Annotated in this window: 408 protein-coding genes, 2 tRNA genes and 8 pseudogenes (2 of these 418 only partly in view); 238 read left to right on the top strand and 180 right to left on the bottom strand. The window is 59.0% G+C overall.

Going from position 1 to position 461,373, the window contains the following annotated elements:
- On the bottom strand, nt 1-416 hold the 5' portion of the coding sequence (locus IH404_RS07525) for a DUF4398 domain-containing protein (protein WP_005785519.1). 10 nt of this gene lie to the left of the window's left edge; the window shows 416 of its 426 coding nt (coding positions 1-416); it begins with the start codon at nt 414-416; the stop codon falls past the left edge of the window.
- A gap of 283 nt (nt 417-699) precedes the next feature.
- On the bottom strand, nt 700-1,044 hold the full coding sequence (locus IH404_RS07530; protein WP_005785520.1) for a hypothetical protein: 345 nt from the start codon (nt 1,042-1,044) through the stop codon (nt 700-702).
- A 196-nt stretch (nt 1,045-1,240) separates the two neighbouring features.
- On the opposite strand from IH404_RS07530, the gene ppc reads away from it, so the two are divergent.
- The 6 genes from ppc to IH404_RS07560 all read left to right on the top strand — a co-directional run bounded on the left by ppc (nt 1,241) and on the right by IH404_RS07560 (nt 7,695).
- Nucleotides 1,241-3,886: a phosphoenolpyruvate carboxylase gene (gene ppc, locus IH404_RS07535; RefSeq protein WP_194440215.1), complete on the top strand. Its 2,646-nt coding sequence runs from the start codon at nt 1,241-1,243 to the stop codon at nt 3,884-3,886.
- Nucleotides 3,887-4,166: 280 nt separating this feature from the next.
- Nucleotides 4,167-4,814: an adenylate kinase gene (adk, locus tag IH404_RS07540; protein ID WP_005785523.1), complete on the top strand. Its 648-nt coding sequence runs from the start codon at nt 4,167-4,169 to the stop codon at nt 4,812-4,814.
- Between the two features lie 91 nt (nt 4,815-4,905).
- A complete protein-coding gene (gene tsaB, locus IH404_RS07545) occupies nt 4,906-5,592 on the top strand; it encodes a tRNA (adenosine(37)-N6)-threonylcarbamoyltransferase complex dimerization subunit type 1 TsaB (RefSeq protein WP_005785525.1) in 687 nt (228 codons plus the stop codon).
- Between the two features lie 160 nt (nt 5,593-5,752).
- Nucleotides 5,753-6,055 carry a hypothetical protein gene (locus IH404_RS07550; protein WP_032803303.1) on the top strand — a complete coding sequence of 101 codons (303 nt, stop codon included), beginning with the start codon at nt 5,753-5,755 and terminating at the stop codon, nt 6,053-6,055.
- A complete protein-coding gene (locus IH404_RS07555; RefSeq protein WP_194440216.1) occupies nt 6,055-6,915 on the top strand; it encodes a DUF72 domain-containing protein in 861 nt (286 codons plus the stop codon). Before IH404_RS07550 ends, IH404_RS07555 begins: the two co-directional genes overlap by 1 nt.
- A gap of 81 nt (nt 6,916-6,996) precedes the next feature.
- A complete protein-coding gene (locus tag IH404_RS07560) occupies nt 6,997-7,695 on the top strand; it encodes an extensin family protein (protein ID WP_005785530.1) in 699 nt (232 codons plus the stop codon).
- A 3-nt stretch (nt 7,696-7,698) separates the two neighbouring features.
- On the opposite strand, the gene IH404_RS07565 is transcribed toward IH404_RS07560, so the two are convergent.
- Complete coding sequence (locus IH404_RS07565) at nt 7,699-8,319, bottom strand: energy transducer TonB (protein WP_194440217.1); 621 nt, start codon at nt 8,317-8,319, stop codon at nt 7,699-7,701.
- Nucleotides 8,320-8,415: 96 nt separating this feature from the next.
- On the opposite strand from IH404_RS07565, the gene IH404_RS07570 reads away from it, so the two are divergent.
- Complete coding sequence (locus tag IH404_RS07570) at nt 8,416-9,198, top strand: class I SAM-dependent methyltransferase (protein ID WP_005785532.1); 783 nt, start codon at nt 8,416-8,418, stop codon at nt 9,196-9,198.
- Between the two features lie 448 nt (nt 9,199-9,646).
- Here the strand turns inward: IH404_RS07570 and IH404_RS07575 are convergent, their stop codons facing one another.
- Nucleotides 9,647-10,300, bottom strand: a complete 654-nt coding sequence (locus tag IH404_RS07575) for a TetR/AcrR family transcriptional regulator (RefSeq protein WP_005785534.1) — start codon at nt 10,298-10,300, stop codon at nt 9,647-9,649.
- Nucleotides 10,301-10,393: 93 nt separating this feature from the next.
- Between IH404_RS07575 and IH404_RS07580 the strand changes: the two genes are divergently transcribed.
- On the top strand, nt 10,394-11,494 hold the full coding sequence (locus tag IH404_RS07580) for an efflux RND transporter periplasmic adaptor subunit (protein ID WP_005785535.1): 1,101 nt from the start codon (nt 10,394-10,396) through the stop codon (nt 11,492-11,494).
- A 5-nt stretch (nt 11,495-11,499) separates the two neighbouring features.
- Nucleotides 11,500-14,565, top strand: coding sequence for an efflux RND transporter permease subunit (locus tag IH404_RS07585; protein ID WP_194440218.1), 3,066 nt, complete (start codon nt 11,500-11,502; stop codon nt 14,563-14,565).
- Between the two features lie 568 nt (nt 14,566-15,133).
- Here IH404_RS07585 and IH404_RS07590 read toward each other — a convergent pair.
- Genes IH404_RS07590 through plsB form a run of 3 tightly spaced genes read right to left on the bottom strand, consistent with a single transcriptional unit; the run spans nt 15,134 to nt 18,822 of the window.
- Nucleotides 15,134-15,823 carry a DUF4197 domain-containing protein gene (locus tag IH404_RS07590; RefSeq protein ID WP_194440219.1) on the bottom strand — a complete coding sequence of 230 codons (690 nt, stop codon included), beginning with the start codon at nt 15,821-15,823 and terminating at the stop codon, nt 15,134-15,136.
- A gap of 26 nt (nt 15,824-15,849) precedes the next feature.
- Nucleotides 15,850-16,251, bottom strand: coding sequence for a YbaY family lipoprotein (locus tag IH404_RS07595; protein ID WP_005785541.1), 402 nt, complete (start codon nt 16,249-16,251; stop codon nt 15,850-15,852).
- Nucleotides 16,252-16,302: 51 nt separating this feature from the next.
- Nucleotides 16,303-18,822, bottom strand: coding sequence for a glycerol-3-phosphate 1-O-acyltransferase PlsB (plsB, locus tag IH404_RS07600; protein ID WP_005785543.1), 2,520 nt, complete (start codon nt 18,820-18,822; stop codon nt 16,303-16,305).
- A gap of 180 nt (nt 18,823-19,002) precedes the next feature.
- Here plsB and IH404_RS07605 point away from each other — a divergent pair, with 180 nt between their 5' ends.
- Nucleotides 19,003-19,212, top strand: a complete 210-nt coding sequence (locus IH404_RS07605) for a cold-shock protein (protein ID WP_003219353.1) — start codon at nt 19,003-19,005, stop codon at nt 19,210-19,212.
- A gap of 137 nt (nt 19,213-19,349) precedes the next feature.
- Here IH404_RS07605 and IH404_RS07610 read toward each other — a convergent pair whose 3' ends face one another.
- The 4 genes from IH404_RS07610 to IH404_RS07625 all read right to left on the bottom strand — a co-directional run bounded on the left by IH404_RS07610 (nt 19,350) and on the right by IH404_RS07625 (nt 24,589).
- Nucleotides 19,350-19,727 (bottom strand): hypothetical protein, encoded by a 378-nt coding sequence (locus tag IH404_RS07610; RefSeq protein WP_005785549.1) that lies wholly within the window; start codon nt 19,725-19,727, stop codon nt 19,350-19,352.
- 55 nt (nt 19,728-19,782) lie between these two features.
- Nucleotides 19,783-20,592: a putative RNA methyltransferase gene (locus IH404_RS07615; protein WP_005785551.1), complete on the bottom strand. Its 810-nt coding sequence runs from the start codon at nt 20,590-20,592 to the stop codon at nt 19,783-19,785.
- Entirely contained in the window at nt 20,592-21,743 is a 1,152-nt protein-coding gene (gene dapE, locus IH404_RS07620) for a succinyl-diaminopimelate desuccinylase (protein WP_005785553.1), read from the bottom strand. Before dapE ends, IH404_RS07615 begins: the two co-directional genes overlap by 1 nt.
- A gap of 254 nt (nt 21,744-21,997) precedes the next feature.
- A complete protein-coding gene (locus IH404_RS07625; protein WP_005785555.1) occupies nt 21,998-24,589 on the bottom strand; it encodes a glycosyltransferase in 2,592 nt (863 codons plus the stop codon).
- A 217-nt stretch (nt 24,590-24,806) separates the two neighbouring features.
- Between IH404_RS07625 and tcdA the strand changes: the two genes are divergently transcribed.
- Nucleotides 24,807-25,616, top strand: a complete 810-nt coding sequence (gene tcdA / locus IH404_RS07630; protein WP_005785557.1) for a tRNA cyclic N6-threonylcarbamoyladenosine(37) synthase TcdA — start codon at nt 24,807-24,809, stop codon at nt 25,614-25,616.
- A gap of 497 nt (nt 25,617-26,113) precedes the next feature.
- Here the strand turns inward: tcdA and IH404_RS07635 are convergent, their stop codons facing one another.
- The 4 genes from IH404_RS07635 to IH404_RS07650 form a co-directional block, all read right to left on the bottom strand.
- Nucleotides 26,114-26,527, bottom strand: a complete 414-nt coding sequence (locus IH404_RS07635) for a SufE family protein (RefSeq protein WP_005785559.1) — start codon at nt 26,525-26,527, stop codon at nt 26,114-26,116.
- Nucleotides 26,524-27,729, bottom strand: coding sequence for a cysteine desulfurase (locus IH404_RS07640; protein ID WP_005785561.1), 1,206 nt, complete (start codon nt 27,727-27,729; stop codon nt 26,524-26,526). The genes IH404_RS07635 and IH404_RS07640 overlap by 4 nt, the downstream gene beginning before the upstream one ends.
- Before the next feature lie 68 nt (nt 27,730-27,797).
- Nucleotides 27,798-28,832: a 2,3,4,5-tetrahydropyridine-2,6-dicarboxylate N-succinyltransferase gene (gene dapD / locus IH404_RS07645; RefSeq protein WP_005785563.1), complete on the bottom strand. Its 1,035-nt coding sequence runs from the start codon at nt 28,830-28,832 to the stop codon at nt 27,798-27,800.
- Between the two features lie 31 nt (nt 28,833-28,863).
- Nucleotides 28,864-29,172, bottom strand: coding sequence for an arsenate reductase (locus tag IH404_RS07650; RefSeq protein WP_241092152.1), 309 nt, complete (start codon nt 29,170-29,172; stop codon nt 28,864-28,866).
- 266 nt (nt 29,173-29,438) lie between these two features.
- Between IH404_RS07650 and IH404_RS07655 the strand changes: the two genes are divergently transcribed.
- Nucleotides 29,439-31,082, top strand: a complete 1,644-nt coding sequence (locus IH404_RS07655; RefSeq protein ID WP_194440220.1) for a Na+/H+ antiporter — start codon at nt 29,439-29,441, stop codon at nt 31,080-31,082.
- A gap of 11 nt (nt 31,083-31,093) precedes the next feature.
- On the opposite strand, the gene dapC is transcribed toward IH404_RS07655, so the two are convergent.
- The 3 genes from dapC to map form a co-directional block, all read right to left on the bottom strand.
- Nucleotides 31,094-32,293: a succinyldiaminopimelate transaminase gene (gene dapC / locus IH404_RS07660; RefSeq protein ID WP_005785704.1), complete on the bottom strand. Its 1,200-nt coding sequence runs from the start codon at nt 32,291-32,293 to the stop codon at nt 31,094-31,096.
- 143 nt (nt 32,294-32,436) lie between these two features.
- Nucleotides 32,437-35,139, bottom strand: a complete 2,703-nt coding sequence (locus tag IH404_RS07665) for a [protein-PII] uridylyltransferase (RefSeq protein WP_005785705.1) — start codon at nt 35,137-35,139, stop codon at nt 32,437-32,439.
- A gap of 66 nt (nt 35,140-35,205) precedes the next feature.
- Nucleotides 35,206-35,988 (bottom strand): type I methionyl aminopeptidase, encoded by a 783-nt coding sequence (map, locus tag IH404_RS07670; RefSeq protein ID WP_005785707.1) that lies wholly within the window; start codon nt 35,986-35,988, stop codon nt 35,206-35,208.
- Between the two features lie 387 nt (nt 35,989-36,375).
- Here map and rpsB point away from each other — a divergent pair, with 387 nt between their 5' ends.
- The 23 genes from rpsB to ispD all read left to right on the top strand — a co-directional run bounded on the left by rpsB (nt 36,376) and on the right by ispD (nt 62,530).
- A complete protein-coding gene (rpsB, locus tag IH404_RS07675; protein ID WP_003189158.1) occupies nt 36,376-37,113 on the top strand; it encodes a 30S ribosomal protein S2 in 738 nt (245 codons plus the stop codon).
- 191 nt (nt 37,114-37,304) lie between these two features.
- A complete protein-coding gene (gene tsf, locus IH404_RS07680; RefSeq protein WP_005785711.1) occupies nt 37,305-38,168 on the top strand; it encodes a translation elongation factor Ts in 864 nt (287 codons plus the stop codon).
- A 210-nt stretch (nt 38,169-38,378) separates the two neighbouring features.
- Nucleotides 38,379-39,122 carry a UMP kinase gene (gene pyrH, locus IH404_RS07685; RefSeq protein ID WP_003189161.1) on the top strand — a complete coding sequence of 248 codons (744 nt, stop codon included), beginning with the start codon at nt 38,379-38,381 and terminating at the stop codon, nt 39,120-39,122.
- Nucleotides 39,119-39,676, top strand: a complete 558-nt coding sequence (frr, locus tag IH404_RS07690; RefSeq protein ID WP_003189163.1) for a ribosome recycling factor — start codon at nt 39,119-39,121, stop codon at nt 39,674-39,676. Before pyrH ends, frr begins: the two co-directional genes overlap by 4 nt.
- A gap of 17 nt (nt 39,677-39,693) precedes the next feature.
- Nucleotides 39,694-40,449, top strand: a complete 756-nt coding sequence (uppS, locus tag IH404_RS07695; protein ID WP_005785713.1) for a polyprenyl diphosphate synthase — start codon at nt 39,694-39,696, stop codon at nt 40,447-40,449.
- Nucleotides 40,450-41,256, top strand: a complete 807-nt coding sequence (locus tag IH404_RS07700; RefSeq protein WP_005785716.1) for a phosphatidate cytidylyltransferase — start codon at nt 40,450-40,452, stop codon at nt 41,254-41,256.
- Nucleotides 41,253-42,443 (top strand): 1-deoxy-D-xylulose-5-phosphate reductoisomerase, encoded by a 1,191-nt coding sequence (ispC, locus tag IH404_RS07705; protein WP_005785718.1) that lies wholly within the window; start codon nt 41,253-41,255, stop codon nt 42,441-42,443. The genes IH404_RS07700 and ispC overlap by 4 nt, the downstream gene beginning before the upstream one ends.
- Before the next feature lie 51 nt (nt 42,444-42,494).
- Nucleotides 42,495-43,847 carry a sigma E protease regulator RseP gene (gene rseP, locus IH404_RS07710; RefSeq protein WP_005785720.1) on the top strand — a complete coding sequence of 451 codons (1,353 nt, stop codon included), beginning with the start codon at nt 42,495-42,497 and terminating at the stop codon, nt 43,845-43,847.
- Nucleotides 43,848-43,921: 74 nt separating this feature from the next.
- Nucleotides 43,922-46,309 carry an outer membrane protein assembly factor BamA gene (bamA, locus tag IH404_RS07715; RefSeq protein ID WP_005785722.1) on the top strand — a complete coding sequence of 796 codons (2,388 nt, stop codon included), beginning with the start codon at nt 43,922-43,924 and terminating at the stop codon, nt 46,307-46,309.
- Nucleotides 46,310-46,354: 45 nt separating this feature from the next.
- Entirely contained in the window at nt 46,355-46,858 is a 504-nt protein-coding gene (locus tag IH404_RS07720) for an OmpH family outer membrane protein (RefSeq protein ID WP_003172279.1), read from the top strand.
- 3 nt (nt 46,859-46,861) lie between these two features.
- Nucleotides 46,862-47,917 (top strand): UDP-3-O-(3-hydroxymyristoyl)glucosamine N-acyltransferase, encoded by a 1,056-nt coding sequence (gene lpxD, locus IH404_RS07725; protein WP_194440221.1) that lies wholly within the window; start codon nt 46,862-46,864, stop codon nt 47,915-47,917.
- Nucleotides 47,918-48,028: 111 nt separating this feature from the next.
- Nucleotides 48,029-48,469, top strand: a complete 441-nt coding sequence (gene fabZ, locus IH404_RS07730) for a 3-hydroxyacyl-ACP dehydratase FabZ (RefSeq protein WP_005785726.1) — start codon at nt 48,029-48,031, stop codon at nt 48,467-48,469.
- On the top strand, nt 48,466-49,242 hold the full coding sequence (lpxA, locus tag IH404_RS07735) for an acyl-ACP--UDP-N-acetylglucosamine O-acyltransferase (RefSeq protein ID WP_005785728.1): 777 nt from the start codon (nt 48,466-48,468) through the stop codon (nt 49,240-49,242). The genes fabZ and lpxA overlap by 4 nt, the downstream gene beginning before the upstream one ends.
- A gap of 2 nt (nt 49,243-49,244) precedes the next feature.
- Nucleotides 49,245-50,384, top strand: coding sequence for a lipid-A-disaccharide synthase (lpxB, locus tag IH404_RS07740; RefSeq protein WP_005785729.1), 1,140 nt, complete (start codon nt 49,245-49,247; stop codon nt 50,382-50,384).
- Entirely contained in the window at nt 50,381-51,013 is a 633-nt protein-coding gene (gene rnhB, locus IH404_RS07745; RefSeq protein ID WP_032803329.1) for a ribonuclease HII, read from the top strand. Before lpxB ends, rnhB begins: the two co-directional genes overlap by 4 nt.
- A gap of 76 nt (nt 51,014-51,089) precedes the next feature.
- On the top strand, nt 51,090-54,611 hold the full coding sequence (gene dnaE / locus IH404_RS07750; RefSeq protein WP_032877369.1) for a DNA polymerase III subunit alpha: 3,522 nt from the start codon (nt 51,090-51,092) through the stop codon (nt 54,609-54,611).
- A 128-nt stretch (nt 54,612-54,739) separates the two neighbouring features.
- Nucleotides 54,740-55,687 carry an acetyl-CoA carboxylase carboxyltransferase subunit alpha gene (locus IH404_RS07755; protein ID WP_003189182.1) on the top strand — a complete coding sequence of 316 codons (948 nt, stop codon included), beginning with the start codon at nt 54,740-54,742 and terminating at the stop codon, nt 55,685-55,687.
- Nucleotides 55,688-55,850: 163 nt separating this feature from the next.
- Nucleotides 55,851-57,170, top strand: coding sequence for a tRNA lysidine(34) synthetase TilS (tilS, locus tag IH404_RS07760; RefSeq protein ID WP_194440222.1), 1,320 nt, complete (start codon nt 55,851-55,853; stop codon nt 57,168-57,170).
- Nucleotides 57,171-57,443: 273 nt separating this feature from the next.
- Nucleotides 57,444-59,075, top strand: a complete 1,632-nt coding sequence (locus tag IH404_RS07765; RefSeq protein WP_005785740.1) for a CTP synthase — start codon at nt 57,444-57,446, stop codon at nt 59,073-59,075.
- Between the two features lie 5 nt (nt 59,076-59,080).
- Complete coding sequence (kdsA, locus tag IH404_RS07770; protein WP_003189190.1) at nt 59,081-59,926, top strand: 3-deoxy-8-phosphooctulonate synthase; 846 nt, start codon at nt 59,081-59,083, stop codon at nt 59,924-59,926.
- Between the two features lie 157 nt (nt 59,927-60,083).
- The gene (gene eno / locus IH404_RS07775) at nt 60,084-61,373 is read left to right on the top strand and encodes a phosphopyruvate hydratase (RefSeq protein WP_003189193.1); all 1,290 of its coding nucleotides are present in this window, start codon (nt 60,084-60,086) and stop codon (nt 61,371-61,373) included.
- A 171-nt stretch (nt 61,374-61,544) separates the two neighbouring features.
- Complete coding sequence (ftsB, locus tag IH404_RS07780) at nt 61,545-61,823, top strand: cell division protein FtsB (protein ID WP_003189195.1); 279 nt, start codon at nt 61,545-61,547, stop codon at nt 61,821-61,823.
- Complete coding sequence (gene ispD / locus IH404_RS07785) at nt 61,820-62,530, top strand: 2-C-methyl-D-erythritol 4-phosphate cytidylyltransferase (protein ID WP_005785745.1); 711 nt, start codon at nt 61,820-61,822, stop codon at nt 62,528-62,530. Before ftsB ends, ispD begins: the two co-directional genes overlap by 4 nt.
- Before the next feature lie 3 nt (nt 62,531-62,533).
- Here the strand turns inward: ispD and IH404_RS07790 are convergent, their stop codons facing one another.
- Both IH404_RS07790 and IH404_RS07795 read right to left on the bottom strand, forming a co-directional pair.
- Nucleotides 62,534-65,554: a membrane-targeted effector domain-containing toxin gene (locus IH404_RS07790; RefSeq protein ID WP_194440223.1), complete on the bottom strand. Its 3,021-nt coding sequence runs from the start codon at nt 65,552-65,554 to the stop codon at nt 62,534-62,536.
- A 69-nt stretch (nt 65,555-65,623) separates the two neighbouring features.
- Nucleotides 65,624-66,520 carry a LysR substrate-binding domain-containing protein gene (locus tag IH404_RS07795; protein ID WP_005785749.1) on the bottom strand — a complete coding sequence of 299 codons (897 nt, stop codon included), beginning with the start codon at nt 66,518-66,520 and terminating at the stop codon, nt 65,624-65,626.
- A gap of 109 nt (nt 66,521-66,629) precedes the next feature.
- On the opposite strand from IH404_RS07795, the gene IH404_RS07800 reads away from it, so the two are divergent.
- From IH404_RS07800 to rpoS, 8 genes are all read left to right on the top strand, one after another.
- Nucleotides 66,630-67,742 (top strand): S-(hydroxymethyl)glutathione dehydrogenase/class III alcohol dehydrogenase, encoded by a 1,113-nt coding sequence (locus IH404_RS07800; RefSeq protein WP_005785751.1) that lies wholly within the window; start codon nt 66,630-66,632, stop codon nt 67,740-67,742.
- 8 nt (nt 67,743-67,750) lie between these two features.
- The gene (gene fghA / locus IH404_RS07805) at nt 67,751-68,596 is read left to right on the top strand and encodes an S-formylglutathione hydrolase (RefSeq protein WP_005785754.1); all 846 of its coding nucleotides are present in this window, start codon (nt 67,751-67,753) and stop codon (nt 68,594-68,596) included.
- A 54-nt stretch (nt 68,597-68,650) separates the two neighbouring features.
- Nucleotides 68,651-69,124, top strand: coding sequence for a 2-C-methyl-D-erythritol 2,4-cyclodiphosphate synthase (ispF, locus tag IH404_RS07810; protein ID WP_005785755.1), 474 nt, complete (start codon nt 68,651-68,653; stop codon nt 69,122-69,124).
- On the top strand, nt 69,121-70,179 hold the full coding sequence (truD, locus tag IH404_RS07815; RefSeq protein ID WP_194440224.1) for a tRNA pseudouridine(13) synthase TruD: 1,059 nt from the start codon (nt 69,121-69,123) through the stop codon (nt 70,177-70,179). Before ispF ends, truD begins: the two co-directional genes overlap by 4 nt.
- Nucleotides 70,167-70,916, top strand: coding sequence for a 5'/3'-nucleotidase SurE (gene surE, locus IH404_RS07820; protein WP_005785760.1), 750 nt, complete (start codon nt 70,167-70,169; stop codon nt 70,914-70,916). Before truD ends, surE begins: the two co-directional genes overlap by 13 nt.
- A gap of 41 nt (nt 70,917-70,957) precedes the next feature.
- On the top strand, nt 70,958-71,593 hold the full coding sequence (locus IH404_RS07825) for a protein-L-isoaspartate(D-aspartate) O-methyltransferase (protein WP_010176736.1): 636 nt from the start codon (nt 70,958-70,960) through the stop codon (nt 71,591-71,593).
- Between the two features lie 209 nt (nt 71,594-71,802).
- A complete protein-coding gene (locus tag IH404_RS07830; protein WP_005785763.1) occupies nt 71,803-72,639 on the top strand; it encodes a peptidoglycan DD-metalloendopeptidase family protein in 837 nt (278 codons plus the stop codon).
- A 106-nt stretch (nt 72,640-72,745) separates the two neighbouring features.
- Nucleotides 72,746-73,753: an RNA polymerase sigma factor RpoS gene (gene rpoS / locus IH404_RS07835; protein WP_005785765.1), complete on the top strand. Its 1,008-nt coding sequence runs from the start codon at nt 72,746-72,748 to the stop codon at nt 73,751-73,753.
- A gap of 148 nt (nt 73,754-73,901) precedes the next feature.
- Here the strand turns inward: rpoS and IH404_RS07840 are convergent, their stop codons facing one another.
- Nucleotides 73,902-74,111 carry a cold-shock protein gene (locus IH404_RS07840; RefSeq protein WP_002554837.1) on the bottom strand — a complete coding sequence of 70 codons (210 nt, stop codon included), beginning with the start codon at nt 74,109-74,111 and terminating at the stop codon, nt 73,902-73,904.
- 388 nt (nt 74,112-74,499) lie between these two features.
- Between IH404_RS07840 and dcd the strand changes: the two genes are divergently transcribed.
- Complete coding sequence (dcd, locus tag IH404_RS07845; RefSeq protein WP_005785767.1) at nt 74,500-75,066, top strand: dCTP deaminase; 567 nt, start codon at nt 74,500-74,502, stop codon at nt 75,064-75,066.
- 108 nt (nt 75,067-75,174) lie between these two features.
- The gene (locus IH404_RS07850; protein WP_005785769.1) at nt 75,175-75,372 is read left to right on the top strand and encodes a hypothetical protein; all 198 of its coding nucleotides are present in this window, start codon (nt 75,175-75,177) and stop codon (nt 75,370-75,372) included.
- Nucleotides 75,373-75,396: 24 nt separating this feature from the next.
- Here the strand turns inward: IH404_RS07850 and pdeM are convergent, their stop codons facing one another.
- From pdeM to IH404_RS07920, 14 genes and pseudogenes are all read right to left on the bottom strand, one after another.
- The gene (pdeM, locus tag IH404_RS07855) at nt 75,397-76,047 is read right to left on the bottom strand and encodes a ligase-associated DNA damage response endonuclease PdeM (RefSeq protein ID WP_005785771.1); all 651 of its coding nucleotides are present in this window, start codon (nt 76,045-76,047) and stop codon (nt 75,397-75,399) included.
- Nucleotides 76,047-78,527, bottom strand: a complete 2,481-nt coding sequence (locus IH404_RS07860; protein WP_194440225.1) for a ligase-associated DNA damage response DEXH box helicase — start codon at nt 78,525-78,527, stop codon at nt 76,047-76,049. Before IH404_RS07860 ends, pdeM begins: the two co-directional genes overlap by 1 nt.
- Before the next feature lie 57 nt (nt 78,528-78,584).
- The gene (locus IH404_RS07865; protein WP_005785775.1) at nt 78,585-79,349 is read right to left on the bottom strand and encodes an ATP-binding cassette domain-containing protein; all 765 of its coding nucleotides are present in this window, start codon (nt 79,347-79,349) and stop codon (nt 78,585-78,587) included.
- Between the two features lie 13 nt (nt 79,350-79,362).
- On the bottom strand, nt 79,363-80,481 hold the full coding sequence (locus IH404_RS07870; protein ID WP_194440226.1) for a succinylglutamate desuccinylase/aspartoacylase family protein: 1,119 nt from the start codon (nt 80,479-80,481) through the stop codon (nt 79,363-79,365).
- Nucleotides 80,482-80,490: 9 nt separating this feature from the next.
- The gene (locus IH404_RS07875) at nt 80,491-81,201 is read right to left on the bottom strand and encodes an ABC transporter permease (RefSeq protein ID WP_005785779.1); all 711 of its coding nucleotides are present in this window, start codon (nt 81,199-81,201) and stop codon (nt 80,491-80,493) included.
- Nucleotides 81,198-81,926 (bottom strand): ABC transporter permease, encoded by a 729-nt coding sequence (locus IH404_RS07880; protein ID WP_005785781.1) that lies wholly within the window; start codon nt 81,924-81,926, stop codon nt 81,198-81,200. The genes IH404_RS07875 and IH404_RS07880 overlap by 4 nt, the downstream gene beginning before the upstream one ends.
- 56 nt (nt 81,927-81,982) lie before the next feature.
- On the bottom strand, nt 81,983-82,762 hold the full coding sequence (locus tag IH404_RS07885; protein ID WP_194440227.1) for a transporter substrate-binding domain-containing protein: 780 nt from the start codon (nt 82,760-82,762) through the stop codon (nt 81,983-81,985).
- A 220-nt stretch (nt 82,763-82,982) separates the two neighbouring features.
- On the bottom strand, nt 82,983-84,617 hold the full coding sequence (locus tag IH404_RS07890; RefSeq protein WP_194440228.1) for an ATP-dependent DNA ligase: 1,635 nt from the start codon (nt 84,615-84,617) through the stop codon (nt 82,983-82,985).
- Nucleotides 84,614-85,618: a ligase-associated DNA damage response exonuclease gene (locus tag IH404_RS07895; RefSeq protein WP_194440229.1), complete on the bottom strand. Its 1,005-nt coding sequence runs from the start codon at nt 85,616-85,618 to the stop codon at nt 84,614-84,616. The genes IH404_RS07890 and IH404_RS07895 overlap by 4 nt, the downstream gene beginning before the upstream one ends.
- Before the next feature lie 202 nt (nt 85,619-85,820).
- Complete coding sequence (locus IH404_RS07900; RefSeq protein ID WP_194440230.1) at nt 85,821-88,262, bottom strand: penicillin acylase family protein; 2,442 nt, start codon at nt 88,260-88,262, stop codon at nt 85,821-85,823.
- 163 nt (nt 88,263-88,425) lie between these two features.
- Nucleotides 88,426-88,626 (bottom strand): SEC-C metal-binding domain-containing protein, encoded by a 201-nt coding sequence (locus IH404_RS07905; protein WP_003189235.1) that lies wholly within the window; start codon nt 88,624-88,626, stop codon nt 88,426-88,428.
- The gene (locus tag IH404_RS07910) at nt 88,623-89,105 is read right to left on the bottom strand and encodes an LEA type 2 family protein (RefSeq protein WP_005785795.1); all 483 of its coding nucleotides are present in this window, start codon (nt 89,103-89,105) and stop codon (nt 88,623-88,625) included. The genes IH404_RS07905 and IH404_RS07910 overlap by 4 nt, the downstream gene beginning before the upstream one ends.
- A gap of 21 nt (nt 89,106-89,126) precedes the next feature.
- A complete protein-coding gene (locus tag IH404_RS07915; RefSeq protein WP_194440231.1) occupies nt 89,127-89,597 on the bottom strand; it encodes a YchJ family protein in 471 nt (156 codons plus the stop codon).
- Between the two features lie 643 nt (nt 89,598-90,240).
- Nucleotides 90,241-90,399: pseudogene (locus IH404_RS07920) on the bottom strand (integrase); the annotation flags it as partial.
- Between IH404_RS07920 and IH404_RS27785 the strand changes: the two are divergent.
- Nucleotides 90,399-90,479, top strand: a pseudogene (locus IH404_RS27785) (VOC family protein); the annotation flags it as partial. The pseudogenes IH404_RS07920 and IH404_RS27785 sit on opposite strands and share 1 nt — an antisense overlap.
- A gap of 201 nt (nt 90,480-90,680) precedes the next feature.
- Here IH404_RS27785 and speB read toward each other — a convergent pair.
- Nucleotides 90,681-91,655 (bottom strand): agmatinase, encoded by a 975-nt coding sequence (speB, locus tag IH404_RS07925; RefSeq protein WP_194440659.1) that lies wholly within the window; start codon nt 91,653-91,655, stop codon nt 90,681-90,683.
- 156 nt (nt 91,656-91,811) lie between these two features.
- On the opposite strand from speB, the gene IH404_RS07930 reads away from it, so the two are divergent.
- From IH404_RS07930 to IH404_RS07970, 9 genes are all read left to right on the top strand, one after another.
- The gene (locus IH404_RS07930) at nt 91,812-92,729 is read left to right on the top strand and encodes a LysR family transcriptional regulator (protein WP_194440233.1); all 918 of its coding nucleotides are present in this window, start codon (nt 91,812-91,814) and stop codon (nt 92,727-92,729) included.
- A 27-nt stretch (nt 92,730-92,756) separates the two neighbouring features.
- On the top strand, nt 92,757-94,295 hold the full coding sequence (locus IH404_RS07935) for a sigma-54-dependent transcriptional regulator (protein ID WP_194440234.1): 1,539 nt from the start codon (nt 92,757-92,759) through the stop codon (nt 94,293-94,295).
- A 278-nt stretch (nt 94,296-94,573) separates the two neighbouring features.
- Nucleotides 94,574-94,951 (top strand): glycine cleavage system protein GcvH, encoded by a 378-nt coding sequence (gene gcvH / locus IH404_RS07940; protein WP_194440235.1) that lies wholly within the window; start codon nt 94,574-94,576, stop codon nt 94,949-94,951.
- 13 nt (nt 94,952-94,964) lie between these two features.
- The gene (gene gcvP, locus IH404_RS07945; RefSeq protein WP_194440236.1) at nt 94,965-97,835 is read left to right on the top strand and encodes an aminomethyl-transferring glycine dehydrogenase; all 2,871 of its coding nucleotides are present in this window, start codon (nt 94,965-94,967) and stop codon (nt 97,833-97,835) included.
- A gap of 72 nt (nt 97,836-97,907) precedes the next feature.
- Nucleotides 97,908-99,161, top strand: coding sequence for a serine hydroxymethyltransferase (gene glyA / locus IH404_RS07950; RefSeq protein WP_194440237.1), 1,254 nt, complete (start codon nt 97,908-97,910; stop codon nt 99,159-99,161).
- Nucleotides 99,162-99,192: 31 nt separating this feature from the next.
- Entirely contained in the window at nt 99,193-100,569 is a 1,377-nt protein-coding gene (locus IH404_RS07955; RefSeq protein ID WP_194440660.1) for an L-serine ammonia-lyase, read from the top strand.
- Nucleotides 100,570-100,599: 30 nt separating this feature from the next.
- Entirely contained in the window at nt 100,600-101,721 is a 1,122-nt protein-coding gene (gcvT, locus tag IH404_RS07960) for a glycine cleavage system aminomethyltransferase GcvT (protein ID WP_194440238.1), read from the top strand.
- Between the two features lie 46 nt (nt 101,722-101,767).
- On the top strand, nt 101,768-102,745 hold the full coding sequence (gene lipA / locus IH404_RS07965; RefSeq protein WP_194440239.1) for a lipoyl synthase: 978 nt from the start codon (nt 101,768-101,770) through the stop codon (nt 102,743-102,745).
- A gap of 294 nt (nt 102,746-103,039) precedes the next feature.
- Nucleotides 103,040-104,719 carry a BCCT family transporter gene (locus IH404_RS07970; protein ID WP_194440240.1) on the top strand — a complete coding sequence of 560 codons (1,680 nt, stop codon included), beginning with the start codon at nt 103,040-103,042 and terminating at the stop codon, nt 104,717-104,719.
- A gap of 420 nt (nt 104,720-105,139) precedes the next feature.
- Here IH404_RS07970 and IH404_RS07975 read toward each other — a convergent pair whose 3' ends face one another.
- A complete protein-coding gene (locus tag IH404_RS07975; protein ID WP_194440241.1) occupies nt 105,140-106,081 on the bottom strand; it encodes a LysR family transcriptional regulator in 942 nt (313 codons plus the stop codon).
- Between the two features lie 802 nt (nt 106,082-106,883).
- Here IH404_RS07975 and IH404_RS07980 point away from each other — a divergent pair.
- The 8 genes from IH404_RS07980 to IH404_RS08015 all read left to right on the top strand — a co-directional run bounded on the left by IH404_RS07980 (nt 106,884) and on the right by IH404_RS08015 (nt 122,453).
- Nucleotides 106,884-107,732, top strand: a complete 849-nt coding sequence (locus tag IH404_RS07980; RefSeq protein WP_194440242.1) for an EAL domain-containing protein — start codon at nt 106,884-106,886, stop codon at nt 107,730-107,732.
- Between the two features lie 218 nt (nt 107,733-107,950).
- Nucleotides 107,951-114,859, top strand: a complete 6,909-nt coding sequence (locus tag IH404_RS07985; RefSeq protein ID WP_194440243.1) for a YadA-like family protein — start codon at nt 107,951-107,953, stop codon at nt 114,857-114,859.
- 113 nt (nt 114,860-114,972) lie between these two features.
- Complete coding sequence (locus tag IH404_RS07990; protein ID WP_194440244.1) at nt 114,973-115,815, top strand: hypothetical protein; 843 nt, start codon at nt 114,973-114,975, stop codon at nt 115,813-115,815.
- Between the two features lie 281 nt (nt 115,816-116,096).
- Nucleotides 116,097-117,530, top strand: a complete 1,434-nt coding sequence (locus IH404_RS07995) for a serralysin family metalloprotease (RefSeq protein WP_194440245.1) — start codon at nt 116,097-116,099, stop codon at nt 117,528-117,530.
- Nucleotides 117,531-117,576: 46 nt separating this feature from the next.
- Nucleotides 117,577-117,945, top strand: coding sequence for a protease inhibitor Inh/omp19 family protein (locus tag IH404_RS08000; protein ID WP_194440246.1), 369 nt, complete (start codon nt 117,577-117,579; stop codon nt 117,943-117,945).
- A gap of 103 nt (nt 117,946-118,048) precedes the next feature.
- Nucleotides 118,049-119,800: a type I secretion system permease/ATPase gene (locus IH404_RS08005; protein WP_194440247.1), complete on the top strand. Its 1,752-nt coding sequence runs from the start codon at nt 118,049-118,051 to the stop codon at nt 119,798-119,800.
- Complete coding sequence (locus IH404_RS08010; protein WP_194440248.1) at nt 119,797-121,110, top strand: HlyD family type I secretion periplasmic adaptor subunit; 1,314 nt, start codon at nt 119,797-119,799, stop codon at nt 121,108-121,110. The genes IH404_RS08005 and IH404_RS08010 overlap by 4 nt, the downstream gene beginning before the upstream one ends.
- A 2-nt stretch (nt 121,111-121,112) precedes the next feature.
- The gene (locus IH404_RS08015) at nt 121,113-122,453 is read left to right on the top strand and encodes a TolC family outer membrane protein (RefSeq protein WP_194440249.1); all 1,341 of its coding nucleotides are present in this window, start codon (nt 121,113-121,115) and stop codon (nt 122,451-122,453) included.
- A gap of 209 nt (nt 122,454-122,662) precedes the next feature.
- Here the strand turns inward: IH404_RS08015 and IH404_RS08020 are convergent, their stop codons facing one another.
- Nucleotides 122,663-123,511: a LysR family transcriptional regulator gene (locus IH404_RS08020; RefSeq protein ID WP_194440250.1), complete on the bottom strand. Its 849-nt coding sequence runs from the start codon at nt 123,509-123,511 to the stop codon at nt 122,663-122,665.
- Nucleotides 123,512-123,642: 131 nt separating this feature from the next.
- On the opposite strand from IH404_RS08020, the pseudogene IH404_RS27960 reads away from it, so the two are divergent.
- Together IH404_RS27960 and IH404_RS08030 are read left to right on the top strand one after the other, a co-directional pair.
- Nucleotides 123,643-124,651, top strand: a pseudogene (locus IH404_RS27960) (agmatine deiminase family protein).
- Between the two features lie 19 nt (nt 124,652-124,670).
- Nucleotides 124,671-125,384: pseudogene (locus tag IH404_RS08030) on the top strand (nitrilase-related carbon-nitrogen hydrolase).
- 461 nt (nt 125,385-125,845) lie between these two features.
- On the opposite strand, the gene IH404_RS08035 reads toward IH404_RS08030, so the two are convergent.
- Together IH404_RS08035 and IH404_RS08040 are read right to left on the bottom strand one after the other, a co-directional pair.
- Nucleotides 125,846-127,243, bottom strand: a complete 1,398-nt coding sequence (locus IH404_RS08035; protein ID WP_194440251.1) for a DEAD/DEAH box helicase family protein — start codon at nt 127,241-127,243, stop codon at nt 125,846-125,848.
- Nucleotides 127,240-127,830, bottom strand: coding sequence for a hypothetical protein (locus IH404_RS08040; RefSeq protein ID WP_194440252.1), 591 nt, complete (start codon nt 127,828-127,830; stop codon nt 127,240-127,242). Before IH404_RS08040 ends, IH404_RS08035 begins: the two co-directional genes overlap by 4 nt.
- A 106-nt stretch (nt 127,831-127,936) precedes the next feature.
- On the opposite strand from IH404_RS08040, the gene IH404_RS08045 reads away from it, so the two are divergent.
- Both IH404_RS08045 and IH404_RS08050 read left to right on the top strand, forming a co-directional pair.
- The gene (locus IH404_RS08045) at nt 127,937-128,158 is read left to right on the top strand and encodes a helix-turn-helix transcriptional regulator (protein WP_177032620.1); all 222 of its coding nucleotides are present in this window, start codon (nt 127,937-127,939) and stop codon (nt 128,156-128,158) included.
- Nucleotides 128,159-128,767: 609 nt separating this feature from the next.
- A pseudogene (locus tag IH404_RS08050) lies at nt 128,768-128,917 on the top strand (transposase); the annotation flags it as partial.
- 121 nt (nt 128,918-129,038) lie between these two features.
- Here the strand turns inward: IH404_RS08050 and IH404_RS08055 are convergent.
- The 6 genes from IH404_RS08055 to IH404_RS08085 form a co-directional block, all read right to left on the bottom strand.
- On the bottom strand, nt 129,039-129,269 hold the full coding sequence (locus IH404_RS08055; RefSeq protein ID WP_194440719.1) for a hypothetical protein: 231 nt from the start codon (nt 129,267-129,269) through the stop codon (nt 129,039-129,041).
- A 436-nt stretch (nt 129,270-129,705) separates the two neighbouring features.
- Nucleotides 129,706-130,134, bottom strand: coding sequence for a TetR family transcriptional regulator (locus tag IH404_RS08065; RefSeq protein WP_194440254.1), 429 nt, complete (start codon nt 130,132-130,134; stop codon nt 129,706-129,708).
- Nucleotides 130,131-132,020, bottom strand: coding sequence for an integrase (locus IH404_RS08070; RefSeq protein ID WP_194440255.1), 1,890 nt, complete (start codon nt 132,018-132,020; stop codon nt 130,131-130,133). The genes IH404_RS08065 and IH404_RS08070 overlap by 4 nt, the downstream gene beginning before the upstream one ends.
- Nucleotides 132,017-133,696, bottom strand: coding sequence for a hypothetical protein (locus IH404_RS08075; RefSeq protein WP_194440256.1), 1,680 nt, complete (start codon nt 133,694-133,696; stop codon nt 132,017-132,019). The genes IH404_RS08070 and IH404_RS08075 overlap by 4 nt, the downstream gene beginning before the upstream one ends.
- Entirely contained in the window at nt 133,696-134,844 is a 1,149-nt protein-coding gene (locus IH404_RS08080; protein ID WP_194440257.1) for a site-specific integrase, read from the bottom strand. The genes IH404_RS08075 and IH404_RS08080 overlap by 1 nt, the downstream gene beginning before the upstream one ends.
- Nucleotides 134,845-135,007: 163 nt before the next feature.
- Complete coding sequence (locus IH404_RS08085; protein WP_005785798.1) at nt 135,008-135,505, bottom strand: DUF6231 family protein; 498 nt, start codon at nt 135,503-135,505, stop codon at nt 135,008-135,010.
- A 188-nt stretch (nt 135,506-135,693) separates the two neighbouring features.
- Between IH404_RS08085 and IH404_RS08090 the strand changes: the two genes are divergently transcribed.
- Nucleotides 135,694-136,452, top strand: a complete 759-nt coding sequence (locus IH404_RS08090; RefSeq protein WP_078820485.1) for a collagen-like protein — start codon at nt 135,694-135,696, stop codon at nt 136,450-136,452.
- Between the two features lie 531 nt (nt 136,453-136,983).
- On the opposite strand, the gene IH404_RS08095 is transcribed toward IH404_RS08090, so the two are convergent.
- On the bottom strand, nt 136,984-137,448 hold the full coding sequence (locus IH404_RS08095) for a CopD family protein (protein WP_005785801.1): 465 nt from the start codon (nt 137,446-137,448) through the stop codon (nt 136,984-136,986).
- A 99-nt stretch (nt 137,449-137,547) separates the two neighbouring features.
- Here IH404_RS08095 and dinG point away from each other — a divergent pair, with 99 nt between their 5' ends.
- The 6 genes from dinG to IH404_RS08125 all read left to right on the top strand — a co-directional run bounded on the left by dinG (nt 137,548) and on the right by IH404_RS08125 (nt 145,998).
- Nucleotides 137,548-139,692, top strand: coding sequence for an ATP-dependent DNA helicase DinG (gene dinG, locus IH404_RS08100; protein ID WP_005785803.1), 2,145 nt, complete (start codon nt 137,548-137,550; stop codon nt 139,690-139,692).
- A gap of 88 nt (nt 139,693-139,780) precedes the next feature.
- Nucleotides 139,781-142,078 carry a beta-galactosidase gene (locus IH404_RS08105; protein WP_194440258.1) on the top strand — a complete coding sequence of 766 codons (2,298 nt, stop codon included), beginning with the start codon at nt 139,781-139,783 and terminating at the stop codon, nt 142,076-142,078.
- 82 nt (nt 142,079-142,160) lie between these two features.
- Nucleotides 142,161-143,306 carry an EstA family serine hydrolase gene (locus IH404_RS08110; protein WP_032881067.1) on the top strand — a complete coding sequence of 382 codons (1,146 nt, stop codon included), beginning with the start codon at nt 142,161-142,163 and terminating at the stop codon, nt 143,304-143,306.
- Between the two features lie 142 nt (nt 143,307-143,448).
- Complete coding sequence (locus tag IH404_RS08115; protein ID WP_005785808.1) at nt 143,449-144,594, top strand: OmpA family protein; 1,146 nt, start codon at nt 143,449-143,451, stop codon at nt 144,592-144,594.
- A 27-nt stretch (nt 144,595-144,621) separates the two neighbouring features.
- A complete protein-coding gene (gene pdxH, locus IH404_RS08120) occupies nt 144,622-145,269 on the top strand; it encodes a pyridoxamine 5'-phosphate oxidase (protein ID WP_005785810.1) in 648 nt (215 codons plus the stop codon).
- A 264-nt stretch (nt 145,270-145,533) separates the two neighbouring features.
- Nucleotides 145,534-145,998 (top strand): glycine zipper 2TM domain-containing protein, encoded by a 465-nt coding sequence (locus IH404_RS08125; protein WP_194440259.1) that lies wholly within the window; start codon nt 145,534-145,536, stop codon nt 145,996-145,998.
- 75 nt (nt 145,999-146,073) lie between these two features.
- Here the strand turns inward: IH404_RS08125 and nhaA are convergent, their stop codons facing one another.
- Entirely contained in the window at nt 146,074-147,249 is a 1,176-nt protein-coding gene (nhaA, locus tag IH404_RS08130) for a Na+/H+ antiporter NhaA (RefSeq protein ID WP_005785813.1), read from the bottom strand.
- 215 nt (nt 147,250-147,464) lie between these two features.
- On the opposite strand from nhaA, the gene IH404_RS08135 reads away from it, so the two are divergent.
- Nucleotides 147,465-148,559, top strand: coding sequence for a PLP-dependent cysteine synthase family protein (locus IH404_RS08135; RefSeq protein WP_194440260.1), 1,095 nt, complete (start codon nt 147,465-147,467; stop codon nt 148,557-148,559).
- A 77-nt stretch (nt 148,560-148,636) separates the two neighbouring features.
- On the opposite strand, the gene IH404_RS08140 is transcribed toward IH404_RS08135, so the two are convergent.
- Together IH404_RS08140 and IH404_RS08145 are read right to left on the bottom strand one after the other, a co-directional pair.
- The gene (locus tag IH404_RS08140; protein ID WP_194440261.1) at nt 148,637-150,250 is read right to left on the bottom strand and encodes an NAD(P)/FAD-dependent oxidoreductase; all 1,614 of its coding nucleotides are present in this window, start codon (nt 150,248-150,250) and stop codon (nt 148,637-148,639) included.
- A 106-nt stretch (nt 150,251-150,356) separates the two neighbouring features.
- Nucleotides 150,357-151,028, bottom strand: a complete 672-nt coding sequence (locus tag IH404_RS08145; protein WP_032877341.1) for a membrane protein — start codon at nt 151,026-151,028, stop codon at nt 150,357-150,359.
- Between the two features lie 135 nt (nt 151,029-151,163).
- On the opposite strand from IH404_RS08145, the gene IH404_RS08150 reads away from it, so the two are divergent.
- Nucleotides 151,164-151,553 carry a hypothetical protein gene (locus IH404_RS08150; RefSeq protein ID WP_194440262.1) on the top strand — a complete coding sequence of 130 codons (390 nt, stop codon included), beginning with the start codon at nt 151,164-151,166 and terminating at the stop codon, nt 151,551-151,553.
- Nucleotides 151,554-151,586: 33 nt separating this feature from the next.
- Here IH404_RS08150 and IH404_RS08155 read toward each other — a convergent pair whose 3' ends face one another.
- On the bottom strand, nt 151,587-152,186 hold the full coding sequence (locus IH404_RS08155; RefSeq protein WP_005785820.1) for a short chain dehydrogenase: 600 nt from the start codon (nt 152,184-152,186) through the stop codon (nt 151,587-151,589).
- A 105-nt stretch (nt 152,187-152,291) separates the two neighbouring features.
- Here IH404_RS08155 and IH404_RS08160 point away from each other — a divergent pair, with 105 nt between their 5' ends.
- A complete protein-coding gene (locus IH404_RS08160; protein ID WP_005785822.1) occupies nt 152,292-153,200 on the top strand; it encodes a LysR family transcriptional regulator in 909 nt (302 codons plus the stop codon).
- On the opposite strand, the gene IH404_RS08165 is transcribed toward IH404_RS08160, so the two are convergent.
- The 9 genes from IH404_RS08165 to IH404_RS08205 form a co-directional block, all read right to left on the bottom strand.
- Nucleotides 153,197-153,682, bottom strand: a complete 486-nt coding sequence (locus IH404_RS08165) for a DoxX family protein (protein WP_005785823.1) — start codon at nt 153,680-153,682, stop codon at nt 153,197-153,199. The two genes, IH404_RS08160 and IH404_RS08165, sit on opposite strands and share 4 nt — an antisense overlap.
- Nucleotides 153,679-154,455, bottom strand: coding sequence for a DNA-binding domain-containing protein (locus tag IH404_RS08170; protein ID WP_005785825.1), 777 nt, complete (start codon nt 154,453-154,455; stop codon nt 153,679-153,681). The genes IH404_RS08165 and IH404_RS08170 overlap by 4 nt, the downstream gene beginning before the upstream one ends.
- Complete coding sequence (locus IH404_RS08175) at nt 154,452-155,330, bottom strand: DUF692 domain-containing protein (protein ID WP_148852407.1); 879 nt, start codon at nt 155,328-155,330, stop codon at nt 154,452-154,454. Before IH404_RS08175 ends, IH404_RS08170 begins: the two co-directional genes overlap by 4 nt.
- 23 nt (nt 155,331-155,353) lie before the next feature.
- Nucleotides 155,354-155,650, bottom strand: coding sequence for a DUF2282 domain-containing protein (locus IH404_RS08180; RefSeq protein ID WP_194440263.1), 297 nt, complete (start codon nt 155,648-155,650; stop codon nt 155,354-155,356).
- A gap of 240 nt (nt 155,651-155,890) precedes the next feature.
- Nucleotides 155,891-156,592, bottom strand: coding sequence for an ABC transporter ATP-binding protein (locus IH404_RS08185; RefSeq protein WP_005785830.1), 702 nt, complete (start codon nt 156,590-156,592; stop codon nt 155,891-155,893).
- 1 nt (nt 156,593) lies between these two features.
- A complete protein-coding gene (gene livG / locus IH404_RS08190) occupies nt 156,594-157,361 on the bottom strand; it encodes a high-affinity branched-chain amino acid ABC transporter ATP-binding protein LivG (RefSeq protein WP_005785832.1) in 768 nt (255 codons plus the stop codon).
- Complete coding sequence (locus tag IH404_RS08195) at nt 157,358-158,611, bottom strand: high-affinity branched-chain amino acid ABC transporter permease LivM (protein WP_194440264.1); 1,254 nt, start codon at nt 158,609-158,611, stop codon at nt 157,358-157,360. Before IH404_RS08195 ends, livG begins: the two co-directional genes overlap by 4 nt.
- The gene (gene livH / locus IH404_RS08200) at nt 158,608-159,531 is read right to left on the bottom strand and encodes a high-affinity branched-chain amino acid ABC transporter permease LivH (RefSeq protein WP_003193535.1); all 924 of its coding nucleotides are present in this window, start codon (nt 159,529-159,531) and stop codon (nt 158,608-158,610) included. Before livH ends, IH404_RS08195 begins: the two co-directional genes overlap by 4 nt.
- A gap of 227 nt (nt 159,532-159,758) precedes the next feature.
- Nucleotides 159,759-160,886 carry a branched-chain amino acid ABC transporter substrate-binding protein gene (locus IH404_RS08205; RefSeq protein WP_032877333.1) on the bottom strand — a complete coding sequence of 376 codons (1,128 nt, stop codon included), beginning with the start codon at nt 160,884-160,886 and terminating at the stop codon, nt 159,759-159,761.
- Nucleotides 160,887-161,227: 341 nt separating this feature from the next.
- On the opposite strand from IH404_RS08205, the gene IH404_RS08210 reads away from it, so the two are divergent.
- Nucleotides 161,228-161,533, top strand: a complete 306-nt coding sequence (locus IH404_RS08210) for a DUF2288 domain-containing protein (protein ID WP_005785840.1) — start codon at nt 161,228-161,230, stop codon at nt 161,531-161,533.
- 259 nt (nt 161,534-161,792) lie between these two features.
- Entirely contained in the window at nt 161,793-165,989 is a 4,197-nt protein-coding gene (locus IH404_RS08215) for a DUF6543 domain-containing protein (RefSeq protein WP_194440265.1), read from the top strand.
- Nucleotides 165,990-166,269: 280 nt separating this feature from the next.
- On the opposite strand, the gene IH404_RS08220 is transcribed toward IH404_RS08215, so the two are convergent.
- Nucleotides 166,270-168,534, bottom strand: coding sequence for a bifunctional diguanylate cyclase/phosphodiesterase (locus IH404_RS08220; RefSeq protein WP_005785845.1), 2,265 nt, complete (start codon nt 168,532-168,534; stop codon nt 166,270-166,272).
- Between the two features lie 138 nt (nt 168,535-168,672).
- Entirely contained in the window at nt 168,673-169,041 is a 369-nt protein-coding gene (locus tag IH404_RS08225; protein ID WP_032803342.1) for a YkgJ family cysteine cluster protein, read from the bottom strand.
- Nucleotides 169,042-169,293: 252 nt separating this feature from the next.
- Here IH404_RS08225 and IH404_RS08230 point away from each other — a divergent pair, with 252 nt between their 5' ends.
- Nucleotides 169,294-170,673: an MFS transporter gene (locus tag IH404_RS08230; RefSeq protein ID WP_194440266.1), complete on the top strand. Its 1,380-nt coding sequence runs from the start codon at nt 169,294-169,296 to the stop codon at nt 170,671-170,673.
- 186 nt (nt 170,674-170,859) lie between these two features.
- On the opposite strand, the gene rapA is transcribed toward IH404_RS08230, so the two are convergent.
- Complete coding sequence (gene rapA / locus IH404_RS08235) at nt 170,860-173,706, bottom strand: RNA polymerase-associated protein RapA (protein ID WP_005785851.1); 2,847 nt, start codon at nt 173,704-173,706, stop codon at nt 170,860-170,862.
- Nucleotides 173,707-173,925: 219 nt separating this feature from the next.
- Between rapA and IH404_RS08240 the strand changes: the two genes are divergently transcribed.
- Nucleotides 173,926-174,267, top strand: a complete 342-nt coding sequence (locus IH404_RS08240; RefSeq protein WP_005785853.1) for a hypothetical protein — start codon at nt 173,926-173,928, stop codon at nt 174,265-174,267.
- Here IH404_RS08240 and IH404_RS08245 read toward each other — a convergent pair.
- The 3 genes from IH404_RS08245 to IH404_RS08255 all read right to left on the bottom strand — a co-directional run bounded on the left by IH404_RS08245 (nt 174,264) and on the right by IH404_RS08255 (nt 176,876).
- Entirely contained in the window at nt 174,264-175,445 is a 1,182-nt protein-coding gene (locus IH404_RS08245) for an aminotransferase class V-fold PLP-dependent enzyme (RefSeq protein ID WP_194440267.1), read from the bottom strand. The two genes, IH404_RS08240 and IH404_RS08245, sit on opposite strands and share 4 nt — an antisense overlap.
- Complete coding sequence (locus IH404_RS08250; protein ID WP_005785856.1) at nt 175,442-175,912, bottom strand: RidA family protein; 471 nt, start codon at nt 175,910-175,912, stop codon at nt 175,442-175,444. The genes IH404_RS08245 and IH404_RS08250 overlap by 4 nt, the downstream gene beginning before the upstream one ends.
- A gap of 91 nt (nt 175,913-176,003) precedes the next feature.
- Nucleotides 176,004-176,876, bottom strand: coding sequence for a LysR substrate-binding domain-containing protein (locus IH404_RS08255; protein WP_005785858.1), 873 nt, complete (start codon nt 176,874-176,876; stop codon nt 176,004-176,006).
- A gap of 133 nt (nt 176,877-177,009) precedes the next feature.
- Here IH404_RS08255 and IH404_RS08260 point away from each other — a divergent pair, with 133 nt between their 5' ends.
- Entirely contained in the window at nt 177,010-177,171 is a 162-nt protein-coding gene (locus IH404_RS08260) for a hypothetical protein (protein ID WP_005785860.1), read from the top strand.
- Nucleotides 177,172-177,314: 143 nt separating this feature from the next.
- The gene (ccoM, locus tag IH404_RS27965; RefSeq protein WP_019817835.1) at nt 177,315-177,431 is read left to right on the top strand and encodes a cytochrome c oxidase subunit CcoM; all 117 of its coding nucleotides are present in this window, start codon (nt 177,315-177,317) and stop codon (nt 177,429-177,431) included.
- Between the two features lie 255 nt (nt 177,432-177,686).
- Here ccoM and IH404_RS08265 read toward each other — a convergent pair whose 3' ends face one another.
- Nucleotides 177,687-179,162: an inorganic phosphate transporter gene (locus IH404_RS08265; RefSeq protein ID WP_003189291.1), complete on the bottom strand. Its 1,476-nt coding sequence runs from the start codon at nt 179,160-179,162 to the stop codon at nt 177,687-177,689.
- A gap of 333 nt (nt 179,163-179,495) precedes the next feature.
- Nucleotides 179,496-179,696: a hypothetical protein gene (locus tag IH404_RS08270; protein WP_003189295.1), complete on the bottom strand. Its 201-nt coding sequence runs from the start codon at nt 179,694-179,696 to the stop codon at nt 179,496-179,498.
- 566 nt (nt 179,697-180,262) lie between these two features.
- Between IH404_RS08270 and pcaR the strand changes: the two genes are divergently transcribed.
- The 12 genes and pseudogenes from pcaR to pcaC all read left to right on the top strand — a co-directional run bounded on the left by pcaR (nt 180,263) and on the right by pcaC (nt 191,073).
- Nucleotides 180,263-181,105 carry a pca regulon transcriptional regulator PcaR gene (gene pcaR / locus IH404_RS08275; protein ID WP_005785864.1) on the top strand — a complete coding sequence of 281 codons (843 nt, stop codon included), beginning with the start codon at nt 180,263-180,265 and terminating at the stop codon, nt 181,103-181,105.
- Nucleotides 181,106-181,250: 145 nt separating this feature from the next.
- Nucleotides 181,251-182,591 carry an MFS transporter gene (locus IH404_RS08280; protein ID WP_005785866.1) on the top strand — a complete coding sequence of 447 codons (1,341 nt, stop codon included), beginning with the start codon at nt 181,251-181,253 and terminating at the stop codon, nt 182,589-182,591.
- 270 nt (nt 182,592-182,861) lie between these two features.
- Entirely contained in the window at nt 182,862-183,719 is an 858-nt protein-coding gene (locus IH404_RS08285; RefSeq protein ID WP_005785868.1) for a CoA transferase subunit A, read from the top strand.
- Nucleotides 183,719-184,498, top strand: coding sequence for a CoA-transferase subunit beta (locus IH404_RS08290; RefSeq protein ID WP_005785870.1), 780 nt, complete (start codon nt 183,719-183,721; stop codon nt 184,496-184,498). The genes IH404_RS08285 and IH404_RS08290 overlap by 1 nt, the downstream gene beginning before the upstream one ends.
- A complete protein-coding gene (gene pcaF, locus IH404_RS08295) occupies nt 184,495-185,697 on the top strand; it encodes a 3-oxoadipyl-CoA thiolase (protein ID WP_194440661.1) in 1,203 nt (400 codons plus the stop codon). The genes IH404_RS08290 and pcaF overlap by 4 nt, the downstream gene beginning before the upstream one ends.
- A 17-nt stretch (nt 185,698-185,714) precedes the next feature.
- Nucleotides 185,715-186,419, top strand: a complete 705-nt coding sequence (pcaH, locus tag IH404_RS08300) for a protocatechuate 3,4-dioxygenase subunit beta (RefSeq protein ID WP_005785874.1) — start codon at nt 185,715-185,717, stop codon at nt 186,417-186,419.
- Nucleotide 186,420: 1 nt separating this feature from the next.
- Nucleotides 186,421-186,987, top strand: coding sequence for a protocatechuate 3,4-dioxygenase subunit alpha (gene pcaG, locus IH404_RS08305; RefSeq protein ID WP_005785876.1), 567 nt, complete (start codon nt 186,421-186,423; stop codon nt 186,985-186,987).
- Nucleotides 186,980-187,099: pseudogene (locus IH404_RS27795) on the top strand (outer membrane lipoprotein carrier protein LolA); the annotation flags it as partial. The gene pcaG and the pseudogene IH404_RS27795, both read left to right, overlap by 8 nt.
- 98 nt (nt 187,100-187,197) lie before the next feature.
- Nucleotides 187,198-188,493 (top strand): MFS family transporter, encoded by a 1,296-nt coding sequence (locus IH404_RS08310; protein ID WP_194440268.1) that lies wholly within the window; start codon nt 187,198-187,200, stop codon nt 188,491-188,493.
- Between the two features lie 10 nt (nt 188,494-188,503).
- Nucleotides 188,504-189,868, top strand: coding sequence for a 3-carboxy-cis,cis-muconate cycloisomerase (locus IH404_RS08315; RefSeq protein ID WP_194440269.1), 1,365 nt, complete (start codon nt 188,504-188,506; stop codon nt 189,866-189,868).
- Nucleotides 189,869-189,878: 10 nt separating this feature from the next.
- Complete coding sequence (gene pcaD, locus IH404_RS08320; protein ID WP_194440270.1) at nt 189,879-190,670, top strand: 3-oxoadipate enol-lactonase; 792 nt, start codon at nt 189,879-189,881, stop codon at nt 190,668-190,670.
- A 10-nt stretch (nt 190,671-190,680) separates the two neighbouring features.
- Nucleotides 190,681-191,073, top strand: coding sequence for a 4-carboxymuconolactone decarboxylase (pcaC, locus tag IH404_RS08325; RefSeq protein ID WP_005785883.1), 393 nt, complete (start codon nt 190,681-190,683; stop codon nt 191,071-191,073).
- 66 nt (nt 191,074-191,139) lie between these two features.
- Here pcaC and IH404_RS08330 read toward each other — a convergent pair whose 3' ends face one another.
- The 6 genes from IH404_RS08330 to IH404_RS08355 form a co-directional block, all read right to left on the bottom strand.
- On the bottom strand, nt 191,140-192,063 hold the full coding sequence (locus IH404_RS08330; RefSeq protein WP_194440271.1) for a hypothetical protein: 924 nt from the start codon (nt 192,061-192,063) through the stop codon (nt 191,140-191,142).
- A 450-nt stretch (nt 192,064-192,513) separates the two neighbouring features.
- Entirely contained in the window at nt 192,514-193,413 is a 900-nt protein-coding gene (locus IH404_RS08335) for a polysaccharide deacetylase family protein (protein ID WP_005785886.1), read from the bottom strand.
- A gap of 82 nt (nt 193,414-193,495) precedes the next feature.
- Nucleotides 193,496-194,746, bottom strand: a complete 1,251-nt coding sequence (locus tag IH404_RS08340; protein WP_194440272.1) for an OprD family porin — start codon at nt 194,744-194,746, stop codon at nt 193,496-193,498.
- A gap of 183 nt (nt 194,747-194,929) precedes the next feature.
- Complete coding sequence (gene adeC / locus IH404_RS08345; RefSeq protein ID WP_032877316.1) at nt 194,930-196,387, bottom strand: AdeC/AdeK/OprM family multidrug efflux complex outer membrane factor; 1,458 nt, start codon at nt 196,385-196,387, stop codon at nt 194,930-194,932.
- Entirely contained in the window at nt 196,384-199,545 is a 3,162-nt protein-coding gene (locus tag IH404_RS08350; RefSeq protein WP_005785899.1) for an efflux RND transporter permease subunit, read from the bottom strand. Before IH404_RS08350 ends, adeC begins: the two co-directional genes overlap by 4 nt.
- A 3-nt stretch (nt 199,546-199,548) precedes the next feature.
- Nucleotides 199,549-200,697 (bottom strand): efflux RND transporter periplasmic adaptor subunit, encoded by a 1,149-nt coding sequence (locus IH404_RS08355; protein ID WP_005785901.1) that lies wholly within the window; start codon nt 200,695-200,697, stop codon nt 199,549-199,551.
- Between the two features lie 265 nt (nt 200,698-200,962).
- Between IH404_RS08355 and IH404_RS08360 the strand changes: the two genes are divergently transcribed.
- Complete coding sequence (locus tag IH404_RS08360) at nt 200,963-201,595, top strand: TetR family transcriptional regulator (RefSeq protein WP_005785903.1); 633 nt, start codon at nt 200,963-200,965, stop codon at nt 201,593-201,595.
- Between the two features lie 301 nt (nt 201,596-201,896).
- On the opposite strand, the gene IH404_RS08365 is transcribed toward IH404_RS08360, so the two are convergent.
- From IH404_RS08365 to IH404_RS08375, 3 genes are read right to left on the bottom strand one after another with little or no spacing between them, the layout of a single operon-like run.
- Nucleotides 201,897-202,952, bottom strand: a complete 1,056-nt coding sequence (locus IH404_RS08365) for an alkene reductase (RefSeq protein ID WP_005785905.1) — start codon at nt 202,950-202,952, stop codon at nt 201,897-201,899.
- Nucleotides 202,953-202,979: 27 nt separating this feature from the next.
- On the bottom strand, nt 202,980-204,146 hold the full coding sequence (locus tag IH404_RS08370; protein WP_005785906.1) for an MFS transporter: 1,167 nt from the start codon (nt 204,144-204,146) through the stop codon (nt 202,980-202,982).
- Nucleotides 204,147-204,160: 14 nt separating this feature from the next.
- Complete coding sequence (locus IH404_RS08375) at nt 204,161-204,475, bottom strand: helix-turn-helix transcriptional regulator (RefSeq protein ID WP_032877312.1); 315 nt, start codon at nt 204,473-204,475, stop codon at nt 204,161-204,163.
- Between the two features lie 155 nt (nt 204,476-204,630).
- Between IH404_RS08375 and IH404_RS08380 the strand changes: the two genes are divergently transcribed.
- Nucleotides 204,631-205,215 (top strand): ACP phosphodiesterase, encoded by a 585-nt coding sequence (locus IH404_RS08380; RefSeq protein WP_005785909.1) that lies wholly within the window; start codon nt 204,631-204,633, stop codon nt 205,213-205,215.
- 107 nt (nt 205,216-205,322) lie between these two features.
- Here IH404_RS08380 and IH404_RS08385 read toward each other — a convergent pair whose 3' ends face one another.
- Nucleotides 205,323-206,114, bottom strand: coding sequence for a lysophospholipid acyltransferase family protein (locus IH404_RS08385; RefSeq protein WP_005785911.1), 792 nt, complete (start codon nt 206,112-206,114; stop codon nt 205,323-205,325).
- Nucleotides 206,114-206,869, bottom strand: coding sequence for an L-ornithine N(alpha)-acyltransferase (gene olsB / locus IH404_RS08390; RefSeq protein ID WP_005785912.1), 756 nt, complete (start codon nt 206,867-206,869; stop codon nt 206,114-206,116). Before olsB ends, IH404_RS08385 begins: the two co-directional genes overlap by 1 nt.
- 265 nt (nt 206,870-207,134) lie before the next feature.
- On the opposite strand from olsB, the gene IH404_RS08395 reads away from it, so the two are divergent.
- The 9 genes from IH404_RS08395 to IH404_RS08435 all read left to right on the top strand — a co-directional run bounded on the left by IH404_RS08395 (nt 207,135) and on the right by IH404_RS08435 (nt 216,376).
- A complete protein-coding gene (locus tag IH404_RS08395; protein ID WP_005785914.1) occupies nt 207,135-207,992 on the top strand; it encodes a hypothetical protein in 858 nt (285 codons plus the stop codon).
- A gap of 19 nt (nt 207,993-208,011) precedes the next feature.
- The gene (locus tag IH404_RS08400; RefSeq protein ID WP_005785916.1) at nt 208,012-209,085 is read left to right on the top strand and encodes a serine hydrolase; all 1,074 of its coding nucleotides are present in this window, start codon (nt 208,012-208,014) and stop codon (nt 209,083-209,085) included.
- Nucleotides 209,082-209,396, top strand: coding sequence for a hypothetical protein (locus IH404_RS08405; protein ID WP_005785917.1), 315 nt, complete (start codon nt 209,082-209,084; stop codon nt 209,394-209,396). Before IH404_RS08400 ends, IH404_RS08405 begins: the two co-directional genes overlap by 4 nt.
- A gap of 258 nt (nt 209,397-209,654) precedes the next feature.
- On the top strand, nt 209,655-210,830 hold the full coding sequence (locus tag IH404_RS08410) for a M20 aminoacylase family protein (protein ID WP_005785919.1): 1,176 nt from the start codon (nt 209,655-209,657) through the stop codon (nt 210,828-210,830).
- A gap of 60 nt (nt 210,831-210,890) precedes the next feature.
- Nucleotides 210,891-212,201 (top strand): citrate-proton symporter, encoded by a 1,311-nt coding sequence (locus tag IH404_RS08415; RefSeq protein ID WP_194440273.1) that lies wholly within the window; start codon nt 210,891-210,893, stop codon nt 212,199-212,201.
- Nucleotides 212,198-213,640 carry an amidase gene (locus IH404_RS08420; protein ID WP_194440274.1) on the top strand — a complete coding sequence of 481 codons (1,443 nt, stop codon included), beginning with the start codon at nt 212,198-212,200 and terminating at the stop codon, nt 213,638-213,640. Before IH404_RS08415 ends, IH404_RS08420 begins: the two co-directional genes overlap by 4 nt.
- Nucleotides 213,641-213,705: 65 nt before the next feature.
- Nucleotides 213,706-214,464 (top strand): helix-turn-helix domain-containing protein, encoded by a 759-nt coding sequence (locus tag IH404_RS08425; RefSeq protein WP_005785926.1) that lies wholly within the window; start codon nt 213,706-213,708, stop codon nt 214,462-214,464.
- Between the two features lie 171 nt (nt 214,465-214,635).
- Nucleotides 214,636-215,217 carry a YceI family protein gene (locus IH404_RS08430; protein WP_005785928.1) on the top strand — a complete coding sequence of 194 codons (582 nt, stop codon included), beginning with the start codon at nt 214,636-214,638 and terminating at the stop codon, nt 215,215-215,217.
- Nucleotide 215,218: 1 nt separating this feature from the next.
- Nucleotides 215,219-216,376 (top strand): phosphatidylserine/phosphatidylglycerophosphate/cardiolipin synthase family protein, encoded by a 1,158-nt coding sequence (locus IH404_RS08435; protein ID WP_194440275.1) that lies wholly within the window; start codon nt 215,219-215,221, stop codon nt 216,374-216,376.
- Between the two features lie 145 nt (nt 216,377-216,521).
- Here IH404_RS08435 and bglX read toward each other — a convergent pair whose 3' ends face one another.
- Nucleotides 216,522-218,813 (bottom strand): beta-glucosidase BglX, encoded by a 2,292-nt coding sequence (gene bglX, locus IH404_RS08440; RefSeq protein WP_194440276.1) that lies wholly within the window; start codon nt 218,811-218,813, stop codon nt 216,522-216,524.
- 238 nt (nt 218,814-219,051) lie between these two features.
- Here bglX and IH404_RS08445 point away from each other — a divergent pair, with 238 nt between their 5' ends.
- The 4 genes from IH404_RS08445 (at nt 219,052) to IH404_RS08460 (ending at nt 222,436) form a co-directional block, all read left to right on the top strand.
- Nucleotides 219,052-219,663, top strand: a complete 612-nt coding sequence (locus tag IH404_RS08445; protein ID WP_194440277.1) for a LemA family protein — start codon at nt 219,052-219,054, stop codon at nt 219,661-219,663.
- 18 nt (nt 219,664-219,681) lie between these two features.
- Nucleotides 219,682-220,410 carry a TPM domain-containing protein gene (locus IH404_RS27970; protein WP_032877302.1) on the top strand — a complete coding sequence of 243 codons (729 nt, stop codon included), beginning with the start codon at nt 219,682-219,684 and terminating at the stop codon, nt 220,408-220,410.
- 31 nt (nt 220,411-220,441) lie between these two features.
- The gene (locus IH404_RS08455) at nt 220,442-221,059 is read left to right on the top strand and encodes a TPM domain-containing protein (RefSeq protein WP_005785935.1); all 618 of its coding nucleotides are present in this window, start codon (nt 220,442-220,444) and stop codon (nt 221,057-221,059) included.
- A 159-nt stretch (nt 221,060-221,218) separates the two neighbouring features.
- Nucleotides 221,219-222,436 carry an SAM-dependent methyltransferase gene (locus tag IH404_RS08460; protein WP_005785936.1) on the top strand — a complete coding sequence of 406 codons (1,218 nt, stop codon included), beginning with the start codon at nt 221,219-221,221 and terminating at the stop codon, nt 222,434-222,436.
- A 103-nt stretch (nt 222,437-222,539) separates the two neighbouring features.
- On the opposite strand, the gene IH404_RS08465 is transcribed toward IH404_RS08460, so the two are convergent.
- The 5 genes from IH404_RS08465 to IH404_RS08485 all read right to left on the bottom strand — a co-directional run bounded on the left by IH404_RS08465 (nt 222,540) and on the right by IH404_RS08485 (nt 228,553).
- On the bottom strand, nt 222,540-225,098 hold the full coding sequence (locus IH404_RS08465; protein ID WP_194440278.1) for a TonB-dependent receptor: 2,559 nt from the start codon (nt 225,096-225,098) through the stop codon (nt 222,540-222,542).
- Nucleotides 225,099-225,225: 127 nt separating this feature from the next.
- On the bottom strand, nt 225,226-226,194 hold the full coding sequence (locus IH404_RS08470; RefSeq protein ID WP_005785938.1) for a FecR domain-containing protein: 969 nt from the start codon (nt 226,192-226,194) through the stop codon (nt 225,226-225,228).
- Nucleotides 226,191-226,730, bottom strand: a complete 540-nt coding sequence (locus IH404_RS08475; protein WP_005785940.1) for an RNA polymerase sigma factor — start codon at nt 226,728-226,730, stop codon at nt 226,191-226,193. Before IH404_RS08475 ends, IH404_RS08470 begins: the two co-directional genes overlap by 4 nt.
- A gap of 137 nt (nt 226,731-226,867) precedes the next feature.
- Nucleotides 226,868-227,740, bottom strand: coding sequence for a dihydrodipicolinate synthase family protein (locus tag IH404_RS08480; protein ID WP_005785942.1), 873 nt, complete (start codon nt 227,738-227,740; stop codon nt 226,868-226,870).
- 30 nt (nt 227,741-227,770) lie between these two features.
- The gene (locus tag IH404_RS08485; protein WP_005785944.1) at nt 227,771-228,553 is read right to left on the bottom strand and encodes an aldolase; all 783 of its coding nucleotides are present in this window, start codon (nt 228,551-228,553) and stop codon (nt 227,771-227,773) included.
- Nucleotides 228,554-228,713: 160 nt separating this feature from the next.
- Here IH404_RS08485 and IH404_RS08490 point away from each other — a divergent pair, with 160 nt between their 5' ends.
- Nucleotides 228,714-229,241, top strand: coding sequence for an XRE family transcriptional regulator (locus IH404_RS08490; protein WP_005785945.1), 528 nt, complete (start codon nt 228,714-228,716; stop codon nt 229,239-229,241).
- A 46-nt stretch (nt 229,242-229,287) separates the two neighbouring features.
- Here the strand turns inward: IH404_RS08490 and IH404_RS08495 are convergent, their stop codons facing one another.
- Complete coding sequence (locus IH404_RS08495; RefSeq protein WP_005785946.1) at nt 229,288-230,304, bottom strand: DUF4917 family protein; 1,017 nt, start codon at nt 230,302-230,304, stop codon at nt 229,288-229,290.
- A gap of 123 nt (nt 230,305-230,427) precedes the next feature.
- Here IH404_RS08495 and yiaY point away from each other — a divergent pair, with 123 nt between their 5' ends.
- Nucleotides 230,428-231,576 (top strand): L-threonine dehydrogenase, encoded by a 1,149-nt coding sequence (gene yiaY, locus IH404_RS08500; protein WP_005785947.1) that lies wholly within the window; start codon nt 230,428-230,430, stop codon nt 231,574-231,576.
- An 87-nt stretch (nt 231,577-231,663) separates the two neighbouring features.
- A complete protein-coding gene (locus IH404_RS08505; protein ID WP_005785949.1) occupies nt 231,664-232,338 on the top strand; it encodes an NAD(P)H-binding protein in 675 nt (224 codons plus the stop codon).
- On the opposite strand, the gene IH404_RS08510 is transcribed toward IH404_RS08505, so the two are convergent.
- Nucleotides 232,310-232,786, bottom strand: coding sequence for a DMT family transporter (locus IH404_RS08510; RefSeq protein WP_005785951.1), 477 nt, complete (start codon nt 232,784-232,786; stop codon nt 232,310-232,312). The two genes, IH404_RS08505 and IH404_RS08510, sit on opposite strands and share 29 nt — an antisense overlap.
- A 77-nt stretch (nt 232,787-232,863) precedes the next feature.
- On the opposite strand from IH404_RS08510, the gene IH404_RS08515 reads away from it, so the two are divergent.
- The 4 genes from IH404_RS08515 (at nt 232,864) to IH404_RS08530 (ending at nt 235,548) form a co-directional block, all read left to right on the top strand.
- On the top strand, nt 232,864-233,781 hold the full coding sequence (locus tag IH404_RS08515; RefSeq protein ID WP_005785953.1) for a LysR family transcriptional regulator: 918 nt from the start codon (nt 232,864-232,866) through the stop codon (nt 233,779-233,781).
- A 15-nt stretch (nt 233,782-233,796) separates the two neighbouring features.
- Nucleotides 233,797-234,213, top strand: coding sequence for a fosfomycin resistance glutathione transferase (fos, locus tag IH404_RS08520; RefSeq protein WP_194440279.1), 417 nt, complete (start codon nt 233,797-233,799; stop codon nt 234,211-234,213).
- 47 nt (nt 234,214-234,260) lie between these two features.
- Nucleotides 234,261-234,902 carry a LysE family translocator gene (locus tag IH404_RS08525; protein ID WP_005785956.1) on the top strand — a complete coding sequence of 214 codons (642 nt, stop codon included), beginning with the start codon at nt 234,261-234,263 and terminating at the stop codon, nt 234,900-234,902.
- Nucleotides 234,903-235,020: 118 nt separating this feature from the next.
- The gene (locus IH404_RS08530) at nt 235,021-235,548 is read left to right on the top strand and encodes a DUF4142 domain-containing protein (RefSeq protein WP_005785958.1); all 528 of its coding nucleotides are present in this window, start codon (nt 235,021-235,023) and stop codon (nt 235,546-235,548) included.
- Between the two features lie 52 nt (nt 235,549-235,600).
- Here the strand turns inward: IH404_RS08530 and IH404_RS08535 are convergent, their stop codons facing one another.
- From IH404_RS08535 to IH404_RS08555, 5 genes are all read right to left on the bottom strand, one after another.
- Entirely contained in the window at nt 235,601-236,017 is a 417-nt protein-coding gene (locus IH404_RS08535) for a low affinity iron permease family protein (RefSeq protein WP_005785960.1), read from the bottom strand.
- Nucleotides 236,018-236,118: 101 nt separating this feature from the next.
- Nucleotides 236,119-236,619, bottom strand: coding sequence for a methylated-DNA--[protein]-cysteine S-methyltransferase (locus IH404_RS08540; RefSeq protein ID WP_122735493.1), 501 nt, complete (start codon nt 236,617-236,619; stop codon nt 236,119-236,121).
- 139 nt (nt 236,620-236,758) lie between these two features.
- Nucleotides 236,759-237,169: a type II toxin-antitoxin system HicB family antitoxin gene (locus tag IH404_RS08545; RefSeq protein ID WP_005785962.1), complete on the bottom strand. Its 411-nt coding sequence runs from the start codon at nt 237,167-237,169 to the stop codon at nt 236,759-236,761.
- A gap of 22 nt (nt 237,170-237,191) precedes the next feature.
- Nucleotides 237,192-237,374, bottom strand: a complete 183-nt coding sequence (locus tag IH404_RS08550; RefSeq protein WP_003189411.1) for a type II toxin-antitoxin system HicA family toxin — start codon at nt 237,372-237,374, stop codon at nt 237,192-237,194.
- 167 nt (nt 237,375-237,541) lie between these two features.
- Nucleotides 237,542-238,435 (bottom strand): LysR family transcriptional regulator, encoded by an 894-nt coding sequence (locus tag IH404_RS08555; protein ID WP_194440280.1) that lies wholly within the window; start codon nt 238,433-238,435, stop codon nt 237,542-237,544.
- A 95-nt stretch (nt 238,436-238,530) separates the two neighbouring features.
- Here IH404_RS08555 and IH404_RS08560 point away from each other — a divergent pair, with 95 nt between their 5' ends.
- A complete protein-coding gene (locus tag IH404_RS08560; protein ID WP_005785966.1) occupies nt 238,531-239,700 on the top strand; it encodes an MFS transporter in 1,170 nt (389 codons plus the stop codon).
- Nucleotides 239,701-239,794: 94 nt separating this feature from the next.
- Here the strand turns inward: IH404_RS08560 and IH404_RS08565 are convergent.
- From IH404_RS08565 to IH404_RS08580, 4 genes are all read right to left on the bottom strand, one after another.
- Nucleotides 239,795-239,868: transfer RNA gene (locus IH404_RS08565), tRNA-Gly, on the bottom strand.
- 111 nt (nt 239,869-239,979) lie between these two features.
- The gene (locus IH404_RS08570; RefSeq protein WP_005785967.1) at nt 239,980-240,864 is read right to left on the bottom strand and encodes an alpha/beta hydrolase; all 885 of its coding nucleotides are present in this window, start codon (nt 240,862-240,864) and stop codon (nt 239,980-239,982) included.
- A gap of 303 nt (nt 240,865-241,167) precedes the next feature.
- A complete protein-coding gene (locus IH404_RS08575; protein WP_005785968.1) occupies nt 241,168-241,860 on the bottom strand; it encodes a pseudouridine synthase in 693 nt (230 codons plus the stop codon).
- Nucleotides 241,850-242,062, bottom strand: a complete 213-nt coding sequence (locus IH404_RS08580) for a cysteine-rich CWC family protein (RefSeq protein ID WP_005785969.1) — start codon at nt 242,060-242,062, stop codon at nt 241,850-241,852. Before IH404_RS08580 ends, IH404_RS08575 begins: the two co-directional genes overlap by 11 nt.
- A gap of 244 nt (nt 242,063-242,306) precedes the next feature.
- Between IH404_RS08580 and IH404_RS08585 the strand changes: the two genes are divergently transcribed.
- Together IH404_RS08585 and IH404_RS08590 are read left to right on the top strand one after the other, a co-directional pair.
- Nucleotides 242,307-242,666 carry a hypothetical protein gene (locus tag IH404_RS08585; protein WP_081883289.1) on the top strand — a complete coding sequence of 120 codons (360 nt, stop codon included), beginning with the start codon at nt 242,307-242,309 and terminating at the stop codon, nt 242,664-242,666.
- A gap of 156 nt (nt 242,667-242,822) precedes the next feature.
- Complete coding sequence (locus IH404_RS08590; protein ID WP_194440281.1) at nt 242,823-243,275, top strand: DUF3757 domain-containing protein; 453 nt, start codon at nt 242,823-242,825, stop codon at nt 243,273-243,275.
- Here the strand turns inward: IH404_RS08590 and IH404_RS08595 are convergent.
- Nucleotides 243,261-244,373: an enoyl-CoA hydratase/isomerase family protein gene (locus IH404_RS08595; protein WP_194440282.1), complete on the bottom strand. Its 1,113-nt coding sequence runs from the start codon at nt 244,371-244,373 to the stop codon at nt 243,261-243,263. The genes IH404_RS08590 and IH404_RS08595 overlap by 15 nt on opposite strands.
- A 136-nt stretch (nt 244,374-244,509) precedes the next feature.
- Between IH404_RS08595 and ung the strand changes: the two genes are divergently transcribed.
- The 4 genes from ung to IH404_RS08615 all read left to right on the top strand — a co-directional run bounded on the left by ung (nt 244,510) and on the right by IH404_RS08615 (nt 252,130).
- Nucleotides 244,510-245,202, top strand: coding sequence for a uracil-DNA glycosylase (gene ung, locus IH404_RS08600; protein WP_005785971.1), 693 nt, complete (start codon nt 244,510-244,512; stop codon nt 245,200-245,202).
- A gap of 228 nt (nt 245,203-245,430) precedes the next feature.
- On the top strand, nt 245,431-247,461 hold the full coding sequence (locus IH404_RS08605) for a hypothetical protein (protein ID WP_194440283.1): 2,031 nt from the start codon (nt 245,431-245,433) through the stop codon (nt 247,459-247,461).
- 262 nt (nt 247,462-247,723) lie between these two features.
- Complete coding sequence (locus IH404_RS08610; RefSeq protein ID WP_194440284.1) at nt 247,724-249,658, top strand: hypothetical protein; 1,935 nt, start codon at nt 247,724-247,726, stop codon at nt 249,656-249,658.
- Between the two features lie 183 nt (nt 249,659-249,841).
- Nucleotides 249,842-252,130 (top strand): autotransporter outer membrane beta-barrel domain-containing protein, encoded by a 2,289-nt coding sequence (locus IH404_RS08615; protein WP_194440285.1) that lies wholly within the window; start codon nt 249,842-249,844, stop codon nt 252,128-252,130.
- An 87-nt stretch (nt 252,131-252,217) separates the two neighbouring features.
- Here IH404_RS08615 and IH404_RS08620 read toward each other — a convergent pair whose 3' ends face one another.
- From IH404_RS08620 to IH404_RS08650, 7 genes are all read right to left on the bottom strand, one after another.
- Nucleotides 252,218-253,813, bottom strand: a complete 1,596-nt coding sequence (locus tag IH404_RS08620) for a YncE family protein (protein ID WP_194440286.1) — start codon at nt 253,811-253,813, stop codon at nt 252,218-252,220.
- The gene (locus IH404_RS08625; protein ID WP_194440287.1) at nt 253,810-255,702 is read right to left on the bottom strand and encodes a hypothetical protein; all 1,893 of its coding nucleotides are present in this window, start codon (nt 255,700-255,702) and stop codon (nt 253,810-253,812) included. Before IH404_RS08625 ends, IH404_RS08620 begins: the two co-directional genes overlap by 4 nt.
- A 151-nt stretch (nt 255,703-255,853) precedes the next feature.
- Nucleotides 255,854-256,882: an AbrB family transcriptional regulator gene (locus IH404_RS08630; protein ID WP_194440288.1), complete on the bottom strand. Its 1,029-nt coding sequence runs from the start codon at nt 256,880-256,882 to the stop codon at nt 255,854-255,856.
- Nucleotides 256,875-258,389: a tripartite tricarboxylate transporter permease gene (locus tag IH404_RS08635; RefSeq protein WP_005785978.1), complete on the bottom strand. Its 1,515-nt coding sequence runs from the start codon at nt 258,387-258,389 to the stop codon at nt 256,875-256,877. Before IH404_RS08635 ends, IH404_RS08630 begins: the two co-directional genes overlap by 8 nt.
- Nucleotide 258,390: 1 nt before the next feature.
- Nucleotides 258,391-258,849 (bottom strand): tripartite tricarboxylate transporter TctB family protein, encoded by a 459-nt coding sequence (locus IH404_RS08640; RefSeq protein ID WP_005785979.1) that lies wholly within the window; start codon nt 258,847-258,849, stop codon nt 258,391-258,393.
- A 147-nt stretch (nt 258,850-258,996) separates the two neighbouring features.
- A complete protein-coding gene (locus IH404_RS08645; RefSeq protein ID WP_005785980.1) occupies nt 258,997-259,980 on the bottom strand; it encodes a tripartite tricarboxylate transporter substrate binding protein in 984 nt (327 codons plus the stop codon).
- A gap of 47 nt (nt 259,981-260,027) precedes the next feature.
- Nucleotides 260,028-261,320 (bottom strand): OprD family porin, encoded by a 1,293-nt coding sequence (locus tag IH404_RS08650; protein WP_194440289.1) that lies wholly within the window; start codon nt 261,318-261,320, stop codon nt 260,028-260,030.
- A gap of 247 nt (nt 261,321-261,567) precedes the next feature.
- Here IH404_RS08650 and IH404_RS08655 point away from each other — a divergent pair, with 247 nt between their 5' ends.
- Together IH404_RS08655 and IH404_RS08660 are read left to right on the top strand one after the other, a co-directional pair.
- Nucleotides 261,568-262,239, top strand: coding sequence for a response regulator (locus tag IH404_RS08655; RefSeq protein ID WP_005785982.1), 672 nt, complete (start codon nt 261,568-261,570; stop codon nt 262,237-262,239).
- Entirely contained in the window at nt 262,232-263,617 is a 1,386-nt protein-coding gene (locus IH404_RS08660; protein WP_005785983.1) for a sensor histidine kinase, read from the top strand. The genes IH404_RS08655 and IH404_RS08660 overlap by 8 nt, the downstream gene beginning before the upstream one ends.
- Here IH404_RS08660 and IH404_RS08665 read toward each other — a convergent pair whose 3' ends face one another.
- Together IH404_RS08665 and IH404_RS08670 are read right to left on the bottom strand one after the other, a co-directional pair.
- On the bottom strand, nt 263,618-264,439 hold the full coding sequence (locus IH404_RS08665; RefSeq protein ID WP_194440290.1) for an HDOD domain-containing protein: 822 nt from the start codon (nt 264,437-264,439) through the stop codon (nt 263,618-263,620).
- A 36-nt stretch (nt 264,440-264,475) separates the two neighbouring features.
- Nucleotides 264,476-265,417: a folate-binding protein YgfZ gene (locus tag IH404_RS08670; protein WP_005785985.1), complete on the bottom strand. Its 942-nt coding sequence runs from the start codon at nt 265,415-265,417 to the stop codon at nt 264,476-264,478.
- Between the two features lie 139 nt (nt 265,418-265,556).
- Between IH404_RS08670 and IH404_RS08675 the strand changes: the two genes are divergently transcribed.
- Both IH404_RS08675 and IH404_RS08680 read left to right on the top strand, forming a co-directional pair.
- Entirely contained in the window at nt 265,557-265,811 is a 255-nt protein-coding gene (locus tag IH404_RS08675) for a succinate dehydrogenase assembly factor 2 (protein ID WP_005785986.1), read from the top strand.
- A complete protein-coding gene (locus IH404_RS08680; RefSeq protein ID WP_005785987.1) occupies nt 265,795-266,241 on the top strand; it encodes a protein YgfX in 447 nt (148 codons plus the stop codon). The genes IH404_RS08675 and IH404_RS08680 overlap by 17 nt, the downstream gene beginning before the upstream one ends.
- Here the strand turns inward: IH404_RS08680 and nadB are convergent.
- Nucleotides 266,210-267,826, bottom strand: a complete 1,617-nt coding sequence (gene nadB, locus IH404_RS08685; protein ID WP_005785988.1) for an L-aspartate oxidase — start codon at nt 267,824-267,826, stop codon at nt 266,210-266,212. The genes IH404_RS08680 and nadB overlap by 32 nt on opposite strands.
- Before the next feature lie 461 nt (nt 267,827-268,287).
- On the opposite strand from nadB, the gene rpoE reads away from it, so the two are divergent.
- The 4 genes from rpoE to IH404_RS08705 all read left to right on the top strand — a co-directional run bounded on the left by rpoE (nt 268,288) and on the right by IH404_RS08705 (nt 272,137).
- Nucleotides 268,288-268,869, top strand: coding sequence for an RNA polymerase sigma factor RpoE (gene rpoE, locus IH404_RS08690; protein WP_003172477.1), 582 nt, complete (start codon nt 268,288-268,290; stop codon nt 268,867-268,869).
- A gap of 32 nt (nt 268,870-268,901) precedes the next feature.
- Nucleotides 268,902-269,489, top strand: coding sequence for an RseA family anti-sigma factor (locus IH404_RS08695; protein WP_005786011.1), 588 nt, complete (start codon nt 268,902-268,904; stop codon nt 269,487-269,489).
- A 16-nt stretch (nt 269,490-269,505) separates the two neighbouring features.
- The gene (locus IH404_RS08700; RefSeq protein WP_194440291.1) at nt 269,506-270,465 is read left to right on the top strand and encodes a MucB/RseB C-terminal domain-containing protein; all 960 of its coding nucleotides are present in this window, start codon (nt 269,506-269,508) and stop codon (nt 270,463-270,465) included.
- Between the two features lie 235 nt (nt 270,466-270,700).
- A complete protein-coding gene (locus IH404_RS08705) occupies nt 270,701-272,137 on the top strand; it encodes a DegQ family serine endoprotease (protein ID WP_005786015.1) in 1,437 nt (478 codons plus the stop codon).
- A gap of 80 nt (nt 272,138-272,217) precedes the next feature.
- Here the strand turns inward: IH404_RS08705 and IH404_RS08710 are convergent, their stop codons facing one another.
- Nucleotides 272,218-273,651, bottom strand: a complete 1,434-nt coding sequence (locus tag IH404_RS08710) for a M48 family metalloprotease (RefSeq protein WP_005786017.1) — start codon at nt 273,649-273,651, stop codon at nt 272,218-272,220.
- A 95-nt stretch (nt 273,652-273,746) separates the two neighbouring features.
- On the opposite strand from IH404_RS08710, the gene IH404_RS08715 reads away from it, so the two are divergent.
- A complete protein-coding gene (locus tag IH404_RS08715; RefSeq protein ID WP_005786019.1) occupies nt 273,747-273,986 on the top strand; it encodes a sulfurtransferase TusA family protein in 240 nt (79 codons plus the stop codon).
- A gap of 19 nt (nt 273,987-274,005) precedes the next feature.
- Here IH404_RS08715 and IH404_RS08720 read toward each other — a convergent pair whose 3' ends face one another.
- Both IH404_RS08720 and IH404_RS08725 read right to left on the bottom strand, forming a co-directional pair.
- Nucleotides 274,006-274,479, bottom strand: a complete 474-nt coding sequence (locus tag IH404_RS08720) for a peroxiredoxin (RefSeq protein ID WP_005786022.1) — start codon at nt 274,477-274,479, stop codon at nt 274,006-274,008.
- 23 nt (nt 274,480-274,502) lie between these two features.
- On the bottom strand, nt 274,503-275,063 hold the full coding sequence (locus tag IH404_RS08725; protein ID WP_003189463.1) for a glycine cleavage system protein R: 561 nt from the start codon (nt 275,061-275,063) through the stop codon (nt 274,503-274,505).
- Between the two features lie 262 nt (nt 275,064-275,325).
- On the opposite strand from IH404_RS08725, the gene dapA reads away from it, so the two are divergent.
- From dapA to IH404_RS08760, 7 genes are all read left to right on the top strand, one after another.
- On the top strand, nt 275,326-276,204 hold the full coding sequence (gene dapA, locus IH404_RS08730; protein WP_005786024.1) for a 4-hydroxy-tetrahydrodipicolinate synthase: 879 nt from the start codon (nt 275,326-275,328) through the stop codon (nt 276,202-276,204).
- Between the two features lie 17 nt (nt 276,205-276,221).
- Nucleotides 276,222-277,337, top strand: coding sequence for an outer membrane protein assembly factor BamC (gene bamC / locus IH404_RS08735; protein ID WP_005786026.1), 1,116 nt, complete (start codon nt 276,222-276,224; stop codon nt 277,335-277,337).
- Nucleotides 277,338-277,341: 4 nt separating this feature from the next.
- Nucleotides 277,342-278,100, top strand: coding sequence for an MBL fold metallo-hydrolase (locus IH404_RS08740; RefSeq protein ID WP_005786028.1), 759 nt, complete (start codon nt 277,342-277,344; stop codon nt 278,098-278,100).
- Between the two features lie 27 nt (nt 278,101-278,127).
- The gene (purC, locus tag IH404_RS08745; RefSeq protein WP_005786030.1) at nt 278,128-278,841 is read left to right on the top strand and encodes a phosphoribosylaminoimidazolesuccinocarboxamide synthase; all 714 of its coding nucleotides are present in this window, start codon (nt 278,128-278,130) and stop codon (nt 278,839-278,841) included.
- Between the two features lie 83 nt (nt 278,842-278,924).
- A tRNA-Ser gene (locus tag IH404_RS08750) sits at nt 278,925-279,014 on the top strand.
- A 121-nt stretch (nt 279,015-279,135) separates the two neighbouring features.
- Entirely contained in the window at nt 279,136-279,531 is a 396-nt protein-coding gene (locus IH404_RS08755) for a nucleotidyltransferase domain-containing protein (protein ID WP_005786031.1), read from the top strand.
- The gene (locus tag IH404_RS08760; protein ID WP_194440292.1) at nt 279,521-279,940 is read left to right on the top strand and encodes a DUF86 domain-containing protein; all 420 of its coding nucleotides are present in this window, start codon (nt 279,521-279,523) and stop codon (nt 279,938-279,940) included. The genes IH404_RS08755 and IH404_RS08760 overlap by 11 nt, the downstream gene beginning before the upstream one ends.
- A gap of 32 nt (nt 279,941-279,972) precedes the next feature.
- Here the strand turns inward: IH404_RS08760 and IH404_RS28010 are convergent, their stop codons facing one another.
- Complete coding sequence (locus IH404_RS28010; protein WP_157264131.1) at nt 279,973-280,164, bottom strand: hypothetical protein; 192 nt, start codon at nt 280,162-280,164, stop codon at nt 279,973-279,975.
- 411 nt (nt 280,165-280,575) lie between these two features.
- Between IH404_RS28010 and IH404_RS08775 the strand changes: the two genes are divergently transcribed.
- A complete protein-coding gene (locus IH404_RS08775; protein WP_005786036.1) occupies nt 280,576-280,827 on the top strand; it encodes a hypothetical protein in 252 nt (83 codons plus the stop codon).
- A 75-nt stretch (nt 280,828-280,902) separates the two neighbouring features.
- Here IH404_RS08775 and IH404_RS08780 read toward each other — a convergent pair whose 3' ends face one another.
- The 4 genes from IH404_RS08780 to IH404_RS08795 form a co-directional block, all read right to left on the bottom strand.
- On the bottom strand, nt 280,903-282,129 hold the full coding sequence (locus IH404_RS08780) for an MFS transporter (protein ID WP_005786037.1): 1,227 nt from the start codon (nt 282,127-282,129) through the stop codon (nt 280,903-280,905).
- Between the two features lie 238 nt (nt 282,130-282,367).
- Nucleotides 282,368-282,655 carry a NadS family protein gene (gene nadS / locus IH404_RS08785; protein ID WP_003189536.1) on the bottom strand — a complete coding sequence of 96 codons (288 nt, stop codon included), beginning with the start codon at nt 282,653-282,655 and terminating at the stop codon, nt 282,368-282,370.
- A gap of 2 nt (nt 282,656-282,657) precedes the next feature.
- Nucleotides 282,658-282,972, bottom strand: coding sequence for a type II toxin-antitoxin system RelE/ParE family toxin (locus tag IH404_RS08790; RefSeq protein WP_194440293.1), 315 nt, complete (start codon nt 282,970-282,972; stop codon nt 282,658-282,660).
- Between the two features lie 105 nt (nt 282,973-283,077).
- On the bottom strand, nt 283,078-284,019 hold the full coding sequence (locus tag IH404_RS08795; RefSeq protein WP_005786043.1) for a LysR family transcriptional regulator: 942 nt from the start codon (nt 284,017-284,019) through the stop codon (nt 283,078-283,080).
- A gap of 157 nt (nt 284,020-284,176) precedes the next feature.
- Here IH404_RS08795 and IH404_RS08800 point away from each other — a divergent pair, with 157 nt between their 5' ends.
- The 3 genes from IH404_RS08800 (at nt 284,177) to IH404_RS08810 (ending at nt 287,909) form a co-directional block, all read left to right on the top strand.
- Complete coding sequence (locus IH404_RS08800) at nt 284,177-285,493, top strand: MFS transporter (RefSeq protein WP_005786044.1); 1,317 nt, start codon at nt 284,177-284,179, stop codon at nt 285,491-285,493.
- 11 nt (nt 285,494-285,504) lie between these two features.
- Complete coding sequence (locus IH404_RS08805; protein ID WP_005786047.1) at nt 285,505-286,737, top strand: Zn-dependent hydrolase; 1,233 nt, start codon at nt 285,505-285,507, stop codon at nt 286,735-286,737.
- A gap of 134 nt (nt 286,738-286,871) precedes the next feature.
- Complete coding sequence (locus IH404_RS08810; RefSeq protein WP_005786049.1) at nt 286,872-287,909, top strand: histone deacetylase family protein; 1,038 nt, start codon at nt 286,872-286,874, stop codon at nt 287,907-287,909.
- Between the two features lie 18 nt (nt 287,910-287,927).
- Here the strand turns inward: IH404_RS08810 and IH404_RS08815 are convergent, their stop codons facing one another.
- Both IH404_RS08815 and IH404_RS27810 read right to left on the bottom strand, forming a co-directional pair.
- Nucleotides 287,928-288,281, bottom strand: a complete 354-nt coding sequence (locus IH404_RS08815) for a type II toxin-antitoxin system RelE/ParE family toxin (RefSeq protein WP_005786051.1) — start codon at nt 288,279-288,281, stop codon at nt 287,928-287,930.
- Entirely contained in the window at nt 288,278-288,868 is a 591-nt protein-coding gene (locus IH404_RS27810; RefSeq protein WP_232289410.1) for a type II toxin-antitoxin system ParD family antitoxin, read from the bottom strand. Before IH404_RS27810 ends, IH404_RS08815 begins: the two co-directional genes overlap by 4 nt.
- 24 nt (nt 288,869-288,892) lie before the next feature.
- Here IH404_RS27810 and IH404_RS08825 point away from each other — a divergent pair, with 24 nt between their 5' ends.
- Nucleotides 288,893-289,795 carry a LysR family transcriptional regulator gene (locus IH404_RS08825; RefSeq protein WP_005786055.1) on the top strand — a complete coding sequence of 301 codons (903 nt, stop codon included), beginning with the start codon at nt 288,893-288,895 and terminating at the stop codon, nt 289,793-289,795.
- Here IH404_RS08825 and IH404_RS08830 read toward each other — a convergent pair.
- On the bottom strand, nt 289,787-290,545 hold the full coding sequence (locus tag IH404_RS08830; protein ID WP_005786057.1) for a substrate-binding domain-containing protein: 759 nt from the start codon (nt 290,543-290,545) through the stop codon (nt 289,787-289,789). The genes IH404_RS08825 and IH404_RS08830 overlap by 9 nt on opposite strands.
- Nucleotides 290,542-291,849 carry an MFS transporter gene (locus tag IH404_RS08835; RefSeq protein WP_005786058.1) on the bottom strand — a complete coding sequence of 436 codons (1,308 nt, stop codon included), beginning with the start codon at nt 291,847-291,849 and terminating at the stop codon, nt 290,542-290,544. The genes IH404_RS08830 and IH404_RS08835 overlap by 4 nt, the downstream gene beginning before the upstream one ends.
- 197 nt (nt 291,850-292,046) lie before the next feature.
- Here IH404_RS08835 and IH404_RS08840 point away from each other — a divergent pair, with 197 nt between their 5' ends.
- The gene (locus IH404_RS08840) at nt 292,047-292,190 is read left to right on the top strand and encodes a hypothetical protein (protein ID WP_173664474.1); all 144 of its coding nucleotides are present in this window, start codon (nt 292,047-292,049) and stop codon (nt 292,188-292,190) included.
- A gap of 162 nt (nt 292,191-292,352) precedes the next feature.
- Here IH404_RS08840 and IH404_RS08845 read toward each other — a convergent pair whose 3' ends face one another.
- Entirely contained in the window at nt 292,353-292,790 is a 438-nt protein-coding gene (locus IH404_RS08845; RefSeq protein ID WP_032803354.1) for a hypothetical protein, read from the bottom strand.
- A 168-nt stretch (nt 292,791-292,958) separates the two neighbouring features.
- Between IH404_RS08845 and IH404_RS08850 the strand changes: the two are divergent.
- Together IH404_RS08850 and IH404_RS08855 are read left to right on the top strand one after the other, a co-directional pair.
- Nucleotides 292,959-293,170, top strand: a pseudogene (locus IH404_RS08850) (MFS transporter); the annotation flags it as partial.
- Between the two features lie 260 nt (nt 293,171-293,430).
- Nucleotides 293,431-294,351: a LysR substrate-binding domain-containing protein gene (locus IH404_RS08855; protein ID WP_005786059.1), complete on the top strand. Its 921-nt coding sequence runs from the start codon at nt 293,431-293,433 to the stop codon at nt 294,349-294,351.
- Between the two features lie 26 nt (nt 294,352-294,377).
- Here IH404_RS08855 and IH404_RS08860 read toward each other — a convergent pair whose 3' ends face one another.
- From IH404_RS08860 to IH404_RS08870, 3 genes are all read right to left on the bottom strand, one after another.
- Nucleotides 294,378-295,319: a LysR family transcriptional regulator gene (locus IH404_RS08860; RefSeq protein WP_005786061.1), complete on the bottom strand. Its 942-nt coding sequence runs from the start codon at nt 295,317-295,319 to the stop codon at nt 294,378-294,380.
- A 137-nt stretch (nt 295,320-295,456) separates the two neighbouring features.
- A complete protein-coding gene (locus IH404_RS08865; protein WP_194440294.1) occupies nt 295,457-296,644 on the bottom strand; it encodes a cyanate transporter in 1,188 nt (395 codons plus the stop codon).
- A gap of 131 nt (nt 296,645-296,775) precedes the next feature.
- Nucleotides 296,776-298,413 carry a 5-guanidino-2-oxopentanoate decarboxylase gene (locus IH404_RS08870; RefSeq protein ID WP_005786064.1) on the bottom strand — a complete coding sequence of 546 codons (1,638 nt, stop codon included), beginning with the start codon at nt 298,411-298,413 and terminating at the stop codon, nt 296,776-296,778.
- Nucleotides 298,414-298,524: 111 nt separating this feature from the next.
- On the opposite strand from IH404_RS08870, the gene IH404_RS08875 reads away from it, so the two are divergent.
- Nucleotides 298,525-299,394, top strand: coding sequence for a LysR substrate-binding domain-containing protein (locus IH404_RS08875; protein ID WP_005786066.1), 870 nt, complete (start codon nt 298,525-298,527; stop codon nt 299,392-299,394).
- 38 nt (nt 299,395-299,432) lie between these two features.
- On the opposite strand, the gene IH404_RS08880 is transcribed toward IH404_RS08875, so the two are convergent.
- Both IH404_RS08880 and IH404_RS08885 read right to left on the bottom strand, forming a co-directional pair.
- Nucleotides 299,433-300,047: an NAD(P)-dependent oxidoreductase gene (locus IH404_RS08880; protein WP_005786068.1), complete on the bottom strand. Its 615-nt coding sequence runs from the start codon at nt 300,045-300,047 to the stop codon at nt 299,433-299,435.
- Nucleotides 300,048-300,081: 34 nt separating this feature from the next.
- Nucleotides 300,082-300,948, bottom strand: a complete 867-nt coding sequence (locus tag IH404_RS08885) for an MBL fold metallo-hydrolase (protein WP_005786070.1) — start codon at nt 300,946-300,948, stop codon at nt 300,082-300,084.
- 105 nt (nt 300,949-301,053) lie between these two features.
- Here IH404_RS08885 and IH404_RS08890 point away from each other — a divergent pair, with 105 nt between their 5' ends.
- Together IH404_RS08890 and IH404_RS08895 are read left to right on the top strand one after the other, a co-directional pair.
- Nucleotides 301,054-301,959 (top strand): LysR family transcriptional regulator, encoded by a 906-nt coding sequence (locus tag IH404_RS08890; RefSeq protein ID WP_005786071.1) that lies wholly within the window; start codon nt 301,054-301,056, stop codon nt 301,957-301,959.
- 100 nt (nt 301,960-302,059) lie between these two features.
- The gene (locus tag IH404_RS08895) at nt 302,060-302,239 is read left to right on the top strand and encodes a hypothetical protein (RefSeq protein WP_003189580.1); all 180 of its coding nucleotides are present in this window, start codon (nt 302,060-302,062) and stop codon (nt 302,237-302,239) included.
- Here IH404_RS08895 and IH404_RS08900 read toward each other — a convergent pair.
- The gene (locus tag IH404_RS08900) at nt 302,232-303,107 is read right to left on the bottom strand and encodes a helix-turn-helix domain-containing protein (protein WP_005786075.1); all 876 of its coding nucleotides are present in this window, start codon (nt 303,105-303,107) and stop codon (nt 302,232-302,234) included. The genes IH404_RS08895 and IH404_RS08900 overlap by 8 nt on opposite strands.
- Nucleotides 303,108-303,287: 180 nt before the next feature.
- Here IH404_RS08900 and pobA point away from each other — a divergent pair, with 180 nt between their 5' ends.
- Both pobA and IH404_RS08910 read left to right on the top strand, forming a co-directional pair.
- Nucleotides 303,288-304,481 carry a 4-hydroxybenzoate 3-monooxygenase gene (pobA, locus tag IH404_RS08905; protein WP_005786076.1) on the top strand — a complete coding sequence of 398 codons (1,194 nt, stop codon included), beginning with the start codon at nt 303,288-303,290 and terminating at the stop codon, nt 304,479-304,481.
- A gap of 66 nt (nt 304,482-304,547) precedes the next feature.
- Nucleotides 304,548-306,065, top strand: coding sequence for an MDR family MFS transporter (locus IH404_RS08910; protein ID WP_005786077.1), 1,518 nt, complete (start codon nt 304,548-304,550; stop codon nt 306,063-306,065).
- A gap of 64 nt (nt 306,066-306,129) precedes the next feature.
- Here the strand turns inward: IH404_RS08910 and IH404_RS08915 are convergent, their stop codons facing one another.
- The 4 genes from IH404_RS08915 to IH404_RS08930 form a co-directional block, all read right to left on the bottom strand.
- Nucleotides 306,130-306,972 (bottom strand): cache domain-containing protein, encoded by an 843-nt coding sequence (locus IH404_RS08915; RefSeq protein ID WP_005786078.1) that lies wholly within the window; start codon nt 306,970-306,972, stop codon nt 306,130-306,132.
- Between the two features lie 134 nt (nt 306,973-307,106).
- Nucleotides 307,107-308,960 (bottom strand): DUF2235 domain-containing protein, encoded by a 1,854-nt coding sequence (locus IH404_RS08920; RefSeq protein ID WP_005786080.1) that lies wholly within the window; start codon nt 308,958-308,960, stop codon nt 307,107-307,109.
- Nucleotides 308,961-309,248: 288 nt separating this feature from the next.
- Nucleotides 309,249-309,719, bottom strand: coding sequence for a cyanase (gene cynS / locus IH404_RS08925; RefSeq protein ID WP_005786081.1), 471 nt, complete (start codon nt 309,717-309,719; stop codon nt 309,249-309,251).
- A 27-nt stretch (nt 309,720-309,746) separates the two neighbouring features.
- A complete protein-coding gene (locus tag IH404_RS08930) occupies nt 309,747-310,388 on the bottom strand; it encodes a carbonic anhydrase (protein ID WP_194440295.1) in 642 nt (213 codons plus the stop codon).
- A 112-nt stretch (nt 310,389-310,500) separates the two neighbouring features.
- Between IH404_RS08930 and cynR the strand changes: the two genes are divergently transcribed.
- Entirely contained in the window at nt 310,501-311,367 is an 867-nt protein-coding gene (gene cynR / locus IH404_RS08935; protein WP_148852362.1) for a transcriptional regulator CynR, read from the top strand.
- A gap of 105 nt (nt 311,368-311,472) precedes the next feature.
- On the opposite strand, the gene IH404_RS08940 is transcribed toward cynR, so the two are convergent.
- Entirely contained in the window at nt 311,473-312,246 is a 774-nt protein-coding gene (locus tag IH404_RS08940; RefSeq protein ID WP_005786084.1) for a transporter substrate-binding domain-containing protein, read from the bottom strand.
- A 348-nt stretch (nt 312,247-312,594) separates the two neighbouring features.
- On the opposite strand from IH404_RS08940, the gene IH404_RS08945 reads away from it, so the two are divergent.
- The 6 genes from IH404_RS08945 (at nt 312,595) to IH404_RS08970 (ending at nt 321,870) form a co-directional block, all read left to right on the top strand.
- Nucleotides 312,595-313,965, top strand: a complete 1,371-nt coding sequence (locus IH404_RS08945; RefSeq protein WP_005786085.1) for a glutamine synthetase family protein — start codon at nt 312,595-312,597, stop codon at nt 313,963-313,965.
- A gap of 99 nt (nt 313,966-314,064) precedes the next feature.
- On the top strand, nt 314,065-314,664 hold the full coding sequence (locus IH404_RS08950) for a class I SAM-dependent methyltransferase (protein ID WP_005786086.1): 600 nt from the start codon (nt 314,065-314,067) through the stop codon (nt 314,662-314,664).
- 122 nt (nt 314,665-314,786) lie between these two features.
- Complete coding sequence (rnd, locus tag IH404_RS08955; protein WP_005786087.1) at nt 314,787-315,920, top strand: ribonuclease D; 1,134 nt, start codon at nt 314,787-314,789, stop codon at nt 315,918-315,920.
- Complete coding sequence (locus IH404_RS08960) at nt 315,917-316,210, top strand: YcgL domain-containing protein (protein WP_005786089.1); 294 nt, start codon at nt 315,917-315,919, stop codon at nt 316,208-316,210. The genes rnd and IH404_RS08960 overlap by 4 nt, the downstream gene beginning before the upstream one ends.
- Before the next feature lie 108 nt (nt 316,211-316,318).
- Nucleotides 316,319-317,251, top strand: a complete 933-nt coding sequence (locus IH404_RS08965; RefSeq protein ID WP_005786090.1) for a D-2-hydroxyacid dehydrogenase — start codon at nt 316,319-316,321, stop codon at nt 317,249-317,251.
- Between the two features lie 146 nt (nt 317,252-317,397).
- Complete coding sequence (locus tag IH404_RS08970; RefSeq protein WP_194440296.1) at nt 317,398-321,870, top strand: SET domain-containing protein-lysine N-methyltransferase; 4,473 nt, start codon at nt 317,398-317,400, stop codon at nt 321,868-321,870.
- A 48-nt stretch (nt 321,871-321,918) separates the two neighbouring features.
- On the opposite strand, the gene IH404_RS08975 is transcribed toward IH404_RS08970, so the two are convergent.
- Entirely contained in the window at nt 321,919-322,512 is a 594-nt protein-coding gene (locus IH404_RS08975) for a nitroreductase family protein (protein WP_032803360.1), read from the bottom strand.
- 154 nt (nt 322,513-322,666) lie between these two features.
- On the opposite strand from IH404_RS08975, the gene IH404_RS08980 reads away from it, so the two are divergent.
- Entirely contained in the window at nt 322,667-323,116 is a 450-nt protein-coding gene (locus tag IH404_RS08980) for a YcgN family cysteine cluster protein (RefSeq protein ID WP_003172524.1), read from the top strand.
- A gap of 14 nt (nt 323,117-323,130) precedes the next feature.
- Nucleotides 323,131-324,351, top strand: coding sequence for a hypothetical protein (locus IH404_RS08985; protein ID WP_005786096.1), 1,221 nt, complete (start codon nt 323,131-323,133; stop codon nt 324,349-324,351).
- A gap of 83 nt (nt 324,352-324,434) precedes the next feature.
- Here the strand turns inward: IH404_RS08985 and IH404_RS08990 are convergent, their stop codons facing one another.
- The 3 genes from IH404_RS08990 to IH404_RS09000 form a co-directional block, all read right to left on the bottom strand.
- A complete protein-coding gene (locus IH404_RS08990) occupies nt 324,435-324,785 on the bottom strand; it encodes a DUF2892 domain-containing protein (protein ID WP_005786098.1) in 351 nt (116 codons plus the stop codon).
- A gap of 67 nt (nt 324,786-324,852) precedes the next feature.
- Nucleotides 324,853-325,320 (bottom strand): RNA methyltransferase, encoded by a 468-nt coding sequence (locus tag IH404_RS08995; protein ID WP_003189607.1) that lies wholly within the window; start codon nt 325,318-325,320, stop codon nt 324,853-324,855.
- Between the two features lie 161 nt (nt 325,321-325,481).
- Entirely contained in the window at nt 325,482-325,856 is a 375-nt protein-coding gene (locus IH404_RS09000; protein WP_005786102.1) for a YajD family HNH nuclease, read from the bottom strand.
- 107 nt (nt 325,857-325,963) lie between these two features.
- Between IH404_RS09000 and IH404_RS09005 the strand changes: the two genes are divergently transcribed.
- A complete protein-coding gene (locus tag IH404_RS09005) occupies nt 325,964-326,884 on the top strand; it encodes a ParB/Srx family N-terminal domain-containing protein (RefSeq protein WP_194440297.1) in 921 nt (306 codons plus the stop codon).
- A 30-nt stretch (nt 326,885-326,914) separates the two neighbouring features.
- Here the strand turns inward: IH404_RS09005 and IH404_RS09010 are convergent, their stop codons facing one another.
- Nucleotides 326,915-327,601, bottom strand: coding sequence for a DUF752 domain-containing protein (locus IH404_RS09010; protein WP_005786106.1), 687 nt, complete (start codon nt 327,599-327,601; stop codon nt 326,915-326,917).
- Nucleotides 327,602-327,679: 78 nt separating this feature from the next.
- On the opposite strand from IH404_RS09010, the gene IH404_RS09015 reads away from it, so the two are divergent.
- Nucleotides 327,680-327,958, top strand: a complete 279-nt coding sequence (locus tag IH404_RS09015) for a hypothetical protein (protein WP_005786107.1) — start codon at nt 327,680-327,682, stop codon at nt 327,956-327,958.
- Between the two features lie 48 nt (nt 327,959-328,006).
- On the opposite strand, the gene IH404_RS09020 is transcribed toward IH404_RS09015, so the two are convergent.
- A complete protein-coding gene (locus IH404_RS09020; protein WP_005786109.1) occupies nt 328,007-330,049 on the bottom strand; it encodes a S9 family peptidase in 2,043 nt (680 codons plus the stop codon).
- A gap of 24 nt (nt 330,050-330,073) precedes the next feature.
- Here IH404_RS09020 and IH404_RS09025 point away from each other — a divergent pair, with 24 nt between their 5' ends.
- Genes IH404_RS09025 through IH404_RS09035 form a run of 3 tightly spaced genes read left to right on the top strand, consistent with a single transcriptional unit; the run spans nt 330,074 to nt 331,963 of the window.
- On the top strand, nt 330,074-330,601 hold the full coding sequence (locus tag IH404_RS09025) for an MFS transporter (protein ID WP_032877234.1): 528 nt from the start codon (nt 330,074-330,076) through the stop codon (nt 330,599-330,601).
- A gap of 32 nt (nt 330,602-330,633) precedes the next feature.
- Nucleotides 330,634-331,410 carry a class II glutamine amidotransferase gene (locus IH404_RS09030; RefSeq protein WP_032877233.1) on the top strand — a complete coding sequence of 259 codons (777 nt, stop codon included), beginning with the start codon at nt 330,634-330,636 and terminating at the stop codon, nt 331,408-331,410.
- 10 nt (nt 331,411-331,420) lie between these two features.
- Complete coding sequence (locus IH404_RS09035) at nt 331,421-331,963, top strand: DUF2937 family protein (RefSeq protein ID WP_005786113.1); 543 nt, start codon at nt 331,421-331,423, stop codon at nt 331,961-331,963.
- Between the two features lie 52 nt (nt 331,964-332,015).
- Here the strand turns inward: IH404_RS09035 and IH404_RS09040 are convergent, their stop codons facing one another.
- On the bottom strand, nt 332,016-332,936 hold the full coding sequence (locus IH404_RS09040) for a LysR family transcriptional regulator (protein ID WP_005786115.1): 921 nt from the start codon (nt 332,934-332,936) through the stop codon (nt 332,016-332,018).
- A 175-nt stretch (nt 332,937-333,111) separates the two neighbouring features.
- Between IH404_RS09040 and IH404_RS09045 the strand changes: the two genes are divergently transcribed.
- The 3 genes from IH404_RS09045 to IH404_RS09055 are packed head-to-tail and all read left to right on the top strand — an operon-like array spanning nt 333,112 to nt 335,464.
- Nucleotides 333,112-333,852, top strand: coding sequence for a 5-oxoprolinase subunit PxpA (locus IH404_RS09045; RefSeq protein ID WP_005786116.1), 741 nt, complete (start codon nt 333,112-333,114; stop codon nt 333,850-333,852).
- Nucleotides 333,849-334,553: a 5-oxoprolinase subunit PxpB gene (gene pxpB, locus IH404_RS09050; RefSeq protein WP_194440298.1), complete on the top strand. Its 705-nt coding sequence runs from the start codon at nt 333,849-333,851 to the stop codon at nt 334,551-334,553. The genes IH404_RS09045 and pxpB overlap by 4 nt, the downstream gene beginning before the upstream one ends.
- Nucleotides 334,550-335,464, top strand: coding sequence for a biotin-dependent carboxyltransferase family protein (locus tag IH404_RS09055; protein ID WP_194440299.1), 915 nt, complete (start codon nt 334,550-334,552; stop codon nt 335,462-335,464). Before pxpB ends, IH404_RS09055 begins: the two co-directional genes overlap by 4 nt.
- 652 nt (nt 335,465-336,116) lie before the next feature.
- Here the strand turns inward: IH404_RS09055 and IH404_RS09060 are convergent.
- The 3 genes from IH404_RS09060 to IH404_RS09070 all read right to left on the bottom strand — a co-directional run bounded on the left by IH404_RS09060 (nt 336,117) and on the right by IH404_RS09070 (nt 339,367).
- Nucleotides 336,117-337,295, bottom strand: coding sequence for a VWA domain-containing protein (locus IH404_RS09060; protein WP_194440300.1), 1,179 nt, complete (start codon nt 337,293-337,295; stop codon nt 336,117-336,119).
- Nucleotides 337,295-338,140 carry a MoxR family ATPase gene (locus IH404_RS09065; protein WP_003210690.1) on the bottom strand — a complete coding sequence of 282 codons (846 nt, stop codon included), beginning with the start codon at nt 338,138-338,140 and terminating at the stop codon, nt 337,295-337,297. Before IH404_RS09065 ends, IH404_RS09060 begins: the two co-directional genes overlap by 1 nt.
- A gap of 150 nt (nt 338,141-338,290) precedes the next feature.
- Nucleotides 338,291-339,367, bottom strand: coding sequence for a DUF748 domain-containing protein (locus IH404_RS09070; protein ID WP_043046513.1), 1,077 nt, complete (start codon nt 339,365-339,367; stop codon nt 338,291-338,293).
- A gap of 125 nt (nt 339,368-339,492) precedes the next feature.
- Here IH404_RS09070 and cysK point away from each other — a divergent pair, with 125 nt between their 5' ends.
- Both cysK and IH404_RS09080 read left to right on the top strand, forming a co-directional pair.
- A complete protein-coding gene (gene cysK, locus IH404_RS09075) occupies nt 339,493-340,467 on the top strand; it encodes a cysteine synthase A (RefSeq protein ID WP_194440301.1) in 975 nt (324 codons plus the stop codon).
- Between the two features lie 153 nt (nt 340,468-340,620).
- The gene (locus tag IH404_RS09080; RefSeq protein WP_005786126.1) at nt 340,621-341,559 is read left to right on the top strand and encodes an aspartyl/asparaginyl beta-hydroxylase domain-containing protein; all 939 of its coding nucleotides are present in this window, start codon (nt 340,621-340,623) and stop codon (nt 341,557-341,559) included.
- A 178-nt stretch (nt 341,560-341,737) separates the two neighbouring features.
- Here IH404_RS09080 and acnA read toward each other — a convergent pair whose 3' ends face one another.
- A complete protein-coding gene (gene acnA, locus IH404_RS09085; protein WP_194440302.1) occupies nt 341,738-344,479 on the bottom strand; it encodes an aconitate hydratase AcnA in 2,742 nt (913 codons plus the stop codon).
- 196 nt (nt 344,480-344,675) lie between these two features.
- On the opposite strand from acnA, the gene rlmM reads away from it, so the two are divergent.
- Nucleotides 344,676-345,752 carry a 23S rRNA (cytidine(2498)-2'-O)-methyltransferase RlmM gene (gene rlmM, locus IH404_RS09090; RefSeq protein WP_194440303.1) on the top strand — a complete coding sequence of 359 codons (1,077 nt, stop codon included), beginning with the start codon at nt 344,676-344,678 and terminating at the stop codon, nt 345,750-345,752.
- A 126-nt stretch (nt 345,753-345,878) separates the two neighbouring features.
- On the top strand, nt 345,879-346,124 hold the full coding sequence (gene tusA / locus IH404_RS09095) for a sulfurtransferase TusA (RefSeq protein ID WP_005786132.1): 246 nt from the start codon (nt 345,879-345,881) through the stop codon (nt 346,122-346,124).
- Here the strand turns inward: tusA and IH404_RS09100 are convergent.
- Entirely contained in the window at nt 346,121-347,515 is a 1,395-nt protein-coding gene (locus tag IH404_RS09100) for an MATE family efflux transporter (RefSeq protein WP_194440304.1), read from the bottom strand. The two genes, tusA and IH404_RS09100, sit on opposite strands and share 4 nt — an antisense overlap.
- Nucleotides 347,516-347,683: 168 nt before the next feature.
- On the opposite strand from IH404_RS09100, the gene pdxB reads away from it, so the two are divergent.
- Complete coding sequence (gene pdxB, locus IH404_RS09105) at nt 347,684-348,826, top strand: 4-phosphoerythronate dehydrogenase PdxB (protein WP_005786137.1); 1,143 nt, start codon at nt 347,684-347,686, stop codon at nt 348,824-348,826.
- A gap of 52 nt (nt 348,827-348,878) precedes the next feature.
- Here pdxB and IH404_RS09110 read toward each other — a convergent pair whose 3' ends face one another.
- Complete coding sequence (locus IH404_RS09110; RefSeq protein ID WP_005786139.1) at nt 348,879-349,052, bottom strand: PA1571 family protein; 174 nt, start codon at nt 349,050-349,052, stop codon at nt 348,879-348,881.
- 236 nt (nt 349,053-349,288) lie between these two features.
- Between IH404_RS09110 and IH404_RS09115 the strand changes: the two genes are divergently transcribed.
- Nucleotides 349,289-351,055, top strand: coding sequence for an ABC transporter transmembrane domain-containing protein (locus IH404_RS09115; protein WP_194440662.1), 1,767 nt, complete (start codon nt 349,289-349,291; stop codon nt 351,053-351,055).
- A gap of 135 nt (nt 351,056-351,190) precedes the next feature.
- Here the strand turns inward: IH404_RS09115 and IH404_RS09120 are convergent, their stop codons facing one another.
- The gene (locus tag IH404_RS09120) at nt 351,191-353,119 is read right to left on the bottom strand and encodes a transglycosylase SLT domain-containing protein (protein ID WP_005786144.1); all 1,929 of its coding nucleotides are present in this window, start codon (nt 353,117-353,119) and stop codon (nt 351,191-351,193) included.
- Between the two features lie 213 nt (nt 353,120-353,332).
- On the opposite strand from IH404_RS09120, the gene IH404_RS09125 reads away from it, so the two are divergent.
- On the top strand, nt 353,333-355,252 hold the full coding sequence (locus IH404_RS09125) for an ATP-binding cassette domain-containing protein (RefSeq protein WP_194440305.1): 1,920 nt from the start codon (nt 353,333-353,335) through the stop codon (nt 355,250-355,252).
- Nucleotides 355,253-355,434: 182 nt separating this feature from the next.
- On the opposite strand, the gene IH404_RS09130 is transcribed toward IH404_RS09125, so the two are convergent.
- A complete protein-coding gene (locus IH404_RS09130) occupies nt 355,435-355,875 on the bottom strand; it encodes a universal stress protein (protein ID WP_005786147.1) in 441 nt (146 codons plus the stop codon).
- Between the two features lie 105 nt (nt 355,876-355,980).
- Between IH404_RS09130 and IH404_RS09135 the strand changes: the two genes are divergently transcribed.
- The 7 genes from IH404_RS09135 (at nt 355,981) to IH404_RS09165 (ending at nt 364,934) form a co-directional block, all read left to right on the top strand.
- On the top strand, nt 355,981-356,418 hold the full coding sequence (locus tag IH404_RS09135) for a hypothetical protein (protein WP_005786149.1): 438 nt from the start codon (nt 355,981-355,983) through the stop codon (nt 356,416-356,418).
- A gap of 485 nt (nt 356,419-356,903) precedes the next feature.
- Entirely contained in the window at nt 356,904-359,051 is a 2,148-nt protein-coding gene (gene fadB, locus IH404_RS09140; protein ID WP_005786151.1) for a fatty acid oxidation complex subunit alpha FadB, read from the top strand.
- A gap of 29 nt (nt 359,052-359,080) precedes the next feature.
- The gene (fadA, locus tag IH404_RS09145; protein ID WP_005786153.1) at nt 359,081-360,256 is read left to right on the top strand and encodes an acetyl-CoA C-acyltransferase FadA; all 1,176 of its coding nucleotides are present in this window, start codon (nt 359,081-359,083) and stop codon (nt 360,254-360,256) included.
- A gap of 98 nt (nt 360,257-360,354) precedes the next feature.
- Nucleotides 360,355-360,591: a DUF1653 domain-containing protein gene (locus tag IH404_RS09150; protein WP_032803813.1), complete on the top strand. Its 237-nt coding sequence runs from the start codon at nt 360,355-360,357 to the stop codon at nt 360,589-360,591.
- Between the two features lie 114 nt (nt 360,592-360,705).
- Nucleotides 360,706-363,327: a type I DNA topoisomerase gene (topA, locus tag IH404_RS09155; protein ID WP_005786156.1), complete on the top strand. Its 2,622-nt coding sequence runs from the start codon at nt 360,706-360,708 to the stop codon at nt 363,325-363,327.
- A 736-nt stretch (nt 363,328-364,063) separates the two neighbouring features.
- Nucleotides 364,064-364,585: a DUF6586 family protein gene (locus IH404_RS09160; RefSeq protein WP_032877217.1), complete on the top strand. Its 522-nt coding sequence runs from the start codon at nt 364,064-364,066 to the stop codon at nt 364,583-364,585.
- A gap of 115 nt (nt 364,586-364,700) precedes the next feature.
- Nucleotides 364,701-364,934 (top strand): hypothetical protein, encoded by a 234-nt coding sequence (locus tag IH404_RS09165; RefSeq protein ID WP_005786160.1) that lies wholly within the window; start codon nt 364,701-364,703, stop codon nt 364,932-364,934.
- Between the two features lie 54 nt (nt 364,935-364,988).
- On the opposite strand, the gene sulA is transcribed toward IH404_RS09165, so the two are convergent.
- Together sulA and lexA are read right to left on the bottom strand one after the other, a co-directional pair.
- A complete protein-coding gene (gene sulA, locus IH404_RS09170; RefSeq protein WP_005786162.1) occupies nt 364,989-365,462 on the bottom strand; it encodes an SOS-induced cell division inhibitor SulA in 474 nt (157 codons plus the stop codon).
- A gap of 10 nt (nt 365,463-365,472) precedes the next feature.
- On the bottom strand, nt 365,473-366,081 hold the full coding sequence (gene lexA / locus IH404_RS09175; protein WP_003172575.1) for a transcriptional repressor LexA: 609 nt from the start codon (nt 366,079-366,081) through the stop codon (nt 365,473-365,475).
- A 263-nt stretch (nt 366,082-366,344) separates the two neighbouring features.
- Here lexA and IH404_RS09180 point away from each other — a divergent pair, with 263 nt between their 5' ends.
- Together IH404_RS09180 and nagZ are read left to right on the top strand one after the other, a co-directional pair.
- The gene (locus IH404_RS09180) at nt 366,345-367,052 is read left to right on the top strand and encodes a TetR/AcrR family transcriptional regulator (protein WP_005786171.1); all 708 of its coding nucleotides are present in this window, start codon (nt 366,345-366,347) and stop codon (nt 367,050-367,052) included.
- 136 nt (nt 367,053-367,188) lie between these two features.
- Complete coding sequence (gene nagZ, locus IH404_RS09185) at nt 367,189-368,199, top strand: beta-N-acetylhexosaminidase (protein WP_194440306.1); 1,011 nt, start codon at nt 367,189-367,191, stop codon at nt 368,197-368,199.
- 101 nt (nt 368,200-368,300) lie between these two features.
- Here nagZ and IH404_RS09190 read toward each other — a convergent pair whose 3' ends face one another.
- From IH404_RS09190 to mfd, 3 genes are read right to left on the bottom strand one after another with little or no spacing between them, the layout of a single operon-like run.
- Nucleotides 368,301-370,991 carry a DEAD/DEAH box helicase gene (locus tag IH404_RS09190; RefSeq protein WP_194440307.1) on the bottom strand — a complete coding sequence of 897 codons (2,691 nt, stop codon included), beginning with the start codon at nt 370,989-370,991 and terminating at the stop codon, nt 368,301-368,303.
- Nucleotides 370,992-371,000: 9 nt separating this feature from the next.
- A complete protein-coding gene (locus tag IH404_RS09195; RefSeq protein WP_046071500.1) occupies nt 371,001-371,567 on the bottom strand; it encodes a CsiV family protein in 567 nt (188 codons plus the stop codon).
- An 11-nt stretch (nt 371,568-371,578) separates the two neighbouring features.
- The gene (mfd, locus tag IH404_RS09200) at nt 371,579-375,028 is read right to left on the bottom strand and encodes a transcription-repair coupling factor (RefSeq protein ID WP_194440308.1); all 3,450 of its coding nucleotides are present in this window, start codon (nt 375,026-375,028) and stop codon (nt 371,579-371,581) included.
- A 340-nt stretch (nt 375,029-375,368) separates the two neighbouring features.
- Between mfd and IH404_RS09205 the strand changes: the two genes are divergently transcribed.
- Entirely contained in the window at nt 375,369-376,832 is a 1,464-nt protein-coding gene (locus tag IH404_RS09205; RefSeq protein WP_032803369.1) for a glyceraldehyde-3-phosphate dehydrogenase, read from the top strand.
- 426 nt (nt 376,833-377,258) lie between these two features.
- On the top strand, nt 377,259-378,653 hold the full coding sequence (gene sthA / locus IH404_RS09210) for a Si-specific NAD(P)(+) transhydrogenase (protein WP_194440309.1): 1,395 nt from the start codon (nt 377,259-377,261) through the stop codon (nt 378,651-378,653).
- A 42-nt stretch (nt 378,654-378,695) separates the two neighbouring features.
- Here sthA and IH404_RS09215 read toward each other — a convergent pair whose 3' ends face one another.
- The gene (locus tag IH404_RS09215) at nt 378,696-379,418 is read right to left on the bottom strand and encodes a glycerophosphodiester phosphodiesterase family protein (protein ID WP_003172585.1); all 723 of its coding nucleotides are present in this window, start codon (nt 379,416-379,418) and stop codon (nt 378,696-378,698) included.
- A gap of 44 nt (nt 379,419-379,462) precedes the next feature.
- Nucleotides 379,463-380,041: a PilZ domain-containing protein gene (locus IH404_RS09220; protein ID WP_194440310.1), complete on the bottom strand. Its 579-nt coding sequence runs from the start codon at nt 380,039-380,041 to the stop codon at nt 379,463-379,465.
- 94 nt (nt 380,042-380,135) lie between these two features.
- Between IH404_RS09220 and IH404_RS09225 the strand changes: the two genes are divergently transcribed.
- The 3 genes from IH404_RS09225 to IH404_RS09235 are packed head-to-tail and all read left to right on the top strand — an operon-like array spanning nt 380,136 to nt 383,382.
- Nucleotides 380,136-381,386 (top strand): lipoprotein-releasing ABC transporter permease subunit, encoded by a 1,251-nt coding sequence (locus IH404_RS09225; protein ID WP_005786187.1) that lies wholly within the window; start codon nt 380,136-380,138, stop codon nt 381,384-381,386.
- Nucleotides 381,387-381,393: 7 nt separating this feature from the next.
- Complete coding sequence (lolD, locus tag IH404_RS09230) at nt 381,394-382,077, top strand: lipoprotein-releasing ABC transporter ATP-binding protein LolD (RefSeq protein WP_019818240.1); 684 nt, start codon at nt 381,394-381,396, stop codon at nt 382,075-382,077.
- Between the two features lie 60 nt (nt 382,078-382,137).
- The gene (locus IH404_RS09235) at nt 382,138-383,382 is read left to right on the top strand and encodes a lipoprotein-releasing ABC transporter permease subunit (RefSeq protein WP_005786190.1); all 1,245 of its coding nucleotides are present in this window, start codon (nt 382,138-382,140) and stop codon (nt 383,380-383,382) included.
- 117 nt (nt 383,383-383,499) lie between these two features.
- Here IH404_RS09235 and IH404_RS09240 read toward each other — a convergent pair whose 3' ends face one another.
- Nucleotides 383,500-384,846, bottom strand: a complete 1,347-nt coding sequence (locus tag IH404_RS09240) for a heavy metal sensor histidine kinase (RefSeq protein ID WP_194440311.1) — start codon at nt 384,844-384,846, stop codon at nt 383,500-383,502.
- The gene (locus tag IH404_RS09245) at nt 384,843-385,523 is read right to left on the bottom strand and encodes a heavy metal response regulator transcription factor (protein ID WP_005786195.1); all 681 of its coding nucleotides are present in this window, start codon (nt 385,521-385,523) and stop codon (nt 384,843-384,845) included. Before IH404_RS09245 ends, IH404_RS09240 begins: the two co-directional genes overlap by 4 nt.
- A 158-nt stretch (nt 385,524-385,681) precedes the next feature.
- Here IH404_RS09245 and IH404_RS09250 point away from each other — a divergent pair, with 158 nt between their 5' ends.
- Both IH404_RS09250 and queF read left to right on the top strand, forming a co-directional pair.
- Nucleotides 385,682-386,203: a cupredoxin family protein gene (locus IH404_RS09250; protein WP_005786197.1), complete on the top strand. Its 522-nt coding sequence runs from the start codon at nt 385,682-385,684 to the stop codon at nt 386,201-386,203.
- Nucleotides 386,204-386,269: 66 nt separating this feature from the next.
- Complete coding sequence (queF, locus tag IH404_RS09255) at nt 386,270-387,100, top strand: NADPH-dependent 7-cyano-7-deazaguanine reductase QueF (protein WP_194440312.1); 831 nt, start codon at nt 386,270-386,272, stop codon at nt 387,098-387,100.
- 135 nt (nt 387,101-387,235) lie between these two features.
- On the opposite strand, the gene IH404_RS09260 is transcribed toward queF, so the two are convergent.
- Nucleotides 387,236-387,502 (bottom strand): DUF4404 family protein, encoded by a 267-nt coding sequence (locus tag IH404_RS09260; protein WP_043047481.1) that lies wholly within the window; start codon nt 387,500-387,502, stop codon nt 387,236-387,238.
- Between the two features lie 110 nt (nt 387,503-387,612).
- Nucleotides 387,613-388,221, bottom strand: coding sequence for an HAD family phosphatase (locus IH404_RS09265; RefSeq protein WP_194440313.1), 609 nt, complete (start codon nt 388,219-388,221; stop codon nt 387,613-387,615).
- Nucleotides 388,222-388,417: 196 nt separating this feature from the next.
- On the opposite strand from IH404_RS09265, the gene IH404_RS09270 reads away from it, so the two are divergent.
- The 3 genes from IH404_RS09270 (at nt 388,418) to rssC (ending at nt 391,103) form a co-directional block, all read left to right on the top strand.
- Nucleotides 388,418-389,107: a VacJ family lipoprotein gene (locus IH404_RS09270; RefSeq protein WP_194440314.1), complete on the top strand. Its 690-nt coding sequence runs from the start codon at nt 388,418-388,420 to the stop codon at nt 389,105-389,107.
- A gap of 332 nt (nt 389,108-389,439) precedes the next feature.
- Nucleotides 389,440-390,621 carry a two-component system response regulator RssB gene (gene rssB, locus IH404_RS09275; RefSeq protein WP_194440315.1) on the top strand — a complete coding sequence of 394 codons (1,182 nt, stop codon included), beginning with the start codon at nt 389,440-389,442 and terminating at the stop codon, nt 390,619-390,621.
- A complete protein-coding gene (gene rssC / locus IH404_RS09280) occupies nt 390,621-391,103 on the top strand; it encodes an anti-sigma factor antagonist RssC (protein ID WP_010212025.1) in 483 nt (160 codons plus the stop codon). The genes rssB and rssC overlap by 1 nt, the downstream gene beginning before the upstream one ends.
- Nucleotides 391,104-391,316: 213 nt before the next feature.
- On the opposite strand, the gene tal is transcribed toward rssC, so the two are convergent.
- From tal to IH404_RS09310, 6 genes and pseudogenes are all read right to left on the bottom strand, one after another.
- Entirely contained in the window at nt 391,317-392,243 is a 927-nt protein-coding gene (tal, locus tag IH404_RS09285; RefSeq protein ID WP_194440316.1) for a transaldolase, read from the bottom strand.
- A gap of 945 nt (nt 392,244-393,188) precedes the next feature.
- Complete coding sequence (dusA, locus tag IH404_RS09290; protein WP_194440317.1) at nt 393,189-394,175, bottom strand: tRNA dihydrouridine(20/20a) synthase DusA; 987 nt, start codon at nt 394,173-394,175, stop codon at nt 393,189-393,191.
- A 104-nt stretch (nt 394,176-394,279) separates the two neighbouring features.
- Nucleotides 394,280-394,456 (bottom strand): annotated as a pseudogene (locus IH404_RS09295) (type II toxin-antitoxin system RelE/ParE family toxin); the annotation flags it as partial.
- On the bottom strand, nt 394,446-394,688 hold the full coding sequence (locus IH404_RS09300) for a CopG family transcriptional regulator (protein WP_194440318.1): 243 nt from the start codon (nt 394,686-394,688) through the stop codon (nt 394,446-394,448). The gene IH404_RS09300 and the pseudogene IH404_RS09295, both read right to left, overlap by 11 nt.
- A gap of 199 nt (nt 394,689-394,887) precedes the next feature.
- Nucleotides 394,888-395,463 (bottom strand): HEPN domain-containing protein, encoded by a 576-nt coding sequence (locus tag IH404_RS09305; protein ID WP_242462649.1) that lies wholly within the window; start codon nt 395,461-395,463, stop codon nt 394,888-394,890.
- A 28-nt stretch (nt 395,464-395,491) separates the two neighbouring features.
- Entirely contained in the window at nt 395,492-396,523 is a 1,032-nt protein-coding gene (locus IH404_RS09310; protein WP_194440320.1) for a ParA family protein, read from the bottom strand.
- 703 nt (nt 396,524-397,226) lie between these two features.
- On the opposite strand from IH404_RS09310, the gene IH404_RS09315 reads away from it, so the two are divergent.
- Both IH404_RS09315 and IH404_RS27815 read left to right on the top strand, forming a co-directional pair.
- On the top strand, nt 397,227-397,592 hold the full coding sequence (locus tag IH404_RS09315; protein WP_194440321.1) for a DUF6124 family protein: 366 nt from the start codon (nt 397,227-397,229) through the stop codon (nt 397,590-397,592).
- Between the two features lie 146 nt (nt 397,593-397,738).
- The gene (locus IH404_RS27815; RefSeq protein ID WP_242462650.1) at nt 397,739-397,957 is read left to right on the top strand and encodes a hypothetical protein; all 219 of its coding nucleotides are present in this window, start codon (nt 397,739-397,741) and stop codon (nt 397,955-397,957) included.
- 100 nt (nt 397,958-398,057) lie between these two features.
- On the opposite strand, the gene IH404_RS09320 is transcribed toward IH404_RS27815, so the two are convergent.
- On the bottom strand, nt 398,058-399,245 hold the full coding sequence (locus IH404_RS09320; RefSeq protein ID WP_043047472.1) for an MFS transporter: 1,188 nt from the start codon (nt 399,243-399,245) through the stop codon (nt 398,058-398,060).
- 482 nt (nt 399,246-399,727) lie between these two features.
- Between IH404_RS09320 and mqo the strand changes: the two genes are divergently transcribed.
- A complete protein-coding gene (mqo, locus tag IH404_RS09325) occupies nt 399,728-401,374 on the top strand; it encodes a malate dehydrogenase (quinone) (RefSeq protein WP_194440322.1) in 1,647 nt (548 codons plus the stop codon).
- A gap of 63 nt (nt 401,375-401,437) precedes the next feature.
- Here mqo and IH404_RS09330 read toward each other — a convergent pair whose 3' ends face one another.
- Complete coding sequence (locus tag IH404_RS09330) at nt 401,438-402,274, bottom strand: LysR family transcriptional regulator (protein WP_005786248.1); 837 nt, start codon at nt 402,272-402,274, stop codon at nt 401,438-401,440.
- 98 nt (nt 402,275-402,372) lie between these two features.
- Between IH404_RS09330 and IH404_RS09335 the strand changes: the two genes are divergently transcribed.
- Together IH404_RS09335 and IH404_RS09340 are read left to right on the top strand one after the other, a co-directional pair.
- Nucleotides 402,373-403,272 (top strand): DMT family transporter, encoded by a 900-nt coding sequence (locus tag IH404_RS09335; protein WP_005786250.1) that lies wholly within the window; start codon nt 402,373-402,375, stop codon nt 403,270-403,272.
- Nucleotides 403,273-403,402: 130 nt separating this feature from the next.
- Complete coding sequence (locus IH404_RS09340; RefSeq protein ID WP_005786252.1) at nt 403,403-403,732, top strand: YXWGXW repeat-containing protein; 330 nt, start codon at nt 403,403-403,405, stop codon at nt 403,730-403,732.
- A 129-nt stretch (nt 403,733-403,861) separates the two neighbouring features.
- Here IH404_RS09340 and IH404_RS09345 read toward each other — a convergent pair whose 3' ends face one another.
- From IH404_RS09345 to IH404_RS09360, 4 genes are all read right to left on the bottom strand, one after another.
- Complete coding sequence (locus IH404_RS09345; protein WP_005786254.1) at nt 403,862-404,257, bottom strand: type II toxin-antitoxin system VapC family toxin; 396 nt, start codon at nt 404,255-404,257, stop codon at nt 403,862-403,864.
- Nucleotides 404,254-404,511 (bottom strand): AbrB/MazE/SpoVT family DNA-binding domain-containing protein, encoded by a 258-nt coding sequence (locus tag IH404_RS09350; RefSeq protein WP_005786256.1) that lies wholly within the window; start codon nt 404,509-404,511, stop codon nt 404,254-404,256. The genes IH404_RS09345 and IH404_RS09350 overlap by 4 nt, the downstream gene beginning before the upstream one ends.
- 170 nt (nt 404,512-404,681) lie before the next feature.
- On the bottom strand, nt 404,682-406,055 hold the full coding sequence (gene ppnN / locus IH404_RS09355; protein ID WP_005786258.1) for a nucleotide 5'-monophosphate nucleosidase PpnN: 1,374 nt from the start codon (nt 406,053-406,055) through the stop codon (nt 404,682-404,684).
- A 148-nt stretch (nt 406,056-406,203) separates the two neighbouring features.
- Nucleotides 406,204-407,028 carry an aspartyl/asparaginyl beta-hydroxylase domain-containing protein gene (locus IH404_RS09360; RefSeq protein WP_194440323.1) on the bottom strand — a complete coding sequence of 275 codons (825 nt, stop codon included), beginning with the start codon at nt 407,026-407,028 and terminating at the stop codon, nt 406,204-406,206.
- 277 nt (nt 407,029-407,305) lie between these two features.
- On the opposite strand from IH404_RS09360, the gene fabV reads away from it, so the two are divergent.
- Entirely contained in the window at nt 407,306-408,499 is a 1,194-nt protein-coding gene (fabV, locus tag IH404_RS09365) for an enoyl-ACP reductase FabV (protein ID WP_194440324.1), read from the top strand.
- 214 nt (nt 408,500-408,713) lie between these two features.
- Entirely contained in the window at nt 408,714-409,355 is a 642-nt protein-coding gene (locus IH404_RS09370) for an HAD family phosphatase (RefSeq protein ID WP_194440325.1), read from the top strand.
- Here the strand turns inward: IH404_RS09370 and IH404_RS09375 are convergent.
- Nucleotides 409,333-410,238 (bottom strand): LysR family transcriptional regulator, encoded by a 906-nt coding sequence (locus IH404_RS09375; protein ID WP_005786265.1) that lies wholly within the window; start codon nt 410,236-410,238, stop codon nt 409,333-409,335. The genes IH404_RS09370 and IH404_RS09375 overlap by 23 nt on opposite strands.
- A 102-nt stretch (nt 410,239-410,340) precedes the next feature.
- Here IH404_RS09375 and IH404_RS09380 point away from each other — a divergent pair, with 102 nt between their 5' ends.
- On the top strand, nt 410,341-411,510 hold the full coding sequence (locus IH404_RS09380; protein ID WP_194440326.1) for an aspartate aminotransferase family protein: 1,170 nt from the start codon (nt 410,341-410,343) through the stop codon (nt 411,508-411,510).
- 25 nt (nt 411,511-411,535) lie between these two features.
- Here IH404_RS09380 and punR read toward each other — a convergent pair whose 3' ends face one another.
- Nucleotides 411,536-412,450: a DNA-binding transcriptional activator PunR gene (gene punR / locus IH404_RS09385; RefSeq protein WP_005786268.1), complete on the bottom strand. Its 915-nt coding sequence runs from the start codon at nt 412,448-412,450 to the stop codon at nt 411,536-411,538.
- A gap of 122 nt (nt 412,451-412,572) precedes the next feature.
- On the opposite strand from punR, the gene punC reads away from it, so the two are divergent.
- Nucleotides 412,573-413,757, top strand: a complete 1,185-nt coding sequence (gene punC / locus IH404_RS09390) for a purine nucleoside transporter PunC (protein ID WP_005786270.1) — start codon at nt 412,573-412,575, stop codon at nt 413,755-413,757.
- Between the two features lie 126 nt (nt 413,758-413,883).
- Here the strand turns inward: punC and IH404_RS09395 are convergent, their stop codons facing one another.
- Nucleotides 413,884-414,717: a nucleoside-binding protein gene (locus IH404_RS09395; RefSeq protein WP_194440327.1), complete on the bottom strand. Its 834-nt coding sequence runs from the start codon at nt 414,715-414,717 to the stop codon at nt 413,884-413,886.
- A 157-nt stretch (nt 414,718-414,874) separates the two neighbouring features.
- Here IH404_RS09395 and IH404_RS09400 point away from each other — a divergent pair, with 157 nt between their 5' ends.
- Nucleotides 414,875-416,377, top strand: a complete 1,503-nt coding sequence (locus IH404_RS09400; RefSeq protein ID WP_032877188.1) for a nucleobase:cation symporter-2 family protein — start codon at nt 414,875-414,877, stop codon at nt 416,375-416,377.
- Nucleotides 416,378-416,477: 100 nt separating this feature from the next.
- Here IH404_RS09400 and IH404_RS09405 read toward each other — a convergent pair whose 3' ends face one another.
- Nucleotides 416,478-417,410, bottom strand: a complete 933-nt coding sequence (locus IH404_RS09405) for a proline iminopeptidase-family hydrolase (protein WP_194440328.1) — start codon at nt 417,408-417,410, stop codon at nt 416,478-416,480.
- A gap of 90 nt (nt 417,411-417,500) precedes the next feature.
- Entirely contained in the window at nt 417,501-418,265 is a 765-nt protein-coding gene (locus IH404_RS09410; protein ID WP_005786276.1) for a LuxR family transcriptional regulator, read from the bottom strand.
- 183 nt (nt 418,266-418,448) lie between these two features.
- Between IH404_RS09410 and IH404_RS09415 the strand changes: the two genes are divergently transcribed.
- The 6 genes from IH404_RS09415 to IH404_RS09440 are packed head-to-tail and all read left to right on the top strand — an operon-like array spanning nt 418,449 to nt 424,608.
- A complete protein-coding gene (locus IH404_RS09415; protein ID WP_005786278.1) occupies nt 418,449-419,336 on the top strand; it encodes a proline iminopeptidase-family hydrolase in 888 nt (295 codons plus the stop codon).
- A gap of 3 nt (nt 419,337-419,339) precedes the next feature.
- Nucleotides 419,340-420,287, top strand: a complete 948-nt coding sequence (locus IH404_RS09420; RefSeq protein ID WP_005786280.1) for an ABC transporter permease — start codon at nt 419,340-419,342, stop codon at nt 420,285-420,287.
- Nucleotides 420,284-421,141: an ABC transporter permease gene (locus tag IH404_RS09425; RefSeq protein ID WP_005786281.1), complete on the top strand. Its 858-nt coding sequence runs from the start codon at nt 420,284-420,286 to the stop codon at nt 421,139-421,141. The genes IH404_RS09420 and IH404_RS09425 overlap by 4 nt, the downstream gene beginning before the upstream one ends.
- Nucleotides 421,138-422,094: an ABC transporter ATP-binding protein gene (locus tag IH404_RS09430; protein ID WP_194440329.1), complete on the top strand. Its 957-nt coding sequence runs from the start codon at nt 421,138-421,140 to the stop codon at nt 422,092-422,094. The genes IH404_RS09425 and IH404_RS09430 overlap by 4 nt, the downstream gene beginning before the upstream one ends.
- On the top strand, nt 422,091-423,062 hold the full coding sequence (locus tag IH404_RS09435; RefSeq protein WP_194440330.1) for an ABC transporter ATP-binding protein: 972 nt from the start codon (nt 422,091-422,093) through the stop codon (nt 423,060-423,062). The genes IH404_RS09430 and IH404_RS09435 overlap by 4 nt, the downstream gene beginning before the upstream one ends.
- Nucleotides 423,063-423,093: 31 nt before the next feature.
- On the top strand, nt 423,094-424,608 hold the full coding sequence (locus tag IH404_RS09440) for an ABC transporter substrate-binding protein (protein WP_194440331.1): 1,515 nt from the start codon (nt 423,094-423,096) through the stop codon (nt 424,606-424,608).
- A gap of 117 nt (nt 424,609-424,725) precedes the next feature.
- On the opposite strand, the gene IH404_RS09445 is transcribed toward IH404_RS09440, so the two are convergent.
- The 4 genes from IH404_RS09445 to IH404_RS09460 all read right to left on the bottom strand — a co-directional run bounded on the left by IH404_RS09445 (nt 424,726) and on the right by IH404_RS09460 (nt 428,414).
- A complete protein-coding gene (locus tag IH404_RS09445; protein ID WP_005786287.1) occupies nt 424,726-425,466 on the bottom strand; it encodes a YciK family oxidoreductase in 741 nt (246 codons plus the stop codon).
- 177 nt (nt 425,467-425,643) lie between these two features.
- On the bottom strand, nt 425,644-426,315 hold the full coding sequence (gene mupP / locus IH404_RS09450) for an N-acetylmuramic acid 6-phosphate phosphatase MupP (protein WP_005786289.1): 672 nt from the start codon (nt 426,313-426,315) through the stop codon (nt 425,644-425,646).
- A gap of 4 nt (nt 426,316-426,319) precedes the next feature.
- Nucleotides 426,320-427,018 (bottom strand): bifunctional 2-polyprenyl-6-hydroxyphenol methylase/3-demethylubiquinol 3-O-methyltransferase UbiG, encoded by a 699-nt coding sequence (gene ubiG, locus IH404_RS09455; RefSeq protein ID WP_003172645.1) that lies wholly within the window; start codon nt 427,016-427,018, stop codon nt 426,320-426,322.
- 64 nt (nt 427,019-427,082) lie between these two features.
- A complete protein-coding gene (locus IH404_RS09460; RefSeq protein ID WP_194440332.1) occupies nt 427,083-428,414 on the bottom strand; it encodes a TRZ/ATZ family hydrolase in 1,332 nt (443 codons plus the stop codon).
- Nucleotides 428,415-428,523: 109 nt separating this feature from the next.
- Here IH404_RS09460 and mtnA point away from each other — a divergent pair, with 109 nt between their 5' ends.
- The 24 genes from mtnA (at nt 428,524) to IH404_RS09580 (ending at nt 457,561) form a co-directional block, all read left to right on the top strand.
- Nucleotides 428,524-429,594, top strand: a complete 1,071-nt coding sequence (gene mtnA, locus IH404_RS09465; protein ID WP_005786292.1) for an S-methyl-5-thioribose-1-phosphate isomerase — start codon at nt 428,524-428,526, stop codon at nt 429,592-429,594.
- Between the two features lie 424 nt (nt 429,595-430,018).
- Nucleotides 430,019-432,673, top strand: coding sequence for a DNA gyrase subunit A (gyrA, locus tag IH404_RS09470; protein ID WP_005786294.1), 2,655 nt, complete (start codon nt 430,019-430,021; stop codon nt 432,671-432,673).
- Between the two features lie 245 nt (nt 432,674-432,918).
- A complete protein-coding gene (serC, locus tag IH404_RS09475; protein WP_005786296.1) occupies nt 432,919-434,004 on the top strand; it encodes a 3-phosphoserine/phosphohydroxythreonine transaminase in 1,086 nt (361 codons plus the stop codon).
- The gene (pheA, locus tag IH404_RS09480; protein ID WP_003172650.1) at nt 434,004-435,098 is read left to right on the top strand and encodes a prephenate dehydratase; all 1,095 of its coding nucleotides are present in this window, start codon (nt 434,004-434,006) and stop codon (nt 435,096-435,098) included. The genes serC and pheA overlap by 1 nt, the downstream gene beginning before the upstream one ends.
- 9 nt (nt 435,099-435,107) lie before the next feature.
- Entirely contained in the window at nt 435,108-436,220 is a 1,113-nt protein-coding gene (hisC, locus tag IH404_RS09485; protein ID WP_194440333.1) for a histidinol-phosphate transaminase, read from the top strand.
- A gap of 28 nt (nt 436,221-436,248) precedes the next feature.
- Entirely contained in the window at nt 436,249-438,459 is a 2,211-nt protein-coding gene (locus IH404_RS09490; RefSeq protein ID WP_242462668.1) for a bifunctional prephenate dehydrogenase/3-phosphoshikimate 1-carboxyvinyltransferase, read from the top strand.
- Entirely contained in the window at nt 438,456-439,145 is a 690-nt protein-coding gene (gene cmk, locus IH404_RS09495; protein WP_005786302.1) for a (d)CMP kinase, read from the top strand. The genes IH404_RS09490 and cmk overlap by 4 nt, the downstream gene beginning before the upstream one ends.
- 120 nt (nt 439,146-439,265) lie before the next feature.
- Complete coding sequence (gene rpsA / locus IH404_RS09500; RefSeq protein ID WP_005786304.1) at nt 439,266-440,951, top strand: 30S ribosomal protein S1; 1,686 nt, start codon at nt 439,266-439,268, stop codon at nt 440,949-440,951.
- A 160-nt stretch (nt 440,952-441,111) separates the two neighbouring features.
- Nucleotides 441,112-441,396, top strand: a complete 285-nt coding sequence (locus IH404_RS09505; protein ID WP_005786306.1) for a hypothetical protein — start codon at nt 441,112-441,114, stop codon at nt 441,394-441,396.
- A gap of 131 nt (nt 441,397-441,527) precedes the next feature.
- A complete protein-coding gene (gene ihfB / locus IH404_RS09510) occupies nt 441,528-441,824 on the top strand; it encodes an integration host factor subunit beta (protein WP_003189779.1) in 297 nt (98 codons plus the stop codon).
- Nucleotides 441,825-441,849: 25 nt separating this feature from the next.
- On the top strand, nt 441,850-442,080 hold the full coding sequence (locus IH404_RS09515; RefSeq protein ID WP_005786313.1) for a LapA family protein: 231 nt from the start codon (nt 441,850-441,852) through the stop codon (nt 442,078-442,080).
- A gap of 335 nt (nt 442,081-442,415) precedes the next feature.
- The gene (locus IH404_RS09520; RefSeq protein ID WP_005786315.1) at nt 442,416-443,693 is read left to right on the top strand and encodes a hypothetical protein; all 1,278 of its coding nucleotides are present in this window, start codon (nt 442,416-442,418) and stop codon (nt 443,691-443,693) included.
- A gap of 287 nt (nt 443,694-443,980) precedes the next feature.
- A complete protein-coding gene (locus IH404_RS09525) occupies nt 443,981-445,201 on the top strand; it encodes a hypothetical protein (RefSeq protein WP_194440335.1) in 1,221 nt (406 codons plus the stop codon).
- A 1-nt stretch (nt 445,202) separates the two neighbouring features.
- A complete protein-coding gene (locus tag IH404_RS09530) occupies nt 445,203-446,450 on the top strand; it encodes an oligosaccharide flippase family protein (protein WP_005786319.1) in 1,248 nt (415 codons plus the stop codon).
- Nucleotides 446,447-447,235, top strand: coding sequence for a glycosyltransferase family 2 protein (locus IH404_RS09535; protein WP_194440336.1), 789 nt, complete (start codon nt 446,447-446,449; stop codon nt 447,233-447,235). Before IH404_RS09530 ends, IH404_RS09535 begins: the two co-directional genes overlap by 4 nt.
- Nucleotides 447,232-448,329 carry a glycosyltransferase gene (locus IH404_RS09540; RefSeq protein WP_194440337.1) on the top strand — a complete coding sequence of 366 codons (1,098 nt, stop codon included), beginning with the start codon at nt 447,232-447,234 and terminating at the stop codon, nt 448,327-448,329. Before IH404_RS09535 ends, IH404_RS09540 begins: the two co-directional genes overlap by 4 nt.
- A gap of 120 nt (nt 448,330-448,449) precedes the next feature.
- Complete coding sequence (locus IH404_RS09545) at nt 448,450-449,556, top strand: glycosyltransferase family 4 protein (protein WP_032803816.1); 1,107 nt, start codon at nt 448,450-448,452, stop codon at nt 449,554-449,556.
- Nucleotides 449,553-450,506: an NAD-dependent epimerase/dehydratase family protein gene (locus IH404_RS09550; RefSeq protein ID WP_005786327.1), complete on the top strand. Its 954-nt coding sequence runs from the start codon at nt 449,553-449,555 to the stop codon at nt 450,504-450,506. The genes IH404_RS09545 and IH404_RS09550 overlap by 4 nt, the downstream gene beginning before the upstream one ends.
- Nucleotides 450,507-450,540: 34 nt before the next feature.
- The gene (locus IH404_RS09555) at nt 450,541-451,548 is read left to right on the top strand and encodes a glycosyltransferase family 4 protein (RefSeq protein ID WP_194440338.1); all 1,008 of its coding nucleotides are present in this window, start codon (nt 450,541-450,543) and stop codon (nt 451,546-451,548) included.
- Between the two features lie 91 nt (nt 451,549-451,639).
- Entirely contained in the window at nt 451,640-453,628 is a 1,989-nt protein-coding gene (locus tag IH404_RS09560) for a nucleoside-diphosphate sugar epimerase/dehydratase (RefSeq protein ID WP_005786331.1), read from the top strand.
- A gap of 421 nt (nt 453,629-454,049) precedes the next feature.
- Nucleotides 454,050-455,228, top strand: a complete 1,179-nt coding sequence (locus IH404_RS09565) for an acyltransferase (protein ID WP_005786333.1) — start codon at nt 454,050-454,052, stop codon at nt 455,226-455,228.
- A gap of 352 nt (nt 455,229-455,580) precedes the next feature.
- On the top strand, nt 455,581-455,913 hold the full coding sequence (locus IH404_RS09570; protein ID WP_005786335.1) for a ComEA family DNA-binding protein: 333 nt from the start codon (nt 455,581-455,583) through the stop codon (nt 455,911-455,913).
- Nucleotides 455,914-456,053: 140 nt separating this feature from the next.
- On the top strand, nt 456,054-456,698 hold the full coding sequence (locus IH404_RS09575; protein ID WP_194440339.1) for a GntR family transcriptional regulator: 645 nt from the start codon (nt 456,054-456,056) through the stop codon (nt 456,696-456,698).
- Nucleotides 456,699-456,712: 14 nt separating this feature from the next.
- Nucleotides 456,713-457,561, top strand: a complete 849-nt coding sequence (locus tag IH404_RS09580; protein ID WP_005786339.1) for a DUF1989 domain-containing protein — start codon at nt 456,713-456,715, stop codon at nt 457,559-457,561.
- Nucleotides 457,562-457,569: 8 nt separating this feature from the next.
- Here IH404_RS09580 and IH404_RS09585 read toward each other — a convergent pair whose 3' ends face one another.
- Nucleotides 457,570-457,737, bottom strand: a complete 168-nt coding sequence (locus IH404_RS09585; protein WP_003172675.1) for a DUF2897 family protein — start codon at nt 457,735-457,737, stop codon at nt 457,570-457,572.
- Nucleotides 457,738-457,847: 110 nt separating this feature from the next.
- Nucleotides 457,848-459,212: an ethanolamine permease gene (eat, locus tag IH404_RS09590; protein WP_194440340.1), complete on the bottom strand. Its 1,365-nt coding sequence runs from the start codon at nt 459,210-459,212 to the stop codon at nt 457,848-457,850.
- Between the two features lie 396 nt (nt 459,213-459,608).
- On the opposite strand from eat, the gene kdpF reads away from it, so the two are divergent.
- Complete coding sequence (gene kdpF, locus IH404_RS09595) at nt 459,609-459,698, top strand: K(+)-transporting ATPase subunit F (RefSeq protein ID WP_003218754.1); 90 nt, start codon at nt 459,609-459,611, stop codon at nt 459,696-459,698.
- A gap of 9 nt (nt 459,699-459,707) precedes the next feature.
- A protein-coding gene (gene kdpA, locus IH404_RS09600) for a potassium-transporting ATPase subunit KdpA (RefSeq protein ID WP_005786344.1) crosses the window boundary here: on the top strand, nt 459,708-461,373 show its 5' portion. It continues 29 nt past the right edge of the window; only the first 1,666 of its 1,695 coding nucleotides appear in the window; the start codon lies at nt 459,708-459,710; its stop codon lies beyond the right edge, outside the window.

Below are 461,373 nucleotides of genomic sequence, written 5' to 3' on the forward strand. Positions count from 1 at the left end.
ATGATTGCAGCTGGGCGCATGCCTTCCTTACGCAGTTCTTCAACAGCCTTCTGAGAATCCTTCACAGCCTGTTGAGCCTTGGCAGCCTGGGCTTTACGCTCGGCGACGCGGGCGTCCCACTCGGCTTGTTCAGCCAGCTGACGAGCTTTCTCGTAGTTCTTGTCGTGCATCGCGATTTCAGCTTCTTTGAGCTTGTCCTGAGCCGACTTCATTTCCACGGCTGCAAACTCGGTACCGCCAGCGCTCACGGCGCTGTTAACGGCCGATTGGGTCACAGCGTACTGCTCGGTTGGAGGGTTGCCGGCGCAGCCTGCCAGAACGAAGCTGGTGCCGATTGCCAGCGCGGCCAATTTGAGCCCGCGCAGGTGGTTAAACGAGGATTTGGCGGTGCTGGTGTTCATCGTCTTCAACTCCATTGGATAACTCCTGAAAAACATCAAAATCCATCGTGGCGTATCGGTTGCGGGCCCGGCGGTAAAGCTCATGAGGCCAGTTCAAACGACCGTTCCACAAGTGATGGCTACTGGCTGTGACCCGAGGCTTTTTTCAAAAGTTCAGCGGATATGGCGAATTGCCTGAAAAAATATCTGACTGAGTGGTCAGTGTTCAAAAGATGGAACTTTCGCAGCGCGCAGCGGTACTCCGAGCCTGTAAAAAGCCCGGAATACCTGGGTTTGATTGACGTCAATAAAATGTTTTTCAGTGCTTCTGTTCGTCAGCGCTGGCGGACAAATCATGCAAATAGCGGCGCGACAATGTCAGAAACCTGGGTGTGAGGCCCACGTCTTCATACAGTGGATCCCCCTCTTCATCGGTGGCAATCACTTGGTCGCCCTTGATATAGGGAAAGCTTTCTTCCAGCTCTTCAAGGGCGGCGCCGATCAGCTCGCCGAGCAGTTCTTCGACGTGGCGCTTGGGGTACATCTCGGCAATGGCGGCCAGCCTTGCGGCAGATTCCACATCCAGATGAATCGCGTACTCAGTCTTGGTCAGGCGACCCTTGGCGGTTTCTTCCCAATGCTGGGCCAGTTCTCGAATTTTCATGGCTACCTCAATAAGCCTGCGCTGGCAGGCGGTGATGAGCGACCAGCCGCCTGCGTGAATAACGCGACGGCTCATGCTTGAGACTAGCTTCAAGCCGCAAGGTTTAAAGTCGTTTGCGTTCGGCCTTGTCAGAAACCGACGCCGACGGCACTCTGGAACACCTGCGCGTCCCGGATTTCTGGCTGGAGATTGGCTGATGAGTGATATCGATGCACGCTTGCGTGAGGATGTTCACCTGCTGGGTGAACTGTTGGGCAACACCATTCGAGAGCAGTACGGCGATGACTTTCTCGACAAGATCGAGCAAATCCGCAAAGGCGCCAAGGCTGACCGCCGCGGCGCCGTCTCGGACAAGGCGGCCGGCGACGAACTGAGTGCCAGCTTGAATCAGTTGCAAGAGGACGAGTTGCTGCCTGTTGCCCGGGCCTTTAACCAGTTCCTCAACCTGGCCAACATTGCCGAACAATATCAACTGATTCATCGGCGCGATGAATCGCAACCAGCGCCTTTTGAGTCCCGGGTGTTGCCGGAGTTGCTGGCGCGCCTGAAAAGCGAAGGGCACAGCCATGAATCCCTGGCCCGGCAGTTGGCACGGTTGGAAATCGAGCTGGTGCTCACCGCCCACCCCACCGAAGTGGCTCGCCGTACCCTGATCCAGAAATACGATGCCATCGCCGCGCAACTGGCCCTCCAGGACCACCGTGACCTTACCAGCGCCGAACGCGAGCAGATCCGCGAACGCTTGCAACGGCTGATCGCCGAAGCCTGGCACACCGAAGAAATCCGCCGCATCCGGCCCACCCCGGTGGACGAAGCCAAGTGGGGCTTTGCGGTGATCGAACATTCGCTGTGGCACGCCATTCCCAATTACCTGCGCAAGGCTGACCAGGCCCTGCACGCTGCTACCGGCTTGCGCCTGCCCCTGGAGGCTGCGCCGATTCGCTTTGCCTCGTGGATGGGCGGCGACCGTGACGGCAACCCCAATGTCACCGCGCCGGTTACCCGCGAGGTGCTGTTGTTGGCGCGCTGGATGGCAGCGGATTTGTACTTGCGCGACATCGATCAGCTGGCCTCCGAGCTGTCGATGCAACAGGCCAGCCCGGCGTTGCAAGCCAAGGTCGGCGACAGCGTCGAACCCTATCGCGCCTTGCTCAAGCAACTGCGCGAACGCCTGCGTGCCACGCGCCAGTGGGCCCACGCTTCGTTGACGGCCAGCACCCCGGCGCCTGCCGAAGTGTTGCAGAACAACCGCGACCTGCTGGACCCGCTGGAGTTGTGCTACCAGTCCCTGCATGAATGCGGTATGGGCGTGATCGCCGATGGGCCGCTGCTCGACTGCTTGCGCCGTGCGGTGACCTTCGGGCTGTTCCTGGTGCGCCTGGATGTGCGTCAGGACTCCAGCCGTCACTCGGCGGCCATGACTGAAATCACTGACTACCTGGGCCTTGGGCGTTATGAGGATTGGGACGAAGACGCACGCATCCGCTTCCTGACCCAGGAACTGGCCAGTCGTCGGCCGTTGCTGCCGGGGTATTTCAAAGCGTCGGCAGACACCGCCGAGGTGCTCAATACCTGCAAGGAAATCGCCGCCGCACCGGCTGCCTCATTGGGCTCGTATGTTATCTCCATGGCGGGTGCCGCCTCGGATGTGCTGGCGGTGCAGTTGCTGTTGAAAGAGTCGGGCGTACAACGACCGATGCGTGTGGTGCCGTTGTTCGAAACGCTGGCTGACCTGGATAACGCCGGGCCGGTGATGGAGCGGCTGTTGCAACTGCCGGGTTATCGCGCGCGGTTGCAGGGGCCTCAGGAAGTGATGATCGGCTACTCCGACTCGGCCAAGGACGCAGGCACTACCGCCGCCGCCTGGGCGCAATACCGAGCGCAGGAGCGTCTGGTGGATATCTGCCGCGAACAGCAGGTGGAACTGCTGTTGTTCCATGGTCGTGGTGGCACCGTTGGTCGTGGCGGCGGCCCGGCCCACGCGGCGATCCTGTCGCAGCCACCGGGCTCGGTGGCAGGGCGTTTCCGCACCACGGAACAAGGCGAGATGATCCGCTTCAAATTCGGCCTGCCGGATATCGCCGAGCAGAACCTCAACCTCTATCTGGCCGCCGTGCTGGAAGCGACACTGCTGCCGCCGCCACCACCGGAGCCTGCCTGGCGTCACTTGATGGACGAATTGGCGGCAGACGGTGTCAGCGCTTACCGCGCCGTGGTGAGAGAAAATCCGCAGTTCGTCGAGTATTTTCGCCAGTCCACGCCGGAGCAGGAGTTGGGCCGTTTGCCCCTGGGCAGCCGCCCGGCCAAGCGTCGCGCAGGTGGGATTGAAAGCTTGCGCGCGATCCCGTGGATCTTCGGCTGGACCCAGACGCGCCTGATGCTGCCTGCCTGGCTCGGCTGGGAGGCGGCATTGAGCAAGGCGCTGGAGCGGGGGGAAGGTGAGTTGCTGGCGCAGATGCGTGAACAGTGGCCGTTTTTCCGCACGCGCATCGACATGCTGGAAATGGTGCTGGCCAAGGCCGATGCCGATATCGCCCGTCTTTATGATGAGCGCCTGGTGCAGCCAGACCTGCTGGCATTGGGTGCGCATTTACGCGACCTATTGTCGCAGGCCTGTGATGTGGTGCTTGGCTTGACCGGCCAGTCGCAGTTGCTGGCCCATAGCCCTGACACCTTGGAGTTCATCCGACTGCGCAACACCTACCTCGACCCGTTGCACCTGTTGCAGGCCGAGTTGCTGGCGCGGTCCCGTCGGCAAGAGGCGGCGCAAGACAGCCCTCTGGAACAGGCGCTGCTGGTGTCCGTGGCCGGTATTGCCGCCGGTTTGCGCAACACCGGTTGAGGTTTCTTGCGTGTTCTCAACGGCTTGCGGATCAACCACGACGACCGCCCTGAAAAGGGCGGTCGTTGTTTGAGGAGGCGGGTTGCGCTCAGGCACACCATGCCGCTGACGTATGCCGGGTGCGGGTTTCTCCTACTTTTGGCGGCTTGTATGGTGAGGGCCCGCTGTGTATCTTGATCAGCCTTTGGCCGTTTGATCGGCCTGGACCCATATTTTTACGAGATTGGCCCCACGCGGCGAATCCGAGCGTCATCTCTATAAAAAATTGAGGAGCACATCGATGCGCGTCATTCTGCTGGGAGCTCCCGGGGCCGGTAAAGGTACTCAGGCAAAGTTCATCACTGAAAAATTCGGCATTCCACAAATCTCCACCGGCGACATGCTGCGTGCTGCTGTCAAAGCCGGCACCGAGCTGGGCCTGATCGCCAAGAGCGTGATGGACAGCGGCGGCCTGGTCTCCGATGATCTGATCATCAACCTGGTCAAGGAACGTATCAGCCAGGAAGATTGCAAGAACGGCTTCCTGTTCGACGGTTTCCCTCGCACCATTCCCCAGGCTGAAGCCTTGGTGAAGGCGGGTGTTGAGTTGGATGCGGTGGTTGAAATCGCCGTAGAGGACGAAGAAATCGTCCAGCGTATTGCCGGTCGTCGCGTTCACGAGGGTTCGGGCCGCGTTTACCACATCGTCTACAACCCGCCGAAAGTTGCAGGCAAGGACGATGTCACCGGTGAAGACCTGGTGCAGCGTAAAGACGACACCGAAGAAACCGTGCGTCATCGCCTGTCGGTCTATCATTCCCAGACCAAGCCGCTGGTGGACTTCTACCAGAAGCTCTCCGCTGCCCAAGGCAAGCCGAAGTACAGCCATATCCCAGGCGTGGGCTCGGTAGAAGCCATTACCGCCAAGGTGATGCAAGCACTGAGCTGATCCCGCCATCAGCTTTGCGTACAACGGCCCGCTTGCGGGCCGTTGTTGTTTATACTGGCGCACTTTTTTCCCCATTTGGACACCCACACCGATGAGCACCCTGCTGGCCCTGGACACCGCGACTGAAGCTTGCTCCGTTGCCTTGCTGCACGATGGCAAGGTAACGAGCCACTACGAGGTGATCCCGCGCCTGCACGCGCAGAAGTTGCTGCCGATGATCAAGCAGTTGCTCGAAGACGCCGGTACCACCCTGGCTGCCGTGGATGCCATCGCCTTTGGCCGCGGCCCCGGTGCCTTTACCGGTGTGCGTATTGCCATCGGCGTGGTGCAGGGCCTGGCCTTTGCATTGGAGCGTCCGGTATTGCCGGTGTCCAACCTCGCCGTGCTGGCCCAGCGCGCATTGCGTGAACATGGCGCCACGCAAGTGGCGGCGGCAATTGATGCGCGCATGGATGAAGTCTATTGGGGTTGCTACCGCGAAACTGCCGGTGAGATGCGTCTGGTGGGCGTGGAGGCGGTGCAGCCGCCAGAAGCGGCAGGGTTGCCGGCTGATGCCAGCGGTGAGTGGTTCGGTGCCGGCACCGGCTGGGGTTATGGCGAACGCATCGACGTGCATTTGGCAGGGCAGGACGCTGCGATGTTGCCCCATGCCGAAGATCTGCTGGCGTTGGCACGTTTTGCGTTCGAACGCGGCGAGGCGATCCCGGCGGATCAAGCGGCACCGGTTTACCTTCGCGATAAAGTGGCGCAGACAAAGGCCGAGCGCGGGATTATTTGACGTCAAAAATGGGCGCATTCGACTGCAAATTTCGCCAATCGTCAGAATTTGCCGCGGTTTTTAAACCTTTTACAAATTATGTGTTCTAGTTATCACCAGAGCATTTGCGCACTATGGAAAGCGCCGCTAAATTGCCATCATTGATACCGAGTCTGCATGTATGCGTATAGACGGCTTCTCCTCACAGTCCTACCCTCTCAAGCGTAAGCCACGCAAGGCGAACGTGACGGTAGATGATTCGGTCGAGGATTCGCCGGACTTCATCGAAGTCCACTCTGAGTCGCCCTCCCGCGCCGAAAGTGCTGGAGGCGCCCGTACCAGCGGCGTTCCCGCCCGTCAGCAAGACATGGTCTTCCCCCGCTCCATGAGCAAAAGCGTTGCCACTGCCCTGGCCAGTTACCTGACCACCGCCGGCTTTGTCGAATGGGATATGGAAGTGCTGGGTCTCGACATTCATATCTGATGGGTTTGCCTTATTACATTGGTTGCCCGTCCTGGAGTGAAAACGCCTGGCGCGAGTACCTGTACCCGGTGGAGGCGCGTTCCAGCGATTACCTCGGGCTCTATTCTCAAGTCTTCAATGCGGTTGAAGGCAATACCACGTTTTATGCTCGACCTTCGGCCGCTACCGTGCAGCGCTGGGCCGAGATCATGCCGGCTGACTTTCGCTTCACCGCCAAATTCCCAGGGGATATCAGCCATGCGGGTGACTTGCGCGAGCAATTGCCTGCGGCAGAAAGTTTTGTCAGTTTGATGAGCCCTTTGGGTGAGCGCGTTTCACCGCTGTGGCTGCAGCTCTCAAAAGGGTTTACCCCGCAGCGCCTGGCTGAACTGGCCGGTTTCCTCGATGGTATTGATCGGCCATTGGCCGTGGAAGTCCGGCACGAGCAGTTCTTCGCCAAGGGAGACGCCGAGCGTATGCTCAACCGCCTGTTGCGCGATCGTGGCGTCGAGCGCATCTGCCTCGACCCTCGCGCCCTGTTCAGTTGTACGTCAACCTCGGCGGCAGTGCTGCACGCGCAATCCAAAAAGCCCAGGGTGCCACCGCGCCCGGCGGCGCTGACCCAGTTTCCCCAGGTGCGCTTCATCGGGCATCCGGAGCTGGAGGCCAATGACCCGTTCCTGATCCCGTGGGTGGAAAAGATCGCCACTTGGATCGAAGAGGGACGCACGCCGTACATATTCCTGCACACCTCGGACAACCGCCTCGCGGCACAACTGGCGTTGCGCTTTCATGCCCAGCTGATGGCGCGCCTGCCCGGCCTGCCGCCGCTGCCCACCCTGCATCGAGAGCCCGTTGCGCAGCAACTGGGGTTACTCTAGGGGGCGTTCTCAATTAGTTTCCCCGTCGGGGAAACTAATTGAGAACGCCCCCTAGACATCCGATTTTTCAAGGATTGAGCCGTGGGTTCGATAAAAGGGCTGGGCCTGCTGTTGCTGCTGGCGGGCGCTTTTGCGCTGGGCGTCTGGCGTGGCTGGGTGCCGATGCCGGCTGAGTGGAACCCCTGGGCACCCCTGGATGTGCGCGCCAGTCCCAACCTGCTCACGCGCTACAAGCTCAGCCGTTTGCAGGATGATCCGGCGCTGTGTGACCAGGTCTTGAAAACCGCCGGCCTGCGGGTCAGCCGTCAGGCGGATACCGCTGCCGATGCGGCGTGCCCGTTGCGCAATGTCCTGCGTGTGCAGGGCTCTGAGGTGGCTCTGAGCAGCAGTTTTCTGGCCAGTTGCCCCCTGGCTGTGGCGTTCGCGTTGTTCGAGCGTCACAGCCTGCAACCGGCGGCCCAGGCAGTGTTCGGTCAGGCGGTGAGTCGGGTCGAGCATTTGGGCAGCTTTGCCTGCCGTAATGTTTACAACCGTGCCGACGGGCGTCTGAGCCAACATGCCTCGGCCAATGCCTTGGATATCGCCGGTTTTCGTCTGGCGGACGGGCGCAGCATCAGCGTGTTGAAGGACTGGCCGGGGGAGGGCGACAGTGCGCGTTTCCTGCGCAGGGTGCGCGATAACGCCTGTGATGATTTCAACGTGGTGCTGAGCCCGGACTACAACGCGGCTCACCGCAACCATTTTCATCTGGATATGGGGCGATGGTGGGTGTGTCGCTGAGGCTTAAGCGGCCAGGCGCAGGTTGTGGGTCACCAGTGGGCGCGCCCAGTAGTAGTCGAAATCCAGCGCCTTCTGTTGCGCCATCAGTTCTTCTTCGGGGTATGGCTCGGCAGCCGGTGGCAACAGGTCCAGTTCGAACTCGGCAATCGGCAAGTGCAGTGTGCGTGGCTCGGGAGCCGGGCCGGGCTCTGGTAGTGGTTGGCCGGCGTTCAGCACAATCGGGCGGACCCAACCGCTGTCGAAATCCTGCTGGCGCTGCTGGGCGACGAGTTCTTCTTCCGGGAAGGGTATCGGCGCCGGTGGCAGCAACTCGGTTTCGAATTCGGCAATCGGCAGGAACAGCGGCTCAGGCGGGGCGATCTCGGTGTCTTTCACGTCACACTCACGCTGGGTGAGGATCTGCGAGAGCATGTCGGCGCCTTCGCCGGGTTCGACCGAAGGGTCGGCAGGTGCAGGCGCCTTGGCGGCCAGTGCCCGCGGCGTTTCACCGAGCTGTTCGGCCAGCGCCCGGGCGAAGAAGTCCTGCCACACATGACTCACCCCGGCCAGCGCTTGAGTATTGCGCAGGCCGTAGTGGTTGTGGGTCGGCAGTACGCCGATGGTTAGGGGAAGAATGTCTGACATTTTTCTCGGTCGACGCTCAGCTCTGGCAAAATACCTGACTGCTGTTTTTATCGGCCGCTGTTTGCCGATCCTTAATATTTTTGAGCGTAGCGATTGATGAACGAACAACCAGCGGCCAGCCGCATCCAGGTCGAGGCGTTGGCCGAAAGTTTCCAGGCCTGCGCCGAGCAGTGGGCTTCGCTGCTGGGCTTGCCTTTACAGGTGGCGGATGCGGATTTTTCCCTGCAAGTGGGCGAGCAGGGCCTGCAATTGCAGCAGCTTGGGCCTGATGCGCCGGGGCCGGTGCGGGTCGACTTTGTCGAAGGCGGCGCGGCGCACCGGCGTTTATATGGCGGTGGCAGCGGGCAAATGATCGCCAAGGCCGTGGGCATCGCCCAAGGCGTACGGCCCAAGGTGCTGGACGCCACGGCCGGGTTGGGCAAGGACGCGTTCGTATTGGCCAGCCTGGGGTGCGAGATGAGCCTGATCGAACGCCAGCCGTTGATCGGTGCCTTGCTCGAAGACGGCCTGGCACGCGCTGCGCAGGATTTTGAAGTGGCACCGATTGTGGCGCGCATGAAGCTGCTCAAGGGCGACTCCATCGATGTGATGCTCAATTGGGAGGGCGAGCCGCCCCAGGTGATCTACCTGGACCCGATGTTTCCACACCGTGAGAAAACCGCCCTGGTGAAGAAGGAAATGCGCCTGTTTCGACCGTTGGTGGGCGATGATCCGGATGCACCGGCCTTGCTCGCTGCCGCCCTGGCTTTGGCCAGCCACCGTGTGGTGGTCAAGCGCCCGCGCAAGGCGCCGTGCATTGACGGGCCCAAGCCGAGTCATGCGTTGGATGGCAAGTCCAGCCGCTACGACATTTATCCCAAGAAAGCGCTCAAGCCATAAGCTGCAAGCAACAGCACTCATATTCGTGATGCTGCGAGATCCAAATGTGGGAGGGGGCTTGCATCCCGATGGCGGCCTCAGGGCCGACCAGGATGTTGGATTAGACCGAGTACATATCCGTTATTCAGGTGACGGCCGCTATTGGTTCCGCTTTTACAGCGGGTCACTTTGGAAAAGAGCCCCAAAGTAACCAAAAGGCTCTTGCCCCACCACTCGGCACCTCGCTTAGGCTCGGTGTGCCCGTAATCCGCCAGTGATTTGGGGGGGCGCCGCCACGCGCCATCCATGGCGCGGGGCGGCTAAACCGGCATCCCTGCCGGTTTACCCCCCAAATCCCTGTCGAATTCCGGCCAGCGTGGTTTAACGGGGCGCTTAAGATCAAGATCAAAAGCAGATCAAGATCAAGAGCGGCTCGCTTCGCATCGTGGTTAGTGTCGGTTGTTGCACCCTACGCTGTTGTCGAGACCGGGCTGCGATAGGCCCGCATAAACAACTTCACCACGTCCTGCACATGCTCTTCTGCCTCCTCTGCGCTCAGTTGCCCGCCGCAACCGTACAACAGGCGAAAGTTCGCCGTGCCCTTGAGCAGGCAAAAGAAGTGCTCGGCCGCTTTGAAGGGGGTGTCGATGTGTAAGGCACCGCTCTGGTCGATCTTGCCGAGCAGACGTTCCATGCCTTGCAACATGCGCATGGGGCCGGCTTCGAAGAAGATCCGCGAGAGCTTCACGTCCTGATTGCCGGTGGTCATCATCAGGCGATGCAGGTTCACCGACTCCTCGCTGTTGATCAGCCGATGAAAGCCCCGTGCGATGTTCAGCAATACCGTCTCTACGGGCATGCCTGCGGGGAGCTCGAAATACATCACCGGCAATTGCTCTTCACATTTGGCCACCACCGCCGCGGTGAACAACGTCTCTTTATCGGTGAAGTGGCTGTAGACGGTGAGTTTCGAGACGCCTGCCGCAAGCGCGACGGCATCCATGCTGGTGTTCGCGTAGCCATTGCCCAGGAACAGGGATTTCGCGGCTTCGAGGATTGCCTGGCGTTTTGCCATGTCCTTGGGACGCCCGGGGCTGGCGGTGTTCACAGGATTGTCGGACATTTTCACCTTTAATACTGGACTGGCGAGTTTGGTATTAATAACATACCGGCCAGTATAATTATTCCAAGCTTCATTTGCGAAAGGTCCTTCAGCATGCGCAGCGCGTTCCTGCCCCTTGCTTTGCCTGTCAGCCTGGTCTTTTTATTGGCCGCCTGCGGCCATGAAGAAGCGACCCAGGCCACCGTCCGCCCCGCCATGGTGGTGCAACCGCAGCCCTCGGCACAGGCAATGGACAGCTACCCCGGTGAAGTACGTGCCCGTTATGAGCCGGACCTGGCCTTTCGCATCGGCGGCAAAGTCAGCAAGCGGCTGGTGGAGGAGGGCGAGCGGGTCAAGGCTAACCAGTCACTGGCTGAACTCGACCCCCAGGATGTGCGCCTGCAACTGGAAGCCAGCCGTGCCCAAGTGGCCGGCGCTGAGGCCAATCTGAACCTGGTGCGCGCTGAGCGCGATCGCTACAAGACCCTGATGGACCGTCAGATGGTCAGCCGCTCGCAGTACGACAACGCCGAAAACCTCTACCGAGCAGGTGAAGCGCGCCTGAAGCAGATCAAGGCCGAGTTCGACGTGTCGAGCAACCAGGCCGGTTATGCCGTGCTGCGCGCGCCCCAGGACGGCGTGGTCGCCAAGCGTGCTGTCGAAGTCGGCCAAGTGGTCTCGGCGGGCCAGACCGTGTTCACCCTGGCCACCGATGGTGAGCGCGAAGTGCTGATCAGCCTTCCCGAGCAAGGCTTCGGCCGCTTCAAGGTCGGCCAGCCGGTGTCGGTAGAGTTGTGGAGCCAGCCCGAACAGCGCTTCGCCGGACGCATCCGTGAACTGTCACCCGCAGCCGACCCGAAATCCCGCACCTTCGCCGCCCGTGTAGCCTTCACCGGCGGTAAAGTGCCGGCCGAACTGGGCCAGAGCGCGCGCGTATTCATACAAGCCGATGGCGTCATTGCTCTCTCGGTACCGCTGTCTGCTCTCAGCGCAGAGAACGGCGCGTCCTTCGTCTGGCGGGTAAAGCCGGACAACACCCTTGAGCGTACGCCGGTGCGCATTGGCGCGTTCGGTGAAAAAAACGTGCCGGTGCTCGAAGGCTTGGCTCCCACCGACTGGGTGGTTGCCGCAGGCGTGCATGTGCTGCATGAGGGCCAGCAAGTGCGCCCTGTGGATCGCTCCAACCGTGTCGTGAATCTGGCGGCCAAGGAGTAATCCCGATGGGTTTCAATCTTTCCGAATGGGCGCTGCGTAATCGCCAGATCGTACTGTTTTTGATGATTCTGCTGGCCGTGGTCGGCACCCTGTCCTACACCAAGCTGGGGCAAAGCGAGGACCCGCCCTTTACCTTCAAGGCCATGGTGATCAAGACCAACTGGCCCGGCGCCACGGCCCAGGAGGTGTCGCGCCAAGTCACCGAACGCATCGAGAAAAAATTGATGGAGACCGGTGAGTACGAGCGCATTGTGTCTTTCTCGCGCCCCGGCGAATCCCAGGTCACTTTCATCGCCCGCGACTCGATGCGTTCGGCGCAAATTCCTGAGTTGTGGTACCAGGTACGCAAGAAAATCAGCGACATCCGCCAAACCTTGCCACCGGATATCCAGGGACCATTTTTCAACGACGAATTCGGCACCACCTTCGGCAATATCTACGCCCTGACCGGCGATGGTTTTGACTATGCGGTGCTCAAGGACTACGCCGACCGCATCCAGATTCAGCTGCAACGGGTGCCGGACGTGGGCAAGGTCGAGTTGCTTGGCCTGCAGGACGAGAAGATCTGGATCGAACTGTCCAACCTCAAGCTTGCCACCCTGGGTTTGCCGTTGGCCGCGGTACAGCAGGCGTTGCAGGAACAAAATGCCGTATCGACCGCCGGCTTTTTTGAAACCCCGAGCGAGCGTGTGCAGTTGCGCGTGTCGGGCAATTTCAAAACCGTGGAGCAGATTCGCGACTTCCCGATTCGAGTGGGCGATCGCACCTTTCGTATCGGCGATGTTGCCGATATCCATCGGGGCTTCAACGACCCACCGGCACCGCGCATGCGTTATATGGGCGCGGACGCCATCGGCCTGGCCGTGGCCATGCGCGACGGTGGGGATATTCTGGTACTGGGCAAAGCTCTTGAGAGTGAATTCGCACGCCTGCAAAAGAACCTTCCTGCGGGCATGGAGCTGCGCAAGGTGTCGGACCAACCGGCAGCGGTGAAGACCAGCGTCGGCGAATTCGTCCAGGTGCTCGCCGAGGCATTGGCCATTGTATTGCTGGTGAGTTTTTTCTCCCTCGGTGTGCGCACCGGCATGGTGGTCGCCCTGGCGATCCCGCTGGTACTGGCGATGACATTTGCCAGCATGTATTACCTGGGCATCGGCCTGCACAAGATTTCCCTTGGCGCTCTGGTGCTGGCCCTGGGTTTGCTGGTGGATGACGCGATCATCGCTGTGGAAATGATGGCGATCAAAATGGAGCAGGGCTACGACCGGCTCAAGGCTGCGAGCTTCGCCTGGACCAGCACAGCATTCCCCATGCTCACCGGTACCTTGATCACGGCGGCGGGCTTTTTACCGATTGCCACTGCGCAGTCGAGCACCGGTGAATACACCCGCTCGATCTTCCAGGTGGTGACCATTGCCTTATTGGCCTCCTGGGTGGCTGCCGTGGTGTTTGTACCGTATCTCGGGGAAAAGCTGCTGCCGGACCTGGCGAAAATTCACGCGGCCAACCACGGCACCGACGACCCGGATCCCTACGGCACGCCTTTCTACCAGCGTGTAAGACGTTTGGTGGAGTGGTGTATACGTCGGCGCAAGACGGTCATCGTGTTGACCCTGCTTTTGTTTATCGGCTCGGTCGCGTTGTTCCGCTTTGTACCGCAGCAGTTCTTCCCGGCTTCCGGGCGCCTGGAACTGATGGTCGACCTGAAACTGGCCGAAGGCGCCTCCCTGAGCAACACCGCGGAGCAGGTCAAGCGTCTGGAGGTATTGCTCAAGGCGCACGCGGGCATCGACAACTATGTGGCCTACGTGGGCACCGGCTCGCCGCGGTTCTACCTGCCGCTGGACCAGCAACTGCCGGCCGCCAGCTTCGCGCAGTTCGTGGTGTTGGCCAACACCATCGAGGAGCGTGAAAGCCTGCGCACCTGGCTGATTGAAACGCTCAACGAGCAGTTCCCCGAGCTGCGCTCGCGGGTCACTCGCCTGGAGAATGGCCCGCCCGTGGGCTACCCGGTGCAGTTTCGCGTGACCGGCGAACACATCGAAGAGGTCCGCGCCCTGGCCCGCAAAGTGGCGGCCAAGGTGCGCGAAAACACCCACGTGGTTAACGTGCATCTGGACTGGGAAGAACCGAGCAAAATCGTGTATCTGAATATCGACCAGGACCGGGCGCGCGCCCTTGGCGTGAGTACTGCCAACCTGTCGAAATTCCTGCAGAGTTCCCTGACCGGTTCCAGCGTCAGCCAATACCGGGAGGACAACGAATTGATCGAGATCCTCCTGCGCGGTACCGTCCACGAACGCACCGAGTTATCGCTGCTGCCGAGCCTTGCCGTACCCACCGACAATGGTAAAAGCGTGGCGCTGTCGCAGATCGCCACCCTCGAATACGGTTTCGAAGAAGGCATCATCTGGCACCGCAACCGCCTGCCCACCGTGACCGTGCGTGCCGATATCTACGGCAAGGAACAACCGGCGACCTTGGTGCAGCAGATCCTGCCGACGCTCACAGGTGTGCGTGCCGAACTGCCGGACGGTTACCTGTTGGAAGTGGGTGGCACCGTCGAAGACTCTGCTCGCGGGCAAAACTCGGTGAAGGCCGGCGTGCCGCTGTTCATCGTGGTGGTGCTGACTTTGCTGATGTTGCAATTGCGCAGTTTCTCACGCACGGCGATGGTTTTTCTGACTGCCCCCCTGGGCCTGATCGGTGTGACCTTGTTCCTGCTGGTATTCCGCCAACCCTTTGGCTTCGTCGCCATGCTCGGCACGATCGCGTTGTCGGGAATGATCATGCGTAACTCGGTCATTCTGGTGGACCAGATCGAGCAGGACATCAAGGCCGGGCTGGCGCCGTGGCAGGCGATTATCGAAGCGACCGTGCGACGCTTTCGTCCGATTGTGCTGACGGCCCTGGCGGCGGTGCTGGCGATGATCCCACTGTCGCGCAGCGTGTTTTTCGGGCCCATGGCTGTGGCGATCATGGGCGGGTTGATTGTGGCGACGGCGTTGACGCTGTTGTTTTTGCCGGCGTTGTACGCGGCGTGGTTCAGAGTCAGGAAGGAGGCAGCGTAGCGAGGTGTTTGCTGTTTCCCGTACATGTGTTTTTTTTGGGTTTCTCTGCCAGGCCGGTGCCTGGCCATTCCCTGATACCCACCGGGCAGTATTTACATACCGATGCAAACACGCAGTCGCTCAGATGGAACGCTTGCCCTTGTAACTCCACTCAGGCAATGCCTGACGGACAGGCAGAGGACTTGGCACTGCCATGTGGCGGCCAGGCCTTTTCATTGAGTTCATGGAGTTTTACATGTCGTTCTTTAATGTAATTGCGGCTTTCAAAGAGGCTTTTCTCGGGGCCTTGCTGGGTAATCATGCGCCACGCAATGATTTCGCTATCACCCAGTCCTATAGACCTCATCATGGAAGTTCAGGTCATTACCACCGCCCGCATTTTAGCTATGCCCAACCCACCAGGTATCACAACCCGCCATACCTGCATCAACAACCGGTCCACGGGTATCAATCACCCAGCAGACCTTTGTATCCGCTGTTTCGTTAAACCCGTGACAGGCTTGGCCTGAAACAACTGCGCCAAGGCCCGTTACCAGCGGCCTTGGCGCAGTAGGGTCGTAGTGCGGGGTTACAGCGCTCCAAACACCTTCTTTGCCAAACTGGTGGCAGCCGCCGCCGGATTCTTGCGAATCGTCTCTTCCTGCTGCGCAATCATCTTGAACAAACCATCCAGCGCTTGCTCGGTCACGTAGTTTTCGACGTTGGCGCTCTTGGCATCCACGGCGCCGAAGGCCGCGGCCTTGCCGGCCAGGGCGTTGTACTGCTGAGCCACGCCGACCTTGTCGGTAGCGGCCTTGACGATGGGCAGGAACTTGGCGCGGATTTCCTCTCGGCTGCTTTTGTTCAGGTATTGGGTGGCAGAGTCCTGACCACCGCTGAGAATGCCCTTGGCGTCGGTCACGCTCATGTTTTTCACGGCGTTGACCAGAATCGGCTGGGCCTGGGTCACGGCGGTTTCAGCCGCTGCGTTCATGCTGGTTTCCAGCTGCGTGACCTGGTCACCCATGCCGAACATTTTCAGTTTGTCGGCGACTTTGCCGAGCTTGCCTGGCAGGCCGATTTTTACTTCCGGGTTGTTGCTGAAACCACCGGGCTTGCCCAGTTGTTTGACGGCAATCTGCGCACCTTGGGTCAAGGCATCCTTCAGGCCGCCGCTGGCGTCGCCCTGGGACAGGCTGCCAAGGTCGAGGGCCATGGCGTTGGCACCGAACAGCAAGCCGGCACACAGGGCGATGAGGCGAAGAGATTTGCGGAGCATGGGCGCTTCCTTATGACGTGAATTGATCAGTGTGCGACCGCATCAACCCGCAGGCGCAGCGGCTGTGGATCCTGGCCATTGAGTTGCACGGCGTGCCGCTCTGTAGTGATGAACAGTAGCTTGCCCTCCAGTTCGATGCGAGCGCTGACCGAGTAAGTATGGCCTGGCTTGACCTGGGCCGGGTCATAGCTCAAGTGAAACGGCAGAGGCACCTGGCCTTTGACCGGGCCTTTCTGTTCGGCGAGGGTCACGGCCGGGGCGTCCATGAGGGACACATCTTGCAGGCTGACGCTCAAGGTGGCAGCAGGCGGCAGGGCAATACGTTGCAGATAGAACACTTCGCCGTCGAGGCTGGCTTTCGGGGTTGGGGTCATTGAGTGGCAGGCTCCGAGCAGGGCGGTCAGGCCCAGGAGAATGATCTTTTTCATGGTGCAGCTCCTTTTCAACGGCGCCGGAATCCGCCCGGCGCCTCAGTCAATCTAACGGCTTTGTTCAGGTGTGACTGCTTCTGCTTGCGCCAGCGCTTCGGCTGCGCCGTCTACGCGGTGCAAGGCCACCTGGCGGATCGACAGGCGAATATCGGCCGGCAGCACGCGTTTGGCGGCGCCTTCGGCCAGTTCGCCGAGCAGGTCGTGATAGCCCAGCTTGCCGGCTTCATCGCGACGCAGCACATCTTGCTCCAGCAACGTCTGAATAAAATGTCGGAAAAGACTCTTGTCGAAGAACTCCGGGGCGTTGAGACCGTGCAGGATTGATAGGCGCTGGGCCATGATCGTGCACAGGTCTTCCAGTTCTTCGGCGCTGATGCTGTTCTGGCCGCTGTTGAGCAACAGCGATATCGCCATGTAGAAGCGTTGCAGGGTCTGGGCGATGCTCTTGGACAACAGCGTCAACAGCACAAATTGTCGCGAACTCGGCGCCGGGCGCAGGTACACGGCGTTTTCGAAGCGCAGCAGGCCTTGTTCGACAAACGCGTCCAGCCACTGGTCGACCACGGTGTCCAACTCTTCCAGCGACCAGCGGATAAACAGCTCCGATTGCAGATACGGGTAGAGCGCGCGGGTGTAGCGCAGGATCTGTTCGCGGCTCATCCGCGAGCTGCTCTGGAAGAAGCTCGCCAGCAACGCCGGCAGGGCGAAGATATGCAGCACGTTGTTGCGGTAGTAGGTCATCAGGACGGCGTTCTGCTCGTCCAGGTAGACAATCTTGCCCAAGGCGTCGCTTTGTTCCGACAGCAGCTTCATGTCCTTGACGTGCTTGATCAGCGCCAGGCCATCGCCCTCCGGCAAGGTCGTGTGGGGCGAGTAGGGCACGCGACGCAGCAGCGCCAGGTACAGGTCGAGCTGGCGCGCCATGGCTTGTTCATCCAGGGCCAGGCGTGTGGTCGACAGCAGGGCCAGGGCCACCAGGTTCACCGGGTTGATCGCCGCGGCTTCGTTCAAGTGCCGCGCCACCTGCTCGCCAAGGCGATTGGTGGTTTCGTTGAGCCACGCCGGCTTGTAGTTCGGGCCCAGTTCCTGGGCGCGCCAGTCCGGTTGCTCGGCGTCGAGAAATTCCGCCAGCTTGATCGGCTCACCGAAGTTGACCGCGACCTGGCCGAAACGCTGCTTGAGGGCGCCGACCACTTTGAAAATATCGAAGATCGACTCTTTCTTCTTGCTCGCGCCACGCAATTCGCCGAGGTAGGTGCGGCCTTCGAGCACGCGTTCATAGCCGATATACACCGGCACGAACACGATCGGCATACGCGAGGAGCGCAGGAAGCTGCGCAGGGTAATCGCCAGCATCCCGGTTTTCGGTTGCAGCATGCGCCCCGTGCGCGAGCGGCCGCCTTCGACGAAGTACTCCACCGGGAACCCCTTGGTGAACAGGGTGTGCAGGTATTCGTTGAACACCGAGGTGTACAGCGGGTTGCCCTTGAAGGTGCGGCGCATGAAAAACGCACCGCCACGGCGCAGCAGGCTGCCGATCACTGGCATGTTGAGGTTGATACCGGCCGCGATGTGCGGCGGGGTCAGGCCGTTCTTGAACAGCAGGTACGACAGCAGCAGGTAGTCGATGTGGCTGCGGTGGCAAGGCACATAGATCACCTCGTAGCCTTGGGCAACCTTCTGCACGCCTTCGATGTTATTGACCTTGATACCGTCGTAGATCTTGTTCCAGAACCAGCTCAGCACCACTTCCAGAAAACGGATCGCGGTGTAGGTGTAGTCCGAGGCAATCTCGTTGCCGTAGCGCAGCGCCAGGGCCTTGGCTTTTTCCGCAGAGATTTTTTCTCGTTCGGCTTCATCAACAATGGCCTGGCGCACCAGCGGCATATTCACCAGCCCCTTCACCAGGTTACGGCGGTGGGACAGGTCGGGACCGATCACTGCCGTCTTCAGGTTACGAAAGTGCACGCGCAGGATGCGCTGGGCCATGCGCACGGTGCGTTCGTGGCCTTTATTGTGCTCGATCAATTCACGCAGGTTGATTGGCGCGGAGAATTGCACGCGGGTCTTGCGCCCCAGGATCAGGATGCTCAGCAACCGGCGCAGACGCCCGGTCACTGCCCAACTGTCGGCAAACAGCAGTTTCCACGGGCTGGACTCGCTTGCAGGAGACTGGCCCCAGAACACGCTGACGGGAATGATTTGTGCATTCTCTTCGGCGTGCTCGGTCAGGGTATTGACCAGGCGTGTCAGGGTGGGCGGTGCACCGCGCTTGTCCTGGCGGCCGAGCCAATCCGGATCCGGCGTGAGATAGAAGAACGCCGCGGGCTCCATCAATGGGCCTACCGACACCGGCAGCACCGGGCGCGGCAGGCCGGCCTTGGTGCACTCCGCATCGACCACCGCCAACTCGGTGAGGGAGGGTGATTGCAGGACGTAGAAAACCGGCCGGCTGCGGTCCAGGTTAAGGGTGAGGGACGACTGGTTGATCGTCTCCGAGCGAACCCAGAGGTACAACAGTCGGCGCAAGGTGCCAAACACCAGACGGCGGAACGGGGAGCGGGTCATAGGCGAACTGCTTCAAGTGGAAAAAACCGAGCAGATGCTCGGGCAGGTAGTGTGCCGTATTCACCGAAAATCGGCAAAAAAGCAGCGATGTAAACTTGAGTTGATGGTTTTTGAGCCTGTCTTATACTCGGCAGTTCAATACGTGCGACTCAACAATAAAAAACCAGTGGGAGTGAACAGATGGCAACGCGCGAAACCGGCAATGTGAAGTGGTTCAACGATGCAAAGGGCTACGGCTTTATCCAGCGTGAAGACGGCAAGGACGTGTTTGTGCACTACCGCGCCATTCGCGGTGAAGGCCACCGCTCGTTGGCCGAAGGCCAGCAGGTGGAATACGCAGTGGTCACGGGCGAGAAGGGCTTGCAGGCAGAGGATGTGGTGGGCCTGTGACAACTTTGTTTTGATAACCCAATCAACTGTGGGAACTGGCTTGCCTGCGATAGCATCACTGTGGTCTGACTGATAGACCAAGGTGTCTGCATCGCAGGCAAGCCAGCTCCCACATTGATTGGGTTAGCAATCCACTGTCAGGCTGTTTTCCAGGTTATCTGCTCTTCACCATCTGCGCTGATGCGAATCCAGGTATCGGCACTTTCCTCGCCTTCTTCCTCAACCCACGTCCCCGGTGCGCAGCGCACTTCAACATTCAATGCGGCAAACGCGGCGCGGGCGCAGGCGATGTCGTCGTCCCACGGGGTCTGGTCGCTTTCCAGGTACAGGCTGTTCCATTTGCCTACAGCCTTGGGTAGCCAGGTAACTGGCACGCTGCCGGCTTTGCACTTGTAGGTCTGGCCTCTCTGGACCCAGTCGGAGCAAGGGCCCAGGGCGGCGCCCAGCCAGGCGGCGATGGCCTTGTGATCGACGTCGGCGTCTTTCAGGTAAATCTCGATATCGGGTTGGCGCATGGATGTTCCTCGTTGCGGGATTCGAAAATCCATTCGCGGGTATTTGTAAAGTCAGCTATTGAAGCACGAAATAATCGTAGCGCATCGACACCGTGACCTGCAGCGGCTCGGCCGCCTCGATCACTTCGGCGCGGCGCTCGGCACTGGCTCGCCAGCCATGAGGCGTCATGGCCAGCAGGTTGGCGCGGTCGGCAGGCTCGGCCAGGCTCAGGGTGAACTCAAGGGTTTCACTGTGCGCCAGGCTCATGCCCTCCGGCACCAGGGCCAAGTGTTTATCGTCGGTGTATTCGCGCACTTCGTCGTACAGGCGCTCGCGCAGTTCCATCAAGTGGCCGCTGGTCGGGCCGACCTTCATCAAGCCGCTGCCGGGGCTGAGCAGGCGCTTGGCTTCTTGCCAGTCCAACGGGCTGAACACGCTCGCGAGGAACTGGCAGCTGGCATCGGCCAAGGGTACTCGGGCCATGCTGGCGATCAACCAGGTCAGCGCCGGGTTGCGCTTGCACGCGCGCTTGACCGCCTCCTTGGATATATCCAGGGCATAGCCATCGGCGTCGGGCAGCGCCTCGGCAATTTGCGCGGTGTAGTAACCCTCGCCACACCCAATGTCGACCCAGCGCTGTGGTGCGCGCTCGGCGGCCAGTGCGGCCAGGCGCTTGGCCACCGGGGCATAGTGCCCGGCGTTGAGGAAGTCGCGGCGTGCCTCGACCATGGCCAGGTTGTCGCCCGGGTCGCGGCTGTTCTTGTGCTGCACCGGCAACAGGTTCAGGTAGCCCTGGCGCGCACGGTCGAAACGGTGCCCGACCGGGCACGCCACGCCATTGTCCACCGCGCTGAGCGGTGCGTTGCAAATGGGGCAGGCAAGCATCAGGCGAGCAACTTGATCAGGGTCTGGTAATAGATTTCGGTCAGCACATCGAGGTCGCTGGCCAGGATGCGTTCGTTGACCTGGTGGATGGTCGCGTTGACCGGGCCCAGCTCGACCACCTGGGTGCCCAGCGTGGCGATAAAGCGCCCATCGGAAGTACCACCACTGGTGGACGCCTTGGTCTCACGCCCGGTGATCGCCTTGATACTGGCAGATACCGCATCCAGCAGCGCGCCCGGCTCGGTGAGGAACGGCAGGCCCGACAGCGCCCAATCCACATGCCAGTCCAGGCCATGTTTATCCAGGATGGCCGCGACCCGCTGTTGCAGGCCCTCGACGGTGGACTCGGTCGAGAAGCGGAAGTTGAACACCGCCGTCAGGTCGCCGGGGATCACGTTGGTGGCGCCGGTGCCGGAATTGAGGTTGGAAATCTGGAAGCTGGTCGGCGGGAAGAAGGCGTTGCCGTCATCCCAATGCTCGGCAGCCAACTCGGCCAGGGCCGCCGCAGCCAGGTGGATCGGGTTCTTCGCCAGGTGCGGGTAAGCCACGTGGCCCTGTACGCCGCGTACGGTCAAGGTGGCGCCGAGGGAGCCGCGACGGCCGTTCTTGACCACATCGCCCACCAGGGTTGTGCTCGACGGTTCGCCGACGATGCACCAGTCCAGGCGTTCCTTGCGTGCAGCCAGGCGTTCGATTACGGCCTTGGTGCCGTGATGCGCCGGGCCTTCTTCGTCGCTGGTGATCAGGAAGGCGACCGAACCCTTGTGGTCCGGGTAGTCGGTGACAAAGCGTTCCGCCGCCACCAGCATCGCCGCCAGGCTGCCTTTCATGTCTGCCGCGCCACGGCCGCAAAGCATGCCGTTTTCATCGATCAAGGCGTCGAAGGGGTCATTCTGCCAGGCCTGCACCGGGCCGGTCGGCACCACGTCGGTATGGCCGGCGAAGCACAGCACCGGGCCTTCGTGCTTGCCGTGGGTGGCCCAGAAATTGTCTACGTCTTCGATACGCATCGGTTCAAGCGCAAAACCGGCGTCGCCCAGGCGCTGCATCATCAGCTTCTGGCAATCGGCATCGATCGGCGTGACCGAGGGGCGACGGATCAGGTCGATGGCAAGTTGAAGGGTCGGCGAAAGGTCGGCATGGGCCGTCATGGGGAAACTCCGGAAAGCGTGTGATGGGCGCAGGACGAATGTGGAAATATCGAGCCTGGAGCGACGCAATTCCAATGTGGGAGCTGGCTTGCCTGCGATAGCATCACTGCGGTGTGCCTGTCAGACCGCGGCGTCTGCGTCGCAGGCAAGCCAGCTCCCACATAGAATTGGGCCAGGCCAAGTCTCACAAAAGGGCCGTTATCTTATAGCAAAACGGCGGCCAGAGGCCGCCGTTTAGTGCATTGCGCAAGTTTTTACACAGCCGTGGCGGGCTCAGCCTTCGGCGCCGGTTTCGGCAGCGACGACAAGAACGCCATGATCAGCGCAGCCACGTAGGGCAGCGACTGCACCAGCAACATCACGACCCAGAAGCGAATGTCATTGCTTGGCAGGCCCTGCACCAGGTAGATCCCCAGCGCGGCGCCCCACAGCAGCAGCATGATGAACATTTCTTCGCGGGCTTCAGAGATCGCTACCCAGAAGCCATGGTTATCCGCGTTTTTCGGCGTGCGAAAGAACGGAATGCTGGTGGTGAAGAAGCCATACAACACAGCCTTGGCGATGGTATGGGACAACGCCAACCCGGCCAGGGCCGCGCAGAACGCATCTTTCAAGTTCACCCCTACGGCACGACGGTAGAGGAAGATGATCTTGCCGACCTTGAACACGAACAACGCCAACGGCGGGATTGCGAAGATCAGCAACGGCGGGTCGACCCGTGTCGGCACGATGATCATCGCCGCCGACCACAACAGTGCGCCGACGGTAAAGAAGATGTTCATGCCATCCGCTACCCACGGCAACCAGCCCGCGAGGAAGTGGTAGCGCTGGCCGCGAGTCAATTCGGTGTCTTTGCCACGTATCAGGCTGGCGGTGTGACGCTTGATAATCTGGATCGCGCCATAGGCCCAGCGGAAACGCTGTTTCTTGAAGTCGATAAAGGTATCCGGCATCAGGCCCTTGCCGTAGCTGTCGTGGTAGTACGCTGCCGACAAGCCTTTCTCGAACACGCGCAGGCCCAGTTCGGCGTCTTCACAGATGCACCAGTCGGCCCAGCCCAGTTCCTCAAGCACCGAGCGACGGGTCATGGTCATGGTGCCGTGCTGGATGATCGCGTCACGGTCGTTGCGGGTAACCATGCCGATATGGAAGAAGCCTTTGTATTCGGCGTAGCAGAGCTTCTTGAAGGTGCTTTCGTTCTGGTCGCGGTAATCCTGGGGCGACTGCACCACGGCGATTTTCGGATCGGCGAAGTGCGGCACCATGTGCTTGAGCCAGTTGGGTGACACGCAGTAGTCCGAGTCGATCACCGCGATCACTTCGGCATCCTTGGCGGTGTGCGGGATCAGATAATTCAACGCGCCCCCCTTGAAACCAGCCAGGGGTGCGACGTGGAAAAACTTGAAGCGCGGGCCCAGGGTTTCGCAGTAGTCGCGCACCGGTTCCCATACCGCCGGGTCCTTGGTGTTGTTGTCGATGATCAGGACTTCGTAGTCCGGATAGTCGAGGGCAGCCAGGGCGTCGAGGGTCTGTTTGACCATCTCCGGTGGCTCGTTGTAGCACGGCACGTGGATCGACACTTTCGGACGGTAGTCCGAATCGCCTTCTACCGGCAGGAATTCACGCCGGCGCTTGTGGGTCCATACCGCTTCCGCCAGTTCGTGGGCTTCGGTCAGCAACACGATAAATACGCCAAGAGCACCGAGGGCCAGCAACACGCCGACTATCAGGCTGAACCAGGTGCTGTATTGCTGGCTGTAGTCGTAGCCGATCCATACCAGCACCGACCCGCACAGAAACGCAATAAAGGTCAGGAAGGTCCGGCCCCGCTGGCGCAGCGCCGAGCCGTCGATCATCAACAGGGTCAGGGACAGCAGTGCAAGCACCACCGAGCCGATGGCCAGCACCCGCCATTGCGGGATAGCAACGACCGGGCCTTCAAAATTGAATTTCTGCTGGCGCGCGGCGTTGAACACGCCCCAGTAAGCACCTGCCGAGCCTTCGTCACTGACTTTCCACGGCTGATCGAAGGCCTCGATCACGAAGTAGTTGTAACCCTGGCGGTTAAGCTTGTTTACCAGCGTGCGCAGGTAAATGGCCTGGTCAGCCGGCGACGATTCATTACCACCGCGCATACGGCCGTTACTCGGCCAGCCAACTTCCGACAGCAGCAGCGGCTTTTTCGGGAAGGCTTTCTTCAGATCCTTGGCACGGTCGAGTACGTACTGGCCGGCCTTGTCCATCGGGATGTACTCCCAGAACGGCAGGATGTGCGCGGCGATCAGGTCGACGTGCTTGGCCAGTTGCGGGTTCTTTTCCCAGATGTGCCATTGCTCGGAAGTGGTCACCGGCACTTTCACGGCAGCGCGCACGCGGTCCAGCAACACAATCAGCGCTTCAGGGGTGATTTCGTCACGGAACAAGGCTTCGTTGCCGACCACCACGCGCACGACACTGCGCGAGTTATTGGCGATCTCGATGGCACGCTGGATTTCACGCTCGTTGCGTTCAAGGTCCGGGCTGATCCAGATCCCCAGGGTCACGCGCAGTCCGAACTCTTCGGCCAGCTTGGGGATTTCGCCCAGGGAGCCATCGACCGAGTAGGTACGGATGTTGTCCGTCAGCTTGCTCATGATCGCAAGGTCCTGACGCATCTGCTCTTCAGTCGGAAACTGATTCTTCTGCGGGTACTGGCCTTGCTGGAACGGCGAGTAGGAAAACCCGGAGATCTGTTCAGGCCAGTTGGGAGCGGTGACCGGGCGGTTGATCAGCGCCCAGAAACCGGTGAACAGCGCGGCGATGGCCAGCACGATCACCAGGTTGAGTCCAAATTTACGCGATGCCATGGTTATGTCGGGTTCCAAAAGGTGCGGAACGAAAAGAGGTGTCGGCCTACGCCGAACGGCGCGCATCCTACACCGGCCTTTCCCTGAGCGTATAGCCGACAGAGAAAAGCCGGACGTTAGTCTGCGAAAGTCCACCTAAGTTCTTTACTTGTAGCTGGAAGCTTCGAACTTGTCGCGCTGTAGTCCATAATGCGCGCCGGTTTTTGGGGTAATGATCATGAGTACAGAAGATCCGCGGTTTGCAGGCGTCGCCCGCTTGTACGGCATCGAAGGGCTGGAACGCTTGAAAGCGGCCCATGTGGCGATTGTCGGCGTCGGCGGCGTGGGCTCCTGGGCGGCGGAAGCGATCGCCCGTTGCGGGGTGGGCGAGATTTCGCTGTTTGACCTGGACGATGTCTGCGTGAGTAACAGCAACCGCCAGTTGCACGCCCTGGACAGCACCGTGGGCAAGCCCAAGGTCGAAGTGATGGCCGAGCGCCTTCGCGGCATCAACCCGGCGTGCACGGTGCATGCCGTGGCGGACTTCGTTACCCGCGACACCATGGCCGAGTACATCACCCCGAACATCGACTGCGTGATCGACTGCATCGATGCGGTCAACGCCAAGGCGGCGCTGATTGCCTGGTGCAAGCGCCGCAAGATCCAGATCATCACCACCGGCGGCGCTGGCGGGCAGATTGACCCGACGTTGATCCAGGTGTGCGACCTGAACCGCACCTTCAATGACCCGCTGGCCTCGAAGGTGCGCTCCACCCTGCGCCGCGACTACGGTTTCTCGCGCACCGTCACCCGTCATTACAGCGTGCCGTGCGTGTTTTCCACCGAGCAACTGCGCTATCCGAAGCCGGACGGCAGCATCTGTTTGCAGAAGAGTTTTGTTGGCGACGGCGTAAAGTTGGACTGCGCGGGCGGGTTTGGCGCGGTGATGATGGTGACGGCTACCTTCGGGATGGTGGCGGCGACCAAGGCGGTGGACAAGATTGTGGCTGGGGTGCGCAGACCTTCGGAGCGGGTCAAGCCCCTCTGAGTCTCAGAGCTTTACACCGTTCAAGATGTGGGAGGGGGCTTGCTCCCGATGGCGGCCTCAGGGCCGACCAGGATGTTGGATCAGACCGAGTACATATCCGTTATTTGGGTAACGGCTGCTATGGGTTCCGCCCTTACGGCGGCTCACTTTTGAACAGCGCAAAAGTAAGCAAAACGCTCTTGCCCCACCACTCGGCACCTCGCTCAGGCTCGGTGTGCCCGTAATCCGCCATGGATTTGGGGGGCCGCCGCCACGCGCCATCCATGGCGCGGGGCGGCTAAACCGGCATCCCTGCCGGTTTACCCCCCAAATCCCTGTCGAATTCCGGCCAGCGTGGTTTGATGGGGCGCCTAAGATCAAAAACAGAGCAAGATCAAGAGCGACTCGCTTCGCATCGTGGTTACCGTCGGTTGCTATCAAGTTCTGTAGATGAGGGAGTGTCAGTTGATGCATGTGTGACTGACCCACCGCCAGCGGGAGCAAGCCCCCTCCCACATTCAGTTGTGTGTATGGCTTAGTTCGCGCATACGTTGCAGGACTGCATTCAAGCCGTTGGTGCGCGATGGTGACAGCTGCCGGGACAGACCCAGTTGTGCAAACCAACCCGGCAAATCCACCGCTTGCAGTTCATCAGCCGACAACCCATTGACCCGCGCCAGCAACAGCGCCACCAACCCGCGAATCATTCGCGCCTCGCTGCTGGCAGCAAACTGCCAATGGCCGTCCTGCAAACGCCCCACCAACCACACCAGGCTTTCACAGCCTTGCACCAGGTTGGCGTCGACCTTTTCATCATCCGCCAACGCGGGCAGTCGCTCGCCCCATTGCATCAGCATCCGCGCGCGCTGCTCCCAACCGCCGACAGCCTGGAATGCCTGCAGCGCAGCCATCGCGTCCACTGGCAAGCTCATCGCAACATATCCAGCGCCTGGTCCAACGCTTCAAAGAAGCGCTCCAGGTCATCGGAATCGTTGTACAGCGCCAGGGACACTCGAATGGCGCCGGGTAAGTGCATGGCCTTGAGCAGCGGCATTGCACAATGATGCCCGGCGCGCACGGCAATACCTTGTTCGGTCAGGAGATGGGCGAGGTCAGCATTATGTACGCCGTCCACCACGAAGCTGACCAACGCCACGTGAGGTGACCCCAGGACGCGTACGCCATTGCGAGCTTTCAGCCCGCGCAGCAGGTAGTCGTGCAGTGCCGCTTCATGGGCAGTCACGGCGTGCTGATCCAGTGAGCTCAGGTAATCCAGGGCGGCACCCAGGCCGATCACGCCGGCAATGGGCGGCGTGCCGGCTTCGAACCCCAGTGGGGCTGGGCGGAAGCTGGCGCCTTGATAATCTGCCTGCTGCACCATCTCGCCGCCAAACTGCCAGTGGCGCAGGTGATGCAGGGCAGCGTTGCGACCGAACAGCACGCCGACGCCGTCCGGGCCGTAGAGCTTGTGGCTGGAAAATACGTAGAAATCGCAGCCCAGGGCCTGTACGTCGTGGCGACCATGCACGATGCCTTGGGCGCCATCCACAACAGTCAGGGCAGCGTTTGCCTGGGCCAGCGTCAGTAGCGCTTCCAGCGGCTGCCAGGTGCCCAGCACGTTGGACAACTGGCTCACCGCCAGCAGGCGCGTGCGCGGGCCGATCAATGATGCGGCGGCTTGCAGGTCGATCACACCGTCATCGTCCAGGGGCAATACCACCAGCGTCAGCGCACGCCGTTTGGCCAATTGTTGCCAGGGCAACAGGTTGGCGTGGTGTTCCAGGGCGCTGATGGCTATCTCATCGCCCGCATTGAATAGGTGCTCAAGGCCATAGGCCAAGAGGTTCAGCGCAGAGGTTGCGCCGTGGGTGAACACGACCTGCCCGCTGTCGCCTGCATTCAACCACTGCGCGACCTTGCTGCGACTGTCCTCAAAGGCTTGGGTCGCATGGGCTCCCGGCAAATGCTGGGCGCGGTGCACATTGGCTGCGCCATTGGCGTAGTAATGGCTGATGGCATCCAGCAGGGCCTGGGGTTTTTGCGCGGTGGCGGCGCTGTCCAGATAGGTCTGGTCTTGCCTTTGCAGGGTGGCGATGGCCGGGAAATCGGCGCGCCAGGGGGAGGGCACAAGCATGGTGATCAAGACTCGTATAAGCGAACCGCACCCGAAGGTGCGGCCCGCTAGTGGCATCGAGTGGCTGCTTAGTTGTGAGCGTGCAGCGCTTCGTTCAGTTCGATGGCCGATTTGTGGGTTTTGCACTCCACGGCACCGGTCTCGGAATTGCGACGGAACAGCAGATCCGGTTGACCGGCCAACTCGCGCGCCTTGACCACCTTGACCAACTGGTTCTGCTCGTCAAGCACCGCAACCTTGGTGCCGGCGGTGATGTACAGGCCCGACTCCACGGTGTTGCGGTCGCCCAACGGGATACCGGTGCCGGCGTTGGCGCCGATCAGGCAGTCTTCGCCTACCTTGATCACGATATTGCCGCCGCCCGACAGGGTGCCCATGGTAGAGCAGCCGCCGCCCAGGTCCGAACCCTTGCCGACGAACACGCCTGCCGATACACGGCCTTCGATCATGCCCGGGCCTTCGGTGCCGGCGTTGAAGTTGACGAAGCCTTCGTGCATCACGGTAGTGCCTTCGCCCACGTAGGCGCCCAGGCGGATACGCGCAGCGTCAGCGATGCGTACGCCGGCCGGTACCACGTAGTCGGTCATTTTCGGGAACTTGTCCACCGAGAACACTTCCAGCAGCTCGCCACGCAGACGCGCTTCGAGCTGGCGCTCGGCGAGTTCGGCGATGTCGATGGCGCCCTGGCTGGTCCAGGCCACGTTCGGCAACTGCGGGAACACGCCTGCCAGGTTCAGGCCGTGAGGCTTGACCAGGCGATGGGACAGCAAGTGCAGCTTGAGGTAGGCCTCTGGCGTGGAGGTCAGCGCGGCGTCTTCGGCCAGCAGTGTGGCAACCAGTGGGGTGTGGCTTTCAGCCAGGCGATTCAGCAGCGCGGCTTGGGTGGCGTCGACGTTCTTGAGTGCATCTGCCAGTTGCAGCGCTTGGCTGATGGTGAACGTGATCGCCTGGTTGCCCTCGGTGTAACCCAGGATCGGCGCAATGGCGGCAACGATCTCGGCTGACGGGTTGAGCAACGGTTGTGCGTAAAACACTTCCAGCCAAGCACCTTGGCGGTTCTGAGTGCCGACGCCGAAGCCCAGGCTGAACAGGGAATTGGACATGCTGTTACCTCTACAAAAATGGAAGGCTGGCCTACTTGAGGGCCGCCGAATAACTATCTGGCTTGAAGCCAATCAGGGTTCTGTCACCGAGATCAAGCACCGGGCGCTTGATCATCGAGGGTTGTGCGAGCATCAGTTCAATGGCTTTCGACTGATCGAGATCGGCTTTGCGTTCGTCTTCGAGTTTGCGAAAGGTGGTGCCCGCACGGTTCAAAACCACCTGCCAACCGTGCTCGTTGCACCATTGGGTCAAGTGTTCGCGGTCGATACCGGCCGTTTTGTAGTCATGGAACTCGTAGCTCAGCGCGTGCTCATCGAGCCAGGTGCGCGCCTTTTTCATGGTGTCGCAGGCTTTGATGCCGAAAAGGTGCAGGGTTTTGCTTGAAGCGGTCAAGGAATTGCCCCCCTTTGGACCAATGAAAAATGAAAGATCACGGATTATGCCACGACCAGCCGGTTTCGGCGCCGCCCGTCAGCATCCTGCGACTTTTGTGCAAAAGCCGGTGCGCGGCATAGGCGAGTAACATAGCGGGGTAATATGGCACTTCAACGGCCAGTTGTTGCCTGATGTGTCGTTGCAAGTCGATTGTCCGGGAAATCCGCGTTATGCAAACCGCCTACACTGTTCTTATCCTGCTGATGCTGGTCAGCTTTTCGCGTCTGGTCGGACGCATCATCCCGCTACCGTTGCCCTTGGTACAGATTGCCGCCGGCGCCTTGCTGGCCTGGCCCACATTGGGGCTGCATGTGGCGTTGGACCCGGAGCTGTTCCTGTTTCTGTTCCTGCCGCCGCTGTTGTTTTCCGATGGCTGGCGCATGCCCAAGCGCGAACTGTGGCGCCTACGTGGCCCGATTCTGACATTGGCGGTGGGCCTGGTGCTGTTTACCGTGGTCGGCGCCGGCTACTTCATTCATTGGTTGCTGCCCTCGATCCCCTTGCCGGTGGCCTTTGCCCTTGCGGCGGTTTTATCCCCGACGGATGCCGTGGCGGTGTCGGCCATTTCTCAGAATCGCTTGCCTAAACCGCTGATGCACATGCTTCAAGGCGAGGCGCTGATGAATGACGCGTCAGGCCTGGTGACCTTCAAGTTTGCCCTGGCGGCGGCGTTGACCGGGGTGTTTTCCCTGGCGGATGCCAGCCTGACCTTTGTATTGGTCGCCGTGGGCGGCTTGGCGGTCGGGGTAGCGTTGAGCTGGCTGGTCGGCCGTCTGCGCGCGTGGATGATTGCACGGGGCTGGGATGACCCCGCGACCCATGTGGTGTTCATGCTGTTGTTGCCCTTTGCTGCCTACGTGTTGGCTGAGCGCCTGGGCGCTTCGGGCATTTTGTCGGCGGTGGCGGCGGGCATGATGCAGAGCTGGCTCGACCTGCTGCCGCGCCAGACCAGTACGCGTTTGCTCAACCGCAGCGTCTGGTCGCTGCTGGAGTTTGCCTTCAATGGCTTGATCTTCCTGCTGCTGGGCTTGCAACTGCCGGACATCATCAAGGCTGTGGTCAGCCACGAAACCACCCTGTGGCCGACCCTGTTGTACCGCTGCCTGGACGTGGTGGCGATCTTTCTGGTGCTGGTGGTGCTGCGGTTTATCTGGGTGCAGAGCATCTGGCGGCTGTCGGGGTTGCTGCGCAGGCTGCGTGGCAAAAGCGCGCTGACCCTGGTGCCGACGGCGCGCTCCTGCTGGTTGCTGACCGTCGGCGGTGTCCGCGGTGCGGTGACGTTGGCAGGTGTCATGTCGGTGCCCCTGCTGCTGGCGCCAGGGCAGGACTTTCCGGAGCGTGACTTGCTGATTTTCATCGCGGCCGGTGTGATCCTGTTATCGCTGGTCGCTGCGTGCATCGCGCTGCCGCTGCTGTTACGCGGCGTCGAAAAAAGCCCGGATGAAAAACGCCACAACGAAGTGCGCGAGGCCTGGAAAAAGACCGCCGTGGCTGCAATCCATGCCCTTGAGGCCGAAGAGCCTGCCGACGCCGAAACGCCGGACGCCGCCCAGGCGGCATTGGCTACCGAACTCAAGGCCCGGCTGATGTCGGAATATCGCCATCAGTTGGAAGTCTTCAACGATTCGGCTGAAGCCCAGGCGCTGGCGCACCAGATGGACCTGCTTGAACGCAAGCTGCGGCTCAAGGCTCTGCGTGCGCAACGGCTGGAGTTGTACAGCTTGAGCCGTCACCACCAGATTGGTGATGACGTATTGAGGGAGGTGTTGGCGGAATTGGATATGAGCGAGGCAAATTTGGGTCACATGAAGTGACCCGCGAGCTTTTAGCCGCGACGCTGAATAAAAGCGCGAATCCGCTCAGCCGCTTCCACACATTCGGCCAACGGCGCAACCAGTGCCAGGCGCACACGGCCGGCACCCGGGTTGAAGCCATCCACTTCCCGTGACAGGTACGAGCCCGGCACCACGGTCACGTGTTCTTCCACGAACAAATCGCGGCAGAAGGCGGCGTCGTCGCCATTCACATTCGGCCACAGGTAGAACCCACCGTCCGGGCTTTGTACATCCAGCACCGGTTTGAGGATCGCCAGCACCGCATCGAACTTCTCGCGGTACAGGTCACGGTTGGCCAGTACATGGGCCTCGTCCTGCCAGGCAGCGATACTGGCTAGCTGGGTCTGCACCGGCATCGCGCAACCATGGTAGGTGCGGTACAGCAAAAAGGCCTTGAGGATGTCGGCGTCGCCGGCCACGAAACCTGAGCGCAGGCCTGGCAGGTTGGAGCGCTTGGACAGGCTATGGAACACCACGCAGCGTTTGAAATCCCGGCGCCCCAGTTCGACGCAGGCGCTGAGCAGGCCGGGCGGTGGGGTTTGTTCGTCGAAGTAGAGTTCGCTGTAGCATTCGTCGGCGGCGATCACGAAGTCGTATTCGTCGGCCAGGGCGATGAGTTTTTTCAGTGTGTCGACGGGAATCAGCGCGCCGGTCGGGTTGCCTGGGGAGCACAGGAACAGGATTTGGCAACGTTTCCAGATGTCGGGGGAGACGGCGTCGAAGTCCGGGTTGAAGCCATTGCTATCCAGGCACGGCAGGTAATGCGGCTTGGCCCCGGCCAGGAACGCGGCGCCTTCGTAGATTTGGTAAAACGGGTTGGGACTGACCACCAGCGCATCGTCGCCACGGTTGACCACGGTCTGGGTGAAGGCGAACAGGGCTTCACGGGTGCCGTTGACCGGCAGGATGTTACGCGCCGGGTCCAACCAGCCCTTGGGCACATTGAAGCGGCGTTCGCACCAGGCGCCGATGGCTTCACGCAGGGCAGGGGTGCCAAGCGTGGTGGGATACACCGCCATCTGGTCGAGGTTGTTGCTCAGCGCCTCGGCGACAAAGGTCGGGGACTTGTGCTTGGGTTCGCCGATGGACAGTGCAATCGGGCGTTTGTCCGGGTTCGGCGTCACGCTGCCGAGCAGGGCGCGCAGTTTCTCGAAGGGGTAGGGCTGCAACTGGTTAAGGGCGTTGTTCATATAAGCCTCTATCACGGTGAGCGCGGCCCCTGTGGGAGCTGGCTTGCCTGCGATGGCATCACTGCGGTCGACCTGACGGACCGAGGTGTCTGCATCGCAGGCAAGCCAGCTCCCACATGACTCGTGTTCACAAAGTTAAGAATTCAAATAGTCAGTCGGGTCAGCTCAACGCCGGGTTCCTGGGTCACGCTCAATTGTTCCACGATCGCATCCTGCAGGCGGCGACACAGCTCAGGGTCGGACAGCGGCTGGTTATCAGCGTCGGTGATGAAGAACACGTCTTCCACCCGTTCGCCGAGGGTCGCAATCTTGGCATTCTGCAACGACAGGTCGAACTCCAGGAAAATCCCGCCGATGCGCGCCAGCAGGCCCGGGCGATCCGGCGCGCTGAGTTCCAGCACCGTCACCGGTCGCTGCGCGTCGTTGGAAATGGTCACCTGGGGCGCAAAGGCAAAATGCTTTAGCTGGCGTGGTACCCGGCGTTGGATGATGGTTGGGTAATCGTCCGGGTTGCGCAGGGCTTCGGTGAGGCCTTCGCGGATCTTTTTCACCCGCGCCGGGTTATCTCCAATAGAGTCGCCGTCTGTGTCGAGCACGATGTAGGTGTCGAGGGTGAACTGGCTGCTGGAGGTGATGACCCGGGCGTCATGGATGTTCAGGTTGAGCTGGTCCATGGCGGCCACGGTCACGGCGAAGAAGTCGTGCTGGTCCGGCGCGTAGATGAAGATCTGCGTGCCGCCTTCGAATTCGCGCTGGGTGGTTTCCTTGATCAATACCAGCGGGCCACCGTCGGCCGGCTGCTGCAGGATCGCATCGCTGTGCCAGGCCACGTCGCCGGCGGTGTGGCGCAGGAAATAATCGTCGCCCAGTTGCGACCAGAGCTGTTCGACGTCGTCCGGGTCGTTACCACCGCGTACCAGAATATCCAGGGCCGCACTTTGGGTGCGACGGATCTGCTCTTCGCGGTCCACCGGGTTTTCCAAGCCGCGGCGCAGGGCGCGCTTGGTCTCGGTGTACAGCTGACGCAACAGGCTGGCGCGCCAGGAGTTCCATAACGTGGGGTTGGTGGCGTTGATGTCGGAGACGGTCAGCACATAAAGATAGTCGAGACGGGTTTCATCGCCGACTTTGCCGGCAAAGTCGTGGATCACCTGCGGGTCGGACAAGTCCTTGCGCTGGGCGGTTGTCGACATCACCAGATGGTTTTGCACCAGCCAGACGATCAGGCGGCTGTCCCAGAGGGGCAGTTGGTGGCGCTGGCAGAAGGCTTCGGCGTCCACTGCACCGATTTCCGAGTGATCGCCATGGCGACCCTTGCCGATATCGTGATACAGGCCCGCCAAGTAGATCAGCTCGGGCTTGGGCAGCTTGGCCATTAGCTTACTGGCCAGCGGGAATTTCTCTGATACCTGGGTGTACTGCAACTTACGCAGGTGCTTGATCAGGTTCAGGGTGTGGGCATCGACGGTGTAGATGTGGAACAGGTCGTGCTGCATTTGCCCGACGATAAAGCCGAACTCCGGCAGGTAGCGCCCGAGAATGCCGTAGCGGTTCATGCGCCGCAGGTTGCGGTGGATGCCGATGCGGCACTTGAACAGTTCGATAAACAGGCTGGTATTGCGGATGTCGTTGCGAAATTCGTCGTCGATCAGGTGACGGTTTTCCCGCAGCAAGCGGATGGTATCGGCGCGCACGCCTTTGATGTCCGGCTGCTGGGCCATCAGCACAAAGATTTCCAGCATGGCGAACGGGGTGCGGCGGAACACGTTGTCGTTGCGTGCTTCGATATAACCGTCATGCAGTTGGAAGCGCGCATTGATCGGCTGCGGTGGCGCTTCGTCTTCGGGGGCCAGGATCACCTCCTCGAAGTGCTGGATGATCAAGTCGCTGAGCTGGGCGATGCTCATGACCACCCGGTAGTACTGTTGCATGAAGCTTTCGATGCTGGTCTTCGCGTCTTCGCCCTCAAAGCCCAGCAGGGTGGCGATGGAGCGTTGGTGATCGAACAGCAGGCGGTCCTCGGAGCGCCCGGCGAGCATGTGCAGGGCGTAGCGCACCTTCCACAGGAACTCCTGGGACGAGGCCAGCAGGGTGTTTTCGCTCTCCACCAGGAAGCCTTCGCCAGCCAGGGCGCGCAGGTTCAGCGTGCCGTATTGGCGGCGCGCCACCCACAAAATCGTCTGGATATCCCGCAGCCCGCCCGGGGAGCCTTTGACGTTGGGTTCCAGGTTGTATTCGGTGTCGTTGTACTTGTGGTGCCGCGCCTTCTGTTCGGCGCGCTTGGCCAGGAAAAAGTCCTTGCTCGGCCACATGTGTGCGGTGCTGGTGACTTCGAGCATGCGCTGGCGCAGGCGCTCGGGGCCGCAGATGGTGCGGCTTTCCATCAGGTTGGTGACCACCGTCAAGTCGGCACGGGCCTCTTCGGCGCATTCGTCCACCGAGCGCACGCTCTGGCCGACTTCCAGGCCGATGTCCCACAGCAATGTCAGAAAACGCTCGATGGAATCGCGAAAGGTTTCGTGGTCGGCGCTGTCCAGCAGGATCAACAGGTCGATGTCGGAGTAGGGGTGCAGTTCGCCGCGACCGTAGCCGCCGACCGCCACCAGGGCGATATCGGCGTCTGCACTCCAGCTGAACTGTTCCCAGGCTTTCTGCAGGATGTTATCGACGAACCAGGCGCGGTCCTCGATCAGTCGTCTGATGTCCCGACCACTGCGAAAACGCGCGTCGAGCACCTCGCGTGCCTGGCGGATGGCTTTCTTGAAGGCGGCGATGGGGCTCGCCTTCAATGCCAGCTCGGCCTGGAACTGGCCACGGTCGAAGAGTTCGGGATCCACCTGGGGCATCGGTCGGCTTTCCTATCTATCTATTGAGTCAGTCACACGGTTGAAGCTGGAAAACCGAAGCAACCCTCACGCCGAAACGCGAGGAATGGTGTCGTCTGCACGCAACGTGAAGATCTCGTAGCCGGTTTCGGTGACCAGCAGCGTGTGTTCCCACTGGGCCGAGAGCTTGCGGTCCTTGGTGATAGCTGTCCAGCCGTCGCCCAGCACCTTGGTATCGGCCTTGCCCTGGTTGATCATCGGCTCGATGGTAAAGGTCATGCCTGCCTTGAGTTCCATGCCGGTGCCGGCGCGGCCGTAGTGCAGGATCTGTGGTTCTTCGTGGAACACGGTGCCGATGCCGTGGCCGCAGAATTCGCGCACCACCGAGAAGCCGTTCTTTTCGGCGTGCTTCTGGATCACTTCACCGATGTCACCCAGGCGGCAGCCTGGCTTGACGATTTCGATGGCCTTGTACATGCATTCCTGGGTCACCTGGGACAGGCGCTCGGCCCAGACCGGCACGTTGCCGACGTGGAACATGCGGCTGGTGTCGCCGAAGTAGCGGTCCTTGATCACGGTGACGTCTATGTTCAGGGTGTCGCCGTCCTTCAACGGCTTGTCACCGGGAATGCCGTGGCACACCACATGGTTGACCGAGGTGCAGATCGACTTGGGGAAGCCTTTGTAGTTCAGCGGCGCAGGGATGGCCTTTTGCACATTGACGATATAGTCGTGGCAGATCTGGTTCAGCTCTTCGGTGGTGACGCCCGGCTTTACGTGCTCTGCAATCATTTCCAGCACGTCGGCGGCCAGTTTGCCGGCGATGCGCATGCCGGCGATGTCTTCGGCGGTTTTCAAACTAACGGTCATACAGGCTCTCTCTAGCGCGACGCGCTGAAATCAATACGGTTTACGGGCGTGCGACAAAAGGTTGCTGAATTCGCACAAGCCACAAAAAACGCGATTCTAACAGACGCGGGCGGTAAACCATGAGCCCCTGACGATCGCTTCTATCTATAGGGTGGGGGTAAATCCGCTCTATTCAACGGCTTGCGCACAGATCGCTGCGGTCAGGTGTGATTGCGGGTTTCGTTTTCGCCCTTGCTGTGGTATAAAATGCGCCGCTTTCCGGGGATACCCCGAAAAGCTTAAATCCACACACGTGTCGACACGATGACCTGGGTGCCGGAGGCCTTGATGCCGCTGGTTGGTCATTGGGATACGTGGAGGCCAAACCCGACTTATTAAGGAACTATCATGTCCCAAGTCAACATGCGCGATATGCTGAAGGCCGGTGTGCACTTCGGTCACCAGACCCGTTACTGGAACCCGAAAATGGGTAAATACATTTTCGGCGCGCGTAACAAGATTCACATTATCAACCTTGAAAAAACCCTGCCAATGTTCAACGAAGCTCTGACTTTCGTAGAGCGTCTGGCACAGGGCAAAAACAAGATCCTGTTCGTCGGCACCAAGCGTTCCGCTGGCAAGATCGTTGCTGAAGAAGCAGCACGTTGCGGTTCGCCGTACGTCGATCACCGCTGGTTGGGCGGCATGCTGACCAACTTCAAAACCATCCGTGCTTCCATCAAGCGTCTGCGTGACCTTGAAGTGCAAGCCGAAGACGGTACTTTCGCCAAGCTGACCAAGAAAGAAGCGCTGATGCGCTCCCGTGACCTGGAAAAGCTCGATCGTTCCCTGGGTGGTATCAAGGACATGGGCGGTCTGCCTGACGCACTGTTCGTTATCGACGTTGATCACGAGCGCATCGCGATCACCGAAGCCAACAAGCTGGGCATCCCGGTTATCGGCGTAGTCGATACCAACAGCAGCCCGGAAGGCGTTGACTACATCATCCCAGGCAACGATGACGCAATCCGCGCTATCCAGCTGTACATGGGTTCGATGGCTGACGCTGTAATCCGTGGTCGCAACCACGTTGCTGGCGGTACCGAGCAGTTCGTTGAAGAAGCTCCGGTAGCTGCCGCTGAGTAACTGACGCCCTGGCGTTGACTCAGTAAGCAAAAAGGGGGCTTGGCCCCCTTTTTGCCACCTCGAAAACCATTTGTCGGCAGCGCAGCTACATCATTTGTAACGTGCAGCGGCCTACAACGGAAATTCGGGAAGAATTGATCGCCCGTTTGATCGGGTGGAATGGTTGAAAACCTATCCAAGAGGATTTTGAAATGGCAGAGATTACTGCAGCGTTGGTTAAAGAACTGCGTGAGCGTACCGGCGAAGGCATGATGGATTGCAAAAAGGCCTTGACCAAGGCCGGCGGCGACATCGAAAAAGCCATTGATGACATGCGTGCTTCCGGCGCCATCAAGGCTGCCAAGAAAGCAGGCAACGTCGCTGCTGAAGGCGCTATCGCCCTGAAAGAAGACGGCAAATCCGCCGTTCTGCTGGAAGTCAACTCGCAGACCGACTTCCTGGCTCTGCAGGATGACTTCAAGGCATTCGTTGCTGCCAGCGTCGAAAAAGCCTTCGCTGACAAGCTGACCACTGTTGAGCCTCTGATCGAAGCTCAAGAAGCAGCTCGCCTGGTACTGGTCGGCAAGGTTGGCGAAAACGTCAACATCCGTCGCCTGGTTCGCGTTGAAGGTGATGTTGTCGGTGGTTACCTGCACGGCAACAAGATCGGTGTAGCAGTTGTTCTGAAAGGCGGCGACGTTGAGCTGGCCAAAGACATCGCTATGCACGTTGCTGCAAGCAACCCTGAGTTCCTGCTGCCTTCGGAAGTGTCTGCCGAAGCGATCGAGCGCGAAAAAGCTGTGTTCCTGCAGCTGAACGAAGAAAAAATCAAAGGCAAGCCAGAAAACATTGTTGAGAACATGGTCAAAGGCCGTATCAGCAAGTTCCTGGCCGAAGCAAGCCTGGTTGAGCAGGCGTTCGTCAAGAACCCTGAAATCAAGGTTGGCGAACTGGCCAAGAAAGCCGGTGCTGAAATCGTTTCCTTCACTTACTTCAAAGTAGGCGAAGGCATCGAGAAGCCGGTCGACAACTTCGCTGAAGAAGTTGCTGCCCAGCTGGCTGCCGCCAAGCAATAAGACAGTCCCAAACTGTCGCCGAAAGAGGCTGCCCGCTCACGCGCGCAGCCTCTTTTCAAATGGGAAGGCCAATTTTATTTGGTTTCCTCTCGGAACTGGCTTACAAAGCCGTGTTCCGATGGCGCTGTGACAGCGTCCAGCTAGAGTGAACGCAAGCCGTAAACGGCTCGCCAAGAATTTTTAAAAAATACGCCGCAGGAGAGATTCGCAATGGCTCAGCAGGGCAGTGGTTATCAGGCTCGCTATAAACGCATTCTACTCAAGCTCAGCGGCGAGGCCCTGATGGGCTCGGAAGAGTTCGGGATCGACCCCAAGGTGCTTGACCGCATGGCGCTGGAAGTCGGCCAATTGGTCGGTATCGGTGTGCAGGTCGGCCTGGTGATCGGCGGCGGCAACCTGTTCCGCGGCGCGGCACTGAGTGCGGCCGGTATGGATCGGGTCACTGGCGACCACATGGGCATGCTGGCCACTGTGATGAACGCCCTGGCCATGCGCGACGCCCTGGAGCGTGCCAATATCTCGGCCATCGTGATGTCGGCTATCTCCATGGTTGGCGTGACCGATCACTACGATCGCCGCAAAGCCATGCGCCACCTGAACTCCAAGGAAGTGGTGATCTTTGCCGCCGGCACAGGCAACCCGTTCTTCACCACGGATTCGGCGGCGTGCCTGCGTGCTATCGAAATCGATGCCGACGTGGTGCTCAAAGCCACCAAGGTGGATGGCGTATACACTGCAGACCCATTCAAAGACCCGCATGCCGAGAAGTTCGATCATCTGACCTACGATGAAGTGCTGGATCGCAAGCTGGGTGTGATGGACCTGACTGCTATCTGCCTGTGCCGCGACCACAAGATGCCGCTGCGCGTATTTAACATGAACAAGCCCGGCGCCCTGCTGAATATCGTACACGGCGGCGCGGAAGGGACTCTGATCGAGGAAGGCCAACAATGATCAATGAAATCAAGAAAGACGCCCAGGCGCGTATGCAGAAATCCCTGGAATCCCTGAGCCATGCATTTGGTCAGATCCGTACCGGCAAGGCGCACCCGAGCATCCTGGGCAGCGTGATGGTGCCTTACTACGGTTCCGACACCCCGCTCAGCGGCGTGGCCAACGTGACCGTGAAGGACTCGCGCACCCTGCAAGTCGTAGCCTTCGAGCGCAACATGCTCGCGGCAGTCGACAAGGCGATCCAGAGCGCCGGCCTGAACCTCAACCCGACCAACCTCGGCGAGTTGTTGTTGATCTCCATGCCAGCTTTGACCGAAGAAACCCGCAAGGGCTTCACCAAGCAGGCGCGCAGTGCTGCTGAAGATGCGCGCGTTGCGGTGCGTAACATCCGTCGCGATGCGTTGGGTGACCTGAAGAAGCTGGTCAAGGACAAGGAAATCAGCGAAGACGAAGAGCGTCGTGCCGTTGCTGATATCGACAAGCTGACCAAGGACGCCGAAGCCCAGATCACCAAGGCTACCGAAGAAAAAGAAAAGGACCTGATGGCCGTATAAGGGGTCAGGACGCCTTTATGGAAAAGACCAAGCAGACTGTGCCCTCCGTGGTGCCGCGCCATGTCGCGATCATCATGGATGGGAATAATCGCTGGGCGAAAAAACGCTTTATGCCGGGTGTTGCCGGGCATAAAGCGGGTGTTGACGCGGTAAGGGCAGTGATTGAGGTGTGTGCCGAGGCCAAGGTCGAGGTGTTGACCTTGTTCGCCTTTTCCAGTGAGAACTGGCAGCGGCCCGCGGACGAAGTCAGTGCCTTGATGGACCTGTTTTTCAAGGCGCTGCGTCGTGAGGCCAAGCGCCTCAACGACAACAACATCAGTCTGCGCATCATTGGTGATCGCTCGCGGTTCCACCCGGAGCTGCAAGCGGCCATGCGCGAAGCCGAGGCTATCACCGCAGGCAGTAATCGTTTTGTGCTGCAGATCGCAGCCAATTACGGTGGCCAGTGGGATATCGCCCAGGCTGCGCAACGGCTTGCCCGCGAAGTGCAGGCCGGCCATCTGCGCCCCGACGACATCACGCCCGAACTGTTGCAAACCTGCCTGGTGACCGGCGACCTGCCGTTGCCGGACTTGTGTATCCGTACCGGTGGCGAGCATCGCATCAGCAATTTCCTGCTGTGGCAGCTAGCCTATACCGAGTTGTACTTCTCCGACCTGTTCTGGCCGGACTTCAAACACGATGCCATGCGCAATGCGCTGGCCGATTTCGCTTCCCGTCAGCGTCGTTTCGGTAAAACGAGCGAGCAGATCGAAGCTGGAGCCCGGGTTTAAATGCTTAAACAACGAATCATCACGGCGCTGATCCTGCTGCCGATTGCCTTGTGCGGTTTTTTCCTGCTTGAAGGCTCCGGCTTTGCGCTGTTCATCGGCCTGGTCGTGAGTCTGGGTGCCTGGGAATGGGCGCGCCTGGCAGGCTTCGGCAACCAGTTGCCGCGCGTGGCGTACGCCGCAGTGGTCGCGGTGTTGTTGTTCCTGATGTACATCCTGCCGGACATCGCACCCTGGGTATTGGGGGCGGCGGTGCTGTGGTGGGCGTTGGCAACATTCCTGGTGCTGACTTACCCACGCACCAGCGGTCAATGGTCCAGCGTGGCCTGCAAGCTGGTGATCGGCTTGCTGATCCTGCTACCGGCCTGGCAAGGGCTGGTGGAAATCAAGCGCTACCCCATGGGTAATGAATTGATCCTGGCCGTGATGGTGCTGGTGTGGGGGGCCGATATCGGCGCCTACTTCTCTGGTCGCGCATTTGGCAAGCGCAAGCTGGCTCCGGCCGTCAGCCCGGGCAAGAGCTGGGAAGGCGTATACGGTGGCCTGGCCTTGACGCTACTGATCACGCTGGTGGTCGGTTTGGTGCGTGACTGGTCGGTGAAAGAGATTCTGCTGGCCTTGCTGGGCACCGCTATCGTCGTGTTTATCTCGGTGGTGGGTGACCTCACCGAGAGCATGTTCAAGCGCCAGGCCGGGATCAAGGACAGCAGTAACCTGCTGCCGGGTCATGGTGGCGTGCTGGATCGCATCGACAGTCTGACTGCCGCGCTGCCGATCTTCGCGGTGTTGCTGTGGATGATCGCTTCGTGAGCGGCCTGCAGCAGGTTACCGTGCTGGGCGCGACCGGCTCCGTCGGGCTGAGTACCCTGGATGTCATCGCTCGTCACCCGGATCGTTACCAGGTTTTCGCCCTGACCGGCTTCACGCGTTTGCGCGAATTACTGGCCTTGTGCGTGCGCCACTCACCGCGCTTTGCCGTAGTGCCTGAGGCCGCGGCGGCCCGTGGGCTGCAGGATGATCTGCGGGCTGCAGGGTTGACCACCCAGGTGTTGGTCGGGGAAGCGGGGTTGTGCCAGGTGGCGGCCGACGCCGATGTGGATACCGTGGTGGCGGCGATTGTCGGCGCGGCGGGGTTGCGTCCGACCCTGGCGGCAGTCGATGCCGGCAAGAAAATTCTGCTGGCCAATAAAGAAGCCCTGGTCATGTCTGGTGCGCTCTTCATGCAAGCCGTGCGCAAGAGTGGGGCGGTCCTGCTGCCGCTGGACAGCGAGCACAACGCAATCTTCCAGTGCATGCCCGGGGATTTCGCCCGCGGCTTGAGCCAAGTCGGTGTGCGCCGGATTCTGCTGACGGCGTCCGGTGGCCCCTTCCGGCAGACTCCGCTGGCTGAGCTTGAGCATGTGTCTCCCGATCAGGCCTGCGCTCATCCGAACTGGTCCATGGGGCGCAAGATTTCCGTGGATTCGGCGAGCATGATGAACAAAGGCCTGGAGCTGATCGAGGCGTGCTGGTTGTTCGATGCACGGCCTGATCAGGTCGAGGTGGTGATCCATCCGCAAAGTGTGATCCACTCTTTGGTCGATTACGTGGACGGTTCGGTGTTGGCGCAGTTGGGCAACCCGGATATGCGCACGCCGATCGCCAATGCCTTGGCCTGGCCGGAGCGGATCGATTCCGGCGTGGCGCCCCTGGATCTGTTTGCGATTGCGCGCCTGGACTTCGAAGCCCCGGACGAGCAGCGTTTTCCGTGCCTGCGTCTGGCGCGGCAAGCGGCCGAGGCGGGTAACAGCGCGCCGGCCATGCTCAATGCGGCCAATGAAGTGGCGGTGGCGGCGTTTCTCGAACGGCGCATCCGCTTTCCGCAGATCGCGAGTATCATCGAGGACGTCCTGAATCTTGAGCCAGTCGTGGCTGTAAATGACCTGGGAGCGGTATTTGAGGCTGATACCAAGGCCCGTGCCTTGGCCCAGCAATGGCTGGATCGCGACACACGTTAGGGTGGGCGCGTTTGAGCCTTCAGGCATCGGATTGAAATGCGGAGAAATTAGATGAGTGCGCTCTACATGATTGTCGGCACCCTGGTTGCTCTGGGTGTGCTGGTTACCTTCCACGAATTCGGCCACTTCTGGGTGGCGCGTCGTTGCGGCGTCAAGGTATTGCGCTTTTCCGTTGGTTTCGGCATGCCATTGTTGCGCTGGCATGATCGTCGTGGCACCGAGTTCGTGATTGCCGCTATCCCGTTGGGTGGCTACGTCAAGATGCTCGATGAGCGCGAAGGTGAAGTGCCGGCTGATCAATTGGATCAGTCTTTCAATCGCAAGACCGTTCGTCAGCGTATCGCAATTGTTGCAGCGGGCCCGATCGCCAACTTCCTGTTGGCAATGGTGTTCTTCTGGGTTCTGGCCATGATGGGCAGCCAGCAGGTGCGCCCGGTCATCGGTGCAATCGAGGCGGACAGCATCGCGTCCAGGGCCGGCTTGGTGGCAGGGCAGGAAATTGTTTCCATTGATGGCGAGCCGACCACCGGTTGGGGCGCGGTCAATTTGCAGTTGGTGCGCCGCCTGGGTGAAAGCGGCACCGTCAATGTGGTGGTGCGTGACCAGGATTCCAGTGCCGAAACCCCGCGGGCGTTGGCTCTGGACCACTGGCTCAAGGGCGCCGATGAGCCTGATCCGATCAAATCCCTGGGGATTCGTCCTTGGCGTCCGGCCTTGCCGCCGGTACTCGCTGAGCTGGATCCGAAAGGTCCGGCCCAGGCCGCAGGCCTGAAAACCGGTGATCGCCTGCTGGCCCTCGATGGCCAGGCGCTGGGTGACTGGCAGCAAGTGGTCGACCTGGTACGCGTGCGTCCTGATACCAGAATTGTGCTGAAAGTTGAGCGCGAGGGTGCTCAAATCGACGTTCCCGTGACCTTGTCGGTTCGCGGGGAGGCGAAGGCGGCCGGGGGTTACCTGGGTGCCGGGGTCAAAGGTGTCGAATGGCCGCCATCGATGGTCCGAGAGGTCAGCTTCGGGCCTTTGGCCGCGATTGGCGAGGGTGCGAACCGCACCTGGACCATGAGCGTACTGACCCTCGAATCCCTCAAGAAAATGTTGTTCGGTGAGCTCTCGGTAAAAAACTTGAGTGGACCGATAACCATTGCTAAAGTGGCGGGCGCTTCTGCCCAGTCGGGTGTCGCGGATTTCCTGAATTTCCTGGCTTATCTGAGTATTAGCCTTGGGGTTCTGAATTTGCTGCCCATTCCAGTATTGGATGGGGGGCATCTGCTGTTTTATCTGGTCGAGTGGGTGCGTGGTCGCCCCTTGTCGGATCGGGTGCAGGGTTGGGGGATACAGATCGGTATCAGTTTGGTGGTCGGGGTGATGTTGTTAGCTCTGGTCAACGATCTGGGACGACTGTAACGCTTCGCTGAATTGCGAATCTGCCGCATTTTGCGGCAGTTTGTTTATTGCCAGTTGGAATAAGAAAGGACTTCATGAAACGTCTGCTGCTAACTGCGGTTCTCACCGTATTGATGATCGCCGAAGTTCACGCCGAGTCCTTCACCATCTCCGATATTCGCGTCAACGGCCTCCAGCGGGTTTCCGCGGGTAGCGTCTTTGGTGCCTTGCCGTTGAACGTCGGGGAACAGGCGGATGATCGTCGCCTGGTGGAATCCACTCGTGCGCTGTTCAAAACCGGGTTCTTTCAAGATATCCAACTGGGTCGCGAAGGCAACGTCCTGGTCATCACGGTCGTCGAACGACCTTCTGTCGCCAGTATCGCGATTGAAGGTAACAAGGCCATCTCCACTGAAGACCTGATGAAGGGCCTCAAGCAATCCGGCCTGGCCGAGGGCGAGATCTTCCAGCGCGCGACCCTTGAGGGTGTGCGTAACGAACTGCAACGCCAGTACGTTGCCCAGGGCCGCTATTCTGCGACCGTGGAAACCGAAGTGATCCCGCAGCCTCGTAACCGTGTTGGCCTCAAGGTCAACATCAACGAAGGTACCGTCGCTGCCATTCAGCACATCAACGTGGTGGGCAACACCAAGTTCGCTGATGACGACCTGATCGACCTGTTCGAACTCAAGACCACCAACTGGCTGTCGTTCTTCAAGAACGATGACAAATACGCCCGTGAAAAGCTTTCCGGTGACCTTGAACGCCTGCGCTCCTACTACCTGGACCGTGGCTACATCAACATGGACATCGCTTCGACCCAGGTGTCCATCACCCCGGACAAGAAGCACGTCTATATCACCGTGAACGTCAATGAAGGCGAGAAATACAAGGTTCGTGACGTCAAGCTCAGCGGCGACCTGAAAGTCCCAGAAGACCAGGTCAAGTCCCTGCTGCTGGTGCAGAAGGACCAGGTGTTCTCGCGCAAGCTGATGACCACTACCTCCGAACTGATCACCCGCCGCCTGGGTAACGAAGGCTATACCTTCGCCAACGTCAACGGCGTGCCGACCCCGAATGATGAAGATCACACGGTAGACATCACCTTCGTCGTCGATCCTGGCAAGCGTGCCTACGTAAACCGCATCAACTTCCGTGGCAACACCAAGTCTGCGGACGAAGTGCTGCGTCGTGAAATGCGTCAGATGGAAGGTGGCTGGGCTTCGACCTACCTGATCGACCAGTCCAAGACCCGTCTTGAGCGTCTGGGCTTCTTCAAGGAGGTCAACGTCGAAACCCCGGCCGTACCGGGTGTGGATGACCAGGTTGACGTGAACTACGCCGTTGAAGAGCAAGCTTCGGGCTCGATCACCGCCAGCGTCGGTTTTGCACAGAGCGCCGGCCTGATCCTGGGTGGCTCGATCACCCAGAACAACTTCCTCGGTACCGGTAACAAGGTGTCCATCGGCCTGACCCGAAGCGAATACCAGAGCCGCTATAACTTCGGTTATGTCGACCCCTACTGGACAGCTGACGGTGTGAGCCTGGGCTACAACGCCTTCTACCGCACCACCGACTACAAAGACCTCGACGTCGACGTTGCAAGCTATGCGATCGACAGCCTGGGTGTGGGCGCAAACATCGGTTACCCGATCAGCGAAACCTCGCGCCTGACCTTCGGCATCACCGCGCAACAGGACGAGATCAAGACCGGTGTATATACCGTGGACGAGATCTTCGACTTCACTCGTCGTGAAGGTGACAAGTTCCTGAACTTCAAGGCATCTGCCGGCTGGTCCGAGTCGACCTTGAACAAAGGTGTACTGGCAACCCGTGGTCACTCTCAAAGCCTGACTGCGGAAGTCACCACACCGGGCAGCGACCTGTCGTTCTTCAAGCTCGACTACCGCGGCCAGTTGTTCCAGCCGTTGAGCGATAACTACACCATGCGCCTGCACACAGAGCTGGGCTATGGCGACGGTTATGGTTCGACCGATGGCTTGCCGTTCTACGAGAACTACTACGCAGGTGGTTTCAACTCGGTGCGTGGCTTCAAGGACAGCACTCTGGGCCCACGTGGTACCCCAAGCCGCGGTGTTGACCAAACCGGTAACGTCGGCACTCGCCGCGATGATGACGATGATCCACTGCCGTTCGGTGGTAACGTGCTGATCCAGGGTGGTGCCGAGATCCTGTTCCCGCTGCCGTTCGTCAAGGACCAGCGTTCCCTGCGGACTTCGGTCTTCTGGGACGTGGGTAACGTGTTCGACTCCAAGTGCGAGCAGATCAAGAACCCAAGCGGTCTGAAGTCCAACACCCAGTGCAACGACGTGAGCCTCAGCAACCTGGCGAGCTCCGTGGGTGTGGGTGTGACCTGGGTGACTGCGCTGGGCCCGTTGAGCTTTGCTCTGGCCATGCCGATCAAGAAACCGGATAACGCTGAAACCCAGATTTTCCAATTCTCCCTCGGCCAGACGTTCTAAGCGTCTGACCCAAGATAACGACAACGGATTCTGTAGGAGTACATCGTGCGTAAGTTGACTCAATTGGTCCTGCTGGCCACTGTGCTGGTAACCACCCCGGCCTTCGCCGAAATGAAAATCGCCGTCCTGAACTATCAGATGGCTCTGCTGGAATCCGACGCGGCCAAGAAGTACGCCGTGGATGCCGAGAAGAAATTCGGTCCGCAACTGACCAAGCTCAAAACCTTGGAAAGCAGCGCCAAGGGCATCCAGGATCGTCTGGTAGCCGGTGGCGACAAGATGCAGCAAGGCGAGCGCGAGCGTCTGGAGCTTGAATTCAAGCAAAAGGCCCGTGACTACCAGTTCCAGTCCAAGGAGTTGAACGAAGCCAAGGCTGTTGCCGACCGTGAAATGCTCAAGCAGCTCAAGCCCAAGCTCGACAGCGCCGTGGAAGAAGTCATCAAGAAGGGTGCTTTCGACCTGGTGTTCGAGCGCGGCGCCGTGATTGACGTCAAGCCTCAATACGACATCACCCGTCAGGTGATCGAGCGCATGAACCAGCTGAAGTAAGCCATGACCGCGACTATCAAACTCGGCGAGTTGGCCGAGTTCCTGGGAGCCACCTTGCGTGGCTCCCCGGAGAAAGAAATCACTGGGCTAGCCACCTTGCAGGAGGCTGGCCCAGCTCAGTTGAGCTTCCTCGCAAATCCCCAATACCGTAAATACCTGGTTGATTGCCAGGCCGCAGCCGTGTTGCTGAAGGCCGCTGACGCTGAAGGATTTATCGGGGATGCGCTGGTGGTGGCCGACCCGTACCTGTCGTACGCCAAGGCGTCACACCTGTTCGATCCCAAGCCGAAAGCGGCCGGTGGTATTCACCCATCTGCGGTAATTGCCGATGATGCCCAGGTTGACCCTGCGGCCAGCATCGGTGCGTTTGCAGTGATCGAAAGCGGGGCGCGTATTGGCGCAGGTGTCACCGTGGGCGCCCACTGCTTTATCGGCGCACGCTGTGAAATCGGTGCCAATGGTTGGCTGGCCCCACGTGTAACCCTCTACCACGATGTGCGTATTGGTCAGCGTGTGGTCATTCAGTCCGGCGCTGTTATCGGCGGCGAAGGCTTTGGCTTTGCCAACTCCAAAGGTGTCTGGCACAAGATTGCCCAGGTCGGCGGCGTATTGATCGGCGACGATGTGGAGATCGGTGTAAACACTGCGGTGGATCGCGGGGCTTTGGCCGATACGGTGATCGGTAACGGCGTGAAGCTCGACAACCAGATCCAGATCGCCCACAACGTACAGATTGGCGATCACACCGCCATGGCGGCCTGCGTGGGTATCTCCGGCAGTACCAGGATCGGCAAGCATTGCATGCTCGCCGGCGGCGTCGGGCTGGTGGGGCATATCGATATTTGCGACAACGTCTTCATCACCGGCATGACCATGGTGACTCACTCGATTACCGAGCCGGGGGCCTATTCTTCCGGTACCGCCATGCAACCTGCGGCTGAATGGCGCAAGAGCGCGGCGCGTTTGAGGAAGATCGACGACATGGCACGACGTATCAAACAGCTGGAAAAGCGTGTTGGGGACGTGACCCCTGGCGGTAATGCTTCATCTGAAGGCTGATACCATTTCCATATCAAGTGTGCACAGCCGCTAGACTGCCTCCTTGATTTGCTAGCGGGGCGTGCGCTTAGTTCGCCCGCCCCCAATCTTTATTACAGGCTTCCCCCCGAAATGATGGACATCAACGAGATTCGCGAATACCTGCCTCACCGTTACCCGTTCCTGCTGGTGGACCGCGTAGTGGACCTCAATGTCGAGGAAAAGCGCATTCGTGCCTACAAGAATGTCAGCATCAACGAACCATTCTTCAACGGTCACTTCCCAGCGCATCCCATCATGCCGGGCGTGTTGATCATCGAAGCGATGGCCCAGGCTGCCGGTATCCTTGGTTTCAAAATGCTCGACCTCAAGCCTGCCGACGGCACGCTTTACTATTTCGTGGGCTCCGACAAGCTGCGTTTTCGCAACCCGGTCACCCCGGGTGACCAGTTGATCCTGGAAGCCAGGTTCATCAGCTGCAAGCGCCAGATCTGGAAGTTCGAATGCCAGGCCTCGGTAGATGGCAAGCCGGTATGCTCTGCCGAGATCATCTGTGCGGAACGCAAACTATGAGTTTGATTGACCCTCGCGCAATCATCGATCCGTCGGCCGTACTGGCCGCCGACGTTGAGGTCGGCCCTTGGTCGATCGTCGGCGCAGGTGTGGAAATCGGCGAGGGGACTGTCATCGGGCCACACGTGATCCTTAAAGGTCCGACCCGTATTGGCAAACACAATCGTATCTACCAGTTTTCCTCGGTAGGCGAAGACACCCCGGACATGAAGTACAAGGGTGAAGAAACACGCCTGGTAATCGGTGACCACAACATCATCCGTGAAGGCGTCACCATTCACCGCGGCACCGTACAGGATCGCGCTGAAACCACTTTGGGTGATCACAACCTGGTCATGGCCTATGCGCACATCGGCCATGACAGCGTGATCGGCAACCATTGCATCCTGGTCAACAACACTGCGCTGGCAGGCCATGTGCACGTTGACGACTGGGCGATTCTGTCCGGTTTCACCCTGGTGCATCAGTACTGCCATATCGGCGCCCACAGCTTTTCCGGCATGGGTACCGCCATTGGCAAGGATGTCCCTGCATTCGTGACGGTGTTCGGCAACCCTGCCGAGGCTCGCAGCATGAACTTCGAAGGCATGCGCCGTCGCGGATTCAGCGAAGAGGCGATCCACGCTCTGCGCCGTGCCTACAAGACGGTTTACCGTCAGGGGCTGACGGTTGAGCAGGCGCTGACCGAACTGACCGAGCCGGCAACCCTGTTTCCGGAAGTCGCGGTGTTCCGTGACTCGATCCAGGCGTCGACTCGCGGCATCACCCGCTGATCATGGCCAATCTGCGTATTGCGCTGGTGGCCGGTGAAGCGTCCGGCGACATTCTGGGTGCTGGCCTGATGCGAGCCCTCAAGGCCCAGCATCCTGCGGTGGAGTTTATCGGCGTGGGTGGGCCGTTGATGCAGGCCGAAGGGCTTGCCTCCTACTTCCCCATGGAGCGGCTGTCGGTCATGGGGTTGGTGGAGGTGTTGGGGCGCCTGCGTGAGCTGCTCGCTCGCCGCAAGCTGTTGATCAAGACGCTGATCGAAGAAAAACCTGACGTCTTTATCGGCATCGATGCGCCGGACTTCACGCTCAATATCGAACTCAAGTTGCGCCAGGCCGGGATCAAGACCGTGCACTACGTCAGCCCATCCGTGTGGGCGTGGCGCCAGAAGCGTGTGTTGAAAATCCGCGAAGGCTGCGACCTGATGTTGACCTTGCTTCCATTCGAAGCCCGGTTCTACGAGGAGAAGGGCGTGCCGGTGCGGTTTGTCGGCCACACCCTGGCTGACGCCATTCCCTTGCAGGCTGATCGTGCGGCTGCACGCGCCGAGCTGGGCTTGCCCGCTGGCCCGTTGGTAGCGTTGATGCCAGGCAGTCGTGGCGGTGAGGTGGGGCGTTTGGGGGCGTTGTTTTTTGATGCTGCCGAACGTCTTCAGGCGCAAAAGCCGGGAATCCGCTTTGTGCTGCCTTGCGCCAGTCCACAACGTCGTGCACAGATCGAGACCCTGCTGGAAGGTCGCAACCTGCCGCTGACCCTGCTTGACGGCCAGTCCCATCTGGCTCTGGCAGCCTGCGATGCGGTATTGATTGCGTCGGGCACTGCCACCCTTGAAGCCTTGCTGTACAAGCGGCCAATGGTTGTAGCCTACCGCCTGGCGCCGCTGACCTTCTGGATTCTCAAGCGCATGGTCAAGAGCCCTTACATCTCCCTGCCCAACCTGCTGGCCCAGCGCCTGCTGGTGCCGGAGTTGTTGCAGGACGATGCAACGCCTGAAGCGCTTGCGCAAACCTTACTGCCCTTGATTGACGGCGGCGAAGAGCAGACCCGTGGTTTCGACGACATTCATCGCACGTTGCGTCGTGATGCCTCGAACCAGGCGGCCGACGCCGTGCTGACCTTGATCGGCCATAAACAGGAAGCCTTATGACCACGCAAATGGGCCTGGATTTCAGCCTGGTTGCCCAAGCTCACGAACTGGTGGCCGGTGTTGACGAAGTAGGGCGCGGCCCGCTGTGTGGCGCAGTGGTCACGGCGGCGGTAATCCTTGATCCGAACCGCCCGATCCTGGGCCTCAATGATTCGAAAAAGCTTACCGAGGCCCGTCGCGAAAAGCTCTATGACGAGATCTGCGAGAAGGCCCTGAGTTGGCATATCGCTCGCGCTGAAGTCGAGGAAATCGACGAACTTAATATCCTCCATGCAACCATGTTAGCCATGCAGCGTGCTGTTGAAGGGCTGCATATCACCCCGAAAATGGCGATGATCGATGGCAACCGTTGCCCGAAGCTTGCGGTGCCGTCGGAAGCGGTGGTCAAGGGCGATAGCAAGGTTCCGGCCATTGCCGCTGCCTCGATCCTGGCCAAGGTCAGCCGTGACCGTGAAATGGCTGCGTTCGAATTGATCTACCCCGGCTACGGGATTGGCGGCCATAAAGGCTACCCGACGCCCGTTCATCTGGAAGCCCTGGCTCGGCTGGGCCCGACCCCGATCCATCGCCGCTCGTTTGCCCCGGTACGCCTGGCTTATGAGGCCCGCGAAAGTCTGATCGTGGTTTAGCAGCAAGGCTGATGTTTTTACCAAGGCCCGGTACAATCCGGGCCTTGTTGTTTTCATGTATCAAGACAGGATCACTATGCCGGCTTCATTCGTTCACCTGCGCCTGCACACTGAATATTCCCTGGTCGACGGCCTGGTACGGATCAAACCGCTGGTCAAAACCCTGGTGGGCATGAATATGCCTGCGGTGGCGGTAACCGATCAGAACAACATGTGTTCCCTGGTCAAGTTCTACAAGAACGCCATGGGCGCCGGCATCAAGCCGATCTGCGGCGCCGACCTGTGGCTGTCCAACAAGGACCCGGATAACCCACTGAGCCGCATCAGCCTGCTGGCGATGAACGGCGTGGGTTATCGCAACCTCACCGAACTGATTTCCCGTGGCTTTATTGATGGCCAGCGCAACGGCTCGATCATCATCGAGCGCGAGTGGGTGGCCGAAGCCAGCGAAGGCCTGATCATGCTCTCGGCGGCTAAAGAGGGCGAGATCGGTATCGCGTTGCTGGGCGGTAATCCCCAGGAAGCCGAGGTGCTGGCACGTGAGTGGATGCAGGTATTCCCGGACCGTTTCTACCTGGAAGTCCAGCGTACCAACCGCCCCAACGATGAAGAACATCTGCATGCTGCCGTAGCCCTGGCCGATAAGCTGGGTGCGCCGCTGGTGGCGACCAACGATGTGCGGTTTATCAAGAAAGAAGATTTCGAGGCCCATGAAACCCGCGTGTGCATCGGCGAAGGCCGGGCCCTGGATGACCCGCGCCGCTCGAAGAATTACAGTGAAGAGCAATACCTCAAAAGCGCCGATGAAATGGCGCAGCTGTTCAGCGATTTGCCCGAGGCCCTGGAAAACTCCGTCGAGATCGCCAAGCGCTGCAACATTGAAGTGAAGCTGGGCAAGCACTTTTTGCCCAACTTCCCGATACCCGATGGCATGACCATCGACGAATACTTTCGCAAAGTGTCGTTCGATGGCCTGGAAGAACGCCTTAGCGTCCTGCTGCCCAAGGACACCACTGAAGACTACGAAGCCAAGCGTCAGGTGTATGTCGACCGGTTGAATTTCGAGCTGGATATCATCATCCAGATGGGATTCCCCGGCTACTTCCTGATCGTAATGGACTTTATCCAGTGGGCCAAAAACAACGGCGTACCGGTAGGTCCTGGCCGTGGGTCAGGTGCTGGCTCGCTGGTGGCCTATGTACAGAAGATCACCGACCTTGACCCGCTGGAATATGACCTGCTGTTCGAACGGTTCCTGAACCCGGAACGGGTGTCGATGCCCGACTTCGACGTCGACTTCTGCATGGATGGTCGTGACCGTGTGATTGAATACGTGGCCGAGAAATACGGCCGCAACGCGGTAAGTCAGATCATCACCTTCGGTTCCATGGCGGCGAAAGCGGTAATTCGCGACGTGGCGCGGGTGCAGGGCAAGTCCTACGGCCTGGCCGACCGCCTGTCGAAGATGATCCCGTTCGAAGTCGGCATGACCCTGGAAAAAGCCTACGAGCAGGAAGAAATCCTGCGCGACTTTATCAAGGTCGATGAAGAAGCCGCCGAAATCTGGGACATGGCGCGCAAGCTCGAAGGCGTGGTGCGTAACGTCGGTAAACACGCCGGTGGTGTAGTTATTGCCCCGACCAAGCTCACCGACTTTTCGCCGATCTACTGCGATGAAGAAGGCGACGGCCTGGTCACCCAGTTCGACAAGGATGACGTGGAGGCGGCCGGCCTGGTGAAGTTCGACTTCCTCGGCCTGCGTACCCTGACGATCATCGACTGGGCACTCAAGACCATCAACCGCGACCGCGCCAAGGTTGGCGAAGAACCGCTGGATATCGCGTTTATCCCGCTGGACGACAAACCGACCTACAGCCTGCTGCAAAAAGCTGAAACCACGGCGGTGTTCCAGCTTGAATCCCGGGGCATGAAAGAGCTGATCAAAAAGCTCAAGCCCGACTGCCTGGAAGACTTGATCGCACTGGTGGCGCTGTTCCGTCCGGGCCCGCTGCAATCGGGCATGGTGGATGACTTCATCAACCGCAAGCACGGTCGCGCCGAGCTGGCTTACCCGCACTCCGACTATCAATACGAGGGCCTCAAGCCTGTATTGGCGCCGACGTACGGCATCATCCTGTATCAGGAACAGGTGATGCAGATCGCCCAGGTAATGGCCGGCTACACCCTCGGTGGTGCGGACATGCTGCGTCGCGCAATGGGTAAAAAGAAACCCGAGGAAATGGCCAAGCAGCGCGGCGGTTTCATTGAGGGTTGCGCCACCAACAACATCGACGCCGATCTGGCCGGTAACATCTTCGACCTGGTAGAAAAATTCGCCGGTTATGGTTTCAACAAATCCCACTCCGCCGCCTATGGCCTGGTGTCGTACCAGACTGCCTGGCTGAAAGCCCACTACCCGGCGCCGTTCATGGCAGCGGTGCTGTCGGCCGATATGCACAACACCGACAAGGTCGTGACCTTGATCGAGGAAGTGCGCACCATGAAGCTGCGCCTCGATGCGCCGGACGTGAACGCCTCTGAGTTCAAGTTCACGGTGAACGACGAAGGCCGCATCATCTATGGCCTCGGCGCGATCAAGGGCGTGGGCGAAGGTCCGGTGGAGGCCATCACCGAAGCGCGCCAGGATGGGCCATTCAAGGACCTGTTCGACTTCTGCGCGCGTGTTGACCTCAAGCGCATCAACAAGCGTACCCTCGATGGCTTGATCCGCAGCGGCGCGCTCGACCGTCTCGGTCCGTATTTCCATGATGAGCCGAAGGCTTACCAGGCCAATATCGACCGTAACCGTGCGGTGCTGCTTACCGCCATGGAAGAGGCGATCAAGGCTGCCGAACAGACTGCCCGCACCCATGACAGCGGCCACGCCGATCTGTTTGGCGGGCTGTTCGTCGAAGAAGACGCGGATGTCTACGCCAATCATCGCAAGGCCAAGGAGCTGACCCTCAAGGAACGCCTCAAAGGTGAGAAAGACACCTTGGGCCTGTACCTCACCGGCCACCCGATTGACGAGTACGAAGGCGAAATCCGCCGTTTCGCCCGCCAGCGCATCATCGACCTCAAGCCCGCGCGGGATACCCAGACCGTCGCCGGCATGATCATCGCCCTGCGGGTGATGAAAAATAAAAAGGGCGACAAAATGGGCTTCATCACCCTGGATGACCGCTCGGGCCGGATCGAAGCGTCACTGTTTGCCGATGCGTTCCACTCCGCCCAATCGCTTTTACAGACCGATGCCATGGTGGTGGTGGAAGGGGAGGTCAGCAATGATGACTTCTCCGGCGGCCTGCGCCTGCGTATCAAACGGGTGATGAGCATGGAAGATGCGCGCACCAACCTGGCCGAAAGCCTGCGCTTGAAGGTCAAGACCGAAGCGCTCAAGGGCGATCAGCTACGCTGGTTGGGTGACCTGCTCAAGCGCCACCGCGGCGCGTGCCCGGTAACCATGGAGTACACCGGCAGCGACGCCAAGGCCATGTTGCAGTTTGGTGAGACGTGGCGGATTGATCCGGCTGATGGCTTGATTCAAGCTTTGCGTGACCAGTTCGGGCGAGACAACGTCTTCCTCCAATACCGTTGACGGTCAGTACCCCTGACCTCGGCTGAACATTTAATCTCGACCTAAACGCGCCTCTCCCTTAAGGTAGGGCGCGAATAGACAACCGGCTGGCCAGGCACTCCCTGGCCGTCGACCCAAGACGGACGCTTATGAACCCGAATTTTCTTGATTTCGAACAGCCGATCGCTGACCTGCAAGCCAAGATCGAAGAGCTGCGCCTGGTCGGCAATGACAATTCGCTGAATATCGGCGACGAAATCGCTCGCCTGCAAGACAAAAGCAGCACGCTCACCGAAGACATCTTCGGCAAGCTGACCAGTTGGCAGATCGCGCGCCTGGCTCGCCATCCGCGCCGTCCGTACACCCTGGACTACATCGAACACATCTTCACCGAGTTCGATGAGCTGCACGGCGACCGCCACTTCTCCGACGACGCGGCCATTGTGGGCGGTATCGCTCGCCTGGACGACCAGCCGGTGATGGTGATCGGCCATCAGAAAGGCCGTGAAGTGCGCGAGAAAGTCCGTCGCAACTTCGGTATGCCGCGTCCGGAAGGCTACCGCAAGGCTTGCCGCCTGATGGAAATGGCCGAGCGCTTCAAGATGCCGATCCTGACCTTCATCGACACTCCGGGCGCATACCCGGGTATTGACGCCGAAGAGCGCAACCAGAGTGAAGCGATTGCCTGGAACCTGCGCGTCATGGCTCGCCTGAAAACCCCGATCATCGCCACTGTGATCGGTGAAGGTGGTTCCGGCGGTGCGCTGGCCATTGGCGTGTGCGATCAGTTGAACATGCTGCAATATTCGACCTACGCGGTGATTTCGCCGGAAGGGTGTGCCTCGATCCTGTGGAAAACCGCAGAGAAGGCGCCGGATGCGGCTGAAGCCATGGGCATCACCGCCGATCGCCTCAAAGGCCTGGGTATCGTCGACAAAGTGATCGCCGAACCACTGGGCGGCGCCCACCGTGACCCGGCCGCGGCTGCCGCGACCATCCGTGCTGAACTGGGCTCGCAACTGGCGATGCTCAAGAAGCTGGATAACGAAGCGCTGCTGGCCCGTCGTTACGAGCGCCTGATGAGCTACGGTCTCTAAAGTCGGCGCCGTAACTCAATGTGGGAGGGGGCTTGCTCCCGATAGCGGTGGATCAGTCACCAGATGCAGTGACTGACACTCAGCAATCGGGAGCAAGCCCCCTCCCACATTTGCTTTGTGTATGCTCGGCTTATGTATTCCAGATTTGCGGCGGGGACATCTGATGAAACCGGCTCTACCCGCCAGACTCCTGAAAACCCTGGCCCCCTGGCGCAATGCTCCGGCCTGGCGCATTGCATTCTCCGGTGGCCTCGATTCCACCGTCCTGCTGCACCTTCTGGCTTCCCTGGCAAACACCGAAACCCTGCCGCCCATCAGCGCTGTGCATGTCCATCATGGGCTGCAAGCGGCCGCTGACGCCTGGCCCAGTCATTGCCAAGCGTTATGTGACAGCTTGGGCATACCTTTGCAGGTCTTGCGTGTGCAGGTGCAACCCGGTGCCAGCCTGGAGCGTGCCGCGCGTAACGCACGTTACCAGGCGTTTACCGAGGTGATCGGGGCAGGGGAGGTGCTGCTCACCGCCCAGCATCGCGACGATCAAGCCGAGACCCTGCTGTTCCGCCTGTTACGCGGAGCCGGAGTGCGTGGGTTGGCGGCAATGCCCGAGCGTCGCCCGTTGGCGACGGGGCACTTGGTGCGGCCATTGCTGGCGGTTTCCCGGGGAGCATTGGAAGCCTACGCCCACGAACACCAATTGAAGTGGATTGAAGACCCTTCGAACGCCGATCCACGGTTCTCGCGCAATTACCTGCGCCGCCAAGTCTTTCCAGCGCTGACTCAACGCTGGCCCCAGGCAATCTTGAGCCTGGCCCGCACTGCCGAGCACCTGAGTGAAGCCCAGGGCCTGCTCGACGAACTGGCGCACATGGATCTGACCGCCGCCGATCAGCCTTCAGCGTTTCGCTGGTTGCCTTTGCCTTCCCTGGTCCTTGCTCCGTTGCGCGATCTTTCCGATGCGCGCCAGCGCAATGCCTTGCGTCATTGGCTGAATCCCCTGACTCGTATGCCCGACAGTGACCACTGGGCCAGTTGGTACGCCCTGCGCGATGCCAAGGGGGACGCACAGCCGTTATGGCGCCTGGCAGACGGTCAGCTTCATCGTTGCGGCGAACGCATTTGGTGGCTGCCTTCCACGTGGTCGGAATTTTCCGACGAGTCGGTGAGCTGGCCCGATCCGCGAAATCCACTAGAGTTGCCCGGGAACGGCCAACTGATGTTTGCCGGCAAGGCTCCCGAGGGACCCTTGTCGATTCGTTATCGCCAGGGTGGCGAAATCGTCGAAGTGCCAGGTCGAGGCCGGCGTGATCTCAAGCGCCTGTTGAATGAAAGTGGTATGCCGGGCTTCGTCCGTGGCAGATTGCCGCTGGTCTATCGGGGCGAGCAATTGCTGGCTGTACCAACGCTTGCGGGGCTGAGGGCCAGTCCGCTGGATGACTGGCAATTACATTGGTTGCCACAGACCTGCGATCAAGGTTTGAGCTGATAGCGCCTTTCCGGTAGACTACGCTCCCTTCTTGATACAACTTCTGTGGATTCGACTGAATCGCAGCAGTTGCCGATTACCAAGCAGTCTTTGCTGGGCGATTCCAAAAAATGTGTAGCGATCAACGTACCGGTGTTTCCTTGCTGGTCTGTCACAACGCGGCGGTTTTTTTGAAAGGTGCACTGTGATTAATGCAGGTGATCGGGGGCTTCGGCCTTCCTTCGCTTTCCCCGGCGGCTCGGACCGCTTTAACGCAGACTTCTAGGGTTTTTCATGACGCGCTACATATTCGTCACGGGCGGTGTTGTTTCTTCATTGGGGAAAGGCATTGCCTCCGCTTCATTGGCGGCCATCCTGGAGGCGCGGGGGCTTAAAGTCACCATGCTCAAGCTGGACCCGTACATCAACGTCGACCCGGGCACCATGAGCCCGTTCCAGCACGGTGAAGTGTTCGTCACTCACGACGGCGCCGAGACCGACCTGGACCTGGGCCACTACGAGCGGTTCATCCGCACGACCATGACCCAGAACAACAACTTCACCACTGGCCGTGTCTACGAGCACGTGCTGCGCAAAGAGCGCCGTGGTGACTACCTGGGTGCAACCATCCAGGTGATCCCGCACATTACCGACGAAATCAAGCGCCGCATCATCAAGGGTGCAGGCGATGCCGACGTGGCGATGGTCGAGATCGGTGGCACCGTGGGTGACATCGAATCCCAACCGTTCCTTGAAGCCATCCGCCAGCTGCGCTTCGAAGTCGGCGCCAAGCGTGCGATGCTGATGCACCTCACGTTGGTGCCGTACATCGCCACCGCCGGCGAAACCAAAACCAAGCCTACCCAGCACTCGGTCAAGGAGCTGCGTTCCATCGGCCTGCAGCCGGATGTACTGGTGTGCCGCTCCGATCATCCGATCGACATTTCCTCGCGCCGCAAGATCGCGCAATTCACCAACGTTGAAGAACGTGCGGTGATCGCGCTGGAAGACGCCGACACCATCTACAAGATCCCGGGCATCCTGCATTCGCAGGGGCTGGATGATTTTGTGGTCGAGCGTTTCGGCCTGCAGTGCAATGGCGCGGACCTGTCCGAGTGGGAAGCCGTGGTCGACGCCAAGCTCAACCCTGAGCATGAAGTCACCATCGCCATGGTCGGCAAGTACATGGAGCTGCTGGACGCGTACAAGTCGCTGATCGAAGCGATGAGCCACGCCGGCATCAGCAACCGTACCAAGGTCAACCTGCGCTACATCGATTCCGAAGACATCGAGAACCAGGGCACTGCGCTGCTCGAAGGCGTTGACGCCATCCTCGTGCCGGGCGGTTTCGGCCTGCGTGGCGTGGAAGGCAAGATCACCGCGGTGCAATACGCTCGCGAGAACAAGGTGCCCTACCTGGGTATCTGCCTGGGCATGCAAGTGGCCGTTATCGAGTTCGCCCGTAACGTGCTGGGCTGGAAAGACGCCAACTCCACCGAGTTCGATCACAGCAGCGGCCACCCGGTCGTCGGCCTGATCACCGAGTGGGAAGACGCCACCGGCGCCGTTGAAACCCGTACCGAAACGTCCGACCTGGGCGGCACCATGCGCCTTGGTGCGCAGGACTGCCTGCTGGAAGCCGGCTCGCTGGTACACGACTGCTACGGCAAGGACGTAATCGTCGAGCGTCACCGTCACCGCTATGAAGTGAACAACAATCTGCTGCCGCAGATCAAAGAGGCTGGCCTGAAGATTTCCGGTCGCTCCGGTGACGGCAAGCTGGTTGAAGTGGTCGAAGCGCCGGATCATCCGTGGTTCGTGGCCTGCCAGTTCCACCCGGAGTTCACCTCGACGCCGCGCGACGGTCACCCGTTGTTCAGCGGTTTCGTCAAAGCAGCACTGACGCAACATCAGAAGAAGGCGTAACCCTGATGGCCCAGAAGATCATTCGCGTAGGCGATATCGAGATTGCCAACGACAAGCCCATGGTGCTGTTCGGCGGCATGAACGTGCTGGAAAGCCGCGACATGGCGATGCAGGTCTGTGAAGAATACGTGCGAGTTACCCAGAAGCTGGGTATTCCATACGTGTTCAAGGCCAGTTTCGACAAGGCCAACCGTTCGTCCGTGACCTCCTATCGCGGCCCGGGCCTTGAAGAGGGCATGCGGATCTTCCAGGACATCAAGCAAGCCTTCGGCGTGCCGATCATCACCGACGTCCACGAGCCTGAGCAGGCTGCCGTGGTCGCGGAGGTGTGCGACATCATCCAGTTGCCGGCCTTCCTGTCGCGCCAGACCGACCTCGTGGTCGCCATGGCCAAGACCGGCGCTGTGATCAACATCAAGAAAGCCCAGTTCCTCGCCCCTCAGGAGATGAAACACATCCTGAGCAAGTGCGTGGAAGCGGGTAACGACCAGTTGATCCTCTGCGAGCGTGGTTCGAGCTTCGGCTACAACAACCTCGTGGTGGACATGCTCGGTTTCGGCATCATGAAACAGTTCGAATACCCGGTGTTCTTCGACGTGACCCACGCGCTGCAAATGCCCGGTGGTCGCTCGGACTCCGCCGGCGGTCGCCGTGCCCAGGTCACCGACCTGGCCAAGGCGGGCATGAGCCAGTCGCTGGCGGGCCTGTTCCTTGAAGCCCACCCAGACCCGGACAACGCCAAATGTGATGGCCCATGCGCCCTGCGCCTGGACAAGCTGGAGCCATTCCTGGCCCAACTCAAGCAGTTGGACGAGCTGGTCAAGAGTTTTCCGACGGTAGAGACCGCGTAACTGCCATTTCTCCGGTAGAATTTCCCACGCTAAATGCTCAGGCCCTTGGGCCTGAGCCTTGTCGTCTGCAAGCCTGCCCCGTTGTTCCACCCTTGCGGTCGGTCAAAAGATTTCCTTCAGCTGCGTCGTTTTCGTCAACTTTGGAGTGTTTACAACAATGGCAAAAATCGTCGACATCAAAGGTCGTGAAGTTCTCGACTCCCGTGGCAACCCCACCGTCGAAGCCGACGTGCTTCTCGATAACGGCATCATCGGCAGCGCCTGCGCGCCGTCCGGTGCTTCCACCGGTTCGCGCGAAGCGCTGGAACTGCGTGATGGCGACAAGAGCCGTTACCTGGGCAAGGGTGTACTCAAGGCTGTAGCCAACATCAATGGTCCGATTCGTGACCTGTTGCTGGGCAAGGACCCGCTGGACCAGAAAGCCCTGGACCACGCGATGATCAAGCTCGACGGCACTGAAAACAAAGGCAGCCTCGGCGCCAACGCAATCCTCGCCGTGTCCCTGGCTGCCGCCAAGGCAGCAGCTCAGGACCAGGACCTGCCGTTGTACGCGCACATCGCCAACCTGAACGGCACCCCGGGCGTCTACTCGATGCCGGTACCGATGATGAACATCATCAACGGTGGCGAGCACGCGGATAACAACGTCGACATCCAGGAATTCATGGTGCAGCCGGTGGGCGCCAAGTCCTTCTCCGAAGGCCTGCGCATGGGCACCGAGATTTTCCATCACCTCAAGGCTGTACTGAAGGCCCGTGGCCTGAGCACCGCTGTGGGTGACGAAGGTGGTTTTGCACCGAACCTGGCCTCCAACGAAGATGCACTGAAAGTGATCTCCGAAGCCGTGGCCAACGCCGGCTACAAACTGGGCACAGACGTGACCCTGGCCCTGGACTGTGCGGCCAGCGAATTCTATGAAGATGGCAAGTACAACCTGTCCGGCGAAGGCCAGGTGTTCAACTCCGAAGGTTTCGCTGAATACCTCAAGGGCTTGACCCAGCGCTACCCGATCATCTCGATCGAAGACGGCCTGGACGAGTCCGATTGGGATGGCTGGAAAATCCTCACCGACAAGATCGGCGAGAAAATCCAGCTGGTGGGCGACGACTTGTTCGTGACCAACACCAAGATCCTGAAAGAAGGCATCGACAAGAAGATCGCCAACTCGATCCTGATCAAGTTCAACCAGATCGGCACCTTGACCGAAACCCTGGAAGCCATCCAGATGGCCAAGGCTGCGGGCTACACCGCCGTGATCTCCCACCGCTCCGGCGAAACCGAAGATTCCACCATTGCCGACCTGGCCGTGGGCACTTCGGCGGGCCAGATCAAGACCGGCTCCCTGTGCCGTTCCGATCGCGTTTCCAAGTACAACCAATTGCTGCGCATCGAAGAGCAATTGGCAGGTAAAGCCAAGTACAACGGTCGCGGCGAGTTTCGCGGCTAAGCAGTAAATGGTAAAAAGTCGGCGGGTTGCGTCAGAAATTTCACGAAAGTGTGAATTTCGGCGCTAATCTGCTGACTGACAAGCGCAAGCCTGGTTTTTCCAGGCTTTGTGCTATCAGTTGCTGCAAAAGGTTTGCATGACTGTCTTTTTTCACTGGATATCCGGATTTCGATGCGCAGTCCCAATTGGTTGTTCCTCGTCTTGCTCTTGTTGCTGGCTGGCCTGCAGTACCGCCTATGGGTCGGTAATGGCAGCTTTGCGCAGGTGGAAGAACTGACCCAGCAAATTGCCGACCAGCGTGCCGAAAACGAACGCCTGCTGGAGCGCAACCGTGTCCTGGACGCCGAAGTGCTTGAGCTGAAAAAAGGTACGGAGACCGTTGAAGAGCGGGCTCGCCATGAGTTGGGCATGGTCAAGGAGGGCGAGACCCTCTACCAGTTGGCCCAATGAACAACGATCTACCGGCCTTCTGGGCCGTGATTCCTGCCGCGGGCGTCGGTGCCCGTATGGCCGCGGACCGTCCCAAGCAATACCTGCAATTGGGCGGGCGCACTATTCTCGAACACAGCCTCGGCTGTTTTCTCGACCACCCCTCGCTCAAGGGGCTGGTGGTCAGTCTTGCTGTTGATGATCCTTATTGGCCCACCCTGGCGTGCGCCACAGACCCGCGCATCCAGCGTGCGGACGGTGGCTCGGAACGCTCGGGCTCGGTGCTTAATGCGCTGCTGCACCTTAATGCCCTGGGTGCCAGCGATGATGACTGGGTGCTGGTGCATGACGCGGCGCGGCCTAACTTGAGCCGTGATGACCTCGATAAACTCCTGGCTGAACTGGCGGATGACCCGGTGGGCGGTCTGCTGGCGGTGCCGGCTCGCGACACGCTCAAGCGCGTCGACAAGCATGGCCGCGTGGTGGAAACCGTTGACCGCAGCCTGATCTGGCAGGCTTATACGCCGCAGATGTTCCGCCTGGGGGCCTTGCACCGCGCCTTGGCCGACAGCCTGGTGGCGGACGCCGTGATCACCGACGAAGCGTCGGCCATGGAATGGTCCGGCCAGGCGCCACGGCTGGTCGAAGGGCGTGCGGACAATATCAAGGTCACCCGCCCCGAAGACCTTGAATGGCTGCGTCAGCGCCGGGCTTATCAGGCGTCCTGACCCTCAGCCGTAGACTTGCTCCAACCCGGGCAGGGTTTTCAGCTCGCTCACCAATGCCTCAATGCTGTCGAATGGCTTCTCATCAATAGGCCAGCCGACCACGTTGATGGAGTTCCGGCCTTCCTGGCTGTTGATCCTGAAACTGCGCAGGTCCCCGCGTCGGGATCGATAGTCAATGTGGGTGGCCTCGGTGAGCATGAATTGGCCTGGCCGTGTCAGCAGTGCCTGGGCCGACTTCACTACTCGACTGTGCGAAGGGCCGGGTTGTGATTCCATTGAGTGCTGCAACGCGGCAGGATCAACGCGCAAGACCAGGTTGGCTTTGACCGTGCCTTCCCCTTTGTTCAGGCCCAGGCTGGCGGTGCGCCCCGGATCGACTTCGATGCCCAACGGGTGGGTGCCCGTTCTATCTTCTATCCGCAGGCCGATGCTGCCGGTGAGTTCGGCCTGCCCAGGGATGTCCTTGAAGGTATTGGTATGGGTATCGCCCACCAGTGCGACCCATTTACCGGGTTGGCGCTTGGAGGTCTGGATCCACTGAATCACCTCGGTGGCGTAATAGTTCATCATCCGCTGGCGCAGGGTTCCTGCACTGTCGCGCATATCGCGAAGTATGTAGCTCACGGTGCAGTCGATCGGCTGGATCTTGATTCCGGCCTCTCGGGCTTTGGTCACGACGTTTGTGAATGAGTAATAGTGGTTTCGAGGCAGTGGGTAGATCCCGTTCAGGAAGTTTGTCAGCGCCTCGGCCATGGGGGCGTTCTTCGACCGGTAAAAAGCCTTCAGCATCGGAATATGCACATCCGTCAGCAGATGTTCGAAGTAGATGCGTTTGACACCTTGGCTGGCGAGTATCTGCATGTTGTCGATCAGAAAGGCTTTGCTCGATTCGGCGCTGTGGCTTTCGCCGATCACGAGGCCGTCACTGGCACGTAGCAGTTTCTCGATAATGCTTCGCTGTGATTCGTTCAAGCTCAAGCGAGGGAGGACCGGCTGCAGGGGCGAGTAGGGCAGGTGGTGAAAGAAGATCGCCGAATCCTGGTTTAATTGGCTCCTTTTCTCAAAGAACAGTCTCCGGGCGTTGCTGATCGACTGTGCATCCATTCCGAAGGGTTCGAAGTCTTCCGAAAATGAGCTGGTGTCGGTGAGCATCTGCACGACGGTCTCGCGCACGGGCGCTGGCATCTGGTAGGCGCTGAAGAAACTCAACTGCTGGGTGCTACCAAACAGTTTGTAAACCCGTTGCCAGGCATTGCGAAATGCCCCCCCTCCGGTCAATCCGGCACGTCGCCATTGCAGGTCGGCGCTCTGAATAGCATAGAGACCCGTGGATTGAATCTTCTCGGGGGCTTCTGGATTATTCACGAACAGCTCAAAAGAACCCCAGTCATTCGGGCTTTTGTAGGTCAGGAAGGTCTCGCCCTGAATCCTGACGGTCTGCAAGCCGCTGGGGGATGTTGCAGCGACCAGGGGGCGAGTCTCGGTTTGGGCGGAGGCCTGAGTGATCACCTTGACGCTGATCTGGCCCTCCTCTGCCCGGGTAGCCGGGCCAAGCACGGGGCGTAACGCCTCAAGACTGCTCGCGCCTTTGCTGATGCCGTGGATAACCACCGGGAGCGCGTTCAGGGCGCCGAACACCATGCGCTCAACGGCGTGGGGTTTGTCCTTGAGCACGTCATCGGCGCCGATCGCCATGCCAGTCAAGCCTGAGGTAATGAAACAAAACTCCGCCAGCAACGCCGTGCCCATGGTCAGCGCCACGGGGATCGCCAGCAGGCAGGCTTTATCCAAGGCGTCGAGGGTGTCGGCCTTGAATGTGTCCAAGGGCGAGACAACGGTTTTGGCTGCCAATTTTGCAATCCGACTGCGGATCTGTCGTGCGATAAACGCAAATGGGTTGCTTCTGAGCGCCGGATACATTGGGTTATTAATGTATTGCTCGGGGTCCCAATAACCGTTGCGCAACAAGCTATTGAAAAAACCGGGGGGGCTGGAAGATTCCGGGTACATCGCCATACCGATCAGTGCTTCCTCGACACCACTGTAGATCAGGCCGGAGTCAATCGAGTCGGGTTCAAAGTGGTTGGTCAGCGCTTTGCGCTGGGTCGGGTCCTTGGCCACTTTTACCAGCGCATTGCGCATGTCCGTTGGGCTGTTGAAACCATGGATAGGGGAGGAGTTGCCGGGGACGTACAGCAGGGTGATCTGGCTCTGGGTGTCGGTAATCGTAAGAATGTCGGTGGCGTCGAACTGATGAATGCGCAGCACGCGCACGGATAAGTTTTTATCCGGTGAGTAGGGCGCCTGAAAATCCTCAAGAGTCAGGTTGCTGGCGTCCCTGTCGACGCCGATACCTGCCGCTCGTGCAGCCAGTTGCCGTTCTGCTTCGGTGAGCGTGAATTCTTCGTACTGATTGAGGTAAGCCTTGGCGAAGGCGATGCGCATCAGGGTGGTGTAATTGTCCCGATGTTCCTCCCAGAATTGGGTGATGGCCTTGTCATAGGTTTGTTCAAAGTTGCTTGAGTCAATCACCTTTCTGAGAACAGCAGGCGCGATCTCCAGTTGGGTGGTCGGGTCGTAGACCTGAGGTTCGCTTTGCCGGTAAAGCGCCTCATACCGTCTGGGCGGAATCCAGCCGGAAGTGATGAACTCTTCGTTGAACATTTGCGGTATGCGGTTATCCATCAGGCGCGGCAGTTCATCAACGATATTGAAGTACGGCGCGATAGTGGAAAAGCCCGTGTTGTTGATCATGCCGCCAGGGGCATGGGGCGCATTGCAGATCATGGCCTCGGTCAGGCTCATGGATTGGACGATCACTGCGGTGTAGGGGGCATCGGGGTTGTCGAGGTTGTATTCCAGAGTGGTCAGGAACGTAGTATCCGGGTCCAGTTGTTCCTGAGTGAATGGTTGTAGATGCTCGCAAAGCAATTGGGCTGCGATAGCGCTGGGCACCGGAAAGTCGGCCAGAACCTTTCGGACAAAATGATTGATGTGCTGGAGTTGCCGAGTGTTGGACGTCATGGGCTTGCCTGGTTTTCTAATGAAAGCGGTTATTAACCGGTGTCCAGGCAATGCACGAACGGTAGCTGTTTATGTTCGATAGACCGAATTGTCACCCAAGCCTTCTTTGAGAAAGTCCACCAGCTTCCTGACCTTCGGCGACAAATGCCGCTGCTGCGGGTACAGCGCCCACACCGCCGTATTCGGTGGCTGATGCGCCTCCAGCAACGACACCAGCGCACCACTGTGCAAGTGCTCCAGCACGTAATAATCCGGCAACTGACACAGCCCTACACCTTGCAGCGCCGCATCCAGCACCGCCTGCCCACTGTTACAGCGCCAGTTTCCCTGAACCCTTTGGGAAAATTCCCGCCCGTCCTGGGCCAGTTGCCAGATATCCGAGCTGCCGATCAGGCAGTTATGCCGACTCAGTTCCGACAAGCTATGTGGCCGACCATAGCGTTCCAGGTAGGAAGGGGAGGCGCACAGGTACATGCGCCGCGGTGCCAGGCGGCTGGCGACCATGCGCGAGTCTTGCAGGCGACCCAGGCGGATGGCCAAATCCAGGCCCTCGTGCACCAGATCCAATTGACGGTTGCTCAGTTCGATATCCACCCGCAGTTGCGGATAGAGCGCCATGAACCGGGTCACCAGTGGCACGATAAAGCGCTCGCCATAGGCGACTGCGCAGGTCATGCGCAACATGCCCTTGGGTTCGCTGGTGAGGTCGCCTACCGCCCGCAGGGCTTCTTCGCGACCGTCCTGCAAACGCTGGCAATGCTGCAGAAACGTCTGACCCGCTTCGGTCAGCGTCACCTTGCGTGTACTGCGATACAACAGGCGCGTTTGCAGGCGCTCCTCCAGGCGTGCCACCTGGCGGCTTATATGGGACGACGATACTCCCAGGCGCTCGGCCGCCGCCGTGAATTGGCTGCACTCGGCCACTGCGACGAATTCGTCGATGCCTTCCCAGCGGTTTTCCAGCATGGTCATTATCCCTGTACAGCAATAAAGTTTTGCTTTTGTCTGGATTATTAATCAAGCAGCCATGTTTTACACTGCTGCAATCAATTTTTAACCCCCTGGAGAAACCCGGATGATCAAGTCCCGCGCCGCCGTAGCCTTCGAAGCCAAGAAGCCCCTTGAGATCGTGGAAGTGGACGTCGCCATGCCCAAGGCTGGCGAGGTGTTGTTGCGGGTGGTTGCCTCCGGCGTGTGCCACACCGACGCCTATACGTTGTCGGGTGCGGACCCGGAAGGCATTTTTCCGTCGATCCTGGGCCACGAAGGCGGCGCAGTGGTCGAAGCCATCGGCGAGGGCGTAACTTCAGTCGCTGTCGGCGATCATGTGATCCCGCTGTACACCCCGGAATGTGGCAAGTGCAAATTCTGCCTGTCGGGCAAGACCAACCTGTGCCAGGCCATCCGCTCTACCCAAGGCAAAGGCCTGATGCCGGATGGCACCACGCGTTTCTCCTACAAAGGCCAGCCGATTTTCCACTACATGGGCACGTCGACGTTCTCCGAGTACACCGTGTTGCCGGAAATCTCCGTGGCCAAGATTCCTAAGGAAGCGCCGCTGGAAAAAGTCTGCCTGCTTGGTTGCGGCGTCACCACAGGCATCGGCGCGGTGCTCAACACCGCCAAGGTCAAACCGGGCGACACCGTGGCTATCTTCGGGCTGGGCGGTATCGGCCTGTCGGCTGTGATCGGCGCGGTCAAGGCCAAGGCCGGTCGCATCATCGCCATCGACATCAACCCGGCCAAATTCGAAATCGCCAAGCAACTGGGGGCTACCGACTGCATTAACCCGAAAGATTACGACCGCCCAATCCAGGACGTAATTGTCGATTTGACCGACGGCGGCGTGGACTTTTCCTTCGAGTGCATCGGCAATGTGCAACTGATGCGTGCGGCGCTTGAGTGCTGCCATAAAGGCTGGGGCGAGTCGGTGATCATCGGCGTGGCCGGTGCCGGCCAGGAAATCGCTACGCGTCCGTTCCAACTGGTCACCGGGCGCGTCTGGCGCGGTTCGGCATTCGGTGGCGTACGTGGGCGCACAGAGCTGCCAAGCTACGTGGAAATGGCCCAGACCGGTGAGATCCCGCTGGACACCTTCATCACCCACACCATGGGCCTTGAAGATATCAACAAAGCGTTTGACCTGATGCATGAAGGCAAGAGCATTCGTACCGTCATTCACTTCTGAGGTCGGCCATGAGTCTGGAAAACCTGTCATGCCAGAAGAGCTTCGGCGGCTGGCATAAACGCTACAAGCATCATTCCGATGTGCTCGGTTGCGACATGACCTTCGCCGTCTATCTGCCGCCGCAAGCAGAGCAGGGCGGTAAGTTGCCGGTACTGTACTGGCTGTCCGGCTTGACCTGCACCGATGAGAACTTCATGCAGAAGGCTGGTGCCCAGCGCATGGCCGCCGAGCTGGGTTTGATTATCGTCGCACCGGACACCAGCCCCCGCGGCCCCGGTGTGCCGGACGATCCGGACAACGCCTGGGACTTCGGCCTCGGCGCTGGTTTCTATCTGAACGCCACGCAGGAGCCCTGGGCCAAGCACTATCGGATGCATGACTACGTGGTGCAGGAGTTACCGGCCTTGGTGGAGGCGCATTTCCCGGCGTCGGCTAAACGCGGCATCAGCGGTCATTCCATGGGCGGACATGGCGCATTGGTATGCGCGCTGCGTAACCCGGGACGCTACCAATCGGTGTCGGCGTTTTCGCCAATCAACAATCCGATGGACTGCCCCTGGGGGCAGAAAGCTTTTTCCCGTTACCTGGGCGAAGAGCGTTCCAAGTGGCGAGAATGGGATGCCTGCGTGCTGATCAGCGAAGCCTCGGAAAAACTGCCGCTACTGGTGGACCAGGGCGATCGTGACGATTTCCTTGCGGTTCAGCTCAAGCCCGAGGCCCTGCTGCAAGCGGCCAAGGCGGCCAACCATCCGTTGGAACTGCGCCTGCAACCTGGCTACGACCACAGCTACTTTTTCATCGCCAGCTTCATCGAAGACCATTTGCGCCATCATGGTCGTGCTTTGCTCGGTTAATGTGAGGCAAAAGTAGGTAGAATCACGCCCTGAATTAAATCGGGGCGTTTTTTTATGCGTATTGGCCACGGCTACGATGTGCACCGTTTCGCTGAGGGCGATTTCATCACCTTGGGCGGCGTGCGCATTGCACATCACCATGGGTTGCTGGCTCATTCCGACGGCGACGTTGTCTTGCATGCCTTGAGCGATGCCTTGCTCGGCGCGGCGGCATTGGGCGATATCGGCAAGCACTTTCCGGACACCGATCCGACCTTCAAGGGTGCGGACAGCCGTGCGTTGTTGCGCCATGTGGTCGGGTTGATCCATGCCAAGGGCTGGAAGGTCGGCAACGTCGACAACACCATCGTGGCCCAGGCGCCGAAGATGGCCCCCCATATTGAAACGATGCGTGCGCTGATTGCCGCAGACCTGCAAATTGAACTGGATCAAGTCAACGTGAAAGCCACCACCACCGAAAAGCTCGGGTTTACCGGTCGTGAAGAGGGCATCGCCGTGCACTCCGTTGCCTTGTTGCTGCGCGCATGAACGACTTGCAACTGCTGGGCCCGCGGGCCTACGGCGAGGCCCTGGGCAGCGCGGTGCTGAAGGCGACGGCAGAAGACTTCCAGGTTGATGAGGTGCTGGACATCCCGTTGACTGGTGACGGTGAGCACCTGTGGCTGTGGGTGGAAAAGCGCGGCTTGAATACTGAAGAGGCCGCACGGCGTATCGCCAAGGCCGCCGGTGTGTCGCTGCGCACCGTCAGCTATGCCGGGCTCAAGGACCGTCAGGCCCTGACCCGCCAATGGTTCAGCGTACAGTTGCCCGGCAAGGCCGACCCGGACCTGAGCGGTGCGGAAAACGACACCCTCAAGATCCTGAAAACCACCCGCCACAAGCGCAAGTTGCAACGTGGTGCGCATTCGGCCAACGGCTTTACCTTGCGCCTGACCCAACTGGCCGGCGATACCGCCGCCATCGACGCGCGTTTGCAGTTGATTGCCCGGCATGGCATTCCCAATTATTTCGGCGCCCAGCGCTTTGGCCACAACGGTGGCAACGTGGTGGATGCCCGTGAATGGGCGGCTCGCAAGGCCCTGCCGGAGCAACGCAACGTGCGTTCGCGATTGCTGTCCACCGCTCGTAGCTACTTGTTCAACAAAGTGCTGGCAGCGCGTGTCGCCGACGGCTCCTGGCAGCGCGCCCAGGTGGGTGACCTGCTGGCCTTTACCGACAGCCGCAGTTTTTTCCCTGCAGAGGAGGCTGAATGCAGCGACCCGCGTTTGGCGATCCTGGACTTGCACCCGACTGGCCCACAATGGGGCGAAGGCGACTCGCCGGCGAAAGGTCTTACGCATGATCTGGAACAATCTGTCGCTGCCAGCGAATCCGACCTACGTGATTGGCTGGTGAATGCAGGAATGAGCCAGGAACGTCGCATTCTGCGACTGCCCATTGGCGGGTTGACGTGGCATTATCCCGGGCCTGACATTCTGCAATTGGAATTCGTCCTGCCGGCCGGATGCTTCGCCACTGTCTTGGTGCGCGAGCTTGTTGATCTGGTGCCGGTGGGGCAGACGGACAGCCCATGCGTATTCTGATATCAAACGATGACGGTGCCACCGCACCCGGTCTTGCCGCGCTCTATGCTGCGCTGCAGGATTACGCCGAGTGCGTGGTGGTTGCCCCCGACCAGGACAAGAGCGGCGCCAGCAGTTCGCTGACGCTCGACCGTCCGCTGCACCCGCAGGTTCTGGCCAATGGCTTTATCAGCGTAAACGGCACCCCCACCGACTGCGTGCACCTGGCAATCAACAGTTTGCTGGAGCATGAGCCGGACCTGGTGGTCTCGGGAATCAACCTGGGCGCCAACCTGGGTGATGACGTGCTGTATTCCGGCACTGTGGCGGCGGCCCTTGAAGGGCGCTTCCTGGGGCGCACCGCGTTCGCCTTTTCCTTTGCTTCGCGGCAACTGGATAACCTGGCAACCGCGGCGTATTTCGCGCGCAAGCTGGTGCAGGCCCATGAGTCACTGGACCTGCCGCCGCGTACGGTACTCAACGTGAATATTCCCAATCTGCCCCTCGACCGTATCCGCGGTATCCAGCTGACGCGCCTGGGCCATCGCGCCCGAGCGGCGGCGCCCCTGAAGGTGGTCGACCCGCGCGGCAAGGAAGGCTATTGGATCGCCGCGGCCGGTGATGCCGAGGATGGCGGGGAGGGCACGGATTTTCATGCGGTGATGCAAGGCTATGTGTCAATTACCCCGTTGCAATTGGATCGCACCTTCAGTGATGCCTTCAGTGGCCTCGATGGCTGGCTGGAGGGACTGCGTTGATGGCTCGTGAACAAGACGACTTGTTGCGCCGTGGCATCGGGATGACTTCCCAGCGCACCCGGGAGCGGTTGATCCAGCGTCTGTACGAAGAAGGCTTGTCCAACGCCCAGGTGCTGGAAGTGATTCGGCGTACGCCGCGGCACCTGTTTGTCGATGAGGCCCTGGCGCACCGCGCCTATGAAGACACGGCGTTGCCTATCGGCCACAACCAGACCATCTCCCAGCCCTATATGGTTGCGCGCATGAGCGAGCTGTTGCTGGCGGCCGGGCCCCTGGACAAGGTGCTGGAGATCGGCACCGGCTCCGGTTACCAGACAGCCGTGCTGTCGCAGTTGGTAGAGCGAGTGTTTTCGGTAGAGCGCATCAAGGTGCTGCAGGACCGTGCCAAGGAGCGTCTGGTAGAACTGAACCTGCGCAACGTGGTGTTTCGCTGGGGCGATGGCTGGGAAGGCTGGCCGGCGCTGGCGCCGTACAACGGCATTATTGTCACCGCCGTGGCCACCGATGTGCCTCAAGCCCTGTTGGATCAGTTGGCGCCTGGCGGGCGGCTGGTCATCCCGGTGGGCTCCGGCGAAGTGCAACAGTTGATGCTTATTATCCGCGAGGAAGAAGGTTTTTCCCGGCACGTGCTGGGCGCAGTGCGCTTCGTGCCGCTGTTGAATGGCCCCTTGGCCTGAGCATTTATTCCCTGGCAGTGAATTCTGCTGGCGAGGATGTGTCTTACGCCGGGGTCTATTGAATCAACAGGCTTGGCAGCCGCAATTGAACAAGATGAATTTTTCGTTTCAGTCGGGTGCCAGTAAAAAGCCAATGCCCAGTTATACTTGCGTCATATTTCAAGCCTGATCCAGGCGTTAACGTTCAGCCACCACAAAGGGAGCGGCGGGTGAGTCTCACAGGTCCTGCGCAGCGAATGAGTAAAACAAGCTTTCAGCGACTGGTGCTTGGCCTTGTCTTGAGTTCCTTATTGGCCGCCTGCTCGAGCACGCCATCGGGCGGTGCGCGTGTCGTTGACCGCACCAACGCAGCACCGCAGCGGCCCACGGTGACCACGGGCCAGTATGTGGTGCGCAAAGGCGACACACTGTTCTCCATTGCCTTCCGTTATGGCTGGGACTACAAGGCGCTGGCTGCTCGTAACAACATTCCCGTGCCCTATACCATTCATCCAGGGCAGACCATTCGTTTCGATGGCCGCACAGGTTCGGCGGCTACGGCAGTTGTGACAAAGTCGGGATCTTCGCCATCGTCTTCGAGCAAAACCACCATCATCACCCGGCCTGCAGGCAGTGCTGCGCCTAGCGTTGCAAGTAAGCCCGCTCCCGCGCCGTTGCCACCTGCAGGGCCGGCGCCGACCGGCTGGGGTTGGCCTTCAAATGGCGTACTGATTGGAAAATTCTCTTCAAACGGTAGTTTGAATAAAGGCATTGATATCGCCGGGGATTTGGGACAGCCTGTTTTGGCTGCGTCTGATGGGACAGTGGTGTACGCCGGGAGTGGTCTACGGGGCTACGGCGAGCTGGTCATCATCAAACACAGCGATACCTACGTCAGTGCCTACGGTCATAACCGCAGGCTGTTGGTTCGGGAGGGGCAGCAGGTCAAAGTCGGACAGACAATTGCCGAAATGGGTTCAACGGGCACAGACCGGGTGAAACTGCACTTTGAGATTCGCCGCCAAGGGAAGCCTGTAGATCCGCTGCAATTCCTGCCCCGTCGTTGATGTGTTGCACAGCCTGTTCCCTCACGTAGAAGGAACAGGCTCCAGCGTTGCCAAGGATAAAGGCGTCGCTTGAGCTTGAGGTCGAACTCACCAAAGGACTATAACAATGGCTCTCAGTAAAGAAGCGCCGGAGTTTGACATCGACGATGAGGTTCTCCTTATGGGGGCCGAAATCGCTACGGAACCGATGTCAGAGAATGAAGGAGCGGCACCACCTTCAGTTCGTACCAAATCCAGGAGCGCCTCCGCGTTAAAGCAACACAAGTACATTGACTACACCCGGGCGCTCGATGCGACTCAGTTGTACCTCAATGAAATCGGCTTTTCCCCTCTGCTCACTCCCGAAGAAGAAGTCCATTTTGCGCGCTTGTCGCAGAAGGGCGATCCGGCTGGGCGCAAACGCATGATTGAAAGCAACCTGCGCCTGGTGGTGAAAATCGCCCGACGCTACGTCAATCGTGGGCTGTCGCTGCTGGACTTGATCGAAGAGGGCAACCTGGGCTTGATCCGGGCGGTGGAAAAGTTCGACCCCGAGCGGGGCTTCCGCTTCTCGACGTATGCTACCTGGTGGATTCGCCAGACCATCGAACGGGCGATCATGAATCAGACCCGTACGATCCGGCTGCCGATCCATGTGGTCAAGGAGCTCAACGTCTACCTGCGGGCGGCGCGTGAGCTGACGCAAAAACTCGATCATGAACCTTCGCCTGAAGAGATCGCCAACCTGCTGGAAAAACCGGTAGGGGAGGTCAAGCGCATGCTGGGCCTTAACGAGCGTGTATCGTCGGTCGACGTCTCGCTGGGGCCGGATTCGGATAAAACCCTGCTGGACACCCTGACGGATGATCGCCCGACCGATCCCTGCGAGCTGTTGCAGGACGATGATCTTTCCCAAAGTATTGACCAGTGGCTGTCAGAGCTTACGGACAAGCAGCGTGAGGTGGTGATTCGCCGCTTCGGCCTGCGTGGTCACGAGAGCAGCACCCTGGAAGACGTAGGCCTGGAGATTGGCCTGACCCGTGAGCGGGTGCGGCAGATCCAGGTGGAGGGCCTCAAGCGCTTGCGTGAGATCCTTGAGAAGAATGGCTTGTCGAGTGAGTCGTTGTTCCAGTAAGCCACGCCGCTTGAAAGCTTGGATGTGGGAGGGGGCAAGCCCCTCCCACATTTTTTATGCCCGGCTTTTGTTCAGGTCTCCCCCAAAATCCAGGCATAAAAAAACCCCGCTTTTAAGGGCGGGGTTTTTTCGACTGAGTCAGTACAAGTTAGATAACTTGAACTTCTTCAGCTTGCATGCCTTTCTGACCGCGGGTAGCGATGAAAGAAACCTGTTGGCCTTCTTTCAGGCTTTTGAAGCCGTCGGATTGGATAGCTTTGAAGTGAACGAACAGGTCGTCACCGGATTGTGGAGTGATGAAGCCGAAGCCTTTTTCATCGTTGAACCACTTAACGGTACCAGTTTGGCGATTAGACATGGTGTAACTCCTTGGACAAAGTTAACTGCGACTCAGGAAAAGCCCTGGCCGAGACTGAGTGCAAAGAGCAGGAAAAATTCTTGGAGATGGTTGGATCGAAATTCAACATATCGTGTAGAGATTCTCAGTGACACAAGCAGCACAGTGGCGCCACCTTAACCCTTTTTCCGGAACGTGCCAATGGTATTTCCGAAGGTTTCTCTATTTTCGTGACTGGCGGTGGTATTTACAGCCCTCCCTGACAGCAGTCCCGGCCCCGGCCATGTTGGCTGAGGCTTATAGCGGGCAGGGCTTTGATCAAGAAAACCCTTGCGGCCTTTGAACCCCAAGGCTGGCCCCGGTAAGATGGCCCACAGATTTTTTCCACCTCGCTATTCAGGACACCGCCATGAGCATCAAATCGGACAAGTGGATTCGCCGCATGGCGCAGGAACACGGCATGATCGAGCCGTTCGTCGAGCGCCAGATTCGTGGCTCGGGCGACGAGCGGGTGATTTCGTACGGGGTCTCCAGCTATGGCTATGACGTGCGTTGCGCCGATGAATTCAAGGTGTTCACCAACATCAATTCGGCGATTGTCGATCCGAAGAACTTCGATGAAAAAAGCTTCGTCGACGTCAAGAGTGACGTGTGCATCATCCCGCCCAACTCCTTTGCCCTGGCGCGTACCGTGGAATTCTTCCGCATTCCCCGCGACGTATTGACCATCTGCCTGGGTAAAAGCACTTACGCTCGTTGCGGCATTATCGTCAACGTCACCCCGCTTGAGCCGGAGTGGGAAGGCCATGTGACCCTGGAGTTCTCCAACACCACCACCTTGCCGGCAAAGATCTATGCCAATGAGGGCGTGGCACAGATGCTGTTCCTGCAGTCCGACGAGGCTTGTGAAGTGTCCTACAAAGACCGCGCCGGCAAGTACCAGGGCCAGCGTGGCGTCACTCTCCCACGCGCTTGATCGAAAGCTCCTACGGTTAAAGGGAATTAGTCTGCACAAAGTGACTCTATTCAGGTGTACTGCCTCGGCGCGTGCAAAACGCGTCGGGCCACGCTTGAGGAGTACCTTATGAAGATCGACCCGCGAATCAGCGCAGAACTCGCCCGGCTTGAACCCAACCAGATTGGTGTTCTGGCCTGGTCCCTGATGGCCAACCCTGCCCATGCAGGCGGCATTCCAGGCCAACCCGAACCCGATTACCCCCAGCCTACCGAACCCGGTGAGCCGACCCTGCCAGACGAGCCACCGCCCGCGCCTGTCGCCTGATACCTGGACGTCCAATCAGTCACATTACTGAATGGGCCATACCTTGTGTTCGCCGATGACAAAGATTCGGTGCTCATCGTCCTGCTGCACGGCATAGCCCCCGGTAAAGGCGCCAAACGCCGGCAGCAGGCTGACCCGTTCGCCGATCTGGAAGCACGGCAAGCGCAAGCGCTCGCGGCCCTTGCCGCGCAGGTGGTACACCGGATGCACATGCCCCGCCAATACGTGGTGGCTGGCATGGGCGTCAGGCTCATGTTGCAGGGCGAAAGGGCCCATCAGCAGCGGCTCTGGCACCACCTCGATCCTCAGGTCAGCAGGCGGGTCGCCTGCCCGTTTATCGTGATTGCCGCGAATCAGGGTCATCGCTAGGGCATCGTTACGTTCACGCCAGGCCCGGATCGCGCCGAGGGTGCCGCTGGCGTGAGAGCCTGGGCCATGCAGGAAGTCACCGAGAAAGATGACCTGCGTGCAAGGCACGGCCGAGAGCAGCTTGTCCAGGCGTTCCAGGTTGGCCGTTGTGGTGCCCTGCGGCACCGGTTGCCCGAGGCTGCGATAGGCTGATGCCTTGCCGAAATGCGCATCGGCTATCAGCAGGCACCGGCGAGCGGGCCAGTACACGGCCTTGTCCGCCAATAACCACAGTTCTTCGCCTGCAAGCGTCAGTGCACAATGCATCAAGCTTTTCCTTTGTCCGCGACTTTTTCCAGGTCCTTGACCATCCGGGCGATGCGCTCCGACAACTTCTCCGAACTCATGCTTTCGCGCATCCGTTCCACCAACAGCGGGAAGGCCAGGGGCGTGGGCCGCTGAATCGTGTGCATGTCCAGTTTCAGTGCCGATAGATGACTTAATGTCTCTTCCAGTCGACGAATATCCAACTCATCGCGCAAGACTTCTTCCCCGGCCTGGGCCAGCAGCAGGTTCTGCGGGTCATATTGCTTGAACACTTCAAAGAATAATCCGCTGGAAGCCTGCACCTGCCGCGTGCTTTTCGGCGCACCGGGATGCCCGGCAAACACCAGCCCGGCGATCCGCGCGATTTCGCGAAAGCGGCGCAGGGCCAGTTCTCCTGCGTTAAGGCTGGCGGCCACATCCTCCAGCAAGCGCTGGGGGCTCAGCAACGCCGTATTCAACAACAACGACCAGTTCACTGGCGTGGCGCTCAACAGTTCCAGGCCATAATCATTCACAGCTATGGAGAAGGTCACCGGCTGCTGCTGACTGACCCGCAACGCCAATAAGCTCGCCAGGCCCAGGTGCACCTGACGGCCGGCGAAGGGGTACAGAAACAGGTGCCAGCCTTCTCGCGATTGCAGGGTTTCGGCGAGCAGGTTGTCGCGCGTCGGCAGGCCAGACCAACGCAGTTGGGTTTGCAGCAGTGGCTGTACCGCCTGCATTTCCGGCCCGTCGAAACGCCCATGCGCCGCCGCGTCAAAACGTTCGACTACCGCTTGGGCCAGCTCGTTGGAAAGCGGCATACGCCCGCCATTCCAGCGTGGCACCGCGGCTTTTTTCGCGCTGCTGCGGCGCACGTAGGCGGTCATGTTTTCCACGCGCACCAATTCCAGCAAACGCCCGGCGAACAGAAACCCATCCCCCGGCTTGAGCCGCGCAATAAAACCCTCTTCGACACTGCCCAGGTTCTTGCCGCCGCCGCCCTTGCTCCAGAATTTCAACTGGATACTGGCATCACTGACGATGGTACCGACGCTCATGCGGTGACGGCGTGCCAGGCGGGCATCCGGTACACGCCAGATGCCATGCTCATCGGGCTCCACACGGCGGTAATCCGGATAGGCGGTAAGTGACAGGCCGCCATGGCGTACAAACCCCAGGGCCCAGGCCCAATCCGCTTCGGTGAGATCGCGATAGGCCCAGGCGCCGCGCACCTCCGCCAGCAGCGCATCCGGGGTAAACCCACCCCCCAGGGCCATGCTGACCAAGTGCTGCACCAGGACGTCCAGCGGCTTGTGTGGCGATTCGCGCGCTTCGATGCGCCGTTGCGCAATTGCATCCTGGGCGGCAGCCGCCTCCACCAGTTCCAGGCTATGGGTCGGCACCAGCGTCACCCGTGACGGCCGACCCGGTGCATGGCCGGAGCGCCCGGCGCGTTGCATCAGCCGCGCCACACCTTTTGCGGAGCCGATCTGCAACACTCGCTCCACCGGCAGGAAGTCCACACCCAAGTCGAGGCTGGAGGTGCACACCACCGCCTTGAGCTGCCCATCTTTCAATGCTCGTTCCACCCAATCCCGGGTCTCCCGCGATAACGAGCCGTGGTGCAGGGCAATCAATCCGGCCCAGTCCGGGCGGGCATCGAGAATCGCCTGATACCAGATCTCCGATTGCGCCCGGGTGTTGGTAAAGACCAGGCAACTGCTGCTGGCTTCTACCTCTGCGACCACTTGCGGCAACATCTTCAAGCCGATATGCCCGGCCCAGGGAAAGCGCTCGGTGACGGGCGGCAGCAAGGTGTCGACCTGCAGTGCCTTGGCCGTCTGCCCCTGTACATTGATCCCACCGCCCTGTGGGACCAGAACCTCCAAAGCGTGGGCCTGATTACCCAGCGTCGCGGAAATGCCCCACACCATCAACTCAGGATGCCAGCGCCGCAAGCGCGCCAGCGCCAGTTGCAACTGCACGCCGCGCTTATTGCCGATCAACTCATGCCATTCATCCACGATCACCATGCGCAGGTGCGCCAGGCTCGTTTCACTGTCGGCCCGCGCCAGCATCAACGTCAGGCTTTCCGGAGTGGTGACCAATGCGGTGGGTTGACGACGGGTCTGGCGTGCGCGTTCGCTGCTGCTGGTGTCGCCGGTGCGCAGGCCCACGCTCCAGGGAATCTGCAGGGCGTCCAGCGGTGCCTGTAGGGCGCGTGCGGAGTCGGCGGCCAAGGCGCGCATGGGCGTGATCCACAACACGGTCAGCGGCTCAGCAGGTGGTTTGCGCTTGCCAGTGGCGGGCGGGCGAGTGATGGCGAAACGGTTGAGGGCGGCAAACCACAGGGCATAGGTTTTACCCGCGCCGGTGCTGGCATGCAGTAACCCTGATTGGCCCGCCTTGACCGCTGCCCAGACGTCTTTCTGAAAGGCGAACGGTTTCCAGCCTTTGGCGGCGAACCATTGTTTGGCGAAATCGTGGGTTTTTGCCATGCGGCAGCTGACGCTCTGGAGGCTCTATTGCAGAGACCCTCCAGACGTCGCAAAGGTTTATTTCAAATTGCCACTCAGAAACTGCTGCAGGCGTTCGCTTTTCGGATTGCCTAGCACATCCTCTGGTGTGCCTTGCTCTTCCACCAGGCCCTTGTGCAGGAACAGTACCTGGCTTGAAACCTTGCGCGCAAAGCTCATTTCGTGGGTCACCATGATCATGGTGCGGCCTTCCTCGGCCAGGCCCTGGATGACCTTCAACACTTCACCGACCAGCTCCGGGTCCAGAGCCGATGTGGGTTCATCGAACAGCATCACCTCCGGCTCCATGGCCAAGGCGCGGGCAATGGCCACCCGTTGCTGCTGGCCGCCGGACAGGAACGCCGGGTATTGATCCGCCACGCGCGCCGGCAGCCCGACTTTGTCCAGGTAGCGACGGGCGCGGTCTTCGGCGTCTTTCTTGCTGCAACCCAACACGCGGCGCGGGGCCATGGTGATGTTTTCCAGCACGCTCATGTGGCTCCACAGGTTGAAGTGTTGGAACACCATCGCCAGCCGTGTGCGCAAGCGTTGTAGCTCGGCGTCGTCGGCCACGCGCATACCATGGCGGTCGCTGACCATGCGGATCGCCTGGCCGTCCAGGGTCATGGCGCCATCGTTGGGGGTTTCCAGGAAGTTGATACAGCGCAGGAACGTGCTCTTGCCGGAGCCGCTGGCGCCGATCAGGCTGATCACGTCACCGGTCCTGGCCTTGAGCGAAACACCTTTGAGCACTTCATTGTCGCCATAGCTTTTATGCAGGCCTTCAACGGTCAGTTTGTACATGGGGCGTGCATCCTCAAGGCGAAAGTAGATAGCCGCTGCGGTAGGCCTGCGTGCCGGCGATATGGCCGATGACCATCCCGGCAGTGGCCATGCGTCGCAGCGAACGGGCGTACAGCAGGCCGGCGTGCTTGCAGCGCACCGGCGTTACGCGGTCGGTAATGGGGTCGATGATTTCGGCGACCAGTTGCCCGGCCTCCAGGTATTGACCCGGCAAGGCACTGAACACCAGCAAGCCGCCGACCGGGCTGGTGACGGGCTCCACACCCGCCAATGGCGTGGCCGGGTAAGCCAGGGCGGGCAGGGGCGTCACATCGCCGGTAATGGCGCCGAAGTGGATCAGGTAATCGATGATGGCCTGGCAGTCCAGCGCGGCAAGACCATGGTTTACATCGCCCTGGCCGCGCAGTTCGACGGTCACCGAAAAACTGCCCATGGGAATCGGGAAGCGCTCGCCGAAACGTTGCTGCAACTGCCACCACACCAGGGTGAAACACTCATCAAAGGACTGCCCGCCGGAGTCGGTGGCCAGCAGGTTGGCCTCGGAGCCGAGGTACCGCGCCAATGGCTCTACCTGTGGCCAGGCTTCAGGTGTGGTGTACAGGTGCGCCACGGCTTCGAAGTCGCAATGCAGGTCGAGCACCATGTCGGCATCACAGGCCAGGCGTTGCAGTACCAGGCGTTGGGATTGCAGTTGGGTCTGGGCGGTGTGCGCGGCCAGGGCGCTGGACAATGCACTGCGGATCAAGCGGGCATTGTGCTGGGAATCATCGCCCAGCAGCTCTTCGACCTGGTTGCCGACCTCTTCGCCAAGGTCAACGAACAGGCGATTGAAGTTCTGCCCGCTTTCCAGTTCATAGCGGCCCAAGGGGATGTCCATCAACACTTGTTCGAGGCCCACCGGGTTGGCGACCGGCACCAGCACGATTTCGCTACGCAAGCGCCCGGCCGCGGCCAACTCGACCAGGCGTACTTTCAAATGCCAGGCCACCAACATGCCCGGCAATTCATCGGCGTGCAGCGACGACTGGATGTAGACCTTGCCTGCGGCCTGCTGCGGGCCGAAGTGAAAACTGTGGATCTGCCGCGCCGTGCCGGGCACCGGCGCGATCAGGTCATGTAGCTGATGGCGCATTGAGGCTCCTTAATGGCTCGGCCCGAGAAAGGCTAGCCAGCGGCGCTCCGCCAGGCGGAACAGGCCGACCAGGGCAAAGGTCACCGCCAGGTAGATCAACGCGGCGATGCCAAATGATTGAAAGGTCATGAAGGTGGCGGAGTTGGCGTCCCGTGCCACTTTGAGGATGTCCGGGATCGTTGCGGTAAATGCCACCGTGGTCGAGTGCAGCATCAGGATCACTTCGTTGCTGTAGTAGGGCAACGCACGGCGCAGCGCTGACGGCATGATCACGTAGGCGTACAACTTCCAGCCGCTGAGGCCGTAAGCCTTGGCCGCCTCGACTTCGCCATGCGCCATGCTGCGGATCGCCCCGGCGAAAATCTCCGTGGTGTAGGCGCAAGTATTGAGCGCGAAGGCCAGGATGGTGCAGTTCATCGCGTCGCGAAAAAACGCATCCAGCAGCGGTTGTTCGCGTACGGCGGCAATGCTGTAGATACCGGTGTAGCAGATCAGCAACTGGATATAGAGCGGCGTACCGCGAAATAGGTAGGTGTAGAACTGCACCGGCCAACGTACCAGGCGCTTGCGCGAGACGCGGGCGATGGACAGCGGGATCGACACCAGAAAGCCGATGACCAGTGCAGCCGTCAGCAACCACATCGTCATGGCAAGGCCGGTGACGTGCTGGCCGTCGCTATAAAGGAAGGGGCGCCAGTATTCCTGCAATAGCTCGATCATCGCACTGCCTCCCGGGCGCCGGCGGAGTAGCGACGTTCCAGACGGCGCAAGACAAAGTTGGAGGCGCTGGTGATCAACAGGTAGATCAGCGCGGCGAGTACCAGGAAGTAGAACAGTTGATAGGTACTTTTTCCCGCATCCTGGGCGGCTTTCACCAGGTCTGCCAGGCCGATGATCGATACCAGCGCGGTGGCCTTGAGCATCACCATCCAGTTATTGCCGATGCCCGGCAGGGCGAAGCGCATCATCTGCGGGAAGGTCACGTAGCGAAACCGCTGCCCGCGCTTGAGCCCGTAAGCAGTGGCGGCTTCCAGTTGGCCGCGGGGCACGGCGAGGATAGCGCCGCGAAACGTTTCGGTGAAATAGGCACCGTAGATAAAGCCCAGGGTGATCACCCCGGCGCTGAACGGGTCGATCTCGATGTATTCCCATTCCATGAAGTCGGTAAAGCTGCTGAGCCAGGTTTGCAGGCTGTAGAAAATCAGCAGCATCAGCACCAGGTCGGGCACCCCGCGAATCAGCGTGGTGTAGAGCTGGGCGGGGATACGCAGGAACGGCAGGCTGGACAGTTTGGCGCTGGCGCCGAGCAGGCCCAGCAGTACGCTGACGGCCAGGGACAGCACCGACAACTTGATGGTCATCCAGGTGCCTTGCAGCAACAGCGGGCCGAAACCCTTCAAGCTGAGCGCGCTCAACCCGAGGGTTTGCAACAGTTCTTCGAACATAAATCAGGACCTATGGCGATAGAAAAGCGCCCCTGCAGGGAGGGGCGCTCCAGGCATTATTTGCCGCTGTACAGGTTCAAATCGCCAAAGTGTTTCTTCTGGATGGTGGCGTAGGTGCCATCATCGTGTAACGCTTTGATACCTTTATCCAAAAGCGCCTTCAGTTCAGTGTTACCTTTTTTGATACCGACCGCGGTTTTCGAGGGCAGCAACGGGTCGTCGATGGCGGCGCTGACTTCATAACCGGTACCGGCCGGCGACTTGAGAAAGCCCAGTTCGGCTTGCAGCATGTCCTGCACCGACGCGTCGAGGCGGCCGGAGGTCAGGTCGGCATACACCTGATCCTGGTTGGCGTAGGCCTTGGTGGTTACCCCGGCTTTGTCCAGCACGGCCTTGGCGTAGGCTTCTTGGATGGTGCCTTGCTCGTAGCCCACGGACTTGCCCTTGAGGGACTCAGGTGTCGAGTAGCCAGCCCCTTTTTTGAACACCAGCGACGTGGGGCCGGAGAACAGCTCGGTGGAGAAGTCGATTGCCTTTTCGCGCACCGGCGTTACGGTCATGGATGAAATCACGCCATCGAACTTGTTGGCTTTGAGGCCCGGGATCATGCCGTCAAAGTCACTTTCAACCCACTTGCACTTGACCTTCAGCTCCGCGCAGATCGCATTGCCCAGGTCGATATCGAAGCCAACCAGGCTGCCGTCGGCGGCTTTGGATTCGAACGGTGCGTAGGACGGGTCGACACCAAAACGCAATTCCTTGTATTCCTTGGCGGTAGCGACACCAGCGGCCATGCACAGAGCCAGTGCAGAAAGGGTCAGCAATGCTTTTTTCATTATGTATTCCCTGGAAACCAAGATAAGCGCTTGTGGCGCGTTTAGGACTGTTACTGAACGGTGTCAGACGCAGCACAAGTAGCAATTTCTGCACCATAGTTCCGGACGGGCTTTTTAAAAGGTGGGATAAGGCAAGGCTGAGTGTAGGAGATGCCCGAAAATGGGCATCTGAAAATGGGTGCACCATTGCAGGTCTGTGGAGATCCCACAGGGATTTAGGTCAAGTCAGTAGGTCCTGCAGTGTGGCGAGGTTGTCAGCCTCTTCCACCGTCTTGTCCTGACGCCAGCGCAACATGCGCGGAAACCGCACCGCAATCCCGCTCTTGTGCCGTTTGGACAGGGCGATACCCTCAAACCCCAACTCAAACACCATGCTTGGCGTCACGCTGCTGACCGGGCCGAACTTCTCCACGGTAGTTTTGCGCACAATCGCATCGACTTTGCGCATTTCCTCGTCGGTCAGCCCGGAATAGGCCTTGGCGAACGGCACCAGCGTGCGCTCGCTGCCCGGCGGGCCGTCCCATACCGCGAAGGTGTAGTCGCTGTACAGGCTGGCGCGCCGGCCATGGCCGCGCTGGGCGTAGATCAACACGGCGTCGACGCTGAAGGGGTCGACCTTCCATTTGAACCACAGGCCCATGTCCTTGGTGCGGCCCACACCGTACAGGCCCTTGCGATCCTTGAGCATCATGCCTTCAACACCAAGGCTGCGAGAGGCTTCGCGCTGGGTCGCCAGCGCTGCCCAGGTTGGCCCCTCGATCAGCGGCGAAGGCAACAGCACCGGTTGGTTGCACGCGGCAATCACCTGTTCCAATTGCGTGCGGCGCTCGGCCTGGATGTGGTTGCGCCAGTCGTCGCCCTGATACTCCAGAAGGTCGTAAGCGAGCACGGCGACGGGCGCATCCTCAAGTACCTTTTTACTCAGGGTTTTGCGACCGATCCGCTGTTGCAGCAGCGCGAAGGGTTGCACCGCGTCTTTCCACACCACGATTTCGCCATCGATCACCGTGCCGTCGGGCAGGCCACTGACCAGGCTGTGAAGCTCGGGGAAACGCTCGGTCACCAACTCTTCACCCCGTGACCAGATCCACAGGCGCCCCTCGCGCTTGACCAACTGCGCACGGATGCCATCGAACTTCCATTCCACCTGCCAGTCGGCGGGGGAGCCGAGCAGGCTGTCGAATTGCTCGACGGGTTGCGCCAGCCCGTGGGCGAGAAAAAACGGATATGGCTGCCCGCCACGTTGTGCATGTTCGTCGGATGATTCGGCAGCGATCAGCTTGAGATAGCCCTCGGCTGTAGGACGGTTGGACAGGTCGGTATAACCCACCAACCGCTGCGCCACGCGCTTGCTATCCAGATTGGCCATGGCGGCAAGGGCGCGGGTAACCAGCAGTTTGGAGACGCCGACGCGAAAGCTGCCGGTGATCAACTTGATGCACACCATCAGGCTCGGTTGATCCAGTTGCGCCCATAACGCAGGCAGGCGCTCGGCAAGGTCCATGGGTGAAAGGCCGCGCAGAGGCAGCAGTTTTTCTTCCAGCCACACGGCAAGCCCGTCTTCAGAGCTGTAGGTCGATTCGGGGAGCAGCAGGGAGATGGTTTCGGCCAGGTCGCCTACGGACTGGTAGCTCTCTTCAAACAGCCACGGCTCGATGCTCGCCGCCTCAGTCGCCATATCCCTGAGCAAGCGTGTGGGCACCAGTTGCCGTGGTCGCCCGCCGGAGAGGAAGTACACCGCCCATGCCGCATCTTCCGGCGGCGCTTGCAGGAAGTAGGCTTGCAGGGCTGCGAGCTTGGCATTGCTGGAGGTAGTGGCGTCGAGGTTGGCGTACAGCTCGGCGAAGGCTTTCATGCCGTGGCCTCTTCTTCGTCATCACCGTATTCGGTGCTGAAGCCCTGGGCGTCCAGGCCCTTTTCTCGCAGGTGGCGTACCAGCACGCCGACCGAACCGTGGGTAACCATCACCCGTTCGGCGCCGGTTTGTTCGATGGCCCACAACAGCCCGGGCCAATCGGCGTGGTCCGACAGCACAAAGCCGCGATCCACCCCGCGCCGGCGTCGTGTACCGCGCAGGCGCATCCAGCCGCTGGCGAAGGCGTCGCTGTAGTCGCCAAAACGGCGCATCCAGGTGCTGCCGCCGGCGGAGGGCGGGGCGATGATCAAGGCTTGGCGCAGTAACGGGTCGGTCTTTTTGAAATCCCCGGCATACAGGGTTTCGGGAATGTAGATGCCGGCCTCGCGGTAGACCCGGTTCAGCGGCTCGACGGCGCCATGGCTGAGGATCGGACCGATGCTGGCGTCGAGGCCATGCAGAATGCGCTGGGCCTTGCCGAAGGAATAGCAGAACAGCACGCTGGCCTTGCCCGTGGCGATATTGGCCTGCCACCAGTCATTGATCCCGGCAAAGATCTGCGCTTGGGGCTGCCATCGGTAGATCGGCAGGCCAAAAGTGGATTCGGTGATAAAGGTGTGGCAACGCACCGGCTCGAAAGGCGCACAGGTGCCATCGGGTTCGACCTTATAGTCGCCGGACGCGACCCAGACTTCACCCTGATATTCCAGGCGCACCTGAGCCGAACCGAGCACGTGCCCGGCCGGATGGAAACTCAAGGTCACGCCGTGATGCAGCAACTGCTCACCGTAGGCCAGGGTTTGCAGGTTGATGTCCTGGCCCAGGCGCCAGCGCAGGATATCTTCGCCGGGGGCGGCGGCCAGGTAATGTTGGTTGCCGGTGCGCGCATGATCGCCGTGGGCGTGGGTGATCACGGCGCGCTCCACCGGGCGCCAGGGGTCGATGTAAAAATCACCGGCAGGGCAGTAGAGGCCTTCGGGGCGGGCGATGACGAGGTCCATGGGGTGACCGGGGCTGGGGGCTTGTTAGTTATGAGGCGGGGCTGGGTGTAGAAGTTCTATCTGAATGCATGGGATCCAAATGTGGGAGGGGGCTTGCTCCCGATAGCAGTAGTTCAGTCAATGAATGTGTTGACTGTCACACCGCTATCGGGAGCAAGCCCCCCTCCCACATTCTGGATTCGGTTTCTTCTGGGAAACCGGATTACTTGCCGGGCGTGAGGGTCAACCTGGTCTTGCCATACACCTTTTCAAAGTTCTGCGGCTGCATCGGGAAGCTCAGGTATTGCGCCTTGAGCGACGGGTCAATGCCGTTGGCATAGTTCGGGCTGGCCGGGTTGCCGGACTGGCCGATACCGCCCTGGCCCAGCATGGGTTCGGCCAGGCCGAAGTCGATGATCATGCGCAGCGCCGACACCTGGGTGGTGTTGAAATCCTCACCCCAGTTATACGGCGCCGGGTTCAAGGTGTTGTGGTCGCCACCACTGGCGAAGGGGCCGCGAATCACCTGGCCACTGGTGTTTTTCCAGGTGGTGCTGTGCAGCTTGCCCCACTGCCAGGCTTTGTGATCGGCACCCAGTTGGCTGTCACCGGCAGTGATAGCGGCGGCAAGCGTGCGGGCCAGGATCGCCGGTTTGTCTTCTTTTTGCGGTGTACGCGTGTCATCCCAGAACGGACTGTCTTCGCGGCCCAGCAGGTGGTCGGCGATGGCTGAGTAGGACAGGCTGGCGTTGCTGACAAAGGCTTTCCAGCTGGCGCTGTCTTGCGGGCCGAGTTTGTCGAGGAAAATCTGCCTGGCGCTTTCCTGCAGGAACAGCTCGTAGATCGCCGCGTCAGCCGAGGTTGGCGCAAGGCGACCATCGAATGCCATCAGGCGCTCCAGTGCTTCGCGAGCCTTGACGCGCTCCGCTGGCGGCAGGGCGTCGATTGCCTGCTTGAGCGGCTGGGCCATGCCCGGGGCCTGGAACATGCTCTTGAGCTTGGCGGCGAAGGTCGTGGTCTGGTCGTATTGCATGGCGATCAGGCTGCGGCTGTCATGCTTGCCGGCACCGGCCAGTTGCGCGAGGCGTTCGCTGCGCTCCGGTGCATCCCAGGAGTTGGACAGTTGCATCCCGTAGCCACGCGGTGCGGTGCGCTGGTTGGCCGTGCCGATCCAGCCCTGGGCCGGGTCCTGGTCGTAGGGGTGCAGCATCGCATCGGCATAACCGTCCCAGTCAAAGCGCGTGTCCCAACCCGGCGATGGCAACAGGCCCTCGCCCTCGCGGCGGTTGGGGAAGCGGCCGGTGACTTGCCAGCCGATATTGCTGGCGTCGGCAAAGATCATGTTCAACGCGATGGCGCGAATCTCGCGAGTGGCGTCCGAGGCCTTGCCGGCGTTTTGCGCACGGGACAGGTCGAAGAACGCGTCCAGGCTCTTGTCGTCCTTGAAAGCAGCAGTCTGCAGGGCCAGGCCGAGACCGCTGGTGAGGGCCTGGCTGCTATTGAGCAACGCACCGTGACGGGTTTCGTACACCGTTTCGCGAATCGAGCGCTGGCCCTTGATAAAGAAGGTTTCGTTGCGCACGCCAGCCGGCAGCCATTTGCCGTTGTTCTCGTAGTACAACGCGTTGCCCTGGCGCTTGACCTTCTCCAGGAACAGGTCCTGGGTGTCGCCCTTGACCGCGCTCATGCTCCACGCCACCTTGCCGTTGAAACCGGACAGCAGGGTCGGCAGGCCAGCGATCGAAGCACCCACGGCCTGATATTTAGGCGCGCGAATCTGCACGTAGCTCCATGGCGACGGGGCTTGTGGCGTGGCGGCGATATCGTTGGCGAGCAGGCTTTTGCCGCTGCGGCTGCGTTGCGGGGCGATGGCCCAGTTGCTTGAGGTGGTGACCCCGAGCGTGTTGAGGCCGCTCAACTGCTGGCTTACGGTGTCCAGGGCGGCGAGGCCGCTGATCTGCCCCAGGTTCACGCCCTTGAGCTTGTCGGCCTCGGCCAGCGGCACGGCTTCGTCCGGCGCGCTTGGGATGAGCCAGGCGAGTTTGTCGACGCCGACCTTTTGCGCCAGCACCAAGGACGAAATCTCTTCCTGCAGGTTGCTCGACTCACTGAAATTGAGCAGGCAGAACAGTAGCGCCGAGTCTTCCGGCTTCCAGTATTCGGGTGTGTAACCGCTTTGTGCCAGGTCCGCCGGCAGCTTGTCGCGATAGCGGAACAGGTAGGCATTGACGCCCCGGGCATACACTTCAAAGAAGCGCTTGAGGCGCGGCGACGAGGCGTTGTACAGCTCGCCCGCGCTTTTCTTGAGGTTGACCGCACGCATGAAACGGTCGACATCCAGCACTTGAGGCCCGGACATTTCCGCCAGGCGGCCCTGTGCCAGCAGGCGCAAGGTGACCATCTGGGCAATGCGGTCGCTGGCGTGCACATAACCAAGGCTGAACAGCGCGTCGTGGAAGGTGTTGCTTTCGATCAGCGGCATGCCTTGGGCATTGCGGCGTATCGATACATTCTGTGCCAGGCCCTTGATTGGCTGTACGCCAGCCACAGGTGGCAGGGTGTCCTGGGTGTTCTGGAGCTGGCAACCCGCCAGGCCCAAGGCACTGGCCACTGCCGCGGCAACGCCGAACCGGGGAAGAAAGTGTAAGAGGGCTGGCGAGGCCATGGCAAAGCTCCTGCGGGGGGGTAGCGTCAGTAAAGGCGCTACGTTAGTGAGCGCGGCGAAACGACGCAAGCGGGAGTTGTGTAATTGCGTGAGTGCTCAAGCTATGTGCAAATCAATGTAGGAGGGAGAAAGCCCCCTCCCACATTTTGATCATCAGTGCGGCTTATGCGCCATGGCACTTCTTGAATTTCTTCTCGCTGCCGCACGGGCAAGGATCGTTGCGGCCAACATCCTTCAAGGCGTTGCGCACCGGTTCCTGGTGAGCGTGGCCGCAGTTCGGCCCGTGGACATGGCCGTGGTCGTGATCATGGTGATCGTGATCGTGGTTGCAGTCAGGACCATGGACATGGGGTTGCTGAGTCATCGATGTTGCTCCGGAATAAAATCGCCGGGGATTATCTCGCCATTGTGAGCCACCTGCACGTCATTACCGATGAATAATCCGGTTTTCAGCTCGCCCTCCAGGCGATAGGGCACGGGGCGCTCGGGATTTTTCAGCATCTGCACCACATCGCGTACGCGTGGCCAGAGGTTGGTGCGTACCGAGACCCGGAAGACTTTATGACCGCGCGGCGGCACGGTCAGCCATTCATTGGATTCGCCTTCGGTCAACACCAGATCGCCAAGGGTGACCTTGTAGATCAGGCCGCGCACGGTCAGGTCGGCATCGTCGCGGTTGTCCACGCGAAAGTAGAGTTTGAATTTCTGCTCCAGCAGCTTGGCGCGCACGACTTCGACCTTCACCAGCGATACGTGAGGCGGCGGCGAGTCATCTTCGAACCACGAGGCGCAGCCGGTCAGGCCCAGGGTTAACGCCAGCATCAAGCTATAAATCCGAAGCATGGCGTTATCCCTGTGAGTGAATTAAAGGTAGCTGGAACAGCACTTCTTGAACTTCTGCCCACTGCCGCACAGGCACGCGTCATTACGCCCGGCCTTCAGTTCCACCGTAGGGTCGATGAAGTACCAGCGCCCCTCATTCTGTACGAAAGAAGACTGCTCGCGGTGGCTATGTTCGCCGGTGCTGTCATGCCAGCGCGCAGTAAAGGTGACGAACGCGTGTTCCGGCTGGCCGCCGAAGACCTCGGAGCTTTCCACCTCAAGGCCCAGCCAGGTGCTCTGCGCACTCCAGGCGGCGATGGCGTCGCGGTCCATACCGGCCTGTTGCGCGGGCAGGGTGGTGGCCACCAGGTAATCGACCAGGCCCAGCACATAGGCGCTGTAGCGCGAGCGCATCAACGCACTGGCACAGGGCGCCGGGTGGCCGGCGTGATAATGGCCGCAGCAGGCATCCAGCAGATTGCCGCTGCCGCACGGGCAAATGGATGTACTCATTGGTTCTGGAGCCTTGCTAACAGTTATATGTGTTTTATCTTCCATAAATCAGTCGCTTACCTAAATTAACTTTTTTCACTTATTTCAAGCGCGTGTAGTAAATGAGCGACCGCCAATCTGCCTCATTGCAGGTCCACGGCAAGCCTCATCGAGCGTTCGTCAGAGGTGAAGGTTAGTCTATGAGGGTCATGCTATACGGAATCGCCGATGGCATGACATTCAAACTTAATTGTCTTTATACGCTTACCACAGCGGTTGCTGACGGATCTAACAGGTCGCCCTTACCACTATCCGTATTTTGATTTTCGCTTCCACTCAACTCGGGAGCGTTCTCATTCATCGGTCGATACAGAGGCGACCCCTCGAAAACTGAGAGTCGCGGGGGTTGCCTATGGAATCAGCGGGCGGAAGCGCGAATTACCATAGTCAGCTACATAGTCGGCCATGGTTTACGCGGCATAAAAGTAAGCGCTTGAGATTGAAATCTTTACTTTGTGCAGATGATTCCCGGGCTCAGATTTCACGCAGCTGCGGGCAAAAAAGGCATTTTGAGCAGTCAGTACGCGGGCAGTCTGGAAATACCGGCTTTTTCAACACAATCGGCTGGATAGCGACGGTCTGGCTCAGACCGTCGCAGTGTTGGTTAAACCTCTGTCTGCTCTGCCATTTCCAAAGCATCATCGACCTCGATGCCCAAGTACCTGACAGTGCTTTCGAGTTTCATATGACCAAGCAGGAGTTGGACAGCTCTCAGATTCTTCGTCCTGCGATAGATCAACGATGCCTTGGTTCGCCGTAGGGTGGGCACCTGACGCCTATGCGGCTTACGCGCGGGATCTCGATGGGAACAAACTGGCTGCGTACTGTTTCAAGCCAGCCTAAGCTTAAAGACGAGGCATCCTTGGATGCTTCGTCATTAGTCCTTACTCGCAAGGATTATTAACCGTAAGGTTGCAACGGTGGCTTGACCAAGCCCATATAACTTTGGTCTTCAAACGACAGCTGGCCGTTTGCTGCCTATCGAGAATGGCCTCAACTGGCCCCAAATTTTGCTTTTCCTTCCTTGGAAAAGCCTTTGGATACTTAGCTGCGAGCTTGCGCCCGAGCATGGAACACAAAGCCGATGCTGTTCATCAGCAGCTGTGCAGCAAGGATGGAGGTCATGCCGGTCGGGTCGTAGGCCGGTGCCACTTCCACTAGGTCCATCCCAACGATACGACCCTGGCATCGGTTAGCCAGTGCCTGGATGATTTCCAGGACCTCGTAGTATTGGAAGCCTCCGTGGCTCGGCGTGCCAGTACCGGGGGCGATCGATGGATCGAAGCCATCGATATCAATTGTGATGTAGTAGGACTCGCACTCGGGAATCAGGCCCAGTACGCCCTGACTGCCTAGCTCGCGTACATCGCGGACCGAGAGAATCTTCGAGCCAGCCTCGCGGGCCGCGTTGTAGTCGTCTCGATTGGACGAGGAAACGTTGCGGATTCCCATCTGGGTCATGCCAACAATGTGGTTCATTTCCGATGCACGGCGCAGCGGGTTGCCGTGTCCATAGCGCACTCCATGTCGCTCGTCGACAAAGTCCAGGTGCGCATCGAAGTGAATGATATGAATTGGTCCACGACCTTCAAAGGCTTTGATAACCGGGGCATGGACTGAGTGATCGCCACCCAGTACCACGGGCATCGCACCTGCTTCAAGCAACTTGCGTACGGCAAATTCAATGTTGTTGTTGCTGCTTTTCATATCGGTATGAACGATATCTGCGTCACCCACATCAACGATGCGCACGTCCTGCGATTGCAGGTACATCACGTCGTCTTCGAAGTCATAGGCACCGGCATGGCCGAATGAGAACAATGTCGATGCCTCGCGGATCCCTCGCGGTCCAAAGCGAGCGCCCGAGCGCCATTGAGTACCCATGTCATTGGGCGCGCCAAGCACCGCAACATCCGCATCGATCGCCTCCCAGTCAGTACAGACGGGTGATTTGGCAAAAGTGCAATGGCCGACAAAGGGCAGGTTCAGGCGTCCGCTTTCATAGCTGTTATTGGACATTTCAGGCGTCTCCACATTGTTATTTTTTTGGATGAAAGACGAGATGGATGCATCTCGAATACGCCTCAATATCGGCTTTACTCGCGGACGAAAAAATGATGATCTAGCGATACGTAAATCGCTATTTCCGATGTAATCCCCGCCATGAGGTGCGAGATGATCCAGTTGCACGATGTCGACCTGAAACTACTCAGGGTGTTCGGTACCATCGTCAAATGCGGTGGGTTTTCTGCCGCTCAGGCTGCGCTCAACGTAGCCCAATCCACCATCAGTGAGCAGATGGCCCATCTTGAGGTCAGGCTCGGGGTCAAACTTTGCGAGCGGGGCCGCAGTGGCTTTCGCTTGACCGAACAAGGGCAGGCCATCTATGCAGCCACCCAACGCTTGCTTGGCGCAGTGGAGGACTTTTGCGTGGACGCCGATATGCTCAAGCGCGAGGTCAGCGGGACTCTCAATCTGGGCGTGATCGACACCACCATCACCGACCCGGTATGCCCGCTGAAACAAACCACTCAGCGTTTTGTGCAGCGCGGTCACGAGGTGCACTTGAATGTGTACATCGGGACGCCGGCGGAGCTGGAAGAGCGCGTCATCGATGGCCGTTTGCATCTGGCGGTCGGGCATTTTCCGTTTCGTGTACCGGGGTTGTCGTACTCACCGTTGTATCAAGAGAGCCATGGTTTTTTTTGCGGTCGCAACCATGTGCTGTTTGGCCTGCAAGAGCCCAAAGTCAACCTGCTGGAGCGCATCGCGGCCAGCAGGATCGTCGCGCGAGGCTACCTGCAACATCGCGACCTTCAGGCATTGGGTGTGGACAAGGCGGCTGCAACGGTGGACAACGTCGAAGCTCAGGCAATGCTCATACTCTCCGGCGCTTATGCGGGATTTTTACCGGAGCATTATGCCCGGCAGTGGGTGGCAACCGGCGACCTTGAGCATCTAGGTGCTGGTCGTCTGCGCCTGCTTTCCACCTTCGAAATCATCACTCGGCGCGGTATCGCATCACCGTTGATACTAAGGGCTTTTCTCGACGAGTTAATGCAATGCGCTCGGGCACTCGCCAAAGATCTTTGATCTAACCCCCATAGACCGAGGTGCATCTTGCGAATCCATGTCACTTTCAATGATCGCGTCGGCATTACCCAAGAAGTCCTGGCATTGCTCGGTGCACGCAATCTCAACTTGGACGCGGTGGAGATGATTCCGCCCAACGTTTACATCGATGCACCGGACCTGAGCCAGACGGTGCTGGACGAACTTAACTACGCGCTGTTGCGCATAAAGGGCGTCAAAGGCGTGGAACTGGTTGACATGCTTCCGGGTCAACGGCGCCGGCTGCAATTGGATGCACTGTTGGGAGCGATGAGCGATCCGGTATTGGCGGTGGATCCTGGCGGTTATGTACTGTTGGCCAACCCCAAGCTGGTCAGTTTGTACGGCAGTGATCCCACGGGAGAGCCGCTGTCGAATCTGTTCTCCGAGCCAGACCTGGCAAGGTCCCTAGTCGACAAGGGATTTAGATTGCCGATGTGCGAGGTGAACTTCAAAGGGCATGACCTGCTGCTCGATGCCACTCCAATCACCGGTACAGCACAGAGTTCACGGTTTCTCGCCGGTGGTTTGCTGACCCTCTACCCGCCGAGCCGCATTGGCGAGCGCCTGGCTTCACTGCATCACGATCACGCGGAAGGGCTGGACGCGTTGTTAGGAAAATCACCGGCGCTCAAACAGTTGAAGACGCGTCTGCACAAAGTGGCGGGACTTGACGCGCCATTGTTGATTCAAGGCGAAACGGGAACAGGCAAGGAGTTGGTCGCGCGGGCCTGTCACGCCATGAGCACGCGGCGTGACGCGCCATTCCTGGCACTGAACTGTGCTGCGCTTCCGGAAAGCCTGGCCGAGAGTGAATTGTTCGGCTATTCGGCCGGTGCGTTTACCGGCGCCCAGCGCGGCGGGAAGCCCGGGTTGCTGGAACTCTCGGATCGCGGCACGGTGTTCCTCGATGAAGTGGGCGAGATGTCGCCCTACCTGCAAGCCAAACTGCTTCGCTTTCTCAGTGACGGATGCTTCCGCCGCGTCGGTGGCGACCGCGAGGTGCATGTCAACGTCCGGGTGCTGTGCGCCACCCACCGCAATTTGGAACGCATGGTGACCGAGGGCAGTTTTCGCGAAGATCTCTACTACCGCCTCAATGTCCTGAACCTGATGGTACCGGCGCTTCGCGAGCGCGGGCTGGACATCCTGCTGCTGGCCGAACACTTCTTGCGCCAGGCCTGCGAACAGATCCAGCGCACGCCTTGTTGGCTGTCGCCTGCGACTCATCCGCTGTTACTGGGAAACCGATGGTCAGGCAATGTCCGCCAATTGCAGAATGTGATTTTCCGCGCGGCCGCGATCAACGAAGGGGATGTGATCGACTGCGATGGTCTTGAGTTGGCCGGCACTGAGCTGATCAGTCAGAAGACGGATGACGAGGAGGTGGTTAGCCTCGAAAACGCGGTGCAGGATTTCGAAAAATCTTTGTTGGAGCGGTTCTACCTGGCCTATCCCTCGACCCGCCAATTGGCCCTGCGCCTGCAAACATCACACACCGCCATCGGGCAGCGCTTGCGCAAGTACGGGATCGGATCGCGTTCTTAGCGTGTTGGGTTGAAGCGAGGGCGGTTCGAAAACGCTCCAGTGGAGCACTTTCGCTCCATCGGCAAGCAAGCCGCGCCAGCGTTGGCTAAAGCCGGATTTAACACAATAATACCGACTGAAAATCTGGAGCGATTTCGTTCCGAGCGCTCTGTCACGTCCTTCAAAAACAAAATAACTTAATGATAAATAACGGGAAAATATAACTGGCATCACCTTTGCTCTTGTTCCATCAGCCAAGCCGACTATCCGCTGGCACATTGACAACAAGAGGAAAATCCATGAGTACGCTGCGTTTCACTCCCGAGCATGAATGGTTACGTCTGGAAGAGTCCGGCGAGTTGACCGTGGGTATCACCACTTTTGCCCAAGAGGCATTGGGGGATGTGGTTTTTGTGCAATTGCCAGACCTGGGGCAGTTCGCGGAAGGACATGAGGTGGCAGTGCTGGAGTCGGTGAAAGCCGCGAGCAATATCAGCATGCCGTTGACGGGGGAAGTAGTAGCAGTCAATCAGGCACTGTCTGATGACCCCGAGCTGGTGAACGCCTCGCCAATGAATGATGGCTGGTTCTTCCGAATCCGCATCGACAGCCTGGAGGCCCTCGACGATCTGCTGGATCAGGAAGGCTACGACCGTTTCGTCGCCGAAAACGCCTGAGCCGGAGGTCGAGATGAACAAGCCACAGATCCCGCTGGGCACGGACAATGAGTTCATAGCCCGCCACATCGGCCCTCGCGACGAAGACATCAGCGCCATGTTGATGCTGACCGGCCATGACTCGCTTGAAGCACTGATCGACAGTGTCGTGCCACAGAGCATCAAGGGCACCAGCGTGCTGGAGTTGTCGGCGGGGCAGGGCGAAGCCGAGGCGCTCGCCGCGATCAAAGCCATTGCCGGAAAAAACCAGCTGTTGCGCAACTACATTGGCCAGGGTTATCACCCATGCCATACACCAACGCCGATCCTGCGCAACCTGCTGGAGAACCCGGCGTGGTACACCGCTTACACGCCGTATCAACCGGAAATTTCCCAGGGCCGACTGGAAGCGCTGCTAAATTTCCAGACCTTGATCAGCGACCTGACCGGCATGGAGATCGCCAACGCATCGTTGCTCGATGAAGCGACAGCGGCGGCCGAAGCCATGACCTTCTGCAAGCGTCTGGCGAAAAACAAAGCCCCGGCGTTTTTTGTCTCGCGCCACTGCCACCCGCAAACCCTCAACGTGCTGCGCACCCGCGCGGAACCATTGAACATCGAGGTGGTGATCGGTGATGAAGCGGAGCTTGAGCAAGAAGGGCTCGACGGCTATTTCGGCCTGCTGCTGCAATACCCCGCCAGTACCGGCGACATTGCCGATCACCGTTCGCTGGTACAACGCGCCCACGAGGTCGGCGCGTTGGTTGCGGTCGCGGCTGATCTGCTGGCACTGACCCTGCTGATACCACCGGGTGAATTCGGCGCTGATGTGGTGCTGGGCAGCGCGCAACGCTTTGGCGTGCCGCTGGGTTTTGGCGGACCGCACGCGGCTTACTTTGCGACACGCGACGGCTTTAAGCGGGACATGCCGGGGCGGCTGGTCGGGGTTTCCATCGACCGTCATGGCAACCCGGCCCTGCGCCTGGCGATGCAAACCCGCGAGCAACACATTCGTCGCGAAAAAGCCACGAGCAATATCTGCACCGCGCAAGTGCTGCTGGCCAATATCGCCAGTATGTACGCGGTCTACCATGGTCCCAAGGGCCTAGCCGACATCGCGCGACGGGTGCACCGCTTTACGTCGATCCTGGCCCAGGGCCTGCAACAACTCGGGCATCAGGTCGAGCAATACCATTTCTTCGACACCATCAGCGTGGTGCCCGTGATCCCGGTGCAAGCTGTGCACGACGCGGCCAGGTCGGCGCAGATCAACTTGCGGGCCATCGACCAATCGCGTGTCGGTCTGTCGCTGGATGAAACCTGTGAGCAGCAAAGCGTCGAAGCGCTGTGGGCGGTGTTTGCAAGCGAGGGACAGCCACTGCCGGACTTCGCCGCACTGGCCAACACCACGGTTGACTGCCTGCCGTTGCCGCTGTTGCGCGAGTCAGCGATTCTGCAACACGAGGTGTTCAATCGATATCACTCGGAAACCGAGCTGATGCGTTACCTCCGCAAACTGGCGGACAAGGACCTGGCGCTCGATCGCACCATGATTCCACTGGGCTCCTGTACCATGAAGCTCAACGCCGCCAGCGAAATGATCCCGATCACCTGGCCCGAGTTTGGCGCCTTGCATCCGTTCGCACCGACCGAGCAAACCCAAGGTTATCAGCAACTGATCGAGGAACTGGAAGCGATGCTCTGCGCGGCGACCGGTTACGACGCCATGTCATTGCAGCCGAACGCCGGTTCCCAGGGCGAATACGCGGGGCTGCTCGCCATTCGTGCGTATCATGCCAGTCGTGGTGATTCGAATCGCGATGTTTGCCTGATTCCGTCTTCCGCCCACGGCACCAACCCGGCCACCGCACAAATGGCCGGTATGCGTGTGGTGGTGGTCGATTGCGATGTCCGGGGTAACGTCGATGTGGCTGACCTGCTGAGCAAGGCGCAACTGCATCAGGATCGTCTGGCGGCATTGATGATCACCTACCCGTCGACCCATGGTGTGTTTGAAGAAGGCATCCGGCAGATCTGCGCGATCGTGCATGACCACGGCGGCCAGGTTTATCTGGATGGCGCCAACATGAACGCCATGGTCGGGCTCTGCGCACCGGGCAAGTTTGGCGGCGATGTCTCGCACCTGAACCTGCACAAGACCTTCTGCATTCCCCATGGCGGTGGCGGGCCGGGCGTGGGCCCGATTGGCGTCAAGGCACACCTGGCGCCGTTTTTGCCCGGGCATGAAGCCATGGTGCGCAAGCAAGGCGCAGTCTGCGCGGCCCCCTATGGCAGTGCGAGCATTCTGCCGATCACCTGGATGTATATGCGCATGATGGGCGGCGAAGGCCTCAAGCGCGCGTCGCAACTGGCCATCCTTAGCGCCAACTACATCGCCCGCCGGCTTGAGGACCATTATCCGGTGCTCTACACCGGGGAAAACGGCCTGGTAGCGCACGAATGCATCCTCGATCTGCGCCCCCTTAAAGAGAGCAGTGGCATCAGCGTGGAAGACGTGGCCAAGCGGCTGATCGATTTCGGCTTCCACGCGCCAACCATGTCCTTCCCGGTGGCCGGCACGCTGATGGTCGAGCCAACAGAAAGCGAATCCCTGGAAGAACTGGACCGGTTCTGCGAAGCGATGATCTGCATTCGCGAAGAGATTCGCGCCGTGGAAAGCGGTGGCCTCGATTCGCACGACAACCCCTTGAAAAACGCACCGCACACCGCTGCCGAACTGGTCGGTGATTGGAGCCATTGCTACAGCCGCGAATTGGCGGTGTACCCGTTGGGCGCGTTGCGCGACAGCAAATACTGGCCGCCGGTAGGTCGTGTCGACAATGTCTATGGCGACCGCAACCTGGCCTGTGCTTGCCCACCCATCTCAATTTACCAGGACGCTTGATCGTTGTGCCCGGACCCTGTCCGGGCCTTGCAAAGCGCTTTGTGTATACCCAAACAAAAAGGAAAACTCAGCATGTTCCATAAAAGCCTGACCCTGTCCGATTTCGACCCTGCGCTGTTTGCCGCTATCCGTCGCGAAGCACAACGCCAGGAAGACCATATCGAGCTGATCGCCTCCGAGAACTACACCAGCCCGCAAGTGATGCAGGCTCAGGGCACCGAACTGACCAACAAGTACGCCGAGGGCTATCCGGGCAAGCGCTACTACGGTGGCTGCGAATATGTCGACGTGGTCGAACAACTGGCGATCGATCGGGCCAAGCAACTGTTCGGTGCTGGCTATGCCAATGTGCAACCGCACTCCGGCTCCCAGGCCAACGCGGCGGTGTATTTGGCGTTGCTGCAAGCCGGTGACACCATCCTCGGTATGAGTCTGGCCCATGGCGGTCATTTGACTCACGGAGCCAAGGTCAGTTCGTCCGGCAAGCTGTACAACGCCGTGCAATACGGCATCGATGGCAATGGCCTGATCGACTATGACGAAGTCGAGCGCCTGGCGGTGGAGCACAAGCCCAAACTGATCGTCGCCGGATTCTCCGCGTATTCGAAGACCCTCGACTTCCCGCGTTTCCGCGCAATTGCCGACAAGGTCGGGGCGTACCTGTTTGTCGACATGGCCCATGTCGCCGGTCTGGTAGCGGCCGGTCTGTACCCGAACCCGCTGCCTTACGCCGATGTGGTCACCACCACCACCCACAAGACCCTGCGCGGTCCGCGGGGCGGGCTGATTCTGGCCAAGGCCGATCCCGAGCTGGAAAAAAAGCTCAACTCGGCGGTGTTTCCGGGCGGGCAGGGCGGGCCGTTGATGCATGTGATCGCGGCCAAGGCCGTGTGCTTCAAAGAAGCCTTGGAGCCGGGCTTCAAGACGTACCAGGCGCAGGTCATCGACAACGCCCAGGCCATGGCGGCCATCTTCAAGCAGCGCGGCTATGACGTGGTATCCGGCGGCACCGATAACCACCTGTTCCTGGTCAGCCTGATTCGCCAGGGGATTACCGGCAAGGATGCCGACGCCGCGTTGGGTCGCGCGCGCATCACCGTGAACAAGAACGCGGTGCCCAATGATCCGCAATCGCCTTTTGTGACTTCCGGCCTGCGTATCGGCACGCCAGCGGTAACCACCCGTGGCTTCCAGGTCCTGGAGTGCAGAGCTTTGGCGACTTGGATCTGCGACATTCTGGACCATCTTGGCGATGCAGATGTCGAGGCTTGTGTCGCCCGGCAAGTGGAGGGCTTGTGCGCTTTGTTCCCCGTGTATCCGGCTTGATTACGAATCAATATCCAAGGCGAAGACGAGTATGTCGTTAAGTGTTTTTGATCTGTTCAAAGTGGGCATCGGACCTTCCAGTTCGCACACTGTTGGCCCGATGAAGGCTGCCGCACGTTTCGCCGCAGGGCTTAAGGCGCAAGGGATGCTGGGACAGGTGGGAAGCGTGCGGGCGGAACTTTATGGATCACTGGGTGCCACCGGCAAGGGTCACGGTAGCGATAAGGCGGTGTTGTTGGGGCTTGAAGGGCAAGGTCCGGAGACGGTGGACACTTCGATGGCGGGCATCCGGTTGGCGGCTATTCGCAGCTCGGAAACGTTGGCCCTGTTGGGTGAAAAGGTGATTCGTTTCGTCGAGAAAGAACACTTGGCGATGATCCGAAAACCATTGTCCTACCATCCGAACGGCATGATTTTGCGAGCGTTCGATCGCGCCGGGCTGCAAATCGTCAGTCGCGAGTATTACTCGGTGGGTGGTGGTTTTATCGTGGATGAGGAGGCGATCGGGGTCAATCGGATCGTCGAAGACCGGACCCGCTTGCGCTACCCGTTTTTGACCGGACGGGAGTTGCTGGAGCAATGCACGCTTAACAATCTTTCGATCAGCCAGTTGATGGCTGAGAACGAAATGGCGTGGCGCAGTCCCGAGGAAACCCGCCAGGGGCTACTTCATATCTGGCAGGTAATGCAGGACTGCGTGCTTGCCGGATGCAGTAGCGAGGGTGTCATGCCCGGCGGGCTCAAGGTCAAGCGGCGGGCTGCGCAACTCTACCAACAGCTGAGCGCCAGTCCTGAGGCAAATCTGCGAGACAGTCTTTCAGTTCTCGACTGGGTCAACCTCTATGCCTTGGCCGTGAACGAAGAAAACGCCAGTGGCGGTCGAGTGGTGACCGCACCCACCAATGGGGCGGCCGGGATTGTACCTGCGGTACTGCATTACTACGCCCGCTTTGTGCCGGGAGCCAACGATGACGGGGTGCAGCGTTTCCTGCTGACTGCCGCAGCCATCGGCATTCTCTACAAGGAAAACGCTTCGATTTCCGGTGCCGAAGTCGGCTGCCAGGGCGAGGTCGGTGTCGCTTGCTCCATGGCCGCGGGGGCACTGTGTGAAGTGCTAGGTGGCACTGTGCAGCAAGTTGAAAACGCTGCCGAGATCGGTATGGAGCACAACCTCGGGCTGACATGCGATCCGATTGGCGGGTTGGTGCAAGTGCCTTGTATCGAGCGTAACGCCATGGGGTCGGTGAAGGCTATCAACGCTGCGCGCATGGCCTTGCGTGGCGACGGTCAGCACTTTGTTTCGCTCGACAAGGTGATTCGCACGATGCGTCAGACGGGTGCCGACATGAAAAGTAAATACAAGGAAACGGCCCGCGGTGGCCTCGCTGTGAACATCATCGAATGCTGACATCCATTTAATTCATTCAAGGAGTCATCCATGTCCAACAAAGAACTATTGCGAACCCCACTTCACGCTTTGCATGTGGAACTTGGTGCACGCATGGTGCCCTTCGCTGGCTACGAGATGCCGGTGCAGTATCCGCTTGGAGTTATGAAAGAACATCAGCACACTCGCGAACTGGCGGGTCTGTTCGATGTATCGCATATGGGCCAAATACGTCTTTACGGTGCCGGTGCAGCCCAGGCGCTGGAGGCGCTCGTACCCGTCGATATCGTCGATCTGCCGGTGGGTATGCAACGCTATGCGCTGTTCACCAATGAAGACGGCGGAATACTCGATGACCTGATGGTGGCTAACGCCGGAGATTATTTGTTCCTGGTGGTAAACGCCGCCTGCAAGGATCAGGACCTGGCGCATTTGATCAAATACTTGCACGGACATTGCGATGTCGAATCCCTATTCGACAGTCGCGCATTGCTCGCACTTCAAGGTCCCTGTGCTGCCGACGTACTGGCTCGCCTGGCACCTGAGGTGAAAGCCATGACGTTCATGCAGTTTGAGCGCGTGCGGTTGCTCGGCATCGATTGTTACGTCAGTCGCTCTGGCTACACCGGCGAGGACGGTTACGAAATTTCCGTGCCGGTTGAGCAAGCAACAGTCCTGGCCCGTTCACTCCTGGCCGAGCCAGAAGTGAAGGCCATCGGCCTGGGGGCCCGCGACTCGTTGCGCCTGGAAGCCGGCCTGTGCCTGTACGGCCATGACATGAACACCGACACGACACCGATCGAAGCCAGCTTGACCTGGGCCATTTCCAAAGCACGCCGCGCCGATGGTGTTCGCGCCGGCGGTTTTCCGGGGGCGGAACGTGTCCTTGCTCAGCAGCGTGATGGCGTGGTCAACAAACGGGTCGGCTTGCTGCCAAAGGAACGCACGCCAGTCCGTGAAGGCACGCAGATCATCAACGCACACCAGCAAGTGATCGGTCGAGTCACCAGTGGTGGCTTCGGTCCAAGTTTCGGCGGGCCAGTCGCTATGGGGTATGTGGAACGTGCCTATGCCGCCCTCGACACAGAGGTCTTCGCGCTAGTGCGGGGCAAGGCTGTGCCGATGCATATCGTCAAGACGCCATTCGTGGCGCAGCGTTACTACCGTGGTTGAGCATGTGCGTGCACCTCTGCGCAGCGCCATCTTCTGGAGCAGGGCAATGACAGAAATGCAAAGAGTGGATCGTCGGCGGGAATCGTTGACGACGGGAGTCAAGTTGCGTGGCGCGGAGAAGGTGGCACGTATTCCTGTGAAGATCCTGCCCACCGAGGATATTCCGCGCAAACCTGACTGGATTCGCGTACCGATATCAACGTCGCCCGAGGTAGCCAGGATCAAGGCGTTGTTGCGCAAGCACAAATTGCATAGCGTCTGCGAGGAAGCTTCCTGTCCTAACCTTGGCGAGTGTTTCTCTGGCGGCACCGCGACATTCATGATCATGGGCGACATCTGTACCCGGCGCTGTCCCTTCTGTGACGTGGGCCACGGTCGCCCGAAACCGCTGGATGCCGATGAGCCAAAAAATCTGGCGACGGCCATTGCTGATTTGCGACTCAAGTATGTCGTGATCACCTCGGTGGATCGCGACGACCTGCGCGACGGCGGCGCAGGCCACTTCGTTGACTGCCTTCGCGAGATTCGCAAACTGTCGCCGGGTGTCAAGCTCGAAACCCTGGTTCCTGATTACCGCGGACGTATGGACGTGGCTCTGGCCATCACCGAGCAGGAGCCGCCTGATGTGTTCAACCACAACCTCGAAACAGTGCCGCGACTATACAAGGCGGCACGCCCAGGTTCGGATTTCGAGTGGTCGCTGGACCTGCTGGAAAACTTCAAAAAACGCGTGGCGAACGTTCCCACCAAGTCCGGCTTGATGCTCGGGTTGGGTGAGACGGACGACGAGGTGATTGAAGTGATGCAGCGCATGCGTGAACACGGAATCGATATGTTGACGTTGGGGCAGTATCTGCAACCTTCACGCAGCCATCTACCGGTGCAGCGTTTTGTCCACCCGGACGTATTCGCATGGTTTGCCGAGGAAGGGCGGCGAATGGGTTTCAGCAATGTTGCGTCAGGGCCATTGGTTCGCTCCTCCTACCATGCAGATCAACAGGTGCAGGGTAACCTGAGGTCTTGACCACGGTACTCGGGTACACGTAAGGCGACCTTTGAGGTCGTCTTTTTTTTGACTGAGAGCTTACTTCGCCGACGCAGATGCAAGGATCGGCGATTGTGGATGTAAGGCCTTTTCGACCTGTTCCTATACTGGTCCGCCCCCGCTCCAAAGGCCAGTTGTACCACGATTGACCGCGCTCGATCGCACTTTGGGCGGGGGTGTCACTTCTGCACTTCTATGACTGTTCCAGGCGGCGAAGGTCGCCAGGGAAGAGGCAAAAACAAGATCAATACAGCCGCTATAGAAAGGTAACCCATGAAAATTTCCGTGAAAGTTAACCCGGTTCAGCCGGGTGACCAACTTCCCCGAGCCAGCAAAGATTATTTGCTGATAGTGGTCAGTGTGGTTTCGATCTTCCTCACCGTGCTTGCTTTGGCCACCTTTCCGGCGCGCTCCGAGCAGGTCGCCAGCCAGTTGTTCACTCGTGCCACGACGCTACTCTCAGCGCCGGTACTGTTGACCTTTCTGGCTTTTGTGGTGGGCTCGCTGTTCATCATTTTCAGCAAGTACGGGAACATTCGTCTGGGTTCGGGTCAGCCCCAGTTCAAGACCGTGCCCTGGATCTTCATGTTCATTTGCGCAGGATTGAGTTCCGCTACCCTCTATTGGGGATTGGTGGAGTGGGCTTACTACTACAACACGCCGGGTCTGAATATCACGGCAGGTTCAACCGAAGCGTTGAACATGAGCATCGCGTATGCGTTCTTCCATTGGGGCTTTGGTACATGGGCGTGCTATGCGGTGGGCGGAATGGCCATGGCTTATTACTATCATGTGCGCAAGCATGACAAGCTCAGCCTCGCCGGCATCATCGAGGCTGTTACGGGATGGAAAGCCAGCGGTCCGATTGGCCGTCTGGTGGATATCATTTTCCTAATTGGCACCTTCGGCGGACTCACTGTCACCATGGTGGTGACCACGCTGACATTCTCCAACGGCTTCTCAAACCTGACGGGACTGGAAAACAACTTTGCGATGCAGGCGGGAATCGTGTTGCTGATCGCCAGTATCTTTTCGCTCAGTTCATACATCGGGCTGGAAGGCGGCATGCAGCGCCTGGCGAGCATGGTGTGCTGGGGCGCATTATTTTGTGCACTGGCGGTGCTGGTGGTCGGACCGACGGGCTTTATCGTCAACAACACCGTGAATGGCGTGGGCTTGATGTTCTCTAACTTCCTGCACATGAGCCTTTTCACCGATCCGTCAGGTAGTGGTGAGTTCACACGGAACTGGACGGTGTTCTATTGGTTCTGGGCGATCTCCTACACACCTGCGGTTTCGATTTTTGTCGCACGAGTTTCTCGTGGTCGCACGTTGAAAGAGGTCTCGGCGGCGCTGTTGTTGGGGGGAAGTGTCAGTTGTTGGGCAATTTTCGGCAGCCTGAGTGGCTACGGCATCGATCAATTGATTCAGGGGCAACTCAATGTTCCAGCCATCGTTGCCAGCCAAGGTGGAGAAGTGGCGATCACTCGGTTACTGGACGGGTTTCCGATGTCCACAGTAGCGACTGCGTTCTATTTGTTTGTGATGGTGATCTTCCTGGCTTCGCACATCGACGCCTCTGCCTATACCGTAGCTGCCGCTACCACGCGTAATCTGCCTGAAGGCCGTGATCCTTCACCTTTCCTGCGACTCTTCTGGTGCGTCATGCTGGCCTTGGTGCCCTTGACCATGATCGCCAATCATATTTCGCTGAAAACCGTGAAGACCTCAGTCATCCTGACATCGATTCCATTTTTCTTCCTGCTACTGATCATGGCCTATGGGTTGGTCAAGTGGATCTATGCTGATTATCGTAATCGAAGTGCACAGGACATTGAAGAAGAGTCACGGCTTCTCGGCCTGAATCTTGACGTGGGGTCGGAAAACAGGTTCCTCGATGGATCACTTGAAACGACTGCATCGGCCTACAAGGAGCCCACTCCAACTATTTGAAACCTTGCCAATGGATGCTCGGCGTTATGCCCAAGGACGGGCATAGATAGAAATCCCAGTGAGTGAGAGGAATGGCATATTTAAAGCAATGGTATAGCGGTGAATGGCAGCTTCTGGCCGATTCTGTTGAAAAAGCTTCTTCAGTCACTATCTAAAGCAACAAGAGAGTATTTGTGCACAAGCGCGGTTTTCAGGACTCTCCACGGGCTGTTGACATTGTGGAGTGATTTTTTCGTCCTAAAATTAGGCTACTTTGTAACAGAGATTCAGTTGCATAACTGCCAGCCCAAAACTTGCAATGCTCCGATCGTATTTTTCCCCCGCTAATTAGGCGAACGTTGTAAATTACTGTTTACAATTGTCGTGCTTTTCTTGCCTGGATCAATAAAGAAGATGGTTTTTGACAACGGGCAGAGAGTATTAATCAGCTTCGGCTTCGGCTGCGTATGCGTGCAACATTTTTGTGTTTGCTGCGGTTAGTAATATAAGCCGAATCCAGGTATTGATAGAATCAGAGTTTTTGCTTTTGTGCCAGATCAAAGCTACTTCGGCCGGGGGGAGATTTATCGGCAGAGCGTGGATGTGGATACCTAAGTTAGGGTTATCGCCTACCATAGAGCGTGGAATAGTGAGTAGGAGGTCGCTATTCGAAGCTATAAGGCAAGCAGTTTTATATTGTTGGCAACGAATTGCAATATTTCGTCCAAGCCCTAATTTGTTAAGTTCGTAATCTATAATCCCTAGACCTGTTCTTCGGGTAGACACGGTAATGTGTTTTGCGGAAAAGTAATTTTCATAACTTAATGCTTTAGCTGAGCGGCTAACTACTACAAACTCATCGCGCATCAGGGTGTAGTGATTCAGATTATCATCGAGGCTCAGAGTTACATCCACGGCACAATCAATGCGTCCCGAAAGTAAATCCTGCTTCATTAGCGATCGTTTAATTCGCGTGCTGTTAACTTGTATTCCAGGATTTTCCTTATTGATTGCCTTCGTGAATAAGGGTAGTAAATCACTCTCCAGTAGATCAGGTATCGCTAGAGTTACTTTTCTAACATCGCGTACGGGATCGAAGCGCCGATTAGTAACCACGCTTTCAAAATGAGCTAGCCCGACTTGGATGTCAGGCCAGATACGTTCCGAAAAATGAGTAGGCACAACGCCTTGCGCTTCACGTACGAAGAGTTGATCACCCAGCAGTTCACGCATTCGCCCTAATGAGTGACTAACAGCAGATTGACTCACAAACAACATGTCCGCAGCTCGAGTTAAATTGCGTTCCGAATAAATTGCAGAAAATACACGAAATAGATTTAAATCCAAGCGGGCTGCAACGAGCCTGTTTTCATTTGTATTCATGGCTTTTATATCCAATAGCTCTTACGTTATTACGTTTTTGCGTAGTTCGTATAGAGAGGGCGCGATCTGAAAATTTTAATAATTCATCTGATGCGTTCGAGATTTTAATAGTCTTACTTTAAGCAATCTAGTTTTGGGTTGTTGTCCAGTGGTCTGATATCTGCTTGGTTCAGCACTCTAAATTGGAAAATTTAACTGTTTGCATGTTACGTCAATGTTTTCGAGTCGGCAAATGATTTATTTTTAGCTTAGATGATTAGTTTGACTTATGAATGGTCAACATTCGGGCATCCATTTCACTCGTCTGCTGCGGCGGAAAGCAGCTGTGGATGTCGTTCCGCAAGCATGCCTGTGGGGCCTGCTAACATCGTGCTGAGCTGTCATTCATGTAACAACTGCGGTTTTATGGTCCCGCGCTTTGTTGAACACTTAGTCAGGTTTGGCGCGATTGGCTTAAAAATAGGAGAGTTTTTCTGGCAGGGAAGTTATGCGATTCATTCATGTCTGGGGATGAGTATTAATCATTTCTAAATTTCTTTTTGTGGATGTAGATTTCGAATGAGTGAGAATTTATCGTAGGTCCGTAAAGTTATTAAGTTCGTTGTTGTTGTGTATTGCTTTAGTCTTTTTTCATTGGTGTGCGGTGGTTGTAGTGAAGTAAGTGGGGTTGTATAACCCTTGAGTCTGGTGCGCTTATAGGTGGCGATGTTGCGGTAATGTGTAACTTGATTTCCGTATAAAAAAAGCTTTAGTACATTTGTTTAATGCGTTTCGAAGTCGGCTGAGGCCGTAGGCAAACTAGATGAAAACTATGTCTGAGAGCTTAGCTATACCTCTGTTAGAAAGTTTGAAAAATGATGTCGCCTCGCGCCGATCGCTAGCTAGTAATATAGCGAGTGTAAGAGTGGGGTTTGCTAAAGGGCAATTTCAAACTTTATTTCAGCCAAAATTTGACTTGCTAAGCGGCAAAGTGGATGGAGTTGAAGCGTTAGTGCTCTGGAATCACCCTCAACATGGTGTGATACAGCCTTCTTTTTTTATTTCAATATTTGAACGGTGTGGCTTGCTTGATGACTTGCTTTTTTCGCAGTTGGCGCAAGGGCTTGATTTTCAACGAAAAGCCCTTGCTGCAGGGGTGGTATTAAATGTTGCTTTTAATGTGCAGAGTTCTCAGTTTTCTAATTTAAATTTTTTGTCAAAAGTTAGTGCGGTCTTGGATTTGCATAAAGCACCAGGAGCAGGGGTGACATTCGAGCTTACAGAAACAGGGTTTAGTGACTTGTCTGCAGCAGGTGTGGAGACTCTTACAGGGCTTCGATTGATGGGTTGCGGTTTATCTATTGACGACTTTGGCGCAGGTTTTTCATCACTTCGACGGCTCGCCAAATTTCCATTCAATGAGATAAAACTGGACTCTGAGTTTGTGTGTGGGGCGGTGTCTTGTGCGCGGTACCGCACAATTATTAGTTCTACGCTCGCGCTAGGAGATGCATTGGGTATGCCCGTCATTGTAGAGGGTATTGAAACTGAGGAGCAGCGCCAATTGCTTATGGGGCTTGGATGTACTCGCGGGCAAGGCTATTTTTTCGCTCGTCCCATGTCAGGTGGTGCCCTGTTACGGTGGCTTTTGTCTTCAGATATGTCGGCATGAATAAGAGTTGTTAAGTTTTAATTTAAAGCAGATTTGATAACGTTTTAAGGTGTTTCGTTGGAGCTTGTTAGAAAGTGCAAGGCTGCGTTTCGCCGGTGCGAAGCTGACGTCTAAATATGCTGTTGATTTATTTTGCGTGCGGCGGTTGACGCCGCGATATTAAAAAATGGCGTGACATGGATTATATTGTTGCGGAGGTTGGCTGGGGCCACTAAATCATGAACAAAATATTCTCGGTTATATGGAGTGTATCTGCACAGCGCTGGGTTGTAGCGTCGGAGCTGGTGCGCAAAAAATCTAAGAAAGGTCAGGTGCGGCGGCTTAAGTTGAGTTTTTTTTGCTTCAGCGCTTTGACTGTCACCGTTGCCACATTGTCTCTAGCTTTGACGACTAACTCCTTTGCTTCTACTACTTTAGGTACGGGAGCTGTTGCGACGGATACTTCAGTTGCGATTAGTGGTGGAGCTGGCGCTACCGCGAATAATATCAGCGTCGCGGTTGGCGATGGATCTGTTGCCACTGGCCAGTATTCTATTGGGCTTGGGACGATAAGCTCAGCTACCGGTAAATATGCTTTTGCCGGTGGTTGGAATGCCAAGGCGTCGGGTGAAAGTACCGTATCACTAGGCTCTTACGCCAATTCCTCTGGTTTGAACTCTACGGCGCTGGGTGCTGGCACAGTAGCTTCTGCGGCGCAATCCACCGCGATAGGTGTTTGGGCTTCGGCTACAGGGGCACAATCTGTCGCTCTAGGTAGCGGTACTGCTCCTGCAGCTGCAGCGTCTGCGGCCGGAACAAATAGCGTTGCACTGGGAACCTCAACGAAAGTGGCAGCAACGGCGAGTTCAGGCGTCGCGATCGGACATCTTTCGGCTGTTAATGAACAGCTCGCGATCGCTATTGGTGACTCGGCAACTGCAGGTTCAACCGGTGGTACAGGAAACAATCAAATTGCAATTGGTTATTCAGCAGATGCCTATGGTGCATCTTCCCTTGCCTTGGGGGATTCAGCGACTGCGGGGGGCGCCAATGGTGCCGTTACGCGCGCAACTGCTATCGGTTATCAAGCATTGGTTAATGCGAGCAATTCCATCGCGCTCGGATCACTCTCGAACGCTTCTGTCGCAAATAGCGTAGCGCTTGGGGCGAACTCGGCGGCAACGGGCACGACGCTGGCAAGTGCGGCTTACGGTGTCGGCGGTAGTGCCACAGCCGGTGGTGAGGTAAATATCGGCAATAGTACCAATGGCCGCCGAATCACCGGATTGGCCCCAGGCAGTCAAGGCACGGATGCAGTTACTGTCAGCCAACTCAATAAAGTTGGTCAGGACGCCGCCACAGCTTTAGGTGGCGGAGCAAGTCTGAACTCCACGACGGGCGTGTGGACTGCACCCAGCTACTCAACTAATAGCATCGGTATCGATGGGAAGAACCTAGGTCCTTTACCCAGCAACAATGTTGGCGCCGCATTGAGCAATCTCAACGCAGGCTTAACAAATACGGCCGAAGTAGCGGTCAAATATGACGACGCGACAAACAAGACCCAAGTGACCTTCAACCCAACGGGCACTGCAGTTAAATTGGCTAATGTCGCGCCTGGTACGTTGAGCAGCACCAGCACAGACGCTGTGAACGGATCTCAATTGTTCACGACTAACGCAAGTATCAATAATATCGTCAACAACGGCACGGGTATCAAATACTTCCACAGTAACTCGACCCTGGCCGACAGTGCTGCCACTGGTCAAAACAGTGTGGCAGTCGGGCCCGCCGCTAGTTCAACGGCCGTTAATGCTGTTGCCATTGGCAACGGGGCCGTAGCGGGTACCGCTAATTCCATCGCGTTGGGTAATGGCGCTACGACAGCCTCGGCGAATGCGATCGCTGGGGGGGTGTTCAATGGCACCACCTTCACTTATGCCGGCGCCACACCTACAGGCGTTCTGAGCGTGGGCAGCGTCGGCAGTGAACGACAGATCACCAACGTGGCTGCCGGTCGAGTGTCGGCGAGCAGCACCGATGGCATTAACGGCAGTCAGCTGTTCGCCACCAACAACGCGGTGGATGGATTGGGCACCCAAGTGAATAACATGGTGAACAATGGCACGGGGATCAAATACTTCCACAGCAACTCGACCCTGGCCGACAGTTCGGCTACTGGTCAAGACAGTGTGGCAGTTGGGCCTGCCGCTAGTTCAACGGCCGCTAACGCTGTTGCCATTGGCAACGGGGCCGTAGCGGGTACCGCCAATTCGATCGCTTTGGGTAATGGCGCTACGACAGCCTTGGCGAATGCGACCGCTAGCGGTGTAGTCAATGGCACCACCTTCACTTATGCCGGCGCCACACCTACAGGCGTTCTGAGCGTGGGCAGCGTCGGCAGTGAACGACAGATCACCAACGTGGCTGCCGGTCGAGTGTCGGCGAGCAGCACCGATGGCATTAACGGCAGTCAGCTGTTCTCCACCAACAACGCGGTGGATGGTTTGGGCACCCAAGTGAATAACTTGGTGAACAACGGCACGGGGATCAAATACTTCCACAGCAATTCGACCCTGGCCGACAGTGCGGCTACTGGTCAAAACAGTGTGGCAGTCGGGCCCGCCGCTAGTTCAACGGCCGTTAATGCTGTTGCCATTGGCAACGGGGCCGTAGCGGGTACCGCTAATTCCATCGCGTTGGGTAATGGCGCTACGACAGCCTCGGCGAATGCGATCGCTGGGGGGGTGTTCAATGGCACCACCTTCACTTATGCCGGCGCCACACCTACAGGCGTTCTGAGCGTGGGCAGCGTCGGCAGTGAACGACAGATCACCAACGTGGCTGCCGGTCGAGTGTCGGCGAGCAGCACCGATGGCATTAACGGCAGTCAGCTGTTCTCCACCAACAACGCGGTGGATGGTTTGGGCACCCAAGTGAATAACTTGGTGAACAACGGCACGGGGATCAAATACTTCCACAGCAATTCGACCCTGGCCGACAGTTCGGCTACTGGTCAAGACAGTGTGGCAGTTGGGCCTGCCGCTAGTTCAACGGCCGCTAACGCTGTTGCCATTGGCAACGGGGCCGTAGCGGGTACCGCCAATTCGATCGCTTTGGGTAATGGCGCTACGACAGCCTTGGCGAATGCGACCGCTAGCGGTGTAGTCAATGGCACCACCTTCACTTATGCCGGCGCCACACCTACAGGCGTTCTGAGCGTGGGCAGCGTCGGCAGTGAACGACAGATCACCAACGTGGCTGCCGGTCGAGTGTCGGCGAGCAGCACCGATGGCATTAACGGCAGTCAGCTGTTCTCCACCAACAACGCGGTGGATGGTTTGGGCACCCAAGTGAATAACTTGGTGAACAACGGCACGGGGATCAAATACTTCCACAGCAATTCGACCCTGGCCGACAGTTCGGCTACTGGTCAAGACAGTGTGGCAGTTGGGCCTGCCGCTAGTTCAACGGCCGCTAACGCTGTTGCCATTGGCAACGGGGCCGTAGCGGGTACCGCCAATTCGATCGCTTTGGGTAATGGCGCTACGACAGCCTTGGCGAATGCGACCGCTAGCGGTGTAGTCAATGGCACCACCTTCACTTATGCCGGCGCCACACCTACAGGCGTTCTGAGCGTGGGCAGCGTCGGCAGTGAACGACAGATCACCAACGTGGCTGCCGGTCGAGTGTCGGCGAGCAGCACCGATGGCATTAACGGCAGTCAGCTGTTCTCCACCAACAACGCGGTGGATGGTTTGGGCACCCAAGTGAATAACTTGGTGAACAACGGCACGGGGATCAAATACTTCCACAGCAATTCGACCCTGGCCGACAGTTCGGCTACTGGTCAAGACAGTGTGGCAGTTGGGCCTGCCGCTAGTTCAACGGCCGCTAACGCTGTTGCCATTGGCAACGGGGCCGTAGCGGGTACCGCCAATTCGATCGCTTTGGGTAATGGCGCTACGACAGCCTTGGCGAATGCGACCGCTAGCGGTGTAGTCAATGGCACCACCTTCACTTATGCCGGCGCCACACCTACAGGCGTTCTGAGCGTGGGCAGCGTCGGCAGTGAACGACAGATCACCAACGTGGCTGCCGGTCGAGTGTCGGCGAGCAGCACCGATGGCATTAACGGCAGTCAGCTGTTCTCCACCAACAACGCGGTGGATGGTTTGGGCACCCAAGTGAATAACTTGGTGAACAACGGCACGGGGATCAAATACTTCCACAGCAATTCGACCCTGGCCGACAGTTCGGCTACTGGTCAAGACAGTGTGGCAGTTGGGCCTGCCGCTAGTTCAACGGCCGCTAACGCTGTTGCCATTGGCAACGGGGCCGTAGCGGGTACCGCCAATTCGATCGCTTTGGGTAATGGCGCTACGACAGCCTTGGCGAATGCGACCGCTAGCGGTGTAGTCAATGGCACCACCTTCACTTATGCCGGCGCCACACCTACAGGCGTTCTGAGCGTGGGCAGCGTCGGCAGTGAACGACAGATCACCAACGTGGCTGCCGGTCGAGTGTCGGCGAGCAGCACCGATGGCATTAACGGCAGTCAGCTGTTCTCCACCAACAACGCGGTGGATGGTTTGGGCACCCAAGTGAATAACTTGGTGAACAACGGCACGGGGATCAAATACTTCCACAGCAATTCGACCCTGGCCGACAGTTCGGCTACTGGTCAAGACAGTGTGGCAGTTGGGCCTGCCGCTAGTTCAACGGCCGCTAACGCTGTTGCCATTGGCAACGGGGCCGTAGCGGGTACCGCCAATTCGATCGCTTTGGGTAATGGCGCTACGACAGCCTTGGCGAATGCGACCGCTAGCGGTGTAGTCAATGGCACCACCTTCACTTATGCCGGCGCCACACCTACAGGCGTTCTGAGCGTGGGCAGCGTCGGCAGTGAACGACAGATCACCAACGTGGCTGCCGGTCGAGTGTCGGCGAGCAGCACCGATGGCATTAACGGCAGTCAGCTGTTCTCCACCAACAACGCGGTGGATGGTTTGGGCACCCAAGTGAATAACTTGGTGAACAACGGCACGGGGATCAAATACTTCCACAGCAATTCGACCCTGGCCGACAGTACTGCTACAGGCCAAGACAGCGTAGCTATCGGTCCGCAGTCTACTGCCACCGCCGTTAACTCCTTCGCTGCTGGTGCGGGCGCTAATGCTGGGGCCAATGGTGGCTTGGCGTTGGGGGCTCAAAGTCAGGTCCGGGTGTCGGGAGGTATTGCGCTGGGCGAGGGTTCTATCGCGGATCGTGTCTTGGCACCTACAACGGGTTCCATCCCTGTTGGCAGCGGTGCAATTATTTACGATACCTCTGATGCCACACTGCTTGGGTCAGTTTCGTTAGGGAAAAACGGTGAATATAGGCAGATTACCAATGTGGCGGATGGCACAGAGGAACACGATGCAGTAACACTGCGTCAATTGACCGGAGCGATGGGGTCATTAAGTTCGACAGGTACCCGTTATTTCCATGTCAATTCGAATAATCAGGCCGATTCACTTTCAAGTGGTGCTGAAACAATTGCTGTAGGACCGGCCACAGTGGTCAATGGAGATAATGGCATAGGCATTGGCAACCAAGCGAGTGTCGGCCAAGCAGCCGCAGGTGGTATTGCTATCGGTCGCAATACACAAGTTTTAATGGCTTCAGGTATTGCCATTGGTAGTGAGGCAGAAGCGGTAGCAGAACAATCTGTTGCACTAGGGGCAGGGGCTACTGCCAATCAAATGATGAGCGTGGCATTGGGGTCAGGTTCTGTGACCTCAGTTGGAGCTGAGACCAATTACAACGCGTATCACTTGGACGGGCCGCAAAGGTCGGTTGGCGAAGTTGGCATCGGTACAGCGCTGGGCAATCGAAAAATTACCGGGGTGGCAGCAGGTACGCAGGACAACGAAGCGGTAAACGTGGCTCAGCTGAAGTCGGTCGGCGATCGAGTGGAAGTTAACACCGCCAGAATTACGAATTTGGACGGTAGGGTTGGGGGGCTTGAAAACATTCTTGGGTCAGGGGGAGGGATCAAGTATCTCCATGTCAACTCTACAAGCGCAGATTCTGCTGCTAGCGGAACTGATGCGATGGCTCTGGGACCTAAAGCGCAAGCGGCTGGTAATGGTTCGGTTGCGATGGGCAACGAAGCAAAGGCTTCAGCTGACGGGAGTGTGGCTTTGGGGAGTGGTTCTAGCGACGAAGGTCGTGGCGTTGAAAACTACAAAGGCAAGTATTCAGAGGCGAACAATAGCACCTCGGGCACTGTGTCGGTGGGTAATGCAGCCAATGGTCAATTGCGAACTGTAAGTAACGTAGCAGATGGCAAAGAAGCCAATGATGCTGTCAACTTACGTCAGCTTGACGGCGCTGTCGCCCAATCAAAACAGTATACGGACAGCTCGATTGCCAGCATCAATGGTAATGCGGTTCAACAGGATGGCCGCATCACTTCTACCGAGAAGGATATTTCCAATATTAAAAACGGTACAGACGGCATGTTCCAAGTAAACAGTGGCAGTTCAGCCGTAAAGCCTAAAGCGGCAGGCGTCGATTCGGTTGCTGGTGGTGCAGGAGCGGTGGCGTCTGGAAGAAATAGCGCCGCTGTGGGTACTAAATCACAAGCAGTCGGAGATAACTCAGTCGCGTTGGGTCATGGTGCTACGGCATCGGCGAAAAATTCCACAGCGCTAGGTAATAACGCAGTTGCTGATAGAGAGAACGCTGTTTCGGTGGGTAGTGTTGGCAATGAGCGGCAGATTACTAATGTCGCTGCGGGTTCGAGTGCCACGGATGCGGTTAACTTCGAGCAGTTAACCAAGAGTGTGGCAGGCATCACTAATAGTGCCAATGAATATACTGACCGACGGTATTCTGAACTTAAGCATGATCTCAATCAGCAGGACGACATATTGAGCGCTGGGATCGCCGGAGCGATGGCAATGGCAAGCTTGCCTCAACCGTATTCTCCAGGAGCAAGTATGACTGCGGCGAGCGTGGGTAATTATCGAGGGCAGTCATCTTTGGCGATAGGTGTATCCCACATTTCTGCCAATGGCAGGTGGGTTACCAAGTTGCAGGGGAGTGCCGATTCGCAACGTCAAGTCGGCTTGGCTGTAGGCGTTGGGTATCAGTGGTAATTGACTGGTATTCATAAGTGCGGTGCTTTAACGGTACCGCCTTATTGCTCACCGAACGGTTAAATTATAAGGCTAGGTGGCCGTGATTTTGCGATTTGCAAATGGAGTAAGTTATGAATAATAGCTTCGGTTTATTGGTTGCTGTTTGTTGTATTTTTCTTCTGTCAGGCTGCGATTTCAACAAAGATAGCTCAAAGTCGGCAGCGGTGGTTAAGTCGACTCGGATACTTGTTCCTGCGTTACCTATTATTCAGGACGCCGTATTTGAGTTGTCCCCTTTATACGAGGGGCGTCGAAATGCTGAGGTGATGGAGCAGCTTTGCGGTGTTGCTCGTGGCATGATTAAGATAGAGCAAATAAAGGTTTTTCTAAAAAGAAAAGGAGTTGATGCGGAAAAAATTGCAAACGACAAAGATCAATTTTCCTTACTGTTGAGTAATGATCAGGATGCACAAGTTTCCGCGTGTGCGGCATATCTGGCTACTTCTGTTCTGACAACAGTCGACGTCAGCGAGTTCGCTCGCGCCTCGACGGCGGCGTCGAAGGATGGCGTGCCCGCAATGTCTACGCTCGAAGTGGATAGTAAGTTATTGAGCCAGGCACTGCCTGTTAAACTAGCTTTAGCTCGTACTAACGCAGATGTTTTTTCTCAAATTGCTGTTCAACTACAAAAGACGCCTGGGCTGACGATTCCACAATATCGGGAACGGGCAAAAATCTTATTTTCTCAGTTGTCTCCTCATTATCTTAGTTATATAGGAGATAATCTACCGTTAAGAGGTACTCAGTATCAGCTGGTTCAAGCTGATGAGCATAGGTTTTCATTTGTCAGTTCCGCCGGTGCTGTTTTTGAGTTTGGGATCGATGGCTTGGTATTTCGTCAAAATGGGATAGTTTGGTATGGTGGAGGGAAGTTGCTTGGGCATAATTACGCCCTAGATGTAGGTCGGCCCTGAATCTTACTTTGTTAGTGGAGGTTGGATTTAAATTTTTGTACGCTCAGATGCGTCAAGAGGGACTGGTGGGGTAGTCGTGGATGTTACATTAATGTTTTAGTGTGATAGCATTATTTATTGATTTTAAGTGAGTTTGCTTTTGATCTTTTTATAAAATAAGGCTGGACGAATTATTCTTGGTTGTGTATTTTTTTATTGCCCTCATAAGGGGTGATCATAGTGCCCTCCCTATCGGGGTGGCTCTTAAAGTTAGTTTAACTTGTTGATAAGGAAGTTACAGTATGTCAAAAGTAAAAGACAAAGCTATTGTTTCTGCCGCGCAAGCCAGCACTGCTTACTCGCAAATTGATAGCTTCAGCCATCAGTACGACCGTGGCGGTAACCTCACGGTCAATGATAAACCGTCCTACACCGTCGACCAGGCAGCTACCCAGCTGCTGCGTGATGGCGCCGCGTATCGGGACTTTGATGGCAACGGCAAGATTGATCTGACTTACACCTTCCTGACCTCGGCGTCCTGGAGCACCCTGTACAAACATGGCATCTCGGGCTTCAGCCAGTTCAACGCCCAGCAGAAAGCACAGGCCGCACTGGCCATGCAATCCTGGGCCGATGTGGCCAACGTGACCTTCACCGAGAAAGCCTCGGGCGGTGACTTCCACATGACCTTCGGCAACTACAGCAGCGGCCAGGACGGCGCGGCGGCCTTCGCTTACCTGCCCGGCACCGGTGCGGGCTACGATGGCACCTCGTGGTACCTGACCAACAACAGCTACACGCCGAACAAGACTCCGGACCTGAATAACTATGGCCGGCAGACCCTGACCCACGAAATCGGCCACACCCTAGGCCTGGCTCACCCTGGCGATTACAACGCCGGGAACGGCGACCCGACCTACGACGACGCGACCTATGGACAGGACACGCGCGGCTACAGCGTCATGAGTTACTGGAGCGAGAGCAACACCAACCAGAACTTCAGTAAAGGCGGCGTCGAGGCTTACTCCTCAGGCCCGCTGATCGACGACATCGCCGCGATCCAGAAGCTCTACGGTGCCAACTACAGCACCCGCGCCGGTGACACCACTTACGGGTTCAACTCCAACACCGGGCGTGATTTCCTCAGCGCCACATCCAATGCCGACAAGCTGGTGTTCTCGGTGTGGGACGGTGGCGGCAACGACACCCTGGACTTCTCTGGCTTTACCCAGAACCAGAAGATCAACCTCAATGAGACCTCGTTCTCCGACGTTGGCGGCCTGGTGGGCAACGTGTCCATCGCCAAGGGCGTCACCGTCGAAAACGCCTTTGGTGGCGCGGGCAACGACCTGATCATTGGTAACCAAGTCGCCAACCTCATCAAGGGCGGGGCCGGTAACGACCTCATCTACGGCGGTGGCGGCGCAGACCAACTGTGGGGTGGCGCAGGCAACGATACGTTCGTGTACGGTGCCAGTTCCGATTCCAAGCCAGGCGCTGCGGACAAGATCTTTGACTTCACCTCCGGTTCCGACAAGATCGACCTGTCGGGCATTACCAAAGGTGCAGGCTTGAGCTTCGTCAATGCATTCACCGGGCATGCCGGCGATGCTGTGCTGAGCTACGCCTCGGGTACCAACCTGGGCACCTTGGCCGTGGACTTCTCCGGGCACGGCGTGGCGGATTTCCTCGTCACCACCGTCGGCCAGGTAGCCGTCAGCGACATCGTGGCGTGATACAAAGCGCGGCGCTTCGGCGCCGCGCTCCAGGATGGAGCAGAAGATGCCGCGTTTTTCTCATTTGATCGCCTGTGCTTCGCAGGTGTTGTTCGTGTCGGCAGGAGCCCACGCAATGGCTAGCAGTCTGGTATTACCCACCTCCGCCCAGTTGGCCGGGCATTGGGAGTTGAAGCAGCAGAATCAGGTCTGCGCACTGGAGCTATTGGAGCAAGCCAACGCCTTGGGGGGCGATATCGCCTGTGTCGAGCAGTGGCTGGGGGATAAGCCATTGACTTGGTCGCCGACCCCCGATGGTATCTGGCTGATGAATGCCGAAGGCACCGGTATTACCCATTTGAATCGCCAGAAAGACGGCGAATATGAAGCACGTACTAAGACCGGAGAAGTGGTTGTACTGCAACGAACACCTTAGTTAAAAGTTATAAGCATATAACTCGATTTAATAGTTGGCCGAACCCTGTTTAAGGGCAAGGGTGACTATTGCGCGCAATTCGCTGCAAGGAAGATCAAATAATATGGCGAAGTCCCGTGGGGTTGCGCCCTTATTCAGGGCGTTGGGTGAATACAAGAGTATTTTGATCAGCATTGGCTGCTTCACGGCATTGATTAACCTGTTGATGCTGGTGCCATCGATTTACATGCTGCAAGTGTATGACCGCGTGTTGTCCTCCCAGAATGAAACCACCCTGGTGATGTTGACGCTGATGGTCGTGGGCTTCTTTGCGTTTATCGGCTTGCTGGAAGTCGTGCGCAGTTTTGTCGTGATCCGTATCGGTAGCCAGTTAGAACGGCGTTTCAACTTGCGCGTCTACAAGGCCGCGTTCGAACGCAACCTGCAGCGCGGCCAGGGGCATGCCGGGCAATCCCTGGGCGACCTGACCGCAATCCGTCAATTCATCACCGGGCCCGCGCTGTTCGCGTTTTTCGATGCGCCGTGGTTCCCGATCTACCTGTTCGTGATTTTCCTCTTCAATGTGTGGCTCGGCGTGCTGGCCACGGCCGGCGCGGTGCTGTTGATTGCCCTGGCCTGCCTGAATGAATACCTGACTAAAAAACCCTTGGGCGAGGCGAGTACCTTCAACCAGCAGTCGACCCAGTTGGCCACCAGCCACTTGCACAACGCCGAGACGATCCAGGCCATGGGCATGCTCGGTGCGCTGCGCAAACGCTGGTTTGGGGTGCATTCGCAATTCCTCGGTTTCCAGAACAAGGCCAGCGACACCGGTTCGGTGATCAGCTCCCTGAGCAAATCCCTGCGCCTGTGCCTGCAATCCTTGGTGTTGGGCCTTGGCGCCTTCCTGGTAATCAAGGGCCAAATGACGGCCGGGATGATGATCGCAGGCTCTATTCTGATGGGGCGCGTGCTCAGCCCCATCGACCAGTTGATTGCAGTGTGGAAGCAATGGAGCTCGGCCAAACTGGCCTACCAGCGTCTGGATGAACTGCTGCGCGAGTTCCCGCCGGAAGTCGAGCAAATGGCCTTGCCGGCACCCAAGGGCCAGGTCAGTTTCGAGCAGGTCAGCGCCGGCCCGCCGGGACGCCGCATGGCGACATTGCATCAAGTCAGCTTCAACCTGGCGGCCGGTGAAGTGCTCGGCGTGCTGGGTGCGTCGGGCTCCGGCAAGTCCACCCTGGCCCGCGTGCTGGTGGGCGTGTGGCCGACCCTGGCCGGCACCGTGCGCCTGGATGGCGCGGATATTCACCGTTGGGACCGCGACGACCTCGGCCCGCATATCGGCTACTTGCCCCAGGATATCGAGCTGTTCAGCGGCAGCATTGCCGACAACATCGCGCGCTTTCGCGAGGCCGACCCCGAGTTAGTGGTCAAGGCCGCACAACAGGCCGGCGTGCATGAATTGATCCTGCGCCTGCCCCAAGGCTACGACACCGTACTGGGCGACAACGGCGGCGGCCTGTCCGGTGGCCAGAAGCAACGCGTGGCGCTTGCCCGTGCACTGTACGGCGGGCCGCGCCTGATCGTGCTGGATGAACCCAACTCCAACCTCGACACCGTCGGCGAAGCCGCGTTGGCCAGCGCCATCATGCAGATGAAAGCCCAGGGCAGCAGCGTGGTGCTGGTCACCCACCGATCCTCGGCGTTGGCCCAAGCCGACAAACTGTTGGTACTTGGCGAAGGCCACCTGCAATCGTTCGGGCCCAGTCAGGAAGTGCTGCGGGCGTTGTCCGGGCAGCAGGAAGCGCCGAAAGAAAAAACCGGTGTCAGTTTCAGTCGTCAGTATCCGGCCTCAAGGAATCCAGGCGCATGAGCAGCATTACTGTTGAACCTCGTTTTAAAGAGCGCGACGCCGGTTTCTTCGTAAAAATGGGCTGGCTGCTGACCATCGTCGGCGCCGGTGGTTTTTTCCTCTGGGCCAGCCTCGCACCGTTGGATCAAGGCATTCCGGTTCAAGGCACCGTGGTGGTGTCCGGCAAGCGCAAGGCTGTGCAAACCTTCAGCCCTGGCGTAGTCAGCCGGATCCTGGTGAAGGAGGGCGAGTTGGTCAAACAGGGCCAGCCGCTGTTCCGTCTCGACCAGACCCAGAACCAGGCTGATGTGCAATCCCTGCAAGCTCAGTACCGCATGGCCTGGGCCAGCGTGGCGCGTTGGCAGAGCGAGCGTGACAGCCTGCCCGGCATCACCTTTCCCGCCGAACTGAGCGCCAATCCCGATCCCGCCCTAGCGCTGGTGCTGGAAGGTCAGCGCCAACTGTTCAGCAGCCGCCGCGACGCCTTCGCCCGTGAGCAAGCCGGTATTCGTGCGAGCATCGAGGGCGCCACGTCACAGTTGGGCGGCATGCGCCGTGCCCGCAGTGACCTGACCGCCCAGGCGCAATCCCTGCGCGATCAGCTCGGCAACCTGCAACCGTTGGCTGACAACGGCTATATCCCGCGTAACCGCTTGATGGAATACCAGCGTCAGTTGTCCCAGGTGCAACAGGACCTGGCGCAGAACGCCGGGGAAAGCGGGCGTATCGAGCAGGGCATTCTCGAGTCGCGGCTCAAATTGCAGCAGCACAGCGAGGAGTACCAAAAGGAGGTGCGCAGCCAATTGGCCGATGCGCAACTGCGCAGTCTGACTCTGGAGCAGCAACTGACCTCCGCCGGCTTCAACCTGCAACACAGCGAAATCAACGCGCCGGCCGATGGCATCGCGGTCAACCTCAGCGTGCACACCGAAGGCGCCGTGGTACGCGCCGGTGAGACCCTGTTGGAGATCGTGCCCCAGGGCACACGCCTGGAGGTGGAAGGGCATCTGCCGGTGCATCTGGTGGACAAGGTCGGCACGCACTTGCCGGTCGACATCCTGTTCACCGCCTTCAACCAGAGCCGCACACCACGGGTGCCGGGAGAAGTCAGCCTGATCTCCGCCGACCAGATGCTCGATGAAAAAACCGGGGCGCCGTATTACGTGCTGCGCACCAGTGTCAGCGAGGCGGCGTTGGAAAAACTCCATGGCTTGGTGATCAAGCCGGGCATGCCTGCCGAGATGTTCGTGCGCACCGGTGAGCGGTCCTTGCTCAATTACCTGTTCAAGCCGCTGCTGGATCGTGCCGGCTCCGCGTTGACTGAGGAATGAGCATGAAGTCAGTGTTCATTTCGCTATGGCTGGTGTGCGGCAGTGCCCAGGCCGCCATGGGCCCGTTCGATGTGTACGAGCAGGCCCTGCGCAACGACCCGGTGTTCCTCGGCGCCATCAAGGAGCGCGACGCCGGCCTGGAAAACCGCACCATCGGCCGCGCCGGGCTGCTGCCCAGGCTGTCCTACAACTACAACAAGGGTCGCAACAATTCCGAGGCGCACCTGCCCGACGGGCGCGGTGGCAGCTATCGCGACGACCGCAACTACAACAGCTACGGCTCCACCTTCAGCCTGCAACAGCCGCTGTTCGACTACGAAGCCTATGCCAACTACCGCAAGGGCGTGGCCCAGGCGCTGTTCGCCGATGAAAGCTTTCGCGACAAGAGCCAGGCGTTGCTGGTGCGGGTGCTGAGCTACTACACCCAGGCGCTGTTTGCCCAGGACCAGATCGATATTGCCCGCGCCAAGAAGAAGGCCTTCGAGCAGCAGTTCCAGCAGAACGAGCACCTGTTCAAGGCAGGCGAAGGCACGCGCACTGACATCCTGGAAGCCGAATCGCGTTATGAACTGGCCACCGCCGAAGAGATCCAGGCCCTGGATGAGCAAGACGCCTCGCTGAGAGAACTGGGCGCGTTGATTGGTGTGCAGAGCGTCAACATCAACGACCTGGCACCGCTGAACCAGAGTTTTGCCGCGTTCACCCTGAGCCCGGCCAACTACGACACTTGGCATGAACTGGCGCTCACCAACAACCCTGTGCTGGCTTCGCAGCGCCAATCTCTGGAAGTGGCGCGCTATGAAGTGGAACGCAACCGCGCTGGGCATTTGCCGAAAATCACCGCCTACGCCAGTTCGCGCAAGCAGGAATCCGACAGCGGCAACACCTACAACCAGCGCTACGACACCAACACGATCGGCGTCGAAGTCAGCATGCCGCTGTATGCCGGCGGCGGCATCTCGGCGTCCACTCGCCAGGCCAGCCGCGCCATGGAGCAGGCCGAGTACGAGCTGGAAGGCAAGACCCGCGAAACCCTGATCGAGCTGCGGCGCCAGTTCAGTGCCTGCCTGTCGGGCGTCAGCAAACTGCGCGCCTACCAGAAAGCCCTGGTTTCGGCCGAGGCACTGGTGGTGTCGACCAAGCAGAGCATCCTCGGCGGCGAACGGGTCAACCTCGATGCGCTGAATGCCGAACAGCAGCTCTACAGCACTCGCCGCGACCTGGCGCAGGCGCGGTATGACTACCTGATGGCCTGGACCAAATTGCACTACTACGCGGGCAACTTGCGCGACACCGACCTGGCCAAGGTCGACGAGGCCTTTGGTCAGGATAGAAAACGGTAGCAGCGAGCACGTTTTGCCAAGGCAGCTTGCTTATGACAACAAGCTGCTTTTCCACCAACTACAGTATGCCTGAGTAACCGACCACTCCGAGGTGCAACGCCTTCCGCATCATTCTTGAACGACTGTTAAAGTGCGCGTCGTCCAGGATCACCCACATTCACAGGGATCGGCTCAATGCGAACCTGCAAGTGCTCTTTCGATCGTATGATCTAGTTCAGGTGACGTACGAGCCACTCTGTGAAGCACTGAGCATTTTCCTCACTGCCACGATGCGTTAATAGCGCCCAGTTCTGGCCCCGAATAGTTTGAGACGTCATGGGTTGCAGCATGCCGTTATCACGCGCTGGCCGGCTCAGCAATTCGCTGACAAGTGCGATGCCGAGCCCGGAACAAGCTGCGTCTAGCAGAAGGCCGGGATCAGAGAAATTCAGACCATGATCCTGCTGGCCGACGTCAATACCTGCCCCAACCACCCAATTACTCCAATCCATCTCACGTTCGCCGTGTAGCGTCATGCGCTTTTCGGGAGGCATCATCATCACGCGTGGGTGACAGGCTGGATAAAGTCGATCGGCATACAGTACTTTGAAGCTGCACTCCGCCTGTGAACTGATATCGTTTCGCACCGCAATGTCGATCGTTTGAATGGTCATGTCCGGTATTTCGAAGGTGGTGAAAACCCACAGATCCACCTTCGGATGCTCGCGTTGAAAATCACCAAGGCGCGGCAGTAGCCAATGGCGAGCAAATGCTGGTGTGGTGTTGAGTATCAGTTGATTCGGCTTTTGATATTGCTTAAGACGGCCAAAGCCGATCGCCAGCTGCTGCAGTAGCTCCTGAGTAGTGCTGAGCAGGTCATACCCTGCATCGGTCAGGCTAACGCTGCGTCCAATACGGAAAAACAAAGGCTGTCCAAGGTATGCCTCGAGCGCACGGATCTGCTGACTAATCGCCGACGGTGTTAGATTCAGTTCAGCGGCCGCCCGGTGAAAACTGCTTAGCCGGGCTGCCGCTTCAAAGCCGCGTAGGGTATTTACTGGCGGCCAGTGCTTCAACATCGCTTAGCTCCTCTAATTAACTGTATGTAAAACTAAATATATGGTCCCCAGATTTTACAGTCCTAACATAAGCGCAACTACCAACTAAGCAGTTTTATTTAAATATATTGATATAGCTGAAAGTTATTTTGATGCGGCAAGATCAAAGTGTTAATTGCGGTTGGATGATGACTACTAATTGGGCCTTGAACTGGGCATGCGGCGATGTGGATGCTCTGGCCCCATAACAAGATCCTGTGGGAGTCCAGTTGGGAGGTGACGTTTCCGTGCGTGCAACGTGACTTCGCTCACGTAGCCATTGATTCGAACCTGTGAATATGATTGTCGCCCCATCGTCATTGACGAGCGCAGAAGCTTTCTGTGGGGCGAACATCAAGTTGATAGAACTGGCAATTAATAATAGCTGGTGCAGCGATTCCGGGCCGAGTTTCATTTGCCATTCGCAACAAGGCCTGACCGGTGTCAGTTAGCGTTCCAATGCTGAGGCAAGTCGGCTCTCGACCTTGACGAAAGCATGGCACGACGGGCGCTTAATTACCTTAGTCTAGACTGTTTCGGTACTGTATTGAGCAATGAAGGTGGTGCAATTCAAGTGGACGGTGGGGGCACATTCATCACCACCGAATCGGTGTTGCTCAATCCTAATCGCAGTTCGTGCATCACAAAGGCTGATATTGATGAAATCTTCAAGCGCTTGCTTGGTTTGAAAATGACTATCTGGCTTCCGGGCGATCCGCGCTATGTGACTGTCGACGGTTTGTGCACATTTGTTCGGCCCGCTGTGTTGTTGGTGGACGCAACCTACGATCAGCAATTGGTATAGGCCGAAGTAGTCCCGAAAACGGCCGTGCACTTGAGCTGGTTACCGACGCTCGCGGTAGGTCTCTCCGGCTGATCGAATTACATGATGCCAGCGATGCTATCGACACCAAGACCAAAGTGTTTTGCACGTCGTACTCTAACTTCTATATCGCCAGTAGCGCCATCATAATGCCGGCATATGGCATCAAGGCAGATCACTCTGCCGCCACCATTATGGGCCATGTTTTCCCACAGCGCGAAGTAGTGCCGGTGCGCATTAATCAGTTGGCTCATGGCGGTGGAAGCGTGCATTACATCACTCAACAGCAGCCAGCCTAGCCTATCTAAGGTCGACGCTATGGGAAGGTTGACCATTGCCACCGCACAAATGCCATGTACCTTGAAACGGCCCGTTAACCCTGATCGTGTCGAGCACTTAGTGCTTGAGGCGGCGGCCGAAGGGGCTCAGGTCATTTTGCTGCAGGAGCTGTTCGCAACACCGTACTTCATTCAGCGACACATACACTTAGCGCACGCCGAAGAGTATCAGTACAGCCGAATACTCCAGCAGCTTTGCTACGCTGGCTCGAGAATTAGGTGTGGTACTGCCGTTGAGCTGGTTTGAGAAAGCCGGTAATGCCTATTTCAACCTCCTTTGTTTGGCGATGCCAGCGGTCGCTTGCTGAAGGTATACCGCAAAGCTCATATCTTTAATACCATTGGGTATCGGGAGAAGGAATATTTCAGCGCTGGCGACACCGGTTTTCGCGTCTCTGATACGGCCTTTGGGCATGTTGACCTGGCAATCTGTTGGGACCAATGGTTTCCAGAAACTGCTCGTCGTCTGGCATTGATGGGCGCAGATATTTTATTGTTCCCCATAGCCATCAGCTCTGAACCTGGCTGTGCCGTGTTGGATTCGCGGGACCAACGGCAAATGACTATGCGCGGCCAATCACGCTCGCTTAAAAGCAACCTTAATTGCCGCACCAGCTTGACCAGCGAGCAAAGCTATCTCAGAGTTGATGACAACCTCGCTCCAAGACAATTTGGTTGCGACGCACACTATTAAATACAGCTCACAGTAGCGCCCCCCGAGTTCGGTTTTGACCCAATCAAGGGTGCCCTCTAAGGCAGCCATCGTGACTGGGATAGAGATATACCGGCTTCCGTCCGTCACTCGCATGCCGCCACGACGACATTCGAAGCGAACGGCCAGTCGTTCGTAGGTCTCAATGTCAATGCCATGCACGACGACGAAATAGCTTAAGCAATCATCTTGGCTCACTGTAGTGATCATATTTTTACAGCCTACCTCACAGACCAGCTAGTCATTGGTGTCATAGCAGATAAATTCCGCATTTGGTCCACTTCTGCCAGTGTCGACCGGCTGTATCGGGTCGTTTTCTTCCGTCTCGCGACGGGCAGAAGACGACCCAAATCAGCCGCTCGCAACCGGCAGCGATAACCCTTTAAACCATGGGGTCGGGCACGGCATGGAACGGAGTAGACGTTAATTTCTGTTTTCGACCACTAAAAACAAGCAAGTAACTGCTGCCTGAAATGCTGCGAAAAACTCACCTGATAGCTTGGTCCAGTTACGCCCCGTCCGAGAGAGACGATGTTCGTGTTTTCCGCTTCAATAGTCTGCTGAACTTCCCTTTTGATACGGCCATTCAGCCCATCTTCACTGGAAATAACGCCACTCAGACCCGGCTTTGAACTTGAAGTAAAATCTGGCGCCTGAACATTTAACACTGCTAAGTCATCCGGCAGGTCCTCCGCAATTCGCTCCGCAAAGCCTCGCAACGTCGGCTCCGCGATCATGAACAGCCAAGCTTGATCATCGGATTCCCCTGTTCTTCGAAGCACTCGCCCCAGCACTTGCCGATAGTGCAATTCGGTTCGGATACGGCTGAAGTAGCAGCACACTTGCAGGCGGGGAATGTCGGTGCCTTCACTGATCATCCCGACCGCGACAATCCAACGGCTAGAACTCTGTCTGAACGCATTGATCATCTGTTGAGCGTCCGGAGTTTTGTTTGTCACGATGCGGCAACCTTCTCCCCGGGCGTCCAGGGCCTGGGCAATTTGTTGAGCATGTTCGATGTCGGTGGCTACAACCAAGCCGGCGGCATTCGGTTTGAACTGGCGAAGCTGGCTTAACTTGCTGCAGCCCAGATCGAGCAGTTGAGCGATCACCTCGTCATGCCGAAGCAGTTCTTCGTAAGTGATCGGTGATTCCTCCAGGAGATTGGCAAAGCTTGGAAACAGCCTGACGGAACTATCGGCTCCCAGCTCCTCAGTGAGTTTCACTTTCTGATTGTCGAGCAAGACAATTCGAGGGGAACGGCAAACTCCGTCTTCAATGGCTTCTTTTAGGCCATAGCGGTAGTCGCAGATCAAATGCCCTTCGGGTGTGGAATATCTTGCCAGGGCAATGGCTCGATCATCAGATCGCCACGGGGTACCGGAGAGTGCCAGAGTGAAGGTCGCGCGATTCTGTATTCGTTGCATTATCTGCTGCCCCCAAGCGTTACTGAGCAGCGAATCATGGCCGGCACAATGGTGGATTTCATCGAAGACAACTAGCACACGGTAGTCATCAAGGAGCTGCCAGAATGCCTCATCTCGATATTCCATGGCCTGGTAGGTGAATGCTGCACCCACGGCACCTATCCGGCCGTCGAGGCGCTTGCCAAGCACAGCAGCAAAGGTTGACCGAAATCCCTCAACAACCTGGCAAGACGGAGCGAAGCACAAAACTAGTTCGATTCTGTTCTGCTCAAGCAGTTGACCAGCCAGCTCTGCCGCCATTCGTGTTTTGCCGGCACCAGGAGTTGCCTGACAGAAAAAATGTGGCATGACAGTAAAGTGCTCCAACGCCCTGTTGATGCATCTGTTTTGCCAGTCTCGTAGCGATCTAGTCATCGTATGGCGGCAAGCTTCTTGAGTGTCTTCTCGATAGCGCGGAGATGCCCCAACAAACGTGAACTGCGGTCTCGCGCGTCTAGGTACTCGCTTTCGACCTTGTCACGCAGATGCGGCATATCCTCCAGAAGCAACTTATACCGCTCCGCCTCACCCATCGAAGACAGGAAATCCAAACGAATCTCTTTATGGAGCGATTCCAAGCGCTGATCGGAGCCGGACGAAACGCTCAAAGGTAGGGCCGCATTATCAAGTACTAAAGGCTCCTGCTGGTGCTCAAATGCAGCATTGAGGCTGTTTTCGAACCCGTTATCGATCAGCTCCAACTGCAAATGGGCTGGTATGGGTTGCAAGTGGTAGACCTGCCCCCGCGCGAGACGCTCTTCATGGTGCACAAGCCAACCGATGCGCAACATTCGGCGAATCTGCTCATACACATAGCGGCGCACATCACCGATTCGAAAAGTCATGCCTTCAAGGCGTTGCGCATAGGCATCACGAAGTTCACGAGTCGTAAAACTCGCTCTCCCCTCGTCTAGAAGCAGCTCATACAGACGCCTATCGAAAATATATGAACCCGATTTCATTGAGGTACCAGGACAGTTAATAACGCAAAAAAATACGGATTATAGTCCGTGGCCTCTGGGTCCGCAAACGCATGATAGTGCCGCCTTAAGTGGAATTGAGGCAGGCATGGATAAATTGGCGAAAGCGTTGGGGGAACGCATCCGGGCACAGAGAACGGTCCGTAGGATCTCTCAAGATGCGTTAGCGCTAGCCTGCAATATTGACCGCAGCTACATGGGGCGGATCGAGCGAGGAGAAGTAAACATCACGATCGAGAAGCTGTATCGGATTGCAAGCGAACTCGCTTGTGATCCATCCCGCCTTCTACCCCAGCCGTCAGAGCTATAGCTCCGTATCTGATCAAAAGCGATACTTAAGAAGACCACGGACAATAAATAGCTGTCATTCAGGAAGGCAGGAAACGACCGACTCTGTTGAAAAGTCGGGCGTGGTTTTCACGGCAGAAAAGTACGCGCCTGAGATTGAAATATAGAATCGGCGCAGAGGTAACGACTCGCAAATACTCTTGGTGTTTCCAACACTGAGCATTGCTTCAAGCATTCCACTGGTGTCGATTGCCATAGGCATTCTGGCGTCATTGTGGTGCAAAAAACGCGTTACGCGTTGATCATCCTCTAGATGGTTCCAGAGGTGTGTATGACTGGTGCTCGCCAAATCTCGCCTGCCGTCACCGGCACAGAGCGGCCAGAAGCTGTCGTTCCTAGATGTTCGCTAGCGGCCAGGAGCGGACTGTCGTTTTTTCTGACGGCCGCAAAGGCTCGCATCACAGATTCGCCCACTGCGGGCAGGCGCCATCCCACTCAAGATTGCTGCGCCAATATCCTCACTCGATGACACTCAGACGGCCCAAGTGGTTGACTGCTTTGGATCGACCTTAGCCAGTCATGGATACGATGTGCACTGGTCAAGTCCGATGCCAACGCCTGGTCAAGTCGAATGCAAATAGGTGGTCAAGTCGATGCAATTACGCACAAAATCCAAGCGGTCAATCAAGTGACCGAAAAGGAGCTGCCTGTCGCTGATGTGGCGGCGCGTCTTGGCGTGTCGACGCATAGCCTCTATGCCTGGATAAAGCGCTACAGCAAACGATCGGCGCCTGGTGGCCTGTAATGAGGATGGCGACCTGGTGCACAGATGATCGACCGATGAGGTCATTGGGCGCGGCCTAGCCGTACTGCTGAACCAATACGGCGAGCTGAGCCGTCTTCTACTGTTGCTGTACCTGGACGAACCTCCAGTCGACGCTGATAGACAAAGAATTCACGAAATTATCGTGGCGGGCTTCTAGCTTAGGAGGATAAAGGCTTGGTGCGAGCAGAGCCTCTTCAGCACTGACACGCTCAGCCAGGTTATTTCGATGAGCACTCTCCATCGCCGATTTGCGCGAGGACAGCGCTTGACGTTGGGTGAGAGTGATCGATTGTTTCGACTTGCTCATGTAGCAGCCATGGCCGAAGCGGTGTTTGGGGACGAAGAAAAAGCACGGTTTTGGCTATGCAAACCGAAATTGAGTTTTGCGGGCACTCCTCCGGTTGCGCTGCTTTTGACCTACCTAGGCACTCTTTTGATCGAGGAGTTGCTCATTGAGCATGCAGACAGGTTGCGTTGTGAGTAGTCGACACTGTGCAAGCTCGGTGCTCAGATCCACGCGGCCCCCGGCTCGACATGGCTGCCGGTCTACTAATTATCTCAGTGCCCAACGAGCGATGGGCCGGTTTATTTACGTAGGTGCGACAACCGCGATGAACAACACCAAGAATTTACTTATGCAACGCCAGATAGGCGCTCGCTGGTTATCACCGTTATCCAGAACGAGCAGTCCACACAACAAATCGGTGGAGGCAAGGAGAACTGAGCAGGAAAACGGAATCTACTTACCCGTGCGGTTTCCTTGAGGCCAGATCGACCACTTTGCTGTCGTTCATCTTAGCTTTGAGCACACGATTCTCGTCCATCAGTACTTCGTTGATGGAAGCAAGACTGGCGAGCTTGGTCTGCAGCTCTTCGATCTCCTGGCGGTACGCTGCAGACTTTTTGCGTTCCACAATCAAGTCTTTTTGTTTCACATCACGCATGGCACGACTGGAGCGACCTTGAGCCTCTCGGATAGCCTCGGCAATTCGCGGATAGTGGTTGTGAATTAGCGCCGTTGATACGCCCGCCTCACGGGCGACCGCCGCGATGGTAATCTTGGACTCCCCAGGGCGGGCGCGCCCCTTCTGGATGCGGAGGAGGGCGAGTTTCAGATCCTTCTCGCGATCCTCGGCAGGTTTGTAGTTGGTCGCCTTATCTTTGAGTTTCATGCGATTAGAGTCTCCGGGTCCATTCCCAACTGTGCCAGTACGTCACGGCAGCGATTCAGGTTGCGCTCAACGCGCTGGCGGCCGCCCTCGCCAATGTCTGTGCAATGCAGCAGCCCTTTCAGATCATCGTATAATTGTTGGTAAATGGGCGCATGACCGCGTCCTATCACGGCATGGTTGCAGTCGCCGCAGCGGGTACGTTCAAGGGTGTTGCCGACGCAACCGTCATTGTCCGCCGTGCACCAGGCGTGGCCGTTGCTCCGGATTGCGGTACTCTCACTAATGGACTTCAGCATCGAGGCATGATCCTTGAAAATCAGCAGGTTCTGTGGTTCTCGCTGCCACTTTTTCAGCGCGTTGCCATAGCCACCGGCCAGGGGGGCGTCACCTAGCCATTTGTCCACGACGCCGAGTTTTATGTCTTCCACCTCTCCCTGAATATCGTCGTACAGTTCAAGGTCCAGATGTTGTCCCCAAGTATCATCCATGGCGTAGCTCAACGTCATGTCCAACGACCAGTGCGCGAAATGCTCCTTGAGGTAGCGCAGGTCGCCGAAACGGCTGTGTGCGGCGTAGTTGGCGAACTTGCGGCGGAACTGATGGGTAGTGAGATTCCAACTCAGACCGCAATTCTTCGTGAATGCTTTAAGTCGCCCATTCCAATTTTTGTTGCTAAGCGTGCGTGCCAGATTATTTTTTCGATCAACAGCGAGAAAGAGCGCATGGCGGTGTTTCTGTGCCTCTACTATCTGCGGATCATATGGATTGGCGCGTCTACGCTGCATGATTTCGGCGGCAAGCTTGGCCTGATAGGGCGCGGCCCAGCGCTCCATTACGCGCAGGGCGCGCACAGCGACTTCGGGGATCATCCAGTCATGCACACCAGTATCGGTTTTTTCCGAGCGAGCGCGCATCCAGTGGTATGTGGTGCCTTCATCGTCCTCAGTGCGGTGGTGTGCGCCTGACTGTAGGTTGGTTAGCTCGTGATTTCGACAGCCGGAGGTGCTGGCTACGACGATGTAACAAGAAGTCCGCAGATCGAGTAATGCCTTAGTGAATGAGTTCAGACCGCCCTCCCAACCAAGAGCGCCAAGTTGAACATTCATAGCGACATAGACGGCACTGGTAAGTTGCCCTTTTCGCTGCGTCGTTAGAACTTCTAATGCATCGCGGAGGTCAAGCAGGTGCAGACCGCGTTCAACTTGCTGGTAGGCTCGCTCGAACAGAACGCAGAACACATCATCGGGGATCAGATGCGTTTTGCTCTCGTAATTAAATCCACGGCCGGTGAGCCCTGCCAATGCCTTTGCTGAAGTCTCCGGCCATGGATGCGCCGGCATCCGATCGTCGGTATATTGACTGAGTTCATAGAGCGCTTCGACGGCTTTGAAACGGGTACTTATTGCAGCTTGCGAAAGTGGCTTACCCTTGGATAGCTTGGTTTGACGATACGCCTTGCATGCGTTCACATAGGTCCCGCAGACCATGGGGGTCGCCGCGTTAATGTGATCGAGTTTAAGCGCCTGCAAATGGCTTAAGAATGGCTGTGCATCGTGAAATAAGCGTCTCATAGAGCCGCCTTTAGGACGCGCGCCGCCTCTGAGGCCACGTCGTAGGTAGCGGTACAACACTGCTTTCATCACTTCTAGAAATGCCGACGGTAGTTTGTTGAAGTCCAGCCGTTTCTTGCTCATCTCCACGTTGCTGGCGCACCCATCGAGTTGCCAAATATTATCGCCGTAGCGGCTAAGGATGACCCACTTTCCATCGATCTGAGTGGTGCTGACAATTAGGGTGTCGCGCTCGGATTCAGAGAGTCCACGCACATCACCAGGCAGGGCTGCAAATAGGGCAAAGGTTGTTGCCACCAAGGTGTTATCGCTCATGCAAAGACTTCCAGATTGTCAATCAGATCAACTGACCAGAACGGATGCGGCAGGATGCGGGCACGCTCACGGGCAGCCTCCACGACGGCTGCCTTGAACGTGCCGCGACGAAGGCCCTCGGCAATGATGTAGTGGTCTATCAAACGGGGGATGTGAGCGTACTCTCGTGCCCAGCGCCGCTTGTCCATACGTGAGCGCTCGGTCAGCACGCGGAAGTAAAAGCTGAACAGCTTATACAGATCCTCGGCGGTCACCGCATAGTGACTGCACCGCAGGCAGTTTATGAAGTTCATGCAGGTCGCGCCCTCGCGCTTCGGGGCGTACTGGCCGTTCACCGGGTCGGAGCAGCGGCCCATGGGGGTATTCGTAAAAGTCGCTCCAATGGTCTGGGTTAGCATCTCCTGCACCAGTACCTCGCCCATGAACTGCCAGTTGCGACGGGCAACATTACCGGGTGCCAAGTAGTTTTGGTCGGCTACCCGCAGGGTATTGCCGAGGGCTGCGGCAGTGGTTACCAAATCGCCATCGGTCAGCTCGAAGATGCGGTTGGCGAAGGTCTTGCGCAGGCGTGAGATGTTAATGCGCAGTGGCTTTCCGTCGCTGTCTGTCAGGTTATAGCGAGCTACAAAGCTTATTGCGGCCTCTCCCAACGATGCAGAAGTCAAGGCATGGACTTCGCCGGCGTTTTTCCGGTCACGAGAGCGATACAGCCACACGCGGCCCTTGAGGTCAACCGGTGCTTCTGCATCCAAAGGCTCGGTAAGAGTCATCACGCGACGGATCAGCCGTTCTAGGTTGGTTCTCACGCTGGGCGTGGATTCCAAAAGGCGTTCGGCGTCTGACGCGGCGCGGAGGGCCACCTTGCTGGAGTTGTAACCGCGCCGTTTCCATAGCACCAGGAACACGGTGTTGTCCTTAGGGTGCGAGCGCAGGCAGTCGCGACCCATTTCCACCAGTGGCGTGGTATTGCGCCCAGTGTGCAGTGCCACGAGCAGCAGGATAATGCTTAGGAGTTCACTGGTTATATTTACATCATCATTCCAAATCGGCTTGATGGCGTGTCGCAGCGCCACCACTAAAGCTCCCTGCTCGCGCTTAGAGAGCGCCATCGCGCGCATGGTCTTGCGGTTGATGTTTGGAAAGGGATTATATGGGAAGGTCGCGGAATCGCCGGAGGTGACAAGGTGGACCAGTCCACGCCGCCCCAAAGCGATCAGTACGGACTTAGTCTTCGCGTAGGTGCTTTTCTGATAGGTAGTTTTCACGCCCATCCCGGCAAGATGGCCGAGATAACCGTCGATCAGGTCCCGGGTTATATCGGTCAACGCCAATTCTCGGCCAAATGCCGTCGCGTGCAGCAAGCAGTAGTCGAGAAAAAGGCGCAATCCTTGCCTGCAGTAAGCAGTCACCGAGCTCGTCGCGATGACGGCGTTCCCTTCTGAGAGGAAGCGTTCGATCTGGCGCTGGCAAGCATAGGTGATGGGATCTATGTCAGCGCCATACCAGCGGGCAAAATCGAAGGTACGGGCCGAGGTGGCGTTCCGCCCGAACGTAATCTTTGTATTAATCGGCGGAATTACCTCTGGCAGAATCACCACATTACCTGCCATATCCTGACTGTGCTCGACTTGCGGGACGTTGAGGTCGGTCTTCGTAAATATCTTGCGTTTGCCCATCAAGCAGCCCCTACCAGTGCGTTCAATTCATCGTCATACGCCAGCACCGCCTTGTCGGCCATTTCATTGACCAGATGCAGGTACACCATGGTTGTCTGAATCGAGCTGTGGCCGAGTTGTCGCTGAATGAAGACCAAAGGCTCCAGACCTCTGTTAGGGGTACGCTGGAGGCTAACTAGGGTTTGGGTTGCATAGGTGTGACGGAGCATGTGCGTGTGGACCTTGATTCTAGCCCGCTTGCCGGTCTCGCTGATGATCCGGTTGAGGCTTTTGCCATCGTCACCATAGGGTTTACCGGACTGGTTAAGGAGCAAGGCTTTTTGTGGAGTCTTGCTTAACGAGGCGCGCTCGCCGCGTATCTTCGTCACATAGCGATTGAGTTCATCCATGAACTGGCGGCTGACGTAAATATCCCGTGACTTGCTGCCCTTGGTCATCATACCGCTGCCGTCGAACGGATCGAGCCGAATGCGGATGTTGCGTTCGGCTCGTCCAACCTTGTCTGGGTCGAAAACATATGCCAGCGGGAAGGAAGCGATTTCCTCGCGGCGCAGACCTGTATGCAACGCCAGGCGAATCATCATCCTGTGATGAGGGTTCTCCGCTTCGGCCAGGAGAGATTTGATCTCGGCCATGCTTAGAAACTTGGGCAAAATCTTGTGGTAACGCGGTATCACATTGTTTGCCATCACCTGACCACCACGGGCATCGACATGCGCAAGGAAGCCACATTCACGCTTTACGGTGCGCTCTTCATGACCGAACGGCAGGCGCTTCACCCAGCCATTATCTAGGGCGAATTCGTAGAACTTACAGATGTACGTCAGTCGCTGGCGTGTAGTGTTCAGAGCCAGGCCGCACGTGTCCAAGCAATAGTCTCGGTAGGCAGACACAAGACTCTTAGCCTCACCTCGATCTACGTCCCGCCAGTCCAGTTCGTGCGCTTGGAGGAAGCTGAAGAAATCATAAAGAGAGCGTCCAGTACTTGGCCAGGAGCGTTTAGACCCTATAGCACCGCGAATTAAGTAATGGCGAAAAAATTGATTGGCGGGGACACAACTCTCCATCGAGTCCCACAGAAGAACGGGGAATCCCGGGTAGGGTTGCCCAGCGATCACAAAGTCTTTAGTAGCGTTTACAAGCTCCATCTGCCATCCCTTACTAGAGCAGATACCCAATCCCTTAAGCCTGCTTTAACAGATTCAGGGTCATTAGATCGCCCTTTAATTACCAGCTCAGGCTAGGAGTTCGTAAGGGGCTGCTATCTAATACAATGGGAATCTAACGCTTGCAAGGAGTCAGATCATCGGGTTACCACCAATACTTTCCAAAATTCTCCGGGTTGGCCCAGAAGCGTGCGTTGAGCCAGTCGGGCACTTGTTTATAGTCAAGCAGATCATAGGTAAACAGCGTCAGAACTTGCTCATCGCGCTGGAAGCGCTCGCCGGCTTGCAAGGCCAGGGAAAAGAAGTCGGTGTCCTTCCAGTCGCAGGCACGCAGGTCGACCAGCACCGCGATCCGGCTGGCATTGAGGTTTCGAATGCCGCCCAGAAGCGTCAGACCTTGAGGCTTGGGCAAGTGTTCAAGGCAATCGACTACCAGCGCCAAATCAAAACGCTGCGCTGCCAGTTCGGCAGGCAGTGGCCCAGGTGCGGCGACACAGACGTTCACATCCGGGTGCGCGGTTTTAAACGCCTCCAGCGCCGGAAACTGGCTGGCGCCCAATAACAGCAGGCGTTTGGGCTGGTGCAACTCAAGCAGGGCAGCCAGGGCTTGCTGGGGTGTACGGGAAGAAATTCCAGCGGTCATTGCAGATCCTCACATCAGGACGGTAGAGACTAGCGCGGCTGGGCGTGCCAGCCTAGGACATTGCGGTCAGGGCCACGGCGGCTTGTACCGTACCAGCGGAAGTTTTTTGATCCTTCACTGGCAAATCGCCGGTAGAAGTCGTTACTGTGCGCTCAAAGAAAAATTTGAAAACACTCAGGAGCCCCATGATGCGTAAGGTTTTTCTGTTGGCCCTGCTGGTCAGCCCCATTGCCCTGGCCCAGAGCGTCAGTGTCGAAACCAACTCGTTGATGCGCCTCCCCAGCAGCACCAGCGTGTTGCAGCTTGAGCGCCTGGACGTGGCGGACTATGGCACTTTGCTGATTCCGGCCACTATCAGTCAGGTCACTGTGGATGAGTTGCACCTGGGGCGTGACGCACGCATCACCATTGTTCCCGGCGCTAGCGCGCTGCAAATGCAAGTGCGCCAGGCGCAACTGGAGCAGGGTAGCCAGATCACGTCGCGCGGCGCCCCCGGCACCCATGAAAAACCTGCCAAGGCTGGGCGTGACCTGACCTTGCGGATCAATTCCCTCACTGCTGAAGCGTTGTCGGTAGACGCCCGCGGCGGTGCCGGTGCCCAAGGGTACGCGGGCCTGGATGGCGCCAACGGTGTGGACCCAGGCTGCACCTGGGGTTCGGCCGGGCGCGGGTTTAACGGTGACAACGGCGGTGACGGCCTGCCGGGTGCGGCGGGTGCGCAGGTACGTCTGGAGTTGCCGCAGGACTTCCCGATTGAGCAAATCAAGGTCTGGGTGGACGGCGGTGCCGGTGGGTTGCCTGGCGTGGCGGGTAAACCTGGCAAGGGTGGGCAGTCCAAGGGCTGCCTGGTGTACCGCGCCGATGGTGGCGACAAGGGTCGGCCGGGGCTTGAAGGGCAGCCGGGGCCGGCCGGGCCTGCGGGGGCGGTGACCATTCAGCGGCTTTGAGTCGACTGTTCCGATGCTACCGGGGCAAGGCGAGTCGTCGCATCGCCCCTTCCACATGTTGGAATGCATTTCAGGTGGGAGGGGGCTTGCCCCCGATGGCGGCCTCAGGGCCGACCAGGATGCTGGATCAGACCGAGTACATATCCGTTATTTGGGTAACGGCTGCTATTGGCTCCGCTCTTACAGCGGCTCACTTTTGAAAAGCCGGAATGCCGGCCCAGACAAAAGTAAGCAAAACGCTCTTGCCCCACCACTCGGCACCTCGCCTAGGCTCGGTGTGCCCGTAATCCGCCAGTGATTTGGGGGGTCGCCGCCACGCGCCATCCATGGCGTGGGGCGGCTAAACCGGCATCCCTGCCGGTTTACCCCCCAAATCCCTGTCGAATTCCGGCCAGCGTGGTTTGACGGGGCGCTTAAGATCAAAAGCAGATCAAGATCAAGAGCGGCTCGCTTCGCATCGTGGTTACCGTTGGGTACGGCGAACTGTAGTTGTGTAGATATCCACACCCCGATGGCGATGCAAGCCTCGCCTCAGAACATCGGTCGAGCCGAAGCAATCGCCACCACCACCAACCCTACGATCAGATTAATCCCCACCAATTTGCGAATCTGCCCCAGCGCAGCCGCGCCCGCCGGCCAGTCCTCAGCCGCCACCGCCTTGCGCAGTTCCGGGAACTTCAACGCCTGGATGCGGATAAACAGCGCAGTCATCACCAGATACAACCCCATCATCACCTGCACATAGCGCGGCGCGGTTTCAAAACCGTTGAAGCGCAGTTGCAGCAAACCAACGCCGCTGATCGGCAAAATCACGACCGCGACCCACACCCACACAAAAAAACGTTGAAGCACATTTGCCCACAACTTGAGCCGGGCAGGGCCCTCAAGGGCCGCCATGGCGGCGGGTCGCAGGATCATCCAGGCGAAAAACATACCGCCGACCCAAATCAGGGCGGCCAGTACATGCAGGGTGTAAGCGAGGCTAAACGCGGTCATTGTGGTACTCCGTTCTGCGCGGGATTAATTAGCGGGGTATGATAGCGGCCGATCCGAACCACTGAAAATTTATCCAGCGTTTTTTGCGCCCGACTATCCATGATCAGCACTGAACTCAAAACCACGATCCAGGGCGCCTATTCGCGTTTTCTCGAAGCCAAGAGCTTGAAACCGCGCTACGGCCAACGCCTGATGATCGCCGAAGTGGCGAAAGTCCTCGGGGATATCGACACCGATGACGAAGGTCGCCGCGAGGGCGAACCTGCGGTCGTGGCCGTCGAGGCCGGCACCGGTACTGGCAAGACTGTGGCCTACAGCCTGGCCGCGATCCCCACCGCCAAGGCCGCCGGCAAGCGCCTGGTGATCGCCACCGCCACCGTCGCCCTGCAAGAGCAGATTGTCTACAAAGACTTGCCCGACCTGATGCGCAACAGCGGCCTGAGCTTTACCTTCGCCCTGGCCAAGGGCCGTGGCCGCTACATGTGTCTGTCCAAGCTCGACGTGTTGCTGCAGGAAGGCCATGCGCAAACCGCCACCGCATCGCTGTTCGAAGAAGAAGGCTTCAAGATCGAGGTCGACGAGGCCAGCCAGAAGCTGTTTACCAGCATGATCGAGAAACTGGCCGGCAACAAATGGGACGGCGACCGCGACAGCTGGCCCACCGCCCTGGAGGATTCCGACTGGGCGCGCCTGACCACCGACCACAGCCAGTGCACCAATCGCCATTGCCCCAATTTCGGCCAGTGCGCCTTCTACAAGGCCCGCGAAGGCATGGGCAAGGTGGATGTCATCGTCACCAACCACGACATGGTGCTGGCCGACCTGGCACTGGGCGGCGGCGCGGTGCTGCCCGACCCACGCGACACGCTTTATGTGTTCGACGAAGGTCACCACCTGCCGGACAAAGCCATCGGCCACTTCGCCCATTACACGCGCCTGCGTTCCACTGCCGACTGGCTGGAAACCACTGCCAAGAACCTCACCAAGTTGCTGGCCCAGCATCCGCTGCCCGGCGACCTGGGAAAGCTGATCGAGCAGGTGCCGGAGCTGGCGCGGGAGATCAAGACCCAACAGCAATTCATGTTCAGCGCCTGCGAACAGGTGGCCGACTTCAAGCCCGGCGAAGACGTCGAGGGCCGTGAGCGCCCGCGCCACCGTTTTGTCGGCGGCATGATCCCCGAGCACATGCGCGAAATGGGCATCGAGCTGAAGAAAGGCTTTTCACGCCTGACCGACTTGTTCACCCGCCTTACGGATTTGCTCAAGGAAGGCATGGACGGCGAGGTCAATATCGGCATTGCCAGCAACCAGGCCGAGGAGTGGTATCCGCTGTTCGGCAGCCTGTTGTCCCGCTCACAGGGTAACTGGGAGCTGTGGACCGCGTTCACCGTGGAAGATCCGGAAGACAACCCGCCCATGGCCCGTTGGCTTACCCTGTCGGAAAGCGGTGCGCTGTTTGATATCGAGGTCAACGCCAGCCCGATCCTCGCCGCTGAAATGCTGCGCCGCAACCTGTGGAACGTGGCCTACGGCTGCCTGGTAACGTCGGCCACGCTGACCGCCCTGGGCACCTTTGATCGCTTCCGTATGCGCGCCGGCCTGCCGAAAAAGGCCGTTACCGCTGTGGTACCGAGCCCGTTTCATCATGCCGATGCCGGTGTGCTGCGCGTACCGGACCTCAAGGCTGACCCTCGGGATGCGGCTGCCCACACGGCGGCGATCATTCGCGATCTGCCGTCACTGGTGGAAGGTTCGCGCGGCACCCTGGTGCTGTTCTCGTCGCGCAAACAGATGCAGGACGTGTTCGATGGCCTCGACCGCGACTGGCGCAAACAGGTGTTTATCCAGGGCAACCTGTCCAAGCAGGAAACCCTGAACAAGCACAAGGCGCGGGTCGACGGCGGTGATTCCAGCGTATTGTTCGGCCTGGCAAGTTTTGCCGAGGGCGTGGACTTGCCTGGCGCTTATTGCGAACACGTGGTGATCGCCAAGATCCCGTTCTCGGTGCCCGATGATCCGGTCGAGGCCGCACTGGCCGAATGGATCGAAGCCCGTGGCGGCAACCCGTTCATGGAAATCTCGGTGCCGGATGCCTCATTGAAGCTGGTGCAGGCCTGCGGGCGCTTGCTGCGCACCGAGCAAGACCGCGGCACCATCACCTTGCTTGACCGCCGCCTGGTCACCCAACGCTATGGCAAAGCTATCCTCAATGCGTTGCCGCCGTTCAGGCGCGAAATTTCTTAAACCCCCGTGGGCGAATTCGCCCACTTTGTGGTCTATCTCATCACTATCACCAGGCCATTCACCGGCCGTCTGGGAGAACCTTGTTCGTATGATTCGCACGCTGCCCGCTCTTTTTGCCTTGCTGTTCGCTGCGCCGTTGATGGCCGCGCCTGCCGGGCAACAAACGCTGTTCAACTTCGTCCGGCCTGCCGATGTGGTCAAGGTGGCGACTCAGGACGCCAGCCTGCCCCAATACAACGCCGAACAAACTCCCGAAGGCGAGGTGCTGCGCCGTATCACCTTCAACCCGGCGGCCGAGCCAAGCCTGGTGCTCAGCCCGCAATCCGGTGTGTGGGACTGGTCGCAATCGAGCGCCATGAGCCTGCGTATCCAGAGCGCGATGAACTGGGCACTGACCCTCTACGTCAAGGTGCAGAGCGCCGACGGCAAGACCCTGGTCAGCCGCATCGACTTGCCGGCCGGGCCTGCGCAGACCCTGCTGGTACCATTGCAAGCCAACTCGCCACTGAGCCAGGGCATGAAGGCTGGCCCGCCGATGCCGATGACCGTGGATGGCCAGCGCGTATTACTGGCCGGCAGTGCCGGCGAAATCGACCGCAGCCAGGTGGTGTCGGTGACCCTGTCGATGATCAAGCCCAATGCCGCCCAAAGCATCCTGCTGGAGCGCTTTGGCGTGCAGGACAGCGAGCCGGTAATGACGGCCGCCTACAGCGAACTGGTCGATGCTTTTGGCCAATCCACCCGGGCGCGCTGGCCGGAAAAGGTCAGCAGCGACGAGCAGCTCAAGGCGTCGGCTGCCAAAGAGCAGCAGCAGCTCAAAACCTGGTTGGCTGAGCGAGACAAATCCTCCCTGGACCAATACGGCGGCTGGAACAAAGGCCCGGCGTTCGATTCCAGCGGCTTTTTCCGCACAGAGAAGCGCGACGGCCGCTGGTATCTGGTGACGCCTGAAGGTCATCCGTTCTATTCACTGGGGGTCAACACCGTGGCTGCGGACAACAGCCAGACCTACGTGGCAGGGCGTGAGTGGATGTTCGCGGCGTTGCCCAAGGCCGGCGAATCCTTCGACAAGTACTACGGCAGCAGCGATAACCGCACCGGCAACGGTGCCGGCGAAGGTCGCGGCTTTGGTTCGGGGCGTTGGTATGACTTTTATGGCGCCAACCTGCAGCGCACCTACGGCGGCGAGAGTTTGGACCAGAAGCGCTGGGTGACGCACACCCTGGACCGTCTGCAAGCCTGGGGTTTCAATACCGTGGGCAACTGGAGCGACGAGGACCTGGCCACTGCCGACCGCGTGCCTTATACCCTGCCGCTGTCGATTGTGGGTGACTACGCGAGCATCAGCACCGGCACCGACTGGTGGGGCGGTATGCCCGATCCGTTCGATCCACGTTTCGCGATGGCCACCGAACGCGCCGTGGCCATCGCCGCTCGTGATCACCGCGACGATCCGTGGTTGATCGGCTTTTTTGCCGACAACGAACTGGCCTGGGCCGGTCCTGGCGACGATGCAAAATCCCGCTACGCCTTGGCTTACGGCACCCTGCGCATGACCACCGATGTCCCGGCCAAGCGCGCGTTCCTCAAGCAGCTGCGTGACAAATATCGCAACGAGGAAGGTCTGTCCAAAGCCTGGGGTATTCAACTGGCGGGTTGGGAACTGATGGAAGACCCAGGCTTCGAGCCACCGATGCCCAGCCCTGAACACCCGGAAATCGAAGCTGACTTCAAGTACTTCCAGAAGACCTTCGCCGACGCTTACTTCAAGACCATTTCCGACTCGCTGAAGTGGCACGCGCCGAACCAACTGTTGCTGGGCGGCCGTTTTGCCGTGAGCACCCCGGAAGCAGTGGCGTCGTGCGCGCAGTATTGCGATGTGTTGAGCTTCAACATGTACACCCTAAAACCCCAGGACGGTTATGACTTCGCCGCCCTGCGTGAGTTGGACAAACCGGTGTTGATTACCGAATTCAACTTCGGCTCGGCCGACCGTGGCCCGTTCTGGGGCGGCGTGACGCAATTGGCCCGCGAAGAAGATCGCGGTACGGCGTACGCCACGTTCCTCAAGCAGGCCATGGCCGAGCCATCGATTGTTGGCGTGCACTGGTTCCAGTACCTGGACCAGCCGGTCACCGGGCGTCTGCTGGATGGCGAAAATGGCCATTTCGGCCTTGTTGGCATCACCGATGTACCTTTCCAGGGCTTCGTTGACAGTGTGCGCAAGAGCAACCTGGCGGCGGTCGACCAGTTGGGCCGTGAGGCGCAAAAAGCCAAGGCGACCCGCACGGCGCGTGAAAGTGAAGGCGCCAAGCAGGGGCAGGGCGGCAAAGGCGCAGGGCAGGGCGCTGGACATGCAGGTGGGCACTCCGGCAACGGTCATTGATTCGTCGTTGACGGGTTCACAAAACCCACAATGGCTGAAAGAATGGCGGCCACTTTTCATGGTGCTTTGCGAGGGGAATCAGGTGCAGATTCAGGGTCATTACGAGCTGCAGTTCGAAGCGGTACGCGAAGCCTTTGCCGCATTGTTCGATGATCCCCAGGAGCGTGGTGCCGGGCTGTGCATCCAGGTAGGCGGGCAAACCGTCGTCGATCTATGGGCCGGTACTGCCGACAAGGACGGAGCCGAAGCCTGGCACAGCGATACCATCGTCAACCTGTTCTCCTGCACCAAGACCTTCACGGCTGTCACTGCCTTGCAACTGGTGGCCGAAGGCAAGCTCAAGCTTGATGCACCGGTGGCTGACTACTGGCCGGAATTCGCTGCGGCGGGCAAGGAGGCGATCACATTGCGCCAGTTGCTCTGCCACCAGGCCGGGCTGCCGGCCATCCGCGAAATGCTGCCTACCGAAGCCCTGTATGACTGGCAACTGATGGTTGACACCCTGGCGGCCGAGGCGCCGTGGTGGACCCCGGGCGAGGGTCATGGCTACGAGGCGATTACCTACGGCTGGCTGGTCGGCGAACTGTTGCGCCGCGCCGATGGGCGCGGGCCGGGTGAGTCGATCGTGGCACGGGTCGCACGGCCGCTGGGGCTGGACTTCCACGTTGGCCTGGCGGATGCAGAGTTTTATCGGGTGGCCCATATAGCGCGCAGCAAGGGCAATATGGGGGATGAAGCCGCGCAACGGTTACTTCAAGTAATGATGCGCGAACCGGCGGCGATGACCACACGGGCATTTGCCAATCCACCGTCTATTCTGACCAGCACTAATAAGCCCGAATGGCGACGCATGCAGCAACCCGCGGCAAATGGTCACGGTAATGCGCGCAGCCTGGCCGGGTTTTATAGCGGTTTGTTGGACGGTAGTTTGCTGGAAAGCGACATGCTCGAACAATTGACCCGCGAACACAGTATTGGGCCGGATAAAACCTTATTGACCCAAACCCGTTTCGGCCTGGGCTGCATGTTGGATCAACCGCAGCTGCCCAATGCCACGTTCGGCCTCGGGCCACGCGCTTTCGGGCATCCCGGCGCAGGGGGCTCGGTCGGGTTTGCCGACCCTGAACATGATGTAGCGTTCGGTTTTGTGACTAATACCCTGGGCCCTTACGTACTTATGGACCCGCGTGCGCAGAAGTTGGTCGGAATATTGGCCGGTTGTCTATAAACCCCTTGCTGTTTCACAATTTTTTGTTACAAAGGCAAGTATAAAAAGATGCTGAACGACATGTTGTAACTTGAATGTTCTTTAAGCGTCTGTTTAACGGGTCATCAGGCCCCCTGGTTTTTTCTCATTTTGTGGATATCTCATGTTATCGAACAAGTCCTTGGCACTGGCGCTGTGCCTCACTATTACAGGTTGCGCACAAACTCCACAAAATGATGCCGAAGGTGGGCATTGGTGGTCATTTGGATCGGACAAGGCTGCGACCAAGGACGCAGTGACCCAAACCGACGCCAAGCCGGATGCCAAACCAGCTGCCGGCGCCAAGCCTGTTGAACCTGTCGCCGCTGCTGCTGCACCTGCTTCGCCCGCCAAGGCTGATACCGGCTACAGCTGGTGGCCGTTCTCCACCAAGAGTGCCGAAGAAAAAGCCGCCGATGCCAAGGCCGACCTGAAAGCCGACCTGAAGGCCGCAACCCCGACTTCCGACGCGGCACCTGTCGTCGCCAAGACCGACGCCGAACCCCGCTGGTGGTGGCCGTTCGAAAGCAAGCCAAAGCCGTTGGCCAAGGTCGACGTGACCAATGTGCCAATGCCTGACCCGAAAATCACCCAAGCCTGGCTGGACGACTACGAGCCACGCCTGCGCGAGGCCATCAAGGGCAGTTCGCTGCAACTGGAGCGTCGCGACAACGTGCTGGTCGTGATTGCCCCGGTAGACGGTTCCTACAACCCGAAGCGTCCGGCGATGCTGCTGCCGGTGACTTTGGGCCCGTTCACTCGTGTGGCCAAGGCCGTTGAGGCTGATCCCAAGACCGCCGTACTGGTTCTGGGCCACGTCGATGCCACCGGCAGCGCTCCTGCGAGCCAGGCGTTGAGCAAGGAGCGTGCGCAGTCCATTGCTTCGATCTTCAGCCTCAGTGGTTTGAAGCAGGACCGCTTGATGCTGCGTGGCATGGGCGACCTTATGCCGCGTGCCGCCAACGACAGCAACCAGGGGCGTGCGCTGAATCGTCGCATGGAAATCATGTTCACTCAGCGTACAACGATGCTTGCACTGCTGAGCCAGTACAATTCGGGCAAGACGCCACCGGTTGCTGAAATGGTTGCCGTGCAGAATGCTCCAGCCCCGGCACCGGCGGCAAAAGCACCAGCCAAGAAGGCTCCGGCCAAGAAAGCGGCCGCCAAGCCAGCGGCTAAAAAGGCCGCGGCCAAACCTGCTGCGAAGAAGCCGGCTGCAACCAAAGCCAAGGCTGCTGCACCCGCTTCGAACGACCAGGCGAAAAACTGAGCCGTTGAACCACAAGGATAAAGCCGCATGACCCAGGCACTGGCTGATATGCGCCGTGACTACACACGGGACGGTTTGAGCGAGGCCCAGGCCCCCGACGAGCCGTTTGCGTTGTTCCACCAATGGTTTGGCGACGCGGTGAAAACCGAACAGCCGCCGGTGGAGGCCAATGCCATGACCCTGGCGACGGTCGACCAGGACGGTCGCCCGCACTGTCGCATCCTGCTGCTCAAGGGCCTGGATGCACAGGGCTTTACCTTCTTCACCAACTACCAGAGCGCCAAGGGTGAGCAACTTGCGGCGCGGCCGTTTGCGGCCATGACGTTCTTCTGGCCGACCCTGGAACGCCAGGTGCGTATTGAAGGGCGCGTGGTCAAGGTCACCCCTGAAGAGTCGGATGCCTATTACCAGGTGCGCCCGTTGGGCAGCCGCCTCGGCGCCTGGGCATCCCCGCAGAGCAGGGTCATTCGTGACCGTGAAGAGCTGCACGATCTGCTCAAGGCCACCGAACAGCGTTTCAGCGATACCCAGCCCGATTGCCCCGAGCATTGGGGTGGGTACCGTTTGCTGCCCGAGCGCATCGAGTTCTGGCAGGGCCGCGCCAGCCGCCTGCATGATCGTCTCAACTATCGTGTACAAGACGCCCAATGGATTCGCGAGCGCCTGGCGCCCTGAGCGTCACCTTTCGTCATCCCGCCTGAATCATGCCCCTTGCGCCGACGTCTCTATTCAGGAGACTTCGGCGCTTTTGATTGTGCGGCTACAATGATCAAGCAGCTGATGGCACCGTTGCGCACCACAGTTAGGCTACCGTTGGTCGTGTTTTCTGGTGCTGGCAGTCTGTACTCAGGCTGAATGAAAGCAATTTTCTGCCCGGCTTGCCGTGACAGGCGCCAAGCCACAGCGTTTAATGAATACCTGTCCTTTGGAGTTGATGCTATGCGTAAGTCCGTTTTACTAGTTGCCTGCTTTACCATCCTGTCATTGCTGTTGGGTGGCTGCGCCTCGAGTCTGACCGGCGACTCGTACTCCCGTGATGAGGCGCGTCGCGTTCAGACCGTGCGCATGGGTACCATCGAATCCCTGCGTCCGGTGAAAATCGAAGGCACCAAGACCCCAATCGGCGGCGCTGCGGGCGCAGTCATCGGCGGTGTTGGCGGCAGCGCCATCGGTGGCGGCCGTGGCAGCATCGTCACCGCTGTAATCGGCGCGGTCGCGGGCGGCCTGCTGGGCTCGGCCACCGAAGAAGGCCTGACCCGCACCCAGGGCGTGGAAATCACCGTGCGCGAAGACGACGGCAGTATGCGCGCCTACGTACAAGCCGTGCAGGAAAATGAAATCTTCCGCATTGGCGACCGCGTACGCATCATGACTGTTGACGGTACCAGCCGCGTTACTCGCTAAGCGGTAAGTAATCGGGCAAAGAAAACCCCAGCCGGGTGACCGGTTGGGGTTTTTTTATGCTGCTTTCCCAGGGGCTCAGGCTTTTTTGCGACTCGCCATCGCCGTCACCGCATACCCGATAAAGGCTGCCAGGATCGACCCGGTCAGAATCCCCATGCGGTCTTCACCGGCAAACTCGCTGGCACCCGGCACAAATGCCAGGGAGCCTACAAACAGGCTCATGGTGAAGCCGATACCGCACAGAACAGCCACGCCAAGCACCTGGCCCCAGTTGGCGCCGCTGGGCAGGGACGCGATACCAGTCTTGATCGCCAGCCAAGTGAGGCCGAACACACCGATGGTCTTGCCGATCAACAGGCCGGCGGCGATGCCCATGGGCACGGAATGGGTGAAGCTCTCCAGGCTCACGCCGGTGAGGGAAACCCCGGCATTGGCGAACGCGAACAACGGCAGGATGGCGTAGGCCACCCACGGGTGCAGGGCGTGCTCCAGGGTCAGCAGCGGTGAGGTTTCGGCGTTCCGGGTGCGCAGTGGAATGCAGAATGCCAGGGTCACACCGGCCAGTGTGGCATGCACACCGCTCTTGAGTACGCACACCCACAGGATCAGGCCGATGATCAGGTAAGGCCCAAGCTTGATCACGCCCAGGCGATTCATCGCAATCAAGGCAATCAAGCAAGCCCCCGCGCCCGCCAGGGACGCGCCGGACAAGTCAGCGGAATAGAACAGTGCGATGACGATGATGGCACCGAGGTCATCAATGATTGCGAGGGTCATCAGGAACAACTTCAGCGACACCGGTACGCGCTTGCCCAGCAGTGCCAGCACGCCCAGAGCGAACGCGATATCCGTGGCCATCGGGATCGCCCAGCCGGCGAGGGCGGCCGGGTTGTCCTTGTTCAGCGCCCAGTAGATCAGCGCCGGCACCACCATGCCGCCGATGGCCGCTGCGCCGGGCAGCACAACCTGGGAAGGCTTGGAGAGGTGACCATCGAGCAGTTCGCGTTTGACCTCCAGGCCGATCAGCAGGAAAAACAGAGCCATCAGGCCGTCGTTTATCCACAGCAGTGCCGGCTTGGCGATTTTCAACGCGCCGACCTGGGCAACCACCGGTGTATCGAGAAACGCGTTGTACAGGTGCGACAACGGTGAGTTGTTGATGATCAGCGCCAACGCGGCAGCGGCGATCAACAACAGACCACTGGCGGCTTCCAGCTGGAAGAAACGAGTAAAAGTGCTACGCAGAGGCAAGGGATGCTCTCCATTTGAGGTTCAATAGGTGGGTACCCTAACCCGTACAGTTAGTTGTTAAAACAAAAGTTATATTCTTATTTGTTATAAGAGATGAGCCGGGTTACCCATGCGTCAAAGACTAGCAATTGTGTGTCCAATTGAGTCGGCACTGTATCTGTGTCAAGTGTAGGAAACATCTTAAGATCAAGGCTGAAAACCTTAGAGAACCTACCATGAGCGACCACCGTACCTGGGCCCGCGAAGCCATTCGCATCATTGAAGCGGACTTCCAGCGGAGCGCCGACACCCACCTGATCCCGTTGCCGTTACCGGGGTTGCCCGGCATCGAGTTGTACTTCAAGGACGAGTCCAGCCACCCCACAGGCAGCCTGAAACACCGGCTGGCCCGCTCGCTGTTTTTGTACGCGCTGTGCAATGGCTGGCTCAAGCCGGGCGCCCCGGTGATCGAAGCGTCCAGCGGTTCCACAGCCATCTCTGAAGCCTACTTCGCTCGCCTGTTGGGGTTGCCGTTCATTGCCGTCATGCCGGCCACCACCTCCCAGGAAAAGATCGCCCAGATCGCCTTCTACGGTGGCAAGAGCCATCTGGTTCAGGATCCGACGCAGATCTACGCCGAATCCGAACGCCTGGCCCAGGAAAGTGGTGGTCACTTCATGGACCAGTTCACCTACGCCGAGCGTGCTACCGACTGGCGCGCAAACAACAACATTGCCGAATCGATCTTCCAGCAGATGCGCTTTGAGGAGCACCCGGAGCCCAGTTGGTTGATTTCCAGCCCCGGCACTGGCGGCACCACCGCGACACTGGGCCGCTACGTACGTTATCGCCAGCATTGCACCCGCGTGCTGTGTGCCGATGCCGAGCGCTCGGTGTTTTTCGACTTCTACCAGAGCGGCGACGCCAGCCTGCGCCTGGAGTGTGGTTCGCGAATCGAAGGGATTGGTCGCCCGCGTGTCGAGGCGTCGTTTCTGCCGGCGGTGATTGATGCGATGGTCAAGGTGCCAGACGCCTTGTCATTGGCGGCCATGCATTACCTGGCTGGGCGTTTGGGACGACGGGTCGGCGGTTCCAGCGGGACCAACCTGATCGGCGCGTTGGTGGCTGCGCACCAGATGAAAGCGGCGGGAGAGTCAGGCTCGATCGTAGCGATCTTGTGTGATGGCGGCGAGCGTTATGCCACCACCTATTACGATCAGGCGTGGTTGGCGGGGCAGGGGTATGAGCTGGATGGGTTGGTTGCGGCAGTGGCTGCGAGCGTAGAGCAGGGCGAGTCTCTACCGACCAGTATCCTGCGCGCCAACATCTGACCGGGCGCAAATCAAAATGTGGGAGGGAGCAAGTCGAATCGTCGCACCGCCCCTCCGACATTTTTACTGCAGTGTTCTCAGGCTTCGATACCCAACACATCCCGCGCCAACGCCTCGGCAATCCGAATCCCGTCGACACCTGCCGACAGAATCCCACCGGCGTAACCCGCGCCTTCCCCGGCCGGGAACAGGCCTTTGACGTTCAGGCTCTGCATCGACTCATTGCGGGTAATGCGCAAGGGTGACGAAGTGCGAGTCTCGATGCCGGTCAACACTGCATCGTGCAGCGAATAGCCTTTGATCTGCTTTTCGAACGCCGGCAACGCTTCGCGGATGGCTTCGATGGCGAAGTCCGGCAAGGCCAGGGCCAGGTCGCCCAGGGACACGCCGGGCTTGTAGGACGGCTCCACACTGCCGATGGCGGTGGAAGGTTTGCCGGCGATAAAGTCACCCACCAGTTGCGCGGGCGCCTCGTAGTTGCTGCCGCCGAGGATGTAGGCGTGGGACTCCAGGCGCTCCTGCAACTCGATACCGGCCAGCGGGCCGCCCGGGTAATCCACCTCGGGGGTGATGCCGACCACGATGCCGGAGTTGGCGTTGCGTTCGTTACGCGAATACTGACTCATGCCGTTTGTCACGACGCGGTTCGGTTCTGAGGTCGCAGCCACCACGGTACCGCCAGGGCACATGCAGAAACTGTAGACCGAGCGGCCATTCTTGGCGTGGTGCACCAGCTTGTAGTCCGCTGCGCCCAGTTTCGGATGGCCTGCGTATTTGCCCAGACGTGCGGCGTCGATCAGCGACTGCGGGTGTTCGATACGGAAACCCACCGAGAACGGCTTGGCCTCCATGTACACGCCGCGCTCATGGAGCATACGGAAGGTGTCACGGGCGCTGTGGCCCAGGGCAAGAATCACGTGCCTGGAAAGGATCTGCTCGCCGCCGTCGATGACCACGCCGTTCAACTGCCCGTCTTCGATCAACACATCCGTGACGCGTTGTTCAAAGCGCACTTCACCGCCCAGGGCGATGATTTGCTCGCGCATGTTCTCCACGACGCCGGTCAGGCGGAAAGTGCCGATATGCGGCTTGCTGACATAGAGGATCTCTTCCGGTGCACCGGCCTTGACGAACTCGTGCAGCACTTTGCGTCCGTGGAATTTCGGGTCCTTGATCTGGCTGTACAGCTTGCCGTCGGAGAAGGTCCCGGCACCGCCTTCACCGAACTGCACGTTGGACTCGGGGTTGAGCACGCTTTTACGCCACAGGCCCCAGGTGTCCTTGGTGCGTTGGCGCACTTCCTTGCCGCGTTCGAGGATGATCGGCTTGAAGCCCATCTGCGCCAGCAGCAGCCCGGCGAAGATCCCGCAGGGACCAAACCCCACCACGATCGGCCGTTCAACCAAGCCAGCCGGCGCCTGGCCCACGACCTTGTAGCTGACATCCGGCGCGGGATTGACGTTGCGGTCATCGGCAAACTTGAGCAGCAGGGCGGCTTCGCCCTTGACGTTCAGGTCGACGGTGTAGATGAAGCACAGCTCCGACGACTTTTTACGGGCGTCGTAGCTGCGTTTGAACAGGGTGAAATCGAGCAGGTCATCACTGGCGATGCCCAGGCGCTGCACGATGGCAGGCCGCAGGTCTTCTTCGGGATGGTCGATGGGCAGCTTGAGTTCGGTGATTCGTAACATGACAGGATCCGGTAGGCGGCGGGCAAGGAGGCCGGCTGTTTTGCAAACCGGCGATTATAAGCCCCAAAGGCGGTTTTCCGTCAGGTTAAAACAGCCCAAGGCACAATCAGTCGTCCCGGGAGCCGCCAAACGCCGCGCAGCCACGCTGCACCTGGCCGTTCACCCGCAACTCGGCGCTCATGTGTTGCAGGCTGCCGCTCACGCTGTCGACGCAGCGCTGGGGCGCCACCCACAGTTCGATGTGCTGGTTATTGGCTTCGGTCATCAGGTTGAAGCGCCCATCGCCCAGTTGTTCTTCGACGTAGGGCACCGCCAGCGGTGGCTGGCCTTCGCGTTCCAGCACCATGCCCTTGGCTGTGACATTCATTGCCCAGGCCGGCTTATGGCCGTTGGCGCGCAGGATCATGCGCTTGAAGTCCGGATCGTCGCAGGCTGAGGTCGAGCGCTCTACGCGATAGAGTTGTTGCAGGTCGAGCGAACCCTGGGTGCCGCTGGCAACCCCGGAAAACTTGCCGCGCAGGTCGGCAAACAAAGCGCCTTGCTGGCCGGCCAGGGACGCGGCTTCCTGCAGGATGCTGGTGCCGCCGGTGTCGTTGACCACATAGTTGCGTTTGTCGCCGCACGGTTGGAACAACAATTTGCCCTCCACAGCGGTCAACTCACCCTGCATACGGGTCAGCCCGGCAGTAGACGGTTTGGCCGGCTCGCTCTCGAACATCTGGCAAGCGGTGAACAGGGGCAGCAGGGCAAACAGTGCAAGAGTACGGGCGGCGCGCATTGATCGGGTCTCCAAAACAAGTGCCGCCACGTTACGCAGCCTCGCGTCGCACCACAAGTCTGTAAACCCCTCGAAACCAATACCTGCGGCATACATCAGCCTTTAAGCCTTTACTGATGCAAGGACGGGAGCGGTATGCAAGGGTTGATGACTTTGCCTGGGAGCGTTGCGATGACAAGTAAATGGAGCGCATATGGACTGCTGTTTGCCAGCGTTTCGGTGTTTGCTGATGACGCCGCGAGGTTGGAGTATTCGTCGGCTAATGACTTCACCGAGATCTCGCTTGAACTCAAGAGTATCCACAATCTGAATGCGGATACCGTATCGGCCAGCATTACGTTAAGCGAAAAGGCCAAGGCGCGTACCACAGCCATTACCACGCTGGCCTACGGAAAGCAGATGACGCTTTATATCGATGGTCGCCGTTTATACACCAGCCACGTTCAAGGGATCGTGGGGGGGAGCCTCAGAGTAGCCGTGCCCAAAGACTTGGCAGCGGAGTGGGCGACTCGGTACCTGCACTAAAGGTGGCAGGTACCGAGAACCTTCTTTCGCAGGTCAGCCCACGATAAAGGTCTGCCCTGTCTGCAAGCCCTCGACACTCTTCGCGTAGGCCAACGCCACATCTGCACCAGGCACCGGTTTGTACCCACGAAAGTATGGAGCGTAGCTGCCCATGGCTTCCAGCAGCACTGTCGGGCTCACCGAATTGACACGCAAGCCCCGTGGCAACTCGATCGCCGCGGCTTTGACGAAGGCATCCAGTGCACCGTTGACCAGCGCGGCCGAGGCACCGGTACGGATCGGGTCGCGGTTGAGAATGCCGCTGGTGAACGTAAACGAGGCACCGTCATTGGCGTATTCGCGCCCGATCAGCAGCAGATTGACCTGGCCCATCAGCTTGTCACGCAGGCCCAGTTCGAAATCGCTGTCGCTCATCTCTCCCAGTGCCACGAAGTTCACACTGCCTGCGGCGCAGATCAGGGCGTCGAACTTGCCGGTCTGCTTGAACAGCCTGCGTATCGAGGCGCTATCGCTGATGTCCACCTGGAAGTCGCCGCTGGTACGGCCGATGCTGATCACTTCGTGGCGTTGCGCCAACTCTGCCTTGACCGCTGAACCTATGGTGCCGCTGGCACCAATCAATAGGATTTTCATCGTGCTGTTCCTCCAGGGGGTTAACTGAAGGTCCAGTCTAGTGTGGCTTTTCAGGCGAATAAACGCGCTAATAGGCAACCTTTGGTTTTCAAATGGAAACAATCCATGAGCGAAATGGATGATCTGGCAGCCTTTGCTGTGCTGATCGAAGCGGGCAGTTTCACCGTGGCGGCCGAACAGCTGGGCTGCAGCAAAGGGCAGTTGTCCAAGCGCATCAGCCAGTTGGAAGCGCAGTTTGCCGTGGTGCTGTTGCACCGCACCACCCGCAAGCTCAGCCTCACCGCGGCCGGCGCGGCGTTGCTGCCCCAGGCACAAGCGCTGGTGGTACAGGTAGAACGCGCGCGGCAGGCGTTGGCGCGGCTCAAAGATGATTTGGCCGGCCCTGTGCGTATGACCGTTCCGGTGTCGCTGGGCGAAACCTTCTTCGATGGCTTGTTGCTGGAGTTTTCCCGGCAATATCCGCAGGTGCAGATCGAGCTGGAGCTTAACAACAGCTACCGAGACTTGGCGCGCGATGGCTTTGACTTGGGCGTGCGCGCGGCTGCCATCGAAAATGAACGCCTGGTCGCCAAGCCTTTACTGGCCTGGCACGAGGTGACCTGCGCCAGCCCGGCGTATCTGGAGCAGCATGGCGAACCGCTGACCCCGGCGGACCTGTCGACGCACAGCTGCTTGCTCAACAGTCACTACAGCGGTCGTGAGGAGTGGTTGTATCACCAGCAGCATGAATTACTGCGAGTGCGGGTGAGCGGCACGTTTGCCTCCAACCATTACAACCTGCTGAAAAAAGCCGCCCTGGTGGGCGCCGGAATCGCCCGCCTGCCGTCCTACGTGTTGCCGACGGAGTTGGCCGAGGGACGATTGCGCTGGATCCTGCGCGACTATCAGACACGCCGAATGCCGATGTACCTGGTCCATCCCTACCAGGGGGGGCTGCCGAGGCGCACCCAGGTGCTGGCCGATTACCTGGTGGATTGGTTCCGGCGCAGCGGCGAGGCGCTGGATCGGCTTTAACGCAAGCGACGGGCAATCAGGTGGTCGATGGACAAGCAGCCCGGCCCCTTGGCGAGCAACAGCAACAACAGCGCGAGCCAGGTGCCGTGCGTGGGGTAGGCGTCAGGGTAGACGAACAACTGAATGGTCAAGGTCATGCCGATCAGGGCCAAGGCCGAAAAGCGTGTGGCAAACCCCAGCAGGATCAATACCGGGAAAAAGTGCTCGGCAAAGGTTGCCAGGTACGCGGCCACCTCCGGTGGCACCAGGGGCAACCGATATTCGCTGCGAAACAACCAGAGTGTCGAGGCGGCGAGCTTGGGTTCACCGACTTGGAATGTGCCGCTGATCACATCAATGGCAAAGCCTTCGACCTTGGTCTGCCCGGACTTCCAGAACACTGCGGCAATGGAGAAGCGCGCAATAAACGCGATCAGGCTGTAGGGGATTTTTTCAAACAGTGCGATGGTTCGCTTTACCAGGCACGGAGCGGGAGTGTTCATGGCGATACCTTGGGTGGCAGATGCAAATGAGTAATGGCGTCGTGGCTGATCAGCAGCGTGAGACATTGGTGCAAGTCGAATTCGGCTGAGGCTTCAAGGGCGTCAGCGATGGCCAACTCCAGCCCGGCGCCTTGGTTGAGGCGGTTGATAAACGTCACCGAGCCGCTGTCGATGGCGAACACCTTGACCGCCAACCCGTGGCGCAGGACCAGCGCGCCTTGGGCGTACCAGGGGTTCAAGGTGGCGATAACCCCGTCGGTCTGGTGCGCAGCCCAAACAGACACGATCGCGTAGGGAGATTCCAATGTTTCGAGGGATGGATGCAGTCGCACCCGCAATTGCCCCAGCTGCGCGCAGCCTTGCAGTTGCTGGAGCACGCTGTGCTGATCCAGCGCCTGGCGATCCGCCGCGTGATAAGCCCGAACCCGCAGGCGCTCCAGCCGAGCGATATCTGCCAGGTATGGCACGCTTGAGGCCGGTTCGAAGCGCTGGATAAACGCTGCCAACGTGCTGCCGTATTCGCTGATCAAAGGGCTGGTGGGCGGGTGAGCCTGGACATACAGGCTGGCCATGGCGTGGAAAAACTCATCGTCAACCAGTTGCCGCGTCACCGGATAGGCGGCGACGAGCGCATTTATCAACGCGCTGTGGACATTATTGCGATACACCGCGAAGCGACTCGCCGGGTCGGCCCCGTTGCTGCTGAACACCTCCTCGGGGCAGGTTGCGTCCGGCGTCAGCAGCGCGTGGGCGAATGCCTGTTGAAGGCTCATCGGGCCACCTGCGACAAATAGCTTTCAGCCTGCCGGGCTTCGGCCTGCAGTACGCTGAAGGGCGGCACCTGGTTATCCCGCTCGATCAACGTGGCCACCGGACCGGTCCGCGCCAGCACGTGCTCGTACAGTTGCCACACGGCGTTATCGATAGGCGCGCCGTGGTCATCGATCAGCAGGCGGTCGCCCAGGCTGTCTGTGTCTTCGGCAAAGCCGGCCAGATGAATCTCCCCCACTGCGTGCAAGGGCAGGGCGTCGATGTAGGCCGATGGGTCGCGCTGGTGATTGATGCAGGATACGTAGACGTTGTTGACGTCGAGCAGCAGGCCGCAACCGGTACGGCGGATGACTTCGCTGATGAAGTCGGTTTCATCCAGGGTAGAGCGCTGGAACTGCAGGTAGGTCGAGGGATTCTCCAGCAGCATCGGCCGCTTGAGCGTGCTCTGCACCTGGTCAACATGCGCGCACACTCGGCTCAGGGTGGTGGCGTCGTAAGCCAGCGGCAGCAAGTCGTTGAGAAACACCGGGCCGTGGCTGGACCAGGCCAGGTGTTCGGAAAAAGACTGGGGTTGATAGCGCTCGATCAACGTCGCCAAGCGTGCCAGGTGTTCGCGATCCAGGGCACCTTCGCCGCCGATGGACAGGCCCACGCCGTGCAACGACAGCGGGTACTGCTCGCGGATCAATCCCAGGTAGTGATGAAACGGGCCGCCGGCCACCATGTAGTTTTCGGCGTGTACTTCAAAAAAACCGATATCGGGGCCGGTCTCAAGCACTTGGGTAAAGTGCTCGGTCTTCAACCCCAGCCCAGCCCGCAAGGGCAGGCCGGGCACCTGAGTCGGTGAGACCGTATAAGGGGATGTAGGCGTCATCATCAGTACTCAGGCTGCACGAGGTTTCAGGATTTGGCAGTGAATTCGGTTTCCTGGCCGAAGCCGGTCGGCGAGGTGGTGCTTGGGGTCTTGGTGCAGGTACCGGCGGGGACCAGCTTCCAGGCATTGGCCTGGTCCTGGGTTTTGGAGGTGCCGGCGCAAGAGGTGCCAGCGCCTGCGGCGCAATCGTTCTTGCCGGCTTCAGCCACGCCGAAGCATTTCTGCATGTCATCGGCTGCGTGGGCAGTGGTGCTCAGGGCGGACAGGCTCAGGGCCGAACCCAGGGCGAGGACGAGGGTGGCGGCGGACAGTTTGGTGGTCATGGTGTGTCTCCAGCAGTGGTTGAATGCGCAGGCTTGATTGCCTGCTTGCACCACTAGAGGGAGGGGGATTGAGTTCGTTACAAAATCAGTCGAAAAAACTTCAAATTTATGCAAAACAAAATGTGGGAGGGGGCTTGCTCCCGATGACAGTGTGTCAGGCACAGGACATGTGACTGATATACCGTTATCGGGGGCAAGCCCCCTCCCACATTTAGATCCAGTTTACTCAGTAACCGGGTCTTAACCTCCCAGATATGCCTCGCGCACTTTCGGATCGGTCAGCAGTTGCTCGCCAGTGCCCTGCATCACCACCCGGCCGTTTTCCAGCACGTAGGCCCGGTCAGCGATTTTCAATGCCTGGTTGGCGTTTTGCTCCACCAAAAACACCGTCACCCCATCTTTGCGCAGCTGTTCAATGATATCGAAGATCTGCTGGATGATGATCGGTGCCAGGCCCAGGGAGGGCTCGTCCAGCAGCAACAGCTTGGGCTTGCTCATCAGCGCCCGGCCGATGGCGAGCATTTGCTGCTCGCCGCCCGACATGGTGCCGCCGCGCTGGCTGAAGCGTTCCTTGAGGCGGGGGAACAGGTGCAGCACCTTGTCCATCTGCTCCTGGTAGTCGCCCTTGTCGGTAAAGAACCCGCCCATGGCCAGGTTCTCTTCCACGGTCAGGCGCGAGAACACGCGGCGGCCTTCCGGTACCACCGCAATGCTCTTGCGCATGATTTCGGCGCAGTGCCTGCCCACCAGCTCTTCACCCATGTAGCGGATGCTGCCGCTGTAGGCTTGCGGCGAACCGCACAGGGTCATCAGCAATGTCGATTTGCCGGCACCGTTGGCGCCGATCAGGGTGACGATCTCACCCTGGCGCACTTCGACATTGACGTCGTGCAGGGCCTGGATCTTGCCGTAGAACGTGGAAACGTTTTCGAACTGCAACATTTTACGCTTCCCCCAGATAGGCTTTGATCACTTCAGGATTGTCGCGGATCTGCTCCGGCGTGCCGTCGGCCAGCGGCGTGCCCTGGTTGATCACTACAATATGGTCGGAAATGCTCATGACCAGTTTCATGTCGTGTTCGATCAACAGCACCGTGGCGTTGTTTTCCTCACGCAGCACGCTGATCAGCGCCTTGAGGTCTTCGGTTTCCTTGGGGTTCAGGCCCGCGGCAGGTTCGTCGAGCATGAGGATCCGCGGGCGGGTCATCATGCAGCGGGCGATTTCCAGGCGACGCTGCTGGCCGTAGGCGAGGGTGCCTGCCGGGCGGTTGGCAAACTCGGTCAGGTTGACCTTGTCCAGCCAGTACGCCGCGTATTCCATGGCCTCGCGCTCGCTCTTGCGGAACGCCGGGGTCTTGAACAGGCCCGCGAAGAAGTTGGTGTTCAAGTGACGATGCTGGGCGATCAACAGGTTCTCGACTGCGGTCATGTCCTTGAACAACCGCACGTTCTGGAAGGTACGCACCACGCCCTTGCGAGCGATCTCGTGACCCGCCAGGCCCTGGATCGGTTGGCCGTCCAGCAGGATGCTGCCGCCGCTCGGCTTGTAGAAGCCGGTGAGGCAGTTGAACACCGTGGTCTTGCCGGCACCGTTGGGGCCGATCAGCGCCACGACCTGTTTCTCTTTCACGGTCAGGGCCACGCCATTGACCGCCAGCAAGCCGCCGAAGCGCATGCTCAAGTTTTCAACTTTCAGGATCTCGCGGCTCATTTGCGCAGCTCCATGTGTGGACGTTGCATGGGCAGCAGGCCTTGAGGACGCCAGATCATCATCAGCACCATCATGGCGCCGAACATCAACATGCGGTATTCGCTGAACTCACGCATCATTTCCGGCAGCAGGATCATCACGATCGCCGCCAGGATCACGCCCAGTTGCGAGCCCATGCCACCCAATACCACGATGGCGAGAATGATCGCCGACTCGATGAAGGTGAACGACTCCGGGGTCACCAGGCCCTGGCGCGCGGCGAAGAAGCTGCCGGCGAAACCGGCGAACGCGGCGCCCAGGGTGAACGCGGAGAGCTTGATGATGGTCGGGTTAAGGCCCAGGGCACGGCAGGCGATTTCATCTTCGCGCAACGCTTCCCACGCACGGCCGATGGGCATGCGCAGCAAACGGTTGATCACGAACAGTGCCGCCAACGCCAATAGCAGTGCCACCAGGTACAGGAACACCACTTTGCTGACCGGGTTGTAGGCGATCCCGAAGTACTCGTGGAAGGTCTGCATGCCTTCGGCGGCGGTGCGGTCGAACGACAGCCCGAAGAACGTTGGCTTGGGAATGCTGCTGATACCGTTGGGGCCACCGGTGATATCGGTGAGGTTACGCAGGAACAGGCGAATGATTTCCCCGAAGCCCAGGGTCACGATGGCCAGGTAGTCACCGCGCAGGCGCAGCACCGGGAAGCCCAGCAGGAAGCCGAACGTGGCCGCTGCCATACCGGCCAGTGGCAGGCAGATCCAGAAGCTCCAACCCAGGTAGTGCGAGAGCAGCGCGTAGGTGTAGGCACCCACGGCGTAAAAGCCCACGTAACCCAGGTCGAGCAGGCCGGCCAGGCCCACCACGATGTTCAGGCCCAGGCCCAGCAACACGTAGATCAGGATCAGCGTCGCAATGTCGACCGCACCGCGTGAGCCGAAGAACGGCCAGATCAGCGCGGCCACGATCAGGCCGATGATGATGTAGCGCTGGGTGCGCGGCAGGGTCAGGAATTGGCTGACCTTGGGCGACACCAGCGGGCCACGGTTGCCCTTGAACAAGGCACCGACCTGCTGGGTGAACAGCACGCGCAGAAACATCAGCACCGAACACAAGGCGATGACGGTCAGGGTCACGGGCCCGGTGCCATGCACTTCCAGGTTGATGCCGACAATGCTCAGCTTGAGGCCGAGTACCGGGAAGGCCACAGCCCACACCAGCAAGGCGCTGAAAAACGCCGATTTAAGATATCTGCTCATACTTTCTCAACCTCCGGACGGCCCAGGATGCCGGTCGGACGGAACAACAACACCAGAACCAACAGGCCGAACGCGACGACGTCCTTGTACTGGTCGCCGAAGATATCGGCGCCAAAGGCTTCGGCCACACCCAGCACCAGCCCGCCGAGCATGGCGCCCGGAATGCTGCCGATGCCGCCCAATACCGCTGCGGTAAAGGCCTTGAGGCCCACCAGGAAACCGGCGTTGGGGTTGATCACGCCGTATTGCATGCTCAGCAACACGGCCGCCACGGCCGCCAGCGCAGCACCAATGACGAAGGTCAGGGCGATGATGTTGTTGGTGTTGATGCCCAGCAGGTTGGCCATCTTGATGTCTTCGGCACAGGCCCGGCAGGCGCGCCCCAGACGGGAGCGGGAAATGAACAGGGTCAGGCCCAGCATGGCCACCAGGGTGACCACGAAAACCAGAATCTGCATGTACGAAATCAGCACTTCTTGTGCGCCACCTGGGCCGAAGGAGATGCTCCCCGGGATCAGGTTGGGAATGGACTTGTCCTTGGAGTCCTGGGACAGCAGTACGGTGTTCTGCAGGAAAATCGACATGCCGATGGCGGAAATCAGCGGGATCAAACGGTTGCTGCCACGCAAGGGACGGTAGGCAACCCGCTCGATACTGTAGCCATAGGCACTGGTCACGATGATCGATGCCAGGAACGCAGCGGTCATCAACAGCGGCAGGGAGTGGATCCCCATCATGGCCAGCCCGGCAAGGGCGATGAAGGCCACATAGGAACCAATCATGTACACCTCGCCATGGGCGAAGTTGATCATTCCAATGATGCCGTAAACCATTGTGTAGCCAATGGCTATCAAGGCATAGGTGCTGCCAATGGTCAGGCCATTAACCAGCTGTTGGAAAAAATGATAGATCTCAGGCATTACAGCGCTCCTAAAAACCCGATACGCATTTCACTGGTGGAGTCATTTCCGGCTCGGTGCCCTGTTCTGTGACCAGGTTGCACGAAGCGTTTGCCAGCGAACCGCTGGTGACGGTTTTAAGATTTTCAGGTGAGCCAGCGCCCGGATCGCGGGTGACATGGCCCATAAACCTCGTAAAACAAAGCCCACTGCTTGCACAGTGGGCTTGTTGACCAGTAACGCCTGGCTTACTGAGGGGAAACTTCGGTTTTTGGTTTACCGAAGTGCCATTCGTAGACCACGAACTTGAAGTCCTTCAGGTCGCCCTTGGCGTCGAAGCTCAGGTCGCCGGTAGGGGTCTTGAAGGTGCCGGCGTGGATGGCTTCAGCCACTTTGGCGGTGTCTTCGCTTTTCGCGGCAGCGATACCGCCGGCGATGACTTCAACCGCCGAGTACGCCGGGAACACGAACGGACCGGTCGGGTCCTGCTTGTTCTTGGTGAACTCTTCAACGATGGCTTTGTTGGCAGGGTCGGTGTCGAAGGATTTCGGCAGGGTCACCAGCAGGCCTTCGGAAGCGCCCTGGGCGATTTGCGAGATGGAGTCGTTACCGACGCCTTCCGGGCCCATGAACTTGGCGTTCAGGCCTTTTTCCTTGGCCTGGCGCAGGATCAGGCCCAGCTCAGGGTGGTAGCCGCCGTAGTAGACGAAGTCGACGTTGGCTTGCTTGAGTTTCTGGATGATCGAGGAGAAGTCCTTGTCGCCGGCGTTCAATCCTTCGAAGACGGCAACCTTGGTGCCTTTTTCTTCGAGGGTCTTTTTCACGGCGGTGGCGATGCCTTCACCGTACTGCTGCTTGTCGTGCAGTACCGCAACGATTTTCGGTTTCACGTGGTCGGCGATGTAGTTGCCGGCTGCCGGGCCTTGTGCGCTGTCCAGACCAATGGTGCGGAAAATCAGCTTGTAGCCACGGGAAGTGATTTCAGGGCTGGTGGCAGCCGGGGTAATCATGATGACGCCTTCGTCTTCATAAATATCCGACGCTGGCTGAGTGGAGCTGGAGCAGAGGTGACCGACTACGAACTTGACGCCGTCGTTGACCACTTTGTTGGCGACGGCCACGGCTTGTTTGGGATCGCAAGCGTCGTCGTATTCCTTGGCTTCAAGCATTTTGCCATCCACGCCGCCCTTGGCGTTGATGTCCTTGATGGCTTGCTTGGCACCCATGAATTGCATGTCGCCGTATTGCGTTACCGGACCGGTCTTGGGACCGGCGATGCCGATCTTGATGGTGTCAGCTGCGAACGAATGGCCGGCAACCCCAGCCAGGACCATAGCGGCAAACAGTTTGGAAATCTGCTTAGTAGCCTTATTCATAGTGCTCCACTCTTACTGTTGTATTTTTTATAGTTCTAGCGGCCTTGTGAGCTGCAGAACCGGATCAGATATCGCGGATATCCCCCCGGTATTGCCCTGGCAACTGTACCGGTACAGTGTAGAGCGCCGGTTGATCAATTGAAAAGCTGGCAACGGGGGGCAAAACCTGAGCGTGTCGCTTAAATGAAAGAAAAAGACAGAATTGCGGCGGGCTTACACCCGTCTTCAAGGTGTTCCCTGGCTTTCCCGGCCCTTTCAATCGCTACCTCATTTGCTACTGGGTTTTTCTGCCTGAGTCAGAAGGCTATGATTGCGCCGATTTTTTACTCAGGTGAACTCCCATGACGCAAGAACCTAGCACCCTCTATGCCAAGCTGCTCGGTGAAACCGCTGAAATTTCCTGGAAGGAGCTAGAGCCGTTCTTTGCCAAGGGCGCCCTATTGTGGGTCGACGCTGCCCTGGATTTGATCGAGGCGGCCGAGGGAATGGCCGAAGACAACCGTGACAAAGTCGCTGCCTGGCTGGCTTCAGGGAGCCTTGGCGAAGTGTCTGCGACGCGGGCGTTGGACCTTGTTGAGCGTGATCCGAGCCTGTGGGCGGTGGTGGTTTCGCCGTGGATACTGATCCAGGAAAGGGCGCCGTTATGATGCTGCGCACCACATCGGGGCGCTAATTGGCGCCACATAAAGTGTGTAGCCGAGTAGCGTGATGGCTCTTTGCCGTAGAGAAACGTCACACGTAAGGGTGACGTTAACGTCATGGGCACAGTTGTGTGACTGTCGCCAGCTCAGTTTAATTGTTACTGAGTACAACTGAATCGCCGTCGTAAGTATGTGCTGCCTACTCGAACTGACAGCAACGTAATTTTGAGCCCTGAACTATTCAATTTTCAGCAAGGGCTCAACTATGCAACTGGCATCACGATTGTCTTCCACCCCCTCTGCAAGTCTTTGGGCTACGCAGGATAATGACTACAAGGCGCACTACCGGAATCAACTCGAAGGCATCGATAAAAAGCTTCAGGTTCTGCGTGCGCGGCCGAGCTTTTCATCGTTTGTAAACGAGCGAGTGAATGCCATATTCCCCTCGACCGCCAAGCCTTTGGACGCCTCTCGGGTGTTCATTAAAAGCGATTCGAGCGACGCGGCGGTCGAGCAGGATGCCGATCAGGTGACCCGGCTACTCCCCAGCTTGATGGATGCCGTGGTGAGGCGAATTGTCGATAATCAACCCACCGCGTATGCCAATCGCCGTACCCGCTTTACCTTCGATCGAGACGAGGCGGCCGACCAGGGGTTGCCATCGTCGCTTACCCCAGCTGCATTTGACGCTTTCCTGGATGATCTTGCGGGTTCACTGAAGACCGCCTACAAGACTTGCCTGGATGCGTTCTGGAATAAGGCAGTGACCACAGAAAACCCGCGTTCGCACAAGCAATACGTGGGTTTGGCGCGCAGTTCGCAAATCAGCCTGGAATCGACGTTGCTCAGGGGGGACGGAACGCTGAACTCTAATGGCTTGCTGCTGGTTGAGGCGTTTGTGGCGTATCCCGATGCTGTGGCGCGACAAACAAGACCCAACCGGCCTGTCGGCTACTCCCTGGCGCTGAAGGGCACAACTGCGGACATGCCCTTGCATGGGGCGTTGGTGCTGACGTCCCGGGACCCGTCTGATCCGCCATCAGCTAACGACACCTCACCCGCGGCCCCTGTCGTTCGCCGTGTCGAGCCCAGTGCCAGCGTGGGCATTGTGGTGTTGTTCACACCCAATCGAGGGCTGGAGGCATTCCCTTCTCTGGCGCTTCTGGATCAGGAACTGCATCGTCGTTTAAACACCGACTACGAGTTCGATAGCCTGTTCACACTGCTGGCAAACAAAGATTGTGAACCTGCTACAACCCTGCGTGACACAGTGCCCGCCGCAGGGTGCTTTGCCTATGAGGAGATTTTCGAGTCGGTCTTCAGCACCAGTGTAGCGTCGCAATACGAAAAGCTGATCGAAGACTTCGCATTCGAGGTAAGCCGTTATCAGCAGCGCGGTGTAGACGACGACTTCAGCCAATTGCCGGCCAGCTTGAATTTGGCCACGGACATGCAGCGGCTGTTTGGCGTAAGTGATGTGCTGCTCGCTCGTGAAACAAAGCGCTCCAAGGCTGAACTCGATCAATTTTTAAGTACAGCATCGGAAACGGACAAGCAGGCCTGGGCGACGGCCGTGCGCGACTACTTGAATGAGCTGCAACGTACCGATACAGGGGAGGGCGCGCCCTCGGTTTTACAGTTTGGTGACCACAAAGCATTACTGGCCTACAGCAATGAACAACTGGCGCAGGCGCTGGAGGAACAATATGGCATCAACACGGACCCCTCCGATATCAAGGTCACTATTCGTCGGCCAAACCCTGCACCGGGCATCTACTTTCCCGGTGCCAGGCCTAATCCGCAAGACGGCCAGTCCCACTATTCCATTCAAACAAAAAGCCTGGCCGAGTTGGCGTTGGTCAATGTCGATTATTTCGACGAGGTGTTCGTAGCCAAGTCCCGCTTAAGCCTCTACGGCGAGCCCTATACGGAGTTGACCACGCAGCAAGTCAAGGACCTGGTGCGGGACGTGGATATCGGCGGCTCCTACATTGAGTTTCTCAAAACGCGTTTGCTGACGTCCAGCGAGGCTCGCACGCTCAAGCAGGATTTTGTCAATGTGATGCACAAACAGCTCAGGGTTGATGCCATTGAAGCCAAGATCGCCAAGGATTATTTAGCGCACCCGCAGGACCTTAGTTATCTGTTGGTTAAAAGCGTGCTCGATCAACCCACCGACAACGGTCAGCGGGCAAAGGTCGAGGGTTATAACGTCGTGGTCGCCGCGCTATATGTACGTGACATTCTCGTGAGGGGGGTGTTGGCTTTCATCTCGAAAAAACCAAAGGTCTATACCGTGGTGCTTTACACCCCGCGAGCGAAAGACGGACGGGCATTTCGTGAATTCACCGGTATGACGCAACTGCTTGAGCAATTTATCAATGACGAGGCATGGCGTGACTACCTGTTTGAAAGGATGGACGGCGATGCGCTACCCAGGCTGCGCAACACGCTCAAAAGAGGGATTTTTCGCAGCGAGGTCTCGTTATCGCCCATCAGACTGAACTTTCTCGAGTGGTCTTATGACGTCGAAGCTCGTGCCGCTATCGCCCACGCGGATCGCAAGACCACCAGCACCCATGAGTCGAATGTACGTAGCGTCTGGACCGTTGTTGAAGGGCTGGTGGAACTGGCACTGGCAGTTTTTCCGATCAAAATCACCTTTGTCATCGGCCTGGTGCGCAGCGCAATGTCGTTGAGTGCGGCCCTGGATGCTTTGCAAAATGATGACTCTGTCGGAGCGACACATGAGTTTGTGAGGGCTTTCACGTATGCAGTCGGAGCCTTGGTTGATGGCGCCGTGGGCTTTGCTCCGATACGTCTCACCCCGCCTGTACGCCCGCGATTACCCCACAGCATGGCCCTCAAGGCTGCGCCGAAAGATGTGACTCCTCTGTCCGGATGGGAAAGCAAAGGGATCTACACCCGCCCGGGAAAAGGCTCGACGCCAGGGCAGCATTTTCTCAAGGAGAAGGACCACTGGTACAAGGTCACCTTTGACGAAACCTCGGGGACCGGCACCTGGCGCCTGCAAAGGCCTCGTCAAACGGCTGAATATCAGTATCACCTGCCGCCCCTTGCTCAGAACACTTTGAATGAGTGGGTCATACGCTCGCCAGAGTATGGTTTGAGAGGCGGCTATCACTCACGCATGGCGCGAGATGACCTGATCAGGCTCTACCCCGACCTGGATGCGCAACAGGCTGCCAGGGTGTTGGACTCATTTGATTTCCCCGCTGGCCGTGAAAGGGCTATGGAACTTCGTTTCGTCCGGGATTTGGGAGACGGCTCGACGCAGTGGGACTCCATCGGTTTGCGGGATATTCCCCATGAGTTTCGTCAGTACCTTAATTCGGTAACGACCCTTGATCAGGTCAGGCTACGGTTGCAAGGTATTGATCAAGCGGCGCACTCGGTTCCTGTTGCCATGCCTGTGGCGCGTCCGAGTGTCATTGTGACCCACCAGTGGAAATCCTGGGGCCAGCAAATTCAAGCCGGGTTGTTGAAACAAGTGCACGACACCTACGATGTTTTTGAGTACAAACCCGTTTTCACGGAGGGGGCAGGTTGGTCTCAGGTTGAAGGTACCTTCATTAAGTTAGATGATCGTTTTTATCGGACCACCTTTGATGGGCGCGTGTACGAGACGGTAGTCGGTGTTCGAAACCCGAACATTTCGTATAACGATTTTGATAGTTTCGAGTTGATGTTGCGAAACAATCCTGGCGAACAGCCTATGATCGCAACCTACAACACCAGTACGCGGGCCTGGCACGTCCTGGAGCGGCGGCCTTTTGAAAAGACAATTGCTGCTTACGTTCAGGACGCGTTTCCAGAAATGACATCTACCAGCCAAACTCAAGTTGCCAGGGCTGTGTTCAATCTCTACCAGAAGGATTTCAAGTTCGTGGACATGCTACGTGTATGGCGCACGGGCCAATCGCAAGTAAGTGACCCTCTGTCACTGCTTGGGCTGACTCACCCTACGAGAGGTGCGAATCGCAGATTGCCTATCGGTCGAGCTCATAAGGGGACTCAACCAAAAGTCTGGCGCCGCTTGGATTTCGAGCCTGACAGTTTTCATCCTTATTACCATCAAGCCGTCACTCGCCAGGGACCGGTCACACTCCGGGCGCTTATGGTCGAAGTCATGAGCAGGGTCGCACGTGCTGAGTTTCTTGATTCGACAGAAGATGGTACTGTGCTTTTGTTCAGGCGGGTCGGGGACGATACGCTGTATTGTCTGCATCCCGTGGACGTGACAGAGCCTTTCATCACAGGACAGGTGGAGAGATTCAGCGTACCTCAAGATTACTTCAGCTTCCCTAACAGGAGCGGACTCGTCGATTCAGCGCTGAGAGAGAACAAATTGATAAACTTGGTCGGAGGGGTTCAGCACAATCGGCACGGGGTACAGCCTCCTCAGCTGTTCATTATAAAGTTGGACGTTTCTCTCTACTGAATAACGGCGCGACTGTTTGGTCCTGATGCCGCGAGGGTCAAACAGATACGAGATGAATCATCTTCCAGTCGGGGCTGGATGGCCAGCGGGCGCTGCTCATGGGGCGACAAGACGTCGCAGGTCTAGGAGGCAGCGCTATTTTTGGAGGTCGTTGGGCGCGATGTGCCGGGACGCTCGGTTCTAACCCTGTTTTTTAAAAGGACCCCTCGTCGGACTCTGGTGAGTCGGCCGTTCGTCGGGGGCTTTTCGTCAAATGATGGCTAAGGCCAAAGCTTCGGCGTCAGCGAATTGGCCTGACGATGGCCGGCGGGCCGATACGGCCTGCGGCGGGTTCTTTGGGGGCAGCGGCCTCTTTATTGCCTTCCACGCTGAAGGGGTAGAGCGGATTGCGCATCGCAATGCCTTGCATCACACCGATGATGTCGTTGAACGGCACCGCCGGGCTGAGCAGGTAACCCTGGATGAAGTCACAGTCGTGCTTGAGCAATAGCTCAAACTGCGCCTGTGTTTCCACGCCTTCGGTCACCACCTGCAAGTGCAGGGTGTGGGCCATGCCGATAATCGCCTGGACGATTTCGCTGTCTGCGGTGGATTTGGGGATGTCCTGGATAAACGAGCGATCAATCTTCAAGGTGTTAAGCGGCAGGCGCTTGAGATAGGCCAGGGATGAGTAGCCGGTGCCGAAATCATCGATCGCCAGGGAGACCCCCAGGGCACGGATTTGCCGCAACAGCGCCAGGGTGCTGCTGATATTGCCCATCAGCGCATTTTCGGTGACTTCCAGTTCCAGGCGGTTGGCCGCCACGCCGGCAAAGCGCAGGGCGTCTTCGATTTCATCGGCCAGCTCGTCCCGCGCCAGGTTCAGGGCCGAGCAGTTCACGGCCATGGTCAACTCGGTGTAGCCCCGGTCAGACAACAGGCTCAGGTCGTGACAGGCCTGGCGCAATACCCAGTGGTCCAACTCGGCGATCAACCCATTGTTCTCGGCGATGCCGATAAACCGGTCCGGGGCCAGCAACCCATGCTGGGGGTGTTGCCAGCGCACCAGTGCCTCAAGGCGCGTGACCTTGCCCAGTTTCATGTCGAAGATTGGTTGATAGAACAGCACCAGTTCGGTGCGTGCGCGCAATGCGGCACGAAGCTCCTCTTCCAGTTGCAGTTCCAGGGAGGCACGGGTTTTCAGGTTGGAGCTGAAGAAGTTCAGGCTGTTGCGCCCGGTGTCCTTGGATTGGTACAGCGCCAGGTCGGCGGTCTTCAGCAGTTCTTCGCAGGTTTGGCCATCGTCGGGGAACAGGCTGATACCGATGCTGGTAGTCATCACCATGCGGCGGCCGGCCAGTTCGATGGGTTCTTTCATTTTCTGCATGATGCGCTGGGCCATGTGCCGCGCTTCGTCGCGGTGATGGATATTGATCAGGATGCAGAACTCATCGCCGCCAAACCGTGCGACCACATCCTCACGGCTACGTATCGAGCCCTTGATATGCCCGGCCAGCACCGTGAGCAACTGGTCACCAGCGTCATGGCCGAGGCTGTCATTGATGCGCTTGAAGTGGTCAATGTCGAGGAAGATCACCGCCATCATGCCTTGGCTTCGGGTTTTTTCTGCAACTTTCTCCGCGAAGATCTGATTGAAACCACGGCGGTTGAGCAAGTTGGTCAACGCGTCAAAATGGGCCACTTGTTGCAGTGAGGCGCGGGCCTGGTCGAGTTCGCTGAGCAGCGCATTGACGCGGCGCAGGTCACGCTCCTTGTGCTGCAGTTTTTTGTCTGCCAGGGCTGCGCTGACACCGCTGCCGATCACCAAGAGGGTAATCACCGCCACCGACAGGCCCAGTTGAATCGGATTGTTGTCCACCGGCAACGACAGGTCCGCGCCGCTGGGTACCAGCATTTGCATGGCCGCCATGCCGGTGAAGTGCATGCTCAGGATCCCCGCGCCAAGAACCAGGCTGGCGGCGTACTTGAGCAGTTGGTGAAACACCCCGGCACCGTTGCGCAGGTAACTGGACAGCAGCAACGCCGCAAGGCTGGCAACGATGGCAATCGCCACCGAGGCCATGAACAACTGCGATTCAAAGTACACCTGCGCCTGGGAGCGCATCGCCGCCATGCCCACGTAATGCATCAGCGCGATGCCCAGCCCCATCCATATCGAAGCCAGCAGGTATTGGTGCACACGCAGATGGGCATGACTGAGGGTTTTCATGGCGAACAGCGAGGCGATCAGGGCGATCAACAGCGAGGCAAACGTCGTGAGTAATTCGTAATGAATGGCGATCGGGGCCTGGAACGCCAGCATACTGATGAAGTGGGTCGACCAGATCCCGCCCGCCAGGCAGCCCGCTCCCAGCCAGCGCCAGTGGCGGCGAGCGGTGGGGTCTTCTACATGGCCGACGCGTTCGGCCATGTCCAGCGTGCCGAACCCCGCTGCGCAGGCAACCAGATACGCCAGTAGCACCAGAAAGGGGTTATGGCTGCAATTGAGCAATAAATGCCCGGTGTCTGGAAGGTCGGTGAAAAAATGCTGGCCCAGCCATTCCATAGCGTATCCCGTCATAGAGCCACGTCACTGCCAGAGGCGATGACCTACCTTGTCGAGTATAGAAGCCTCATGGAATTTGCCATGGGTAATGGCATTTTGATCTCAATTAATTTGTCATGCTGTGCATAGCGTTTGGTGCTAAGCGCTGATGGGCAGGTCCAGTTCAAACGGCGGAGCTTGCAAAGGGGCCAGGCCGAAGGCAGCACGGGCAGCATCGCAATCAACGTTCTGTACACCCTGGCTCCAGGAAGCATCGAACTCGCGACACGGGCTCGAACGCTGTGCATAGATCGAGCAACTGGTGCTTTTGCCCACTTCGCCCTCAAGGCTGCAACAGCGCGCAGGCTTTTGATCGGTACCGATCATCGCCACCCGGGTCGGGTTGATCTGCACCACCAGATCATCGGGCACCGTGCCCCCGGATGAGGCGCACTCACCCCAAAAGAAAGACACGCGAAAGTGTGAACAGCAGGCACCGCAATTCAGACACGGACTGGCTTCGGACATGGGCGTCATCAATAAGAAAGTAGGTTGGGGGTGTTACAGGAAGGCTCGCCATTCTATCCGTGCCATGGCCGTTGGGAAGGGGGGCGCGCACTTATATTTTTGTGGGACAAATCCCCGTGTTACCGGGTGAAATCATGCCCTATCAGCTTTACGAATCATTACAGACAACCGCGCCTCAGCTGACTATGTTGCAGGTACCGGGCAGGATGCATCGGGCATCGTAGCGCTCATAACAATAAAAGAGACGGACCCATGCAGAACTCGACCCAAGCGGCGAATGCCTGGCGCATTCTGTTCCTGCTGTTCCTGGCCAACCTGTTCAACTTCTTCGATCGCACCATCCCCGCGATCATCATCGAGCCGATCCGCATGGAATGGCACCTGAGCGACTTTCAGCTCGGTATCATCGGCACCGCCTTTACCATCGTCTACGCCCTTGCCGGCCTGCCGCTCGGGCGACTGGCCGACACCGGCTCGCGCAGCAAATTGATGGGCTGGGGCCTGTTCGCCTGGAGCGGGCTGACGGCGGTCAATGGCATGGTCGGGAGTTTCTGGACCTTCCTGTTGGTGCGTATGGGCATCGGCATCGGGGAAGCCAGCTATGCACCGGCGGCCAATTCACTGATCGGCGACCTGTTCCCCGCCCATCGCCGCGCCCGGGCCATGGGGATTTTCATGCTCGGCCTGCCGTTGGGGCTGCTGCTGGCGTTTTTCACCATTGGCGCGATGGTCAAGGCGTTTGATAGCTGGCGTGCCCCGTTCTTTATCGCCGCCGTGCCCGGGATGATCCTGGCGGTGTTCATGTTCTATATCAAAGAGCCTAAGCGCGGCGCGGCGGAAACCGTGCAAGTGTCCCAGGAGCGTGTCGACCGCCCGATCCGCCGCGTACTGGCGGTGCCGACCTTCCTGTGGCTGGTGCTGGCCGGGTTGTGCTTTAACTTTGCCACGTATGCGTGCAACTCGTTCCTGGTGCCGATGCTGCAACGCTATTTCCTCCTGCCGTTGCAGGACGCTGCCGTCGCCACCGGTGTGATCGTCGGCTTGACCGGCCTGGTGGGCTTGACCCTGGGTGGCTGGATTGCCGACAAGATCCATCAGCGGGTCGCCAACGGCCGTCTGCTGTTTGCTGCGTGCAGCTTGATCATCTCCACGGTGACTACCGCCTGGGCCTTGCATGCCGGGCGTATCGAGATAGGCGTGTTTGTCGCGCTGTTCAGTGTGGGCTGGCTGTTTGCCTATAATTTCTATACCTGCGTGTATACCGCGATCCAGGACGTGGTCGAACCGCGCCTGCGTGCCACGGCCATGGCGCTATTCTTTGCAGGCCTGTATTTGCTCGGCGGTGGCATGGGGCCGGTGGTGGTCGGGGCGCTGTCCGATCACTTTGCCCATTCGGCGATGTATGCGGCCGGGGCAGAGCAAATGACTGAGGCTTATAAAGCCGTGGGGTTGCATGACGCCATGTACCTGATTCCGGTGGCGCTGTTCCTGACCATGCTGTTTCTGTTTCAGGCCTCGCGCAGTTTTGTACGTGATGCCAAGCGCATGAAGGATGGGTTGAGTGCGGTTGAGGTGCCGGTTTCTGCGGCAACGGCCCTGAAGGCAAATAAAAAAGGCCCGCATTGCGCGTAATGCTGTTCAGTTAAGCGTACATCGCCCTCTGTAGGAGCGAGCTTGCTCGCGAAAAACGTCAACGATACGCGTGTTTCCTGATTGAACGCGGCGCCTGTGGTTTTTCGCGAGCAAGCTCGCTCCTACAAAAAGCCTTAACTGAACAGCATTACCGCATTGCGCGGGCCTTCTACTGACAGCGAATGATCAGCCCGCCACCAACACCCGAATCGCTTCCAGTCGCAGCGCCGCCTTGTCGAGCATGGCCAGGCCTTGCTCGCGTTGATTGCGCAAGGCAACCAGCTCGCTGTCACGCACGGTGGGGTTGACCGCTTGCAACGCGGTCAGGCGCGCCAGTTCTTCATCGGTGTCTGCGGCCAGACGACGCTTGGCCTCGGCCACACGCTCGGCGTGACGCGGGGCGATCTTCTCTTCACCGGCGTTGATGCGCGGTGTGAGCTGGTCGCGCTGGGCCTGCACGAACTTGTTGGCGCTGGCTCGCGGTACGCTTTCCAGTTGGTCGTTCAAGGTCACGAACGACACGCGGCCCGACAGGTCGTTGCCATTGGCATCCAGCAGGCAGCGCAGGGCGGCCGGTGGCAGGTAACGGCCCAGTTGCAGCGAGCGCGGGGCGACCACTTCGCTGACATAGAGCAGTTCCAGCAGCACAGTGCCCGGCTTGAGCGCCTTGTTCTTGATCAGTGCCACGGCGGTGTTGCCCATGGAACCGGACAGCACCAGGTCCATGCCGCCTTGCACCATCGGGTGTTCCCAGGTGATGAACTGCATGTCTTCACGCGACAGCGCCTGGTTACGGTCGTAGGTGATGGTTACACCTTCGTCGTCGCCCAGGGGGAAGCTGGCGTCGAGCATTTTTTCGCTGGGTTTCAAGATCAGCGCGTTTTCCGAATGGTCTTCGCTGTCGATGCCGAAGGCGTCGAACAGGGTTTCCATATAGATCGGCAGGGCGAACTGGTCGTCTTGCTCAAGGATGTCCTCGACCAGCGCATCGCCTTCACCGGCGCCGCCGGAGTTGAGTTCCAGCAAGCGGTCACGACCGGTGTGCAGCTCTTGTTCCAGGCGCTCGCGCTCGGCACGGGCTTCGTCGATCAAGGCTTGCCACTCGCCGTCGTCGGCGGCTTCGAGCAATGGCAGCAGGCGCGGGCCGAACTGATGCTGCAAGGCGTTGCCGGTCGGGCAGGTGTTGAGGAAGGCGTTGAGCGCTTCGTGGTACCACTGGAACAGGCGCTGTTGCGGGCTGGTTTCCAGGTAGGGTACGTGCAGTTCGATCACGTGTTTCTGGCCGATCCGGTCCAGACGGCCGATACGCTGTTCCAGCAGGTCGGGGTGGGACGGCAGGTCGAACAGCACCAGGTGGTGGGAGAATTGGAAGTTGCGGCCTTCACTGCCGATTTCCGAACAGATCAGCACCTGGGCGCCGAACTCTTCATCGGCAAAGTAAGCGGCGGCGCGGTCACGCTCGAGGATGTTCATGCCCTCATGGAACACCGTGGCCGGGATGCCGGAGCGCACGCGCAGGGCGTCTTCCAGGTCCATGGCGGTTTCGGCGTGGGCGCAGATCACCAGGACCTTGGTGCGCTTGAGCATTTTCAGCTGATCGATCAGCCACTCGACACGCGGGTCGAAGCGCCACCAGCGGTGTTCTTCCTCGATATCCGGTTGTGCCTGGAAGCTGACTTCCGGGTACAGCTCGGCGTGTTCGCCCAAAGGCAGTTCGAGGTATTCATCCGGGTTTGGCAGCGGGTAGGCGTGCAGCTTGCGCTCGGGGAAGCCTTGCACGGCAGCGCGGGTGTTGCGGAACAGCACGCGACCGGTGCCGTGGCGGTCCAGCAGTTCACGTACCAGGCGTGCACTGGCCTCGGTGTCGCCATCGTTGACGGCGGTGAGCAGGGCTTCGCCTTCGTCGCCGAGGAAGCCTTGAATGGTCTTGTGTGCGGTCGGCGACAGGCGGCCCTTGTCCAGCAGCTCCTGCACGGCTTCGGCCACCGGGCGATAGTTTTCGCTCTCGGCGCGGAAGGCTTGCAGGTCGTGGAAGCGGTTCGGGTCCAGCAGGCGCAGGCGCGCAAAGTGGCTGTCCTGGCCCAGTTGTTCCGGGGTGGCGGTGAGCAGCAGCACGCCTGGGATCACTTCAGCCAGTTGTTCGACCAGCGAGTATTCGGCGCTGGCCTTGTCTTCATGCCACACCAGGTGGTGCGCTTCGTCGACCACCAGCAAGTCCCAGCCGGCGGCGAACAGCGCGTCCTGGGCCTTCTCGTCGTCCACCAGCCATTCCAGCGCAACGAGTGCAAGCTGGGTGTCTTCGAACGGGTTGGTGGCATCGCTTTCGATGAAGCGTTCTTCGTCGAACAGCGCGACCTGCAGGTTGAAGCGGCGGCGCATTTCCACCAGCCACTGGTGCTGCAGGTTTTCCGGGACCAGGATCAGCACGCGGCTGGCGCGGCCCGAGAGCAGTTGGCGATGGATCACAAGGCCCGCTTCGATGGTCTTGCCCAGGCCCACTTCGTCAGCCAGCAAGACCCGCGGCGCGATACGGTCAGCGACTTCACGGGCGATGTGCAGTTGGTGCGCAATAGGTTGTGCACGCACACCGCCCAGGCCCCACAACGAGGACTGCAACTGGCGGCTGGTGTGTTCCAGCGTGTGGTAGCGCAGCGAGAACCACGCCAGCGGATCGATCTGCCCGGCGAAGAGACGGTCGCTGGCCAGGCGGAACTGGATGAAGTTGGACAGTTGGGTTTCCGGCAGGGTGACCTGCTCGTTCTGCCCATTGAGGCCGTGGTAGACCAGCAGGCCGTCGACGTCGTCGACTTCCTGTACGGTCATTTTCCAGCCTTCGAAATGGGTGATGGTGTCACCCGGCGAAAACCTCACACGAGTGAGGGGCGCATTCCGTAGCGCATACTGGCGGGTGTCGCCAGTGGCCGGATAGAGCACGGTCAACAAGCGCCCGTCCTGTGCCAGAACGGTGCCTAACCCCAGCTCTGCTTCGCTGTCACTAATCCAGCGTTGCCCCGGTTGATACTGCTGCGCCATGCTGCCTGACTCCCGCCGTGAAAAAGCCGACTATCTTAACGGAACAAGCCCTTGCGCCCAAGGACTCTGACAAAAACTACTCCGTTTGGCCGGCGGGCAGAGTGCTGAATCGACGGGTGGCGGGCACTTGCGAGTGTCGACTGAGTCACAGCTTGGCGAGCCTGCGCTCAAGTCGCCCTGCAACCCGCCGACAGCCTGTTGATCAGGAGAATAACTATCATGCTGCCACCCATGCTGCCCGTCAGTGTTGTGCCGGTCACGTCGCAACTCGATCCGGCACGCCAGAAGCCGGATATTCCGCCGGTGGTGCCCGTTCAACCGGGCTCCAGCGAGAGCACGATCGACCTGAAAAAAGGCGATGCCGAGCAATCGACCTTTCTGTTGCGCGAAGAGCAGCGTCGTCAGCAGGAGCAGCACAAGCGTCGGCGCGAAGCCGACGATGACGTCGAGCAGCATTTGCCTATCCCCGGCGACTTGCTCAATGCTGACAACACGGTGCCCGTGGCGCCGCTGATCGAAGACGCGCCGCGCCAGGGCTTGTGGGTGGACATCGAGGTTTAAGCGTTCAATTCATGCAGGGCCTTGATCAACAGTTCGATATCGTCATCGGTGTTGAGTGGGCTGACGGAGAGGCGCGCAATGCTGCGCAACCCACGTGCTTGCATATCCAGCGGCGTATAGGCCACGCCGTTGGCACCGATGTTGATGCGCTTTAACCCCAAGCGCCGCTTGAGTTCAAAACTATCCCAGCCGGCCAGGTTGAAAGCGATCAAGCCCGAATGTTCATTGCCCAGGTCATGCAGGCTAATCCCAGGTATCTGATGCAGCGCTTCGCGGATTCGGGCGCTGGTCTGCGAGACCCTTTCCCACACCCGCTCGATCCCCAGTCGATTGATCTCTTGCAGTGCATTGCCCAAGCCCGCCAGCAGGGCGACGGACACTTCGCTGGTTTCGAAGCGCCGGGCGTCGTTGCGCAGGTCGAAGCCGTCGGTGGTCCAGGGCGCCGAAAACACGTCGCGTTGCGCCGGGTTCAGTTGCCCAGGAAAATCCGGCCTGACATACAGCAGTGCAGTACCGCGCGGGCCGCGCAGGTGTTTGCGGCCGGCGGATTTGAGCACGTCGCACTGCAACGCTTGCACATCCACCGGTAATTGGCCGACGGCTTGGCCTGCGTCGATAAAGTAGGGGATGGCGTGCCGACGAGCCACTTCGCCGATGGCCTGGGCCGGGTTGATCAGGCCGCCGTTGGCCGGCAGCCAGGCAAGGTCGATCAGCTTCACGTGGGCGTCGAGCATCGCTTCCAGGGCTACCGGGCAAACCGCGCCGGTGGCATCACAGGGAATGACTTCCACGCGCGCGCCCGCTTGCACGGCCAACTCCATGCTCGCCAGGTTGCCGCCCCATTCATGGCGCCCCACCAGGATACGGTCGCCCGGCCGCCAGGGTCCCAGCGCCTGGAACGCCATGCTCCAGGCCGTTGAGCCACTGCTGGCGAAGGCGATCGAGGAGGGCGGTGCATTGAGCAGTTGCCCGGCGGCGCGGCGGGCGTTTTCCACCAGCACGGCGCCCTGTTCGCCAGCTTCCATCGGGCCGTTGCGGGCTTCGTGTTGCAACTGTTCGATGATGGCGTCCAGCGTCGCCTGGCTGGGCAAGGACGCCCCGGCATGGTTGAAGTGCACAAGGCCCGACTGGCAACCGGGCGTGGCCTCCCGCAGTTGTTGGACGTCCAGCGGGCTCATGGCTGCAGCTCGAAAATGGCATCCACCTCCACGGCGACGCCAGCCGGCAAGCTGCTGACGCCTACGGCGGTGCGTACGTGCCGGCCTTTGTCGCCGAGGGCGTTGACCAGCAGGTTCGAGGCGCCATTGGCGACCACGCTCTGGCGTTGGAAATCAGCGTTGCTGGCGATGAAGACGCCCAGACGCAGGATGCGCACCACGCGCGACAGGTCATCGCCCAGCGCGTCGCTCAATTGCCCCAGCAGGCCCAGCGCCGCCAGTTCCGCCGCCTGGGCGCCTTCTTCATCGCTGAGGGAATCGCCCAGCCGGCCTATGTAGGCGGGTTTGCCATCGAGTATGGGAATTTGCCCGGAAATGAACAGCTGGTGTTGGCTGACGACATGGTTGATGTAATTGGCAGCCGGTTGACTGGGTGTGGGCAGTGTCAGGCCGAGTGTGTGTACGCGTTGGCGAATGGAATCGGTCATGCTGAAAACCTCTGGGTTCAGGAGGTTTGAGCATGTTGGCTGTTGCGATGGACGACAAACGGATAGATCTCAATCGACGTATCGAAAAAACTCACCCATCCGCACACAGGTGCTTCAACCACTGGCTGAAGCATTCGGCTGCTTCGCCGAGTGGGCCCTGGGGAGTGATCAGCCAATAGCCGATTTCGCTGTGATAGGGCGGCCAGTCAAAGGCCTCCACCAGGCTGCCGTCCTGAAGCCTGCGTTCGATCAGGCGATGGCGGCCCATGGCGATACCTTGGCCGGCCACGGTAGCCTCGACCACGATGTTGTAGTCATGCAGCATCACCCTGGGGTGGTGATCGAGGTTGACCTGGTAATGGGCGGCCCAATCCGTCCACTCGAAAGGACGGTGCGAGGTCGCCATCAGTAGGGGGGCTTTGGTTACCTGGCTGGCCTTGAACGCGGGGCTGCACACGGGTGACAAGGTTTCGGCCATCAGGCGCGTGGCCTGCACGTCGGGCCAATCGCCCTTGCCGTAACGGATGGCCAGGTCAACTTCGGCCGTGGCGACATTGGCCAGTTGAATCGCGGGCAGCAACTCCACCTGGATGTGCGGGTAGCGCTGTAGAAACTCGGCCAGACGCGGTGCCAGCCATAGCGTGGCGAAAGACGCCAATACGCCGATGCGCAACACGCTGGTGCTGGGTACACCCCGTTGGCTGCGTGTCGCTGTAGCGATGGCGTCTAGGGCTGGGCGGATTTGGTCGTAGTAATGTTGCCCGGCCAAGGTCAGATCAATCGCACGGGTACGCCGGATAAACAGCGGCTTGCCCAAATGCTGTTCAAGCTTATGCACCTGGTGGCTCAGCGCACTTTGGGTCACCGACAATTCGCCCGCTGCCTTGATAAAGCTCAAGTGCCGCGCCACGGCCTCGAAGGCGCGCAGGGCCAATAGCGGTGGAAGGTCGTTGTGCAAGGCCACCGGATGGCGCCTCCTGGGTAAGGGGGAAAGTGCCGATTTTGGTCGATGACCTGCATTTTGTCGCCCGCTGATTTGCCGTTGGGCGGGGCAGGCCGCATTATTGGGCCATTCCCGCCACGACGTAAGCCAAGCCATGAGTGATGACGACAAGCTGATCGACCTGAATGCCGAACGCGCCAAGCGCGTGCACGACCTCAATGACAAACGCTTGAATGAAGTGCGCCAAGCCTTTGAACAAGCCATGCCCTTGGGCAAACCCAAGAAGAAGTCGAAGAACAAACCGAAAAAGCGTTGAAACCGCCTGCATCTGTTGATGCAGGTCAGTTATTACCCTTCTTTACGCCCCGTTGCGGGCGACATTGATCCTGGTCAATTTCCCACTGCGCCTTCTCCCTTAACTTAGCCCTATCGCAACAGGGCACGTGCAGGAGGCCGGTCATGTTTTTCGATAATGTGGTTTTTGCCGGAGTGCTGACTGTCAGCCTCATGGTGCTGTTTTTTGTAGGGTTTGGATTTTTTATCTGGAAAGACGCGAACAAGCGTAAAAAACCTTAAGTCTTTCCGGGTTACATGGGCACGCAAGGCATTTTGGGCGACTTCGGTCGCCCTTTTTTTTGGCTGTCAATTGATGGCAGAAGGTGAAAAATGTGGGAGGCGTGCCTGCGATCGCGGTGGGTCAGCTCATATATTCATCAACTGTTACTGCGCAATCGCAGGCAAGCCAGCTCCCACAGGTGGACGGCGGTGCGCTTGGATATAAAAAAAGGTGCGACCCTCGCGGATCGCACCTTTTTTATGGCCGGCCGGCTATCAGTTGCCCAATGCCTTGGACGCCAGCCAGAACAACCCGGCCGACAGGCCGACGGTTGCTGGCAGGGTCAATACCCAGGCCATCAGGATGGTCTTGACGGTGCCGCCTTGCAGGCCGCTCTTGTTGGCAACCATGGTACCTGCCACACCGGAAGACAGCACGTGCGTGGTGGACACCGGCAGGGCGAAGATGTTGGCGAAGCCGATCATGGTCGCGGTGGTGATTTGCGCCGACATGCCCTGGGCATAGGTCATGCCCTGCTTGCCGATCTTCTCGCCAATGGTCAGTACCACGCGCTTCCAACCCACCATGGTGCCCAGGCCCAGGGCCAGTGCAACCGCGAGGATCACCCAGAACGGGGCGTACTCGGTGGTGGCGGTCAGGTCTTTGCGCAGCTTGTCGAGGTCGGATTTCTCACGGGAATCCAGCCCAGGCAGCTTGCCGACTTTCTTCGCGGTGTCGTCCAGGCAGAGCAGGTAGCGACGCACTTCGATGCGATGATCTGCGGTCAGCGAGTGGTAGTCCGAGACGCCCTTGAGGGTGCCCAGCAGCGCGTTGATCGTCGGCTCGGTCTGCTGCGGGTTGCAGCGGAATTTGCCCGGCAGATCATCCTTCACGCTTTTGCCCAGGGCCAGGAACTCGCCGAGGGTCTCGTGATTGCGCTGGTAGAACTGGTTCAGGTGCAGGGTTGCGTCACGGGTACGCTCGATCTGGTAGGTGGTGCTGCCCAGGTCCAATACGAACTGCGCCGGCACGATACCGATCAGCACCAGCATGATCAGGCCGATGCCTTTCTGACCATCGTTGGAGCCGTGCACGAAGCTCACGGCCATGGCCGAGATCACCAGAACCAGGCGGTTCCAGAACGGCGGATGCTTCTTGTCGTCGAGCTTGCGGCGCTGGTCCGGGGTCTTGTGCATCTTCGACAGCGGGCGCCACCACTTCAGGCCGATCAGCACCAGGGCTGCGACCAGGAAGCCGGCCATCGGCGAGAACACCAGGGATGCACCGATATCCACAGCCTTCTGCCAGTTCACACCGTCAGCCAGGGGGATGTCGTTGATCAGGGCGTTGGCCAGGCCGACACCGAGGATCGAGCCGATCAGGGTGTGGGAGCTGGAGGCGGGAATACCGAAGTACCAGGTGCCCAGGTTCCAGGTGATCGCCGCCGCCAATAACGAGAAGACCATCGCCAGGCCATGGCCGGTGTTCACATTGATCAGCAACTCCACCGGCAGCAAATGCACGATGGCGTAGGCGACACCGACACCACCGAGCAACACGCCGAGGAAATTGAAGACCCCGGAGAAGAACACGGCCAGGTGTGGCGGCATGGCTTTGGTATAGATGACTGTGGCCACCGCGTTAGCGGTGTCATGAAAGCCATTGATGAACTCGAAGGCGAGGACAAAGGCCAGGGCGAGCAGCAGGCTCACTAGAACCCAAGCATCCAGTCCGCTGAATAAATCGATCATGAAGGTTTTCTGACCCGGTCGTAAGGGGGCGCGATTATGCCAGAAAACATCGGTAATCGATGCATTAGCTGCTCATCGGTAACAATCTTCGTCGCACAAGCCCGGGCAAAACGGACGCATCCCAGGGTTTTCGGGGCTTTGGCAAGTCTTTGATTTATAAAGCGCAGGCCGCAAAAGGCCGGCATTTGTCATGAAAACGTCATGCCTGAAACATTTGTATGAAATTTCGTGCGCGGCTGTAAGCGACTGACCAACGGGCGCTGACGCAAGGGGCTCCCTGCCGGTGGCGGACCGGCAGAGACAGCAGGGCCCTGCCTACTCGCACCGAAGCGCTTATGGCTCTTCGGTTTTGAGTTCCTGTTCGATCTTCTGGATTTCCTGGGCAAATGCCTGATCCAGCAGGCTGGCGCGTTTGCGCCATGGCTTGCGTTCCGGCTCAGGTTGCGCGGCGTAGGTGGTGACTTCTCCGCCGTAGACGTCCTTGTAACGTTGCTCCTGGCGCTCAAGTTCGGCGCGCAGTTCATCTTTCGTCACAGTATTACCTAATTGTGTGAAGTTTATTGATTGCGCAGTGTCGCGCTTCAACAGTCGTCCTCGGGCGATTCCAAATAAAACAGTAGAAAACCGTTCAAGTTGAAAAGCAGGCCTGAGGGCAGTTCTTTTAAGCGGCTACTTGTGGCCGGCGCGGCTTACGTCCTCCAGCGCCTGGCGAGCTCCCATCCCGATAGTGATACCGGGCCGACCTCTGCACAGGTTGCATTATAGCGGCGCATTTGAATAACACTATCATCATAAAGTTAAAAAGCGTCAACGGTGCAGGGGAGGGTGTTATGGGTGGGCATCACTATTTGTGAACAGCGTCATCATATTGTCGCCACCGGTTCTAAATAAAAGCGTAAATGTCCGCACTTCCCAGGTTCATCAGGCAAATCTGAAACTTGGCCGCGGCGGCGGCTGCCCTAGCCTGACAAATTGCGATAATCGCATGATCGTCCGATAATCGCCCAATGTTGCTGGCGCTGGCTTGTGCATCGCGACCGGCCCGGCTTGTAATAGCGGCCAACCCTCCCGTGGTAAGAACAAGAGACAGGACCCTGGAAATGAACGATCAATTGCGCAACTCCTTCGCATCAGTGGCGCCGCCGATCGTGGCTTCACCGGCCAAGCGCATCCAGGCGTTCACCGGTGATCCGGACTTCATGACGTCCCTGGCCCGTGGCCTGGCCGTGGTGCAAGCGTTCCAGGAGCGCAAGCGTCACCTGACCATCGCCCAGATCAGCCACCGCACGGAAATCCCCCGCGCCGCTGTGCGCCGTTGCCTGCATACCTTGATCAAACTCGGCTACGCCACCACGGATGGGCGTACCTACTCGCTATTGCCTAAAGTGCTGACGCTCGGTCATGCCTATTTGTCGTCCACACCGTTGGCCGTCTCGGCCCAGCCTTATCTGGACCGCATGAGCGAGCAGCTCCATGAAGCCTGCAACATGGCCACCCTTGAAGGCGACGATATTCTCTACATCGCACGTTCGGCCACGACTCAGCGTCTGATTTCCGTGGACCTTTCAGTCGGTGGTCGGCTGCCGGCCTATTGCACGTCCATGGGGCGCATCCTCCTGGCGGCCCTGGATGATGCCTCGCTGCAGGATTACCTCGACCACGCAGACCTGCAAACCAAGACCAGCCGCACGCTCACGACTCCCGAAGCCTTGTTCGAGTGCTTGCAACAGGTACGTCAGCAAGGCTGGTGCATCGTCGATCAGGAATTGGAGCAGGGCCTGCGTTCCATCGCGGTGCCGGTGTATGACGCATCCGGCCAGGTGTTGGCCGCACTGAACGTCAGCACCCATGCCGGGCGCGTCAGCCGCAGCGAGCTGGAACAGCGTTTCCTGCCGAGTATGCTCACCGCCAGCCGTGAGTTGAGCGCGCAACTGTTTGCCTAAGCTGTTCGGTGACCGCACAGATCCCGGTCGGCTCGATTGACGGTGTTTCCCCTGGCTTATTAATGTGCGGCAGCGCTTCAAAGCGCCGCCTAACAATAATGATGACCTGAGGTCATCGGCCCGCCATCGGTGTGGAATAAAAATAATGAATCAGCCTTCTGTCGGTACCACCCTGGACGTGCAGTCCTTCATCAACACCCAGCCATTGTCACGCTACCAGTGGCGCGTGGTGATCCTGTGTTTCCTGATTGTCTTTCTTGACGGCCTCGATACGGCGGCGATGGGTTTTATTGCGCCGGCCCTGTCCCAGGACTGGGGCATCGACCGCGCCAGCCTTGGCCCGGTGATGAGCGCCGCGTTGATCGGCATGGTGTTCGGCGCACTCGGGTCCGGCCCGCTGGCCGACCGCTTTGGTCGCAAAGTCGTGTTGGTCGGTGCGGTACTGGTATTTGGCGCGTTCAGCCTGGCCTCGGCCTACAGCACTAATGTCGACCAGTTGCTAGTGCTGCGCTTTCTGACCGGGCTGGGTCTGGGCGCGGGTATGCCCAATGCCACGACCTTGCTCTCCGAATACACCCCCGAGCGTCATAAGTCGTTGTTGGTCACCAGCATGTTCTGCGGTTTCAACCTGGGCATGGCCGGTGGTGGGTTTATCTCGGCCAAGTTGATCCCGGCGTTTGGCTGGCACAGCTTGTTGCTGATCGGCGGCATCCTGCCATTGATCCTGGCGGGGGTGCTGTTGGTGTGGCTGCCGGAGTCGGCGCGTTACCTGGTAGTGCGTAATCGCGGTACCGACAAGGTACGCAAGGCCCTGGCACCCATTGAGCCCAATATCGTGGCCCAGGCCGGCAGCTTCAGCGTGCCGGAGCAAACAACCGTCAAGGCTCGCAACGTGTTCGCGGTGATTTTCTCGGGCACCTACAGCACCGGCACCTTGCTGCTGTGGCTCACTTACTTCATGGGCCTGGTGATTGTTTACCTGCTGACCAGTTGGCTGCCCACCTTGATGCGCGACAGTGGCGCCAGCATGGAGCAGGCGGCATTTATCGGCGCGTTGTTCCAGTTTGGCGGGGTGTTGAGCGCAGTGGGCGTGGGCTGGGCGATGGACCGGTTCAACCCGCACAAAGTGATCGGTACTTTCTACCTGCTGGCCGGGGTGTTTGCCTACGCGGTAGGGCAAAGCCTTGGCAATATCACTTTATTGGCAACGTTAGTGCTGATCGCCGGGATGTGCGTCAACGGTGCGCAGTCGGCGATGCCGTCCCTGGCCGCACGTTTCTACCCCACCCAGGGGCGTGCTACCGGTGTGTCGTGGATGCTTGGCATTGGCCGCTTCGGCGCGATCCTGGGCGCGTGGATGGGGGCCACCTTGCTGGGCCTGGGCTGGAATTTCGAGCAGGTGCTCACGGCACTGGTGATTCCGGCGGCACTCGCCACTGCAGCCGTGTTGATCAAGGGCATGGTCAGCCATGCCGACGCCACTTAAGCCTTGATGGGACTCAAATGTGGGAGGGGGCTTGCTCCCGATTGCGGGGTGTCAGTCAAAAAATTTGTTGGCTGATCCACCGCTATCGGGAGCAAGCCCCCTCCCACATTTGAATTGCGTTCGCTTAGACGATTAGCTAGACAACAATCCGTTCGATAATCGAACGCTGAGTCGATTATCGGATTGTTCGGCCCATTTACCCGGCTTAATCTTCAAGCACTTCGGCGCCACCTCAGCGCCTTTTTCGATCAACACCGGGAGCCCAACCCCATGGCTGAAATCCTCACCCTGCGTGATGCGGTCAAGCGCTTTGTGAACGACGGCGATACCGTCGCTCTCGAAGGTTTTACCCACCTGATCCCTACGGCCGCAGGTCATGAAATCATTCGTCAGGGTAAGAAAGACCTGACGCTGGTGCGTATGACGCCCGACCTGATCTACGACCAATTGATCGGTGCTGGCTGCGCGCGCAAGTTGATTTTTTCCTGGGGCGGCAACCCGGGCGTGGGCTCCCTGCATCGTTTGCGCGACGCGGTGGAGAAGCAATGGCCGCAACCGCTGGAGATCGAAGAACACAGCCACGCCGACTTGGCCAATGCCTACGTCGCCGGTGCCTCGGGCCTGCCGTTCGCGGTGCTGCGTGCCTACGCTGGTTCCGACTTGCCCAAGGTCAACCCACTGATCAAGACCGTTACGTGCCCATTCACCGGCGAAGTGCTGGCGGCGGTGCCGTCGGTACGTCCGGATGTCACCGTGATTCACGCGCAGAAAGCCGATCGCAAGGGCAACGTGTTGCTCTGGGGCATTCTCGGGGTACAGAAGGAAGCGGCCCTTGCGGCTCAGCGTTGCATTGTCACCGTGGAAGAAATCGTCGATGACCTCAATGCGCCGATGAACAGTTGCGTGTTGCCGACCTGGGCACTGACTGCGGTGTGCCATGTGCCGGGTGGCGCACATCCTTCCTACGCTCACGGCTACAACGAGCGGGATAACCGCTTCTACCAGGCGTGGGATCCGATTGCTCGCGACCGTGGGACCTTTACCGCCTGGATTGATGAATTTATCCACGGCACTGCTGATTTCAGCGAGTTCCAGGCCAAGCTGGCCACCGCGCAGGAGGCCAAGTAATGACCTACTCCACTAATGAAATGATGACCGTCGCCGCTGCACGCCGTTTGAAGAACGGCTCGGTGTGCTTCGTCGGTATCGGCCTGCCGTCCAAGGCCGCCAACCTGGCGCGGCTGACGTCCTCACCCGATGTGGTGTTGATCTACGAGTCTGGCCCGATTGGTGCCAAGCCCAGCGTGTTGCCACTGTCGATCGGCGATGGCGAACTGGCCGAGACCGCCGACACTGTGGTGCCCACCGGTGAGATCTTTCGCTATTGGCTGCAGGGCGGGCGCATTGACGTGGGCTTTCTCGGTGCGGCCCAGGTCGACCGTTTCGGCAATATCAACACCACCGTGGTCGGTGATTATCACCAGCCCAAAGTGCGTTTGCCGGGTGCCGGTGGGGCGCCGGAGATCGCCGGTTCCGCCAAGAGCGTGCTGATCATCCTTAAACAGTCGTCCCGTTCGTTTGTCGACAAACTGGACTTCATCACCTCCGTCGGTCACGGCGAAGGTGGCGACTCGCGCAAGCGTCTTGGCCTGCCCGGTGCCGGCCCCGTCGGCATCATTACCGACCTGTGCATCATGGAACCGGAGGAGGGCAGCCATGAGTTCGTGGTCACCGCGCTGCACCCCGGCGTGACCCGTGAGCAAGTGGTCGCTGCCACCGGCTGGGCGATTCGCTTTGCCGACCAGGTCAGCACCACGGCTGAACCGACCGAGACAGAGCTGACCGCGCTGCGCGAGCTTGAAGCCCGCACCGCCGCCGCCCATGGCCAAGCACCGGGAGAAGCCTGATGCGCGAGGTATTTATCTGTGATGCCATTCGCACACCGATCGGTCGTTTCGGCGGTGGGCTGTCCACGGTGCGTGCCGATGACCTGGCGGCGCTGCCGATCAAGGCCCTGATCGAGCGCAACCCTTCGGTGAACTGGGACGCGGTGGACGAAGTCTTCCTGGGCTGCGCCAACCAGGCCGGCGAAGACAACCGTAACGTGGCGCGCATGGCACTGTTGCTGGCGGGGCTGCCGGAGAGCATTCCGGGCGTGACCCTCAACCGTCTGTGCGCCTCGGGCATGGATGCCATCGGCACGGCCTTTCGCGCTATTGCCAGTGGCGAAATGGAGCTGGCGATTGCTGGCGGCGTCGAGTCGATGTCCCGTGCTCCGTTCGTGATGGGCAAGGCCGATGCAGCGTTTTCGCGCAGCATGAAGCTGGAAGACACTACCATCGGCTGGCGTTTCATCAACCCGTTGATGAAGGCCCAGTACGGTGTGGATGCCATGCCGCAGACCGCCGATAACGTCGCCGACGACTACCAGGTTTCCCGCGCCGACCAGGACGCTTTCGCCTTGCGCAGCCAACAGCGTACCGCCGCTGCGCAAGCCGCCGGTTTCTTCGCCGAGGAAATCGTGCCGGTACGGGTCGCCCATAAAAAAGGCGAAACCCTGGTGGAACACGATGAACACCCGCGGGACACCAGCCTGCAAGCCCTGGCCAAACTCAAGCCGGTCAACGGCCCGGACAAGACCGTCACCGCCGGCAACGCTTCGGGGGTCAATGACGGTGCTGCTGCGCTGATTCTGGCATCCGCCGATGCCGTCAAGAAGCACGGCCTCACAGCCCGCGCCCGGGTGTTGGGCATGGCCAGTGCCGGTGTCGCACCGCGCGTAATGGGTATCGGCCCGGTGCCGGCGGTGCGCAAGCTGGTGGAACGCCTGGGGTTGGCGGTCACCGACTTCGACGTGATCGAGCTTAACGAAGCCTTCGCCAGCCAGGGTCTGGCGGTGCTGCGCGAACTGGGTATTGCCGACGATGCACCCCAGGTCAACCCGAACGGCGGTGCCATTGCGCTGGGTCATCCACTGGGCATGAGCGGTGCACGGCTGGTGTTGACGGCCCTGCACCAGTTGGAAAAAACCGGCGGCAGCAAAGGCCTGGCGACCATGTGCGTGGGCGTCGGCCAAGGCCTGGCCCTGGCGATTGAACGCGTCTAATAAAAGAGGATGGCTCCATGAGTGACAAGCCTGGTTACCGGCGCCCGCAAGCGGGCACTCAACCTGATTACCTGCACCCGGCGTATCAGTCGACGAACCTGCGTTCGCCGTCCCAGCCGTTGGTGTTCCTGCCCCATTCATTGTCGGAAATCACCGGCCCGACGATCGGCGCCGAGCGCATCAATGACAAGGACAACGACCTGACCGCCCAGCATGAAGGCGAGCCCCAAGGCGAGCGCATCATCATTCATGGCCGTGTGCTGGACGAGAATGGCTTGCCGGTGCCGGGCATTCTCGTGGAGATCTGGCAGGCCAACGCCGCCGGGCGCTACAACCACAAGCGTGACCTGCACGACGCGCCGCTGGACCCGAACTTCACCGGCACCGGGCGTACCGTTACCGACGCCGATGGCTGGTACCAGTTCCAGACCATCAAGCCCGGCGCCTACCCGTGGGGCAACCATCACAATGCATGGCGCCCGGCGCATATCCACTTTTCGCTGTTCGGCCCCAGTGTGCTGACGCGCTTGGTGACGCAGATGTATTTCCCTGGCGACCCATTGCTCGAATACGACCCGATCTACAACTGCGTTCCGGATACCCGCGCCAAGGAACGCCTGATCGCGCGTTTCGACCTGGAAAAAACCGTCCCTTCCTACGCCCTCGGTTACCGCTGGGACATCGTCCTGCGCGGCCGCGACGCCACGCCGATGGAGAAATGAGATGACACTCAACGCGACCACGTCCCACACCGTCGGGCCGTATTACCACATCGGCCTGACCTGGCTGAACCGTGAAGACATGACCGTAGCCGCCACACTCGGCGAGCGCGTGGCGATCAGCGGCCAGGTAGTGGACGGCAACGGTGATGTCGTCAACGACGCCATGCTGGAAGTCTGGCAGGCCAATGCTGCCGGTAAATATGACCACCCTGAGGACGAGCAAGACAAGGCGGTCGATCCGCACTTTGAAGGTTTTGGCCGGGTGCCGGTGGATGCCGAGGGGCGCTTCCGCTTTACCACCATCAAGCCAGGCAGTGTGCCGGGATTGAAAGGCACGACTCAGGCGCCGCATCTGGTGGTACTGGTGTTTGCCCGTGGGTTGGTAAAGCACTTGCTCACGCGGATTTATTTTGACGGTGAGGCACTCAACGGCGATGACCCGCTGTTGGCGTGTGTACCGGCTGAGCGTCGTAGCACCTTGATTGCCAAGGCGGATGCGCAGGGTGTGTATCAGTGGAATGTGATTTTGCAGGGGACAGACAAGGAAACGGTGTTCTTCGATTACTGACGGTCTGCCTGTAGGAGCGAGCTTGCTCGCGAAAATCGCCAACGATAACGCGGGTAGCCTGAATGAACGCGGTGCTCTCAGGTTTTTCGCGAGCAAGCTCGCTCCTACAGTGATGAGGTCTCAGGCAGTGCCTACCCAAAAGTCTGCTTGCGGAACATGGTTGTTGCAAAGTATGTCTAGGCTATAACCGTTCCCACTGAGTAAAAAACCATGACAACAACAACGAGTCACTACACCGGAGAAGAACGCCGCAAACGGATTTTTGCGATTGTCGGGGCTTCCTCCGGCAACCTGGTCGAATGGTTCGACTTCTACGTCTACGCCTTCTGCGCAATCTATTTTGCCCCGGCGTTTTTCCCCTCGGACGACCCCACGGTGCAACTGCTCAACACCGCCGGTGTGTTCGCCGCCGGGTTCCTGATGCGGCCGATCGGCGGCTGGCTGTTTGGCCGGGTGGCCGACAAGCACGGGCGCAAAAATTCGATGATGATCTCGGTGCTGATGATGTGCGCCGGTTCACTGGTTATCGCTTTCCTGCCCACCTATAACGACATCGGTACCTGGGCGCCGGCGCTGCTGTTGGTGGCGCGGCTGTTCCAGGGTTTGTCGGTGGGGGGCGAGTACGGCACCACGGCGACCTACATGAGTGAAGTTGCGCTCAAGGGCCAGCGCGGTTTCTTTGCCTCGTTCCAATACGTGACCCTGATCGGCGGCCAGTTGCTGGCGGTGCTGGTGGTGGTGATCCTGCAACAGATCCTCAGCGAAGAAGAACTGCGTGCCTGGGGCTGGCGCATTCCGTTTGTAATCGGCGCCATCGCAGCGGTGATCTCCCTGCTGCTGCGTCGCACCCTGAAAGAAACAACCAGCAAGGAAATGCGTCAGGACAAGGACGCCGGCAGCATCGTCGCGCTGTTCCGTGACCACGGCAAAGCCTTCATCACTGTGCTGGGCTACACCGCTGGCGGCTCGCTGATTTTCTACACGTTCACCACTTACATGCAGAAGTACCTGGTTAACACTGTCGGTATGCACGCCAAGACGTCCAGCTACATCATGACCGGCGCGCTGTTTCTGTACATGTGCATGCAGCCGCTGTTCGGCATGTTGGCCGACAAGATCGGCCGACGTAACTCCATGCTCTGGTTCGCCGGCCTTGGCACCTTGTTCACCGTGCCGATCCTGTTGACCTTGAAAACCGTGACCAGCCCGTTCCTGGCGTTTGTACTGATCACCCTGGCCCTGGCGATTGTCAGCTTCTACACCTCCATCAGCGGCCTGGTCAAAGCCGAGATGTTCCCGCCCCAGGTGCGTGCCTTGGGTGTGGGCCTGGCATATGCCGTGGCTAACGCGGTGTTTGGCGGTTCGGCGGAAGTGGTCGCACTGAGCCTGAAATCCATCGGTATGGAAAACACCTTCTATTGGTACGTCACTGCGATGATGGCGGTGGCCTTCCTGTTCAGCTTGCGCCTGCCTAAACAGGCGGCGTACCTGCATCACGATTTGTAAGGGATGAGTTATGACGCTGCGCACGAGCAATCAACTGTTCGACGCTTACTTCACCGCCGCCAGCATGGCCGAAGTGTTCTGTGACCAGGGACGCTTGCAGGGCATGCTGGATTTCGAGGCGGCGCTGGCCCGGGCCCAGGCTCGGGTCGGGCTGATTCCCCAGGCTGCCGTCGCGCCGATTGCCCAGGCGTGCCTGGCTTCGCTGTATGACGTCGATGCGCTTGGCGCGGCCATTGCCACGGCGGGTAATTCGGCGATTCCAGTGGTAAAGGCGCTGGGCAAGTTGATCGCCAGTGAAGAGGCCGACGCCGAGCGTTATGTGCACCTGGGCGCGACCAGCCAGGATGTGATGGACACCGGCCTGGTGCTGCAAGTGCGCCAGGCGCTGGTGTTGATCGAGGCGGATTTGGTGCGCCTGGGGGACGTCCTGGCTGCCCAGGCGCAGCGTTATGCCGCTGTGCCCCTGGCCGGACGCACCTGGCTGCAGCACGCGACGCCGGTCACCCTGGGCATGAAGATCGCCGGTTGGCTGGGCGCGGTGACACGCAGTCGCCAGCGCCTTGCCGAATTGAAACCGCGCCTGTTGGTGCTGCAATTCGGCGGAGCGTCCGGCACCTTGGCTGCGCTCGGTGAACACGCCATGCCTGTTGCCGAAGCCTTGGCCGCCGAGTTGCAACTGGGCTTGCCGGAACAGCCCTGGCACACCCAGCGCGATCGCCTGGTGGAATTTGCCAGCGTGCTCGGTCTGATCGCCGGCAGCCTCGGCAAACTGGGTCGCGACATCAGCCTGTTGATGCAAACCGAGGCGGCAGAAGTGTTTGAGCCCGCCGCGCCGGGCAAGGGCGGTTCATCGACCATGCCGCACAAACGCAACCCCGTAGGCGCCGCCGTATTGATCAGCGCTGCCACCCGCGTGCCGGGCCTGGTGGCGACCATGTTCAGCGCCATGCCCCAGGAGCACGAACGCAGCCTTGGCCTGTGGCACGCCGAATGGGAAACCTTGCCAGAGATTTGCCGCCTGGTGTCCGGCGCCTTGCAACAGGCGCTGCTGGTGAGTGAAGGGCTGGAGGTCGATACCGCGCGCATGGTGCAGAATCTCGACCTGACCCAGGGCCTGGTGTTGGCTGAAGCAGTCAGCATCGTGCTTGCCCAACGCCTGGGCCGCGATACCGCACACCACCTGCTGGAGCAATGCTGCAAACGCGCCGTAGCCGAGCAGCGTCACTTGCGCGCCGTGCTGGCGGATGAGCCCCAGGTGACTGCCGAGTTGTCAGCGGCTGAACTGGACCACCTGCTCGACCCGGCCCATTACCTGGGCCAAGCCCAGACCTGGGTCACGCGTGCCGTGACTGAACACTTTGCGTTGACTGCCTGAGGAGACCGCTGTGGCTTTTGTACAACTCGCCGAGGGCGAACTGCATTACCAATTGGATGGGCCGGTGGATGCACCGGTGCTGGTACTGTCCAACTCCCTGGGCACCGACCTGCACATGTGGGACGTGCAGATCCCGGCGTTCACCGAGCATTTTCGCGTGTTGCGTTTCGATACCCGCGGTCACGGCAAGTCCCTGGTGACCGAGGGGCCCTACAGCATCGAACAACTGGGGCGCGACGTGCTTGCGTTGCTGGATGCGCTGGATATCCAGCGTGCGCACTTTTGCGGCCTGTCTATGGGCGGCTTGATCGGCCAATGGCTGGGCATCCACGCCGGCGAGCGTTTGCAGCGCCTGGTGGTGTGCAATACCGCCGCCAAGATCGGCACGCCTGAGGTCTGGAACCCCCGCATCGAAATGGTCCTGCGTGACGGCGCCGCTGCGATGGTGGCGCTGCGCGATGCTTCGATTGCGCGCTGGTTTACCGCGGATTTCGCTGCGGCCAACCCGCACCAGGCCAAGCAGATCACCGACATGCTCGCGGCCACATCGCCCGAGGGCTACGCCGCCAATTGCGGCGCCGTGCGCGACGCGGATTTTCGTGAGCAACTGTCGTCGATCAAGGTGCCGACCCTGGTGATTGCCGGCACTGAAGACGCGGTGACACCGCCGGCTGGCAGCCACTTTATCCAGCACCATGTGCAGGGCGCCGAGTACGCCGAGTTCTATGCGGCGCACCTGTCCAACGTGCAAGCCGGCGCTGCCTTCAGCGACCGTGTGATCAACTTTCTGCTGGCTCGCTGAGGAGCGTTTTGTGGACGAGAAACAACGTTACGCCGATGGCCTGCAGGTGCGCCGCGAAGTGCTGGGCGATGCCCATGTCGACCGCAGCCTCAATGCCCTGACCGAGTTCAACAGCGAGTTCCAGGAAATGATCACGCGCCATGCCTGGGGCGATATCTGGACGCGCCCCGGGCTGCCTCGGCATACCCGCAGCCTGATCACCATCGCCATGTTGATCGGCATGAACCGCAGTGAAGAGCTCAAGCTGCACCTGCGTGCGGCCGCCAGCAATGGTGTGACCCGCGCCGAGATCAAGGAAGTGCTGATGCAGAGTGCGATCTATTGCGGAATACCGGCGGCGAATGCGACGTTTCACTTGGCCGAGTCGGTGTGGGATGAACTCGGGGTTGAATCGCGCGCGTAATTGGCGAGAAGACCCGCCTGTGATCATCGGGCGGGCAGTATTCATGACATTACGCTCGCGTGGGGTTCAGGCACTGGTCCCGACAGGTTTGTAGTTTTGCGTGGTATAGCGCTGCCTCAAATTGGGCTCTTCTTCACCCGAAACGAACCCGCCGCCACTGTATAAAGTGCCTGCCTTACCCTCGCCCATGTTGATAAAGGCATAGTTCTTTACATTAGAGTCGATGGTGACTTTATCGTCTCCGTCTCCGGCTTGAATGAACAGCCTGGAACCACCTGCTGGATCGTTTTTAATAGGCAGGAGGAATTGTTGCCCATTCACTTCAGCTAACAATGAATTGTCTTCTGCTGCGCTGATACGAATAGTGTCATTGCCGCTGCCGGCGGTGATTTGCATGACGCCGTCGCCGAACTGCCTTGGGTTGGCGTTTGGCGAGAACTTGAATGTGGTCTCGTCATGTTTGAACTCGGCGCCTTTTTGCAGGTGAGGTGCAATGGCGATGATTCCGGGTTGCGAGAATGTTTTCACGCCCGCTGACTCGGGGGCGGAGGTATAGCCATTGGTCCCGGAAACCGTGTGGTTGTCGTTAAGACTCACAGTGGTTTGGAACCAGATGTCGTCTGCAATCGTGACGTGGTCATCGCCACCCTTGGTTTTTATTTCCACGGTCTCGGTCATGCCGCCAGCATTCTGAACCGGTAACAGGTATCGCCTGCCGTTTATTTCTGCGACGACCCCAATGTCCGGAAGACTCTTGAGGTGAACCTTGTCTGCACTATTACCGGTTTCGATGGTGACTTTGTTGCGCAGCATGGGAACGCCGTGAAAACTGCCTTCATGAGCCGTTGCCGAGGTGATCTTGACGTTACCGTTATCGTACGTGTGAGTGGTCGGGGTACTGGTGAGGGCGCGTGGCATTTCGGTGATGGGGCTTGATTCCATGGGCTGTTGTGCTGGAGCAGTGGCTGCGGAATTGACGGGTTTATCCATCGAGGAGTTAACACGCTGGCCGGCCAGCGAGGTAGCAACCTGATCCTTCGCGAAGCGCGCAGATTTGGCGGTGTTCGCCGGTAGAAAGTTATTTTCTTTACGGTGCAGTGGGTGGGGGGAGTCTGAGTGTTTTTTATCTCAGTGAATGGATTTTTCGTTAGGGTTGTAAAGGCTGTGCGAATAGTTGTTCTGTAAGGGAGTTGTCAACATGACTAAGTCCTTTTAAAGGTTGGCAAGCGTGAGAAGGTTGGGCAGTGCGCGGTAAGTCTTGCGAACTACTGATCCGATAGTGGGCGGGAAGGAGTACTGAGTTCCAACGCCACTTGTTTCACTTTCCTACGTATTTAAAAGGCTTATGGTCTGTGGGTGGTTAATGAGGTGGGCGTGGTGGGGCAGGATGGGACTACCTGTCTGACTTAAATATCTTACTGTTGTAATTGTTTGTAGCTTTCAGTGTGAGTCCGCATCCCATATCCAGTTCCATACACCCGGCAGATGGACCTCTTCATTCACATCCTTCACGGTACGTGCCAGTGCTGCGCGTTCCAGCATGGCGTGGTCGGTGTAGAACGGCTCGACACCGGTCTTCAAACCGTTGATCCGCGCGCTGTCCATCAGGATCTGCAAATACTCCTGCATATGCCGGGCGGTGTAGCGGTTGATGTCATGGAAGGTCACTACCACCGGTATCACGCCTTCAACCATCGGCAGTTCACCCAGCGCGATGCGCTCACGCACGACCGACAGCTGCCGATACAAATTGGCCCGCCGGCGCGGGCTGGCGTTGAAGCCCCAGATCTTGCCGTCATTGGCGCTGAGGTCCGTCAGCAGTACGTGCATGCCATGCCGCTGGTAGGCGGCGAAGGTACGGCGGTCGTAGTTCCAGAACGGTGGGCGTACCAGCATGGGCGGCGTGCCGGTGATGGCGGCAATGTCTGCCGTACCTTCGGAAAGGGTGCGTTCCAGCTCTGCATCGTTCAGCCAGCGGTGATTGGTATGAAACGCCGTCGCCGTGTGAAAGGCCAGGACATGGCCAGCGGCGAATTCACGTTCCATGGTCTTGCGCCCCCGAGAACTGCCACCTGAGCGGGCCGCTTCGGTCTGCAGGAAGAACACCGCCTTGATCCCCGGCAACACCGGGTTATTGGCCAGGTCGGCCACTACCGAACGGCTCGGGTTGTTGTAGCCCGAGGCGCTTGGGCCGTCATCGAAGGTCAACAGGAAGCGGATCGGTGCCTGGGCTTGCAAGCGTTGCTGGGTTGCCGGTGTCAGGGCAATGGGCGCGCCGATGCAGCCGCTCAGGCTCAGGGCCAAGGCAAACACTACGCTCGCTGCGGCAAAGGGTTTCATCAGGTACGCAGGCTCGATAAAGGCCGCTGCTGGGGGGATCAGCAGCGGCAGGCGCGCACCATACAGTAAGTCCGGCGCCGGTTCACAGCAGACTTATCGGGTAGCTGACGATCAACCGGTTTTCATCGAATTCGTTGTTGCTGTAGTCGCGGCGCATGCTCGAATTACGCCACCGCACCGTGAGGTTTTTCAGGCCGCCGCTCTGCACGGTGTAGCCCACTTCACTTTCGCGGCCCCACTCCTTGCCGTCCGTGACGGTGCCGGTGTGTACGTTGCTGCCGCTGATGTAGCGGTTCATCAAGGTCAGGCCCGGTACGCCGAGGGCGGCGAAGTTGTAGTCGTGGCGCACTTGCCAGGATTTTTCCTCGGCGTTGTCGTAACTCGAGTTATAGCTGTCGTTGGCCAGGGTGCCGCCGCTGGTGCCGTTGACGCGCATCCAGGCGCTGTTGCCGGTGAGTTTTTGCAGGCCAACGTAGAAGGTGTTGCCGCCATACCTGGCCGAGAACAAACCGGACCAGGTTTTGTTGTCCAGGCTACCGGCGCGTGCGCTGCCGTCGTCCTTGCCGTAGAAGAACCCCAGGTTGGCGCCCAGAGTCCAGGCGCCGACAGGCTGGCTGTGGATCAGGTTGAGATACTGCTGGCTGTAGATGTCCTTGAGCTGGGCGTTCCACACACCAACCTGGGTACGCTTGTCATTGAACGCGTATTCGGCGCCCTGAAAGTTGAAGCGGTCGGAGGTGAAGGCGGCTTTGCCGAACATCGACATGTCGCTCATGCTGCCGTCGTCACGCGGGCTGTTGGCGCGGAACTGGCCGCCATACAGGGTCAGGCCGTCGATTTCCTTCGAGGTAATCTGCCCGCCGCGCAGGGTCTGCGGCAGGGAGCGGCCGTCGTCGGAACGCAAGATCGGCAGCACCGGCATCCATTCGCCCACCTTGACCTCGGTCTTGGAAAACCGCGCCTTGAACGCCACGCCCAGGCGCCCGAACTCATCCGCCGGACGGCCATCATGGTCCAGCGGCAGCAACTGAGTGCCGCCCGTGCCGCGCCCGCCATCAAGCTTGAGCGAGTACAGGCCCAGCACATCCACACCAAAACCCACGGTGCCTTGGGTAAAGCCGGACTTGGCGTCGAGGATGAAACTCTGCGTCCACTCCTGTGCGCCACCCTGGGCCTTGGTCGGGTTGGTGTAATTGCGGTTGAAGAAGAAGTTACGCAGGTTGAGGTTGGCGCTGGCATCTTCAAGAAAACCGTGTTCTTCGGCGATTGCAGGAACGGCAAGACTGCCGACAGCGGCAGCCAGCAACAGCTGGCGCGGGTGAAAAGTGCTCATGGCGTTGGACCTGTTGTTATTGGGTTTATGCAGGTGGCGGCCATGGTGCGCGGCGGTATAGGGGCGATGAAAGTGGGGGAGGGCGGGTTGTGGGCGGTGATCGAACGCAAGTTGGCGAGGTAAAAAACCAGGCATAAAAAAACCGCTTCCGGTAAGGGAAGCGGTTTTCTTACACACGCGCTATCAGAACAACTTCAATGGCGGTGCTTGTTCTTTCAACGGCTCATTCTTGGCGGTCTGCTCATTCCAGCCACCGCCGAGGGCCTTGTACAGGTTGACCTCGCTGGTCAGCTGCGCCAGGCGGTCGGTGATCAGCGATTGCTGGGCACTGAACAGTTGGCGCTGGGCGTCGAGGAAGGTCAGGTTGCTGTCGACACCAATGCGGTAGCGACGCTCGGCCAGGCGGTAGTAATCCTGGTTAGCCTCGACGAAGCCACGTTGGGCATCCAGTTGCTGCTTGTAGGTCTGACGCGCAGCGAGGCCGTCGGAGACTTCCTGGAAGCCGGTCTGGATGGCTTTCTCGTAGTTGGCCACGTTGATCTCTTTCTGGATCTTCGAGTAGTCCAGGCTTGCGCGCAGGCTACCGGCGTTGAAGATCGGGATGTTGATCTGCGGGGCAAACGCCCAGGTACCCGAACCGCCTTTGAACAGGCCGCCCAGGGTTGGGCTGGCGGTACCGGCACTGGCCGTCAGGCTGATGCTGGGGAAGAACGCCGCACGGGCCGCGCCGATATTGGCATTGGCAGCCTTGAGGTTGTACTCGGCCTGCACAATGTCGGGACGACGTTGCAGCAGGTCTGACGGCAAGCCGGCAGGCACTTCGCTGAGCAGGTCATCGGATAGCGGCTTGCTGGCGATATTCGCCGGCAGGCCAGTACCCAGCAACAGGGTCAGGCTGTTTTCGTCCTGAGCCACCTGGCGCGTATAACGTGCCAGTTGCACCCGGGCGTTTTCCACCGAGGTGCGTGCCTGGCTGAGGTCCAGCGCCGAGGCCACGCCGACTTCGTTGCTGCGCGAGGTGAGCTTGAAGCTCTGCTCGAACGCACCCAGAGTGTCCTGGGTCAGCTTGAGCAGTTCCTTGTCGGCCTGCCAGGTCAGGTAGGCATTCGCCACGCTCGCCACCAGGCTGATCTGGGTACTGCGCCGTGCTTCTTCAGTGGCGAAGTACTTCTGCAGTGCTTCTTCACTCAGGCTGCGCACGCGACCGAACAGGTCCAGCTCATAAGAGCTGATCCCCAGGCCAGCCGAGTACTGGCTGGCGATAGACGATTCGCCGGTCTGTGACAGCTTGGCCGGGGTGCGCGAACGGCTGCCGTTACCGGTGGCCGATACCGCCGGGAACAGGTCGGCACGCTGGATCTGGTACTGCGCTGCATAGGCGTCGATGTTCAGGGCCGCGACACGCAGGTCACGGTTGTTCACCAACGCGGTCTGGATCAGCTGTTGCAGGGCAGGGTCATGGAAAAACTGCTTCCAGCCCTGCTCGGCAGCGGCCTGGTTCGGCGCCTGGGCCGACGAATACGCCGGCCCCTGCGGGAACTGTGCGGCCACCGGCGCATCGGGGCGCTGATAGTCAGGTATCAGCGAGCAGCCACTGAGCACGAATGCCGTGACGGCTAGGGAAAGTAGCGACTTGCTCATTGGCCAGCCTCTTTAGGAGTTTCAGTAGTGTCTTTCTTTTTGCGTTCGCCGGCCGAGGACACGGTTGCGTAGAACAGTGGCACCCAGAAAATGGCAAGCACAGTGGCGGTGATCATACCGCCGATCACGCCGGTACCGATCGCGTGCTGGCTGCCTGAGCCGGCACCGCTGGAAATTGCCAGCGGCAGTACGCCGAGCACGAACGCCATGGACGTCATGATGATCGGGCGCAGACGCATCCGGGACGCTTCGATAGCCGCCTCGACAATGCCTTTGCCTTGCTCGTGCAGCTCTTTGGCGAATTCCACGATCAGGATGGCGTTTTTCGCCGCCAGACCCACTGTCACCAGCAAGCCCACCTGGAAGAACACGTCGTTGGACAAGCCCCGCATACTGGTAGCGATCAGTGCACCGATCACACCCAGTGGCACAACCAGAATCACCGCGATCGGGATCGACCAGCTTTCGTATAGTGCCGCCAGGCACAGGAACACCACCAGCAGCGACAGCGCGTACAGCGCAGGCGCCTGGGAGCCGGACAGGCGTTCTTCGTACGACAGGCCTGTCCAGGCATAGCCGACACCGGCCGGCAGTTCTTTGGCAATGCGTTCGACTTCGGCCATCGCATCACCGGTACTGTAGCCTGGTGCCGGGGTACCGAGGATTTCCATCGCCGCTACACCGTTGTATCGCGAAAGCTTGGGCGAACCGTAGATCCACTGGCCCGACGAGATGGCCGACAACGGCACCATCTTCCCGGAGTCGCTGCGCACGTACCATTTGTCCAGGTCTTCCGGCGACATGCGGCTGGCGGCGTCACCTTGTACATACACCTTCTTCACGCGACCACGGTCGATGAAGTCGTTGATGTAGCTGCCACCCAAGGCGATGGCCAGGGTCTGCTGGATGTCCGCGAGGCTGATGCCCTGGGCACTGGCCTTCTCGTCGTCAACGGTCAGCTCGTACTGCGGCTCATCGTTCACGCCGTTAGGACGTACGCCCGCCAACACCTTGCTTTGTGCCGCCGCGCCCAGGAACTGGTTACGTGCAGCCATCAGCTTGTCGTGGCCGACGCCACCCTGGTCTTGCAGGAACACGTCGAAACCGGTGGCGTTACCCAATTCCAGCACCGAAGGCGGCACGATGGCAAATACCATGGCGTCCTTGAAGGCCCCGAAGAAGTAACCCTGGGCACGCTTGGCCACTTCGAATACCGATTGGGTCGAATCACGCTCATCCCACGGCTTGAGCATCACGAACGCAAGGCCCGAGCTCTGGCCTCGACCGGCGAAGTTGAAGCCGTTTACGGTAAACACCGAGTTCACCGACTTGCCTTCGCCTGGCTCGCCTTCCTTGTCGTTCAACAGGAAGGCGCGCATGTCATCGACAACTTTTTGCGTGCGCTCAGCCGAAGCGCCTACCGGTGTCTGCACCTGGGCGAAGATCACACCCTGGTCTTCCTCAGGCAGGAACGCGCTCGGAATACGGGTGAACATCCAGATCATGCCGGCCAGAATCAGCACATACACCAGAAACGCCGGGATCTTGTGCTTGATCATGTTGCCCACGCCGCGCTCGTACTTGAGTACGCCGCTGTCGAAGGTGCGGTTGAACCAGCCAAAGAAGCCGCGCTTGGGCTGGCCGTGCTTTTCCGGATCGATCGGCTTGAGCATGGTGGCGCACAAGGCCGGGGTGAAGATCAGGGCAACCAGTACCGACAACGCCATCGCCGAAACAATGGTGATGGAGAACTGGCGGTAGATCACGCCGGTGGAGCCACCGAAGAACGCCATCGGCAGCAGTACCGCCGACAGTACCAGGGCAATACCCACCAGGGCGCCCTGGATCTGGCCCATGGACTTGATCGTCGCTTCTTTGGGCGACAGGTGCTCCTCGGCCATGACCCGTTCGACGTTTTCCACCACGACGATGGCATCGTCCACCAGCAAGCCGATGGCCAGGATCATGCCGAACATGGTCAGGGTATTGATGGTGAAGCCGCACGCCGCCAGGATCCCGAAGGTACCCAGCAATACCACCGGTACGGTCATGGTGGTGATGATGGTGGCGCGGAAGTTCTGCAGGAACAGGAACATCACCAGGAACACCAGCACGATCGCTTCGACCAAGGTGTGAACCACGCCGGAAATCGACTCGGTCACGACCGGCGTAGTGTCATAGGGCACTACCGCCTTCATGCCAGGCGGGAAGAATGGTTCCAGAGACTTCACTGTTTCGCGGATGGCCTTGCCGGTGTCCAGTGCGTTGGCACCGGCCGCCAGCTTGATCGCCATACCCGAGGCCGGCTTGCCGTTGAACTGCGCACTGATGCTGTAGTTCTGGCCGCCCAGTTCGATACGCGCGACGTCACCCAGGCGAACCTGGGAGCCGTCGGTATTCACCTTCATCAGGATCTTGGCGAATTCCTCTGTGCTTTGCAGGCGCGTCTTGCCGATGATCGTGGCGTTCAGTTGGGTGCCGGGCAGGGCAGGCAGGCCGCCCAGTTGGCCGGTGGCCACCTGCACGTTCTGGGCCTTGATGGCATTGCTGACGTCCACTGGCGTGAGCTGGTAATTGTTCAGTTTGGCCGGGTCGAGCCAGATACGCATGGCGTACTGCGAACCGAACACCTGGAAGTCACCCACCCCCGCGGTACGGGAGATCGGGTCCTGGATGTTGGACACGATGTAGTTGGAGAGGTCGTCCTTGGTCATGCTGCCGTCTTCGGACACCAGACCGATCACCATCAGGAAGTTCTTCACCGACTTGGTCACGCGGATACCCTGTTGCTGCACTTCTTGCGGCAGCAGCGGGGTGGCCAGGTTCAGCTTGTTCTGTACCTGAACCTGAGCGATATCCGGGTTGGTACCCTGATTGAACGTCACGGTGATGGTCATGCTGCCGTCGGAGTTACTGTCCGAGGAGACATAACGCAGGTTGTCGATACCGTTGAGCTGTTGCTCGATGACCTGCACCACGGTGTCCTGCACGGTTTGTGCGGAAGCGCCTGGGTAGGTCACCTGGATATCAATGGCCGTTGGCGCAATGGCCGGGTATTGGTTGATGGGCAACTTCAGGATCGAGAGTGCCCCGACCAGCATGATCACCAGGGCAATTACCCAGGCGAAAATGGGGCGGTCGATAAAAAATTTCGACATGGATTACTCCCCTTGACCAGCGGCGGCAGCAGGCGCTGCAGCAGTACCGGCGGGTTTAGCGTTGGCAGCTTCTGTGACCTTCACCTCGGCGCCCGGCTTGACGTATTGCAAGCCTTCGGTGATGACGCGGTCACCGGCATTGAGGCCTTTTTCCACCAGCCAGTAGGCACCCGCGGTACGGTTGGCAACCAGTTCGCGTTGCTCGACCTTGTTGTCCTTGTTCACGATCAGCGCCGTCGGAATGCCGCGCAGGTCACGGGTCACGCCTTGCTGCGGAGCCAGGATGGCCTTGCTGTTCACACCGGCCAGCAACTGGGCGTGCACGAACATGCCCGGCAGCAGCACGTGGTCAGGGTTGGGGAACACGGCACGCAGGGTCACGGAACCGGTGGTCTGGTCGACCGACACTTCGGAGAACTCGAGCTTGCCGTCCTGGGCGTAAGGCGTGCCGTCTTCCAGGGTCAGCTTGACCTTGGCGGCGTTTTCGCCAGCCTTCTCCAGCTGGCCGCTTTCCAGGTCGCGGCGCAGTTTCAGCATTTCAGCCGAGGACTGCGTGACGTCGACGTAGATCGGGTCCAGTTGCTGAATCACGGCCATGGCATCGGCCTGGCCATTGCTGACCAGTGCGCCTTCGGTCACCGAAGAACGACCAATACGCCCGGAGATCGGTGCAAACACTTTGGTGTAGCGCACGTTGATCTGGGCGGTTTGAACGTTTGCTTCGGCGGTCATGCGGTTGGCGACGGCGGTGTCGTATTCCTGACGGCTGACGGCCTGTTCATCGACCAACTGCTTGTAGCGGTCGCTGATGGACTTGGTCTGGGACAGGCTGGCTTGTGCGCTTTTCAGGGTGGCGTCATACACCGACGGGTCGATCTGGTAGAGCTGCTGCCCTTCCTTCACGTCGGCGCCTTCCTTGAACAGGCGCTTGAGGATGATGCCGTTGACCTGAGGCCGGACTTCCGCGATGCGAAAGGCCGTGGTGCGGCCTGGCAGCTCGGTGGTCAGGGTATAGGCTTGCGGTTGAATGGTGACCACGCCGACCTGAGGGGTTTGAGCGGGCGGTGCCGCTTCTTCCTTTTTACATCCGCTGAGCAGCGATGCCAGGGCGACGGCAGTGACCAGAGCGGTAACAGCTGGCTTAAGTTGCATGAAGATCCTCGGGTCAGGCGCGCAGAGTGCGCACAAGAAGTGTGGAAGGGTAAAAAACAAGCCGTGAGTGGATAAGTAGCTTGCTACGCAATATACTTACGTTCATGGTTGTTTGTAAACTCTTGACAGGCTTGCCGCAATGTTGACAAAGCACTGCCGCAAGCCTCGATTCTAGTACGTTCGGTGCCCATGACGGCGTCGTCCCATAATTATTCAGATGATGGTCAAGTACCATCCACAGTGTCCCGATTGAGGTTTTACTGCCATGGTTCGTCGCACCAAAGAGGAAGCTCAGGAAACGCGCAGCCAGATTCTCCAAGCCGCCGAGCAAGCCTTTTATGAGCGCGGCGTCGCGCGGACCACCCTGGCGGACATCGCCACGCTGGCAGGGGTGACGCGCGGGGCTATCTACTGGCACTTCAGCAACAAGTCCGACTTGCTTCAGGCACTGCTCGACACGTTGCACGAGCCCCTGGACGAACTGGCGCGGGCCAGTGAAAGCGAGGACGAAGCCGACCCGCTGGGCTGTATGCGCAAGCTTTTGATTCATCTGTACCATGAAGTGGCCCTGGACCCGAAAACCCGGCGCATCAACGAGATTCTGTTTCATAAGTGCGAGTTCACCGATGAAATGTGTGACATGCGCCGCCAACGCCAGACCCACACCCTTGAGTGCAACCTGCGCATCGGCTTGACGTTGCGTAACGCGGTCCATCGCGGGCAACTTCCAGCCACGCTGGATACCACCCGCGGCGCTGTGTGTATTCATGCCTTTATCCACGGCTTGATCGGCCAGTGGCTGCTGGTGCCTGACAGTTTTCAATTGCATCAGGACGCCGAGCGTTGGGCTGATATAGGGCTGGACATGCTGCGCCTGAGCCCCAGCCTGCGCAATTGAGACAAAATGCGTAATTGCGACCAGTTGTGTCAACAGTAAAGCCTAAGGATCGTCAATCGTCCTTCTGCCTGATTTGTGGGGTGACGTTATATACGGGCTGGCGGGCGGTTGATAGGTAGCCGGCTAAGTATTTTGTAGCGATATTGTTGCCGTTCTGTGAAGCAATGTTTCCGCAGGCGCTACAAACAGGTAAATGTGGGAGGGGGCTTGCCCCCGATTGCGGTGGATCAGTCACTGATGTGTTGACTGAAACACTGCTATCGGGGGCAAGCCCCCTCCCACATTGGTTTTGCGGATCAGGTTAGATCGGCAGCGTCGGGTAGTCGATGTAACCCACCGGGCCTTTGCCATAGAAGGTTTCCGGGTGCGGTTCGTTCAACGGCGCATCAACCTTCAAGCGTGCCGGCAGGTCTGGGTTGGCGATGAAAGGAATACCGAAGGCCACCGCATCTGCTTTACCCGCCGCCAGCCAGGCATTGGCGCTGTCCTTGGTGAAGCGTTCGTTGGCGATGTACACGCCGCCGAAGGCTTTTTTCAGTTGTGGGCCGAGGCTGTCCGCACCTTCTTTTTCACGGGAGCAGATGAAGGCGATGCCACGCTTGCCCAGTTCGCTGGCGACGTAGGTGAAGGTTTCGGCCAGGTTGGCGTCGCCCATGTCGTGCGCATCGCCACGCGGTGCCAGGTGCACGCCCACGCGGCCGGCGCCCCACACTTCGATGGCGGCGTCGGTGACTTCCAGCAGCAGGCGCGCACGGTTTTCCAGGGAGCCGCCGTATTGGTCGGTGCGCTGGTTGGTGCTGCTTTGCAGGAACTGGTCGAGCAGGTAGCCGTTGGCGCCGTGGATTTCCACGCCGTCAAACCCAGCGGCCTTGGCGTTCTCGGCACCTACGCGGTAAGCGTCGACGATGTCGGCGATTTCAGCGGTTTCCAGGGCGCGCGGGGTAGGGTAGTCGGCCAGTGGGCGCACCAGGCTGACGTGGCCTTTAGGCTGGATCGCGCTTGGCGCCACCGGGGTTTCGCCGTTCAGGTAGGACTCGTGGGAGATGCGACCCACGTGCCACAGTTGCAGGAAGATCTTGCCGCCCGCGCCATGCACGGCCTTGGTGATGTTGGTCCAGCCACGCACCTGGTCGTTGGACCAGATGCCCGGGGTGTCCGGGTAGCCCACGCCCATGGGCGTCACGGAGGTGGCTTCGCTGAGGATCAGCCCGGCGGATGCTCGCTGCACGTAATACTCGGCCATCAGCGCGTTGGGCACGCGGCCGGCATCGGCTCGGCATCGTGTCAGTGGTGCCATGATGATGCGGTTCGACAGTTCCAGGTCGCCCAGTGTGATCGGATCGAAAATAGTCGTCATGGGAAAACACCTTTGTCTTTAAGTTGATCAGTTGGTCGCGGGGGCCAGGTCGGCATCGCCGCTCTGGCGGAAGGTAATCAGGGTCACCAGCAGCGCGAGAATCGCCAGTGCTGCAGCGGCCAGGGGCACGCTGGTCAGGCCGAAACCGTGGGCAATCACGCTGCCACCGACCCAGGCGCCGAGGGCGTTACCGATGTTGAAGGCACCGATGTTCAGGGTGGACACCAGGTTGGGGGCGGCCTTGCCGAAGGTCACCACGTTGATCTGCAGCGCTGGTACGGCGGCAAACGAGGCGGTGGCCCACAGGAACAGGGTGATTTCGGTCGGTATCAGTGCAACGCTGGTCCAGCTCAACACCGTGGAAACCACCGCCATGCTGATGAACACGCCGATCAGGGTGGCCGCCAGGCGTTTGTCGGCCAGCTTGCCGCCGATGATGTTGCCCACCGTGAGGCCCAGGCCGATCAGCAGCAGGGTCCAGGTCACGCCTTTGGGCGACACGCCGGTCACATCGCCGAGCAGCGGGGCTACATAGGTAAAGAGGGTGAACATGGAGGCGGCGAACAGCGCTGTCATGCTCAGCGACAACCAGATACCCGCGCCTTTGAGGGCCGCGAGTTCGGCGCGCATGTCGAGTTTTTCTTCGTCACGCTTGGCGGGCAGGAAGCGGATCAGGCCAATCAAGGCGATCACGCCAATCACGGTCACTGCCCAAAAGGTCGAGCGCCAGCCAGCTTCCTGACCCAGTGCAGTGCCCAACGGCACGCCGAGCACGTTGGCCAGGGTCAAACCGGTGAACATCAGGGCCACCGCCGAAGCGCGTTTATTGGCCGGCACCAGGTTGGCTGCCACCACGGAACCGATCCCGAAGAAGGCACCGTGGCACAGCGCCGTGACGACGCGGGCAAACATCAGCACGTTGTAGTCACTGGCCAAGGCGCACAGCAGGTTGCCGACAATAAAGATGCCCATCAACGCTACCAGGGCGGCCTTGCGTGGCAGCCTGGCGGTGGCCAGTGCCATGAAGGGCGCGCCGATGGCCACGCCCAGGGCGTAGCCGGTGACCAACCAGCCTGCGCCGGGAATCGACACACCCAGGTCCGCCGCAACATCGGGCAGCAGCCCCATGATGACGAACTCGGTGGTGCCGATGGCGAAGGCGCTCAGGGCCAGTATGAGGAGCGAGAGGGGCATTTGCGTTTCCTTGGTTATTGCGGTGCGCTGAGTTCGGTTATGAGCGCCGTGAGGAAGGCTTGGATCGTCTCCTCATTGCGTTTGAAAAAGTGCCATTGCCCGGCCTTCTGGCTGCTGATCAATCCCGCCCGTTGCAAGGTTGCCAGGTGCGCCGACACGGTCGACTGGGACAGGCCGCAGCGCTGGTCGATCTGCCCGGCGCAGATGCCGTATTCGTGGTTGTGCAGTTGCTCGGGGAATTGCACTTTCGGGTCTTTGAGCCAGGTGAGGATGTCTCGTCGTACTGGGTGCGCCAGGGCTTTTATTATTTCGTCGAGGTCGATGGACATGGCAGGGTGCTCGGTGTCGTAAAGCGTTATATCGCGATGAGGCGAACTTTAAATCGTCATATCCCGATATACCAATATGATTTTGATCTGAGGCCAAAGCGAATCGGTATATCGGGTTATAACGATATGAGTGCGGCAGTGATAGACTGCGCGCCATGAATTATCTCGCACATCTGCACCTGGGCGGCCAACTTCCTGCGCAACTGCTGGGCAGCCTGTATGGCGACTTCGTCAAAGGCCGCCTGCAGGGCCAGTTCAGCCCGCAAATCGAAGCGGCGATCCAGTTGCATCGTTCGATTGACCGGTTTACCGATAGCCACCCGTTGGTGGGCGAGGCGTTGTCGCGCTTCAGCCTGACCCGCAGGCGCTATGCCGGGATCGTGCTCGATGTGTTTTTTGACCATTGCCTGGCGCGGGATTGGGCGCTGTATGCCGACCAGCCTCTGGAGCGCTTCACCGCGCAGGTGTACCGCGTGCTCGCCGCCGAACCCGCGTTGCCGGGGCGGCTGGCGCAGATTGCGCCGTATATGGCGGCGGATGACTGGCTGGGCTCGTATCGCGAGTTCGCGGTGATGGAGCAGGTGCTGCGCGGGATTTCGCGGCGGCTGACTGACCCGCAGGCACTCGGATTTGCGATGCACGAGTTGCGCGAGCTTTATAAGCCGTTAAGTGAAGATTTCCGGGTGTTCTATCCCCAATTGCAGAGATTTGCGCAGATCCAACTGACCACCGATGTCTAAATGTGGGAGGGGGCTTGCTCCCGATTGCGGTGTGTCAGTCACTGTCTATGTTGACTGAACAACTGCTATCGGGAGCAAGCCCCCTCCCACATATGACTGTGCCCGCTTTATGCCGCGAACGCAGGTCGAGCAGCCACTTGCTCAGCTTCCGGCACCGGGCCAAACAACGCCTTTTGCACCGCCTGCTGCGCCTGATACGCCAATGCCGCGCGTTCCTGCCCGGCGCAGGCAATCGGCTTGAGCAGATGAATCTGCACATCGCCCTGGTCGTTGGAAAACAAGCGCATCAGGTGCGAGAGCAAATCGTCATCGCCAATGAACGGCGCCAGCGGATCAACCCCACCGTCACGCAGATAACGAATCGCCACCGGTTGCAGCGACACATCCGCATCGATCGCACTGGACAGCAAACGCCCGTGGAACGTACGCAAGCTGCGTCCGTCAGTGGTGGTGCCCTCGGGGAACATCAGCAACGGGTGCTGTTGCTCCAGATGGCGGGTCATCTGTTTGCGGATCAACTGGCTGTCACCCGCGCCACGACGAATGAACAGGCTGCCGGCCTTGGCCGCCAGCCAGCCGGCTACCGGCCAGGTGCGGACTTCGGCCTTGGACAAAAACGACAGCGGCGTGACCATGCCCAGCAGTGGAATGTCGGTCCAGGACACGTGATTGCTCACCCATAGCATCGGCGCTTGCGGCAGCTCACCGTGCACCGTTACGCGAAAGGGCAGGGCGTTGCTCAATCGCGTCATAAAGAACCGCGACCAACGCTGGCGCCGCACCATTGAATTGGCCACGCCCAGACGCTCGAACAGGCCAAACACGCTGGCCATGCTCAAGCCTAGCGCCACCACCAACAGCACGCGGGCGATGCGCCCGTAGATGCGCAGGCGGTTCATCACATCGCCGCCTTGAAGTGGCGCGCATAACGCGGGCATAGCTCGTCGCGCTTGAGCAGGATGAACACATCGGCCACCTGGAAGTCTTCATCCCAGCACGGCTCGCCGCAGATCTTCGCGCCCAGGCGCATATAGGCTTTGAGCAGCGGTGGCATTTCGGCGATGACGTTGGACGGCAAGTCCAGGGCCGGCAGTGGCTTTTTCGGCTCGGCGCGCAGGTGTTCGTTGCACAGGTAGCGCTCGCGCAAGCGCTGCATGATTGCGTGGGCCTGAATGCCGCCATCGTGCATCGGGATGCTCGCGCAGCCCATCAGGTAGCTGTAGCTGCCCTGGTTGAGCACTTCGGCCAGTTCGCCCCAGAGCACCGCGATGGTGCCGCCGTTGCGGTAGGCGGGGTCGACGCAGGTGCGGCCGATTTCCAGGATCGGGCCCTGCAAGTGCAGCAAACCGTGCAGGCTGAATTCTTCTTCGCTGTAGAACCGGCCCAAAGTGCTGGCGGCCTGGTGGTCGAGCAGACGAGTGGTGGCGACGAGTCGACCGCTGTTCAAATCCCGCACGCCGATGTGGCTGCAGTGAACATCATAGTCATCCATGTCCAGGCCCAGTTCCGCGCCTTTCAGCTTGGCGTTGAACTCGCCGCTGAACACGTTGAACCGCAGGGCCTGGGCTTCCTGCAAGGCTTTGGCGCCTACCAGGCGTTCGGCTTGCAGACGGCGTTCATTGCCTTTGTCGCTGATGCGGGCGATCTGAGTCATAGCGAGTCTCCGGGTGCCGGCCAGGTTGCGGCCAGTCGACTTTGTTGTCCAAAGTCAGGCTATGTAGCCTCGGTGTCATCTCCATGAAGTTACGGTGACGGTTGGATGACAGGCCAACGGGATAGGGAGGGCAATGTCGCGTCATTCTCTCTCGGCGACATAAGGTTGAGGCCCTATAGGAGGCCAAGTGGAACCTGATTAGCGTTCGGACCACAAAAAGGTAGACAAACCTATTAACGGGAACCCTGCGACATTGGGAGCATGCATGGCTGTTTCACCTATAAGCTCACATTCGATCACTGGATGGAACTACCAGCCCGCGCCAGCCTTGGCTGAGTGGCCTATCGAAAGCTTCAGCGGTATTCGTAGCAAAGACGGGCGTACCTATGGGCGTACCGTCGGCGCACATCGGAACTGGCGGGCGGCACCTCATTACCAGTACAAACCGGTAAATGCCCACCCTGGGCAAAAGCCTGGGAACATCTGGGGCGGATTCAGTCAGTGGAGCAGCGATAACTGCACCATCGTGGCGGTTATCAAGATGGCGATGATGCAGTTCGGCGAAAAACCTACTGATATTTTCAAGAAAGTACGTGAAACCCCGCATGGCTATCACATTACCCTGCGAAATGGTGATACCACTTCGCTGAGCAAGGCTGAGGTGAAACAAGCGGCAGAGGCGGCAAAGCTCAAGTGCCAGAACATTCAGGCTGCTATCTATGCCAACTTTATCGTGGCGGTTGCGGCAAAGCGTTTTCAGGAGCAAAGCCATGCCAGTGGGTCGGGAGATTACGCTCGCGCGCTGGATATCTTGAACAATGGCGGCAGTATCGAGTACGCCTTCAAACGGTTGGGCTTATGGGAGCAGGTCGAGCAGGTGCCTCCCGAGGAACTGGCAGAAGGGCGCCTGGGCGTATTTCAATCTGGCAGTCACGTTTCGGTTTCTGTTAACGGCAACGAGGAGCGCTGGGGCAAACGGGGCGGGGCGACACCTACGGGAGCCCAGGTTTACGAGGCCTACGGATTCAAAAATCATGCTGGGCAGTCACAGGGCGTTAAGGCGAGCGGCAAGGTGGTGGCGTCGCCAAACCGTCATTTGTCTCGGCTAGGCTGGCGGGCTTGAATGCGCTGAGTGATCCTTTATGGTCAAACGTTTGTTGTGCGCTGCCTTGCTGGTTTTAACCACTAATGCCTGCGCCGAACAATGGCCGGCGAAAGAGTGGGCCTATGGTCCGCAATTGGCGGGTCCGGCTATCAAAGCGTTGGAAGATTTTGCTTTTGCACCGCGCAATGATGAAACGCGCGAAGGCATCCGCACCGACGCGCTGCTGGTCATTCGTGACGGCGAAATTATCTACGAACGCTACGCCGCGCCAACCACCGCCAGCACGCCGCACCTGACCTGGTCGGTGAGCAAAAGCCTGATGGCCACTGTGCTCGGCGTGGCCTACGGTGAAGGCCGCTTCAAACTCACCGACCCGGCCGCACGTTTTTACCCGCCGATGAAGCAACACCCCAAGGTGAGCATGGCCGACTTGCTCCATTGGGCTTCGGGGCTGGATTGGCAGGAAGACTATGAATACGCCCCATTGAAGTCTTCTGTTGTGGCGATGCTCTATACCCGTGGGCGTGGCGATATGGCGCAATTTGCCGCCGATACCGAAACCGCCGCCGAACCCGGCCAGGCGTTCCGTTATTCCAGTGGCGACAGCAATATTCTGTCCGCTGCGCTTAAAGGCATGCTCGGCCACAAGGCGTACATGAGCTATCCGTGGGATGCGCTGTTCAAGCCATTGGGCATTCGCAACGCGACGTGGGAAACCGATGCCGACGAAACCTTTGTTGCCTCGTCCTACGCCTACCTCACTGCTCGCGATCTGGCGCGGGTCGGGCTGCTGATGGCACGGGATGGGCGCTGGGGTGAGCAACAGTTGCTGCCCAAAGAGTGGGTGGCTTTCAATCGGCGGCCTTTCGACAACTACAAAGCCGGCCAGGATGAAGCGGTACCGGGCGGCCAATGGTGGCTCAACAAAGGCATGCCCCAACCGTGGCCCGATGCGCCGGCCGATACCTTCGCTGCACTGGGCCACTGGGGCCAGGCACTGTTTGTACTGCCCGACGAACACTTGGTGATCGTGCGCTACGGCGATGACCGCGACGGCAGCTACCGCCACAACGAACTGCTCAAGCGCGTGCTGGCGGCGGTGCGGTCATGATTCGTCGTCGGCCGTTTACCAGTCTGTTTCTGCTGCTGTTGCTGGCCCTATTGGGTTGGGTGTGGCACGAGCGCGTCAACCTGCAAGCCTTCCCCGACATCATCGCGGCGTACACGGCCAAGGAGTATTGCTCGTGCCGGTATGTGGAGAACAACCCGGCGCAGTATTGCCGTGGGTATGTGAAGCAGTACGTGCCGACCAGTGCGTTGATCGACACGCCGGAGCGCAGTGAAGTGACGGCGAGTGGGTTGGGGCGTACGCATACGGCACGGTGGTTGGGCGACCGTCAAGGCTGCCGCCTCAACCCCTGACACACCCAAATTCCCGTGTGGGAGCTGGCTTGCCTGCGATAGCGTCAGGTCAGCCAACATCACTGGTGCCTGTGCCGCCGTCATCGCAGGCAAGCCAGCTCCCACATTTAGATTATCTGCGTGGGTTCTCGGAAAAAGAACCGGCCTTGAGGTTCCACAGGGTGGAACCACCTTTGATTGTCCTCGCGCCCACATCGCGCTTAGCTGTCGATGTGTCGCCAACAAGAACGGGACCACCCGCCTGTGAGGAGAATCACCATGCGCCCACACCAGCACATCCTGGATTGGCTCAGCGATGTCGCCAGCGACTTGCACGCTGTGCGCCACGATATCCACGCCCATCCCGAACTCGGCTTTGAAGAGAACCGCACCTCAGCGCTGGTCGCGCAGTCCCTGCGGGATTGGGGGTATGAGGTGCATACCGGCATCGGCAAGACCGGTGTGGTCGGGGTGCTGCGCAATGGCAGCAGTTCGCGCACGCTGGGTATTCGTGCCGATATGGATGCCTTGCCCATCATCGAAAATACCGGTGCGGCTTACACCAGCCAGCATGCCGGTTGCATGCACGCCTGCGGGCATGACGGCCATACCACCATGCTGCTCGGCGCTGCCCGCTACCTGGCGGCGACCCGGCAATTCGACGGCACCCTGAATCTGATTTTCCAACCCGCCGAAGAAGGCCAGGGCGGTGCCGAGGCGATGTTGGCGGATGGTTTGCTGGAGCGCTTCCCGTGTGACGGCCTGTTCGGCATGCACAATATGCCGGGCTTGCCGGCTGGGCATCTTGGTTTGCGAGTCGGGCCGATGATGGCCTCGCAAGACTTGCTCACGGTGACGTTGGAAGGCGTCGGCGGCCATGGTTCCATGCCGCACCTCACGGTCGATCCACTGGTGGCTGCAGCGAGTATGGTCATGGCCTTGCAGACGGTGGTGGCGCGCAATATCGATACCCAGGAAGCCGCCGTGGTCACCGTCGGCGCCTTGCAGGCCGGCCAGGCTGCTAACGTGATTCCCCAGCAAGCCTTGCTGCGCCTGAGTCTGCGCGCACTCAACCCCAAGGTGCGCGAACAGATGCTGGAGCGGGTCAACGCGATCATCAACACCCAGGCCGCCAGCTTCGGCTGCACCGTGCAGATCGAGCACCGTCCGGCCTATCCGGTGCTGGTCAACCATGGCGAAGAAACCGAATTCGCTCGCCAGGTCGGTGTGGCCTTGCTCGGCGCCGATGCGGTGGACGGCAACACTCGCACGCTGATGGGCAGTGAAGACTTCGCCTGGATGCTGCAACGCTGCCCCGGCAGTTACCTGTTTATCGGCAACGGCGTGTCGCGGCCGATGGTGCATAACCCCGCCTATGACTTCAACGACGACATCCTGCTGACCGGCGCCGCCTATTGGGGCGCGTTGGCCGAGAGCTGGCTCAAGCCTGCCTGACGACCGCACTTTTTTCTGCCGCTGGACCCTTTCCCTTATCGGTTGAATGGAGTGTTCCTCATGCAGACTTCAAAACCCGGCGTCTCGCGCACCCGCCAAGTGGTGGCCGCCGTGATCGGCAACGCGCTGGAATGGTATGACTTCATCGTCTATGGCTTTCTGGCCAGCATTATCGCCCGGCAGTTTTTCCCGTCGGAGGATGAATACGCTTCGCTGCTGATGGCCCTGGCCACCTTTGGCGTGGGCTTTTTCATGCGGCCGGTGGGCGGGATCCTGTTGGGTATCTACGCCGACCGCAAAGGCCGCAAAGCCGCGATGCAGTTGATTATCCGGCTGATGACCGTGTCTATCGCGCTGATCGCCTTTGCCCCCAACTACGCCGCCATCGGTATGGGCGCGCCGTCGCTGATTGTGGTGGCGCGGATGCTTCAGGGGTTTGCCACCGGCGGTGAATACGCGAGTGCCACGGCGTTTCTGGTGGAGAGCGCACCGGCCCATCGCAAGGGCTTGTATGGCTCCTGGCAATTGGTGGGGCAGTGCCTGGCGGTGTTTGGTGGTGCGGCGATGGTGGCGTTGGTCACGCACTTCTTCTCCCCCGAAACCCTCGACCTGTGGGGCTGGCGCCTGCCGTTCGTGCTGGGCTTACTGATCGGCCCGGTGGGGTTGTGGATCCGGCGGCACATGGAGGACCCGGAAGAGTTTATCCAGGCGCGCAAAAACGCCACCGGCCCGGCACCGAGCCTGATGCAGGTGCTGCGTGAGCATCGGCGCAGCATCCTGGTGTCCATGGGCCTGGCCTGCGGCGCGACGGTGTCGTTCTATGTGGTGTTGGTGAACATGCCGACCTTCGCCCACAAGAATCTCGGCCTGCCGTTGGACCAGGTGCTGATGGTGCAGATGTTTGCGGTGGCGCTGATGACCGTGGTGATTCCCTTGTCGGGCCTGCTCTCGGATCGCTTGGGGCGGCGACCGGTGTTGATGGCCTTCACCCTGGCGTTCTTCGTGATGGTCTACCCGTTGTATGTATGGGTGGCTGCCGCGCCGTCCATTGAGCGTTTGCTGGTGATGCAGGTGATGCTGTGCACGGCCATTGGCGGGTTCTTCGGCCCGGCGCCGACGGCGTTGGCCGAACAGTTTCCCATCGAGGTGCGCTCGACCGGCGTGTCAGTGGCCTATAACGTGGCGGTGATGGTGTTCGGCGGTTTTGCGCCGCTGATCGTGACCTGGTTGAGTAAGGTACTGGGCACGCCTGTGGCGCCGTCGTTCTATGTATTGTTCGCGTGCGTGCTGACGCTGCTCGGCACTTATTGCATGCGCGAGGCTCCGCGGGCGAGCAAGCCACTGCCGTTTTCCAGAGAGGTGAAGCCTTGAGTATTGTCGATTGGGATGCCACGCAACTGTCGCAGGCGATCCATGGGCGGCAGGTATCGTGCGAAGAGGTGATGCAGGCGTACCTGGCGCAGATCCAGCGTTTCAACCCTCGTGTGAATGCGTTGGTGTCGTTGCGCGACAGCGAGGTTGTGCTGGCCGAGGCAAGGGCCTGCGACCGTGAGCTGGACCAGGGCCAATCCCGCGGCTGGATGCATGGCATGCCCCAGGCCATCAAGGATTTGGCGGCGACACAAGGTTTGCGTACCACGTTGGGCTCACCATTGTTTGCCGAGCATGTACCGAACGAAGACGCCATCAGCGTGGCGCGGGTGCGCGCCAGTGGCGCGATTATCATCGGCAAGACCAACGTGCCGGAGTTCGGCCTGGGGTCCCACACCTACAACACACTGTTCGGCACCACCGGCAATGCCTATGACCCACGCCTGACGGCCGGCGGCAGCAGCGGCGGGGCAGCGGTGGCCCTGGCGTTGCGGATGTTGCCGGTGGCCGATGGCAGCGACATGATGGGCTCGCTGCGCAACCCGGCGGCGTTCAATAACGTGTTCGGCTTGCGCCCGTCCCAGGGCCGCGTGCCCCACGGGCCAATGCCGGAGCTGTTTGTGCAGCAACTGGGTACCGAAGGCCCGATGGGGCGCAGCGTCACGGATGTAGCGCGGCTGCTGAGCATCCAGGCCGGTTACGACTCCCGCGTGCCCTTGTCGTCTCAGGACGATCCCGCGATGCTGGGCCAGCCGTTACAGCGCGACTTCAAAGGCACGCGCCTGGGTTGGCTGGGTGACTACAACGGTTATCTGCCGATGCAAGACGGCGTGCTGAGCCTGTGCGAGGCGGCACTCGATGATTTCGCCACGCTGGGCTGCGAGGTGCAAAGCTGCCAGCCGGACTTTTCCCTGGCGCGCCTGTGGCGTTGCTGGCTGGTACACCGCCATTGGCTGGTGCACGGCAACCTCGGCGCGGCCTACGCAAACCCGCGAAAACGCGCATTGCTCAAGCCCGAAGCGCAATGGGAAGTGGAGGGCGGCCAGGGCCTGAGTGCCCAGCAGGTGTACCAGGCGTCGGTGGATCGCAGCGAGTGGTATCGGGCCCTGGCCAAGTTGTTTGAACGTTACGATTTTCTGCTGTTGCCCACCGTCCAAGTGTTCCCTTTCGATGCACAACAGCCTTGGCCACGCCTCGTGGGCGGGCGCGAAATGGACACCTATCACCGCTGGATGGAAGTGGTGATCGGCCCGACACTCGCCGGTTTGCCGAGCATGAGCATCCCGGTGGGCTTCAACCCCCAAGGGCTGCCCATGGGCCTGCAAATCATCGGCCCGGCCCAGGCCGACCGAGCCGTGCTGCAATTGGCATTTGCCCATGAACAGCTGACTCAATGGGTGCAACGCCGGCCGCCGGCGTGTCTTGCACCGACCGGCTGACCCGCGACCGGGCCTGTATCTTGCTGTGCAAAACAGATCATCCACCGGCAACAGGGAGATCGAACATGGAGACAGGCACGGTACGCTCGGTTGAGCGCGCACTGGCAATCGTCGAATTGCTGGGCGAGCACCAGGCCCTGGGGCTGGAAGAACTGCACTACCTTACGCGGCTGCCCAAGGCCACGGTGTCGCGCATGTTACTGACCTTGCAGGATCAGGGCTGGGTCTACCGCGGCCTGAGCGATCGGCGTTACCGCCTGCGCGCTCGGCGTTTGTTCGGCGATACCCAGCAACGTTTCAAGCGCCAGGTGGTGGAAAGCGCGGCGCCCTGGTTATTGGAGCTCAGCGAGCGCACGGGGTTGGTGGTGGACTTGTCGTGTTTCGACGGCGAGCGCCTGGAAGTCATGGAAAGCGCGATTCCCGGCGTGTTGCGCAAGCTTTACCCGAACAACTGCCAGATCGTCGGTCAGTACGCCAGCCTGTTTCACTCGGCGATGGGCAAGGCATGCCTGACGCAGTTGCCCCTTGATGAAGTGCAACGGCTGGCGTGTCGCGATCGTGTGGCCGCCGATGAGCAAAGCCATGCTTGCGAGCAAACCCAGCACCAGGGGTTCGGCCAGCGTACCGAGGGCTATTGGGAATACCCGGTGCGTTTGCCGTTCCTGATTCGGGCGGTGGCGTTGCCGGTGCGCGCCAATGGTCGGTTGGTGGGGAGCATGGCGTTGCATTGGCCCATGCATCAGGCGCCGGTGGAGCGGGTATTGAACCTGCATATGGCCAGCCTCGAACAGGCGGTGTGCGAAGTTCAGCGAACGCTGGATTAAAAACACCGCAAAACCCTGTGGGAGCTGGCTTGCCTGCGATGGCGATGTATCAGTCAACCATTTCTCGCCTGGCACACCGCCATCGCAGGCAAGCCAGCTCCCACATTGGATTTGCGCCGTTCGTGAGATTGCGCTTAATGTTCGCCCAGGTTTTTTGCCCCATGAGTCTTTATGTTCAATGTCAAACCTCTGGTCTTCGCGCTGCTGACTTGTGCCGCCGTGCCTGCCCACGCCGATTGGTACCTGGATAACGAATCCTCGCGCCTGTCTTTCGTCACCACCAAAAACACCGAGATTGCTGAAGTCCACCGCTTCCTGGTGCTGCACGGCAAAGTCGATGCCAAGGGCGCGGCGCAGTTGCAAGTGGAGATGGAGTCGATCAACAGCGGCATCCCGCTGCGCGATGAGCGCATGCGCAAAGAGCTGTTCCAGATCAAGGCCTTTCCCGACGCGTTGATCAGCGCACAGATCAATCTGCAACCCATCAACGACCTGGCGTCCGGCGCGCAGTTGGAGTTGCGCCTGCCGCTGAGCGTCACCCTGCACGGCAAGACCCAGACCTACAGTGCCGAATTGCTTGCCACGCGCCTGGATGAGCGACGTTTCCAGGTGGTGACCCTGGAGCCTGTGGTGTTGCACGCCGAGGACTTCGATCTGGCGCCGGGTGTGGCGGCGTTGCGCAAGGCGGCGGGGCTCAAGTCGATCAGTTTGTCGGTGCCGGTGGGTGCGGTACTGATCTTCACGGCGCGCTGACATGAGTGGCGCAGTGTTCCCGTGGCGCAGCGCCAATCAATTCGAACTGCTGATCGACGGGCCGAGTTTCTTCCCGCAGATGCTGGTGGGCATCGCCCGGGCCGAGCAGCAGGTGGATCTTGAACTGTATCTGGTCGAAGCCGGCGCCTGTGCCGACGCGATGGTGCAGGCGCTGGTGCTGGCCGCCGAACGTGGGGTACAGGTGCGCTGCTTGTTCGATGATTACGGCAGCCTGGCGTTTACCCTCGGGCTGCGCAAGCGCTTGACCGACGCCGGCGTGGAGCTGCGCTTTTACAATCGCCTGAATTGGCGGCGCTGGATGCGCAACCTGTATCGCGACCACCGCAAGCTGCTGCTGATCGACCAGCGCGTTGCCGTGGTCGGTGGTACGGGCGTCACCGATGAGTTCTGGACGCCGGGGCAAGACAGCGCCGATTGGCATGAAGTGATGGTGCAGATCAGCGGCCCGCTGGTACTGGACTGGCAGGCCCTGTTCGACCGGCAATGGCACGCTAACGCCGCGCGCCGTGAATGGAAACCGGCGACCCATTTCGGTTTGTCGCGCTTGCCGAAAGTGCCAGCGACGGGCCCCGGGCTTGGTCGCGTGGCGTACGCCGACGCTCGTCAGCACCGCGATATCCTGCAGTCGTTGACTCGCGCCTTGAACAGCAGCAAAGGGCGTATCTGGCTGGCGACTCCCTATTTTCTACCGACCTGGAGCGTGCGTCGTGCCTTGCGCCGGGCGGCAGGGCGCGGGGTGGATGTGCGTTTGCTGCTCACCGGGCCCCGTACCGATCACCCGTCAGTACGCTACGCCGGCCATCGTTATTACCCGCGTCTGCTGCGTGCAGGCGTGCAGATCTTTGAATACCAGCCGTGCTTTTTGCACCTGAAGATGGTGCTGGTGGACGATTGGGTCAGCATTGGCTCGTGCAATTTCGACCACTGGAATTTGCGCTTCAACCTGGAAGCCAACCTCGAAGCGTTGGACCCGGGATTGACGGCGGCGGTGGTGGGCAGTTTCGAAGCGGATTTTGCCCAAAGCCAGGTGGTGAGCCTGGAGGCATGGAAGGCGCGGCCGTTGTGGAAGCGGGTGAAGCAGCGGGTGTGGGGGTGGATTGATCGGTTGGTGGTGAACCTGCTGGATCGGCGCGGCTAGTCGCATCACTCAATCAAATGTGGGAGCTGGCTTGCCTGCGATAGCATCACCTCGGTACACCTGACAAACCGAGGTGCCTGTATCGCAGGCAAGCCAGCTCCCCACAAAAGCCAGCGCCCACACTGACCGTGTTTACAGCTTCAGCTCAGAGCAGCTCGAAGGTCTGCTGCTGCACATCCTGGGAATCCAGCCCGATCTGCACATTGAACTCCCCCGGTTCCGCCGCGAACTTGAGCTGGGCGTTGTAGAACTTCAAGTCGTCCTCGGTGATGGTGAAGTGCAGCGTGCGCGCTTCGCCGGCCTTGAGCATGACCTTCTGGAAGTTCTTCAGCTCCTTGATCGGGCGGATCATCGAGCCGGCCACATCCTGGATATACAACTGCACCACGGTTTCGCCGTCGACCTTGCCGGTGTTCTTCACGGTGACGCTGGCGTCGAGCTTGCCGGTCTTGTTCAGGGTGGTGGACGACAACGCCATGTCCGCCAGGCTGAACGTGGTGTAGCTCAGGCCATAGCCAAAGGGAAACAGGGGACCTGTGGTGTCATCGAAGTACTGCGAGGTGTAGTTGCCCGGCTTGCCTGGGGTGAACGGCCGGCCAATGGTCAGGTGGTTGTAGTAGGTCGGGATCTGCCCTACCGAACGCGGGAAGGTGATCGGCAGCTTGCCTGACGGGTTGTAGTCCCCGAACAGCACGTCGGCGATGGCGTTGCCGCCTTCGGTACCTGCGAACCAGGTTTCCAGGATCGCGTCAGCCTGTTGGTTCTCTTCGAGAATCGACAGCGGACGGCCGTTCATCAGCACCAAAACCAACGGTTTGCCGGTAGCTTTCAGGGCCTTGATCAGGTCGCGCTGGCTTTGCGGGATGTTCAAGTCGGTACGGCTCGACGACTCGTGGGACATGCCACGGGATTCGCCCACGGCCGCGACGATGACGTCGGCGTTCTTCGCCGCTTTCACCGCTTCGTCGATCAATACCTGGGCAGGGCGTGTGTCATCCACCACTTCCGGAGCATCGAAGTTGAGGAAGTTGAGGTAGTCGAGCACCGCTTTGTCGCCGGTGATGTTGGCACCGCGGGCATAGATCACTTTGCCCTTTTCGCCGATCACGGCGTTCATGCCGTCGAGCAGGGTTACCGATTGCGCAGGTCGGCCGGCAGCCGCCCAACTGCCCATCATGTCGATCGGCGCCTTGGCCAGCGGGCCGACCAGAGCGATGGTCGCGGATTTTTTCAGCGGCAGGGTGTCGTTGTGGTTCTTCAGCAACACCAGGCTGCGGCGCGCAATGTCGCGGGCCTCGGCGCGGTGCAGGCGGCTGTCGGCGTAGGTGTCGACCGGGTCATCCTCGGCCTTGCCGATGCGCAGGTACGGGTCCTTGAACAGGCCCATGTCGTACTTGGCGCCGAGCACTTCGCGCACGGCATTGTCGATGTCGCTCTGTTCGATCTCGCCGGACTTGAGCAGCCCGGGCAATTCCTTGCCGTACAGCGAGTCGTTCATGCTCATGTCGATGCCGGCCTTGATCGCCAGCTTGGCGGCTTCGCGCCCGTCCTTGGCCACGCCGTGCTTGATCAGCTCGAAGATCGCGCCGTGGTCGCTGACGGTCAGGCCCTTGAAGCCCCAGTCCTTGCGCAGCAGGTCGTTCATCAGCCAGGTGTTGGCGGTGGCGGGCACGCCGTTGATCGAGTTCAACGCGACCATCACGCCGCCGGAACCGGCCTTGATCGCCGCGTGGTAGGGCGGCAGGTAGTCCTGGTACATCTTGACCGGGCTCATGTCGACCACGTTGTAGTCGCGCCCGCCTTCCACCGCGCCATACAGGGCGAAGTGCTTGACGCTGGCCATCAGGCTGTCGGCATTCGCCGGGCTTGCGCCCTGGAACGCCTTGACCATGACTTCGGCAATCCGCGAGACCAGGTAGGTGTCTTCGCCGAAACCTTCGGAGGTACGGCCCCAGCGCGGGTCGCGCGAGATATCGACCATCGGCGCGAAGGTGATGTCGAGGCTGTCGGCAGCGGCTTCCTCGGCGGCGATACGCCCGGAGCGGCCGATGGCGTCCATGTCCCAGCTGGAGGCCAGGGCCAGGCTGATCGGGAAAATGGTGCGGTGGCCGTGGATCACGTCATAGGCGAAGAACATCGGGATCTTCAAGCGACTGCGCATGGCTGCGTCCTGCATCGGACGGTTTTCCGGGCGGGTGATGGAGTTGAAGGTGCCACCGATGCGGCCGGCGGCGATTTCCTTGCGGATCATCTCGCGGGGCATTTCCGGGCCGATGCTGATCAAGCGCAATTGGCCGATCTTTTCGTCCAGGGTCATTTGCTTGAGCAGGTCGCTGACGAAGGCGTCCTTGTCTTTAAGCGCAGCAGGCTTTGTTTCTGCCCAGACGGGGTGGGTGGCCAGCGTGGCAACAAGGCCGAGCAAACACAGCTTCTTCATGAATATCCTTTTTCGGCTCACTGCACAGCGGTTACGCTGGTCGGCCAAAATGTGGGGAGCGTCTATTGTTGTTCGGGTGTTGTTCAGATAAATGCAGCACACTCTGAACTCTTTTTCGCGCTGGGCATCTTTGTAGCTGATTGGCTCGATGCATTCCAGTGGTGGCGGATTATGCCCCAAGCGCGTGGTTTATAGGGTTAGTCGTCAAATTCCATCAAGATTGGGCAGGAGAAACACCATGCAAGCAGCACAGACTTACCGTTGGGGCTTCAAGGTCGCGGCTTTGCTATTGATCAGCAGCGTGCTGAGCGGTTGCGGCATCAACAACATCCCGACCCTGGACGAACAGGCCAAGGCGGCCTGGGGCCAGGTGCAGAACCAGTATCAACGCCGTGCCGACCTGATCCCCAACCTGGTGGAAACGGTGAAGGCCTATGCCGCCCACGAACAGGAGACCCTCACCGCCGTGATCGAAGCGCGGGCCAAGGCCACCTCGATCCAGGTGGACGCCAGCACCCTCGACAACCCGGAAAAACTCAAGCAGTTCCAGCAAGCTCAGGATGGCTTGAGCGGCGCACTCAGCCGTTTGATGGTGGTGTCCGAGCGTTACCCGGACCTCAAGGCCAACCAGAATTTCCTGGCCTTGCAATCCCAGCTTGAAGGCACCGAGAACCGTATCGCCGTGGCCCGTCGTGATTTCATCCAGACCGTGCAGGCGTACAACACCGAAATCCGTACTTTCCCGGGCCGTCTGTGGCATAGCGTGATGTACAGCGACTTGCCGATCCGCGCCACGTTTGAAGCCACCAGCGCCGATGCCGACAAGGCGCCGCAGGTGAAATTCAAATAACGCTGCCTTGAGGTGTCGATGCGTTTATTACGGATAGGCCTGGCGTTCTGGCTACTGGCTTGCATGGGCATGGCCCAGGCGGCCCTGACCTTCCCGGCATTGACCGGGCGGGTGGTGGACAACGCCCAGATGATCGACCCGGCAACGCGCCAGCAGCTCACTCAACAGCTGCAGGCGCTGGAGCAGACCTCCGGTGACCAGCTTGTGGTGGTCACCGTGCCCGACCTGCAGGGCGTCCCGATTGAAGACTACGGTTATCAATTGGGGCGCGCATGGGGCATCGGCCAGAAGGGCAAGGACAACGGCGCGCTGTTGATCGTTGCCCGTGATGAGCGCCAATTGCGCATCGAAGTCGGTTACGGCCTGGAAGGCGTGCTGACGGATGCGCAGTCCTGGGTGATCATCAACCAGGTGATCCTGCCCAAGTTCAAGACCGGCAATTTCAGCCAGGGCATCAGCGACGGCGTGGCGGCGATGATCCAGGTGGTGGGCGGTGAACCCCTGGCGGTGCCCGCCCATGTGGCGGATGCGAATTTCGCCAAGGATAACCCCGGGTTTTCCATCGGCCTGTTTATCCTGCTGATCGGCGTGTTGTGGCTGTGCAATCGCATGGGCTTGCCGGTAGGCGCTATCCTGCTGGCCATTCTCAGCAGCAGCGGCCGCGGCGGTGGTGGGGGCGGCGGTGGCGGTGGTTTCCGTGGCGGCGGTGGTGGCTTCGGCGGTGGCGGGGCTTCGGGCGGCTGGTAATGACAATAACGAGAAAAGAGCATCTACAACCATGGCATTACTGACTGAACATGAGCAGCGCCAAGTCGCCGAAGCAATTGCCCGGGTCGAAAAAAACACCGACGCAGAACTGGTGACCGTGCTGGCGGCGCGTGCCGACGACTACGCCTACATCCCGTTGCTGTGGGCCAGCCTGATCGCGTTGGTGGTACCGGGCGTGGTGCATTATTTGTCGGGCTACCTGACCATGTACACCTTGCTGTTGGCGCAATGGGCGACGTTTATTGTGTTGTGCCTGGTGTTTCGCTTGCCCAAGGTCACCACCCGCCTGATTCCCCGCTCCGTACGCCACTGGCGCGCCTCGAACCTGGCGCGTCGGCAGTTTCTGGAGCAGAACCTGCACCACACGCTGGGCAGCACTGGCGTGCTGATATTTGTCAGCGAGGCGGAACGCTACGTGGAGATCCTCGTCGATGACGGCATTTCCAAACGCCTGGATGACAGCAGTTGGGACGCCATCGTCAAGACGTTCACCCAGCAGGTGAAACAGGGGCAGACGCTGGCCGGGTTCATTGCGTGCATCGAGGCGTGCGGCGAGTTGCTCAAGGTGCATGTGCCGGTGACGCAAACGCGCAATGAGCTGCCCAATCGCCTGGTGGTACTCGAATAACCCGGCCAACTCAGTTCCAAATGTGGGAGGGGGCAAGTCCCCTCCCACATTTGGATCTACTGTGGCTGCTGGAACTGACCATTGGTCAAATAACCCCGTGCCCTGAACCCCTATCCCCCCTAAAATGCCCGGCATTCTTTGCCCGAGGCGTTTTTGTTCATGTCCGTCACCGCTCAACCCGCCAACCCTGCGCCAGATCATCACGCCCAGTTCATCCAATTGCTGAGCGCAAGCCTTGCGCAAAACGCCTTTATCAAGCTGGTGCTGGCCAAGTACGTCGGTGAGGAAGCCGAGCTGCAACGGCTGATCATCAAGCCGGTCACCGTCAAAGACCAGCCGTGCCTGTCCTTCGTGTACCGCTACAAGACCCGCGACATCACCAAGAATTTCCCCTTGGCTGACGGCGTGGCGGCGATTGCCGAGCTGTTGCCTGCGTCATTCAAGAACGCGCACTTGCTGTCGCTGACTGACGAAGCCCAGCTGGAATACAGCAAGAAGAACAAAAGCTCGCTGTTCAAAAGCCAGCCGCAACAACTGCGCGAAGCACCGTCAGCCGAGCATAACCGTGAGAAGAACCGCTACCTTGACCTGAGCCGGCCGTTTCTCGCCGATCTGGGGGTGACCGATGCCAGGCAGGCGTTGATTCCCTCGATGTCGCGCAAGTGGAAGCAGATCAACAAGTTCATCGAAGTGTTCAGCCATGCGCTGACGTCGTCGCCGTTGAAACTCGACCAACCGGTGCGCGTTGCCGATTTCGGCTCTGGCAAGGGCTACCTGACCTTCGCCATTCACGATTACCTGCGCAACACCCTCAAGGCCGAGGGCGAGGTTACCGGTGTTGAATTGCGCCAAGACATGGTCACCCTGTGCAACAGTGCTGCCGCGCGCCTGGAGCACCCGGGGCTGGTGTTCAAGTGCGGGGACGTACGCAGTGTGGCGCCGAGCGAGCTGGACGTGATGATCGCCCTGCATGCCTGCGACATCGCCACCGATTACGCGATCCATACCGGCATCCGCTCCGGCGCGTCGATCATCATGTGCTCGCCATGCTGCCACAAGCAGATCCGCCTGCAGATCCAGAGCCCGGCGCTGCTCAAGCCGATGCTGCAATACGGCCTGCACCTGGGCCAGCAGGCAGAAATGGTCACCGACAGCTTGCGTGCGTTGTTCCTGGAAGCCTGTGGCTATGAGACCAAGGTGTTCGAGTTCATCTCGTTGGAGCACACCAACAAGAACAAGATGATTCTTGCGGTCAAGCGTGCGCAGCCTTTGGACAACGCGCAGTTGCTGGTGAAAATCCAGGAGCTCAAGGCGTTCTACCACATCACTGAGCACTGCCTGGAAACCCTGTTGCGCGGGGATGGCTACCTGGCCTGAAGTGAGCGTTCCCTGTGGGCGCTGGCTTGCCTGCGATGACGATGGTGGCTGTACCACGGCTATCGCAGGCAAGCCTGCTCCCACATTTGGAATGCGTGTGTGGTCAGAAGAATCGCGTCACGCTGATCTTCGCATCGCGCCCCTTGGTGTAGGCGCGGTCGCCGCTCAACGCCGGGCGGAAGTTTTCGTTGAACAGGTTGTCCACGGTGAAGTTCACCTCGGTGCCTTTGAGGTAAGCCTGCTGCGGTTTCCATTTGGCGAACAGGCCCTGGGTGTTGTAACGCTTGTTGCCGTACTGGTCGAAGAACCGGTCGCCCACGCCGGAGCCCGGGCCACCGGAGTATTTGTCGCTGGGCAAGCGGTCGGTAGCGCCGATGAATTGACCCATCCAGCCCACCTGGGCATCCCAGGCCGGGATGTTGGTGCCCAGTACCAGCACCCATTTGGTCGGTGGGATATCCCGTGCCGCCACATCCGGGCCCCAGGGGTTGGTATAGGCGCCCTGATGCTGGCCCTTGGCATAGGCAAACGATACCGAACCAAACAGGTAGGTGGAGTTATAGATCGATTCGAGTTCGACGCCCTTGATGGTCATGCCACCGATATTGCGATAGTTGGACATCGGCCCCGGTGGGCACGCTGAGGAGATGCTGCCGCCGTTGATGGCCTGGTTCTGGCAGCCCACGCCGGTGGCCTTGAAGATTTCGTCTTCGACCTTGTTGTGGAACAGGGTAGTGCGCAGTTGCAGGTTATCGTCCTGGGCCAACAGGTTGTCGAAGTTGGTGATGTTGCCCAGGGTGATCGAGGTGATGCGCTCCGGGTCCAGGTCCACGCTGGTCGCGGTGCGGCTGCCCAGACCCTGTACTTCATATTGTTCGTCGATCACCGGGGCGCGCCAGGTCTGGCTCCAGTTGGCGAACAACCCCACATTCGGCGTCACGGTCCAGAACAGCGCCAGGCGTGGCGACCAGCCGGTGTAGGTGCGGTCGCTGTAATCGTGGCCAACCGCGGGGTCGGGGTTGTTGTAGTAGGGCGCATCGTTGCCTTCGCCACGGTTGCGCACATGGTCATAGCGCAGCGACGGGGTGATGGTCACGTCGCCGAGGGTTACCGCGTCCTGGATAAAGAAGCTGTTGGTATCGACCTTGCCGTGGGGCATGAAGCCCGGCTGGAAGTGCCCATAGTTGTAGCGCGGCGTGTTGTAGGTGGTGCCGGGCATCCACATTTCGGTTTCGCGGATGTGCTTGCGGATCTGCCCGCCGACGGTCACCGCGTGCTGCAAGGGCCCGGTGTCGAACAAGCTGACGTTGCGGATGTCGAGGTTTTTGTCGGTGTAGGCGGTGTCCATCTTGCGCCCGCCGGTAGCCAGTTGGAAAAACGCGGTGGCGTCACGCTCGTCGGTCTGTTCGGTATTGGACTGGGAGTATTTGACAGTGAGGTCCACCAGCGGGTTATCCAGCGGCTGGTAGTGATACTTGCCCGACCAGGTGGTATCGACCGTATCGCGGTGCGCGAGGAAACGCTTCAAGGCCCCTTCGTAGCCGTAGCGGTCGATGTTGAACTGGGTGGGCGGCGTTGGGTAGCTCGCGGCGGAAAACGGCGTCCAGCGGTTGCTGTGAGAACGCGAGTACGACAGGCCGACACTCTGCTCATCGGTGAAGTACGCGTTGACCTTGAACAACTTGCCGTCCACATCCTGCGCGCTGTTGGGCAAGCGCTGGGGGTTGATCGGGTACTCGTTGTTGTCGTTGGGCAACTTGGCGGCCACCTTCATATCTCCGCCGTCGCGTTGGGTCAGATAGGCCAGGGCGTCGAAACGGCCATCGTCGGTGCGGCCATACACGGCACCGCTGTAGACCTGTTCATGGTCATTGCTGGAGTAGCCGTATTTGAGCATCGCGCCGCTGTTGCGACCGTCCTGGAGCAGGTCCGGGGCGTCCTTGGTGATCATGTTGACGGTGCCGCCGAAGCCGCCATTGCCGGTGAACGGCGAGTTGGGGCCTTTCTCCACTTCGATGCGCTTGATCAGCTCGGGTTCGATAAACACCGTGCCTTGCTGGTAGCGCTCAAAGCCGGTCTTGGTGGCGCCGTCCACGGTCAACGGCACGTCTTCGGCATCGCCGAAACCACGAATGTTGATGGTCTGCCCGCCAGGTTTGAGCGAACCGCCCTGGCTGACGCCGGGCAGGGTCTGCAACAGGCTGGGAATGTTATTGGACTGGTAGCGGTCGATATCGGCCTGGGTCAGGGTGGAGCGGTTGACGGTGCCGGCGTTCACTTCGTTGCCGGTGCCGATCACGCTCAGCGTGTCCAGCTGGATCGCGGCGCTGCTGGTGGCCTTGCCCTCATCGGGGCGCACTACGTAGGTGCTGCCGACCTTGATCAGGGTGAACTCGCCGTTTTTCAGCAGGGAGCGAATCGCTACTTCTGCGGTGTAGTCACCGTCAAGCGCCGGCGCTTTCAGGTTTTTGAGCAGGCTTTCATCGAACAGCAGCTGGATTTTCGCCTGCTGTGCCACCTGGCTCAGGGACGTGGCCAGTGACTGGGCCGGCAGGTGCAGGGTGAACGACTCGGCCTGGGCATTGAGGCTGAAGGCCAGGCACGTGGCCATGAGCGTGGGTCGAAGAAACAGGTGCGAAGCGTGGCAAGGCGCGCGAAACATGAAATCCCCCGGAGCGGCTAAATAGCCAAAAAGGTGTGCGTATCAAACACGGACAGGAGGAAGACGGGGCAGGCCAAAAAAACCACACATGCGAATGCAAAATATTCTCATGTGGGCGGTATGCAGGCTATTTGCTCGGCTCGATTTTCACACTGCCATCGGCCAAGACCACGGTTTTTACCGGCAACAGGGCGGGCAAGGCGTTGAGCAGGGCATCGGGGTCATTCACATCCAGGTTCCCCGACACCTTGAGTTGCGCCACGGCCTTGCTGACCTGCAACGGCGCCTGGGGACGGTACAGGCTCAGCTCGTCGATCAGGCTGGCCAGTTCGCGATTGCGAAACGATAAATGCCCGCTGCGCCAATCGGCCACTTCTTCAGCGCTGAGGGTTTGTTGTTGCAGGGTGCCTTTGGCGTAGCTGTAAGCGGCACGTTGCCGGGCGCCGAGCAGGGTGGTGGGGCTTTTGCTGTCCGGCTCGAACGCCACCTGGCCATGGGCAACGCTCACCACCAGTTGCTGCTGGCCGCGGCGCACGTCAAAACCAGTGCCCACCACCCGTATGATCGACTCGCCGGCTTGCACGTAGAGTGGCCGCTCCTTGTCGGCCGCCACTTCGATATACAGCTGGCCTTTGTCCAGATGCACGACACGTTGATGGGCGCTGAAGTCCACGCGGATGCGGGTGTTGGCATTCACGTACAAAGTGCTGCCATCGGGCAGGTTCAAGGTACGCATACCTTTGGCATGAGCGGCGACCTGGGTGTGATACAGCTCGCGGGGCGCGCCGATGTGGGTCGCCAGCACGGCGCACAGCACGGCAGCGGCCACCGCAAGGGCAGGGCGCCAGAGGGGGCGTTTGCGTTTTGCCAGCGGCAGCGGTTTGTTCAGTTGTTGCAACTGGGCCAGGTCGGCCCACAGCTGTTCGAATTCGGCATAGGCACGCGCATGGGCTGGCACCGCCTGCCAGGCGGCAAAGGCTTTGCGGTCGGCACGGCTGGCAGCGTTGCGGTTGCGCGCAAACCAACTGGCGGCCTGGGCGTCGATGGAGTCGCTCGTTTGGCTGTCCAGGGCGTCGATGTCGCTCGGGCGGTTCATTCTGGCTGCTCCGTGCCGGGGTCGGATTGAAGGCGTCGCTTGCAATGCAGCAGGGCCAAGGCAATATGCTTTTCTACCATGCTGGTCGAAATGCCCATGCGTTCGGCGATCTGTGCCTGGCTCAAGCCTTCGAAGCGGTGCAGCATAAGGGCTTCTCGCCGGCGGGGCGAGAGTTCGGCGAGGACTTCTTTCAACTGTTCCAGGCGTTGCAGGCGAAGGGCGGCGGCCATGGGGTCGTGCTGTTCGTCGGTGACCGGCTCGGTATCCATTTCGGCGTGATCGGAATGGGCGGTGTGCCGTACCTTCTGTTTGCGCCAGTGATCGCGCAACAGATTGCGCGCCATCTGAAACAGAAACGCCCGGGGCTGCTCGACCTTGGCTCGATCGCGGTAGCCCAGCCACTGGGTAAAGACATCCTGAGTCATGTCCGCCGCGTCGCTGGCGTTGTCCGTGCGTTTACGCAGGAAATACAGAATATCTGCATAAAACCCGCGACAGGCATCGGCCGACGACGGGTCGGGCTTGGGATGAGACATGGATATCCTTCTTGACGAAGCACGGCGTGGAAAAGTCGTGAATGATATCGAGAATTATTGCTATTTGTCTCTATTTAAAGGCTGTACTCAATTCAACTGTGGGAGGGAGCAAGCCCCCTCCCACACAGGCCCTGAGTTTATTTCAGAAGTGTTTTGAGTTGCTCGATCCCCGCCTCACCCAGCGGGAACACCGGCAACCTTGGATCCCCCACCTCCAACCCAGTCAAGCGCAACCCGGCCTTGATCGTCGTCGGCAACCCGCCCTTGAGGATGAATTGCAGCAACGGCAACTGCCGGTAGAACAGCTCTCGCGCTTTATTCAAGTCATTGGCCAGCACTGCCTGATACAGGTCCAGATTGAGTTGGGGGATCAAGTTCGGCGCCGCGGTGCACCAGCCTTTGGCACCGGCCGCGAAGGCTTCCAGGGCCAGCGGGTTGCAGCCGTTGTAGAACGGCACGTCACTCTCCAGTTTTAACTGGTGCATGCGCTGGATGTCGCCCGTGCTCTCCTTGACCATGGTCACGTTGTCGACCTGCTTGAGGATGCGCAGGATCAACTCCACCGACATGTCGGTACCGCTGGTGGCCGGGTTGTTGTAGAGCATGATCGGCACGCCGATGCTGTCGCCGATTGCGGCGTAGTGGGCGAGGATTTGCGCTTCGCTGAGTTTCCAGTATGAGGCGGGCAGCACCATGACCACATCGGCACCGTGCGCCTCGGCATAGCGCGCTCGGCGCACGGCCTTGGCGGTGGTCAGGTCGGACACGCTGACAATGGTCGGCACGCGTTTGGCGACTTTCTCGATGCTGTAGGCACTGACTTCGTCCCACTCGGCATCGCTCAGGTAAGCGCCTTCGCCGGTGCTGCCCAGCGGCGCGATAGCGTGGATGCCGCTGTCGATCAAGCGGTCGATAGAACGCCCGAGTGCGTCGAAGTCAACACGCTGGCCATCAGCACTGAACGGGGTGATGGTGTAGCCGATGATGCCGTGAATAGTTGGATTGGACATGGGAAAACTCCGGTCGAAAAAAGGGGGCGATCAGTTCAGGCAATCGGCATGTTTACGCAGATTCTGCCGCGCGTAGTAATTGAACGCAGCGCCATGGCGCTTGGGCTTGGAAATCCAGTCGTGGGCCTCGCGCCCCAGCTCTGGCAGGATCGGCTTGACGGTGCCCGCAGACATCGCCAGCAACTGCAACTTGGCCGCCCGCTCGATCAACTGCGCGATGACACAGGCTTCTTCGATGCTGGCCCCGGTGGACAACTGGCCGTGGTGCGAGAGCAGGATGGCGCGCTTGTCACCCAGCGCCGTGGTGATGATCTCCCCCTCTTCATTGCCCACCGGCACGCCGGGCCAGGCCTCCAGGAACGCGCAATCTTCATACAGCGGGCAGAGGTCCATATGCGACACCTGCAACGGCACTTCCAGCATCGACAGCGCGGCAATGTGCGTGGGGTGTGTATGGATGATGCAGTTTACATCCGGGCGCCCGCGGTACACCCAGGTGTGAAAACGGTTGGCCGGGTTGGGGATGCCATGACCTTCGAGCACTTCCAGGTCTTCGTTGACCAGCAGCAGGTTGCTGGCGGTGATTTCGTCAAAACCCAGGCCCAGTTGCTGAGTGTAGTAGGTGCCAGGCGCAGGCCCGCGTGCGGTAATTTGCCCGGCCAGGCCAGAGTCGTGGCCGTGTTCGAACAGAATTCGGCAGGTCAGCGCCAGCTTTTGGCGCTCGGTCCACGTATTATCTGCCAGGCTGTTTTGCATCTGGCTCAGGGCTTGCTTGACCAGTTGGTCTTTCGGGAGTGCTAATGTCTTGGCCATATCGGTGTCCTTTGGGTAGTTCAATGGACGTCGGATTTGCTGCTCGCCCGCTGCTCGCAAGGTCGTTGGGTGACTGCAAATGACACTAAAGATGCTATATGACACTTTGTGTCATTGGCAAGCACGGCTCATCGCTTTCTGCATGGATTAACCGCAGCAAATGTCTATCCGTTTGAAATTACTGAGAAAAAAACTTGGCGTAACCCTGGAGGCCCTGGCCGAAAAGTCCGGGATGACCAAGAGTTACCTGTCGAAAGTGGAGCGTGGGCTCAACACGCCGTCCATTGCTGCTGCGCTGAAACTGGCCAAGGCGCTGAACGTGAAAGTCGAAGAGCTGTTCAGCGAAGGCAACGTCAGCCTCGACAGCTACAGCCTGGTGCGCAGCCATGAACGGCCCGACACGTCACCGGGTTATGCGGTACTTGCCCATCAGGTGAGCGAGCGCAGCCTGTTGCCGTTCATCATCTACCCGCCGGCGGAGTTCACCGACAAGACCTTCAAGGAGCATTTGGGGGAAGAGTTTCTGTTCGTGCATGAAGGCCAGGTGGAAGTGGATTTCATGAGCGAGCGGGTGCTGTTGGAGCGCGGCGATGCGCTGCATTTCAATGCGCAGAAACCCCACCGGATTCGCTCGGTGGGAGAGGTGCAGGCGCAGTTGCTGGTGGTGGTGCACAGCGCTGAGGAATGACGCTGATCCCGATTTGAAATGCAATCAAATGTGGGGGCGGGCTTGCTCAGTGTTCGACCGGCACCGAAAGCGCCGGGTTACCCAGCGGATGCGTGCGCGCCGCGAAGAATTTCAGTTGCGCTCCTGTACCTTCGAACAGCTGCGAATACCGCTGCTTCTGCTGACGAATAAAGCCGTCAGTGCGCCCCGAAACCGAGATCGCCAGGGTGGTGATACCGGCCTGGCGAATCGCATCCGCCAGGTGTTTATCCTGCGGCCCCAAGTCATGCCCGAAAATGCACAACGCGCCTTCATGGCTCAGCAACTGCTCATAACAGAACGACAGATAATCCGAACTGCGAATGCTCTTGAGCTTTTCCTCCACCTTGCCTTCACTGACGAACAGCGGCACATCGTCCAGCGTCTTGATCGTGTTGTTGATCGCGAAACTGCTGAGCAAGGTGCTGTCGGTGGACGGCAGTTTTCGCGCTGTGCCATCAAGGTTGCGCACCAGATGCAGGCCGCCGTGCAGGTAGAGAATGCGCGTGGTGTCGGTGTGGGTATTGCGCAGGTCGAAGCTTGAATCGGCGCTGCGGAACAGGTCGTCGATCCCGGGCGTGTGCAGGATTGCCCAGTAGTTGAGCAAATCGTAATTGCTGGTGAAGACGGTGGCGTAGCGTGCCAACTCATTGTTGATCGTCGCCAGGGTCGATGGCTGCACCAGTCGCCAGGGGATGTGTACGGTGTGAATGGTGTTGATCAACGCTTCCTTGATCGCGTAATAGCGATTACGCGGCGCCGCCGAACTGACCGCCAGGGCCTTGTTGACCCGGCTGGTGGTTTTCAAGGCGCCCAGGGCTTGCTCGAAACTGCGGGTTTGCAGGGCATCGAACACGCTGAGTTCGGATTGGCTTAGGGGTTTTTCTTCAACGGTGCGGGCGTTTTCAAACAGCGAGTCGTAGGCAAAGTCTTCCCAGATCGTGCGGCTGGCGCCGTTGCCGATCAGAATCCCGTTGAAGTCGATGGCGTCGCGCAGGGCGCTCCAATCTTCAAGGTGGGCGTCAATATCCTGGAAATCCTTCATTGCGGCGGGTCTACTCGAAATCGGCTGGAGGGTGACTTTATCACGAGCCGGCGTTGATCCTGATCAAGATGCGCTATGCAGTACCGGTGGATTCTGTCGGCATAAAGCCTCTGAGGATCGACCATGAGCAGCACATTTTTCATCCCCGCCGTCAACATCATGGGCAGCGACTGCCTCGACGAAGCCATGACCGCTATTCGCGCCTACGGCTTTCGTAAAGCCTTGATCGTTACCGACGCCGGCCTGGCCAAAGCCGGTGTGGCCAGCATGATCGCCGAGAAGCTGGCGATGCAGGATATCGACTCGGTGATCTACGACGGCGCCAAGCCCAACCCCACGGTGGAAAACGTCGAGAAGGGGCTGGCGCTGTTGCAACAGACGGCCTGCGATTTCGTGGTGTCCCTGGGCGGCGGCTCGCCCCATGACTGCGCCAAGGGCATCGCCTTGTGCGCCACCAACGGCGGACGCATCGGCGACTATGAAGGCGTCGATCAGTCGAGCAAGCCGCAACTGCCGCTGGTCGCCATCAACACCACCGCCGGCACTGCCAGCGAGATGACGCGGTTTTGCATCATCACCGACGAAACCCGTCACGTGAAAATGGCCATCGTCGATCGCAACGTCACGCCGCTGCTATCGGTCAACGACCCGGCGCTGATGGTCGGTATGCCCAAGGGCCTCACCGCCGCCACGGGGATGGATGCGCTGACCCACGCCATCGAAGCCTACGTGTCCACCGCCGCCACACCGATCACCGACGCCTGTGCGATCAAGGCCATCGAGCTGATCAGTGCCAACCTGCGCCTGGCGGTGCGCGACGGCAACGACATGGCCGCACGGGAAAACATGGCTTATGCGCAGTTCCTCGCTGGCATGGCATTCAACAACGCGTCCCTGGGATTTGTGCATGCCATGGCTCACCAACTGGGTGGTCTGTACGACTTGCCCCATGGCGTCTGCAACGCCGTGCTCCTGCCCCACGTACAAAGCTTCAACGCCAGCGTCAGTGCCAAGCGCCTGAGCGACGTGGCCCGCGCCCTCGGCGCGGACATCAAGGGCATCACCGTGGAGGAGGGCGCCCAGGCCGCGATTGCGGCAATCCGCCGACTGTCCCAGGACGTGGAAATCCCCGCCGGCCTGCGCGAGCTGGGTGCCAAGTTGCAGGACATCCCAGTGCTGGCCGCCAACGCGCTGAAGGACGCGTGCGGGCTGACCAATCCACGTCGGGCGGATCAGCGTCAGATTGAGGAGATATTTCGTAGCGCGTTTTGATAGGGCAGCCTCAGGCGGCAGGCGTTAAGCTACACGCTCAACGCGTTCTACTTGAGCAAGCTTGCGGCGTGCCGCTGAGGTTCCCTAATGAGAGTTCTGTTATTCGGCGCCACCGGCATGGTCGGCCAGGGCGTGCTGCGCGAGTGCCTGCTGGCGGCAGATGTGCAGGAAGTGGTCGCCGTCGGCCGCACGCCCCTGACCCAGCAACACGGCAAACTGCATCAGGTGCTGCACAGCGACATGCTCGACTTCCAGCCCCTGGAGAACCTGCTGCAAGGTTTTGATGCGTGTTTCTTTTGCCTCGGTGTCTCGTCGGCAGGCATGAACGAAGCCCGGTACACCCACCTCACCTATGACCTGACCCTGGTGGCTGCCAGTACCCTGGCGCGGCTTAATCCGCAGATGACCTTTATCTACGTGTCCGGCGCTGGCACGGACAGTTCCGAGACGGGCCAATCAATGTGGGCGCGGGTCAAGGGCAAGACGGAAAACGCCTTGCTGCGCCTGCCGTTCAAGGCGGTGTACCTGTTCCGTCCGGGGATCATTCAGCCGTTGCACGGCGTGCGCTCAAAGACGCCCTTGTATCAAGCTTTCTATAGCGTGCTGGGGCCGGTGCTTTCGTTTGTGCGGCGGGTAAAACCGGCTTGGGTGGTGAGCACCGAGACTGTCGGCCGGGCAATGTTACAGGCTGCGAGCCTGGGCGCGCCGCAGCCGGTGGTAGAGCAGGCCCAGATCAATCGCCTGGCGGCTGAGCGCCACTGAACTGGATCAATGCCACGCCGCCGATCAGCAGCAACGCGCCCAACACCCGCGGCGTTGTCAGTTGGCGTTGCACCAGGCCGAACAGGCCGAAATGGTCGAGCAGCAACGAGGCGAGAATCTGCCCGGCCATCGCCAACGCAATAAACCCTGACGCGCCGAGTTTGGGCAGCAGCATCAACGCCAGTGAAATAAAACAGACGCCGAAGGCGCCACCGGCCCACATCCACAACGGTGCCTTGGTGATAAATGTCAGGCTCGGCAAGGGCAGACGCAAAGCGATAATCACTGGCAGCAGCACGATGATACTCACCAGCAACGACGCCAAGGTGGCCCACAATGGATGGCCGAGGCCGCGCCCAAGATTAGCGTTGATTGCACTTTGAAACGGCACCACGGCTCCGGCGATCACCGCCAGCGCTAACAAACCCATCCAATGCAACGCGCTCATCTCCATGCTCCCAGAAGTTTCGCTGGACTCTAGGCTATTCGTCGCGCAGATTTAAATTCCAAGTTCTTATACAGACCATGCAGCTGATGAATGATCTACGCCGCATCGACCTTAACCTGCTGGTGATCCTCGACGCCTTGCTCAGCGAGCAACACGTGACCCGCGCCGCCGAGCGCCTGCACCTGAGCCAGCCGGCGGTGAGCCACGCGTTGGCGCGGCTGCGCGATATGCTTGGCGATCCGCTGTTGGTGCGTCAGGGCGGCGCGCTGGTGCCCACGGCTCGGGCTCTGGAGTTGGCAGCGCCATTGGCCGAAGCGCTGGGCCAGGTGCAGGCATTATTGGCGCCGAATCGTTTTGACCCCACCTCGGCCAAGCGCCGCTTTCGCGTGGCAATGTCAGACTACAGCGCAGCGATCCTCCTACCAGGATTGGTCCGCGTCCTGCGCAGTGAAGCGCCGGGCATCGACCTGCAGATCATCCAGGCCAGCCGCGAAGGCATGGTTGACGGCGTGCTTAATGGCGATCTCGACCTGGCGGCGGGCGTATTCCCCGACATGCCCGCCGAACTGTGTACGACGCCATTGTTCGAAGAGCATTACACCTGCCTGGTCGACCGCCACAGCCTTGCACCCAGCGGTGCGCTGGACCTGCCGACTTACCTGTCGCGCCCACATGTGCTGTTGGAGATGCGCGGCAGCGGTACCCCGGAAATCGAACGGGCACTGACTGCGATACGTGAACGGCGGCATGTGGCAATCAGCCTGCCGCACTGGGGCGTGGCGCCACAGTTGATCGAGGGCACGGACCTGATTTTGACGGTGTCGTCCCGGGGTTTACTGAATATCGACCATCAACATTTGCTGACCGTGCCACCGCCGTTTCATATTCCCTCGTTTGCTTTTGAGCTGGCCTGGCATGTGCGGCGGGGTGGTGATTCTGGGTTGCAGTGGTTGATTGGGCGGGTGCGCGGTGTATTGTCCGATGGTCACCGATAATAAGAGAAAACCTAAATGCTAACCGGCTTCAACCACCTGACCCTGGCCGTCACCGACGTGCCGCGCAGCGTCAGTTTTTATCACGATCTGCTGCGTGTTCAACTCGATGCCACTTGGGACAACGGTGCTTACCTGTCCTTGCCCGGGCTTTGGCTGTGTCTGTCGCTGGATCCGGTGCGCTCGATCACTGCAGCAATGGATTACACCCACTATGCCTTCACCGTCGATGCCGCTGATTTCACCGCGTTGGTCGAACGCCTGCGGGCCGCCGGCGTGCAGGAGTGGCGTGACAACCGCAGTGAAGGCGCGTCGTTTTATTTCCTCGATCCCGACGGCCACAAGCTGGAGGTTCATGTCGGTGATCTGGCCTCGCGCCTGCAAGCTTGTCGCGCCAAGCCTTACGCAGGAATGAAGTTTTACCCAGCGCAGTGAAACATGCAGAATCAATCACCTTCAAGAATCCGTCAGAGCGTCTATTCATGACCCCATCCTTGCTGCTCGCCGTCCTTGCTTCGGGTTTTATCTACGGTATTACACCTGGCCCAGGTGTTTTGGCCGTGTTCGGCATCGGTGCTGCGCGTGGCCGGCGTGCCGGAGCGGGTTTTTTGTGCGGGCATTTGCTCGGTGATGTGGTGTGGTGCAGTACTGCGCTGATTGCCATCGTCGGTGCGCGAGAAGTGGGCAGCAGTGCGTTTGATGTATTGGGCGTACTCAGCGGTGTGTATCTGTTCTGGCTCGGCTGGCGTGCGATCCGTACCCAGCGCCGCAACGGCGATGCCCCCCAGGGCGCGGCGCGGCACCCGTTCTGGCATGGCATTGTGTTCGGCTTGACCAACCCCAAAGCCTATCCGGTTGCCGTGGCGACTTTCACCGCGTTGCTGTCCAGCCGTGCCGAGTTGTTGACGTGGTCGATGCTGCCGTCGCTGATCTTCGTGAGCTTTGTGGGCGGCCTGTTGGCCTATGGGATTTTGATCGGCGTGGTCGGTGCCCAACGAGTGCGCACGGTGTATCAACGCCATGAAATCCTGATCACCAAGCTCTGCGGCGTGATGTTCATCGGCTTTGCCATTAATGCCCTGGCGCATGCATTGCCGGGCTTGTTTGCAAGCAAGCCGGCATGAAATGACGACAACCGTTCGTCGCACTGATAAGTTTTTTCTAAACCTTTGCGGCTCTGAAAATTCGAATCCAGGGCGGGTGTAGATCCCCGTACCTATTTTTGCTCTGGAGGAACCCATCATGAGCCGCATGGCTATCCGGTTACGCACCGCCAGTTTCGCGATGCTGCTGGGCCTCGGCGCCAGCAATGCTTTCGCCCAGTCGCCTGCTGAATTTATCGAGCAGGCTTCGGCCAAAGGTATGGCCGATATCGAAACCAGTCGCATGGCCCACGCCAAGACCTCGTCCCAAGAGATCAAGGACTACACCATTGAGGTCATCAACGAGCGCACCCTGGCCAACCAGCACTTGGCAGCCATCGCCAAGAAGCTCGATTTGCCGGTCGCGCCACGGGAGAAGATCGTCGATAAGGCCGAAACCCTGATGCCCGAACTCAAGGACGGTGACTCCTTTGACGCTGCCTATACCGCACAGCAGGTCAAGGAAAACGAAGACGCCATCGCCCTGTTCAAGAAAGAAGGTGCCGCGTCGGATGTGCCGGAGATAAAAGCGCTGGTGGATGAGACGCTGCCCAAGCTCGAAGAGCGTCTGCAAAAAGCCCGTGCCCTGGCATCAACCTATGGCAAGGGTCATCAAGGCGACGGTTGAGACCGTAGCGTGAAATGAAATCGGCGGTGGGGGCCTACCCAACCGCCGTTTTCTATGCCTGATTCAGGTCCGTCTTGGTCGGCGCCACGTTGTCGGTGCAACCGTTGTTCAAACTCAGGCTGCTGGTGTTGCCAATGTCGCGGTATTCCTGGCGCAGCTTTTCCAGTTCCTTGCGGTCCAGGCCATCGAGGCTGAGCACGGCATTCTGCGCATCCTTGGATACGCGCAGCAGCTCATCAATCTTGATATGCAGGATATCGTTGTCGCGGTTTTGCGTGTTCTGGATCAGGAACACCATCAGGAACGTGATAATGGTCGTCGAGGTATTGATGATCAGTTGCCAGGTGTCGTTGTAGTGGAAATAGGGCCCGCTCAGGCTCCATATCAGGATCAGTGCGACGGCTGTGTAGAAGGTTCGGGGGCTGCCTGCCCAGCGGGACAGGGTTTGCGAGACCGTGGAGAATTTCATTACCGTTTCCTGTGTGAAGAGGTGATGAATAATTGACCACAGCAGTTCTTTGAAATTTCTTTTAACAAATATCTCGGTAAACGGTTCAGTCGCCGCCTAAGTCAGAACGCCAGCTCTGCCTGACCTGCGCCTTCCAGTGCCAGCAAATACTGCTTGGCCTGCAACCCCCCGGCAAATCCGGTCAGCCCGCCTGATGCACCAATCACCCGGTGGCAGGGGGCGACAATCGAGATCGGATTACGCCCATTCGCCGCACCGACTGCGCGTACAGCCTTGGGGTTGCCGATCTGTTGGGCAATCTGGCTGTAGCTGCGCGTTTCGCCGAAGGGAATTGTCAGCAGAGCCCGCCAAACCTGTTTCTGAAAATCGGTACCGGCGAAATCCAGCTCCAGCTCAAACCGATTGCGCGATCCGGCAAAGTACTCCGTTAACTGGCGTTGGGTTTCCAGCAATATCGGGCTGTCATTGGCCTCGACCAATTCACCCAGGCGCACACGGTTTGCGCGTTCCACTTCCCATAAAATGGCGCTCAGTTTGCCGTTGCGCGCCACCAGGGTCAGTTCACCGACAGGGGAAGGCATGAGCTTGAATTGGTAAGTCATGAGCGGGCTCCTCGAACAGGCGTTTAATGGGCATGACGCTACTCTAGTTCCGCCAGCGGGTCTGGAAACTACGTTTCTTGCGGTCAAATTCTCGTCAGCTGAACGTTCCGGTAAACCCTTCGGTTTTGCTTCGCCGCGATTATCGATCCTGTTGCAATACCTTGAGTGCCGCGGACGCCAGAAACCCCGAGCGGCTTTTTTCTTCCGGGTGATTCAGTACATAGTCATCGATGCGATTCAACAGATACCCCGGCAGGGTGATGTTGAGTTTTTGCGCCTTGCCCAGGTACTTGGTGACGTCGATGTCTACCACCGCCCAGGTGCAGCCTGCGTACTGTGGGTTGGCGGCGTGCAAGGTGACTTTCTGCGCGCAGGGGATCGGCGCGCCATCTTCTGCAAGGATCTCGAAGTGCCCCTCGATGGCTTCGCGGGCCATGGCCATGGCGTCGTCCAGGTCATCGCCGGCGGAATAGCACCCGGGAATATCCGGGACTTCCACGCCCCAGGCGTGGTCCTCGTCGCCCGTTGAAATTGCGATGGGATAAAGCATGTGTGTTGCCCTCCAGGGACGGTTAACTCAGCAGAGCCTGTTTCAAAATGCTCTTGGCGGTTTTATCCAGCAGGTCCTTTTTTGGATGAGGAATCGTGACCAGACCGGGCTTTGTCGGGTGCTTGAAGTGATGATGACTGCCCCTGATGCGCACCAGATACCAACCGTCTGCAACGATGTGACCTATCAAATAGCGGCTATCCACATCACCTCCTTGTGGTGTGTGTTGGTGGTGACTATAACTACTGAAAAAAAATTATCAACACTCTACCTACCGATGGTCGATGTCCGGTATTTCGGTAGCGGTTGAAGGAAGTGTATGGCGGCGCTGGAATGGCGCCGCCGAGACGTATTGCGGGATTTTTCGCGGTATTACCGGATGTGTAATACCTGTTCAAGTACACCAATAAATGCATCCACCAATACGCCTCTTCCTGATGTCGGGGTAAGTACCAACAACTGCGCACATGCATCCACTTCCTGCAGCGGTCGATACGTCACGCTTTTGTTCATCAAGCTCTGGGTACATTCCGGGACCAGCGCAACGCCTTGCCCGGCCGCCACCAAGGCAATGATCGACGTGATCTGTCGCCCGGTCGGCCCAGGGCGCAGGGGCTGGCCGTGGTGTCGGTAAAGTTGCTCGATGGACTGGTTCAAGCCAGACCCGTAATCGGCCGGAAACAGAATCAGCGGATAAGTGCTGAGTTGGGCCACGCCGAGCATCGTTTGGCTGGCCAATGGGCTGTCGCTGGAGACGGCGGCCACCAATCGCTCCTCACCCAGCGATAACGCCTGGACATCGGCGCTTTGCGGCATCAGGCGGCTCAAGCCGATATCCAGGCGTCCGTCCGCCACCTGGGCACCCAGGCTGCCGGATGCGCATTCCACCAGGGTCAACTGCACATCGGGAAAGCGCTGGGCGAATGCCTGGATCGCCTGGCTGAACAGGTCCGACAGCGCGATTGAGCTGGCATATCCCAGTGCCAGTTGGCCCGCAGTGCCGGAGGCCAATTTACGCGCGATCACTTGCGCCAGTTCTACTTGCTCCAACACACCGCGGGCATAGGGCAGGAACGAACGCCCCTGAGCGGTGAGGGTGACCGTGCGGCTGGTGCGGTCAAACAGCTTGAACCCCAATTCTGCCTCCAGCGCAGAAATCTGCCGAGTCAGCGGCGGCTGGGCCAGATGCAGGCGAAGTGCAGCACGGCCGAAGTGCAGTTCTTCAGCGACCGTCAGAAAGTAACGCAGCTTGCGTAGGTCGAGCATCCTGATCCTTGGGTATCAATCGGTCGGAATTCGGTATTGGTTAAAGGCACGCCGGCCATTCTATAAAGGCCGCACAAAATAAAACGAGAGGTTTCATGAAACCGCGTCTGCATTGTGCCCGCCTTGCCCTGTTCCTGTGTGGCTGCGCCGCATTCCTCAACCTCTACGCCACCCAGAGCATCCTGCAGGTGTTTGCGGCGCAGTTCGGCATCAGCGCCAAGGCTGCGGGCTGGAGCATTACCGTAACCACGCTGGCGGTGGCGATCACTGCGCCATTCGTCAGCCACCTGACCCGGTACTTCGAGCAACGCACGGTGATAAGCCTGGCGGCGCTGTTGCTGGCGGGGCCGGCGTTGATGACGGCCTATGCTGACAGCTTTGCTGAAGTGTTGGTTTGGCGCTTTGTCGAGGGCATGCTGATCCCCATAGTGTTCGCCACGAGCGTGGCTTACATCGGCGATCGCTGGAGCGGTGGCACGGTGACTGAAGTCACCAGCCTGTATGTGGCGGGTACCGTGCTGGGTGGGTTCGCCGGCCGGTTCGTCACTGGGGTGGTGACCGAGTACGTGGGCTGGCGCGAAGCGTTTGAGTGGCTGGCCGTGTTGAGCGTGATGGTGGGCGGTTTCATCCAGTTTCTGCTGCCCGCCAATCGCCCGCGGGCGAAGCCGGCCAAGGCGGCTTGGTCAGGTGCTTTACGCACGCCGCTGATGGCCGCGTATGCCGTAGGTTTTTGCGTGTTATTTTCACAGGTCGCCGCCTTCACCTACGCAGGTTTGTACCTTGGCCTACCGCCTTTCAACCTCGGGCCTGCGGCCTTGGGAGCGCTGTACACGGTATTTCTGTTGGCGCTGATCGTGATACCCATCGCCGGCCGCCTCAGCAAAGCCCGCCCACAGGCCCAATTGCTGAGCATCGCTGCGGTGCTGGGCGTTTGTGGTTCGGCCCTGACCCTGGTGCCTTCCCTGTGGTGCATCGTGGTAGGTCTGGCCTTCAGCTCCACCGGCGTGTTCCTCGCCCAAGCCGCTGCCAATGCCTTCATCACCGCCAACGCTGGCGACAGCAAGGCAAGAGCAGTGGGGGTCTACCTGACCTGTTACTACCTGGGCGGTAGCTGCGGAGCTATCGTGCCGGCGCTGATTTGGGAGCGCTGGGGCTGGGCCGGGTGTGTGGGGCTGATCATCGGTTTGCAACTGCTGACCCTGTTGATCGCGTTGGTGGGCTGGAAGCCTGTCAACTCCGAGCTGGTCAGTGCACAACGTTCTTGAACCTCAAATCCCAGGCATAAAAAAACCGGTCACCAGGGACCGGTTTCCATGCATCCTTCGCCAGATTTAGCCTGACGCAGGTGCCGCATTCAAGTGGAGCGGGTAGAGGGAATCGAACCCTCAACTAAAGCTTGGGAAGCTTTCGTTTTGCCACTAAACTATACCCGCTCAGAGCGGCTGACTTTGTACCAGATGTTCGCTGCAATTTGAAGTTTTTCTTTGAAAAATGTGTGGGTTGCGTGTGGCGAGGGCGCTTGTTCACCGTCGCCAGTCTCCATTTCAAAGGGTAGCTGCATGCTGCGTCTGCCCCTGGTGATATCGCAGCCGGCTCACCTGTCGCTCTGGTTTCAAGAAGCCCACCACTGCCTCACGGCTATCCCGGCACGCCGCTTTGTGCTCCATATCCAGAAAGTGCCCCGTGGCCTGGATGGTGCTGAAGCTGCTCTTGGCCACATGCTGGCCAAACAGCCTGGCATCCTCGGCGCTGGTGTATTCGTCCCATTCGCCGTTCAAGAACAACACCGGAATGTCGATCTGTTTGGCCGCCCTGAGGTAGCAAAGCCGGTCGCTGTTGAGTACGTGGCTGATGTGAAAGTGCATCTGCCCATATTCGTGCTCGGCCAGGTTGCTGACGTGGCGGTAGTTGAAGCGCTTGAACAGCGACGGCAGATGCTTGCCGATGGTGCTATTGACCAGGTGGCCGACGCGGTCGCGGTCGAGGTTGCCGAGGTAGTCGACACCGCGCTCAAGGTAATCGCGCATCGGCGCATTGATCACTGGCGAGAATGAGCTGATCACGGCTTTTTCCACACGTCGAGGCCGGTGTGCAAGCGCAACCAGCGTGGCGGCACCGCCCCACGAAAAGGACAGCACATGCTCTGCGGCGAAGTGATCGAGCAGTTCCAGGAGAATCTGGCCCTCAACTTCCTTTGTCAGCATCTGCTCATGGCGGTTATGGATTTTGGAACGGCCGGCGTAAGGCTGGTCGTACAAAACCACATTGAATTGCGGGTACAGGCTTTTCACGGTTTGAGCGAAGGACGCCGTGGTCGCCATGGAGCCGTTGACCAGGACGATGGTCTTTTCAGCCGCGTCCGCGCGATAGAACTCCGTGTACACCCGATACTGACCCTGTATATCCAGCACAGCGATTTCTGGCCTCATGTCGTAAGACTCCTGGCAAGCGGGTAGTGCGCGCAGATCACTCTGCACGAGCTTTGTGACAGGTAGGCATACGCCTGGAAATGAGGGCCCATGTCGGTCCGATGACGGCTGGCCGGCGGGTATTGTTATGAAGGGCGGTTTGCCGGGATGGCCCGCAGATCAAGCGCGGGCGAGGCAAGGTGTTTCTTGGAGATTATGGAGCGACTCATCAGTCATGATGTGGCGCAGCCCTGAGTCAAGCAGCACAACCGGCAGGCCGCAAGTTTAAAGGCCGGATTTTTGCCGTCGCTGGCCGAACGGTCGTCAGACCTGCCGGATTTCGTCGTCGGTCAATGGTCGGTATTGGCCCGGCGCCAGGCTTGTATCCAGAGCCAGCGGGCCCATCCGCTCGCGATGCAGGCCTGTCACCTTATTGTTGAAATGGCCAAACATCCGCTTCACTTGGTGATAGCGGCCTTCGATGATGCTCAAGCGCGCCGTCCTTGGGCCCAGCAACTCAAGTTCGGCAGGTTGGGTGGTGAGGTCTTCGAAAGCGAAATACACACCCTCGGCAAAAGTCACCGCGTACTGCGCACCGATGTCCTGCTCGGTTTCCACGCGGTAAACCTTGGGCAACTTGGTCTGTGGTTGCGTCAGGCGCCGCGACCACTGGCCGTCGTTGGTAATCAGCATCAGGCCGGTGGTATTGAAATCCAGGCGACCGGCGATATGCAGCTCGGCCTTGTCCGGTACATCCAGCAGGTCCAGGACAGTGGGGTGTTGCGGGTCCGATGTGGCACTCACGCAGCCCCGGGGTTTGTGCAGCATGAAATAGCGCGCCGGTTTGCCTGCCTGCAGTACTTCACCGTCAACGCAGACATGGCTGAATTCGCGTACTGGATGATGAGGGTCGCTGATCACGACACCATCGACGGTCACCCGGCGTCCCGCCAGCAGCAGGCGCACTTGCTGGCGATTGAACTGCGCCAGGTTGCTGAGGAAACGATCAACGCGCATTGCGGTTACGCAACTGTTCGTCCGCCTGGGCACAGCGCGGGCACAGGCAGGCTTTATTGCGCAGTTCATCGGGCAAGGCTTCAAGCACCGCCGGATCGATGGTGACGCTGTAGCACCAGCAGGGCTGGTCGGCGGTACGCGGATCGGCCAGGGTGCAGTCGTTGCGAGCGCCGCAGGCAGGGCAAAGGGTGGGTGTGGTCATCGGTCGGTTCAGGCAGGAATCGGGCAGGGGCGCACAAGTCCTTGCACGATACAGCGCCGCTGAGTCCGGTTCCATCGCCGCGTCCTGAAGGCGAGCATTCACTTGGTCTGAAACAGATGTTTCTACTTATGTCGTAGGCGCACCAGATTCGGTTTTTGATGTCAGATATTTCGTCATTCAGTGAAGGCTGAATGCCGCTCTCCAGCGTCGCTGGAGGAGCTCTTCCGCGGTCCAGGAGGCCGCCATGTATAGACGACTGCTGCTTATCGCTTTGCTCGGCCTGACCTTGTCAGCTTGTGTGCCCTACTACGATGGAGGCGCCACTTACTATCGCTCCGAAGTCTATACCGCACCGGCGCCCGCCTATTATTACGGCGGCCCGCGTTATTCTCCCTATGGGCGCAGTTATTACACCCCAGCGCCTCGCTACTATGCACCACAACCTCGCTATTATTCGGCGCCGCGTTATTACCAGCCGGCACCGCGTTATTACCCAAGAGCGGGTTACCGGCCTTACTCCAACCAAGGGTGGGGTAATCGCTGGGGCAACGGCGGGCATGGGCGTGGTTCCGATCACGGAGGTGGCCGCGGCGGTCATCGTTAAATATCTTGAAAAACAAGCGGCGCATCAAGCGCCGTTTTTTATAGGTACCGTATGTCCGTACTGTCAGATTTAACAGCTATCTTTGAGGCGATAGCTGTATTTCACTAGCGAAAAGCCCTGCGCTTTGCGTGGTGAAACTGAGCAGATGGAATCCCTATGTTCAAACAACTGATTTGTGTGCTCCTGCTGATGAGCTGCATCGTTGCATCGGCCAGAGCGGAGCAAGGCTGTCCTTACCCGGCGCAGGTCTCGTATGTCGACGGGCATTATCGCGTCGAGGACAACGGCCTGCGGTGGCAAAGCCCGAAGGTCAAGTATCGGGGCCTTATCGACGGATTCATCGGCGCGGTCTTCATACCGGGCGAGGACGAGCAGAGGGAAAACGGCTACATGGATAAGTGCATCTACCGCACCGGTTGGGACGGTGTGGTAGCACTGAGGCCCTACAAGGACAGTAAAATTATCAACATGTCATTGACCAGCACCTTGTATTGGGAGCTGCGGCCCGGTGCGTTCACACTGCCGGTATATACCTGCACGGACAGCCAGCCGGACAACTGCGCTTTCAACGTCAACGACAAGCGAACAAACCTGTCAGTAGTCAGATAAGTCCGCCAGAGGATTCCTGCCCTCCCATGCCTTGTTGAAATGCGCGTGCACCACCGCTTCCGGAAGGGTATTGATATCCGGCCAATGCCAATGAGGTGTCTGGTCCTTGTCGATCAAGCGGGCTCGAACACCTTCGGCGAACTCTGGATGACGGCAGCAATTGAGGCTCATGGTGTACTCCATCTGAAACACCTGTGCCAGCGATAGATGACGGGCACGCTGAATCTGCTCCCACACCAGGTGTGCCGTCAGCGGGCAGCCTTCACTGAGGGTTTTACCCGCGCGCGCCAAGAGCGAATCGCTGTGATCACGCAACAGGCTCAATGCGCGCCAGGCACACCGTATATCGCCCACATCCAGCCATTCGTCGATCAGCCCACGGCGCGGCAACCATTGCGCTTCGGGTTGGTGGCCGACCGCTTCCTGGGCAAGGGCCTTGAGCAAACTGTTGAGCTGCAGTGCGGCCTGTTCCTGCCAGTTCAGTTGCAGCAAACCGTCAAGCAGCTCATCTTGCTGGTCATCACGCAGGAAGCGGTCAGCCAGACCCAGGTCCAGGGCGTCGCGGCCGTTGACATGGGCGCCGGTAAGGCCCAGGAACAAACCGAGCTTGCCCGGCAGGCGAGACAGAAACCAGCTGGCACCTACATCCGGGTACAACCCGATGCTGATCTCGGGCATGGCCAGGCGACTGCTCGGCGTAACAATACGTACCGAGGCACTTTGCAACAGACCCATACCACCGCCCAATACATAGCCGTGGCCCCAGCAAATCAGCGGCTTGGGGTAGGTATGCAAGCGGTAGTCGAGGCTATATTCGGCAGCAAAAAACTGCGCGGCCAGGGCCGGTACTTCGCCGGGTTGTTCAAGGCACTCCTGAGCCAGGCTGCGCACTTCACCCCCAGCGCAAAAGGCTTTTGGCCCATTGCCGCGCAACAACACACAGGCGATTTGCGGGTCGTTGGCCCAGGCATCCAGGCGCTCTGCCAACGCCAGAATCATGGGCAGGGAGAGGGCGTTGAGGGATTTTTGAGCGTCCAGGCTGGCGATGCCTATGCGCGCACCGCCGTTGCCGGCCAGTTCTTCGAAGTGCAGGTTCATTGTGACCTCAATCGAGAAGGTGAAGGATGAGTATGATCCCTTCGTGGGAAAGTGCCGGGGGTGTGTCAGATCAATTGACAAGCGGGGTCGGCTTTCCTAGGGTTCGCCTCATTCTTTTTTACAAGACAATTCAACTATGACCGATGGCGACCGTATCAAACTCGAACCCAGCTGGAAACACGCCCTGCGCGATGAGTTCGAGAAGCCCTACATGGCCCAGTTGCGCGAGTTCCTGCGCCAGGAACATGCCGCCGGCAAAGAGATCTACCCGCCCGGTCCGTTGATTTTCAACGCCCTTAACTCCACCCCTCTGGACAAGGTCAAGGTGGTGATCCTCGGCCAGGACCCCTACCACGGCCCTGGCCAGGCCCACGGCCTGTGCTTCTCGGTGCAACCTGGCGTACCGGCGCCGCCGTCACTGGTCAATATCTATAAAGAACTCAAGCGTGATCTGAACATCGACATCCCCAACCACGGCTACCTGCAAAGCTGGGCCGACCAGGGTGTGCTGATGCTCAACACCACCATGACTGTAGAGCGGGCGAATGCCAACGCCCACGCGGGCAAGGGCTGGCAGTTCTTTACCGATCGGATTATCGAGGTGGTCAGTGAGCATCAGCCCCATCTGGTGTTTCTGCTGTGGGGCGCTCACGCCCAAAGCAAGCAGAAGCTGATCGACGCCACCAAGCATCTGGTGCTGACGTCGGTGCATCCGTCGCCGTTGTCCGCGTATCGCGGGTTTCTGGGATGTGGGCATTTCAGCCGGGCCAACAAGTTTCTTGAGCAAAGCGGTGAGACACCGATTGATTGGGTGTTGCCGCCTGTCTGATACGTGCGAGGCGTGCTATGCCGTCTCACATCTGCAATTCGATGATTCGAAAGAATTTTATCGTTCTGGCCAAGCTGAACAAAACTGCACGGGACGCAGCACCTGTTAGTTCTGACAGTATCCGCTTGGGGGCAAATTGCCTTAACTACTCTCCGTGATCTTTGGATGGGGTCAGTACCCTTTAGGTGGTCGAGGGCCTCAACCTGATAGTCGTCTAGGAGAGTCGATATGTCTGAGTACGATCCGCTTAACCCACCTTCCAGTCGTGGCACAAAAGCAGGTGTGCTGGTCCTGGATGCACCTGTTGCACCTGATGTATTAGACCTTGAGGCAGATGACCGCGGTCATAAAATACCGGTATTTTTTCAAAGCACAGGGCTGAGGGTTGAAGTGCCTACGTTGTGGCCCGGCAATAATGTACTTGATCCAGGGGATGTCACTCTTGTCCAGTGGTTCTTGGGGGACGAGATGTTTGATGAGAAGAGGCTGGAGGCGCCTTATGATGCTAGCGACCTGCCTGACGTTGACTCTCTGGTACCTCCCCATCTCATGGAAGTACCCGGCCTGCATAGATTGCGCTACGAGGTCATATTAAGAGAATCAAGTGGTAACCCAGGGGGGCCTTCGTTTTCGACAATATTGGACAGTGACAAGGTCGGGCCAAATAACGGCTTGCGTGGTCCGCGTTTCCAGCTCCCGCAGGTCATCGAAGATGACGGCGTAACGGATGAATATCTGGATAATCCCGCCAATCTGGACAGAGTGACAGCTACTATTGATTTGATATGGCCGGACATACGTTTGGGGGATGTGGTGGAGGCTTATTTAATACCACTGCCTTTTCTCAAGCCTTTGCGCAAACGTCCACGCCATTTGGACATCGTTGCCACCACCACCATTGTTCAAGCGCACAAGGATGGGGCTCGGCCCATCGAGGTGCATTTCCCGGGCGCTTTTCTTCGCGGTCTGGCCAATCGGGAGTACAACGCTCAGTACTTTTTGAAAGACCGCTCGGGGCGTGAGTCGGGCCCATCACGTACCGCTCCCCTGTTAATCAATCTGACGCCTACGCCCACCGACCTGCGTCCGGTTGAAATTCCGCAGTTGGATGATGGGCGTATAACCCTCAATGACGCCCGTGCTGAAGGCGGGGTATATATGAATATCCTCGAAGTACTCGGCTCAACAGAAGGGGATCGTCTCCTACCGTCATGGGATCTTATACCGCTGGACCCCATCGTTATTTCAGCTTTTCAGGATTGGCCTATCAGGGTGCCGATTCCGTATTCGGTGTTGGCCAGCGGCGGTTACGAGTTCGTTTCCGGGACTGTGAGGGCAGAATACAGTTGGCAGAGAGGCGTTGCCCCCTCCAGGCCATCGATCACCCGCTTTGCTGCTGTGGATCTGACGGTTGCCGGGCCGGTGAGCCCGAATAACCCAAACCCTATCAACCTATTGCTGGACGTGGTGACAGTGAAGGGGGTAGATGGTGACAACCAATTGACTATCAACGACGAGGGTAAGCCGGTACGCGTGATTACCTCGTTGTATGGCGCGCCCGATGTTGATCAAAAGTTGGAACTGATGGCAGGGAGCTTTCCCGGGCCCATCGCGACCTACACCGTACAAGCGGGAGATAGCGCGGGTCGGGAAATTGAGTGGTTCGTCGACTGGAACATCATCGAGCTTTTAGATACAGGTTGGGTTCCTTTCTTTTACTGGACCTTCAACGGGGTCAACCGGCAACGCGCGCCAGACACACCGGTAATGATCAATACGGTGCCTATCGTTGGGCTCAAACCCCTTGAGTATGTCGGAGTCAACTACGGACCTGGCCCGGACGCTGGGTTTATCAGCTGCCATCTGCGACCTTGGGTAAACGGAGCCGGCGTTAAAATACCCGGGGATCCAACGCTGTTGGACGGCGGTGATGAGGTGCTTTTGCACTGGGCCAGTTATGCGCACCCTAATGGTTTCGCCGGCGCTGTCATTCCTGACACCATCAAGTCCTTCAGCCATACGCTGACGGCCCGAGAAGCCCGTGAGGGATATGTCTTTCAGGTTCCGTTTGACCCATACATCTTGCTTCCGGGGCTGATCAAGCCACCAGAAGGGCAAACCAACCCTCGGCATGGCTCTGCGGTTGCGCGCTACCAGATCATCAAACCGGCAGGTGCAGGCATGGGGTATTCCGAGCGTAAGTTGGTGTTCATCACATTGATTCGGCCCAACTCACCGCCTTGCGTGTCGGACGATTAGGCGTAGTGGCGAAGGGTGCAATGTGCTTGTAGTGGAGGAGGTGCTCGTGGTTGCGAGCATCACAGTCGAGCCGCAAGGGATACTGTCAAGTTTGACAGTTACGCGTTAAAGGGAAATGGCATTAAATGAATGAGACGCCAGCAGGTTTGCCAATTCAGACCTCTGCAGGGTCGGTATACGTTTAGAAAATGACACCCGGGTGTTTAGTCTTACCGTCGTTTTATGCCCGGACAGATACTTATTCTTTTGAGGAGTTTGAATCATGTCCAACACATCCAGTAAACCTGTTAGTCACGACCCTGTAGGCCCCATGGAAGAGTGGGAAGAACCCGTTACCGATCCCACATATTTACCTGCTCCGACGATCCCTGGTTTATTGGCGGCCATTGATGGCGACAACCACCGGAATGTGGTGCCAAGGGCGCTTCAATTGAGCGGACTCAGTCTAAGGGTTGACCTGTGGGACCGTACCGGCTTTATTAATGACTTCGATACACTCACCGTCTCTGTGAATGACCGGCCGGTACATATTGAGACCTACGACGCAGCTATCACTTTACCTGATCCGGTAATTGTGGATTTGGGCCCCAAGTCGGCCTTGCAAACCAACGGTGTCAAAGACATTAGCGTTCATGTGCTCAACCTCAGCGGCAATGACGTTGATTACAACATCAATCGGGTTTACGTAGACGCGCAGGACCCTAACTATGGCAATCAACCTTCGAGGGTCATAATAGAAGATTACGGCCCCGAACTGACCCCAGCCTTTCTCGTGGGTAAACCGGGTTTGGAGTTCACCATTCCCACGCCGGCAGACCGGCGTGGCGGTGATACTTATCGAGTACTTGTGGGAAGTAATATCGTTGCGATCGAGGATGACGTGCCGGTGACAGGCGACATTACTGGTCATATTCCAACTGCAACGATTCTTGAGCGGTCAGGTTCGATAGACGTGAGATATAACCTGGCTGATCGGTCTGGCAACACGACTACGTTGTCTATTCCAAACTACGTACAAGTGAGTCTGAACGAAGCGCCCGTGTTTGGTCCCGTCAGTGTGTTGGAAGCGCCATTGGTTGATAAAGCAGAGGCCCGTAACGGCGCAACGGTGCGGTTGGAAAGCCTGACCGGCCATTTGCAGAACGACACCCTGGTCGTGTTATGGGGGACTATTGAGATCTATCGTCAATCTGTTGGCATGCCCGTTTTCCCAATTGACATCCCTGCACGTTTTGCAGCTATTGCGGCAGGCGGGAATTTCTATACGGCGGATATCAAAGTCATGATTGAGCGCCAAAGCAGCCCCACTTACAACGCAGCTGTGGTGCAAGTGGATGTCGACCTGCGTGAGCCCGGTGGGCAAAACCCTGGTGAAGGCCCTGTAGACACAAACTTGGCACAGCCCGTTCTGCTCGGTGGGGGCCCCGACCCCAAACCCGATAACCGCCTCTTCGAGAAAGATCGCAACTTCGATGCCACCGTCACTTTCACCCTACCACCGGGGCTGGAAGTGGGTGATTTCATTGACTATGTCTATGGGGGGGATGTCGTTGGGACTTACTCGGTAACCGGGGTGGAAGCGGCCGATTTTCCGGTGCCTTTTACCGTGCCGTGGGCCACTATCGATGTCAAGGGCAACGGCACCATTGAAACCCACTGCGTTATTCGGGATGCCATCAACTATAAGCATTCTCCGAATCAAGATGTTGTCGTGGAGATCTTCAACATCGGTAGCCTGACGCCTGTGACCTTTGAAAATGCCATCGTTATTACAGGCAACCCGAACTTCACCTATGCCATTAACTGTGCTCGGCAGCCTTGGCTAGGTGTGCCTGTCAAGATTCTGGATCCCGGGCTCGTGGTTGGCGACAAAGTGCGCATCGAGGCTCTCAGATACGCGTTCAACGCTCCTGGCGCGCCTGTCGGGGCGCCCATAGAGACCGCTGAATTCGAACTCAACAGTGAGCATGTCAATCTTGGCTTGACCGTCCCGCTGGATTTGAAGGTCTGGCTTCAAGACGTCACAGGCAATAATGGCCGAGGCATCGTCGGTGTGCGTTGGAGGCTTCTGCGCCCCTCCACGGGAGATCGGGGCAGGTCCGACGAGGTGAGGGCAGCCTGGGATCTGGTTGGTTCGGGAGGCAACATTCCTGGCTATTGTGTTCCGGGTGCGTCGCGCGTCAAAGGTACGCTTTGATTGACTGTCGGGGCCCCACCCTCTCGCTTGAGAGGGTGGGGTTTTTTTATTAAGTTTGTACCTTAAGGAAAGTCCTACGCTCTTTGGGAACTCACGTTATTAGTCTCTGCACCGTGGAAAACGGAAACCTCTTCGATACGGGTTCCGGGTTCGAACTGGTACTTAATTCTGAGGCTACACAACATGATTTCTCCTACTTCCCAGCGTTTTCGTTATTCGCGTTTATCATCGATCATCAAGCTCGTAGCCGCCGCACCGTTATGCCTGTTGAGTCAACAGGCAATGTCGACGATTGTGGTGGACGGAACGGTGGGCAGCGGCAAATATGACGTCCGCCCGGGGTCCGCAGCCAGCGACTATCTGGCCCAAAAAGGTGCGATGCTTACTGTTCACAAGAACGCCAACGTTAAAGAAATACGTGCGACGAGCGGGTCGACCTTGACGTTGACAGGCGCCACTGTGAGTTCTGTCCATGGCTCCCAGGCGGCCATTGCGCTCAGCAATTCAAGCGCCACTATTTCCGACGCGCGCATTACCAGCCACACCAGTGGCGGCTTGAACGTGGCTCGCCAGGTGGGCGCGACCACGGGGTCCTACGCACAAGTCGACAATAGTGAAATCACTGGAGCGACCTATGGGGCCAACGTCACGTCCCATAGCCTTCTGGAGTTGAACAACTCTGTGCTGGTGGGCCAACGCCAGCAAGGGTTGAGGCTCCTGGGAGGGGCCGCAATCGCCACGGGCAGCGAAATTACCGGTGGTACCACGGGCGTTGTGATGTCCCTTGAAAGTGCAACTGCCCTTGAGTCGCCTCATCTGATACTCGACGGCTCGCGTGTGACGGGCCTCGATGGCCCCGCGATTAATGTGCGGGGGCCGATCACGGCTGAAATCGACGTGACCAATGGTTCGTCCCTGCAGGGTCAGAACGGTAACATGCTCGAGCTGACCCAGGGCGGCTCGGCCAACATGCGCGTGCGCTTCAGCGAGTTGGATGGCAATATTCAGGTGGGTGCCGACAGCACGTTGGACCTTAACCTGGACCACGCAATTCTGACGGGTGATGTCATCAACAACGGCGGCAGTGCCAGTGTTGGTCTGAACAATGGCTCGGTGCTTACCGGCCGCCTGGAGAATGTCGACAAGCTGGCGGTCAACACTGATGCTACCTGGGTGATGGTCGACAACCAGCACGTGGGCGACTTGTCCCTGAGTGGCGGTAACGTCAAGTTTGGCGAAACCGGCACGTTCTACCAATTGGACGTGGACAACCTGTCAGGCAATGGCACGTTCGTCATGAGCGCGGATTTCGCTACCTTGACCGGCGATTTCCTGAATGTCACCGGCACTTCTTCGGGCGACCATAAACTGCTGATCGCCAGCAGCGGCGCCGATCCGTTGTCGGAAGATCGCTTGCACGTGGTGCACACCGAAGACGGCGGCGCCAAGTTCAGCCTGGCCGGGGACCGGGTGGATGTCGGCACCTATTCCTATAGCCTGGTCGATGACAACGAAGGTAAGGACTGGCTGCTGGACCCCGGCAGCAAGGTGATCAGCCCGAGCACCAACTCCGTGCTGGCCCTGGCCAACGCAGCGCCGAGTGTGTTGTACGGTGAAATGACCAACCTGCGTACCCGCATGGGTGAGCTGCGTCATAGCGACGGTCAATCGACCGGGTTGTGGAGCCGTGCCTATGGCAACAAATTTGAAGTGAACAACAGCGATAAAGGCATGCAGTACAACCAGACCCAGCGTGGTTTCACCCTGGGTGCCGACGTGCCGCTGTCCGGTGGTGATGGTCAATGGCTGGCAGGCTTCATGGCCGGTCACAGCACCTCGGACCTGGACCTGAGCCGCGGCAGCAAGGCTAGCGTCGACAGCTACTACCTGGGCGGTTATGCCACCTGGATGGACGCGCAAAGTGGTCTTTACTTCGATGGTGTGCTCAAGTTCAACCGCTTGCACAACGAGTCCAACGTGGCCATGAGCGACGGCAAGAAAGCCAAGGGCAACTACACGCAAAACGCGGTCACGGCTTCTGCTGAAGTGGGGCGTAATATCAAGCTGGATGACGGTTACTTCGTCGAGCCTTACGGCCAGTTGGCCACGGCGATCATCCAGCGCCAGAGCTACGAACTGGACAACGGTCTGCAAGCCGAAGGCGCACGTACGGCCTCGGTGGTGGGTAAGCTGGGTGTGACTGCCGGGCGCGATATCCAGTTGGAAAGCGGCAGCGTGTTGCAGCCGTACCTGCGTACTGCAGTGGCCCATGAGTTCAACCAGAGCAACAAGGTGTCCGTCAACGGCAACAGCTTCAACAACGACCTGTCGGGATCGCGGGTTGAGATGGCTGCCGGTGTCGCCATGGCGGTGTCGAAGAACTGGAAAGTGCATGCCGATGTGGAGCGTAGCATGGGCAAGAGCATTGACCAGCCTTGGGGCGTGAACGTGGGGTTGCGTTACGACTTTTAAGGATGTGAACGTCTCACGTGTAACGCGGTAAAAAAGCCCCGGATCTTGCGAATCGGGGCTTTTTTTTACCTACAGAGTTGCAGTGGGTTATGCAGAGAAAACGGTCACAGTGTGACCGCCGGCGTTAGCAACATAGAATTTTGAACCATTCGGGAGTACGGCAACGCCTCGTGGCTGGTTGAGACCGGTGAAAGTGTCAATGACCTCCTCCGTGTTGACATCAATTATTTTCAATGAGTTGCCGGTGTTCTCTGTGATATAGGCATGTTCAATCACAGGGTTGATAGCCACTCCATAGGGTTGAAGGAAACCACTGAGAGTCTTATGAGCGATGTTGGTTCCTGCGTTAACGATGATGACATTATTGGAATTCTGGTTCGTTAAATAGACACGCGGTGTTGCGATGTTGTGCGGGCTGTACGCAATATCCCTCGGGTAGTTGAAGCCGGGGATCCCGGTGCCAACCAGTTGATTTGTTGATGTGTCGAGGATCGACACCCTACTGTAGTCTGCAATGTAAAGACGGCTATTGGAGGGGTTTAAAGCAATGCCCGTTGGATAGAGTATTTTGATACTGGATAGACGCCCTCTGCTGGCCACATCATGTACGTAAATGTAGCCATCCGCATTGCACGTCACGTACATACGTGTCGCCCTGTCATTTATGACTATGCCATGGGGAGCATTGAAGCCGGGGATTCTTGGGAGTAGCTCTTTGTAGTCGGCGGTTGAGAATATGGAAACTGTCTTGTCTCCCAGATTGCCCACATACAGAAGCGAACCGTCCGGATGTACTGCAAGACTGTATGGGCCGTTCAGCCCGGTAATAGTATGTATGACTTTGTCTGTGGTCGTATCGATAACCGATACGGAGTGGGTTGTGTTATTGGTGACGTATAAAAATTTCCCGTTGGGGCTCGTGACCAGCCAAGTTGGCGTACCACCTACGTCAATATGGTTTATTATTCCTATCGCTTTCTTTATTTTATAGGGCGGCGGAACACCAAGGCGGGTTGCTGAGTTGAGATCACCAACTCCATTTAAGGAGACCCTGACCTCCACTGTGACGTCGCTGCCATTCGGTTGGCTGGGTAAGTAGTCAGCAGGTATCTCTTTCACTATTCTCTTGGCTGTGAATTCCTCCGGTGAAACTTTTCCAGTCAGCAAGCGGTTACTTTGGCTTTTGAGATTAATGAAATACTCTTGATTTAATCCCATAAATGGATAGTCGAGGGTGAGTACGTTATTTTTACGGTTGGCGTCAATGACACCGCCTACCGCTTCGGGTATGCTCACCACGTTCAGTAGTGAAGAGGGCAAGGGTTGTACTTCAAGGGTCAGCTCTTTTGAGGGGGTTTTTCCGTCCGCACTGACGACTTCATATTTGACTGTGCATGTACCTTCCAAGTTGGCTGCTACAGCGGTATTGCTTACATTGAAATCAACAAAACCCTGAGCCGAATTTCCAGATTGTGAGGGAATATAAGGAGTGCCCAGCCCTATGGCTCCCATGAAGTCCACGTTGATTTGATGGGTATCTAGCATGGGCGAATATCGGACGCGAATAGTGAATAGCGCAGGCGTCAGAACATGCGCCGGATTCATTGTCGCCTTTCCTGGGTTGATCACAGTCGCTTGTAACACTTCGGGTTCTGGCAGATTCAACGGTGCGCCGACCTTCATGATGAGCGCGTGTGAAAAGCGTGTACGTTCATATTCTTTGGACAGGGTGTAATAGATTCGCGCCGAGTAGTTTTTGTTTTCTCTACCGTTAACTGGTCTACGAAAAAATACAAGTCTTCATTGAGCCAATTCTGGGTGATTTTGAAGGGTTGAGGTTTTGCACTTCCTCCCGCCACACTGCCCTCAAAGTGCAGGGTGACAATGCTGTCCAAGGTAAATGCGGCGTTTTTTCGAGCAACGATAGTTGCGCCATACTTTGAGACTTCTGGGTTATACACAAAGTCTGGTGGCGGAGCTTCTTCAACCATGGGGGCTGGCAAAGAGGCGACGATGTCCCCAATCTCGAGATGTATAGACTGGGATTCACGTGAGGGGCCAGGTTTCTCGGGCGTTACAATATACGAGATCTCAAGCGTGCCACCTTCCAATTTGGCTATTTCACCCTCTGGCCCATTGATCAGTCGGATAGTTATTGGCCCGCTACCCGCTGGGCGTGGCCCGACTTCCCGGTAGTAACCCGTGCCATTGGCAAGGGTGCCAACCAGTTTGAGCTTAATGCTTGCGAATGCTGTTTGCCCAGTAAAAGGCTCGATTCGTACTGTAACAGTTGCTGAATCAGGCTTTAAATTTCCATCAGGCGCTTCAAGTACCAACGGCGGTGGCAATCCTTTTGAGTTTCCGGTGCCGATGATGTTTACCACCTCAACTTGTGAACTTCGGTTAGGTGTAACTCCCGCGCGGATTCGCTCGTAGCGCAAGCGCAAACTGCCTTTGACCAATGGCCATAGATCCTCAAAGGGAAGAGGAATTCTTGCGTCCCGTGTAACGCTCAGTACCTCGTACTCGTAAGACTTTTTGATGATGACGTGATCTTCTGTACGCCCTTCGGCTTGTATTTGTATCAGATCCCGTGGCAGATAGTCTCGGTCGCGTACGTACACAACGATTGTGGCATCAGTCCCATTTAACTCATCGAGGTCCACTTCACCATCATTATTAGTGTCTTCAATGAACGGCTTTGGCAGTGGTGGCGTCGCATCTTTGAGGTAGACTGAAATAATTTGCATCGGAGACCAGCCCAGCGAATAGTTACCGGTCTCGTCAACTACTTCATACTCGCAGACACGCTCGCCACTGCCTATCTCCTCCCATTTTTTCTGATAGATGATTATTTTGATGGGGTCCTTGCTGGCGGCTTCGCCTTCGGTCACAGGATGCTCAATGATGACTCCATTAATACTCAGTCGAATAACATCGCGTGTTGACCTGTGATGCCCGGCTTGGAGCGATTCATCAATGGGGTAATAGTTGATGAGAACGGCCACACCTTTTTCCGCATCTTTTTCTGTAACACCGTTATCGATGATTTCCCTATCGAAAATCGGCTTGGTGAGGTTTTCATTCTGAGGTGTGCTGGCGATGGTGTCGCGGCCACCAGGTTCCAGAGTATCGACCTTTAATGTGAAGTGCTTTGTTTCGTCCTTCGCACCACCTGATCCGCGTGTTACCCGGAAAAACACTGGTCCTACAGAACCCTCATTCAGTCGCAGAAAAGGAATATATAAAGGGATTTGCAGACCTTTTTCGGCTTCGTATGCGGTCACTGTATGAAATGCGACGGGCGTCGCAGTGTTTACGCAAAATAGCTCGATGAAGTCATCTTCAGCCATCTCCAGATAGGGCTTAAGAATGCACCGCAAACCCTTATCTCGCTGAACATTCAAGGCCGCTTTGTTGATGCCGCCGTCGTAGCCAACTACGGGCGTGGTCATGTTTGGAATATTGAGCGTGAGGTCAGCGAAGGAAATGGGAGTAATGGTTTCGGGTTGGGTCAGATCTATTTCGGTGAGATTTGTTTTTTCAGTCTCTAACTGGTTTATTTGGTTCATGACTTGGTTCCTTGCTCGGTTGAGTGCCTCGTCCGCCTTTACTTCGGCTAGAAGTAGGCGCAACAATCATTCAACGCGGCGTGGCTTAGGTTGCCTACCTGTTAGAAATGACAGCTCCGATAAACGGCTAGCCCCAGTGCACCATCCCTGATCAGGCCTGACGGTCCCAATGCCTGAATAACGGCTCCGCCAGAAACAACACAAACAATAAACGCATCACCTGCATCGCCGTCACCAACGGCACCGACAATTGCAGGGTCTCTGCTGTCAGGCTCATCTCGGCAATGCCGCCGGGCATCATGCCCAGCGTCAGTGAGCGCAGGTCCAGGTGGGTCAGCGCACTCAACCCTACCGCTGCCAACGTGGCGAGCGCCATGGTCAAGGCCGTGCCAGTCAAGGTGCGGCCCATGAACGCCGGTGCGCTGCGGAAGAACTGCCGATTGAAGTGGCAGCCCAAACCGCTGCCGATCAGCCATTGGCCGATCTGGCTGCCGCCGTCGGGCAGGCCGATGTGCAAGTCCCACGTCACACTGGCGATGGCGCTCACCAGCAATGGCCCGAACAGCCAGGGATTGGGCTGACGTAGACGCTGCCAGCCCCAGGCCACCAGCGCACCTACCGGGAACAGCAGGGCCAGCCAGGCCCAGTCCACAGGCGCCGGGTGAAACTGCGGTGCACCGCCGCCCAGCAAATACTTGAAGATCGCCGGCACACACAACACCACCACCAGCACACGCAGGCTTTGTCCTGCCGCCACCCGGCTGAGCACCGCGCCGTTGCGGGCGCCGAGGTTGACCATTTCCCCGGAGCCGCCCGGCATACTGGAGAAAAACGCCGTGGCGCGATCTTCCCCACTGCGGCGCATCAACCACACGCCGACCACGCTCGACAAACTGGTCACCAGAGCACCGAAGAAGATCAGGCCGAAGTGGCTCATCACCTGTTCGATCACCACCGGCGTGAAATGCAGGCCGATGCCGATACCCACCACCCATTGCCCGCATTTGCGCCCGCCGGGAATCTCCGCCAATTGCCAGGGCGTGAGGCAGCGCACCAGGATGATCGCCAGCAACGCGCCGACCATATACGGCAAAGGCCAGCCGACCAGGCTGGCCAGGTAACCGCCGGCCAGGCCGACCAGCGGTGTTCCCCACCAATGTTTAAAGGTGACTTCAGACATCAGCCACGGCACGACGCTGCAGGGCCCGTTTGCGGTAGATGCGAACCAGCGGGAACATCAGCATCAGCGCTGTCAGTACCCATACACCAAAGGTGATCGGGCTCGACCACAGGATCTCCAGCGCACCATTGGAAATCGACAACGCACGGCGCAGGTTCTGTTCCATCAGACCGCCGAGGATAAAGCCCAGCAATACCGGCGACAGCGGGAAATCCAGCTTGCGCAGGATGTAGCCGAAGATGCCGATGCCGACCATCAGGAACAGGTCGAAGGTGGTGGCATGCACCGCATACACACCAATCGCGGTAATGATCGCGATCACCGGTACCAGTGCCCAGTTCGGCACGGCGAGGATACGGGTGAAGATACGGATCATCGGGATGTTGAGGATCACCAGCATGATGTTGGCAATGAACAACGATGCGATCAGGCCCCAGACGATGTCGGGTTGCTGTTGAAACAGCAGCGGGCCTGGGGTGATGTTGTACAGCGACAGGGCGCCGATCATCACCGCAGTGGTGCCCGAACCTGGCACGCCGAGCGTTAGCATCGGCACCAAGGCGCCACAGGCGGACGCCCCAATGGCGGTTTCCGGTGCCGCCAGGCCGCGCATATCGCCCTGGCCGAACTTGCCGCTGGCACCGGCCATGCGTTTTTCGGTCATGTAGGCAACGGCGGACGCAAGGGTTGCACCGGCGCCCGGCAATACGCCCATGATGAAACCGAGCAGGCCGCAACGGATGTTAACCACGAACACCGCACCCGCTTCCTTCAGGTTGAACATCATGCGTCCGGTGGCCTTGACCGCTTCCTGACCACGGTGGGTTTTTTCCAGCAGCAGCAGGATCTCGCTGATGGAGAACAGGCCCAGCACCAGCACCACAAACTGGATGCCATCGGTGAGGTGGATGTTATCCCCGGTAAAGCGGTACACGCCGCTGTTGGCGTCGATGCCCACTGCCGAGAGGAACAGCCCGATCAGCGCCGCCACGAAGGTCTTCAGCGGCTTGTCACCGGCCATGCCGCCCAGGCACACAATCGCAAACACCATCAGTACGAAATATTCCGCCGGGCCGAAGGCAATCGCCCATTTGGCCAGCAGTGGGGCAAACAGCACCATGCCGCAGGTAGCGATAAACGCACCGATGAACGAACTCCATGCCGACAACGACAGCGCTACGCCAGCCAGGCCTTTGCGGGCCATCGGGTAACCGTCGAGGGTAGTCATCACGGTGGACGCTTCGCCCGGGATGTTGAGCAGGATCGAGCTGATGCGGCCGCCGTATTCGCAACCCAGGTACACCGCTGCGAGCAGGATCAAAGCCGACTCCGGCGGCAGGCCCAGGGCGAATGCGATGGGGATCAACAGCGCCACGCCGTTGATCGGGCCCAGGCCCGGCAGCAGGCCCACCACGGTGCCGATCAAAGTGCCGCACAGCGCGGTCACCAGGTTGTACGGGCTCAGCGCGACGCCGAAACCCTGGCCCAAATAGCCAAAAGTATCCATATCAGTTCTCCAGAACGTCGAGCAGGCCGAGGGGCAACGGCACATCCATGGCTTTATCGAACAGCAGGTACAAGCCGATAGCCATCAGGCCGACGATCACCACGCTGGGCATCCAGCGGCCGCCATACAGGCGCGCCATTGGAATGCCGATCAACATGCTGCTGAGAATGAACCCCAGGGATTCGAAGGTGGCGGCGAACACGAGCAACAGCGCGACGCAAAGGCCGATCTTGATCAGGGTTTCGCGGTCCAGCGCCGGTTCTTCTTCGGTGTGTCTGGTCGGTTGCGGGCGAAACAGCATGTAGATCAGCGCCAGGCTCATCAGCCCGAGCATCAGCAGCGGGTAGGCACGTGGGCCGACCGGCTCGTAGGAAAACGCCGCCTGATACGGCCAGGCCATCAGGGCCAGGCCGGCGCAGGCCAGCAACAGCGCTGCAGCGAAAATGCGTTGTAAGAGCATAGAAAACTCCAAGGCCCCTCTTGTAGAAGCGAGCTTGCTCGCGAAAAACTTCAACGATAACGCGTGCTGTCTGGACGCACGTGGATGTCCTTGGGTTCTTCGCGAGCAAGCTCGCTCCTACAGGGGCATTACACAAATGACGGGCGTTTACTGGATCAGGCCGAACTCTTTGGCCAGCACTTTGTAGTCAGCCACCTGTTTCTTCACGTAGGTGTCCAGCTCCGGGCCGGTCATGGCGAACGGGAACAGCTCGCGCTGGTCACGCAGCTTGGCGAACTCGTCGGAGGCCAGCAGCTTGTCGAAGGCGTCTTTCCACCAGGCGTAGTCGGCATCGCTGACTTTTGGCCCCAGGTAGAAACCGCGTACCACCGGCCAGACGATGTCGTAGCCTTGCTCCTTGGCGGTGGGGATGTCTTTCATTTCCGGCTCGTCCAGGCGTTTCTCGGAGAACACCGCCAACAGGCGCATGTCACCGCTGAGGATGTGCGGCATGGAGTCGGAGATGTCGGTACTCCCCACCTGGATATGACCGCCGAGCAGCGCGGTAGCGATTTCACCGCCGCCTTCAAGGGCCACATAACGCAGTTCACGCGGGTTGATCCCGGCAGCCTTGGCGATCAGCGCGGTTTGCATCCAGTCCTGGCTGCCGACGGTGCCGCCGGAACCTATCACTACGCTGCCCGGATCTTTCTTCAAGGCTTTTACGAGATCGTCGAGGGTCTTGTAGGGCGAATCGTTTTTCACTGCGATGGCACCGTAGCTGGTGCCTACCGCCGCCAGCCAGCGCACGGCGCTTTCATCAAAGCGACCGAACTTGCCCTGGGCCAGGTTCAGCAGCGAACCACTGGACCAGGCCACCAAAGTGCCTGCGTCCGCAGGGCGCTGGGCAACCACTGCGTTGTAGGCCACCGCGCCAACGCCGCCGGGCATGTAGGTCACACGCATCGGCTTGCTCAGCAGCTTCTGGTTGACCAGCGCGCTTTGCGCCAGCTTGCAGGTCAGGTCAAAACCGCCGCCAGGTGAGGCCGGGGCGATACATTCCGGGCGCTTGGGCTCGTCGGCGGCCAGCAACTGGCCGGCGAACAACATGCAGCCGGCGGCGAGGGCAAATTTACGCAGTGAAGGGTTCATGGTTATCTCCATCGTTGTTGTTATAAGGTTTTAGTACCAACGCACATTTACCAAAGGGCAATGCTATAGCTGACCAGCAAGCGCATTTCATCCGCATCACGGGCTGAATAGTTGGAGCGATAGGTCGCGTTACGCAGGCGCACGGCCACATCCTTGAACGTGCCGCTTTGCACCACGTACTTGATCTCGCTGTTGCGCTCCCACTCTTTGCCCGTTTGGCCGTTCTTGAGCTTGATGTTGTCGCCCGACAGATAACGGCTCATGAAACTCAGGCCTGGAATCCCAAGCTTGGCGAAATCGTAGTCGTAGCGTGCCTGCCAGGAGCGTTCTTCGGCGCCGGCAAAGTCGTTGATCTGTACGAAGTTGACCAGGTACGGGTCGCTGCCATCCACATACGGAAAGGCGCTGTCGCCCGACATGTGCTGGTAGCCGGCGCTGAGCTTATGGCCATTGAGGGCATAGCTGAACAGGCCGTTGAGGGATGTGTTGTCGATATTGCCGCCGCGGGCGCTGCCGGTGTCGTCACTGATGGCCATGCGCAGGTCGGCGGCAAAGGTGCCGGGGCCCATCGGGCGCGCGGCGACCAGGCCGAGGAAATGCTGGCGGTACACGTCATCGAGTTGGGCGAAGTGATAGCTGCCGGTGATTTTTTCGGCGAACTTGTAGTCCACGCCGCCGAAGTTGAAGTGCTTGCCGGTGGCGCCACTGAGGAAGCGGCTGTTCTTGTTGTTGAGCGCGATATCTTCGTAGTTGGTGTCGTCGCGGTCTTTGGCTTTGTCCAGGCGGCCGCCGGTGAATACCAGGTTCTTGAATTCCTTGGAGGTGATCAAGCCACCGTTGAAGGTCTGCGGCAGGATGCGACCGTCGTTGGGCTTGAGGATCGGCAATTCGGGTATCAGCGCGCCGATCTTCAGCTCGGTGGCGGAGATTTTCACTTTGCCGGTCAGGCCCAGTTTGGAGTACTCATTGGCGGCACGGCCGTCGTCGTGGGTCGGCAGCAACCCGGTGCCGGTGCGGTCGGGGCTGGAGTCGAGCTTGAGGCCGAGCATACCCAGCGCATCCACGCCAAAACCGACAGTGCCGTCGGTGTAGCCCGATTGCAGGTTGAGCATAAAGCCCTGGGCCCATTCGTCGCGTTTGGATTGCTGCGCACGTGTACCGTCGCGAAAGTCGCGGTTGAAGTACATGTTGCGGGTTTCCAGGGTCGCGCTACTGTCTTCGAAGAAGGCAGCCTGACTTAGCGGCGAAAAGCCGGCGAGGGCGCAAGCACTGGCGAGAGCGGTGTGGTTCAGAAGGCAAGAACGAACAGGCGTGCAAGCCTGGGGCTGTGTCGACAGCATCGTGATGGACTCCATTATTGTTCTTATTTTTGGCGAAAACGCTTCGAGGCGTTTTTCGGGCGCTACGGGTGAGGCAGCTAGGCGGGCAGAAACCACCGTAGCTGGATGCTAAAGGGCGAAGCTTTCACTAACCTTTCAATTGTCTTTCAATGTTTTCGGGCTTCACAGGGCAAGTTGCGCCTGTAAACTCGCCGGCCAGCGGGCCAATAAAACGCCGCGCCGACCACTCCTCATGAGGTAGAAATCCATGCGTGTCCTCCTGGTTGAAGACCATCTGCAACTTGCCGAAAGTGTTGCGCAAGCGCTCAAGGGCATGGGTCTGACCGTCGACGTGCTGCACGATGGTGTGGCCGCGGACCTGGCCTTGGGCAGCGAGGAATACGCGGCGGCGATCCTCGATGTGGGCCTGCCGCGCATGGATGGTTTCGAGGTGCTGGCGCGCTTGCGGGCCCGAGGGAAAAACCTGCCGGTGCTGATGCTGACGGCACGCAGTGATGTCAAAGACCGCGTGCACGGCCTGAACCTGGGCGCCGATGACTACCTCGCCAAGCCGTTCGAACTGACAGAGCTGGAAGCGCGGGTCAAGGCGCTGCTGCGCCGCAGTGTACTGGGTGGGGAGCGCCAGCAGACGTGCGGGGTGCTGGTATACGACCTGGACACACGACGCTTCACGGTTGGCGGTGAATTGATGACGTTGACCTCCCGCGAGCAAGCCGTGCTCGAAGCCTTGATCGCCCGACCCGGCCGCGTGATGAGCAAAGAGCAATTGGCCTCTCAGGTTTTCGGCCTGGACGAGGAGGCCAGCCCCGATGCCATCGAAATCTACGTGCATCGCCTGCGCAAGAAGCTCGACGGCCAGCCCATCGCCATCGTGACGTTCCGCGGCCTGGGCTACTTGCTGGAAGCCCGCGATGCATAAGCCCAGCAGTCTGCGCTGGCGCTTGCTGTGGAACCTGGCGCTGTTGCTGGTGCTGTTGATGCTCGCCAGCGGCATGAGCGCCTACTGGAACGGGCGCGAAGCCGCCGACACGGCCTATGACCGCACGCTGTTGGCTTCGGCGCGCACCATTGCCGCAGGCTTGACCCAGGTGGACGGCACCCTCAGCGCAAATGTGCCGTATGTGGCCCTCGACACCTTCGCCTACGACAGTGCCGGGCGCATCTATTATCAGGTCAACGATATCCACCAGAAGCTGATATCCGGTTACGAAAACCTCCCAGGCCCGCCGCCCGGCACTCCCCGCACCGACGATTACCCGGCCCTGGCGCGCTTCTACAACGCCATGTACCAGGGCCAGCACGTGCGAGTGGTGAGCCTGCTCAAGGCCGTCTCCGAGCCGAACATGAATGGCATGGCCGAGATTCGTGTCGCGGAGACCGACGAAGCACGCGTTGCCATGGCCCGCAGCTTGATGGCCGACACCTTGCTGCGCCTGGGGATGCTGGCCATCGGCGCGTTGCTGCTGGTGTGGTTTGCGGTGAGCGCTGCACTGCGTCCGCTCGAACGCCTGCGTACAGCGGTGGAAGAACGCCAACCCGATGATTTGCGGCCGCTGCCATTGGTGGAAGTTCAGGATGAGTTCGGCCCGCTGGTGCGCTCCCTCAACCATTTCACCGAACGTCTGCGCGGCCAGTTCGAGCGCCAGGCCCAGTTTATTGCCGATGCAGCCCACGAACTGCGTACGCCCTTGGCGGCGCTCAAGGCTCGCCTGGAACTGGGCTTGCGTGCCCAGGAGCCGGCCACCTGGCACAGCACCCTGGAAAGCGCTGCCCAGGGCACCGACCGCCTGACCCATCTGGCCAATCAATTGTTGTCGCTGGCCCGTATCGAAAACGGTGCCCGAGCCATTGCTGAAGGGGGCGCGCAGTTGCTCGACCTCAGCCAGCTGGCGCGCGAACTGGGCATGGCCATGGCGCCGCTGGCTCACGCGCGCGGGGTGGCCTTGGCACTGGAGGCGGACGAGCCGGTCTGGTTGCGCGGTGAACCGACGCTGTTGAATGAGCTGCTGAGCAATCTGGTGGACAACGCTATGGCCCATACGCCACCTGGCGGCAATGTGATTTTGCGCGTGACCGCGCCGGCGGTGCTGGAGGTTGAGGATGATGGCCCAGGCATCCCGTTGGATGAGCGGGACCGGGTATTCGAGCGCTTTTATCGCCGTAGCCAGCAGGGCATGGGGTCTGGCTTGGGGCTGGCGATTGTCGGGGAGATCTGCCGTGCGCACCTGGCGCAGATCAGCCTGCATGATGGCGAGTTGGCCGGGTTGAAAGTGCGCGTGAGTTTTATCGGCGGTTGATCAGTAGAACATCGACCGGGCTTCATCCAGTTCGGTGCGCGTCTTTTCGCTGTAGAGATCAATTCGCAGCTTTTTCATCGCAGGCACGCTGGTAATGTCGACTTTCGCCAGCGGATGGTCGGTGTTGTGATGGCAGTAGAGCACGGCGATCTGCACCAGATCCACATAGTCGAGTGTGGCAGAGTTGCGTTCCAGGTTCAGGTACTGGCCCGGCAGTTTCGCCAGCATTTCGGGGAAGTCCCAGCCACTCAGCAGTTTGTCGCCCAGTAACGGATGAATGCTTTCGATGACGTGGTTGAGGCTGACCGGGTCGGAAAGCAGCTCGTAGTGGTCTTCGGCGTAGGTGAGGATCGGCAGCACGCCGATCTGATGCACCAACCCGCCGAGGGCCGCCTGGTCGGCCTTGAGGTGACTATGCCGGCGACACAAGGCATAGCTGACGCCGGCGACTTCCAGGCTACGGCACCACACATCGCGCATTTTCTGTGCGACCACTTCGGAGCGGGCGTGAAAAATCTGCTCCATCACCAGGCCGATGGCCAGGTTGCTGCTGTAGTTGGTGCCCAGCCGCGTGATGGCCGTGTGAAGGTCGGTGACTTCCTGGCTCGCCCGTAACAGCGGGCTGTTGACCACCTTGATCAGGCGCGCCGACAGGGCGGTGTCGCGACTGATCACCTTGCTCAAATGACTGATGCTGATCTCAGGGTCTTCGGCGGCCTGGCGAATTTTCAGGGCCACCTCCGGCAATGTCGGCAGAACCAGGTCATCGTTGTCGATGGCCGTCACCAACGCCTGTTGGACTTTTTCCGCCAGCTTGTTCATTCATGCTCTCTAGGGTGCTGCAAAAAGGTATGGCGATTAACGCTGTATCTCGCGATCACGGTCCAGTTGGTAAGGCAGATCAAGCAGCTGCAGGCCGGGGCCTTCCAGGCTGCCTGTACGCACGTCGCCACTCTCGGCAGCTTCGGCTTGCAGCACAGCGAGAAGTTCAATCGACTGGTCAGCTTTTGCCGCGATCACGACCTCGCCAACCGCGCTGTTATGGCCTGGGGAAAACAACGGCGTGCCGGGCTCGGGTAATTGCGTGGCTTCAAGGCTTAGTCGATACAGGCGCCGCTTGAGTTTGCCCAGATATTGCATGCGCGCGACGATTTCCTGGCCGGTGTAGCAGCCTTTCTTGAAACTGACGCCGCCCACGGCTTGCAGGTTGAGCATCTGCGGGATGAACAGTTCGCGGGTCTGCGCCATTACCTGGCCGATACCCGCGCGAATCTGGCCAAGCAGCCAGGCATTCAACTCAGCTTGTGGCAATTGTGCGGCCAGTTGGTTGCGCACGGTGTCGGCTTGTTCGGTGGGCACCCAGAGTTCGGCACGGCCAGGGGACACGCGAATAGCGATCAAGGTGTCGGTGCGCACCACGCTGTCGGTTTCGGCGGGTAGCGCCAGGCCAAGGGCGGCCAGGGGCGTGTCTGCGTCCGCCAGCCCGAAGCGTACCCAGGCGGAGCTTTCGTCGGTAAGTTTGGATTTGGAGAACACCGCGTATTTCTTCAGGTCTGCCAACTGCGGTTCGAGCAGCTCCGTGGCCATGGCCAGGAGCACGCCGTCACCTTGCAGCAGGATGCGGAAGCTGGACTGCATCCGGCCTTTTTGCGTGCAGCGCGCGCCCAGGCTGGCCTGGGTATCACTCAGGTAATTGAGGTTGCAGGTCAGCTGGCCCTGCAGGAATTTGGCAGCATCAGAACCGCGGACGGCGAGAACGCCTTCGTGGGACAGGGGGCAGAAGAAAGCAGAGTCAGCCATGGGTCATCGCAGGTTAAAAAGTCATGGGTGCATCATAGAGGGGCGTCCGGCAAATGCATAGTTTCGTCGCGGGCGACCAAAGCCGACTGTTCCGGTGTCGCCGGGCCTGTATACTTGCGCTCTATTTGAGGAGGGCTCCATGGTCGAAGATGTAGAAATCAATCGCCTCTACTGGCACAGCCGTCGTGGCATGCTGGAGCTGGATGTATTGCTGGTGCCTTTCACCAAAGAGGTGTACGCAACGCTCGATCAGGTGGACCGCGAGCTCTACGTCAGGTTGCTGACCTGTGAAGATCAGGACATGTTCGGCTGGTTCATGGAGCGCGCTGAATCTGAAGATCCAGAGCTGCAGCGCATGGTTCGGATGATCCTGGATCGTGTCCAGCCCAAGTAATCGTTTTGAATGTCGCTGGCAGGCTTCGCGGCTGTTGCTGGCGGCGTATCTGCTTGCCCAACTGTTCGCGATGGGTAGCCTGCTGGTTTTGAACCTGCCTTATTCAAGCCTCGGCATCCTGTTATGCCTGGCACACTGCGCGTGGGTGCTACCGCGCCATGTTCTGCTTACTCACCGTTCGTCGATTCGTGGCCTGCGCCGTGACGACGATGGCTGGCAATTATTCAGCGCCGCACGCGGCTGGCACGCTGTGCAGCTGCGCCCCGACAGCCTGGCGTTGCCGCTGATCGTGGTGCTGCGTTATCGAGTGCCGGGCGAGCGGCGGGTGCGCTCGATCTGTGTGCCCAAGGACGCACTGGGCGCCGATGTGCACCGACGCCTGCGGGTGCGCCTGAAGTTCAGCCGCCGTAGGTGGTTGGCACCAGAATAGTGTCACGCGCTTCGGGCAGCATCTGTGGGTAATCGAGGGTGTAATGCAGCCCGCGGCTTTCTTTGCGTTCCATGGCTGAACGAATCATCAGCTCGGCCACTTGGGCAAGGTTGCGCAACTCGATCAGGTCGCGGCTGACCTTATAGTTACTGTAGAACTCGTCGATCTCATCCAACAGCAAACGTACCCGGTGCTGCGCCCGTTGCAGGCGCTTGTTGGTGCGCACAATGCCCACGTAGTCCCACATGAAACGCCGCAACTCGTCCCAGTTGTGCGCGATGATCACGTCTTCGTCCGAATCGGTGACCTGGCTGGCGTCCCAGCGGGGCAGGGCGGCTGGAACCTTGATGCGCGGCAGTTGCTCAAGGATATCCGCTGCTGCCGAGCGCGCGTACACGAAGCACTCGAGCAGCGAATTGCTGGCCATGCGGTTGGCGCCGTGCAGACCGGTAAAGCTGGTTTCACCGATGGCGTAGAGGCCGGGCACGTCGGTGCGCCCGTGCTGGTCAACCATCACGCCGCCACAGGTGTAGTGCGCGGCCGGCACCACCGGGATCGGGCCTTTGGTGATATCGATATTGAAGGTCAGGCAGCGTTCATAGACGGTCGGGAAGTGGGTCTTGATAAACGCTTCGGGCTTGTGGCTGATGTCCAGGTAGACGCAATCGATACCCAGGCGCTTCATCTCGTGGTCGATGGCGCGGGCGACAATGTCGCGCGGTGCCAGCTCGGCGCGTGGGTCGAAGCGCTGCATGAAGCGTTCGCCATTGGGCAGCTTCAAGTGCGCACCTTCGCCGCGCAGGGCTTCGGTGATCAGGAAGCTCTTGGCTTGCGGGTGGTACAGGCAGGTGGGGTGGAACTGATTGAACTCCAGGTTGGCCACCCGGCAGCCCGATCGCCAGGCCATGGCAATGCCGTCGCCACAAGCACCGTCGGGGTTGCTGGTATAGAGATAGACCTTCGCGGCCCCGCCCGAAGCAAGAATAGTGAAGCGCGCCCCGTAGGTATCGACTTCGCCACTGGTGCGATTGAGTACGTAGGCGCCGAGGCAGCGCTCGCCCGCAAGGCCCAGGCGTTTTTCGGTGATCAGGTCGACGGCGACGCGTTGTTCCAGCAATTGGATGTTGGGCCGTTGGCGAGCCTGGTCGAGCAGGGTCTTGAAAATCGCGGCACCCGTGGCGTCGGCGGCGTGAATAATGCGGCGATGGCTGTGGCCGCCTTCGCGGGTCAGGTGGAACTCAAAGCCGCCGTCGTCGCTGCCGGCATGTTCATCACGGGTGAAGGGCACACCTTGGTCGATCAGCCATTGGATGGCTTCCCGGCTATGCTCGACGGTGAAGCGCACGGCCTCCTCATTGCACAGGCCGCCGCCGGCGTTAAGGGTGTCTTCGACATGCGATTGCACCGTATCGGTGTCGTCCAGTACCGCCGCGACGCCGCCCTGGGCCCAGAATGTCGAGCCGTTGGCCAGGTCGCCTTTGCTCAAAACCGCAATGCGCAGGTGGCCGGGCAGGGTCAGGGCAAGGCTCAAGCCGGCTGCACCGCTGCCGATCACCAGCACATCGTGTTGAAACTGTTGGCTCATTGAAAGGATTCCGCAAAAAGCGATCCGAAGGAGCGGCGCAAACAGGACGCCTGGATCGGCGCATCAAAGGGTCACACGGGCCACTAGTATATAGAGGGGTGGAGCGGCACAATAGCCACGCATTCGTGGCATTGTGAGATTATGCCGCGCAGCTTTGGGAAACGGCCGGTTGGCGGGACGGGAACTTTTTGCATGGGCCCCGACTCAATAGCAGGTTGCCCGAAAGCTGGGAAAACGTTGAGTTTATTGGCCCGTCGGGAGCATTGGACGCGTCACGAAACCGGCGACAAGATTATTCGCGCAGCCGGCCCCGCCCGGGCTGCGTTTTTCGTGTGTGCCAAATCAGTGCATGCCGGAAACTTGCTTGAAGGGGGAGAACTTTTGCGAAAAGCCCGAGTCTATGTTTGCAAGCCTGATCGTTTAGTTATGCAAGCCTCCTTCGAGTACAACGAGGAGTGTTCATGCTAACCCAGGAAGAGGATCAGCAGCTGGTCGAGCGCGTACAACGCGGCGACAAGCGAGCATTTGATCTGCTAGTGCTGAAATACCAGCACAAAATTCTCGGGTTGATCGTGCGGTTTGTGCACGACACCCATGAAGCGCAGGACGTTGCACAGGAAGCCTTTATCAAGGCGTACCGTGCACTTGGAAATTTCCGCGGTGATAGTGCGTTTTATACGTGGCTATATCGCATCGCCATTAACACGGCGAAGAACTATCTGGTGTCTCGCGGCCGCCGCCCACCAGACAGTGATGTCAGTTCAGAAGATGCTGAATTTTACGATGGTGATCACGGCCTCAAAGATCTCGAGTCGCCGGAGCGTGCATTGCTGCGCGACGAGATCGAAGGCACCGTCCATCGAACAATTCAGCAATTGCCAGAAGATTTGCGTACGGCATTAACTTTACGTGAATTCGATGGTCTGAGTTACGAAGACATTGCGAGCGTCATGCAATGTCCGGTGGGGACTGTAAGGTCACGGATTTTCCGGGCCCGGGAAGCCATCGACAAAGCCTTGCAACCATTGTTGCAGGAAAACTAAAGACAGCGGCGACAGCCAAGAGAGGAACCGCCATGAGTCGTGATGCCCTGCAGGAATCGCTGTCCGCAGTGATGGATAACGAAGCGGATGAACTGGAACTTCGTCGAGTGCTCAACGCATTTGATGATGCCGAAACCCGTGATACCTGGTCTCGTTACCAAGTCGCTCGGGCGGTGATGCACAAGGATCTTTTAATCCCTCGTCTGGATATTGCTGCGGCCGTTTCTGCCGCGCTGGCTGATGAAGCCGTTCCGGCCAAAGCTGCTCGTGGCCCGTGGCGTAGCCTGGGTCGACTGGCAGTGGCTGCCTCGGTGACCGTCGCCGTACTGGCTGGTGTTCGCCTGTACAACCAGGACGAAATTGCCGGCGCCGAACTGGCCCAGCAAACTCAGCAGCCCGTCATGGCGGGTCCGCAAGTCAAAGGCCCGGCTGTACTGGCAGGCTACAAGGAAAGCTCTGATACCACAGGCCCGATGGCCAATGGTGTGCTTCAAGGGCAATCTGGCTGGCAAGATCAGCGTCTGCCAGGCTACCTGCGTCAGCACGCACAGGAATCGGCCGCCAAAGGTACCGAAAGCGCTCTGCCATACGCTCGCGCAGCCAGTCAGGAAAACCGCTGATCCGCTAGGGAGCTCTATGCGCGCCATACCGCTCCTTGCGCTTTTGCTCAGTAGTTGGATTGCACAGTCCGCCCATGCCGATGAAGCCCAAGACTGGCTGACTCGACTTGGGCGTGCAGAGCAGCAGCGAAGCTTTGAAGGTACGTTTGTCTACGAACGTAATGGCAGTTTTTCTACCCATGCTATCTGGCACCGTGTGCAGGACGGTCATGTCCGTGAGCGGTTGCTGCAACTGGACGGCTCGCCTCAGGAAACCGTACGGTTGGATGGCCGGACGCACTGCGTCAGTGGCGATCTGAGTGCTGGGTTGGTCACCTCTTCTGATGCACCTTCGCGTGCTCTCGATTCAAAAAAACTCACTCAATTCTATGAACTTGCCGTCATTGGCAAATCCCGCGTGGCCGGTCGTCATGCTGTGATTGTGTCAATCAGCCCGCGAGATCACTACCGCTACGGTTTTGAATTGCACCTGGATCGTGAGACGGCGCTGCCGCTCAAATCCCTGCTGCTCAATGATCAGGGGCAATTGCTGGAGCGCTTTCAGTATGCGCGCCTGGATACCTCGGTCGTTCCTGCCGAGCATGACTTACAGCCTGGCAGCGAATGCAAGCCTGTTGCTGCTTCCACCGATAAAGCCTCTGACATGCCTGCCTCCCAGGCGTGGCATCTGGATTGGCTGCCGCCTGGTTTCCAGCAGGTCAGCAGCACCACGCGCAAAGACCGCCAAACGAAATCGACCGTCGATAGCCTGATGTACGATGATGGGCTCGCACGCTTTTCTGTATTTCTTGAGTCCGCCAAGGGCGCCGATATGAATGAAACCCGCGCTCAGCTCGGCCCGACGGTGGCGGTTTCTCGGCGTTTGAATACGGTTGAGGGTGAAATGATGGTTACCGTGGTAGGGGAAATCCCCGTCGGCACTGCTGAGCGTATCGCGCTGTCGGTACGCGGTGAAAAGGACGCTGCCAAGCCGTGAGATTGTTAATTCTATGTTCATCCTGACCTTTCAATCTGTGCTCAAGTTAGGTTGAGGGCCGATCGTATGAAATTTCCGGATCAGCATTTTCACTTGCAAAAACTTCCCATGTTTTTTATAGGTCAGGGTTTGTTGGCTCTGGCCTTGTTTTGTTCGCGGAACAAAAATGTCGTTTGTCGCATTCGGCGTTTATTGGACCCTGTCGCTTAACCCTGCTCGTCGTAACGGGAGCTGTATGTCGATACCACGTTTGAAGTCTTACCTATCCATAGTCGCCACAGTGCTGGTACTGGGTCAGGCCTTGCCTGCGCAAGCAGTTGAGCTGCCTGACTTCACCCAACTGGTAGAGCAAGCCTCACCGGCCGTGGTGAATATCAGTACCACCCAGAAACTGCCGGATCGCAAAGTTTCGAACCAGCAGATGCCCGACCTGGAAGGCTTGCCGCCCATGCTGCGCGAGTTCTTCGAGCGCGGTATGCCGCAACCGCGCACCCCTCGTGGTGGCGGTGGTCAGCGCGAAGCCCAATCCCTGGGTTCGGGCTTCATCATTTCGCCTGACGGCTATATCCTGACCAACAACCACGTGATTGCCGATGCCGACGAAATCCTCGTGCGCCTGGCTGATCGCAGTGAACTCAAGGCCAAGCTGATCGGTACCGACCCGCGTTCCGACGTAGCCTTGCTTAAAATCGATGGCAAGGACCTGCCGGTTCTCAAGCTGGGCAAATCCCAGGACTTGAAGGCCGGCCAATGGGTCGTCGCGATCGGTTCGCCGTTCGGCTTTGACCATACCGTCACCCAGGGTATCGTCAGTGCTATTGGTCGCAGCCTGCCGAATGAAAACTACGTACCGTTTATCCAGACCGACGTGCCGATCAACCCGGGCAACTCTGGGGGGCCATTGTTCAACCTGGCTGGCGAAGTGGTAGGCATCAACTCACAGATCTACACCCGTTCCGGTGGTTTCATGGGCGTGTCTTTCGCGATCCCGATCGACGTGGCCATGGACGTCTCCAATCAGCTCAAAAGCGGTGGCAAAGTCAGCCGTGGCTGGTTGGGCGTAGTGATCCAGGAAGTCAACAAAGACCTGGCTGAATCCTTCGGCCTCGACAAGCCGGCCGGTGCTCTGGTTGCGCAAATCCAGGACAATGGTCCAGCGGCCAAAGGCGGCCTGAAAGTCGGCGACGTGATTCTGAGCATGAACGGCCAACCCATCGTTATGTCGGCGGACCTGCCTCATCTGGTCGGCGCGCTCAAGGCCGGCGGCAAAGCCAAACTGGAAGTGATTCGTGACGGCAAGCGCCAGAACGTGGAGCTGACCGTCGGTGCGATCCCGGAAGAAGGCGCGACGCTGGATGCCCTGGGTAATGCCAAGCCGGGTGCAGAGCGCAGCAGTAACCGCCTGGGCATCGCCGTGGTTGAACTGACCGCCGAGCAGAAGAAGACGTTTGACCTGCAAAGCGGTGTGGTGATCAAGGAAGTCCAGGACGGCCCAGCCGCCTTGATCGGCCTGCAGCCGGGCGACGTGATCACTCACCTGAACAATCAGGCGATCAACACCACCAAGGAGTTCACCGACATCGCCAAGGCGTTGCCGAAGAACCGTTCGGTGTCGATGCGCGTACTGCGTCAAGGTCGTGCCAGCTTCATCACCTTCAAGTTGGCCGAGTAATCGTCAAGCCTGCATTGCAATAGAAACAAAAAGCCCCGCTGCCGGTTAACGGCAGCGGGGCTTTTTTGTGGGTGACGGGTTTAGCTCATCATCCCTTTCACCAGGCGTTCCTGTTCGATCAGCTCACGCTGACGTGCGTCGATACGTGAGGACAGTGGGAAATTACTGCCTGCGCGGCGCTTGGCAAAGTCCAGTTGCTGGATGGCCTGCTGGAAGTCCCCTACCAGTGCGAAGTATTCGGCGCGGGCCTGATGCAAGCCGATGATGTTGCCGGACAGGCCGCGTGTTTCGGCCACCTGATACCACACGTCCGGATCGTCGGGGCGTGACTTGAGCAAGCCATCCAGCGCCTTTTCGGCATCGGCGGTGCGGTTCTGCTTAAGCAGCAGGTCTACCCGCACCTGGTTCAGCGGATAGTTGCTGGGGTACTGGGTGAGCATACGGTCAGTCCGTTGCTGGGCATCCGCCATGCGGTTGCTGGTGATGTCCAGTTCGATCTGCGCCAGATTGTAGGTGATGTCATTGGGTGCCTTGGCGAGCAGCGGTGCCAGGCTTTCCCGTGCTTCCTTGAGTTGGACTCCCTTGATCTGCGCAATGGCGAGGCCATAACGCGCTACATCGTTTTTGGGGTTGTCGTCCAACTGCGCCTGGAAGCGCTTGGCAGCCAGGCCAGGCGTGTCTTCGTATTTCAATTGCACGCGTGCGCGAATCAGTTGATAGCGCAGGCTGTCTTCCTTGCCGCCGAGTTTGGCCTGTTCGGCGCGATTGCGGGTGTCGGCAATACGCGATTCGGTCACTGGGTGCGTCAACAGGAACTCCGGTGGCTTGGCATCGAAGCGGTACTGACGCATCAGGCGTTCGAACATGGTGGGCATCGACCGCGGGTCGTAGCCGGCTTTCTCCAGGTTGAGGATGCCGATGCGGTCTGCCTCTTGTTCGTTCTGCCGGGAGAACCGGCGCTGCTCCTGGATCGCAGCCGCTTGTGAGCCGGCAATTGCGGCGATACCCGCATCGCCGGCACCCGCGGCGGCGGCAATAATGCCGCCAAGCAGCGCCGCCATCATTGGCAGTTGCATGCGTGACTGGGCTTCCACGCCCCTGGCAAAGTGGCGCTGGGACAAGTGCGCCAGTTCGTGGGCCAGTACCGACGCGTATTCACCTTCGGTCTGGGCATTGAGGAACAAGCCGCCGTTCACCCCAATGATCCCGCCGGGTGCCGCAAAGGCGTTGAGCTGCGGGCTGTTGATCAGGATGAATTCCAGGCGCCGATCGTTGACCTGGCTGGTCTCCACCAGCTTGTACACGCTGGTTTCTACGTAGTCCTTGAGTTGCGGGTCATTAAGCTGCGACACCTGACCGCGCAAATAGGCCAGCCAGGCGCGGCCCAGTTGATATTCCTGTTGGGGCGAGACAATGGCAGAACTGGCGTCACCAAGTGACGGCAGCTCATCGGCGAAGGCCGGGGAGGCCAGCAGGCAGGCCAGCGTCAGCAGGGTAGGGCGCAAAAAAGTCATGCACAAAGCCTTTCGACAAAGAGCTTACTGTAGCCGGACACTGCGCCTGGGACCAGATATTCTAAGCAGCCCAAATGTTTGCCTGGAGTAACACCATGACCGACGCTGTAGCCTTTGACGCCGAACTCGATGCCAGCGGCCTCAACTGCCCGTTGCCCCTGCTCAAGGCCAAGATGGAACTCAATAAAATGGCCCGCGGTGCGGTGCTCAAGGTGACCGCCACCGACGCTGGCTCCCAGCGTGACTTCCGCACCTTTGCCAAACTCGCCGGCCACACTCTGGAGCACGAAGAAGAAGCCGAGGGTGTGTACCGGTATTGGTTGCGCAAGGCCTGACGGCCTTATCGACGCACAATCAGGCCTTGTTCAGCGCCTGCGCTGCCGCCAACACGGCATCCACATGCCCCGGCACTTTCACGCCACGCCATTCCTGACGCAGCACGCCTTCGCTGTCGATCAGAAAGGTGCTGCGATCAACGCCCAGGTATTCCTTGCCGTACAGCTTCTTGAGCTTGATCACATCAAACAGCTGGCAGACCGCTTCGTCCTTGTCGCTGATCAGCTCGAAAGGAAATTCCTGCTTGGCCTTGAAGTTCTCGTGGGACTTCACGCTGTCACGCGACACACCAAACACTTCAGTGTTGGCGGCCTGGAAAGCTGCGTATTGGTCACGAAAGCCCTGGCCTTCAGTGGTGCAGCCCGGGGTGCTGTCCTTGGGGTAGAAGTAGATCACCACTTGCTTGCCCTTGAGAGCTGCGAGGCTGAAAGTCTGGCCGCTGGTGGCCTGGGCTTCGAAGTCGGCGACAGGTTTATCGATGGCTACCGGCATGACTGGCATGAATAGATGCTTCCTTACATTGGGTTCTGTGGGCGCCATGGCTCGATCAGCGCGTCGAGGTTCAGGGCATCGGCGAAATCCAGGAACTGGTCGCGCAACCAACTGATCTGTACGCCGGCCGGCAGGGTCACGGTGAACGTGGCGTTGAGCATGGTGCCGCCGGTTTGCGGGGCCTGGTAGGTGTCGCAGGTCAGGTTTTCCAGCTCGACGTTGTGGTCGATGAAGAACTGGCACAACTCGTTGACGATGTCCGAGCGGTAGGCCGAGCTGACATACGCCACATAAGGCAGGGCCTGCGGGCGGTTTTCCAGGGCTGCGCTGCGCACTACGTTGACGGTGAAATCGTGTTTCTTGGCCAGGCCCGGCAGGCCGGTTTCGAGGCGCGCCAAGGCGTCCCAGGAACCGGAAATCTGCAAGACCAGCGCGCTGCACTCGCCGTGGCGGGTGAGGCGGGAGGTTACGACGGCGCAGCGGTTCTCATGGCTGGCGCGGCACAGGACGTTGGTCAGCTCCATGGGGTTGGCGCCGAGGGCACTGATAACAAGGAATTGTTCGCGAACTGTGGGGGTGGACATGCAGCCTTCCTAAAGCGATGAGCGGTCAATACTGTGTGGGCCGTATCGATCAAAGGATCAAGGGTAGCGAAAAGCGTCGCCAAGGGCTAGGAGGTGGCGTTTTCATTGCGTGATCGGCCGGCTTGAAGCGGTGCTTTGGCCCAATGATGGCATTGCCCGACGTTTAGTTGCTCCAGAACGCATCCTCACGCGGTACTTCGCTTGTACAAGCATCTTGGCGCCAGTACCATTACGGCTCTCTTTTTCCGGCAGGAGCGGTTGCATGATTGCGGGCAGTATGGTGGCACTGGTCACACCCATGGATGCACAAGGTCGTCTCGACTGGGACAGCCTGGGCAAACTGGTGGACTTCCACCTGCAAGAGGGCACCAACGCCATCGTGGCGGTCGGCACCACAGGTGAATCGGCCACCCTCGATGTGGAAGAACACATCCAGGTGATCGAGTTCGTGGTCAAGCGCGTTGCGGGCCGCATCGCCGTGATCGCCGGAACGGGCGCCAACTCCACGCGCGAAGCGATCGAGCTGACTCGCAACGCCAAGAAAGCCGGCGCCGATGCGTGCCTGCTGGTGACCCCGTACTACAACAAGCCGACCCAGGAAGGCTTGTACCAGCACTTCAAAGCCATCGCCGAAGCCGTCCAGATCCCGCAGATCCTCTATAACGTACCGGGTCGTACCGCGTGCGATATGAAGGCCGAGACCGTGATCCGCCTGTCCACCGTGCCGAACATCATCGGTATCAAGGAAGCCACTGGCGACCTGCAGCGCGCCAAGGACATCCTGGCCGGCGTGAGCAGTGACTTCCTGGTGTATTCCGGTGACGACGCCACCGCTGTCGAACTGATCCTGCTGGGTGGCAAGGGCAACATCTCCGTGACCGCCAACGTGGCTCCGCGTGCCATGAGCGAAATGTGCGCGGCCGCCATCGCCGGCGATGCCGCGACGGCCCGTGCGATCCACGAGAAGCTGATGCCGCTCAACAAGACACTGTTTATCGAATCCAATCCTATTCCCGTGAAATGGGCGCTGACTGAGATGGGCCTGATGCCGGACGGTATCCGTCTGCCGCTCACCCGGCTCAGCGAAGCCTGTCACGAACCGCTGCGACAGGCCCTGCGCCAGTCCGGCGTCCTGGTTTAATTGAGGAAGCACTACGCATGAAGCGATTGGCCGGACTTTCCGCACTTGCCTTGATTATCTCCAGCACCAGTGGCTGCGGTTGGGTATGGGGCCCGGAAGGCTACTTCCGTGACCGCGGCAGCGATTACCTGGAAGCGCAAGCAACCAAACCGATGCAGTTGCCGCCTGATGTCAATGTCGCCAAGCGTCTTGACCCCTTGTTGCCGATCCCACGCAACGTCGCCGACGACACCGTCAAGGGCGAGTACGTAGTACCGCGCCCGCAGCCGATCACGGCAGTGGCCGATGCCAGCGACTACAGCCTGCAGAAAAGTGGCGACAACCGCTGGATCGTGGCTCAGCGCCCACCTGCCGAAGTCTGGCCGGTGGCAGTGCAGTTCTTCCAGGACAACGGTTTCCGTCTCGACCAGCAACGCCCGCAAACCGGTGAGTTCACCACGGCGTGGCAGCAAGGCCGCGAGTTGTCCGCCAACATGGCTCAGCGCCTGCTGGCCGGCGGTGTGGCCGCCGACAGCGAGGCCCGTGTGCGTGTGCGCATCGAGCCAGGCGTGCAGCGCAATACCAGTGAAGTCTATGTGGTCAGCGCCGAGCGCCCTGCCGGCAGCACGGCCAACGTCGATTTCACCCCGCGTTCGGTCAACACCGGCGTCGATGCCGCGCTGGTCGACGAGATGCTCGCCAGCATGAGCCGTATCTCCGAGAAGGGCGGTTCCGTTTCCCTGCTCGCCGCCCGTGACTACGACACCCCTAACCGCGTCAGCCTCACCGAAGACGGCAGCGGTAACGTGGTGCTCAACCTGGGTGAAGACCTCGACCGTGCCTGGGCCAGTGTTGGCCGTGCGTTGGAGCAAGGCCCTTGGCGCGTTGAAGACATCAACCGCAGCCTGGGCCTGTACTACATCAACGTGGCTGAAAAGGCCGAGAAGAAAGACGACGAGCCAGGTTTCTTCGGCAAACTGTTCGGCAGCGCGCCGACCAAGGAAGAGATCGAAACCCGTGCCGAGCGTTATCAGGTTCGTTTGAGCAAGGTTGGCGAAAGCGTGCAAGTCACCGTCGAGAAGAACATCAATACCGTCGCGCCAGCTGAGACAGCGCGCAAAGTGTTGGGCGTGATTCAAGACAACCTGGGCTGATTCGGTGCGTTTTGCCGTTCTCGGCAGCGGTAGCCAAGGGAACGGTACGCTGGTCGCCCACGATGACACGTACGTGCTGGTCGATTGTGGTTTCTCGTTAAGAGAAACCGAGCGACGCCTGCTGCGCCTCGGGGTTCACCCCACGCAGTTGAGCGCAATTCTGGTCACCCACGAACATGCCGACCACGTGCATGGCGTGGGTTTACTGTCTCGGCGCTACAATCTGCCGGTGTACTTGAGTCGCGGCACGCTGCGCGGGATGCGCAAGCCCATCGAGCCGGCAGGTTTTCTGGCCGGTGGCGAGCAACTGCAAATCGGTGCCTTGAGCATCAATGTCATCGCGGTTGCCCACGATGCCCAGGAGCCCACGCAATACGTATTCAGTGACGGCCAGCGGCGTTTCGGCGTGCTGACCGACCTGGGTTCCTACTGCGCCAGGGTGCTGGACGGTTACCGGGACCTCGATGCCTTGATGATCGAGTCCAACCACTGCAGGGATCTGCTGGCGCGCGGCCACTACCCTTACTTTCTCAAGCAGCGGGTGGGCGGCGAGCTGGGACATTTGAACAATCACCAGGCGGCGTACCTGGTGTATGAGTTGGGCTGGCAAGACCTGCAACACCTGGTCCTGGCTCACCTCAGCAGCAAGAACAACCTGCCGACGCTTGCCCGGCAATGTTTTGTCGACACCCTCGGGTGCGACCCGGACTGGCTGCAACTGGCCGATCAAGATTCAGGGCTCGACTGGCGACACATCGCCTAGCCCACCTTACTCAAAGCGGAGCCCATCATGGAAAAACGTGAAGAACTCTACCGCGGCAAAGCCAAGTCGGTGTACAAGACCGACGACGCCAACCGCCTGATCCTGCTGTTTCGCAACGACACCTCGGCGTTCGACGGTAAGCGCATCGAACAGCTTGATCGCAAGGGCATGGTGAACAACAAGTTCAACGCCTTCATCATGCAGAAGCTCGAAGCGGCCGGTATCCCGACCCAATTCGACAAACTGCTGGGCGACAACGAGTGCCTGGTCAAGAAGCTCGACATGATCCCGGTGGAATGCGTCGTGCGTAACTACGCTGCCGGCAGCCTGGTCAAGCGCCTGGGCGTGGAAGAGGGCCTCAAGCTCAACCCTTACACGTTCGAACTGTTCCTGAAGGACGACGCCAAGGGCGACCCGTTCATCAACGAATCCCACGTTGTGGCGTTCGGCTGGGGCACCGCTGAACAACTGGCGCGCATGAAAGAGTTGTCCCTCAAGGTCAACGACGTGCTGACCAAGCTGTTCGACGACGCAGGCCTGTTGCTGGTGGACTTCAAGCTCGAATTCGGCGTGTTCCACGACGGCTCCATCGTCCTGGGCGACGAATTCAGCCCGGATGGCTGCCGCCTGTGGGACAAGGACACCAAGAAGAAGATGGACAAAGACCGCTTCCGCCAGGGTCTCGGTGACGTGATCGAAGCTTACGAAGAAGTCGCCAATCGTCTCGGCGTACCGCTGTAATCGACGCAAGCATCTGATAGCACGGAAAAAAATCGCTTCGGCGCTTTGCATCCATCAATCATGCTGTTATGATGCGCGCCGTTGGAGAGATGCCAGAGTGGCCGAATGGGACGGATTCGAAATCCGTTGTACCTTCACCGGTACCTAGGGTTCGAATCCCTATCTCTCCGCCATTACTTATAAACAGAAACCCCCAATAACTTAAAGGTTGTTGGGGGTTTTTGTTTTTGTAGCAGAAATGCTCAGGTGAATTCTGCTACGGTCGTGATTACCTGATGACAATGCGGGTCAATCATGAATTTTGAAAAAGTGCTCACGCATTTGCAGGCTAACCTTCCAGGTCTTTTGGCAGTGTACGTCTTTGGCAGCCAGGCGACGGGCGAGGCAAATGCCGACAGCGATCTTGACTTGGCTGTGCTGATTGAGGGAAGCATTGACCCACTGCAACTGTGGCGCCTATGCGGGGAATTAGCGGATATCGTCAAGGTCCCCGTCGATTTGCTGGACTTACGCGCAGCCTCGACGGTCATGCAATACCAAGTCATAACGACAGGGCGCCGCCTCTGGAGCAAGGACAGTCAGGCGGGTATCTTTGAGAGCTACATACTCAGCGAGAAAACTGCATTGGATTGCGCCAGGGCAGAGCTGCTAGTCGACATTCAAAAGGATGGAACGGTATATGGCCGATGATGTACTCATCAACAAGGCTGCCAGTATTGAGCGTTGCGTTGCTCGTGCTCGGGAGGAGTACGAAAAGGATCCAGCCAGTTTTTCCACTGACTTCACCCGTCAAGATGCGGCCATTCTCAATATTCAGCGTGCCTGCGAGGCGGCTCTAGACATGGGGCAACATCTGATTCGTCGTGAGCGCCTCGGTGTCCCCCAAAGTGCTCGTGACGTGTTTGAGCTGCTGGCGCAGGGAGGATGGGTGAATCCTTCCTTACTGACTAACCTGAAAAACATGGTCGGTTTCCGCAATATCGCGGTGCATGAGTATCAGACGCTTCAGTTGCCTATTGCCGTTGCGATCATCACCAAACATTTGGGCGATTTCCTGGCATTCAGTGCACATGTCTTGACTAAGGACGCGGGCCAGTGAGCCGATTCAAATGGCCCGCGGTAAAATCAAGGCTACAGGTCGTCTAGAGAAACCTTCACTCGCTGAGCAGACGCCTGGCGCTCACGTACGGTCGCTATCAACGCTTCATCCTCTTTTGCCGGGCGCTTTTTGTCCGATTCTTTTACCGTTTCCCTTTGTCTTTTCTTCGCCTCTTGCTCGGTTACGTATTCACCTGTGACCGCATCGCGATATCTCGTTGGCATATCAGCATCCTTGACAGTATGTCGCCACGGCGGCGACCTTTTTGAGGCTAGCTTGCAGGCTTGTGCACACAAGCTTCCTCGCCGGAATTCTGGTTACCAAGCTTTTCCGAAACAGGTGCTTACGTTGTGCCGGTTCGACAGTTTTCCAGCAGGGTTGCGTTGACTGGGGCAGGACGCTAACCTTTCGCCGTCGCCCTCATGGCGACCGGTTTTGACAGACTGATTTACAGGTGTACGACCTCCATGCGATTACAGCGTTTCTGCTGTGACGTCGTTTTATGGCGGCTGTGCGTGGGGCATCTTCGGGTGCGCCGGGTCCTGTATACCGGTCTGTCAACCCGCGCATAGCTGCCACCTGATTCTGTTTGACAGCGGGATGTGGCAGCTCCCATTGCATACAGGAGCTACACAATGAGCAATCTCGATTCTGACTCCGAATTTTCCCCTCGGAAAATCTTCCATGTAGGTGCAGATGTCGGCACCGAAGAAGCCCTCACCAACGCCACCGAAATCCTTTCATCCGCCCTGCAAACCGCCTATCAATGCGCCGAAGATCCTGACAGCACGCAGTCGCCGGTGATCATGGCCCTGGCTCAATTGATCGAAAACGCGCAAATGCTGGTGGATGCCGTCCTCGAGCGTGATTTCCCCACGGCCAAATAAGTACCTGCTCCCTGAAACGAAAAAAGCCTGCTGAACTCAATGCTCAGCAGGCTTTTTTGCGCATCTCTAACCCGGTCAGGCAGGCTGCGCCACCAGGCTATTGCTGACCTTGCGCCCCAATACCAGCACGGTCGCAAACCCGAACCCCACCAACACCGTGGCCAGGCTCAACAACACCGAGCTGCCCATCTGGTCGACGATGCGCCCGCCAAAGAACGAGCCCAGGGCAATGATCACCTGAAACAGCGCCACAAACAGTGGCATGCCGCGTTCGACATCCTTGGGGGCCACGACAAACATCCAGATGCTGGCGCAAGCCGGGAAGGCGCCGAAGGCGAAACCCCAGAGTGCGATCAGCATCGAGGCGCCTGTCAGGCCGGTGGCGAAGTAGGGGAACAGTGCGGTGCTGGTACCGATCATCAACGCAACCAGCAGCAGGGTGTGACGTACGCTGCGGTTGGCGGCGAAACCGGCAAAGATATTGCCCATTACCCCGGCCACACCGTAGAGCAGCAGCAATGAACCAATTGTCGGGCCGTCAAAGCCGGAGCTGTGTTTGAAGAAGGGGGCGACATAGGTATACGCAGCAAAGTGCGCCAGGCCGATCAGCAATACAGCGATCAAGCCGACTCGCGCCTGTGGGTTGATAAACAACGCGGGCAAGTCACGAATCTCAATGGCCTTTTCCGGCGTCAGTCGCGGTAGCAGGAAGATCTGCGCGAGCAGCACCGGAATGCCCACCAACGCAGTAACCAGGAAGGTCATGCGCCAGCCCATCAGTCCACTGAGCCAGGTGCCGACGGGCACGCCCAGTACGGTGGCGAGCGTTACGCCCATCATGATGATCGAGGTGGCTTTCGCAACCCCAACGCCTTTGGGCGCCAGCCGCCCGCTGAGGGCAATGGCCGTGGCCCAGAAGCCGCCGATGCTGATGCCGAGCAATACACGGCCGAACAGCAGCAGGCTGAAATCGTTAGCTAAGGCCACCACCGAGTTGGCGATGATCATCACCAGTGTCAGGCCGATCAGCAGGTAGCGACGGTCCATGGCACCAATGCTGACCGACAGAAACGGCGCGGCGAGGGCGGCCATGATGCCGGGCAATGTGACCATCAACCCGGCGTGACCGGCACTGATGCCCAGGTCGCTGGCGACGTCGTTGAGTACGCCCACCGGCAGAAATTCACTGGTCACCAGGGCGAAGGCACCCACGGCGACCGAAAGAATCGCCAGCCACTGCTGTTTGACGCTTTGTTGATTATGTTCGGGAAGCCCGCTAGGGGCCTGGCTCGCGCTTGGCATGGGATTGGGTTCCGGGAGGAATGTCGCCTGAAGCCAGGCGAGGAGGGAATTTGGAGCGATTATAGGAATCAGTGGCGGCAATCGTTCAGGCGCTCGTTTCGATAGTAATCATCAGTGCTATCGATGTGAGATTTAAAGAGCCTTGAATCTGCCGCACAAACGAAAAAGCCCGTCGCTGGGTCAACTCCGGGCTTTTCCGGGTATGACGATGTTTAAGGCGCAGCGGTGGAGTCTTATTTTAGCTAGCCAACGCATTCAGTACATGGACTGGGTCATTATGGATAGCTTTCAACAATGCCTTTGCTGGTCCGGTAGGCTCACGACGACCCTGCTCCCAGTTCCGTAACGTGCCAAGTTGCACATCAATCAGCGCTGCGAATTTAGCCTGGGTTAGCCCTGTCGCCTTACGGATCTCTTTGACTCGCATTGAATCAACATGGAACTCACGAGAAGGTTCGCGTTCTCCGCGCAGGATCTCGTTCATCTCTTGAACGCTTTCCATCAGTTCATCAAAAAATCTGCTCATAGCTATCTCCAGTGCTCAATCGCAGCCTTCAGTGACTTGCGCTCTACGGCAGTCAAGTCCTGCTGTTCATTTTTGGGATAGATCATCAGTAAAACAATCTGTGATGCCGAGACGAAATGGTAATAGATCACCCGCGCCCCGCCACGTTTGCCATGGCCCTTGGCCGCTACTCGTATCTTGCGAACTCCACCCGTACCCTCGATTACATCGCCAGCAGAAGGGTTGACTACCAACACGTTCTGAAGAGCCGTGTAGGCATCCTCGTCGATCAATTCTTTAACGCGACGGGTGAAGACTGACGTCTCTATGAAAATCATCGCTAATGTACGCCATTGGCTTAGTTGGCTGCAATCCTAGCCGTGTGTGCTTCGACGTGCATTCAGTGAGTTGTAACTGCTTTTTGACACGCAGGATGTGGTCAATTATACGTCGGCCAACCGACCCAAAAGACTCTCAATAAACACCCCCTCCGCCCGGCTCATCTTCTGCTCCCGGTTCCACAACAGATGAATATCCACATCCGCAATCCCCTCATCCGGCGGCAACCGCCACAGCAGCCCGTTCTTCACATCGTCCGCCACCACATGAATGGGCAAACACCCCAAGCCAAACCCGGCAATGACCAAACGCCGCACTTCTTCCAGGCTGGAAGATGACGCCACGATCCGTCCGCTGAACCCTTGCTGATCACGAAAAATCGTCAGCGGCGAGAGCATCCCGCCAATCTGGTCGCTGGTAAAACTCACGAAGTTTTCCGACTGCAAATCCCCCTCGGCCAGGTTTGTGCGCCCGAACAATGGGTGATGTTTTCCGCAAAAGAACGCGTAGCGCTGACGCAGAAACAGGTGCTGTTCCAGGCGCGGCTGAGGCCGACGATTGAGGCTCAACCCCAGGGTCGCGGTTTTTTCCAGCAGGGCGGCGACGATGTCGGAGCTGCGCATCACTTCGACTTCCAGATCGACCCGCGGATGTTCGCGATGAAAGCCTGCGAGAAAGTCATCGAAAGTGTCGGAATTAATCCGGCTGATCATCAGCAAGCGCACTTTGCCGATCACTTCATCACCCGGCTTTTGCAGGGCGTTGCTCATTTGCGAAACCTGGCCGTACATCTCGCCGGCAATCGCGAAAATCTGTTCACCTGCCTCGGTGAGCACGAAGCGCGGGCCGCGACGTACGATGAGCTGGCAATCCAGCTGTTCCTCCAGGCGCTTGAGCGCCTGGCTGATGGCCGGTTGCGTCAGGTGCAGGCGGGCAGCAGCGCGGCTGATGCTCAGTTCCTGGCCGATCACGCGGAAGGTGCGCAGCAGGTTCCAGTCCAGGCGGTCGTTGAGCAGGGGGTGAATATCGCGGCGGGATTCGGACATGGTGTCGCTCGATAATAAGCAGTATTTATAATCAAGATAATAAATAGAAAATTGACTAATCATAGCCCCAGGCCGAAAAATCGGCCTCAACAAGCGCCATCAGAGCGCACCGGTTCGACCTTCTCCTGCCAAAAAAATAACCAAAGGAGCCAGCCCCATGAAGCCTTCCGCTTCGCCGCAGCCTCGCCGTGCCGCGGCCGCCGCTTTTATCGGCACCATGATCGAGTGGTACGACTTTTACATCTATGCCACCGCTGCGGCGCTGGTGTTCGGTCAGCTGTTTTTCCCCTCCGACGATAAATTGTTCAGCACCATGGCTGCGTTCGGCACCTTCGCCGTGGGCTTCTTTGCGCGGCCGTTGGGCGGCATTGTGTTTGGCCATATCGGCGACCGCATCGGCCGCAAGAAATCCCTGGTGATTACCCTCGTCATGATGGGCGTGGTCACGGTGTGCATCGGCCTGTTGCCGACCTATGCACAGATCGGCGCCGCGGCACCGGTGCTGCTGATACTGCTGCGAGTGGTGCAGGGCATTGCGGTCGGCGGTGAGTGGGGCGGGGCGGTGTTGATGGCCGGAGAACATGCGCCAAAGGGGCGCCGTAACTTCTTTGCATCCTTCGCGCAATTGGGCAGCCCGGCCGGGTTGATTCTTTCCCTGCTGGCGTTCAGTGCGGTGACCCGCTTGCCGGAAGAAGACCTGCTCAGTTGGGGCTGGCGCCTGCCGTTCCTGGCCAGTGCCTTGCTGTTGGTGGTCGGCCTGGCGATTCGTCTGGGTGTAAATGAGTCGCCGCAGTTCCTCGAAGACAAGGCCCTGGCGGAAAAAGCGCGGGCGATCAAGAAGGACCAAGCCCCCGTGCTGGAAGTGCTGAAAACCGCCTGGCGCCCACTGTTGTTGTGCATTGGCGCCAACACATTGGGGATTGCCGGCGTGTATTTCACCAACACCTTCATGATTGCCTACAGCACTCAACAACTGAACCTGCCGCGCTCGCTGATTCTGGAATGCCTGTTCGTCGTCGCCATTATTCAGTTCTGCGTTCAGCCACTGGCCGCGTGGGTGGCAGAGAAGGTCGGCGCTACACGGTTCCTGTGCGCCATGTGCGTACTGGCAATGGCCTCGCCGTATCCGATGTTCGTTCTGGTCAGCAGCGGCCAGGCGCCGTTGATCATCCTCGGCATAGCCCTCGCGGTGGTGTGCATGGCGTCGTTCTACGCCGTCATCGCAGGCTTTGTCAGCGGCCTGTTTGAAACCCGTGTGCGCTACACCGCGATATCTCTGGCTTACCAGGTATGCGGCGCATTGGCCGGTGGCCTGACACCGTTGATCGGCACCTGGCTGGCCCATCAATACCTGGGCCAATGGTGGCCGATGGCAGTGTTTTACAGCGTGATCGCGGCGGTCTCGTTGGTGTGCGTGCTGGCCTTGTCCCGCCGCCACGCCACGGCTCACCGCCTGGAAATGGCACACAGTTGAGGGAGTCCGCAATGTTGAAGATTAACGGCGAGCGCCTGTGGCGTAGCCTGATGGACATGGCCGAGATCGGCGCAACCGCACGCGGTGGCAGCTGCCGCCTGGCGTTGAGCGCCGAAGACCAGGCCGGTCGTGAGCTGTTCAGTCACTGGTGTACAGCGGCTGGCCTGACGTTGAGCGTGGATGCCATTGGCAATCTGTTCGCCCGTCGTGCGGGTACCGACAATGACGCCGCTGCGGTGATGATCGGCAGCCATCTCGATACCCAGCCCGAAGGCGGGCGCTTCGATGGCGTGTACGGCGTATTGGCCGGACTCGAGGTGATCCGCAGCCTCGACGACCACGGCATCCAGACGCGCAAGCCCCTGGAAATTGCGGTGTGGACCAACGAAGAAGGCGCGCGTTTCACCCCGGCGATGCTGGGCTCGGCGGTGTTCACTGGTGCCCTCGCGCTGGACAAGGCGCTGGCGACCACCGACGGTGATGGCGTCAGCGTGGCCGAGGCGTTGCGCACCACCGGTTATAACGGCGAGCGTGCATTGGGTGGGGCAGTGGATGCGTATTTCGAAGCGCATATCGAGCAAGGCCCGATCCTGGAAGACAACGCCAACAGTATCGGCGTGGTGACCGGCGGCCAGGCGATTCGCTGGCTCGATGTGCGTGTCGAAGGCATGGCTGCCCATGCGGGCACCACGCCGATGGCACTGCGCAAAGATGCGTTGTACGGCGCCGCAAAAATGATCCAGGCCCTGGAAAACCTCGCTGCCGATTTTGCCCCGTATGGCCTGACCACTGTGGGTGAATTGAGCATTGCCAAGTCGTCGCGCAACACCATTCCCGGTGTGCTCGACTTCACTGTGGATCTGCGCCATCACCGCGACGCCGATATCGACGCCATGGAGCAGCAAGTGCGCGCACGCCTGCAAGCGATTGCCGACAACCGTGGCCTCAGCGTGACTATCACACCGCACTGGATCAGCCCGGCCACGCCGTTCGATGCTGAGTGCGTGGCCTGTGTGCAAGCGTCGGTGGATGCTCTGGGCTACAGCCAGCAGACCATCATCAGCGGCGCTGGCCACGATGCCATCCACCTGGCGCGCTATTGCCCGACCGCGATGATCTTCATCCCCTGTGTCGGTGGCCTGAGCCACAACGAAGCCGAAGACGTCTTGCCTGAAGACGTGCGCCAGGGCACCGATGTATTGCTCAACGCCGTGTTGAAACGCGCCGGCCAGGTTCATTTCTAAAGGCTGACGCCGTGCCCATGTGGGAGCTGGCTTGCCTGCGATAGCGGTGAAGCAGGCAGTACATTGTGCTCTGACCGTGCGCAATCGCAGGCAAGCCAGCTCCCGCAGGTTCTGTGTTTATCCAGGAGCATCCTATGAATACGTTTTTCCATCCCGAACAACTGCTGCATCACCCACGCAGCTACTACTCTCGTGGCCAGATGCGCACGCCACAGGAGGTCCCCGAGCGTGCGCGCAACCTGCTGCTGGCTGCGCAAACCCTGGGCTTTGATATCCAGCAACCGAGCGACTACGGTATGGAACCGCTGCTCGCCGTGCACGGCGCTGCATATCTGGATTTTCTCCAAGAAGCTCACCAGCGTTGGAAGGAAATCCCCGAAGACTGGGGCGACGAAGTCATGTCCAACATCTTCGTGCGCGAGCCCAACGCCCTGCGCGGTATTCTGGCCCAGGCGGCCCGTTACCTGGCCGATGGCAGCTGCCCGATCGGTGAACTGACCTGGCGCTCGGCGTATTGGTCAGCCCAAAGCGCCGTCGCCGCTGCCAAGGCGATTCTCGATGGCGCACCTGCCGCCTACGCCTTGTGCCGCCCGCCGGGTCATCACGCTCGCTTCGATGCGGCGGGCGGCTTCTGTTACATCAATAATGCGGCGGTGGCTGCGCAAGCGTTACGCCAAGGCTTCCAGCGCGTCGCGGTGCTCGATACCGACATGCATCACGGCCAAGGCATCCAGGAGATTTTCTACCAGCGCGATGACGTGCTCTACACGTCGATCCATGGCGATCCCACCAACTTCTATCCTGGGGTGGCGGGCTTTGCCGAAGAAAAAGGCGATGGCCCAGGCTTAGGGTTCAACCTCAACCTGCCCATGCCCCACGGTGCCAGCGAAGCGCTGTTTTTCGAAAAGCTGGAGCTGGCCCTGGCAGCGGTGAAGGACTTCTCGGCGGATGTGCTGGTGTTGTCACTGGGCTTTGATATTTACGAGTTGGACCCGCAAAGCAAGGTCGCGGTGACGCGGGAAGGCTTTGCGCGGCTGGGAGAGTGCATTCGAGGGCTGGGGTTACCGTGCCTGATCGTGCAGGAGGGGGGGTATCACCTGGAGACGCTGGACAGTAATGCGCAGGCGTTTTTCAGTGCGCCAGCGGCTTGGGAGAAACTATCAGTCGATTAAGCGCTAAAGGCCTGCCGATCAGTTTTCAGCAGGCTTTTCATCTATCAATGAGCAGTCGTTCCCCTCACCCTGGAACAGCGCCGTGTAGTTTTGCCCGCCATAAAATACCCCCACTATCGACACCGTTTCGCAATCAGGCCTCACCCTGAACGCGATGATGGTGCTGCGACGATAGTGCGTGATGCGTAAGCCTGTAAGCAGGTCGTCACGGCGCGCGCCACGCAAGGGGAACAGGGCGAGGCTTTCACAGTAGCTGACGAGATTGTCGATAAAGCGCGTCGCTACCAAGGGGGAGCCGGCATCGCAGATGTAATCCTCAAGGGCATCGAGTTGCGTCAGGACTTCAGGCGAAAAAACCACCGAGTAGCTCACGCGTTCCCGGTGCCTTTGCGCTGACGCCTGGCTGCCATATGCTCGCGAACCTGTTCTGCAGATAACCCGCGCGCAGGTTGTGCCTCAAGAGCGGTCGCTGCCGGGATGACTTCGTCCCTCAGCCAGTCTTCCATGGCACGGTCACGTGCCAGCAGCACCCGCAATCCGTCGCGAATCACTTCGCTTTCGCTGGCATATTCGCCGGCAGCCACCTTGGCTTTGACCAGGGCCGCCATTTCAAGGGGCAAGGTGATGCTCATTTGCTGGGTTGAGCGCATTGGGATGTCCGCCAGAAGTGAGTAGGATTCAATCCTACTTGACCATTGGCGCGATGCAACAAGCAACTGATCAATGCCGATATCCGGCGTCTCGTCGTCCATCCAGAAGGGGTAGGTTTGCATAAGTTGCTGCGTCTCCAGTTGTGTGGTCCAGGCCGCAAGTATTGACCCGTTTTGACGATCGCGTGGCCGCAGGTAGCCGATAAGCTGCTGAAATGTATGACTTGATATCTGTAACAGGATTATCTCGATAAAGCCGCCCCGGCTCGCATGGCATCCCATCGACTCCCATACGATAATGCTCGTCACCCCGACCACTTTGGCCCGCCTCCCGTGATCATCAATTTCGACCTCAACGACCTCCAAGCCTTCCGCGCCGTGGTAGACAAGGGCAGTTTCCGTGGCGCCGCCGAGGCCATCCGTATCTCGCAGCCGGCCCTCAGCCGACGCATCGAGAAGCTTGAATCCGCCCTGGATGTAAAGCTGTTCGAACGCACCACACGGCGGGTCAGTCTGACCATGGTCGGTCGTGCCTTCTTGCCCCAGGTGGAGCGAATGCTCGACGATCTTGACATCGCCTTGATGGGCATCAGCAACGTCGCGTCCACCCGCATGGGCAACGTCACCATCGCCTGTGTGCCGTCTACCGCGTATTACTTCATGCCCCACGTGATCTCCGAATTCCACAAGCTGTATCCGAAGATTCGCCTGCGGGTGCTCGATGCCAGTGCTGGTGAAGTGAGCAATGCGGTGGCAAGCGGTGAAGCGGATTTCGGCGTGAGCTTCAGCGGTAGCCTGGCCGACGAGGTCGAGTTCGAGCTGTTGCTGCAGGAGCGTTATGTGCTTGCCTGTCGGCGTGACCATCCGTTGGCCATGCGTGAGAGCGTGACCTGGACCGAAGCCTATGAACACGACTACATAAGCGTGGACAAAACCTCGGGCAACCGCTTCCTGCTCGACCAGGCGCTGCGTGGCGTGCGGGTGAAAAAGCCGAGTATCTGCGAGACCCACCACGTGACCACCATGATCGGGCTGGTGGAGGCGGGGCTGGGCGTGGCGATGGTGCCGTCGATTGCGATGCCGGCGTGCGAGCACCCGATTCTGGTGAGTGTGCCGCTGGTAGAGCCGCAGGTGATGCGCAATGTGGGCTTGATCAAGCGCCGCGGGCGGACACTGCCGCCCGCGGCGCTGGAGTTGGAGCGATTGGTGCGGGAGATGCCGTTTCGGTCAGCGTGACACCGAGTCCAGGCCGGTGGATTGCACCACCGGTTGAGCTTGCGGCGAGGCCATGAACTGCAGCAGCGCCTTGGCCTCATCCGGGTGTTCGGCGTTGACCGGAATGCCCGCCGCAAAGCGTGTCACCGATTGCACGTCTTCCGGGATTTTGCCGACAAACGTCACGCCCTTGACCGGCAGCAATTCAGCCACCTGTTGCAAGCCCACTTCGTAGTCACCCTTGGCCACCTGCTCGCCCACCGGCACGCGTTCGATCATGGTGCCTTTGGCCGGCATACCGAGTTTCTTGAACAACTCTTTCTCGACGTACACACCGCTGGCGCTGTCCGAGTACGCCACGGATTTGGCTTTGCTCAGCACGGCCTTGAGTTCGGCGTCGGTATTGATCGCAGGTTTTTGCGCGCCTTCCTTCACCACCAGGCCAATGCGCGAATCGGCCAATTCCACGCGGGACGCGGGGTCGACCTTGCCTTGCTTGATCAGCTCATCCAGGGCGTAGCCGACCATGATCACTACGTCGGCGTGCTCGCCGCGGGCCAGGCGGTTGGGAATCGCTTCCGGCGCCTTGCCCATGGACGGGCCGAGAATGGTGTCGAGGGTGTCCCCGCTTTGCTTGGCGTATTGCGGGCCAAGCAGTTTATAGGCGGCGGTGAAGCCACCGGAGGTCATCACCTTGAGCTCTTCGGCCTGGGCCGTTAGCGCCAGGGCGCCGAGGACAACGGCAGTGAGGGATTTGAATAAAGGCTTCATTGCACCGCCTCCTGCATGACTTGGCCACGGGTATTGGCGTGGCGATACAACGCCAGGGTTGAACACAGTGCACACAGTGCGGCGAACATCATCCAATAGGCGGGAGATGCCTTGTCTTCAGTGATGTGGATGAACCAGGTGGAAATCGCCGGCGTGAAGCCACCGAAGACCGCAGTCGCCAGGCTGTAAGCCAGGGAGAAACCCGCCACGCGCACTTCCACCGGCATGATTTCGGTCAGCGCCGGGATCATTGCGCCGTTGTACAGGCCGTAGAGGAAGGAGAACCACAACAGGGTTTCCAGCATGTGCGCAAAGCTTGGCGCGTTGACCACGTAGGACAGCGCTGGATAAGCAGTGAGAACAGTCAGCACGGTCATGGCGATCAGTACCGGTTTGCGGCCGAAGCGATCACTGAGGATGCCGCCGATCGGCAGCCAGAAAAAGTTCGACACCGCCACCAGCAAGGTCACCAGCAGGGCATCGGAAGTGCTCAGTTGCAGCACAGTCTTGCCGAAGGTCGGTGCGTACACGGTGATCAGGTAGAACGCGGTGGTGGTCATGGCCACCATCAACATGCCGCCGATGACTACGGTCCAGTTCTTCACCAGGGTCGCCATCACTTCACGCATGGTCGGGCGATGCTTGCGGTTGGCGAACTCTTCGGTTTCCTGCAGGTTGCGACGCAGCACAAAGATAAACGGAATGATCACGCAACCAACGGCAAACGGAATGCGCCAGCCCCAATCGGCGACCACCGACGGTTCCATCCACACGTTCAAGCCATAACCCAGCGCGGCGGCCACCACAATGGAGATCTGCTGGCTGCCCGACTGCCAGCTGGTGTAGAAACCTTTGCGGCCCGGCGTAGCCATTTCAGACAGGTAAACCGAGACACCGCCCAATTCCGCACCGGCCGAGAAGCCTTGCAGCAGGCGGCCCAGCAGCACCAGCAGCGGCGCCCACAGGCCAATGGTGTGATAACTGGGCACCAGCACGATCAATAGCGTACCGCTGGCCATGATCGACAACGTCACGATCAAGCCTTTGCGACGGCCCACGTCATCGATATAGGCACCCAGAATGATTGCGCCCAGTGGTCGCATCAGGAAGCCCGCGCCGAACACGGCGAAGGTCATCATTAATGACGCAAACTCATTAGCGGCGGGGAAGAACGCGGCAGCGATATAGGTCGCGTAGAACCCGAACAGAAAGAAGTCGAACTGTTCGAGGAAGTTGCCCGAAGTAACGCGCAATACAGCGCCTACTTTCGAGCTGGCAGGGGCGGGCCGGGAAGGGCTAGTCATGATTTTGTGTCTCCAGCGTTCTTTTTAAAGTGCTTGTTTCGCTTAAGAATGGGGATAGTGGCTGACACATTTAGAAATGATAAGTGACAAATTTGGATTGATTGATGCGCGCTGGCTATCAATCAGTGCCTCCGTCAAAAGACCTGCCTTGTTCTATACTTGAGCCTGTGTCCAATTCTTACGGATGGGAGGTGGTAATGGCTGACGAACAGAAACGGCAGAATGAGTCGGAGCGCGAACAACCCCGGCGACAGGAGGAGGAAAAACCGCAGACCTGGAAGCATCCCGATGATGGGACTGAGCTTTCCGAGCGGGACCAGGAGCGTCCGCTGAAACCCTGAGTACCCATCCAGTCAAAAAAATTGAGAGCGACGTTGTATGTGTGGGGGGGGGCGTCAAAGTACCTTCGCTCTCATATATGACCGATGCAAGGGGTATATTTATATTTCGTTTTCCTCGAAGTTGAAGATAAGCGCTTTATTTATGTGGGTGGCAAATAATTATTATTTTTTATATTTTACGTCGCTTTTCAGGGAGTGTCCCTCGAACTCGCCCTCGCCATCTATTTTCTTACGTTCTTGGTTGTTTGCCGGGTTAACTGCAACAAAATTGAAAGATATTTTGATAGAAGCGTCGTTCGAGGAAACTGATAACACATTCACCGTTCCTCCTTCTTCATCGGCAATCCAGCTGTTTGCCCTGCCGGGATTGAACCACGCGCCGACTCTGGTACCTCTATTGATTGCATGCTCACCAACAGAGATATCTGTGGGGAATGTAAAATACAAACCTTTGAACATGACTCCTTCTTCTGGACCACCTACTACAAAAGAGTTCGTGTCGGCCTGATAGATAACTGAGTCAGCCACCCACCGTTCAGTGTCACCTTCGATATCGGCTTCTAAGCGACCTGTAGTTGCACGTTTTTCGATAGTCGTCATGATGGAGTTCTCATCAGTATTAGTAATAGTTAACAGCCTTTTTCGTGATTAATGATTAATACTAATGTCAGTGAAAATCTACTGTCAGATCTAACAGTAAATCGATTCAGTTGATTTGTGGAAACGGCCTTGCCTGGAAGAGAACGACGACCGAATTTTGCTGGACAGGGGTTCGTCAACGCTTGCGGGTTTTTGGTGGGTTCGTCGGGCGTTCGGTGATGGGCGCCATTGAGATGAGCACCGGTAATGCCATGAACCGCTTGAAAGTGATTGTCGTGGTGTTGGTGGTGGCCGCGTTGTCGGCATTACGCCTGCGCCAGGGCCAGGAGGCCCCTCACACCGGCAACGAGGTCGGAAACCCGGAAGCCAGCACCAGGTAAGCCACCACCGCCGCCAGGCATAAACCGACGAAAACGCGCAGCAAAGTCCTGGCGGTGGGGTGAACGATGAATTTGATGGCCCATAGCAAAAAACCGCTGAACAGTAGGCTCAGGGCGAAAATGATCAGCACAATGGAGTCTCTGCGACCTTCAAGCGCTGATTTATAGTCCCAAAGCCGCCGGATGAACAGTGCGCACATAGACGCAGCCCTGTGGCCTTTCTAAACTGCGGCTTGTCTTGGGGAGAGGGGTGGGCGCCGATGAATCGCAATGAATTACGCAAGGCCGACATCAACCTGATGGTGGTCTTCGAAGCGCTGATGCTTGAGCGCAATGTGACGCGGGTGGCGGAGAAGCTGTTTCTCGGCCAGCCCACCATCAGTTCGGCCCTCAACCGCCTGCGCACCTTGTTCAACGACCCGTTGTTCATTCGTGTCGGCCATCGCATGGAGCCCACGGCCCGTGCCGAGGAAATCATCCAGCACCTGTCGCCGGCCCTGGATTCCTTGTCATCGGCCCTGAGCCTGACCCATGACTTTGATCCGTCCATCAGTACCATGACCTTTCGCATCGGCCTGTCCGATGACGTCGAGTTCGGCCTGCTACCGCCGTTGCTGCGTGCCTTGCGCCAGGAGGCGCCGCAGGTGGTGTTCGTGGTGCAGCATGTGGATTACTGGCGCATTCCCGACTTGCTGGCGTCGGGCGATATCACCGTCGGCATCACCCAGACCCGCGGCCTGCCGGCAAATGCCAAGCGCAAGCTGTTGCGGCATATCCGCCCCTGCCTGCTGCGCGCCGATGCCTCGGACACGCCGCTGACCCTCGATGAATATTGCGCACGGCCCCATGTGCTGGTGTCCCACACTGCCAACGTGGCCGGGTTTGCCGATGAGTGGCTGGCGGAGGTGGGCCGCAAGCGCCATGTGGTGCTGTCGGTGCCGCAATACAGTTCGCTGCCGGCGTTGCTCGCCGGCACCGACATGATCGCCAGCCTGCCGGATTACACCGCCCAAGCCATGGCCGCCAGCGGCAATCTGTACTGCGAGCCGTTTCCCTTCCAAACCCCGACCCTGGATTTGTCGATGGTCTGGCTCAGCCACGTCGACACCGACCCGGCGGAGCGCTGGATGCGTTCGCGGCTGGAGGCGTTCATGAGTGACAAGCTCCCGGCTCCAAGCTAAGCAACTGTAGAGACGGCTTGGCGCCTTCAACTTGCCGCTTGCAGCTGTTCCTCACACACCTTCACCACTTGCTCACGAAACCAGCTATTGGCGCTGTCTTGCCCATTGGTTTCCTTCCAATGCATATCCAGGGTGAACCCCGGCAAACCGTTGGGTGCTTCGCACACACCGAACCCCGGTGCCGGCGCCAGCAACTTTTGCACGCGACGCGGCAGGGTGACGATGAAGTCGGTGCCGGTAATCATCTTCAACGCTGCGCTGTAGCTATTGGCCCGCGCGATCACCTGGCGCTTGCGCGCCTGACGTGCGAGCCAGCCGTCGATCATGTTGGTGTCGGAGGACCATGGCGTGGGGAATATGTGACGCCGCTCGACGAAAGATTGCAGGCTGAACGCCGGCTCCCTGGGCGCCGAGCGCTGGTCGAACACGCAAACCAGGTCATCCTCCAGCAGCATCTGGGTCTTGAAGTCTTTATGGGTGCGATGAAAGTGCGGGCCGAAGCAGATCACCAGGTCGAGGCGGCCTTCACGCAGGTCATCGACAGGAATGTCGGTTTCCAGCTTCTGCACATTGACGATCACCGGCAGGTCGGCATGGTCGAAGTGCTTCAACAGCCGTGGCAGGATCAGTTGCTCGAAGTATTCCGGGGCGCACACATTGAAGGTCACCGCCTGTTGGGTCGGGTCAAAGGCCTGGCCACCGGCGTGACACAGGTTGATGCTTTCCAGGATTTTCTGCACATGCCCGTACATGGTGGTGGCCTTGTACGTCGGACGCATACCGGCCCGTGTGTTGATAAACAGCTCATCCTCAAAGCTGGTGCGCAACTTCTTCAGGCTGTAGCTCACCGTGGACTGGCTGACGAACAGCGTTTCGGACACATCAGTAACGCTGCTCTGGTCGTAGACGGCGATAAACACCATCAAATCCTGCATATCGAGCTTTCTGAGCGAGTTACTGTTTAGCATCGGTTTCGTCCGTAAACCCTTTGTACCGAACTCAGTACAAGACTGAGCAAAATGTTAACGGAACGCTCGTACCAATAGAAAGCTCTGTAGGACTCGTCAATGTTTCGTGTGGGACAAATACTGTTTGTAATACGACGTCAGCGGATATGTCGTACGTAATGCCGGGGGTTGAAGCGCAGGACCATCAGCAGCATCACCACAGTCACCGCGGTCAGCGACCACCAGGCCCCTTCAAAGCTGCCCAATTGATCGCGGATCACTCCGGCAATCAAGGGCGACATGCCGGCAATCAGGTAACCGATGCCCTGTACAAACGCGGTAAGGCTGCCGGCGCGCCGTGGGTTGTCGAGGTGGTCGAGGGACACAATCAGGCTCATGGGAAACAGCCCGCCGATACCCAGGCCGAGCAGGCAAGGCCATAGCAGGCTCCAGTGTTGTGGGCTGAGGATCAGGCCGCAGAACCCGAGGATGATCAGCGTCAGCAGCACCGCGATCACGCCGCGTTTATCCTGGCGTCGGTTGGCGATGGCCGGGGTGACCAGGCCGGAGATCACCTCCATGGCGGTCAGCAAGCCCAGCAGCAAGCCGGCATTCTGCTCGCTCCAGCCCTGTTCGACGTAGTAGGGCGCCAGCCACGCCAATACACAGGTATAGGACGCCGTGCCCAGGCCAAAAAAGATCGCCAGCAACCAGGCGCGGCGATTGCTGAAAAATGATTCCCGAGTGCTCGAAGCTGCTTGAGGCAAGGGTGGCAGAGCCGAACGCTGGGCATACCAGAACACCAGCACCAACAGCGCCAGCACCGCCCAGATCGCCAGGCCGATGCGCCAACTGCCGGTGCGCACTTGCACCAAGGGTGAGAGTGATGCCGCCAGCGCAGCGCCGCCCATGATCGCAGTCACATACAGGCCCATGAACAGTGAAACGTCAGCGCTGAATCGCGACTTGATCAGCGTCGGCATCAACGCCTGTATCAGCGCAATGCCGACCCCTGCGGCAATCGCGCTGACGATCAGTTCCAGCGCCGAATCCAGCAACAATCGCGATAAGGTCGCCAGCCCAATCACCAGCAGCGACAGCATAATGCTGCGATGTTCGCCCAGGCGCTTGGCCAGGCCCATGCCAACAAACATCGCCAGGCCCATGGCCATGACCGGCAACATGGTCAGTAAGGCGGCGCTGCTGAAACTCAACGGCACGTCCGCGCGAATCGACGACAACAACGGCCCCACAGCCGCCATCGACGGTCGCAGGTTAAGGGCGACCAGCACCACGCTGATCATCAGCCATACGGCGGTGGTGGGTTTTGCGTGAACGTTTTCCATGGGCCTGCCTTGATCGAACAAGGGCGAATCAGGCCATGCAGGGGCAAGTGGGGCAAATCAGAAAGTCGCTGGGGCTATCTAAAAATTGCGGATAACTGACAGATCGCCCCTCTCACAGGGGAAAACCAGAGTCACATAGAGCGAGTTCCGGGCCTGGTCGACTCCCACCGCCCCTGGTCGATTTCAATCAGCGTCGGCCCCTGGCGATTAGCTGCGGCGCGCAGTGCCGAGCGCAGATGCTCGATGCCTTCGATGCTCTCTGCCGCGCAGCCCAGGGCCTTGGCTACGCCAATAAAGTCCGGGGTGTAAATGTCTACACCCACAGGCTCGATGGCACGATTGAGCATGTATTTCTTGATCTCCTCATAGCCCTGGTTATTCCACAACAGCACGATCACCGGTGTGCCGGCTTCCACGGCGCTGGCCAGTTCCGGCAGGGTGAATTGCAGGCCGCCGTCGCCGATCAGGCACACCACCGGTTGCCCATCGCCGCGCGCCAGCCAGGCGCCGATGGCGGCGGGCAGGGCATAGCCCAGGGTGCCGTAGCCGGTGGATGAATTGAACCAGTGACGTGGTCGGTCGAGGTTCAGGGTCAGGTTGGCGCTGTACACCGGTTGGGTGGAATCACCCACCAGCACGGCGCCGGGCAGTTCTTCCAGGACGGTGTTGAGAAGCCGCGTGTGTGCACGGGTGGCAGCGTCCCAAGTGGGCTCCAGCTCGGTCCACAAACGTGCGACGCGGACCGGGCCCCAATCGGTATTGCGCGGCGCCAGTGGCTGGCGGTCCAGTTCGGTAAGCAGCGCCCGGGCGGCGATTTTCGCGTCGGCCACCAGGGCCACCTCGGGCGGGTAGTTGCGTACGGTCTGGTCCGGGTCGATATCGATGCGCAGCAACGTACCGGGAATCTTGAAGCCGCCGGCGAAGGTCACGTCGTAATCGGTTTCCGCCAGTTCCGTGCCGATGGCCAGTACCACATCGGCCTCGGCGACCAGGGCGCGGGTGGCCGCCAGGGTCTGGGTCGAGCCGATCAACAATGAGTGTGCGGCAGGCAACAGGCCTTTGGCATTGATGGTCAGGGCCACGGGCGCGCCGAGGGTTTCGGCCAGGCGGGTCAACTCGGGCGCCGCATCGATGGCGCCGCCACCGGCCAGAATCAGCGGGCGTTGGGCGGTGGCGAGCAAGCGGCTCATGTGCTCGATCGCCGTCGGTGCCGCTCCGGCGCGGGCCACGCTGACCGGCTGGCTGCCCAGCAGGGCATCGGCATTTTCCACCAGCACATCCAACGGAATCTCGATATGCACCGGGCGCGGCCGCCCGGCCTGAAACAGTGCAAACGCCCGTGCCAGCACGCCGGGCAATTCGTGGGCCGACATCAAGGTATGGGAAAAAGCCGCCACGCCGGCCACCAGTGCGCTCTGATTCGGCAACTCATGCAACTTGCCACGCCCGCCGCCCAACTGGCTGCGCGCCTGCACACTGGAAATCACCAGCATCGGGATCGAATCGGCATAGGCCTGGCCCATGGCCGTGGTGATATTGGTCATGCCCGGGCCGGTAATGATGAAACACACACCAGGCTTGCCGCAGGTGCGCGCGTAGCCGTCGGCCATAAACCCGGCGCCCTGTTCGTGGCGCGGGGTGACGTGACGGATGCCGGAGCGCGCCAAACCACGGTACAGCTCCACGGTATGCACACCGGGGATGCCGAACACATGATCGACACCGTAGCCTTTCAGGAGGTGGACCAATACTTCGCCGCAGGTTGCCATGCCGGTCGCTCTTGTTATGGATTGAAGGCGCTATTGGAACGGCTGGCCGGTAGCGGCAACAATCGATAAAAAGTCATACTCGCCATGTCCTCACGTCATGGCTGCGCCCTAATGAAACGCCTTCCACCGTTGCCCGCATTGCACACCTTCTGGGTCACGGCCCAATGCTGCAACTTCACCCGCGCCGCCGAGCAACTGCACATCACCCAGGGGGCGGTGAGCCGCCAGATCGCGGGGTTGGAACGGCATTTGGGCTATGGGTTGTTTGTGCGCCAGGCGCGGGGTTTGAGCCTGACCGAGGAAGGTCGCGAGTGGGCGCTGCGGGTGCAGCAGGTGTTCGGCGTGATCGGTGAGGCCGTGGAGCAAATCGGCAATCGCTGCGAGGTTTTGCAGCTCAAGGCGTCCACCTGTGTGATGCGCTGGCTACTGCCACGCGTGCTGCAATGGCAAAGGGAGCGCCCGGATGTACCGGTGGAGCTCACCACCACCGTGGCCTACACCGTGGATTTTCGTCGCGAGCCATTTGATGCGGCGGTGATCTATGCGCCCATCGCCGAGCAGTCCGAGGAGGCTCGGCATTTGTTCGATGAACAACTCACACCGGTCTGTGCGCCGGCCTTGCTGGACAACTTGCACACGCCAGCAGATCTGCAACACCAGGTGCTGCTGCACCCCACGCGGGATCAGCGGGATTGGGCATTGTGGTTAAAAGCGGCGGGTACGCGCCTGAGCAGTCTGAGCCAGGGGCATCATTTCGAAACGCTGGACCTGGCGATGACGGTGGCGGCACAAGGCTCGGGCGTGGCGATCGGTGATCGTGCGCTGATTGGCGAGGACCTGAAGGCGGGGCGCCTGGTGATGCCGTTTGAACTGCGGGTGCCGACGGGCATGGGCTATTACCTGGTGTATCCGCCGCAGACAGTGCCTTCTGCCGGGTTGTTGGCCCTGATGGATTGGCTGGCCAGCCAGGCACAAATGTAGGAGGGGCTTGCCCCCTCCCACATGTTTACCGCGTGGTGTCAGTAGCCAACGGTGAAGCGCTTACGCGAGTGCTTGGGTGTTTCAACCTCGTCGATCATGGCGATGGCGTAGTCGGCAAAGCTGATCGAGCTGTTACCGTCACTGCTCACCAACAGGTCATCCTGGCCCAGGCGGAATTTGCCGGTGCGCTCGGTCCCGTCGAACAGCGCCGATGGCGAGAGGAACGTCCAATCCAATTCCTTTTCCTGACGCAGCGTTTCCAGGAAGTCAGCCCCGGCACTGGCTTCGGCCTTGTACTCCGCCGGGAAACCCGGGCTATCGATGACGCGACTGCCGTCCGGTAGCAGCAACGAACCCGCACCGCCCACCACCAGCAGGCGTTTGACCCCGGCCTTTTTCACCGGGCCGATCACGGCGCTGGCGGGCAAGGTGGCAAAGTGCGCGGCGCTGATCACCACATCGCTGCCGCTGATAGCGTGTTGCAGGGCATCGGCGTCCAGGGCATCCACCTGCTTGACCGTGACGCCTGGGCGTACGCCCAGCTTGTCGGTGTTGCGAGCGATGGCGGTAACGGTATGCCCGCGGCGCAGGGCTTCTTCCAGCAGTTGGCTACCGGCACGGCCGGTGGCACCAATGATTGCGATTTTGCTCATGACGTTCTCCATCAGGGTTAGGGTTTAAAGCCGATCACCACTTCATTTCGCCCTTGGCGACTTTGGCGCTCAATTCCAGCGAGCTTTCGTCGGCGAGGGTGGGGTAACGCTGTTTCATGGCCGCAATCAGGGCGGCGGAATCCTTGGCCTTGGCGGTTTCGATGTCGAAGGCCTTGATGTAGTCGGCGGTGAATTTCACCGAGGCCAGCGATGGGGTGCCCAGGTAGTGGCCAGGGATCACTGTTTTTGGCTTCAAGCCTTCAATGCGCTCAAGGGTGCTCAACCAGTCTTTATGAGATTGCGCGCCCTGAGTGTCAGCCATCCACAGGTGAATGTTTTCGGCGACAACCACACCACCGACCACAGCCTTGATCGACGGGATCCACACAAAGCTGCGATCCGGCTGCGGACCGTCCAGACCCACCACTTCAAGCTGTTGCCCTTCAAGGGTCAGGCTGTGGCCTTGCAGCACTTGCGGCACAATCGTCTTGGCCGGTTTGTCGGCGCCCATTTTCGGGCCCCAATATTCCAGCTTGCCGGCGACGGTGGCGTTGATATGGTCGACCACCGGTTGCGGCGCCAGCACCTTGGCGTCGGGGAAGGCGGCGGTCAGGGTGTCGAGGCCGAAGTAGTAGTCCGGGTCGCCATGGCTGATGTAGATGGTGGTCAGGTGCTTGCCGCTGGCGCGGATGTTCTGCACCAGTTGTTCGGCCTGGCCTTTGCCGAATTGGGCGTCCACCAGGATCGCGTCTTTGGCACCGCTGACCAGCACCGAGCTGACGGGAAAGATCGCCGCTTCGCCGGGGTTGTACACGTCCAGTTTCAGCTCAGCGGCTGCCGCGTGGGCGGCGAAGGCCAGGGCGGCAGTGGCCAGGGTCAAGCGTTTGAAGGTCGAGAACATTGGGCAGCTCCTGCCATTGGTAAGGGGTGGGTAGAGCTTAGTTGCATAAAACACCACAAAAAATGCGATGCTTGGACATAGTTTGTTTCTGAAATCGGGCAGATCATGGATCGTCTTCAAGCAATGCGCGTGTTTGTCACTGTGGTGGACCTGGGCAGTCAGTCTGCCGCCGCCGATCATCTGGACCTGTCGCGCCCGGTGGTCTCGCGTTACCTGGCTGAGCTGGAGGATTGGGTCGGCGCGCGCCTGCTGCACCGCACCACGCGCAAGCTCAGCCTCACTGCTGCCGGGAGCGAAACCCTGCCGCGCTGCCGGCAATTGCTGGAGCTGTGCGCTGATATGCAGGCCGCCGTCAGCGAGCCCGATGACGCGCCCCGGGGCTTGTTGCGCCTGAGCGTCAGTACCTCGTTCGGCCAGGCGCAGTTGGGCGCGGCCATTGCCGAGTACGTCAAGCGCTACCCGCTGGTGACGGTGGACTTGCAGATGCTCGACCGCACGGTGAACCTGGTGGATGAGCGCATCGATCTGGCGATCCGCACCAGCAATGACCTGGACCCGAACCTGATCGCCCGGCGCTTGACCGTGTGCCGCTCGGTGGTGTGTGCCACACCGGCCTATCTGCGTGAGCATCCGGCGCCGCAGAAAGTCGAAGACCTGGCCCGGCACAACTGCCTGACCCACTCCTATTTCGGCAAGAGCCTGTGGCATTTCGAAGAGCAGGGCGAACACGTGTCGGTGCCGGTGCACGGCAATATCACCGCCAACGAGGCCAGCACGTTATTGCGTATAACCCTGGCCGGGGCAGGGGTGGCGATGCTCCCCAGTTATCAGGCCGGTGACCTGATCCGCAGTGGTGAACTGGTGCGCTTGCTGCCTGCAGCAGAGCCACGGCAGATGAACATCTATGCGGTGTACGCCTCGCGCAAGCACATGCCCTCGGCACTGCGCAGCCTGCTGGATTTTCTGGTGCTGCGGTTTCCGGAGGCGCCTGCGTGGGACGTCGGCCTCTAAGGCGATATAAACGCGCTGAATGGCAGCCAATCATGGCAACTTGCGCTGACTGACCTATGCTTTAAACAGCACCGTGTAGATCCGTTCAGAGGTCTGTGCCATGAGTATCAAAACCAGAAAATACCTGACGATTTTCACCCTCTGCGCATTGGCGACTGCGTTGTACGGGACAGCCGCCTATCGCGTCGAACAAACCCGCATGCAACCGGCGGCGTTCGCGATCAGTTGCCACCAGGACCAATGCGTGCCGCGCACCGGCAGTTTCAGCGCGCTCAGGTAGGCTGCTCGGCCTTCAATTGCTCGCGAAACGCCTTGGGTGAAAACCCGACCCTGCGGCGAAACAGTCGTGAGAAGTTGGTCGGGTCGGAAAAGCCCAGCACCTCGGACATCTCATTGATGGTCATGCTGGTGTAGGTCAACAAGCGCTTGGCTTCCAGCAACTGGCGGTCATGCATGATCTGCAACGCCGGTTGCCCGCCCAACTCCCGACAAGTCCCGTTCAAGTGTGAGACCGAGATGCCCAGCTTGTGGGCCAAATCTTCAATCTTGGGGTGCTCACGGTAATGCTGTTCGACCAGTTGGGTGAAACGCCGAAAATACTCACGACCACGTGGGGCGCGTGGATGACGGCGCTGGATCGCCTGGCGGCTGACCCACACCAGCAGCACGCTGACCAAGGCGTGCAACATCATGTCCCGTGCCGGTTGATCATCGGCGTATTCGTCCTGCAAGCGCACGAACAGGTTGTTCAAGTAGTCGCTGTCCTTGCCCGCAGGATAACTGCCGAGGGTTTGCAGGCCATCGACGGTGTCGCCCAATTGCGCCTGCAAATGGCTGACCAGCGGCGCCGAAAGGGTCACCACATAACCCTGCACATCTTCGGAAAAACGAAAGCCATGCACGCACAGTGGCGGCAGCACTTGCAGGCTCGCTTCATTGAGGGTGGTGCGCTGGCCTTCGATTTCCAGTTGTGCCTGGCCTTTGTGCACATACAGCAGTTGGCACAGATCCGCGTGCCGGTGGGGCTGGATTTCCCACTGGTATTCCCGACTGCGCCGGGAAATGGTTTCGCAGTGCAACAAATCGGGCGTCGGCCACTGCTGGCTTTCCCCGTAAAGCTTGAAGACCGGAATCGCGGTTTTGGTCATGGTTTCAATCCGATACTCAGGATAATGGTTCGGTAATCGCCCCGATTGGCGAAAAGCGCAGGCTTTGACGCAGTTTTCACCTTCTTATGCGGTTCGCTCAAGTGAAAAATGTCAGCCACACGTCCACTGACAACTCTTTCACTCGATACGTTCGGGTAAAGCGTGAAGGCCATAAAAATAATGAAAACCCTGAAAACCCAAGTCGCCATTATTGGCGCCGGTCCGTCTGGATTGCTGCTCGGCCAGCTGCTGCACAACGCTGGTATTCAAACCCTTGTTCTAGAGCGCCAGAGCGCCGATTACGTGCAAGGGCGCATCCGTGCCGGTGTGTTGGAGCAGGGCATGGTCGACCTGTTGCGCGAAGCCGGGGTGAACCAACGCATGGAGACTGAGGGGTTGGTGCACACCGGCTTTGACATTGCCCTCAATGACCAACTTATCCCGATCGATCTGAAGGCATTGACCGGTGGCCAATCGGTGATGATCTACGGCCAGACCGAAGTCACTCGCGACCTGATGGCCGCCCGCGCAGCCGCCGGCGCGACCACGCTGTACGAGGCGTGCGACGTACAGCCCCATGATCTGAAAAGTGATCGACCCTGGCTGACGTTCAATCACCAAGGCCAAGCCTATCGCCTGGAGTGCGATTACATCGCCGGTTGCGATGGCTTCCATGGCGTCGCCCGCCAATCGATTCCGGCGCAGGCGTTGAAGGTATTCGAGCGGGTCTATCCCTTCGGTTGGCTGGGGGTGCTCGCCAATACGCCGCCGGTACACGCCGAGCTGGTGTATGCCAAACACCCACGGGGTTTTGCCCTGTGCAGCATGCGCTCACCCACGCGCAGCCGTTATTACCTGCAAGTGCCGCAGGACGAGGCTGTGGAGGATTGGTCGGATGAGCGTTTCTGGGATGAGCTGAAAACCCGCTTGCCCGGTTCATTGGCGCAGCAGTTGGTGACCGGCCCCTCGATTGAAAAAAGTATCGCGCCGCTGCGCAGCTTCGTGGTGGAGCCCATGCAGTACGGGCGCCTGTTCCTGCTTGGCGATGCTGCGCATATTGTCCCGCCCACCGGCGCCAAGGGTTTGAACCTGGCGGCCAGTGATGTGAGCACGTTGTTCCGGATCTTGCTCAAGGTGTACCGCGAAGGGCGCCTGGACTTGCTGCAAAAGTACTCGGCGATCTGCCTGCGCCGGGTATGGAAGGCCGAGCGATTTTCCTGGTGGATGACCTCGATGCTGCATGAGTTTCCCCAGGCGGACGCCTTCAGCCAGCGCATTGCCGAGAGTGAGCTGGATTATTTCATCCACTCGGATGCCGGGCGCAAAACCATTGCAGAAAATTACGTCGGGCTTGCTTACGAGCCTATCGAATAGCCTGCTATCGTATTGAGCATTCCCGCGGGCGATCTTGTCCTGCGGGCCTTGTTCGAAGGTTCTGCCGTGACTCACCTCAATCAGCCCGCCCCAACCGTTCCCGCCGTGCGCAGTATTCTTGCTGCGCTGATGATGGCGATCTTCCTCGGCGCCCTGGACCAGACCATTGTGGCGGTGTCCATGCCGGCCATTTCCGCGCAGTTTCATGACGTCAACCTGCTGGCCTGGGTGATTTCCGGCTATATGGTGGCGATGACCGTGGCGGTGCCGATCTACGGCAAGCTTGGCGATCTGTATGGGCGCCGGCCCATGATGCTGATCGGCATGGGCGTGTTCACCCTGGCGTCGCTGTTTTGTGGCATGGCGCAAAGCATGGAGCAATTGGTGCTGGCGCGGATTCTCCAGGGCGTCGGTGCCGGCGGGATGATTTCAGTGAGCCAGGCAATCATCGGCGACATCATTCCCCCTCGCGAACGCGGCCGGTACCAGGGCTATTTCAGCAGCATGTACGCGGTGGCCAGCGTGGCGGGGCCGGTGCTGGGCGGCTATATGACCGAGTACTTGTCGTGGCGCTGGGTGTTTTTGATCAACCTGCCGCTGGGTGCCGGCGCCTGGTACGTGGCCCATCGCACTCTGGTGGGGCTGCCGGTGCCGCAGCGCAAGCCGATCATCGATTACCTCGGCACGGTGCTGATGATCATCGGCCTCACCGCCTTGTTGCTGGGCATCACCGAAATCGGCCAGGGCCATTCGTGGCGTGACGCTCAAGTGCTGGGGTTGCTGGCCTGCGCACTGCTGGCGTTGAGCGTGTTTGTGTGGCACGAACGCCGCGCGCGCGAACCGCTGCTGCCCATGCACTTGTTTGCCAACCGCAGTGCGGTGTTGTGTTGGTGCACGATTTTTGTCACCAGCTTCCAGGCGATTTCCCTGACCGTGCTGATGCCCCTGCGTTACCAGACCGTGACCGGCGCCGGTGCCGACAGTGCGGCCCTGCACTTGCTGCCCTTGGCGATGGGCTTGCCGATGGGCGCGTATTTCGCCGGGCGCATGACCTCGGTGACTGGCCGCTATAAACCGATGATCCTGAGCGGCGCGGTGTTGAGCCCGCTAGCGATTCTCGGCATGGCCTACAGCGCGCCCCAGGCGGTGGTGCTCACCAGCGTATTCATGCTGTTGTGCGGCATTGCCGCCGGTATGCAGTTCCCGACCTCGTTGGTGGGTACGCAGAACTCGGTGGAGCAACGGGATATCGGTGTGGCCACCAGTACCACCAACCTGTTCCGCTCTTTGGGCGGGGCAGTGGGGGTGGCGTGCATGTCGGCGTTGCTGCTGGCGCTGTTGCACGATTCCAGTTTCGCCCATTTGACGAGCGCCGCACTGGTGGCCGAAGGCAGTTCTGGCAACGTGCTGCTTGACGGCCTCAACGCGGCACCCGGCCCGGCGCAGGATGCGCTGCGCGGGGAGTTGGCGGTGACGTTTCGGCATTTGCTGATGGTGAGCGCGGCGGTATCGGTGTTTGGGCTGGCGGCGGCGATTGTGATGCCGAACCGGGTACTGCGCGGTCGTGAAGACAAAGCTAGATAAGCGGAAGCGGAGCGTCCCAGGCGGCGTTCCCACGCAGAGCGTGGGAACGATCAAAGCCAACAGATCAGGGGCTGTAATACCCCACCGCAACCATGAAATGCCCGCTTTTGCGCACATAAGCGTGCTTGTTCTCGACCTTACCCGTCACCGGGTTTTTCCAGCGGTATTTGTATTCCCCCTGGTCCTGCTCGGCCATCATCTTGAGGATCGGCTCACCCACCGGTTTGCCATCCGGGTCCTTGATCTTGGCAAAGTCAGTGTTGATCAGACGCAGGTTTGTCCCGTGTGCCACATAACGTCGAGTATTCAGGTCAACCACAAACACATAGAGGTCATCCTGCAGGAAGCCGCCCTGCAGTGAGTTGATGGCCTTGAGCGTGCCGGTTTCATCCTTCACCAGCGCATCCACCGCCTTGTTACGCAGCGCCCGTGCCTGTTCCGGCGTGGCCCGTGGCAGGTAATAACCCACCGCCAGGATGCGTTTGCCTACCCGCTGATAAAACACATGCTTGTGTTCGACCTTGCCGTCGTTCCAGTTCTGCCAGCGATAGTCGGCCTGCTGGACACCCTGGCTTTCGGGCACCTTGAGCGCGTCCTTGAATGACTGACGCAAATCCGGCCCGAGCACCTCGGACACGTCGCGACCGATCAGCGCAGACGAGGGGCCGCCACTGGCCAGCAGTACGCCTTGGGTATCAACCACAAACACATAGCGGTCCTGGTCGATGAATTCGCCCTGTCGACTGAAGGCGGCAAAGGCCTTGTCACCTTGCTTGTGGTAGTACGCCAAGGCCTTTTCCAGCAAGGTCTTGGCGGCCTGGGCATCCGCTTCCTGAGCCGTTGCAGCATGCACCTGGCTGCAGCCACATAACAGCAGCAGCCAGGTGAGTCGCAGCAGTGTGTTCATATACCGTCCCTCGGTCTTGTCGGTGTGACAAGAGCGTAGACGGCTCTTGCTCAGCGCGCCGTCAGCATCAGCTATTGTGGAAAGGAGACAGGTTATCGTGATGTGGTTGAGTCGGGCGATTTAGAGCCGGGAAATCACTCAAGAGCGAAAGCATAGACCACGACTTTAGGTCCATAAAACGTAATGCTGAATGTTTGCTCTTCAGTGTTATCGGTTCGATGAACCAGATGATACTTTCGCTTCGATATCACGGTGCCGGTGCCGTCTGGGGCTACATCGCTGCCTGAGTACGGGGCAGGCGCCTGGCCGTCGAGCTTGACTTCAAAATGGACATGATTGCCGTCGACTGCGGGGCCTAGTACCAAATACAGGTCACGGCTATTGAAGCGGTAGACAATACGGCCGCCAGGCGCGTCCAGGGTTATTGTCTGATTGGCGTAGTTCCATAATCCTTCCAGGCTCCAGTGATCGAGGGGCAGAGCGGGGGGCGTGGAATAACTTACTACTTTATCGATGATGATCGCGCTATCGGATACGAAATTTTCTGCTCGCATCTCACCCAGACGGAGGTGGGGGAAAATCGAGTGAGCATTCATGAAAATTTTGCGCTGCCAATCCATATCGGGTCGATTTGGACTTTCGTTGCCAAAAATCCCGTTGAAGTGCGTCTCCAGCGCTAGTTGCGCGTGCATGTGCTGCTGCAATGGCTCCGTCAGCAGGTTAAGCGGCCTCGGGGCAAAAGGCATTAATACGTTTTTCCAGTCCACCGAAATATGAATATAGTCTCTCGCAAGAAACGCCAGCTCTTGCGGGGAGTACGGTGTCAAGGGCATGTGGGAGCTGACTTCGTTTCGCCGGATCAGTGCCGTGCGTAAAAAAGGCTTGAGGTCATCAGGTATTGGGTAGTCCGCCTTGAACGCGTCCTTGTCAAAACTGCAACCGTTATGGCAGGCGGTATCGAGCATTACCCAGCCAGCAATGAGCTGCAATTCGCCTTTCACCTCGCGACGACTGATACCTTGATAATAGGGCAGTGGTAGTACAGAGTACTCGACAGAACTATGCTCCAGCAGAACATTAAGTATAGGATCCATTCTTAAGTTATTAATTTCATCCACCACATGCGCTCTTGGATCGTAGTGCGGGTTTGGCCAATAACGTTTTGGTGTGATGCGGCAAACTTCAGTTTGAACGGCAGGGCCCAGGGCGTAACTGCCACCTATATCGGAATGGCAGCCGGGTAAGGGCAGTTCTACGTAAGGCGGTTGCACACTGCGCAGAGGGAAGTTATACCGATACTCATGCATGGATTGGATTTGCAGCACTTTGCTGGGATGAATCAAGCGTAGTTCAATATCCATGCCGGAAGTATTGCCCGTATCATGAGGGTCCTGCCACTGGCCGTTATTCAATGTCCAGATGCTCGCCACAGTGTCGAAGAGTCCCAGAAAATGAATGTCTAGATCTTGTCTCAGTACCATGTCGTACTTTTTTAATATTTCAGCGATGGGCAGGTATATAGAATTGTTTTTTGATATGACCATATTGGCGAAGTGTCTCGCGATGGTAGCGCCGCGACTGAAACCAAACACGTCAAACTCGATGTTTACGTTTTTCTGTGTTGGTAGCATGGAAGACAATAATTGCCCGATCGTTGCACAGGCTTTGCTAACCGCCATGGCATACTTCGCAAAAACGCCGTAGCCGCCTATGGTTAATGGAAGGTCCACGCCTACGGCCATCGCCAGCGTGCTGTCAAAATCATTGGTTTTGGTACCCACACCTTCCATATAAATCCCCGTTTGCATCAATGTCTCTGGAACGATGGTAGTGGTGTAGTATTTATAGAGTCGATAAATATTTGAAATCGCACCCTGGTAGCTGACTCCTTTGTCAGGGGTGCCAGCCAGGGCGTTCAAAGCGTTATTTCCGGTTCCATCAAAGAATAATCCGATCCTTATAGTGATTACTGGCGTATCAAGTGTCATGCGCTCGGCTCCATGCTGTTATTCAGCTGCTGGGGTTTTGGTAGTCGGCAGATAAAAGTTGCCGTTCCATTACCCTAGTCGTTGAATGAACTAAGTCTGGGGTCGTGAAGGGTGAAAGTGGTAATTTGCGAAAAAGGTGCAGGTGAAACTGGAGTATTCACACGTCAAATTTTTCAGCTGGCCCGTACCTGGCTGCAACACAGCAGCCAGGTGAGTCGCAGCAGTGTGTTCATATACCCGTCCCTCGGTCTTGTTGGTGTGACAAGAGCGTAGACGGTCGCTCGGGAATCAGAAGGGTTTAGTGGGCAGGTATTTGCCGTCCAGAGTGATGACCGCACGGGAGCCGCCGTCCGGGTCTTCGACTTTCTTGATGTCCAGCTTGAAGTTGATGGCGCTGATGATGCCGTCGCCGAATTGCTCATGCACCAAGGCCTTCAAGGTAGAGCCGTAGACCTGCAGCATTTCGTAGAAGCGGTACATCGTCGGATCGGTCGGCACACCGCTGGGGAAACTGCCGCGCAGTGGGACGCTTTGCAGCAGGCGGCTGGCGTCCTGGTCGAGGCCGAGTTTGTCGCACACGATGTCGGCCGCCTCCTTGGGCAGTGGGTGCTGGCCGAGCAGGGCGGCGGTGACGAACGCCAGGCTCAGGCCGGTGCCATCGGTGAGGTCCTGCCATGACAGATTCTTGCGTGCCTTGAGGTCGATAACGGTATCGGCCAGGGCCAGGCGTGGGGTTTGGGCGAATTGGGATTGCAACATGGTGATGTCCTCTTGGGTGGTTAAGGTTCAGGCAGCGTGGGCGCGGGTGGTTGGATGGTCGAGCAGGGAGACGAAGCGCCCGGTGTGCCCGTCCAAAGCGTCGATGCCGCCGGTTTCGATGTCGTAGACCCAGCCATGCAGGTTCATCCGGCCTTGTTCCAGGGCCAGCGCAACGCTGGGGTGAGTCTTGAGATTAGCCAGTTGGGCGACCACGTTTTCACGCACCAATGAATCCAGGCGCGCAGCGTCCGAGACATGCGTACGGGATGCATTGATCACCTTGGCTGACTCGGCATGACGCAACCAGTTGGCCACGGCCGGCAGATGGTCCAGGCACTTGCAGGTGGAAATGGCAGTCATGGCGCCGCAGTCCGAATGCCCGCAAATCACAATGTCGCTGACCCCGAGTACCGCCACCGCATATTCGACCGTGGCCGATACACCACCCGGCTCGGGGCCGTAGGACGGCACGATATTGCCGGCATTGCGGATCACGAACAGATCGCCGGGTTCCTGCTGGGTCAGAAGCTCCGGCACGACACGGCTGTCGGAGCAGGACACGAACAAGGTGCCGGGGTTCTGTGTGGTCGCCAGGTGCTTGAACAAGTCGCTGCGTTGGGAAAAGGCTTCACGTTGGAATTTGCGGAAGCCATCGATGAGATGCTGCATGGTGGTTCTCCTTGCGTCGCTGATGGGGCAAGGATGGAAGTTTTCGGCTATAGCGTCCAAGACCGGTTTATGATGCTGTCTATAAGTCATGCCTATAGCTGGAGCGCTGTCGATGCTGCTGCGTCATATCCGTTACTTGCTCGCCGTTGCCGAGCATCGCAACTTCACCCGCGCCGCCGAAGCGCTGCATGTATCGCAGCCGACCCTCTCACAACAGATTAAACAGCTGGAAGAAAGCCTCGGCGCGCCGCTGCTCGACCGCTCCGGGCGCAGTATCAGCCTGACCGATGCGGGGCAAGCCTATGTGCGCTTTGCGCGGCTGGCGTTGCAGGATCTGCAGGCCGGCAGCCGCGCCATACACGATGTGCAGGACCTCAGCCGCGGGCATTTGCGCCTGGCCATGACGCCGACCTTCACCGCCTACCTGATCGGCCCGTTGCTGGCGCGATTCAATACGCTGTACCCGGGCATCACCCTCAGCGTCGAGGAGTTGACCCAGGACCGTATCGAAGCTGCACTGGGCGAGGACCTGCTGGATATCGGTATCGGATTTACCGGCGAACATGGGCCGGACATTGAGTGCGAGGGGCTGTTTGTCGAACAACTGAGCGTAGTGGTCAGTGCCAGCCATCCCCAATTGAGCCGACTCGTTTGGCTTGAACAACCCCTGGTGCTGCTGAACACGAGCTTCGCTACCCGCCGCCATATCGATGACTACTGCCGCGGGCAAGGTGTGAAACCATTTATCGCCATGGAAGCCAACTCCATCAGCGCAATCATCGAAATCGTCCGCAACACGTCACTGGCAACCGTCCTGCCCCAAGCACTGGCCGAGGCGCAGACGGGGCTGCACGCCGTGACCATCGACCCACCGCTGCCGCAGCGTACTGCCGCACTATTGAGCCGCAAGGGCGCCTATCGCAGCGCCGCGTGCAGGGCGTTCGTCGAGCTGATGTGGGAGGGGGCTTGCTCCCGATAGCGGAGTGTCAGTTAACAGTTTTTTGGCTGATCCACCTATATCGGGAGCAAGCCCCTTCCCACATTTGGATCTCGGTGTGCCAGACAGGCCGTCATGGCAGAAAATTCAAGGCGCAGCCAACCACTGGCTGACAATCCCCGCATACCCCCCGGTCGCCACGCTCAAGTGCAACCACTGATCCACATAACTCTTCCAGGCCACATCATCGCGAGGCAGCAGGAAGGCTTTTTCACTGTATTGCATCGGCCGCTCAGGATTGACCGCACACAACCCAGGCTTGAGCTTCTGCTGATACCGCGCCTCGCTGGCATCGGTAATCATCACATCGGCCTTGCCCGCCAGCAGCTCATCAAAAATCGTTACATTGTCATGCAGGCGAATCTGCGTCTGGCCCAGGTGGGCACGGGCAAACACTTCATTGGTGCCACCTGCCGGCTCGATCACCCGCACCTGTGGCTGGTTGATCTGCTCAACCGTTTGGTAGCGCTGCACATCGGCGCAGCGCACCAGTGGGATCTTGCCGTCAACCCCCAGCGATTGGCTGAAGAACGCCTTTTTCTGCCGCTCCAGCGACACCGAAATCCCGCCCACGGCGATGTCGCACCGTTGGGCGAGGAAGTCCGGCATCAGGGTTTTCCACGTGGTGGGCACCCACTTGATCGTGGCGTTGAGGCTCTTGGCCAGGGACTCGGCCATGGTGATGTCGATACCTTCATAACGGCCATCGGCGCGCAATGAGGTGTAGGGCTTGTAGTCGCCCGTTGTGCAAACGGTCAGGGTGCCGCGCTGGATCACCTCGTCAAGACGTGACGGAACAGTGTCGGCCTGGGCGATGTTGGCCAGGCTTGCCAGCACACAGAGGGCCAGAGGAGCTTTCATGGGGGCGAGTCCTTGGGGCACGGTCGGGGCGCCCATTATTTCCAGCGCCGGGCAGGGTGGCAAGGTGAGGAATGTTTAGCCAAACTGCACCCAAACTCCATCAAGCCTGAATTTAACCGCCTATCCAGGCGTGTGACGCTCGGGGTTCTCTATTTCTGTGATCCGCGCATGGACGGTTGCCCCGACACTCACGCCGCGACACTGCCTTCTGCACTTGCGTTCTGGGCCTTGTTCCATTGTCGACACGCGCGCCCGCCAGACACCTCTCTTCTACGTTGATCCACCCCCACGGATGACGCGCACCTGTGCGCATCTGCGCCTGCCTGACCCAAACGTATGAGAATTGCTATGAGTGTCTTTGCCCGCCTGCACGAAGCCCGAACCTTCCTTGAGCAGAACCCCGACATCGAGATGTTCGAGCTGTTTATCCTCGACAACAACGGCGTCCCCCGCGGCAAGCTGCTGCACCGCGACGAACTGCTGGCGGTGTACGAAACCGGCCGGCCACTGCCCAGCACCATTCTCGGCCTGACCATCAATGGCGATGACGTAGAAAACTCAGGGCTGGTGTGGGAAGTCGGCGATATCGACTGCCGCGCCTACCCGATCAGTGGCAGTTTGCAGCGTATGCCCTGGCGTTTGATTCCTACCGCAGCGGTGCAAGTCAGCATGCACCCCACACAAGGCTTGCCCGCCACCGTGGCCGACCCTCGGCATTTGCTCGCCAAGGTCATCGATGCACTCAAGGCCGATGGCTATTACCCGGTGATGGCGGCAGAGCTGGAGTTCTACCTGCTCGACCAGAAGCCCGACGGCAACGGTCGTCCGCAACCGGCGCGGGATATGGACGGCAATCGCCCGCGCTCGACCCAGGTGTATGGCCTGCGCGAACTGGAGCAGATCGAGCCGTTTCTCGCCGACCTTTATAGCGCCTGCAAGCTGCAAGGTATCCCGGCGCGCACGGCCATCTCCGAGTACGCCCCGGGCCAGGTGGAAATCACCCTTGAACATCGCACTGATGCTTTACAGGCGATGGACGAAGCGGTGCGCTACAAACGCCTGGTCAAGGGCGTGGCCCACAAGCATGGGATGGCCGCATGTTTCATGGCCAAGCCGTTCGACGACCTGGCCGGCACCGGCATGCATATGCACGTCAGCCTGGCCGATGCCCAGGGCAATAACCTGTTCGCCAGCGAGGCGGCTGATGGCACGCCACTGCTGCGCCAGGCGGTGGGCGGGATGCTGAGTACGTTGCTCGATTCGCTGCTGATGTTCTGCCCCAACGCCAACTCCTATCGGCGTTTCCAAACCAACAGCTATGCACCCCTGGCTGCCACCTGGGGCGTGGACAACCGCACCGTCAGCCTGCGCGTGCCCGGTGGCCCGGCCAGTTCCCGGCATATCGAGCACCGCATCTGCGGCGCCGATGCCAACCCTTATCTGGCGGCCGCCGCGATCCTGGCCGGCATCCATCGCGGCATTCGCGAGCAACGCGACCCTGGCGCCCCGGTGGAAGGAAACGGTTATGCCCAGGCCAAGGAGCTGTTGCCCACTGACTGGCTGACCACCCTGCGTGCGCTTGAGGCTTCGCGATGGGCAAAGGATGCGTTTGGCAGTGAATTCCTTGGTGTTTACCTGGCAGTCAAACGTGCCGAATATCGCCAGTTCATGGGCGAGGTCGGTGAGCAGGATTGGCGCTGGTACCTGCATCAGGCGTGACGGAGTTTACGGTGGCGGCTTTCGACCTTTTTTTCACGTTGCAGTGGTTAAGCTGGGAATCAAGGTCGTTCACTACCGTTTTACCCACATGAGCCCGTGATGTCGCCACAACCTCCATCCCCCATCGAGACTGAATTCACCGAGCGCTGTGACCGTGAGCATGCCAGGGTCTGTGGTGATCCGCGTCCGCCAAGGCTGTTGCAGCGCTTGGCCGCGTGGCGGGATGCGCGGCTGGTTCGCCATGCGCTGAAGGTCGCGGGTGAGCCAGGGCTTATCCTTGACCTGGCCTGTGGTTCGGGGCGCTTCTGGCCGGTGCTGGCCGAGCACGTCAACCGGGTGATCCTCGCCTCTGACAACTCCCAGGCCATGCTCGACCACGCGCGTACCCATCACCCGGGCACGTTGCTCAAACGTGTCAAAACTTTCCAGGGCTCGGCGTTTTCGATTGGCCTTTCGGCGAATGCGGTGGACTGCATTTTCTGCCTGGAGTTGTTTCGTCATGTGCCCAGCAGCGATGTGCGATTAATGTTGTTGCGTGAGTTTCACCGCGTCAGCCGCGACACGGTGATTGTTTCCGTAAGCGCGGGTACACCGGTAGAGGATGAGTTTCGTCAGGCGGGCTTCAAGGTTCTGAATTACCAGGAGTTCCTGCCGGGCTCCAAACTGTGGTGTGTGTACGTGCTGCGTAAGAGAGGATAACTCCCATTTGTCGGACTATTCTTCATCTCCTGTCGGAGTTTTCATGATGGTGTGTGCACTGCGGATGCTCGCAAGCCCCTTTCGCGATATATACTGCGCGCCATTCTTCAAGGGAGAGCCGTGTGGCCATCGATATTCACTGGATCTGCGACAACGATAGCCTCGGCCAGCATTGCGCCCAATGGCAGCAGTTGCCATTCGTCGCCCTCGACACCGAATTCATGCGGGTCGACACCTTTTACCCTATTGCCGGGCTGATCCAGATCGGTGATGGCGCGCGCGCTTACCTGATCGACCCCCTGACCATCGACAACTGGCAACCCTTGGCCGCTTTGCTGGAGAACCCAGCGGTGATCAAGGTGGTGCACGCCTGCAGCGAAGACCTGGAAGTGCTGTTGCGCCTGACTGGCAGCCTGCCGGCGCCGTTGTTCGACACCCAGTTGGCCGCGGCTTACCTCAACCTCGGCTTTTCCATGGGTTATTCGCGCCTGGTGCAAGCGGTGCTGGATATCGAGCTGCCCAAGGGCGAAACCCGCTCGGACTGGCTGCAGCGGCCATTGTCCGAGACGCAGGTCAGTTACGCCGCCGAAGACGCGGTGCACCTGGCCGAGGTCTATATTCGCCTGCGCCCGCAGCTATCGGATGACAAGTACGCCTGGGTCCTGGAAGACGGTGCCGAACTGGTCGCCAACCTGCGCCGCGAAATCGACCCTTTCGAGGTGTACCGCGACGCCAAGCTGGCGTGGAAACTGTCCCGTGCCCAACTTGCCGTGCTGCGTGAATTGTGCGCCTGGCGCGAGCAGCAGGCCCGCGCCCGTGACCTGCCGCGCAACCGCATCATCCGCGAGCATTCGCTCTGGCCGTTGGCCAAATCCCAGCCGGACAACCTGGCAGCGCTGGGCAAGATCGAAGACATGCACCCGCGTACCGTGCGTCAGGACGGCCAGTTCCTGCTGGACCTCATCAAACGTGCCGGTAGCGTGCCGATGGACCAATGGCCTCCCGCCGTGGCCGAACCGTTGCCGGTGGATGCCGCCGCGCTGATCAAGCAACTGCGCGCCCTGGGCCAGACGTTCGCCGAGCGCCTGGAGATGGCGCCGGAACTGATGCTGCGCAAGAAAACCCTCGAAGCCCTGGTCAAAAGTGGCTACCCCGATGGGCCTTACCAATTGCCAGACTCGCTGCGTGGCTGGCGCCGCGAGTTGATGGGCCAGGCGCTGCTCGACAGCCTGGCCAATGCCGGAGAACAGCCTTGAAACGTATTTGTTCCATCTACCGCAGCAAGAAAAAAGACGGCATGTACCTCTACGTGCTCAAAAGCGATGCCCTCGAGCGCGTGCCCGAGCCGTTGATGGACGCCTTCGGCAAGGCGCATCACGCGTTTGACATGGTGCTGACGCCGGAGCGCAAGCTGTCGCGCGAAGACATCACCGTGGTGCTGGAAAACCTCGACAAACAGGGCTACCACCTGCAAATGCCGCCGGCCGAAGACGAGTACATCGAGCACTTGCCCGAAGAGTTGCTGCGCCGCAACGACCCGATGTGATCGATCAGTGCCTGTGTCAGGGCACATGCTTTAAATGGAATCGTATTAGACGACGGTGGCCGTAAGGATGCGTGCGTCCGTCTGCATTGTTTTTGAAAGGTTTGAACCATGCGTGTTCTGATTGCTGAACAGGATCACCCGCTCTACACCCAACTGCTCAAGGAGGCCGCCCCGGACCTTGACGTGCTGACCAGCGGTGACTCGGCCGAACTCTCGCGCCTGGCCGCCGATTGCCCGGTGTGGCTGGGCCAGCCCGATCTGCTGGCGACGCTGCTGCGCCAGGGCCATCACCCGCAGTGGTTGCAATCGACCTGGGCCGGTATCACGCCGCTGCTGGCCGATGGCTTGCCCCGCGACTATCGCCTGACCCGTGCGGTTGGCATCTTCGGCCAGGTCATGGCCGAGTTTGTCCTCACCTATATGCTAGGCCATGAGCGCGAAGTGCTGGCGCGGCTGGTTAGCCAGGTCGAGCGAAAATGGGACAACCGCATGGGTCAGAGCCTGGCGGGGCGCACGGCGCTGATTGTCGGCACGGGTGATATTGGCAAAAGCGTGGCTGATTTCCTGGTGCCCTTTGGCGTCAAGCTGTACGGCATCGCCAGTACGGCGCGGGAACAGGCACCCTTTATCGAAGTGGCCGGGCTCGATCAGTTGGGCCGCTTGGTGGGCGAGGTCGATTACGTGATCAACCTGCTGCCCAATACCCCGGACACCCATGACGTGTACAACGCGGCGTTGTTCAAGCAATTCAAGTCGACGGCGTTGTTTATCAACGTCGGGCGCGGCGTGGCGGTGGTGGATGCCGACTTGGTCGAGGCCCTGAAAGAAGGGCATCTGGCCGGCGCGGTGATCGACGTATGCCGTCAGGAGCCGTTGCCGCAACGCCACCCGTTCTGGACCGCGTGGGGTTTGCTGTTGACCGGTCACAGCTCGGCACCGACCTCGCCGTCGATGATGGTGGCGTTGTTTGTGCAAAACGTGCGCGCCTACCAGGCCAAGCTAGCGTTGCGCGGGGAAGTGAATTTCGAGCGCGGCTATTGACCAGGGCGCCTGGCAACCGGGCGTGCTCGTTCACCTATAGTCACTCACATAAAGCCTGACAGTTTATAGGGAACCTTCTTCTCTGATTTTCCACCCAGGGACTTCAGATAGCGCAGGTAGCGCTTCGTTGACTAAGGACAGCCCCTATGAATACCCTCACTTCGCCGGGGGGTTATACCCGCCCCCTCGCGCATTCCAGCTTGCCCGTTACCCCTGCTGTCCAACCTCCTGAAGAGGTTGTGCACGCCGTCGATATTCGCGCAATTAAACAGCCTGAATCACTTAATGCTGCGCTCGCAGAGCACTGCAACCGGCGAACCCTGGCCGATAAGTTGCAGAATATTATCCAGGACTTGAACCGGCAACTCGTTCAAACCCCAGCGCTATCCAGAGCGCAGATGGAGAGTGCGCTGGCATCGCAGCTCAAAAACACAACGATGTACGTGTGTGACAACTCTGCCGATCCGGCCGCGCAACCACTGTCTGCCAACCGAGTGGTCAGCCTTGAGTCTTATTTGTCCAGCAGTGGCACAGAGGTTCCGAAAACCCTGGAGGCGTTGACGAGCCTGCAGGAAATGATTGCCGAACGGGCGAGAGTTCATCCTTTGGGCAACCTCGGTGGCGGGTTGTCGTGGCCCGTCCAGATGCCCCTTCAAGACCAGAACAGCATCATCACTCTGATGCAAAGCAACAGCAGTGGGTTGCCAGGCTTGCCGTTGGCGGATAGCGCGAAAGGTGCCCTGGGCTATTTGATCAGCGAAAGCTCGGTGTCTGAAGCGGATCTGAAGGCGCCGGTGCTGGCGATGGAAAAACTGCTCGGTTCGCCCAAGGCCATGGCGCTGGGGCATGCCATTCGGTCCAGGCTGGACGGCATCCCTGCGGGCGTCGACAGCAGCGATTATGTGTTAACGGCGATCCAACTTGGACTTGATCCGGAGTCCCTGGTCACGCCTGCCCGCGACACCGTCGCCGGGTTTGATCTGGCAAGCCGTCAACACTGGGGGCAAACGGCGTCGGCGGTGATTCAGAGGCTGGCTACACACTTGATTGAAAACGGCCGGGCCACCGCGCAAACCGCCAACCTGTGTGCCTCTCTGCTGTTGGCCAGGATAGCGCCGCAGTTTCTGATCAAGAATATTCCTGCCAGTGTGACCTACGCCAGCGTGCTCTGGACACACTTGGCGATGGCGGTGGCTAGGATCGAAGCACGCACCCCTGGCCGTACGCTGGGCATGGAGTATGCCGAGGTTTTGCTGGCTGCTGAGCAGCTTGAGAGCGACGAAGACGTCAGCCAACAGATCGATTATCAGGCATTGAGGGACTGGGCCGTGGTTAACGATCCCCTCTTCAGTGCTGATCAGACGCCTTCGGCGGATGCAATGGAGCGTGTAAGGGTGGCCTTTAACAGTCACTTGAGTTCTATAAAAACCACCAGCGCTGTGCTGCAAACGCCGATCCCCAGTCGAAGGGCGGATGCCTTGGTTCTGCTTGAAGAGGCGTTTCCCGGCTTGGACCCAAGCTTGTTTGAGGTCAAAACTATACAGAAGGCCAGGTTGAAAGAAGGGCGGCCCGGTCTCTATCCCGGTATGCGCTCGATGCTGGATATCGTCATGGAAGGCACCCCGCTCGGGGCTGAAGATCATTGGATCAGCAATGACAAGCGTCTGCCCATCGATAAAGTTTGCAGCCTTGGCAGGGCGGGGAAATTGAGTGTTGCCGCGTCGTTCAAGACCGCGTTCGATGCGGCTATCAACACCCATGAAGAAGCCCACCAAGGCTTGGTCCGACACCTGATCTCGGCGTTACCGCTGGAAGATCGTCAGAACCTCGAATACGGCGAGTTGGAATTCTTCCATACCAACCAATATACAGTTGCCCCTGATTTATTTAGCCCGCCCATGTTGCGTACCAGAGGCCACACCCTGGAGATGAAGGCCACCAGGAATGGGCAAACCAATGTCTATCTGATTGACACCCGACGGGGCGTGATCGAAAAAAGGAATTATCGGATACGCCGCCTCACTGCCCCTTTCACCTCTCACAAGATGGATGAACGGGATGCCGATATCCTTACGAGAACCGCGCCGTTCAAGCCCCACGATGATGTCGGCGCTCGGCAGTTCAAGGCTGTCTCTGATGAGGCGGTGCTGCCTGACAGCTTCAACTCTGCGCGCAGTCATGCAATCGCCCGCGTATTTGTAAAGGCCCTCGACCTGAAAAACGATGATCTATTGAATGAGGCCAGGGGAACCACTTCCTATGATCAGGACAGAAGCCGCAACGAGGCGATTGGCGAGTTCTTCCTGAATCTCATCCCGCTACGCTCGGCCATCGTCAATTTTCGCCAGGGTAACGTCGGGCAAGGCCTCTTTGATCTGGCTCTGGATGTCGTCGGGCTGCTCACCGTGGGGGTCGGCAAGGCTGCGCAAACAGGCAAGGTACTGGGTAAAGCCTTGTCATCGACACGCCATGCGGCCAAGGCTGCAAGGTTTGTCGGAGCTACCATGGTAGATGCCCTCAACCCGTTGAGCGGCGTTGGAGATCTGTTGGTGGGCGGTGGTCGGTTGGCGACCAAAGGCGGCAGTTATGTGCGCCGGCAACTCAAGCAGCTCAGGGGCACGGCGGGTCGTTATGACGTGCTCAAGGCTGCCAGCAAGCAGTACGGAGACGCGGCAACGGGGGCCTTCAACGTGGCAGGCGACAGGGTCAGAGGGGGGGCTGTGCTGCACAATGGCAAATGGTATGCCTTTGATAGCGACACGATGCGCGCCTATGGGCGCCCGCTCGACAGTTTTACCCCTGATATCCACGCTGTGGATGGCCTGGCCGGCACCGCATACATCGAATCAGGGGTGGAGCTGAGCAACACCGCATTCAGTCGATATGAGGCCCCCAAGTCGAAAATCGCCGGGCTTGTACGAAACAGTCAGGGGCTTTACGTGGCTGCCGATGGCCATTTGTCACATATTCGTCATATCGACAGTGATGGGCGGACGGCGGTGTATGAAGTTCGCCAAGTGACACGTACGCAAGAGGGTGTTGTCCAGGCGCGGATCTATCACAACAATCGGCAAACCGAGTTGCTGGTCCAGCAGGTGCACGGCGATCAATGGCAGCGCCTGGGAAGCAAAGGCGGTGTGATCATTAACGCCGATCACCTCCGGGCCTGGGAAGCGCTGTCCCCTCAAGAGCAGCAGAAGATCACTGTCCGAGGTTTCGCCCGACAACATAAAATCCATCCGCCGACCTTCGCGTATTACCTGGATGGCCGTGGTGGCTTGAGTGATGTGGGCAAGATCGTGCGTGACCGCCCTAACGGGACACCGGCGTTTGCAATCAGACCGGATCATCTTCTTGAATGGCAAGGGATGACTCAGCAGGCACGCGACACGGTGACCATGCAGGGTTTCGCCGCTCGGTATAATCTTGATTTAGGTGATTTTCGAAACCACGCAAGGCAGGACGCAAGTGTGGGGCCTGCGGCGCAGGCGCTGTTTTTCAAGGCTGCTGGCGGCACTTACACCAAGATCGCCGATACGCATTTGCAGCAATGGAGCCAGCTTGCCCAACAGCCTGGCAATAAAGTCACGCCGGCGGCTTTTCAGGCTCAGCACAATCTCAGCCCGCTCGAATGGTCCTGGTTTGTTCGAATCGATGGGTCCCTCACCACGGAGGCTGTACGGCGTGTCGGTCGCATTCCACCTGCCGTGTCACCCATGAGTACGGGCACTTTAAGTACAAGTACAAGTACAAGCCCTCCCGCACTCCCAGGTAGAAAGCGGCCTGCGTCTGATTTCGTTGAACCATCGCAGCAGGAACCTTTGGACCTGTCGATGCCCCGCCCTGAAACTGCCCCAGTCGTGAAGCAACAGGCACAGGTACCTGAGCCGTCATCGGCAGCCGGCCCGAGCATCAAGACTGAACCAGGTGTCATGTACGTTCGTACTCTGGCTCCCCATCAAATCGATAATTCCTTGCCCATCCTACAGGACCCGAGAAATCCCGGAATCAGCTTGACCAGGGAGTTGGAGGGGGCTATTGACGATATTCGGATTACCTATTGGAATGAATTGTTGGATGGTATGAGTGCAGCCGATAGAAACTCGGTCGGCAGTCAGATTAAAGAGTCGATAAAAGACTGGTTAAGATCCGAGAGGCAGCACGGCACTCGATTTGATGACACCTTGGAGGTGATGACACCGCTGGATGACGAAGGGCCGGTACGTGGTGCTTCGGTGTTTGCGCGGCGAGATATCCCCAGATTCGAAGTGCTGGGCCCGTACTCGGGAAAGTATTACCCCAATCAAGTTGCCCTGTTTGAGGAGGAGCGCAAAAAAGGTTCGCGTGCGGTTTTGACCTACTTGTTCGGCACGCGCTCGCGTGAACGTACGGTCAGTGCATTGAATAGCGGCAATACGCTGAGCCTGGTCAACACCTCTCAGCTGCGCGGCGGGCCGGTGTGGCAAACAAACAATGTGGTGTCCATCAGCGTTGGGAAAAATCTGACGTTCTTCGTGGCAAATAAACACATCAAGAAAGGTGATGAATTGCTGATGGACTACGGCCCGTACTATCAACCGATACCCGATATTGCAATCAAAAAAGATCCAGAGACCTGATCCCTTTCCGATAGAGCTGCACTGCTCAGGTGCAGCTTTCGTCGGGCCTTATAAGCGGAAATCACCTTCTGATACCAGCTCGCTCAACGGTTTGCGCGGGCTCGGCGCTTCACGGCCTTGCAGGTATTCCGGCAGGCTCGACTTGTCACCCAGCTTACCCACCGCTACGGCCGCATGCAGCGCATAGCCTTGTGGAATCTTCAGCTCTTTGCGGGTCAGCTCCTGATCGAAACCGGCCATGCCGTGGGTGTGCCAGCCGCTGAGGCTGGCTTGCAGCGCCAGGTGTCCCCAGGCCGAGCCGGTGTCGAAGGTGTGCCACAGCGCCGGGGTTTCTTCTGTAGCGCCGGGGGCGATGAAGTCGGTTTTCGACGCGATGATGACCAGGGCCGACGCGTGCTGCGCCCAATTGCGGTTGAACTCATTCAGCAGGCCCAGGAAACGCTCCCAGTCCGGCGTGTCCCGGCGGGCGTAGAGAAACCGCCACGGCTGCGAGTTGTACGCCGAGGGTGCCCAGCGTGCGGCTTCGAAGAAACTCAGCAACGTCTCTTGCGGGATGCTTTCGCCAGTAAAGGCGCGGGGCGACCAGCGTTCGGTGAATTGGGTATGGATCGGGTAATCGGCAACGCGTGGGTTATCGCTCATGGACAGATCCTGATGAAAAAAGCCGGGGTTCAAAACTACTGCGCCAACCCAGGCCTGACAAGTCTTGCAACACCGTCAGTCGTAAGCGCTTGGCCGTAACGGGCTTGGGCACTAGACTGGCGGCCTTTTCACCTTCTGATACTGATGTTGAGCCATGGCCGCCAAAGTCGAACCTTTCTGGATACGCAAAACCCTTGAGCACCTCGACCAGGAGGAGTGGGAGTCGTTGTGCGACGGCTGCGGCCTGTGCTGCCTGCAAAAGCTTGAGGATGAAGACGACAACAGCGTCTATTACACGCGTATCGCCTGCAAACTGCTCGACCTGAAAACCTGCCAGTGCACCGATTACCCCAATCGCCGCGCTTCGGTGCCGGACTGTATCCAGCTCACGCCCGGCCAGGCCGACCAGTTCAAATGGCTGCCGCCAACCTGCGGCTATCGCCTGGTCAGCGAGCGCAAGGATTTGCCGCTCTGGCACCACCTGGTCTGCGGCGACCGCGATGCCGTGCACCATGAACGCATTTCCCAGTCCGGGCGCATGCTCAGCGAAGGCAGCGTGCCAGAGGACGACTGGGAGGATTACCTGATCTTCCGTGCAGGCTGAACAAAGGAGTGTGTATGAAGGTGGCAGCCAAGTTGGCAGCGGCCCTGGTATTGCTGGCCCTGAGCGGGCCGGGCTGGTGCGCTAAGAAGGTTGACCTGGATTATCACGTCAAGCTGCTGCCCCAGAGCGAGCAGGCCGAGGTGCGCGTCAGTCTGTCCCAAGGCTCGGCGGTGCGCAGCCTGGACTTTGACCTGGGCCGCAGTGGCGATTACAGCGACTTCAAGGCCGACGGCCAATGGCAAGTCACGGGCAGCCGTGGTGTGTGGCAGCCCAGCGCCGACAAGGCCAGCCTGACCTACCGCGTGCGCCTGACCCACGCGCGCAAGCCGGGCACCTTTGACACACGGGCCACGCCCAATTGGGCATTATTGCGCGGTGAAGACCTGGTGCCGGCTGCGCGCCTGGACCAGCAAGATGGCATTGAATTGGTCTCGCGCCTGATGTTCGAACTGCCCGCGGGCTGGAAGAGCGTCGAAACCGCCTGGCCGCGCATTGGCAAAAACAAATTCCGCATCGACAACGTGTCCCGCCTGTTCGACCGCCCCACCGGCTGGATGCTCGCCGGTAACCTCGGCAGCCGTCGCCTGCGCCTGGGTGAAACCGAGGTCACCGTGGCCTCGCCAAAGGGGCAGGGCATGCGCCGCATGGACGTGCTGACGCTGCTGACGTTTGTGTGGCCGCAGGTGGACGCTGCGTTCCCACGCCATCCCGCCAAATTATTGATCGTCGGCGCGAGTGACCCGATGCGCCGCGGTGCCTGGGCGTCGCACGATTCGATCTACCTCAACAGCCGTACGCCACTGGTCAGCGAAAATGGCAGCAGCCCGTTGCTGCGCGAGGTGGTGCAGGCCATCGGGCGCTTCAACGACCACGACAGCAGTGACTGGATCAGCGAGGGCCTGGGGGAGTATTACGCGATTGAACTGGTGCGACGTGCCGGGGGCCTCACCGATGAGCGTTATGCGGCGATCCAGGCGCGCCTGGCCAAAGAAAGCAAGGCGGTCACCACGCTGAGGGGCGAGCAAATCGGCAGCGCTGGTGTAGCGCGGGCGGTACTGGTGTTGCAGGACCTGGACCGCGAGATCCGCGTGAAAACCCACAACAAGCGCTCCCTGGATGATCTGGCGCAGGCGGTGATGCGGGTGAACAGCATCAACACCAAAGAGTTCGTTCAGTTGGCTGAAAGCGTAATCGGCGAGTCGTCGGTGGTACTGGATAGCAAACTGCTGCGCTGATCCCAAGCCCTGTGCAATTCAAAATGTGGGAGGGTGCAAGCCCCCTTCCACATTTGAATCTCCAGCATGTCCAATTACTTAGGTCAGGTTTTGGGTTTCACAGCCTTCTGCGCCGCCACTTCCGCCTTGGTCTTCAAATTCTTCAATTCTTCCCCGGCCCGCTCGATCTTCGTGCGCACGCTGTTCATCTCCTGGCGGCCCTGCTCCAGCTTGTCTTTGAGCGAACTGTGCCCGGTAAAGCCACGGGCCAGTGCCACGCCGCCAATCGCCACCTGGATCAGCCCGAAAATCCCGCCGCGGCGCAGGCCTTTGCCGACCATCATCACGCCGCCCGCCACTGAGCCGATGCGCTCCCAGCCATGCACGTTCTGGGTAGGCTGAGGCTTCAACGGTGTGGCTTCGATGATAGGTTGCAAAATTTTGCTGTCGCTCATGATCTGTCTCCAACAAGGGCTAGTGTTACTAGCTGACTGCGCGCAGGTGCCGGATGTTCCCGCAGAATCAGTACTTGGGGCCCGAACGGGTGTTGTTGCCCTTGGCCAGGCGGTCGTAGAGCACCACATTGACGGTGGCCGCCAGGTTCATGCAGCCCGTGGTGGGGATGTACACCACATCTTCGCACCAGTCGCGGATCTCCTTGTCCAGGGAACCGTCCTCGGGGCCGAAGATATACAGCGCGCGGTCGGGGTGGGTGTATTCAGGCAGCGGGCGGGCGCCTTCCACCAGTTCCACGGCAACCGGGATGCAGCCCAGGGGCAGGATCTTCTTCAGGTCGTCGATGCCGATCAGCGGAATGTCGTGGTGGACCTTCTTGGTGTCGGTGATGAAGTCCCGGGCGCGCTCGTAGCGCACGCCGGTGTAGAACACCGAGGCCACGCCGTAGCAGCCGGCGGCACGCATCACCGAGCCGACGTTTTCGGGGGATTTTGGGTTATACAGACCGATGCAGCTGTAGCGTTTATTGCCCACGGGGAAGGGTGCCTTGGAGAAAAACGGCGATTATACGGCCTGGGTGTATGCAGTGCTTGGGCGATCGTCATCGCGGGCAAGCCCGGCTCCCACAGGGGAATGCATTCCAAATGTGGGAGCTGGCTTGCCTGCGATGAGGCCAGTACAGACAAGGACGATCTTCAGTCGTCTTTCTTCATCAACCCCGCCAGCGCCGCAAACGGGTTGTGCGTCGCCTTGGCAATGCTCGGGCTGCTGGTGGAGCCTTCGCCGAAATACTGCTGGTCGGTGTAGCGCGAGTGTTCGTTGTCGTGGCAGTACAGGCACAGCAATTCCCAGTTGGAGCCGTCCTGGGGATTGTCATCATGATTATGGTTGCGGTGGTGTACGGTCAGTTCACTCAAACGCTTGCCGGCGAATTCACGGGCGCAGCGGCCGCACACGTGGGGGTACATCTTCAAGGCTTTGTCGCGGTAGCCCATTTCGCGGTCGCGCTGGGCATCGGCGAGGATGCGGTCCAGCTTGGCGGTGTGGGAGGGCGGGTTGGTCGAGCTCATCATGGCTCCTGGCTATTTGGTGGGTCACGGATAAGGTTGATTCTAGCCGCTTACGCTGAAAATCACCCCTAGGGATTGCTTCACTGACTGATAAGGATTTGAAATTTATGCGTCTGCATTCATGGACTCTCGGGCTTGTGCTCTGTGTGGTTACCGCTCAGGCCCAGGCGTTGTCGACGCCGCAACCCGGGCAGGTGATCGAGGTGGCCCTGGAGCAATTGCACCCCACCCAGGCCGTGGTGGGGTTCGACCAGATCTACTACAGCCTGGGGCTGTTCGCCGACAAGCCGGCCAAGGCGTTCGATGAATACTGCGAAACCAACGGCCAGGGCGAGGCTGACCAGGTGCCGAAAAACGCCGAACTGCTAAGGCCCGACAGCTTTACCTGCAAGCACCCGGTCGGCACCTATGCGCAGGATATGAAAACCGTGGTGGTGGGTCCCGGCGGCCAGCTTTACCTGACCGATGGTCATCACAGTTTCACCACCCTGTGGGAAACACCCGGCGCTGGCCCGCGCTTGAAAATGTGGGTCAAGGTCACCAACGACTTCAGTGCCAGCCCTAACCTCGCCACGTTCTGGCAGCGGATGGAAGCGGCTCGCAAGGTCTGGCTCAAGGACAACCGAGGCCAGGCGTTGCCAGCGGAGCAACTGCCAGCGCACCTGGGCTTCAAGAACCTGCGGGACGACACGTTCCGCAGCCTGGTGTATTTCACCCGCAAGGCCGCCTACGGCAAGCCAAGCGAGGGTGCGATTGCGCCGGAATTTCTCGAGTTCTACTGGGGCAACTGGCTGCGCACGCAGATTGATCTGGGCCAGTACAACCTGAACAAGAAGGGCGGCTACAAGGACGCCATCGAGGCTGTGGCCAAGCGCATGGTCAGCCTGGCGCCGGGGGCAATGGTCGGCGACAGCGGTTTCACTGCCCGGCAGTTGGGCGGTATGACCCAGCTGGATCGCGACGAGTTGGAGAAGACCTTCGACAAGAAAGTGCCGTACGTGATCGACTACCGCAAATCCCTTAACTGACGCCGCAGGTCAAATGTGGGAGGGGGTGATTCAACTCTTCAGCTTTTCTGCAATCCAGATGGTATGCCGCGTGCCTTTATTGCCATGGGCGAACACCTGAACCTCTTCAGCCTTGAAGCCGGCCTTGCGCAGTTTGTCGCTGAACAGCTTATCGGCACTGGCCGACCACACGGCGAGCACGCCCTTGGGCCGCAGGGCCTTGGCGCAGGCGGCCAGGCCACCGGCGGAATACAGCCAGCTGTTGGCCTTTTGCGTAAGCCCCTCGGGGCCGTTGTCGACGTCAAGCATGATCGCGTCGAAGCCCTGGGGCTCGGCCTGTAGCACCTTGGCCACATCTTCCAGACGAATCACCGTGCGCGGGTCCAGCAATGGGCGCCCGGATTTTTCTCCCAGTGGCCCACGGTTCCATTCCACGACCCCCGGCACCAGCTCGGCCACCACCACTTCGGCAGTCTTGCCCAAATGCTTGAGCGCCGCGGCCAAGGTAAAGCCCATGCCCAAGCCGCCGATCAGCACGCGTGAGTTGGGGCGACCGGCGACCTTGCGGCAGGGAATCTCCGCCAGGGCGTCTTCGGAACCGTGCATGCGCGTGTTCATCAACTGGCCGCCGTCACCGCCCTGGATCTTGATGACGAAGTCCTCGCCATACTCGAACAGGCACAAGGCGCCGCCGTTGTCGGGGATCGGAGTAGTGTCCAGCAGAACGAAACGTTTCATGGAAATCTCATTGGGAAGGGCATTCTTGCGCAGTTGGGAGTAGCCTTAAGGCATTCCGGTCAGGCCATGGAGCCATCGATGAAGTGCAGCATTCTAACGGTCATTGTATTGAGCGCGCTCATATCCGCTGCGGCGCAGGCTCAGGAGTTGCAAACCGTACCGGTCGCGCCCGCACCAACCCCAGGCGCGCCGGGCACGCCGACCCCGACGTTGTACCCTCAAGTCAGCCCGCCCGCCACGCCCAAGACGAACGGTACGCCACCGTTGGTGCCCATCGTGTTGCCCACGCCGCCCAAGGACCAGACTGTCCCCGGCCTGCAGCAGAACGACAGCAAGCCGAAGACGCCCGGCGGTTAAAACAGTCAAGGCGGTCCTGCGTTCAGACGGGCCCGCTCCATCAAGTGCCTAGATCAGCCCGAGCGCCTTGAACACAAACGCATATTCGAGCGCTACGTCACGCAATCCCTGGTAGCGCCCGCTCATGCCGCCATGGCCGGCGCCCAGCTCGGTTTTGAGCAGCAACAGGTTGTCTGAAGTGGCGGTATCGCGCAGCTTGGCCACCCACTTGGCGGCCTCCCAATACTGCACGCGGCTGTCGTTGTAGCCGGCAATCACCAGCATGGCCGGGTACGCCTGGGCGCTGACGTTTTCGTATGGCGCGTAAGCCTTGATGCGCGCATACACTTCGGGTTCCTCGGGGTTGCCCCATTCGTCGTACTCGGTGATGGTCAGCGGTAGCTCCGGATCGAGCATGGTGTTGAGCACATCGACGAACGGCACTTCGGCAATCGCCGCCTGGAACAGTTCCGGGCGCTGGTTGAGCACCGCGCCAATCAACAGGCCGCCGGCACTGCCGCCGCTGATCGCCAGTTGCCTGGAAGTGGTCAGCCCCTCGGTGATCAGGTGTTCGGCGCAGGCGATAAAATCGCTGAAGGTATTCTGTTTGTGTTCCTGCTTGCCGTTGCGGTACCAGGCTTCACCCAGCTCACCGCCGCCGCGCACATGGGCGATGGCAAACGCGACCCCTCGGTCCAGCAAGCTCAAGCGTGCGTGGGAGAACCATGGGTCCAGGCTTGAGCCGTAGGCACCGTAGCCGTACAGATACAGCGGGGTGGGTTTACCCAGTTGATCACGCTTGACCACCAGGCTGATGGGCACTTGGGTGCCGTCGGCAGAGGTGGCCCACAGGCGCTGGCTGACGTAGTCGTCGGCGTTGAATGTGCCGAGTACCGGGGTTTCCTTGAGCACCACCTGCGCGCCGCTTGCCAGCTCTAGCTGACGCACCTGGGCGGGACGGTTCAGGGCCTCATAGCGTAGGCGGATTTTGTCGCTTGGAAATTCCAGGCTGTTTTGTACGTAGAGGCTGTAGGCGGCGTCGGGTAATTCCACGCGATAAGCCGGTACACCCTCGGGGTGCACCTCGATGACCGGCAGGCCGCCGATGCGCAGGCTCAATGTCATGGCGCTGGCGTTCAGGCTCACGCCGTCGAGCATGACTTCGTCGCTGTGAGGGATCAGGTTCTGCCAGTCGGCCTCGGTAGGCGGCGTGCCGGTATCGGCGGCGAGGTAGAGCGCGTAGTTGATGCCGTCGCGGTTGCTGCGAATAAACCAGGTCCACTCGCCGTTACGCTTGCCGTGGTCGACATCGTATTCGTGGTCCTCGACCCGCGGCGCCAGGCAGGTGAAGGCCAGGTGCGGCTGATCGGCATCCAGCGCCCAGATTTCACTGGTGGTCTTGCTGCCCAGGGCCAGTAGCAGTTGGCGCTCGGAGCTGGAACGGTAGCAGTGCAGGAAGAAACGGCCATCGGGCTCGTGGAACACTTCCTGCGCCGCCGTACCGTCCAGACGGTAGCGATACAGCTTGTGCGGGCGATGGGTGTCGTCCAGTTCGCCGAAGAACAGCGTCAGGCTGTCATTGGCCCAGGTCATGCTGCCGTCGCAGTTGTCGAACGCCAGTTCGCTGACCTTGTCGGTGGCCAATTCCTTCACGTACAGGGTGTAGATCTCTTCACCGCTGGTGTCGAGGCTGTAGGCCAGGCGCTGGTGGTCGGGGCTGATGCTGAACGCGCCGAGGGAGAAAAAGCCGCCATTGGCTAATACGTTCGGGTCCAGCAGCAGTTCTTCACTGCTCTCGTCCACCTGGTTGCTGTCATCGGCCGGGCGGCGGCAGCGATAGTGCCGTGCATATTCGTCGCCGGCGGTGGTGCGGGTGTAGTACAGGTACGGGCCCCAGGGGGAGGGCAGGGACAGATCGGTTTCGAGGATGCGGCCCTTGATCTCATCGAACAGCGTTTCGCGCAAAGCCTGCTGGTCGGCGAGCTGGGCTTCCTGCCAGGCGTTTTCCGCCTTGAGGTAATCGAGCACTTCAGGGGTGTCGCGCTCCTGCAGCCAGGCGTAGGGGTCTGCGCCTGGGGCCTTGCGGGCAATCGGAGCGGTGGAAATAGGCATGGATAATTCCCTATCTGGCGGACGGTGGCCGGCATTGCAGCCGCGACACGCAAAAGCCGTTATCATAGCCGCCTCTTTGCCAGCCTTGCCATGGACACCATGACCGAGAACGACTATCTGACCGCTTGGGGCCTCTACGCCTTCGCCGCTTTGGGCTGCCTGTTAGTGTGGTGGCGCATGACCCGCTGGGTCTGGCGCTGGCTGCGCGAGCCGCTGCAATTGCTGATGGCGGTGCTGTTACTGAGCCCGACCATCGTCGACCCGGTCAAGACCCAGTTTGCGCCGGCCGTGGCCATTACCGCCCTGGACCTGGTGCTCAAGGTCGGCAACAACGCCTGGCGGGCGATCTCCGATCTGTTCATGTACACGATGATCGTGTTTGCCCTGTACATCGTGTTCGTGCTGATCCGCTGGCCCATCGAACGCGCCGCCAGCGCTCGCCGTGAGCGCAAGGCTGCTGCAGATGCCGCCTTGGCCGCCGAGCCGGAAGACGACGAACCGTTCCGTCGCCCGGCGCCTGCTGGTGGCATGCGGGTCGAGCCGCGCCTTTAAACGTTGACTGCCCCTGCAGCGAGAGCCCTGGCATGTGTGAATTATTGGGCATGAGTGCCAACGTCCCCACCGATATCGTGTTCAGCTTTACCGGGCTGATGCAGCGCGGTGGGCGTACCGGCCCGCACCGCGACGGTTGGGGCATCGCCTTCTATGAAGGCCGTGGCCTGCGCCTGTTCCAGGACCCGGCCGCGAGCAGTGAGTCTGAAGTGGCGCTGTTGGTGCAGCGCTATCCGATCAAGAGCGAAGTGGTGATCGGCCATATCCGCCAGGCCAATGTGGGCAAGGTCAGCCTGGCCAATACCCATCCGTTCGTGCGTGAGCTGTGGGGCCGCAACTGGTGTTTTGCCCATAACGGCCAGTTGGCCGACTTCCACCCGCGCGCCACGTTTTACCGCCCGGTCGGCGATACCGACAGCGAAGCGGCCTTCTGTGACCTGCTCAACCGCGTGCGCGAAGCCTTCCCTGAGCCTGTGGACATCGAGCAAGTGCTGCCGGACCTGATCGCCGCCTGCGCCGAATACCGCAGCAAGGGCGTGTTCAACTGCTTGCTCAGCGACGGTGACTGGCTGTTTTGCTACTGCTCGACCAAGCTGGCGCAGATTACCCGGCGCGCGCCGTTTGGCCCCGCACGCCTGAAAGATGTCGACGTGATCGTCGATTTTCAGGCCGAAACGACGCCCAATGACGTGGTAACCGTCATCGCCACCGAGCCTTTGACCGACAACGAAAACTGGACCCGCTACGAACCGGGCCAATGGAGCCTGTGGCGACGCGGTGAATGCGTCAGCCAGGGCGTTACCGAATAAGGAATCGACCATGTTGCTCAGCTATCTGCGGTTGGTGCTGTTTGCCATTGGCTTGTTGGTCGGCGTGCAAGTGCCGGGGTTTATCAACGATTACGCCAAGCGCGTCGAAGCCCACCTGATCGAGGCGCAGACTGGCTTGCGCGGCTTTGAGTCCACCGCGCAGCAGTTCTTCAACGGGGACATGCAAGCGCTGGTGGCGCATTACCGCGCCAGCGATGACCCGGTGTTCCAGAGCGACGCCAGCAGCCTGGGCGCGATGCTTGATCGCCAGCTTGAGTTGGACAAGCAATTCCAGGCCATGCAAGGCCCGTGGTACATCCGCGCCCTGCAAGTGGCCGTAGCCGCCGACCCGGATATCCGCCTGGAAACCTGGAATGGCTACAGCTACCAGATTCTGCTGACGCCCGAAGCCATGGGCTGGGGCTTGGGCGGGGCGATGCTGTTGTCGTTCGGCATCGAGTGCCTGTATCGCCTGATCGACTGGGTAGTGCTGGGTGGCCGGCGCTTGCGCCAGAGCCGGCCGATCGAAGAGCGGGACTTGAAGGGCCTATAAGTCAGGGCCGACTCGGTCCAATGTGGGAGCTGGCTTGCCTGCTCCCACAGTTTTAATCGGGTTTATGCAGTTGCATGCGTTCTGCACCGACTTCCTCGGCATAGCGCGCCACCACCTTCTGGCACAGCCCCACAATTTCCTCCACCAACTCCACCCCCACGCGCCATGACACCACCACCTGCAAGTTCGGCAGGCGCTGTGCCATCGGCAGCATCACCAATTCCCCCCGCGCCAGCTCTTCACTGACCAGCACCGGCGGCAGGGCACCGATGCCGAAGCCGTCACGCAACAATCGCGTAATTGCCGACACCGAGTTCACACAGTTCATTCTGGGCGCGGCCACGCCATTGGCCTGCATCAGGCTCAGCACGTCCTGATGCGGGTGGGAGTTTTTCGAGTAGGTGATGATGCGCTCCTGGGCCAGTTCGGCGAGGGAGGCGTAGTCACGGTTGTAAATCGAGTGGCTGGCGACGATCCAGGCCATGGGATGGCTGGCCAGTTCCAGGCTGCGCACGGTTTCCAGGCGCAGCAGGTCAGTTTGCAGGATCAGGTCGAGAAAACCTTTTTGCAACTGATCGCTGAGGTTCAGCGCGGTATCGGCGACCAGCTCGATTTCCACGAGCGGGAACAGCTTCATCAGTTCTGCCACCAGCGGGCTGAGCCAGGTGTGGATCACCGTGTCCATCGCGCCGATCCGAATGCGCCCGACCTTGCTGCTGGTGGTCTCCAGGGACTGTTTCAAACCCTGCATGGTCACCATCATCTGCTCGGCATAATCGAGCACCTTCAAGCCTTCCGGGGTCAGGCTCACGCCCCGGGAGTCACGCAGGAACAGCTTCACCCCCAGCTCGCTTTCAAGCACGGCGATGCGGCTGGAAATCGAGGCCTGGGTGGTGAACAGCTTTTCGGCAGTCAGGCGAAAGCTCTTGAGCTTGGCCACCCAGACGAAGGTTTCGAGGAACTTCAAATTCATGGGATCAACTTTTTCTTATGCATGGATCGGTTTTTATTAGTTGGACGTCGCACCGGGCAAGCGCCAAAAATCGAGCCGTTCCACGATAAGCGTCGTTGGGGTGCCAGGACAAGTTGCGAGTTCTGTGTAATAAATCCCACACTACAAAAAAACAAAACCTACAGGAGCGACCACCGTGAGCCGCCTGCTACTGAACTGCGACATTGGCGAAAGCTTTGGCAACTGGACCATGGGTCTGGACGCCGAAGTCATGCCGTTCATTGATTGCGCCAACGTGGCCTGCGGTTTCCATGCAGGCGACCCGAGCATCATGCGCAAGACCGTCAGCCTGGCGTTCAAGCATGGCGTGCAAGTGGGCGCTCACCCGGCCTATCAAGACCTGCAAGGCTTTGGCCGACGGTCAATGAACTACACGCCGCAGGAAATCCAGGACCTGTTGCATTACCAGATCGGCGCGCTGGACGGCATCTGCCGGGTCCAGGGCGGACGCGTCAGCTACGTGAAACCCCACGGTGCGATGTACAACGACATGATGGCCAACCCCGCGCAGTTGCGTGCGGTGATCCAGGCCGTGGCCGCTTACGGCGACCTGCCGCTGATGCTGCTGGCTACCCGTGACAACAGCGCCGCCCAAGCTGTGGGTGACGAATACGGTGTGACCCTGTGGTTCGAAGCCTTTGCCGATCGTGCCTACGACAGCAAGGGCCATCTGGTTTCCCGGCAGTTGCCCGGCGCGGTGCACCACGACAGCGACACTATCGTGCAGCAGGCCCTGACCATTTCCCGTGGCGCGGCATTGGTCGCCAGCGACGGCAGCCCGTTGGCCTTGCAGGCCGATACCTTGTGCGTGCATGGCGACAACGCCAGCTCGGTGGCCGCGGTGCAGCGTATCCGCCAAGCGTTGCAGACAGCATGAAGCCACGCATTGAAGTGGTGGCCATCGACTGCCTGATGGTGCGTCTGTTTGAGGTGATTGCCGAGGCCAACATGCCGTGGATGCTCGCTGCCACGCAGCGTTTGCGCGCAGAGTTCGGCACGACGCTGGTGGATCTGGTGCCGTCCTACACCACCTTGATGGTGCATTACGACCTCAGGGAGCTGACCCCGACACAGGCTCGGGAGCTGATCGACCTTGCGCTGACGGACCTGCAACCCCAGGCCCAGGGCAGCGGCCAGTGCCATGTGCTGCCGGTGTGGTACGACCTGAGCGTCGGCCCGGAGTTGACGCTGTTGTCCCAGCGCAGCGGGCTGACGGTAGAGGACGTGATCCGCCGCCACAGCGCCCATGAATACCAGGTGTTCGCCCTTGGTTTCGCGCCGGGTTTTGCCTTTATGGGGCTGGTGGATGAAATGCTCGCCACACCGCGCCTCAACACACCGCGCAAACGCGTGGCCGCTGGCAGCGTCGGCATCGCCGAACGGCAAACTGCTGCGTACCCGGTGGTGTCCCCGGGCGGCTGGAACCTGATCGGCCGCACCCCGGCCAAACTCTTCGACCGTGCGCGCGACGGCTACAGCCTGATGCAGCCCGGCGACACGGTGCGCTTCGCCCCGGTCAGCCACACCGAATTCGTCAACCTGGGTGGCGATGACACGCCGTTGGAGGCGCAGGCATGAGCCGCTTGATGATCGAGGCCAGCACGCCGCTGTGCCTGTTGCAGGACGTCGGGCGTTTTGGCGTGCGCCACCTGGGTGTAACCCAGGGCGGCGCACTGGACTGGGTGTCGATGTCCTGGGCTAACTGGCTCTTGGGCAATGCCCTGGATGCGCCGGTGGTGGAGATCACCCTGGGTGGTTTTACCGTGCAGGCCGAGGATTATTGCCTGTTGGCACTGGCCGGTGCAGACCTGGGCGCCTATATCGATGAGCGCGCCATAAGCCCCGGTCGCAGTTTTATCCTGCAAAAGGGCCAGCGACTGCGCTTCACCCAGCCGTTCAATGGGGCACGCGCTTATCTGGCGGCGCCCGGTGGGTTCGATGCCCCGACTGTACTTGGCAGTTGTGCCACGGTCGTGCGCGAAGCGTTGGGCGGGGTGGACGGTTTCGGCAAGGCATTGGCCGAAGGCGGGCGGTTGGCTTATTCCGGTACGGGCGGTGCAATGAAGGTGCTGGCCAAGCCGGAGTTGCAATCCGGTGCCTCACTGGACGTGATTATCGGCGCGCAGATCGGCCAGTTCAGCGGGCAGAGTTTATTCGACGCCTTCAACACCGAATGGGCGCTGGACAGCCGCGCCGACCGCATGGGGATGCGCTTGCTCGGCACGCCGTTGCAGTACCAGGGGCCGTCGTTGATTTCCGAAGGGATTCCGTTGGGCGCGATCCAGGTGCCCCCGGATGGGCAGCCGATTGTGTTGCTCAATGACCGGCAGACTATCGGCGGTTATCCGCGGTTGGGCGCGTTGACGCCTCTATCCTTGGCGCGGCTGGCGCAGTGTCTGCCGGGGGAGAAGGTGCGGTTGGCACCGGTGGTGCAGGAGGCGGCGCATCGGCAGCACACCAAGTTTTTGCAGCGGTTTGCCGATCGCTAAAAGCATCGCAGGCAAGCCAGCTCCCACATGTTGAATGCATTTCAAAGTTGGAATGCATATCCCTTGTGGGAGCTGGCTTGCCTGCGATGAGCATGGGTATCTACACAACTTTGGCATGGCCCTGAACCTGTGGCGAGGGAGCTTGCTCCCGTGGCGGCCTGACAGCCACCGACTCTCTAAATGATGCGACGCGATCCAAATGTGGGAGCTGGCTTGCCTGCGAAGGCGGCCTGACAGCCGACCAGGATGTTGGATCAGACCGAGTACATATCCGTTGCTGCGGTAACGGCCGCTTATGGTTTCGCTCTTACAGCGACTCACTTTTGGAGAGGCCCAAAAGTAAGCAAAAGGCCTTCGCCCCACCACTCGGCACCTCGCTCAGGCTCGGTGTGCCCGTAATCCGCCATGGATTTGGGGGGCCGCCGCCACGCGCCATCCATGGCGCGGGGCGGCTAAACCGGCATCCCTGCCGGTTTACCCCCCAAATCCCTGTCGAATTCCGGCCAGCGTGGTTTAACGGGGCGCCTAAGATCAAGATCAAAAGCAGATCAAGAGCAAGAGCGGCTCGCTTCGCATCGTGGTTACCGTAGGGGGGCTGCGAACTGAAGTTGTGTAGATACCCATGCTGCGATGAGGCCGGTCAAAACACCGCCTATTTCGAGAGAAAACGCATACCTTCTTCCAACCCGCGCAACGTCAGCGGATACATCTGGTCCTCCACCAACTCCCGCACAATCCCAGTCGACGCCGTATACCCCCAAGTGTCCTTCGGGTAAGGGTTAATCCAGATCAGCTTCTTGTACTTGGCCATGAACCGCTGCATCCACACATACCCCGGTTCTTCATTCCAGTGCTCGACGCTGCCGCCAGCCTGGGTGATTTCATAGGGCGCCATGGCTGCATCGCCAATAAAGATCACTTTGTAGTCGGCGCCATACTTGTGCAGCAGGTCCTGGGTGGACGTGCGCTCCGAAGTGCGACGCTGGTTGTTCTTCCACACTGACTCGTACACAAAGTTATGGAAGTAGAAGTACTCCAGGTGCTTGAACTCGGTCTTGCACGCCGAGAACAGCTCTTCGCAGGTCTTCACATGGGCGTCCATCGAGCCGCCGATGTCGAACAGCAGCAACAGCTTGATGGTGTTGCGGCGTTCGGGGCGCATCTGGATATTCAGCAACCCGGCATCGCGGGCGGTGTGGTCGATGGTGCCGTCGATATCCAGCTCTTCGGCCGCACCCTGGCGTGCAAACTTGCGCAGGCGGCGCAGGGCGATCTTGATGTTGCGCGTGCCCAGTTCCACCTGATCGTCCAGGTTCTTGTACTCGCGCTGCTCCCAGACTTTCACCGCCTTGCCCTGGCGCTTGCCGGCGTCACCGACACGAATGCCTTCGGGGTTGTAGCCACCGGAACCGAACGGGCTGGTGCCGCCAGTGCCGATCCATTTGTTGCCGCCGGCATGGCGTTCTTTCTGTTCTTCCAGGCGTTTCTTGAACTCCTCGATCAGCTTGTCGAGGCCGCCGAGGGACTGGATCTGCGCGCGTTCTTCATCGCTCAGCGAACGTTCGAATTCCTTGCGCAGCCACTCTTCGGGGATCAGCGCCTGCAAATGGTCATCGAGTTTTTCCAGGCCATTGAAATAAGCACCGAAGGCACGGTCGAACTTGTCGAAATGCCGCTCGTCCTTGACCAGTATCGCCCGGGCCAAGTAGTAGAACTCGTCCATGTCAGCGAAGGTCACGCGCTGTTTCAGCGCGTTGATCAGGTCCAGCAGTTCGCGCACCGACACCGGCACCTTGGCCGCACGCATTTCATTGAACAGGTTGAGCAGCATCAGCGATTACCGCGGCGGCTCATGAACGCCAGCCGTTCCAGCAATTGCACATCCTGCTCGTTTTTCACCAAAGCGCCGGCCAGCGGTGGGATGGCCTTGGTCGGGTCGCGCTCGCGCAGCACCGCTTCGCCAATATTGTCGGCCATCAGCAGCTTGAGCCAGTCGACCAGTTCGGACGTGGAAGGCTTCTTCTTCAGCCCCGGAACCTTGCGCACATCGAAGAACACGTCCAGCGCTTCGCTGACCAGGTCTTTCTTGATGTCCGGGTAGTGCACATCCACGATTTTTTGCAGGGTGGTGCGGTCGGGGAAGGCGATGTAGTGGAAGAAGCAGCGGCGCAGGAATGCATCCGGCAGCTCTTTTTCGTTGTTGGAGGTAATGATGATGATCGGGCGCTTCTTGGCCTTGATGGTCTCGTCGATTTCGTAGACGTAGAACTCCATCTTGTCGAGTTCCTGCAACAGGTCGTTGGGGAACTCGATGTCGGCCTTGTCGATTTCGTCGATCAGCAGGATCACCCGCTCCTCGGACTCGAAGGCTTCCCAGAGCTTGCCCTTTTTCAGGTAATTGCGCACGTCGTGAACCTTGTCCACGCCCAGTTGCGAGTCGCGCAGGCGGCTCACTGCGTCGTACTCGTAGAGGCCCTGATGCGCCTTGGTGGTGGACTTGATGTGCCAGGTGATCAACTTGGCGCCGAAGGATTCGGCCAGTTGCTCGGCAAGCATGGTTTTGCCAGTGCCCGGTTCGCCCTTGACCAGCAACGGCCGCTCCAGGGTGATGGCGGCGTTGACGGCCAGTTTCAGGTCATCGGTAGCCACATAGGCCTGGGTGCCTTCGAACTTCATCGGTCATTCCTCGGATTCATCAATGCCCCGACTATACCCCGCAGCCCCGGCGACTGTGAACGCAGACGGGGCATTCAGTCTCTGAATGGCGGGTCACATCAATATCCTGAGCAATGAGGGACATGTGGGAGGGGGCTTGCTCCCACAGGGTTAATCAGCGCTGGGCTTGGGTTGTTCATACCGGGCATTGAACGCCTGGATAAACCCATTGCGCAGAATTGCGATCACTGCAGAAAACGCACTGACATTCTGCTGGTGCACGCTACCGCTGAGCTCCACACGGGTGGCGAACTGGTTTTTACGCTGGTTTTTCAGCACCGTTTCGCTGGCTCCGACCACGGCCTCCCAGATTGAGCGGAAGATATTCTTGTCCTTGTTTTCAACGTCTTGTTGCCAGTCAAACACCTCTACGTCACGCAGCAGCGGCTTGATGTAGCCGGTGAGTCGGCCATTTTCAGCCTGGGCTTCGATCACCACGTCGCCCGTGCCGGCCTTGAAGTCGAACTTGCCATAGGCCGATGCAAAGTCGTTCATGCGCTTGAGTTGCAGGTCGCGGGCGCGGAAGCGGAACTCGAACTCTTCGAAATCACTCAGCGGATCAAAGGTGGCATTGGCCTCCAGGGGCGCCTGGCCTTGCAGCAGTGCCTTGCCTTCGAAGCGGGCGTCGCGCTTGCCTTTGACATCCACCACATTGGTCAGGTTGTAGAAGCTGGCGTTGACCCCAGTGGCGTTGATATTGACCCGGGGCTTGGAGCTGAAGTTATGGAAGGCAATCTCGCCGTCTTCGATGCGCACTTCGTTGAGGGTGATCGGCAGCAACTTGCGCAGTTGTTCCTGCCAGTCGGTGCCTTTACCCGTCTGGGACGCCTGCTTGTTGGCACCGCCATCGACGAAGTTGATCTGCGGACGCACAAAATGCCCCTCGGCCACGACGGCGTGGTCGTACCAGAGTGAATGCCAGCTCACGGCGAACTCGATCAGCGGCGCCTTCACGAATGGCACCGGGACCTTGCCGTCCACCTTGACGATTTGCAAGCCGTTGATCCGGTAGGCGCCGCGCCACAGGGCCAGGTCCACATCGGCGATTTCGCCGCGGTAATCGCCCATGTTGGCGAGTTTCTCGTTCAGGTAATTGCGCACCAGGTAGGGCAGCGCGATATTCAAGGCAATCAGGACCAGCACCAGAGCGGCGATTGTCCCTAACGGCCAACTGTAACGACGTTTCATGGGGCAGTTCTCCTTGCTTGTAGGAGATTGACTGTTCTGATGAACGCAACGTTCCCCCGTCTGGACGCCCTGGAGAACGAGGCATACCCTTGGGGCCTTCTTCAAAGTCGCCAACAGGATCCCTCATGAGCCGTATCTTTGCAGACAACGCGCATTCCATCGGTAACACGCCCCTGGTTCAGATCAACCGCATCGCACCGCGTGGCGTGACGATTCTGGCCAAGATCGAAGGGCGTAACCCGAGTTATTCAGTGAAGTGCCGCATTGGCGCAAGCATGATCTGGGATGCCGAAAGCAGCGGCAAGCTCAAGCCAGGCATGACCATTGTCGAGCCGACTTCCGGCAATACCGGTATCGGCCTGGCGTTTGTCGCGGCGGCCCGTGGCTATAAGTTGCTGCTGACCATGCCGTCGTCGATGAGCCTTGAGCGCCGCAAAGTGCTCAAGGCCCTGGGCGCCGAGCTGGTGCTGACCGAGCCGGCCAAGGGCATGAAGGGCGCCATCGAAAAGGCCGGTGAAATCCTCGCCAGCGACCCGACCACCTACTTTATGCCGGCCCAGTTCGAAAACCCGGCCAACCCTGCGATCCACGAGAAAACCACCGGCCCGGAAATCTGGAACGACACCGACGGCGCCGTGGATGTGCTGGTGGCGGGCGTGGGGACCGGCGGTACCATCACCGGGGTGTCACGCTATATCAAGAACACTGCGGGCAAGCCGATCCTGTCGGTGGCCGTGGAACCCATGGTTTCCCCGGTGATCACCCAGGCCTTGGCGGGGGAAGAAATCAAGCCCAGCCCCCACAAGATCCAGGGTATCGGCGCCGGGTTTGTGCCAAAAAACCTCGATCTGTCGATGGTCGACCGCGTGGAGTTGGCGACCGACGAAGAGTCCAAGGCCATGGCCCTGCGGCTGATGCAGGAAGAGGGTATCTTGTGCGGTATCTCCTGCGGGGCCGCCATGGCTGTGGCAGTACGCCTGGCCGAGAAGCCGGAAATGCAAGGCAAGACCATCGTGGTGATTTTGCCGGACTCCGGCGAGCGCTACCTGTCGAGCATGTTGTTCAGCGATGTGTTTACCGACCAGGAAAACCAGGTCTGATCTTCAAAGCGGTCCCACAAGGTTGATGTAAGTCATCCGGTCGGCGTGGGCCTTCTGCATAATGGCTCAAGTGTTTATCATGGCCGGCTGTTACGTCTGGTTTCCCGTTGACGCAAGTTTGCCGGCCAGGCGCTTATTTCCAGGAGTTGCTGCATGACCTTTTCTTTGGCCGCCAAACTGTCGGTGTTGCTGCTGTTTATCGGCAGCACGCTGTATGTGCACCTGCGTGGCAAGGCCCGTTTGCCGATGCTGCGCCAGTTCGTCAACCATTCGGCGCTGTTCGCCCCGTATAACGCCTTGATGTACCTTTTTTCCGCGGTGCCGTCCAAGCCTTACCTGGACCGCAGCAAGTTCCCGGAACTGGACGTGCTCAAGGACAACTGGGAAGTGATCCGCGAAGAGGCCATGCACCTGTTCGACGAGGGCTACATCCGCGCCGCCGAAAAGAACAACGACGCCGGTTTCGGTTCGTTCTTCAAGAAAGGCTGGAAGCGCTTCTACCTCAAGTGGTACGACAAACCCCTGCCATCGGCCGAGGCCCTGTGCCCCAAAACCGTGGCCCTGGTCAGCAGCATCCCCAACGTCAAGGGCGCCATGTTCGCGCTGTTGCCAGGCGGCAGCCACCTAAACCCGCACCGCGACCCCTTCGCCGGTTCGTTGCGTTATCACCTGGGGCTGTCCACGCCGAACTCTGACGACTGCCGCATCTTCGTCGACGGCCAGGTCTACGCCTGGCGCGACGGTGAAGACGTGATGTTCGACGAAACCTACGTGCACTGGGTGAAGAACGAAACCGAGCAGACCCGCGTGATCCTGTTCTGCGACATCGAACGGCCGTTGAGCAACCGTGTGATGACCCGCATCAACCGCTGGGTCAGCAAGCAGCTGGGCCGTGCTACTGCGCCGCAGAACCTTGACGACGAACGCGTGGGCGGCATCAACCAGGCCTATGCCTGGAGCAAGACCTTCAGCGACAAGTTCAGTGGCCAGGTCAAGCAGTGGAAGCGCAAGCATCCCAAGGCGTACCGCATTGCGCGGCCGGTGCTGGCGGTGGTGGTGTTGGTGCTGTTGTGGAAGTGGTTGTTCGGCTAAACCGCACACCATAAAAAAGGCGCTGTATCGAAAGATGCAGCGCCTTTTTTACGCCTGGAATGTGATCAAAACTGTGGGAGCTGGCTTGCCTGCGATGGCGGAGTATCAAGCTATAAAATGTTGGCTGACCCACCGCTTTCGCAGGCAAGCCAGCTCCCACATTTGATCTGCGTTGCTCTTAAGAGGCGATCAACTGGCGCAGCACGTAGTGCAAGATCCCACCCGCTTTGAAGTACTCCACTTCATTCAAGGTATCAATCCGGCACAGCACCTCAACCTTCTCGCTGCTGCCATCTTCCCGAGTGATCACCAACGTCAGGTTCATGCGCGGTTCGACCTCGGCATCGGTCAGCCCGAGGATGTCGATCGTCTCCTTGCCGGTGAGCTTGAGCGTCTTGCGGTTCTGGTCCAGCTTGAACTGCAACGGCAGCACGCCCATGCCCACCAGGTTGGAGCGGTGGATACGCTCGAAACTCTCGGCGATCACCGCCTTGACCCCCAGCAGGTTGGTACCCTTGGCCGCCCAGTCGCGGCTGGAACCGGTGCCGTATTCCTGACCTGCGATCACTACCAGCGGCGTGCCTGAGGCCTGGTACTTCATGGATGCATCGTAGATCGCCATTTTTTCCCCGGTGGGGATATACAGCGTGTTGCCGCCTTCCTCGCCGCCCAGCATTTCATTGCGGATACGGATGTTGGCAAAGGTGCCGCGCATCATCACTTCATGGTTGCCCCGGCGCGAGCCGTAGGAGTTGAAGTCACGCGGTTCCACCCCTTGCTCGCGCAGGTAGCGTCCGGCCGGGCTGTCGGTCTTGATATTGCCGGCAGGGGAGATGTGGTCGGTGGTCACCGAATCGCCCAGCAGGGCCAGGATGTTGGCGCCCTTGACGTCCTTGATCACCGGCAGCGGGCCGGCAATATCGTCGAAGAAAGGTGGATGCTGGATGTAGGTGGAATCCTTCTGCCACACATAAGTCGCTGCCTGCGGCACTTCAATCGCCTGCCATTGCTCGTCACCGGCAAACACCTCGGCGTATTCCTTGTGGAACATGCTGGTGCTGACCTGCGCCACCGCGTCGGCGATTTCCTGGCTGCTGGGCCAGATATCTTTCAGGTACACCGGGTTTCCGTGCTGATCGTTACCCAGCGGCTTGCTGCTGATGTCGATACGCACAGTGCCGGCCAACGCATAGGCGACTACCAGGGGCGGCGAAGCCAGCCAGTTGGTTTTCACCAGCGGGTGCACGCGGCCTTCGAAGTTGCGGTTACCCGACAGCACCGAGGCCACGGCGAGGTCGGCCTTCTGGATGGCTTTTTCGATAGGCTCGGGCAACGGCCCGGAGTTACCGATACAGGTGGTGCAGCCGTAGCCCACCAGGTCAAAACCGAGCTTGTCGAGGTACTGGGTGAGGCCCGCGGCTTTGTAATAGTCGGTGACCACCTTGGAGCCTGGGGCCAGCGAGGTCTTGACCCAAGGTTTGCGGGTCAGGCCCTTTTCCACGGCCTTTTTCGCCACCAACCCGGCCGCCATCATTACGCTGGGGTTGGAGGTGTTGGTGCAGGAGGTGATGGCGGCGATCACCACCGCGCCGTTTTTCAGGCGATAGGTGTTGCCTTCGTATTCATAATCGGCCTCGCCGACCAGATCGGCGTTGCCCACGGCCACGCCGCCACCGCCTTCACTTTCCAGGCGGCCTTCTTCCTTGCTGGTGAGTTTGAATTGCAGGTCGAGGAAGTCGCTGAACGCTTGGCCGACATTCGGCAGGGATACCCGGTCTTGGGGGCGCTTGGGCCCGGCGAGGCTGGCTTCGACGCTGCCCATGTCCAGGGCCAGGGTGTCGGTGAACACCGGTTCCTGGCCGGCGTTGCGCCACAGGCCCTGGGCCTTGGTGTAGGCCTCCACCAGTTTGACCGTCTCAGCCGGGCGGCCGGACAGGCGCAGGTAGTCCAGCGTCACCTCATCCACTGGGAAAAAGCCACAGGTAGCGCCGTACTCCGGCGCCATGTTGGCGATGGTGGCGCGGTCGGCCAGGGGCAGGTCGGCCAGGCCGTCGCCATAGAACTCGACGAACTTGCCCACTACGCCTTTCTTGCGCAGCATTTGTGTAACGGTGAGCACCAGGTCGGTGGCGGTGATGCCTTCCTTGAGCTTGCCGGTGAGCTTGAAGCCGATGACCTCCGGAATCAGCATCGACACCGGCTGGCCGAGCATGGCCGCTTCGGCTTCGATCCCGCCCACGCCCCAGCCGAGTACGCCGAGGCCGTTGATCATGGTGGTGTGGGAGTCGGTGCCGACCAGGGTGTCGGGGAAGGCGTACGTGCGGCCGTCTTCGTCCTTGGTCCACACGGTGCGGCCCAGGTATTCCAGGTTCACCTGGTGACAGATGCCGGTGCCCGGTGGCACGACGCTGAAGTTGTCAAAGGCGCTCTGGCCCCAGCGCAGGAAGGCGTAGCGTTCGCCGTTGCGCTGCATTTCGATATCGACGTTCTGCTCAAAGGCGCTGGTGGTACCGAACTTGTCGACCATCACCGAGTGGTCGATCACCAGGTCCACCGGCGACAGCGGGTTGATGCGCTGCGGGTCACCGCCGGCCTTGGCCACGGCGGCGCGCATGGCGGCCAGGTCGACCACCGCGGGCACCCCGGTAAAGTCCTGCATCAGCACACGGGCGGGGCGATACTGGATCTCGCGGTCCGACTGGCGCTCTTTGAGCCAGGCGGCGATGGCTTTGAGGTCGGTGCCGGTCACGGTCTTGGCATCTTCCCAGCGCAGCAGGTTTTCCAGCAGCACCTTGAGCGACATCGGCAGCTTGTCCAGATCACCCAGGCTCTTGGCGGCTTCGGGCAGGCTGAAGTAGTGGTAGGTCTTGCTGTCTATTTGCAGTGTCTTAAGGGTTCTCAGGCTATCAAGGGATGACATTACATGACTCCTTATGGTCCGCACGGCTACGGACCTGACGGGACGAACAGAGCTAACACGTTAGCGCTGTTTTCATTAGCAGGCTAATAACTGGACTCTATCGTCGAGCCCAAGGTTCCGAACTCGGCTATCATGCGCGCGTTTTCATGACAGGCATTGCGATAGCGCAAGGTCAGTTGATTCACCAGGAGAGTAGATGAACACCCTTTTTATGCACTGCCGCCCGGGTTTTGAAGGCGAAGTCTGTTCCGAGATCGCGGAACACGCCGCGCGCTTGAACGTGTCCGGCTACGCCAAGGCCAAGACCGGCAGCGCCTGCGCCGAATTTGTCTGCACGGAAGAAGACGGCGCCCAGCGCTTGATGCACGGCCAGCGCTTCGCCGAGCTGATCTTCCCGAGGCAGTGGGCACGCGGGGTGTTTATCGACCTGCCGGAAACCGACCGCATCAGTGTGATCCTTACCCACCTGCGCGACTTCCCGGTGTGCGGCAGCCTGTGGTTGGAAATGGTCGACACCAATGACGGCAAGGAACTCTCCAACTTTTGCAAAAAATTCGAAGTGCACCTGCGCAAAGCCCTGCTGGGCGCCGGCAAGCTGGTGGACGACCCGAGCAAGCCGCGCCTGTTGCTGACCTTCAAGAGCGGCCGCGAAGTGTTCATGGGTCTGGCCGAGTCGAACAACTCGGCGATGTGGCCGATGGGCATCCCGCGCCTCAAGTTCCCGCGTGACGCGCCCAGCCGCTCGACCTTGAAGCTGGAAGAGGCCTGGCATCACTTTATCCCCCGTGACCAGTGGGACGAGCGCCTGCACGGCGATATGACCGGCGTTGATCTCGGCGCAGCACCGGGTGGCTGGACCTGGCAACTGGTCAATCGCGGCATGCTGGTCACCGCCATCGACAACGGCCCCATGGCCGAAAGCCTGATGGACACCGGCCTGGTGCAACACTTGATGGCTGATGGCTTCACCTTCGTGCCCAAGCAGCCGGTGGACTGGATGGTCTGCGATATCGTCGAGAAGCCTGCGCGCAACGCGGCGCTGCTGGAAACCTGGATCGGCGAGGGGCATTGCCGTGAGGCGGTGGTCAACCTGAAGTTGCCGATGAAGCAGCGTTACGCCGAAGTGAAGCGCCTGCTCGAACGCATCGAGGAGGGTTTCAAGGCGCGCGGCATACGGGTGGAAATCGGTTGCAAGCAGCTGTACCACGACCGCGAAGAAGTGACATGTCACCTGCGTCGCCTGGTAGACATAAAGAAATCTAAAGGCCGCTGATATTAAATGTGGGAGCTGGCTTGCCTGCGATAGCGGTATAACAGTCGAAATCTATGTTGAATGTGCCCACGTCATCGCGGGCAAGCCCACTCCCACATAAGAGCGGGCCTGTTTCAGGAGTGAAGTATGAGTGTTGATTTACCTGTCGACGGCACCCTCGACGCCACCGGCCTCAACTGTCCGGAGCCGGTGATGATGCTGCACCAGCACATCCGTGACCTGCCGGCGGGCGGCTTGCTCAAGGTGATCGCCACCGACCCGTCGACCCGTCGAGATATTCCCAAATTCTGCGTGTTTCTTGGCCACAAACTGGTGGATCAACAGGAAGATGCTGGCACCTACCTGTACTGGATCCGCAAGAAAGCCGATTAAGCCAGCGCCTTTTCGGCTCGAATGCGCCGGCGTGCACTGCGCGCCAGGCGCACCAGCAACATCCCCGCCGCACAGCTCAAGCCGACGATCAGCCCTTGCCATAAACCGCTTGGGCCGCTGGGTTCGCCGAGCCAGTCGGTCAGCCCCAGGGCGTAACCCACCGGCAGCCCCACGCCCCAATAGGCGAACAAGGTCAGCACCATGGTCACCCGGGTGTCCTGGTAGCCGCGCAAAGCACCGGCGGCGGTGACCTGAATCGAGTCGGAGAACTGGAACAGCGCCGAGAACACAATCAGCATCGACGCCAGGTGGATGACCACCGGGTCGGGCGTGTAGATCGCCGCGATCTGCTCACGAAACACCAGCATCAGGCTGCACGACAGGCACGCATAGGCCAGTGCAGTGCCCATGCCGACCCCGGCGGCGAAGCGCGCTTCACGCGGTTCACCACGCCCCAGGGCCTGGCCGACGCGCACGGTCACGGCCATGCTCAGGGAGTAGGGGATCATGAATACCAGAGAACTGACATTCAACGCGATCTGATGGCCGGAAACTACGGTGGCGCCCAGGCTGCCAAGCAACAGGGCAATCACCGCGAATATGCTCGACTCGGCGAAGATCGCTACGCCAATCGGCAGGCCGATGCCCAGGATGCGCTTGATCACCGCCCATTGCGGCCAGTCAAAGCGCTTGAACAGTTCGCTGCTCTGGTACACCGGGCCCCAGCGCGTCCAGCCCGCCAGGCCGAGCATCATCACCCACATCGCAATGGCCGTGGCCCAGCCGCAACCCACGCCGCCCATGGCCGGTACGCCGAAGTGGCCGTAGATGAAGATGTAGTTCAGCGGAATATTCAGCGCCAGGCCGCACAGGCCCATGACCATGCTCGGCCGCGTACGGCCCAGGCCATCACTGAAGCAGCGCAGCACGTAATACAGCGCAATTGCCGGCATCCCCGCGGCGATGCCATGCAGGTAACCCATGGACGGCTCGATCAGGTCGGGCTCGACCTTCATCGCATGCAGGATCGGCTCGGCACACCGCAACAGCACCGCGCCGCAGAGGCCGACCACCACGGCCAACCACAACGATTGGCGCACCAACGGCCCGATCTCGGTGAGTTTGCCCGCGCCATAGCGCTCGGCCACTTTCGGCGTGGTGGCCAGCAAGGTGCCGGTCATCAGCAGGTACACCGGGATCCAGATCGAGTTACCCAGGCCGACCGCCGCCAGGTCCTGGGGGCTGACACGCCCGGCCATCACCGCATCGACAAAACTCATCGCAGTGGTTGCCAATTGGCCGATCATGATCGGCAAGGCCAGCGTCAGCAGGCCGCGCACTTCCCGGCTGATGCGGGCGGGGCGGGAAAGGGTAGCGGTGGCAGTGTTCACGTACAGGTGTCCAATAAAAAAGCAGTCGCAAGGACGGCGGATTCTACGCTTTGACGCAGTGGTCAGGAAAAAACCTGTGTTGCTGATTTGTAATGCAGTCCCACAGGGATCTGTTGTGTTAGTTGAATCCCATGCCTGTACACTGCTGATCCGCCAAAGGAGCCTGCCATGCTGATTGTTGCCGACGAAAATATTCCGCTGCTTGATGACTTTTTCCAGGGGTTTGGCGAGATTCGCCGCGTGCCTGGGCGGTCCATCGACCGCGCTACCGTCGAGCAGGCCGACGTGCTGCTGGTGCGCTCGGTGACCAACGTCAACCGTGCCCTGCTCGAAGGCAGCAACGTACGCTTTGTCGGCACCTGCACCATCGGCACCGACCATCTGGACCTGGACTTTTTCAAGCGGGCAGGCATCCAGTGGGCCAGCGCGCCTGGCTGCAATGCGCGGGGGGTTGTGGATTACGTACTCGGCAGCTTGCACACCCTGGCCGAAATCGAAGGTGTCGAGTTGGGCTCGCGCACCTACGGTGTCGTCGGTGCCGGTGAGGTGGGCGGGCGACTGGTCAAGGTCCTCAAGGGCCTGGGTTGGAACGTGCTGGTGTGCGACCCGCCGCGCCAGATCGCCGAGGACGGCGACTACGTCAGCCTGCAACAGATCATCGCGCAGTGCGATGTGATCAGCTTGCACACGCCGCTGATCAAGTCCGGCAATGGCGCCACCTGGCATTTATTCGACCGCCAGCGTCTGGAGCAACTCAAGCCCGGCACCTGGCTGATCAACGCCAGCCGTGGCGCGGTGGTGGACAACGCCGCGCTGCGCGAGGTGCTGCTGGCCCGTGAAGACCTGCAAGCGGTGCTGGACGTGTGGGAAGGCGAGCCGCAAGTGGACGTCGACCTGGCTGACCTGTGCGTGCTGGCCACGCCGCATATCGCCGGCTACAGCCTCGATGGCAAGCAGCGCGGCACCGCGCAGATCTACCAGGCGTTCTGCGCGCACCTGGGCCAGGAGCCGACTGTTCAGCTCAGTGATTTATTGCCGGCACCCTGGCTGGACGAAGTCCACCTGAACGCTTCAACCGATCCTGCCTGGGCACTGGCGGCCCTGTGCCGCAGCGTGTACGACCCGCGCCGTGATGATGCAGATTTTCGTCGCAGCCTGGTGGGGACCGTGCAGGAGCAGCGCCAGTCCTTCGATTTGCTGCGCAAGCACTACCCGCAGCGCCGTGAGATAGATGGCCTGAAAGTGCGCATCAAGGGCGAGTCGACGGCGCTGTCGGCTATCGTTTCGGCTCTGGGCGCTGAAACGCTGTAAACACCTATAAAAAACCCGGCCACCTGGGCCGGGTTTGAAAGAGCGTGGGCACTTAGCCTTGCTGGGCAGGTTTGACCAGTCGCTGTTCCAGCTCGCTGCAGGCTTGCTGGATCATCTCTTCGGTAATCTGCACTTCGTGGCCCTTGGCATCAATATACGAGCAAGGCAACACCTGCTGCTGGCGGATTACTTCAATCTTGGCGTTGCTGCTATCTTGCAAGGTCATGGCCTGTCTCCTCATCAGGTTGTGTACCTATCTTAAATCCCCCGCATGAACGCGCTGTTACAACTCCTTGCACGCTCATCGGTTCGAACACCCAGTCCACCAGAAACCGGTACATATTTCCAGATGAGTCTTAGACCGATAGCCTCTAGCGGCCTGTATCGGCGGGCATAATTAACCTGACTCATTGTTATTTGCGCAAGTTCCCCCAATGTTGAAGTACAGATTCCTCATTGGTGGTGCCTTCCATGTTCTCAACCCGTCAACGCCGTGCGATCCGCCTGGCCAGCCGCTTTATTGCGCCCTACCGCTGGCAGGCCCTGGGCGCCTTGCTGGCGCTGATCGTCACCGCCGGCATCACCTTGTCCATGGGGCAGGGCATTCGCCTTCTGGTCGACCAGGGTTTCATGACCCAGTCACCGCACTTGCTCAACCAGTCCATCGGCTTGTTCATGGTGCTGGTGCTGGGCCTGGCTGTGGGTACGTTCACGCGGTTTTATCTGGTGTCATGGATTGGCGAGCGCGTGGTGGCCGATATTCGCCGGCAAGTGTTCAACCACCTGATCTACCTGCACCCAGGCTTCTACGAGAACAACCGCAGCTCGGAGATCCAGTCGCGGCTGACCACCGATACCACGTTGCTGCAATCGGTGATCGGCTCATCGCTGTCGCTGTTCCTGCGCAACGCCCTGATGGTCATCGGCGGCATCGTGTTGCTGTTCATCACCAACCCCAAGCTCACCAGCATCGTGGTGGTGGCGCTGCCGCTGGTACTGGCGCCGATCCTGATCTTCGGGCGCCGGGTGCGCAGCCTGTCGCGTTTGAGCCAGGATCGTATTGCCGACGTCGGCAGCTATGTCGCCGAGACCTTGGGCCAGATCAAAACGGTGCAGGCCTACAACCACCAGGTGCAGGACGAACAACGGTTCTCTGTGACGGTGGAGGACGCCTTCAGCACTGCCCGCAAACGCATCCTGCAGCGCTCTTGGCTCATCACGTTGGTGATCATGCTGGTGCTCGGCGCCGTGGGCGTGATGCTATGGGTAGGTGGCATGGACGTGATCAGCGGGCGCATTTCCGGCGGTGAGCTGGCGGCGTTTGTGTTCTATAGCCTGATAGTCGGCAGTGCGGTTGGCACTCTGAGCGAAGTGCTCGGCGAGTTGCAGCGTGCTGCCGGTGCGGCCGAGCGTATCGGTGAGCTGTTGCAGTCGAGCAATGACATCCAGGCGCCGGCCGATGGCAGCGAACGCTTGCCGCAGCGGGTCAGTGGCCGCATGGAGCTGCAAGATCTGCGCTTTTGCTACCCCTCACGGCCGGACAGTTACGCCATCGATGGCTTGAACCTGACCATCAATCCCGGCGAAACCCTGGCGCTGGTAGGCCCCTCCGGCGCGGGCAAGTCGACAATCTTCGACCTGCTGCTGCGCTTCTACGATCCCCAGCAAGGGCGCATCCTGCTCGAAGGCCGCCCGCTGACCGAGCTGGACCCCCTGGACCTGCGTCGCCACTTTGCACTGGTGTCCCAGAGCCCGGCGCTGTTTTTCGGCAGCGTCGAGGACAACATTCGTTACGGCAACCCGTCCGCCACCATGGCCCAGGTCGAAGCCGCTGCGCGCATCGCCCATGCCCACGACTTCATCCTGCAAATGCCCGAGGGCTACCAGACCCACCTCGGCGACGGTGGCATGGGCCTCTCTGGCGGCCAGCGCCAACGCCTGGCCATCGCCCGCGCCTTGTTGGTCGACGCGCCGATCCTGCTGCTGGACGAAGCCACCAGCGCCCTCGACGCGCAGAGTGAGCACCTGATCCAGCAAGCGCTGCCGCAATTGATGCAAGGAAGAACCACGCTGGTGATCGCTCACCGTCTGGCGACCGTCAAGAATGCCGATCGAATAGCGGTGATGGATCAGGGCAAACTGGTGGCGGTGGGCACGCACCAGGAGTTGATTGCGAGCAATCCACTGTATGCGCGGTTGGCGGCGCTGCAGTTCAGCGCAGATCACTAGCGCCACAAGCATTGCAGAAATACCAATGTGAGAGGGGGCTTGCTCCCGATAGCAGCGTGTCAATCAGCAGTTATGTTGCTGACCCACCGCTATCGGGACCAAGCCCCCTCCCACATTGGAAGCAGGTTCAGTGCCTTACTGGTCGTCGAAGTACCGCTCATGCCAATCCACCAGCGGCTGCGGTGAATTGAGCTTCTGCCCGTAGATCACCGAATAAGACAGCACGTTCTGCACATACTGGCGGGTTTCGTCGAACGGGATGCTTTCAACCCACACATCGAAGCTCAGGTGGTCTGCACCGCGCAGCCATTGGCGTACGCGGCCGGGACCGGCGTTGTAGGCGGCGGAAGCGAGCACGCGGTTGCCGTTGAACTGGCTGTGCACCTGGCTCAGGTAGGCGGCGCCGAGCTGGATATTTTTATCCGGGTCCAGCACCTGGGCCGGGGAGGCCAGGGGGATGCTGAATTTGCGTGCGGTTTCCTTGGCGGTGCCGGGCATCAGCTGCATCAAGCCGCTGGCGCCCACGCCGGAGCGGGCGTCGTCCATAAACGCGCTTTCCTGACGCGTGATGGCAAATATCCAGCTTGAATGCAGGCCGCGCACCTTGGCTTCGCGCACCAGGGTATCGCGGTGCGCCATCGGGAAACGGATGTCCAGGTCGTCCCAGTACTGAGCCTGGCTGATGGTACGGATCGCCGGGAAGTACCACTTCATGTCGTAGGCCAACTTGGCCTGGGCGACCATTTCGTCACGGTTGAAGTGCCGGCTGACGTGGTACCACTCGCGGCGACCGTCCACGATCTGGCCACGGGCGTAGAACTCCAGGGCACGGCGCACCCCAGGAGTATTGCGCACCTTGTTGACCAACGCCTGGCTCATCACCAGCGGTTTGTTGTTCAACTGATAAGGGGATTTGGAACGGTCAGCGGCGAGGAAGCCGTAGAAGTCCCGTTCCTTGGCCACGTTTTTGTACAGCACCAGGGCCTGCGGGTTTTTCGGTTCGGCCAGCTCCAGGCTGCGCGCCTGCCAGTAGCGCCAGCGGTTAGTGGTGGCCAGGTCTTGTGGGAGTTTGCGGGTCAACTGGTAGGCATCTTCCCAGCGCGCCAGGCGCAACAGCAGGCGCAGGCGCCATTCGGACACGGTGTTGTCGCGCAGTTCCGGGTCGTACTTGGTCATCACGTCCAGCGCACGTGGATCGAAGCGCTTGGCCAGGGTCAGGCCAATCTCGCGGGCAATCGACACCTTTTCGTCACGAGAGAAGTGCATGCTGCTGGCGTAGCCGTCGAGCAGGGCCATAGCCTTGTCCGGATCCTGGCGGGCCAGGCGGCGCAGGCCCAGGCCGACGGCGTCAGACATCGCCTCGGTGGCCGGCAGGAAGCGTGACGGATCGCTGAGCATGTCAGGCTTTTGCGCCACATCCACCATCAGGCGGCCTTGGACGCCGAGGGTTGGCAGGGTCTTCACCAGGCTGTTGGCCAGCGCGTAATTGCGGGCTTCGGCGGCGAGCTTGGTGCGGTCCCAAATCTTCTGTTCGGTCAGTTGGCCGGCAGCGGCCCATTGGCCGAAGGTGGCGTCACAGGCGGCGGGCTGGGATTTGCCGGTCATCCACAACTTTTCGGCGGTCTTGTAGCCTTCAGCCTTCAGATTGTGGCTGAGCTGGTACTGGCCATGCAGGCAGTCCAGCTCGACGAAATTGAGCTTGGTGTCGTAGTACTTTTCAAAGGTCTGCCAATCGCCACGCTCGGCCAGCCAGCGCAGCCAACGCAGTTTCATCCAGTTGGCCTGGGGCAGGTCGCCGTGTTTGGCGAGGAACTGTTCGATTTCCTCGTTGCTCGCGGTTTTCAGGCGTGCAGTCAGCTCGTCATACGCCAGGTACGGCGTGAGCGGGTAGTCGGCCAGGGCCTGGCTGTATTGCATGTACGGGCCGCTGTCGCCCTTGGCCAGGGCGCGTTTGGCTTGATCGTAATACTGACGTTGGGTGGTGAGGTCCACCGCCTGGGCGGTTTGAACGGCAGTGGCGGAAAGAAGCAGACAAGATAAAAAGTTGAAAAGGCGACTGCGCATGAGACGTCCGTGCAGAGAAATCACGACTAGCACCGGCACTGCCGACACTGATTGCCCCTAGCTTAGCCTTTTGCCAGCGGCCCGCGAAAGCTTTGCCGTCTGGTTCGTTCAAGTTCGCCGGAAATGTCCTACAGAACGTGTCAATAGAGAAAATGCCGACCGCATCCCACCCTCAAGTCAGGTAGAATGCGCGCCCAGTTTTTGGAGAAGCGTATGACCCTGCTCAAATTCAGCGATGTGTCCCTTGCTTTCGGCGCCATGCCGTTGTTGGACAAGGTGTCCTGGCAGATCGCCCGTGGTGAGCGGGTGTGCATCATCGGCCGCAACGGCACCGGCAAGTCCAGCATGATGAAGCTGGTAAAAGGCGACCAGAAGCCTGATGACGGCTCTGTCTGGCGTGCCCCGGGCCTCAAGATCGGCGAATTGCCGCAGGAATTGCCGGTGGCCGACGGACGGACAGTGTTCGACGTGGTTGCCGAAGGCCTGGACGGCGTTGGCGAGTTGCTCGCGCAATACCATCACTTGGCGCAGAACTGCGTCACCGAGGAAGACCTGGACAAGCTGATGCACGTCCAGCAAGACCTCGAAGCCCGCGACGGCTGGCGCTTGCAGCAACTGGTGGACAGCACCCTGAGCCGCCTGCAACTGCCGGCCGACAAGACCCTCGCCGAATTGTCCGGTGGCTGGCGTCGCCGTGTGCTGCTGGCCCAGGCCCTGGTGTCCGAGCCGGACCTGCTGCTGCTCGACGAACCGACCAACCACCTGGACATCGGCGCCATTGCCTGGCTTGAAGAAGCCATCAAGGACTTCCAGGGCGCCGTGCTGTTTATCACGCACGACCGTGCATTCCTGCAAAGCCTGGCCACGCGCATCCTCGAGCTGGACCGTGGCGGCCTGATCGACTGGAACGGCGACTACGCCAGCTTCCTGGTGCACAAGGAAGCCGCCCTGGCTGCCGAAGAAACCGCCAACGCGCTGTTTGACAAAAAGCTGGCCCAGGAAGAAGTCTGGATCCGCCAGGGCATCAAGGCCCGTCGCACCCGTAACGAAGGCCGCGTACGTGCCTTGAAAGCCTTGCGCGTGGAGCGCAGTGAGCGCCGCGAGCGTACCGGCAAGGCCAATATCCAGCTGGACACCGCCGACAAGTCGGGCAAGCAGGTAATGGTGCTGGAGAATGTCAGCTTCCATCACCCGGACGGCCCGTTCCTGATCAAGGACTTCTCCATGGTCCTGCAGCGCGGCGACCGTATCGGCCTGCTGGGCGCCAACGGCACTGGCAAGACCACCTTGCTCAAGCTGATGCTCAGCGGTCTGCAGCCGACCAGCGGCAAGGTTGAAGAGGGCACGCGCATCGATGTGGCCTACTTTGACCAGTTGCGCCACCAGTTGGACCTGGAAAAGACCGTGATCGACAACGTCGCCGAAGGTCGCGACTTTATCGACATCGACGGCCAGAGCCGCCACGTACTCAGCTACCTGGGCGACTTCCTGTTCAGCCCGCAACGTGCACGTACCCCGGTCAAGGCCCTGTCGGGTGGTGAGCGCGCGCGTTTGCTGCTGGCCAAGCTGTTCAGCAAGCCGGCCAACCTGCTGGTGCTCGACGAACCGACCAACGACCTCGATGTGGAAACCCTCGAGTTGCTCGAAGAAGTGCTGCTGACGTTCAACGGCACTGTGCTGATGGTCAGCCACGACCGGGAATTCCTCGACAACGTGGTCACCAGCACCCTGGTCTTTGAAGGTGAAGGCAAGGTGCGCGAATACGTCGGTGGTTACCAGGACTGGTTGCGTCAGGGTGGTTCGCCACGTCTGCTGGGCGTGACCGAGAGCAAGTCCGGCAAGGCCGACCTGACCTCGGCGGTTGTGACTCCTGTGCAAGAGGCTGCACCGGCCCAGGAAGCTGCACCAGCGGCCAAGAAGAAACTCAGCTACAAGTTGCAGCGTGAGCTGGAAGCCTTGCCGGGTGAGATCGACGCCAAGGAACAGCAGATTGCCGCGGTAGAAGCGCAAATGGCTGACGCCGGTTTCTACCTGCGCCCGGCGGCAGAAACCGCTGCGGTCATTGCTTCCCTGGAGACGTTGAACCAGGATCTGGAAGCGTTGGTTGAGCGTTGGGCCGAGCTGGATGCCTGAGTAATCGCACCGCAATAAAAAAGCCCGGCACTCTTCTATGAGCGCCGGGCTTTTTAATATGAAATGCGATTCAACTGTGGGAGCTGGCTTGCCTGCGATAGCGGTGTAACAGCCATCTGATGCATCAACTGACAGACTGCTATCGCAGGCAAGCCAGCTCCCACATTAGACCTTCATCGGTCTTACGAACTCTTTGCCAGTTTGACGGCCAGTACATCGCAAGGCGCGCCGTGCAATACATCATTAGCGGTGGAGCCCAGCAACAGTGCCAGGCCATGACGGCCGTGGCTGCCGACCACGATCAGGTCACAGGCCTTTTCCTTGGCCAAGTGGTGGATTTCCTGGCGCGGTTGGCCGTAGGTCAGGTGGCAGTCTTCCTTTTTCAGGTGCGGGTATTTGAGAATCAAACGGTCCAGGCGCTCCTTGGCCTGGTCAAATTGTTGTTGCTGCAACTGGGAAAGGTCCATCGGCACGTCACCGCCAAAGGCCATGGCCATGGGCTCGACGATATGCACCAGCGACAGTATGGCGCCATTGGCCAATGCAGATTCCTGCGCGCGCTTGATCACCGGATCGCACTCTTCGGTCAGATCGACAGCGACCAGAATATGTTTGTAGGGCATGAGGCGTTCCTCCAGGGGGCTGCAATAAGTTCAGTATGGCTGCTTTCAAGCGGATGGGGTTGCGTCAGGTCAAATCCGCTCATCTAGAAATTCGGGAGTACACATATGACGGTGTGGATAGTGGTGTCAATCCTTGCGGTGGTTTTAAGCCCCCTGGCCTGGCTGCGCCCGTCGCGTGGGCAGAGCGGGCGCATGGCCCTGCGCATGGAGGCACGCCGCATCGGCCTGGCCATGCAGTTGGCGCCCCAGGAATGGCCACACTGGCTCAAGCAAGAGCCGCCGAGCCCTTGTGCACAGTACTGTCGACCACGGCGTGGGAGCACGCCGGCCATCTGGAGTTACTGGCAGCTGGAGCCGGGTGTGTGGGTCAATCAATGGCGCGAAGGGTGTGTGGATGAAAAGTTGTTGCCGTATTTTGCAACGCTACCGGCGAACGTCTACAAAATTGAAGCGGACAAGCAAATGATCGCGTTGTATTGGGGCGAGAAGGGCGACGCGAGCGTGCTCAAAGACATCGATGCGCTGCTCAAGGCTCTGGCCTGACCCTGCGTTTGTAGGACCGAGCAAGCTCGCTCCTACAGAGATCGGGCAATAAAAAGCCCGACTTCATCATCGGGCTGGAGGTGGCCAGGCAGGCCGGTAAATCTGCAAGTTCCCGCTAGCCTAGCCGTATATCCCTTTCTGTACAGCCGCTTCCCACACCTTTTCTATTATTGATCTTGTGAATATTTGAATATTGACGGGTTGCCTGCCTGTGGTCCGGGTTCTGAAATGACTGGAAAGTCGCGTTTTACCGAGCCTTTGGAGCGATTGACAATTGCCCGGAATTGGATGAAGGTGGCGTACCCAAATCAAACGGGCGTATGAATTGAGCGTTTGTCCTACAGGCAGCTCATACATTACCCCGACTATCGCACTGGCGGGTGTGCCTGGCGGATGGGTTTGAGCATTGATGCGACTGTCAACGTCAAACCAGAGGCCAGCGTCCGGTGTGTACTGTTCAGCTTCCATATCGTGGAGATCAGTTGATGATTTACGAAGGTAAAGCCATCACGGTTAAGGCTCTTGAAAGTGGCATCGTCGAACTCAAATTCGACCTCAAGGGTGAGTCCGTCAACAAGTTCAACCGTCTAACCCTGAACGAACTGCGTCAGGCCGTAGACACCATCAAAGCAGATGCTTCGGTCAAGGGCGTGATCGTCTCCAGCGGCAAGGACGTGTTTATCGTCGGCGCTGACATCACCGAATTCGTCGACAACTTCAAGCTGCCCGATGCCGAGCTGGTGGCTGGCAACCTCGAAGCCAACAAGATCTTCAGCGATTTCGAAGACCTCAACGTGCCGACCGTTGCCGCGATCAATGGCATTGCGTTGGGTGGCGGCCTGGAAATGTGCCTGGCAGCGGATTTCCGCGTCATGTCCGCGACCGCCAAGATCGGCCTGCCGGAAGTCAAACTGGGCATCTACCCGGGCTTCGGCGGTACCGTGCGCCTGCCGCGCCTGATCGGTGCCGACAATGCGATCGAATGGATCGCCGCCGGTAAGGAAAACAAGGCCGAGGACGCACTGAAAGTCGGTGCCGTCGACGCAGTGGTGGCTCCGGACAAACTGGCCGAAGCCGCGCTGAACCTGATCAAGGGCGCCATCAGCGGCGAATTTGACTACAAGGCCAAGCGTCAGCCGAAGCTGGAAAAACTCAAGCTCAACGCTATCGAACAGATGATGTCTTTCGAAACCGCCAAAGGTTTCGTGGCAGGCCAGGCCGGCCCGAACTACCCGGCCCCGGTTGAAGCGATCAAGACCATCCAGAAGGCCGCGAACTTCGGTCGCGACAAAGCCCTGGAAGTGGAAGCGGCTGGCTTCGTCAAACTGGCGAAAACCTCGGCGGCCCAGAGCCTGATCGGCCTGTTCCTGAACGATCAGGAACTGAAGAAAAAGGCCAAGGCCTACGACGAAATTGCCAAGGACGTGAAGCAGGCTGCCGTACTCGGCGCCGGTATCATGGGCGGCGGTATCGCCTATCAGTCGGCGTCCAAAGGCACGCCGATCCTGATGAAAGACATCAACGAGCACGGTATCGAACAGGGTCTGGCCGAAGCCGCCAAGCTGCTGGTGGGCCGCGTGGATAAAGGTCGCATGACCGCTGCAAAAATGGCCGAAGTGCTTAACGGCATTCGTCCTACGCTGTCCTACGGCGATTTCGGCCACGTCGATCTGGTGGTCGAAGCGGTTGTCGAGAACCCGAAGGTCAAGCAGGCGGTATTGGCTGAAGTGGAAGCTCAGGTCAAAGACGACACTATCCTGGCCTCCAACACCTCGACCATTTCCATTTCGCTGCTGGCCAAGGCCCTCAAGCGTCCGGAAAACTTCGTCGGCATGCACTTCTTCAACCCGGTGCACATGATGCCGCTGGTGGAAGTGATCCGTGGCGAGAAGTCCAGCGAGCTGGCTGTTGCCACCACCGTTGCCTACGCCAAGAAAATGGGCAAGAACCCGATCGTGGTCAACGACTGCCCGGGCTTTTTGGTCAACCGCGTGCTGTTCCCCTACTTCGGCGGTTTCGCCAAGTTGGTCAGTGCCGGTGTGGACTTCGTGCGCATCGACAAGGTCATGGAGAAATTCGGCTGGCCCATGGGCCCGGCGTACCTGATGGACGTGGTCGGCATCGACACCGGCCACCACGGCCGCGACGTGATGGCTGAGGGCTTCCCGGACCGCATGAAAGACGACCGCCGCTCGGCGATCGACGCGCTGTACGAGGCCAAGCGCCTGGGCCAGAAGAACGGCAAGGGCTTCTACGCCTACGAGGCCGACAAGAAGGGCAAGCAGAAGAAAGTCGCCGACCCGTCGGTGCACGAAGTGCTCGCTCCGGTCATCTACGAACAGCGTGAGGTGTCGGACGAGGACATCATCAACTGGATGATGATCGCCCTGTGCCTGGAAACCGTGCGTTGCCTGGAAGACGGCATCGTCGAAACCGCCGCCGAAGCCGATATGGGCCTGGTGTACGGTATTGGTTTCCCTCCATTCCGTGGTGGTGCACTGCGCTACATCGACTCGATCGGTGTGGCCGAGTTCGTTGCCCTGGCTGACAAATACGCTGATTTGGGCCCGCTGTACCACCCGACCGCGAAGCTGCGTGAAATGGCCAAGAATGGCCAGAGCTTCTTCGGTTAAGCGCCCAATCGACTAGAGCGAGAATATTTATGAGCTTGAATCCAAGAGACGTCGTGATTGTCGACTTCGGTCGTACTCCGATGGGCCGCTCCAAGGGCGGCATGCACCGCAACACCCGCGCTGAAGATATGTCGGCGCACCTGATCAGCAAGCTGCTGGAACGTAACGTCAAGGTTGACCCGAACGAAGTCGAAGACGTGATCTGGGGCTGCGTCAACCAGACCCTGGAGCAGGGCTGGAACATCGCGCGCATGGCGTCGTTGATGACTCAGATCCCGCACACCGCTGCCGGCCAGACCGTCAGCCGCCTGTGCGGCTCGTCGATGAGCGCGCTGCACACCGCTGCACAAGCGATCATGACCGGCAACGGTGATGTATTCGTGGTCGGCGGCGTGGAACATATGGGCCACGTCAGCATGATGCACGGCGTCGATCCCAACCCGCACATGTCGCTGTACGCGGCGAAGGCCTCGGGCATGATGGGCCTGACCGCGGAAATGCTTGGCAAGATGCACGGCATCACTCGCGAAGCCCAGGACGCGTTCGGCCTGCGTTCCCACCAACTCGCCCACAAGGCGACCGTGGAAGGCAAGTTCAAGGATGAGATCATCCCGATGAACGGCTATGACGAGAACGGTTTCCTGAAACTGTTCGACTACGACGAAACCATTCGTCCGGACACCACCCTGGAAAGCCTCGCGGCGTTGAAGCCTGCGTTCAATCCAAAGGGCGGCACCGTGACAGCCGGTACGTCGTCGCAGATCACCGACGGTGCTTCGTGCATGATCGTGATGTCGGCGCAGCGTGCCCAGGACCTGGGTATCCAGCCGTTGGCCGTGATCCGTTCGATGGCGGTAGCAGGTGTGGACCCGGCGATCATGGGCTATGGTCCAGTACCGGCCACACAAAAAGCCTTGAAGCGCGCAGGCCTTTCCATCTCCGATATCGACTTCTTCGAGCTCAACGAAGCTTTCGCCGCACAGGCCCTGCCAGTGCTGAAAGATTTGAAAGTACTCGACAAGATGAACGAGAAGGTTAACCTGCACGGCGGTGCGATTGCCCTGGGCCACCCATTCGGTTGCTCCGGTGCACGTATCTCCGGCACTTTGCTTAACGTGATGAAGCAAAATGGCGGCAACCTTGGGGTTGCAACCATGTGCATTGGTCTCGGCCAAGGCATCTCCACCGTCTTCGAACGCGTCTAAACGTTCGGTTGACGGAAGCCGGGGCCCAGTGCCCCGGTTTTTGTTTTTTGGAACTTTTTAATATTTTTTTTCAACAAATTTTGTACGAGGGCCAGAGCATGAAAGTCGAACCAGGGCTCTACCAACATTACAAGGGGCCGCAGTACCGCGTTTTCAGCGTGGCACGGCACTCGGAAACCGAAGAAGAAGTGGTGTTTTACCAAGCACTGTATGGCGAATACGGCTTTTGGGTGCGTCCCTTGAGCATGTTCCTGGAGACCGTTGAAGTTGACGGCGAGCAGGTCCCGCGCTTTGCTTTGGTCCAGGCCGAACCCAGTCTTTTTAAAGGGCAATAACGGCAGGTCGCGCAGAATGCTGCGCTTGACCTCACCTTGTTGCCACTATATATAGCGTTGCCGCGACAGGCGCCAACTGCCTTTCACTTCTCGAATTCAGGAACTTTCCGATCCATGGGCAAATCGCTGGTCATTGTGGAATCCCCGGCTAAGGCCAAGACCATCAACAAGTACTTGGGCAACGAGTACGTGGTGAAGTCGAGTATCGGCCATATCCGAGACCTGCCCACCAGCGGTTCGGCTAGCGCCAGCAAGGAGCCTGCCGCCAAGCGCGGCAAGGCGGCCGCAGGCGAAGGTCCGGTGCTCAGCCCTAAAGAGAAAGCGCGCAAGCAGCTGGTCTCGCGCATGGGTGTGGACCCGGACCATGGCTGGAAGGCCAAGTACGAAATTCTTCCGGGCAAGGAAAAGGTCATCGAAGAGCTGCGCCGGCTCGCCAAGGATGCTGACACCATCTATCTCGCGACGGACTTGGACCGCGAAGGGGAAGCCATTGCCTGGCACCTGCGCGAAGCCATCGGCGGTGATGACAGCCGCTACAAGCGTGTGGTGTTCAACGAAATCACCAAGAAAGCCATCCAGGAAGCCTTCTCCAAGCCGGGCGAGCTGGACATTGACCGCGTCAACGCCCAGCAGGCCCGTCGCTTCCTCGACCGCGTCGTGGGCTACATGGTCTCGCCACTGCTGTGGGCGAAAATTGCCCGTGGTTTGTCCGCCGGCCGTGTGCAATCGGTTGCGGTGAAGCTGGTGGTGGAGCGTGAGCGTGAGATTCGTGCGTTCAACCCCGAAGAATATTGGGAAGTCCACGCGGACCTGGGCACTGCCAAGGGCGCCAACGTGCGCTTCGAAGTGGCCCGCGAGAAAGGCGAGGCCTTCAAGCCGCTGAACGAAGCCCAGGCCATGGCCGCGCTGGAAAAGCTCAAGGCTTCCAGCTACAGCATCGTCAAGCGTGAAGACAAACCGACCAGCAGCAAGCCGTCGGCGCCGTTTATCACTTCTACCCTGCAACAGGCCGCGAGCAACCGCCTGGGCTTCGGGGTGAAGAAGACCATGATGATGGCCCAGCGTCTGTATGAAGCCGGTTACATCACCTACATGCGTACCGACTCCACCAACCTGTCGCAAGACGCGGTGGCGATGGCGCGCACGTATATTGAAAGCGAATTCGGCAAGACCTATCTGCCGGAGAAGCCGAACGTCTACAGCAGCAAGGAAGGCGCACAAGAGGCTCACGAAGCGATTCGTCCTTCCGACGCCAACACCACGCCCGCCAAGCTGAGCGGCATGGAGCGTGACGCTGAGCGCCTCTACGAGCTGATCTGGCGCCAGTTCCTGGCCTGCCAGATGCTGCCGGCGCAATACCTGTCTACCACTGTCAGTGTGGGCGCTGGCGACTTCGAGCTGCGCGCCAAGGGCCGTATCCTCAAGTTCGACGGCTACACCCGCGTCATGCCGCAAATCGCCAAGCCAGGCGATGACGACGTGCTGCCGGACATGGCCCAGGGCGATACGTTGAAGCTGATCAAGCTCGACCCGTCCCAGCATTTCACCAAGCCGCCGGCGCGCTATTCGGAAGCCAGCCTGGTGAAAGAGATGGAGAAACGCGGTATCGGTCGCCCGTCGACCTATGCAGCGATCATCTCTACCATCCAGGACCGTGGCTACGTCGCGCTGCACAACCGTCGTTTCTATTCGGAAAAGATGGGCGATATCGTTACCGAGCGTCTGTCCGAGAGCTTCTCCAACCTGATGGACTACGGCTTCACCGCCGGTATGGAAGAGAACCTCGATGACGTGGCCCAGGGCGAGCGCGACTGGAAAAACGTGCTGGATGAGTTCTACGGCGACTTCAAGAAAAAACTCGAAGTGGCCGAGAACCCTGAGAGCGGTATGCGCGCCAACCAGCCGGTAATGACGGATATTCCGTGCACCACCTGCGGTCGACCAATGCAGATTCGTACCGCCTCCACGGGCGTATTCCTCGGTTGCTCGGGCTACAGCCTGCCGCCCAAAGAGCGCTGCAAGGCGACCGTCAACCTGGTGCCGGGTGATGAAATCGCGGCTGATGACGAGGGTGAATCCGAGTCGCTGGTGCTGCGTGGCAAGCACCGCTGCCCGATCTGCAGCACGGCGATGGACGCCTACCTGCTGGACGAGAAGCACAAGTTGCACATCTGCGGTAACAACCCCGATTGCAATGGCTACGAGATCGAAGAGGGCACCTACCGCATCAAAGGCTATGAAGGTCCGAGCCTGGAATGCGATAAGTGCGGCAGCGAGATGCAGCTCAAGACCGGCCGTTTCGGCAAGTTCTTCGGCTGCACCAATCCGACCTGCAAGAACACGCGCAAACTGCTCAAAAGCGGTGATGCGGCGCCGCCGAAGATGGATCCGGTGAAGATGCCGGAGCTCAAGTGCGAAAAGGTCAACGACACCTACATCCTGCGTGACGGTGCTTCGGGGCTGTTCCTGGCTGCCAGCCAGTTCCCGAAAAACCGCGAGACCCGTGCGCCGCTCGTGATGGAAATCGTACCGCACAAGGACGAGATCGATCCGAAGTACCACTTCCTGTGTGAAGCGCCGAAGAAGGACCCGGATGGTCGCCCAGCCGTAATCCGCTACAGCCGCAAGACCAAGGAGCAGTACGTGCAGACCGAAGTGGACGGCAAGCCTACCGGCTGGAAAGCGTTCTACGACGGCGGCAAGTGGAAGGTCGAGGACAAGCGCCAGGGCGCTTGATCCATCGGATGCGCTGAAGATCCAAATGTGGGAGGGGGCTTGCCCCCGATGAGCATGGGTATCTACACAACTTTGGCATGGCCCTGAACCTGTGGCGAGGGAGCTTGCTCCCGTGGCGGCCTGACAGCCACCGACTATCTAAATGATGCGACGCGATCCAAATGTGGGAGCTGGCTTGCCTGCGAAGGCGGCCTGACAGCCGACCAGGATGTTGGATCAGACCGAGTACATATCCGTTGCTGCGGTAACGGCCGCTTATGGTTTCGCTCTTACAGCGACTCACTTTTGGAGAGGCCCAAAAGTAAGCAAAAGGCCTTCGCCCCACCACTCTGCACCTCGCTGTGGCTCGGTGTGCCCGTAATCCGCCAGTGATTTGGGGGGCCGCCGCCACGCGCCATCCATGGCGCGGGGCGGCTAAACCGGCATCCCTGCCGGTTTACCCCCCAAATCCCTGTCGAATTCCGGCCAGCGTGGTTTAACGGGGCGCCTAAGATCAAGATCAAAAGCAGATCAAGATCAAGAGCGGCTCGCTTCGCATCGTGGTTACTGATGGTTGCTACGTCAGAGTTGTGTAGATACCTATGCCCCGATGAGGGAGTGTCAGTTGATACATCTGTAACTGACCCACCGCCATCGGGAGCAAGCCCCCCCCCCACATTTGCACTTGCAGTACATTCGGCTGATCCGTGACACTGTTCAGCCAGCATCACGCCTATTCGTTGTGGAGATTGCCGTCATGGCCAACGAACTCTATACCCGTACCAATCAGAAAATTTACTTCGCGGGTTTATCCCTGGACGCCCTTGGCCGTGCAGAGGAAGGGAAGGAGATGAATGCCATCGCGCTGGTGCAGGCGGGGCGCGAAGCGGCCTTGTTTCATCTCTATGGTGCGTTGCTGGGGCTGTGCCATGAAATTGCAGGGTTCTATCGCTTGCCCCAGGCGGGTGCCCCCCGTGCAGAAATGATCATGAATCGTGAAGTACTCGATTCGATGGCGATTCCTGAGTTGGCCGAGCTGGTGGAAATGGCCCAGAGCCCTGACAGTTGGGTGGCACGGTTGCTCAAGGCCCATGCCGATATGTTCCATCCACCACGTATTCCCCATGTGCCCAAGGGCGATGTCACCCAGCCGCTGATCGTTGCCGTGGCGTTGGAACAGGATGAGCCCAAGCCCTTGGGGCGCGAAGAGTTGGAAGGCTGGCGCCAGGAGCTGAAAAAGATGGCGCTGCGTTTTCGTGAGGGGTTGAACGAGTGCTGAAGGTAGGCGCTCGCCGGGCACCATTCATCAAGCCGTAAAGAAACCTGCCCGGTTCCTCTGCGAGGCTGGGTGGATGACTGATATAATCTCGGCCTTTCGTGGAGAACAGACTTTTATGCCAACGTCCTTTCTGGAAATTGTTGAACTGCCTGATGGCCGAATCGAACTGCGCCGGGCTGAGGACGAAGGTTCTCTGGTTATTCTGGATTTTTCCGAAGATGCCAAAGTGTTCCTGCAGGGCCAGCACGTGGAAGTGGCTAAAGCCATGTTGAGCGTGGGCGTGCAGATGGCAGGTCGCCTGGCTGAAGGCGAACCGGAGAAGGACGACGGCCCGCGGGTACTTCACTGAAGTCTTGTGCTGAAAGGGCTTCCAAGCCCGATTACTGCACGCCAAGCTGTAGTTTTATCCCAAGCGAATATTCAAACTCTGAGCATCGCCCGTACGTGCGGCACTGATGAGTTGCTGCTTGGCGCTCGCATTCAACGGATTCAACCAGCTCACCACCGTATGACTGCGGCCTAGACGCAAGGCCTCACAGGTCAACTGCTGGGCGCTCTGCGCTCCCCGTGGCTGCAACAGCAGGATGCGCTCGCGGTTGAGGCCGGCGTCCCGCAGCCAGGCCTGGGTCAGGCTGGCGGGCGGGGCGATCAGCGTCAGCCAGCGTGCGTCCTGGTCTTCGCTCAATTCGCGCAGAATTGGCGCCAGCAGGTTCAGGCAGCTTTCGGCTGCACCGCGCAACGACAATTCACTGAACGCCTCAGGTTCACCGCCCCAGGGGGCTTCGACCGTTTCCTTGAGGATGGGCGCAAGGGGTTGGGCCATAAAGGCCTCGAACAGCGACAGTTGTGTGTGTTGTGGGGTGTGCACGAGCTGCATGATGCCTCCTTTAGCGGCGAATGACGCCGACACTCAAGCCTTCGATCACCAGGTCCTGATCTTTCAGGTTGACTTCAATCGGGGCGAACTCAGGGTTCTCGGCCAGCAGCCAGACCTTGCTGCCTTCACGCTTGAAGCGTTTGACCGTGACCTCATCACCGATACGGGCGACGACGATCTGGCCATTGCGGGCTTCACGGGTGGTATGCACGGCGAGCAGGTCGCCATCGAAGATGCCTACGTCCTTCATGCTCATGCCGTGCACACGCAACAGATAGTCGGCGCGAGGATGGAAGAAGGTCGGGTTGATGTTGCAGGATTCCTCGACGTGCTGCTGCGCCAGGATCGGCGCACCGGCAGCGACGCGGCCGATGATCGGCAGAGTCGATTCGTCGGCCTTGGCTTCAAAGCCAGGGATGCGGATACCGCGTGATGCCCCTGGAGTCATCTCGATCGCACCCTTGCGAGCGAGCGCCTTGAGGTGCTCTTCCGCGGCATTCGGGGACTTGAACCCCAGTTCCAGGGCAATCTCCGCACGGGTAGGCGGGTAACCGTTGTCATCAAGGCAGCGCTTGATGAAGGCCAGAATCTCGGCTTGGCGTGGCGTCAGTTTCAGCATGTTGATCGCTCTGTCTTTTTATACAGTGACTGGGATTATATACAGTGAACTGCGCTTGGCAATCATCCTTTTGCGCGACTCCGCTGGACGGTCATGCGTCACCCTTCCTACAACGTAGATAGGGTGTTGCCTACGCGGCGGAAGGGATGTGATTAAATAGCGATGAAAGGGGTGACTGCCCGGCCGGAAAGCGAACCTGCAGGCTTGACAAGACACACTCTGAAACGTATGTTTCAAACAAGTGTTTGTCAGGCGGAGTAGCCATGGCCCAGTCGGAAACCGTTGAACGCATTCTCGATGCTGCCGAGCAATTGTTCGCGGAAAAAGGATTTGCTGAAACCTCATTGCGGCTGATCACCAGCAAGGCTGGGGTCAACCTCGCTGCCGTGAACTATCATTTCGGCTCGAAAAAAGCCCTGATCCAAGCGGTGTTTTCCCGCTTCCTGGGGCCATTCTGTGCCAGCCTCGACCGTGAGTTGGAGCGCCGCCAGGCCAAGGCTGATCACAAGCCAAGCCTGGAAGAACTGCTGGAAATTCTTGTAGAGCAGGCGTTGGTCGTGCAACCTCGCAGTGGTAACGACCTGTCGATCTTCATGCGCCTGCTGGGCCTGGCGTTCAGCCAGAGCCAAGGCCACCTGCGCCGTTACCTGGAAGACATGTACGGCAAAGTATTCCGCCGCTATATGTTGCTGGTCAACGAGGCGGCCCCACGTATTCCGCCTATCGAACTGTTCTGGCGCGTGCATTTCATGCTCGGCGCTGCGGCGTTCAGCATGTCCGGGATCAAGGCGTTGCGAGCGATAGCCGAGACCGATTTCGGCGTGAACACCTCGATCGAACAGGTGATGCGCCTGATGGTGCCGTTCCTCGCTGCGGGTATGCGCGCCGAGACCGGCGTCACCGACTCGACCATGGCCGCCGCCCAACTGCGCCCACGCAGCAAAACTGCACCGGTCGCTGCTAAGGTTTGACCGCTCCTGGGTGTGCGTGGTCGCTTGCATCCGCTAAGCTAGCCGCCATGCCGATTTCAGCTATTTATCCGCAACCCGTCGTGCTGACCGTGCCTGGTCAGCACGACGGGTTGTGTGCGTTATTTAAGGAAGGTTTATGACTGCTGCCCTGCAAGGTTCTTTGATGGTCGACGTTGCCGGTACCTGGCTGACGGCCGAGGATCGTCACCTGTTGCGCCAACCGGAAGTGGGCGGCCTGATTATTTTTGCGCGCAATATCGAGCATCCACGCCAGGTTCGCGAGCTGAGTGCGGCGATCCGTGCGGTGCGCCCGGACCTGCTGCTGGCGGTCGACCAGGAAGGCGGGCGCGTACAGCGCCTGCGCCAGGGCTTTGTGCGCCTGCCAGCCATGCGCGCGCTGGCCCATAACCCCAACGCTGAATACCTGGCAGAACAGTGCGGCTGGATCATGGCCACCGAAGTACTGGCCGTGGGTCTCGACCTGAGTTTCGCCCCAGTGCTGGACCTGGATTACCAACGCAGCGCCGTGGTCGGCACTCGCTCCTTCGAAGGCGACCCCGAGCGCGCCGCCGTACTGGCCGGTGCCTTTATCCGCGGCATGAACAGCGCCGGCATGGCCGCCACCGGCAAGCACTTCCCCGGGCACGGTTGGGCCGAGGCCGATTCCCACGTCGCGATCCCCAATGACGAACGCAGCCTGGAACAGATTCGCGCCAATGACCTGGTGCCTTTCGCACGCTTGAGCAAGCAATTGGCCGCAGTGATGCCCGCGCACGTGATCTACCCGCAGGTGGACAGCCAGCCCGCCGGCTTCTCGCGCCGCTGGTTGCAGGACATCCTGCGCGGCGAGTTGCAGTTTGATGGGGTGATTTTCAGTGATGACCTGTCCATGGCGGGCGCCCACGTGGTGGGTGATGCGGCGAGTCGGATCGAGGCGGCGCTGACGGCGGGTTGTGATATGGGGCTGGTGTGCAATGACCGCGCGGCTGCCGAGCTGGCACTCACCGCCGCGCAGCGGATGAAGGTCGCGCCGTCGGCGCGGATTGCGCGTATGCGTGGGCAGGCGGTTGCGTCGACGGACTATAAGCAGTACCCGCGTTGGCTGACAGCGCTTACTGCGTTGCGTGATGCGCAGTTGATCGACTGAAAACCGAAGCGCGGCCATCGCAGGCAAGCCAGCTCCCACATTTTGATGTGTGAATACATTCAAGTGTGGGAGCTGGCTTGCCTGCGATAGCGATCTAACAGTCAGCGCTTCTCTTGCTTATTAGGCAGTGGTGCGAAGAGCGCCTCGATATCCTCATTACCCAACTGCCAATCGCCAGTGGTCCGGCCATCCAGAACACCCGCCGCAAGGTCGGACTTCTCCTTCTGCAAGTGCTGGATTTTCTCCTCCACCGTGCCTCGGGCAATCATCTTGTACACGAACACCGGTTTTTCCTGCCCGATGCGATACGCGCGGTCGGTGGCCTGGTTTTCCGTGGCCGGGTTCCACCACGGGTCGTAGTGAATCACCGTGTCGGCTTCGGTCAGGTTCAAACCCACGCCACCGGCCTTCAAGCTGATCAGAAAGATCTGCAACTTGCCGCTCTGGAAATCCTTCACCGGTGTACGCCGGTCGCGGGTCTGCCCAGTCAGCAACGCGTAGGCAATCCCGCGCTTTTTAAGTTCGGTCTCGATCAGGCTCAGCATCGAGGTGAACTGCGAAAACAGCAGAATCCTGCGGCCTTCGGCAAACAGCTCGTCGAGCATTTCCATCAGGCTGTCGAGCTTGCCTGAGCTGCTGCCACGCGCTGGCAGAGTGGCGTCGTTGACCAGGCGCAGGTCGCAGCACACTTGTCGCAGTTTGAGCAGCGCTTCAAGGATGATGATCTGGCTGCGTGCCACGCCCTTGCGGGTGATTTCGTCGCGGACCTTTTTATCCATGGCCAGGCGCATGGTTTCGTACACATCGCGCTGGGCCTCGTTGAGGTCGACCCAGTGGATGATTTCAGTCTTGGGTGGCAATTCGGTCGCCACCTGTTCCTTGGTGCGGCGCAGCAGGAAGGGTTTGATTCGACCGTTTAGGTGCTGCAAGCGCACGTCACTGGCGCGCTTTTCAATCGGCACGCGGTAATCACGGTTGAAGCTCTTCACGTCGCCCAGCCAACCCGGCAACAGGAAGTGGAACAGGGACCACAGTTCACCCAAGTGGTTTTCCAATGGCGTGCCGCTCAGGCACAAGCGCTGGCGGGCATTCAGCTCGCGTGCGGCCTGGGCGGCCTTGCTGGACGGGTTCTTGATGTACTGCGCTTCATCCAGGATCAAGACGTGCAAGGGCAGGGCGGCGAGCGTGTCGATGTCCTTGGGCAGCAGGGCATACGTGGTCAGCAGCAGGTCGTAGTCGTGCAGGTTGGCGAAGTGTTTCTTGCGCCCTGCGCCGTACAGCGCCTGCACCCGCAGTTGCGGGGTGAAGTGCGCTGCTTCGTCGAGCCAGTTCGGAATCAGGCTGGTGGGCATCACCACCATGCAGGGCCGATCCAGGCGCCCGGCGATTTTCTCGGTGAGAATATGCGCCAGGGTTTGCAGGGTTTTGCCCAGGCCCATGTCGTCCGCGAGAATCCCGCCCACTTCCAGCTGGCGCAGTGACTGCATCCAGCTCAAGCCTTCCAGTTGATAGGGGCGCAAGGTTGCGTTCAGGCCCTGGGGCGCGACGCAGGTGAAGTCCTTGATGTCGCGCAGGCGTTGGGCGAAGTTACGAATCTTCTCGCCACCCTCCCATTGCAACGGCAGGTCTTCCAGCGGGTTGAGCCTGATCGCGTCGGCCTTGGCCAGGCGCAACGTCGTGGTGCCGGTTTCCTGCAGGTAGAACTCGCCGAGAGTCGCCAGCACCGGCTTCAAGCGCCCGTAGGGCAGCGCCACTTGCAGCGGGCCGTGGCCGTTGGGCAGCCCGGGAATATTCACCAGGATCAGTTCATCATCGCGGCGCCGTGCGAGTTTTTCCGGGTTGAGGATCTCGGTGTGGGAGCGCATCAGGTTCAACAGGATCGGCAGCAGGCTCAACCGCTCGCCATTGACGATGATGCCCAGCTCCAGGTCGAACCAGTCACGCTCGGGCGCTTCATCGACGCTGGCGTACCAGTCGTCCACCGGGCTCAGGTCGAAACCGAAGTCTTCATCGATTTGCAGCTCCCAGCCCTCGGCCCGCAGCGTCGGCGATGAGTTGAGCGTGAAGTTCAGCCAGGCGCTGTCATTGACCATCTCAAACAGCTCCCCGGCGCTTTCAGGCAAGGCCTTGCTCTGGCGCGTGGCGATCTTGAAACCCAGCAGCCGCAGCTGTTCGCGACAGGCTTGTTCCAGCTCGGGATGGCGCTTGATGCGCAGGCTCTGGGTGTCCTGGCGCACGATGATATCGGCGTTCTTTTGCCCACTGACGTAATTGCCCAGGTAGTTGAACGACAGTGCCGCACGGTGCTGGATATAGCGCTGCATCTTGCCGTTGCGCGGTTCGAACGCGCTGAACTCGACGCTGGCCAGCCACAGGCGCGGCACGGGCCGCACATCCTCCATGACCACCTGCGGCAGGACCACGCGGTTATCCAGCACGGCCTGGAGTTTTTCCAGCAGTTGCGCATCCTGGGTTGCCGCGGGGTAGGCCAGGGTTTCCTGGACCTTGAGCAACACCGCCGCGATGTGTTTGCAGTTGGTGTGCACCGGGCAGGTACAGCGGCTATCCACCAGGATCAGCAGGCCCTTGGCCGACTCACGCAACGAGATGGTTTGCCGATAGACGTTACCGCCGGAGCCTTCGCAACTGGCGGTAATGGTGCTGTCACCGCACTCGACGATACGCACGCGGTTTTCCAGTGCGTAACGCCGCCCGCGCTCCAGGCTCTGCTCTTTGAAGCGATTGGCCCACGAAGGGGCCAGGGGTTTGGTCAGAGGCGAAGTGAGGGGCATGGCGCTGGATCAGTCCTGCATGTCGGGCGGTGGTGCGCTGGGCGGCTTGGCGGTCAGCGAGGTGATCTTGATCAACAACGCCAGGTGGCCGCCGTCCAGGTAATTAAGCTGGTTGTTCTTGGTGCGTACGTCTTTCTGCGCCAGGTGTTCACTTGCGATCACGCTGCCGTTGCCGTCGAACTGGTTGATCCAGAAATCGGCATCGATGTCGGTGAAACGACCCAGTTGCAGGCTCAGCACGCCTTCGATAGGAAACTGGCCGAATTGCTCCTGGCCGTCGGTGATCGCGATCTTCACCGGCTGCTCGCCCAGGTTCTGTTCCCAGGCCTTGTGCGCGAGCACGGTGTAGTTGGAGTCGGCGCGCAATTTTTCGACGATGTTGCCCAGGCGCGGGGGGCTCAGCCGCTCGCCCAGGCGTTGGGCGCCGCCGTCCCAGTTCTCCGGGGCGGCGCGGCTGTTGATCACCGGCTCGGCATTCTGGCGCACCAGGATCATTTCCACCTGGTACGGGCTGTCGGCAAATGCCGAAGGCGCGAGTACCACCAACAACAGGCTCAGAATGCGGAACAGGCGCATGGCGGCGTCCTTCAAGCGGATTTCGGGATGAGGCGCTCAAACAGCGCCTCCAGGGTATTGAAGCGTTCTTCGGCACGTTCCATCGGCACCATGAACTTGAACAGCGTAGCCCCTTCGAACTTGTAGCGGTTGGGCTGGCCCTGGATCAGCTTGATCAGCACCAAGGGGTCTACCGGCGTCTGCGCTTCGAATTCGATGCGCCCACCTTGCGGCCCGGCGTCGACCTTCTTGATCCCCAACTGCTCGGCCTGCAACTTGAGCAGGGTCAGGCGCACCAGGTTCTTGGTCGGTTCGGGCAGCAGGCCGAAGCGGTCGATCATCTCCACTTGCAGGTCCTTGAGGCCCTCTTCGTCGGTGGCCGAGGCGATGCGCTTGTAGAGGATCAGCCGCGCATGAACATCCGGCAGGTAGTCTTCGGGAATCAATGCCGGCAAGCGCAGGTTGATCTCCGGGCCGCCGCCCAGGGGTTGATCAAGGTTCGGTTGCTCGCCCTTGCGGATGGCTTTCACTGCGCGTTCGAGCATCTCCATATATAACGTGAAACCGACCGCCTGGATCTGCCCGCTCTGGCCGTCGCCGAGCAACTCGCCGGCGCCACGGATTTCCAGGTCGTTGGTGGCCAGCACAAAACCGGCGCCGAGGTCCTGGGTGTTGGCGATCGCTTCCAGGCGCTTTTCCGCATCGGAGGTGATCTGTTGGCGCGGCGGTGTGAGCAGGTAGGCATACGCCTGGTGGTGACTGCGCCCGACGCGCCCGCGCAGCTGGTGCAGCTGGGCCAGGCCGAACTTGTCGGCACGCTCGATGATGATGGTGTTGGCGCTCGGCACGTCGATGCCGGTCTCGATGATGGTCGAGGCGATCAGCACGTTGAAGCGCTTGTGGTAGAAGTCGCTCATCACCTGCTCGAGTTCGCGCTCGCGCATCTGCCCGTGGCCAATGGCGATGCGTGCTTCGGGCACCAGCTCGGCGAGGTCGGCGGCACATTTCTCGATGGTCTTCACATCGTTGTGCAGGTAGTAAACCTGGCCGCCACGCAGCAGTTCGCGCAGCAGTGCTTCCTTGACCGTGCTCTTGTTCTGTTCCATCACAAAGGTGCGCACCGACAGGCGACGCGCCGGCGGCGTAGCGATGATCGACAGGTCGCGCATGCCCGACACCGCCATGTTCAGCGTGCGCGGAATCGGCGTGGCGGTCAGGGTAAGAATGTCGACTTCACTGCGCAGGGCCTTGAGCTGTTCTTTCTGACGCACACCGAAGCGGTGTTCTTCGTCGATGATTACCAGGCCCAGATTCTTGATCTTCACATCGTCCGACAGCAGCTTGTGGGTGCCGATGACGATATCGATCTTGCCCTCGGCCAGGTCGGCAACGGCGGCATTCACTTCCTTGGCGGACTTGAAGCGGCTCATCACTTCCACGGTCACCGGCCAGTCGGCAAAGCGGTCGCGGAAGCTGTTGTAGTGCTGCTGGGCGAGCAGGGTGGTCGGCACCAGGATCGCCACCTGGCGACCGCCGTGCACCGCAATAAAGGCGGCGCGCATGGCCACTTCGGTTTTGCCGAAGCCTACGTCGCCACACACCAGGCGGTCCATCGGCTTGGGCGCGAGCATGTCGGCGCGCACCGCTTCGATGGTGGTCTGCTGGTCCGGGGTTTCTTCGAAGGCGAAGCCGGCGCTGAAGGTGGCGTAGTCGGCTTTCGGGTCGGCGAACGCGTAGCCTTCCCGGGCGGCTCGGCGGGCATAGATATCGAGCAATTCGGCGGCCACGTCGCGCACCTGCTCGGCGGCCTTGCGCTTGGCTTTCTGCCAGGTCTCGGAGCCCAGGCGATGCAGCGGCGCCAAAGCGTCGTCGCTACCGGTGTAACGGGCGATCAGGTGCAGGCTGGCCACCGGCACATAGAGCTTGGCGCCCTCGGCGTATTCCATGGTGAGGAATTCGGCGGCCTGGTTGTCGATCTCCAGTGTCTGCAGGCCCAGGTAGCGGCCGACGCCGTGGTCGATGTGCACCACCGGGGCGCCTTCGCGCAGTTCGGTGAGGTTCTTGATCACCGCGTCGTTGTTGGCGTCTGCGCGTTTTTCCCGGCGACGGCGTTGCATCACGCGCTGGCCGAACAGCGGGCTCTCGGCGATCAGTGCGAGGGCCGGGTCGTCCAGCAGCAGCCCTTCGTCGAGTGGCGCGATGGTGATCGCCAGGCGCTCTTTGCTGGCGACAAAGTCCGGCCAGCTGTCGACGGTTTTCGGCCGCAGCTTCAGGCGTTCCAACAGCTCCAGCAGCACTTCGCGGCGCCCGGCGGACTCGGCGGTAAACAGCACGCGGCCGGGGAAGTCACCGAGGAAGTTGGACAGCGCTTCCAGCGGTTGCGTGGCCTTGGCCTGGATCGCCAGGTCCGGCAGGGTTCCCGCGGGGAAGCGCTCGCGACCACTGCCGGCGTCGACGTCCTGCTGGCTGGCGACCACGCGCGGCCAGTTTTTCAAGCGGGCGAAGCAGTCTTCTACCGGCAGGAACAATTCGGCGGGCGGCAATAAAGGCCGGGACGGATCGACGCGGCGCTCTTCATAGCGGTTGCGCACGTCGTTCCAGAAGTTTTCCGCCGCCTGCTCGATGCCTGGCAGCGAGAACACCTGGGTGTCCTGGGGCAGGTAGTCGAAGAGGGTGGAGGTTTCGTCGAAGAACAATGGCAGGTAGTACTCGATACCCGCTGGGGTAATCCCGCTGCTTAAGTCCTGGAAGATTGGGCAGCGACGGAAATCCACGTCAAAGCGCTCACGAAAGCGCGCCTTGAAGCGTGTCACCGCGTCTTTTTGCAGCGGGAATTCCCGCGCCGGCAGCAGCTTGATCGAGTCGACCTTGTCGATGGAGCGCTGGTTTTCCGGATCGAAGGTGCGCAGCGTTTCGATTTCGTCATCGAACAGGTCGATGCGATACGGCAACTTGCTGCCCATCGGGAACAGGTCGATCAGCGCGCCGCGCACTGCGAACTCACCGTGCTCGTACACCGTGTCGACGCAGCGATAGCCGCTGGCTTCCAGGCGCGTGCGCATCTGTTCTACGTCGAGCTTCTGGCCAATATCCAGCACCAGGCTGCTGCCCAGCAGGAACTTGGTCGGCGCCAGGCGGTGCAGGGCCGTGGTGATCGGCACCACCAGCACGCCGTGGGCCAGTTCCGGCAAGCGGTACAGGCTGGCGATGCGCTGGGAGATGATGTCCTGGTGCGGCGAGAACAGGTCGTAGGGCAGGGTTTCCCAGTCGGGAAAATGCAGCACCGGCAAATCCGGGGCGAAGAAGCTCAGCTCCTGCTCCAACCGTTCGGCACTTTGGCTGTCGGCGGTGAGCAGCAGGGTAAAGCGCTTGGCTGCGCTGGCAGCCTCGGCAATGGCCAGGCTCAGGGCGGCACCGGGCAGGTTGCCCCAGTGCTGTTTACCTGCCGCGGCAGGGAGAAGCGGTAGACGCAGAACGGGCACGGAAGGTTGAGCTCCAAGCGTTGCGACAAAGTCGGTAATTGTAACGGCCCCAGGTGCCGCCTGTCAGTTGCTGACTGTGCCTATTACGGTTTGTAGGAAATGTAGTGGCTAAGACAAACAATGACCGGTTTTGACTCAATATGTAGTGCCAAAATGCGCGAATGTTTAGGAGGGTTACGGATAAGTCGGCAATGGCGCTCGACTAGTGGCCTTCTGGAACCCGCGTATTTACTGGGCTGTAGCGCGGAGGTATTTTTTTGCAAGGGCTTTTTGTTGCCCCTCGCGCATTGCTCAACGGCCAGTCGGGCGACATAATGTAGCCCCTTTTTTCTGCCCCTACATGTGGAAGGTTCCCGTGACTCAGAAGCCCGACCAGTGTCTTGGTGAATGGATCGACCGTGAAGCACTCGCAGAAGCGATGATTCCGCTTATCGGCCAGCTGTACCGCAATAACAATGTGGTGAGCTCGATCTATGGCCGCAGCCTGATCAACCAGTCTGTCATCGCGATTCTCAAAGCTCACCGCTTTGCGCGCCATCGCTCCGCCGACGACAGCGAACTCTCCGTCCACGAAACATTCCCACTGCTTAAAGCCATGAGCGAGCTCAAGCTCGGCGCGGCCTCGGTAGACCTGGGCAAGTTGGCCTACAAATTCCGCAAGGAAGGCGCCGGCCGCAGTGCCGAGCAGTTCGTGCGTGAAGAAATGGCCGATGTGGTTGGCCAGCAAAACGCCGCGGCCCGCAAAGGCACCGACGTGGTGCTGTACGGCTTCGGCCGTATCGGCCGCCTGCTGGCGCGCATCCTGATCGAGAAAACCGGTGGCGGTGACGGCCTGCGCCTGCGTGCCATCGTGGTGCGCAAAGGCGCCGAAAACGACCTGACCAAACGCGCCAGCCTGCTGCGTCGCGATTCGGTACACGGCTCGTTCAACGGCACCATCACCATTGACGAAGAAAACAACACCATCACCGCCAACGGTAACCTGATCCAGGTGATCTACGCGAAGAACCCGACCGAGGTGGATTACACCCAGTACGGCATCCAGGACGCCCTGCTGGTGGACAACACCGGCGTATGGCGTGATGCCGAGGGCCTGGGCCAGCACCTGGCTTGCCCGGGTATCGACCGTGTCGTGTTGACCGCGCCTGGCAAAGGCAAGCTCAAGAACATCGTGCACGGCATCAACCACGCTGAAATCACCGCTGACGACAAGATCGTGTCCGCCGCTTCCTGCACCACCAACGCCATCGTGCCGGTGCTCAAAGCTGTGAATGACAAGTTCGGCATCGTCAACGGCCACGTTGAAACCGTTCACTCGTACACCAACGACCAGAACCTGATCGACAACTTCCACAAGGGCGATCGCCGTGGCCGTAGCGCCGCGTTGAACATGGTGATCACCGAGACCGGTGCTGCCACCGCTGCTGCCAAGGCCCTGCCTGAGCTGGCCGGCAAGCTGACCGGTAACGCGATCCGTGTACCGACGCCGAACGTGTCGATGGCCATTCTCAACCTCAACCTTGAGAAAGCAGCCACCCGTGAAGAGATGAACGAGTACCTGCGCTACATGGCGCTGCACTCCGATCTGCACAAGCAAATCGACTTCGTCAACTCGCAGGAAGTGGTCTCCACCGACTTCGTTGGCTCGCGCCACGCCGGTGTGGTGGACGCTGAAGCGACCATCACCCAGGACAACCGTGTTGTGCTGTACGTGTGGTACGACAACGAGTTTGGCTACAGCTGCCAGGTGGTTCGCGTGATGGAAGACATGGCTGGGGTCAACCCGCCTGCGTTCCCGCGCTAAGCCTTTGGGCTGAATGAGAAAGCCCCGACTGGTTCGGGGCTTTTTCATGCCTGTGGGTTTTGTGTTGCTGGGTAGGGCCTCTTCGGGAGCAAGCCCCCTCCCACATTTGAATGTATTTGCAGATCAGAATGTGGGAGGGGCGGTGCGACGATTCGACTTGCTCCCGATAGCGATGGCTCAGTCGACACATTAAACAGATAAGAGTTGTCGCATAATGCTCATCCTGAAATCGGCGCTAATTTGCGTCCTGTAGTATGGCAACACTGGCCTACGACGCGACCAAGGGTTAATGTTCGCGGCGCTCGGCCTTCTATAGACTGTGCCCCGGTTCACACACTTGAGCCAAATTGTCCTTCATGACCGCTGGCCGCGGCATGATTTAGCCAGGCGTCCAACCGTACGCCTGGCCTGTTCTGAGGAGTACGCATGGCTGTCTACAACTATGACGTGGTGGTACTGGGTTCCGGCCCGGCTGGAGAAGGTGCGGCGATGAACGCTGCCAAAGCAGGGCGCAAGGTGGCGATGGTCGATAGCCGTCGTCAGGTCGGCGGTAACTGCACCCACCTGGGTACCATCCCGTCCAAGGCGTTGCGTCACTCCGTGCGCCAGATCATGCAGTTCAACACCAACCCGATGTTCCGGGCTATTGGCGAGCCGCGCTGGTTCTCGTTCCCGGACGTGTTGAAAAGCGCCGAAAAAGTCATCTCCAAGCAAGTCGCTTCGCGTACCGGCTACTACGCCCGTAATCGCGTCGACCTGTTCTTCGGCACCGGTAGTTTTGCCGACGAGCAAACCGTCGAAGTGGTCTGCGCCAATGGCGTGGTCGAGAAACTGGTGGCCAAGCACATCATCATCGCCACCGGTTCGCGCCCGTATCGCCCGGCGGACATCGATTTCAACCACCCGCGTATCTACGATAGCGACACCATCCTCAGCCTGGGCCACACCCCGCGCAAGCTGATCATCTATGGGGCCGGCGTGATCGGCTGCGAATACGCCTCGATCTTCAGCGGCCTGGGTGTACTGGTGGAGCTGGTGGACAACCGTGACCAGTTACTGAGCTTCCTCGACTCGGAAATTTCCCAGGCGTTGAGCTACCACTTCAGCAACAACAACATCACCGTGCGCCACAACGAAGAGTACGAGCGGGTCGAAGGCCTGGACAACGGTGTGATCCTGCACCTCAAGTCCGGCAAGAAGATCAAGGCCGACGCCTTGCTGTGGTGCAATGGCCGTACCGGCAACACCGACAAGCTGGGTATGGAAAATATCGGGGTCAAGGTCAACAGCCGTGGCCAGATCGAGGTGGACGAGAACTACCGCACCTGCGTAACCAATATCTACGGTGCTGGTGACGTGATCGGCTGGCCAAGCCTGGCCAGTGCCGCCCATGACCAGGGCCGTTCGGCTGCCGGCAGCATTGTCGACAACGGCAGCTGGCGCTACGTGAACGATGTGCCGACCGGGATCTACACGATTCCCGAGATCAGCTCCATCGGCAAGAACGAACACGAGCTGACCAAGGCCAAGGTGCCTTACGAAGTGGGCAAGGCGTTCTTCAAGAGCATGGCGCGTGCGCAGATTGCCGGTGAGCCGCAAGGCATGCTGAAAATCCTGTTCCACCGCGAGACCCTGGAAGTGCTTGGCGTGCATTGCTTCGGCTACCAGGCGTCGGAGATCGTGCACATTGGCCAGGCGATCATGAACCAGCCGGGTGAGCAAAATACCCTCAAGTATTTCGTCAACACCACCTTCAACTACCCGACCATGGCCGAAGCCTATCGGGTAGCCGCCTACGACGGCCTCAACCGGCTTTTTTGAGCGGCTCCGGCCGGTGGCCTGAGCCGGCCGGGGAGACCGATTTCAGTAATTCCCGAGAGTGGCAGTGGCCAAACCGGGAAAGTCTGTAATCAGGCTATCTACGCCGAAGTCGGCGAGCCTGCGCATCAGCGCAGGTTCGTTGACCGTCCACACGGATACGTGCAAACCCTGGCGCTGGGCTTTTTCCAGCCGCTCAGGGGTGCATAACGTCCAGTTCAATGCCAGGTATTCACAGCCATAGTTCTGCGCGACCTTCAACGGGTCGAGCCAGGCGTATTCGGCGACCAGGCCGCGTGACAGGTCCGGGGTGAGTTCCACGGCGGCCTTGAGCACTTCCCGCGAGCTTGACGTCACCGTGACCTTGTCCATCAAGCCAAAGCGCACGGCCATTTCGCGAATCGCCAGCACGGTGGTGGCGGCACGGGTACGCGAGGCGCTTTTGACTTCCAGTTGCCAGTGATCGAAGTCGCACTTTTCGAACAGCTCCTCCAGGCGTGGGATCGGGCACGGGCTGACCCAACCCGGGCCGCCTTTGCGCGCGTCCATCTTCACCAGATCAGCCGCCGAGTACTCGACGACCTTGCCGCGCCGGTCGGCGGTGCGCTTGAGGGTCGGGTCATGGATGACCATCAGCTCGCCGTCCATGGATAGGTGCAGGTCCAGCTCGCAACGGCGTACGCCGTGCTTGAGGCATTCCTGAAAACTGGTCAGGGTATTTTCCGGTGCTTCGCCTTTGGCACCGCGATGGCCGTAGATCAGGGTCACAGTTGCTCCTTTGCGCCAGGATCGCTGGCGGAATGAATAGGTATTCAGAGGTCGTCGCTTTGCTCTCGCGCCAGACGGCGTTCCTGCGCCTGCTTTTGCAGGATGTAGCGCGCCAGCAGTTGGCGTTGGGCATCGGTCATGGATTCGAATTCCGTGCCCACATCAAAGCTGTCGCCCTTGGGATCGCAATGGGTCACCCGCGCGCGCAGCAACAGGCCGAGCGCCTGGGGCATCAGCACAAGCTTGACCGCCAGGTGAGTATCGGGTGCCAGCGGGGTAGGGTGCTGGAAGTCGATGCCGCCCTCGGAAAGAATCACCGGTTGCGGCGCGCCCACTTCAGCCAGAAGGCCGCGGGCCATGACCTGGCTGAGCAGGTCCAGGCGCTTGTTTTGCACTTTGAGGAAGGCCGCCAGGCTGCGGTCTTTCTCGCTGATCTGACGCAGCAGGTGCTGGGCTTCGAATTCGCTCAGGTGCAGTTCGCTGAGCAGATTGAACAACGGCGAATCATCCAGCAACACTTCCTTGCTCGCCGCTTCGGGGCCAGACAATGTGCTGATTTGAAGTGCGATCATGTCGTCGATACGGTAGTATTCGCGGCGCTCTTCTTCATCTAATGTCGACATGGCGAACCCCAGGTAACGGTAATGGTCTGAGTGTAAAGCTGCTTACCAGACCCCGCCACCGGGACGTCTTCTTTTCCTCCGAACAAGCCCCGACATGTTCAGACCTCTCTTCGTATTTATCGGCACGCGTTATACCCGTGCAAAGCGTCGCAATCATTTTGTGTCGTTCATTTCCTTGACCTCGATGATCGGTCTCGCCCTGGGCGTGGTCGTGATGATCGTGGTGCTGTCGGTGATGAACGGCTTCGATCATGAGATGCGTACCCGCGTGCTGGGCATGGTGCCCCACGCGACCATCGAGGGCGATGCGCCCATCAACGACTGGCAAAGCCTGGCCGCCAAGGTCAAGCAGAACCCCAAGGTGGTGGCGGTCGCGCCGTTTACCCAGATGCAGGGGTTGCTGACCAACGACGGCAAGGTGCAGAAGATCCTGCTCAATGCCATCGACCCGGCCCAGGAACGCCACGTCTCGATCATCGACAAGTTCATGCAGCAAGGTAAGCTCGACGACCTGGCCCCCGGCAGTTTCGGCATCGTTATCGGTGACAAGGCGGCGGCCAAGCTCGGTGTGGGGGTTGGCGACAAGCTGACCTTCGTCGCTCCGGAAGTCACCGTGACCCCGGCCGGCATGTTCCCGCGCATGAAGCGCTTTACCGTGGTCGGCACCTTCCACGTCGGCGCCGGCGAGATCGACGGTTACATCGGCCTGACCAACCTTACCGACCTGGCCCGCCTGCATCGCTGGCAGCCGGACCAGGTGCAGGGCCTGCGGCTGAAGTTCAACGACCTGTTCGACGCCCCGCGCGGCGCCTGGGAAATCGCCCAGCACTTGGGTGAATCCGAGTATTACGCCCGCGACTGGACCCGTACCCACGGCAACCTCTACCAGGCCATCCGCATGGAGAAGGCCATGATCGGCCTGCTGTTGCTGCTGATCGTCGCCGTGGCTGCGTTCAACATCATTTCCACGCTGGTGATGGTAGTGAACGACAAGAAGGGCGATATCGCCATCCTGCGTACCCTGGGCGCCACGCCGGGGCAGATCATGGCGATCTTCATGGTGCAGGGCACCGTGATTGGCGTGGTCGGCACCCTGATCGGTACTGCGGTGGGCATTCTGGCCGCTCTGAACGTCAGCGCCGCCATCGCCCTGCTTGAAAAAGTGATCGGCCACAAGTTTCTCAACGCTGACGTCTACTTCATCGACTACTTGCCGTCCCAGGTGCAAACCCAGGACGTGCTGATGGTGGGCGGCGCCGCGTTGGTCCTGAGCTTCCTTGCCACCCTGTATCCAGCCTGGCGCGCGGCACGTACCCAGCCAGCACAGGCATTACGTTATGAGTGAATCGGGCATGAGTGAAAAAGCAATCCTGAGCTGCCGCAACCTGGGCAAATCCTACGAGGAAGGCCCGGAATCGGTGGTTGTGCTGTCGAACCTGCAACTGGAACTGCATCCGGGTGAACGCGTGGCGATCGTCGGCAGTTCCGGCTCCGGCAAAAGCACCTTGCTGAACCTGTTGGGCGGCCTCGATACGCCGTCCCAGGGCAGCGTATGGCTGGCCGGCGAAGAACTGTCGGCGTTGAATGAAAAGGCCCGTGGCCAACTGCGTAACCGCTCGCTGGGCTTTGTGTACCAGTTCCACCACCTGCTGCCGGAATTCACCGCCCTGGAAAACGTGTGCATGCCGCTGTTGATCGGCAAGACCGCGATCCCGGAGGCGCGCCAACGTGCCACCGCCTTGCTGGAGCGCGTCGGCCTCGGCCATCGCCTGGAGCACAAGCCGGCCGAACTGTCCGGCGGTGAGCGCCAGCGTGTGGCGATTGCCCGCGCCCTGGTGAACAACCCTGGCCTGGTGATGCTCGACGAGCCGACCGGCAACCTCGACTCCCACACCGCCCAGGGCATCAAGGACTTGATGCTGGAACTGAGCACCCAGATGCGCACCGCGTTCCTGGTGGTGACCCATGACATGAGCATGGCCCGGCAGATGGACCGCGTGTTGCACCTGCAGGAAGGTCACCTGGTCGCCATCTGACCTGTTTCAAGCCTGGCGCCTGGCGTCGGGCTTTTTCATTTTTTCAGGCGGTGTACGCGAATGTTCAGACCGTTATCCATTTTCATCGGCACGCGCTATACCCGCGCCAAGCGCCGTAACCGTTTTGTCTCGTTTATCTCGATGACCTCGATGATCGGCCTCGCCCTGGGCGTATTGGCCATGATCGTGGTGCTGTCGGTAATGAACGGCTTCCAGCGCGAAATGAGCTCGCGCATCCTCGGCATGGTGCCCCACGCCACCATCGTCGGCGTAAAGCCGATTGATGACTGGCAACCGGTGGCGGCCGCGGCGATGAAGAATCCGCAAGTTACAGCTGCGGTACCGTTCACCCAGATGGACGGCATGTTCTCCTACAAGGGCGCCATGCAGCCGATCGAGATCAGCGGCGTCGACCCGGCCCAGGAAGGCAAGGTGTCGATCGTGACCCAGCACATCGTGCGCGGCAAACTGGACGACCTCAAACCCGGCGAGTTTGGCGTGGTGGTCGGCGATATCACCGCGCGGCGCTTTCGCCTGAACGTGGGCGACAAGCTGACCCTGATCGTCCCGGAACTGAGCAGCGCGCCGGGCGGCATCACCCCGCGTATGCAGCGGTTGAACGTGGTGGGCATCTTCAAGGTCGGCGCCGAGCTGGATGGCTCCATGGCCCTGATCCACATGGCCGACGCGGCAGAAATCCAGCATTGGCAGCCCAACCAGGTGCAAAGCGTGCGCCTGGCGGTGAAGGACTTGTACGCAGCGCCCAAAGTCTCGGCGGATATCGCTGCCAGCCTCGGCGCGGCTTACAAGCCGGATGACTGGACCCACACCCAGGGCAGCCTGTTCAGCGCGATGAAGATGGAAAAGACCATGATCGGTCTGTTGTTGCTGATGATCGTCGCCGTGGCTGCGTTCAACATCATCGCCACGTTGATCATGGTGGTGAACGACAAGGGCGCGGACATCGCGATCCTGCGCACCATCGGCGCCACGCCTCGGCAGATCATGGCGATCTTCATGGTGCAGGGCACGGTGATTGGCGTGGTCGGCACCTTGATCGGCGGCGTGCTGGGGGTGATTGCGGCGCTGAACGTGAGTGAACTGGTAGGTTGGCTGGAGCGGGTGAGCGGGCAGCATATCTTCAGTTCGGATGTGTATTTTGTCAGCAACCTGCCTTCGGAGCTGCAAGGTGGAGACGTGTTGCTGATTTGCTCGGCGGGGTTTGTGCTGAGCTTCTTGGCGACGATTTACCCGGCGTATCGGGCGGCGAAGATTGAGCCGGCCCATGCCTTGAGATATTCGTAAGGCCTTAGACCGCTATCGGGGGCAAGCCCCCTCCCACATTTTGACCTCATTGTTCCTGAATAAACGCGGTCCAGTGTGGGAGGGGGCTTGCCCCCGATGAGGCCGGCCCAGCTTGCATCAATCTCCCTTGGGCAACTCGATCACAAACCTTGTCCAGCCCGCCTGCGACTCACAATAAATCCTCCCCCCATGCGCCCGCACAATCGACTGGGTAATCGCCAACCCCAGCCCCGCATGTTCACTGCTGCCTGGCTGCCTTGACGGGTCGGCTCGGTAGAACCGGTCAAACAGCCGCGGCAACAGCTGCGCAGCAATACCTTCCCCGGTGTTCTCAACTGTCAGTGTCACGCCACTCTCTATCCGCACCCGCACTTCACCGCTCGGTGGGGTAAACCGCAGCGCGTTATCGAGCAAGTTCGACAGGGCCCGGCGCAACATGCCGCGATCGCCCAGCGTATCGGCGGTGCCTTCGCGTACCAGCGTGACCTGTGCGTCCTCCGCCAGCAGGGTAAAAAACTCCAACAGTGCGTCGACCTCATCGCCCAGATCCAGGGCTTCACGGTTGGGCATCAGCAAGCCGTGGTCGGCCTTGGCCAGGTACAGCATGTCGTTGACCAGTTGCGCCATCCATTGCAACTCTTCGAGGTTGCTGTGCAGCGCCTCGCGGTAATCCTCCAGTGGGCGTGGCTGGGTGAGAATCACCTGGGTCTGGGTCAGCAGGTTCGACAGCGGCGTGCGCAGCTCGTGGGCGATATCGGCGGAGAACGCCGACAGGCGCTGGAAGGCGTCGTCCAGTCGCCCCAACATGGCGTTGAAGGCTTGGGCCAGTTCCTCCAGCTCCACCGGCATTTGCGCCTGGGGCAGGCGTTGCGTCAGCGAGTGGGCGGATACGCTGGCGGCCACCTCGCCCATGCGCCGCAACGGCCGCAACCCGCTGCGCGCAGCCCAGGCGCCGAGCAGGGCGGTAGCCAGGGCCGAGAGGCCAACGGTCAGCCAGATCAAGCGTTGCATATGCTCCAGGAAGTGCTGGTGGTGGGTGATGTCCAGTATCAGGCTCAGCTGTGGCGAACCGGGTTGGCCGGGCGTCAATGGCGCGTTGTACACACGGTAGTCGGTGCCGGCGTTTTGCAGGCTGTGCAGGCCGGGTGCTGCGGGCACGCTGAGGTACGGTGCACCGTCCACCCAGCGCTGGTCGGCCGCCGTGATGCGCACGGTGAAGTCGGGCTGGTGATCAAGTTCTGCGCGCAATTGCGGGCCGCGCAGGGCAAAGGCTTCACGTGAGTCGACACCCTGCAAGGCGCTGCGCAGGGCCACCAGCTTGCTGTCGAGCAGTTGCTGGTCCAGCTCGACGAAGTGCGCTTCGCTGGCGCGGTTGAACAGTACGCCGGCGATCAACGAGACCACCGCCGTGCAGGCGGCAAACAGCAGCGCCAGGCGGCTGGTCAGCGACAGGCGCTTGATCACGTGAAGCGCTCCTCCAGCACGTAACCCATGCCGCGCACGGTGTGGATCAGTTTGTTGGGGAAGTTATCGTCGACTTTCAGGCGCAGGCGGCGTATCGCCACTTCGATGATGTTGGTGTCGCTGTCGAAATTCATGTCCCACACCTGGGACGCGATCAGCGTCTTGGGCAGTACTTCGCCCTGGCGACGCAGCAGCATTTCCAGCAGGGCAAACTCCTTGGCGGTGAGGTCGATGCGCTGGCCGTCGCGCTCGACGCGGCGACGGATCAGGTCCAGGCGCAGGTCGGCTAGTTGCAGGGTGGTTTCCTGCGGTGTGCTGCTGCCACGGCGTAACAAAGTGCGCACCCGGGCCAGCAGTTCGGAAAAGGCGAAGGGCTTGACCAGGTAGTCGTCGGCGCCCAGTTCCAGGCCATGTACGCGGTCTTCCACGGCATCGCGAGCGGTGAGGAACAGCACCGGCATGTCCAGGCCGGCGCTGCGCACCGCCTGCAGGATCTGCCAGCCGTCGCGGCCCGGAAGCATCACATCGAGGATCAACAAGTCATAATCCCCGCTCAGCGCCAGGTGCTGGCCGGTCGTGCCGTCGGCCACCAGTTCGGTGGTAAAGCCAGCCTCGGCCAGGCCTTGACGCAAATAGTGGCCGGTTTTGGGTTGGTCTTCGACGATCAGCAGTTTCATATCGGGCTCTTGGCAAGGGGTAAGCGCGGGCCTTTATACCGTGGGCGCAAGGGTATGGGCGCAAGCTGACAAAGTTGTAATCTAGCAGTCAGCTGGCTGGCAGCGAGGCTATCTTAAAGTGCGGCCCAAGCTGGTCACCTATTTTTGGAGCGTGAGAAATGGCGTTGCGTACATCCCTGTTAACGGCGGGCTGCTTATTGGCGCTGAGCTTCAATGCGCTGGCGGATGCGGCTCATGGTTACGCGTTCGGCCAGCCGGCTCCGGCAGCCAAGGCCACGCGTACCGTGGAAGTCACCCTGCAGGACATTGCCTTCGAGCCCAAGAGCCTGGACGTAAAAGCCGGTGAAACCGTGCGGTTTGTACTGGTCAACAAAGGCCGCTTGCTCCACGAATTCAACCTGGGCGACGCGGCAATGCATGCCGCTCACCAGAAAGAGATGCTGCAGATGCAAGCCAGCGGCATGCTCACCGCCACCGGCATGGGCAAGATGGACCACAGCGCCATGGGCCACGGCGATATGGGCGGCATGAAGCATGACGATCCCAACAGTGTGTTGGTGGAGCCGGGCAAGACGGCCGAACTGACCTGGACCTTCACCAAGGCCACTGGCCTGGAGTTCGCTTGCAACCTTCCCGGCCATTATCAGGCGGGCATGGTCGGCAAACTGACCGTTGAGTGAGGCGTTTGTTAAGGGCGGGGGCAAAGGCTGGTAGACTGGCGCGGTTTATTTAGCCAGGTTTCCGCCATGCATCCCGCAGCCGAACATTCGCCGCTGGGCAAGTCCAGTGAATACATCTCTACCTATACGCCTTCGTTGCTGTTCCCGATTCCGCGCGCCGCCAAATGGGCCGAACTGGGCCTGAGCGCCGACACCCTGCCGTACAAGGGCGTGGATTTCTGGAACTGCTTCGAACTGTCCTGGTTGCTGCCGTCGGGCAAGCCGGTGGTGGCCATCGGAGAGTTCAGCATTCCGGCTGATTCGCCGAACATCATTGAATCCAAGTCGTTCAAGCTGTACCTCAACTCGCTGAACCAGACCGCGTTTGCCGATACGCAAAGCTTGGAAGCCACCTTGCGCACCGACCTCAGCTTTGCAGCCGGCAAGCCGGTGACAGTGCGCATCCGCAGCCTGGCCGACATCGAGGCAGAGGGTGTGATGGCGTTGCCGGGTGCGTGCATTGACGGCCTGGATATCAATGTCAGCAGCTACGAGCATCCGCGCCCGGAGCTGCTGCGCTGTGATGACTCGCGTGTTGTTGAGGAGAGCGTGCACAGCCACCTGCTCAAATCCAACTGCCCGGTGACCAGCCAGCCCGATTGGGGCAGTGTGGTGGTGGAGTACCGTGGTGCGGCGCTGGACCACGCCAGCCTGCTGGAATATATCGTCAGCTTTCGCCAGCACTCGGACTTCCATGAGCAGTGCGTGGAGCGGATCTTCCTGGACTTGCAGCGCTTGCTCAAGCCGGAGAAGTTGACCGTGTATGCGCGCTATGTGCGTCGGGGTGGGTTGGATATCAACCCGTACCGCAGCACTGAAAATACCCAGTTCCTGAACGTGCGCCTGGCGCGTCAGTAAACCTTCATACAAAAAACTGTGGGAGCTGGCTTGCCTGCGATTGCGATCTTTCAGTCATTCATCAAGTGACTGATACACCGCTATCGCAGGCAAGCCAGCTCCCACATTGGGTTGTGTGTTTGGCTTGGGATTGGGTTAGATCCCGATATTGCCCAGGGTGATCATGATATTGCGCAATGTCCCGGAAATGACCGGGTGTTCAGCGTCGAACTCTATGGCCGCTTGATTCACATCGTCGGAGATGCTTGGCGTCTGAGTGGCCGGCTCCAATTCAAGTTGCACTTCGAACTTGGCAATCAATTCCTCCAACGCTTCACGTTTTTCAGGTGATAGCGGCGGCTCCTGTTCCAACTGCCCACGCAGAATCTCGACCTGTTCTTCCAGCTTTTTGCGATCAGGCATGACGTCTTTCCTTTTATCGATAGTCACTGGCATAGACCACGGCACGCCGTGAAAGGTCTACGGGCTGGCCTGTAGATTAATCCACTGCGGCCAACCGTGCATGATCTTGATCAGGGCTTCTCGCCTTTGAGCCGGCGCAGGCTGATGTCTGCCAGGCAACTGCCCAACTCGCCCAGGTGGTCGATCACCGAGTGCACGCCCAGGCCATAGAGCGCCACGGTCGCCTTGCCGCGCTTGTATTCGCGTTGCTGCGCGGTCAGTGCCTGCCATTGCTCGGGTGACAGGCCGCAGAGCGAGCCACAGGACGCCAGGCCGATAGTCCACAACCCGGCATTCAAGCCCGATTGCAGCAGGCGCGGCTCGCCGCTGACCAGTACGCAGCCTTCCAGGCGTTCGATGTTCAACTCCATCAAGGCTTGCCAGCAGGCGTGGGGCGCGGGCCAGCGGATGGAGGAGGGCGAGGCGGCCTTGATCCAGCCCGGCAGGCTGGCGGACAGGGGCGCGGTCACGCAGGGGGGCAGTTCATCCAGCCAGGCGCAGGGCACGCCTTGTTCTTTCAGGCTACGCAGGCTTTTCAAGGCACCGGGGGTGGGCACGCAGCCGGGGCAGGGCGAGTCGGTACGCGCCAGGGAACCGAAATCCACCAGGCAGCCACTCAGGCCAAATAGCACGGCGGTCAACGAGGGGGCTGTGGCGATGGCAATCTCGGCGTGTGGCATCTGAACGTCCCTGAAATAGCAGCAACACTATCGGGGTGGCATGACAAGGCCATGACACTGACGGTGTTTGTAGGATTTTTGTGCATTTTTCGTGAGACAGGACCCTGGTAGCTGCCTAAACACACACTTCCGTCATATACTGACGGCCTTATTCAGGGCATAGCGCCCATGACAGACCATTCAAGGAGCAAAAGCTATGCGCTGGAGCCACTACTTCGCTCAGCTGTCGGTGTGTGCCACCGTGCTGTTGGCACCTTTGGCCGTACAAGCCGCGTCGGAAGATGACCCATGGGAAAGCGTCAACCGCCCGATCTTCACCTTCAACGACACCGTTGATACCTACGCCCTCAAGCCAATCGCCCAAGGCTATCAGTTCGTCACCCCGCAGTTTGTGCAGGATGGCGTTCACAACTTCTTCCGCAACATCGGCGATGTCGGCAACCTGGCCAACAACGTGCTGCAGCTTAAGCCACACAATGCTGGCGTCGACACCGCTCGCCTGTTGGTCAACACCACCTTTGGCGTGCTGGGCTTTATCGACGTCGGCACCAAAATGGGGCTGCAACGCAGCGATGAAGACTTCGGCCAGACCCTCGGCTACTGGGGCGTTGGCAGCGGTCCCTACGTGATGATCCCCTTGCTGGGCCCGAGCACCTTGCGTGATGCGCCTTCCAAGTACGTCGACAGCTATACCCAGCCGTACCGCTACATGAACGACATCGGCTGGCGTAACAGCACCTTCGGCCTGAACGTCGTTGACGTGCGCGCCAGCCTGCTCGACAGCGAGAAGCTGATCAGCGGCGACAAGTACACCTTCATCCGTAACGCCTACCTGCAGAACCGCGAGTTCAAGGTCAAGGATGGCAAGGTTGTCGACGACTTTTAAGCCGTAACTTCCTGAAATAAACCAAGGCGACCTTCTGAAGGTCGCCTTTTTTATGCGTGCTCCGACCTCACTTTGTGTTGTGGTCCAAGCGGTTCTTATAACTCCCGGTGATTTGCAGGGTAAAGACGCCCGGCGACCATCGGCATGAGCTTGAAACCCCTCACGGATGGGAGTACCGTCTGCGCCTTAGAAGGGCACCTCTGCTTTACCGTTGTGCATGGGCCAAATCCCAATGCTTTGTAGGACAGAGAGGCTAGAAAGCGAATCCAGTACGTGAGCCCGGCCATTGCCGAGCCGCCTACGCCAACCTAATTCTGGCGCCGTTTGCCCACATGCAAAAAACCAGTGCCACGCTGCTGATAATCGATGACGACGAAGTAGTGCGCGCGAGTCTCGCGGCCTATTTGGAAGACAGTGGCTTCAGCGTCCTGCAGGCCAGCAATGGCCAACAGGGTCTCCAGGTGTTCGAGCGCGACAAGCCCGACCTCGTGATCTGCGACCTGCGCATGCCCCAGATGGGCGGCCTCGAGCTGATCCGCCAGGTGACCGACCTTGCCCCGCAGACGCCGGTGATTGTCGTGTCCGGTGCCGGGGTCATGAACGATGCCGTCGAAGCCCTGCGCCTGGGCGCCGCGGATTACCTGATCAAGCCCCTGGAAGACCTGGCGGTGCTGGAGCACTCGGTGCGCCGCGCCCTGGATCGGGCCCGCTTGCTCCTGGAAAACCAGCGCTACCGTGAAAAGCTCGAGACCGCCAACCGTGAGCTCGAAGCCAGCCTGAACCTGCTGCAGGAAGACCAGAACGCCGGTCGCCAGGTGCAGATGAACATGCTGCCGGTGAGCCCCTGGAGCATCGACGAGTTCAAGTTTGCCCACCAGATCATCCCGTCGTTGTACCTGTCGGGTGATTTTGTCGATTATTTCCGTGTGGATGAGCGACGTGTGGCGTTCTACCTGGCCGACGTTTCCGGCCACGGCGCTTCTTCTGCTTTTGTGACCGTGTTGTTGAAGTTCATGACCACACGGCTGTTGTTCGAGTCCAAGCGCAATGGCACCTTGCCGGAGTTCACCCCCTCCGAGGTGCTGGGCCACATCAACCGGGGCCTGATCAGCTGCAAGCTGGGCAAGCACGTGACGATGGTCGGCGGCGTGATCGACGAAGAAACCGGTCTTTTGACCTACAGCATTGGCGGCCACCTGCCGATGCCTGTTTTGTACACTCCTGACAGTGTGCGCTACCTGGAAGGGCGTGGCCTGCCGGTGGGCTTGTTCAACGAAGCCACCTACGAAGACCACATTCTGGAACTGCCGCCGACCTTCAGCCTGACGCTGATGTCCGATGGCATCCTGGACCTTCTTCCAGAGCCTACACTCAAAGAGAAAGAAGCCGCCTTGCCCCAAAAGGTCAAGTCGGCGGGCGGCAGCCTGGATGGCCTGCGGCAGGTTTTTGGATTGGCCACGCTAGGGGAGATGCCGGATGATATCGCCCTATTGGTGTTGAGCAGGAATCTTTGATGAGTACCGGAAGAATCCAATTCGCCGAGCAAGACGGGACCTTCGTCCTGAAGTTTGTCGGTGAAGTGCGCCTGACCTTGTGTTCGGCCCTGGATGCGACGATTGAGCGGATCTTCACAGCGCTGAACTTCTCGGCGATCGTGATCGACCTGACCGAAACCCGCAGCATCGACAGCACCACCCTGGGGCTGTTGGCCAAGCTGTCCATTCTGTCGCGGCAGAAGGTCGGCCTGTTGCCGACTGTGGTCACCACCCACGAAGACATCACCCGGCTGTTACAGTCCATGGGCTTTGACCAGGTGTTCAACATCGTGGACCGCCCAATTCCCTGCCCGGAATGCCTCACCGACCTGCCGTCCCAGGACCAGTCCGAAGAGATCGTACGGGTCAAGGTGCTGGAAGCGCACAAGATCCTCATGGGCCTCAACGAGTCCAACCGCGAAGCCTTCCACGACCTCGTCAACGCTCTGGAACGCCACTGATCCTCAATTGAAATGTGATCAAAGTGTGGGAGGGGGCTTGCCCCCGATTGCGGTATGTCAGTCATAAATATGCTGACTGACCCACCGCCATCGGGAGCAAGTCGAATCGTCGCACCGCCCCTCCCACATTGGATTTGTGACTGGCTTGAGACTGGCGCACACAAAAAAGGGCGGCACCCTCACAGGTGCCGCCCTTTCTGCTGCTATCTGCCTTTACAGCTTGGCCGACAACAACGCCTCCAGCTTCTCCTGATCCCGAGCAAACTGACGAATGCCCTCGGCCAGCTTCTCGGTCGCCATCGCATCCTCGTTGGACTCCCAACGGAACTGCGCTTCAGTCAGATGCACACGGGCCTCACCGGCATGGCCTGGCGCCAACTTGCGCTCCAGCTTGCCCTCATCGGCTGCCAGCTTCTCCAGCAGGTCCGGGCTGATGGTCAGGCGGTCACACCCGGCCAGCTCTTCGATCTGGCTCAGGTTACGGAAGCTCGCACCCATCACCACAGTCTTGTAGCCATTGGCCTTGTAGTAGTTGTAGATGCGCGTCACCGACTGCACGCCCGGGTCATCGGAACCGGTGTAGTCGTTGCCGTTGGCCTTCTTGTACCAATCGTAGATACGGCCCACGAACGGCGAAATCAGGAACACACCCGCTTCAGCACAGGCAACGGCCTGGGCGAAGGAGAACAGCAGCGTCAGGTTGGTCTGGATGCCTTCTTTTTCCAGCTTCTCGGCGGCACGGATGCCTTCCCAGGTGGAGGCGATCTTGATCAGCACACGGTCACGGCCAACGCCGGCTTTGTCGTACAGGTCGATCAGACGGTGCGCACGCTTGAGAATGGCCGCCTCGTCGAACGACAGGCGTGCATCCACCTCAGTGGAAATACGGCCCGGCACTACTTTGAGAATTTCTTGACCCACCGCCACCGCAAAGCGGTCACTGGCCAGGCCCACGTCGCCGTTGCAGTCCTGTACACACTCATCCAGCAGCTTGGCATAGCCAGGGATCGACGCAGCCTTGAGCAGCAGGGAAGGGTTGGTGGTAGCGTCTTGTGGCTTGAGCTTGGCGAGGGTGGAAAAATCGCCGGTATCGGCTACGACGGTGGTGAATTGCTTGAGTTGTTCCAGCTTGGAAGTCATGGGCGTGCTCTGTCCTGTGGGTCTGATGACATTACCCGAGCGCTGGCAAGCGCTCAAGGGCGCAAATGCGTTAGGTCGTTTGCGAGGGCAATAACCTGGAAACGGCCGTTTGAATTACCGGCAGTGGTGCTCAATAGGAGGGTAAAATCGCTGGCAGGTTCAACCCAACTGCCCGATAACCACCCCAATCAAACTGTGGGAGCTGGCTTGCCTGCGATGACGCCAGTCCAGCCACTGACATTCACCTGACCCCCATCAGTCAAACTGTGGGAGCCGGCTTGCCTGCGATGACGCCAGTCCAGCCACTGATATTCACCTGACCCCCATCAGTCAAACTGTGGGAGCTGGCTTGCCTGCGATGGCGGCCTGACAGTCGACGCCAATCTACCTGACACCCCGCAATCAAACTGTGGGAGCGGGCTTGCTCGCGAAGGTGGCCTGACAGGTGACACCGCTATACCGAGTACATATCCATTCCTGCGGTAACGGCCACTTAGGGTTCCGCTCTGACAGCGGGTCACTTTGGAAAAGAGCCCCAAAGTAACCAAAGGGCTCTTGCCCCACCACTCGGCACCTCGCCTAGGCTCGGTGTGCCCGTAATCCGCCAGTGATTTGGGGGGCCGCCGCCACGCGCCATCCATGGCGCGGGGCGGCTAAACCGGCATCCCTGCCGGTTTACCCCCCAAATCCCTGTCGAATTCCGGCCAGCGTGGTTTAACGGGGCGCCTCAGATCAAAAGCAGATCAAGAGCAAGATCAAGAGCGGCTCGCTTCGCATCGTGGTTACTGATGGTTGCTACGTCAGAGTTGTGTAGATACCCATGCTGCGATGACGCCAGCCCAGCCACTGATATTCACCTGATACACATCGCTCAAAACTGTGAGAGCGGGCTTGCTCGCGAAAGCAGCCTGTCAGCCCCAAATACCCCCACTGACACCCAACCCGTCACCGCCCCTCCAACAATTCCCCCGCCTGATCCAGCAACGCCAACGGATCCACCGCCTTATGAATATCCACCGACAACAATTGCCGAAACTTACGCGCCCCCGGGAAACCGGTTCCCAGCCCCAGAACATGGCGCGTGATGTGATGCATCGAGCCACCTGTTGCCAAGTGCTCGGCTATATACGGGCGCAACTGTGCCAGCGCCTCGGCGCGGGTAATGACAGGCGCAGTGCTGCCAAACAACCGTTGATCCACCTCGGCCAGCAAATACGGATTGTGATAAGCCTCCCGCCCCAACATCACCCCATCAAACGTCTGCAAATGCTCCTGGCACTGCTGCAACGTCTTGATCCCACCGTTGAGATTAATCTCCAACTCCGGAAAATCCCGCTTCAACTGCGCCGCCACGTCATAACGCAACGGCGGAATGTCCCGGTTCTCCTTGGGCGACAACCCCTCCAGAATCGCAATCCGCGCATGCACGGTAAAACTGGTGCAACCCGCATCCTTCACCGTCCCGACGAAATCACACAGCTCGGCATAACTGTCGCGGCCATTGATGCCGATACGGTGTTTCACCGTCACCGGAATCGACACCGCATCGCGCATCGCCTTCACACAGTCCGCCACCAGGGCAGGGTGAGCCATGAGGATCGCGCCGATCATGTTGTTCTGCACGCGGTCGCTGGGGCAGCCGACGTTCAGGTTCACCTCGTCATAACCAGCGGCCTCGGCCATGCGGGCGCAGGCGGCCAGATCGGCCGGAACACTGCCGCCCAATTGCAGCGCCAGCGGGTGCTCGGCTTCGTTGTGGCGCAGGAAGCGGTCGTGGTCGCCGTGGAGGATAGCGCCGGTGGTGACCATCTCGGTGTAGAGCAGGGCGTGTTTGGAGAGCAGGCGTAGGAAGAACCGGCAGTGGCGGTCGGTCCAGTCCATCATGGGGGCGACGGAGAAGCGGCGGGAAAGTGGGGCGGTTTGTAGGGACATGGGGGATCTGAGTCAGCGAGGCGAATGGCGCGCAGTTTATCAGGAACGGATCTTGGGTGCCGGAGAGGTAAGTTTTGCGCGCATTGCCACTTCGAGCGAGGACGTTCGCGGGTATGTTTCACCCGACCTTCGCGTCCCATGGAAGGAAACTGAGCCAGCCTGTCGACGCTGGCGAAAATGGCAACCGAGAAGTCGTCGGCGGCTTTTGGATTTTCGAGAGCGATATAGTTCGCTTCGTCTTCCAGGTTTTTGAGTGCTTTTTCAAGCCACTCAACCCGCATTCCTGCTCCAGCGCCTAGCGCGCATGGCCGCCACTTGGTCATCAGTGGCGAATTTGCCTTCGTCGGCGTCTTTTACCGCCAGCTCGATCTGAGCGGTCAGCGTTTTTTCGTGCTCGATGTAGTCTCGAAGAACGTCCATCGCCAGGTAGCTTGCTGTCTGACCGTTGTTTTTGGCCAGGTCGGCGAGAGAGTCGGATAGGTCTTCCGGCAGGTTTAGGGATATCCCAGTCATGGCGGCCTCGATGGTGGACGGTTGTGGGGCATCTTACACCGTGAAGCGTCGGGTTGAAGCAGCAGGCCGTCGCGCGGTGTGTCTGGGAGTGAGTCGTCTGCTATTCCTTTGCCAACTCAAAACTCGATATGGCAGATAAATAAATCTATCCCCTTTTGTTGCTGTTCATAAAAAAGCCTGCAAATTGCAGGCTTAATATTTATCGTGTTACTAATTTGGCTATTTCATTGCCACAGCGGTGCAAAAAGTCAGTTAGCTCCTCACACTCTGACTTAGTTATACTTAGTTTTTCATTTGTTAAAGGGTCAATGTCAGCTTCGTGGACAATTGTGTTTCGTCTGTCTGCGATCAATTTTAGTGTGGTTCGAATAACGCTATCTGGCTGTGCCATTTTTTCGGAAATTTTTTGCCATTTTTGACCTTCATCCCAAATGTAGCTTAGTCCATCTGCTACCTTAATTGGGTCCTGGTAGGAAACAATTTTTAGTTTTCGAAAAATGGCTTGTTCAAAAATGTGTTCCTTAGGGGGTATTGATGCACTAATTAAGTCGCTGTGGATCTGAATTGAAATCGGTTCTGACAAGTACTTCGGAGTAGGAGGGCGAGCACCCGTGAATATCTCTAGCATACCAATGCGCACTAGGTCATGAATGAGCTTGTCGAATGCGCTGACTGCGTAGACTACTTGTGAACGCAATAAGTCTTCAAAGGAAGCGGGCACAGTTACGGACGCGGTTAAGTAATCATAAAGCCCTCCCGCATGGCGAGCGCTCATGATATTTTCATTAAAGAGGGCGAGGGCATTACGCATGGGCTAACAAGCCCACAAGTTTGTCGGTGATATGTATGAAATGTGTATTAAATAACTCTCGCTTAGTTTGCAGTCCCGCGAGGACTGGCCCAGTCTCTGCAATATCTTCATCTGTTACTTCGAAGACGGGAACACCGGCCTGGTGCGCTTTAGGCAGTAGCCCTTGGAAGTCAGGAACCTCAGCTAGGCAGTACTGTGATTCTATAAGTTCGGCACCGTACTCCTCAGGCGTAAAAACCATACCGACACCAGCGATTGCGTCGTAGAAGTTACCACTAAGGGAGGTTTTTATTTCATCAATGTTGTCTCGATAAGGTCTAGCAGCTTTACCATTTCGAATGTTAAATCTTTGAATCAGACTTCCGGAAAATTTTGGTACGCCAGGGAGGAGCGGGTAGGCTGATTCAGAAAAAAGTGGAACAGCCGTTTTTTTCCATTCAGCCCATCGAGGTAAAGTTGACCTTAATGTATTGATAGCCATAATGGAAAATGGGTCTGGATTGGTCGGAATTACGAAAGCGTGAGCAGAAAGGAAAAAGTTTTGATTGGTTGCACTTAAGCTAGGGTTAAGGTCAATTATGGTGTAGTCAATTGAATACTTTTCCTCAGTCAATCGAAGTAGTTCTGAAAAAGCACCAGGCAAGTTTTGGAGCGTCGAGAGTGCATTGTTAGAAGTTTGTGCAAACGTAAGGGATGCATCGTATTCTGATAAATTTGCGTGCCCAGCTAAAAGGTACAGAGAAGGCGCTTTCTGAGGACTGAAGCAATTCACCGCAGTGATTGGGTGAGGCTTGCCTTGGAACGCCATTGCTACGCCGTCTTTGATATTATGCAGGCGTGTTTGGTCTTCGAGATAATATTTTTCGAAATCATCCCCTAATATTAAGCTCGTCAGGTTGCACTGTGCGTCTGCGTCAACTACGAGTACTTTATATTTTTTCGAAAGCATCCAGCCGATATTGTAAACAGTGGTGGTTTTGCTAACTCCGCCCTTGTGATTAAAAACAACAAGTCGTTTCGACATTTTTAGTCCCTTAATAGTTGGTTTTACCAATTTTTCTATCTGGATTGAGATGGCTTCAGAGGTCAGATAGAAGCTGATGCGGGGTCAGTCTAAGCGAGCTGAATCGCTCAGGAAACGAAATTTTAGCTATTCGACCACTAAAATTTTGCGCCAGCAGTGAGTATCCGCTCGCCATCAATATCGCCCCTGATTCGTAAATCTGAAACATCGCAGCGGATCTGCGCAAAGCTGATGGGGCTGACAGGAAGGAAGAGCTGTCGTGCTTGGCGGGGGGGGTACAAAAGTGGTACTAGCTATTATACGGACGGCTACAGGTCACGGCTTACGGGGTCTCTAGAATTAGACGTTCCAGTCCATCATCGGAGCCACGAATAAAACGATAGAGCGAGCCCAGGGAGCAGATCAAAGTTTCTAGGAAGTTTCCCACACTTTTCTCGGCTTGCCCCTCAGACCACCCCTGGCTAACCTCCCTAAACCGCTGGAAAACCAGCGGTCGGATGTGGAAGTCCGTACCAAGCTAAGACGCAATCGTCACAAACACCTACCGGCGTTTTTTTACGCCTGTATCATGTGTCTCGGCGGCTGTGCGCGGGGCACTTCGGTGCGCCGGGTCCTTAGCCCTGGTCTTCCACACCTGCGTACAGCTGCCACCTCTCATGTGGAAGTGAGACTGGTAGTTCCTGAATAGTTAAGGAGCTTCGCCATGTACAAGATCACACCTAATCCGCCTTATGCTTCAAACGCGGCATCTTCTGACCCCAAGCTTCAAGCCGCAGCCCACCGAGCAATCCATCATCACTTGCCCCCATCCGACGACGCTGCGCCCGCCGAAAGCCCAAGCGACAACCTATTCCTCGTAAACCCAACCATCGACCCTGAAACCCTCCTGGCCAACGCCGCCGAAAACCTCGCAGCCGCCAACGAAATGGCCGCCACCCTGGCGTTCGACCTCAACGACTCCCAGCGCGCCATCACCCTGGGCATTCAGCAGCTAATCGAGTTGAGCTCGCTGCTGGTTGACCGAGCCCAGGAGCAAGTTGCGCCTGTAACCGCCCCAGTCAAAGCCTGACAACCAACCCTGCCGCCTTACCTCAAGGCGGCAACCTGAACTCATGCTGTCCCCCAGCAAAGTTTCATAATTCCCTGCGCAGTTGAGGTCTACGATTTCCTGCAAGAGAGGACCCCAGCGCCTCCAGCCCATAGGGAGTTGAAACCATGATCTCGAACCTCGTCAAAGTTGTGATGATCACCGGCACGTTGATGTTGAGTGCTTGTTCATCTTCACCAGCCGTGAGCAGTGCCCCGTGCTTTTCAGGTGGATGCCAGTCGTTTGGGGACCACAGCCCCAGCAAAGCCGCCAAGATGAATTTTGGTGGTAGTGGGTTGGGGAGTAGTTATGGGGAGTATGGGGCGGGGTTGTTGCATGATGATTGATGGGGTGGTGGGTCAGTCAGTGGTGTATTGACTGGCCCATTGCTATCGGGGGCAAGCCCCCTCCCACATTGGATCTATGATCGGCGCAAAACTTGTGGCGTCAGTGGCCGCCTTTCATACGCCGGGCGATCAGGTAGAGGCCCAGGCCGACCAGGGCTGTTGCGGCGCCGATGTAGCCGGTGCTGGTCCAGCCGAGGCCGGCAGTAATGGCCATGCCGCCAAACCAGGGGCCCAGCGCATTTGCCAGGTTGAACGCGGCATGGTTGGACGCTGCCGCCAGGCTTGGCGCTTCGTGAGCGATGTCCATCAGGCGAATCTGCAACGGCGCCGCCAATGCGACCATGGTGCCCACCAACCCCATGCTCAGCAGCACGCCCCACAGCGACGAGGCGGCGAAGGGGAAGAACAGCAGCACGGCCATCGACCACACCAGGATCAAACCCACCGCCCTAAATTGCATGCGATCGAACAGCTTGCCGCCGGCAATGTTGCCGATGATGCCGCCCACGCCAAACGCGGCGAGACCGAAGGGGATCCACTGTGGCGAGACTTTGGTCACTTCAAGCATGGTCGGCGCCAGGTAGCTGAATACGCAGAACATCCCGGCAAAGCCAATCGCGCCGATGGACAGGGCCATCCAGACCTGGGGTTTGGTGAAGGCGCGCAGTTCTTTGCGCGGGTCGCTGCGTTGTTCGTCGTGGCGGTGGGGCACGAATTGCCAGACCAGGGCGATGGTGAGCAGTGCGATCACGCTGACCAGGGCGAACGCCGAGCGCCAGCCCAGGTGTTGGCCGAGGAAGGTGGCGATGGGGTTGCCGAGCAGCATGGCCAGGGTCAGGCCCATCATCACGCGGGCTACGGCGCCGGCGCGTTTGTCGGTGGGCACCATGCTGGAGGCAACCACGGCGGCGATGCCGAAGTAGGCGCCGTGGGGCAGGCCGCTGATAAAGCGAAAGGCCACCAGCGAGCCGAAGGTGGGGGTGAAGGCGGTGGCGAAGTTGCCCAGGGCGTACAGGCCCATCAGCAACAGCAGCATGTGTTTGCGCAGCAGCTTGGCGCCGAGGATGGCCAGCAGTGGGGCGCCGACCATCACGCCCAGGGCGTAGGCGCTGATGGCGTGGCCGACTTGCGGTTCGCTCAGGCCCAGGTTCTGGGCGATGTCGGGCATCAGGCCCATGATGGCGAATTCGCCGGTGCCGATCGCGAAGGCGCCTACGGCCATGGCCGCTTCCATTTTCGCGGCGCTGCGCGCGGGCAGTACATGCCCGGGTGTTTGCTGGGTAGTCATGGGTAACTCTGTGTGGAAGGTGTGCACGAAGGACAGCTGCCGATGCTACGCAGGCAACGGCGAAGGTGTCTAGAACCGCCATTTGCGTGAGAGTTCCAGGCCTGTGACCGCAGGTCGCGGCTGCCAGGCTTGACACCGGCGCATTAAAACCCGCGATTTAGGCCTGTCAATTGGCCAAACGGCGCATAAACGCTGTTTAGCGTGATATTCTGCGCGCCGTCTTGGTCTAGTCTTTCCCAGGTGCGTACACCCGTATACGTCCCAGCGGTTGGCTGTCGCCCAGGTAGCTGAAGCCAATAACGATAAGAAGTCAGCGCAGAAGGGACATAACAGTGAGGTCGATCCATCGGCCTTGTGTGCCCACCCTGCAGCCTTCATGTGAATGTGCAGACCCCGCGGTACGTTGCCTGACGTAGCGTGAACGAGGGTTACTCATGATCGGGGGCGGTAGGGCGGATGGCGTTTTATCATAGGTGCTACTGATGTTTAAAAAAGTAAACACTGCCCTGCTGGGGCTGGCTTTGTCGATGGGGATCACGTCCGTTCACGCGGAAGAGGCAAAGAAAGTCGATGTGCTGCTGATCGGCGGCGGCATCATGAGTGCGACCCTGGGTGTCTGGCTCAATGAGCTGGAACCGGACTGGTCGATGGAGATGGTCGAGCGCCTCGATGGCGTGGCCGAAGAAAGCTCCAACGGCTGGAACAACGCCGGTACCGGTCACTCGGCCCTGGCTGAGCTGAACTACACCCCGGAAGACAAGAACGGCAACGTTGAGATCCCTAAGGCGGTCGAGATCAACGAAGCGTTCCAGATCTCCCGTCAGTTCTGGTCCTGGCAGGTTCAGCAGGGCGTGTTGAAGAACCCGCGTTCGTTCATCAACTCCACACCGCACATGAGCTTTGTGTGGGGCGATGACAACATCAAGTTCCTGAAAAAGCGCTACGAAGCCCTGAAGGCCAGCCCGCTGTTCGCTGGCATGCAGTACTCCGAAGACCCGGCGCAGATCGCCAAGTGGGTCCCGCTGATGATGGAAGGGCGTGATCCGAAGCAGAAGATCGCGGCCACCTGGAGCCCGATCGGCACCGACGTGAACTTCGGCGAGATCACCCGCCAGTTCGTCGCTCACCTGCAAACCACGCCGAAGTTTGACTTGAAGCTGTCGAGCGAAGTGCAGGACATCACCCGCAACGACGACGGTTCGTGGCGCGTGAGCTACAAAAACCTCAAAGACGGCACCAAGACTGAAACCGACGCCAAGTTCGTGTTCATCGGCGCCGGCGGCGGTGCCTTGCACCTGCTGCAGAAGTCGGGCATTCCGGAAGCCAAGGAATACGCTGGCTTCCCGGTCGGTGGCTCGTTCCTGGTGACCGAGAACCCGACCATCGCCGAGCAGCACCTGGCCAAGGCCTACGGTAAAGCCTCGGTCGGTTCGCCGCCGATGTCGGTGCCGCACCTGGACACCCGCGTGCTGGATGGCAAGCGCGTGATCCTTTTTGGCCCATTCGCGACCTTCTCGACCAAGTTCCTGAAAGAAGGCTCGTACCTGGACCTGCTGACCAGCACCACCACCCACAACATCTGGCCCATGACCAAAGTCGGTATTCGTGAATACCCACTGGTCGAGTACCTCGCCGGCCAACTGATGCTGTCCGATGACGACCGCTTCAAGGCGCTGCAAGAGTACTTCCCGAACGCCAAGCAGTCCGACTGGCGCCTGTGGCAAGCCGGCCAGCGCGTGCAGATCATCAAGCGTGATGAAGAGCAAGGCGGCGTGCTGAAACTGGGTACCGAAGTGGTCAGCTCTGCCGACAACAGCATTGCCGGCCTGTTGGGTGCATCGCCAGGCGCGTCCACCGCGGCTCCGATCATGCTGACCGTGCTGCAAAAAGTCTTCAAGGACAAAGTAGCAAGCCCGGCCTGGCAGGAAAAACTGCACCAGATCGTGCCAAGCTACGGCACCAAGCTGAACGACAGCCCTGAAGCTGTTGCCAAGGAATGGGCCTACACCGCCGGTGTGCTGCAACTGACACCACCGCCAGCGATCCCGCAACTGGCCGGTCCACAGGCTACCGAGGCTGCCAAGCCTGCGGCTGAGCCAAGCAAGCCGGCGTCTGACCTGGCGCTGTAAGCAACACCCACGAAAAAGCCCGCTGAACCGGTGACGGTCAGCGGGCTTTTTTGTGGGCGCAGTTCAGACCTTGAAGTGGCGGATTTGCTCATGCACATGCAGCGCCAGCGCATTGCCGGTATCGCACATCAGGTACAGATGCTGCGCGGGTAGAGGTGGCAGTTCTGACATGTGGATCAGCCCTTCGCCCATACGGCTTTGCTCCATCAGGCCAACCGCCACGCCACTGCGTACACAGGCTTCGACCGCAGACGAGTTGGGGCTTTCCAGCAGTAGCCGGTGGTAGACCCCATGATCCTTCAACGACTGCAGCGCTGCGGCGCGATAGGGGCAGCCAGTGATGGGCACAGTGATGGGTAATGGCACGTTCGGCGGCGAGTTGAAGCCTTCGGTCGCCACCCACAGCGGCTGCACGGCCCCCAGGCGTTCACCTTGTGCGAGCGGGTGCGCGCTGACGGTGATCGCCAAGTCCAGTTGGTTGGCCGTGAATAAGTCCAGTAACTCACCGCTGGTGCGCGCTTCGATCTCCAGTTCCAGCAGGGGGTTGTCAGCGATCAGTCGCGGTAAAAATTCCTGGATGAAGGCGGGCGCGTAGGTATCCGGCACCCCCAGGCGGATCTTGCCCTGCATGCGCTGGGGCATCAGCGAAATCAGCAGGCGGTCATGGCTCTTGAGAAATTCGGTGGTTTCGCCGAGCAGTTTCTGGCCGTACAGCGTCAATTCCACGCCCTGGTTACTGCGGCTGAACAGACGCTGTCCGACTTGGTCCTCCAGCTTCTGGATTTGCGTGGTGACGGTGGACGCGCTGCGGTGCACATGCTCGGCCGCCTCGTTAAAGCGCCGAAAGCGCGCTACGGCGTGAAAGGTGCGCAACAGCTCGATATTCAGTTGTTTAGGCATAATTCGGCTTTTTCGGATTTGTTGTTTGTGTAATTCAAATATACGCAAGCATGTGCAGCCTTTAGCCTTTGAGTCAAATCACAGCGATGGGAGGCGATATGAAGCGATCTACCTTAGGGTTGCTGCTGTTGCAGGCGGTTTTCGTTTTGTCGTGGAGTTCAGGCTTTATCGGCGCCAAGCTCGGCACCCAGGGTGGTGGGGCGTTCAATCTGCTGTTCTGGCGTTTCCTGCTGGTCTCGCTGTGCCTGGCGCTGTTCCTGAACAAGCGGTTGCTGGAGGTGACCTGGCAGCAGATCCGTCATCACGCGGTTGTCGGGTTCCTGTCGCAGTTCCTGTATTTGAGTTGCCTCTACGTGGCGATCCAGAACGGTCTACCGCCCGGGATCGCGGCGATCATTGCGGCGTTGCAGCCGTTGATGACCGCGGCATTGTCGACGGGCATGGCGTCCGAGCGCAGTGGCGGCTGGCAGTGGTTGGGGTTGATGATCGGCTTTGTCGGTGTGTCGATTGTGATTGCCGGGCAGTATGGCGGTGGCGGGCAGGGTGTCGGGCTGGTCATGTATCTCTTGCCTCTGGTGTCGGCACTTGGGCTGACACTGGCGACTTTGTACGAGCGTCGCTCGGTGCAGGCCCAGGACAGCGGGTTGGTATTGCCGCTGTTTATCCAGTCGCTGTTGACCTTGATAGGTTTTACCGCGGCCGTGATCTACACCGACACCCTGAGTGTTCCCCATGACACCAACGTACTGATCTCGATTGTGTGGCTGACGGTGTTCTCCACCTTCCTCGCCTATTTGAGCCTGTGGATGCTGCTGCGGGTGATGACTGCCACCCATGTGGCGGCGCTGGTGTACCTGGAGCCGCCGGTGACTCTGGTGTGGGCCGCGTTGATGTTTGGTGATGTGATCCACGCATCGACCTACGCGGGCATTGCTGTAGTCGTGGCGGGGTTGGTGCTGGTGCGCCTGAAGCGACCGACTGTCGCCTGTACTTCCTGAGGCTGGCAGGTTCAGCAACCCGACAGACACCGCCTGTTAAAAAGTACCCAGGGCCAAGCAGGAGCGTGGCTGAAACAAAGGGGGATTTTTACCAGTGCAGGTGTTGGGCGTTCGCGCCCGAGGGTTTTGTATGTTGCTACGTTATGCAGCATTGGCCGCCATGGTGGTCGCCGCTTCCGGGTGTGTGCAAGAGCGTGTTGTGCATGAGCGCAGGCCGGTGCAGCATGAGTACGTTGATGTGGTCGCGCCGCAACCGCCGCCGGTGCAGGTGATCGAAGTCGAGCCGGCGGTGCGCGAAGGTTATATCTGGTCACGCGGTTACTGGCGTTGGGAAGGCGGGCGCTATGTGGCGGTGCACGGCCATTGGGAGCCGGTGCGCCAGGGCTATCGTTATGTACACCCGCACTGGGTGCAGCGTAATGATGGCTACCACTGGCAGATCGGCGGCTGGGTTCGCTGACCCCATTTCCTCTCCCTCTGTAGGGGCGAGCTTGCTCGCGAAAAACTCACAGGCACCGCGTGCAACCTGACTGCTCGCGTTATCGTTGACGTTCTTCGCGAGCAAGCTCGCTCCTACAAAAAATACGGGCTAGTCGAGCCGTTTCATCCCCGCTGCCTTGGCCGCGTTCAGATCAAAGGTGGCGGTGTACTCGCACCCCGCCGCATGGCCACAGCGTTCAACCAGGCAGTCGGCAAAGTCGGCTTTGCCTGCGCTGAACTTGCGCAATGCCTGCCAGATGATATCGGCGTGCTCGACGGTCAGCTCCCGTGTGTGCAACAAGGTTTCCAGCACCGTCACCACGTCGCTTTTGGCCGACTGGTAGCAGGACTGCAACACCCACACCAACTCCGTAAGCGTCACCAGGCTGACAAAGCCTGGCGAGGCGGCCGAGAGCGATTCGATCAGTTGGGATGCTTTAGCTGATTGAACCGGGTCGTCCTGGGTCACATAACGCACCAGCACGTTGGTATCCAGGCCAATCATCCAGCGGTTGCTCCCTGGGCCGCGATGGCTCGGTTCATGTCTTCGATAGACACGGTGTGAGCGGGTTTGCGGATCAACCCCTTGAGGTCCTTGACGGTTTTGCTGGCGGCGATCATGGAAAACTTGCCGTCTTCCATCTCGACGAATTCCACCCGGTCGCCTGTTTCCAGGCCCAGGGCTGTCCTGACCTGTACAGGGATGGTGATTTGCCCTTTTGAAGTGAGTGTGGCGGTAGCCATAGTGAAGATCTCCATCGTGATATTCCTTACCTTAGGGTAAGGAATGACAGAGGACAATATCCGTTGGTCCATAGGTCGCTCGCAGGTGTGAGTCAGTCGGTAGTAAAACCCTAGTCCGAATGCTCGATACTCACACCGTTGGCTACGCCCCAAACAGATACAAACTATGACCGACCGCCGCTGGCTTACTGCACCACGCGATAGCACGGCACATACGCCGCGCCGCCCGGTAGCTTCATGCGGTGCTGGGCCACGAACGCCTTCAATAATTCATCCAGCGGTTTCATGATCGCCGGGTCGCCGTGGATCTCATACGGGCCGTTCTCTTCGATCAGGCGGATGCCCTTGTCCTTGACGTTACCCGCCACGATCCCCGAGAACGCCCGGCGCAGGTTGGCTGCCAGTTCATGGGGCGGCAGCGCGTGGCTCAGTTGCAGGCTGGCCATGTTTTCGTGGGTAGGATCGAACGGGCGCTGGAAGCCTTCGTCGATCTTCAGCAGCCAGTTGAAGTGGAACGCGTCGTTACGCTCACGGCGGAACTGCTTCACCGCCTTGAGGCCGGCCGTCATCTGGCGCGCCACTTCGGCGGGGTCGTCGATGATGATCTGGTAATGCTGCTGCGCCGCTTCGCCGAGGGTGGCGCCGACGAACGCGTGCAATTGTTCCAGGTAAGGCGCGGCGTGTTTGGGCCCGGTCAACACTACCGGGAACGGTACGTCGCGGTTGTCGGGGTGCATCAGGATGCCCAGCAGGTACAAAAACTCTTCTGCCGTGCCGGCGCCGCCGGGGAAGATGATAATGCCGTGGCCGACGCGCACGAAGGCTTCCAGGCGTTTTTCGATGTCCGGCAAAATCACCAGCTCATTGACGATGGGGTTCGGTGCTTCGGCCGCGATGATGCCTGGCTCGGTCAAGCCCAGGTAACGCCCGCCGGTGATGCGTTGCTTGGCGTGGGAAATGGTCGCGCCCTTCATAGGGCCTTTCATCACGCCAGGGCCGCAACCGGTGCACACGTCGAGGCTGCGCAGGCCCAGTTCGTGCCCGACTTTCTTGGTGTATTTGTATTCTTCGGTGTTGATCGAATGGCCGCCCCAACACACCACGATCTTGGGCTCCACACCCGGGCGCAGCGTACGGGCGTTGCGCAGCAGGTGGAACACGTAGTCGGTGATGCCTTGGGAGTTGCTCAGGTCGATGCGCTGGCTGTCCAGTTCGTTCTCGGTGTAGACGATGTCACGCAAGGCGCTGAACAGCATCTCGCGGGTGCTGGCGATCATCTCGCCATCGACAAAGGCATCGGCCGGGGCGTTGAGCAGTTCCAGGCGCACGCCGCGGTCCTGCTGGTGAATACGCACTTCAAAGTCTTTGTAGGCGTCGAGGATGGTCTTGGCGTTGTCGATATGCGCGCCGGTGTTGAGGATGGCCAAGGCGCATTGGCGGAACAGGGTGTAGATGCTGCCTGTGCCGGCTTCACTCAGTTGCTGCACTTCACGTTGGGACAGGGTTTCGAGGCTGCCCTTGGGGCTGACGGAGGCATTGATGACTTGACGTTGGGGCATTCTGATTCCTTGAAAGCACAGCCACCGCGCCCGTTTCGGGGCGATGGCTTGAGAATGGTGAGCGCCAATTAAGGTCGCACGAGACGGTTATTTACCTCAGGCGCGAGGCCCAGCGCAAATACCGTCCAGCACCATCATGCCGCAGAACTTACTGAATCAGCTTCCAGTTTTTGTAGAAAACCCGACGCAGGGTAAAGACCAGCCCGGCAAAGCCTGCGATCACGGCGTTGAGCACTGACGGCAGCAAGGTCGGGCGCACGATGTCGATGAACAGGCAGTAGCGCTTGGCGTCGTTTTTGTTGAAGGACGCATGCATCAGGGTGTCATCGAAGATAAACAGCGGGTCGTCGTGCCAGTAGTGCTTGTGCTTGCCTACCTGGATATACACGCCTTCGTGGTGGGGCGCCGGGGCCATGTTGTAGAGCACGCGGAACATCATGCGCAGGGGGCCGAAGTGAAAGGACGTGGAACGGTTTTCGTTGAACACCGAGACGCCGATGGTCTTCACGAATGGCAGTTTCTTGCGCAGTTGCGGGATATCCAGCGTGGTCTCGATGGGGCGGCCGTACCACTGGAAAAACAACATGCCGCGTTTCTTCTCGGCCATGCGTTCGTCCAGGTAACCGATGATTTCATCCTTGCGGGCCATGGCGTCGTCGATCACCTGTTGCAGGTCTTCGCGCCAGGCCGGTGGCAGGTCTTGCAGGGTATAGACATGCCGGTTGCGGCTGCTCAGCAGATCGAGCAGGGTGTTGAACGGTGCCAGCACCCAGGTATTGCGACCGTTGCCGATGAAGTATTTCTTGATGGTGGCGCGGTCGTAGAGGCCGTTGCGCAAGAAATCATAGACACCGCACACCACCACCAGCAGCAGAAACACCAGGCAGGTTCGCGGAAAACAGCCCATCAATAGCAACACGCCGAGTACCCAGGCGAGGGACACCAGCTTCTTGCCGACAGCACTTTTGCTCATGAAACATGGCTCCAACTTTGAAACATAATGAAACAATATCGTCATGATAGGGCTTTATGGGCCGCGCAGGCGTTTTAAATGGTTCGAAAATTGTGAAGCCTCTGCACAATTTTTAACCCCCTGCTGGGGCGAGCCGGGGGCGTTGTGGATTGAATTTTGAGAACAGAAGATTTGCGACTATCGTGACGCTTCGGTTTTTTGGACGTCATAGACCGGTACGATTGAAGTTGAATGGCCACCATTGGCCTTCGGCACCTTGGAAGAGGCAGAAATTTTTATGATCATCAAACCGCGGGTTCGTGGCTTTATCTGTGTGACCGCCCACCCTGTTGGCTGTGAAGCGAACGTCAAAGAGCAGATCGACTACGTAACCAAAAACGGCGTCATCGAAGGCGGCCCTAAAAAGGTACTGGTCCTCGGTGCCTCCACAGGCTACGGCCTGGCCGCGCGCATCAGTGCTGCGTTTGGCTGCGGCGCCGACACCCTGGGCGTGTTTTTTGAGAAAGAAGGCGAAGAAGGCAAACTGAGCTCCGCCGGCTGGTACAACAGCGCGGCGTTCGAGAAGTTTGCCGTGGAAAAAGGCCTGTACGCCAAGAGCATCAACGGCGACGCGTTTTCCGACGAGATCAAGCGCCTGACCATCGAGACCATCAAGAAAGACCTGGGCAAGATCGACCTGGTGGTCTACAGCCTGGCCGCGCCGCGCCGTACCGACCCGCAAGGCGTGGTGCACACCTCCACCCTGAAGCCAATCGGCAAGGCCGTCACCCTGCGCGGTATCAACACCGACAAGGGCGTGGTGGTCGACACCACGCTTGAGCCTGCAACCCAGGAAGAAATCGACGGCACCGTGAAGGTCATGGGCGGCGAAGACTGGCAGCTGTGGATCGATGCCCTGCGTGACGCCGATGTGTTGGCCGAAGGCGCCAAGACCACCGCCTTCACCTACCTCGGTGAGAAGCTGACCCAGGACATCTACTGGAACGGCTCCATCGGCGAAGCCAAGAAAGACCTGGACAAGAAAGTCCTGACCCTGCGCGAAAACCTCGCGGCGCTCAAGGGCGACGCCCGCGTGTCGGTGCTCAAGGCCGTGGTCACCCAGGCCAGCTCGGCGATCCCGATCATGCCGCTGTACCTGTCGTTGCTGTTCAAGGTGATGAAAGAGCAGGGCACCCACGAAGGCTGCATCGAGCAAGTCTACGGCCTGTTCAAGGACAGCCTGTACGGTAAAGAACCTAAGCTCGACGCCGATGGCCGCTTGCGCGCCGACCTGGCTGAGCTGGAACCCAAGGTCCAGGACGCCGTGGCCGCGCTGTGGAATCAGGTTACCGACGACAACGTCAATGAGATCAGCGACTTTGCCGGCTACAAGGCCGAGTTCCTGCGCTTGTTCGGCTTTGAAGTCGATGGCGTGGATTACGACGCGGATGTGAACCCGACCGTCAAAATCAACGGCCTGATTCAAGCTTAAGGTCTGATCCGGACCAAAATGTGGGAGGGGGCTTGCTCCCGATGGCGGCGTATCAGTCACTATCTTCAGTGGCTGATACCCTGCTATCGGGAGCAAGCCCCCTCCCACATTTGATCCGAGTCTTTTCAGACACTTCTTACGCCCCGACGCGCGCCTCTCTCTTCCAGATCTGCCAGACTCCAGCTGCTATCAAGCCACGCTAACGGAGGATCTGATGACGATTCGTGCAGTAGTTTTTGATTTCGGCGGTGTCCTGTTCGACTGGAGCCCGCAGCACCTGTACCGCAAGCTGATTGCCGATGAGGCAGAGCGGCAGTGGTTTCTCGACAACATCTGCACCCAGGCCTGGAACACCGAGCAAGATGCCGGTCGTACCCTGGCCGAAGCCACCCGCACCCTGATTGACCTGCATCCCGATCACGAACCCTTGATCCAGGCTTACTACGAGCGCTGGCACGAGATGCTGCGCGGTGAGTTAGCCGACGGCGTGGCGATTCTCAAGGCCTTGCACAAGGCCGATATGCCGTTGTTCGGGCTTACTAACTGGTCGGCGGAGACCTTCCCCTACGCCCGGGCCCACTATCCGTTCCTGCAACTCTTTCGAAACATCGTCGTGTCCGGCGAATTGAAATTGATCAAGCCTGACCCGGCGATCTACCACGCCAGCCTTGATCAGGTCCGCGCTCACCTGCCGGACATAAAACCGAGTGAAGTGGTGTTTATTGACGATGTCGCCGGCAACACCGAGGCTGCTATCGCGTTGGGCTGGCAGGGCATTCATCATGTATCTGCCGAGCGTACCGCCGCGCGTCTGCGGGCGTTGGGCGTGGCCTTTAATGTGCCCACTTTTCCATGACGAAATCGACGAATGCCCGCAGCTTGGGCAGGCGGTAACGGTCATGGCGATACAGCAGGTGCATCGGGCGGCTGGGCAATTTATACGTGGTTAACAGGGCCACCAGCTTGCCGCTCTCCAGGTCCGGTTGCACCAGGGCATCGGCCAGCATCGTGATGCCCATGCCGTTGACGGCCGCCTGGCGCAAGCCTTGCGAGCTGTTGATGGTCAATGAACCCGCCACCGGAACCTCCACCTCGCTGCTATCCTCGCTCATGCGCCACAGTTTGTCGGTGTCACGCCAGTTGTCGTTCGCAGGGTAGGCGAACGCCAGGCAGTCATGTTGTTGCAGGTCCTGCGGGGTCTGCGGCGTGCCGCGTCGCGCCAGGTAGGCAGGTGATGCGCAGAGGGTGAGCGTGTAGGGCTGCATGGGTCGGGCGATCAGGCTGGAGGTCCCCAGTTCACCGAGACGGATCGCTACGTCGAAGCCACTGTCGACCAGGTCCATGCGTTCATTGCCCAGCACTACGTACAGGTCGATAAGTGGATAACGCTGGGAAAACTCGCTCAAGGCCGGCACCAGGCGTTCGGTGCCGAACACAGGAGGCGCGGTGATACGCAGGCTGCCTTTAGGGGCTTCGCTGTGGATCTGCTCGGCCAGCAGTTCGGAGTCCGCCACCAGCCCCAGCACTTCCAGGCAGCGCTGGTAATATTGCCCGCCAAATTCGGTCAGGTTCTGCTTACGCGTGGTGCGTTTGAGCAAGCTCACACCCAGCCGTTGCTCCAGCGCCCGCAGATGGTTGCCCACCATGGTGGTCGACATCCCGCATTCTTGCGCGGCGGCAGTCATGCTGCCGGTTTCGACCACTTTCACGTATACCGACATTGCCTGAAAAAGATCCATTATCAAGCCCTGATTTAAAGTCATTGCAGATATTCGCAGTTTATCCAGCGCAGGTGGTTAACGATACTTCCATCACCGCAACGATGCACTGGAGCCGCAACCATGACCGCCGCCTGCCTGATGAGCACCTACCAACCCTTGGCCCTGAGCTTCACCCGTGGCCTGGGCACGCGCCTCTGGGACCAGCAGGGCCGCGAATACCTGGACGCTGTCGCCGGCGTGGCAGTGACCAATGTCGGCCATTCCCACCCCAGGCTGGTGGCGGCCATCAGTGAACAGGCCGGCTTGCTGCTGCACACCTCCAACCTCTACAGCATCGACTGGCAACAACAGCTGGCCCAGCGCCTGGCGCAGCTGTCGGGGCTCGATCGAGCGTTCTTCAACAACTCCGGCGCTGAGGCCAACGAGACAGCCCTGAAACTGGCGCGCTTGCATGGCTGGAAAAAAGGCATTGAACAGCCGTTGGTGGTGGTGATGGAAAACGCCTTTCACGGCCGCACGCTGGGCACCATGGCCGCCAGTGACGGGCCATCGGTGCGCCTGGGCTTTCAGCGCCTGCCGGGGGATTTCATCAAGGTAGGCTTTGGCGATATGCAGGCTTTGGAGGTGATCACTGCGCAGTTCGGCACGCGCATCGCAGCCGTGCTGCTTGAGCCGATCCAGGGTGAAAGTGGTGTGGTGGTGGCGCCAGTGGGTTATCTCAAAGCCTTGCGCGATCACTGCACGCGCCACGGCTGGCTGATGATGCTCGACGAAATCCAGACCGGCATCGGGCGCACTGGCGCCTGGTTTGCCTTCCAGCACGAAGGGATCGTGCCAGACGTCATGACCCTGGCCAAAGGCCTCGGCAACGGCGTGCCCATCGGCGCCTGTCTGGCCCGTGCCGCGGTTGCTGCGCTGTTCACTCCAGGCAGCCATGGCAGTACCTTTGGTGGCAACCCGCTGGCGTGCCGTGTCGGTTGCACCGTGCTGGATATCATTCATGAGCAAGGCTTGTTGCAAAACGCCGCACACCAGGGCGAACACTTGCTGGCGCGCTTGCGCATGGAGCTGGACGGGCACCCGCACGTCCGGGCAATTCGTGGCAAAGGCTTGATGATCGGGATTGAGCTGGCCAGCCCTTATCGCGACCTGGCCCAACGTGCCGCCCAGGAGCACGGGCTGCTGATCAACGTCACACGGGGCAAGATCATTCGCCTGTTGCCGCCGCTGACGTTGCACAGCAAGGAAGTCGAAATGATCGTACGTGCCATCACCCGACTACTGGCTTGAAATGCAATCAAAGTGTGGGAGGGGTTCAGAGGGAGGGGCCATTCAGCCATTCCTGGTTCATGGTTTCGGTATCTCCCAGGTATTCCAGCAACCACGCCATGGCCGGCGAAAGCTTGCTCTGCGCCCACGCCACGCATGATGGGCTGGCTGGAAAGGGCCGGCTCAATTGCAGCGCCACCAACTCGCCGCGCTCGATCCATGGCAATACCTGATGGGCCGGCGCCATCCCTACACACAGCCCATCGCGTAGGCAATCCAGGGCCGAAGCCCAGTTGGGCACCACCAGGCGGCGCTGGTTATCCAGGGTCCAGGTGTCACGCTTGGGCAGATTGCGCGAGGTGTCGGTCATGCACAGTGAGGCGAAAGGGCGCAATTGGTCATCACTGAGCAAGCCTTCCACCGCCGCCAAGGGGTGCCGAACACTGACCACACACAGCCAGTTCAGCAGGCCCATGTCGCGGAAGCTGAAGTGACTCGCCACCGGCACCGCGCTGGTGGCGCCGATCACGATGTCGGTGCGCTCATCGGCCAGCGCATCCCATACGCCGTTGTACACCTCGTATTCGAGCAGCAGTTCCACCTCGGGAAACTGCCGATAGAAGTCCAGCACCAGTTGGCGGCAGCGTTGGGGTTTGACGATGGAGTCCACCGCCACCTTCAACTGGCCGCTCCAGCCATTGGCCACCTGCTGGCACAAGCGTCGGGTGCCGAGCATTTTCTTCATCACGCTGCGGGCTTCGTCGATAAACAGGCGGCCTGCGGGGGTCAGTTCCACGTCGCGATGCCGGCGCACAAACAAGGGCACGGCCAGCCATTCTTCAAGTTGGCGTACGGTGTAACTGATGGCCGACGGTACGCGGTGCAGTTCCTGGGCGGCGGCGCTGAAGCTGCCGTGACGGGCGACGGCGTCGACCACATCCAGAGAATATTCCGACCACATGTGGGCTGCCTTCAAAATTATTGATGAGAGTGTCCAATTATTATCGCTTCACACAGATTTTGTCAGCTTCATAATGGGCGCCAGTCAGCAAATAGTTTGATGGCAGTTTTTACAAGGCTTCGATGAAAAATTCTTTTGGTTTTACCTGGTATCTGGCGGGGCTGAGTATGCTCGGCTATCTCGCCATGGACATGTACTTGCCGGCGTTTGGCGCCATGGGCGAGCAGTTGAATATTGGTGCTGGCGCGGTGGGCGCCAGCTTGAGCATTTTTCTCGCCGGCTTTGCGGTGGGGCAGTTGGTGTGGGGGCCGCTCTCGGACCGCTTGGGGCGCAAACCCATCCTGCTTGCCGGCCTGAGCCTGTTTGTGCTCGGTTGCCTGGGCATGTTCTGGGTCGAGACCACCCCACAACTGCTGGCGCTGCGCTTTATACAGGCGATTGGCGTGTGTGCCGCAGCCGTGAGCTGGCAGGCATTGGTGATTGATCGCTACCCGGCCGACAAGGCCCATCGCGTCTTCGCCAGCATCATGCCATTGATGTCGCTGTCGCCGGCTCTTGCACCGTTGTTGGGCGCCATGGTGTTGAATCACTTTGGCTGGCAGGCGATCTTCGGCGTGTTGCTGGTGGTCTCGCTATTGCTGCTGTTGCCGACCTTGTTCCTGCGTAGTCTGCCCAAGCGTGTGGAGCACAAGGGCGGACCCACGCGTCTGGGGTACGGACAGTTGCTCACCTCGCGGGTGTTTACCGGCAACGTGATGATTTTCGCCGCCTGTTCGGCCAGCTTCTTCGCATGGCTCACGGCCTCGCCGTTCATCCTCGGCGGCATGGGCTACAGCCCGAATGACATCGGCCTGAGCTACGTACTGCCGACCCTGGCGTTTCTCGTTGGCGGCTACAGTTGCCGCAGCGCCTTGCAGCACCTGGCGGGCAAAACCCTGTTGCCGTGGTTGCTGGGCGCCTATTGCCTGAGCATGGTGGCGCTGTACCTGGTGGCCACCTTGAGCGTGCCGACCCTGACCACCTTACTGATTCCGTTCTGCCTGATGGCGCTGTGCAACGGCGCCAGCTACCCGATCGTGGTGGCGAATGCGCTGATGCCGTTTGCAGAAAACTCCGGCAAGGCCGCGGCCCTGCAAAACACCCTGCAACTGGGCCTGTGCTTCCTGGCCAGCTTGTTGGTGTCGTCGATGATCGAGCAACCGCTGATGATCACGGTGATTGTGATGTTGGCGACGGCGCCGCTGGCGGTGTTGGGGTATTGGCTGGCACGGCCGAAGCGCAATACTTCCGAACTGGCCAGCGCCTGAGCTGACAATACGATCAAACTGTGGGAGGGGGCTTGCCTGCGATAGCGGTCTGTCAGTTAGCCCATCTGGCACTGATACACCGCTATCGCAGGCAAGCCAGCTCCCACATTTTTTGAGTTTCTTCAGTTAGAACGCCACTTCCATGTTCAGGGTGGGGGTTGAGGTGCGGGTTCCCCGGCCACCGTCCACGCCGAATTTGTTATGCCAGTATTCATACCCCACCCCCAGGTACAGGTTCGGCTTGACGCTTTTACCCGGCCGTACCGCCACCATCAGCGCCGTGCGCATGAGCGCTTCCGGTGCCGTATCGCGGCCATGGTAGTCCTCGCCTTTCTCCCCGACGTAATTGATAAACCCCTGGAATTTCGCCGCATGGTTGCCGACCTCGAACGGGCGCATCCACGTCAGGTTAAGCATGTAGGTGTCGTCGAAGGTGTGGTTCGACTCTTGTGCGCCGGGAATGCCGGTGTGGTTCTTTTCCTTGTAGTACATCAGGCTCAGGTCCAGCACGCCGACGGTGTTGAACTTCAAGGTCGGGCCGATCAACAGCGCGCGCTTTTTGGCTGAGGCGAAGTTGTTGTTGCGGTTGGCGTCGAAACCCAGGGTCAGGGCGTAATCCTTGATCAACCCGGTACCCGGCGGCAGATCGAACACGCGCGAGGCATATAGCTGGTGCCGGTACACGGCATACACCTCGCTGCCGCCATGGTCGGTGCCCTTGCGTGGGTCGCGGCTATCGGACAGAAACACATCGAGGTTGAGGAAGTTGCTGCCGTAGCGGTAGCCGCTGGCGTGGGTGAAGCTGTAGATGCGCTTGCTGAAATCGTCGGGGTTGTTCGGATTGGTGAAGTGCTGGCCGTAGCGAAATCCTACGCTGTTGTTCATCCATTCCACTGCCACAGCCTCACCACCGCCCAGAAGGGTCAATGCAACGGTTGCGCCCTGTAGTGCCTTTTTCATTATTTTTGTCCTTTGGCGTTCTGGCTCATGACGGCCGGATTGTTTTTGTAACGCCGCGGGAGGGTATCTTGTTCGATTGATTGTATACAACTCTATGGACATACAGTCTGAACATTGCATACAGTGAGCGCACAACAAAAACAGAGACCCCCTCACCATGACTATCCCGAAGGCGTCACCGCAGCGGCCCGAAGATGAAAATCTGGGCGTTGCCGCCAACATGGCTTACGGCCTGCAGCATGTACTCACCATGTACGGCGGCATCGTCGCCGTGCCGTTGATCGTCGGCCAGGCCGCCGGGTTGTCGCCGGCGGATATTGGTCTGTTGATTGCCGCGTCGTTATTTGCCGGTGGCTTGGCCACGTTGCTGCAAACCCTTGGCCTGCCGTTCTTCGGCTGTCAGTTGCCACTGGTGCAGGGCGTGTCGTTCGCGGGTGTGGCGACCATGGTGGCGATTGTTGGCAGCGACGGGGCGGGAGGTATTCCGGCAATTCTCGGTGCGGTGATGGCCGCGTCGTTGATCGGCCTGTTGATCACCCCGGTGTTTTCACGCATTACCAAATTTTTTCCGCCACTGGTGACCGGCATCGTGATCACCACTATCGGTCTGACGCTGATGCCAGTGGCTGCGCGCTGGGCCATGGGCGGCAACAGCCGTGCGGCGGATTTCGGCAGTATGTCGAATGTCGGCCTCGCGGCCCTGACTCTGGTGCTGGTGCTGCTATTGAGCAAAATCGGCAGCGCTACCATCTCGCGTTTGTCTATCCTGCTGGCAATGGTGATCGGCACAGTAATCGCCGTACTGCTTGGCATGGCTGACTTCTCCAGCGTCACGCAAGGGCCGATGTTTGGCTTTCCTACACCTTTCCACTTTGGTATGCCGACCTTTCATGTGGCCGCGATCATTTCCATGTGCATCGTGGTGATGGTGACGCTGGTGGAAACCTCGGCGGACATCCTCGCGGTGGGCGAGATCATCGACACCAAGGTTGACTCCAAGCGCCTGGGCAATGGCCTGCGCGCCGACATGCTGTCGAGTATGTTCGCGCCGATCTTCGGTTCGTTCACCCAAAGCGCGTTCGCCCAGAACGTCGGCCTGGTGGCGGTGACCGGGGTGAAGAGCCGCTTTGTGGTGGCCACCGGCGGGGTGTTCCTGGTGGTGCTGGGCCTGTTGCCCTTTATGGGGCGGGTGATCGCGGCGGTGCCCACCTCGGTGCTGGGTGGCGCGGGGATCGTGTTGTTCGGCACGGTCGCGGCCAGTGGCATTCGTACGCTGTCCAAGGTGGATTACCGCAACAACATGAACCTGATCATCGTTGCCACGTCCATCGGCTTTGGCATGATCCCCATCGCCGCGCCGAGCTTTTACGATCAGTTCCCGAGCTGGTTCGCGACCATCTTCCACTCGGGCATCAGTTCGTCGGCGATCATGGCGATCCTGCTGAACCTGGCGTTCAACCACTTCACCGCGGGTAACTCGGACCAGCAGTCAGTGTTTGTGGCGGGGACTGAGCGTAGTTTGTGCTTCCGCGATGTGGCCGCGTTGCGTGATGGGGATTACTACCGGGGTGGGAAGTTGTTTGATGCAGAGGGTAAGGAGATTCCCCTGGTAGCGGATACCTCGAAGAAAGCTGCAAAACCCGAAACCACTGAGGTCTAAAAATGTGGGAGGGGGCTTGCTCCCGATAGCAGTGTGTCAGCCACTGAAGATATTGACTGATACACCGTCATCGGGAGCAAGCCCCCTCCCACATTGGAATCTAGCCAGCCTTGCGGGCTTTGTGCGGCATTGAACACACCTCATCCAGAAACTTCACCACGGTCCCCATGCACGCCTGGCGTTCTTCCACATGGGGCATGTGGCTGGAGTCTTCAAACAGTGCCCAGCGCACGTCTGCTATCTCATCCAGAAACGGCTTGACCACCAGCGGTGTGGCCTCGTCATGCCTACCGGAAATCACCAGGGTCGGCACTTTGATCGCGTCCAGGCGGCCAATCACATTCCAGTCCTTCAAGCTGCCGATCACGTGGAATTCAGTCGGGCCGCTCATGGCGTGGTACACCGTCGGGTCTGCGTCGACCTGGGCAAAGGTGCGCGCCACTTCCTCGGGCCATGGGTTGACCCGGCACACGTGCTGGTCATAGAAAATCCGCGAGGCCGCCAGGTATTCCGGGTCTTGATAAGTGCCGGCCTGTTCATGTTTGAGCAGGGTTTCGTGCACGCCTTCGGGCAGCAGTTTACGCAGGCGATTGGCTTCGCTGACCCAGGTGCGCATACAGGTCGGTGAGTTGGCGGGGATAAACGCGCGCAGGCCCTTGGGCTGCAAGATCGCGTGTTCGCTGCCCAGCATACCGCCCCAGGATTGACCGAGGATCGCGTAGTCCTCGCTGATCTGCAGGTGGTCCAGCAGGTTGTTCAACTCGTCGAGGAACAGGCCGATGGTCCAGAACGAAGGATCTTTGTGGGGCAGGTGCGTGGAGCGACCGTTGCCCAGTTGGTCATAGTGGATCACCGCGTGGCCGCTGGCGGCGACATCCTTGAAGGCATCGACGTAATCGTGGGTGCAGCCCGGGCCGCCATGGATGATCACCAGCGGCGTGCGGCCCGTGCCCAGGTCACCGGTGACGCGATACCAGGTCTGGTAGGCGCCAAAGGGTGCGAAGCCTTCGCGAACTTTTTCGATGAATTCCATTTCGTACCCTCTGAAAAAAATGATCAGGGTTACGATAATCTGAACAAAAAGTTTAGGTAACTAGCAAAACAGCTAGGTTTTTGCGAAAACTCAACCTTCCAGCAAGCGGTAATGGGTGGCCCGCACCACCGCTTGGACGCGGTTCTTGGCCCCCAGCTTGTGCATGGCCGAGGCCAGGTGCAGGGTGACGACTGCCAGGGAGCGGCTCAGTTTGGTGGCGATTTCGGCGGCGGTCAGCCCATCGGCGGCCCATTTCAGGCATTCGCGTTCGCGCTTGGTCAGGTGGATGTGCGGGTAGGCGCGCAGTTCCTTGCTGAACAACGGGTAAGCCGCTTCCTGCAGGGCGTGGGTAATCAGGCTGAAGTCGGCCAATGTGTGCTGTGCGTCCTTCAACACCGTGCGCGCCTTGCCGGTGCGCAGGCCGGTCAGCGATGCGAAGCCACCACGGGGCAAGTGAATGGGCACGCTGACGCCGCAGGTCAGTTCACGTTCGTGCAGGTACGAGGAAACGGGGGCGTGGCACGGGTCGATGATCTTTTGCAGGGCGGTCTCGGTTTTCGCTTCATAGGACCAGACAAACGGCGATACCGTGCTCAACGCCAGGTGCTGCACCGGGTCGATCTGGTAAAACCCTTCGCTGCACCATAAGGCGTGCCAGTCGGGCGGTGTGTTGCGCAGTTGCAACACCGAGGGGGTAATCAGCGTGCCATTGAGGTCGATGGGCACCGGCGTGTAGTCGTACACCAGCGCATCGAAGCCCAGTTGTTGGGCAAGGATAAACGTATTGTCCATCTGTTCATCCAGGCTCCTGCCCGGCATGAGGCGATTATTGAAGGCGGTCAGCTTGGCAAGCATCCGTTCTGCTCCCGAATTCATTTGAATCTCGACTTGCTGCAAGTAGAATGCCACGCCCCGGCGAAGGACAGCCAGGCCAAACCTATAAGAAATACTAGGTTATGGACGCACGGTATCCTCGGTAGTGTTGACCTGATAAACGGCCGCTACCCGCCAGGCCGATACAACACAAGGAATGTATGCATGTGGCGTGAAATTGCCCCCGACCAGCAGTACAACGTACAAGTCGACGGCCATAACCTCGTGGTCTACAGCTTTGGCGAAGGCGATGAAGTGCTGCTGTGTCTCAACGGCGGCCCAGGCCTGCCGTGTGACTATCTGCGTGACGCTCATGGCTGGCTCAAAGCGCATAACCTGCGAGTGGTTGCATTCGACCAGCTTGGCACGGGCGCATCAGCCAGACCGACCGATGTTGCGCTGTGGGAAATCCGCCGTTATGTCGAGGAAGTCGAGACCGTGCGCCAAGCCCTGGGCCTGGGCCGCGTGCATTTGCTCGGGCATTCCTGGGGCGGTTGGCTCGGTATCGAATACGCCATCCATTATCCCGATGCGCTGAAAAGCCTGATCCTGGAAAACACCGTCGGCGACATTCCTCATCTGTCCCAGGAACTCGAACGCCTGCGTGGCGCCCTGGGCAGCGAAACCGTGGCCATGATGCAGCGCCACGAAGCCATGGGCGCCCTCGACCACCCGCAATATCAGGCCGCCATCACCTTGCTCAACTACCGCCATGTGTGCCGCCTCGACGAGTGGCCGGAGCCGCTCAAACGCTCCCTGGGCGACTGGAACATGGGGCCCTACGCAACCATGCAGGGCCCCAACGAGTTCCTTTATATCGGCAACCTCAAGGACTGGAACCGCCTCAAGGAGATGGCTGAATTCCGGATGCCGATCCTGATCACGACCGGCCAGCACGACGAACTGACCCCCGCCTGCGCCATGCGCATGAAGCTGGCCGCCACACACGCCGAACTGCACGTATTCCCCAATAGCAGCCATATGCCGTTTTATGAGGAACCTCAAGCGTACTTCCCGGTGCTGCTGGACTTTCTCGCTCGCCACCGAGGCTGACGGATGAACCTGGCGCGTTACCGTTTTGTCCTGTCCCGGCCGTTGCAACTGCTGCCGGTGCTGTTTGGCATCAGCCTGATCACTTTTGTGTTGGTGCGCTCGATCCCCGGCGACCCAGCGCGGGCTTTGCTTGGCTCGCGCAGTACGCCGGATGCGCTGCTGAAAATCCGTGCCCAGTTCGGCCTCGACCAGCCCTTGTGGCTGCAATACTTCTACTTCCTGAAAAACCTGCTCAAGGGCGACCTCGGCCAATCGCTGCTGTACAAGGTCGACGCGCTGAAACTGATCGTTACCCGCATCGAGCCGACGCTGATGCTGGTGCTGGGCAGCGTGGCCCTGGCGTTGCTGATCGCGGTGCCGCTGGCGACAGTAGCGGCGCGTCACAAAGGCGGTTGGGCGGACAACCTGATCCGCGTTTTCACCACGGTCGGCCTGGGGATGCCGGCGTTCTGGCTGGGCTTGATGCTGATCCTGCTGCTGAGCGTGCAATGGGGCCTGTTCCCGGTGTCTGGCTATGGGCGGACCTGGCTGGACAAGGCCCACCATATGGTGTTGCCGTGCCTGACCATCGCCCTGGCGCTTTCGGCGGTGCTGGTGCGCAACCTGCGGGCGAGTATGTTGATGGAGCTGCAGGCCGATCATGTCACCGCCGCCCGGGCCCGAGGCTTGTCCGAGGCTGCGGTGTTTCGTCGGCATGTACTGCCTAACTCCCTGGTGCCGGCCGTCAACCTGCTGGCGGTCAACATCGGCTGGCTGATCAGCGGTACGGTGGTCATCGAAAGCCTGTTTGCGATTCCGGGCATCGGCCAATTGCTGGTGCGCGGTATTTTCACCCGTGACTACATGGTGGTGCAGGGCGTGGCGATGGTGCTGGCCTGTGCCACGGTGGTGGTCAACTTCGTCGCCGACATAGTGACGGTAGCGCTCGACCCACGGGTGAAGATGCAATGAGCAGCCGCCCACTGATTGCACCCTGGCGCTTGCGCCTGCGCTTTGGCTTTCGCAATGGCCGCCTGACCGCCGCCTGGGGCCTACTGATCCTGTTGACGTGGCTGGCCCTGGCGCTGTTTGCGCCGTGGATCGCACCGTTTGACCCCATCGCGCAAAACACCGACATGAGTTTGCTGGCGCCCAGCCTTGCCCATCCGCTGGGTACCGACAATTACGGCCGGGATGTGTTATCGCGGGTGATCTGGGGCGCGCGCATCGACCTGCAACTGGCGATTGTCGGGGTGATCTTCCCGTTCATCATCGGCACTTTCGTCGGCGCGGTGTCCGGTTATGTGGGTGGGCGTTTCGACAGTTTCTGTATGCGCGTGATCGATGTGGTGCTGGCGTTCCCGTTCCTGGTGCTGATGCTGGCGATCATGGCCATTCTGGGGCCTGGCTTGCAGAGCTTTTATATCGCCATGGCACTGGTGGGCTGGGTGTCGTATGCGCGGTTGATTCGCTCGCAGATTCTGGTGCTCAAGGAAAGCGAGTTTGCCCTGGCCGCCAAGAGCCTGGGGTTTGGCCATGGGCGCATTCTGTTCCGGCATTTGCTGCCCAATGCCCTGTTTGGCTCCATCGTGTTTTCCATGTCTGACGCGGTGCTGGTGTTGCTCAACGGCGCCGCCGTGAGTTACCTGGGCCTGGGCGTGCAACCGCCTACTGCGGAGTGGGGGACGATGGTGGCCGAGGGGCAAGCCTTTATCACCACGGCCTGGTGGATCTGCACCTTCCCGGGGTTGGCCATTGTGACCCTGGCCATGGGCTTTAGCCTGTTGGCCGACGGTGTCGCGCAAGTGTTGGGGGACCGCTCGTGAGCCTGCTGCAAGTGCGCGACCTCAGCGTGATCGCCAACAACAGCGGGCGTGATGTCACCTTGGTAGATCGTGTGTCCTTTGACCTGGCCGAAGGTGAGATTCTCGGCCTGGTGGGTGAGAGCGGGTCGGGCAAGACCATGGCCTGCCGCGGCTTGATGCGCCTGCTGCCATCGCCCGGCCTGCGTGTGCAAGGTGGCGCCGTACGCCTGGCCGGCCAGGACCTGCTGCAACTGAATGACGCCGGTATGCGCGCCGTGCGGGGCGGGCAACTGGGCATGATCTTCCAGAACCCCAGCAGCCACCTGGATCCGCTGATGCGCATTGGCGAGCAGATCGCCGAGGGCATCCGCCTGCATCAAGGTGCGTCGAAAAAGGACGCGCGCGCGCAGGCTATCGAGGTATTGCGCCAGGTCGGAATCCCGGACCCGCAGGCGCGGGTCGACAACTATCCCCATGAGTTTTCCGGCGGTATGCGCCAGCGCGCGATGATCGCTGTGGCCCTGGGCTGCAACCCGAAAGTGCTGATTGCCGACGAGCCGACCACGGCTCTGGATGTGACGGTGCAGGCGCAAATCCTGCGCCTGTTGCTCGACCTGCGTGACCAGCGTGGCCTGTCGATCATCATGATCACCCATGACCTGGGCGTGGTCGCGCAAACCTGCGACTCCATCGCGGTGATGTACGCTGGGCGCCTGTGCGAGCACGGCAGCAAATACGAACTGCTGGCGCGGCCACAGCATCCGTACACCGCTGGGCTGATCGACTGCCAGCCGGCCCACAGCAGCGGTCATGCCTTGTTGCGCACCATCCCTGGCCAGCCGCCGTTGCTCGATGCCTTGCCTGACGGTTGCCGCTTTAATCCGCGTTGCCCGCAGGCCGGGGCCTTATGCGCCGAGCTGTTGCCCCAAGGCGCACGCGTGGCCTGTCACTATCCGTTGGGAGGGCGACCATGAGCCTGTTGCAGATCAAGGACCTGGAGGTACGTTTTGCCGCGTCCGGCAGTGGCCTGTTCGGTTTGAACAAGCAGTGGGTGAGGGCGGTGAACGGGGTGTCGCTGAACCTTGTCGCCGGTGAAACCCTCGGCTTGGTGGGCGAGTCCGGCAGCGGCAAGAGCACCCTGGGCCGGGCGATTTTGCACCTCAACCCGATCAGCGCCGGCCAGGTGCTGTTTGACGGTATCGATATGGCTCACGGCAGCGCCATCGACATCGCCCGCCTGCGCCATGAAACCGCGATGATTTTCCAGGACCCGTACGCCGCGCTGAACCCCCGGCACAGTATCGGCGAAACCCTCGCCGAGGTGTTGCGCATGCAGCGCAAGGTGGCTGTGGAGCAGATCCCGGCACGCGTCAACGAGCTGCTGGAACTGGTGGGCCTGCGCCCCGAGTTGGCCGGGCGCAAACCGGGCTCCCTCAGCGGCGGCCAATGCCAGCGCGTCGGCATCGCCCGGGCACTGGCGGTGGAGCCGCGCCTGATCATTGCCGATGAATGCGTGGCCGCGCTGGATGTGTCGATCCAGGGCCAGATCATCAACTTGCTGCTGGAACTGCAACAACGCATGAACCTGGCGATCCTGTTTATCGCCCATGACCTGGCCATCGTGCGGCGCCTGTGCGACCGCGTGGCGGTGATGTACCTGGGCAAGATCGTCGAAGAAGGGCCGGTGGAAGCGGTGTTCACCACGCCGCGTCATCCGTACACGGCGGCGTTGATCGAGGCGATTCCCGAGATTGACCCGCATCGGCCGTTGCCCGCGCATCCCTTGCCGGGTGAGCCACCCAGTCCACTGAATCTGCCTACAGGCTGTGCGTTTCACCCGCGTTGCCGGTATGCGCGAGCCGTGTGTTCCGCGGTGTTGCCGCCGACCCATTTCCTGCACGAGCATCGGTACAGTTGCGTGCTTGAAGAACCTTTGCCTTGACCTCTGCCATTCATTAACAAGGAGTTGTGATATGCAATCGCGCCACTTGAAGTTGCTCGCCGCCGCTACGCTGACCGCCTGGTCGCTGACCGCAGGCCTGGCCCAGGCCGCCGGTGTCCTCACCATCGGCTGCCGTGAAGACAGCACCACCTTTGACCCGATCAAAAGCGCGCAAAACCGCGACACTTGGGTATTTGCCAACGTCTACGACACCCTGGTGCGCGTGGATAACCTGGGCACCAAGATGGAACCGGGCCTGGCCGAAAGCTGGGACATTTCCAAAGACGGCCTGACGTATACCTTCAAACTGCGCGAAGCGAAGTTCTCCGACGGCTCGCCGATCACCGCTGCCGATGCGGCGTTCAGCCTGCTGCGCATTCGTGACAACAAGGCGTCGTTGTGGAGCGATCCGTTCAGCCTGATCAACACCGCCAAGGCCAGCGATGCGAAGACCCTGGTGGTCACTCTGAAAACCCCGGCGGTGGCCTTCCTCTCGCAACTGGCGTCGCCGACGGTGTCGATCCTGTCGGAAAAAGCCATGACCACGATGGGCGAAGACGCCTACTCGGAAAACCCGGTGACGTCCGGTGCGTTTACCGTGCAAGAGTGGCGCAAGGGCGACCGGGTGATCCTGAAGAAGAACCCGGATTTCTGGCAGGCCAATAACGTCAGTCTCGACGGCGTGGAATGGGTGTCGGTGACCGACGACAACACCCGTATGCGCATGGTGCAGAACAACGAACTCGACACAGCGATCTTCGTACCGTTCTCGCGGGTCGAAGAGCTGAAGAAAGACAAGAACGTGGTGATCCACGCCGACCCGTCTACCCGTGAAGATCACTTGTTGATCAACCACGAGCACGGTTTGCTCGCCAAGCCGCAGGTGCGCCAGGCATTGGACATGGCCATCGACAAACAATCGCTGGTGAAAACCGCTACTTACGGTCAAGGCACCGTGGCGTATTCCTACATTCCCAAAGGCTCGCTGTACCACTACGCCAACAACCTGCAACGTCCTTATGACCCGACTGAGGCCAGGAAACTGCTGGAAGAGGCCGGTGCCAAGGACTTGAAGCTCAACTACGTGGTCAACGCCGGCAACGAGGCCGACGAGCAGATTGCGGTGATCATCAAGGACCAGTTGGCCAAGGTCGGCGTCACCGCCAACCTGCAAAAGGTCGACCCGACCCAAAGCTGGCAGATGCTGGTGGACGGTGAGTACGATATTTCGGTGATGTACTGGACCAACGACATCCTCGACCCGGACCAGAAAACCACCTTCGTGCTGGGCCACGACACCAACCAGAACTACATGACCCGCTACAAGAACGACAAGGTCAAGGCGCTGGTAGCTGCGGCGCGAGTCGAGGCAGACCCGGCCAAGCGTGAGCAGATGTATGTCGAGTTGCAGAAACTGGCGAAACAGGATGTGAACTGGATTGACCTGTACTACAGCCCGTACATCAATATTTCACGCAAGAATGTGAGTAACTTCCTGCAGAACCCGCTGGGGCGCTTCACCTTGGAGGAAGTGGTCAAAAACTGAGTTTTTGACTACACCACAAAGCAATGTGGGAGCTGGCTTGCCTGCGATGGCGATGGAACATTCACCACCGCTATCGCAGGCAAGCCAGCTCCCACATTTTTTGCAGTGTGTCAGGGCTTACTGCGCATCAAATGCCTGTCCATTGATGCCGGCACTGTCCGGCCCCATCAGGTACAGGTACACCGGCATGATCTCTTCCGGTGCTGGCCGCTCCATCGGGTTCTCACCGGGATACGCCTGGGCCCGCATACTCGTGCGTGTACCGCCCGGGTTGATGCTGTTGGCGCGCACTGCCGCTACATCTTCCAGCTCATCGGCCAGGGTTTGCATCAAGCCTTCGGTAGCAAACTTGGACACACCATAAGCCCCCCAATACGCCCGCCCCTTACGCCCGACGCTGCTGGAGGTGAACACCACCGATGCATCCTGGGACAGCTTGAGCAGCGGCAGCAAGGTGCTGGTCAGCATGAACATCGCGTTGACGTTCACATGCATCACGCGCATGAAATTCTCGCCGGACAACTGCTCGATCGGCGTGCGTGGGCCGATGATCGAGGCGTTGTGCAACAGGCCGTCGAGGCGGCCGAATTCTTTTTCGATCATCGCTGCCAGCTCATCGTATTGATGGGGCAGGGCGGTCTCCAGGTTGAACGGGATCACCACCGGTTGCGGCTGGCCGGCGGCTTCGATCTGGTCATATACCTGGGCCAGGTTGGCTTCGGTCTTGCCCAGCAACAGCACGGTCGCGCCATGGGCGGCATAGGTCTTTGCCGCTGCTGCGCCAATCCCGCGGCCGGCGCCGGTGACCAGGATGACCCGGCCTTTGAGCAGTTCTGGAGGGGCAGAATAATCAAACATAAATAGCCTCGACAAAATTCAAGGTGATACACCACTCAAAGTGGAATCCATTTCCTGTGGGAGCTGGCTTGCCTGCGATGGCGGAGTACCTGTCGGCAGATGTGCTGGCTGGCAGACCGCTATCGCAGGCAAGCCAGCTCCCACATTGATCTCATTGTTGTTGAGATCTTCGAACAATCAGCAACTGCACAGCGCGTTATCCAGCACCTTGCGCAATTCCAGCGGGTGATCCACCACCACGTCAGCGCCCCAGTGACGCGGGTTGTCGTCCGGGTGGATATAGCCGTAGGTGACCGCCGCCGTGCGCGTACCGGCATCGCGGCCGGATTCGATATCACGCAGGTCATCGCCCACGAACAATACGCTCGCCGGGTCGAGGTCGAGCAGCTTGCACGCCAGAATCATCGGCTCCGGGTCCGGCTTGCTGTTCTTCACGTGGTCCGGGCAGATCAGCACGGCCGAGCGCTCGGCCAGGCCCAGCCGCTGCATGATCGGTTCGGCAAAGCGCACGGGCTTGTTGGTGACCACACCCCAGATCAGCTTGGCCTTCTCGATGTCTTCCAACAACTCGGCCATGCCGTCGAACAGTTTGCTGTGCACCGCGCAGTCCTTGAGGTAGCGCTCCAGGAATTCCTGGCGCAGCTCTTCAAAGCCGGGTGATTCAGGGTCCATTGAAAAGGTCACGGCAACCATCGCCCGCGCACCGCCGGAGATCTCATCGCGGATGTGCTGCGGGTTGATCGGATCCAGGCCGCGGTCGGCGCGCATGGCCTGGCAGATGGCGATAAAGTCCGGCGCGGTATCCAGCAGGGTACCGTCCATGTCGAAGAGAACCGCTCGCAACTTCACAGGCTTACTCCTCGCGCAGGGTCTGGATCATGTAGTTGACGTCAACATCGCTGGCCAGCTTGTAGTGCTTGGTCAGCGGGTTGTAGGTCAGGCCGATGATGTCCTTGACGGTCAGCCCGGCCTGACGGCTCCACGCACCCAGCTCGGAGGGGCGGATGAATTTCTTGAAGTCATGGGTGCCACGCGGCAGCAGCTTCATGATGTATTCGGCGCCAATGATCGCGAACAGGTAAGCCTTGGGGTTGCGGTTGATGGTGGAGAAGAACACCTGGCCGCCGGGCTTGACCATACGGAAGCACGCACGGATCACAGAGGATGGGTCCGGCACGTGTTCGAGCATTTCCAGGCAGGTCACCACGTCAAACTGCTCGGGCATTTCCTCGGCCAGGGCTTCGGCAGTGATCTGGCGGTATTCCACGCTCACGCCGGATTCAAGCTGGTGCAACTGCGCCACGGCCAATGGCGCTTCGCCCATGTCGATGCCCATCACGGTCGCGCCGCGTTGAGCCATGGCTTCGCTGAGGATGCCGCCGCCGCAACCCACGTCCAGCACCTTCTTGCCGGCCAGGTTGACGCGCTCGTCAATCCAGTTGACCCGCAGTGGATTGATGTCGTGCAGGGGTTTGAACTCGCTCTCGCGGTCCCACCAGCGGTGGGCGAGGGCTTCGAATTTGGCGATTTCGGCGTGGTCGACGTTGCTCATGATGAATCCTCTAAATCTGAAAAATCGGTGAGTGGGTGCCGAGCGCATGGGCTCAGCACCTTCGTTATTCGCTGTGCCCGCTGATGCGTTGGCCCCAGGCAATGGCCGTGGCGGTCAACTGTTGTTCATCCATGCGGGTCAATTGCCGGTCGTCGAGCAATGGCTTGCCGGCGACCCAAAGGTGTTTCACGCAATCGCGTCCGGTGGCATATATAAGCTGTGAGACCGGATCGTAGATCGGTTGTTGCGCCAGCCCCGACAGATCGAAGGCGACTATATCTGCGGCCTTGCCGACTTCCAGCGAGCCAATCTCGCTTTCCAGGCCCATGGCCCGTGCACCGTTGAGCGTCGCCATGCGCAGGGCACGGTGGGCGTCCAGAGCGGTGGCCGAGCCGGCGACGGCCTTGGCCAGCATCGCGGCGGTACGGGTTTCGCCCAGCAGGTCCAGGTCATTGTTGCTGGCGGCGCCGTCGGTGCCGATGGCCACATTGACCCCAGCCTGCCACAGGCGCTCAACCGGGCAAAAGCCGCTGGCCAGTTTCAGGTTCGATTCCGGGCAATGGATGACGCTGGTGTTGCTTTCTACCAGCAAAGCCAGGTCTTCTTCGCTGATTTGGGTCATGTGAACGGCCTGGAAGCGCGGCCCGAGCAAGCCGAGGCGACCCAGGCGCGCCAATGGCCGCTCGCCGGTCTGCTCCACGGCTTGTTGTACTTCAAAGGCGGTTTCATGCACATGCATATGGATCGCGGCGTCCAGCTCTTCGGCGATCACCCGGATCTTTTCCAGGTTGGCGTCGCACACGGTGTAGGGCGCGTGAGGGCCGAAGGTGATCTTGATGCGCGGGTGGTGCTTGAGGTCGCCGAACAGCTCGATGCCCTGGCGAAGCGCCTCGTCGGCAGTGCTGGCGCCGGGAATCGGGAAGTCGAGGATCGGCATGGCGATCTGCGCGCGCATACCGCTATTGTGCACGCAATCGCTGGCGACCTTGGGGAAGAAGTACATGTCGGAGAAGCAGGTGATGCCGCCCTTGAGCTGTTCGGCGATGGCCAGGTTGGTGCCGTCGCGCACAAAGGCTTCATCGACCCATTTGGCTTCGGCCGGCCAGATGTGTTTTTCCAGCCAGGTCATCAACGGCAGGTCATCGGCCAAGCCACGGAACAGGCTCATTGCCGCATGGCCGTGGGCGTTGATCAAGCCGGGGCTGAGCAACATGCCGGGCAGTTCGCGCACCTCATTGGCCGCCAGCTTCAATGCGGCGGCCCGTGGGCCGATAAAGGCAATGCGCCCATCGCGGATGCCCAGACCATGCTCTTTGAGCACCACGCCGGCAGGTTCGACCGGTACCAGCCAGGTCGGCAAGAGCAACACGTCGAGCGGGGCGGCAGTGGAGGTCATCGCAGGCTTCTTCCCAGGCAGCTATAAAAGAAGGGCGAAGTATACCCGAGCGTCCTGGCTGGCGGATCGCTATAATCCGCGGCTTTTGTTCATGAGTGCGGGGTAAGGGATGCGCGACCGACTGTTGGCTGCAGAGAAAGTGAAGGCCATCGATTGGCGTGACGGCGCGCTGTACCTGCTCGATCAGCGCGTGTTGCCGTCCCGGGAGAGCTGGGTGGCCTGTCATACCGTCGCGGCGGTGGCCGAGGCCATTCGTTCGATGGTGGTGCGGGGCGCAGCGGCCATCGGCATCAGCGCCGCCTATGGCCTGGTGCTGGCCGCCCGTGAGCGCATTGCCGAGGGTGGCGACTGGCAGGCAGCGTGGGAAGAAGACTACGCGCTGCTGGCCGATAGCCGCCCGACCGGGTCGAATCTGTTCTGGGCACTCAAGAATATGCGCGACTGCCTGGACCGCCTCAAGCAGCACGCCGACCCGGTTGCCGTGCTGGAAGCCCAGGCCATTGTGATCCATGAAAGCGACCGGGAGGCCAATGTGGTCATGGCCCAGTTGGGTATGGAGCGGATTCGCAAGCACCAGGGCAACGCCCAGGCGATCCTCACCCATGGCAACGCCGGAGCATTGGCCACGGGCGGTGTCGGTACGGCCCACGGCGTGATTCGCGCGGCGTTCCTGGAGGGGCTGGTCGAACAGGTCTATGTCAACGAAACCCGTCCATGGCTGCAAGGCTCGCGCCTGACGGCGTGGGAGTTGGCGGGCGAGGGCATCCCGGTGACGGTGAATGCCGACTCCGCCGGGGCGCATATCCTCAAGACCAAAGGCGTGACCTGGGTGGTGGTCGGTGCTGACTGTATTGCCGCCAATGGTGACGTGATCAGCAAGATCGGCACTTATCAGCTAGCCGTCTGTGCCATGCATCATGGCGTGCGCTTTATGGTGGTGGCGTCGAGTTCGACGCTCGATTTGATGATGGCTACCGGCGATGATGTTGCGCTGGAGACGCGCGATCCCGCTGAGCTGCTGGACGTCATGGGGCAGCGGCTGGAGGTGGATGCGTTTAATCCGGTATTTGATGTGACCCCGGCCGACCTGATTGATGTGATCGTGACCGAGAAAGGCGTGGTCGAGCGGCCGGATACTGCCAAATTGGCCAGGTTGATGTGCCGTAAGCGGCTGCATTGAGGACAGTGGTGTCTGTGAAATAGCAATCGGGGGCAAGCCCCCTCCCACATTTTGACTGTGTTCACAATTCAAGTGTGGGAGGGGGCTTGCCCCCGATTGGGCCCGAAAGTCAATAAAACCCTCGGATCCATCCTCAAAAAACAGCATCACCCCACCTCTGAGCCCCTCTCGTCCCCTTCAAGCCTGTCATCCGTCAAATTACTAGCCTCCATGCGCATCAGGGGGATAGGTGCGTGGCGGCGATTGTGATAACATTCGGCGGTTTCCAGGGCTGCCCCGAGGGGTTGCCCATAACGCGCAGATCCGTGTCATAACTCGTTGATTTGTCGTAAGTCGTTGTCAGGCACTGTGTCGGCAGCGGCGAGCTTCGTTCGTCCCGAATGGATGTGACGAGGTTTCACCCGAAAAAGGAATCAGGCTTCTCATGGGCGAACTGGCCAAAGAAATCCTCCCGGTCAATATCGAAGACGAGCTGAAACAGTCCTACCTCGACTACGCGATGAGCGTAATTGTCGGTCGGGCACTGCCTGATGCGCGCGATGGCTTGAAGCCCGTGCACCGGCGTGTGCTGTTCGCGATGAGCGAGCTGGGTAACGACTGGAACAAGCCGTACAAGAAATCTGCCCGTGTTGTCGGTGACGTGATCGGTAAGTATCACCCTCACGGCGACACTGCGGTGTACGACACCATCGTTCGGATGGCCCAGCCGTTTTCCCTGCGCTACCTGCTGGTAGACGGCCAGGGCAACTTCGGTTCGGTCGACGGCGACAACGCCGCGGCCATGCGATACACCGAAGTGCGCATGACCAAGCTGGCGCATGAGCTGCTGGCCGACCTGCATAAAGAAACCGTGGACTGGGTGCCGAACTACGACGGCACCGAAATGATCCCGGCCGTCATGCCCACCAAGATCCCCAACCTGCTGGTCAACGGCTCCAGCGGTATCGCCGTGGGCATGGCCACCAACATCCCGCCGCACAACCTCGGTGAAGTCATCGATGGTTGCCTGGCCCTTATCGACAACCCCGAGCTGACTGTCGATGAGCTGATGCAGTACATCCCCGGCCCGGACTTCCCGACCGCCGCGATCATCAACGGTCGCGCCGGCATCATCGAAGCCTACCGCACCGGTCGCGGGCGCATTTACATGCGCGCCCGTTCGATGATCGAAGACATCGACAAGGTCGGTGGCCGCCAGCAGATCGTCATCACCGAACTCCCGTACCAGCTGAACAAAGCGCGCCTGATCGAGAAGATCGCCGAGCTGGTTAAAGAGAAGAAGCTCGAAGGCATTACCGAACTGCGCGACGAGTCCGACAAAGACGGTATGCGCGTGGTGATCGAACTGCGTCGTGGCGAAGTGCCTGAGGTGATCCTCAACAACCTCTACGCCCAGACCCAGCTGCAAAGCGTGTTTGGTATCAACGTGGTTGCACTGATCGACGGCCGCCCACGCATCCTGAACCTCAAGGATCTGCTGGAAGCTTTCGTTCGTCACCGTCGTGAAGTAGTGACCCGCCGTACCGTGTTCGAACTGCGCAAGGCCCGCGAGCGCGGCCACATCCTGGAAGGCCAGGCCGTTGCGCTGTCGAACATCGACCCGGTGATCGCCCTGATCAAGGCCTCGCCAACCCCGTCGGAAGCCAAGGAAGCGTTGATCAGCACGCCTTGGGAATCCAGCGCCGTGGTGGCCATGGTTGAGCGCGCAGGCGCCGATTCTTGCCGTCCGGAAACCCTGGACCCGCAATACGGCCTGCGCGAAGGCAAGTACTTCCTGTCGCCGGAGCAGGCCCAGGCCATCCTGGAACTGCGCCTGCACCGCCTGACCGGTCTTGAGCACGAGAAGCTGCTGGCCGAGTACCAGGAGATCCTCAACCAGATCGGCGAGTTGATCCGCATCCTCAGCAGCGCCGTGCGCCTGATGGAAGTGATCCGCGAAGAACTGGAAGTGATCCGCGCCGAGTACGGCGACGTGCGCCGCACCGAAATCCTCGATGCGCGCCTGGACCTGACCCTGGGTGACATGATCCCGGAAGAAGAGCGCGTCGTGACCATCTCCCACGGTGGCTATGCCAAGACCCAGCCGTTGGCTGCGTATCAGGCCCAGCGTCGTGGCGGTAAAGGTAAATCGGCTACCGGCGTCAAGGATGAGGACTACATCGCTCACCTGCTGGTCGCCAACAGCCACACCACGCTGCTGCTGTTCTCCAGCAAGGGCAAGGTGTACTGGCTCAAAACCTACGAAATCCCGGAAGCTTCCCGTGCTGCCCGTGGTCGCCCATTGGTCAACCTGCTGCCGCTGGACAGTGATGAATACATCACCACCATGCTGCCGGTCGAGGAATACACCGAAGGTCACTTCATCTTCATGGCCACCGCCAAGGGCACCGTGAAGAAGACCCCGCTGGAATCCTTCAGCCGTCAACGCAGCGTGGGCCTGATCGCCCTGGAGCTGGATGAAGGTGACGTACTGATTTCCGCCGCCATTACCGATGGCGAGCGCGAAGTCATGCTGTTCTCCGATGGCGGCAAGGTTACGCGCTTCAAGGAATCCGACGTGCGCGCCATGGGCCGTACCGCCCGCGGTGTACGCGGCATGCGCCTGCCGGAAGGGCAGAAGCTGATTTCGATGCTGATCCCGGAAGAAGGCAGCCAGATCCTCACCGCTTCCGAACGTGGCTACGGCAAGCGCACTGCCATCAGCGAGTTCCCGGAGTACAAGCGTGGCGGCCAGGGCGTGATCGCCATGGTCAGCAACGACCGCAACGGCCGTCTGGTCGGCGCGGTGCAGGTGCTTGATGGCGAGGAGATCATGCTGATTTCCGACCAGGGCACCCTGGTGCGTACCCGTGTGGCTGAAGTGTCGAGCCTGGGCCGTAACACCCAGGGCGTGACCCTGATCAAGCTGGCCAAGGATGAAAAACTGGTCGGCCTGGAGCGTGTGCAGGAGCCTTCGGAAGTTGAAGGTGAAGAGCTGGAAGGCGAGGAGTTCGACGGCGAGGTGATCGCAGCCGGCGATGACAACGTCGACGAGCCAACCCTCGATGCTGCCGCAGACGAAGAAGAACCGCAGGAATAAGCGGACACACAGGGGGCGGATGAAGATTCGCCCCCTTGTTGTTTGTCCCCTTTGAAAAATACACGTCCTTTGCCTGGACGCGGTCCATGTGGGAGCTGGCTTGCCTGCGATAGCATCACCGCGGTATCACTGGAACTACCGAGGTGCCTGTATCGCAGGCAAGCCAGCTCCCACATGGGTTGGCTTCAGAAAAAGGGTGTTGCCGAACATGATTGCAGCCCCACCAGATCAGAGTGAGATTGGATGTGAGCAAGAGAGCCTATAACTTCTGTGCCGGTCCCGCGGCGCTTCCTGAAGCAGTCCTGCAGCGTGCGCAGGGTGAACTCCTCGACTGGCATGGAAAAGGCCTCTCCGTGATGGAAATGAGCCATCGCAGCGATGAGTTCGTGTCCATCGCCACCAAGGCCGAGCAGGATCTGCGCGACTTGCTGGACATCCCATCCAATTACAAAGTGCTGTTCCTGCAAGGCGGCGCGAGCCAGCAGTTCGCTCAGATCCCACTGAACCTGTTGCCCGAAGAGGGCACTGCCGACTATATCGACACCGGTATCTGGGGGCAGAAAGCCATTGAAGAAGCCTCGCGCTACGGTCACGTCAATGTGGCCGGTACCGCCAAGCCCTACGACTACTTCGCCATTCCAGGTCAGAACGAGTGGAAGCTGACGAAGGACGCGGCCTACGTTCACTACGTCGCGAACGAAACCATCGGTGGCCTGGAATTTGATTGGGTGCCTGAAGTCGGTGACGTTCCGCTGGTGTGCGACATGTCCTCGGACATCCTCTCGCGCCCGATCGACGTGTCCCGGTACGGCATGATCTACGCCGGTGCGCAAAAGAACATCGGCCCGAGCGGCATCCTGGTCAATATCATCCGCGAAGACCTGCTCGGTCGCGCCCGTTCGCTGTGCCCGACCATGCTCAACTACAAGGTCGCGGCCGATAACGGCTCGATGTACAACACCCCGCCGGCGTTTGCCTGGTACCTGTCCGGCCTGGTCTTCGAATGGCTCAAGGAGCAGGGCGGTGTGGCTGCGATGGGCAAGCGCAACGAAGAGAAGAAGCGCACCCTGTACGACTTCATCGACGCCAGCGGCCTGTACAGCAACCCGATCAACCTTACCGACCGCTCGTGGATGAACGTGCCGTTCCGCCTGGCCGATGATCGCCTGGACAAGCCGTTCCTGGCTGGCGCCGACGAGCGTGGCTTGCTGAACCTCAAGGGCCACCGCTCGGTCGGTGGTATGCGCGCCTCCATTTATAACGCTGTCGACATCCACGCCATCAACGCGCTGGTTGCCTACATGGCAGAGTTCGAAAAGGAACACGGCTAATGTCTGAGCAAGAACTCAAAGCCCTGCGCGTACGCATTGACAGCCTGGACGAGAAGGTCCTGGAGCTGATCAGTGAGCGCGCGCGCTGCGCCCAGGAAGTGGCTCGGGTGAAAATGGCGTCCCTGGCAGAAGGCGAAGTGCCGGTGTTCTACCGGCCTGAGCGCGAAGCCCAGGTGCTAAAGCGCGTGATGGAGCGCAACAAGGGGCCGCTGGGCAATGAGGAGATGGCGCGGTTGTTCCGTGAAATCATGTCTTCTTGCCTTGCCCTTGAGCAGCCGCTGAAAGTGGCCTACCTGGGCCCTGAAGGCACTTTCACCCAGGCGGCGGCCATGAAGCACTTCGGCCACGCGGTGATCAGCAAGCCGATGGCGGCCATCGACGAAGTGTTCCGCGAAGTGGCGGCCGGCGCGGTGAATTTTGGCGTGGTGCCGGTGGAAAACTCCACTGAAGGCGCGGTCAACCACACGCTGGACAGCTTCCTCGAGCACGACATGGTGATCTGTGGCGAAGTCGAGTTGCGTATTCACCACCACCTGCTGGTGGGCGAGAACACCAAGACCGACAGCATCAGCCGTATCTACTCTCACGCTCAGTCCCTGGCCCAGTGCCGCAAGTGGCTGGACGCCCATTACCCGAATGTCGAGCGCGTGGCGGTGTCCAGCAACGCCGAAGCGGCCAAGCGGGTCAAGGGTGAGTGGAACTCGGCGGCGATTGCCGGCGATATGGCTGCGGGCCTCTACGGGCTGACACGCTTGGCCGAGAAAATCGAGGACCGCCCGGACAACTCCACGCGCTTCTTGATGATCGGCAGCCAGGAAGTGCCGCCAACCGGCGACGACAAGACTTCGATCATCGTTTCCATGAGCAACAAGCCCGGCGCGTTGCATGAGCTGCTGGTGCCATTCCACGACAACGGGATTGACCTGACGCGCATCGAGACTCGTCCTTCGCGCAGCGGTAAATGGACCTACGTGTTCTTTATCGACTTCATCGGCCACCACCGCGACCCGCTGGTCAAGGGCGTGCTGGAGAAGATCAGTCAGGAAGCCGTGGCACTCAAAGTGCTGGGCTCCTACCCGAAAGCGGTTTTGTGAGGCTTTGACATGAGTGGCAACTTCCTCGCCCTGGCTCAGCCGGGCGTGCAACAACTCTCGCCTTACGTTCCAGGCAAGCCTGTGGACGAACTGGCCCGTGAGTTGAATCTGGACCCGTCCAGGATCGTCAAGCTGGCGAGTAACGAAAACCCGCTGGGCCCGAGCCCTAAAGTATTGGCGGCGATTCGGGAGGAGCTTGCCGAGCTGACCCGTTATCCCGACGGCAATGGCTTTGCCCTCAAGTCCCTGCTGGCAGAAAAATGCCGGGTCGAGCTCAATCAGGTGACCCTGGGCAATGGCTCCAACGACATTCTTGAACTGGTCGGGCGTGCCTACCTGGCGCCCGGTTTGAATGCGGTATTCAGCGAACATGCCTTTGCGGTCTACCCCATTGTCACCCAGGCCGTGGGGGCTGATGCGCGCGTCATTCCCGCCAAGGATTGGGGCCACGACCTGCCGGCGATGCTGGCAGCGATCGATGCGCAAACCCGCGTGGTGTTTATCGCGAACCCGAACAACCCGACCGGCACCTGGTTCGATGCGAAGGCCCTGAACGAGTTCCTGCAGAACGTGCCGGAGCATGTGCTGGTTGTGCTGGACGAAGCCTACATCGAGTACGCCGAAGGCGGCGACCTGCCCGATGGCCTGGATTTCCTCGCGGCCTACCCGAACCTGCTGGTGTCGCGCACCTTCTCCAAGGCTTATGGCCTGGCGTCGTTGCGGGTGGGCTACGGCCTGTCCACAGCGGTAGTGGCCGATGTGCTGAACCGCGTACGCCAACCGTTCAACGTCAACAGCCTGGCCCTGGCGGCTGCGTGTGCGGCGGTGAAGGATGCCCAATACCTGGAAGAAGGGCGCCGCCTTAACGAAAGCGGCATGTTGCAGTTGCAGGACGGCTTTCGCGAGTTGGGCCTGGGCTGGATTCCGTCCAAGGGCAACTTCATCTGCGTCGACCTCGGCCAAGAGGCTGCACCGGTATTTCAGGGCTTGTTGCGCGAAGGCGTGATCGTGCGTCCGGTGGCCAACTACGGTATGCCGAACCACCTGCGTATCACCATTGGTTTGCCGGCCGAGAACAGCCGCTTCCTGGAGGCGTTGGCCAAGGTTCTGGCCCGTGGTTGATGTCACTGCATTGCAACCTGCTGTGCCTATGATCGGTCGCCTGGTGGTGGTCGGCCTGGGGTTGATCGGTGGTTCGTTCGCCAAGGGCCTGCGGGACAGCGGGCTGTGTGGCGAAGTAGTCGGCGTGGACCTTGACCCGCAATCGCGCAAGCTGGCGGTGGAGTTGGGTGTAGTGGATCGCTGTGAAGCGGACCTGGCAATCGCTTGCCAGGGTGCGGACGTGATCCAGCTTGCGGTGCCGATCCTGGCCATGGAGAAATTGCTCGCCGTATTGGCTGGCATGGACCTGGGGCAGGCGATCCTTACGGACGTCGGCAGCGCCAAAGGCAATGTGGTGCGCGCGGCACAATTGGCGTTTGGCGCTATGCCGCCGCGCTTTGTGCCGGGCCATCCGATTGCCGGTTCCGAGCAGAGCGGGGTGGAAGCGTCCAATGCGCAGTTGTTCCGTCGGCATAAGGTGATCCTGACGCCACTGGCGCAGACTGATCCGGCGGCGTTGGCCGTGGTGGATCGGCTCTGGCGCGAGCTGGGCGCGGATGTGGAGCATATGCAGGTCGAGCGCCACGATGAAGTGTTGGCCGCGACCAGCCATCTTCCCCATCTGCTGGCATTCGGCTTGGTGGATTCGTTGGCCAAGCGCAACGAAAACCTCGAGATTTTCCGTTACGCCGCCGGTGGTTTTCGCGATTTCACGCGGATTGCCGGCAGTGACCCGGTGATGTGGCATGACATCTTTCTCGCCAATCGCGAAGCGGTGTTGCGCACCCTGGACACGTTCCGCAGTGACCTCGACGCCTTGCGCGATGCGGTGGATGCGGGTGATGGCCATCAGTTACTGGGTGTGTTCACCCGGGCGCGGATGGCGCGAGAGCATTTCAGCAAGATCCTGGCGCGCCGGGCCTATATGGAAACTGCAGTGAACGCCGATGAGCTGACTTTTATCGCCAATCCGGGTGGCCGCTTGAGCGGATGCATTCGGGTGCCAGGTGACAAGTCGATCTCCCATCGATCGATCATGCTGGGTTCATTGGCTGACGGCGTAACGGAGGTCGACGGTTTCCTTGAAGGCGAAGATGCCCTGGCGACCTTGCAGGCGTTTCGCGACATGGGCGTGGTGATCGAGGGCCCGCACCATGGGCGAGTGACTATTCATGGGGTTGGCCTGCACGGCTTGAAGGCAGCGCCAGGACCGATCTACCTGGGTAACTCCGGTACATCGATGCGCCTGTTGGCGGGTCTGCTTGCGGCGCAAAGCTTCGATAGCGTCCTGACCGGTGATGCATCGCTGTCCAGGCGCCCGATGAGTCGCGTGGCCAAGCCGCTGCGGGAAATGGGCGCGGTGATCGAGACCGGTCTTGAAGGGCGTCCGCCGCTGACCATTCGTGGTGGGCAGACGCTCAAGGGCCTGACTTACGCGTTGCCGATGGCCAGTGCGCAGGTTAAATCCTGCCTGTTGCTGGCTGGTCTGTATGCACAAGGTAAAACCGCAGTCACCGAGCCTGCGCCGACCCGCGATCATACCGAGCGCATGTTGCGTGGCTTTGGTTATCCGGTGGCGGTGGAGGGCGCGACGGCGTCGGTGGAGTCGGGTCATCGGCTGACGGCTGCCCACATTGAGGTGCCTGGGGATATTTCGTCTGCGGCGTTTTTTCTGGTGGCTGCGTCGATTGCCCAGGGTTCCGAGCTGCTGCTTGAGCATGTCGGCGTCAATCCGACCCGCACCGGCGTGATCGATATCCTGCGGCTGATGGGGGCTGATATCAGTCTTGAGAATCCGCGTGAGGTAGGTGGCGAGCCTGTTGCGGACTTGCGTGTCCGGGCCGCTGTCTTGAAGGGTATCGAGATTCCAGCGGCGTTGGTGCCGTTGGCGATCGATGAGTTTCCCGTATTGTTTGTCGCTGCTGCCTGCGCCGAGGGGCGCACCGTATTACGCGGTGCCGAGGAGCTGCGGCTCAAGGAATCGGACCGTATCCAGGTCATGGCCGACGGTCTGCTGGCCCTGGGTGTGAAGTGCCAACCCACGCCTGATGGGATTATCATTGACGGTGGCCCGATAGGCGGTGGCGAAGTGCATGCCCATGGCGATCACCGCATCGCCATGGCGTTCAGCGTGGCCTCCCTGCTGGCGGCGGCGCCGATTCGTATTCGTGACTGCGCCAATGTTGCTACGTCTTTTCCGAACTTTCTTACACTGTGTGCCCACGTCGGCATTCGTGTTGCCCAAGAGGCTCAATTGTGAATATCAAAGCACCGGTGATTACCATCGACGGGCCAAGCGGCTCGGGCAAAGGCACCATCGCCGGCATCCTGGCCAAGCGCCTGGGCTGGTGCCTGCTCGATTCCGGCGCGCTGTACCGCCTGTTGGCATTCGCGGCGCGCAACCATGGCGTCGACCTGACCAACGAAGAGTTGTTGACGAAAATTGCCGCCCATCTGGACGTGCAGTTCATCGCGGCGACCGACGGTCAACTGCAGCGCATCATTCTGGAAGGCGACGAAGTCAGTGATGTGATTCGTACCGAGAGCATCGGTGCCGGCGCCTCCCAAGTGGCTGCTTTGCCAGCGGTTCGTGAGGCTTTGCTGCAGCGCCAGCGTGCGTTCCAGGAGCCGCCGGGCCTGGTAGCCGACGGCCGCGACATGGGCACGGTGGTGTTTCCCGAGGCGCCGTTGAAGATATTCCTCACGGCCAGTGCCGAGGAACGAGCGCGCCGCCGCTACTTGCAGTTGAAGGGCAAAGTCGATGGTGTTAGTCTGTCGAGTCTGCTAGATGAGATCCGTGCACGCGATGAGCGTGATACCCAGCGTGCGGTAGCCCCGCTCAAGCCGGCGGCTGACGCCATACAGCTGGATTCCACGGAGTTGTCCATCGAACAGGTGCTGGAACGCATCATGAGTGAAATCGCCATTCGCGATATCGCCGGATGATCAAGAAGGCCGCAGGGGACCAGTCATAGTCCTGCGGTGGCTTCTTTTAACTGAAACTGACCCACACCGTCTGGGGTGTGGAGATGGGCGTATTCTTCGCCCTTATCAACAGGAATTAAAATGAGCGAAAGCTTTGCGGAACTCTTTGAAGAAAGCCTAAAAACCCTGAACCTTCAGGCAGGCTCCATCATCACCGGTGTTATCGTTGATATCGATTACCAAGCTCGCTGGGTAACCGTTCACGCTGGTCTGAAGTCTGAAGCTCTGATCCCGCTGGAACAGTTCTACAACGATGCTGGTGACCTGACTATCAATGTCGGTGACGAAGTTCACGTTGCTCTGGACTCGGTTGAAGACGGTTTCGGTGAAACCAAGCTGTCCCGTGAAAAAGCCAAGCGCGCTGAATGCTGGATTGTTCTCGAAGCAGCCTTCGCAGCTGAAGAAGTGGTCAAGGGCGTTATCAACGGTAAGGTTAAAGGCGGCTTCACTGTCGACGTTAACGGCATCCGTGCGTTCCTGCCAGGTTCTTTGGTCGACGTTCGTCCTGTGCGCGACACCACGCACCTGGAAGGCAAAGAACTCGAATTCAAAGTCATCAAGCTCGACCAGAAGCGCAACAACGTTGTCGTTTCCCGTCGCAGCGTGCTGGAAGCAGAGAACTCCGCCGAGCGTGAAGCTCTGCTGGAATCCCTGCAGGAAGGCCAACAAGTCAAAGGTATCGTCAAGAACCTCACCGATTACGGCGCATTCGTCGATCTGGGTGGCGTCGATGGCCTGCTGCACATTACCGACATGGCTTGGAAGCGTATCAAGCATCCTTCCGAAATCGTCAACGTTGGCGACGAGATCGATGTCAAGGTTCTGAAATACGATCGCGAACGCAACCGTGTTTCCCTGGGCCTGAAGCAACTGGGTGAAGATCCATGGGTTGCTATCAAAGCCCGTTACCCAGAAAGCACTCGCGTAACCGCGCGTGTTACCAACCTGACCGACTACGGCTGCTTCGCAGAGCTGGAAGAAGGCGTGGAAGGCTTGGTACACGTTTCCGAAATGGACTGGACCAACAAGAACATCCATCCTTCGAAAGTCGTACAAGTCGGCGACGAAGTGGAAGTTATGGTTCTGGACATCGACGAAGAGCGTCGTCGTATCTCCCTGGGCATCAAGCAGTGCAAATCTAACCCATGGGAAGATTTCTCTGGCCAGTTCAACAAGGGCGATAAAATCTCCGGCACCATCAAGTCGATCACCGATTTCGGTATCTTCATTGGTCTGGACGGCGGCATCGACGGCCTGGTTCACCTGTCCGACATCTCCTGGAACGAAGTTGGCGAAGAAGCTGTTCGTCGTTTCAAGAAGGGCGACGAGCTGGACACCGTTATCCTGTCGGTTGACCCAGAGCGCGAGCGCATCTCCCTGGGTATCAAGCAACTGGAAAGCGATCCGTTCTCCGAGTACGTTCAAGAGAACGACAAAGGCGCAATCGTTAAGGGCACTGTGAAAGAAGTTGACGCTAAAGGCGCCATCATCACTCTGGCCGACGATATCGAAGCGACTCTGAAAGCCTCCGAAATCAGCCGTGACCGCGTTGAAGACGCGCGCAACGTTCTGAAAGAAGGCCAGGAAGTAGAAGCCAAGATCATCAGCGTTGATCGCAAGAGCCGCGTGATCCAACTCTCCATCAAGTCGAAAGACGAAGTGGAAGAGAAAGAAGCTATCCAGAGCTTGAAAGAAGCTGCTCCGGAAGCTGCTGCTGACACCACCATGGCGGCACTGCTGCGCCAGGCAATGGCCAAGCAGAACTAAGTTCTGTAAAGCTGTTGAAAAAGGGCGACCTCGGTCGCCCTTTTTTGCGCCTGAAATTTGATGAAGCAACTGCATCGAACGAAGGCGTTCAGCCCAATGTCAGAACTGACTATAGTCTTTGAAGCGGCTATTTCGCGTTGCTGACTCAATAAGGGTTTGAATGAACAGGATTATCGTAATACTTGCATTGGTAGTGCTTGCCGGCTGCTCCTCCACCAGCGCCAAGACGCACGCCAAGCGAGGCGTCAGTGGCATCGAGATCGACTGCTCTGGCTTGGGTAATAAATGGGAGAAGTGCGAGAAGCGTGCTGCCCGTGAGTGCAAGATGCAGGGCTACAAAGTCATCACTCGCTCCAGTGATGCAGAGGATGAAGAGGGTGACTACCTGTTCGGCTGGAACCCGGCTGGCGCAGTGACGCGGACGATGTTGGTGATCTGTAAATGAGTAACAGTAGGGTGGCTGAAGGTGTTTATGCGGTCGGCAGATAAGTTTACACATGGGCTGTTCAAATTCATCAAGTCATGCTAAAACCTTCGAAGCGCTTTTCCTAGCTGCTTGAAAAAGAAGGGAAAAATATGACGAAGTCGGAGTTGATCGAACGAATTGTCACCCATCAAGGGCTGCTCTCATCCAAGGATGTGGAGCTGGCTATCAAGACCATGCTTGAGCAAATGTCCCAATGCCTCGCTACCGGAGACCGCATCGAAATCCGTGGCTTCGGCAGTTTCTCACTGCACTACCGCGCACCGCGCGTAGGCCGCAACCCAAAAACCGGCCAATCCGTCAGCCTCGATGGCAAATTCGTGCCCCACTTCAAACCGGGCAAGGAATTGCGTGATCGGGTGAACGAAGAAGAGGAAGAAGGCGTCTGAGTGTTTTTGGGGGAAGGAGAAGGGTATGCGTGGGGTTAAGCGCGTTGTTGCGGTATTGATTGCAGTGCTTGCAGCTTTGGTGGTCTTGGCATTTGTGCTGGAGAACCAGCAGGGTGTGGCGCTGTCGTTCCTGGGTTGGAGTACTGCGCAGATGCCGGTGGCGGTGTTTGTGGTGGTGGCTTTGATTGTTGGGATGTTGATTGGGCCAGTATTGGGAGTGTTTGTACGTAGGCGTCAGAATAAGTCGATTGCTTGATTGTCTTGGGCAGGGATTGGATAAGCGGTGATCGTGACCGCTTGTCAGAAATCTCATGCCGTTCAAGGATTATGAATCGCTGCCGGTGCCTATTGGCGCAACCCGTAGATTGCGACAGTTCCTTGGCAAATTCAGAATCGCCCTACATACATGTCAAGACTTGTAAAATGTCTGAGAGATGGCAAAATGGAATCTGTTCTCGATAACAGGCATTTTGTGCGCTCGAAATTCGGCAGAGACGCAGGGTTTTGACGATAATCCAATTAAAATAAGAAAATACACAATCTGTTTTGCATAACGAGCCCGCAGTTTCTCTTTGAAGGCAGGTTTTTGTTGTGAGTAGTAGCTTACGCTCCGTTCTCATCCCCCAGCATAAAAAATTTGACTCGTTAGCGCTTGTAACAAGCCTCTGGCGTCAAAAAATCATTATTTTTTCAGTGGGCGCACTGATTTCTTCAGTTTTTGCGATTTATGCATTTTCGGTCACGCCAGAATACAAGGTGAGCAGTGTGCTTAGGCCTGCTGCGATTAATGAATTGGATGCGCTTAACCGCTCGGAAGTTTACGTTTTACCTCCTGGTGAAGCATTGGTAAGGGTAGGTATGGCCTTAGAGTCATACGAGATTCGCATGGGTTTTTTTAGATCCAATCAAAAGCTCTTTGAGGGGTTTGTGCGCCCTGGACGTAATCTTCAGCAGACGTTCGAAGAGTTCAATAAAAAATCTATAAGTTTGATGTTGTCCGATAAAGATAAAGCTGACTCGCTTAGTTCTTATTTGAAACTTGAGTTGACCTACCCAAAGGGGATTGATGGCGTTTCAATACTCAATGGTTTTGTAGAGTATGCAATAGCGAATGAGCGTGATCATATATCGGCCGACTTGACGGTTATTATCAATAACCGTTTAAAGGAGATCGACGGCAGGTTGGCCGCAGCCCGTTCAAGCTATGACACGTGGAAAGAGGCACGAATTGCATCCCTTTCCGAGTCAGATAGAATTCGCCGAGCTCAGCTACAAGACGAGCTTCAAGGGCTGCGGACGCAGCTTCATAGCTTAAATTCGAATCGAATTGCCGAGCTTAATGAGGCCATAACAATTGCCAAAAAACTGAATATTATGATGCCTGCTTCACCTACCTCCGTGGGTGATGATGCACATTCCGGTTCTGTCAGCATGAGAACGGAAATCAACAATCAGCAGATTCCATTGTATTTCATGGGTGTCAATGCGCTTGAAGCTGAGCGCGCAGTCTTGCTACAGCGAAAGTCTAATGATTTCACTGAGCGACGGATCTCTCAAATTGCCAAAGAATTAAAGTTGTTGGAGTCCAATAGAGAGATTGAGGTGTTGAAGAGTCGCGTGAAGGATGAATTGTTTCTGACAGATGTGCAGCCATTACGCGCAGAGAAAGCACGATTGCTGAGTGTGAATAAGGATATGAGTAATCTTAAGCTTGTGGCTATTGATAAAGAAGCACTAGAGCCAACTTCCCCGATAAGCCCGAATCGTCCCTTGCTGATAATCGGTGGATTACTGCTTGGTCTTGTTGTTGGGTTTGCAATCGCTTTCTTCCGGATAATAAAGCACGCATTGCGCGAGCCGGATCTTTAGCAAGTTCTTCAATTATACAATATAGGATGGGTTTCGATCGGGGGGTCAAGCGTAAAAATCGCACCCCCTTATCCTAGAGGCAAATTGCCATCTGTTGTAGTGTTGGTTTTCTTAGCCTTGACCCAGCAGAAGATCCTAGATAGAAGCCTCGATTGCAGTGTAAAATTGTTTTTACTCGCTGTCGGGCCTATGGCTTGCTCTAGTGGTCCCCTTCATCTAATCGGTACCTGAGAATGGCTCGATTGGCAACCGGCGCATGCTTCAACTGAGCGTATTCTGAGGTCGATATGAAAACTAATAAGCGTTACGCCTTCCTGGCCGTGCTGGCAGCCAGCGTACTCGTGACCTTGGGTGACACTAGGAATATTATTGGTTCGCTTAACTACTGGTTGCTGTGGGGGGGAGTACTAGTATTTGGGATTTATGGTAGCGGCGGCAGAGTGAAGTTGTCGCCAGAAGTAAGCTCTATTACCCTCGGTTTTACGTTGATGACGCTAGCTTTTATGATCTCCGGAGTAATTAATTCGGATATCTATACCGCTTATCAAGGTGTCAAATTCATAGCTATTTATATATTGTTTCTCGTGATATATAGCTGTTCGGGTTTGCTGGAGTTGGACGACTTTTATAAGATTGCTTCGATTTCGATTGTGGTGAGTCTTGTTGTATTTATGCTGTCGAAATTCTTTTTTACCGACCTCTATATTCAATTGGGTGACGGTCGGCAAGGCAGTGAATTTGCCTACCCAGGGGTAATGTGGAAGGTGTGTGCTTTCTTTGCGCCCTACATTATTGCGATGTTACTCACGACGCGTATTAAAAATGCACTTTTTGCTGGCCTCATTTTAATGGCGTCGGTGTATATATTGCTGGCGGACTCCAGTCGCACCGGTTTTCTATGGTTTGCGATCGTTGTATGTTCCTTTTTTCTTTTGCGCTTTTTGATTTTCCCTATCAGGACGCTACTGGTCGCAATACTGTGCTTGATCGCAGGGGTTTGTGTGCTGCTCTCTTCAAATATTGACCTGACGAATCATGATTCATTGTTGGTCTTGAATCGTTTGTTTGAGGGCGATCCAGTCAGGTCGGCGATGATACAAGATGGGATATCAAACGTCCAAAAATGCTTTCCATTCGGGTGCGGATTCGGCAGTTCATTTAGCGTGGTGGATGGGGAAAATATTGTTATCCATAATGTGTATTTGGGCATGCTGGGTGATGTGGGTGTACTGGGTGAGTTGGCACTTTTATTTTTAATGCTAATGCCGTTTGTGTTTTTCTTGTTGTCGCTGGTGGACGGTTCTGATTTAAATAAGAATATATTCTTTAAGTTTGCCGCAGTGTTGGGCGTTCTTTGTTATATTTTTATTATGCTCTTTCACCCGCTGAGTACTGAGATGTCAGAATGGGGCTATTGGATTCTGATGGTGTCCTGGTTGTCTCGTATTTACAAGTATGACAATGCCGGGGTGGTGAATATTATGTATGACAAGCAGATAGGGCGATAACGTGTTCACCGTATTTAAAAATATGAGCCTGCTTTTTGTTGTACAGCTCTTTGGTTATTTGGTGCCTATTCTGGAGATTCCGGTACTGGCGCGTTCATTGGGTGTACAGGAATACGGCAAGGTCGTACTGGTCCAATCAATTGCTTTACTGTCTTCACTTGTTGTTGAATACGGTTTTTCGTTGAGTGCTGCCAGACAAGTCTCTTTGGCGAAGACTGATGTGACGGTACTGTCTAGGGTCTTTGGTGAGGTGCTGTCCGCGAAGCTGATAATTTCATCGGTTATAAGCATCGCGGCACTGTGTTTTTATATGTTTATCAATTCACAGACCTTCGAGCTTGAAGTAATAGGCTTGGGTTTTCTGTACTTTATAGCTTTTGGGTTTAGCCCGTTTTGGTTTTTTCAAGGGCTTGAGAAAATTGCGCTTGTGGTCTTTTTAGAAGTAGGTCTGCGGGTCGCAAGCCTTATATGCTTATTTATTTTTGTTCACGACCCAGGTGACGCATTGGTGGCGTTATCGATTTTAGCCACATTTGCATTGGCAAATACAGTGCTCGGAAATTATTTGTGCTACCGAAATGGATGCCGCGTTCGGTTCAGCTTGTCAGGTGGATGGCTTCAGATTTGCAAAGGGTTTCACGTTTTCATCTATAAGAGCTCAAACAATATTCTGCTTAGCGCTGGGCCTGCTCTTGTAGGACTGCTCTGCGGAAAAGTCGCCGTTTCAGGATATGTTCCTGCTGAAAAAATCATAAGAGGATTTGTGGGTTTTATAAATCCAGTCCTCATTGGGTTTTTTCCGTATTTGAATAGACAGTACCTTTCCTCTGCAAAATCAGCATCAAGGCTCTCCTGGATCATTGTCGGGTTGATGTTCTTGCTGGGGTGCGTAAGTGCACTTTCCATTTCCGTAGCTGGTGGGTTTCTGATAAACAAACTATTGGGGGCTGATTTCGAGCAGGCGACGACGACCTTGCAGATTTTTGTATGGATAATCCCTTTTAGAATGACTAATCAAGCATTGGGTTTGTGCATGCTTATACCTCGCGGTATGGACAAAGTTGCGAGTTCTGCAATGCTTTTGTTCTCGGTAGTGTCGATACTTCTGGCAAGTCTGTTGTCGATTAACTATTATGTCAATGGTATCGTGCTTGGGTTTATTTTGGCGGAAGTCATGTTGTGCGTGACGTTTCTTGTATTGTCTTATCGATATAAGCCGGTCACTTATCTTGAGGGGCGCACTGAGTGATAACAATTTTAACGGCGACATATAATCGTTACAGTACTCTCCCTCGGCTACTCAAGAGCTTGCTTGAACAAAGCTCAAAAGAGTTTGAGTGGGTGGTGATAGACGACGGCAGCTCAGATGAAACTCAGAATTTCATTGAAGAGCTAAAAAAGAAAGACCTAGGCTTCACGCTGACAGCGGTACGGCAAAGTAATGCTGGAAAGCACGCAGCTATTAATAGCGGGGTAGCAGCTGCGAAAACAAACTGGATCTTTATAGTAGACAGCGATGATGCACTGGTGTCTGACGCCGTTGAAACGATAAATACCTCAATCGCAACCGCGACTGATAAGACAGTGGGGTTGTGCTATCGAAAGGCGTATTTCAGTGGTGAGTTGCTTGGTAATGAGTTAAGCACGGTCGAGCAGAGCTTTGTCTCGACGCCGACTGAAGCTGGCAAGTTATTCAAGGGTGACTTGGCTTACATATTTAGAACTGACGTGATGTCAGCATTTCCGTTTCCCATATTCAAGAACGAGAAATTTGTTCCAGAACTATATATCTGGAATAAATTGGGGGACGCGGGCGATATCATCTTTTTTACACGAAAAATAATTTATCTCTGCGATTATCTGGAAGATGGATACAGTCGTAATTTTTCACGCCATTTAAGAGCTAATCCAAAAGGCTTCTTTACTTATTACTGGTCGCAATTTTTGCGTGAGAAAACAGTATATTATAAGTTAAAGAATTTAATCAGATCCGTACAGTGCCTTTTGTATATGCTTCTAGGGCGGCCTCGATGAATATATTATATTTTATCACTGGGTTGGGGATGGGCGGGGCCGAGAAGCAAGTCGTAAATCTGGCTGACCGGATGAGCGCACGAGGACATAACGTCGTGATTGCTTATTTGACAGGCGACGCGGATGTGCTTCCAGAGGCGCCCGATGTAACGGTGGTGGCTCTAAATGGTAATAAAACCATCTTCGGGATGGTGCGTGCAATTAATAATCTGGTCAAATTAATTAAGCGATTTAAACCAGATGTATTGCACAGCCACATGGTGCATGCGAATTTAATAGCCAGAATGGTTCGTTCAGTTGTGAGAGTTCCCAGGCTGATTTGTACGGCACATAGTTCAAATGAAGGAGGTAAGCTGAAAATGCTGGCTTACCGTCTGACTGATTTTTTGGCTGATCTCACAACGAATGTAAGCCAGGAAGCGGTTGATATGCTTATTGCGAAAGGCGCTTCGCCTGTCGGGCGTATGGTATTTGTACCCAACGGTATAGATACGGAACGTTTTGTGTTTGATGAATCGGTGCGCAATCAAGTTCGTGCCAGAGAGTCTGTGGATCCTTCTATTAGAGTTCTCTTGGCAGTCGGCCGTCTGGTTGAAGCCAAAAACTATCCCTGTCTATTAGATGCGTTCACACTGGTTTCACAAGATCACGACAATGTACGTTTGTGGATAGTAGGCGACGGCCCCTTGGCTGCTGATCTCACGCTATATGCTAACAAAGCCAACCTGAGCGAAAAGATAAGTTTTTTCGGGCGACGCGACGACGTTCCGGCATTCTACAGCGCTGCGGATGTCTATATTTTGTCTTCTGCATGGGAAGGCTTTGGGTTAGTCGTCGCTGAAGCGATGTCGTGCGAAACGTTAGTGGTTGCCACAGATTGCGGAGGGGTGAAAGAGGTGCTGGGTGGTAGCGGCTATCTTGTTGAACCATTCAATCCTGAGGCGCTACGTCAAGCTATCAACTCGGCACTTGATCTACCTCCAGAGCAAAAAAAGTCACTCGTCACTTCGGCAAGATCAAGAGTACTTGATAACTTTTCCATGGAGTCTGTGATTGGTAGGTGGGAGGAGTTATATGCCCAGCCCAAGGCCTGAGGATATTTTGGTTATCAGCAATCCTCGAGTGGTTTTTAGTGTGATCACATCGATGAGAAATAGCCAATCTCTGGATCCGGTAATTTGGGCTTGGGCAAGTTATTTGAAAAGGTGCGTAGTGTGAAAATTGTTTATGTCATAACTCGTTCGGATGTTATAGGTGGCGCCAGTGTGCATCTCCTTGATTTGGCGCTGGGCTCATCTAAAGCAGGTCATAGCGTTGATATCCTCGTGGGTGGCGAGGGCGTCTTTAACTCTCGAGCGCGGGATCTGGGGCTGTCGTGCTATTCATTGAAATATCTCGTTCGTGAAATCAGTCCTGGAAAGGATATTCGCGCCTTCTTTGAACTGAGAGCGATGCTTTCCAAGCTAAAACCCGATCTCGTCCACTTGCACTCCTCCAAGGCTGGCATCCTCGGCAGACTGGCCGCTAAGAGTCTTGGTTTGCCAGCGATCTTTACGGCACATGGTTGGGCTTTTACGGAGGGCGTGTCTGAAAAGCGTCGTTTCGTATACCGTAATATTGAGAGGATCATGGCTCGTTTCTCAGACCAGATTCTTACGGTTTCCGAGTTTGACAGGCAACTTGCCTTGAAGGCCAAAGTGGGCGATGAAGATACTGTTCTGACCATCCACAATGGTATGCCCGAGGTCTGTTCCAATAGAGTCGGCTTTACCGAGTCTGATCAAATACGCTTGATCATGGTTGCAAGGTTCGAAGTACCCAAAAACCAAAAATTTCTATTGGAAGCGCTTGCAAAAGTGGAAGCCAAAAACTGGGAGCTTGAATTGGTGGGCGACGGCCCTTCACTTGCGAACGCCCGGAAATTGGCGGCACAGCTGGGAATTAGCGAGAAGGTGGTGTTTTCCGGGGCTTGTGATGACGTTCCGATCAGGCTTTCACGATCTGACATTTTCGTCTTGATTTCTGACTGGGAAGGGCTGCCGCTGACTATATTGGAGGCTATGCGCAGTGGACTTGCAGTCATCGCCTCTAACGTCGGAGGGGTGTCGGAGCTGGTTGCGAATGGTGATAACGGTTTCGTGGTAGAGCGTGGGGACCAGCAAGGGCTGATCGACGCATTGACGCAATTGATTAAATCCGCTGAGCTTCGAAAAAAACAAGGCATTTCAGGTCAATACAGATATCGCACAAATTTTACTTTCGATATTATGTTGGATAAAATTCTGAAAATTTACCAGAAAGTGTTAGACAGGACTAAATGAAAATCCTTATTACTGGTGCGAATGGCTTTATTGGGCGGGCGTTATCCGGGCACCTCGTCAGTTTAGCCAAATACTCAGTTGTCGGCTCTTCCCGCAGGCCCTCTACTGATGTGCCATCTGATATCCAGATGTTTTCGACCGGTGAGGTAGACGGTAATACTGACTGGGATCGTGCCCTGCAAGGCGTTGATACCGTTATCCATCTGGCCGCGCGCGCGCATGTGTTGAATGCGGGGAGCGAAGATCCAGTTACGGAGTTTGAACGAATAAATGTCGAAGGTGCCGTTAATTTAGCAAAGCAATCGATAAAAGCAGGTGTCCGTCGGTTTATATTCATTAGCTCTATTGGAGTAAATGGTGCGGAGACGGATAAGTGTGGTTTTACTGAGAGCGATGAGCCCCGGCCGCATGCAGAATATGCCCGCTCGAAATTAAAAGCAGAGCACACGCTAGCAGAGTTACTTGCTGCAGAGGCGATGGAGTTGACAGTTATCCGGCCTCCTTTAGTGTATGCCGCTGAAGCGCCAGGTAATTTTAATCGTCTCCTGAAGCTGATAGCGTCTGGATTGCCGTTACCCTTCGCCGCCGTGAAAAACAAGCGCAGCATGATAGCGCTGGATAATCTGGTGGATTTCGTTGAGCTGTGTATTGAGCACCCTTTGGCTGCAAACGAACTATTTTTAATTTCTGACGGAGATGATTTTTCCATTGGTGAAATTATCAAACTTCTCGCCTCGGGCATGGAGCGAAAAGAAAAATTGTTCAGCCTTCCTGACACTGTAATACGTTCGGTCGCCAGCGCACTCGGGAAGCGATCGTTATATACGCAGTTGTGTAGGTCATTGGTTGTGGATGCTGCCAAAGCTCAAACATTATTGAATTGGGTTCCTGCGAAAGAAGCCAGTAATGCTTTGGTCGAAACAGGCCGAAAGTTCCGTTTATTAAAGTGATTCACTTCGAATTATTGCAGGTAGGGATAGGCTGATGGCGTTCTGGATAGCGATTATTTCAATAGCGAGTTCCATTCTTTTTACAGGATTATTGCGTCGGTATGCGCTCCAGCGCAATGTATTGGATATTCCTAACAGCAGAAGTTCACACTCTGTGCCGACCCCTCGTGGTGGTGGACTGGCAATTGTGCTGGGATTTCTGATATCCCTGGGGTTGATGCGTTCCTTTGATTTGATCGATAACGCCTTTTTCCTTGCATCGTTCCTGGCGGGTATAACGGTAGCCGCGTTAGGTTTTCTGGATGACCACGGGCATATTCCTGCACGCTGGCGCCTGTTAGGACATTTTCTCTCTGCGATATGGGCGGTGTATTGGATCGGCGGGCTACCGCCTGTCACGATTTTTGGATTACACGTCAACCTAGGCTGGATTGGCGGGGCGTTAGCCGTTTTGTATGCAGTGTGGATGTTGAATCTTTACAACTTCATGGATGGTATTGACGGCTTGGCAAGTGCTGAAGCCATCTGTGCGTGCTCTTCTGCCGCTCTCATCTATTGGATGTTGGGGTATGAGGAGTTGTTATGGCCGCCTATTTATTTAGCGTTGGCGACGGCAGGCTTTTTCTACTGGAATTTTCCCAAAGCACGAATTTTCATGGGCGACGCGGGCAGCGGCTTCCTGGGAATCACGCTCGCTATTATTTCTCTTAAAGCGGCTTCTTTTTCCTCTACGCTGCTATGGGTCTGGCTGATCTTATTAGGAGTATTTATCGTTGACGCGACATTTACCTTGATGCGCAGGCTACTACGCGGCGAAAAAGTGTATGAGGCACATCGCAGTCACGCTTATCAATACGCCTCACGGCGATTTAATGCCCACGTCCCTGTCACACTGTGCGTAATCTTGATAAACCTGGTTTGGCTCGCACCGATTGCATGGCTTGTTGCATTTGACAGAATTGATGGTGCTGTCGGTATGTTGATCGCCTATGTTCCACTCGTTGTCCTGGCTCTGAAGTTCAAGGCCGGGGTTAAAGAGTAATGTTGTTAGGGGTCGGAGTGGCGAGAGCCTAATCGTGATGTGCGTCTATTTAGATTTTAGATTGTTAGAACTGCGAGAGGTTTAGAAATATATGAACTCACTGAGATCGCGCTTATTAAGCCTCCCGCGCAGGTATAAACGTATTTTGCAGGTGATTACTGACGTCTTCTTAGTTTGGTTTGCGCTTTGGTTGGCTTTTGTCGTGCGGATAGGTCTCGATGAAATGATCAATCCGTTTATGCTGCACACCTGGCTTTTTTTGACCGCGCCGATCGTGACTATTCCGCTGTTTATACATTTTGGTATGTATCGGGCGGTTTTGCGCTATTTCGGAAATGATGCGTTAATTGCTATCGTCAAAGCTGTCAGCCTGTCTTCGCTAATTATTGGTGTGGTCGTTTATTGGTACAGTAATCACCAGAATGTAATTCCGCGTTCTATCATCTTTAACTATTGGTGGCTCAGCCTGATCATGATTGGGGGCTTGAGATTAGCGCTGCGCCAATTCTTCCTGGGAGATTGGTTTACCGCTGCTCAACATGTGCCTTTCACCAACCGTGACGATGGTTTGCCGCGTGTAGCTATCTACGGTGCCGGGTCTGCTGGAAATCAGCTAGTCGCGGCATTACGCATGGGCCGCTTGATGAGACCCGTTGCGTTCATTGACGATGATTCCACTATTTCGGATCGGGTAATCTCGGGGCTGCAGGTTTACAAGCCCAAACATATCCAGCGTATGATCGATGCCACAGGGGCTCAAGAAATTTTATTGGCGATACCTTCATCGACGCGCGGGCGTCGTCGGGAAATCCTCGGATTTCTTGAAGGTTTTCCTTTACATGTGCGTAGTGTCCCGGGCTTCATGGACTTGGCCAGCGGTCGTGTCAAAGTTGATGATATTCAAGAAGTGGATATTGCCGACCTGTTGGGGCGCGATCCTGTACCCGCCCAAGAAGATCTGTTGGAGCATTGCATACAGGGCCAGGTGGTGCTGGTTACCGGCGCGGGGGGGTCGATTGGATCTGAACTGTGTCGCCAGATCCTTGAATTGCAACCCACCACCCTGATTCTCTTTGAGCACAGTGAATACAATTTATACAGCATTATGTCCGAACTGGAGGCACGCATACTCAGGGATTCATTGGCGGTAAAATTGCTGCCGATCCTGGGGTCAATACGTCACCAGGATAAATTGGTTGATGTGATGAAAACCTGGCATGTAAATACCGTCTATCATGCGGCCGCTTATAAGCATGTGCCGATGGTAGAGCATAATATTGCGGAAGGTTTTCTGAATAATGTTATTGGTACGTTAAATACCGCTCAAGCGGCCATTATTTCGAATGTTGCTAATTTCGTACTTATTTCGACTGATAAGGCGGTTCGCCCTACCAATGTTATGGGAAGCACCAAGCGGCTCGCTGAGATGACGTTGCAGGCGCTCAGCCGTGAGCTAGAACCTGCTCTCTTCAACGGTGCAGCTACCCCTCAAAATCGTACACGCTTCACAATGGTTCGGTTTGGAAATGTTCTGGGTTCTTCTGGTTCCGTCATTCCTCTATTTCACAAGCAGATCAAATCAGGTGGGCCGATAACAGTGACCCACCCGAAGATCACTCGATATTTCATGACCATCCCTGAGGCGGCTCAACTTGTTATCCAGGCAGGCTCAATGGGCCAGGGAGGAGATGTTTTTGTATTGGATATGGGGGAACCAGTTAAAATCACGGAATTGGCAGAGAAAATGATTCATCTGTCTGGCCTGAGTGTTCGTTCAGATAAAAAACCGCTGGGCGATATCGCCATCGAGTTCACAGGGCTTCGGCCCGGGGAAAAACTCTACGAGGAATTACTCATCGGTGATAATGTCGATGCCACACAACATCCAATGATCATGAGTGCAAACGAAGATTATTTATCGTGGAGCGTATTGAAACCGAGGTTGTCCGAGTTGTTATGTGCTATTGAAAGCCATGACTACAGTAAAGTGCGTCAATTGTTACGCGAAACTGTTAGCGGCTATGCCCCCGATGGTGAAATTGTTGACTGGTCTTATCAACAAAGACGGCTGGAGCCATGAGGTAAGATCTTGGAAGCGGATAACAGTACGGCGGTGCTGTTATCTATGCTTTAAAAACGTTCGCTTTGTTGAATAATTTAATTAATTACAGCGCACTCACGTCAATCAACATCTATTCATCAGAAGGCTTGGTTTGCCGACACGTTGAAATACTCAGCTATCAGCTTCATTGTCTGTCACGACGTGCATTTAGAGTATTTTTTGGCATAACCTCGCCCTTTTCAAGGAGCGTTCGCGCTCTACATTTTCTTCCCCTGCACACCGCTTCCGGAATACAATCCGCTTGGGGCGCTGCACGATGACATTTTCATTGAGCGCTGCCTCGTGATGAGCGGCCGGCCAGAGCCCGCGGCTTGATCATCCATGGAGCTTTTTCAACATAGCCCAAAGCAGGAAGGCATTGCATGAGTAATTTTTCTAAATGAAAACCGAATATTCACTTGAAGTAATTGCACTTACGCTATTGATAATATTGATGTTCATTGCTTTTTCGTCGATATTCAGGTCTAAAATAGAAAGTGCAGAAGTTCAGCATGAATATAAATTCATCAATGGCCTGCGTGGTCTTGCGGCTATATTTGTTTTCATTAATCATGCGCCGTTTGTACTAATAAATTTGGGTGTGAAAAATACAGTTTTTTCTGCGTGGGGACAAATTTACCCGAACCTTGGATCTTTTGGTGTGCAGATTTTTTTCTGCATAACGGGTTTTCTTTTCTTTGATAAAGTCATGAAGAGCAAGCATATCGATTGGGGTGATTTCTTCGTAGCAAGAATCAGGAGAGTGGCTCCGCTTTACTATCTGGCATCGTTCTTGGTATTTATTATTGCGATTTCTTTTGCAGGGTTTGATTTCCTGGATAAAGAGTCTATTACCACTATCGCTGGTCTGGTAACGTTTAATTTCATAGATAACCCAATGAAAATTGGGGGCGTATCGCTTGTGCCTCTGAGTTCCGTGACATGGACGTTGGTGCATGAATGGCGTTTTTATGCAGTGCTGCCAATGGTGGCAATTTTTTACAGGTCGCGCTATAGGTCCATTATCCTGACGGTGGCGATACTGATTGCTGCCATTGACCTGGGCACCTCTGCCGTGGTGTGTTGGGCCTACTTTCTGTCAGGCATGGTGGCGGCGGTTGTTCATAAAAAAAATATCACGAATAAACCGGTTAAATTCTTTTCCATGTTAATTGCAGTGGGTATATTTGTTTGGGTGTGCGGGCTGGTTGATGTCCCCGGCTACGGAGCGTTGAGATTCGCGCTGGCAACAATATTCTTCATATGCATTACAATTTCAAATCCGTACTTCTTGCATTACCAGTTCCTGAACAGGCTCAGTGATATCAGCTACAGTGTTTACCTGCTCCACTTGCCGGTATTGTTTTTATCCTTCAAGCTCCTGTCTGTATTTTTTGATCTTGCTGCTCTTGATAAAGTAACTTTTTGGGTGGCAAATTTCGTGACCATTCCAATCATCGTCGCCTTGTCGACCATTACTTTTGTTCATGTAGAGAAAAGGTTTATGCGCAAGAAACGAGTGGAGCAGACCAACGCCCCCACGGTTGCCTACTCGGAAAAAACAAACGCTGTGATATGAAGTGTGCGGTGCTACTGCATCGGCCTCTTTGTTCCGCCTACTGTCCATCGGTAATGCCGGGGCCGCCGAGTTCGCTGCGGACCTTGATATTATCGATGTTCATTAGGAAGGTGGTTGGATATTCCAGGCACCGCCCGCGACTTGAATTTGCGATTCTGTGCGAAGATTTATCAGGCGAACGTCGGCACCAACCGTTGCTTGACGGCAGGCGTTTACTGGCCTGTACACAAAAAGCCGAACTCTTTCATACCTTGAAATACCCCCATTTTTGACACCCTCCATCTTTCGCCTAATGTAGAAATGCAGCTTCGGAAAGCTGCTTTTCTCTTACCGATGTCATGGAGCGTCACCAATGCAAAACCTCTACATTTCATCCCTCGTCTTCGCGTTCCTCACTAGCCTCTCCGTCGCCACCATCGCTGCGCCCTCCATCAAGCCGGAAGCTTCAAGCCCAATCTCCACCCAAATGACCAAGATCGAACAATCCACCAAGGTCAACCTCAACGCCGCCGATGCCGAAACCCTGCGCCGCGACCTGTTCGGTATCGGCGCTTCCAAGGCGAAGGCGATCGTTGCGTATCGCGAAAGCAACGGTCCGTTCACGGCGGTGGATGAGTTACTGGAAGTAAAAGGCATCGGTAAAGCACTGCTGGAGAAGAATCGCGACAGATTGGTTATTAATTGAAGATGCGAAGATAGCCCCAGAAGGCCGGTCATTGACCGGCCTTTCCTTTATCAAAGCTGCGTCTATTTCCTCTCAGGCCGCGTTGGCATGAAACGTGATTACATTCAACTCAACGATTGTTCAACAATCTTGAGGTGTACATGACGCCCAGCTTGTCTTTAGCCGACCAAATCGCCCTGGAATTACGCGCCGACATTATCGGCGGGCGGCTGCTGCCGGGTGTATCGCTCGTCGAGGCCGAGTTGGTCAAGGCCTACAACGCCTCGCGCAATACTATCCGTGAGGCGCTGCATCGCTTGGGCCAAGAAGGGCTTACCCGCTATGTCCGCAATAAGGGCGTAATGGTTCGGCGCCTGGAGCGGGCAGAAGTACGTGACCTCTTCGTAGTCCGCCGCACCCTGCAATTGCAGGCCATAGCCCAAAGCGGTCCGCTGACGGACACTCAATCAGGCCGCATGCAAAACGCTATCGACGCCACCACCCTGGCCCGGGAGCGCGAAGATTGGCGAGCGGTGGCTACCCACAGTCTTATGTTCCACCAACAGATCGTCGCGTTGATGGATAGCCCACTGTTCGATGAGTTTTTTGCCCAGGTGATCGCCCAGCTGCGCCTGGTGTTTTGCGCCGCGCCGGATGAGCAGCGTTTCCAGTTACCCTGGCTGGAGCGCGACCATGAGATATACACGCTGCTGACCAGCAACCGGACGCAGGCCGCCAGCGAGGCGATGAGCCTGTACCTGGATGATTCCGAACGCCTTTCCCTCGCCTTGTTTGATCACCCTTGATGGAGGCATACCCCATGTACAAAGACTATCCCGCCGCTTACCAAGTCAGCAAAGGTTCGGCGTTGCAGGTGGATACGGCGTTCTATGAACGTATTCGTGATCGCAAGGATCAGCGCACGTTGATCGAACAGTTCGAGGTACCGATTCGTACGGGGAGGGCGTGGAAGGTTCCGGCAGGGCATGTGTTTCGTGTGACCACACCGGTGGGTCCACAGGTGGGCGACTTCAACGTGTGGAACGCCAATGACCCGCGCGAGCGTTTATGGGCTGCGCGCACGAGGCAATTGCAAGGCGCCCATGTCAGCACCCATGACCGCTTGTGGTCGAACCTGCCCTTTCTAAGGCCGCTGGTGACCATCACCGACGACAGCCTCGCCAGCTACGGCATCGATGAACACGGCGGACGCCTGCACGATTTGCTTGGCACGCGCTGCGACCCTTATGTGAACCGTATGCTGACCGGTGAGGATTTCCATCACCACTGTCACTCAAACCTGACCCGTGCAGTATTGCCCCACGGTCTGACAGAATTCGACGTGCATGACGTGTTGAATATTTTCCAGTGCACGGGCCTCAATCACGATGACATGTACTTTATGAAAGCCTGTCCGGCGCAGAAGGGTGATTACCTGGAGTTTTTTGCCGAGATTGATTTGCTGTGTGCGTTGTCGACGTGCCCTGGCGGGGATTTATCGCTGCCGATGTGGGGGCCAGATGCGCAGGACCCGCTAACGGTTTGTCGTCCGTTGGGGGTGGAAATCTACCGGTTGGAGGACGCGTTGCTAGGTGGCTGGAGCCAACCGGAACGTGCTGCCTACAAAGGGCAGCACGGCTTGCATATTGCCAAGGCGGATTGGGAGTAACTCAAGATTCAGCGATCCTGCGCATCCTTGGCATCCGCCTGCGCATTGCGCTCGGCCACGCGTTTACGTTGTTCGTCGGTGAGTTCGACTTTGTTGGCGCTGTCGCGCAGCATCATCAGCCCTCCGACGATCGATCCGATTGCGACTACCATAATCAACCACGCATACCACGGCATAAGGCTCTCCTTGAGGCAGATGTCCGTGGGAAAGTTTCCCACGGTAATGACTGCTTTGAGTCACGGGCTTTCTGAGTAGTTCAGTGTAGGCCCGTTCTGCCTCGCGGGCGCTATAGTCCCGTCAACATCGCATCTGCCGGGGCGTCGGCGCGGTCTTGCGCAGTCAGTTGGAAATAGATGAAGCCTGCCAGCATAAAGCCCAGGAAGATCAGCCCGATCAGGGCGTTGAACCAGGCCATCGCCACCAGGCACACCACTGCCAGTACCAGTGCAATACCCGGCACGATGGGGTAACCCGGTGCGCGAAAGGTGCGTTCCAGCAGCGGCTCAGTCTTACGCAGCTTGAACAGGCTGAGCATGCTCATGATGTACATGACGATGGCACCGAACACCGCCATGGTGATCATCGCCGCGGTCAGGGTCATGCCGCCCAGGTTGATCAGGCCGTCGCTGTAGATGGCCGCGATGCCGACCAGGCCGCCGGCGATAATTGCTCGATGGGGTGTCTGAAAACGCGACAGTTTGGCCAGGAAAGGCGGCAGGTAACCGGCGCGGGCCAGGGCGAAGAACTGGCGCGAGTAGCCGAGGATGATGCCGTGGAAGCTCGCCACCAACCCAAACAGGCCAATCCACACCAGCATGTGCAACCAGCCGGAGCTTTCGCCGACTACGGTTTTCATCGCCTGGGGCAGTGGGTCGTTGATGTTCGACAGGGTGCGCCAGTCACCCACGCCACCGGCGAAGAACATTACGCCCATGGCCAGGATCACCAGGGTGAGGATGCCGCTGATATAGGCTTTTGGAATCGTGCGCTTGGGGTCCTTGGCTTCTTCGGCAGCCATGGCGGCGCCTTCGATGGCGAGGAAGAACCAGATGGCGAAGGGGATCGCAGCAAACATCCCGGCAATCGCCGGGGCGCCGAAGGTGTCGGAACCGGCCCAGCCGTTGAGGGCGAAGTTGCTGAAGCTGAACGCCGGCGCGACCACGCCCATGAACACTAGCAGTTCGGCGACGGCGAGTACGCACACCACCAGCTCAAAGGTCGCGGCAAGTTTGACCCCGAGGATGTTCAGGCCCATGAACACGATATAAGCGCCGACGGCGGCGTGCTTGGGATCAAGTGCCGGGAATTGCACGTTCAGGTAGGCGCCGATGGCCAGGGCAATTGCGGGCGGGGCGAAGACGAATTCGATCAAGGTAGCCAGCCCGGCAATCAAGCCGCCTTTTTCACCAAAGGCGCGACGGCTGTAGGCAAAGGGGCCTCCGGCATGGGGAATGGCGGTAGTCAGCTCGGTGAAACTGAAGATGAAGCAGGTGTACATCGCGGCGACCATCAACGAAGTGACCAGAAAGCCCAAGGTGCCGGCCACGCCCCAGCCGTAGCTCCAGCCAAAGTACTCGCCGGAAATCACCAGCCCCACGGCGATGCCCCAGAGATGCAGGGTGCCTAAGGTGGGTTTGAGTTGTGTGTTCATTGTGGGGTGCTCCCTGAAGGGGTTGGAATGATTCAGGGTGTTGCAGTGGTTATGCCAGGCTGCGGAACCCTGTCGCAAAGCAGTGCCTATGTCGCCTGCGGGACGGTTTGGCGTTTGAATGTGGCTTGGCGTGCACCAGATAAGGGCGGTGGTGTCTGACCTGCCGCCATCGCGGGCAAGCCCGGCTCCCACATTTGGAATGCACTCCACTGTGGGAGCCGGGCTTGCCCGCGAAGAGGCCCTCCCAGCCACTGCAAATCCCGTTGTAAACCCCGCATAAACCCACTCTTTACGCCATCTTTACGCCCCACCCGGCGCCTTGCTCTCGTTCCTTTACACCCCTCCTGGGGACAATGCCCTCACACGCGGCAATCGCCGCAAGACGGGGAAATTTCCATGAGCGTTCTGGACGGAGTGTCACTGCTATTGGCCGTGGCGCTGTTCATTTATCTGCTGGTTGCGCTGTTACGCGCGGATCGGAACTAGGAGCGGGCTATGCACAGTTATGACTATTGGCTGATCATCGCCTTTTTTGCCGTGGTACTGGTGCCAGCACCGTTTTTGGGGCGGTTCTACTACAAGGTGATGGAAGGCCAGCGCACGTGGTTGACGCCGGTGTTGGGGCCTGTCGAAAGGGCCTGTTATCGCCTCTCGGGCGTGGATGCGCAGCAGGAACAGAGCTGGCAGAAATACATGCTGGCCTTGCTCGCGTTCAACCTGGCGGGCTTCTTGTTGTTGTTCTCGATCCTGTTATTCCAGGGCTCCCTCCCACTGAATCCGCAGAAGTTGCCGGGTCAGGAATGGACCCTGGCGTTCAACACCGCCGTCAGTTTCATGACCAATACCAACTGGCAGAACTACAGCGGTGAGGCGTCCCTAAGTTATCTCAGCCAGATGGCTGGCCTCACTGTGCAGAACTTCGTCAGTGCGGCGACCGGTCTCGCTGTCCTGGTTGCCTTGTGCCGTGGGATCGGGCGCAAATCTGCCCATACCCTGGGCAACTTCTGGGTCGACATGACCCGCGCCACCCTCTACGGCCTGCTGCCGTTGTGCCTGGTGCTCGCACTGTTTCTGGTGTGGCAGGGCGTGCCGCAAACCTTCGCCCACTATGTTGACGCCGTCACGCTGCAGGGCGTGGACCAAGTGATTCCCTTGGGCCCGGCCGCCAGCCAGATTGCGATCAAGCAACTGGGCACCAATGGCGGCGGCTTCTTCGGGGTGAACTCGGCGCATCCGTTCGAAGACCCGACAGCCTGGGCCAACCTGTTCGAAGTGGCCTCGATCATTCTGATCCCGGTGGCGTTGGTATTTACCTTCGGCCACTACGTCAAGGACCTGCGTCAGAGCCGGGCGATCCTCGCGTGTATGCTGGCGCTGTTCCTGATCGGCGGCGCGACGTCGCTGTGGTCCGAGTACCAGCCCAATCCGACCCTGAACAACCCGGCCGTGGAGCAAACCGCACCGCTGGAGGGCAAGGAAACACGCTTCGGTACCACCGGCACCGTGCTGTGGTCGGTGACCACCACCGCGGCATCCAACGGCTCGGTCAACGGTATGCAGGACAGCCTCAGCCCGCTGAGTGGGATGGTGGCATTGGTCAACATGATGGTTGGCGAAGTGATCTTCGGCGGCGTTGGTGCTGGCATGTACGGCATGCTGCTTAATGTACTGATCGCGGTGTTCCTCGCCGGCCTGATGATCGGCCGCACCCCGGAATACCTGGGCAAGAAACTCCAGGCCAAGGAAGTGCAATTGCTGGTGGTGACCCTGCTGGTCATGCCGGTCGGCGTGCTGGTGTTGAGTGCCATCGCCGCCAGCCTGCCGGGCCCGGCGGGCGCGATCAGTAACCCTGGCCCCCACGGCTTCAGTCAGTTGCTTTACGCCTATACCTCGGCCAGTGCCAACAACGGTTCGGCGTTTGCCGGCCTCGGCGCCAACACCGCGTTCCATAACCTGATGCTCGGCCTGGGCATGTTGATCGGTCGCTTTGGCTACATCCTCCCGGTGCTGGCCCTGGCTGGCAGCCTGGCGATGAAGAAGGCCGCACCGATTGGCCAGAACAGCTTCCCCACCCATGGCGCGCTGTTCGTCACCTTGTTGACCGTGACCATTTTGCTGGTGGGCGGCCTGACTTTCCTGCCGACGCTGGCGCTGGGTCCTA

This window comes from Pseudomonas sp. OST1909 (genome assembly GCF_015277575.1).
Taxonomy (GTDB): Bacteria; Pseudomonadota; Gammaproteobacteria; order Pseudomonadales; family Pseudomonadaceae; genus Aquipseudomonas; species Aquipseudomonas synxantha_A.

Coding starts and splice junctions, on each gene's coding strand:
- IH404_RS07530 (WP_005785520.1), bottom strand. CDS start 1,044: ATGAAAATTCGAGAACTGGCCCAGCATTGGGAAGAAACCGCCAAGGGT.
- ppc (WP_194440215.1), top strand. CDS start 1,241: ATGAGTGATATCGATGCACGCTTGCGTGAGGATGTTCACCTGCTGGGT.
- adk (WP_005785523.1), top strand. CDS start 4,167: ATGCGCGTCATTCTGCTGGGAGCTCCCGGGGCCGGTAAAGGTACTCAG.
- tsaB (WP_005785525.1), top strand. CDS start 4,906: ATGAGCACCCTGCTGGCCCTGGACACCGCGACTGAAGCTTGCTCCGTT.
- IH404_RS07550 (WP_032803303.1), top strand. CDS start 5,753: ATGCGTATAGACGGCTTCTCCTCACAGTCCTACCCTCTCAAGCGTAAG.
- IH404_RS07555 (WP_194440216.1), top strand. CDS start 6,055: ATGGGTTTGCCTTATTACATTGGTTGCCCGTCCTGGAGTGAAAACGCC.
- IH404_RS07565 (WP_194440217.1), bottom strand. CDS start 8,319: ATGTCAGACATTCTTCCCCTAACCATCGGCGTACTGCCGACCCACAAC.
- IH404_RS07570 (WP_005785532.1), top strand. CDS start 8,416: ATGAACGAACAACCAGCGGCCAGCCGCATCCAGGTCGAGGCGTTGGCC.
- IH404_RS07575 (WP_005785534.1), bottom strand. CDS start 10,300: ATGTCCGACAATCCTGTGAACACCGCCAGCCCCGGGCGTCCCAAGGAC.
- IH404_RS07580 (WP_005785535.1), top strand. CDS start 10,394: ATGCGCAGCGCGTTCCTGCCCCTTGCTTTGCCTGTCAGCCTGGTCTTT.
- IH404_RS07585 (WP_194440218.1), top strand. CDS start 11,500: ATGGGTTTCAATCTTTCCGAATGGGCGCTGCGTAATCGCCAGATCGTA.
- IH404_RS07590 (WP_194440219.1), bottom strand. CDS start 15,823: ATGCTCCGCAAATCTCTTCGCCTCATCGCCCTGTGTGCCGGCTTGCTG.
- IH404_RS07595 (WP_005785541.1), bottom strand. CDS start 16,251: ATGAAAAAGATCATTCTCCTGGGCCTGACCGCCCTGCTCGGAGCCTGC.
- plsB (WP_005785543.1), bottom strand. CDS start 18,822: ATGACCCGCTCCCCGTTCCGCCGTCTGGTGTTTGGCACCTTGCGCCGA.
- IH404_RS07605 (WP_003219353.1), top strand. CDS start 19,003: ATGGCAACGCGCGAAACCGGCAATGTGAAGTGGTTCAACGATGCAAAG.
- IH404_RS07610 (WP_005785549.1), bottom strand. CDS start 19,727: ATGCGCCAACCCGATATCGAGATTTACCTGAAAGACGCCGACGTCGAT.
- IH404_RS07615 (WP_005785551.1), bottom strand. CDS start 20,592: ATGCTTGCCTGCCCCATTTGCAACGCACCGCTCAGCGCGGTGGACAAT.
- dapE (WP_005785553.1), bottom strand. CDS start 21,743: ATGACGGCCCATGCCGACCTTTCGCCGACCCTTCAACTTGCCATCGAC.
- IH404_RS07625 (WP_005785555.1), bottom strand. CDS start 24,589: ATGGCATCGCGTAAATTTGGACTCAACCTGGTGATCGTGCTGGCCATC.
- tcdA (WP_005785557.1), top strand. CDS start 24,807: ATGAGTACAGAAGATCCGCGGTTTGCAGGCGTCGCCCGCTTGTACGGC.
- IH404_RS07635 (WP_005785559.1), bottom strand. CDS start 26,527: ATGAGCTTGCCAGTGGACGCGATGGCTGCGCTGCAGGCATTCCAGGCT.
- IH404_RS07640 (WP_005785561.1), bottom strand. CDS start 27,729: ATGCTTGTGCCCTCCCCCTGGCGCGCCGATTTCCCGGCCATCGCCACC.
- dapD (WP_005785563.1), bottom strand. CDS start 28,832: ATGTCCAATTCCCTGTTCAGCCTGGGCTTCGGCGTCGGCACTCAGAAC.
- IH404_RS07650 (WP_241092152.1), bottom strand. CDS start 29,172: ATGAAAAAGGCGCGCACCTGGCTCGATGAGCACGCGCTGAGCTACGAG.
- IH404_RS07655 (WP_194440220.1), top strand. CDS start 29,439: ATGCAAACCGCCTACACTGTTCTTATCCTGCTGATGCTGGTCAGCTTT.
- dapC (WP_005785704.1), bottom strand. CDS start 32,293: ATGAACAACGCCCTTAACCAGTTGCAGCCCTACCCCTTCGAGAAACTG.
- IH404_RS07665 (WP_005785705.1), bottom strand. CDS start 35,139: ATGCCCCAGGTGGATCCCGAACTCTTCGACCGTGGCCAGTTCCAGGCC.
- map (WP_005785707.1), bottom strand. CDS start 35,988: ATGACCGTTAGTTTGAAAACCGCCGAAGACATCGCCGGCATGCGCATC.
- rpsB (WP_003189158.1), top strand. CDS start 36,376: ATGTCCCAAGTCAACATGCGCGATATGCTGAAGGCCGGTGTGCACTTC.
- tsf (WP_005785711.1), top strand. CDS start 37,305: ATGGCAGAGATTACTGCAGCGTTGGTTAAAGAACTGCGTGAGCGTACC.
- pyrH (WP_003189161.1), top strand. CDS start 38,379: ATGGCTCAGCAGGGCAGTGGTTATCAGGCTCGCTATAAACGCATTCTA.
- frr (WP_003189163.1), top strand. CDS start 39,119: ATGATCAATGAAATCAAGAAAGACGCCCAGGCGCGTATGCAGAAATCC.
- uppS (WP_005785713.1), top strand. CDS start 39,694: ATGGAAAAGACCAAGCAGACTGTGCCCTCCGTGGTGCCGCGCCATGTC.
- IH404_RS07700 (WP_005785716.1), top strand. CDS start 40,450: ATGCTTAAACAACGAATCATCACGGCGCTGATCCTGCTGCCGATTGCC.
- rseP (WP_005785720.1), top strand. CDS start 42,495: ATGAGTGCGCTCTACATGATTGTCGGCACCCTGGTTGCTCTGGGTGTG.
- bamA (WP_005785722.1), top strand. CDS start 43,922: ATGAAACGTCTGCTGCTAACTGCGGTTCTCACCGTATTGATGATCGCC.
- lpxD (WP_194440221.1), top strand. CDS start 46,862: ATGACCGCGACTATCAAACTCGGCGAGTTGGCCGAGTTCCTGGGAGCC.
- fabZ (WP_005785726.1), top strand. CDS start 48,029: ATGATGGACATCAACGAGATTCGCGAATACCTGCCTCACCGTTACCCG.
- lpxA (WP_005785728.1), top strand. CDS start 48,466: ATGAGTTTGATTGACCCTCGCGCAATCATCGATCCGTCGGCCGTACTG.
- lpxB (WP_005785729.1), top strand. CDS start 49,245: ATGGCCAATCTGCGTATTGCGCTGGTGGCCGGTGAAGCGTCCGGCGAC.
- rnhB (WP_032803329.1), top strand. CDS start 50,381: ATGACCACGCAAATGGGCCTGGATTTCAGCCTGGTTGCCCAAGCTCAC.
- dnaE (WP_032877369.1), top strand. CDS start 51,090: ATGCCGGCTTCATTCGTTCACCTGCGCCTGCACACTGAATATTCCCTG.
- IH404_RS07755 (WP_003189182.1), top strand. CDS start 54,740: ATGAACCCGAATTTTCTTGATTTCGAACAGCCGATCGCTGACCTGCAA.
- tilS (WP_194440222.1), top strand. CDS start 55,851: ATGAAACCGGCTCTACCCGCCAGACTCCTGAAAACCCTGGCCCCCTGG.
- IH404_RS07765 (WP_005785740.1), top strand. CDS start 57,444: ATGACGCGCTACATATTCGTCACGGGCGGTGTTGTTTCTTCATTGGGG.
- kdsA (WP_003189190.1), top strand. CDS start 59,081: ATGGCCCAGAAGATCATTCGCGTAGGCGATATCGAGATTGCCAACGAC.
- eno (WP_003189193.1), top strand. CDS start 60,084: ATGGCAAAAATCGTCGACATCAAAGGTCGTGAAGTTCTCGACTCCCGT.
- ftsB (WP_003189195.1), top strand. CDS start 61,545: ATGCGCAGTCCCAATTGGTTGTTCCTCGTCTTGCTCTTGTTGCTGGCT.
- ispD (WP_005785745.1), top strand. CDS start 61,820: ATGAACAACGATCTACCGGCCTTCTGGGCCGTGATTCCTGCCGCGGGC.
- IH404_RS07790 (WP_194440223.1), bottom strand. CDS start 65,554: ATGACGTCCAACACTCGGCAACTCCAGCACATCAATCATTTTGTCCGA.
- IH404_RS07795 (WP_005785749.1), bottom strand. CDS start 66,520: ATGCTGGAAAACCGCTGGGAAGGCATCGACGAATTCGTCGCAGTGGCC.
- IH404_RS07800 (WP_005785751.1), top strand. CDS start 66,630: ATGATCAAGTCCCGCGCCGCCGTAGCCTTCGAAGCCAAGAAGCCCCTT.
- fghA (WP_005785754.1), top strand. CDS start 67,751: ATGAGTCTGGAAAACCTGTCATGCCAGAAGAGCTTCGGCGGCTGGCAT.
- ispF (WP_005785755.1), top strand. CDS start 68,651: ATGCGTATTGGCCACGGCTACGATGTGCACCGTTTCGCTGAGGGCGAT.
- truD (WP_194440224.1), top strand. CDS start 69,121: ATGAACGACTTGCAACTGCTGGGCCCGCGGGCCTACGGCGAGGCCCTG.
- surE (WP_005785760.1), top strand. CDS start 70,167: ATGCGTATTCTGATATCAAACGATGACGGTGCCACCGCACCCGGTCTT.
- IH404_RS07825 (WP_010176736.1), top strand. CDS start 70,958: ATGACTTCCCAGCGCACCCGGGAGCGGTTGATCCAGCGTCTGTACGAA.
- rpoS (WP_005785765.1), top strand. CDS start 72,746: ATGGCTCTCAGTAAAGAAGCGCCGGAGTTTGACATCGACGATGAGGTT.
- IH404_RS07840 (WP_002554837.1), bottom strand. CDS start 74,111: ATGTCTAATCGCCAAACTGGTACCGTTAAGTGGTTCAACGATGAAAAA.
- dcd (WP_005785767.1), top strand. CDS start 74,500: ATGAGCATCAAATCGGACAAGTGGATTCGCCGCATGGCGCAGGAACAC.
- IH404_RS07850 (WP_005785769.1), top strand. CDS start 75,175: ATGAAGATCGACCCGCGAATCAGCGCAGAACTCGCCCGGCTTGAACCC.
- pdeM (WP_005785771.1), bottom strand. CDS start 76,047: ATGCATTGTGCACTGACGCTTGCAGGCGAAGAACTGTGGTTATTGGCG.
- IH404_RS07860 (WP_194440225.1), bottom strand. CDS start 78,527: ATGGCAAAAACCCACGATTTCGCCAAACAATGGTTCGCCGCCAAAGGC.
- IH404_RS07865 (WP_005785775.1), bottom strand. CDS start 79,349: ATGTACAAACTGACCGTTGAAGGCCTGCATAAAAGCTATGGCGACAAT.
- IH404_RS07870 (WP_194440226.1), bottom strand. CDS start 80,481: ATGCGCCATCAGCTACATGACCTGATCGCGCCGGTGCCCGGCACGGCG.
- IH404_RS07875 (WP_005785779.1), bottom strand. CDS start 81,201: ATGATCGAGCTATTGCAGGAATACTGGCGCCCCTTCCTTTATAGCGAC.
- IH404_RS07880 (WP_005785781.1), bottom strand. CDS start 81,926: ATGTTCGAAGAACTGTTGCAAACCCTCGGGTTGAGCGCGCTCAGCTTG.
- IH404_RS07885 (WP_194440227.1), bottom strand. CDS start 82,762: ATGAAAAAAGCATTGCTGACCCTTTCTGCACTGGCTCTGTGCATGGCC.
- IH404_RS07890 (WP_194440228.1), bottom strand. CDS start 84,617: ATGAAAGCCTTCGCCGAGCTGTACGCCAACCTCGACGCCACTACCTCC.
- IH404_RS07895 (WP_194440229.1), bottom strand. CDS start 85,618: ATGGACCTCGTCATCGCCCGCCCCGAAGGCCTCTACTGCCCTGCCGGT.
- IH404_RS07900 (WP_194440230.1), bottom strand. CDS start 88,262: ATGGCCTCGCCAGCCCTCTTACACTTTCTTCCCCGGTTCGGCGTTGCC.
- IH404_RS07905 (WP_003189235.1), bottom strand. CDS start 88,626: ATGACTCAGCAACCCCATGTCCATGGTCCTGACTGCAACCACGATCAC.
- IH404_RS07910 (WP_005785795.1), bottom strand. CDS start 89,105: ATGCTTCGGATTTATAGCTTGATGCTGGCGTTAACCCTGGGCCTGACC.
- IH404_RS07915 (WP_194440231.1), bottom strand. CDS start 89,597: ATGAGTACATCCATTTGCCCGTGCGGCAGCGGCAATCTGCTGGATGCC.
- speB (WP_194440659.1), bottom strand. CDS start 91,655: ATGTCCAATAACAGCTATGAAAGCGGACGCCTGAACCTGCCCTTTGTC.
- IH404_RS07930 (WP_194440233.1), top strand. CDS start 91,812: ATGATCCAGTTGCACGATGTCGACCTGAAACTACTCAGGGTGTTCGGT.
- gcvH (WP_194440235.1), top strand. CDS start 94,574: ATGAGTACGCTGCGTTTCACTCCCGAGCATGAATGGTTACGTCTGGAA.
- gcvP (WP_194440236.1), top strand. CDS start 94,965: ATGAACAAGCCACAGATCCCGCTGGGCACGGACAATGAGTTCATAGCC.
- glyA (WP_194440237.1), top strand. CDS start 97,908: ATGTTCCATAAAAGCCTGACCCTGTCCGATTTCGACCCTGCGCTGTTT.
- IH404_RS07955 (WP_194440660.1), top strand. CDS start 99,193: ATGTCGTTAAGTGTTTTTGATCTGTTCAAAGTGGGCATCGGACCTTCC.
- gcvT (WP_194440238.1), top strand. CDS start 100,600: ATGTCCAACAAAGAACTATTGCGAACCCCACTTCACGCTTTGCATGTG.
- lipA (WP_194440239.1), top strand. CDS start 101,768: ATGACAGAAATGCAAAGAGTGGATCGTCGGCGGGAATCGTTGACGACG.
- IH404_RS07970 (WP_194440240.1), top strand. CDS start 103,040: ATGAAAATTTCCGTGAAAGTTAACCCGGTTCAGCCGGGTGACCAACTT.
- IH404_RS07975 (WP_194440241.1), bottom strand. CDS start 106,081: ATGAATACAAATGAAAACAGGCTCGTTGCAGCCCGCTTGGATTTAAAT.
- IH404_RS07980 (WP_194440242.1), top strand. CDS start 106,884: ATGAAAACTATGTCTGAGAGCTTAGCTATACCTCTGTTAGAAAGTTTG.
- IH404_RS07985 (WP_194440243.1), top strand. CDS start 107,951: ATGAACAAAATATTCTCGGTTATATGGAGTGTATCTGCACAGCGCTGG.
- IH404_RS07990 (WP_194440244.1), top strand. CDS start 114,973: ATGAATAATAGCTTCGGTTTATTGGTTGCTGTTTGTTGTATTTTTCTT.
- IH404_RS07995 (WP_194440245.1), top strand. CDS start 116,097: ATGTCAAAAGTAAAAGACAAAGCTATTGTTTCTGCCGCGCAAGCCAGC.
- IH404_RS08000 (WP_194440246.1), top strand. CDS start 117,577: ATGCCGCGTTTTTCTCATTTGATCGCCTGTGCTTCGCAGGTGTTGTTC.
- IH404_RS08005 (WP_194440247.1), top strand. CDS start 118,049: ATGGCGAAGTCCCGTGGGGTTGCGCCCTTATTCAGGGCGTTGGGTGAA.
- IH404_RS08010 (WP_194440248.1), top strand. CDS start 119,797: ATGAGCAGCATTACTGTTGAACCTCGTTTTAAAGAGCGCGACGCCGGT.
- IH404_RS08015 (WP_194440249.1), top strand. CDS start 121,113: ATGAAGTCAGTGTTCATTTCGCTATGGCTGGTGTGCGGCAGTGCCCAG.
- IH404_RS08020 (WP_194440250.1), bottom strand. CDS start 123,511: ATGTTGAAGCACTGGCCGCCAGTAAATACCCTACGCGGCTTTGAAGCG.
- IH404_RS08035 (WP_194440251.1), bottom strand. CDS start 127,243: ATGACTAGATCGCTACGAGACTGGCAAAACAGATGCATCAACAGGGCG.
- IH404_RS08040 (WP_194440252.1), bottom strand. CDS start 127,830: ATGAAATCGGGTTCATATATTTTCGATAGGCGTCTGTATGAGCTGCTT.
- IH404_RS08045 (WP_177032620.1), top strand. CDS start 127,937: ATGGATAAATTGGCGAAAGCGTTGGGGGAACGCATCCGGGCACAGAGA.
- IH404_RS08055 (WP_194440719.1), bottom strand. CDS start 129,269: ATGAGCAAGTCGAAACAATCGATCACTCTCACCCAACGTCAAGCGCTG.
- IH404_RS08065 (WP_194440254.1), bottom strand. CDS start 130,134: ATGAAACTCAAAGATAAGGCGACCAACTACAAACCTGCCGAGGATCGC.
- IH404_RS08070 (WP_194440255.1), bottom strand. CDS start 132,020: ATGAGCGATAACACCTTGGTGGCAACAACCTTTGCCCTATTTGCAGCC.
- IH404_RS08075 (WP_194440256.1), bottom strand. CDS start 133,696: ATGGGCAAACGCAAGATATTTACGAAGACCGACCTCAACGTCCCGCAA.
- IH404_RS08080 (WP_194440257.1), bottom strand. CDS start 134,844: ATGGAGCTTGTAAACGCTACTAAAGACTTTGTGATCGCTGGGCAACCC.
- IH404_RS08085 (WP_005785798.1), bottom strand. CDS start 135,505: ATGACCGCTGGAATTTCTTCCCGTACACCCCAGCAAGCCCTGGCTGCC.
- IH404_RS08090 (WP_078820485.1), top strand. CDS start 135,694: ATGCGTAAGGTTTTTCTGTTGGCCCTGCTGGTCAGCCCCATTGCCCTG.
- IH404_RS08095 (WP_005785801.1), bottom strand. CDS start 137,448: ATGACCGCGTTTAGCCTCGCTTACACCCTGCATGTACTGGCCGCCCTG.
- dinG (WP_005785803.1), top strand. CDS start 137,548: ATGATCAGCACTGAACTCAAAACCACGATCCAGGGCGCCTATTCGCGT.
- IH404_RS08105 (WP_194440258.1), top strand. CDS start 139,781: ATGATTCGCACGCTGCCCGCTCTTTTTGCCTTGCTGTTCGCTGCGCCG.
- IH404_RS08115 (WP_005785808.1), top strand. CDS start 143,449: ATGTTATCGAACAAGTCCTTGGCACTGGCGCTGTGCCTCACTATTACA.
- pdxH (WP_005785810.1), top strand. CDS start 144,622: ATGACCCAGGCACTGGCTGATATGCGCCGTGACTACACACGGGACGGT.
- IH404_RS08125 (WP_194440259.1), top strand. CDS start 145,534: ATGCGTAAGTCCGTTTTACTAGTTGCCTGCTTTACCATCCTGTCATTG.
- IH404_RS08135 (WP_194440260.1), top strand. CDS start 147,465: ATGAGCGACCACCGTACCTGGGCCCGCGAAGCCATTCGCATCATTGAA.
- IH404_RS08140 (WP_194440261.1), bottom strand. CDS start 150,250: ATGTTACGAATCACCGAACTCAAGCTGCCCATCGACCATCCCGAAGAA.
- IH404_RS08145 (WP_032877341.1), bottom strand. CDS start 151,028: ATGCGCGCCGCCCGTACTCTTGCACTGTTTGCCCTGCTGCCCCTGTTC.
- IH404_RS08150 (WP_194440262.1), top strand. CDS start 151,164: ATGCAAGGGTTGATGACTTTGCCTGGGAGCGTTGCGATGACAAGTAAA.
- IH404_RS08155 (WP_005785820.1), bottom strand. CDS start 152,186: ATGAAAATCCTATTGATTGGTGCCAGCGGCACCATAGGTTCAGCGGTC.
- IH404_RS08160 (WP_005785822.1), top strand. CDS start 152,292: ATGAGCGAAATGGATGATCTGGCAGCCTTTGCTGTGCTGATCGAAGCG.
- IH404_RS08165 (WP_005785823.1), bottom strand. CDS start 153,682: ATGAACACTCCCGCTCCGTGCCTGGTAAAGCGAACCATCGCACTGTTT.
- IH404_RS08170 (WP_005785825.1), bottom strand. CDS start 154,455: ATGAGCCTTCAACAGGCATTCGCCCACGCGCTGCTGACGCCGGACGCA.
- IH404_RS08175 (WP_148852407.1), bottom strand. CDS start 155,330: ATGATGACGCCTACATCCCCTTATACGGTCTCACCGACTCAGGTGCCC.
- IH404_RS08180 (WP_194440263.1), bottom strand. CDS start 155,650: ATGACCACCAAACTGTCCGCCGCCACCCTCGTCCTCGCCCTGGGTTCG.
- IH404_RS08185 (WP_005785830.1), bottom strand. CDS start 156,592: ATGTTGCAGTTCGAAAACGTTTCCACGTTCTACGGCAAGATCCAGGCC.
- livG (WP_005785832.1), bottom strand. CDS start 157,361: ATGAGCCGCGAGATCCTGAAAGTTGAAAACTTGAGCATGCGCTTCGGC.
- IH404_RS08195 (WP_194440264.1), bottom strand. CDS start 158,611: ATGAGCAGATATCTTAAATCGGCGTTTTTCAGCGCCTTGCTGGTGTGG.
- livH (WP_003193535.1), bottom strand. CDS start 159,531: ATGCCTGAGATCTATCATTTTTTCCAACAGCTGGTTAATGGCCTGACC.
- IH404_RS08205 (WP_032877333.1), bottom strand. CDS start 160,886: ATGAATAAGGCTACTAAGCAGATTTCCAAACTGTTTGCCGCTATGGTC.
- IH404_RS08210 (WP_005785840.1), top strand. CDS start 161,228: ATGACGCAAGAACCTAGCACCCTCTATGCCAAGCTGCTCGGTGAAACC.
- IH404_RS08215 (WP_194440265.1), top strand. CDS start 161,793: ATGCAACTGGCATCACGATTGTCTTCCACCCCCTCTGCAAGTCTTTGG.
- IH404_RS08220 (WP_005785845.1), bottom strand. CDS start 168,534: ATGGAATGGCTGGGCCAGCATTTTTTCACCGACCTTCCAGACACCGGG.
- IH404_RS08225 (WP_032803342.1), bottom strand. CDS start 169,041: ATGTCCGAAGCCAGTCCGTGTCTGAATTGCGGTGCCTGCTGTTCACAC.
- IH404_RS08230 (WP_194440266.1), top strand. CDS start 169,294: ATGCAGAACTCGACCCAAGCGGCGAATGCCTGGCGCATTCTGTTCCTG.
- rapA (WP_005785851.1), bottom strand. CDS start 173,706: ATGGCGCAGCAGTATCAACCGGGGCAACGCTGGATTAGTGACAGCGAA.
- IH404_RS08240 (WP_005785853.1), top strand. CDS start 173,926: ATGCTGCCACCCATGCTGCCCGTCAGTGTTGTGCCGGTCACGTCGCAA.
- IH404_RS08245 (WP_194440267.1), bottom strand. CDS start 175,445: ATGAGCCCGCTGGACGTCCAACAACTGCGGGAGGCCACGCCCGGTTGC.
- IH404_RS08250 (WP_005785856.1), bottom strand. CDS start 175,912: ATGACCGATTCCATTCGCCAACGCGTACACACACTCGGCCTGACACTG.
- IH404_RS08260 (WP_005785860.1), top strand. CDS start 177,010: ATGAGTGATGACGACAAGCTGATCGACCTGAATGCCGAACGCGCCAAG.
- ccoM (WP_019817835.1), top strand. CDS start 177,315: ATGTTTTTCGATAATGTGGTTTTTGCCGGAGTGCTGACTGTCAGCCTC.
- IH404_RS08265 (WP_003189291.1), bottom strand. CDS start 179,162: ATGATCGATTTATTCAGCGGACTGGATGCTTGGGTTCTAGTGAGCCTG.
- pcaR (WP_005785864.1), top strand. CDS start 180,263: ATGAACGATCAATTGCGCAACTCCTTCGCATCAGTGGCGCCGCCGATC.
- IH404_RS08280 (WP_005785866.1), top strand. CDS start 181,251: ATGAATCAGCCTTCTGTCGGTACCACCCTGGACGTGCAGTCCTTCATC.
- IH404_RS08285 (WP_005785868.1), top strand. CDS start 182,862: ATGGCTGAAATCCTCACCCTGCGTGATGCGGTCAAGCGCTTTGTGAAC.
- IH404_RS08290 (WP_005785870.1), top strand. CDS start 183,719: ATGACCTACTCCACTAATGAAATGATGACCGTCGCCGCTGCACGCCGT.
- pcaH (WP_005785874.1), top strand. CDS start 185,715: ATGAGTGACAAGCCTGGTTACCGGCGCCCGCAAGCGGGCACTCAACCT.
- pcaG (WP_005785876.1), top strand. CDS start 186,421: ATGACACTCAACGCGACCACGTCCCACACCGTCGGGCCGTATTACCAC.
- IH404_RS08310 (WP_194440268.1), top strand. CDS start 187,198: ATGACAACAACAACGAGTCACTACACCGGAGAAGAACGCCGCAAACGG.
- IH404_RS08315 (WP_194440269.1), top strand. CDS start 188,504: ATGACGCTGCGCACGAGCAATCAACTGTTCGACGCTTACTTCACCGCC.
- IH404_RS08330 (WP_194440271.1), bottom strand. CDS start 192,063: ATGGATAAACCCGTCAATTCCGCAGCCACTGCTCCAGCACAACAGCCC.
- IH404_RS08335 (WP_005785886.1), bottom strand. CDS start 193,413: ATGAAACCCTTTGCCGCAGCGAGCGTAGTGTTTGCCTTGGCCCTGAGC.
- IH404_RS08340 (WP_194440272.1), bottom strand. CDS start 194,746: ATGAGCACTTTTCACCCGCGCCAGCTGTTGCTGGCTGCCGCTGTCGGC.
- adeC (WP_032877316.1), bottom strand. CDS start 196,387: ATGAGCAAGTCGCTACTTTCCCTAGCCGTCACGGCATTCGTGCTCAGT.
- IH404_RS08350 (WP_005785899.1), bottom strand. CDS start 199,545: ATGTCGAAATTTTTTATCGACCGCCCCATTTTCGCCTGGGTAATTGCC.
- IH404_RS08355 (WP_005785901.1), bottom strand. CDS start 200,697: ATGCAACTTAAGCCAGCTGTTACCGCTCTGGTCACTGCCGTCGCCCTG.
- IH404_RS08360 (WP_005785903.1), top strand. CDS start 200,963: ATGGTTCGTCGCACCAAAGAGGAAGCTCAGGAAACGCGCAGCCAGATT.
- IH404_RS08365 (WP_005785905.1), bottom strand. CDS start 202,952: ATGACGACTATTTTCGATCCGATCACACTGGGCGACCTGGAACTGTCG.
- IH404_RS08370 (WP_005785906.1), bottom strand. CDS start 204,146: ATGCCCCTCTCGCTCCTCATACTGGCCCTGAGCGCCTTCGCCATCGGC.
- IH404_RS08375 (WP_032877312.1), bottom strand. CDS start 204,475: ATGTCCATCGACCTCGACGAAATAATAAAAGCCCTGGCGCACCCAGTA.
- IH404_RS08380 (WP_005785909.1), top strand. CDS start 204,631: ATGAATTATCTCGCACATCTGCACCTGGGCGGCCAACTTCCTGCGCAA.
- IH404_RS08385 (WP_005785911.1), bottom strand. CDS start 206,114: ATGAACCGCCTGCGCATCTACGGGCGCATCGCCCGCGTGCTGTTGGTG.
- olsB (WP_005785912.1), bottom strand. CDS start 206,869: ATGACTCAGATCGCCCGCATCAGCGACAAAGGCAATGAACGCCGTCTG.
- IH404_RS08395 (WP_005785914.1), top strand. CDS start 207,135: ATGGCTGTTTCACCTATAAGCTCACATTCGATCACTGGATGGAACTAC.
- IH404_RS08400 (WP_005785916.1), top strand. CDS start 208,012: ATGGTCAAACGTTTGTTGTGCGCTGCCTTGCTGGTTTTAACCACTAAT.
- IH404_RS08405 (WP_005785917.1), top strand. CDS start 209,082: ATGATTCGTCGTCGGCCGTTTACCAGTCTGTTTCTGCTGCTGTTGCTG.
- IH404_RS08410 (WP_005785919.1), top strand. CDS start 209,655: ATGCGCCCACACCAGCACATCCTGGATTGGCTCAGCGATGTCGCCAGC.
- IH404_RS08415 (WP_194440273.1), top strand. CDS start 210,891: ATGCAGACTTCAAAACCCGGCGTCTCGCGCACCCGCCAAGTGGTGGCC.
- IH404_RS08425 (WP_005785926.1), top strand. CDS start 213,706: ATGGAGACAGGCACGGTACGCTCGGTTGAGCGCGCACTGGCAATCGTC.
- IH404_RS08430 (WP_005785928.1), top strand. CDS start 214,636: ATGTTCAATGTCAAACCTCTGGTCTTCGCGCTGCTGACTTGTGCCGCC.
- IH404_RS08435 (WP_194440275.1), top strand. CDS start 215,219: ATGAGTGGCGCAGTGTTCCCGTGGCGCAGCGCCAATCAATTCGAACTG.
- bglX (WP_194440276.1), bottom strand. CDS start 218,813: ATGAAGAAGCTGTGTTTGCTCGGCCTTGTTGCCACGCTGGCCACCCAC.
- IH404_RS08445 (WP_194440277.1), top strand. CDS start 219,052: ATGCAAGCAGCACAGACTTACCGTTGGGGCTTCAAGGTCGCGGCTTTG.
- IH404_RS27970 (WP_032877302.1), top strand. CDS start 219,682: ATGCGTTTATTACGGATAGGCCTGGCGTTCTGGCTACTGGCTTGCATG.
- IH404_RS08455 (WP_005785935.1), top strand. CDS start 220,442: ATGGCATTACTGACTGAACATGAGCAGCGCCAAGTCGCCGAAGCAATT.
- IH404_RS08460 (WP_005785936.1), top strand. CDS start 221,219: ATGTCCGTCACCGCTCAACCCGCCAACCCTGCGCCAGATCATCACGCC.
- IH404_RS08465 (WP_194440278.1), bottom strand. CDS start 225,098: ATGTTTCGCGCGCCTTGCCACGCTTCGCACCTGTTTCTTCGACCCACG.
- IH404_RS08470 (WP_005785938.1), bottom strand. CDS start 226,194: ATGAACCGCCCGAGCGACATCGACGCCCTGGACAGCCAAACGAGCGAC.
- IH404_RS08475 (WP_005785940.1), bottom strand. CDS start 226,730: ATGTCTCATCCCAAGCCCGACCCGTCGTCGGCCGATGCCTGTCGCGGG.
- IH404_RS08480 (WP_005785942.1), bottom strand. CDS start 227,740: ATGTCCAATCCAACTATTCACGGCATCATCGGCTACACCATCACCCCG.
- IH404_RS08485 (WP_005785944.1), bottom strand. CDS start 228,553: ATGGCCAAGACATTAGCACTCCCGAAAGACCAACTGGTCAAGCAAGCC.
- IH404_RS08490 (WP_005785945.1), top strand. CDS start 228,714: ATGTCTATCCGTTTGAAATTACTGAGAAAAAAACTTGGCGTAACCCTG.
- IH404_RS08495 (WP_005785946.1), bottom strand. CDS start 230,304: ATGAAGGATTTCCAGGATATTGACGCCCACCTTGAAGATTGGAGCGCC.
- yiaY (WP_005785947.1), top strand. CDS start 230,428: ATGAGCAGCACATTTTTCATCCCCGCCGTCAACATCATGGGCAGCGAC.
- IH404_RS08505 (WP_005785949.1), top strand. CDS start 231,664: ATGAGAGTTCTGTTATTCGGCGCCACCGGCATGGTCGGCCAGGGCGTG.
- IH404_RS08510 (WP_005785951.1), bottom strand. CDS start 232,786: ATGAGCGCGTTGCATTGGATGGGTTTGTTAGCGCTGGCGGTGATCGCC.
- IH404_RS08515 (WP_005785953.1), top strand. CDS start 232,864: ATGCAGCTGATGAATGATCTACGCCGCATCGACCTTAACCTGCTGGTG.
- fos (WP_194440279.1), top strand. CDS start 233,797: ATGCTAACCGGCTTCAACCACCTGACCCTGGCCGTCACCGACGTGCCG.
- IH404_RS08525 (WP_005785956.1), top strand. CDS start 234,261: ATGACCCCATCCTTGCTGCTCGCCGTCCTTGCTTCGGGTTTTATCTAC.
- IH404_RS08530 (WP_005785958.1), top strand. CDS start 235,021: ATGAGCCGCATGGCTATCCGGTTACGCACCGCCAGTTTCGCGATGCTG.
- IH404_RS08535 (WP_005785960.1), bottom strand. CDS start 236,017: ATGAAATTCTCCACGGTCTCGCAAACCCTGTCCCGCTGGGCAGGCAGC.
- IH404_RS08540 (WP_122735493.1), bottom strand. CDS start 236,619: ATGACTTACCAATTCAAGCTCATGCCTTCCCCTGTCGGTGAACTGACC.
- IH404_RS08545 (WP_005785962.1), bottom strand. CDS start 237,169: ATGCTTTATCCCATCGCAATTTCAACGGGCGACGAGGACCACGCCTGG.
- IH404_RS08555 (WP_194440280.1), bottom strand. CDS start 238,435: ATGCTCGACCTACGCAAGCTGCGTTACTTTCTGACGGTCGCTGAAGAA.
- IH404_RS08560 (WP_005785966.1), top strand. CDS start 238,531: ATGAAACCGCGTCTGCATTGTGCCCGCCTTGCCCTGTTCCTGTGTGGC.
- IH404_RS08570 (WP_005785967.1), bottom strand. CDS start 240,864: ATGAGGCCAGAAATCGCTGTGCTGGATATACAGGGTCAGTATCGGGTG.
- IH404_RS08575 (WP_005785968.1), bottom strand. CDS start 241,860: ATGCGCGTTGATCGTTTCCTCAGCAACCTGGCGCAGTTCAATCGCCAG.
- IH404_RS08580 (WP_005785969.1), bottom strand. CDS start 242,062: ATGACCACACCCACCCTTTGCCCTGCCTGCGGCGCTCGCAACGACTGC.
- IH404_RS08585 (WP_081883289.1), top strand. CDS start 242,307: ATGTATAGACGACTGCTGCTTATCGCTTTGCTCGGCCTGACCTTGTCA.
- IH404_RS08590 (WP_194440281.1), top strand. CDS start 242,823: ATGTTCAAACAACTGATTTGTGTGCTCCTGCTGATGAGCTGCATCGTT.
- IH404_RS08595 (WP_194440282.1), bottom strand. CDS start 244,373: ATGAACCTGCACTTCGAAGAACTGGCCGGCAACGGCGGTGCGCGCATA.
- ung (WP_005785971.1), top strand. CDS start 244,510: ATGACCGATGGCGACCGTATCAAACTCGAACCCAGCTGGAAACACGCC.
- IH404_RS08605 (WP_194440283.1), top strand. CDS start 245,431: ATGTCTGAGTACGATCCGCTTAACCCACCTTCCAGTCGTGGCACAAAA.
- IH404_RS08610 (WP_194440284.1), top strand. CDS start 247,724: ATGTCCAACACATCCAGTAAACCTGTTAGTCACGACCCTGTAGGCCCC.
- IH404_RS08615 (WP_194440285.1), top strand. CDS start 249,842: ATGATTTCTCCTACTTCCCAGCGTTTTCGTTATTCGCGTTTATCATCG.
- IH404_RS08620 (WP_194440286.1), bottom strand. CDS start 253,813: ATGAAGGTCGGCGCACCGTTGAATCTGCCAGAACCCGAAGTGTTACAA.
- IH404_RS08625 (WP_194440287.1), bottom strand. CDS start 255,702: ATGAACCAAATAAACCAGTTAGAGACTGAAAAAACAAATCTCACCGAA.
- IH404_RS08630 (WP_194440288.1), bottom strand. CDS start 256,882: ATGTCTGAAGTCACCTTTAAACATTGGTGGGGAACACCGCTGGTCGGC.
- IH404_RS08635 (WP_005785978.1), bottom strand. CDS start 258,389: ATGGATACTTTTGGCTATTTGGGCCAGGGTTTCGGCGTCGCGCTGAGC.
- IH404_RS08640 (WP_005785979.1), bottom strand. CDS start 258,849: ATGCTCTTACAACGCATTTTCGCTGCAGCGCTGTTGCTGGCCTGCGCC.
- IH404_RS08645 (WP_005785980.1), bottom strand. CDS start 259,980: ATGAACCCTTCACTGCGTAAATTTGCCCTCGCCGCCGGCTGCATGTTG.
- IH404_RS08650 (WP_194440289.1), bottom strand. CDS start 261,320: ATGCTGTCGACACAGCCCCAGGCTTGCACGCCTGTTCGTTCTTGCCTT.
- IH404_RS08655 (WP_005785982.1), top strand. CDS start 261,568: ATGCGTGTCCTCCTGGTTGAAGACCATCTGCAACTTGCCGAAAGTGTT.
- IH404_RS08660 (WP_005785983.1), top strand. CDS start 262,232: ATGCATAAGCCCAGCAGTCTGCGCTGGCGCTTGCTGTGGAACCTGGCG.
- IH404_RS08665 (WP_194440290.1), bottom strand. CDS start 264,439: ATGAACAAGCTGGCGGAAAAAGTCCAACAGGCGTTGGTGACGGCCATC.
- IH404_RS08670 (WP_005785985.1), bottom strand. CDS start 265,417: ATGGCTGACTCTGCTTTCTTCTGCCCCCTGTCCCACGAAGGCGTTCTC.
- IH404_RS08675 (WP_005785986.1), top strand. CDS start 265,557: ATGGTCGAAGATGTAGAAATCAATCGCCTCTACTGGCACAGCCGTCGT.
- nadB (WP_005785988.1), bottom strand. CDS start 267,826: ATGAGCCAACAGTTTCAACACGATGTGCTGGTGATCGGCAGCGGTGCA.
- rpoE (WP_003172477.1), top strand. CDS start 268,288: ATGCTAACCCAGGAAGAGGATCAGCAGCTGGTCGAGCGCGTACAACGC.
- IH404_RS08695 (WP_005786011.1), top strand. CDS start 268,902: ATGAGTCGTGATGCCCTGCAGGAATCGCTGTCCGCAGTGATGGATAAC.
- IH404_RS08700 (WP_194440291.1), top strand. CDS start 269,506: ATGCGCGCCATACCGCTCCTTGCGCTTTTGCTCAGTAGTTGGATTGCA.
- IH404_RS08705 (WP_005786015.1), top strand. CDS start 270,701: ATGTCGATACCACGTTTGAAGTCTTACCTATCCATAGTCGCCACAGTG.
- IH404_RS08710 (WP_005786017.1), bottom strand. CDS start 273,651: ATGACTTTTTTGCGCCCTACCCTGCTGACGCTGGCCTGCCTGCTGGCC.
- IH404_RS08715 (WP_005786019.1), top strand. CDS start 273,747: ATGACCGACGCTGTAGCCTTTGACGCCGAACTCGATGCCAGCGGCCTC.
- IH404_RS08720 (WP_005786022.1), bottom strand. CDS start 274,479: ATGCCGGTAGCCATCGATAAACCTGTCGCCGACTTCGAAGCCCAGGCC.
- IH404_RS08725 (WP_003189463.1), bottom strand. CDS start 275,063: ATGTCCACCCCCACAGTTCGCGAACAATTCCTTGTTATCAGTGCCCTC.
- dapA (WP_005786024.1), top strand. CDS start 275,326: ATGATTGCGGGCAGTATGGTGGCACTGGTCACACCCATGGATGCACAA.
- bamC (WP_005786026.1), top strand. CDS start 276,222: ATGAAGCGATTGGCCGGACTTTCCGCACTTGCCTTGATTATCTCCAGC.
- purC (WP_005786030.1), top strand. CDS start 278,128: ATGGAAAAACGTGAAGAACTCTACCGCGGCAAAGCCAAGTCGGTGTAC.
- IH404_RS08755 (WP_005786031.1), top strand. CDS start 279,136: ATGAATTTTGAAAAAGTGCTCACGCATTTGCAGGCTAACCTTCCAGGT.
- IH404_RS08760 (WP_194440292.1), top strand. CDS start 279,521: ATGGCCGATGATGTACTCATCAACAAGGCTGCCAGTATTGAGCGTTGC.
- IH404_RS28010 (WP_157264131.1), bottom strand. CDS start 280,164: ATGCCAACGAGATATCGCGATGCGGTCACAGGTGAATACGTAACCGAG.
- IH404_RS08775 (WP_005786036.1), top strand. CDS start 280,576: ATGAGCAATCTCGATTCTGACTCCGAATTTTCCCCTCGGAAAATCTTC.
- IH404_RS08780 (WP_005786037.1), bottom strand. CDS start 282,129: ATGCCAAGCGCGAGCCAGGCCCCTAGCGGGCTTCCCGAACATAATCAA.
- nadS (WP_003189536.1), bottom strand. CDS start 282,655: ATGAGCAGATTTTTTGATGAACTGATGGAAAGCGTTCAAGAGATGAAC.
- IH404_RS08790 (WP_194440293.1), bottom strand. CDS start 282,972: ATGATTTTCATAGAGACGTCAGTCTTCACCCGTCGCGTTAAAGAATTG.
- IH404_RS08795 (WP_005786043.1), bottom strand. CDS start 284,019: ATGTCCGAATCCCGCCGCGATATTCACCCCCTGCTCAACGACCGCCTG.
- IH404_RS08800 (WP_005786044.1), top strand. CDS start 284,177: ATGAAGCCTTCCGCTTCGCCGCAGCCTCGCCGTGCCGCGGCCGCCGCT.
- IH404_RS08805 (WP_005786047.1), top strand. CDS start 285,505: ATGTTGAAGATTAACGGCGAGCGCCTGTGGCGTAGCCTGATGGACATG.
- IH404_RS08810 (WP_005786049.1), top strand. CDS start 286,872: ATGAATACGTTTTTCCATCCCGAACAACTGCTGCATCACCCACGCAGC.
- IH404_RS08830 (WP_005786057.1), bottom strand. CDS start 290,545: ATGAAGCCTTTATTCAAATCCCTCACTGCCGTTGTCCTCGGCGCCCTG.
- IH404_RS08835 (WP_005786058.1), bottom strand. CDS start 291,849: ATGACTAGCCCTTCCCGGCCCGCCCCTGCCAGCTCGAAAGTAGGCGCT.
- IH404_RS08840 (WP_173664474.1), top strand. CDS start 292,047: ATGGCTGACGAACAGAAACGGCAGAATGAGTCGGAGCGCGAACAACCC.
- IH404_RS08845 (WP_032803354.1), bottom strand. CDS start 292,790: ATGACGACTATCGAAAAACGTGCAACTACAGGTCGCTTAGAAGCCGAT.
- IH404_RS08855 (WP_005786059.1), top strand. CDS start 293,431: ATGAATCGCAATGAATTACGCAAGGCCGACATCAACCTGATGGTGGTC.
- IH404_RS08860 (WP_005786061.1), bottom strand. CDS start 295,319: ATGCTAAACAGTAACTCGCTCAGAAAGCTCGATATGCAGGATTTGATG.
- IH404_RS08865 (WP_194440294.1), bottom strand. CDS start 296,644: ATGGAAAACGTTCACGCAAAACCCACCACCGCCGTATGGCTGATGATC.
- IH404_RS08870 (WP_005786064.1), bottom strand. CDS start 298,413: ATGGCAACCTGCGGCGAAGTATTGGTCCACCTCCTGAAAGGCTACGGT.
- IH404_RS08875 (WP_005786066.1), top strand. CDS start 298,525: ATGAAACGCCTTCCACCGTTGCCCGCATTGCACACCTTCTGGGTCACG.
- IH404_RS08880 (WP_005786068.1), bottom strand. CDS start 300,047: ATGAGCAAAATCGCAATCATTGGTGCCACCGGCCGTGCCGGTAGCCAA.
- IH404_RS08885 (WP_005786070.1), bottom strand. CDS start 300,948: ATGTTCTCGACCTTCAAACGCTTGACCCTGGCCACTGCCGCCCTGGCC.
- IH404_RS08890 (WP_005786071.1), top strand. CDS start 301,054: ATGGATCGTCTTCAAGCAATGCGCGTGTTTGTCACTGTGGTGGACCTG.
- IH404_RS08895 (WP_003189580.1), top strand. CDS start 302,060: ATGAGTATCAAAACCAGAAAATACCTGACGATTTTCACCCTCTGCGCA.
- IH404_RS08900 (WP_005786075.1), bottom strand. CDS start 303,107: ATGACCAAAACCGCGATTCCGGTCTTCAAGCTTTACGGGGAAAGCCAG.
- pobA (WP_005786076.1), top strand. CDS start 303,288: ATGAAAACCCTGAAAACCCAAGTCGCCATTATTGGCGCCGGTCCGTCT.
- IH404_RS08915 (WP_005786078.1), bottom strand. CDS start 306,972: ATGAACACACTGCTGCGACTCACCTGGCTGCTGCTGTTATGTGGCTGC.
- IH404_RS08920 (WP_005786080.1), bottom strand. CDS start 308,960: ATGACACTTGATACGCCAGTAATCACTATAAGGATCGGATTATTCTTT.
- cynS (WP_005786081.1), bottom strand. CDS start 309,719: ATGTTGCAATCCCAATTCGCCCAAACCCCACGCCTGGCCCTGGCCGAT.
- IH404_RS08930 (WP_194440295.1), bottom strand. CDS start 310,388: ATGCAGCATCTCATCGATGGCTTCCGCAAATTCCAACGTGAAGCCTTT.
- cynR (WP_148852362.1), top strand. CDS start 310,501: ATGCTGCTGCGTCATATCCGTTACTTGCTCGCCGTTGCCGAGCATCGC.
- IH404_RS08940 (WP_005786084.1), bottom strand. CDS start 312,246: ATGAAAGCTCCTCTGGCCCTCTGTGTGCTGGCAAGCCTGGCCAACATC.
- IH404_RS08945 (WP_005786085.1), top strand. CDS start 312,595: ATGAGTGTCTTTGCCCGCCTGCACGAAGCCCGAACCTTCCTTGAGCAG.
- IH404_RS08950 (WP_005786086.1), top strand. CDS start 314,065: ATGTCGCCACAACCTCCATCCCCCATCGAGACTGAATTCACCGAGCGC.
- IH404_RS08965 (WP_005786090.1), top strand. CDS start 316,319: ATGCGTGTTCTGATTGCTGAACAGGATCACCCGCTCTACACCCAACTG.
- IH404_RS08970 (WP_194440296.1), top strand. CDS start 317,398: ATGAATACCCTCACTTCGCCGGGGGGTTATACCCGCCCCCTCGCGCAT.
- IH404_RS08975 (WP_032803360.1), bottom strand. CDS start 322,512: ATGAGCGATAACCCACGCGTTGCCGATTACCCGATCCATACCCAATTC.
- IH404_RS08980 (WP_003172524.1), top strand. CDS start 322,667: ATGGCCGCCAAAGTCGAACCTTTCTGGATACGCAAAACCCTTGAGCAC.
- IH404_RS08985 (WP_005786096.1), top strand. CDS start 323,131: ATGAAGGTGGCAGCCAAGTTGGCAGCGGCCCTGGTATTGCTGGCCCTG.
- IH404_RS08990 (WP_005786098.1), bottom strand. CDS start 324,785: ATGAGCGACAGCAAAATTTTGCAACCTATCATCGAAGCCACACCGTTG.
- IH404_RS09000 (WP_005786102.1), bottom strand. CDS start 325,856: ATGAGCTCGACCAACCCGCCCTCCCACACCGCCAAGCTGGACCGCATC.
- IH404_RS09005 (WP_194440297.1), top strand. CDS start 325,964: ATGCGTCTGCATTCATGGACTCTCGGGCTTGTGCTCTGTGTGGTTACC.
- IH404_RS09010 (WP_005786106.1), bottom strand. CDS start 327,601: ATGAAACGTTTCGTTCTGCTGGACACTACTCCGATCCCCGACAACGGC.
- IH404_RS09015 (WP_005786107.1), top strand. CDS start 327,680: ATGAAGTGCAGCATTCTAACGGTCATTGTATTGAGCGCGCTCATATCC.
- IH404_RS09020 (WP_005786109.1), bottom strand. CDS start 330,049: ATGCCTATTTCCACCGCTCCGATTGCCCGCAAGGCCCCAGGCGCAGAC.
- IH404_RS09030 (WP_032877233.1), top strand. CDS start 330,634: ATGTGTGAATTATTGGGCATGAGTGCCAACGTCCCCACCGATATCGTG.
- IH404_RS09035 (WP_005786113.1), top strand. CDS start 331,421: ATGTTGCTCAGCTATCTGCGGTTGGTGCTGTTTGCCATTGGCTTGTTG.
- IH404_RS09040 (WP_005786115.1), bottom strand. CDS start 332,936: ATGAATTTGAAGTTCCTCGAAACCTTCGTCTGGGTGGCCAAGCTCAAG.
- pxpB (WP_194440298.1), top strand. CDS start 333,849: ATGAAGCCACGCATTGAAGTGGTGGCCATCGACTGCCTGATGGTGCGT.
- IH404_RS09055 (WP_194440299.1), top strand. CDS start 334,550: ATGAGCCGCTTGATGATCGAGGCCAGCACGCCGCTGTGCCTGTTGCAG.
- IH404_RS09060 (WP_194440300.1), bottom strand. CDS start 337,295: ATGCTGCTCAACCTGTTCAATGAAATGCGTGCGGCCAAGGTGCCGGTG.
- IH404_RS09065 (WP_003210690.1), bottom strand. CDS start 338,140: ATGAAGTTCGAAGGCACCCAGGCCTATGTGGCTACCGATGACCTGAAA.
- IH404_RS09070 (WP_043046513.1), bottom strand. CDS start 339,367: ATGAAACGTCGTTACAGTTGGCCGTTAGGGACAATCGCCGCTCTGGTG.
- cysK (WP_194440301.1), top strand. CDS start 339,493: ATGAGCCGTATCTTTGCAGACAACGCGCATTCCATCGGTAACACGCCC.
- IH404_RS09080 (WP_005786126.1), top strand. CDS start 340,621: ATGACCTTTTCTTTGGCCGCCAAACTGTCGGTGTTGCTGCTGTTTATC.
- acnA (WP_194440302.1), bottom strand. CDS start 344,479: ATGTCATCCCTTGATAGCCTGAGAACCCTTAAGACACTGCAAATAGAC.
- rlmM (WP_194440303.1), top strand. CDS start 344,676: ATGAACACCCTTTTTATGCACTGCCGCCCGGGTTTTGAAGGCGAAGTC.
- tusA (WP_005786132.1), top strand. CDS start 345,879: ATGAGTGTTGATTTACCTGTCGACGGCACCCTCGACGCCACCGGCCTC.
- pdxB (WP_005786137.1), top strand. CDS start 347,684: ATGCTGATTGTTGCCGACGAAAATATTCCGCTGCTTGATGACTTTTTC.
- IH404_RS09110 (WP_005786139.1), bottom strand. CDS start 349,052: ATGACCTTGCAAGATAGCAGCAACGCCAAGATTGAAGTAATCCGCCAG.
- IH404_RS09120 (WP_005786144.1), bottom strand. CDS start 353,119: ATGCGCAGTCGCCTTTTCAACTTTTTATCTTGTCTGCTTCTTTCCGCC.
- IH404_RS09125 (WP_194440305.1), top strand. CDS start 353,333: ATGACCCTGCTCAAATTCAGCGATGTGTCCCTTGCTTTCGGCGCCATG.
- IH404_RS09130 (WP_005786147.1), bottom strand. CDS start 355,875: ATGCCCTACAAACATATTCTGGTCGCTGTCGATCTGACCGAAGAGTGC.
- IH404_RS09135 (WP_005786149.1), top strand. CDS start 355,981: ATGACGGTGTGGATAGTGGTGTCAATCCTTGCGGTGGTTTTAAGCCCC.
- fadB (WP_005786151.1), top strand. CDS start 356,904: ATGATTTACGAAGGTAAAGCCATCACGGTTAAGGCTCTTGAAAGTGGC.
- fadA (WP_005786153.1), top strand. CDS start 359,081: ATGAGCTTGAATCCAAGAGACGTCGTGATTGTCGACTTCGGTCGTACT.
- IH404_RS09150 (WP_032803813.1), top strand. CDS start 360,355: ATGAAAGTCGAACCAGGGCTCTACCAACATTACAAGGGGCCGCAGTAC.
- topA (WP_005786156.1), top strand. CDS start 360,706: ATGGGCAAATCGCTGGTCATTGTGGAATCCCCGGCTAAGGCCAAGACC.
- IH404_RS09160 (WP_032877217.1), top strand. CDS start 364,064: ATGGCCAACGAACTCTATACCCGTACCAATCAGAAAATTTACTTCGCG.
- IH404_RS09165 (WP_005786160.1), top strand. CDS start 364,701: ATGCCAACGTCCTTTCTGGAAATTGTTGAACTGCCTGATGGCCGAATC.
- sulA (WP_005786162.1), bottom strand. CDS start 365,462: ATGCAGCTCGTGCACACCCCACAACACACACAACTGTCGCTGTTCGAG.
- lexA (WP_003172575.1), bottom strand. CDS start 366,081: ATGCTGAAACTGACGCCACGCCAAGCCGAGATTCTGGCCTTCATCAAG.
- IH404_RS09180 (WP_005786171.1), top strand. CDS start 366,345: ATGGCCCAGTCGGAAACCGTTGAACGCATTCTCGATGCTGCCGAGCAA.
- nagZ (WP_194440306.1), top strand. CDS start 367,189: ATGACTGCTGCCCTGCAAGGTTCTTTGATGGTCGACGTTGCCGGTACC.
- IH404_RS09190 (WP_194440307.1), bottom strand. CDS start 370,991: ATGCCCCTCACTTCGCCTCTGACCAAACCCCTGGCCCCTTCGTGGGCC.
- IH404_RS09195 (WP_046071500.1), bottom strand. CDS start 371,567: ATGCGCCTGTTCCGCATTCTGAGCCTGTTGTTGGTGGTACTCGCGCCT.
- IH404_RS09205 (WP_032803369.1), top strand. CDS start 375,369: ATGTGGAAGGTTCCCGTGACTCAGAAGCCCGACCAGTGTCTTGGTGAA.
- sthA (WP_194440309.1), top strand. CDS start 377,259: ATGGCTGTCTACAACTATGACGTGGTGGTACTGGGTTCCGGCCCGGCT.
- IH404_RS09220 (WP_194440310.1), bottom strand. CDS start 380,041: ATGTCGACATTAGATGAAGAAGAGCGCCGCGAATACTACCGTATCGAC.
- IH404_RS09225 (WP_005786187.1), top strand. CDS start 380,136: ATGTTCAGACCTCTCTTCGTATTTATCGGCACGCGTTATACCCGTGCA.
- lolD (WP_019818240.1), top strand. CDS start 381,394: ATGAGTGAAAAAGCAATCCTGAGCTGCCGCAACCTGGGCAAATCCTAC.
- IH404_RS09235 (WP_005786190.1), top strand. CDS start 382,138: ATGTTCAGACCGTTATCCATTTTCATCGGCACGCGCTATACCCGCGCC.
- IH404_RS09245 (WP_005786195.1), bottom strand. CDS start 385,523: ATGAAACTGCTGATCGTCGAAGACCAACCCAAAACCGGCCACTATTTG.
- IH404_RS09250 (WP_005786197.1), top strand. CDS start 385,682: ATGGCGTTGCGTACATCCCTGTTAACGGCGGGCTGCTTATTGGCGCTG.
- queF (WP_194440312.1), top strand. CDS start 386,270: ATGCATCCCGCAGCCGAACATTCGCCGCTGGGCAAGTCCAGTGAATAC.
- IH404_RS09260 (WP_043047481.1), bottom strand. CDS start 387,502: ATGCCTGATCGCAAAAAGCTGGAAGAACAGGTCGAGATTCTGCGTGGG.
- IH404_RS09265 (WP_194440313.1), bottom strand. CDS start 388,221: ATGCCACACGCCGAGATTGCCATCGCCACAGCCCCCTCGTTGACCGCC.
- IH404_RS09270 (WP_194440314.1), top strand. CDS start 388,418: ATGCGCTGGAGCCACTACTTCGCTCAGCTGTCGGTGTGTGCCACCGTG.
- rssB (WP_194440315.1), top strand. CDS start 389,440: ATGCAAAAAACCAGTGCCACGCTGCTGATAATCGATGACGACGAAGTA.
- rssC (WP_010212025.1), top strand. CDS start 390,621: ATGAGTACCGGAAGAATCCAATTCGCCGAGCAAGACGGGACCTTCGTC.
- tal (WP_194440316.1), bottom strand. CDS start 392,243: ATGACTTCCAAGCTGGAACAACTCAAGCAATTCACCACCGTCGTAGCC.
- dusA (WP_194440317.1), bottom strand. CDS start 394,175: ATGTCCCTACAAACCGCCCCACTTTCCCGCCGCTTCTCCGTCGCCCCC.
- IH404_RS09300 (WP_194440318.1), bottom strand. CDS start 394,688: ATGACTGGGATATCCCTAAACCTGCCGGAAGACCTATCCGACTCTCTC.
- IH404_RS09305 (WP_242462649.1), bottom strand. CDS start 395,463: ATGAGCGCTCGCCATGCGGGAGGGCTTTATGATTACTTAACCGCGTCC.
- IH404_RS09310 (WP_194440320.1), bottom strand. CDS start 396,523: ATGTCGAAACGACTTGTTGTTTTTAATCACAAGGGCGGAGTTAGCAAA.
- IH404_RS09315 (WP_194440321.1), top strand. CDS start 397,227: ATGTACAAGATCACACCTAATCCGCCTTATGCTTCAAACGCGGCATCT.
- IH404_RS27815 (WP_242462650.1), top strand. CDS start 397,739: ATGATCTCGAACCTCGTCAAAGTTGTGATGATCACCGGCACGTTGATG.
- IH404_RS09320 (WP_043047472.1), bottom strand. CDS start 399,245: ATGACTACCCAGCAAACACCCGGGCATGTACTGCCCGCGCGCAGCGCC.
- mqo (WP_194440322.1), top strand. CDS start 399,728: ATGTTTAAAAAAGTAAACACTGCCCTGCTGGGGCTGGCTTTGTCGATG.
- IH404_RS09330 (WP_005786248.1), bottom strand. CDS start 402,274: ATGCCTAAACAACTGAATATCGAGCTGTTGCGCACCTTTCACGCCGTA.
- IH404_RS09335 (WP_005786250.1), top strand. CDS start 402,373: ATGAAGCGATCTACCTTAGGGTTGCTGCTGTTGCAGGCGGTTTTCGTT.
- IH404_RS09340 (WP_005786252.1), top strand. CDS start 403,403: ATGTTGCTACGTTATGCAGCATTGGCCGCCATGGTGGTCGCCGCTTCC.
- IH404_RS09345 (WP_005786254.1), bottom strand. CDS start 404,257: ATGATTGGCCTGGATACCAACGTGCTGGTGCGTTATGTGACCCAGGAC.
- IH404_RS09350 (WP_005786256.1), bottom strand. CDS start 404,511: ATGGAGATCTTCACTATGGCTACCGCCACACTCACTTCAAAAGGGCAA.
- ppnN (WP_005786258.1), bottom strand. CDS start 406,055: ATGCCCCAACGTCAAGTCATCAATGCCTCCGTCAGCCCCAAGGGCAGC.
- IH404_RS09360 (WP_194440323.1), bottom strand. CDS start 407,028: ATGAGCAAAAGTGCTGTCGGCAAGAAGCTGGTGTCCCTCGCCTGGGTA.
- fabV (WP_194440324.1), top strand. CDS start 407,306: ATGATCATCAAACCGCGGGTTCGTGGCTTTATCTGTGTGACCGCCCAC.
- IH404_RS09370 (WP_194440325.1), top strand. CDS start 408,714: ATGACGATTCGTGCAGTAGTTTTTGATTTCGGCGGTGTCCTGTTCGAC.
- IH404_RS09375 (WP_005786265.1), bottom strand. CDS start 410,238: ATGGATCTTTTTCAGGCAATGTCGGTATACGTGAAAGTGGTCGAAACC.
- IH404_RS09380 (WP_194440326.1), top strand. CDS start 410,341: ATGACCGCCGCCTGCCTGATGAGCACCTACCAACCCTTGGCCCTGAGC.
- punR (WP_005786268.1), bottom strand. CDS start 412,450: ATGTGGTCGGAATATTCTCTGGATGTGGTCGACGCCGTCGCCCGTCAC.
- punC (WP_005786270.1), top strand. CDS start 412,573: ATGAAAAATTCTTTTGGTTTTACCTGGTATCTGGCGGGGCTGAGTATG.
- IH404_RS09395 (WP_194440327.1), bottom strand. CDS start 414,717: ATGAAAAAGGCACTACAGGGCGCAACCGTTGCATTGACCCTTCTGGGC.
- IH404_RS09400 (WP_032877188.1), top strand. CDS start 414,875: ATGACTATCCCGAAGGCGTCACCGCAGCGGCCCGAAGATGAAAATCTG.
- IH404_RS09405 (WP_194440328.1), bottom strand. CDS start 417,410: ATGGAATTCATCGAAAAAGTTCGCGAAGGCTTCGCACCCTTTGGCGCC.
- IH404_RS09410 (WP_005786276.1), bottom strand. CDS start 418,265: ATGCTTGCCAAGCTGACCGCCTTCAATAATCGCCTCATGCCGGGCAGG.
- IH404_RS09415 (WP_005786278.1), top strand. CDS start 418,449: ATGTGGCGTGAAATTGCCCCCGACCAGCAGTACAACGTACAAGTCGAC.
- IH404_RS09420 (WP_005786280.1), top strand. CDS start 419,340: ATGAACCTGGCGCGTTACCGTTTTGTCCTGTCCCGGCCGTTGCAACTG.
- IH404_RS09425 (WP_005786281.1), top strand. CDS start 420,284: ATGAGCAGCCGCCCACTGATTGCACCCTGGCGCTTGCGCCTGCGCTTT.
- IH404_RS09435 (WP_194440330.1), top strand. CDS start 422,091: ATGAGCCTGTTGCAGATCAAGGACCTGGAGGTACGTTTTGCCGCGTCC.
- IH404_RS09440 (WP_194440331.1), top strand. CDS start 423,094: ATGCAATCGCGCCACTTGAAGTTGCTCGCCGCCGCTACGCTGACCGCC.
- IH404_RS09445 (WP_005786287.1), bottom strand. CDS start 425,466: ATGTTTGATTATTCTGCCCCTCCAGAACTGCTCAAAGGCCGGGTCATC.
- ubiG (WP_003172645.1), bottom strand. CDS start 427,018: ATGAGCAACGTCGACCACGCCGAAATCGCCAAATTCGAAGCCCTCGCC.
- IH404_RS09460 (WP_194440332.1), bottom strand. CDS start 428,414: ATGACCTCCACTGCCGCCCCGCTCGACGTGTTGCTCTTGCCGACCTGG.
- mtnA (WP_005786292.1), top strand. CDS start 428,524: ATGCGCGACCGACTGTTGGCTGCAGAGAAAGTGAAGGCCATCGATTGG.
- gyrA (WP_005786294.1), top strand. CDS start 430,019: ATGGGCGAACTGGCCAAAGAAATCCTCCCGGTCAATATCGAAGACGAG.
- pheA (WP_003172650.1), top strand. CDS start 434,004: ATGTCTGAGCAAGAACTCAAAGCCCTGCGCGTACGCATTGACAGCCTG.
- hisC (WP_194440333.1), top strand. CDS start 435,108: ATGAGTGGCAACTTCCTCGCCCTGGCTCAGCCGGGCGTGCAACAACTC.
- IH404_RS09490 (WP_242462668.1), top strand. CDS start 436,249: ATGATCGGTCGCCTGGTGGTGGTCGGCCTGGGGTTGATCGGTGGTTCG.
- rpsA (WP_005786304.1), top strand. CDS start 439,266: ATGAGCGAAAGCTTTGCGGAACTCTTTGAAGAAAGCCTAAAAACCCTG.
- IH404_RS09505 (WP_005786306.1), top strand. CDS start 441,112: ATGAACAGGATTATCGTAATACTTGCATTGGTAGTGCTTGCCGGCTGC.
- ihfB (WP_003189779.1), top strand. CDS start 441,528: ATGACGAAGTCGGAGTTGATCGAACGAATTGTCACCCATCAAGGGCTG.
- IH404_RS09515 (WP_005786313.1), top strand. CDS start 441,850: ATGCGTGGGGTTAAGCGCGTTGTTGCGGTATTGATTGCAGTGCTTGCA.
- IH404_RS09525 (WP_194440335.1), top strand. CDS start 443,981: ATGAAAACTAATAAGCGTTACGCCTTCCTGGCCGTGCTGGCAGCCAGC.
- IH404_RS09540 (WP_194440337.1), top strand. CDS start 447,232: ATGAATATATTATATTTTATCACTGGGTTGGGGATGGGCGGGGCCGAG.
- IH404_RS09550 (WP_005786327.1), top strand. CDS start 449,553: ATGAAAATCCTTATTACTGGTGCGAATGGCTTTATTGGGCGGGCGTTA.
- IH404_RS09555 (WP_194440338.1), top strand. CDS start 450,541: ATGGCGTTCTGGATAGCGATTATTTCAATAGCGAGTTCCATTCTTTTT.
- IH404_RS09560 (WP_005786331.1), top strand. CDS start 451,640: ATGAACTCACTGAGATCGCGCTTATTAAGCCTCCCGCGCAGGTATAAA.
- IH404_RS09565 (WP_005786333.1), top strand. CDS start 454,050: ATGAAAACCGAATATTCACTTGAAGTAATTGCACTTACGCTATTGATA.
- IH404_RS09570 (WP_005786335.1), top strand. CDS start 455,581: ATGCAAAACCTCTACATTTCATCCCTCGTCTTCGCGTTCCTCACTAGC.
- IH404_RS09575 (WP_194440339.1), top strand. CDS start 456,054: ATGACGCCCAGCTTGTCTTTAGCCGACCAAATCGCCCTGGAATTACGC.
- IH404_RS09580 (WP_005786339.1), top strand. CDS start 456,713: ATGTACAAAGACTATCCCGCCGCTTACCAAGTCAGCAAAGGTTCGGCG.
- IH404_RS09585 (WP_003172675.1), bottom strand. CDS start 457,737: ATGCCGTGGTATGCGTGGTTGATTATGGTAGTCGCAATCGGATCGATC.
- eat (WP_194440340.1), bottom strand. CDS start 459,212: ATGAACACACAACTCAAACCCACCTTAGGCACCCTGCATCTCTGGGGC.
- kdpF (WP_003218754.1), top strand. CDS start 459,609: ATGAGCGTTCTGGACGGAGTGTCACTGCTATTGGCCGTGGCGCTGTTC.